Genomic DNA, 457,786 nt, shown 5'->3' on the forward strand with positions numbered 1-457,786 from the left:
AATCGACGGCCTGACGCTCTACGGCGGCCAGTTCCAGAAGAACAGCCCGCGCAACGATTCGAGCATGACCGATATGTACATGCAGGGTAAAACCGCCTTTACCTCCGACCGCTTCAACTTTGCCGGCGGCGAATACAGCTTCAACGACAAGCGCACGATGGTCGGACTGTGGAATGCCCAGCTCAAGGACATCTACCGCCAGCAGTACGTCAACCTGGTCCACAGCCAGCCGCTGGGTGACTGGACCCTGGGCGCCAACCTCGGCTTCTTCTACGGCAAGGAGGACGGCAGCGCCCTGGCCGGCGACCTGGAGAACAAGACCTGGTCGGGCATGTTCTCCGCCCGCCATGGCGGCAACACCTTCTACGTCGGCCTGCAGAAACTCACTGGCGACAGTGCCTGGATGCGGGTCAACGGCACCAGCGGCGGCACCCTCGCCAACGACAGCTACAACAACAGCTACGACAACGCCCGGGAGAAATCCTGGCAGTTGCGCCATGACTACAACTTCGCCGCGCTGGGCATCCCCGGGCTGACCCTGATGAACCGCTATATCAGCGGCGACAACGTGCACATCGGCACGGTGACCGACGGCAAGGAATGGGGCCGCGAATCGGAGCTGGCCTATACCGTGCAGAGCGGGGCCTTGCGCGACCTGAGCGTGCGCTGGCGCAACTCCAGCCTGCGCAAGAGCTTCAGCAGCAACGAGTTCGACGAAAATCGCCTGATCGTCAGCTATCCGATTTCATTGCTGTAAGCACGCGCCGGCCCAGGCTCCGCACGAAACTTGCCGAGCGGCGATCAGGCAGTTTTCGTACGGGTCTAGTGGGAGTCACTGTCCCACCACCAGTTCCAGAGGCCGGGCAGATGCACCGGCACGGAACTGTCCTGCACCGTGCGCGCCAGCACCGCCCGCAACAACGCCGCGCGGTCCGTGTAGAACGGCTGTTCGGCGGTCCGCACACCGGTGTCCCGCGCGCAGTCCATGAGGATCTGCAGATACTCCTGCATATGCCGGGCGGTGTAGCGATTGAGATCATGGAAGGTCACCACCACCGGGATCACCCCATCGACCACCGGCATCTCGCCACGGGCGATCTGCTCACGCACTTCGGCCAGGTGCTTGAGCAGATTGGCCCGGCGCTGCGGGCTGGCAGTAATCCCCCAGACCTTGCCGTCATTGGCACTCAGGTCGGTCAACAGCACATGCAGGCCATGCCGCTGATAGGCGGCGAAGGTGCGTTTGTCGTAGTTCCAGAATGGCGGGCGCAGGATGGTCGGCGGCGCGCCGCTGATCCCGGCAATGACGGCACTGCCGTCGCTGAGTGATTGCTCCAGCGCCTGGGGATCCAGCGAGCGGTGATTGGTGTGCCATGCTCCCGCCGTGTGGAAACCCAGGATATGCCCCTCGGCCTGCTCACGGCGCATCAGCGCCCGTCCGATATCGCTGTTACCTGCCCTGGGCGCTCCGGTCTGGACGAAAAACACGGCCTTGATTCCCGGTTGGATCGGGTTCTGCGCCAGGTCATCGAGCACCGATGCCGTGGGATTCCAGAAACTGGACGCGCTCGGCCCATCATCGAAGGTCAGCAGGAAACGGATCGGGGGTTGCGTGCGCAGGGCCTGCTCGGTGCCCGGGGTCAGTGGTAGCGGCGGGCCGATACAGCCGCCCAGGCTTGCGACAAGCGCGAGCACGGAAAGAAAAGTGAAAACCGACTTCATGGGGAGGGTCTGGTCCGGGACGCAACAATGACAGAACCAAGATGCCTTCAAGCCGTCGTTGCAAGGAACGGAGTGGAGCTTGAGTACGCATCTCTGTGGCGAGATGGCACAAGCTCCTTGCCCCGCTCCATCCTGAAAGGGGGGCCATCATCTTACTCAGAGCATCAGGATGGCAAAGCGTTCCGTACGCGGCTGACTTCGCACCGATCGTTCCGGGTATGCAACCCGTGGCGCTGCGCGTCACAGAAGCGGACGCAGAGCGTCCCAAGAGGCATTCCCACGCAGAGCGCGGGAACGATCATCATCCGCGGGACTCGACACCGAGTTCGTCCCAGACCGACTCCGCCAGATGGAACGTCGCGTTGGCCGCCGGGATTCCGCAGTAGATCGCACTCTGCATCAGCACCTCCTTGATCTCCTCGCGGGTCACGCCATTGTTGGCCGCCGCGCGCAGGTGCAGCTTGAGTTCTTCGCTGCGGTTCATGCCGATCAGCATGGCAATGGTGATCAGGCTGCGGGTGTGCCGGGGCAACCCCGGCCGCGTCCAGATATCGCCCCAGGCATGCCGGGTGATCATTTCCTGGAACTCCGAGTTGAACTCGGTCAGGTTGTTCAGGCTGCGCTCGACATGGGCCTCGCCCAATACCGCGCGACGCACTTGCAGGCCTTCGGCGTAACGTTGTTTCTCATCCACGAACACTCTCCTCACACAGGCTGTTCAAACAGGCTCTTTAAACGCCGGCCAGCAGGAAATCCAGCACCCGACGGCTGAAGTCATCGCCGGCCTGGACATTCGACAGGTGGGCGGCATGGAACTCGGCGTACTCGGCGCCCTGCACATGCTGCTGGATAAATACGCCACCCGACGGCGGTGTCACCGCATCCTCGCTGCCCGAGATCACCAGGAGAGGCACCTGGATCGCGCTGAGCCGGTCACGGAAATCCGCGTCGCGCACCGCACAGCAGTTGGCCGCATAACCCTGGGGCGACGTCGCGGCGAGCATGTCGGTAATCGGCGTCACCCGCTCCGGGTACGCGGCGGCAAAGTCCGGCGTGAACCAGCGCGCGATCGCCCCGTCGCGCAAGGCCCGCATGGCCGCCTCACCGTCCCGCAGCACGGTCTCGATACGCGGGTTCCACATGTCCGGATCACCGATCCTGGCCGCCGTGTTGCACACGATCAGCTTGTGCAGGCGTTCGCCGGCATGAATCCCCAGCCACTGGCCGATCAGCCCGCCCATGGACAAGCCACAGAAATGCGCGCGCTCGATCTGCAGGGCATCGAGCAGGGCCAGCACATCCCGCCCCAGTTGCTCGATGCTGTACGGTCCTTCGGTGACCAGCGAGCGGCCATGGCCACGGGTGTCATAACGCAATACCCGCAAGTGCTCGGCGAACGCCGGCAACTGGGTGTCCCACATGCCCAGGTCGGTGCCCAGGGAGTTGGACAAAACCAGGACCGGAGCGCCCTCCGGGCCATCGAGCTGGTAATTCAGTTGGCCTTCGGCCAGTTGCACAGAACCCACGACGCTCTTTCCCACGACAGCCTCCTTCAGATAAAAGCCAGATGATCGGCCACGGCACGCTCGACCCAGGTCTGTGCCTGGCCGAGATAGTGGGCCGGGTCGAGCAGGTGATCCAGTTCGTCCGCGGACAGTTCGGCGGTCACTCGCGGTTCGTCGCCCAGCACCACGCGCAGGTGGCGCCGTTCAGCCACCGCCCGCCTGCAGCATTGCTCCAGCAAGTGGTGGGCCGTGTCACGTCCCAGGCGCTGGGCCAGGACAATACTCACGGCTTCCGCCAGCAGCAGCCCCTGGGTCAGGTCGAGGTTCTCGAGCATCCGCGCCGGATCGACTTCCAGCCCCTCACTGACAATCAGTGCCTGCTGCAACGCCCCGGAGACCAACCGGCAAATCTCCGGCAGGGTCTCCCATTCGGCATGCCAGAGGCCGAGGCTGCGCTCGTGCTCCTGGGGCATGGCACTGAACAGGGTCGAGAGCAGCCCCGGCACCCGGGTCGCCGCGCCGATCAGCACGGCGGCGCCCACCGGATTGCGCTTGTGCGGCATGGTCGAGGAACCACCCTTGCCGGGCGCCGACGGCTCGAAGACTTCCGCCGCCTCGGTCTGCATCAGCAGGCTGATGTCACGTCCCAGTTTGCCCAGGCTGCCGGCAATCAGTCCGAGCACGGCACCGAACTCCACCAGGCGATCGCGATGGGTGTGCCAGGGTTGCTCCGGCAGGCCGAGTTGCAGTTCGCCGGCCAGTGCTTCGGCCACCGCCAGCGCCTGGTCGCCCAGGGCCGCGAGAGTGCCCGAGGCCCCGCCGAACTGCAGGCTGAACAAGCGCGGTTGCAGCTCGCGCAGGCGCTGTCGATGGCGGGTGACCGCCCCCAGCCAGCCGGCGATCTTCATGCCCAGGGTGACCGGGGTCGCCTGTTGCAGCCAGGTCCGCCCGGCCAGTGGCGTGGCCGCATGGCGCCGGGCCTGGGACACCAGGACTTCACCCAGGCGTTGCAGGTCACGGTCAATCAGTTGCCAGGCGCGGCGCAGTTGCAGCACCAGGCCGCTGTCCATCACATCCTGGCTGGTGGCGCCCAGGTGCACATAACGTTCGGCCCCGGCATCGGTGCCGGCGATCTGCTTGCCCAGCGCCTTGACCAGCGGGATCGCCGAGTTGCCGGCCGTGGCGATCGCCTCGCCGAGGGCGGAAAAATCGTAGAGCCCGGCACGGCAGGCCGCCTCGATGGGCGCCACCGCCGCCTGGGGAATCAGCCCGACCCGCGCCTGTGCACGGGCCAGGGCCGCTTCGAAGTCCAGCATCGCCTGGACCCGCCCCTGATCGGAGAACACCTCGCCCATATCGCGGGCAACAAAGTAGGCATCGAACAGTTGATTGCTCGGTCGCGGCATAAAAAATCCCTGGTAAATGCGCGCCCGGAACGGGCGCGCAGGCCGATCAGTGATCGTGGTGCAGGTACGCCGCCTGCTTCGGCAGGCGCAGGCTGAACAGGAAGGCGACGACCATCATCACCGTCACATACCAGTAGAAGGCGTTCTCCATCCCCACCGACTTGAGGTTCAGTGCCACGTATTCCGCCGAACCGCCGAACAGGGCATTGGCCACCGCGTAGGCCAGGCCCACGCCCAGCGCACGTACCTGCACCGGGAACATCTCGGCTTTGACCAGGCCGCTGATGGACGTGTAGAAGCTGACGATCGCCAGGGCCAGGGTAATCAGCACGAAGGCCAGGAACGGGTTGGTGACGGTCTTCAGGGTCAGCAGGATCGGCACCGTGCACAAGGCACCCAGGGCGCCGAACCAGAGCATCGAATTACGCCGGCCGATCTTGTCCGAGAGCATGCCGAACAGCGGCTGCATGCACATATAGAGGAACAGCGCGCCGGTCATGATGTAGCTGGCGGTCTTGGCGGTCATCCCGGCGGTGTTCACCAGGTATTTCTGCATATAGGTGGTGAAGGTGTAGAAAATCAGCGAGCCGCCGGCGGTGTAGCCGAGCACGGTGATGAACGCCGCCTTGTGATCGCGGAACAGCGCCCGGATGCTGCCGGCGTCCTTGTCCTGGCGGGTTTCCTTGCTGGTGGTTTCCTTCAGCGCACGACGCAGCAGCAGCGAGATCACCGCCGCAATGGCACCGATCACGAACGGTACGCGCCAGCCCCAGGCCTTGAGCTCGGGCTCGGTGAGGAACTGTTGCAGGATCACCACCACCAGCACCGCCAGCAACTGGCCGCCGATCAGGGTCACGTACTGGAACGAGGCAAAGAAGCCGCGCTGGCCGCGCAACGCCACTTCACTCATGTAGGTCGCGGTGGTGCCGTACTCGCCGCCCACCGACAGCCCCTGGAACAGCCGCGCCACCAGCAGCAGCGCCGGTGCCCAGGCTCCGATACTGGCATAGGTCGGCAGGAAGGCGATGACCAGGGAGCCGGCGCACATCATCAGCACCGAGATCATCATCGAGTTCTTGCGGCCGTGCTTGTCGGCCACACGACCGAACAACCAGCCACCGATGGGCCGCATCAGGAAGCCGGCGGCAAATACACCGGCGGTGTTGAGCAGTTGCACCGTCGGGTCATCGGAAGGGAAGAAAGCCGGGGCAAAATAGATGGCACAGAAGGCATAGACATAAAAGTCGAACCATTCGACCAGATTGCCGGAAGAAGCACCGACGATGGCAAAGATCCTTTTGCTACGTTCCTCACCGGTGTACGGCGTCGTTGTTGTTGTCATGTTCTCTCACTCGTAGGAGGGGTAGTTGCAGTCTAGACATACTTTGCAACAGACCTGTTCCGCAAGAACAATCGCCGCCCTTGCAGGAGCCGGCTGGCCGGCGATGGCACATGGGGCAAGGCTCAAGGGCCTCATCGCCGGCAAGCCGGTTCCCACAGGTTACAGCGACCGAACCCTGGTCAGATCCGTTCAATCGCCAGCGCCAGCCCCTGACCGACGCCCACGCACATGGTCGCCAGGCCCTTGCTGCCGCCGGTCTTTTCCAGTTGGTGGAGCGCCGTCAGAACCAGGCGCGCGCCGCTCATGCCCAGGGGATGCCCCAGGGCAATCGCCCCGCCGTTCGGATTGACCTGTGCCGCGTCATCGGCGATACCCAGCTCGCGCAGCACCGCGAGGCCCTGGCTAGCGAACGCTTCATTCAACTCGATAACGTCGAAGTCGCTGACCGCCAGGCCCAGGCGTTCAGTCAACTTGCGCACCGCCGGCACCGGACCGATGCCCATGACCCGCGGGGCGACACCGGCGCTGGCCATGCCGAGCACCCGCGCCCGGGCCGTCAGGCCGTGTTTCTTCACCGCCTCGGCGGACGCCAGGATCAGTGCCGCGGCGCCATCGTTGACGCCGGAGGCATTGCCGGCGGTGACGGTCTTGTCCGCGCCGTTGACCGGCTTGAGCCGTGCCAGTGCTTCCAGGGTGGTGTCGGCCCGGGGATGCTCGTCCTGCTCGACCAGGGTTTCACCCTTTTTATGGGCGATACGCACCGGCACGATTTCCTCGCGGAAGAAACCGGCGGCCTGGGCCGCCGCCGTGCGCTGCTGGCTGCGCAGGGCAAAGGCATCCTGGTCGGCGCGCGAGACCTGATAGTCATCCGCCACGTTGTCGGCGGTCTGCGGCATCGCGTCGACACCGTATTGGGCCTTCATCAACGGGTTGATGAAACGCCAGCCGATGGTGGTGTCCTCCAGCTTCATGTTGCGGGAAAACGCCGCGTCGGCCTTGCCCATCACGAACGGCGCACGGGACATGGACTCCACGCCGCCGGCAATCGCCAGTTCCATCTCGCCGCTGGCGATGGCCCGGAACGCGGTGCCGATGGCATCCATCCCGGAGGCGCAGAGGCGGTTGAGGGTCACCCCGGGAATGCTCTCCGGCAGGCCCGCCAGCAGCAACGCCATGCGCGCGACGTTGCGGTTGTCTTCGCCGGCCTGGTTGGCACAGCCGAGAAACACTTCATCGACCTCGTCCCAGTTCACCGACGGGTTGCGCTCCATCAGCGCCTTGATCGGCACCGCTGCCAGGTCATCGGCGCGCACGCCGGCCAGGCCGCCACCGAAACGGCCGATGGGCGTACGAATGGCGTCACAGATAAAGACTTCACGCATCAGGCTTCTCCAGGGGCTTGGCCATGGGCCGCGGCGGTGCGGGCTTCCAGGTCACGCAAGGCGGCCAGTTCGGTTGCGCTCGGTGCCGCGGTGCTGTCCACCTGCTCGGCGAAACGCACGGGCCAGCCCGTGGCGGCGATCACCTGTTCGCGGGTCACCCCCGGATGCAGGGCCGTGACCACGAACTCATTGCTTTGCGCTTCCGGTTCCATGATGCACAGGTCGGTGATGATGCCCACCGGACCGGCGCCCGGCAGGCCGAGGCGCTTGCGCGAATCGCCGCCTTCGCCGTGACCGACCGAGGTGATGAAGTCCAGCTTGTCGACAAAGGAACGGGCCGACTGCTTGAGGATGATCAGCACGCTTTTCGCCGAACCGGCGATCTCTGGTGCGCCACCGGCGCCGGGCAGGCGGACCTTGGGCGAGAAATAGTCGCCCACCACCGTGGTGTTGATATTGCCGAACCGGTCGACCTGGGCGGCGCCGAGGAAACCGACGTCGATCCGCCCGCCTTGCAGCCAGTAGCGGAAGATCTCGCCGGTCGGCACCACGGTGTCGGCGGTTTCCGCCAGTTCGCCGTCACCGATGGACAGTGGCAACACGCTGGGCTTGGCACCGATCGGGCCGGACTCGTAGATCAGCACCACATCCGGCGAAGAGGTCAGGCGTGCCAGGTTGGCGGCCTTGGAAGGCAGGCCGATACCGACAAAGCAGACCGAACCGTTCTTCAGGCGACGGGCAGCGGCGACGGTCATCATTTCATTGGTGGTGTAGGTCATTATTTTGCCTCCGACGCACAGGCCAGCTTGGCCTGGAACTCGGCGAAGTCCGCCGTGCCATGGATGTATTCGGCGATCCAGGCGGTAAAGGTTTCCCGGTCACGGGCAATCGGATCCCAGGCCTGGTAGAAGCGGTTGTCGCGCTCGGTGTAGCCATGGGCATAGGACGGATGCGCACCACCGGGGACATGACAGACCGCGCTCAAGGCCCAGGTCGGCAGGACACAGGCATTCATCGGCGCGTTAAGGTCGTCGACGATTTCCTCGACAGTGACGATGCAGCGCCTGGCAGCCAGGGCCGCCTCTTTCTGTACCCCGAGAATGCCCCACAGCAGGACATTGCCCTTGCGGTCGGCCTTCTGCGCGTGGATCACCGTCACATCCGGACGGACCGAGGGCACCGCGGCGAGCACTTCGCCGGTGAACGGGCAGGTCACGCTCCTGATCAACGGGTTGACCTTCGGCAGGTCGGAACCGGCGTAGGCACGCAACACCGCGAACGGCAGGCCGGAGGCACCGGCGACGTAGGCATTGGCCAGGTCGGCATGGCTGTGCTCTTCGATTTCCAGGTCATGGGGCCAGTGCTTCTCCACCGCGTCGCGCAGACGGTGCAGGGAACCGACACCCGGGTTGCCGCCCCAGGAGAAGATCAGCTTGCGAGCGCAACCGGCACCGATCAACTGGTCGTAGATCAGATCGGGGGTCATCCGCACCAGCGTCAGATCCTTCTTGCCCTGACGAATGATTTCATGACCCGCCGCAGTCGGAATCAGATGGGTGAAGCCTTCGAGGGCGACGGTGTCACCGTCGTTGACGAATTGCTTCACCGCTTCATGCAGCGAAAGGATTTCAGCCATGGATGCAGACTCCCGGTTTCAACAAGCCAGCGTGGAAGAAAAAGGCGCGAGGTTCGGCGCCGGAGTGAAACCAGATTAAGTCGAGGCCAGGGGTCAAACAATCCGATAATCGACTAAGTGTTCGATTATCGAACCGATTGTTTGTAGGCTACCGTTTGCCAGCCAACGGCAAGGCCGATCCTCAGGTCGCGTCCGCGTGGCTGACCCGCCCCTTGATCAATACCCCCGCCGTCGCCAATGCCGCCGGCACCACCAGCACGGTCAGCACCTGCTCGAAATTCCAGCCCATGCCCAGCAGCGTGGCGCCCATCCAGGCGCCGAGGATCGCGCCGAAACGACCGATCCCCAGCATCCAGGAAACTCCGGTGGCCCGTCCCTGGGTCGGATAGAAGCGTGCCGCCAGCGATGGCATCGCCGACTGCGCGCCGTTCACGCACATGCCCGCCGCCAGCACCAGGGTTCCCAGCAGGGCGATATGGCCCAGGCTCTGGCCAACCGCGTAGGCAAAGATCCCGGCCAGCAGGTAGAAAGTGCCGATCACCTTGTGCGGGTTGAACCGATCCATCGCCCAACCGACCCCCACCGCACTCAGCACCCCGCCAAACTGGAACAAGGCCCCGATAAAGGCGGCCTGCTCCATGCTCGCACCGCTGTCACGCATCAGCGTCGGCAGCCAGCTGGTCAGCAGGTAGACGATCACCAGCCCCATGAAATAGGTCAGCCATAACAGCAGGGTGCCGGCGCTGTAGGTGCCGGAAAAAATCACCGCCAGGACGTTGCGCGCCTTGACCGTCTTCTGCTCCGGAACGCTGAAGCTCGCCGCCCCGGCGACCTGCTCGGGAGCAATCGGCGCCAGCGCCTTGCGCACCTTGTCCGTGCCACGGTTGCGTACCACCAGGTAACGCGCCGACTCCGGCAGCCAGAGCAGCAGCACCACCGCCAGGATCAGTGGCAGCAACCCGCCGATCAGCAACAGGCTGTGCCAGCCGAAGGCCGGGATCAGCTTGGCCGAAACAAAACCACCGCCGGCCATGCCCAGGTTGAAGCCGCAGAACATACTGGTCACCAGCAGCGACTTGTGGCGCTCCGGGGTGTATTCGGAGAGCAGCGTGGTGGCGTTCGGCATGCCGGCTCCCAGGCCGAGGCCGGTGAGGAAACGCAGGACCAGCAACTGGTCGACGTTACTGCTGTAGGCCGAAGCCAGGCTGAAGGCGCCGAACAACAGGACCGCCCCCACCAGCACCACCTTGCGCCCGAACCGGTCGGCCAACGGGCCGGAACCGAGGGCGCCGAAGACCATGCCGATCAGGGCCGCGCTCATCACCGGGCCAAGGCTGGCGCGATCGATACCCCAGTCCTGGGACAGCGCCGGAGCGATAAAGCCCATGGCAGCGGTGTCCAGGCCATCGAGGAAGACGATCAGGAAACACAGGATCACCACCCGCCACTGATAGCGCGACAGCGGTTGATCGTTGATAAAGGACTGCACATCGAGGCAGTGACCGACAGCGGATTGAGGCTGGTTCATTATTTTTATTTCCACACAGACGCGCAGACGCACAGGTGCCGACCAGGGGGCGGCGGACGTTGGACAGAGCGAATAACGCTCAGGCGAGCCGTTTCAGCGTAAACGGCATCCGCGCGCGAGTGTTCTTACGGAAAGTGTTCTTACGGAGAGGGTTCTTACGGAGAGGGTTCTTGCGAAGAGAGTTCTTGCCCAGAGGGCTATCGAAGGGAGTGCTCATGGCGGCTTGGCCTCGTCATTATTATCGGGCGGTCACCGGGTCGAGGCCTGCGGGCTCGTCGACTCAGGACGCTGCCGCGACATTAATGAGCGGCGTAAAACGGCGCAATTCGATAAACGCAACTCTGGGCGGTTATCGAACGGCTTTGCCGCGACAGCCGGGACGTTCAGGCAAACAGCTGGGCGCTGAGGTCGCGGCTGGCGCCGAGCATGCTCGGCAGGAAGCGCTGCTCCAGTTCGCTGCGGCTGACGCGCCCGGCATGGGTACTGACGTTCAGTGCCGCGAGCACCTGGCCCGAGGCGTCATAGACCGGCACGGCGATGGAGCGCAGGCCCTGTTCCAGCTCCTGGTCGACGATGCACCAGCCTTGCTGGCGTACCTGCTGCAGGCATTCGAGCAAGGCTTCGGGCGTATGCAGGGTGCGGCTGGTCTTGGCCTGCAGGTCGGCATGGTCGAGGTATTCCTGCAACGATGCATCGTCCAGCGCGGCCAGCAGGATCCGGCCCATGGAAGTGCAATAGGCCGGCAGCCGCCCGCCGACGGAAAGATCGACCGAGATCAATCGCTGGGTCGTCGCCGAACGGGCGATATAGAGGATGTCGTCGCCCTCGAGGGTGGCCATGTTGCAGGCCTCGTGGAGCTGCTCGCTCATGCGGTCCAGATAAGGCTGGGCCGACACCGCCAGCGGGGTCGAGGACAGGTAGGCGTGACCCAGGGTCAGGACCTTGGGCAGCAGCGAGTAGGTGCGTCCGTCGGTGGTGGCATAGCCGAGCTTGATCAGCGTGTGCAGGCAACGGCGCACGGCCGCCCGGGGAATTTCCGTGCGATGGCTGATCTGCGCGATGGTCAGGTGCCGCTTGCGCTCCTGGAACGCCTGCACCACCGCCAGGCCCCGGGCCAGCGAAGTCATGAAGTCCGGGTCGCCGGTAAAGGCCTGGATCCGCTTGGCGGGCGAGGCAACGATAGGCGGCGCCACGGAGTTGAAGGCAGTGCGCAGTGGGTCGTTCATTCCAGGTCCTTGTTCACGCGGTCAGCGGCTATTACAGGCCGACATCAGCCCGATAGACAAGCCGGCCAGGCTCGACATTGGGCGATTATCGAACGCTGGCCCGATAATCGCAATTGACCCCCAGGGTCCGAAGCTTATAACGTTGCCCTGCCATCAGGTGGTTTTCCGGGATACTGGTCAGGTACCCACCGGAAAATCCACCGGCACGGCCTTACCCACGAAGTGAGGCCGTTTTCCCGACTTCCGGCAAACCGCCGATACATGAGGTTGCCGTCAATATAGAAGCGCTCTTCCCTTTTCAATTAACACTGCCCGCGCGGAACTTGCAGTGTTAATTTGCCGCCAAAAAACAGGCAGTGTCCAGCCAAGTCCTCAAGTTGCAGTTCATAACTCCTACGCAACAAAACCCACACACAAAGTTGACGGGCCAGCCCCGCTTCGCGATAGTATTATTCAAACCGGCCGCTATACTCCCCATACGACATTCGAACCGTCTGGTTCTGTCGCGGTTCCGAGAGCCTGGCTCTCAAGCCCAGACCAATGTTCAACGTGGATGGCCGCGTTTTGTCGAACCGGGAAACGCTTGCCATGACGGCACTTTCCCTGTCGACGCCGCCCTGGTGCATGGCGCCGCTGTTTCGCCGACACGTCGTCCAGGGCCAACGACTATAAAACCGTTCCGATACGCCACCGGACTTCATGGAACTCCCGTATTACGTATCGCCGGAAAACCTTATCAACTCAAATTAGGTAACACTGTGACGAAAGACGAACTGCGCGCGGAACTTGAGCGCCAGGAGCAACGTTACAAGGATGTTTACGGCGGGGAAATTACCACCTACGCCGCGCAACCCGAACCAGAACGCAAACCCTGGCGCAAACGAGCCAGCCTCCTGGACCAGGCATTTACCCAGGAATTGCAAAAAATGGAAAAGGAACTCAAGGCCGAAGAGCCTTAGGCACGGCGGTCTCGAACCTTGTGAGGCTTGCCCCTGGCAGCCGGTCTCTCCTATCCGGATTCCCTCAGGCTTCTGGACGTCAACGGCTTGCGCTACCCGCGCCGAGCCCAGGCCCCCGAACATCCCATCGGGTTGAATGACGCCCGGCAGGCCCTCACACAGAAATTTCGCACATCCGTTTCGGCCTTTCATTCCCGCGCTGAAACCGTGTGTTCATTGGGCATTTCCAATGAAATCAGATGCTTGGCAAACGCCCGGAAAACCTGAGGTTTAACGGTTTCCTACATTTTTTTTCATTGAAGAATGTTACCGGTGAGCAGCTAGTGCATCGATTAGCAGGCTTTTCTGGCATAATCGCGCCCCCTTATGACCGGGTCAGAAAACCTTCATGATCGATTTATTCAGCGGACTGGATGCTTGGGTTCTTGTGAGCCTGTTGCTCGCCCTGGCCTTTGTCCTCAGCTTCGAGTTCATCAACGGCTTTCATGACACCGCTAACGCGGTGGCCACAGTGATCTACACCAAAGCCATGCCGCCGCATCTCGCGGTGTTCTTTTCCGGTGTATTCAACTTCTTCGGCGTATTGCTCGGCGGGGTCGGCGTCGCCTATGCCATCGTGCATCTGCTGCCGGTGGAGTTGCTGATCAACGTCAATACCGGCCATGGCCTGGCCATGGTGTTCTCGCTGCTGGCCGCGGCCATCACCTGGAACCTGGGTACCTGGTACTTCGGTATCCCGGCGTCGAGCTCCCACACCCTGATCGGTTCGATCCTCGGTGTCGGCCTGGCCAACGCATTGCTCAACGATATTCCGCTGGGTGACGGGGTCAACTGGCAGAAGGCGATCGATATCGGTGCCTCGCTGGTGTTCTCGCCGCTGGCCGGCATGCTGGTCGCCGGCCTGGTGCTGGTGGGCCTGAAGTGGTGGCGTCCGCTGTCGAAGATGCACAAGACTCCGGACCAGCGACGCAAGATCGACGACAAGAAGCACCCGCCGTTCTGGAACCGCCTGGTACTGGTGATTTCCGCCATGGCCGTCAGCTTCGTGCACGGCTCCAACGATGGCCAGAAAGGTATCGGCCTGATCATGCTCGTGCTGATCGGTATCGTCCCGGCGCAATTCGTCCTCGACCTGAGCACCACCACCTACCAGATCGAGCGGACCCGTGACGCGACCCTGCACCTGAGCCAGTTCTACCAGCGCAACAACGCGACCCTGAGCGAGTTCCTGGCCCTGGGCAAAAGCGTTCAGGACGACCTGCCGGGCAAGTTCCGCTGCAACCCGCAGCAGACCGAGCCGACCATCGCCGCCCTGCTGAACAACCTCAAGGGTGTGACCGACTACCATTCGCTGTCGCCGGAAAAGCGCATCGAAGTACGTCGCTACCTGCTCTGCCTGGATGACACCGCGAAGAAAGTCGGCAAGTTGCCGGGCCTGGATGCCCGCGAGAAAGCGGACCTGGAGAAACTGCGCAAGGACCTGACCACCACCACCGAATACGCACCGTTCTGGGTGATTCTGGCAGTGGCACTGGCCCTCGGCCTGGGCACCATGGTTGGCTGGAAGCGGGTGGTACTGACCATCGGCGAGAAGATCGGCAAGCAGGGCATGACCTATGCCCAGGGCATGTCGGCACAGATCACCACCGCCTGCATGATCGGCCTGGCGAACATCTTTGCCCTGCCGGTCTCGACCACTCATGTGTTGTCGTCGGGTGTCGCGGGCACCATGCTGGCGAACAAGAGCGGCCTGCAGAGCAGCACGATCAAGACCATCCTGCTGGCCTGGGTACTGACCCTGCCAGCCACCGTGGCGCTGTCCGCCGGGTTGTTCTGGATCGCGTCGAAGATGCTCGGCAGCTGAGTCGTTTCCAGTGACACAGAAAAAGGTGTGATCTGCGGATCGCACCTTTTTTTTGCCCGGTCAAAAGGCAAACGACAGGCAAAAAAAAGGGCGACCGAAGTCGCCCAAAATGCCTTGCGTGCTCGCTCCCTGGAAAGACCTAGGGTTTTTTCCGCTTATGTGAGTCTTTCCAGATAAAAAAACCGAATCCTGCGAAGAACATCACCATGAGGCCCACTGTCAGCACTCCGGCGATTACCACGTTATCGAAAAACATGACTGGCCTCCTGCGCTTGCCCTGTTGCGATGGGGCTAAGTTACCCAAACGGGCACGGAGGAAAATTGACCGGGATCAATGCCGCCCGGAACCGGGCGCGGGGAAAGGACATTAACTGACGTGCATCAAGTTTCAGCGCCGATATCAGCGCTTTTTCGGCTTGTTCTTCGATTTTTTCCTGGCCTTGCCCAGGGGCATCGCCTGCTCGAACGCCTGGCGGACTTCATTCAGGCGCTTCTCGTTGAGGTCGTGGACACGTTTGGCCCGCTCGGTATTCAGGTCGATCAGCTTGTCGTCTTGGCTCATGATCACTACATCGCTATCCGTCGAATTCGGCCGAAGTCATCCACTTCGACCCGCGCAATGACTCAATAATGCGGGCAAGCGCCCGCGCTGACCAGTCGTGAAGCCGCCCGCTTGCCATTAAAGTGTGTCAGCAACGGCGATTTCCCCGCAGAATCGCCCCATCCGAATGGCTGCCAAGGATCGTTGACGTGACATTGCACAAGGACCTCCCACCGCTGATGGCCCTGCGCGCCTTTGAATCGGTGGCCCGTCACCTGAGCTTTATCAAGGCGGCCGAGGAACTGTCCGTCAGCCAGAGTGCGGTCAGCCATCAGATCCAGAAACTGGAGCAGTACCTCGACCAGCGCCTGTTCATCCGTCGCACCCGCGCCATCGACCTCAGCGAGGCCGGCCAGCGCTACTACCGGCAGATCCGCCCGGCGCTGGAGCAGATCGCCGAGGCCACGCGGCGACTGCGCTCCGCCACGCCGGGCCGGGTACTGCGAATCGGCCTGCTCGCCTCCTTCGCCACCCTCTGGCTCGCACCGCGCCTGGCTGACTTCATCGGCCGCCACCCGCATATCCAGGTGGAACTGGAGCCGTCCATCCAACTGGCCGATGTCGCCGGCGCCCAGGTTGACCTGGCGATTCGTTATGGCAAGGGCGGCTGGAGCAACGTCGATGCCCAGCGCCTGATGACCGAGCGCCTGACTCCGGTCTGCAGCCCGGCCTTCAAGGCCCGCTCGATCGAACGCGGCCCACTGCTGATGGCCCAGGCCCGACAACCCTTCGAGTGGATCGACTGGTCGCGGCACCAGCATATCGACTTGCAGCACTACCCCACGGTCATGCTCCATGACTACAACATCGTCGTCGAAGCCGCGGTGGCCGGCCAGGGCATCGCCATGGGTCGCCAACGCCTGATCGGGCGCAGGCTCAGGGACGGTTCTCTGGTTCCGGCCTTCGACACGCCGACCTTTGAAAGCGAGATCGGATACTGGTTGATCAAGCCCAATGCCGCCCTTTCCCCGGACGCCGAGTGCTTCTGCGCCTGGCTGACGGAACAATGCGCCCGGGCGGACACATGAGCCAATCAGATACGTCCGATTGAATCTATCCGTTTGTCGCCCCATGGCGCGCCGAGCATGCTGGCATCTTCTTCCAGGAGGTTTCAGCATGAACGATTCCCTGTTCGACCGTGTCAACCAACTGGGCCTGAGCCTGCCGGTGCCCAGCCAGCCCATCGCCAACTACGTGAACCACGTGATCAGCAACAACCAGTTGTTCATCTCCGGGCAGATTCCGTTGCAGGAAGGCAAACCCGCCTATATCGGCCGACTGGGCGATACCCTCGGCGAGGAAGAAGGCGCCAGGGCCGCGGAACTGGCGGCCCTTGGCCTGCTGGCGCAATTGGGCCAGGCCATCGATGACGATCTGTCGAAACTGGTGCGCATCGTCCGTCTCGGCGTATTCGTGGCCGCCGCCCCCGACTTCCAGCGCCAGGGCGCGGTCGCCAACGGTGCCTCCAACCTGCTGGTCAATGCATTGGGGGAAAAAGGCCGCCACGCCCGCACGGCCGTCGGTGTCGCCAGCCTGCCCAGCGGCGTGGCCGTGGAGATCGATGCGATTTTCGAGCTGCGGCCATGAACAACGACACCTCAACCGAGCTGTCCGACGCAGAAATCACCCGTCTGCGCGCCGCCACACCGGGCTGCGCGCGGGTGATCCATTTCAACCACGCCGGGGCGTCGCTGCCGAGCCAGGCCACGCTGGACGCCATGACCGGGCAGTTGCAGCTCGAAGCGAGCCTCGGCCCGATGGAGGCCGGGGTCCATGGCGCGCGCCTGGAAGAGCAGGCCCGACAGGCTGCGGCGCAACTGCTCAACGCCGACACTGACAGCATCGCGTTCGCCAGCAGTGGTTCCGCGGCCTGGAGCATGGCCTTCGCGGCGCTGGGGCCCTGGCGCGCCGGCGAACGGATTCTCGTCGGACGCCATGAGTGGGCCGGCAACCTGGCCTGCATGGCCGAGGCAGTCAAGGCCGGAGCCAGTCTTGAAGTGATCCCCTGCGACGAAACCGGAGCGGTGTCGGTGTCGTCCCTGGAACAACTGATCGACGCCCGCGTACGCCTGATCGCCCTGACCTGGCTGCCGGCCAACGGTGGCCTGATCAACCCGGCCGCCGCCATCGGCGAGGTGGCGCGGCGTCATGGCATTGCCTATTTCATCGATGCCGGCCAGGCTCTCGGACAGTTGCCCTGCGACGTCCAGGCATTGGGCTGCGACGTGCTCAAGGGCGCCGCGCGCAAATTCCTCCGTGGCCCGCGCGGCACGGCGCTGATGTATGTGCGTCGGGGTTTTCTCGAACAATTGGCGCCGCGCCAGCTAGACGTGCTGTCGGCGCCTTGGGACGGCAAGGCCTTCACCCTGCGCGACGATGCCCGGCGCTTCGAGACCAGCGAACGCTCGCTGGTGCTGATGGCCGGCCTGGCCAACGCCTTGAAAGAAGTGAATCAGCTCGGCATCGAACGCATCCGTCGCCGGATCCAGGCATCAAGCGACCGGCTGCGCCACGATCTGCGTGAAATTCCGGGCCTTGAGCTGCATGACCTCGGCCTGTCCGGGCAGCAATCCGGGCTGATTGCCTTTACCTTGAAGGGTTGGGATGTGTTTGCCCTGAAGGAGAAACTGGCCGAACGGGCGATCAACCTGGGCGCCAACGGCACGGCCTATACGCCCCTGGACATGCAGGCCCGCGATCTGCCGGCCATTGCCCGGATTGCCGTGAGTCATCTCACCACCCGGGAGGAAATCGACCTGCTGTTGCAGGCCCTGGGTCAGTTGGCCAGTGAAGGGCCTCAGACCTCGACGTCGACCAGCAGGCCCTGACGCGGCTGTTCATCCATCAGCGCCACCACCGGCACGGTGTTATCGGCGTTCAACTCGTCGCCCGGCACCGCCAGGTGGCGTTCGGGATCATCGTCGGCCTCGCGCCGACGCTGCTGCTGTTCCTGCTGGCGCCGCTGTTCTTCACGCAGCAGCCACGCGGCCTCTTCGGGGTCGCGTTTCTGCAGGTCGATGGTACTTTCGTTGGAGCTTTCCTGAACCGGCACCACGGGCGGGATATCCGGTCGTGGCCGGATCGGGTCCTGCTGGGAGGTCACCGGCAGGACGCTCAGGGGTAGCAGCGGTGGCAGCATGATTTTTCTCTCCTGTCGGCAGGCTGTCGGCTGTGGGATCCGCGACTTGAGCCGTCAGTCGCGAAAGTGTGACCCGGTTATCGCTCAAGGGTGCAATACGTCCCGACGAACGTCATCGTGGGCTACCGTTAGTCTTGTTCCGCATAGTTTCTCGACAGGAGTCCCGTCCTTTCAATCAAGAGAGCAAGAGCCTTTGGCCTGAAAGCGCCGATTCCGTTAAGATAGTCGGCTTTTTCAAGGCGGGAGTCAGGCAGCATGGCGCAGCAGTATCAACCGGGGCAACGCTGGATCAGTGACAGCGAAGCCGAGCTGGGTTTGGGCACCGTTCTGGCACAGGACGGCCGCTTGTTGACCGTGCTCTATCCGGCCACTGGCGACACTCGCCAGTACGCGCTAAGGAATGCGCCTCTCACCCGTGTGCGTTTCTCGCCCGGGGACACCATTACCCACTTCGAAGGCTGGAAGATGACCGTGCGCGAAGTCGACGATGTCGACGGACTGCTGGTCTACCATGGCCTCAACGCGCAGAACGAAGTCGTCACGCTGCCGGAAACCCAGCTGTCGAACTTCATCCAGTTCCGCCTGGCCAGCGACCGCCTGTTCGCCGGGCAGATCGACCCGCTGGCCTGGTTCTCCCTGCGCTACCACACCCTGGAACACACCAGCCGCCAGTTGCAGTCCTCGCTCTGGGGCCTGGGCGGTGTCCGCGCACAACCCATCGCGCACCAGCTGCACATCGCCCGTGAAGTCGCCGACCGTATCGCGCCACGGGTCCTGCTGGCGGACGAAGTGGGCCTGGGCAAGACCATCGAGGCCGGCCTGGTGATCCATCGCCAACTGCTTTCCGGTCGCGCCAGCCGCGTCCTGATCCTGGTGCCGGAAAACCTCCAGCACCAGTGGCTGGTGGAAATGCGCCGGCGCTTCAACCTGCAGGTCGCGCTGTTCGATGCCGAACGCTTTATCGAAAGCGATGCCAGCAACCCGTTCGAAGACACCCAACTGGCCCTGGTGGCCCTGGAATGGCTGGTCGAGGACGAGAAGGCCCAGGATGCGCTGTTCGCCGCCGGCTGGGACCTGCTGGTGGTCGACGAGGCGCACCACCTGGTCTGGCATGAAGATCAGGTCAGCCCGGAATACGCCCTGGTCGAGCAACTGGCCGAGACCATTCCCGGCGTCCTGCTGCTGACCGCCACCCCGGAACAACTGGGCCAGGACAGCCACTTCGCCCGTCTGCGCCTGCTCGACCCGAACCGCTTCCACGACCTGGCAGCCTTCCGCGCCGAAAGCGAAAACTATCGCCCGGTGGCCGAAGCGGTGCAGGAACTGCTGGACCAGGGCCGTCTCTCCCCGGCGGCGCACAAGACCATCCAGGGTTTCCTCGGCGACGAAGGCGAAGCCCTGCTCACCGCAGTCAACGACGGCGATACCGAAGCCAGCGCCCGCCTCGTCCGCGAACTGCTGGATCGCCATGGCACCGGCCGCGTGCTGTTCCGCAACACCCGCGCCGCGGTGCAGGGTTTCCCGGAGCGCAAGCTGCACGCCTACCCGCTGCCGAACCCGGACGAATACCTGGAACTGCCGCTGGGCGAACACGCCGAGCTGTACCCGGAAGTCAGCTTCCAGTCCCAGCCGGACGCCAGCGAGGAAGAACGCTGGTGGCGCTTCGACCCGCGCGTCGAGTGGCTGATCGACCAGCTGAAAATGCTCAAGCGCACCAAGGTGCTGGTGATCTGCGCCCACGCGGAAACCGCCATGGACCTGGAAGACGCCCTGCGCGTGCGCTCCGGCATTCCGGCGACAGTGTTCCACGAGGGCATGAACATCCTCGAGCGGGACCGTGCCGCAGCCTACTTCGCCGACGAGGAATTCGGCGCCCAGGTACTGATCTGCTCGGAAATCGGCAGTGAAGGCCGCAACTTCCAGTTCTCCCATCACCTGGTGCTGTTCGACCTGCCGTCGCACCCGGACCTGCTGGAACAGCGGATCGGTCGTCTCGACCGGATCGGCCAGAAACACGTGATCGAGTTGCACGTGCCGTACCTGGAGACCAGCCCGCAAGAGCGCCTGTTCCAGTGGTACCACGAAGCGCTGAACGCCTTCCTCAACACCTGCCCGACCGGCAACGCCCTGCAGCACCAGTTCGGCCCGCGCCTGCTGCCGCTGCTCGAAGGTGGCGACGATGGCGAGTGGCAAGCACTGGTGGACGAAGCCCGCACCGAGCGCGAGCGCCTGGAGGCCGAGCTGCATACCGGTCGCGACCGCCTGCTGGAACTCAACTCCGGCGGCGCCGGCGAAGGCGATGCGCTGGTCGAGGCGATCCATGAGCAGGACGATCAGTTCGCCCTGCCGATCTATATGGAAACCCTGTTCGACGCCTTTGGCATCGACAGCGAAGACCACTCGGAAAACGCCCTGATCCTCAAACCGAGCGAGAAGATGCTCGACGCCAGCTTCCCGCTGGGCGACGACGAAGGCGTGACCATCACCTACGACCGCAACCAGGCGCTGTCACGCGAGGACATGCAGTTCATCACCTGGGAGCACCCGATGGTGCAGGGCGGCATGGATCTGGTGCTGTCCGGTTCGATGGGCAACACCGCCGTGGCGCTGATCAAGAACAAGGCGCTGAAACCCGGCACCGTGTTGCTGGAACTGCTGTACGTCAGTGAAGTGGTTGCCCCGCGCTCGCTGCAACTGGGCCGCTACCTGCCGCCAGCCGCCCTGCGCTGCCTGCTGGACGCCAACGGCAACGACCTGTCGACCCGTGTCGCCTTCGAAACCCTGAACGACCAGCTGGAAAGCGTGCCACGGGCCAGCGCCAACAAGTTCATCCAGGCCCAGCGCGACAGCCTGACGCCGAAGATCAACGCTGGCGAAGCGAAGATCGCGCCACGCCACGCCGAGCGCGTGGCCGAAGCGCAACGGCGCCTGGCGGCGGATACCGATGAAGAACTGGCGCGCCTGACCGCGTTGCAGGCGGTCAACCCGACCGTGCGCGACAGCGAGCTGGTGGCGCTGCGTCAGCAACGGGAACAGGGCCTGGCGATGCTTGAAAAAGCCGCGCTGCGCCTGGAAGCGATCCGGGTGCTGGTGGCTGGCTGATCCACCGGGGCGCTCTCGCCAGCGCCTGCCCGCTCCTCCAGACCTGGTCTCCAATCTGTAGGAGCCGGCTTGCCGGCGATGAGGTCATCATGGGCAACGCAAGCCATGAGGTCCCCAATCGCCGGCAAGCCGGTCCCTGCAAGGTTCAGAGTCAAACTGCCACAGGCGCCGTGCCCGGCTCATCCGCGGCCATCCCCTCGCGCATGCGCTGCGCATCCTTGCTGAAACACCGGGCTGCCTGGAACAGGAACAGCAGGGTCAGCAACAACGCCCCCGGTATCAGGTACATCGCGTCATGCAGGCCCACGGCCTTGAACGCCTCGGTCATCTGCTGTGCCCCCGCCGCCAGCATCGCCGCATGGGCGAAATGATCGGACAACAATCCGACCACCACCGGCCCCAGGCCACCACCGAGCAGATACAACCCCGCGAAATACACGGCCATCGCCGTCGCCCGCAGCCGCGGCTCGACCACGTCCTGGATCGCGGTGTAGACGCAGGTATAGAAGTTATAGGCAAACAGCCAACCGACGCTGAACACCGCCACGAACACCCCGATCTCGATCCGCCCGGCATGCAGCGCCCAGGCGGTGGTCAAGGTCGAGACCACCAGGCTGCCGGCCGCGAACAGCAGGCGACCGTTGGCGACACGCTGGTGGATCTTGTCCGCCACCCAACCGCCCAGGGTCAGCCCGAACAGCCCGGTCACACCGACGATCAGGCCGGTGGCCACCGCCGCCTCCTGCAACGGCATCAGGAAATAACGTTGCAGCATCGGCACCAGGAACGAGTTGCAGGCATAAGTGGCGAAGTTGAAGGTCAACCCGGCCAGGACCAGCCAGAGAAAGGTCGGGATCGCCATCAGGCGCCGCACCGGACGCTCGATCCGTTCCTGGGAGACCTTCACGGTTTCCGCCGCGCCGCGTTTCGGTTCCTTGATGAAGAACATGAACACGGCCAGGAGCAACCCCGGCACCGCCGCGATAAAGAATGGCGCCCGCCAGCTGTCGAAGGCCTTGACCATCGCTCCGATGGTGAAGAAGGCCAGCAGCAGCCCCAGTGGCAGGCCGAGCATGAAGATCCCCATCGCCCTGGCGCGTCGATGCGCCGGGAACAGGTCGCCGATCAGCGAGTTGGCCGCCGGCGCATAGCTGGCTTCACCGATACCAACGCCCATGCGCACCAGCAGGAAAGTCCAGAAGCTGCCCACCAGGCCATTGACTGCCGTCAGCCCGCTCCACACCGCCAGGCCCCAGCCCATCAGCTTGCTGCGCGACCCGTTGTCGGCCATGCGCCCCAGGGGCAGGCCGGCGATGGCATAGACGATGGTGAAGGCGGTACCGATGATGCCGATCTGGAAATCGCTCAGGTGCCATTCCATGCGGATCGGCTCGATGATGATCGCCGGAATGGTCCGATCGAAGAAATTGAACAGGTTGGCGAGAAACAGCAGGAACAGAATGCGCCAGGCATTCGCCGCTTGGGTCGAGTTCTGCATGGGTCCGTCTCTTTATTGTTATAAGGGCTTCAATGCCAGGCCCGGAGCCCTCAATCTAGTCAGCGCGACCGGGTCTGTCTGCCACCATTCGCGGCGCTGATACCGGGCAATGGAGGCCCTGCCCCGGGCGCTGAAAAATACTTGTAATCCCCCCTTACAAAGCCGTGGCCGAAGCCTAGAATGGCGATGGATTCCCCCCTTCCCTCCTTCCTCCGTTGACCTCCCATGCCTGATGCTAATCCGTGTCTGAATTGCGGTGCCTGCTGTGCCTATTTTCGCGTGTCGTTCTACTGGGGTGAGTGTGTCTCGGGCGGCGGGCTGGTGCCCGACGAACTGGTCACCCAGATCAGCCCGAGCCGCGTCGCCATGCTCGGCACCGAAGCGCGCAACCCGCGCTGCACGGCACTCAGGGGCGAAGTCGGAGAAGAGGTCAGTTGCTCGATCTATCACGAGCGCTCCAGCCCCTGCCGTGAGTTCGAAGCCGCCTGGGTCGACAACGAGCCCAACGAGCGCTGCGATGCCGCCCGGGCCGCCTTCGGCCTGGCCCCGCTGGAGCCGGAACAGAAAGCCGCCTTAGTACCAATCGCTATCTAGGCCATTCCCAAATCATTGGGAGCACTCTGCCATTAGCGCTTGCAGCCATGAGTGACACTCTATACTCCAATGCGTTGGCCGATGCTTGAGGCGTCGGCTGTCCAATGCGTCGGTACAGGGCATGCTATGGAATGGCAGGGTTTGCATTTTGTTAACGGACTTCCCGATAGTGGGCACCTGCTCCTCAATTGCAGCCACAATCCATTGCTGGTCATGCTGGCCTACCTGGTCGCCTGTGCAGCCAGCTTTGCCACGCTGGACATGGCCGAGCGCGTCGGTCATGTAGAGAAACCGGCACAACAGCGGCTCTGGCGCTGGATCGGCACCTGCTGCCTGGCAGGCGGCATCTGGACCATGCACTTCATCAGCATGCTGGCGTTCCAGGCGCCCATCGAAGTGCGCTACGACCTGCCCACCACCCTCGCCTCGCTGTTGATTGCCCTGTTCGCGTCATTCCTCGCCATGCACACCCTCGGCCGCGCCGAACTGCGTGCCTCGCAGACACTGCGGGCGGCCGTGTTCATGGGACTGGGCATCGCCGCCATGCATTACGTCGGCATGTCGGCCATGCGCTCGAGCGCGGTGCAGTATTACCAGCCGGCCCTGGTCGGCCTGTCGGTGGCGATCGCCATCGGCGCCAGCCTCGCGGCGCTGTTGCTGGCCCGGCATTTCACCAACGGCAGCGGCATGTGGCATCAACTGCTCAAGTACACCGCCAGCCTGGTCATGGGCGCCGGTATCGTCAGCATGCATTTCACCGGCATGTGGTCATTGCACCTGATGCTGCCCGCAGGCAGTGCCCTGCCCGCCGCCGTGGAGAACAACCACCTGCAACTGGGCATGACCATCGCCGTGATCGCCTTGCTGATCATCGGCAGCAGCATCAGCGCGGCCCTGGCGGACAAGAAACTGCAGAACAAGGAGCACGACCTGCGCCGGGTCAATGCCCTGCTCAGCCAACTGGACCAGGCCCGCATGTCGCTGGCCCAGGTCGCCCACTACGACGCCCTGACCAACCTGATCAATCGTCGCGGTTTCAATCAGATCTTTGCCGAGAAGCTGATCGAGCGCAGCAGCAACGGCGGCATGCTGGCGGTGATGTTCCTCGATATCGACCATTTCAAGCGCATCAACGACAGCCTCGGCCATGATGCCGGCGACGAACTGCTCAAGGTCATCGCCGGACATATCAAGGCCGCTACCCGCAGCCATGACGACGTGGTCGCCCGCTTTGGCGGCGACGAATTCTGCATCCTGATCAGCCTGCACAACCGCGACGAAGCGCGGCACATGGCCCAGCGCATCATGCAGAAGATGAAAGAGCCCATCGAACTGGCCGGACGGCGCATGGTGATGACCACCAGCATCGGCATCAGCGTCTTCCCCGAAGACGGCAAGTCCTGCGAAGAACTGCTGAAGAACGCCGACCTGGCGCTGTACCAGTCCAAGGGTGCGGGGCGCAACAGCCTGCACTTCTTCAGTTCCAACCTGAAAACCCGCGCCACCCTGGAGTTGCAACTGGAGGAGGAACTGCGCCACGCCCTGCGCGAAGGCAACGAATTGCAGTTGTTCTACCAACCCATTTATGAAGTGAAGACCGGCCAGGTCGCCAAGCTCGAAGCCCTGGTACGCTGGCAACACCCCCAGCACGGCCTGCTGTCGCCGGATCGCTTCATCGGGATCGCCGAAGCCAACGGCTTGATCGCCGAGCTGGATAACTGGGTATTGCGCAAGGCCTGCCAGGACCTGGCCAGACTCTCCGAGCAGGGTTGCGGCGAACTGAAAATCGCCGTGAACTGCTCGGCGCTGAACCTGGCCCGCGAAGAACTTGCCGATGAGATCGAAAGCGCGCTGCGGGCCGCCGGCGTTCCACCTGATCGACTGGAACTGGAAGTCACCGAAAACGCCCTGATGGGCAATATCGCCAACACCCTGCAACTGCTGCGACAGATCCGCACCCTCGGCGTGTCGTTGTCCATCGACGACTTCGGCACTGGCTACTCGTCCCTGGCCTACCTCAAGCGCCTGCCACTCAATACCCTGAAGATCGACCGTTCATTCATCCTCGACATTCCCAAGTCGACCCAGGACATGGAGATCGTCCAGGCGATCATCGTCATGGCCCATACCCTGCACCTGCAGGTGGTCACCGAGGGCGTCGAGACGCCCCAGCAATACGACTTCCTGGCCCAGTACAACTGCGACTACGTCCAGGGCTACCTGCTCAGCCGGCCGGTGCGCCTGGAAGACCTGCAACCGGTCCTCAAGCAGCTAAACCAGCGCCGCCAGCACACCCCGGCGCCGCTCACTCCGGTGACAACGGCCCGCGACACCGATGTGCCGACGTCACGGGACCTTTTTGCCGACCCTCCTGGCGCCCATGCCGGCATATCAAGCGTGCGACCTATTCGTTGAGCAGCGTTCGTTGACCAGCGTTCATTGATCGGCACTCGTTGAACGGTAGTGCCCGGTCGATATCCGCTCACCGGCGTGCGCGGTCAGGCAGGCCGTGACCGGCTGCGCCGGGGGAAGGTAGTACAAAATTCACAAAAAGTTCCCCGTCAATTAAAGAACGCCAATTATTGGCCGATTCAACGGTATTCAAGCAAGGATCGCCCCTAGGTGAGCCTAGGGTAAAACCCTATCGCTCAAGCCAATATCGCGCGGTAAAGTCGCGATCTCTCACTCCGTGATGGCGCGTTGATATCTCCTCGACCGCCTAACCAGACCAGGTATATGGCGCACAATGACCTCTAAAAACAACCCGGCCAACCCAGTATCCGATCTGATGTTGCCAACCGTCGCGGAAAAACCTTACAAGGCCTATTCCCCACCGCGTCCACTGGCGACGCAGCAGTACCTTTATTTCACTGAAACCAATACGGATCGTATTCTCGATAACCTCGACGGCCTGCGCGACATGGTCTTCCCGCGCTCGCCCCATCCGGAAGGTGAAAACGAAGCGCGCCGCGAGCAGGAATTCCCTTCGGTCTGCCTGATCGGCCTGGGCCGCTGCGGTTCGAACATTGCGCTGGACGTCGCCGAACTGGTGTACAACGCGCGCAAGTTCTACCTCAACGAGTTCAATAACGACGACAAATCCACCGACAAGGGCTATCGCCCCGCGCAGTGGATCCGCAACAACCTGCGCCTGGTGCAGAACAAGTCAGCCAAGCCGGTGTTCCTGGTGGAACCGCTGGTGATGCTTGGCGACCTGGACAAGGACATCGCCGGACGCATCCGCTTCTCCCGCAAGGGCGAGAAAAGCGGTTTTATCCGCGACTACAGCAAAATGAAGATCATGGACCTGTCGGAAGTCCATGCCGGCGGTGCCGGTAACGCGCCGATCCTCGGCCAGTACCTGGCCAAGATCATCCTGAACAAGGACACCCAGCGTTTTTCCAGCCCCGACTGGAAGATGATCCACTCGTACCTGATCGACTCCTGCGGCATCAAGGCCAACCAGTCGCGCCTGTACTTCTCGATCTTCAGTGCCGGCGGCGGTACCGGTTCGGGCATGGCCTCGGAGTTCGGCCTGGCCCAGCAGTATTCGTACATGAACAAGACGTTCGATACCAAGCCGATGGACGAGCACGACAGCAAGAGCGGCCACTCCTTCGTCTTCGAGCCGATCTTCACCAGCGGCATCTGCGTGCTGCCGAACATCTCCGACCATCGCAGCGAAATGTCCGAGGCCCTGCATATCAACGCCGGTCGCCTGCTCTGCAAGTACCTGTCCGAAGAATGGGACTTCTCGTACAACTTCGACAATGAAGACAGCAGCGAAGCCAGCGTCATGGGCCGTATCCGCCCGTGGAACGCGATGATGCTGATCTCCAACGACATCATGCGTTACGCCGAAGAGAACGATGATGGCAATATCCAGAACATTGATGTCAATGCCATGGAGAAGCACGCCAACCAGTACATCTCCCAGCAGATCTTCAATATCCTCACGGCCCAGGCCGTGACCACCGACTACGACCAGAACTATTTCCGGCGTGCCGGCATCGACATCGGCGAGACCATCCGCCTGGATGCCAACGACCTGTTCATGAGCCTGGCCGGTCCGGTGGCGATTGCCTACGCCGAGTCCGTGGTACCGGAACAGCCGGCGCCCACCAGCGATAAATTCAAAGTGTTCGAGAAAGAACCGCAGCGTCTGAACATCGACGACCTGTTCTTCCGCTCCATCGACCTGCCGCACTTCAACAAGGTCACCCAGGCGATCGAAGGCATCAGCCTGCTGCCGATCGAGTCCAAGCGCTACCGTGCGGCCCTGGAACAGTACAAGGCCTCGGGTTATGACGCGGCGGCCCTGCATGACCTGCACTTCTTCAAGAACTGCTCGTCGGTGGTGTCGATCGTTTCGCTGCCCAAGGACTACAAACTGTCCTACATGGACCTGAACCGGCTCAAGACCCATCTCAACAGCCTGTTCCCCAACACCACGCTCAAGCGCTACGCGCTGGTGATCGGTGCCTCGGCCAACCTGTCGCTGACCACCCTGATCGCCAAGAGCCCGTGCCTGTCGGATGACTTCCTGACCCTGATCGTGGCCTTCATCAAGCGCTGCTTCGCCCGCAACCCGTACCGTTTCGACGATACGCTGGACAACTCGATGCTGGACTTCATCACCCGCGACGAGTTCGACGAAGGGCATATCGACGAGTTGCTCAACGAGTTCGAGAACCCGGCGAAGATCCTCGATACCAACTGGTATGCGATCAAGCCGATGTACGAGAAGAAGTATCGCGAGCTGATCAACGACAAGGACAAGTTCGTCTCGATCAACGATATCCGCCTGTCCCGCGATTGCGTGAAAAAGGCCATCAAGTACCTGCGCGAGATCTACCGCCATCGCATCGGCAAGACCCGGGTCATTTCGCTGAACAACCACACGGGTAAAACCGAGTACTAGCCAGGAGCCTGTGGATTTTCTCCACGGGCAAACTGCCATTACTGTTCGGCGCGGTTACTGGCCTACACACTCGTAGGCCATAAACGCACAAGGCATATGCACTATTACAGTGCGATAAATTATTTTTCTGCCCTTTCCTGGATCATCACCCAGGGCGACACCACCACCGCCCACAGGTCCGGGTCACGCTCGAAAAGATCCTGCGCCCGCGTTTCAGACACCTTGGCAAGCTCCCCGGCAGCCAGCCAGCCCGCCACTTTGTCGGCCTGGTTCTCGGCCATGGCCTCGGCCGCCGCGATCAAATCCAGCGACGGTTCGACCCACAATAGGGCACCCCGGGCAAAGAACGGTTGCAGCTCTTCCCAGCGAATAGATGCAGTTTCTCCAAGCAGCTTGGCATAGAGGGTGCTAGGTTCTTGAATCATGGGTTTCTACCTGAGAAAAAATCGGCGCAATCATAACGTCGCGACTCAGGCAGAAAAACCCGGATGCAAATGGTTGGGGTGAAAGAGGAACCAGGGAGCCAGGGATTGTCGTGAAGGTCAGCAACATCCAGATAACAATCTGCATGGCAATCCGCCGCTATTCTGTCTTTTTCTTTCATTTAAGCGACATCCTCCGATTTTGCCCTTGGCTGCCCGCTATTCAAGCGATTGACGGGCGCTCTAAACTGTATCGGTACAGTTGCCGGGGAAAATCGGGGTTCTCAAACCCGGTTCTGCTGCCTTGGCGTCAGGACTATAAAAATTACAACAGCAAGAGTGGAGCACTAATGACTAAGCAGATTTCCAAACTGTTCGCCGCTATGGTTCTGGCCGGTATCGCCAGCCATTCTTTCGCTGCAGACACCATCAAGATCGGCATCGCCGGCCCGAAGACCGGCCCGGTGACCCAGTACGGTGACATGCAGTTCACGGGCGCGAAACAGGCCATCAAGGACATCAACGCCAAGGGCGGCGTGGATGGCAAAAAACTCGAAGCCGTTGAATACGACGATGCCTGCGATCCGAAACAAGCCGTGGCCGTAGCCAACAAAGTGGTCAACGACGGCGTCAAGTTCGTGGTCGGTCACCTCTGCTCCAGCTCCACCCAGCCGGCTTCGGACATCTACGAAGACGAAGGCGTGATCATGATCACCCCGGCCGCCACCAGCCCGGACATCACCAATCGCGGCTACAAGCTGGTCTTCCGTACCATCGGCCTGGACAGCGCCCAGGGCCCTGCCGCCGGTAACTACATCGCCGACCACGTCAAGCCGAAAGTGGTTGCCGTGCTGCACGACAAGCAGCAATACGGTGAAGGCATCGCCACCGCGGTCAAGCAGACCCTCGAGAAGAAAGGCGTGAAAGTTGCGGTCTTCGAAGGCCTGAACGCCGGCGACAAGGACTTCTCCTCGATCATCCAGAAACTCAAGCAAGCCAACGTCGACTTCGTCTACTACGGCGGCTACCACCCTGAGCTGGGCCTGATCCTGCGCCAGTCCAAGGAAAAGGGCCTGAACGCCAAGTTCATGGGTCCGGAAGGCGTCGGCAACGACTCCATCTCGCAGATCGCCCAGGACGCTTCCGAAGGCCTGCTGGTGACCCTGCCGAAATCCTTCGATGCGGATCCGCAGAACAAGGCCATCGCTGACGCCATCAAGGCCGACGGCAAGGACCCGAGCGGTCCGTTCGTGTTCCCGGCCTACTCCGCTGTCGAGCTGATCGCCGGTGGCATCACCGCGGCCAAGAGCGAAGACACCGCCAAGGTGGCAGCCGCCATCCACGCCGGTACCTTCAAGACCCCGACCGGCGACCTGAGCTTCGACGCCAAGGGCGACCTGAAGGACTTCAAGTTCGTGGTCTACCAGTGGCACTTCGGCAAACCGAAAACCGAAGTTTCCCCTCAGTAAGTCAGGCCTGACAGGTCAAGAAGCCCACTGTGCGAACAGTGGGCTTTATTTTACGAGGTTTATGGGCCCGACACCCGCGATCCGGGAGCTGGCTCACCTGAAAATCTTAAAACCGTCACCAGCGGTTCGCTGGCAAACGCTCGTGCCAACGTGGCCACAGACCACGGCACCGGGCCGGAACATGACTCCACCAGTGAAATGCGTATCGGGTTTTTAGGAGCGCTGTAATGCCTGAGATCTATCACTTCTTCCAACAGCTGGTTAATGGCCTGACCATTGGCAGCACCTATGCCTTGATAGCCATTGGCTACACAATGGTTTACGGCATTATTGGAATGATCAACTTCGCCCATGGCGAGGTGTACATGATTGGTTCCTACGTGGCCTTCATCGTCCTTGCCGGGCTGGCCATGCTGGGCATCCACTCACTGCCGCTGTTGATGACCGCCGCGTTCATCGCGACGATCGTCGTGACCAGTGCCTATGGCTACAGTATCGAGCGCGTTGCCTACCGCCCCCTGCGTGGCAGCAACCGTCTTATTCCGCTGATTTCCGCCATCGGCATGTCGATTTTCCTGCAGAACACCGTATTGCTGTCCCAGGATTCCAAGGACAAGTCCATCCCCAACCTGATCCCGGGGAGTTTCTCCTTCGGTCCGGGCGGCGCAGAGGAAGTGCTGATTTCCTACATGCAGGTCCTGGTATTCGTCGTGACCCTGGTGGCCATGACCGGACTGACCCTGTTCATCTCCCGTTCACGCCTGGGCCGCGCCTGCCGCGCCTGCGCCGAAGACATCAAGATGGCCAACCTGCTGGGCATCAATACCAACAACATCATCGCCCTGACCTTCGTCATCGGCGCCGCCCTCGCGGCAGTCGCCGCCGTGCTGCTGAGCATGCAATACGGCGTGATCAACCCCAACGCCGGCTTCCTGGTGGGCCTGAAGGCCTTCACCGCGGCAGTCCTGGGCGGCATCGGCAGCATTCCGGGCGCCATGCTCGGCGGGCTGGTGCTGGGGGTGGCCGAGGCCTTTGGCGCCGACGTGTTCGGCGACCAGTACAAGGACGTGGTGGCGTTCGGTCTTTTGGTTCTGGTGCTGTTGTTCCGGCCGACCGGCATTCTGGGCCGTCCGGAGGTTGAGAAAGTATGAACAGATATCTCAAATCGGCGTTCTTCAGCGCCTTGCTGGTATGGGCCGTGGCCTTTCCGGTACTCGGCCTCAAGCTGAGCATCGTCGGGATCAATCTCGAAGTGCATGGCACCGGTCCCGTGACCCTGACCATTATCGCCCTCTGCTCGGTGCTGATGTTCCTGCGCGTGCTGTTCAGCGAACAGTTCAGTGCGATGTTCAAGTCGTCCCGGGGCCCGCTGGTCTCGCCCAAGGTCGGCCAGTTCCTGACCCTGCCGCGTACCCAGCGCTGGATCATCATCGGCCTGATCGTGGCCGCCCTGATCTGGCCGTTCTTCGGCTCGCGCGGCGCGGTCGACATCGCCACCCTGATCCTGATCTACGTGCTGCTGGGCCTGGGCCTGAACATCGTGGTCGGCCTGGCCGGCCTGCTCGACCTGGGTTACGTGGGTTTCTACGCCGTTGGCGCCTACAGCTACGCGCTGCTGTCGCACTACTTCGGCTGGAGCTTCTGGATCTGCCTGCCGATCGCCGGCCTGATGTCCGCCACCTTCGGCTTCCTGCTGGGCTTCCCGGTGCTGCGCCTGCGTGGCGACTACCTGGCCATCGTGACCCTGGGCTTCGGCGAAATCATCCGGCTGTTCCTGCGTAACCTCACCGACCTCACCGGCGGTCCCAACGGCATCAGCAACATTCCCAAGCCGACCTTCTTCGGCCTGTCGTTCGACCGCACCGCCGCCGAAGGCATGCGGACTTTCCACGAGTTCTTCGGGATGGACTACAACCCGGTGAGCAAGGTGGTGTTCCTGTACCTGGTGGCCCTGGTGCTGGCCTTGCTCGCGCTGTTCGTGATCAACCGCCTGCTGCGCATGCCGATCGGCCGTGCCTGGGAAGCGTTGCGTGAAGACGAGATCGCCTGCCGGGCCCTGGGCCTGAATCCGACCGTGATCAAGCTGTCGGCGTTCACCCTCGGCGCCGCGTTCGCCGGTTTCGCCGGCAGCTTCTTCGCCGCGCGCCAGGGGCTGGTGACGCCGGAGTCCTTCACCTTCATCGAGTCGGCGATCATCCTCGCCATCGTCGTGCTCGGTGGCATGGGCTCGCAACTGGGCGTGATCCTGGCGGCCATCGTGATGATCCTGCTGCCGGAAATGATGCGTGAGTTCAGTGAATACCGCATGTTGATGTTCGGCGCCCTGATGGTGCTGATGATGATCTGGCGTCCACAAGGTCTGCTGCCCATGCAACGTCCACACATGGAGCTGCGCAAATGAGCCGTGAGATCCTGAAAGTAGAAAACCTGAGCATGCGCTTCGGCGGCCTGTTGGCGGTCAACGGCGTGGCCCTGACCGTCCAGGAAAAACAGGTGGTGGCACTGATCGGCCCGAACGGCGCCGGCAAGACCACGGTGTTCAACTGCCTGACCGGTTTCTACAAGCCGAGCGCCGGCAGCATCCTGCTCGACGGCCAGCCGATCCAGGGCCTGGCCGGCCACGAGATCGCCCGCAAGGGCGTGGTGCGGACCTTCCAGAACGTGCGTCTGTTCAAGGACATGACCGCGGTCGAGAACCTGCTGATCGCCCAGCACCGTCACCTCAACACCAACTTCCTGGCCGGTCTGTTCAAGACCCCAGCGTTCCGCAAGAGCGAGCGCGAAGCCATGGAATACGCCGCGTACTGGCTGGACAAGGTCAACCTGACCGAGTTCGCCAACCGCCCGGCCGGCACCCTGGCCTACGGTCAGCAACGCCGCCTGGAAATCGCCCGCTGCATGATGACCCGCCCGCGGATCCTGATGCTCGACGAGCCCGCGGCAGGCCTCAACCCACGGGAAACCGACGACCTCAAGGCGCTGATCAGCGTGCTGCGCGAGGAACACAACGTCACGGTCCTGCTGATCGAACACGACATGAAACTGGTCATGAGCATTTCCGACCATATCGTCGTGATCAACCAGGGCACGCCGTTGGCCGACGGCACGCCACAACAGATCCGCGACAATCCTGAAGTGATCAAAGCCTACCTGGGGGAAGCGTAAATGCTGCAATTCGAAAACGTTTCCACCTTCTACGGCAAGATCCAGGCCCTGCACAGCGTCAACGTGGAGGTTCGCCAGGGGGAGATCGTCACCCTGATCGGTGCCAACGGCGCGGGCAAGTCGACCCTGCTGATGACCCTCTGTGGCTCGCCACGGGCCCACAGCGGCAGCATCCGCTACATGGGCGAAGAGCTGGTGGGACAGGAATCCTCGCAGATCATGCGCAAGAGCATCGCGGTGGTGCCGGAAGGCCGTCGCGTGTTCTCGCGCCTGACCGTGGAGGAAAACCTCGCCATGGGCGGTTTCTTCACCGACAAGGGCGACTACCAGGCGCAGATGGACAAGGTCCTGGAGCTGTTCCCACGGCTCAAGGAACGCTTCAGCCAGCGCGGCGGCACCATGTCCGGCGGCGAACAGCAGATGCTCGCCATCGGCCGGGCGCTGATGAGCAAGCCCAAGCTGTTGCTGCTCGACGAGCCTTCGCTGGGCCTGGCACCGATCATCATCCAGCAGATCTTCGATATCATCGAACAACTGCGCAAGGACGGTGTAACGGTGTTCCTGGTGGAGCAGAACGCCAACCAGGCGCTGAAAATCGCCGACCGCGCCTATGTGCTGGAAAACGGCCGGGTGGTGATGGAAGGCAGCGGCAACGACCTGCTGACCGATCCCAAGGTACGCGAAGCCTACCTGGGTGGTTGATCCGCCCCGTAACAGGCAGGCCCTGATACACCGCTCCAAGGACAGGCCCCGATCATTCGGGGCTTTTCTTTGCCCGCGCAAACGCCGGGAGAGCGGATCTTTATACTCCGCCGAAAAATAATCGATTATTTTTGCAGCATGCTGTAACAAACCCCGCCCTCGCCGCTCAAGTAAGGCAGGAACGCAATGAAACCCATCCAACCACTGCTTCCATCATTGATAACCATCGGAGATCGACCATGAGCACCACTTCCCGCACCCTGTCCGCCGCCACCCTCGCCCTGGCCCTCGGTTCCGCCCTGAGCATGGCTGCCTTGCCGATGACCGCGCATGCCGACGACGCCGCCAAAATGGAAAAATGCTACGGCGTGGCCCTCAAGGGCCAGAACGATTGCGCCGCGGGCGCCGGCACCAGCTGCGCCGGCACGTCGGCCAAGGACTACCAGGCCAACGCCTGGAAACTCGTCCCCGCCGGTACCTGCGAAACCATCAAGACCCCGAACGGCATGGGCAGCCTGAAACAGGGCCCAGCGGCCTGATTCTCCTACCAGCCTGAGCGCCGAAGATGTCCACGCTACTGCAATCCACTGCCCATCATCCCGCTCAGGCCATTGGCGCCGGGCTCCCAGCCCGCTGCGGGCTGGGGCTCAAGGCCGAACACTTCCAGGTGGTCCTGGAAACCCGCCCCGACCTCGGTTTCTTCGAGGTCCACGCCGAAAACTACATGGTCGCCGGCGGACCGTTTCACCATTACCTGGGCCTGATCCGCGAACAGTATCCGCTGTCGCTGCATGGCGTCGGCCTGTCCATCGGCACCGAAGGCCCACTGGACAAGCAACACCTCGAGCGCCTGGCGTTGCTGATCGAGCGCTACCAGCCCCAGTCCTTTTCCGAACACCTGGCCTGGTCGACCCACGGCCCGGTGTTTCTCAACGACCTGCTGCCACTGGCCTATGACCAGGCCACCCTGCGGCGGGTCTGCGAACATGTCGACCAGGTCCAAAGCACCTTGAAACGCCCGATGTTGCTGGAGAACCCGGCCACCTACCTGCAGTTCGAGCGCTCGACCCTGGACGAGGCGGACTTCATCAGCGAAATCATCCGCCGTACCGGTTGCGGGCTGTTGCTGGACGTGAACAACGTCTATGTCTCCAGCATCAACCACCAGCGCGACGCGTGGGCCTATATCGAAGCGCTGCCCTTGCACGCGGTGGGAGAAATCCACCTGGCCGGATTTGCCGAGGACGCCGACAACCTCGGCGACCGGCTGCTGATCGACGATCATGGCGCGCCCATCGACCAGGCGGTCTGGGCCCTCTATCAACAGGTGCTGGCGAAGATCGGCGCGAAGCCGACCCTGATCGAACGCGACAACCAGCTGCCGGCCTTTGCCGTGCTCCTTGGCGAAGCCGCGCAGGCCCAATCGCTGCTGGATCGAGCCGAGGTGCGCCGATGAGCGACCAGGCCCGCTTCAGCGCCGCGCTGCTCGACCCGCAACTGCCCTGCCCACCCGGCCTGTGCAGCGTCAACGGGGCCGATCCGGCCAGTCGTTTCGCGGTGTACCGCAACAATGTCCAGGGCTCGCTGATCAATGCCCTGGCGGACAGCTACCCGGTGGTCATGAAACTGGTCGGCGAGGCGTTCTTCCGTGCCATGGCCGGCCTCTACCTCCGGCAATGCCCGCCTCGCAGCCCGATCCTCAACCATTACGGCCAGGACTTCGGCGACTTTATCCAGGACTTCGCCCCGGCGGCGAGCGTGCCTTACCTGGCCGATGTCGCCCGCCTGGAGCGCTTGCGGATCAACGCCTATCACGCCGCCGATGCGACGCCGGTCAGCCCGGAACACATCGGCCACTACCTTGCCGACCCGGAGTCCCTGGTCACGTTGCGCATGCACCTGCACCCCGCTCTCGCCGTGCTGGATTCAGCCCATGCCGTAGTGTCGTTATGGCAGACCCACCAGGGCGAGCACCGCCTGGATCAGGTCGACCCGACACAGGGCGAAGCAGCGCTGGTCTTGCGCCAGCACTGGCAAGTCGAAGTATTCAGGATCGACAGCGGCACCCTGGCGTTTATCCAGAGCCTGCAAAACGACGCGCCGCTGGGCGAGGCCATCGTCCGCGCCGCAGAAGCCAGTGCCGGGTTCGACCCCAGCCAGGCGCTCGCCCTGCTGATTCGCCACAGCGCCATCATCCACCTGCAATCAGAAGAAAAGGCCCGACCATGAACACTCGCACTGAATCGCAGAATCCCGTCGCGCGCCTGATCGGGCGGATCATCCAGCTGTTCGAGATGATCCCCTACAGCCTGATTGCCTTTGTCGCCCGTTTCTCCATTGCCGCCGTGTTCTGGAAGTCGGGACAGACCAAGGTCCAGGGTTTTGCCATCGACCTGGTCTCAGGCACTTTTGACCTGGGCGTGCCGCGCCTCGCCAACTCGACCATTCCGCTGTTCGCCAGTGAATACAAGGTGCCGCTGCTGTCACCGGAAATCGCCGCCCATCTGTCCGCGTTCGGCGAACACTTTTTCCCGGTGCTGATCCTGCTGGGTTTCGCCACACGCTTCTCGGCGCTGGCGCTGTTCGGCATGACCCTGACCATCCAGTTGTTCGTCTACCCGGACGCCTACCCGACCCACGGCACCTGGATGGCCATCCTGTTGCTGCTGATGGCCAAGGGACCGGGAGTGTTCTCCATCGATCAGCTGATTGCCAGACGCTACCGCTGATTGATTGCACCCTCCTCGGCGTGACGCGGTCCTTGCAGGAGCCGGCCTGCCGGCGATAGCGCCTGGACGGACACCGCATGGCTCAAGGGCCTCATCGCTGGCAAGCCAGCTCCTACCAGGTTTGCGTTGTTTCAGGATTGATACCTACAACCGATCCAGGGCCTCGCCGCTGCGCTTGAACCAACCGATCAGGTAGTCGGCCAATACCTGGGTACGCCGCGGCAAACCGCCCTGGTAAGGGTGCACCAGGTACAACGGCATATCGCGGGTGCGGTAGTCCCGCAGCAACCAGCGCAGGCGGCCGTCCGCCAGCTCCGCGGGGAGGACATAGGACGGCAGGCGGGCGATGCCGGCGCCCACCAGTGCGGCCTTTTTCAACAGGCTGTAGTGATTGCTGGCAAAGGGGCCGGCGACCCGTACCCGCAGCAATTCATGTTCACGGTGGTACTGCCACTCCTCGCGGCCGCTGTAGTGGCTGTTGAGCAGGCAACGGTGGCTGGCCAATTCCTGGGGTGTGCGCGGCTCGCCGTGGCGCTCCAGATAGGCGGGGCTGGCGCAGGTCAGTTCGGTCATGACCAGCAACGGCCGGGCCACCAGGCGCTCGTCGCTGCCGACCTCGGTACGGATCGCCAGATCGAAGCCTTCACGGGCCAGGTCGCGGAAACCGTTATTCAGGTCCAGTTCGATCTGGACGTCGGGATAGTCCCGGGAAAACTCCAGCAACAGTCCGTCGAAGAAGGTCTCCCCGAGGGACACCGGGACCGTCATGCGGACGGGACCGGCGATATCGTCCTTGAGCCGGGCCAGGGCCTGGTGCGCCCGCTCCACTTGCATCACCAGCGCCTGGGCCTGGGGCAGCAAGGCCGCACCAGCGGCGGTCAGGCTCAGGCGTCGCGTGGTGCGGTGCAGCAGCACCACGGAGAATTGCGCCTCCAGTTGGCTGATGCGCTTGGACAACTGCCCCTTGCTGCAACCCAGTTGCTGGGCAGCCAGGGTAAAGCTGCCCGCCTCGACCAGCACGGCAAACGCCGCCAGATCATCCATTTCACTCACGGATTGTTTCCAAAAGAAAACCAAAGGTTGCCTATTAGCACGCTTATCTGCGGAAAAATCCACTCTAGACTAAAAGCTCAACCACTCACTGGAGGAACCGCAGGATGAAAATTCTTTTGATTGGCGCCCAGGGCACCATCGGCTCGGCCATCGAAAAAGAGCTGGCCCCTCGTCACGAGATCATCAGGATCGGCCGCACCAGCGGTGACCTGCACGTGGATATCAGCGACAGCGCATCGATTCGCAGACTGTTCGAGCAGACCGGCAAGTTCGATGCCCTGGTCTGCGCCGCCGGCAACGTGAATTTCGTCCCGCTGGCCGACATGAGCGAAAAGGACTTTGCCCTTGGCCTGCAGGACAAACTGATGGGCCAGGTCAACCTGGTACTGATCGGGCGCGAATACGCCAATGACGGCGCGTCGTTCACCCTCACCAGCGGCATCCTCAACCGCGATCCGATCCGCACCGGGGCCTCTGCCAGCCTGGTCAACGGCGCCATCGACGGCTTCGTCAAGGCCGCCGCCATCGAGCTGCCACGCGGCCTGCGCGTCAACTCGGTCAGCCCGAACGTGCTGGTGGAGGCCATGGGCAGCTACGCCCCCTATTTCCGCGGCTTCAAACCGGTGCCGGCGGCGGACGTGGCCCTCGCCTATGCCAAGAGCGTGGAAGGCCTGCAGACTGGCCAGACCTATCACGTCGGCTGAGAGGAAACACATCCAGTGGGAGCCGGCTTGCTGGCGATCGCAGTCATGCCGCCACCAGAAGATCTCACTGAATGGCCGCCTGCGGCGGATCGCCAGCAAGCCGGCTCCTACAGAGGGCGCGTCATCGTCTGCCGGACTTGTGATGCTCGCCCAGCCTGAGTAACGTGGCGGCACTTGCCAGGAGACCCCACGATGCATGCCGCCCGTTCCCTCATGTTCCTTGCCCTGCTGCCCCTGTTCGCCGGGTGCCAGATGCTCGCCCCGCAACCGTCGAACTCCACCGCCGGCCTGAGCCGCATGCAAGGCGAGCTCAGCAACGTCGACGGCAAGCTGGTGTTCCAGCCGTGCCAGGAACAACGTCGCTTTGTCATCAACGACAGCGGCAACACCAGCATCGCCCAGGAGGCCGCCAGCCTGGCGAGCAAGCCCGGCAAACTGTTCGCCGACCTGCGCGGCAGCTTTTCCGCGAGCAAGGCCGACGGCTCCGACGGCCAGATGAACCTGCAACAGATCTATCGCCTGGAGCGCGGCACCGGCACCTGCGGCGATCCCGACTTCAAGCGCCAGACCGTGATCGCCAGCGGCCATGGTCCGGACTGGTCGTTCAAGGCCAGCGGCAGCGGCCTGGTCCTCGAACGCGACAAGCAACCGGCCATCGTCCTGCCCTACCTGGAAGAACAGCTGGGTGACGGCCGTTTCAGCCTGAGCACCGAAGGCAACAACCAGCGTATCGAGCTGTGGGTCGCGCCCCAGCGCTGCGTCGACAGCGTCACCGGCAGCGTCCAGAGCCTGAGCGCCGAGTTGCGGGTCAATGGCCAGGTCCAGCGTGGTTGCGGCGTTTTCGGCGGCGCACGTAACGACTGATTCGACGAGCTGCCATTCAAGCCTCACGGAAAACACCCGTTGGGGCTTATAATCACCGGTTTGTTGTAAAGCCGGCGCGCCCGCGTGGCCCGCACACTGGACCCTGTCATGTTACGAATCACCGAACTCAAGCTGCCGATCGACCATCCCGATGAAGACCTGCGGCCCGCCATCGTGCAGCGCCTGGGCATCGCCAGCGATGACCTGCTCGATTTCACCCTGTTCAAGCGCAGCTACGATGCCCGCAAGAAGTCGTCCGAGCTGTGCTTCATCTACACCATCGACCTCTCGGCCCGGGGCGAAGAAGCCCTGCTGAAGAAGTTCGCCGACGACCGCAACGTCAACCCGGCACCGGATGTCAGCTACCACGTGGTCGGCCAGGCGCCGGCCGACCTCGGCACCCGCCCGATCGTCGTCGGCTTCGGTCCCTGCGGGATCTTCGCCGGCCTGCTGCTGGCACAGATGGGCTTCAAGCCGATCATCCTCGAACGCGGCAAGGAAGTGCGCCAGCGCACCAAGGACACCTGGGGCCTGTGGCGCAAAAGCGTGCTCAACCCCGAATCCAACGTGCAATTCGGCGAGGGCGGCGCCGGGACCTTCTCCGACGGCAAGCTGTACAGCCAGATCAAGGACCCGAAACACCACGGTCGCAAGGTCCTGCACGAGTTCGTCAAGGCCGGGGCGCCGGAAGAAATCCTCTACGTCAGCAAACCGCATATCGGCACCTTCCGCCTGACCGGCGTGGTCGAGAACATGCGCCAGCAGATCGAGGCCCTGGGCGGCGAAGTGCGCTTCCAGCAACGGGTCACCGACGTGCTGATCGACGACGGCCAGTTGACCGGCGTGGTACTCGACAGCGGCGAACAGCTGGACTCGCGCCATGTGATCCTGGCGCTGGGGCATAGCGCCCGCGACACGTTCCGCATGCTCCACAGCCGTGGCGTGTACATGGAAGCCAAGCCGTTCTCGGTGGGTTTCCGCATCGAACACCCGCAATCGCTGATCGACAGCGCCCGCCTGGGCAAGTACGCCGGGCACCCGAAACTGGGCGCCGCCGACTACAAACTGGTGCACCACGCCAGGAACGGTCGTTCGGTCTACAGCTTCTGCATGTGCCCCGGCGGCACCGTCGTCGCCGCCACCTCGGAGCCGAACCGGGTGGTGACCAACGGCATGAGCCAGTACTCGCGCAATGAGCGCAATGCCAACTCCGGCATCGTCGTCGGCATCACCCCCGAGGTGGATTATCCGGGTGGCCCGCTGGCCGGTATCGAGCTGCAGGAGCGCCTGGAGTCCCATGCCTTCGTGCTCGGCGGCAGCAACTACGAGGCGCCGGCGCAGCTGGTCGGCGACTTCATCGCCGGCAAACCCTCCACCGCGCTGGGCAGCGTCGAGCCGTCCTACAAGCCCGGGGTGGCCCTGGGCGACCTGGCGCTGGCCTTGCCGGACTTCGCCATCGAAGCCATCCGCGAGGCCCTGCCGGCCTTCGAACGCCAGATCAAGGGCTACTCGCTGCACGATGCGGTCCTGACCGGCATCGAAACCCGCACCTCGTCACCGTTGCGCATCACCCGCAACGAGTCGATGCAGAGCCTGAACGTCAAGGGCCTGTTCCCGGCCGGCGAAGGTGCCGGTTATGCCGGCGGGATCCTCTCGGCTGGCGTCGACGGCATTCGCATCGCCGAAGCCGTGGCCCGGGATATCCTGAGGATCGAGGCCTGAGGCCGGCCGTCATGAGCTATAGCGTCTCGCCCATCGGTTTCGTCCGCTCCTGCTTCAAGGAGAAGTTCGCCATCCCGCGCCAGCCACAACTGGCGCCGGCGGCACGGGGCGTACTGGAACTGGTGGCACCGTTCGACCAGGGCGATGCGGTCCAGGGACTGGAACAGGTCAGCCATGTCTGGCTGCTGTTCCTGTTCCACCAGGCCCTGGAGGACAAGCCACGGCTCAAGGTCCGCCCGCCGCGCCTGGGGGGCAACAAATCCATCGGGGTCTTCGCCACCCGCGCGACCCACAGGCCGAACGGCATCGGCCAGTCCGTGGTCAGGCTGGACAAGGTCGAAGGCCATCGGTTGTGGATCTCGGGCATCGATCTGCTGGATGGCACGCCGATTCTCGATATCAAGCCCTATGTGCCCTACGCCGACCATGTTGCCGGTGCCGTCAACGACATCGCCAGCGCAGCGCCAGGGCTGATTCCCGTGCAGTGGACGGATACGGCCCTGCAACAGGCCCAGGGCCACGCCCTGCGCCTGGAAGAGCCCCTGGTCGCGTTGATCGAGCAATGCCTGGCACAGGACCCGCGCCCGGCCTACCAGACCCCGACGCCCGAACGCGAGTACGGCGCCCGGTTCTGGGACCTGGATGTGCGCTGGCATTACCCGCAAGCGGGCGTGATCCGTGTCCTGGAAGTGGTTCCCGCCCGCTAGGAGCGCCATAAACGAAAAAGCCCGCGTTGCCTGGGAAGGCAACGCGGGCTTTTTTCTGTGGGAGCCGGCTCGCCGGCGAAGAGGCCCTTCCGGGCGCTCAAGGCTTCGCCGGCGAGCTGCGCTCCCACACCACCAGGCCAGGGCCTATTTTTCGACGAAGGCGCGCTCGATCAGGTAGTCACCCGGTTCGCGCATGCGCGGCGAAACCTTCAGGCCGAAGCTGTTGAGCACTTCGCTGGTCTCGTCGAGCATGCTCGGGCTGCCGCACAGCATGGCGCGGTCGTCCTGCGGGTTGATCGGCGGCAGGCCGATATCGCTGAACAGCTTGCCGCTGCGCATCAGGTCGGTCAGGCGCCCCTCGTTCTCGAACGGCTCGCGGGTCACGGTCGGATAGTAGATCAGCTTGTCACGCAGGGCCTCGCCGAAGAACTCGTTCTGCGGCAGGTGCTCGGTGATGAATTCGCGGTAGGCGACTTCGTTGACGTAACGCACGCCGTGGCACAGGATCACTTTTTCGAAACGCTCGTAGGTTTCCGGATCCTGGATCACGCTCATGAACGGCGCCAGGCCGGTACCGGTGCTCAGCAGGTACAGGTGCTTGCCCGGCTTGAGGTCGTCGAGCACCAGGGTCCCCGTGGGTTTCTTGCTGATGATGATCTCGTCGCCTTCCTTCAGGTGCTGCAACTGGGAGGTCAACGGACCGTCCGGCACCTTGATGCTGAAGAATTCGAGATGCTCTTCCCAGTTCGGACTGGCTATCGAGTAAGCACGCATCAGCGGCCGGCCGTTAGGCTGTTGCAGGCCGATCATCACGAACTGACCGTTTTCGAAGCGCAGGCCCGGGTCGCGGGTGCACTTGAAGCTGAACAGGGTGTCGTTCCAGTGGTGAACACTGAGGACACGCTCGTGATTCATGTTGCTCATTGGGGTGGGGCTCCTGGAAATTGGGTCTGCGCTGTCAATGGGCAGCTATCAAGACGCGCGATTGCATAGCATTCTAATGCCGGCGACAATATCTGTTAAATTAATTATCAAGATAAGGGTTATCGGTTATATAGATATGCGATTTACTCTCCGTCAACTTCAGGTATTCGTCACGGTCGCCCAGCAGGAAAGCGTGTCACGCGCCGCCGGGCTGCTGGCCCTTTCCCAATCCGCCGCGAGTACCTCGATCACCGAGCTCGAACGGCAATCGAGCTGCCAGTTGTTCGACCGCGCCGGCAAGCGCCTGAGCCTCAACGCCCTGGGCAAACAGTTGCTGCCACAAGCGGTGGCGTTGCTGGACCAGGCCAAGGAAATCGAAGACCTGCTCAATGGCAAGTCCGGTTTCGGCTCACTGGCGGTGGGCGCCACCCTGACCATCGGCAATTACCTGGCGACCCTGCTGATCGGCAGCTTCATGCAGCTGCACCCGGAGAGCCAGGTGAAGCTGCATGTGCAGAACACGGCGAACATTGTGCAACAGGTCGCCCACTACGAAATTGACCTGGGTCTGATCGAAGGCGATTGCAGCCACCCGGATATCGAAGTGCAGACCTGGGTCGAAGACGAACTGGTGGTGTTCTGCGCGCCCCAGCATCCACTGGCAAAACGCGGCCACGCGAGCATGGAAGAGCTGACCCGGGAAGCCTGGATCCTGCGCGAACAGGGTTCGGGGACCCGCCTGACCTTCGACCAGGCCATGCGTCATCACCGCAGCGCGCTGAATATCCGCCTGGAACTGGAGCACACCGAAGCCATCAAGCGCGCGGTGGAGTCGGGGTTGGGCATCGGCTGCATCTCGCGCCTGGCCCTGCGCGATGCGTTCCGCCGAGGCAGCCTGGTGGCGGTGGAAACCCCGGAACTGGACCTGGCACGGCAGTTCTACTTTATCTGGCACAAGCAGAAGTACCAGACCTCGGCCATGCGCGAATTCCTCGACCTGTGCCGCAACCTCACCGCCGGCGTGCAGCGCAGCGATGAGATCGTGTTGCCGACGATCGCCTAGAGAAGGATCACGGCCCAGACCAGGGCAATCATGCTCAGGGCAACGAACTGGGCGGCACTGCCCATGTCCTTGGCATTTTTCGACAACGGATGCCGGTCGAGGGAGATCCGGTCGATGGCCGCTTCCACCGCCGAGTTGAGCAACTCGACGATCAGCGCCAACAGGCACACGGCGATCAACAGCGCGCGCTCGACCCGACTGACGTTGAGGAAGAACGCCACGGGGATCAACACCACGTTCAACAGCACCAGTTGCCGGAACGCCGCCTCGCCGGTGAACGCCGCGCGCAGGCCGTCGAGGGAGTATCCCGACGCGTTGAGGATACGTTTAAAACCGGTTTGACCTTTAAAAGGCGAGGACATAAGTAGGCAACTGAATAAAAAGGTGTAGGAAAGCTAGTTCAACAAAAGTCAAAAAAGCGTGAATAGCCGCTGTCTTACTGGCTCGAAATTGACTCAAGTTGTTGCAGGAGCAAGGCAGCCTGGGTACGGGTCCGCACGCCCAGCTTGCGGAAGATCGCCGTCACGTGAGCCTTGATGGTCGCCTCGGATACACTCAACTCGTAGGCAATCTGTTTATTCAGCAGCCCTTCGCAAACCATGGTCAACACCCGGAACTGCTGGGGTGTCAGGCTGGCCAGGCCGGCGCTGGCGGCCTTGGCCTCATCGGAGACGCTGACGGCTTCGAAGGCCTGTGGCGGCCACCAGACATCGCCGTCGAGCACCGTGCGCACGGCCTTCTGGATCACTTCCAGGGAGCTTGATTTGGGAATAAAGCCACTGGCGCCGAACTCGCGGGAACGCACCACCACCGAAGCTTCTTCCTGGGCCGAGACCATGACCACCGGAATCTGCGGGTACTGCCCGCGCAACAACACCAATCCGGAGAAACCGTAGGCACCGGGCATGTTCAGGTCCAGCAGGACCAGGTCCCAATCGGCTTTTTCGGTCAGGCGGGTTTCCAGTTCGGCAATGCTCGCCACTTCCACCAGCCGCACGTCGGGGCCGAGCCCGAGGGTCAACGCCTGGTGCAATGCACTGCGAAACAGAGGATGGTCGTCGGCGATCAGGATTTCGTATGTGGTCATTTTTCCAATGATCCTGTTTTTAGGCGAGCGTCGATCGGTTCGCGGCTCGCCGAAGCATCTCGAAGCGACAGCCTGTGAAGGCTGTGCGCCAAAGGGTACGTTCCACGCCAGAAGCCCGGAAAACCAGCGCTTGCACACTCTAGCGCACCCGAATCGGCGCCAAGCATGACCAGCGAAGCCGGGGTGGTCAAGTTCGATGCTTTACGGCACAGTCGTCGGCCTATCAACAAGAGTGCCATCATGCGAAGCCAAGCCCTGCGTGCCGATATCCTGATGCTGCTGACCGCCGTGATCTGGGGGAGCGGCTTTGTCGCACAAACCGCCGGCATGAATCATGTGGGCCCCTTCCTCTATTCCGGCCTGCGTTTCGCCCTGGGATCACTTTGCCTGTTGCCACTGGTACTGCGCGGCAACGCCCGGCAGATCCGGCCAGAACCCTTTCTGACCCGCGGCCTGTTGCTCGGCGGCGTGCTGATGGGGCTGGCCCTGGCGCTGGGTATCAACCTGCAACAGGTGGGCCTGCTGTTCACCACGGTTACCAACGCCGGCTTTATCACCGGCCTCTATGTGATTGTAGTGCCGTTGCTGGGACTCTTCATCGGCCACAAGACCGGCCTGGGCACCTGGCTGGGCGCCCTGCTCGCCGTTGTCGGCATGTTCCTGCTGAGTGTCGGCGATCAATTCCACGTATCGCCCGGGGACTGGCTGCAACTGATCGGCGCATTCGTCTGGGGCGGGCATGTGATCCTGGTGGGGGTATTCGCCAAGCGCCACGATGTGATTCGCCTGGCCTTCCTGCAATTCACCACCTGCGCCCTGGTCAGCCTGCTGCTGGCCCTGTGTCTGGAACCCATCCAGTGGTCGGCCATCGTTGCCGCCGGTCCGGCGATTGTCTACGGCGGCATCGTGGCCGTCGGTATCGGCTACACCCTGCAGGTGATCGCCCAGAAGGACGCAATTGCCTCCCATGCGGCGATCATCTTCTCACTGGAAGCGGTGTTTGCCGCCATCGCCGGCGCCCTGCTGCTCGACGAATCCCTGCATCTGCGCGGCTATCTGGGCTGCGCGCTGATGCTCGCCGGCATGCTGGTCGCCCAGCTCTGGCCGAAAACAAGCGCTACGGCGCCTGGAGAAAAGGCCTGAGCTGACAGTGGGCCTCGTCGTCGAGATCCAGCGGCAACTGGAACTTGGCGCCCAGATAGTGAGTGGTGAAGACTTCCAGCAGGGCGCTCACCGCTTCACCGGCGCGAGTGTCGCCCGCCAGTTCCAGGCACAAGGCGCCGACCTCCGCCGTACAGAAATGATCATCACGCTTGGAGCGGCGCAACTTGTAGCGCGACAACTGCTCCGACTCCAGGCTCAGCACCGGGAAGCCCTCCAGATAGGGGCTCTTGCGAAACATCTTGCGCGCTTCCGTCCAAGTCGCATCCAGCAGAATGAACAAAGGGCGCTTGCCCGACATCGGCTGCACCTCGGTGACCACCCGCTCCGGTGCCACGAACTCTCCCGGGAAGACGATAAACGGCTGCCATTGCGGATCGGCCAGCAGCGCCAGCAGTTGTGGGTCGACCTCGGTACGCGACCAGCTGAAGGCCGTGGTGTCGGCGATCACATCGGCGATCAGCCAACCGGTATTGCTCGGTTTCATCGGTTCGACATCGTGCATCAGCAGGCAGATCGCCGAGCGCGCCGCGACACGAGGACGCCAGTCGCACAGGCAATACTGCGGAATGACCCGGCAGCCCTCGCAACGCTCGGCCCTTGAGCCCCGGGCGGTGAACGGCGCTTTCGCACGGGCCAGGCGCTGGGCGCGCAGGCGGGAAACAGCGTGGCTCATAAGCTGCGACGCCGGCAAAAAGAAGGGTTGAACACGAACAATACGACTCACGACGATAAAAAGTGCGCGAAGTCTAACAGAGGCAACCGCAGCGTTTGCCCAGCGGACTGTCGAGATTTCCTTCAGCACCGGCCTAGTAGGGCCTACAACCGCCCTCTATACTTCGCCACCACTGAACGCACAGCCCGGTAACGGGTCGAAGCACCAGTTACCGAATCAGGAGAGTTTCATGCTGCGCCTTACCGTACCGTCCATCGCCCTTTTGCTGGCGTTGCCCTTCAGTGCCCAGGCGGCCTCGCTGAAGGATTTCGAACTGAACAAAATGCTGAAGGACGTCGCGCAGAAGAGCAACGAAACCCTGCCTCGCGAACTCAACGATAACATCCTGGAAGTCGCCTATACGGTGGAAGGCAACCAGTTGATCGACCACCTCAGCGTGCAGCCCGACTATGCCGAAGGCATGCGGGCCAACCCCAAGGCGGTCTACCTGCAACTGGGCGCCAGCGTCTGCCGCAACGCCAACTATCGCAAGCTGATGGCCCAGGGCGCGGTGATGCGCTACGAGTTCACCGAGAACAAGAGCAACCGCCCCGTCGCTTCCGCCCACTTCGTGGAAAGCGATTGCCCGAAAGCAACACCGCCAAAGAAAAAATGATCACTGCCGCGCCTGGCGCCGTTGCTCATCATCGGCGCGCAGTTCCGCGACCAGCGCTTGCATGTAACGCGAGCGCCGCTCCCCACCCTCCAGTCGCCGGCGACATTCGTCCTCCAGAGTGAGATGGTTGGCCCGCGCGGCCATCTGCAACAAGTGGTAGAGCTCGCTATCGACTTCCAACGTCATCCTCGCCATCACCCGCCTCCCTGCCGTCCCGGTGTCGATCCCACTACCAGAAAACGCCGGCCTGGACCCGTCACGCCCGTGAAGCGCTTCTGGCCGGTTTGTGTTTAAGTAAATCAGAGCCGGAAGGCGCGGGCACAGCTTCTGACGAGCGGTGCAAGTCGGCCGCGACGATGCAACAAGCTGTTGCCAGACAAGACTTTATAGGCCCATGATCAATTCGCCAGTTGTCATGCAAAGCCATCAAGCTGGCTATACAGCGACACATGCAGTGTCGCGGCGCCGGTGAATATTTCGACCGCGCCAGAAGTTCTGTATATGAAGGAGAAGCTGAATGCCTTACGAACCGGATGACTTCCTGTCCCGTCATTTCCAGAGCAATGGTGTCGACCTGACCAGCAAGGTCGAAGAACAACTCAAGCGGGTTGCCCCCGACAGCCCGAACCTCCCGCTTTATCGCGACATGATGCTGACCGTCCTGCGCATGGCCCAGGATGACCGCAATCGCTGGAACGCCAAGATCGTCCTGCAGGCCCTGCGCGAACTGGAACATGCTTTCCGGGTGCTGGATCAGTTCAAGGGCCGCCGCAAGGTCACTGTGTTCGGCTCTGCCCGCACACCCATCGAACACCCGCTGTATGCCCAGGCCAAGGAACTGGGAGCCGCTCTCGCCCACTCCGACCTGATGGTCATTACCGGTGCCGGCGGTGGCATCATGGCCGCCGCCCATGCCGGCGCCGGGCTGGAACACAGCCTGGGGTTCAATATCACCCTGCCCTTCGAGCAGCATGCCAATCCGACGGTCGACGGCACCGTCAACCTGCTGTCCTTCCACTTCTTCTTCACCCGCAAGCTGTTCTTCGTCAAGGAAGCCGACGCGCTGGTGCTGTGCCCGGGTGGTTTCGGCACCCTCGATGAAGCGCTGGAAGTACTGACCCTGATCCAGACCGGTAAAAGCCCACTGGTGCCGGTGGTGTTGCTGGATACGCCGGGCGGCAGCTTCTGGCAAGGCGCCATCGACTTCATCCGCACGCAACTGGAAGCCAATCACTACATCCTGCCGAAGGACCTGAAGCTGGCCCGACTGGTGTACAGCGCCGATGAAGCGGTAGCGGAAATCAACCAGTTCTACAGCAATTTCCATTCAAGTCGCTGGCTGAAGAACCAGTTCGTGATCCGCATGAACCATCCGCTCAACGAGCAGGCGCTGGCGCAATTGGACGAACAGTTCACCGACCTGTGCGTCAGTGGCGGTTTTCATCAGCATGCCTACAGCGGCCAGGAGCACGACGAGCCGCAATTCAGCCACCTGTCGCGGCTGGCGTTTCACTTTACCGCGCGGGATCAGGGACGCTTGCGCGAACTGGTGGACTTCATCAACCTGCCGGAGAACTGGGGCAAGGCCTGGCTCCCCGAGCAACAGCGAGCCAGGGAGCCGATCAAGGCAACCTGATCAGTCGTCCATGCCTCGGCCGCTGAACAGGCGGCCGATCATTTCCATGGAATACCCCCGATAACTCAGGAAGCGCCCTTGCCGAGCACGTTCACGGGCGTCCACCGGCAGTTGTCCGGCAAACTTGCGCCTCCAGGTGTCTTCCAACTGCGCCTGCCAGTCCAGACCGCTTTCACGCAGGGCCTGTTCGATATCGGCACGCTGAAGACCACGCTGGCTCAGTTCCTCGCGAATACGCAGAGGCCCATAGCCGGAACGGGCACGGTAGGAAACGAAGCTTTCGAGGTAACGAGATTCGGACAGCAGCCCCTCTTCCGTCAGGCGGTCGAGTTCGGTGTCGATCATTTCGGGAGAAGCGCCGCGCTGACGCAATTTGCGCGTCAGCTCGACTCGACCATGCTCGCGTCGCGCGAGCAGGTCCATGGCAGTGCGCCGTACGGCGACCGGGGTATCCAGTACGGCGGTCATCGCTTCACTCAGAGGTCAGCGTCGGCCAGGTCGTCTTCGGTTTCGACGACAGCAGCACCGGAGTTGGCCTTGGTATCAACACCTGGAGTCAGCAACTTGTCACGCAGTTGCTTCTCGAGGGTAGCGGCGATTTCCGGGTTGTCCGCCAGGAACTTGGCCGAGTTGGCCTTGCCCTGACCGATCTTGCTGCCGTTGTAGCTGTACCAGGCACCGGACTTCTCGACAAAGCCGTGCAGCACGCCCAGGTCGATCATCTCGCCATTGAGGTAGATGCCCTTGCCGTAAAGGATCTGGAACTCGGCCTGACGGAACGGCGAAGCCACCTTGTTCTTGACGACCTTGACGCGGGTTTCGCTGCCCACCACTTCGTCGCCTTCCTTCACCGCGCCGGTACGACGGATGTCCAGGCGAACCGAAGCGTAGAACTTCAGCGCGTTACCACCGGTGGTGGTTTCCGGGCTGCCGAACATCACGCCGATCTTCATGCGGATCTGGTTGATGAAGATCACCAGGCAGTTGGCGTTCTTGATGTTACCGGTGATCTTGCGCAGTGCCTGGGACATCAGGCGGGCTTGCAGGCCGACGTGCATGTCGCCCATTTCACCTTCGATTTCCGCTTTTGGCACCAGGGCGGCCACGGAGTCGACGATGATCACGTCAACCGCGTTGGAGCGCACCAGCATGTCGGTGATTTCCAGGGCCTGCTCGCCGGTGTCCGGCTGGGAAACCAGCAGATCGTCGACATTGACGCCCAGCTTGCCGGCGTATTCCGGGTCCAGGGCGTGTTCGGCGTCGACGAAGGCACAGGTCGCACCGGCTTTCTGCGCCTGGGCGATGACGGAAAGCGTCAGGGTGGTCTTACCCGAGGATTCCGGACCGTAGATTTCCACGATACGGCCCTTTGGCAGGCCGCCGATGCCGAGGGCGATGTCCAGGCCCAGGGAACCGGTGGAGATCGAAGGGATCGCCTGACGGTCATGATCGCCCATACGCATCACGGCACCCTTGCCGAATTGACGTTCGATCTGACCCAAGGCCGCAGCCAAGGCTTTCTTCTTGTTGTCGTCCATTAAAGTCCTCACGTAATCAATAAGGCCTGACGGCCAACACCTGTATAAGTAGCCAGTATTATTCCACAGCGTTGGCGGATCGCCTACCCCTGATTTGCGATTTCTGCTTCCGCCCGTCGCAACAGCCCTTCCAGCGCGGCCTGCACCGTCTGTCGGCGGACCGCGTCGCGGTCGCCGGGGAACTGCCGGCGCTCGGTATCGACCTGGTCGCCCACACCCCAGGCGAGCCACACGGTGCCCACCGGTTTTTCCGGCGAGCCGCCGTCCGGCCCGGCCACGCCGCTGACCGCCACGGCAAACCGCGCGTCACTATGGGCCTGGGCGCCACGGACCATGGCTTCGACCACTTCCCGGCTGACGGCGCCGACCTGGCCGAACAAGGCCTCGGGGACCTGCAACTGCAAGGTCTTCTGCCGATTGGAATAGGTCACGTAGCCCGCCTCGAACCAGGCCGAACTGCCGGGAATCCGCGTGATGGCCTCGGCTATGCCGCCGCCGGTGCAGGACTCGGCGGTAGTGACCTGGGCCTTGAGGTTTTGCAAGCGCTTGCCGAGTTCGGCGGCAAGCCGGGTGATGTCGTCCACGTTGCTCTCTCCTTTTCACGGCGTGGGAGCCGGCTTGCCAGCGAAGTTTCAGACGGCCTTGAGGGCCCTTTCGTGGGCAAGCCCACTCCCACAGATTCGACCGGGTCATTGTGGGAGCTGGCTTGCCAGCGATAGCGAGGGTGAATTCACCGCCGTCATCGCCAGTCAGCCGGCTCCCGCAGGTTTCGAACACCTGGGCCGCCTGGGCAAAGTGAATACCCTACAGGAGCGCATCGGACTTTCAAGCCGCGACTTGCGTCCGGATGTCAGCGCGACACCGCTCCGGCATACGCCTGACAGGCCTGCAAGGCAATCAGGGCGCGGTCGCCGTCGTCGGTGATGGCGATAATTCGTTGAGCATGCGCCGGGTCAAGTCGGGCGCGTGGGGCTGCATGAACCACGCCGCCGGTGGCGGTGGTGGCTGGCACTGCACGGCCACTGGCGGGATCGCCGCTGTCGAGGAGGACTGACAGCCGCAGATCAGCAGTGGCAATCCGATCACGCAGGCGAGCCTGATCCTGTTGTACATCGCTCAGTTCCTTCGAATGAGTCTGGTCGCTGGCCTGGAGTCGTTGCTCCAGGGCCAGGCGCTTGTCCTGCTCGGCACGCTGTTGCGTCGCCGCGGCCAGGGAAATCTGCTTGAGCGTATCGGCCTGCAGCCTGGCTTGATGCTCCAGTTGCAGGCCATAACGCCAGTCCTGAACCCGCCAGGCCAGTGCCGCCGAACCACCGGCCAGAATGGCCAGCAGCACGACGACAGCGAACAGGCGGTAAGGCGCCGGGGTCAGGTCGAGGAGGCGCATAGCACCGCCCTCGCCCGTGCCCAGAGTTGCAATCGATCCTCGAGGCCGTTGAGGCCGCCGTTGATCTTGCGGGTGATGCTGTTGAACTGGTCGGCATCGGCCAACGCGTTCAACCCTTGCTGCTCCCAGAACCAGGCCGCCGACTCGGCGGCCCATTGTGGCTGTTCCAGCAGTTCCGGCTGTTGCAGCAGACGCTCGTCGCCGAACAGCGCGAGGCTGCATTGACGGTAGTTGCTGCGCCCGGTGATCTGGATCAGCCCCCGACCGCGATAGCGCTGGCCATCGCCGTCGGCGTCCGGGGTATTGCCCAGGCGGATCGCCAGGGCACCCGTATCGTACTTGCTCAGGTACCGGTCACTGCCCAGTTCCCGCACATAGCGCAGTTGCGCGGACTCATGGCCCACCTGGGCCAGGAAAGCGGCAATGCGCTTGGGAGTGTTGATCTGATGGCGGGACATGGCGGTGTTGAGAGCAGGCACAAAAACGCCCGCTTGGGGGCGGGCGTTGGGCATGATGCGGAGTAGTTGTTGCTCGGTAATCACCATGAAAGGATATCTATCGTAAAACTTCGGAAACCCCACAAAACATGATTCCCCCCAACAGTGGAAAATCAACTGTTTTGACCAAATACTCTCTTAAAATCTAAAAGCAAGAAAAATCACAACTGCAACCTTAACTCCACTATATTGTCATCTATCACTTTTATAAAAGACTTGTCATCGGTCAGTAGCGTTTCACGCAACCTGCGGGGAGTAACCTGGGACTCCAGCTCTGCTATTTTCCGGATGATTTCAATTTTTGGATCGACGTTTGCTGCCTGAAACGCCGCCAGTTCCCTCTCATCAAGAGCCTCCAGATCAGGGCCAATACAAGCATCCTGAGAACCATCCGCCTCAAAAGCAAAAACCTGATTTGTCCGCCTATCAATATAATATTTCATCTCTACCCCCTACCGAAGCTCAGACCACTGAGAAATTGCATTACCTGTTACAGAGTAAACAGCTCCTGGTGGAACCATAAACGACATAAATGAAGCAGGCCCACCCGAATTTGGATAATAGCTATTAGAACTACCTAACGAAATACCGCCCACTACCGCAGTCAAAGCGCTAAACTGGGTCGTGTTGGAAACAGCAACCATGATAGGTCGACCAGTTGTGTTTGTATAATTCACACCAGAGGCGCGACTCGGCAAAACATTTCGCCACGTCTGAGAGTAAGACAGTGCATTAACTGCCATCCCTCCTATGCCTTGGGTAATCGCTGGCGCACTGAGCCAAGTACCCGCCGTGGCTTGCGTAACATCAACAAAACCAACGACACGAAAGGGGACGCCGGTTCTGGAAGTCGCCGAGTAAACGACACTGGAGGATGTCGCCGTCGCCCCTATCGCTGTGGTATTTATCAGAGTGGTCTCATCAAGGTTATTGCTACCTGACAGGTTGACAACAGCCAGTTCAACAACCCCTAGATTGTCAATGGCCAACAAAGCCAAGCGACTGGGTTGAGCTGCCACGGTGCCCAGTGTCGCGCCAAAAGGCACAACCAGAGAAATGGTGGAAACTACCGATCTGGAGTTCACTGCCCCGCTTACCAGCAACGGTGATCTGAAGTCCAGGCTGGTTGGGTTGAGCGAGAGCGTCAGAGCATTGGAGCTTACAATAGTCGATACAGGGAAAATCTGTTTTGACGCGACATCGGCGACATTCGCCTGGAAGACACTTGATCCGTTGCAATACAATAACAGCGCAATGTCCGGCGCCACGATAACACCCGCACCCGACTGGGTTCTTACTGTTACGCTGAAAGAGCCAGTCGTGTTGTTTGCCACAATCCAGGACTTACTCGCGGAGGGCACCACAAGGTCAATGTTCGAGGTCAGCACGCCAGTTAACGCAATGATCGGATAACGTCCTTCTACCGCAGTCAACGTGACGGTCGAACCTCCGGAAACATTTTTACTCAGCATCGAGCCCGCCAACAGTTGTGCATACTCTGTCGTGGCCACCGCTGTCGAACTATCACCGAATGCAGCCGTCGCACCGTAGCTGCCGGCAGGCAATTGATCTGCCCCACCACTGCTTTGCAACAGCACCCAGACACCGGTCACGTTCAAAGAGGCATTCCAAACCAGGGTCACACTACCATTGGCGACAATCTCACCACCAGTAAGTGCAGCGTGCTTCTTGCTCCAGATCGGTGTGGGGGGAAAACCATTCGGGCTGAATGTACTCGCCGTGGTATTGGCCGTCTTTGCCTTGAAGCGCAGGACTGTTCCGTCAACCAATTGTTGCAAGTTACGCGCATAGGTCACGGTATATGTATTGGCAACACCTGTATCGATGCCGTACCGACTGGAGTCATCCTGATTGATGATACGAATCGCCTGGAGCAACTGGGTCAGCGTAAACTCATCGGGATTGATACCAGCAGCCTTGATGACACCCAGGATCTCATCTGTGACCCCATTGCCCCACTCTGACGGGATCAATGATCCGGGAGCCCCCGTGACAGGGTTATCATCAACAAACTTTCCATTTATCAGCCCGACCCCGGGTACACTTTTTGGATAATCCATTCTTGTATCCTCTAACCATCATTGATATGCACCCTCCACTTGACTGGCAAAGTGCGTTGTTCCGGGCACTTACACCCTGAAATACTTAAATTGCACGCTCTATCACCCGCAACACTCTTGCCTGATAAAAAGTTCTTCATTCAAAAAACTCAAAAGTGATAGCTCGTTCAACAATCGACTGGATACCCAGCCGTGCTGCAGGTCGAGAAAGAACAGATACGGCCATCGAAACATAGCCATGAAAATACAAGCTATTACCTGCACGAGACTGGGTATACTTTTCTCACGGTAGAAAAATGCCCGCACAAGGCGGGCACGGTCACTCCGTACGAATCACTCCGGCGATACCGGCCAGGCGATATCATCTGGAAACGCAGGCTGCTGCTCGATGCGGTTCAGCGCAATGCGATACTGTTTCCACTTTTTGAGCATTGCCACCTCCTCTACAGTCGCCTCATCCAGATCCACGGCATCTTGCAGTGGCCCCATCCGGTTTGCTGCAATAGACAACAAAGCATCTCTCTTGGCCTTGGACAATGAGATCAGCTCATCCCGGGTAGGGGGAAGCGGAACAGGATCGGGTGGATTGCTCTCCGTGTACCATTCATCTGGCAGGAGATCCTCAGGACCATTTACAGCACGCCAGCCCTGACCATCATTTCTTACTGCATAACCACTCATAATGCATCCTCCCAGCCAGCACAATACACAGTCATGGCTCCGCCTGAAGAACTAACCGAAGTCCAGTAAATTGAAGAGCTTTCCAATTGCATCATCACGCGCCCACCAGTGAGGGCCTGATAAGTTCCTGCCGTAAGGGCCGCAGGTGTATTAATCGAAACGGTCGTCGAGTAGGCGTTGTTTGGAACGATGCTCGCCCAGGCGATTTGTGCTCCGGCTGCTTGCACTTGGAGTCCTACGTCGATTGTCGGTGCTGTTGGTGGCAAATAGTTACCTACCGCAACTGCCGACCATGCTGCGAGATTACCTGTAGCACTTGCCATCACAGGAAGACTGGCAACATTACTACCTGTCGTTACTTTGTACTGAACTCGTCTGCCAACCTGGGTAAAGGAAAGCGGGTATTTGCTGCTGGTAGCATCGGTGCGAATCCAGCCCACCCTGGCTTTGTGGGTGTACCCGCTGGGAAGCGTTGGAGAGGTCGCGCTCAGCGACAGCAACCCCGAAGTGACGGTGCCATTCCAGATCACCCAGAGGCTGTACCAGGTCGATGCGGCCAGGGCACCAGTATCCAGACCATTGACACCCACGACAGCAGCATTGATGTTCAAACTCACGGCATTCAGGTTTCTGAACGAAACCTCGTTGCCCACCACCAACTGATCGGCTGAAACATTCACCAACGAATTGAGCCCGGAAGCCGATGCTGTCAGCCCTTTGTGGGATCCTGTAAACGCAAATTTCTGTGCGCTCTGGACTTGAGCCGCCAAGGCCGCAACATCGATATTCCCCTGGTTGGTCGGCGCGCTCCAGGCCTTGATGCACCACATTACAGACCAGTTGCGTGGCCGTGTTTCACTACCGCCGCTAGCTTCTATGGCGGCAGTGCTGAAGGCACCAAACCCTGAACCACCCGAAATGTTGCTACCCCCGCCTACATTCGCCCCAAAAGTCAGCTTGTGGTTATGAGACTTGAAGTCGTCTGCTTGATAGCTACCAATTGCCCGACCAACATCCACCCCCCGCCCATGATCCCACCCACGCAGAAACTCCCCCCGCGACTCCGGCAACCGGAAGAAGCCCGCGGGCTCGCTCCCCGTGTTGAAGGTCGTCCCCAGGTACGCATACAGCTCAGGATAAGTCGCGGCGCTCTGCACACTGCCGTCCACCTCCAGATACCCTGGCGGCACGGTCCCTTTCGGAAACGGCACCATCACCCCCACCGGCAAGGCAGAAGTGTTTTTCAGCTTTTCCTCGATCTCGGCCTTGGTGTAGGCATCGGTAATCCCGTATGCCGCCAGCGTCGTACGCACCTGCTCCACCGGCAATGAACTCTGGATGATCGTGCGGATCGCCGTCAGCAACTGATCCCGGGCCGTTTCCGAAGGCTGCAGGCCACCGGCCTGGACCACATTAAGCAGTTCCTCGGTGACCGCGTTGCCCCATACCGCCGGAATCAACGATCCCGGCGAACCGTTCACCGGGTTCTCGTCGACGAACTTGCCATTTACCAGCCCAACGCTGGGTACGCTTTTTGGGTAATCCACGCGTCTATCCTCTAGTCGTAATTGATGTGCACCAGCGTGTGCGCCGGGGCAGTGCGATGTATCAGGCATTCCAGGGCGCTGCCGGGATTGGCGCCGAAGCGCTCGCCCCAGTAGCTGGCACCGAAACGACGGCCCATGAGCAGGCGGCCGCCGGTGTTGAGCGTCCACATGAACTGCGCCGTCCAGGTGCCGAAGCGCGCCTTGCCGAACCGTGCCCGGCCCATGCGCGGGGTCTGCAGTTCGGTGACGCTGGCATTCGGGTAGCCCTGGCTGCGGGCGATGTCGATGAAGTAGCCGATGCTCTGGTCACCCACCCCCAGCAGCCGCCGACGCACCGCCAGGCGGCGGTCGTCGAACAGCGGCTTGGGGCCCAGGCACGGGTCGGGCAGGTTCATCACCCGCTCCCAGTCCGGCACCAGTTCGCTGACGGTCACCGGGTCCACTTCGTTGATCAGGTCGACCGCCCGGGCATCGACCCGGGCCAGTTCCTGGGCAATGCCCAGCAGTACCTGCTGGATCTCCGGCACCTGTTCCGGGTCCCAGGCGGGACCGGCCGGCAGCAGGCTGCGCAGTTGCTCCTGGTATTGCGCGGCGGTTCTTACTCCAGCCATACGCAGCCTCCGAAGGTCAGCAACTGGTTGGTGGCTGCTGGCACATCGGCGGACGGCGTGACCAGCAGGTGATCGTTCTCGCCACTGGCGCTGCTGATGGATTCGGCGATATGGGTCAGCAACAGGGTTTCCCCGAGGCCGCCTTCACGGTCGTGCAGGTCGCGCAGCTGCGCTTCGACCGCGGCGCGGGTGGCGCTGGTATCCGGCACCAGGCGCAGGGTGTAGGTGACCGGCACCAGCACCGGAGCCAGCACATGCAGCTCCGCCGTCACCGGCCGCAACGGCTCGATATAGGCCTGGACCAGCGCCAGTTGCCCGGCATCCGGCAGCGGCACGGGGTCGTCGTCACGCATGACAAACAAGCCGACGGTCCCCGGTCCGAGGTAGTTGCCGCGGCACCAGGCCCGGGTAATGCCCTGGCACTCCAGGGCCCAGGTCTCGTAGTCGGCCGCCGAACCGCCATGGGGCGTGACGCGGTACGAGCGAATGACCCGCGCCCGCAGGGACTCGAGGCTTTCCTGCGCGACCCCGCCGGTCAGGCCCGGAGCCAGTACCGTGAAGGTGTTGCCGACACCTTGCACCGGCTGCACCGGGAACAGGGTCAGGCCGGCGTCGGCATTGCCCAGGCTGCCGGCATCCAGCGCCTGGATCTGCGTGGTGTTGGTGCCGCTGCTGGTGGTACCGCCGAGGGTCACCTTGTAGCTGCGGCCATCGCTGGTCTGCAGCAGGGTGTCGGCATCCAGCACGGCGCCGGCGGCAGCAGTGAAGCTGACACTGCCGCTGGCAGCCTGGGCGGCCTTGCGCGGTTGATGCAGGCGCAGGGCGGCGATGCGTTCCAGGGTGGTTTCATCGGCGGTGTCGGGCAGGATCTGCTCGGCGATCCAGTCGAGGTAACCGTACAGGCCAAAGGCCGCGCCGCTGAGGGTGCGGGCCAGGACCTGGGCATCGGACTGGCGCAGCGAATCGCTGGCCAGGTCGCTTTGGGTGCGGTTGATCAGCACCGGCAGCGAAGGGGTTTCAAACGGCATAAGTCACCTGCCAACTGTTGTTCGGGTTGATATCCAGGCGCTCGCCGCCGGCCAGGGTCAGAACCGTTCGCAGGTTCAGTCGCTGGGCGTCGAGCCGTTCGGTTTGAATTTCGATGGCGCTGCAATGACCGTCGTCGATCAGCCATTGCAGGGCTTCACGGGCATAGAATTCGGCGTCGAGCTGGGTCTGCGCGGTCAGCTTGACCCGCCGCAACAGCCACAGCCGCGAGCCGATGCGGTCGTCGGTCACCGCGGGAAAACTGTCGCCCCACCAGCCGAAACGCTCATCGTCGTCGAGGGGGTCGTCGGAGTTGGCGCGACGCCAGGTGAACAGGCTGATCAACACCGAGCGGGTCAGCGCCGCCTTGAGATTGCCGGAGACAAACATCAGGCACCTCCCGCCGGTACGCCGGTCTGGCCGTTGCCCGGCTGGATGCCGCCGTGCACATGCTGCATCTGGCTGATGCCGCCAGCGACCTGGTCGCCCTGGGAGACGATCTTGCCGGTCTGGGTCAGGGTCGGGCTGTCGAGGTTGATGGCGGTGCTGGCGCGGATGTTCAGGGTGCCGGTATCGATATCGATGATCCGGCCGCGCCTGAAATGGATCCGGTCGCCTTCGTCGGTGTACAGGGCGATTTCGCCGGGGGCGAGGTTCTGCAGGCGGTAGCGGCGGTCGGCGACCACCAGCACGATGCCATGGGAGCGATCGCCGCCAAGAAAGGTCGCGATGCCTTCGGCGCCGGCCAGCGGATTGCTGGTGAAACCGTAGGGTTCGAAGTGCTCCATGTCGTCGTTCACTTCGCCGGCGGTCAGGCGCATTTGCAGCGATTGCAGTTTATTGGCCGAGCTGGCGAGCACGACGGTGCCGCGCGCCAGCAGGCGTGTCAGTAGGCTCATGATGGGTTCCTTGGGCGAGCGGTAGGTCAGGGAGGACGCTTTCACCGGCAAGCCGGTTCCCACGGAGTCCGTGCCTCGCCGCAAACTCTCGGCGCGACGCCACGGTTGTGGGAGCGGGCTTGCCCGCGAAGACGATGGAACAGCCCCCTCGAAATAAAGAGGCTTACTTGGCCTTGGCCGGCGTGGCATCGAAGACCTGCGGCGGCGCCACATCCAGGGTGGTGATCGAGCCCTGCGCGGACAACGAATAGGTGACCTTGGAAATCAGCATGTCCTGGTCCAGGCCCAGTACCGGGTCCTTCACCCGCACCAGCAGATTGTGTCGCCACAGATCGCCGTTGGACTGTCGCCAGCCCTGCACGGTGTAAGTGGTGGCCAGGGCTTTGCCGGTGCGGGTCGCACGCTCCCAGTCGGCCCTTTGCTGGGCCAGTTCCGGGGTGAGCTGCACGCTTTCGCTGATCACCGTGACCCGCCTGCGCTGCGGATTGGCTTCGCTGGACACACCGGATACTTCGCTGACCGCGCTGCCGCTTTTCTGGTCACTGCCCTTGTGCTGGCCGATCACCCGGTACTCGGAAAACACCGCGCTGTAATCCCGCGCGGTATTGGCCGAGAGGATGTTCTTGCCCAGCTCCAGCACATCGCTGGCGCGGCCGCCACTTCCCGGCTTGGCGAGCACCAGGTTGCCATCGGCATCATCGGTGGAAAACACCCGGTACAAGGTCAGCAGGCGGTCGATGGACTTGAACACCGTTTCCCCCGGCACGATGCTGTGGGTCTGCAACTTGGTGGTCTCCGGGATCTCGCTGCGCACGTTGACCTTGTAGGGTCTGGCGAGCGCCTCGACGATCTTCAGCATGCCCTGCTGGCGCCACTGGCTCGGCTGGTTGATGGCCGCGCAGTCCACCAGGTCGCGGGTCAGCGAGCTGCCCTCGATGGTCAGGCTGATCTGATGGCCGTCATAGCTGATGGGTGCCTGGTAGACATGTCCGGTGAGCACCAGGTCACAGCCGATCAGCACCGAACAACGGGCCCCGGCCTTGATCGGCACGGCCAGGGTCTGCCCCGGCCATTGCCAGGTGATCCCCAGCTTGAACGTGCGGAACTGACGCTCCAGGTCGGCGCTGATTTCGATGGCTTTCCAGCCCTCGTAGCTCAGGCCGTCGACCAGCAGGACGACGGCATTGTCGATGTCGTTCATGACCTACTCCCGGGATATCTGCAGCGGCACTGGCGGTATGAACCCGGGATGCGAAATGCGGTTGCGTTGCACTACTTCCCCCACCCGCGTGGCATCACCGAAGTTCTGGTAAGCCACGACCAGCGCCGGCAGGTTGCTCTTGGGTGTCAGGTCGATCAGCCGCACCCCGGTGGACGCCACCGCGTTGAGATGCTGCACCAGTGTCTGGCGTACGCTATTGAGTGCCTGGTAATGCACCGAGTCAGCCTTGAGCGCCGCCTGCCAGATCACCTCATTGAGGCTGTCGCGCAGTGCCAGTACGTCGTCGACCACCGGTACATCGGCGCGTTGCACCGGCTGCTGGGCCTGTTGGGCCAGCGAAGGGGTCGTCGCCAGTTTCACCGGCGGCGTCGCCACCGGGATCATCGACACCAGTTGGGAGATCTGCACCAGCATGGCATCCTGGATCAGGTTCACCGTGGCCTGCGAGGCAGCAGCGGAGTCCTTGCCGATGGTCAGCTGCGACGTGTCGAGGGACTTGGCTTCTTCCACCTGTTTCGAAAGGTCGGCCAGCATCCCGCGATAGCCCTGCACGGCAAAGTCCTTCAATCCCCGCACGTCGCCCACCAGGCCGCGGACTTCACCCACCACGCCCTTGAACTCGCCCAGCACACCCTTGACCGCAGCACTCAGTTGCCGGGGGAATTCCTTGACCGTGCGGACCAGGGCGTAGACCGTCGCGTACGTCTCGATCAGCGGCTGCAACTCTTGCTCGACCACATGATACGCGAGGGTGATTCCCTTGCGCAGATTCTCCACGCTGACCCGCGCCTGATTGACCAGCGCCATCGCTTCATCGAAGCGCCCCACCGAAGCGTCGAGCAACTTGCTCGACGCCACCTGCAGTTGCTCCCTGGTGTCGACGACGGCCTTGGGGAACTGCAGCAACTCGTCCGGGTAGAATTTCAGGTTGAAGGTCACCAGCCCGCCATCCTGGCGGGTCTGGGTCATGTCGCATTCGCCGACCTTGACCTGCATCCGCCCCAGCCAGGGGTGGACCAGTTCGCCACTGCCCTGCTCCAGCGCCTTGAGCAGGTTGTCACGCTGCTCCAGGCAATCGGCACCGACGATAAACGCCGTCAGGTCATGGATCTTCGCCTGCTGGCCGAGCCGCTCGAAGAACGGCTGGTCGCGCTGGGGGTATTCATGCAACTGGCCTTTCTGGCCGACCGGGGTTTTCGCCTGGTCGACCCAGAAAGGTACGCCGCGAAACGACGCCGGCAACAAACGATCACGCCAGTTGCTCGCCATAGGCACCTCCGAAGGAAAGTGAGCGATAGCCGACGCGAGGCGTCAGGCTCAAGCCCGGTTGATTGGTCTGCGGTTGATCGACCCGCAGGCCCGCTGGAGCATTGGTGAAGCTGACGGTCAGGCCGCCTTCGAGCTGCGTGCGGTTGTTGGCGGCGGTCTGCTGGATGAGCAGGTTCGAGTCGCGAGCCAACCCACCGGCCAGCAGCGCGCTGTCTTGCGCGCCGCCGACACCCGCCAGCGCAGGCTTGACCACAGGCGTGTCGCTGCCGCCAAAAAAACCGCTGACGCTGTCCACGACACTGCTGATCAGTTCCCTGATCGGCTGGATAAGCGGCTTCAGTTTTTCCAGCAATGAGGAAAAGAACTCGGGAATAGCCCCCAGCCTGGTCCTCAACGCCTCCAGGGGATCGACGTCGAACAGCGTCTTCATGAAGTTGCCGAAAGGCGCCGCGAACTCGACCAGCTGACTCCCCAGGCCGCCCAGGAAGGTAATGACACCGGTCCAGAGCGTCTGGAGGGTTTCCAGGGGTGACCAGCTGAACGTCTCCTTGAGGCTGTTCCAGGACTGTCCGAGACTCTCGCTGATACCGTTGCCGATCTCCTGGAAAAACCCCTTAGTCCCGCCCCAGAGCTTTTTCAGATCATCCATCGGCGACCAGCTGGCAAGCGTGTTCCTGAGCTCACTCCAGCCGTCGATGAACCCGCTCTTGAGCTCTCCCAGGAACTTGCCGGCCGCGGAAACGGCCTGGTCCCAGGTCGAGGTCACTTTGCCCCAGACTGCCGCAATGGCCGTCGGCAGCGCCTTGAAAGCGTCCACCGTCGCGATCGCCGCGAGGGTGATCTGTCTCGTGGCCCCACTGAAAAAGCGGGTGAGCGGCTTCCATGCCAGCACGATAACCGCCGCCGCCAACGCGACAGCCGCGGCGACCAAGCCGATGGGCGACGTCAATACCCCCATCACCGTCGCCAGGCCGATCGCCGCCCCGGTCATCACCGTAAACGCCAGGGCCCCGACAGCCAGTGCCTGCACCAGCGCCGGATTGTCCGCCACGAATTGCCCGAACGCCGTCGCCAGGGGGATCAGCGCGGTGACGATACTGTCGAAGGCCGGCAACAGCGCCTGCCCGATCTTCAGTGAAATCTTGTCCAGCGCCTTGCCGAGCGCCTCCAGATGCTGCGCGGTTTCGCCCAGTCCTTTATTCGCCACCTGAGGTACTTTGGGTACCGCGGGTGCTTTCGGGACCGCGGGAGCCTTCGGAGCGGCAGGCAACTTCGGTGCTATCGGCGCCTTGGGTAGCGTCGCCGCCCTGGGGAGTGTCGGAGCCTTGCGAACGTTGGCCGTCCTGGCCAGCCGGTCCTGCTCCTTGATGGCGGCCTTGAGGCCGTTGGTAAAGGGTGCCAGCAAGCCACCACCCTTCAGGTTCAACTTGTCGAGGCCGCTGTCTTCCAGGCTCTTCTTGAGATTGGCGACCTTTGCGGTCCCGTCACTGGCCTTGGGGGCGGCCAGGGCCGCCTTCGCAGCCACCACGAGGGACTGCAGATCCTCGGCACTGACACTTACTTTTTTCTTGGCCATCACTGCACCTGCTGCATCGCATTGATCCGTTGCGCGTGCTCCAGGGACTCCCGGAGCACATCCAGTGGCCTGGCCATCATCTGTTCGGGGTCAACCTTCCAGAACCACGCCAGGTCATAGGCAATCGCAATCAGCTCACCGATGGCTGCGATGCCGCACTCATGAAAAAACCCGCCACCGCCCAGCTCAGGGTGTTGAGGTCGGACAGGTCCAGCTGGTTGACCGACGACGGCGGGATGCCGGCGCAGACCGCGATGTACTTGGCCGCGACATCCATGTCGAGGCTGACTTCTTCGCTCTTGTCGATCTTGTACGGCAGCGCCTTGATCGCCCGCACCTCCTGCACCGTCGGACGGCGCAGGGTGAGTTCGAGCAGCGGTTCGCCGTGGGCCTCGATGGGCACCTGCAACTTCACCGGATCGGTCATTGCCAGGTCCCCTTGATGCCTTCGAATTTCAGTTCGATGGCCGCGTCATCGCCCTTGGCGACCGGCTCTTCGACCAGGTAGGCACCGGCCAGCACATAGACCTTGCCGTTGCTGAATTCGCAGGTGACGGTCATGTCGGAACCGGCGATCAGTTGCTTGAGGGGGAAGTCCGGGGTATGCAGCGCAGTGACCTTGAAGGACGGGGTGATATCGGTTTCCTTGTAGAAACCCGGCACGACCGTTTCCCGTTTGACGGCCATCAGGGGCGCTTCGCAGCCGCCGTTGATGGTCAGTTGAGCGCCGTCCACTTTGACGTAGCAGGTGCCCGCAATCAGTTGACCCATGGTGTATCTCCTTGCAATAAAAAGTGATGCCCCTTGTCTTCGCCGTGCAAATCGACAAGGGGGGGATCAGAGCGGTGAGCGCGACTTACAGGGCCTCGACGATGACGTTGTCGATGAGCGCGTAGTGCGTGTAAGGGTTCTCTTCGTTGAAAAAGCTCAACGTCGTTTGGGGGGTGGTTGCGGTGAAGTCATAGGTGATGGTTTTCCAGGCCACGGCCTGGGTGGCTACGACGGGAGTGTCGAAACTCACCGTCTGCCCCGCTACCTTGACCTGAATCACGCCGGTACCGGTACGACCGCTCGCGGCGCTATTGCCCGCGCTGAAGGTCAGCCGATAACGTTGACCGACAGCAGTCTTGAAATTCTGCTGGATGCCGCCGCCATTCGTGTAGACGTAGTTCGCCAGGTCTACGGCGTTCACCCCGTCGGCAGCAGCCGAGCCGGGGACCGTCGCCGGTACGCTGAAGTATTCGACGCCGGAGAGAAAAGTCGTCCAGCCCGAAATGAAGTCGGCCTGGGCAGGGGTATCCAGAATGCAGTTGAAACTGCAACCTGGAGACTCGAAGCTGCCATTGACCAACAGATTGGCGGCGAACGCCGGGGTAGCGGTCGCCAGCAGCGCAGCCGACACGAGACCGGCACCGAGATACTGTTTAATCGCTTTCATGTTTTCACCTTTGCACTGAATGATCGGGTGGCAATCAAGCCACCGCGTCGTACTGCAGACGGAACTGGTTGAGCAGCGCGAACACGCGCAGGCCGTTGATGTAGTCAGGCGGGAACAGCACGTTGACCCGGCTCGGGTCCTGGCTGTCGCGCTCGACGATCAGGTGCTCGGCGAACAGCTCGGCGTTTTCCACATGACCTTCCAGTTCGAGCTTCGCGTACTGGGCAATCAGCTCGCCGCGAATGGTGCTCGGGGTGACGATCGGCTGCCCGGCGCCGAAGCGGGTGCCATCGCTGGCGAGCTTGTGGCGACCGTACTTGCTGGTGATCACGCTTTGCAGGCGACGGACGATAAAGGCCGACTGATGCATGGTTTCGCTGTCCAGGTAGGAGTTGTCCGCCTGGCCGTACGCGTTTTTCTGGTAGGTGGTGATCGCACGCTGGATGCGCACGTAGCCGCCTTCGTAGTACGCGGTGGCGATGCCGTAGCTGAGCAGCGACTGGCGCTCGGTCAGGGTGAAACGCTCGCTGGCCGGAGCCGGATCGATACCCGGCAGGCTGCCGCTCTGGGTCGGACGGCTGGCGTCGGCGGAGATGAACACCGCGGTGCGCGCGGCCAGGGCCGCGGCCTGGATCCAGTACGGTTGCGGAACGCCGGGCTCCAGGGCCTGGATGGTCATGTGCTGGTCGTTGCGGGTCTGGCCGGCCGCCACCAGGGTGCCGATGGTGCCGCGCTTGGCGGTGTAGACGTGGCCGAACAGCTGCTTGGACCAGGACCAGCGACCGACATTGTCGTCCATCGCCGCTTGCCAGGTGCTCAGGCTGGCCGCGTCGGACCATGGCTGGCAGATGAATTCGAACGGTTCGTCGCCCAGAGCCGCCAGCGCCGCGACCTGATCCGGCACACCGGCGCCACCCGCCATCCTGGCAGTGACGATGGTCAGGCCGGCCGGGGTTTCTTCGCCGTTGCTCTTGCCCAGGCGGTTGAACTGCAGGCTGATGTCGTTGCCGCTGTCACCGGTCCATTTGCAGCTCAGGGTAACGGTGCCATCGGTGGCCACGGCACTGACTGGTAGGTCGGCGGCGGCGTTGACTTGCAGGGCCAGGGTAGTTGCCACCTGGGCGGCGGTCGCGCCGTTGACCACGGCGGCCTGGACCCGCACACCACCGACATACAGGTTGAGCACGCCGCTTTCGGTGGCGGCGCCGGTCAGTTTCAGATCGGCCTTGGCAATCGCGCCGGTGCTATTGCGCAGCGGCAGGCACCAGATCTCGCCGACCGGATCGGTCTTGCGCCAGGTGTCGTACATCGCGGCGAGCATCGAGCCCTGGCCACCGATGCTCTTCGCCAGGGCGACGCTGGAGACCAGTACCAGGCTGCCGATTTCCGCGCTGGTGGCGTTGTCATTGACCTGGGCGACGATCAGTCGACGCAGGGTCGACGACGCGCTATTGGCCGCCGAGTTGTCCATCTCGGCATAGAACAGCGGAACACGCAGGTCCGCGGGGATGTTGCTGAATCCGATAGCCATTATTGGGCATCCTGTGGTTGTGCCGCTTGCACGGCGGTGAGGGTGATATCGCCATCGGCCTGACGACGGCGCCACCAGGCGCTGTCAGCCACTTCGCGACCGGCGGCCGGCAGCAGATCGCCGGCTTCCGGATCCGGCACGGCGCGGCCTTCGGCCGGCACTACGGTGATGCGTTGGGTCATTGCTTTACGTCTCCTGAAAAAGTCAGCTCCAGACGCCCGTCGGGGCCTGGGCGGTGCAGATTGGGGTCGGCCGGGTCGATGGCATCGACCCGCACCGTCACCCCGGTAAAAGACGGCAAGCCGTCCAATTCACGCTCGTGCCAGGTTTCCGCCGGGTCGCTGGAGCGATTGCGCCCCAGCTGGAACTCGGCGAAGAAATGCAGGCGATAGAGCAGGCGGCTGGCGTTGATCGAAATCAGTTCGCCGCCGTCGTATTCGAGAGGGGTGTAGAAGGTGTCGGGCTTGAAGCCCACCAGCGCGCGCCAGAGTTCGGCACGCAAGGTATGCAGTTGGTCGAACGCGGCCTGGCCGTTGCTGCCGTCGAGCACCAGGGTCAGTTCCAGGCGATCGCGGATGCCCTGGCGGGTGACGTTCTGCGAGGCGTCCTTGCTCGCCAGGTCGGCGATCACGGCGACAAATGCCGCCGGGGTTTGCAGCGTGGTGTTGCCTTGCAACAGATCGAGATCAAGGCCAGTCGAGATAGATGAGGCAAGACTGGGGCATTGATCGCGCAATTGCTTGAGGATCGGGGTGATTTTCATGGCTTTTACCTGACAATAAAGTTATTGCCAAAAAATGTAATTCCGGAGGCAACTAAATAATTAATTTAGAATTTTTAACTTATTACTATAAAGTGCAATCACTCTAAGACGCAGAGCACCAGAGAGTTCGAAAAAACACAAAAAAATCACTCAGGCGACCGGTACACTACTTCACCATCCCTCACGATCATTTTATTGTAATCCACAAAAAAACCTTGCGGAAGAAACACCCTATCCTTGTACAACTCCACAACAAAATTCTCAGAAACAGGATATGACACAACCGACAGTATATTCCCCCTCTCGTCATGCTCGACTATTATCATCGTTTAACCTCAAGAACTGTAATTGATCTATTGTTCGCATAGCACGTTCTGTTTGCACCGCCATATTGGCTTGCCGCAAACTGCAGCTCCAGCTTTACAGGGCCAAATCGAGCCAAGCTTATTGTGATCCCAAAATTTCCATAAACATAAACCCCTTGTGGAGGGTTAGTTTGAATTCCTGCAGCGACATCACCGGCGAGATAAACCTGATCATTCAGCAAAACTTGCCAGCTAGATGCGCCGTAGTTTGCGGTGCTCGCAACTCCAGCTGAAAATGTTATATTAGCCGGGTATCCAGATCCTTCATAAATCAAGGTTCCGGCACTAAAAAAAATCCTGCTAACAGGGCCATTTGTACCCGACACAACTCCCGGAGCAAAATATGAAACTGGCAATGTAATTGCCCGATCTTGTATTTTTAAAGTGCTCACTGCCAGGTCGGCAATTTTCGCATTATCCACCGCAAGATCTGCAATTTTTGCATTACCTACTGCAAGGTCCTTGATTTTCGCACCGGTTATTATTGCATCGGCAATTTTTGCAGTTCCAATGGACCCATCCTGAATAAACGCAGACTCAATGAAAGCGCTGCCACCCTGAACCACAAATGGATAAAACACCTTGTCGACATTCGGATCGACAATTGCAAAGCGACTTGCGGCAATAAGCACCTGACTGGTGATAACGCCCTTGTCGTTCTCGACACCCACGCCAATCCCGGCGAGATAAGGTTTGCCATCCACCGTAAGCTGGGTCTTGATGCTGTACATCGCCGCCAACTCGTCTTTCACGGCCTTGATTTCAATCGCGGAACCACCACCCGTCTCGACTTTCTGCAGCAGCGTCTTGCTCAGTTGCGTCTCGCTGATCTGGTCATTCAGATACTCCAGGATCAATCCGGCATCGCTACTCGATTGCCCATTCACAGACCTGGAGTACGGACCGATATTGCCAATCCGATCCACCAGCCGCGCCCAGAAGAAAAACGCAGTCCCCGCCGCCAGTCCCATGATGGTCAGGTCGGTTTGCGGGTAGGCGTAGTCGCCAAACTTGATAGCCGTGGAGAGATCATTGGTCTTGCTGTACCAGATCTCGGTGCGCTGCAGATCCGCCGTGCTGATATCTTGTGGAATGCTCCATTTGACCTTGATGGCAAACACCAGGGAGTCGGCAGTCAACGAAGCGACCGTTGGCGGCAAGGTGGTCTTGCCGTTCAGCGCGGTCTCCGCGGAAACCGCATACACCGAGCCGATATCCAGCGCATTGATGGCGCGCACCTTGGCGACATAGCGTCCGGCATAGATTCCCGGTACGTCGATGGAGTTGCCCCCGGTCCGTCCGGCGAACACCCACTCACCTTCGTTCTTGCGCCAGTAGACTTCGAACGCAATGGCATTGGCCGGTCGATCCCACTCGATGCTCATCACATTGACCGCGCTGCCCTGGTCGACAAAATGATCATTGCTGAGCGTGACGACTGCTGGTGGTGCTTGCACACTCGGCGGAATCACCGTGACCGGTGGACGCTCGATCCGCGCGCCGTTATCGATGGCGCTGTACTTGCTCGCCACATGCTTGACCGCGCTGATGCTGTACTTGATAGCCGTATCGGAAAAATCTTCGGCAACCGACAGCACCCGAAATTGCTGGACCGCCAGGCTTGGCGAGTCGATAGCCCACATCGAGTGGGTCGGTGGCAGTTCCTCCAGGGCCTGCTCCAGCACAACACGTTGGACTTCGGACGGAAAACCGGTTGTGTCGAGGGTGATATCGCCGTTGTCCCAGGTGATCCCGGTACTGTCCCAGGTCAGCGGATAACCGGCGGACTTGATCTGCCGGGAAATCGCCTTGCCGGTGGGCATGATCAGGGTAATGGTATCGCCCGGGTAGGCCTTCACATCGGCATCGAGAATCAGCGTGTCGAGAGTCGATGAGCGCAGTCGCCCACCGATACGCCGCCCTGCCCGGTCATTGTCCGCCACCCGGATGATCTGCCCCGGCCGTGCCAGGGTGCCGTCGAGACCGACCGCAAAGTTGATGCTTTCGGTTTCCAGGCGGTTGGTCAGTAGCGCCCATTTGCCGATGCGCTGGGCCTGGGCCTGAGAAGTACAACCGGTTGCGGTGATTTCGGTCTGCTGGACGCCGTAACGGGCGATGCCCTCTGAGTCGTCGACGTATTCCACTTTCTGCCGGTAGAAATCCGCCGGATCGTTCCAGCTCACCAGGGCCACCGTGTAGCGGGTCTTTTTCGCCGAACCACCGTAGGTGAACTTGCCATCAATGACATTGGCGTTGGAGTAGGTGTAGATCGGGTCTTCCGGCATGTCGGCTACCGCCATGACCGAACCTGCGCCCCAATAGGACATGCCACGGAAGGTCGTCGCCAGGTCCTGCAAGACCTTCAACGCATCGGCCCGGACCGAGAGATACAGGTTGCAGGTGAAGCGGGGCTCGGTGCCGCCCTTGCCATCCGGTACCGGCTGGTCGCAGTACTGGCCAATGCGGTACAACTCCCACTTGTCCACCTGGCCGGCATTGAGCAGATGGCCCAGGCCATAGCGTTGATGCAGCAGCAGGTCGTAGTAGATCCATGCCGGATTGTCGGTCCAAGCCGACTTGAAGGTGCCATCCCAGACGCCGGTGTAGACACGAGTCACGGGATCGTAGTTGTTCGGTACGCGAATGATCCGCCCCATCAACTCGAACGAGCGCGACGGGATCGACTGGAACTGTGCCGCATCGAACTGCAAGCCGATGATCGCCGAACCGGGGTAACGCAACTTGGCATCGATCACGTCGGTGATGGATTCGACACTGGTGGTGTCGGCAATGGCGCCGCTGGTAGAGTTCGGCGTCAGGCGTCGTACCCGCACGGTCCAACCGATCTTGGCGGCAGGCAGGTCGACACGATGGGAGCGTTCGTACTTGCTGCTGGTCTTGCCGCTGAACGCCGCATTGACCACTGGCACGAAGCTGCCGCCGTCGGTGGCGACATCAATGGCGTATTGCACCGTGTAGCCGCTGGTGTCGCCGTTGCTGGTATTGGTCTGCGCCAACCGCGAAACCGCCAGGCGAATCCGTACCGCGGACAATTGCAGGTTACTGATGGATTTGGTCCAGGGTTGGTCACCGCGCAGTTCAACACCGACAGAGGACTCGTTTTCTACCGCCGGGAAGCCAGGGATATAGGTCTGGTCCTGGCTGCCGTAGCGTGTGTCGAGGGTGACGCCGCTGAAGTTGAGGCTGCCGTCGGTGTTGGCCAATGGCGTCTCGTCGAGAAAAACCGAACGCTTTTCGTGTTTCAGACCGACGATCTCGCCTTCGCTGACGAGATCGAGGATGCGGGCGTAGGCCGTGCTTTGCAGGCTGTCTGGCGCTTCCACCGAGGGGCGGGGCTTAGACTCGCCACCTTTGCTGCCAGCGATAGTGAAGTCAGTCATGGCGTTCCTTCAGGCAAAATAAAACCCGCTCAGGGCGGGTTTAGGTGAAGTCGGGAATGGGTGGACCTAGAGTTGGTCCTGGGTATAGATCCCGGCGCTGATCACCGAGCTGCCGACGATCATCTGGCCGTAAAGCAGGCCGACGGGGTTGCCCTGGGCGCTGGTGTTGACCGGGCCGTTGAAGCTGTAGCTAGCGCGGTTTTCGGGGCGGTCCTGGGTACCGAGGCCTTTGGCCTGGGGGCTTAGCATTTGCAAAACACCACCGGCAATCATAGACACCCCTGCTGAAAACAATGCTGGTGCTGCCGGCCCGGTAAAGTACGACGCCACAATAAGAACCACACCTACTATTGTTTGTAGTAATCCCGCTCTTTTAGAACCGGCAATCACCGGTACTATGCGAATGATTTCTCTACCGGTAGGTTTCTTCAAGTCATCTTGAGAAATGTTTTCCTTACCATTGAATACTGCGAATCGCAGCCCCTTACCCGAACTCTCGACCATAAACTTTTCGAAGCCGGGAAACTGCTTGAAATAACCCATGATGTCTCTGAAACCGCCGTTGGTTGCCACACGGTGTTTTCTTCCAAAGAGCCGGGCAAGTGATCCGGAAAGCAAAACGGTTTGCACTTTTTCGTCCACCACTGAAAATGCCATACTATTCTCCACGCAATAAAAACTGGTCCATCACATTACCGTGCCGCCAGCAACTCACCGTCACCTCTGCCCAATAACCCCCATACGTATCGCGCTTGCTGTCGCGTCCATAGAGGTGGTGAAGGATCGAGCCTGGCGCCGGAAAATGCTCCGTTTCAGTCTTGAGCACACCATCCGCCAGGTAGATCGCTGCATGGTTGGGTACCGGTGAACGGATCTGCATCAGCACGATATCGCCCTGCTGCAAGCTGCCGATCTGCTCGAAGCCAGCAGCGGGCAGGTTCTCCAGATACAGGTTTCCCCCCTTGTTCCACCAACCGTCCTCACGCTGGTAATCACCCAGCTCGATGTTCATTTCACGTCGGTAGTAATCAAGGATGATGCTCAGACAATCGTGCACGCCATGGACAAAGCTGCGGCCGATCAAGGAAGCCTGGTAGCCCGTCGGCGTAATGCTGACCAGTTCGCCCTTTCGGATCTGGCCATCCTCGCCTTTGCGCACCTCGAGAATATGCCAGGGCAGACCCGATGCTTCGCAAGACACCCGATCCGCCTCACTAGGCGTTGCCGGGTAATCCGGATGGCTATGGACAACAGCCATCACCTCTCCCCGTTCCTCAGCGGTGGCGTAATCCTCCGGAGCCAGCCGAAAATGTTCGCTCGGTGTCGTAGCGGTATTGCGACAAGGCACATACCGCAACCGACGCCCCTCGCGAATCACCAATCCACAACACTCATGGGGATACTCGGTCAGGGCATGGGACTCGATAGCCATCAAAATGGACTTGTTCATACTCAACTCCGAAGTAAACCGGCAGCCGGAAATGAACCGTAGGGCAGCGGGTTATTCTCGCCAAATCGCAGTTTGCAACTGCTCAGGCGCCCACCGCATTTGTCCTTGGCGGCATCGGTGACAATCACATCATTGGCGTCAGCCACCGGCCCGCCGTTGTAACCACAATACGGCCCGCGATAACCACCACAGCTCAACCACCAACAGACGTTAGCGACAATTTGTCGACGTGGTAGCTGCACACCATTGAAGTCCAGGGCACTGGCAAGTTCGAACTTGATGGTCTCACTGCTCTCCGCGACCTTGCGTTCGACGTACCAGATATCCGGCGGCAGCTCCTCCTCGGGATCGGCTTCGGGCTGACCGTCCAGGTACTTGCCCAAAGTGCGATGGCGAATCAGCCTGGCGCCTACCAGGTCTTCGAAATACAGAACCAGGGCGGTGATAAAACCGCCGACATTGCCCACCGACAAGGTCGGCGTCGGCTGCGAGCCCTGCCCGGACATCTCAAAGCCCTCGGCCTGGATCGGCCAGGGGGAATACTCGTTACCCTGCCAGAAGATAGAGGCCTGCTGCGGGTAACCGTGAAAACGATAAAGCTCGGCGCCCAGAGACGTGGCATCGAGCTCGAAAAGCTCAACCCACGCGCCTGGCTCCAGGGTCTGGATATCTGAGGTGATCGGCATGTGATTTCTCGGAAAAAACAAACCCGCTCGAGGGCGGGTGCGGGAGAGACTTCGCTCAGGAAGGACGAACGGGGCGTCTGGTCATCTCAGGGTAACCTTCGGCCCCCTCAATCCATTTACGCACCTTCGTACGGTATTGAAGCCATTCCTTATCGGTGCCAGGCAGTGCTTCAGGGTCTTCTTCTTCGATGGCCATGCGTTGGTCTTCGATGACAAGCATCTCCTGTGCCTGCCATTCGGACTCCCGGATCAGGTTCTCATTTTTTCTGAGCGCTGCAGATAGATCCTGCAGTTCCTGTTCCGTCGCCTCCCTCCAGCTATCTCCGCTAGGGATGGGAAAGGACTGAAACAGCCCATTGTCAGTATTGATATAGATGGTCATACAGCCCCCGGTGCGAGTGAGTAGACGCCTGCTACGGGGTATCCCGCAGTGAAGGCAGCAAATGTGAGGGTTGCGGAGCCTGCTGCAATATCGATAGTCGTATTGGCCCCGCTGAAGTCGAGAACCAGTCTCGTACGGCCATCCGATCTGACGGGCCGACTGTTTGACACCCAACCACTGACATCGCCGTGAATGACGAAAAGCATTTCCCCGGCAGTGACAGGGCGATTCAAGGTGACTACCTGACCATTAGTGCCTGCGTTTCCAGACCACAAGAGCTCAGCTGTGGTGTAACGACGAGCAGCAGCCCTCATTGCTAGTGCCTGAGCAATTGCACTACGGGAAGACTGACTGGCGACCTCGGTAGCCAATGCCACGACATCGATTGTTCCTGGATTACTTACCTTGCTAGCACCCACAGTTACCCAAATAACAGTACTGTTTGCCATACGGGTTTCGGCGCCTACACGAGGGGTTCCGTTTACACCGTCAGTCACCGCAAACAAGTCAAGGTCTGCGGGATCTCCAGTCGGGCGACTTACAAAGTAAGCACCCTTGCGGTATGCAGCGGTGCCGCCTGCACTAGGATAGTTGGTGTTATAAGCATTCAGCCTGAATGCCCCAGTGCCCAGGTTGGTCCCCTGTAGCTGATCTGCCTGATGCAAACCGACAGTGCCCGTCGAGTTCTTTCCATATCCACGATAAGTTACCGCACCAACCCCGAGCCCGTCAGAATACTTGCCATTGTCGTCCGGCATGCGAAACGTGGTCGAACCATCGCCACTTGAGTAGCAACCTCTCAACGCAATGTTCGAAACCCATTGAGCATCTGTCACGGCCGCCGCCGAGACAAGTATCCATAACTGGGGCCACGTAGCTCGAGAAAGTAACTGGCCGTTACGGGGGATCATCCCGGCTGGAATTGTATCCTCCGGCAGCGTCCATGGAATGACGGCGCCAACGGGAAGACCTGCGCCTCCAGCGTCGATATAGGTGCCAGCGCCACTTAGCACCTTATCCTGCTCACCTGCACGCGGTGCAGGCACAAGTCCTTGTGTTCCGGAACCGCTTGATGTCGCCCCGGTCATTACAGTGGTGTAAAAAGACGCCGGCTGCCCACCGAGCTTCGAAGAGTCAGCTGCGGTCTCGCTCCGGCCAAGCTTGACACTGAGTTGGCTCTGGAGCTTCCCCAAAGCAGTCAGAATGTTATCACCCGCTTCGATGACCAATTGGCTGGCAAAACTGAGTCCCGGCAAATTGACCGCTAAAGTTCGAGCAGCCGTCCAGTACTTGTTGATAGCGCCCTCGGCAACCTGATCGGTGGAAGCCGGCAGCGATGGAATCAGCAGGTAAACCGAGCCATTCCAGCGATATTGCCGCGTAGGGTCGCTGGCACTATCACCACCGTTGACCGCCAAGTAGATTTTTCCGACCTCGCCAACCGCTGGAAACGCTACACGATTAGCAAATTCCAGCACATCTTTGCTATCCGGCAGTTGTTCAGCAGGCACTTTTCCTGCGACCAACTGGGCAACGGAAACACCTGCTGCAGTGGCCGGTAATGCCGCGTCAGCCTTGACCTGGGCAGCCAACGCAGCAGCCGATGCTTCGTCAGCCTTGGACTGAGCCGCCTTGGCCCGAACATCCAACTCGGCAAAGTTGTCATTGATTACCTGACCACCACTTCTGAGCGGCTGTCCGGTTCCATCATTCGGCGCCCCGCCGATATTGATCTTCTCGATTGTCATGGATGAAACGCCTGTTCAAAAGTTGCAGTCAGGGTGTAGAGCCCTGCCCCCAGTGCTGTTGGCTGATAGCCTTTGCAGCGATAGAGGGCCTGCTCACCCAGCGGTGCCGTCCAGTAGAAGGGCGTGGCGCCGGCATGGCGGTCGAGGAAATCGACAATGGCCTTGATCCGCGTTTCTTCGCCGACAAAGGTCAAGGGCCAGGACTGACTCTTGTTGTTGATGCCGTCCTGGGCCACCTGCTGATAGCCATCGCCAAACCTGGCACTCTTGACGCGGAACTCGACCGTGCCCACTGGCTCGACCTTGGGAATCCAGGTAAAAGTTTCTGTGTTCATGTTTTCTCCGGGCGTGAGCCGTCGCGGCCGCTGTAGCTCAGCGGCCGTTGATGGCGGACCAGATCTGGCCGCCCGGTTTGAGGTCACGGGCGATCTGCTCGGCGGCGCCCTGTCTGGCTGCGCCAGCATATGCCTGGGCAACGGCCTGGGTATTCATCTCACCGCCGTCATTACTGCCCTGTGCATCGCCCACATTGATGGTCTGCTGGATCACCACCTGGTTACTGCTGGTGCTGCCAGTCGCCCCGCCATCGACCGCACGAACGCCAAGGGAGCCATCCGCTCCACGACTCAGCGGCATGATCGCTTCCGGGCCGGCTTCGCCGAACAAGGCCATCGGTGCCAGCGTCGGGCTGGTGGCGATGGTGTTGGTGAAGGCACCGCCGTCGGCGAAACGAAGTGTTCCCGAGGGAGGCGAGTAACTGATCGCACCAGGGTTCAATTGCGGAGTAAACGTGTTGCTGATTCCGTTGACACTGGTGGTGGTGGGCGCCGGTGTACCGGATCCCCAAAACGAACCAACTGCCGAACTCACGAGACCGAACAACGAACTCAAGCCACTGGACATCGCCGTTTGCGCCGCCAGCTTGGCCATATCGCTCAAAACCGACTTGGCAAAATCCGAAAACGAGAACTTGCCCGTGGTCGCGAAAGTGCTCAGTGCATCGCCCATGGACTCGAACGCCCTGGTAAACACCTCCCTGGATTTAGCGGCCACATCACCCGACTTTTCCGCGTAGTCGTCCCACGCCGAGGAAGCCCCGTTCAGCCACGAGCCCTGCGCATCGCTCATCGCCTGGTAGTTGTCCTGGACCTGCTGCGTCATCTGGTCATGCTTGGTCTTGAGGGCATCGAGTTGACTGGCGTAGGAATCGCTCTGGCCAGCGCCGTTACCATAGGCGTCACCGACGGGGAACTTGATACCCAGCTTGTCCGCGTAAGTCGGCGCCGGGTCGCCGTTGGGAAATTTCGCGTCCAGCGCCTTGCGATCCAACGCGTATTGTTCGTCGTATCCGGCCAGCTCCTTCGCCAAGGCCGCCTTGCGCGAGCCCATGCCCACCGCGTTCGCCGCCAGCGCACCGGCATTGCGCAGCTTGTCGACATCAGCCGAATAGCTATCCAGCGCTTTTCCACCGTCCACCAGGGACTGGGTATAACTGTCCTGGTTGCTCTTGTTCTGCTTGAGCAACAGCGCCAGCTGGTTGTTCTTATGAATGAAATTCTCGGCAGCATCGGCCGCCGGGTCATAGGATTTCTGGAAGTCGCTGAAGCTACCGGACGTCACCTGCAACGCCGATGCGGCTTGCGCCGACAACGCAGCCGCAGCTTTCTTGCCGGCCTCTTCGATCCGTTGCTGCATGTCGCGCATGCCCTGGTCGGTAATGCGCGACGCCTTGGCCAGGGCCCGCTCCAGGCCACCGAGGTCAAGCGTCAGGTTTCCCTGGGAAGCAGTTGCCATTGGATTTCTCCGGGTCGTGGAAAACCCGTCGAAACGGGTTCGAGGTGAGTGGCCCGAACACTAGCGCCACTCGTTGATTGCCCGCTCCAGGGAAAGTCCCTGGCGTCGCTCATGGGGCATGAAGTCCAGCAGATCCGCAGTGCCACCACCCAGCCGATGGGTCTGCAACGCCACCAGGGCGCTGCCCGCCTCCAGCCGTCGACCGGCATGCAGGGAGCCATATCGGTCGATATAGCGCCCCCAAGCCAGGGCTTCGTGATAGCTCATGCGCTCCTTGGCTTCGGCGATGGTTCGGCCGCCGACTCCGTTCAGCACCAGTTCGTGCCAGAACTCATCGGCGGCGGTCAGTTTTTTGCCGCGGCACCACCGGTACCGTTGACTTCGTTGACGGCATTGAGAATCAGAAACCCCAGGATCGGCTCGAGGCTGTAGGCGTCCTCGTAGGAAATCGCCTCGGTACCTTGGGCACCCAGGGTGACCGTCGCCGCGATGTAGCTGGCATTGCGGCTCTGCTCGGCCTCACCGGGAGTGAACAGTCGTTCGATCACACCAAACGACTGCCGACGAATGTGCAACGCTAAGGTGTCGGTGACTTCCTTGCCGGACTTATCGACATGGGTCCAGCTGATTTCCTTCCTGACCGGCTGGCCATCGACGATGCCACCCTTGGCCTTGAGTTGTTTGAGGTTCATGACGTCTCTCAGGCTTTCTTGGTCCAGGCGGAACCGCCAGTACGCTGGATGGTGACAGTGGTGGTGACCACGGCGTTAAGGGCGAAGTTGAACGGGAAGTCCGAGACATAACCGTCGAAGGTGAACCAGGTACGGGTAGCCGGCAGCTCGAAGTTATCACCCGCAGTATTCAGGGTCGGCAGGATGCCCTTGCCGTCGGACCAGCCCACGGCCCACTTGATACCGGTATCACCCTTGGCTTCGGAGAGCTGGTGCAGGCGGATGTGGCTGGCATTGGTCGGATCGGCGTTGAGGCCCAGGCTCGCGGTACCCGGGGTACGCAGGCCTTTCTTGTAGCTGCGCTCCTCGGCGTTGAGGCTGGTGTCCTCGATCTGCTCGGCCGGCGCGCCGCCCGGATCGAAGGACGTGGCGTGCTCGACTTCCAGCACGGTGTAAGGCCCGCTACCGGTCAGCGGCGGCACAAGGGCAAAGATTTGGGTACCTTGGGTAAGAATCGACATCGTGTGTTCTCCTGCAAACAATAAAAAACCCGCGAAGGCGGGCTGTGGGTATTACCGGGAAAGGCGACCTGCCGTGATTTCAGGGCGCGGGCGAGCCGTCCAGGTAAGGCGGTGCGGAAGGATCGGGCTCCCGACTCTTCAGATAATCCACCAGCGCCTGATTGGTCTGCGCCAGCAGGCGGATCGAAGCGTTCAGTGCCACCTGCTGGTCGGCCTGATTTTGCAAGGCGGCAATCAGGCGGTTGATCGCTGCCAGTCCCTCGTCATTCATCGCTTATAGCTTCCATGTCAGGGTCATTGTTCCGGCCTGGTTTCCGGGGGAGGCGCTTCGCCCACCCCCAGCCGCCTGGCCGCCCAGCGCTCGTAAAGGCCGATGGCGACATCCGCACCGGCCATGGCGGTCAGGCATCCAAAGGCGCCGGCGGTCCAGATCGACACGCCGGCGGCGTACAGCAGCATGATGGTCGACACCCCGCAGACCATGCAGGCCCCGGAGCGCAGCGCCAGCCGGCGCAGCAGCGACCAGCCACGGGCGCCCTCCTTGTCGGCACGCCACATTTCACCGGAAACGCCGCCGATCACGGCCAGCACGATGACCAGCCAGACAGGCATGTCCGCCAACGCTTGTTGCTCGTTCGTCATGTCACGCCTCCTGCAATAAAAAGGGGCCATTCATTGGCCGGTGGGGGTTTCGCTTGGATTTCAAGATGAAGGATTCTCGTGGAAGCCCAGGTTCGGTGGGCATTCCAAAAAGCCCGGTCGCCCAGGCTTTTCAGTAATGCGGTCCTGATGCCCCGGCCTGAACCGACCCGCGTTTTCGGCGAGGCGGATTTCCGGCAAGGCACTTGATCCTTCGGCGCTACTGGCGCGGTACGGATCGATTCGAATTGTTCCTCCGACCGCGACCCTGTCCGCCGGATAACTGCTTACGGTGCTTTACGCTGCACACCCGGGTCAGTTGCCAACCCTCTGAACCGTTGAGGCCGGTTCATCGCTGCCTGTTCTTTGAAGCGGTGTCACTAAAGAGCTTCGGGTTGCCCCTGGCATTTCTGCCTGTGGCCGACCTTTCCGGCCGGCTTGAGACAAAGAATATGCATGTATGCATATACAGTCAATGCATAAATGCATTTATTTGCGCATGGAGATTTGCACCCATGCATGAAACCCATGTCGGTCAGGGGCTGCGGCTTTTTTTGGAGCGAAAAAAAACCCACATCGCTGTGGGTTTTTTCCGAGTCAGGGCGGATTAGCGGGCGTACATGCCCCACCAGAAGACATGACCGAGGATGGTGATCTGCTCTTCCTGGATTTCCTGGAAGCTGTAGTCTTCATCCGGGTGCTCGTCACGATTGAAGCTGCGCAGGCGGATCCCGCTGGGCAGGCGATAGAGTTGTTTCACCCGCAGTTGACCGTTGTGGTTGATGGCATAGAGGTCGCCGTCGACGATGTCGCCGATGGCGCTCTTGCCGGCGTTGACCCCGACCGTGGCACCGTCGCGCAGCACCGGCAACATACTGTTGCCGCGCACGGTCACGCACTTGGCTTGGTCGAACTGCACGCCGTTATGGCGAAGGCTGCGTTTGCCGAAGCGCAGGCTGGCCTTCTCGCTTTCCTCGATGACGAATCTTCCTGATCCAGCAGCCAATTCAACCTCGCGAAGAAAGGGAACGGAAACCTCGTCTTCATCGACGGGGGTATCGTCGTCCCACAGGCTTATATCCTTGAGTTCCGAATGCAGCGTGACCGGCTCCTGATCCCTGGTGCCCGCAATGTCGGCACGTCCGCGCAACTGGTCGGTGCTGACGCGGAAATACTCGGCGATCTTCGAGATGTGCTTGTCCGAAGGATCGACGATCTTCCCGCTGAGGATGCGCGACAGGGTGGATTGGGGCACGCCAGTACGACGGTGAAGCTCCGTGGGGGAGATCCCGTGACGGTCGAGCAATGCTCGGAGGACGGTAGAAACGTTGCGTATTTGCATAACGCGCATATTGCTTGGGCTTTTCGCGAATGGCAAATGCTGATTTGCATATTTCGTGCATAAAAATTTGCACCGACGTCAAAAGGCCATGCCTGCGGACGCCGGACCGCCCGTGTTAACCTTGCGCCCATCGTAAAGCAGCGGGCCAGACGCCCGACCTTGCCCCCCACTCAAAACGAATCCGCCTAAGTATCCGATGAGTAAAACTACTTCCGATCTGTCCAGCCACACGCCGATGATGCAGCAATACTGGCGCCTGAAGAACCAGCACCCCGACCAGTTGATGTTCTACCGCATGGGCGACTTCTACGAGATCTTCTATGAAGACGCGAAGAAGGCCGCCAAGCTGCTGGACATCACCCTCACGGCCCGCGGGCAGTCGGCCGGGCAGGCGATTCCGATGTGCGGGATTCCGTACCATTCGCTAGAGGGTTATCTGGTCAAGCTGGTCAAGCTGGGCGAATCGGTGGTGATCTGCGAGCAGATCGGCGACCCGGCCACCAGCAAGGGTCCGGTGGAACGCCAGGTGGTGCGGATCATCACTCCCGGTACCGTCAGTGACGAAGCCCTGCTCGATGAACGCCGCGACAACCTGATCGCCGCCTTGCTGGGCGATGAGCGTCTGTTCGGCCTGGCGGTGCTGGATATCACCAGTGGCAATTTCAGCGTCCTGGAAATCAAGGGCTGGGAAAACCTGCTGGCGGAACTGGAGCGGATCAACCCGGTGGAACTGCTGATTCCGGATGACTGGCCGCAGGGACTGCCAGCGGAAAAACGCCGGGGCACCCGTCGTCGCGCGCCGTGGGATTTCGAGCGCGATTCCGCGCATAAAAGTCTCTGCCAGCAATTTTCCGTGCAGGACCTGAAAGGCTTCGGCTGCGAAACCCTGACCCTGGCCATCGGTGCCGCCGGCTGCCTGCTCAGCTACGCCAAGGAAACCCAGCGCACCGCCCTGCCGCATTTGCGCAGCCTGCGCCATGAGCGCCTGGACGACACCGTGGTGCTCGATGCCGCCAGCCGCCGCAACCTGGAACTGGACACCAACCTTGCCGGCGGTCGCGACAACACCCTGCAATCGGTGGTCGACCGCTGCCAGACCGCCATGGGCAGCCGTCTGCTGACCCGCTGGCTGAACCGTCCGCTGCGTGACCTCAAGGTCCTGACGGCACGCCAGAGCTCCATCACTTGCCTGCTGGAAAGCTACCGCTTTGAAAAGCTGCAACCGCAGCTCAAGGAAATCGGCGATATCGAGCGCATCCTCGCCCGGATCGGCCTGCGCAATGCCCGTCCTCGCGACCTGGCGCGCCTGCGCGATGCCCTCGGCGCCCTGCCGCAACTGCAGGACGCGATGCTCGAACTGGACGCCCCGCACCTCAGGCAACTGGCCGCCACCACCCGCACCTACCCGGAACTGGCGATCCTGCTGGAACGCGCCATCATCGATAACCCGCCGGCGATCATCCGCGACGGTGGGGTCCTGAAGACCGGCTACGATACCGAACTGGACGAACTGCTGTCCCTCAGTGAAAACGCCGGGCAGTTCCTAATCGACCTGGAAGCCCGGGAAAAAGCCCGCACGGGCCTGGCCAACCTCAAGGTCGGCTACAACCGTGTCCACGGCTATTTCATCGAGTTGCCGAGCAAGCAGGCCGAGTCGGCGCCGGCCGACTATATCCGCCGCCAGACCCTCAAGGGCGCCGAGCGCTTTATCACCCCGGAACTCAAGGAGTTCGAAGACAAGGCCCTGTCGGCCAAGAGCCGGGCCCTGGCGCGGGAAAAGATGCTCTACGAAGCCCTGCTCGAAACCCTGATCGGCGAGTTGCCGCCATTGCAGGACACCGCCGCGGCGCTGGCTGAGCTGGATGTCCTGAGCAACCTCGCCGAACGCGCGCTGAACCTGGACCTGAACTGCCCGCGCTTTGTCGACGAGCCGTGCATGCGCATCAGCCAGGGGCGCCACCCGGTAGTCGAGCAGGTGCTGACCACGCCGTTCGTGGCCAACGACCTGGCCCTCGACGACAACACCCGCATGCTGGTGATCACCGGTCCGAACATGGGCGGTAAATCCACCTACATGCGCCAGACCGCATTGATCGTGCTGCTGGCGCATATCGGCAGCTTCGTGCCGGCGGCCAGTTGCGAACTGTCACTGGTGGACCGGATCTTCACCCGGATCGGCTCCAGCGACGACCTGGCCGGTGGCCGCTCGACCTTCATGGTGGAAATGAGCGAAACCGCGAATATCCTGCACAACGCCAGCGAACGCAGCCTGGTGCTGATGGACGAAGTCGGGCGCGGCACCAGTACCTTCGACGGCCTGTCCCTGGCCTGGGCCGCCGCCGAGCGCCTGGCGCACCTGCGGGCCTACACGCTGTTCGCCACGCACTATTTCGAACTGACGGTGCTGCCGGAAAGCGAACCGCTGGTGGCCAACGTGCACCTGAACGCGACCGAGCACAATGAGCGCATCGTCTTCCTGCACCACGTGCTGCCCGGCCCGGCCAGCCAGAGCTACGGCCTGGCGGTGGCGCAACTGGCCGGCGTGCCGTCCGATGTGATCGTCCGGGCCCGCGAACACCTGAGCCGCCTGGAAACCACCAGCCTGCCCCACGAGATTCCCGTGACCAAGCCCGGCAAGCCGGCGGCACCGATGCAGAGCGACATGTTCGCCAGCCTGCCGCACCCCGTGCTCGATGAACTGGCCAAGCTCGACCTGGACAATCTGACCCCACGCCGCGCGTTGGAAATGCTCTATACATTGAAGACACGGATCTAACGCAGACGGCCGCAAGCTGCTAGAATCTCGCGCGGTTTGGGATGCTGCGGGCTATTAGCCTGGTTCGCAGACTATCGCTCCCGAACCTGGCGAACCCATTTTGACCGGGTTTCGCTGCCGCCGCCTGAGGAGAAAATTAGAAATGACCTTCGTCGTCACCGACAACTGCATCAAGTGCAAGTACACCGACTGCGTAGAAGTCTGTCCGGTGGACTGCTTTTACGAAGGCCCGAACTTCCTGGTGATTCACCCGGACGAGTGCATCGACTGCGCGCTTTGCGAGCCGGAATGCCCTGCTGTGGCTATTTTCTCCGAGGATGAAGTCCCGGAGGACATGCAAGAGTTCATTCAGTTGAACGTCGAGCTGGCTGAAATCTGGCCCAACATCACCGAGAAGAAAGAATCGCTGCCGGATGCCGAAGAGTGGGATGGCGTCAAAGGCAAGATCAAAGACCTCGAACGCTGATTGCCGAGCGTTCCTGAAAAGGCCCCTTGCGGGCCTTTTTACGTTTCCGGGCAGGAGGTTTCACTTTCCTGCAGGCAAAAAAAAGGGGCGGTATGACCCGCCCACATTTTTTCCCTAATCCCTTTTTTCCCTTTCATCATCCTGATGAATCGCATCCTGCGACGTTCCTTCCAGCGACCTTCCTTGATCACCGTGTCTATCCGTCGACACAGGGCTGATATTAAGGGTTTTCAGATCGCCTGCAAGTGGATCCAACGGCAGGCATCTGCCATCCGGGCCCATCAAGAAATACAAAAATACATATATTTCAACAAGATACAAAAATCATGCGGTGATCTATTCCTACTTCCATCCTTGATCGCTTACGCAACGTGTAAGCAAAGGCTTACACCGGCAAGCCTACAAAAAAGAACTTCTGGATTCCGACACAGTCTCCTGCGCTCATTGCATCAAGACAGTCCCGAGCAAACACCAGCGGCCCGCTCAAACAGGCCGGCAGCACATAAGTACTTGACCAACGACACAGATGATAAGCATTATCATTCGCTTGTAATCGCTCCGGTGCTGTCGTGACGCAATCCCAGTTCAACCAGGTCTTCCTTACCCAGCGGGTCTCGCTGCTGCGGACGCTGCAACGCATGGTGCACAACCACAGCACCGCCGAAGACCTGTTGCAGGAGACGTACCTGCGGGTTACCCGGGCGTTGAGCGAACGCCCCATCGATCACCTCGAACCCTTTGTGTTCCAGACCGCCCGCAACCTGGCGCTGGACCACCTGCGCGCACGACGTATCCAGTCCCGTACCCTGATGGAAGACGTGCCGCTGGAGGTCGTGGAGAATGTCGCCGCGCCGCTGAGCACCCCGGAAGATGCCACCCATGCCGAACAACTGCTGGAGCGCCTGAGTGTGAGCCTTGGTCAATTGAGTGCCCGCCAGCAGCAGATCTTCATCCTCAGCCGCCTGCACGGCTGCAGCTATCAGGAGATCGCCGAACAGCTCGACGTGTCCCTGAGCACCGTGCAGAAGGAACTCAAGCTGATCATGGCCATCTGTGTCGGGGTGGCCGAACGCCTGGATCGCCCTTAAGCTTGGCACCAGACCTATAAGATCCGTCCATGCACAGCAGCGGATCATCGAATCGAACCGTGGCAGCGATTACCGAGGAACACCCGTGACGGACAGCCCCAACCTGCACTCCCCCGAGCCGGCTCGGCAGGTGTTGCAAGACAACGCCATGGATCAGGCACTGGACTGGCTGATCGTGATGGAGTGCCCGAGCGCCGAGCAGCGCGTCGAATTCAATGCCTGGCTCGCCGCCGATCCGGCGCACGCTCAGGCCTACGCCCGCGCCAGCGGCGCCTGGAATGCCGAACCGGTGATCGCCGCCGCCCAGGCCCTGCAAGCCCGGCGTCGGCCGTCGTTGCCACGACGCCTGCGCCCCCACTGGAAACCCCTGGCGACCGCCGCCGTGCTGCTGATCGCCATCGGTATCTACGGCAACCTGCCGTTGCGCCTGCAGGCCGATCACCTGACCGTGGTCGGTGAGCGCCAGCACCTGCAGCTGGAAGATGGCTCCAAGGTCCTGCTCAATACCAACTCGGCGTTCTCCAGTTCCTTCACCGAGCAGAGGCATGTGGCCCGGCTGTACAAGGGCGAGGCGTTTTTCGAGGTGTCCGGCCAGCGCGAACACCCGCTGGAAGTCGATGCCGGCCCGGTCCAGGCCAGCGTGCGCGATACCGCCTTCGCCGTGCGTTACCTCAATGGCGAAGCTCAGGTCCAGGTGGAACGTGGTGATGTCGACCTGCGCACCCGCGACGACAGCGCCCGCCTGCGTCTCTCCGCCGGCAACAGCGTGCGGATCGGTCCCCATGGCTTTGGTCGTCCGGAAAAGCTCGACGTACAGAAGGACCTGGCCTGGGTCCAGGGTCGCCTGGTGTTCGAGAACTGCCCGATGAGCCAGGTGCTGGCCGAACTGCGGCGCTATTACCCCGGCTGGATCGTCAACAACAACGAGCAGTTGGCGCAGGTTGCCGTGACCGGCAACTACCGCCTGGACAAGCCTCTGGACGTGGTCCGCTCCCTCGCCCACATCACCTCCGCGCGGGTATCGGAATACCCGGCGCTGGTCATTCTCAACTAGCTGAAAGTTTTTTTACTCGATAGCGATAGGCCATTCGTCTCGTTATAGCCAATGCAAGTGATTCTCATAAAGAATCGCATTGCAACTATAAGATTCGTACACCGGAGCGCTATCGATGCCCACACGTTTCACGCCCAAGGCCCGCAGCGGCGGCCTGCAACAGTGCACCCTGTCCCTGCTCACCGTCGCTGTGTTGCTCGCTGGTGCCCAGGCGACTCCCGTGCTCGCGGCGACCAGCGCCGAACAGCCGGCACGCAGCCTGGGCAACTACAACTTCGCGATCGCCCAGCAACCGCTGGTGTCGGCCCTGAATGCGTTCACCACGGTCACCGGCTGGCAAGTCGGCCTGCCGGCCGAACTCGGCCAGGGCGTGGCATCACCGGGCGTACGCGGTGCGCTGACGCCGGAAAAGGCCCTGGAGCGCCTGCTGGTCGGCACCAACCTGAGTTATCGCAAGCTGGGCGACAACAATATCGTCCTGGAAAAACGCGCCGGCGGCAGCACCCTCAACCTGCAGCAGGTGACCATCAGTGCCACCCGCCAGGAGCAGGAAGTGTCCTCGGTGCCGAGCACCGTGACCGTGCAGGACCGCCAGCAACTCGACCGGCAGAACGTCAACACCATCAAGGAACTGGTGCGTTATGAGCCCGGCGTCTCGGTCGGCGGTGCCGGTCAGCGCGGCGGCGGCATCAGCAACTACAACATCCGCGGCATCGACGGCGACCGCATTCTGACCCAGGTCGATGGCGTCGAAATCCCCGACAGTTTCTTCAACGGTCCCTACGCGCAGACCCAGCGCAACTACGTCGATCCGGAAATCATCAAGCGCGTGGAGATCCTGCGCGGACCGGCCTCCGTTCTCTACGGCAGCAACGCCATCGGCGGCGCCGTGAGTTACTACACCCTCGATCCGGACGACATCATCAAGCCCGGCCAGGACACCGGCGCGCGCCTGAAGACCGGCTACAGTTCCGCCGACAACAGCTGGCTGACCTCCGGCACCGTCGCCGGTCGCAACGGCAACTTCGACGGCTTGCTGCACCTGAGCCAGCGCAACGGCCGCGAAACCGAATCCTATGGCGACACCGGCGGCACCGGCCTCAAGCGGACCGAGGCCAACCCGGAAACCGCCCGGACCACCAACGTGCTGGCCAAGCTGGGCTGGAACTACAACGACGACTCGCGCCTGGGCCTGACCTACGAACGCTTCAAGAGCGACATCGACACCAACCAGCGCAGCGCCGTGGGCGGACCGTTCGGCAATGGCGTCCCGGTCGGCATGTACCTCTCGCGCACAGGCAACGACACGGTGACCCGCGAGCGCTTCGGTATCGAGGACAGCTTCGGCCTGGACAGCGCCGTGGCCGATCACGTCAAGCTGAGCCTGAACTACCAGACCGCCAAGACCGACGAAAGCACCCTGGAAGACTACTTCCCCTTCGTTCGTCATGTGATGCGCAGCCGCGACACGGTCTACCAGGAACAACAGTGGGTACTCGACGCCCAGGCGGACAAGGCCTTCAACATCGGCGAAACCGACCACCTGCTGACTTATGGCACCACGATCAAGCAGCAGAAAGTCACCGGCTCGCGCAGCGGTAGCGGCACCTGCCTGGCGCTCAGCAGCCTGGCGCAGGGCTGTACGGTGATCGGCGGCGACAGCCCGAGGGACCGGCTGGTGAAATCCAGTGACTTCCCGGACCCGACCATCGACAGCTACGGCCTGTTCGCCCAGGACCAGATCAGCTGGAACAAATGGACCTTCCTGCCCGGCCTGCGCTACGACTACACCCAGCTCAAGCCGCATATCACCCAGGAATTCGTCAACACCATCAACGCCGCGGGTGGCGGCACCATCGACGGCTCCGACAAGACCTGGCATCGGCTGTCGCCCAAGTTCGGTCTGACCTATGCCCTGACCGACCAGTACACCTGGTACGGCCAATACGCCGAAGGTTTCCGCACGCCATCGGCCAAGGCCCTTTACGGTCGCTTCCAGAACAGCACCTCCGGCTATAACGTCGAGCCCAACCCGAACCTGGAGCCGGAAAAGAGCAAGAGCTACGAAACCGGCCTGCGCGGCAAGTTCGACGCCGGCTCCTTCGATGTGGCGGTGTTCTATAACAAGTACCGCGACTTCATCAACGAAGACGCCGTCGCCCCGGGCTACAGCGAGCTGACCTTCCAGACCAACAACATCAAGCACGCCACAATCAAGGGCGCGGAAGCCAAGGGTCGCCTGGACCTGGACCACTTCGGTGCACCCCAGGGGCTCTACACCCAGGGCTCGGTGGCCTATACCTACGGTCGCAACGATGACACCGGCGAGCCGATCAACAGCGTCAACCCGCTCACCGGCGTCTTCGGCCTCGGCTACGACCAGGACAACTACGGCGCGCTCTTGAGCTGGACCCTGGTCAAGCGCAAGGATCGGGTCGATGACACCACCTTCAACGCCCCGGACGGCCTGACCAGCAGCAAGCAGTTCAAGACCCCGGGCTACGGTGTGTTCGACCTGACCGGCTTCTACAAGGTGACCGACGATGTGACCGTCAATGCCGGCCTGTACAACCTGACCGACAAGAAATACTGGAACTGGGATGACGTGCGCGGCTACGACGGTGTCGGCGAAGCCGGTGCCGTCAGCCCGGCCAACCTCGACCGCCTGACCGCTCCGGGGCGCAACTTTTCGGTCAACCTGATCTGGGACATCTGACCTTGCGCACCTGACCCCCTGCACACCTCTCCCGCCGCGATATGCATCGGCGGGGTGAGGTTTTTTTACTGTGGCGCGTCTTCTGATTCGTCTATCTATTTGTGTAGCAATTGAAAGCGCCTCTCATTCCCAAGGACTTCGCAATGACCTTCCAGGACAACACCCAGCGCCCGAGCCTGCGCTCCCAACGCCTGAACCAGATCACCAACGAGCCGCACACCCGGCTCGATCATCTGGTGAAGGCCCATGCGCCGTTCGAAACCCAGGCCAACTTCGCCCGTTTTGTCGTCGCCCAGTACCTGTTCCAGTCGGAACTGGTCGCCCTGTACAACGATCCCGAACTGATCGCCATTGTCCCGGACCTGCCGGCCCGCTGCCGTGCCGAACAGGCCAAGGCCGACCTCGCCGACCTGGACACCGAAGTACCGGCACCGGTCGCCGGTGCGGTGCACAACCCGAGCAAGGCCGAAGCGCTGGGCTGGATCTTTGTCTCCGAGGGTTCCAAGCTCGGTGCGGCGTTCCTGATCAAGCGTGCCGTGGGCCTGGGCCTGAGCGAAACCTTCGGTGCCCGTCACCTGGGCGAGCCGGCCGGTGGTCGTGCCGAAGGCTGGAAGAGCTTCATCAAGACCCTCGACGGCCTGGAGTTCAGCGCCGAAGAGGAAGCCGCGGTGGAAAAAGGCGCCATCGATGCCTTCGTACGCTTCACCGTGCTGCTGGAACAGGCCTACGCCACGGCGCCCGAACTGGCCTGATGCGAAAGTCCCCGGTGGACGCTACCTCGTGGCGAGCGGGCCCGCCCGCTCGCCACGAGAATCCGCTCCGCGGCACACGCCTTGAACGAACGGCATTGCACCAAGGCTTGAGCCATTTTGCCCAGCGCACCACAATCGACGCCATGACCAGCAAAACACCCTCGTCCTCGAAACTCGCGCGCATCCTGTTCGGCGTGCTCGCCTATGTCAGCCTCGCCATCGGCCTGATCGCCATTGTCGTGCCCGGCCTGCCCACCACCGAGTTCATCCTGCTGGCCGCCTGGGCCGCCACCCGAAGCTCGCCGCGCCTGAGTGCCTGGCTGGAAAACCACCGCCTGTTCGGGCCGATCCTGAGCAACTGGCGCAATGGCAAGATCATCGCCCGCCGGGCCAAGATCAGCGCCACCGTCAGCATGTTGCTCTGCGCCACCCTGATGCTGGTGATGCTCGAACATGGCTGGCCGATCTACCTGGCCATCGCCGGCATGAGCCTGGGCAATCTGTGGATCTGGTCCCGTCCCGAGCACCTGCCGGTCGCCGGGCAACCCTGAAAACACTGCCGCATCCGTACTCTCCGCTGGATCTTCCCACGCAACCGTTTGCGACCACCGCTCATCGGCAAAGCCTCATGTAACAAGGCCTGTAGCCGATGTTGCAGGAATAGCGCCGGATGGAGTTGGCGAACAGGAGTCGGCCCGGACTCGCCTGTCTTCCCCCTTTTCCATCTCGCGAGTACGCCTATGTTCGACGCCCTCTCCATCCGCCTGAAAATCGTCCTGCTGTCCGGCCTGTGCCTGCTTGGCGTAGTGGGGCTGATTGTCGGCATGAATGTCTACCAGACTCGCCAGAGCAACGCGCTGACCGAGTCCTCCAGCAGCCAGATGCTGATCGCCAGCGTCCAGGACCTGCTCCAGGCCAAGGCCGCCGAACAGGCCGTGCGCCTGCAGAAGACCTTCGGCGAAAGCCTGCTGGTGATCACCGCCCTGGCCGACCAGATCAACGATATGCGTAGCCAGGCCGACAGGCATGCGCTACCGGCCGCGGCCCTGCGCGAGGATCTCAACCAGAGCCTCAAGACCGCTTTCGACCGCAACGCCAGGGTGCTCGGTGTCTGGCTGGCCTTCGAGCCCAACGGCCTCGATGGCAAGGATGGCGAATTCCTCAATGACGCACCGCGCGGCGCCAACGAAGCCGGGCGCTTCGCCAGCTACTGGAGTCGCGCCGGGGGCCAGGCGCTGAATACGGTGATGGTCGAGGACGACATGAACAAGACCACCCTCAGCCTCAGCGGTACGCCCTACAACAGTTGGTACACCTGCCCACGCGACAACAAGCGGACCTGCCTGCTGGACCCGTACGCCGACACCGTGGGGGGCAAGCTGGTGCTGATGACCACCATTTCCCTGCCGCTGGTCAGCAACGGCAAGGTCATCGGCGTGGTCGGCATCGACATCGCCCTGGACTCCCTGCAGGCCGCCGCCAACGACTCGCGCCGCGAGCTGTTCAACGGTGCCGGCAACATGCTGATCGTTTCCGGCAGCGGCGTGCTCGCCGGCTTCAGCGGCGATCCGGCGGCGGTCGGCAAGAACATCGGCGACGTCCTCGGCAGCGAAGGCAAGGACGTGCTCCAGGCCGTCTCCGGCGGCGGGGCGAAGATCCTCAAGCAGGGCGACCTGATCCGCGCAGTTTACCCGGTCAGTCCGATTGCCGAGGCCAAGGCCTGGGGCGTGGTGATCGACCTGCCGCAAAAGGTCCTGCTCGCCGACTCGGTGAAACTGCAGAAGGTCCTCGATGAAGCGCAGTCCCGCGGCACCCTGGAGGCCCTGCTGATTGCCGCCGTCGCCGGCCTGGTCGGCCTGTTGCTGATCTGGCTGACGGCCTCCGGCGTGACCCGGCCGATCAACCGCGTGGCCGCGATGCTCAAGGCGATTGCCAGCGGCGACGGCGACCTGACCCAGCGCCTGGACTACAGCAAGAAAGATGAATTGGGCGAGCTGGTCGGCTGGTTCAACCGCTTCCTCGATAAGCTGCAACCGACCATTGCCCAGATCAAGCAGAGCATCGTCGATGCCCGCAGTACCGCCGACCAGTCCTCGGCCATCGCCCGCCAGACCAGCGAAGGCATGCAGACCCAGTTCCGCGAAATCGACCAGGTCGCCACCGCCTCCAACGAAATGAGCGCCACCGCCCACGATGTCGCCAACAGTGCTTCGAACGCCGCCCAGGCGGCCAAGGGCGCGGATCAGTCGGCCAGGGACGGGATGTCGATCATCGAGCGCAGCACCCGCGATATCAACCAGTTGGCCGATGAAGTCAGCAAGGCCGTGGGCGAAGTCGAAGCCCTGGCGGTCAACAGCGAGCAGATCGGTTCGGTACTGGAGGTGATCCGCAGCATTGCCGAGCAGACCAACCTGCTGGCCCTGAACGCGGCCATCGAGGCGGCACGGGCCGGGGAAAGCGGACGCGGCTTCGCCGTGGTGGCCGATGAAGTGCGCAACCTGGCCAAGCGCACCCAGGACTCGGTGGAAGAGATCCGCCTGGTGATCGAGCGGATCCAGAGCGCGACCCGTGGCGTGGTGGCGACCATGCACTCCAGCCAGAGCCAGGCCCAGAGCAACGCCGGGCAAATCCAGCAGGCGGTGCAGGCCCTGGGCAAGATCAGCGACGCGGTGACCGTGATCAGCGACATGAACCTGCAGATCGCCAGCGCGGCGGAACAGCAGAGCGCGGTGGCCGAGGAAGTGAACCGCAATGTCTCGGCGATCCGTAGCGTGACCGAGACCCTGACCGGGCAGGCCGATGAGTCGGCGCAGGTCAGCAGCCAGCTCAATGCCCTGGCCAACCACCAGATGAAGCTGATGGATCAGTTCCGCGTATAGCCACTCTGGAAACATCGACAGCAGCGGGAATTTGCGGTGCAATGGCCCTTCTCATGGAGGGCTTTTCAATGACTGATCTGCTGAAGTCCATTCAAGCCGCACTGGAACTGCCAGGCTCTTCCCCGACCTTCACCGAACGCGGCGCCCTGCCCTCGGCCTTCGCCGTCACCGACCTGGCCAGCGCCAGCCTCGCCGCCGCCGGCGCAGCGGTCGCCGAATTGCTCCAGCAGCAGACCGGGCAGCGCCCGAACATCGGCGTCGACCGGCGCCTGGCCTCCTTCTGGTTCGCCAGTTCCCTGCGCCCCATCGACTGGACCCTGCCGCCGCCCTGGGACCCGATTGCCGGCGACTACGCCACACGCGACGGCTGGATCCGCCTGCACACCAATGCGCCTCACCATCGGGCCGCCGCCGAACGGGTCCTGGGCCAGGTCACGGATCGCCAGGCGATGGCCGCCCGGGTGGCCCAGTGGAGCAAGGGCGAACTGGAGCAGGCCATCGTCGCCACCGGTGGCTGCGCCGCCGAAATGCGCGCGTGGACCGACTGGAAAAGCCACCCTCAGGGCCTGGCGGTCAACGCCGAGGCGCTGGTCCAGCGCAGCACCGATACCCTGCAACGGCCACTGCACTGGCAGGGTTCGACGGCGCGTCCGCTGTCTGGAATCAAGGTCCTCGACCTGACTCGGGTGCTCGCCGGTCCCGTTGCCAGCCGCCTGCTCGCCGGACTCGGCGCCGATGTCCTGCGCATCGATCCCCCAGACTGGGATGAACCGGGCCTGGTCCCGGAAGTCACCCTGGGCAAACGCTGCGCCCGCCTGGACCTGCACGACAGCGCCGACCGCGAGGTCTTCGAACACCTGCTGAGCCAGGCCGATATCCTCCTGCATGGTTACCGGGCCGATGCCCTGGAACGCCTGGGTTACGACGCCCGGCGCCGCCAGCAGCTGGCTCCCGGACTGATCGACGTGAGTCTCAATGCCTATGGCTGGAGCGGACCGTGGCAGCACCGTCGCGGCTTCGACAGCCTGGTGCAGATGAGCACCGGGATTGCCCAGGCGGGCATGGACTGGAAGCAGGCGGATAAACCGACACCGCTGCCGGTGCAGGCGCTGGACCAGGGCACCGGCTACCTGATGGCGGCTGCGGCGATCCGGGCGCTGACCGAACGCCTGGACAGCGGACGCGGCGGCACGGCGCGCCTGTCGTTGGCGCGGACCGCGAAGTTGTTGGTGGAACAGGGCCCGGTCAATGACCCGGAGCCCTTGCGCCGCGAGGTGCCGGCCGATCGCAGCACCCTGGTGGAGTACACCGTCTGGGGGCCGGCGCATCGCCTGGCAGCACCGCTGAACATAGAAGGGTCGCCGTTGCGCTGGCAGTTCCCGGCCGGGGAACTGGGCGCCCATCCCGCAAAGTGGTGGTGAATCGGCAATCGCTTTCGCTGGCAAGCCAGCTCCCACAAGGTTTGCGCCGTACACAAAATAGGTGTGCAACCCGGGCCCTGTGGGAGCCGGGCCTCTTCGCTGGCAAGCCAGCTCCTACAAGGTTTGCGTCGTGCACAAAATAGGTGTGCAACGCGGGCCCTGTGGGAGCCGGGCTTGCCCGCGAAGAGGCCCGGGCAGGCAGCACAAGACTTCAGAGGCTCAACACCCCGCTATACAACCCATAGGCCGCCAGCGAAGCCCCCGTCACCACGCAGCCGAAGATGCCCTTTTCCACCCGGGTGAACAGTGGCTGCCCCTGCTCACGCTTGGCCAGGGCAAACAGGATCACTCCCGGGGCATACAGCAGCGCCGAGAGCAGCAGGTATTTCACCCCGCCCGCATACAACAGCCAGATCGCATAGATCAGCGCGATGCCACCGACCAGCAGGTCCTTGCGGCGTTCGCCCGCCGCACCCTCGTAGGTTTCCCCACGACCGCTCAACAACACCGCATAGGCCGCCGACCACAGGTAAGGCACGAGAATCATCGATGACGCCAGGTAGATCAGGCTGGTGTAGGTGCCCGCCGAAAACAGCGTGATCAACAGGAACACCTGGATCATCACATTGGTGAGCCACAGGGCATTGACCGGCACGTGGTTGGCGTTTTCCTTTTTCAGGAAGGCCGGCATGGTCCGGTCCCGCGCCGTGGCAAAGAGGATTTCGGCACACAGCAATGCCCAGGACAACAAGGCCCCGAGCAACGACACCGCCAGGCCGATGCTGATCAGCAAGGCGCCCCAGGGCCCGACGATATGCTCCAGTACCGCCGCCAGGGACGGGTTCTGCAATTGCGCCAGTTCCGGGCGGCTCATGATCCCCAGGGACAAGACATTCACCAGCACCAGCAAGGCCAGCACGCCGATAAAACCGATGACCGTGGCCTTGCCGACATCCGCGCGTTTCTCCGCCCGTCCGGAGTAGACGCTGGCACCCTCGATACCGATGAACACAAATACCGTCACCAGCATCATGTTGCGCACCTGGTCGATCACCCCGCCGAAATCCGGGTTGCCGCGCCCCCAGATATCCCGGGTGAAGATATCGGCCCTGAACGCCACGGCGGCGATCACGATAAACATCACGATGGGCACGATCTTGGCGACCGTGGTCAGTTGGTTGATAAAGGCCGCCTCCCTGATCCCGCGCATGACCAGGAAATGCACCGCCCACAGCAACACCGAGGCACAACCGATCGCCACCGGCGTGTTGCCCTGGCCGAAGACCGGGAAGAAGTAGCCGAGGGTGCTGAACAACAGGACGAAGTAGCCGACGTTGCCCAGCCAGGCGCTGATCCAGTAGCCCCAGGCCGATGAGAAGCCCATGTAGTCGCCAAACCCGGCCTTGGCATAGGCATAGACCCCGGAATCCAGCTCCGGCTTGCGGTTGGCCAGGGTCTGGAAGACGAAGGCCAGGGTCAGCATGCCGACCGCCGTGATTGCCCAACCGATCAGGATCGCCCCGGCGTCCGCCCGCGCCGCCATGTTCTGCGGCAGGGAGAAGATCCCGCCACCGACCATCGAGCCGACCACTAGGGCGATCAGCGCACCGAGCCGCAGTTTCTGTGCCGGTTGTGACATATCCACTCCCTGTATTTCCAATTGTTTCAATTATCAAAGAGAGAACGACAGTTCACTCGATTAATGATCGCCTGTCGGAATTCGTTTATTGGATATGGCTAATAAACACGGGAGCTTAAGACCGTTTTCGACTATGCGCCCGGCTCGAACAGACAGTTTTGTGAGCGATTCGAGATTAATCAAGGGCGTTTGAAAAATTGACGCCAGGAATTTGCACTCTCCTGAAAACTGTCTAGTTTAAACATCCACGGCAATACGAATTATTCCTTTTAGTTCTCCCGCGAGGCCTCTGGAACAAGCCTTTCAGCGAGGGCCACGTTGTACCCGCGTAATAGACTCAAGTCATTCATTTTCAATGGAATGTGCCAATGAACTGATCTGAATCACCTCTCGTTATTACTCCCGGACCTACCCTGTAGCCTCACTTCTCCTGGATTGGAGTCATGCAATGTCTGAATCTCCCGGAAAACTACGTCTAGGCGCACTGGTCGCCCTGGTAGTTGGTTCGATGATCGGCGGCGGGATCTTTTCCCTGCCACAAAACATGGCCGCCAGCGCGGATGTCGGTGCGGTATTGATCGGCTGGGCCATCACCGCGGTCGGTATGCTGACCCTGGCCTTCGTCTTCCAGACCCTGGCCAACCGCAAGCCGGACCTGGACGGCGGGGTCTACGCCTACGCCAAGGCCGGTTTCGGCGACTACATGGGCTTCTCATCGGCCTGGGGCTACTGGATCAGTGCCTGGCTGGGCAACGTCGGCTACTTCGTCCTGCTGTTCAGTACCCTCGGCTACTTCTTCCCGGTCTTCGGCGAAGGCAACACCGTCGCGGCGGTGATCGGCGCCTCGCTGCTGCTCTGGGGCGTGCACTTCCTGGTGCTGCGCGGGATCAAGGAGGCGGCCTTCATCAACCTGGTGACCACCGTTGCCAAGGTCGTGCCGCTGCTGCTGTTCGTGCTGATCGCGCTGTTCGCCTTCAAGCTGGATATCTTCACCGCCGACATCTGGGGCGTGAAAAACCCGGACCTGGGCAGCGTGATGAACCAGGTGCGCAACATGATGCTGGTGACCGTCTGGGTGTTTATCGGCATCGAGGGGGCGAGCATCTTTTCCTCCCGGGCGGAAAAACGCTCGGACGTCGGCAAGGCCACGGTCATCGGCTTTATCACCGTGCTGCTGTTCCTGGTGCTGGTGAACGTGCTGTCCCTGGGGATCATGACCCAACCGGAACTGGCGAAGCTGCAGAACCCGTCCATGGCCGCCGTGCTGGAACATGTGGTCGGACACTGGGGCGCGGTGCTGATCAGCGTCGGCCTGATCATCTCGCTGCTCGGGGCCCTGCTGTCGTGGGTGCTGCTGTGCGCGGAAATCATGTTCGCCGCTGCCAAAGACCACACCATGCCGGAGTTCCTGCGCCGCGAAAACGCCAACCATGTGCCGGCCAATGCCCTCTGGCTGACCAACGCCATGGTGCAGATCTTCCTGGTGATCACGCTGTTTTCCGCCAGCACCTACCTGTCGCTGATCTACCTCGCCACCTCGATGATCCTTGTGCCCTACCTGTGGTCCGCGGCCTATGCGGTGCTGCTGGCGGTGCGCGGCGAATCCTATGAAAACGCCTTCGCCGAACGCAGGAAGGACCTGGTCATCGGCGCTATCGCGCTGATCTACGCGATCTGGCTGCTATACGCCGGCGGGGTGAAATACCTGCTGCTGTCCGCCCTGCTCTACGCCCCCGGCGCGATCCTGTTCGCCAAGGCCAAGCGCGAGCTGGGCAAACCGATCTTCACCAACGTCGAGAAGCTGATTTTCGCCGCGGTGGTCGCAGGCGCCCTGGTGGCTGCCTACGGACTCTACGACGGCTTCCTGACCCTGTAACACCCTGTTCGTTCTATCTGGAGGATCTGCAATGACCACGGAAAAAGTGAAGTACGGCGTCCATTCCGAAGCCGGCAAACTGCGCAAGGTGATGGTGTGCTCCCCCGGCCTGGCCCACCAGCGGCTGACCCCGAACAACTGCGACGAACTGCTGTTCGACGATGTGCTCTGGGTCGCCCAGGCCAAGCGCGATCACTTCGACTTCGTCACCAAGATGCGCGAACGCGATATCGACGTACTGGAGATGCACAACCTGCTGACCGATATCGTCGGCCAGAAGGAAGCCCTGGACTGGATTCTCGAACGCAAGATCACCGCCAACCAGGTCGGCCTCGGGCTGGTCAACGAAGTCGGCTCCTGGCTGCGCAGCCTGGAACCACGCAAGATCGCCGAGTTCCTGATCGGCGGCGTCTCCGCCGATGACCTGCCCGACAGCTTCGGCGGCAAGACCATCGAGATGTTCCGCGACTTCCTCGGCCACTCCAGCTTTATCCTGCCGCCGCTGCCCAACACCCAGTTCACCCGCGACACCACCTGCTGGATCTACGGCGGCGTGACCCTCAATCCGATGTACTGGCCGGCGCGCCGCCAGGAAACCCTGCTCGCCAGCGCCATCTACAAGTTCCACCCGCAATTCACCGAGGCCGACTTCCAGGTCTGGTACGGCGATCCGGACCAGGAGCACGGCAACGCCACCCTCGAGGGCGGCGACGTGATGCCGATCGGCAAGGGCGTGGTCCTGATCGGCATGGGCGAGCGCTCTTCGCGCCAGGCCATCGGTCAGCTGGCGCTGAACCTGTTCAAGCACAAGGCGGTGGAACGGGTGATCGTCGCCGGCCTGCCGAAGTCCCGCGCGGCCATGCACCTGGACACCGTGTTCAGCTTCTGCGACCGCGACCTGGTGACCATCTTCCCGGAAGTGGTGAACCAGATCGTTGCCTTCAGCCTGCGCCCGGACGAGAGCAAGCCGGGCGGCATCGATGTGCGCCGGGAAGAAACCAGCTTCCTCGACACCGTCGCCAAGGCCCTCGGCCTCAAGGCCCTGCGCGTGGTGGAAACCGGTGGCAACGCCTTCGCCGCCGAGCGTGAGCAGTGGGACGACGGCAACAACGTGGTCGCCGTGGAACCTGGCGTGGTGATCGGCTATGACCGCAATACCTACACCAACACCCTGCTGCGCAAGGCCGGTGTCGAGGTCATCACCATCAGCGCCGGTGAACTCGGTCGGGGCCGCGGCGGCGGCCACTGCATGACCTGCCCGATCATTCGCGATCCGATCGATTACTGACCGATATCCAGGGAGAAAAAAATGGCTTTCAACATGCGCAACCGCAGCCTGCTGAGCTTGATGCACCATACCAACCGCGAGCTGCACTACCTGCTCGACCTGTCCCGCGACCTCAAGCGCGCCAAGTACACCGGCACCGAGCAACCGCATCTCAAGGGCAAGAACATCGCACTGATCTTCGAAAAAACCTCGACCCGCACCCGCTGCGCCTTCGAAGTCGCGGCCCATGACCAGGGCGCCCATGTCACCTATATCGACCCGGTGTCGTCGCAGATCGGCCACAAGGAAAGCATGAAGGACACCGCCCGCGTACTGGGGCGGATGTTCGACGCCATCGAGTACCGTGGCTTCGAGCAGGAAATCGTCGAGGAACTGGCGAAGTTCGCCGGCGTGCCGGTGTTCAACGGCCTGACCGCCGAATTCCACCCGACGCAGATGATCGCCGACACCCTGACCATGCGCGAGCACAGCGACAAGCCGCTGCACGATATCAGCTACGCCTATCTCGGCGATGCCCGCTACAACATGGGCAACTCGCTGCTGATGATCGGCGCCAAGCTGGGCATGGACGTGCGCATCGGCGCCCCGAAAGCGCTGTGGCCCCATGAAGATTTCATCGCCCAATGCAAGGCGTTCGCCGAGGAAAGCGGCGCGCGCATCACCATCACCGAAGACCCGCGCGAAGCGGTCAAGGGCGTGGACTTCATCCACACCGATATCTGGGTGTCCATGGGTGAGCCGGTGGAAGCCTGGGACGAGCGCATCGAGCAACTGCTGCCGTATCAGGTCAACGCGAAAATGATGAAGGCCGCAGGCAACCCGCGGGTGAAATTCATGCATTGCCTGCCGGCGTTCCATAACAGCGAAACCAAGGTCGGCAAGGATATCGCCGCGCGTTATCCGCACCTGGCCAATGGCGTCGAGGTCACCGAAGAGGTGTTCGAATCGCCGGCCAACATCGCCTTCGAGCAGGCGGAAAACCGCATGCACACCATCAAGGCGATCCTGGTCGCGGCGCTGGCGGATATCTGATCTGTCGGAGAACTCCACCCTGTGGGAGCGGGCAAGCCCGCTCCCACAGAAGTCTGGCCCCGATGCCCTATATAAGGATTGCATCATGCGTATCGTCGTAGCACTGGGCGGTAACGCCCTCCTGCGTCGTGGTGAACCCATGACCGCGGACAATCAACGCGCCAATATCCGTATCGCCACCGAACAGATTGCCAGGATCCATCCCGGCAACCAGCTGGTCATCGCCCACGGCAACGGCCCCCAGGTCGGCCTGCTGTCGTTGCAGGCGGCCGCCTATACCCAGGTCTCGCCCTATCCGCTGGATGTCCTCGGCGCCGAAACCGAAGGCATGATCGGCTACATCATCGAACAGGAACTGGGCAACCTGCTGGATTTCGAGGTGCCTTTCGCCACCCTGCTGACCCAGGTCGAAGTCGATCCCGGGGACCCGGCTTTCCAACACCCGAGCAAGCCCATCGGCCCGGTCTACACCAAGGCCGAAGCCGAGCGGCTGGCCGCGGAAAAAGGCTGGAGCATCGCCCCTGACGGCGACAAGTTCCGGCGCGTGGTCGCCAGCCCGAAACCCAAGCGCATCTTCGAGATCCGGCCGATCAAATGGCTGCTGGACAAGGGCAGTATCGTCATCTGTGCCGGCGGTGGCGGCATTCCCACGATGTACGGCGAGGACGGCAAGCTCAAGGGCATCGAAGCGGTGATCGACAAGGACCTGTGCTCGGCGCTGCTGGCCGAACAGCTGGACAGCGACCTGCTGGTGATCGCCACCGACGTCAACGCGGCCTTTGTCGACTGGGGCCTGCCGAGCCAGAAGGCCATCGCCCAGGCGCACCCGGACGATCTCGAGAAACTCGGCTTCGCCGCCGGCTCCATGGGCCCGAAAGTCCAGGCCGCCTGCGAATTCGCCCGGCATACCGGCAAGGTCGCGGTAATCGGCTCACTGGCGGATATCGAAGCCATCGTCCAAGGTAAAGCGGGGACGCGAGTCAGCACCGCCAAACCCGGCATCGTCTACTCATGAACAGCTGCCCTTGAACCCTTGGGGCAGATTCGTGGTCTGCCCTATTCCCATGCCTTGAAGGAGAGTTCCCATGGCCAAGTTCGAGCCCGGTCACCTGCATATCGAGCGGCACGCGCTGAACAAGGACGATTACAGCTACAACCTGTGTATCGATTATGAACTCGCCCAGGACCCCAGGGAGGGCAAGGGCATGCAGTTCACCTTGCATGGCAGCATCGAGGAAAAGCCCGTGAAGGAGTCGTTCTTCCTGGCCAAGGACCAGGCCTTCGACTTCGCCCGCCATGCCACCCGCATCGCCCAGCAATACGGCCTGCCGAAGAACGCCAGCATCGCCTCGATGCACAAGTACTACGACGAGATGTTCGAGGACGTGCGCGCGCAGCTCCACGTCAAGTCCGGCGACCCGATGAAGCCCGAACACCTGGAATAACCCAGGGTCATGTGGGAGGGGGCTTGCCCCGGAAGCTTTTAGCTCAAAATGGTCTCTTCGCGGCGGTGCGGCGTCCCGCCAACCCCGCGTACAAGGGGCCGTGGTGAATCTGAAACCTGTGGGAATGGGCTTGCCCGCGAAGAGGCCCGCAAGAGCATCAAAAGCTTCGGGGGCAAGCCCCCTCCCACAAGAGATGTCATACTTGGCGCCCTCTCGTCCAGAACCGAATTGCGCCCCATGCGTATCCACGTCAGCTTCATCGACCGCGTCGGCATTACCCAGGAAGTCCTGGCCCTGCTCGGCGGCCGCAACCTGAACCTGGATGCGGTGGAAATGGTGCCACCCAACGTCTACATCGACGCCCCGACCCTGAGCCCGCAAGTGCTCGAGGAATTGCGCGACGCGCTGTTCAGCGTCCGCGGCGTGCAGGCGGTGACGGTGGTGGACATCCTTCCCGGCCAGCGCCGGCACCTGCAACTCGACGCCCTGCTCGCCGCCATGACCGACCCGGTCCTGGCACTCGACAGCGAAGGCCTGGTGCTGCTCGCCAACCCGGCGCTGATTGCCCTGTACGGACGCGAGCCGGCTGGCGAAAGCGTGGCCGGACTGTTCGCCGATCCCGGCCTGCTGGAAGCCCTGCTGGAAAACGGTTTTCGCCTGCCCCTGCGGGAAATCACCGTCAACGGCCAGACCCTGCTGCTGGATGCCACCCCCATCACCGACGCCGGCGCGCTGCTGACGCTGTACCAGCCCAACCGTATCGGTGAGCGCCTGTCGGCGCTGCATCACGACCATGCCGAAGGCTTCGATGCCCTGCTCGGCGAGTCGGCGGCGATCCGCACCCTCAAGGCACGCGCCCAGCGGGTCGCGGCGCTGGACGCGCCCTTGCTGATCCAGGGCGAAACCGGCACCGGCAAGGAGCTGGTGGCCCGTGCCTGTCACGCCATCAGCGCCCGTCACAGCGCACCGTTCCTCGCCCTCAACTGCGCGGCGCTGCCGGAGAACCTCGCCGAAAGCGAACTGTTCGGCTATGCCCCCGGCGCCTTCACCGGCGCCCAGCGCGGCGGCAAGCCGGGGCTGATGGAACTGGCGAACCAGGGCACGGTGTTTCTCGACGAGATCGGCGAGATGTCGCCGTACCTGCAGGCCAAGCTCCTGCGTTTTCTCAATGACGGCAGCTTCCGTCGGGTCGGCGGCGACCGCGAGGTCAAGGTCAATGTGCGGATCCTCAGCGCCACCCACCGCGACCTGGAAAAAATGGTAGGCGAAGGCAGCTTCCGCGAGGACCTGTTCTATCGCCTGAACGTGCTCAATGTCGAGGTTCCCCCCTTGCGCGAGCGCGGCCAGGACATCCTCCTGCTGGCACGCTACTTCATGCAGCAGGCCTGCGCGCAGATCCAGCGCCCGGTCTGCCGGCTGGCACCCGGGACCTATCCGGCATTGCTGGGCAATCGCTGGCCGGGCAATGTCCGCCAGTTGCAGAACGTGATCTTCCGCGCGGCAGCGATCTGCGAGAGCAGCCTGGTGGATATCGGCGACCTGGACATCGCCGGAACGTCCGTGGCCCGCCAGAGCGACAGCGAAATCGAAAGCCTGGAACAGGCGGTCGAGGAGTTCGAGAAAGACCTGCTGGGCAAACTCTACGTTCAGTATCCATCGACCCGCCAACTGGCCAGCCGCTTGCAGACCTCCCACACGGCGATTGCCCATCGCCTGCGCAAGTACGGCATCCCCGGCAAGGCCTGATACAGCGGAAAACCTTGTGGGAGCCTGGCTTGCCAGCGATGGCGGTCGCTCAGGCGCCGCGAGACTCACGGGCCCCTTCGCGGGCAAGCCACGCTCCCACAAGGTTAAGCGCCAGCCTCGAGACACCCTAAAAGCGACCTCCATCTGTACTGAAAGCGCTACAGTGGAACGATTTCGCTACAATCGCAACCAGCCCACGCCCAACAAGGCTTTGATCCTGTTGAGCTTTTTTTCCCCGGTGCAGCTGTAGCGTTTTCGCTACAGCGATACCCGGCAGTGCGGCTGAAATCTCGCGCAAACTCTTGATTTACAAGCCTCAAACACTATTGGCCACAAACTTGCTAAGGGAACTGCCATGCAAGCGAGGCATAGCTCTCGCCTTTATCGCGTCCACCAGACGAGTCTGGCCCTTGAGGAGTTTCCATGAGCGAGTTGCGTTTTACTGAAGACCACGAATGGCTGCGTACCGAAGCCGATGGCAGTGTCACGGTCGGCATCACGGCATTCGCGCAGAATGCCCTGGGCGACGTGGTGTTTGTGCAACTGCCGGAACTGCAGGCCTACGACAAGGGCGCCGAAGCCGCCACCGTGGAATCGGTGAAAGCCGCCAGCGGCGTGTACATGCCCCTGGACGGTGAAGTGCTGGAAATCAATCCGGCCCTGGACGCCAGCCCGGAACTGGTCAACGAAGACCCGCTGGGCGAAGGCTGGTTCTTCCGCTTCCAGCCGAGCGACGCCGCCGCTGTCGGCCAACTGCTGGATCAGGACGCCTACGACCGCCTGATCAAAGCCAACGCCGAAGCCTGAGGAATCGCCATGACCATCAACCTCGGCACCGCCAACGAATTCATCTCCCGTCATATCGGCCCGCGCCAGGATGACGAACGCGCCATGCTCGCCACCCTCGGCTTCGACTCCCTGGAAGCCCTGAGCGCCAGCGTGATTCCCGACAGCATCAAGGGCACCAGCGTCCTCGACCTGCCGGCCGGGCAAAGCGAGGCCGACGCCCTGGCGTCGATCAAGGCCATCGCCGCGAAGAACCAGCTGTTCAAGACCTACATCGGCCAGGGCTACTACAACTGCCACACGCCATCGCCGATCCTGCGCAACCTCCTGGAAAACCCGGCCTGGTACACCGCCTATACGCCGTACCAGCCGGAAATCTCCCAGGGTCGCCTGGAAGCGCTGCTGAACTTCCAGACCCTGATCAGCGACCTGACCGGCCTGCCGATCGCCAACGCCTCGCTGCTCGACGAAGCCACCGCCGCCGCCGAAGCCATGACCTTCTGCAAGCGCCTGAGCAAGAACAAGGGCAGCCACGCCTTCTTCGCCTCCGTGCACTGCCACCCGCAGACCCTCGACGTACTGCGCACCCGTGCCGAGCCGCTGGGCATCGACGTCGTGGTCGGTGACGAGCGTGAACTGAGCGATGTCAGCGCCTTTTTCGGGGCCCTGCTGCAATACCCGGCCAGCAACGGCGACCTGTTCGACTACCGCGAACTGACCGAACGCTTCCACGCCGCCAACGCCCTGGTGGCGGTTGCCGCCGACCTGCTGGCCCTGACCGTGCTGACCCCGCCGGGTGAGTTCGGTGCCGACGTCGCCATCGGCAGCGCCCAACGCTTCGGCGTGCCACTGGGCTTCGGCGGCCCGCACGCCGCGTACTTCTCTACCCGCGATGCGTTCAAGCGCGATATGCCCGGCCGCCTGGTCGGGGTTTCCGTGGATCGTTTCGGCAAGCCGGCCCTGCGCCTGGCGATGCAGACCCGCGAGCAACATATCCGTCGTGAAAAGGCCACCAGCAACATCTGCACCGCCCAGGTCCTGCTGGCCAACATCGCCAGCATGTACGCGGTGTACCACGGTCCGAAGGGCCTGGTGCAGATCGCCAACCGCATCCATCACCTGACCGCCATCCTGGCCAAAGGCCTGGGCGCACTGGGCCTGGACGTCGAGCAAGCCAGCTTCTTCGACACCCTGACCCTCAAGACCGGCGCGCGCACCGCTGCCCTGCATGACAAGGCGCATGCCCAACGGATCAACCTGCGGGTGGTCGACGGCGAACGCCTGGGCCTGTCCCTCGACGAAACCACCAGTCAGGCTGACGTGGAAGCCCTGTGGAACCTGCTGGCCGATGGCAAGGCGCTGCCGGACTTCGCCGCCCTCGCCGCGTCAGTACAAGGCGCCATCCCGGCGGCCCTGGTCCGCCAGTCGCCGATCCTCAGCCACCCGGTGTTCAACCGCTATCACTCGGAAACCGAGCTGATGCGCTACCTTCGCAAGCTGGCGGACAAGGACCTGGCCCTGGATCGCACCATGATCCCGCTGGGTTCGTGCACCATGAAGCTCAACGCCGCCAGCGAGATGATCCCGGTGACCTGGGCCGAGTTCGGCGCCCTGCACCCGTTCGCCCCGGCCGCACAGAGCGCCGGCTACCAGCAACTGACCGACGAGCTGGAAGCGATGCTTTGCGCCGCCACCGGCTACGACGCCATCTCCCTGCAGCCGAACGCCGGTTCCCAGGGCGAATACGCCGGTCTGCTGGCGATCCGCGCCTACCACCAGAGCCGTGGCGATGACCGTCGCGACATCTGCCTGATCCCGTCGTCGGCCCACGGTACCAACCCGGCCACCGCCAACATGGCCGGCATGCGCGTGGTGGTCACCGCCTGCGACGCCCGTGGCAACGTCGATATCGAAGACCTGCGGGCCAAGGCCATCGAGCACCGCGAGCACCTCGCCGCGCTAATGATCACCTACCCGTCGACCCACGGTGTGTTCGAGGAAGGCATCCGCGAAATCTGCGGCATCATTCATGACAACGGCGGCCAGGTGTACATCGACGGCGCCAACATGAACGCCATGGTCGGCCTCTGTGCCCCGGGCAAGTTCGGTGGCGACGTGTCGCACCTGAACCTGCACAAGACCTTCTGCATCCCCCACGGCGGTGGCGGCCCGGGCGTCGGCCCGATCGGCGTGAAATCGCACCTGACCCCGTTCCTGCCCGGTCACGGCGTCATGGAGCGCAAGGAAGGCGCGGTCTGCGCGGCGCCGTTCGGCAGCGCGAGCATCCTGCCGATCACCTGGATGTACATCCGCATGATGGGCGGCGAAGGCCTCAAGCGTGCCTCGCAACTGGCGATCCTCAATGCCAACTACATCTCCCGCCGCCTGGAAGAGCATTACCCGGTGCTCTACACCGGCAGCAACGGCCTGGTGGCGCACGAGTGCATCCTCGACCTGCGACCATTGAAGGACAGCAGCGGCATCAGCGTCGATGACGTCGCCAAGCGCCTGATCGACTTCGGCTTCCACGCGCCGACCATGTCGTTCCCGGTGGCCGGCACCCTGATGATCGAGCCGACCGAAAGCGAATCGAAAGAAGAGCTGGACCGTTTCTGCGACGCCATGATCCGCATCCGCGAAGAAATCCGCGCGGTGGAAAACGGCAGCCTGGACAAGGACGACAACCCGCTGAAGAACGCCCCGCACACCGCGGCGGAGATCGTCGGCGAGTGGACGCACCCGTACAGCCGCGAGCAGGCGGTCTACCCGGTGGCGTCGTTGATCGAAGGCAAGTACTGGCCGCCGGTCGGTCGCGTCGACAATGTGTTCGGCGACCGCAACCTGGTCTGCGCCTGCCCGTCGATAGAGAACTACGCTTGATCCCATAGCTCGCACCCTGTGGGGGTCGGCTTGCCGGCTCCTGCAAGGAGCGTGTCCATCACCATAATAAGAACGACCCCGGAGAACCCACATGTCCCTGAGCGTGTTCGACCTGTTCAAGATCGGCATCGGTCCCTCCAGCTCCCACACCGTCGGTCCGATGCGCGCAGCCGCGCGCTTCGTCGAGGGCCTGCGGCGCGAAAGCCTGCTGCAACAGACCACCTGCGTCAAAGTCGAGCTGTACGGCTCGCTCGGCGCCACCGGCAAAGGCCACGGCAGCGACAAGGCCGTGCTGCTGGGCCTGGAAGGTGAACACCCGGATACCGTCGACACAGAAACCGTCGCCGCCCGCCTGCACACCATTCGCAGTGACGGACGCCTGAATCTGCTCGGCGAACATTCCATCGAATTCAACGAAAAGCTCCACCTGGCGATGATCAGGAAACCCCTGGCCTACCACCCCAACGGCATGATCTTCCGCGCCTTCGACGCTGCCGGCATCCAGATCCGCAGCCGCGAGTACTACTCGGTCGGCGGCGGTTTCGTGGTCGACGAAGACGCCGCCGGCGCCGACCGCATCGTCGAAGACAGCACTGCGCTGACCTTCCCGTTCAAGAGCGCCAAGGAACTGCTGGGGCATTGCAGCACCTACGGCCTGTCCATCAGCCAGGTCATGCTGACCAACGAAAGCGCCTGGCGCCCGGAAGCGGAAACCCGCGCCGGGCTGCTGAAGATCTGGCAGGTGATGCAGGACTGCGTCGCTGCCGGCTGTCGCAACGAAGGCATCCTGCCGGGCGGCCTGAAGGTCAAGCGGCGCGCGGCGGCCCTGCACCGGCAGCTGTGCAAGAACCCGGAAGCCGCCCTGCGCGATGCGCTGTCGGTGCTGGACTGGGTCAACCTGTATGCCCTGGCGGTCAATGAAGAAAACGCCAACGGCGGGCGCGTGGTCACCGCTCCTACCAACGGCGCGGCCGGGATCGTTCCCGCCGTGCTGCATTACTACGTGCGCTTTATCCCCGGTGCCAGCGAGGACGGCGTGGTGCGCTTCCTGCTCACCGCCGCCGCCATCGGCATTCTCTACAAGGAAAACGCCTCGATCTCCGGCGCCGAAGTCGGCTGCCAGGGCGAAGTCGGCGTGGCTTGCTCGATGGCCGCCGGCGCCTTGTGCGAAGTACTCGGCGGCACCGTGCAACAGGTCGAGAACGCCGCCGAAATCGGCATGGAGCACAACCTCGGGCTGACCTGCGACCCCATCGGCGGGCTGGTGCAGGTGCCGTGCATCGAGCGCAACGCCATGGGCTCGGTCAAGGCCATCAATGCCGTGCGCATGGCCCTGCGGGGCGACGGCCAGCACTTCGTCTCCCTCGACAAGGTCATCCGCACCATGCGCCAGACCGGCGCCGACATGAAAAGCAAATACAAGGAGACCGCCCGTGGCGGTCTGGCCGTAAACATTATCGAATGCTGATCGACAAGGCCGGCGCAACCGGCCTCCCGGCAATTTCCAGGAGCTGAAGATGTCCACCGAAAACCTGCTGAAAACCCCGCTGCACGCCCTGCACCTGCAACTCGGTGCGCGCATGGTGCCGTTCGCCGGCTATGACATGCCGGTGCAGTACCCGCTGGGCGTGATGAAGGAGCACCAGCACACCCGTGAACAGGCCGGGCTCTTCGATGTCTCGCACATGGGCCAGATCCGCCTGGTCGGCGCCGCGGCCGCCAAGGCCCTGGAAGCCCTGGTGCCGGTGGATATCATCGACCTGCCGGTGGGCATGCAGCGCTATGCGATGTTCACCAACGAAACCGGCGGCATCCTCGATGACCTGATGGTCGCCAACCTGGGCAACGACGAACTGTTCCTGGTGGTCAACGCCGCCTGCAAGGACCAGGACCTGGCGCACCTGCAACAGCACCTGGGACATCTGTGCGAGGTCCAGCCGCTGTTCGAGGAACGTGCCCTGCTCGCCCTGCAAGGTCCGGCCGCCGTGAGCGTCCTGGCGCGCCTGGCACCGGAAGTCACCCGGATGACCTTCATGCAGTTCGCCGCCGTGCGCCTGCTGGGCGTCGACTGCTACGTCAGCCGTTCGGGCTACACCGGCGAAGACGGCTTCGAAATCTCGGTACCGGCGGCCAGCGCCGAGTCCCTGGCCCGCAGCCTGCTGGCCGAGCGCGAAGTCGAAGCCATCGGCCTCGGTGCACGCGACTCGCTGCGCCTGGAAGCCGGCCTGTGCCTCTACGGGCATGACATGAACACCGAGACCACGCCGATCGAAGCCAGCCTGCTCTGGGCCATCTCCAAGACGCGTCGTGCCGACGGTGCACGGGCCGGCGGCTTCCCCGGTGCCGAGCAGATCTTCGCCCAACAGCAACAAGGCGTGCGACGCAAGCGCGTCGGCCTGCTGCCGCAGGAACGCACACCGGTACGCGAAGGCGCGGAAATCGTCGATCAGGACGGCACCGTCATCGGCAGCGTGTGCAGTGGCGGCTTCGGTCCGACCCTCGGCGCACCGCTGGCCATGGGGTACCTGGACAGCGCCCATTGCGCGCTGGACAGCGAGGTCTGGGCCATCGTCCGCGGCAAGCGCGTACCGCTGAAAGTCAGCAAAATGCCTTTTGTTCCGCAACGTTACTACCGCGGTTGAAACTATCGAGGTTGATACCAACAGTAACAACTAAAGCGGTTATGAAACAGTGCACTAGCTTGTAACGCAACCGCCACAAAACAGTGCATATATTCGTTAGCGAACTTGGCTTAATAACAGTCGAACCCAACTGAATACTGTATGTCCGGCATCCCCCCGCCAAAGCCCGCGAAAACTGCGACAAACCGGCGCAAACCGCGGGCTTGGCGGGGGCTTGTTTTTTCTCCCACAGTTGGCGTAGAGTTTCCCTACTGTGTTTGCATGGGTCGCTTGGAATCGTGACCTGGGCAGTAGCTCTAAGTTTGCTACAACCCGTTCGACGTCTCTTACTTTCCTGCAACCCAGCCCAGTACTCTTTCAGGTGAAAGGGGCTGTCATTAATTTTTAGCGTCAAAGGAAATAAGAAATGTCCCAACGTCAGAGCGGCACCGTCAAGTGGTTTAACGACGAGAAAGGTTTTGGTTTTATCACTCCAGAAAGCGGTCCGGATCTGTTCGTCCATTTCCGCGCTATTCAGGGCAACGGCTTCAAGAGCCTGAAAGAAGGCCAGAAAGTGACCTTCATCGCCGTGCAAGGCCAGAAAGGCATGCAGGCTGACGAAGTGATCGCAGAAGCCTGATCTCAAGCTTTATTACACTAAAAGCCCCTGATGGTGACATCAGGGGCTTTTTTGTGAATGCAATTCCGTAAAATGGCTTTTTCCGTTCAGAGAGAGCCGCTATGTCGAAGCACGTACTAAGCCCCCAGGGCGAGTTCCCTGCCGCCGGCCTGGGCCGTCGCCTGGCCGCGATGTTCTATGACTTCCTGCTGTGTACCGCCCTGCTGATCGTCACCGGCTTCATCTACAAGCTGGTGCAGATGGCGCTCATCGGCGAACAGCGGCTTAAGGCCCTCTCCGATGCCGGCGCCCTCGACGGCGACCCGCTGCTGTCGACCCTGCTGTTCTGCGTGCTGTTCGCGTTCTTCGCCAAATTCTGGACCTACAAGGGCCAGACCCTGGGCATGCAGGTCTGGGGGATCCGCGTGCAGAACGCCGACGGCTCGGCCATCAGCATCTGGCAGGCGCTGCTGCGCTTCATGGTATCGATCGCTTCCTGGCTGTTTGCCGGCCTGGGGTTTATCTGGGTGCTCTTCGACAAGCGCAAACGCAGCTGGCACGACATCTACTCCAACAGCCAGCTGGTACGGATTCCCAAGCAGAACCGCTGACGCCTTGCGTCCGCCCATGAAAAAGCCCGCCTCATTCGAGGCGGGCTTTTTTGTCACTCACTTCAGTCCGGCTTATTCGGCCAGCTTGAAGGTGATGAAGCTCGCACGTCCCTGGCGCAGTACGCGCATCGATACCGAGCGATTCTTCGGCAGGGCCTTGGCGATATCGGTGAACTGCTTGGCATCGGTGATCGCCTGGTTGTTCAGGTGCGTGATCACGTCGCCCGGCTGCAGACCGATCAGGGCCGCCGGACCGTCCTGCACTTCCTTGATCACCACGCCGCCCTTGAGCTGGTCGTTGGCTTTCTTCTGGTCATCGGTCAGGTCGGCGACGGAAACCCCGAGGCGATTGCTGCTGCGCTCGGCACCGGCGGACTTGGCGATATCCATTTCCTTGCCTTCATCCGGGATCGCACCGACCGTCAGGTCAATGGTCTTGCGCTGCCCTTCACGCACCACTTCCAGCTTGGCTTTCTCGCCCGCCTTCAGTGCACCCACCAGATGCGGCAGGTCGGCCGACAGCTCGATCGGCTGGCCGTTCATGCTGAGGATCACGTCGCCGACCTGCAGGCCGCCTTTCGCCGCCGGACCATCGTCCTGTACCTGGGCCACCAGCGCACCGGCCGGCTTGTCCAGGCCGAAGGACTCGGCGAGATCCTTGTTGACCTCCTGGATCACCACGCCCAGCCAGCCGCGGCTGACCTTGCCACCGCTCTTCAGCTGGTTGGAAACGTCCATGGCGACATCGATCGGAATCGCGAAGGACACGCCCATGAAGCCACCGGAACGGGTGTAGATCTGCGAGTTGATGCCGACCACTTCACCGTTGAGGTTGAACAGCGGACCACCGGAGTTGCCCGGGTTGATCGGTACGTCGGTCTGGATGAACGGCACGTAGTTTTCGTTCGGCAGGCTGCGGCCCACGGCACTGACGATGCCCTGGGTCACGGTATGGTCAAAGCCGAACGGCGAGCCGATGGCGACAACCCACTGACCCGGCTTCAGGTCCTTGGACTTGCCCAGCTTGAGGGTCGGCAGGTTCTTGCCGTCGATCTTCAGCAGCGCCACGTCGGAACGCGGATCGGTGCCGACCAGCTTGGCCTTGAGCTCGCTGCGGTCAGCCAGGCGCACCAGGATCTCGTCGGCGTCGGCAACCACGTGGTTGTTGGTCAGGATATAGCCGTCATCGGAGATGATGAACCCCGAGCCCAGCGACTGCGCCTCACGCTGCCGACCGCCGCCACCGCCCCCCTTCCCGCGCGGTTGCGGGAAACCGCGGAAGAACTGCTGGATTTCCGGCGGCAAGCCTTCCAGGCCCTGGATCTGCTCCGAGACCTTGCGGTCCGGCAGCTTCTGGGTGGTACTGATGTTCACTACCGCCGGCGAAGCCTGCTCCACCAACTGGGTGAAATCGGGCAGCTCCGCGGCCTGGGCCGCGACTGTCTGCCCGAGCAGCAGGACAGCGGCGAAAATGGACAGATAAGATTTCAAGCTTGGTATCGACATACGGCTCCCGTAAACAACGAGCATGGTTAAGCGACAGGTACCATAAAACCCAAGGATGATTAAGCCTGGATTACGGACCGGGAACAACAAACAAGGCCAGGGCCGTTGGGGCCCTGACCTATAGGAAAATTCGGCTGGTTTTGCAAATGAAAATGATCACCGGACATTTCGGCATCTCGATCCCACCGCTCGCGCGGCTTCATGTGCGGACATGATCGAGTCACCAGGCGTCATGGATCAGCGGCTCACTGCTTGCTGGCCTGCGCATCGCCGGCACGCATCGACAAGGCGATCCGTTCGGCGGTCCCGATGGGGATCTCGCCCACCACCGTGACCATGATTTCCCCGCTCGGGGTGGTCAGGCGCCGGGAAACCGCAACGGTGGGACCCAGTTGGGTGCGGGTGTCGGCGATGGTGGCGCCGTTGAGGGGCTCGAGGAATACGGAGAAACGCGCCAGCCCGTCGTCATACATGAGGCTGTTGACCTGGGTCTTGGACTGCGGATCGACACGCGCCGTGCTGCTCACCAGCTCAAAGCCCGGCGGCAGCCAGTCGGAATGCCAGAGCTGCGCCACCTTGCTGCCCAGCACCTGCACCTTGGCCTGCGCCTGGTTGCTGAGCAATACCACCGGCTTGCATTCGGCACCGGCCTGCAACTGGCTGTCCTGGGGCACGTCGGCGGTATTGAGTTCGGTGAACTGGAAACGTTCGAGCAATTGCCCCTTGTCGTTGATCAGAAGCGACTTGAGCGGCAAGCCGGTCTGGCGATCCAGGTGCAATTCGAAACCATAGCGATGCTGGTCGCGGGGCGTCAGCGACACGATGACCGCGGGGCGGCCGGCGACGCGTGACTTGCCCACGACGGCAATGTCATACCAGGCATTGAGTTTCTGTGGATCAAGCGCGCGGGCATGGGCATCGGGCGACTCGCCGAGTCCGGCAACCAGGGTGCCGCTGACACACTCGGTGTGCCCATCGACGCGTACGACCTCTTGTGCCGAGCCGTCGAGCTGAAGCAAACGTTCACGAACCTGACCGTTCTGGACGAGATGCCAGATACGGTGGGTCGAGAAACTGCCATTGCGTTCGTAGACGAAAGTGCCCTGGAAGCTTTGCTGCTGCTCGGCTTGCCCAAGACGCTCCAACCAGTCCTGGGCTTCGTCGGCCTGGGCGGTCAGGATGAACCCACCGGCCAGGGCAAGCGTTAGAAGAGGTAGCGCGCGCATGATCCTCCTTACTTGGCGGTTTCCAGGCTGGCGGCACGTGCGTAGGGCAGTGCGCTCTCAGTGCCTTTCAGGGCAGCTTGCTGGGCATGCTGGCGCAGGTAGCCTGGCAGACGCTGGTCCCAACCCGGCTGGCCTTGTTGCAGCACGCCATTGGCCATCGGCCCGGTGGGCTCGGAGCCTTCAGTATAGCCGGCCAGGACCGCTGGGCCCTTGACCGTCGGAGCAGCCAGACCAGGCTGGTTCGATTGCTGGGCCAGTTGGGCGCCGGCAATGTCATCCTGGTTGTAGAAACGCACACCGGCGAGCACCGCCACGGTCACCGAAGCGGCCACGGCCAGGCGGCCAAGAGTACGCCACGGACCACGGGAGCCCTTGGCCGGGACTTCTTCGCCAGCCAGCGCGGCCGATACGGCCGAGGCGATATCCAGGCGTGGATCCAGCAATTCCTTGTGCATCACTGCCCGGGCGATTTGGTAACGAGACCAGGTAGCACGGGTGTCGGCATCGTCAAGGGCACTCAGTACCCGACGCAATTCCAATTCGTCCGCTTCGTTATCCATCACCGCGGACAGCGATTCCTGCAGGGCTTCACGACTCATGACGGTTCCTCTCTTGGCTGTCGCCGCTGTCTCAGGTTTCCTGCAACAACGGCTGCAGGGCTTTATCTATGGCCTCCCGAGCGCGGAAAATCCGGGAGCGCACGGTGCCCACAGGACATTGCATGACGGCTGCAATGTCCTCATAACTCAGACCATCGAATTCACGTAAAGTTAACGCCGTACGCAAATCTTCTGGCAGTTGCTGGATGGTTCGATGGACGGTGCCCTCGATCTCATCCCGGAGCAACGCACGCTCCGGTGACTCGAGATCCTTCAGGCCATGATCGCCATCGTAGAACTCGGCATCCTCGGAACTCACATCACTGTCTGGCGGCCTGCGACCGCGGGATACCAGATAGTTTTTCGCCGTGTTGATGGCGATGCGGTACAGCCAGGTATAAAAAGCACTGTCGCCGCGAAAATTACCCAGGGCACGGTAGGCTTTGATAAAGGCTTCTTGTGCAACGTCCTGGGCTTCATGGGTGTCGTGCACGAAACGCACGATCAACCCGAGAATTTTGTGCTGGTATTTCAGCACTAGCAGATCGAAAGCCCGCTTGTCGCCGCGTTGAACGCGCTCGACCAGCTGCTGATCCTCTTCCTGGGTTAGCATGAACACTCCTCATAGGACTTGAAGGAGGCTGCCATTGCTAATTGATCAGGCTTGCAAACATAGACTCGGGCTTTTGGCAAAAGTTCTCCCCCTTCAAGCAAGTTTCCTGCGGCCCGCTGAACGGACACACACGAAAAACGCAGCTCGGACTTGGCCGACTGCGTGAATAATCTTGTCGTCGAATCCGCTGGCGAAGCCCCTTCATCAGGCCACGCAGAAAGCCGACGCTGTCCCCTTCTTTCAGGCACCTGTCTATGGAGCCCGGGGCTTTTCAAAAGTTCCCGGAGACCGCAGTAAGTAATAGCATTGTGCCGTACCCTCGACCAAAGGCTGCCTGAGCCTTGTTATAGCCGAAAAATCATCGTCTTACCGTGCAAAACCACATGCACGGCGACCCAGAGTGGCGCACACTTCCTGCCCGCTGTAGTTTCACAATGCCACGAAGGCCCGGCTATTGTGCCGATCCCCCCAGCCATATACTAGTGCGCTGTGTGGCGGGCTCCGTGGCCCACCAGGGCGTTTTCCGGATTCCTAGAGATGAGCCAACATTTTCAACACGATGTGCTGGTGATTGGCAGTGGCGCCGCCGGCCTGAGCCTGGCGCTGACCCTGCCGGGCCATCTGCGCATTGCCGTCCTGAGCAAGGGCAACCTGGCCAACGGTTCGACCTACTGGGCCCAGGGTGGCGTCGCCGCCGTGCTGGACGACACCGACACCGTGCAGTCCCATGTCGAGGACACCCTCAACGCCGGCGGCGGCCTGTGTCATGAAGACGCGGTGCGCTTCACCGTCGAGCACAGCCGCGAGGCCATCCAGTGGCTGATCGACCAGGGCGTGCCCTTCACCCGCGACGAAGAAGCCAAGGTCGACGACGGCGGTTTCGAGTTCCACCTGACCCGTGAAGGCGGCCACAGCCACCGGCGTATCATCCACGCCGCCGATGCCACCGGCGCGGCGATCTTCACCACCCTGCTGGAACAGGCCCGGCAGCGCCCGAACATCGAGCTGCTGGAGCAGCGCGTGGCCGTCGACCTGATCACCGAAAAACGCCTGGGCCTGGACGGCGAACGCTGCCTGGGGGCCTATGTACTCAATCGCGGCACGGGCGAAGTCGATACCTACGGCGCGCGCTTCACCATTCTCGCCTCGGGCGGCGCGGCCAAGGTCTACCTCTATACCAGCAACCCCGACGGGGCCTGCGGCGACGGCATCGCCATGGCCTGGCGTTCCGGCTGCCGGGTGGCGAACCTGGAATTCAACCAGTTCCACCCGACCTGCCTGTACCACCCGCAGGCCAAGAGCTTCCTCATCACCGAAGCCCTGCGTGGCGAAGGCGCGCACCTGAAGCTGCCCAACGGCGAACGCTTCATGCCGCGCTTCGACCCACGGGCCGAGCTGGCGCCACGGGATATCGTCGCCCGTGCCATCGACCACGAGATGAAGCGCCTGGGCATCGACTGCGTCTACCTGGACATCAGCCACAAGCCCGCGGCCTTTATCAAGACGCATTTCCCGACGGTGTACGAACGCTGCCTGGAATTCTCCATCGACATCACCAGACAACCCATCCCGGTGGTCCCGGCGGCGCACTACACCTGTGGTGGCGTGCTGGTCGACCAGCAGGGCCGCACCGACGTGCCCGGCCTGTATGCCATCGGCGAGACCAGCTTCACCGGCCTGCACGGCGCCAACCGCATGGCCAGCAACTCGCTGCTGGAGTGTTTCGTCTATGCCCGCTCAGCGGCCGCCGACATTCTCCGGCAACTGCCACAGGTCGCCGTACCCGTGGCCTTGCCGAGCTGGGACGCGAGCCAGGTGACCGATTCCGACGAAGACGTGATCATCGCCCACAACTGGGATGAGCTGCGGCGCTTCATGTGGGACTACGTCGGCATCGTGCGCACCAACAAGCGCCTGCAGCGCGCCCAACACCGGGTGCGCCTGCTGCTGGACGAGATCGACGAGTTCTACAGCAACTACAAGGTCAGTCGCGACCTGATCGAGCTGCGCAACCTGGCCCAGGTAGCCGAGTTGATGATCCGCTCGGCCATGGAGCGCAAGGAAAGCCGGGGCCTGCATTACACCCTCGACTACCCGGACCTGCTGCCCGAGGCCCTCGACACTATCCTGGTGCCGCCCACCTACGCCGACTGAATTTCAAGCGCACGCGCAGGCGCCGATGCGAGTCGGCCGCCAGCGCGTCGCGGGGTACGCAGATCGAACGTGGCCACCAGTCCCCGGGCCGACGAAAGCGCAGCACCACCAGCCAGGGCAAGGCGAGGCTGTCACGCTGCAAGCGGACCGGCTGCCAGCCAGTTACCCTGCTCCAGAGCTGCCAACCCCGCTCGTCACGCCGCAAACCGGTAAAAGCCGACGGATGGTCCAGGCGTATTCGCCGCGGCACCACCCAGGCCCCGTGAAGCAGGCACAGCAAGGCCCCGGACAGGCTCGCCCAGAGTGGGATTTCCAGCAGGCTGAACGACGACAACGCCAGGCCCAGGGCCCCGAGATACGCCGCCAGCAACAGCCGCGAGGCCTGCCAGCGGCATTCGAACGTGTTACTTGGGCTGAACACGGTCCAGGATCATGCGGACCATGCGCTGCAGCTCCGGATCTTCCGACTCGGAACGCTCCATGAACCAGCCGAACATGTCCTGGTCCTCGCATTCGAGCAGCTTGCGATAGCACTCGCGGTCGACGTCATTCAGATGCGCGTACACCTCCTTGACGAACGGTACCAACAGCACGTCCAGTTCCAGCATGCCGCGGCGGCTGTGCCAATAGAGGCGATTGAGTTCTACATCTTCGACCATGGAGCGCTCCTCAAATTTGTGCGCAAGTATACAGGCCCGATTGCCACAGCACAGTCGGCTTTGGTCGGGGGCACGCGGCATTTTGTGAACTACCCATTTCCAGGGCGCCCCTCTATGATGTCCGTCAGACCTATTCATGCTGCGAAGACCCATGGCCGATTCCGCTTTTTTCTGCACCCTTTCCCACGAAGGCGTTCTCGCCGTCCGCGGCTCCGACGCCAGCAAGTTCCTGCAGGGTCAGTTGACCTGCAACCTCAACTACCTCAGCGAGACCCGGGCCAGCCTCGGCGCCCGCTGCACGCAGAAAGGCCGCATGCAGTCGAGTTTCCGCATCCTGCTCGAAGGCGACGGCGTGCTGTTGGCCATGGCTGGCGAGTTGCTGGAAGCGCAGTTGGCGGACCTGAAGAAGTACGCGGTGTTCTCCAAGTCCAAGCTCACCGATGAAAGCGCCGGCTGGGTCCGTTTCGGGCTGGGCCAGGCCGACAGCGTGCTGAGCGCCCTGGGCCTCGACCTGCCCGAGGAAACCGATGCCGTGGCGCGGGCCAATGGCCTGATCGCCATCCGTGTCTCCACCGGACGCAGCGAGCTCTGGGCACCGGCGGCCCAGGCACAGGACGTGCGGGCGCAACTGGCCGGCCAACTGCACGAAGCCGATCTCGATACCTGGCTGCTCGGACAGATTCGCGCCGGCATCGGCCAGGTCATGCCGCAGACCCGCGAACTGTTCATCCCGCAGATGCTCAACCTGCAGGCCGTCGGTGGCGTAAGCTTCAAGAAAGGCTGCTACACCGGCCAGGAAATCGTCGCGCGCATGCAGTACCTGGGCAAGCTCAAGCGCCGCCTGTATCGCCTGACACTGGACGCCGGGCAACTGCCTGAACCCGGTACGCCACTGTTTTCGCCCGCCCACAACAGTTCCATCGGCGAAGTGGTGATCGCGGCCACGGCCGAACACTCGATCGAACTGCTGGCGGTGCTGCAGGCCGAAGCGGTCGAAGCCGGCATCGTCCATCTGGGTGACCTGCAAGGCCCGGCCCTGACATTGCTCGACCTACCTTACCAACTGGACCGCGATCGCGAGATCCAGCGTTAACCGCACCGCCTTAGAGAACACAAATGAACAAGCTGGCGGAAAAGGTCCAACAGGATTTGGTAGCGGCCATCGACAACGATGACCTGGTTCTGCCCACGCTCCCGGAAGTCGCCCTGAAGATTCGCGAGGCGGCGGAAGATCCCGAAATCAGCGTCAGTACCCTGAGCAAGGTGATTGCCGGCGACACCGCCCTGTCGGCCCGCCTGATCAAGGTGGTCAACAGCCCCTTGCTGCGCGCCAGCCACGAAGTGACCGACCTGCACACCGCCATCACCCGCCTGGGCGTGAACTACAGCAGCAACCTGGCGATCGGCCTGGTGATGGAGCAGATCTTCCACGCCCGCTCCGAGGTGGTGGAACAGAAAATGCGCGATGTCTGGCGCAAGAGCCTGGAAATCGCCGGGATCAGCTACGTGCTGTGCCGCGACTACACCTCGCTCAAGCCGGACCAGGCGGCACTCGGCGGGCTGGTGCACCAGATCGGCGTATTGCCGATCCTGACCTACGCAGAGGATCACTACGAACTGCTGGCCGACCCGTTGAGCCTTGACCATGTGATCGAGAGCATTCATCCGCTGCTGGGCGACAAGCTGTTGCGGGTCTGGGATTTTCCCGAGCGGCTGGTCAAGCTGCCGGGCCAGTACCAGGACCTGGAGCGTGACAGCGGCACCCTCGACTACGTCGACCTGGTGCAGATCGCCACGGTGTTCTGCCACCAGGGCACGACGCAGCCCTATGCCAATGTCCCACTCGCCAGCCTGGCGGCCTTCAGGCGCCTGAGGCTGGACCCGGACAGCGAGGCCTGGGTCGAAAAGCTCAACGATGCGCGAATGATGTTCAACTAGCTTTTCAACGCGGTTGCGTGGCGCCTGTTCCGGCGCTTTCGCGGGCAAGCCCGCTCCCACAAATTCCGGGGCGCTCATGATTCTTGTGTGCTACACAGAGCCCCTGTAGGAGCGGGCTTGCCCGCTCCCATAAATTCCGGGGTGCTCATGATTCTTGTGTGCGACACAGAGCCCATGTGGGAGTGGGCTTGCCCGCTCCTACAAATTCCGGGGTGCTCATGATTCTTGTGTGCGACACAGAGCCCCTGTGGGAGCGGGCTGGCCCGCTCCTACAAATTCCGGGGTGCTCATGATTCTTGTGTGCGACACAGAGCCCATGTGGGAGTGGGCTTGCCCGCGAAAGCGCAGGCCCGGGCAACCCATCAACCCGCGATAAAACTCACCCGGACCTTCAGGCCGCGTGGCTCGCCGTCGTGCAGGCTGATCTGCGCCAGATGCGCCCGGCAGATCTCGCCGACAATCGCCAGTCCCAGTCCCGAGCCCATGCCCTGCTGGTTGCGCCGATAGAAGCGTTCGAAGACCCGGTCGCGCTCTTCCAGGGGGATCCCCGGTCCGTCATCCTCTACTTCCAGCACCGCCGGCGCGCTCACCCGCAGGATCACATTGCCGCCCACCGGTGTATGGGCCAGGGCGTTGTCCACCAGGTTGCTCAGCAACTCGTTGAGCAACGTCGGCTCGCCACGCAACCACACCGGCTCATCCGCTTCCAGCGCCAACGCCACGCCCCGGGCATGGGCCAGGGGGGCCATCGCCATGCCCAGTTCCCGCGCCAGCTGGCTCAGGTCGAGCAACTGCGCGCCACCTTCGGCAATCGCCCGCGCGCCGTTTTCCACCCGCGCCATCGACAGCAACTGGTTGGCCAGGTGCGTCAGGCGATCGGTGCCCTGGGCCGCGGTTTCCAGGGTGCTGCGCCAGGTGTCGGCGTCGGTGGCCCGCAAGCCCAGTTCCAGGCGCGCCTTCAGCGCCGCCAGGGGGGTACGCAGTTCATGGGCGGCATCGGCGATAAACTGCCCCTGGCGCTCGAACTGCCGGCGCAGGCGCTCGGTGAAATGATTGAGGGCGCGCACCAGGGGCCACAATTCGTGCTGCACTTCCACCAACGGCAAGGGCCGCAGGTCATCCGACTGGCGCTCCTCCACCGCCGTGCGCAGGCGCTCCAGCGGACGCAGCGCGGCACTCACGGCAAACCACACCAGCAACAAAGCGCCCACCGCGAGCATGCCCAATCGCAGCAGCGTATCGGCCATCAGGCTGCGGGCCATGTTGACCCGCGCCTCATCGGTCTCGGCCACGCGAATTTCCGCCATGCCGTTCATGTTCGGCTCGCTGACCGCCTTGAGCAAACTCACCACCCGCACGTTCTGCCCGCGGTATTGCGCATCGTAGAAGCGCGCCAGGGCCGGATAGTCATCGGTACGCGGGGTGCCGGGCGGCGGTGGCGGGAGGTTTTCGTAACCGGAAATCAGCTGCTGGTTGATGTCGTTGACCTGGTAGTAGATACGTCCCGCGCTGTCATAGGCGAAGGTATCGAGCGCCACATATGGCACGTCGGCGCTGAGGGTGCCGTCGCGCTGCGAAAGGCCGGCGGCAATGGTTCGAGCCGACGCCAGCAACGTCCGGTCATAAGCCGTGTCGGCGGCTTCTCGACCGTTCCAGTAGGCGCTCAAGCCGCTGGCGAGCATCAGCACCACCAGCAGCAGCGCAAGATTCCACAGCAACCGCCAACGCAGGCTGCTGGGCTTATGCATCGCGGTTTTCCAGCAGATAACCGAGACCGCGGAAGGTCACAATGGCCACCGCATGGCCGTCGAGCTTCTTGCGCAGGCGGTGCACATAGATTTCGATGGCGTCGGGGCTGGCCTCCTCATCCAGGCCGAAGACCTGGGAAGCCAGTTGCTCCTTGCTCATCACCCGTCCCGGCCGGGCGATCAGTGCTTCAAGTACCGCCTGTTCGCGGGAGGTCAGGGTCAACAGGTCGTCGCCGAGAGTGAAGCGCCGGGTGTCCAGGTCGTAGACCAGCACCCCGCAGCGCTGCTGGCGCTCGCCGCCCAGCACGCTGCGGCGCAGCAAGGCCTTGACCCGGGCTTCCAGCTCCGTGAGCTCGAACGGCTTGGCCAGGTAATCGTCGGCCCCCAGGTTGAGGCCATGGACCCGGTCCTTCACATCGCTGCGAGCGGTCAGCATCAGCACCGGCAGGTTTTTCCCGCGGGCACGCAGGCGGGCCAGCACTTCGAAGCCATCCATGCGCGGCAACCCCACATCGAGGATCGCCACCGCGTACTCCTCGCTGCCCAGGGCCAGGTCCGCGGCGACCCCGTCGTGCAGCACGTCCACCGTCAGGCCCGCGCCCTTGAGCGCCTGGGCAACGCTTTCGGCCAACTGCAGATGGTCTTCGACCAGAAGCACACGCATGAATTTCCTACCTCGACTGGGGACCGTTGAACGTCCTTCTGGGCGCGGAGTTTACCCAATAAACCTACGCCCGGTAGCCAGCATTCCCCTTGTTTATCGGGCCTTTCATGCTGAAAGGTTGGTGAAAGGTTAAGCCTTTAGAGTCTCGCTACGGACAGCTCCGGCTGCCGTTTCCTACGCAATACCGTTGTATCCAGAATAGTAAAACCCCGAAAAACGCCACGATGCGTTTTCGCCAAGAATAAGAACAATAACGGAGTCCGACACGATGCTGTCTCTACAGCCCCAGGCTTGTCCGCCTGCCCGCTTTTCCCGCTTCGCTCACACCGCCCTGGCCGGCGCCGCTGCCCTGGCCGGCTTCTCGTCCGTCAGCCAGGCCGCGTTTATCGAAGACAGCACCGCCACCTTCGAAACCCGCAACATGTACTTCAACCGCGACTTCCGCGACGGCACCAGCAAACAGCAATCCAAGCGTGACGAGTGGGCCCAGGGCTTCATGCTCAACCTGCAATCGGGCTACACCGACGGCACCGTCAAGTTCGGCGTCGATGCGCTGGGCATGCTCGGGGTCAAGCTCGACTCCAGTCCCGATCGCACCGGCACCGGCCTGTTGCCTACCCACGATGACGGACGTGCCGCCGACGAGTACTCGAAACTCGGCGTGACCGCCAAGGTGAAGATTTCCGCCACCGAACTGAAAGTCGGCAGCCTGATTCCCGAACTGCCGATCCTCAAGCCCAACGACGGCCGCATCCTGCCGCAGACCTTCAACGGCGGCCTGCTCACGTCGAAGGAAATCAAGAACCTGACCTTTACCGGCGGCCGCCTGGACCGGGCCAAGGACCGCGACGACAGCAACTACGAGGAAATCGCCCTCAACAACAAGAACGGCCGTTTTGTCGGTGGCGCCACCGGTGAACACTTCAACTTCACCGGCCTGGACTACAAGTTCACCGACAAGATCACCGGCAGCTACCACTACGCCCAGCTCGACGAGGTCTACAAGCAACACTTCCTCGGCCTGCTGCTGTCCCAGCCGTTCGGTCCGGGCACCTTCGGTGCCGACGTCCGCCTGAGCAAAAGTGCCGAGCAGGGCGAAGCCCGTGGCGGCAAGATCGACAACAAGTCCTTCAGCAGCCTGTTCAGCTATGGTCTCAACGGCCACAAGCTCAGTGCCGGCTATCAGCGCATGTTCGGTGATAATGCCTTTCCCTACGTCGATGGCGCCGACCCGTACCTGGTCAACTTCGTGCAGATCAACGACTTCGCCGAGGCCGAGGAACGCTCCTGGCAGGCCAAGTACGAATACGACTTCGCCAAACTCGGGATTCCCGGCCTGAGCTTCATGAGCCGCTATATCAGCGGCGACCATATCGCCCTGAAAAACGGCAACGACGCCAAGGAATGGGAACGCAACAGCGAGATCAAGTACGTGGTGCAGAGCGGCACCTTCAAGGACGTCGCGGTGCGCCTGCGCAATGCCACCTACCGCTCCAACTACTCCGCCCGCGACGCCGACGAAGTGCGCTTGCTGGTGAGCTACAGCGTTGCCCTGTGGTAATCGAAAAACCCATAACAACAACTCCCGTGGAGAGAACAATGGACCTGTCATTACGTAAACTCGCCCTCGCCGCCAGCGTCGTGCTGTTCGCCGGCCAAGCTTTCGCCGCCGAGCCCAAGCGCCCGGAATGCATCGCCCCGGCCTCCCCCGGCGGCGGCTTCGACCTGACCTGCAAGCTGGCGCAAAGCGCCCTGGTCAACGAGAAAGTCCTGAGCAAGCCGATGCGCGTGACCTACATGCCCGGCGGCGTCGGTGCCGTGGCCTACAACGCCGTGGTCGCCCAGCGCCCGGCCGACGGCGGCACCCTGGTGGCCTGGTCCAGCGGCTCACTGCTGAACCTGGCCCAGGGCAAGTTCGGCCGCTTCGATGAAAGCGCCGTGCGCTGGCTGGCCGCGGTCGGTACCAGCTATGGCGCCATCGCGGTGAAAAGCGACTCGCCGTACAAGACCCTCGATGACCTGGTCAAGGCCCTCAAGGCCGACCCGAGCAAAGTGGTGATCGGCTCCGGCGGCACCGTCGGCAGCCAGGACTGGATGCAGACCGCGCTGATCGCCAAGGCCGCCGGGATCAATCCGCGCGACCTGCGCTATGTGGCCCTCGAAGGCGGCGGCGAAATCGTCACCGCGCTGATAGGCGGGCATATCCAGGTCGGCAGCACCGACATCTCCGACTCCATGCCACATATCCAGAGCGGTGACATGCGCCTGCTCGCGGTGTTCGCCGAGAAGCGCCTGGACGAGCCGGAAATGAAGGACATCCCCACCGCTCGCGAGCAAGGCTACGACATTGTCTGGCCGGTCGTACGCGGTTTCTACCTCGGTCCAAAGGTCAGCGACGAAGACTACGCCTGGTGGAAAAACGCCTTCGACAAGCTCCTGGCTTCCGAAGAGTTCGCCAAGCTGCGCGACCAACGCGAGCTGTTCCCCTTCGCCATGACCGGCCCGGAGCTGGACACCTACGTGAAGAAGCAGGTCGCCGACTACAAAGTGCTGGCCAAGGAATTCGGCCTGATCCAGTGATCGCCCCCGTCTAGTGGTCGGTTCCCGCAAGGTGGGGACCGACCCAGGAGTTCACCATGCTCGTTCAACGACTCTTCGCCTCGGTGCTGCTGCTGGCCTGCGCCGGCCTGGCACTGATGGCCTGGCCCTACCAGGCCGCGTTTTCCTATGAACCGGTGGGCCCGCGTGCCTATCCGTTGCTGATGCTCGGCCTGATGGGCCTGGGCCTGCTGTACCTGATCTTTCGCCCCACGCCTATCGTCCACAGCGACGAAGAACCACCGCTGGACCGCGCCACCCTGAACAAGATCGCTCTCTGCATCGGCTTGCTGCTGATCTTCGCCGGAACCTTCGAACCATTGGGTTTCATCCTGTCCAGCATCCTGATCGGCGTGCCCATGGCGCGCCTGTACGGCGGGCGCTGGCTGCCCAGCGTGGTGATCATCAGCCTGATGAGCATCGGCCTGTACGTGCTGTTCGACCGTCTGATGGACGTGCCCCTGCCCCTGGGCCTGCTCGACATCCTGGAGAATTGATATGGATACCCTCAGCTACCTGGGCCAGGGCTTCGGCGTCGCCCTGACCCCCTACAACCTGATCACCGCCCTCAGCGGCACCCTGATCGGCACCATCGTCGGCCTGCTGCCGGGCCTCGGTCCGATCAACGGCGTGGCCCTGCTGATCCCCATCGCCTTCGCCCTCGGCCTGCCACCGGAATCGGCGCTGATCCTGCTGGCGGCGGTCTACCTGGGTTGCGAGTACGGCGGGCGCATCAGCTCGATCCTGCTCAATATCCCCGGTGAAGCCTCCACCGTGATGACCACCCTCGACGGCTACCCGATGGCCCGCCAGGGCCTGGCCGGTGTCGCCCTGTCGCTGTCGGCCTGGAGCTCGTTCATCGGCGCCTTTATCGCCACCTGCGGCATGGTGCTGTTCGCCCCGCTGCTGGCGAAATGGGCGATTGCCTTCGGTCCGGCGGAATACTTCGTGCTCATGGTCTTCGCCATTGTCTGCCTGGGCGGCATGGCCGGCGACCGCCCACTGAAGACTTTTATCGCAGCGCTGATCGGCCTGTTCCTGTCGAGCATCGGCATCGACGCCAACAGCGGCGTCTATCGCTTCACCGGTGACAACGTGCACCTGGCCGACGGCATCCAGTTCGTCGTGCTGGTGCTGGGCCTGTTCTCCATCAGCGAAATCCTCCTGTTGCTGGAGAAGACCCATCGCGGCCAGGAAGCGGTGAAAGCCACCGGGCGGATGATGTTCAACTTCAAGGAAGCCGCGTCGGTGTTCGTGGTGAACCTGCGTTGCGGCGTGCTCGGCTTTATCATGGGCGTGCTGCCGGGTGCCGGCGCGACACTCGCCAGCGCCGTGGCCTATATGACCGAGAAGAAAATCGCCGGTGCCAGCGGCACTTTCGGCCAGGGCGACAAGCGTGGCCTGGCCGCTCCGGAAACCGCTATCGGCGGCGCGGCCTGCGGTGCCCTGGTGCCGATGCTGACCCTCGGCGTGCCTGGCTCGGGTACCACGGCGGTGATGATCGGCGCCCTGTCGCTGTACAACATCACCCCCGGCCCGCTGTTGTTCCAACAGCAACCGGATATCGTCTGGGGCCTGATCGCCTCGCTGTTCATCGCCAACATCATGCTGGTGATCCTCAATATCCCGATGATCCGCATCTTCACCCGCATCCTCGCCGTGCCGAACTGGGCGCTGGTGCCGGTGATCGCCATCATCACCGCGATCGGTGTGTACGCGGTGCACGCCACCACCTTCGATCTGTTCCTGATGATCGGTATCGGCATCTTCGGCTACATCCTGCGCAAGCTGGATTTCCCGCTGTCGCCGATCCTGCTCGGTTTTATCCTCGGTGGCCTGATGGAATCGAACCTGCGCCGGGCGCTGTCGATCTCCAACGGCGCGCTGGAGATCCTCTGGTCAAGCCCGATCACCGCGAGCGTCTGGGGCCTGACCATCGTCATGTTGCTGATGCCGCTGCTGCGCATCTGGCGCAAGCGTGCCGCCCAGCGTCGTGCCCTGGCCAATGCGTGAGAAAAGCTTCAGGGACTGGTGGGGCACACCCCTGGTCGGCCTGGTCGGCGGTTACCTCGCCAGCCAGGTCGGCTGGCCGCTGCCGTGGATGGTCGGCTCGTTGCTGGCGATCATCCTGGTGCGCTGCCTGACTTCCTGGCAACTGGCGGAAATCCCCGGCGGGCGCAAGACCGGCCAGTGGGTGGTCGGCATCGGCATCGGCCTGCACTTCACCCCGGTGGTGATGGAGCAGGTCCTGGCGCATTTCGGCCTGATCTTTTTCGGCGCGCTGGTCACCAGCCTCTCCAGCGTGCTCGGTGTCTGGTTGCTGCGGCGTACCGGCGAGGACCGGCCCACGGCGTTCTTCTCCAGCATGCCGGGCGGCTCCGGCGAAATGGTCAACCTCGGCGCGCGCAACGGCGCGGTGCTCAGCCGGGTCGCGGCGGGGCAGAGCCTGCGGGTACTGGTGGTGGTGCTGTGTGTACCGGCCGCCTTCAAATACCTGCTCGGCGATGGCGTGCCGCTGGGCGGTGCGAGTGTCGTCGACTGGCGCTGGCTGGCCCTGCTGTTCCCCCTGGGCGCCCTGCTCGCCTGGCTCTGGCAGCGCTTGCGCCAGCCCAATCCGTGGCTGTTCGGGCCGTTGCTGGTGAGTGCGACGGTAAGCATCGCCTGGGACCTGCATATCGGCCTGCCCAACGGCGGCAGCCAGATCGGCCAGTGGCTGATCGGCAGCGGCCTGGGTTGTCATTTCAATCGTGAGTTCTTCCGTCGCGCGCCCTCGTTCATGGGCCGCACGCTGATCGGCACGGCTCTGACCATGCTGATCGCCAGCCTCGCGGCGTGGGCCCTGAGTGCGCTGACCCACCTCGACCTGCGCTCCCTGACCCTGGGCATGATGCCCGGCGGTATCGCGGAAATGAGCCTGACCGCCGAGACTCTGCAACTGTCGGTCCCCCTGGTGACGGCGATGCAGGTGATGCGGCTGTTGTTCGTGCTGTTTCTGGCCGAACCGTTGTTTCGCTGGTGGAACCGACAGGCGTGAGAAACAGCACTGTACCGATCGTTCCCACGCTCCGCGTGGGAATGCAGCCCGTGACGCTGTGGGAGCGGGCTTGCCCGCGAAGCTTTTGAAGCGGACGCGGAGCGTCCAGAGAGACATTCCTTTGCTGAGCGTGGGAACGATCATCAATGACAGTTCTGTCCTGGAAAAGCTGGAAAATCGACCGGCGGTTTCTCGCCGCCCTGCCCATGCACCGCTCGTCGCCACTGTCATTTCTGACAGCTAGTCAGCCCTCCTCTCCGGGCGTTGAATGGTCTTTACGACTCGCCATCCGGGCTTTCGGGTCGCCTTTTTCCGTTACTTGTCAGGATCCCGACCATGAACGACTACGTTGATCCCCTGCTCCCCAGCCACGATCCATCGCAAGACGACGCTCCATCGCAAGCACGCACCTTCGACCTGAGCCGGCCCGAACCCATCACCCCCGTGCCCTTCAACGAGCTCGATCTCTACATTCCCAATATGACCGCGCCCGTGGTCGGCTTCGACGGCGGCATCAACCGGGCGGCCCTCGATGCCCACCGCGACAAGGGCTTGCAATGCATCCTGCTGCCCTATCGTGGCATAGCCGAAAACGACTTTATCGAACTGTTCTGCCGCGACACCGTCACACCGGTTGCCTTTCATACCGTCAGCGATATCGAAGCCGCCAACAACGCGCAAATCTCGCTTTTCATTCCTCGCGCACGCTTGCCGGACGGGCCCGCCGATCCGGTGTTTTTCCATCTCACCCGCGTAAGCGGCAACGACGATGAAACCGATTCTTTCCGCCTCAAGGTCGATACCGTCGCCCCCGGCGGTCGCAACCCCGTTGCCAGCACCTACTACAACGAAAACCTGGCCATGCCGGGCTTTCCCCAGGACCTGATCGATTTTGGCGTCGGCGAGGGCGATATCGGCACACCGGTTCCCGTCCGTATCGACTTCTACCCGGCGGTCAGCAACCCGGCAACGGACATCAATCGCTCCGTGCGTGATCGCATCCGCCTGAGCATCGGTGGTTATATCGTCGAGCACAAGGTCACCGAGGGTGAAGCCGAAACCCAGGAGCCGATCACCCTCCAGATCAATACCGGTGACTGGGCAAAAATCGGCAGCGGCGAGCACGTTTGCGAGTACGAGGTGGTCGATGAGGTCGGCAACTATTCCGATGGCTGGTCGCCAGCGCAACTGCTGGAGGTACGCCTCGATGATCAGGCCGAGCCCCTGCTCTACGAACCTTATGTGGAAGAGTCCGACGAGCACAATGAGCTCGATGCCGATGCCCTCGATGGGGCTGACGCTACCGTGGTCGTGGCGGTTCATCGGGCGGATTTTGCTGTCGGCGATACTATCCGCCTGAGACTCAACGGCAGGACTTCGACGGGCTTGCCCGTGGTCCGCCACATCGATCATCCCGTCGCGGCCAATGAACTGGGGCGTACTGCGCGAATCCCCTGGGACAACGCCGATATCCGCTCCCTGATCAAGGGTCGGGTACAGATTTCCTATATACGGATTCGCCCGTCTGCCCCAGACCGCAATTCCCGCAGCGTGATCGTCTATGTCACCGGGACCCAGGCCGGCACCGGTCTGCCGCCGCCCACGGTCGAAGGAGCACCCGGCGATGTACTGCCGCCGGATATCGCTTTCCTGATCGTCAATATCAAGGAGTATCTGGGCCAGGATCCGTTCGACCGGATCACCCTGGTACTCGACGGCACCTTCGCCAATGGCCAGTCCTACTACGATGAGCTCTACGATATCGCCGGTGAGGGCGACATCGTCTTCCGTTTGCAGAATGGCCCCAATGGCGATATCGCCAGGCTCGAAGGCGGAACCTTGCGGCTGTACTACTGGGTGGAAAACGCGATGGGTAAAATCCCGTCCGAGGATCTGCTGCTCGATGTGGGCGAACCGCAGGCTTCGCTGCCACCGGTGGAGGTGAACGAAGCCCCGCCACCCGATCAGGTCTTCGACCCCGAGGTATCGCTCTTCGATGCCAGGGTGCTGGTCAAGGCGAACGTGGACATCATCGAAAATGACATCATCAACCTCCACGCCGAGGGCAGTGCACCCGGCGGCAGCGCACCGCCCTTCAGCTTTCCCGTGACGGCACCCTGGGTCGGCCGGGACCTGCCCTTCACCCTCAAACGCCAGTACATCCTGCCCAATCTGGATCGTTCGATGCGCTTGTACTACACCCTGGCCCGGGCCGGTGAACGGATTCGTTTTTCCCATCCCTTTATCATGAAGGTCGGCAGTGCATTGGACCTGCCCGTGCCTCATATCCTGGAAAGCACGATAACCGGGCCAGATAGCGCAACCATCAATCCGCTGCATGTCGATTCACCGCCGGTGGTCACGATTCGCGTTCAATACAGCCCGATGTATGCCAGCGACAACATCACCGTGCATTGGATCGGCAAGCCCGGTATCGGTACACCCGATATCGAACCCAAGCCTGGTCTTACCACGGGCCAGGTTGATTTCACGGCGCACAGCAGTGCGGTCGCGGCGGCCATTGGCGCAGGTTGCGAAGTGAGCTACAGCGTGGAGCGCGGCGGGGCCACTACGCCCTCAAGAACGCTTCATGTCAGTGTGGACTCGTTCAGTGACGGCGACCTGCCAAGACCCGAATTCTACGCGGACAATGTCCTGGTGACCGGCGCTACGCTTGATGTCACCAAGGCTATAAAAGTGCGCGTGCCCTCGTGGCCGTTGATCGCTGCCGGGCAGAAAGTCTGGTTGAGGCTGACGGGCGTTGCGCACAGTCATACCCTGTGGGAAGCGGTAACGGTTTCACCGGAGTGGGTCAGAACCGGTTATGGGGAAATACCGGTACCTGCCAGTTTCCTGAATGGGTTGGATCATGCCAGTTCACTATCGACGTCATTCAAGGTGACGTTTGACCACAGCAGCGTAGAGGCCAACGCCACGACTTTTCCGTATCGTCTAGTGACTGTGCAAAACCTGCCTTCCGTGATAATCATTCCGCAAATCACCTCAATCAAGGATGCCAGCGGCAACGACATCGCCAACGGTACCAACGTGATAACGACGACCGTGACGCTCACGGGTAGAGCCAACGATGGGGGGCTGGTTGAGATTCGCGACGGCAACAACGTCATGCGTACGGTCACCGCTAACGCCAGCGGCGTCTGGACCACAACACCCGCACTGACGGTGACAACCAAGGACTACAGCATCACCGCGCGTGGCCTCTATGGCAACAATCCTGAGTCAGCCCCGCCGCGTACCTTCAAGGTTATCAAAGTTTACTATGAAACATTCGAAACAGTGCCCGTGCAGAAAATCGCGGCAGGGCAAAGCATCGATACCTCATTGATGGTGATTCTCTTGCGGCCTGGATCAACAGGGGAGTCCGAGATAGTTGATTACAGGGGCAACCAGGTTCCGGATATGCAGTCTGGACATTCGATCGCCTTGAGCCGAGGAAACTCAGGAGTACAACGCTTGCGTCTGACGTTCAAGCGGGGATATGTGAGAGTCAGATTTGCCTTTACGTATCTCAATCTTCCTGCGAAGGTTTTTTTCTATAATTCAATTGGGGCTCTATTGGCAGAGCGTGACTTCGCAGGAGGTGACGGGGGAACTCAAGTTCGCCACCACTGGGTTGACTACTCTGCGCCTTCGATTAATGGACCCATTGCCTACATCGAAGTGACCAGCAACAATGATTATACCCTCCTGGACTTCTTTACCTTGTGGGGCTAATTGCACCGAAACCTACCTGAAAACCACACCAACAAAAAGAGGAAGCCAAGGCTTCCTCTTTTTGTTTACACGGAGCGCTTACCAGCTATAGCGAATCCCGACATTGGCGCCCCAGGGCTGGTCGATTTTCTCGCCTTTACTGAAGTCCAGGTCGGCATGTACTTGCCACTTCTCGTTCAACGACACCGCGACACCGGTACCCAGTTCCACCCGCGAACCCGACAGGTCGTTGTGGAAGCTGTTGTCGTTGACCTGCACCTTGTTGTTCTTGGCGAACTCCTGCACGAACGCGGTGCGCAGGTAAGGCTGGGCCACACGACCGTCGCCGATGTCGAAGTTGCGGCCGCCGGTCACGCCGACCTTGCCGAGCAACGACAGGGTGCGACCGGTTTCCGCCTTCAGGCCGTTGTCCAGCTTGTAGTCCTTGGCCCCCACGGCCATGGCCGAGAGCTGTACCGCCGGCTCGACAAAGTAGTCGTTGTCCAGCTTGATGTGACGACCGAACTCACCGGAAACACCCACACCCATGTTCTTGTGGTTGCCCTTGGCCGTCTTGCCGTCGCTGAGCGCCACCGAAGACTTGTTGTGGAAGCTGTTGAGCTTGGCCACGCCGTCGAAGTAGTAACCGCTCTGCTCATCCAGCCAGGTGGCATAACCACCGATATAGGTGCTGTGCACGGTGCCGTTGGTACCACGCCCCAGGTTCAGGTCGGACTTGCTGTAGCCAGCCATCACACCGGCCAGCCATTGCCCGTCACCGACCGGCAGGCGCCCGTCGGCACCGAGGGCCAGGCCCTGCTGGTTCTGGTCGTAGGCGACACCCTTGCCGGCATCGACCTTGTGCTTATTACCGTAGGTGCGCATCCAGCCGCCGCTCTGGCCGCCGTTGAAGCGCAGTTCACCCATGCGCGAACGCAGGGAAGTCAGTTCGCCGTACATCACGGTCGGCGCGACGTTGGCCAGGGCCAGTACCGAACGGGTGCCCGGACTGATGACCTTGGTGGACGGATCCAGGTGCCAGTCCTTGCCATCGTCATCGGCGATCAGGCTGTAGGAGTAGGTCCCGACGTCCACACGGTCGCCCAGCAGGCTGAAGGTCGCGCCACCATCGGCGGTGCGCACTACGTGCAAGCGGTCCTCGGACAGCGGGTCGGCACCGCTGCTGCTGATCAACAGTTTGTGCTCGCCCTCGGAAGCACCGGTGACGTTGAGGAAATCCCCCTGCAGATGGGCGAAGTCGGCGGTCATGATAAAGGTGCCGTTGCCCGCGAGGTTTTCCACGTCCAGCTGGTAGAACGCACCCGGGTCGCCGAACTTGACGTTACCACCGGCCATGTTCAGGTCACCGATGCTCTGGTGGTCGGTCATCACCCAGGTGGCGTCGCTGTTGAGCGCCAGGCTGTCGACGTTGTCCAGGCGGCCGGTGAGGATCGAACCGTTGTTCAGGGCCACGTGGGCGACACCGCCAGCGTCCTTGACCACATCGCCGGTCATGGCAGCGCCGTCCAGGCTCAGGTCCAGGGTGCTGGCGTTGCCGACCTGGATATTGCCGGTCAGGGCGCTGTTGCTGACGCGCATGTTGGCCGAACCGCCACCGACCAGTTCCAGCATGTTGCCGTTGCCGCCGGTCAGGGTGGAACCATTGTTGACATCGATCTCGGCGACCGCATTACGATCGACCAGCAGGGCTGCGCCACTCAAACCCACGACATGGGTGTTATCCAGTGACAGGTGAGGCTCCTGATCGGCGGCCGTCCCCTCGCGAAGCAGACGAACACCGTTGGCACCTCCGGTGATAGTGCTACCGCTGGCATTGACGTGCCCACCCAGCAGATTGATACCCTGGCCGGTCGCACTGGTAGCGGTGACGGTCGAGCCGATCAGGTCCAGTACGCTGAAGGCGGTGATATGCACGCCGCTATTGAGGCCGCTGATACGGCTGTTGCTCACTGTCGCCGTCGAGCCCGTGGTCGTGGCCGGAGCGCGCACCAACTGCAACCCATCGTTCTGGGCGCTGGTGATATTGGCCCCGGAAATAGTTCCCTGACTGTTGCTAAGGCGCACGGCAACAGTGTTGCCCAATGCTGTTGCATTGGCATTGGTCAGGTTGACGGTGGAGCCGGTGGCGTCGATATCACGGACAGTGGCACCGTCGACGTTCAGCGTACCGCCATTGACCACCCGGTATTGATTCGAATTCGACGTCGTGACGTTTTGCGTCCGGTTATCCACTGTGACCACAGCCGCCAGCGCCTGCTCGCTCAACAGCCACAGGGGAGCCAAGGCCGCCACTTTCACGGCCGCCGATAACTTCGAATATTGAACACTCAGTACTTTGCTATTAAACATCTGCATCACTCTCTGAAGGAATACCTGTTCGAACCCGGAAATGCGTATCGAACAGCACGCCTTCCGTTTTCTCAGGACGCAGAGACTACGGACGCAACTCCTTTTGATATGTAGGATTTTTCCTTCATAAGGGGAATATTATTCCCATAAAAAAGAAGTGCTTGTTTCAGATATTCGGTAAGAAAAAATCTGAGATATACGAACGAGATTGGATTACTTCATGAAAGACCGGAGAGCAAAGCTCCCCGATCTTTCTTCACGGTTAATAGAAAAATTCAGGGTTGAGTCGGATCACAAGTCGCACCCGCCTGGTTGACCGTCACCTGAACACGGGTGGTTGGAGAAGACCCACCGCCGCCACCGATTGCTTTCTTGATTGTCCAGAAAATCTCGATACCGCAACGATAGTCACTCAGGACGAAGTATCTCCAGTCCAGCGTCAGCGAGATTCCTTGGGTGACATCATTCTGAATAACCTTGTGCGGGATAATCTGCGGTGGAGGCCCCGACAGTTCCGTATTGAAGGCAAAGTCGAAACCTGATGCATGCAGTTCGATTTCGTCGTCTGGTGCCAGGCTTGTAGGTGCAAAGATTCTGACCGGAATCCCCAACCACGGACTTTGTGCGCACCTGATACGACCATCTGCCGGATCGACACGGGTGAATGTAGCGGGATCAGTAATGGTGAAGTTGTTCACCGATACATCTACCGTCTGTTTTTTCGAAACTTTATAATTGTTCGCATCGGTGATTCTGTACCAGAGTGGAATCTTGCCATTACCTACATCACGGATGATCGGATTCCATGGCAACGTACGCACAATAATGAAACCGGGGCCTTCAAGGCCTGTCACCGGGTAATCGGCAACAAACTCACCGTTGCCTGGGCCATAGAATATTTCGATCAGGTCACCTTGCACCAGATTATTGGGTAGCTCGATTCTTATCGTGGCATTTTCGCCACTGTCTATTGGCACTATCTTGTTTATTTCTTGCGTAAAACTCTCGAGCTCCGGCAGCGGCAGCAAGGGATCTTCAGGACCAGGGTTGTCAGGGTCCAGAGGGTCGCCCGGTACCACCAGATTGACAGTGACAGGGTTGACAGGGGATCCGATGTCCGAACCGCGACGAACAAAATATTCAACATTCGCGACGTAAGGCAACAAGGTGCCGTGAGACGCAATCACGTCGTAATCCACGGTAAAAGCAATGGGGAATGCTGGAATGGCGGGCACGCGCCTGGTGTCCACATAGGTCCCGTGCCAATACAGGAGAATTTCATCTCCACCTTGTGGATTGTCATAAGCCAACACATTGACCAATACCCCCATGCGTGCTTCCTCCCGGTCAATAGGTGCCGCCGGCACCTCGGGGGCGAGCAGACCGCCAGGTGGGTCACTGAGCAACACATAGACGGTTTCGGGGGTAGAGTACGGGCTTCGATTGCCAGCCCGATCGGTGAACGTGTACTGGAGTATTTTAGGCCCCTGCCCCATGGGACCGATCAGGCTTGCAGGCATGCGGAACTGGATAGGGCCAGCGGGTAGCGTTCCCTGAAGGGTGGGCGTACTCAGCCCCGAGCCCCAGTAAAAGGCATAGGTATCACCTGGTCGCCGATCAACGGGATCGTCGACTTCCATCACTACTTCGTCGTTATGGCTGCTCAGGTAGTCGGGGGTCACCTGTTTGTTGTTGGCAATCAGGTCGGCATCGAGTCTGACGGCTTCGGGCTGGTTACCCAGGTTCGGGTCGCGGGTATCGTAAAAGAACGTCAACGTCGCCGAGTCCCTTGGGTTCCGATCCCAATCGGTCGAGACTTCATAACGCACCTCTTTCAACCCGTGCGCACCAAGGTACAGGACAGGGACAGCCAGTTCTACAGGGCTGGGGACGCCTCCCTGGGGGTAGTGCACTTCCAGGTCCCTGATTTCATTGTTATCGACAAAAATCTTCAGGATATTAAAATCCGTGGGATCGGCGGTTTCGTCAGGCCATTGTTCAATCTCAAGTTCAAGTCCCGTCGCCGCCGCGTTACGCCCCAGGATCTTGCCTTGGTCGTCGCCAGCGACCTCAGGCAGAAGGTTCGCACCGACCGGTTCGGCTAACAAGGTGCGGGGCTGCTGTGCAGCGGTGCGGTCTGACTTTTGGCGCAGTTCGCGCAGCTCTTTTCTCTCCAGATACTTGCAAGTTGACATGTCCGCATACTCCATAGCGCCAACGGTGTTGGCACTAGCTTGAGGAGCGTTCGAAACTGCCTTGGGGTTGTCTTCGATGGCCGCTGGACATTCGAACACTCACGCCATTCAGCGACGGCGCCTTCGAGTAGGGAGAATTAAACCGGCTTTTTCACCCTCGCACACCTGTCAGAACTGACAGGTGTGCGAGGGTGAAAAATGTGCATCTGCGCTCGCCGTTGAATACGCGAGATGAAAAGGCTCTGGAACGCCCTCATTCAGCCCATTTACTACTTAAATAAACGACTGAAATTTCGAAAAAGACTAAGAGAAAATTGCCTCTTCATCTTTTCAGACCGGCAGGATTGAAACGTCCATCCAGGATGGAAACTTTTAATAGACGGCTCAAAACCTATCACTTGCCTCCCGGGCAAATCGTTCGAGACTGATTGCGCTGTCGCGAACAATTTGCCCAGGTCTTTTTGATCAATCGTCCCCAAGGCAAGGCGGACTATTCGGCCTGAGCACGCTCACATAGACCCGTTTTTCCGCCGAACGGCCCTCACCGCCGGTGGCCTTGTGCACGGTATAGAACGCCATGGCGGAACCGTTGTTTGGCTTGATCAAACCTGGCTCCTTGACATAAGGATCGAACACCACCGTAAACCTGTAGCCGTTGATCGCCTCCTCCGCAGTGAGCCGATGGGGAAAGACATCACCGGCCTCCGGCATCTCGGTACCCGCTTGCCAGTTGGGGCTCGCATAGGCCGTCCAATGCAGAAGGACTTCGTCGTTTTCATCCAGTTTCTGCGAGTCACCGGGGATATCCACACTCACTCCCAACCAAGGCTTGAGGTTACAGTTGATAAAGTTCGCACCGGGTCCTGGGCCAGAGGTTACGTCTGGAAAGACAGGCGCTTTCAATCCCGCTATCGGCGCAAGTTCGACACGGACCGAGGTAGCCTCTGCCCGCTGGCGATTAACGCCATTGAAAGTCCAGTAATAGATCGGCACCTGGCGATCCCCCACGGGCGAGATGAACGACCAGGGCACGAACATTTCGATCTCGTCGCCTTCGCTCTCGCCGGAAAGGACCGTATGTATATCCACGGGTGTCGGGAGATTGTCCCAGATCAGTTCCAGCACCTCTCCCGGTTCAGGGTCGGCATACAGCGGCACTACCACTCGGGCGTCCTGGTCTCGGTCGGCGACAGTCAATACGTTGTCTCCCGTCACCCCCTTGACCGTGACCTGGGGCAGAGATCGATTGATCGGATCGGGATCCGTGGGCTTGACCGGTCCGGCGACGGTAAGGTCGACAGATACGAACTTGGGGATAGATGGCCTGGGCCCGATGTTCCCCCGTCCCCAGGTGTAGTGGACCCGAACCGTCTGGCGTGCCTGTTGGGTACCGCCGGTAATCAGGGCAGCCCAGCTCACGGGAACAGGAATGGGCCAGGATTGGAACTCAACGACCTCGTGCTCGTCCAGGTGCTGGAGATTCCAGTAGAAATTCAGAATATCGCCGGGGGCACTTCCGATGATCTCATCGACCAGCATCAGTACCCCGCCCGGTGCGCGAGCATCCTCAAGATCGACCAGACCATCGTCAGCCTGGGGCACCTTGGGTGGGAGTAGTGTGACAGGAGCCGGAGCGAGGTCGACCACGATGCTGATCCGTCGCGACTTGTCGCCCACATTGCCGACTTTGTCGTTCAGGATGTAGTAGGGGAAGAATTCGCCTTCGCCCTTGTCTCGAATATCATCGCCTGTGAACACCAGTTCTATAGGGTCGGGGTCCTCTTTCAGGTGACGTGGCTCGATGATCACCTCATTCACGGCGTCCGTGTCGGGATCGTTCAAAGCCTCCCAATGACCGCTCGCCACATCCTTGAGTTTGATATCGTCCCAGGGCTCGATCATGGCAATCACCTGATCATTGTTGCCGGGGTCATTCAAGTAAGACTCATCAATGGTGTCCACCGGGAACTGCAACCTGGTCCAGGCGGCGCCCCCGTTGGGAGCCGACGTGTCGATATCGATGACGATCGGTTCCGAGGGGGGAGAAGGGTTACCGTCCAATGTCACGATATAGGAAAGCTCGTGGCGCCCAGGCGACGCGAGATAGCTCTGCGGAATAGAGGCAGAAAGAGGAAAGATCAAGGCAGGATCGAACGGCCACCTCAATGATACCGTTGTCGCTGGTGAGATTCCGGGGATGTAATCGAAGTAGATGTCGACATAGGTCATATCTCCATCTTCACCTCCCTCATAGTTGTCCCAGACCTTCTCGATAACAACTTTCAAGTCTTGTAATTGAGCATCCCGTGGAATCTGATAGCCGTAATCGTCAGCTTCCATGGGTAAGGCATCGGGAACTTGCAAGGCCTCCAGGTTCAAGATGCTCTGTGTGGCAATGCCTGCCGCTGGCGGTAGGGTGGGCTTGGACATGTCCGTGCTCCTTGATGGGTTGATCAACGAAGCGGCCGTTGACCACCGGGTTGGCACATGACCAACCGACAAGGCCGTGGAGAACATTTAATGCGCAAAGGCCCGGGGCGGATACTGTCAGAAATGACAGGTCGCGGGGCCTTACGTCTGAAAAGTGCAGGCACCGGGGGTGGCTGATCGGGGGACTTCCTGGGAGTTTTCTGGAGGCCTCGAGGGCCTCTTCGCTGACAAGCCAGCTCCTACACAAGGGTGGTTGCGGCGGGGCTTACAGCGGCGGCAGGGTCCACTCGATCGGCGCCAGGCCGTTCTGCTCGAGGAACTTGTTGGTCCGGCTGAAATGCCCGCAACCGATAAAGCCGCGATAGGCCGAAAGGGGCGACGGATGCACCGACTTGAGCACCAGGTGCTTGGTGGCGTCGATCAGTTTCTGCTTGCCCTGGGCATGGGCGCCCCACAACAGGAACACCAGTTTGTCCTGGCGCTCGCTGACCACTTCGATGATGCGGTCGGTGAAGAACTGCCAGCCCCGGTTGGCATGGGAAGCGGCATTGCCCCGCTCCACGGTCATGGTGGTGTTGAGCAACAGCACGCCCTGCTCGGCCCAGCTTTGCAGGTAGCCGTGGTTGGGAACGTCGATGTTCAGGTCGCGCTGCAATTCCTTGTAGATATTCACCAGCGACGGCGGCGCCGGCACGCCCGGTTGCACCGAGAAGCACAGGCCGTGGGCCTGGCCCGGGCCGTGGTACGGGTCCTGGCCAAGGATCACCACTTTCACCTGGTCCAGCGGGGTGCTGTTCAATGCATTGAAGATCAGCGGGCCCGGCGGGTAGATCTGCTTGCCGGCGGCATGTTCCTGGCGCAGGAACTCGCGCAACTCGGCCATGTAGGGCTTGTCGAACTCGTCACGCAGGGCGTGTTTCCAGCTCGGTTCGAGTTTGATGCGGTCGTCGTCGGTCATGAGATCCTGTCCTGAATGAGCAATGGGGCGGACACTAGGAAAGCCGACCACGCTTGTCAATTGATCCGACGCATTCCCGGCAGTTTCCCACACAGGGATCATACTGAGCATTCAACCCGCAGTTTGAGGTCGCGATGAATCTGCACTTCGAAGAACTCATCGGCACGGATGGCGCACGAATCGGCGTCGCCAGCCTGGATGCCGAACACACGCTCAACGCCCTTTCGCTGCCGATGATCACGGCCCTTCATGAGCGGCTCGAGGCCTGGGCCAAGGATCCACAGATCGCTTGCGTACTGTTGCGCGGCAACGGGGCCAAGGCCTTTTGCGCCGGCGGCGAGGTGCGTAGCCTGGCCCAGGAATGCCGCGCCCGACCGGGTGAGGTTCCGCCGCTGGCGGCAGCATTTTTCGCCGCGGAATACCGCCTTGATTACCACCTGCACACCTATCCCAAACCGCTGATCTGCTGGGGCCACGGCTATGTGCTGGGCGGTGGCCTGGGCTTGCTGCAGGCCGCCAGCATCCGCATCGTCACGCCCGGCAGCCAGTTGGCGATGCCGGAAATCGGCATCGGCCTGTACCCGGATGTCGGCGGTAGCTGGTTCCTCTCGCGCCTGCCCGGCAAGCTGGGGCTGTTCCTCGGTTTGACCGGCGCGCGGATGAATGCCCGCGATGCGCTTGACCTCGGCCTGGCCGACCGGATGTTGCGCGACGACCAGCAGGACGAATTGATCGATGGCCTGCTGCGGCTCAACTGGCAGGAACAGACGGCGGTGCAACTCAACAGCCTGCTCAAGGCCCTGGAGCACCAGGCACGCGAGCAGCGTCCGCCGGCGCAGTGGCTGCCACGCCGGGAAACCATCGATGCGCTGCTGGACGTCGGTGACGTGGCCTGTGCCTGGCGGATGCTGGCCCAGCGCACCGAGGACCCCGACGACCTCCTGGCCCGGGCGGCGAAGAACCTCAAGGACGGCTGTCCGCTGACGGCTCACCTGGTGTGGGAGCAGATCAGCCGGGCGCGGCACCTGTCGCTGGCCCAAGTGTTCCAGATGGAATATGCCTTGAGCCTGAACTGCTGCCGTCACCCGGAGTTCAGCGAAGGCGTGCGCGCCCGCCTGATCGACAAGGACCAGCAACCGCGCTGGCACTGGCCGGATGTCACGGCGGTGCCGCGGGCGGTGGTCGAGGCGCACTTCCACAAGGCCTGGGAAGGCCGGCACCCGCTGGCGGACCTGTCCAATTACTGAAGTACACGGATCCGGGTCTTCGATGAGCCTTGCCGGCCTCTTCGTGGGCAAGCCCACTCCCGCAGGGTTTGCGTCAGACACAGTGCTGCGCTACGGCACGAACCCTGTGGGAGCTGGCTTGCCAGCGAAGGCGGCTGCAAGGGCGATGCAAGCTTCACGGGCCTCTTCGTGGGCAAGCCCACTCCCACAGAGTTTGCGTCGGACACAGTGCTGCGCTACGGCACGAACCCTGTGGGAGCTGGCTTGCCAGCGAAGGCGGCTGTAAGGACGATGCAAGCTTCACGGGCCTCTTCGTGGGCAAGCCCACTCCCACAGGGTTTGCGTCAGACATAGTGCTGCGCTACGGCACGAACCCTGTGGGAGCTGGCTTGCCAACGAAGCTTCTGGGTGCCCTCTTCAACCCTAGTGCCCACGACCTCCACCGTGCCCGTGGCCACCGTTGTTGCCATGACCACCATTGCCACCATGCTCGCCCCAGCCTTGCCGGTAAGGCTGGCCCCAACCACGGTTCGGGTAGCCGTTCGAATAGCCCCGTGGCGCCGGGGCGTAGTAACGCGGCGCGGCATAGTAGCGGGGCTGTGGCGCGTAGTAGCGCGGTTGCGGTGCGTAGTAGTCTCGACGGTAGTACGAACCGCCGCCGTAATAGACCGGTGCGGGTGCCGTGTAGACCTCGGAACGGTAGTAGTCGGCACCACCGTCGTAGTAAGGCACACATGCAGAAAGCGTCAAAGCCAGGCTTGCCGTGAGAAGAAGTCGAGGGTACATGGCGGCCTCCTGGACCGCGAAGAAGCCACACCAGCGACGCTGGTCGGCATGCGTGGACAAACAGGTCCACGCACACTCTTTAAGACTGTAAAACCCTCATGAAGTGCCATTCGGCAATATTTGGAAACATGCTTTTCTACACCCTTCTGATCGTTCCCACGCTCCAGCGTGGGAATGCCTCACCGGACGCTCCGCGTCCGCTCTGCAGGTGACGCGGAGCGTCAGGGGCTGCATGCCCACGCAGAGCGTGGGAACGATCAAAACCTGCTTTTCCGTACCGCCCCCGATCCACTGTAGGAGCCGGCTTGCTGGCGATAGGGCCTTGAGCACACTGCAAGATGATCGCTCCCACGTTCCAGCGTGGGAAGGCCTCACTGGACGCTCCGCGTCCGCTCTGCAAGTGACGCGGAGCGTCAAGGGCTGCATTCCCACGCAGAGCGTGGGAACGATCAAAACCTGCTTTTCCGCACCGCCCCCGATCCACTGTAGGAGCCGGCTTGCTGGCGATAAGGCCTTGAGCACACTGCAAGATGATCGTTCCCACGCTCCAGCGTGGGAAGGCCTCACTGGACGCTCCGCGTCCGCTCTGCAGGTGACGCGGAGCGTCAGGGCTGCATGCCCACGCAGAGCGTGGGAACGATCAATCAAAGGGCCGAGCCAACCGTGAGGCGCTGGCCATCAGGGCCGCGCATTGAGCTGCTGCTGCAGGTTCTGGATCTGGCTTTGCAGCGTGTTGATATTGCGCGTGACCTGACCACGGAAGGCATCGAACTCCGCCGTGCTGGCGCCCTGTCCGGCGGCGGCCTGGCGATTGTCCTGCTCGCTCTTGAGCACGATCATGTCCTGCTCCAGGCGCTCCACGGCCGCGCTCGGATTGCCCTGCTTCTTCAGCGCGGCGATATCGGCGGCGTGGCTCCTGACCTCGGCATCGAGCTTGCCGGCATCCGCCTGGGCCGCCTTCAGCGTCGCCAGGTCCGCCACCAGGCTCTTGACCTGGGCCTGCAACTGGCCATTGGCACTCTGCAGGTCGCTGGTCTGCGCGGTCATCTGCTGCAGGCGCTGCTCCAGCCCGGTCTGCTGGCCGGCGACGCCCTGCTGTTGCTTGCCCTGCTCCAGCAACTTGCCCTCCAACTGCTTGACCTGCAACTTCAACGCCTCACTGTCGCTGTTGACGTTGGACTCAGTCGCCACCACCTTGCCGGAAATCGCCTGCAGGCGCCCGGCCGCGTCCTCGCTGATGCGCGCAAAACTCTCCTGGGTGGCAACCAGTTGCTGCTCCATCAGCGAGATCTGCTGGAAGCTCCACCAGGCCAGCCCGGCAAAGGCAAAGAACAACGCCCCCACCAGCGCCCACAACGGACCGGTACTCGGCCCCTTGACCTTGACCACCGGGGTGCTGCGCGACGCCACCTTGGTGCGCTCGCGGGCAGCCGGGGTCACCGGGAAGTCATCGTCATCGCCCACGTCGGCACGCAGGCTCGGTACATCATCGAAATCGTCGTTGGCATCGTTGCGCATGAAAGAACCTTTGCGGACCACATTGATGGCGAAATGCGCCGAGTATAAACCCGTTACCCGCCGCTCTGATCGACTCTGAACCCGGCACTCGGTTCAGTCCTGGTCACTGAATGTTTCACCGGGCAGCCGGTTCCTGGGCCTGCCACCAGTGGCAGAACTCATCCAGTGCCGCCCACAGGCTGACCTTGGGCTCGTACCCCAGATAATGCCGTGCCCGGCTGATGTCCAAGGTGAAATCTTTGTTCATCACCTGCATCCCGAGTCGCGACAGGGTCGGCTCCGGGCGTCCCGGCCACAGCGCACAGGCCGCTTCGTTCAGCGCCGCGACGCTGTAGGCCAGGCCATAGGAGCGATAGCGCGTGACCTGCGGCACCTGCATCCGGCGCATCACGTAGTTCACCACGTCCCACAGCGGCACCGGCGTACCGTTGCTGATGTTGTAGACCTTGCCCAGGGCCGAGCCACTGGCTTGCAGGCAGCTCAACAGGGCGTCGTTGAGGTTCTGCACACTGGTGAAGTCGACCTTGTTCAGGCCGTTGCCGACAATTGCCAGGCGGCCCTTGCGCTGCATCTTCAGCAGGCGCGGGAAGATGCTCATGTCGCCGGCCCCGGTGACAAAGCGCGGACGCAGGGCGAGGGTCTCCAGGCCGAACTCCTGCGCGCCGAAGACCTTCTGCTCGGCGAGGAACTTGGTCGCCGCATAGGGATGCCGGAAGCGCTTGGGCACCTGTTCCTCGGTCAGTTCCAGGTGCGAGCGGCCGTCGAAGTAGACCGAAGGCGAGGACAGGTGGACCAGGCGTCGCACCTGCTCCTTGAGGCAGGCCTCGACGACGTTTTCGGTGACCAGCACATTGCCCTGGTGAAAATCCTGGTAGCGCCCCCACAGGCCGACGGCACCGGCGCAATGCACCACGACCTCGACATCGCGGCACAGGTCGCGCACCAGTTGCGGGTCGCCGAGGTCGCCCTGGATAAACTCGGCGCCACGGCGTACCAGATGCTCGACGCTCTCGGCCCGGCGGCCATTGACCCGCACGTCATAGCCCTGCTCCAGGGCGCAACGCGCGAAGCGTCCGCCGATAAAGCCGCTTGCGCCAGTGACCAGAATTTTCATGTCGTGCTCCAAATGCCTTGATTCGTCTTGCCTGCTACTTAAACGCTGCCCGTCACGCCAGAGGCACCAGCCATTGCGCCGCCGAACGCGCCAGGTGCTCGGTCAAGCGCCCCAGCAACTGACCGCCATTGCGCCAATGATGCCAGTACAAGGGCACATCGACCGGTTTATCTGGAATCAACTCCACCAGCCGACCCCGCGCCAACTGTTCGCGCACCTGCAATTCGGGGACCAGGCCCCAGCCCAGTCCCGCCTCGTTGAGACGCAGAAAACCTTCGGCGGACGGACACAGGTGGTGCTCGAAACCGCCCTCCACGCCCAACGCGGCGAGATAGCGATGTTGCAGCAGGTCGTCCGGACCGAATACCAGCGCCGGCGACTGTGCCAGCGAGCGGGCGTCGACGCCGTCGGGGAAATGCCGGGCGACAAATGCCGGGGTCGCCAGTGCCCGGTAGCGCATGGCCCCGAGCAACAGGCTGCGGGCACCGGCGATCGGCCGCTCGCTGGCACAGACACAGGCCGCCACTTCACCGGCGCGCATGCGCTTGAGGCCGACGGTCTGGTCTTCCACCACCAGATCCAGCAACAGGTGGTGAGCGACACAGAAGTCACCCACCGCCTCGGCCCACCAGGTCGCCAGGCTGTCGGCGTTCAGGGCGATACGCAGGCGATCCGGCAGCCCTTCTTCGTCCAGTGCCGGCACCTGGCCCTGCAGGTCGCGTTCGAGCAGGCGCACCTGCTGCACATGATTGAGCAGACGCCGGCCGATCTCGGTCGGCGACGGCGGCGTCGCGCGCACCAGCACCGGCTGGCCCACCCGCGCCTCCAGCAACTTGATCCGCTGGGAGATCGCCGACTGGGACAAGCCCAGCACCTGTGCCGCCCGCTCGAACCCGGCCTGTTCGACCACGGCGGCCAGGGCGGAGAGCAATTTGTAGTCGAACATCAGTTTTCCTAATGAGCGATCATCAATATTGGTTTCTCTTATACAGGATCCCCCGGGAGAATGCCCGCCAGTACTCTTTGAATGAAGGACAGTGCAATGGCTGGCGAAACCTCCCTGGCAATCCTGCTGCGCAGCATGAGCCCCCACCTCAATGACGGCGACTATGTGTTCTGCTGCATCGCCGACGCCGCCGTGCTCCAGGGTCGCGAGCCCATCGGCAGCTTTCGCGAGCGCGAGGGCCTGACGGTGATTCTCCGCCGTGAAGACGCCGAGGCGCTGGGCCTGCCCTTCGACTACCGCGCGGCCTGGATCACCCTGAACGTGCATTCGGCCCTGGAAGCCGTCGGCCTCACCGCCGCCTTCGCCGGCGCGCTGGGCAAGGCCGGTATCAGTTGCAACGTGATCGCCGGCTACTACCACGATCATCTGTTCGTCGGCCGCGACGACGCCGAGCGCGCCATGTCCGTGTTGCAGGACCTGGCCCACCAGGGAGCATGACCCTCATGTGGCAGAGTTATGTGAACGGCCTGCTGGTCGCGGCCGGACTGATCATGGCCATCGGTACGCAGAATGCCTTTGTCCTGGCCCAGAGCCTGCGCCGTGAACACCACGTGCCGGTCGCGGCCCTGTGTGTCGCCTGCGATGCGCTGCTGGTGGCAGCGGGTGTGTTCGGCCTTGCGACGGTGCTGGCCCACAACCCGACGCTGCTGGCGATCGCCCGCTGGGGCGGCGCCGCCTTCCTGCTCTGGTACGGCAGCCTGGCCCTGCGCCGCGCCTGCTCGCGGCAAAGCCTGCAACAGGGCCAGGGCCAGACCGCGCGCTCGTTGCGTGCCGTGCTGCTCAGCGCCCTGGCGGTGACCTTGCTCAATCCCCACGTGTACCTCGACACCGTGCTGCTGATCGGCTCCCTCGGCGCCCAGCAGACCGAACCCGGGGCCTATGTGGTAGGTGCCGCCAGTGCGTCGTTGCTGTGGTTTTTCACCCTGGCCCTGGGCGCGGCCTGGCTGGCCCCGTGGCTGGCGCGCCCGGCGACCTGGCGCATCCTCGACCTGCTGGTGGCGGTGATGATGTTCAGCGTGGCGGGCCAACTGATCGGCAGCGCCTGATATCGCCAGGGGCTTTTATTCCAAAAGGCTCTGGAACCTCTATCCCACACAGTTGTTGCGTGGTTAAGCCGCAACCCCGGTGCTATGATCGGAAACCTGCGCCGCAAGGGGTACAAACTCCACGGCGCATAGTTTGGCCGCCCGTGATCGGCCTTGCGCTCACCGCAACTGACCTGATTAGGAGAATAACCATGGCTTTCGAATTGCCACCGCTGCCCTACGCACACGATGCCCTGCAGCCGCACATCTCCAAGGAAACCCTGGAGTTCCACCACGACAAGCACCACAACACCTATGTCGTGAACCTGAACAACCTGGTGCCAGGCACTGAGTTCGAAGGCAAGACCCTGGAAGAAATCGTCAAGTCTTCCTCGGGTGGCATCTTCAACAACGCCGCTCAAGTCTGGAACCACACTTTCTACTGGAACTGCCTGGCGCCAAACGCCGGCGGCCAACCTACCGGCGCACTGGCCGAAGCGATCAACGCTGCGTTCGGTTCGTTCGACAAGTTCAAGGAAGAATTCACCAAGACTTCCGTCGGCACCTTCGGTTCCGGCTGGGGCTGGCTGGTGAAGAAGGCTGACGGTTCCCTGGCCCTGGCCAGCACCATCGGCGCCGGCAACCCGCTGACCAGCGGCGACACCCCGCTGCTGACCTGCGACGTCTGGGAACACGCCTACTACATCGACTACCGCAACGTGCGTCCGAAGTATGTCGAAGCGTTCTGGAACCTGGTGAACTGGAAATTCGTCGCCGAGCAGTTCGAAGGCAAGACCTTCACCGCTTGAGACTGAATCACGCTTGAGAAAGAACCCGGCCTGGCCGGGTTTTTTTATGCCCCGCGGACGCCCCCGTGACCACGGGCGCCCACGACCGATTGTCCCTTGCCCCAACGCCACCAGGGACTACGCTGAATAATCCGCTAAATTGAATGACACCGCCTCAAGTTACGCGGCGCTGCTACGACACAGTACCTATGGCCTGAAAAGGTTCGAGAAGCACATTTCGGCCAAGCCCTAGCATGGATCATCCCCGGTCGCATTGTCCCTTTGACTGCCGGGGCCGGATTGCCAATACTCATGGCAACTTGATGCTACCCGCACGGAACAAGGAATAGCCCTTTGAAGCTGGAACTCAAGAACAGCTTGTCGGTGAAGTTGCTCCGGGTCGTGCTGCTGTCGGCACTGATTGTCGGCGTGGTACTGAGCTGTGCGCAGATCGTCTTCGACGCCTACAAGACCCGCCAGGCGGTCGCCGGTGACGCCCAGCGAATTCTCGACATGTTCCGCGACCCCTCGACCCAGGCCGTCTACAGCCTCGACCGGGAGATGGGCATGCAGGTGATCGAAGGCCTGTTCCAGGACCGCTCCGTGCGCATGGCCTCCATCGGCCACCCCAACGAAGCCATGCTCGCGGAAAAATCCCGCGACCTGCAGACCTCCTCCAGCCGCTGGCTCACCGACCTGATCCTCGGCCAGGAACGCACCTTTACCACGCAACTGGTCGGTCGCGGCCCCTACAGCGAGTATTACGGCGACCTGAGCATCACCCTCGACACCGCCACCTACGGCCAGGGCTTTATCATCAGTTCGGTGATCATCTTCATCTCCGGCGTGCTCCGGGCCCTGCTCATGGGCCTGGTGCTGTACCTGGTCTATCACTGGTTGCTGACCAAGCCGCTGTCGCGAATCATCGAGCACCTGACCAATATCAACCCGGATCGTCCGGCCGCGCACCAGTTGCCCTTGCTCAAGGGCCACGAAAAGAACGAACTGGGCATCTGGATCAACACCGCCAACCAGTTGCTGGCCTCGATCGAACGCAATACCCATTTGCGCCATGAAGCGGAAAACAGCCTGCTGCGCATGGCCCAGTACGACTTTCTCACCGGCCTGCCCAACCGCCAGCAATTGCAGCAGCAACTGGACAAGATCCTCACCGACGGCGGGCGCCTGCAACGCCGGGTCGCGGTGCTGGTGGTCGGCCTCGATGACTTCAAGGGCATCAACGAACAATTCAGCTACCAGGCCGGCGATCAACTGCTGCTGGCCCTGGCCGATCGCCTGCGCGCCCACAGCGGTCGCCTCGGCGCCCTGGCGCGCCTGGGTGGCGATCAGTTCGCCCTGGTCCAGGCGGATATCGAACAGCCCTACGAGGCCGCCGAACTGGCGCAAAGCATCCTCGATGACCTGGAGGCGCCGTTCGCCCTCGACCACCAGGAAATCCGCCTGCGCGCCACCATCGGCATCACCCTGTTCCCGGAAGATGGCGACAGCACCGAAAAGCTGCTGCAGAAAGCCGAACAGACCATGACCCTGGCCAAGACCCGCTCGCGCAACCGCTACCAGTTCTATATCGCCAGCGTCGACAGCGAAATGCGCCGCCGCCGGGAACTGGAAAAGGACCTGCGCGACGCCCTCAACCGCAACCAGTTCTACCTGGTCTACCAGCCACAGATCAGCTACCGCGACCACCGCGTGGTCGGCGTCGAGGCATTGATCCGCTGGCAGCACCCGGAACACGGCCTGGTGCCGCCGGACCTGTTCATCCCGCTGGCCGAGCAGAACGGCACCATCATCGCCATCGGCGAGTGGGTGCTGGACCAGGCCTGCCGGCAATTGCGCGAATGGCACGACCAGGGCTTCAGCGACCTGCGCATGGCGGTCAACCTGTCCACCGTGCAGTTGCACCACGCCGAGCTGCCGCGGGTGGTCAACAACCTGCTGCAGATGTACCGCCTGCCGCCGCGCAGCCTGGAACTGGAGGTCACCGAGACCGGCCTGATGGAAGACATCAGCACCGCCGCCCAGCACCTGCTGAGCCTGCGTCGTTCCGGCGCGCTGATCGCCATCGATGACTTCGGCACCGGTTATTCGTCGCTGAGCTATCTCAAGAGCCTGCCGCTGGACAAGATCAAGATCGACAAGAGCTTCGTCCAGGACCTGCTGGACGACGATGACGACGCGACCATCGTGCGGGCGATCATCCAGTTGGGCAAAAGCCTGGGCATGCAGGTCATCGCCGAAGGGGTGGAAACCGTCGAGCAGGAGGCCTACATCATTTCCGAGGGTTGCCATGAAGGCCAGGGCTATCACTACAGCAAGCCGCTGCCGGCGCGCGAGCTGAGCGCCTATCTCAAGCAGGCACAACGCAGCAACGCGGCGATCCTGTGATCCGGATCGTTCCCACGTTCTGCGTGGGAATACCTGACTGGACGCTCTGCGTCCGCTTCAGATCTGTGACGCAGAGCGTCACGGGCTGCATTCCCACGCACGGCGTGGGAACGATCAGTAAACATTACTAAATATTTCAATAACTAAATCTTTACTCAAATGCAACTCTTTCGCATCATGTGCCGGTTTTGCGTGTCCCCGCGCGCGCCCGTCCAACCTCTCGAAGCAGGATATTCGCCATGATTCGTATGCCTCTGGCCACCGCCAGTCTGTTGGCCATTGCCATTGCCCTCGCCGGCTGCGGCGACAAGGACAAGGAAAAAACCGCCGCCGCCACGCCGACACCCGCCGCCACCACCGCCGCGGCCACACCGGCCAGCGACGCCGCCGGCAAGGTTGACGAAGCCGCCGGCAAGGCCGTGGTCGCGCATTACGCCGACATGGTCTTCGCCGTCTACAGCGATGCCGAATCCACCGCGAAAACCCTGCAGAGCGCTGTCGACGCGTTCCTCGCCAAGCCGGACGCCGACACCCTGAAGGCCGCCAAGGCCGCCTGGGTCGCCGCTCGCGTGCCGTACCTGCAGAGCGAAGTGTTCCGCTTCGGCAACACCATCATCGACGACTGGGAAGGCCAGGTGAACGCCTGGCCACTGGACGAAGGCCTGATCGACTACGTCGACGCCTCGTACGAGCACGCGCTGGGCAATCCGGGGGCCACCGCCAATATCATCGCCAACAAGCAGATCCAGATCGGCGAAGACAAGGTCGATGTGAGCGAGATCACCCCGGAAAAACTCGCCGGCCTGAACGAACTGGGCGGTTCCGAAGCCAACGTCGCCACCGGCTACCACGCCATCGAATTCCTGCTCTGGGGCCAGGACCTGAACGGCACCGGCCCGGGCGCCGGCAACCGTCCGGCGTCGGACTACCTGGAAGGCGCCGGTGCCACCGGAGGCCATAATGATCGTCGTCGGGCCTACCTCAAGGCCGTGACCCAGCTGCTGGTCAACGACCTGGAAGAAATGGTCGGCAACTGGAAGCCGAACGTGGCCGACAACTACCGCGCCAGCCTGGAAGCCGAGCCGGCGGAAAGTGGCCTGCGCAAGATGCTGTTCGGCATGGGCAGCCTGTCCCTCGGCGAACTGGCGGGTGAGCGCATGAAGGTATCCCTGGAAGCCAACTCGCCGGAAGACGAGCAGGACTGCTTCAGCGACAACACCCACAACTCGCACTTCTACGACGCCAAGGGCATCCGTAACGTCTACCTGGGCGAATACACCCGCACCGACGGCACCAAGCTGACCGGCCCGAGCCTGTCTTCGCTGGTGGCAAAAGCCGATCCGGCCGCCGATACAGCGCTCAAGGGCGACCTGGAAGCGACCGAAGCGAAGATCCAGATCATGGTCGACCACGCCAACAAGGGTGAGCATTACGACCAGTTGATCGCCGCCGGCAACGACGCGGGCAACAAGATCGTCCGCGACGCCATCGCCGCGCTGGTCAAGCAGACCGGTTCGATCGAACAGGCCGCCGCCAAGCTGGGCATCAGCGACCTGAACCCGGACAACGCCGATCACGAGTTCTGATCTGCACTCGGCGCAAGACTTGTGGGAGCCGGCTTGCCGGCGATGAGGCCGGCAAGTCTTGCATCGATCTTGCGGACGCCATCGCCGGCAAGCCGGCTCCCACAGGGGTCGGTTTGCAACGAAGAACCTGCTGCAGATCAGGCAAATGCCGATTGCGCTGATTCCATACACCCTGGCCTGATAAACTTCGCGCCCTGTCTTGAAGCCTGCTCCGGATGCCGATGCCCTCGCTGCCCCTCCGCCTGTCGTCGTTGCTCCTGGTCCTGGGCCTGAGCGCCTGCGATGACGCGCCGCGCTTTACCAAGCCCGAGCCCGGCGAGGCACGTTCAGGTGGCAGCACCACCGTGCGCAAGACCGATCGCAATGCCTTTTCCCTGCCGGCGGCCAACCTGTCGCCAACCCGCCGCCTGGAATTCAGTGTCGGCAACAGTTTCTTCCGCAGCCCCTGGGTGATCGCCCCTTCGACCACCACCGCACGCGACGGCCTGGGCCCGCTGTTCAACACCAACGCCTGCCAGAACTGCCATATCAAGGACGGCCGCGGCCACCCGCCGGAACCCGGCTCGGACAATGCCGTGTCGATGCTGGTACGCCTGTCGATCCCCGATGCCCCGGCCTATGCGCGCCTGATCGAGCAACAGGGCGCGGTCCCCGAACCGGTCTATGGAGGCCAGTTGCAGGACATGGCGATTCCCGGCGTCACCCCGGAAGGCAAGGTGCGGGTCGAATACGATCCCGTGCCGGTACGGTTCAAGGACGGCAGCGAAGTCGAACTGCGCAAGCCGCGCCTGCTGATCACCCAGCTGGGCTACGGCCCGATGCATCCGGACACGCGTTTTTCCGCCCGCGTCGCCCCGCCGATGATCGGCCTGGGCTTGCTGGAAGCCATTCCCGAGGAAGCCATCCTCGCCAATGCCAGGGAGCAGCAAGGCTACGGCGTCGCCGGCCGGCCGAACCGGGTCTGGGACGATGCCCTGCAAAAGACCGTGCTGGGACGTTTTGGCTGGAAAGCCGGGCAACCGAACCTCAATCAACAGAATGTTCACGCGTTTTCTGGTGATATGGGCCTGACCACGACCCTGAGACCCTTCGATGACTGTACTGCGAGCCAGACCGCCTGCCGCACAGCTCCTAATGGCAACGGCGCGGACGGCGAACAGGAAGTCAGCGACAATATCCTGCGCCTGGTGCTGTTCTACACCCGCAACCTGGCGGTGCCGGCCCGACGGGACGTCGGTGCGCCGCAAGTGCTGGCCGGCAAGAACCTGTTCTACCAGGCCGGCTGCCAGGCCTGTCATACGCCCCAGTTCACCACGGCGACCACAGCGGTCGAGCCCGAGCTGGCCGGCCAGGTGATCCGCCCCTACAGCGATCTGCTGCTGCATGACATGGGCCCTGGGCTGGCGGACAACCGCAGTGAGTTCCAGGCCGGTGGCCGCGACTGGCGCACCCCGCCGTTGTGGGGGATCGGCCTGACCGCCACCGTCAGCGGCCACACCCAGTTCCTGCATGACGGCCGCGCCCGCAACCTCATGGAAGCGGTGCTCTGGCATGGCGGCGAAGCCTTGCCGGCCCAGCAACGCGTGTTGTCGTTCAATGCCGAACAGCGTGCCGCGCTGCTGGCTTTCCTGAATTCCTTATAAGATTTCTCTAAAAGAGAGGACACGGACATGTTCCGCCCCAAACTGTTGTTCACCAGCCTCGCCGCCCTCGCCCTCGGCGCCTGTTCGCCGCAGGACCCGCAGGCCGTGACCTCGGCCGCCATCGCCAAGCAGGTGATCCTGCCGACCTACAGCCGCTGGGTCGAGGCCGACCGCCAACTGGCGATCAGCGCCCTGGCCTTCTGCCAGGGCAAGGAGAGCCTGGACACCGCCCGCGCCGATTTCCTCCATGCGCAGAAAGCCTGGGCCGAGTTGCAGCCCCTGCTGATCGGCCCGCTGGCCGAAGGCAATCGTTCCTGGCAGGTGCAGTTCTGGCCGGACAAGAAAAACCTCGTGGGACGCCAGGTCGAGCAACTGGTCACCGCCCAGCCGCAGGTCGATGCCGCCGCCCTGGCCAAATCCAGCGTGGTGGTCCAGGGCCTGTCGGCCTATGAATACATCCTGTTCGACAGCAAGATCGACATGGCCGACAGCGCCCAGAAAGCCCGTTACTGCCCATTGCTGACAGCCATCGGCGAGCGCCAGAAAACCCTCGCCGAAGAGATCCTGTCGAGCTGGAACAGCAACGACGGCATGCTCGCGCAGATGAGCAAGTTCCCGAACCAGCGCTATGCCGATTCCCACGAAGCCATCGCCGATCTGCTGCGGGTCCAGGTGACAGCGCTGGATACCCTGAAGAAGAAGCTCGGCACACCGATGGGCCGCCAGACCAAGGGCATCCCGCAGCCGTTCCAGGCCGACGCCTGGCGCAGCCAGTCGTCGCTGCAAGGCCTGGAGGCCAGCCTGGCCGCTGCCCGCACCGTCTGGGTCGGGGTCGACAACAAGGGCCTGCGCGGCCTGCTGCCGGCCGAGCAGAAGCCGCTGGCCGACAAGATCGACGCCGCCTATGCCGCGTCCCTGAAGCTGTTCGCCAGCAACCAGCGCTCGCTGACCGACATGCTCGGCGACGACGCCGGGCGCCAGCAGCTCAACGACCTCTATGACAGCCTCAACGTCGTCCACCGCCTGCACGAAGGCGAACTGGCCAAGGCGCTGGGCATCCAACTGGGCTTCAATGCCAACGACGGTGACTGATGATGTTGCGACGCCAGGCCCTGACCCTCGGTAGCCTCCTGCTCAGCGCGATCACCCTGGGTGGCTGGACCCTGTTCCGACAAAAAGGCAAAAGCCCGCTGCTGCTTTCCGCCCGCGATGACAGCGAGGGCGGACACTACGCCGTGGGCTATCGGCTGGATGGCAAGCAGGTCTTCGCGACCCGGGTCGGCCAGCGTTGCCACGACATCATCAATCATCCGACCCTGCCCCTGGCGCTGTTCGTCGCGCGTCGCCCCGGTACCGAGAGCTACCTGGTCGACCTGCGCGACGGGCGCCTGCTGCAGACGATCGTCTCGCAGCCGAACCGGCACTTCTACGGCCACGCGGTGATCCACAAGAGTGGCGACTGGCTGTATGCGACCGAGAACGACACCCGCGATCCGGGCCGTGGCCTGCTCGGCGTGTACAGGTTCGAAGGAGAGCGGCTGGTGCACAGCGGGGAAATCTCCACCCATGGCATCGGTCCGCACCAGGTGTCGTGGATGCCCGACGGCGAGACCCTGATCGTCGCCAACGGCGGCATCCGCACCGAGGCCGAAAGCCGGGTCGAGATGAACCTCGACGCCATGGAGCCGAGCCTGGTGCTGATGCGGCGCGACGGCACCCTGCTGAGCAAGGAAACCCTGGCCCAGCAGATGAACAGCGTGCGCCATCTCGGCGTGGCCAGCGACGGCACCATCGTCGCCGGCCAGCAATTCATGGGACCGTCCCACGAATCGTCGGAACTGCTGGCGATCAAGCGCCCCGGCCAGCCCTTTGTCGCTTTTCCGGTGGCCGAGCAGCAGTTGCAAGCCATGGGGCACTACACCGCCAGCGTCGCCGTGCACAGCGAGCTGCGCCTGGTGGCGCTGACCGCGCCGCGGGGCAACCGGTTCTTTATCTGGGACCTGGACAGCGCCGCGCTGCGCCTGGATGCGCCGCTGCCGGATTGTGCCGGGGTCGGCGCGGTCGCCGATGGTTTTGTCGTCACGTCAGGACAGGGCCGCTGCCGTTTCTACGATTGCCGCCGGCAAGAACTGAGCGCGCAACCACTGGATCTGCCCGCGGGGCTCTGGGACAACCATCTGCACCTGGCGTAGACCTCGCGGGCCTCTTCGTCGCAACGCCGCCCAGGCCAAGCCCACTCCCACAAGTGTCATGTCGTACGCAAAGTGTGCATACGACGCTACCCCTGTGGGAGTGGGCTTGCCCACGAAGACGTCGGCACAGCCCCCCTTCTCAAGCCACGGTATTGGCGTAATATCTGACGGTATAGTTGCATGGCGACGCCTGGGTGCGGGCAGTATCGTGCTGGGCGGTTGTTCGACCTCCCTCTAGCCTCGTCTTCCAAGGAACCGGAATATGCTGCGTCGCCGCATGCTGATCATGTTGGGTATCGTCCTCCTGGTCGTACTGGCACTTGCCGGTTACAAGGCCTTCTCGATCTACAGACAGATCCAGGTATTCGCCGCGCCCAAGCCACCGATCAATGTCGCGGCCGTCACCGCGAGCGCGCAGCCCTGGCAGAACCGCCTGCCCTCGGTGGGCACGCTCAAAGCCCTGCAAGGGGTCAACCTCAGCCTGGAGATCGCCGGGACGGTCAAGGCCGTGCAGTTCGAGTCGGGGCAGAAGGTCAAGACCGGGCAACCCATCGTCCAGCTCGACAGCGATGTAGAAAGCGCCCTGCTGGAAACCGCCCAGGCCGACCTCGGGCTGGCGCAACTGGACTACGGCCGCGGCGCCCAACTGGTCGGCAGCCAGGCGATTTCCCGGGGCGAGTTCGACCGGCTCTCGGCGGTGCTGCAAAAGAACAAGGCCACGGTCAATCAGCTCAAGGCGGCCCTGGCGAAGAAAAAGATCGTCGCGCCCTTCAGCGGCACCATCGGTATCCGCCAGGTGGATGTCGGCGACTACCTCGCCAGCGGCACGGTGATCGCCACGCTGCAGGACCTGAGCAGCCTGTATGTCGATTTCTATGTCCCCGAGCAGTTCGTGCCCAAGCTGGCGGTCGGCCAACCACTGCAATTGAGCGTGGGCGCCTACGCCGGGGAAAACTTCCCCGGCAGCCTCAGCGCCATCAATCCCAAGGTCGATGAAACCACCCGCAACGTGCTGGTGCGCGCCACCCTGGCCAACCCCGACGGCAAGCTGTTGCCCGGCATGTTCGCCAATCTCCAGGTGCTGCTGCCCGACCCGCAGTCCTATGTGGTGATCCCGGAAAGCGCGGTCGCCTACACGCTCTACGGCAACTCGGTGTATGTCGTGACACAGAAGAAGGCCGAGGACGGCAGCCTCGAAAAGGCCCCCGACGGCCAGCCGGTGCTGATTGCCGAGCGGCGCTTCATCGAAACCGCCGAACGCCGTGACGGCCTGGTGAAAGTCATCAAGGGGCTCAAGGACGGTGAGCAGGTGGTCAGCGGCGGCCAGCTGAAACTGGACAATGGCGCGCACATCGCCATCAGCGCGGACAAGACGGCACCGGCGGCGAACCCGCCCGCTCCGGCGAACTGATCAGGGAGTCGAGCATGGCCTTTACCGATCCGTTCATCCGTCGCCCGGTGCTTGCCAGCGTGGTCAGCCTGCTGATCATCCTGCTGGGGTTCCAGGCCTACAGCAAACTGCCGCTGCGCCAGTACCCGCAGATGGAAAACGCCCTGATCACGGTGACCACCGCCTACCCCGGGGCCAATGCCGAGACCATCCAGGGCTATATCACCCAGCCGTTGCAACAGAGCCTGGCGAGTGCCGAGGGCATCGACTACATGACTTCGGTCAGTCGGCAGAACTTCTCGGTGATCTCGATCTACGCCAGGATCGGCTCCAACAGCGACCGGCTGTTCACCGAGTTGCTGGCCAAGGCCAACGAGGTCAAGAACCAGTTGCCGCAGGACGCCGAGGACCCGGTGCTGAGCAAGGAAGCCGCCGACGCCTCGGCGCTGATGTACATCAGTTTCTTCAGCGACCAGTTGAGCAATCCGCAGATCACCGACTACCTGTCGCGGGTGATCCAGCCCAAGCTGGCGACCCTGCCGGGCATGGCCGAGGCGGAAATTCTCGGCAACCAGGTGTTCGCCATGCGCCTGTGGCTGGACCCGGTGAAGCTGGCCGGGTTCGGCCTGAGCGCCGCGGACGTGACCAACGCCGTGCGCCGGTACAACTTCCTGTCCGCCGCCGGCGAGGTCAAGGGCGAGTACGTGGTGACCAGCATCAACGCCAGCACCGAGCTGAAATCCGCCGAGGCCTTCGCGGCGATTCCGCTCAAGACTTCCGGTGACAGCCGGGTCCTGCTCAGCGACGTGGCGCGGGTGGAGATGGGCGCGGAAAACTACGACACCGTCAGTTCCTTCGGCGGCACGCCATCGGTGTATATCGGCATCAAGGCCACCCCCGGCGCCAACCCGCTGGATGTGATCAAGGAAGTGCGCAAGATCATGCCGGAGCTGGAAGCGCAGCTGCCGACCAACCTCAAGGCGGAAATCGCCTATGACGCTACCCTGTTCATCCAGGCGTCGATCAACGAAGTGGTGAAGACCCTCTTCGAAGCCGTGTTGATCGTGATAGTGGTGGTGTTCCTGTTCCTCGGTGCCCTGCGCTCGGTGGTGATCCCGGTGATCACCATTCCGCTGTCGATGGTCGGCGTGCTGTTCTTCATGCAACTGATGGGCTATTCGATCAACCTGCTGACCCTGCTGGCGATGGTGCTGGCCATCGGCCTGGTGGTGGACGATGCGATCGTCGTGGTGGAGAACATCCACCGCCATATCGAGGAAGGCAAGACACCGCTGGACGCCGCCCTCGAAGGCGCGCGGGAGATCGCCGTGCCGGTGGTGTCGATGACCATCACCCTGGCGGCGGTCTACGCCCCCATCGGCTTCCTGCAGGGCCTGACGGGTGCGCTGTTCAAGGAGTTCGCCCTGACCCTGGCGGGGGCGGTGGTGATCTCCGGGGTGGTCGCCCTGACGCTGTCGCCGATGATGTGCGCCCTGCTGCTGCGCCACGATGAAAACCCGTCGGGCCTGTCGCACCGCCTCGACCAGTTGTTCGAGCGCCTGAAGCGGCGCTACCAGAAGATCCTCCACGGCACCCTCAACACGCGGCCGGTGGTGGTGGTCTTCGCGATCATCATCCTGTGCCTGATTCCGCTGTTGTTGAAGTTCACCCAATCGGAACTGGCGCCCAACGAGGACCAGGGCATCATCTTCATGATGGCCACCGCACCGCAGCCGACCAACCTGAACTACCTGAACACCTACACCGACGAGTTCATCACGATCTTCAAGGAGTTCCCGGAGTACTACTCATCGTTCCAGATCAATGGTTTCAACGGCGTGCAGTCGGGGATCGGCGGCTTCCTGCTCAAGCCCTGGAACGAGCGCAAGCGCACGCAGATGCAGATCCTCCCCGAGGTCCAGGGCAAGCTGGCGGGCATCACCGGGTTGCAGATCTTCGGCTTCAACCTGCCGTCGCTGCCGGGTACCGGCGAGGGCCTGCCCTTCCAGTATGTGCTCAATACACCGAACGACTACAGCGCCCTGCTGGACGTCGCCGGCCGGATCAAGAAACGCGCGCTGGAGTCCGGCAAGTTCGCCTTTCTCGATATCGACCTGGCCTTCGACAAGCCGGAAGTCGTGGTCGATATCGACCGGGCCAAGGCGGCGCAGATGGGCGTCTCGATGCAGGACCTGGGCGGCACCCTGGCGACCCTGCTCGGTGAGGCGGAGATCAACCGCTTTACCCTGGAGGGTCGCAGCTACAAGGTGATCGCCCAGGTCGAACGCGCCTATCGGGACAATCCCGACTGGCTGAACAACTATTACGTGAAGAACAGCGAAGGCAAGCTGCTGCCGCTGTCGACCCTGATCAAGGTCTCGGACCGCGCCCGTCCCCGCCAGCTGAACCAGTTCCAGCAACTGAACTCGGCGATTATCTCCGGGGTGCCCATCGTCAGCATGGGCGAAGCCATCGCAACCATTCGCCAGATCGCCGCCGAAGAGGCACCCGTGGGGTTTGCCAGCGACTATGCCGGCGCCACGCGTCAGTTCGTCCAGGAAGGCAGCGCCTTGTGGGTCACCTTCGGCCTGGCCCTGGCGATCATCTTCCTGGTGCTGGCCGCGCAGTTCGAGAGTTTCCGCGACCCGCTGGTGATCCTGGTGACGGTGCCCCTGTCGATCTGCGGCGCACTGATCCCGCTGTTCCTCGGCTGGTCGAGCATGAACATCTACACCCAGGTGGGCCTGGTGACCCTGATCGGGCTGATCAGCAAGCACGGGATCCTGATCGTCGAGTTCGCCAACCAGTTGCGCAAGGACAAGGGGTTGTCAGCCCGCGAAGCCGTCGAGGAGGCCGCGGCGATCCGCCTGCGTCCGGTGCTGATGACCACGGCGGCGATGGTGTTCGGGATGGTGCCACTGATCCTCGCCAGCGGCGCCGGGGCAGTCAGTCGCTTTGATATCGGCACGGTGATCGCCACCGGGATGTCGGTGGGAACGTTGTTCACGCTGTTCGTACTGCCATGCGTGTACAGCCTGCTGGCGAAGAAGGACTTGTAGGAGCCGGCTTGCTGGCGATGGCGTCCGGATGGACACAGCAAGGCTCAAGGGCCTCATCGCCGGCAAGCCGGCTCCCACAGTTTTTTTGGCAGGACGATATTTTGCCGTGAGGCACCTATTGTAGGAGCCGGCTTGCTGGCGATGGCGTCCGGGTGGACGCAGCAAGGCTCAAGGGCCTCATCGCCGGCAAGCCGGCTCCCACAGTTTTTTGGGCAAGGCGATATTTTGCCGTGAGGCACCTATTGTAGGAGCCGGCTTGCTGGCGATGGCGTCCGGATGGACGCAGCAAGGCTCAAGGGCCTCATCGCCGGCAAGCCGGCTCCCACAAGGTCCGTGCAGGTATTGGTCGCCGCTCCGTTACTGGAACAACGACTCGCTGGACAGGCCGTTCTTCTCGAGGATCTCGCGCAGGCGCTTGAGACCTTCGACCTGGATCTGCCGCACCCGCTCACGGGTCAGGCCGATCTCCAGGCCAACGTCCTCCAGCGTGCTGCTCTCGTGGCCGCGCAGGCCGAAGCGGCGTACCACCACCTCGCGCTGCTTGTCGGTCAGCTCGGACAGCCACTGGTCGATACTCTGGGACAGGTCGTCGTCCTGCAACAGCTCGCAGGGATCGGTCGGCCGGTCATCCGTCAGGGTATCGAGCAACGTCTTGTCCGAGTCCGGGCCGAGGGAGACGTCCACCGAGGAGACCCGTTCGTTCAGGCCCAGCATGCGCTTGACCTCCCCGACCGGTTTTTCCAGCAGGTTGGCGATCTCTTCGGGGGACGGTTCGTGATCGAGCTTCTGGGTCAGCTCGCGGGCCGCCCGCAGATAGACGTTGAGTTCCTTGACCACATGAATCGGCAGGCGGATGGTCCGGGTCTGATTCATGATCGCCCGTTCAATCGTCTGTCGGATCCACCAGGTGGCATAGGTTGAAAAGCGGAAGCCGCGTTCCGGGTCGAATTTCTCGACCGCCCGGATCAGTCCGAGGTTGCCCTCTTCGATCAGATCCAGCAGGGAAAGCCCACGATTGACATAACGTCGGGCGATTTTCACCACCAGGCGCAGGTTGCTTTCGATCATGCGCTTGCGTCCGGCCGGATCGCCGCTTTGCGACAGACGCGCAAAATGGACTTCTTCTTCCGGGGACAACAAAGGGGAGAAACCGATTTCATTGAGGTACAACTGGGTCGCGTCCAGGGCCCGGGTGTAGTCAATGTACTTGTGCTGTTTGAGCGCAGCAGCGTTTTTGGTCTTGGCACGAACTGGGGGTGGAGAACTGTCGTCCTCCGGCATCATATCCATGACAATGTCGGAGTCCATAAGGAGCACCTCATCGTCGATGTCAAACCCCGGCGCTTCTTTACTGAGAGCCATTGTTATAGTCCTTTGGTGAGTTCGACCTCAAGCTCAAGCGGCGCCTTTATCCTTGGCAACGCTGGAGCCTGTTCCCTCTACGTCATGAGAACAGGCTGGTAAACGGATCAACGACGCGGCAGGAATTGCAATGGATCTACGGGCTTGCCCTGGCGGCGAATCTCAAAGTGCAGTTTCACCCGGTCTGTACCAGTTGATCCCATCTCGGCAATTGTCTGTCCGACTTTGACCTGCTGCCCCTCCCGAACCAACAGCCGACGGTTGTGACCGTAGGCACTGACGTAAGTATCGCTGTGTTTGATGATGACCAGCTCGCCGTAGCCCCGCAACCCACTCCCGGCGTAAACCACTGACCCATCAGACGCAGCTAAAACAGGCTGTCCCAAATCCCCGGCGATATCAATACCTTTATTCAAACTACCGTTTGAAGAGAATTTTCCAATCAAAACGCCGTTCGAAGGCCATGCCCAGCCCTTCGGCGCGGGCCCTGGCGGCAGTGTCGGCGTGGCCGCGGCGGGCGGTGCCGGGGCCGCCGCGGGCGTCCCGGCAGCCGTCGCCGGACGCCGGGTAACCGTGGTTTTGCTGAAGGATGAACTCGACGATGTGGTGGTCGTCGACGTCGCCACCGCCGGCGTTGAATTTGAACGACTGTCGAAGCGAATCGCCTGACCGACGTGAATGGTGTAGGGCTCGGGAATATTGTTGCGCGCGGCCAGGGCTTTCCAGTCCCAGCCGTAGCGAAAGGCGATCGAGAACAAGGTATCGCCCCGAACCACCACGTGCTGGCCGGTGGTGGTCATCGGTCGTTGCGGTGCGGCACTGGCAGGGCTGCTCGCGTTGCCATTGCGATCCACGACGCGCACGCCGTTCTTCGAAGCACTGGAGCAACCAGCCAGTAAAGCACTGAGGGCAAGACCGATCATCAGGCGCTGAACGCTTGTTTTACCCATACGCTGCCGAATGACTGTGAGACTCACCCGCCGCTCCCTTTGTGTTGGCTGAAATGAATATAGAGTGCCCGTACAGGCGGTCGTGTGCGCAAGTATAACTGGCCGTTGGAATTTTACGGACAGCAAAGCCCGATAAGCGACTCTCTTGTACGGTTCGACAGTGAAACTCGACACACTTTTAAACACATACTGTCTGCAAGGTCCGGCCCTATGACCGACAACGTTCAACAGAATTCAGCGTGCCGCTTAAACAAATGCAACAAATGCTCAGGCCAGGGGCCCGTTGAGCAACGGCACGAAACGTACCGCCCCCAGTACATGCCGGGAAAATCCATGTTCCTCGCGCACGATCAGCATCAGTTGCTGGACTTCACCCGCCCCGACCGGAATCACCAGGCGCCCGCCCGGAGCCAGCTGGTCAAGCAGCGCCTGGGGAACATCGGTGGCCACGGCGGTGACGATAATGCCGTTGTACGGAGCCAATGCCGGCCAGCCTTCCCAGCCATCGCCCCAGCGGAATACCACGTTGCGCAGGTTGAGTTCGACCAGGCGCTCCTTGGCACGGTCCTGCAGGACCTTGATCCGCTCGACCGAAAACACCCGCTCGACCAGTTGCGAAAGGACGGCGGTCTGGTAGCCGGAGCCGGTGCCGATCTCCAGCACCTTGTCCAGCGGCCCCGCCTCCAGCAGCAGCTCGCTCATGCGCGCCACCATGTAAGGCTGGGAGATGGTCTGGTTGTGGCCGATCGGTAGCGCGGTGTCTTCGTACGCACGGTGAGCCAGCGCTTCGTCGACGAACAGATGGCGCGGGGTCCGGCGGATCACTTCCAGCACCTGGGCGTTGGACAGGCCTTCTTCGTAAAGCCGCTGGATCAGGCGCTCGCGGGTTCTCTGCGACGTCATGCCGATTCCGCCGCGCAGCAAATCGTTTTCACGCGCCATCAGGCAAGCCCCTCCAGCCAACCGTCGAGGCTACTGAAGGCATCGTTGAACGTGCGGTCCAGTTGCAGCGGTGTCACCGAAACGAAGCCTTGCATCAGCGCGTGGAAATCCGTGCCCGGACCACCGTCCTCCACATCGCCGGCCGCGGCGATCCAGTAGCCGGCCTTGCCCCGTGGGTTGACCTCGAGGATCGGCTTCGCCGCCCGGGCCCGGTGGCCCAGGCGGGTCAGCTGGATACCACGGATATGCTCCAGCGGCAGGTTCGGTACGTTGACGTTGAGCACCGTGCGCGGTGGCAGGCGCAACCCTTCATGAGCCTCTACCAGCAAGCGCGCGAAATGCGCGGCGGTCGCCAGGTTATCGAGCTGGCGCGAGGCCAGCGAGAAGGCAAACGAGGTCCGCGCGAGGAAACGCCCTTCGAGCGCCGCGGCGACCGTGCCGGAGTACAGCACGTCATCGCCCAGGTTGGCGCCCAGGTTGATACCCGATACCACCATGTCCGGCTCCTGCTCCAGCAGGCCGTTGAGCCCCAGGTGCACGCAATCGGTAGGCGTCCCGTTGAGGCTGATGAAGCCATTGGGCAAGGTGTGTGGATGCAGCGGACGATCGAGGGTCAGCGAACTGCTGGCACCGCTTTTGTCCTGGTCCGGGGCAATCACCCGGCACTCGGCATAATCCGCCAGCGCAGCATGAAGCGCGGCGAGACCGGGTGCAAAAACCCCATCGTCGTTGGAAATCAGAATACGCATGAGCTGTCCGTCTGCCCTACCGGCACCAGATCAACGAGCTCGCGCACCAGAACAGTGGCGAAGCATCCGGCCGGCAGGACGAATTCCAGTTGCAGAATGTCAGGCTCGGGATAATGCCACGTCAGCCCGCCAATGGGCAGCCGCAGGATGCGACGTTCGTGCTCCATTCCCGCCTTCACCAGCCATTGGCACAGGTCGGCTTCACGGGCGGCGACGGCCTGCTCCAGTTCGAAGGTCGCGCCGGTCGCCGGCGACGGCCCTTCGCCCCACTGCGGACCGGTCGGGTGCAGGTCGAGAATCGCCAGGCGCGGATCGCCGCACTCGGCTTCGCCGGCCGGGAAAAAACTGCGGCTGTCGGTGAAGGCCAGCAGGTCGCCGACCTGGGCACGATTCCAGCTGCCGTCGGCGACCCGCGCCGCCAGCACCTGGTTGAACAGGTAGCTGCGGGCGGTGGACAGCAGCCGCGAACGCACATTGCGTTGCTCGGGCAGGGCCTGGCGGGCGGCGTAAGTGCGCGCCTCGCCGAGGTTGCCGCCCTGGTGGCCGAAGCGCTGGGCGCCGAAATAGTTGGGGATACCCTGCCGGCTGATCTGCTCGAGACGTTGCTGCAGGCCGTCCTTGTCCGCCGCCAATTGGCTCAGGCGCAAGGTGAAACCGTTGGCCGCATGGGCTCCGCGTTGCAACTTGCGCTTGTGGCGCACGCTCTTGAGGATCTGCAGGGTATCGTTCTGCGCCGCGCCCATGTCCGGGTCGGCCTTGCCCGGCAGCTGGATGCTGAACCATTGCCGGGTGAGCGCCTGGCGGTCCTTCAGGCCCGCGTAGCTGACGGTACGCAAGGGGACGCCGGCCGCCTTGGCCAGGCGCCGGGCGGCTTCCTCGGTGTTCAGGCCTCGTTTTTCGACCCACAACCACAGGTGCTCGCCGTCGCCGGACAAGGGGATGTCGAGGACTTCATCGACCTGGAAATCCTCCGCGGTGGCCTTGAGCACCGCACGGCCCAGGGCATCACCATGGGCACGGGGGCCCAGCAGTTCCAGTTCCGTCATGCGCGCAGCAACAAGGCAACGGAATGCACCGCGATGCCTTCTTCCCGCCCGGTGAAGCCGAGCTTTTCAGTGGTGGTGGCTTTTACGTTCACTTGATCCAACTCAACTTCAAGATCCGCGGCGATCAGCGCGCGCATCGATTCAATATGCGGGGCCATTTTCGGCGCCTGGGCAACGATGGTGTTGTCGACATTGCCGACCTTCCAGCCCTTGGCCTTGAGCAGCGATACCACGTGGCGCAGCAGCACGCGGCTGTCGGCACCTTTATAGGTGGGATCGGTGTCCGGGAAATGTTTGCCGATGTCCCCCAGTGCCGCCGCACCCAGCAGCGCGTCACTCAGGGCATGCAGCAACACGTCGCCGTCGGAGTGAGCCAGCAATCCGTGGTGGTGTGCGATCCGCACGCCGCCCAGAGTGATGAAGTCGCCTTCGGCGAAACGGTGCACATCATAGCCGTGGCCAATACGCATAAAAAAACGCCCCGATTTAGTCAGGGCGTGATTCTACCTATTTTGTCCGACATTAGGTTCTCGTACGAGAATTAGCCTGAGCGAGCGCCGACAATTATCGTGCAGAACCTGCGCCAAGCGCTTCGCTGTGATGCACCAGATGGTCTTCGATGAAGCTGGCGATGAAGAAATAGCTGTGGTCGTAGCCCGGCTGCATGCGCAGGATCAGCGGATGCTGCGCCAGGCGGGCGGCCTGTTGCAGGGCTTCGGGCTTGAGCTGGTTGGCCAGGAAATCATCCCGGTCGCCCTGATCCACCAGGATCGGCAGCTTTTCACCCGCCTCGCTGATCAGCGCACAGGCATCCCACTCGCGCCAGCGCGAGCGCTCTTCTCCCAGGTAGCGCGAGAAGGCCTTCTGTCCCCACGGGCAATCCATCGGATTGCTGATCGGGGAGAAGGCCGACAGCGACTGGTAACGCCCCGGATTGCGCAGCGCACAGACCAGCGCTCCATGGCCGCCCATGGAATGACCGCTGATACCGCGCTTGTCGGAGGCCGGGAAATGCGCCTCGACCAGGGCCGGCAACTCATGCACCACATAGTCGTGCATCCGGTAGTTGCGCGCCCAGGGCTCCTGCGTGGCATTGAGGTAGAAGCCGGCGCCGAGACCGAAGTCCCAGGCATTCTCGGGATCGCCCGGGACACCCGGGCCACGCGGGCTGGTGTCCGGCGCGACGATGATCAGCCCCAGTTGCGCGGCCATGCGCTGGGCGCCGGCCTTGTGCATGAAGTTTTCATCGGTGCAGGTCAGCCCGGACAACCAGTACAGCACCGGCAGCTTGACGCCCTGCTCCGCCTGCGGTGGCAGATAGACGGCGAATACCATGTCGCAACCGAGGACTTCGGAATGATGCTTGTAGCGTTTATGCCAGCCGCCGAAGCTTTTCTGGCAGGAAAGGTTTTCCAGGCTCATGAGCAACCTCAGAAATGGATGACGGTGCGGATGCTCTTGCCTTCATGCATCAGGTCGAATGCCTTGTTGATATCTTCCAGGCCCATGGTATGGGTGATGAAGGTATCCAGCGGGATCTCGCCCTTCTGCGCCATCTCGACATAGCTTGGCAACTCACTGCGCCCACGCACGCCGCCGAAGGCCGAACCGCGCCAGACGCGACCGGTCACCAGCTGGAACGGACGGGTGGCGATTTCCTGGCCCGCACCGGCCACGCCGATGATCACCGACTCGCCCCAACCCTTGTGGCAGCACTCCAGTGCCGCGCGCATCAGTTGCACATTGCCGATGCACTCGAAGGAGAAATCCACGCCGCCGTCGGTCATGTCGATGATGACTTCCTGGATCGGCCGGTCGAAGTCCTTGGGATTCACGCAATCGGTAGCGCCCAGCTGCCGGGCGATCTCGAACTTGGCCGGGTTGATGTCGATGGCGATGATGCGTGCCGCCTTGGCCTTGACCGCGCCGATCACCGCCGACAGGCCGATGCCGCCGAGGCCGAAGATCGCCACGGCGTCACCCGGTTTGACCTTGGCGGTATTGATCACCGCGCCGATCCCGGTGGTGACGCCGCAACCCAGCAGGCAGACCTTTTCCAGCGGTGCTTCCTTGGCGATCTTGGCCACGGAGATTTCCGGCAGGACGGTGTACTCGGAGAAGGTCGAGGTGCCCATGTAGTGGAAAATGGTCTCGCCCTTGTAGGAGAAGCGCGAAGTGCCGTCCGGCATCAGGCCCTTGCCCTGGGTGGCACGGATCGCCTGGCAGAGGTTGGTCTTGCCCGACAGGCAGAATTTGCACTTGCCGCATTCCGGGGTGTACAGCGGAATGACGTGGTCGCCGACGGCCACCGAGGTCACGCCCTCGCCAATGGCTTCGACAATCGCCCCGCCTTCGTGGCCGAGGATCGCCGGGAAGATGCCTTCCGGGTCGGCACCGGACAGGGTGTAGGCGTCGGTGTGGCAGACGCCGGAGGCCACGACACGCAACAGCACCTCGCCGGCCTTGGGCAGGGCGACATCGACCTCGACGATTTCCAGAGGCTTTTTCGCCTCGAAGGCAACGGCAGCACGTGACTTGATCATCCAGCAACTCCTGAAAAGTGAATGCGAAAGACTGGAGTGTAAATCATCGTCCATTGATGAATAATCCGACCGAAAGCAAAACATTATTGCCATATAGGGATAATCAGATGAGCGAGAACCGCTGGGAAGGCATCGACGAGTTTGTCGCCGTGGCCGAGTGCAGCCAGTTCACCGCCGCCGCGGAACGCCTGGGAGTGTCCTCGTCGCATATCAGCCGGCAGATCGCCCGGCTGGAGGAGCGCTTGCAGACCCGCCTGCTATATCGCAGCACCCGCCGCGTGACGCTGACCGAAGCCGGCCAGACCTTCCTGCAACATTGCCAGCGTCTGCAGGACGGTCGCGAAGAAGCCCTGCGGGCCGTGGGCGACCTCAACAGCGAACCCAAGGGCATGCTGTGCATGACCTGTGCCGTGGCCTACGGCGAGCGCTTTATCGTGCCGCTGGTGACTGCCTTCATGGGCCTGTATCCGCAACTACGGGTGGACATCGAATTGAGCAACCGCACCCTGGACCTGGTCCATGAGGGGCTGGACCTGGCGATCCGCCTGGGTCGCCTGCAGGATTCGCGGCTGGTGGCGACCCGGCTGGCGCCACGACGGATGTATCTGTGCGCGTCGCCCTCCTACCTGGAGCGGTATGGTCGCCCCCACAGCCTCTCGGAACTGAGCCGGCACAACTGCCTGATCGGCAGTTCGGATATCTGGCAACTGGCCCAGGACGGGCGCGAGTTTTCCCAGCGGGTACAGGGCAACTGGCGCTGCAACAGCGGGCAGGCGGTGCTGGATGCGGCATTGCAGGGGGTCGGTCTGTGCCAGTTGCCCGACTATTACGTGCTCGAGCACTTGCAGAACGGTCACCTGGTTTCGCTGTTGGAGGCCCACCAGCCACCCAATACCGCGGTGTGGGCGCTGTACCCGCAACAACGGCACCTGTCACCGAAGGTGCGCAAGCTGGTGGATTATCTCAAGGAAGGCTTGGCCCGGCGGCCCGAGTACGCCGTTTGACCGACGCCTGTAAATACCCTCTTGAGATCAACGCAGTCTCTGTAGGAGCCGGCTTGCTGGCGATGAGGGCAGAGTGTCTTGCATCGATCTTGCGGACGCCATCGCTGGCAAGCCAGCTCCTACAAGGTCCCCGGCCTGGCGATAGTCCGGGGTGAGACACCGTCCCGTGGGAGCCGGCTTGATGGCGATGAGGGTAGAGCGTCTTGCATCGATCTTGCGGACGCCATCGCCGGCAAGCCAGCTCCTACAAGGTCCCAGCGATAGTCCGGGGTGAAACACCATCCTGTGGGAGCCGGCTTGCTGGCGATGAAAGCAGAGAGTCCTGCATCGATCTTGCGGACGCCATCGCTGGCAAGCCAGCTCCTACAAGGTCCCAGGCCTGGCGATAGTCCGGGGGGAGACACCATCCTGTAGGAGCCGGCTTGCTGGCGATAGCGGCAGTGCGGCCTGGATTGTCAGCGCCGGTTGGCCCAGCGCAGGCGCAGCCACTCCAGGTCTTCGGGACGGGTGACCTTGATATTGTCCGAACGCCCCTCCACCAGGCGAGGCGCCTGCCCCGCCCATTCCATCGCCGAGGCTTCGTCGGTGATGGTGACATCCGCCACCAGGCTGTCGGCCAGCGCCCGGTGCAAGGCACCGAGACGGAACATCTGTGGCGTGTAGGCCTGCCAGATCAGGCTGCGATCGACGGTTTCCACCACCCGGCCATGCTGGTCGACACGCTTGAGGGTGTCCCGGGCCGGCACGGACAGCAAGCCGCCCACCGGATCGTCGGCGAGCTCGGCCAACAGCTTGTCGAGATCGTCGCGGGACAGGTTCGGCCGCGCCGCATCATGAACCAGTACCCAATCCTCATCCGCCGCCCCCCGGGCATGCAGGTGCAGCAAGGCATTGAGGACCGAGTCGGCACGTTCGGCACCACCGTCGACGCGCTGGATGCGCGGGTCGCCGGCACAGGCCAGGCCAGGCCAATAGGGATCGTCGGGCGCCAGGCTGAGCACCAGCCCCTTGAGTCCCGGATGATCGAGAAAACAGCCGAGGCTGTGTTCGAGAATGGTTCGTCCGCCCAGTTGCAGGTACTGCTTGGGACGGTCGGCCGCCATACGGGCACCCACGCCCGCGGCAGGAATCACGGCCCAGAAGGCCGGTAGCGATGAGTCAGTCATTGTGCCAACTGATAGAGGGTTTCGCCGTCCTTGACCATGCCCAGTTCATGGCGAGCACGTTCTTCAACGGTCTCCATGCCTTTCTTCAGCTCAAGAACTTCCGCATCGAGGACACGGTTACGCTCCAGCAGACGCTCGTTCTCGGCATGCTGGTCGGCAATCTGTTGTGTCAGGTCGGCTACCTGCGCCAGGCTCCCGTTACCCACCCAAAGGCGGTACTGCAGGCCAGCCAGCAGCAAGAGCAAGACAAGGAACAACCAATTGGGACTGCGCATCGAATTTCGTTTACCCAGTGAAAAAGACAGCCAAGCCGACTTCCGTATACCCAACAGCACGAAGCCTGGAAAGACCAGGCTTGTGCTTGTCAGCCATCAGATTAGTTGCGAAAAAGCCGCTATAGCGACTTTTCCGACACAATCCGGTGTCTTTTTACCATCTACTGCTTAACCGCGAAACTCGGAACGACCGTTGTACTTCGCCTTGGCGCCCAATTGCTCTTCGATACGCAGCAGTTGGTTGTACTTGGAAACGCGGTCGGAACGGCACAGCGAGCCGGTCTTGATCTGGCCGGCAGCGGTGCCCACGGCCAGGTCGGCAATGGTCGAATCTTCGGTTTCACCGGAACGGTGCGAGATCACCGCGGTGTAGCCGGCGGCCTTGGCCATCTGGATGGCTTCCAGGGTTTCGGTCAGGGTACCGATCTGGTTGAACTTGATCAGGATGGAGTTGGCGATCTTCTTGTCGATGCCTTCCTTCAGGATCTTGGTGTTGGTCACGAACAGGTCGTCGCCCACCAGTTGGGTCTTCTCGCCGATCTTGTCGGTAAGAATTTTCCAGCCAGCCCAGTCGGACTCGTCCAGACCATCTTCGATGGAGATGATCGGGTAGCGTTCGGTCAGGCCTTTCAGGTAGTCGGCGAAACCTTCGGCGGTGAACACCTGGCCTTCGCCGGACAGGTTGTACTTGCCGTCTTCGAAGAACTCGCTGGCCGCGCAGTCCAGGGCCAGGGTCACGTCGGTGCCCAGTTTGTAACCGGCATTGGCGACCGCTTCGGAGATGACTTTCAGGGCATCTTCGTTGGACGCCAGGTTCGGCGCGAAACCACCTTCGTCACCGACAGCGGTGCTCAGGCCACGGGCTTTGAGCACGGCCTTGAGGTGATGGAAAATCTCGGTGCCCATGCGCAGGCCTTCGGAGAAGGACTTGGCTCCGACCGGCTGGACCATGAACTCCTGGATGTCGACGTTGTTGTCGGCATGCTCGCCGCCGTTGATGATGTTCATCATCGGTACCGGCATGGAGTAGACACCCGGGGTGCCGTTCAGGTTGGCAATGTGTGCGTACAGAGGCAGGTCCTGATCCTGCGCAGCCGCCTTGGCCGCGGCCAGGGACACGGCGAGGATGGCGTTGGCGCCCAGGGTCGCCTTGTTCTCGGTGCCGTCCAGCGCGATCATCGCGTGGTCCAGGGCCTTCTGGTCGGAAGGATCCTTGCCCAGCAACAGTTCGCGGATCGGACCGTTGATGTTGCCGACAGCCTTCAGCACGCCCTTGCCCAGGTAACGGCTCTTGTCGCCATCACGCAGCTCAAGCGCCTCACGCGAGCCGGTGGAGGCACCGGACGGAGCACAGGCGCTGCCGATGATGCCGTTGTCCAGAAGGACGTCCGCTTCCACGGTGGGGTTGCCACGGGAGTCGAGAACTTCACGACCTTTGATGTCGACGATTTTTGCCATTGTTGTAAACACTCCAAAGTTGACGAAAACCTTGCAGGAGCCGGCTTGCCGGCGATGGCGTCCGTAAGATCGCTATCGCCGGCAAGCCCGCTCCCACAAAAGTTGTACGGCCGGCAGGCCAGAGCGAAAATTGTGGGGCAGTCTACCGAATAAACGAGGATTACGCGGTTTCTATCGTCGGAAAACTCTTCACCAGTTCGTCCAACGCCTTGAGCTGGGCCAGGAACGGCTCCAGTTTGTCCAGGCGCAGGGCACAAGGACCGTCGCACTTGGCGTTGTCCGGATCCGGATGCGCCTCGAGGAACAACCCCGCCAGGCCCTGGCTCATGCCGGCCTTGGCCAGGTCGGTGACCTGGGCCCGACGACCGCCGGCGGAGTCCGAACGGCTGCCCGGCATCTGCAGGGCGTGGGTCACGTCGAAGAACACCGGGTATTCGAACTGCTTCATGATGCCAAAGCCGAGCATGTCGACCACCAGGTTGTTGTAGCCGAAGCTCGAACCGCGCTCGCAGAGGATCAACTGGTCGTTACCGGCTTCCACGCACTTGCTCAGGATGTGTTTCATTTCCTGGGGCGCGAGGAACTGGGCCTTCTTGATGTTGATCACCGCGCCGGTCCTGGCCATGGCGACCACAAGGTCGGTCTGGCGCGACAGGAAGGCCGGCAACTGGATGATGTCGCAGACTTCGGCGGCCACGGCGGCCTGGGCCGGCTCGTGGACGTCGGTGATGATCGGCACGCCGAACGCTTGCTTGATGTCCTGGAAGATCCGCATGCCCTCTTCCAGGCCGGGGCCACGGTAGGAGGTCACGGAGGAACGGTTGGCCTTGTCGAAGCTGGCCTTGAACACGTAGGGGATACCGAGCTTTTCGGTGACCTTGACGTACTCTTCGCAGACCTGCATCGCCATGTCACGGCTTTCCAGCACGTTCATGCCACCGAACAGCACCATCGGCTTGTCGTTGGCGATCTCGATGTCGCCGACGCGAATGATCTTCTGGGCCATCAGCTTTACGCCTTCTTCTGGTGTTGGGCCAAAGCGGCTTTGACGAAACCGCTGAACAGCGGGTGGCCGTCACGCGGGGTCGAAGTGAACTCGGGGTGGAACTGGCAAGCGACGAACCATGGATGATCCGGGGCCTCGACCACTTCGACCAGCGCGCCGTCACCGGAACGACCGGAAATCTTCAGGCCGGCTTCCATGATCTGCGGCAGCAGGTTGTTGTTCACTTCGTAGCGGTGACGGTGACGCTCGACGATCACGTCCTTGGCGTAGCAATCGTGAACCAGCGAACCCGGCTCCAGCAGGCAGTCCTGGGCGCCCAGGCGCATGGTGCCGCCCAGGTCCGACGTCTCGGTGCGGGTTTCCACCGCGCCGGTGGCATCTTCCCACTCGGTGATCAGGCCGACGACCGGGTGAGCGCTGGTGCGGTCGAACTCGGTGGAGTTGGCGTCCTTCCAGCCCAGCACGTTACGGGCGAACTCGATCACGGCCACTTGCATGCCCAGGCAGATACCCAGGTACGGCACCTTGTTCTCGCGGGCGTATTGCACGGCGGTGATCTTGCCTTCCACGCCACGCAGGCCGAAACCGCCCGGTACGAGGATCGCATCGACGCCTTCGAGCAGGCCGGTGCCCTGGTTCTCGATGTCTTCGGAATCGATATAGCGCAGGTTGACCTTGGTGCGGTTGGTGATGCCGGCGTGACTCATCGCTTCGATCAGCGACTTGTAGGCATCCAGCAGCTCCATGTACTTGCCGACCATGGCGATGGTGACTTCGTGCTCGGGGTTGAGCTTGGCGTCGACCACTTTTTCCCACTCGGACAGATCGGCACCGTTGCATTGCAGACCGAAACGCTCGACGACGAAGTCATCCAGGCCCTGGGCGTGCAGGACGGCCGGGATCTTGTAGATGGTGTCGACGTCTTCCAGGGAAATCACCGCACGCTCTTCGACGTTGGTGAACAGCGCGATCTTGCGCCGCGAGGACACGTCAACCGGGTGGTCGGAACGGCAGATCAGCACGTCCGGCTGCAGGCCGATGGAGCGCAGCTCCTTGACCGAGTGCTGGGTCGGCTTGGTCTTGGTCTCGCCGGCAGTGGCGATGTACGGGACCAGGGTCAGGTGCATCAGCATCGCGCGCTTGGAGCCGACTTCGACCCGCAACTGGCGGATGGCTTCGAGGAACGGTTGCGACTCGATGTCACCCACGGTGCCGCCGATCTCCACCAGGGCCACGTCGGCATCGCCGGCGCCCTTGATGATGCGACGCTTGATTTCGTCGGTGATGTGCGGAATCACCTGGATGGTCGCGCCCAGGTAATCACCACGGCGCTCCTTGCGCAGCACGTGCTCGTAGACACGGCCGGTGGTGAAGTTGTTGTTCTGGGTCATGGTCGTGCGGATGAACCGCTCGTAGTGGCCCAGGTCCAGGTCGGTCTCGGCGCCGTCGTGGGTGACGAACACTTCACCGTGCTGGAACGGGCTCATGGTGCCCGGGTCGACGTTGATGTACGGGTCCAGTTTGAGCATGGTGACTTTCAGTCCCCGCGCCTCCAGGATGGCCGCCAATGAAGCCGAGGCAATGCCTTTCCCCAATGAAGAAACAACACCGCCCGTGACGAATATGTAGCGCGTCATGAAAAACCCTAGAAGTCTGCGTTAAAGCGGTCCGAGCCGCCGGGGAAAGCGAAGGAAGGCCGAAGCCCCCGATCACCTGCATTAATCACAGTGCATCTTTCAAAAAAACCGCCGCGTTGGGACAGACCGGAAGTGACGACACCGGTACGTTGCTCGCTACACATTTTTTGGAATCGCCCAGCAAAGACTGCTTGGTAATCGGCAACTCCTGCAATTCAGGCGAATCCACAGAAGTTGTATCAAGAAGGGAGCGTAGTCTACCGGAAAGCAGCTTTCAGCTCAAACCTTGATCGCTCGAAGGTGGCTGCCATTGCAAATGCCAGTCTCCGAACGCGCTGCCATCGAGCCCCGCCAGGTTGGCCACGGCCAGTAATTGCTCGCCCCGGTAGACCAGCGGCAATCGGCCGCGGACAAACCAGGGCACCCCGCTTTCATTAAGCAGACGCTTCAGATCCCGATGCCCGCGGTCCGGCAGGTGCAACACCTCGCCGCCCTGACGATAGCGCACGCGCAACGGACCCGGCGGCGCGTCGCCGATGATCAGCAGTTCGCCGTTGTCCGGCAATTCCAGGGTCTGTCCGGGTCTGGTCCACTCGATATCCGCCACCGGCTGGCGCAACCAGGAACCGCTCAGCCACCACAGGTGCTCATCGGCGCGGTGCAACTCGCCTTCGGCCAGGCGCCACTTGGGCCGGGCATCGTGCCCGGCGTCGCGCAGGTCATCCCAGCCGGCCCAGTGGTCGCTGTCCGGCAGGCGCGTCAGCGGTGCCAGCCAGTGACGCAGCAGGTTGCGCTGGCGAGCCGGCGACAGCTCGATCACCGCATCCAGCGCCAGGGACGGCATGCCCAGCCAGTCATAGCGGGAATGGGCCTGGGCCTCGTCGAGATCGACGTCGGCCAGCTCGTCCAGCAGTTCCTGGGCCTCGCGCAGGTGCGCGGCGCTGCGCACCATGCTGCTGACCGCCTGCGGCCAGCGCTCGGTGAGATCGGGGAAAACCCGATGGCGCAGGTAGTTGCGGGAAAACTGCTGGTCGGCGTTGGACGGGTCTTCGATCCAGTTCAGGCCGTGCTCGCGGGCGTACTGCTCCAGTTCCGCACGCGAGACATCGAGCAGCGGCCGCACCAGGTAGCCGCCGCCCACCTCGCGTTCGCCCGGCATGGCCGCCAGGCCACGTACCCCGGCACCGCGCAACAGCCGGAACAACAGCGTCTCGGCCTGGTCATCGCGATGCTGGGCCGTCAGCAGGACTTCGTTCAACTGGGTCACCCCGGCAAAGGCCAGGTAGCGCGCATCCCGGGCGGCGCGCTCGAGACTGGCACCGAGCTGGACGCTGACCCGCACCACCTGCAAGGGCACGCCCAGGGTGTCGCAGAATGCCTGGCAATGTTCCGGCCAGCTGTCGGCGGCAATCTGCAAGCCGTGATGGATATGCAGGGCCGTCAGTTCGGGCAGGGATTCGGTCTTGCCCAGGCGGGCGAGAAGATGCAGGAGGACGGTGGAGTCGAGGCCGCCCGAGAACGCTACGCGCCAGGCCGAGGCGTTACGCCAGGGGGCCAGGGCATGCAGCAGTCGGTCTGCCAGAGGAAGGGTACGCAGAGTCATGAGTTCGGTCGCTTTTCGCCTCAATGCGGTCAGCCTGACTGAAACACAAACCTGTAGGAGCCGGCTTGCCGGCGATGAGGCCGGCAAGTCTTGCATCGACGGCTCGAATCGCCGGCAAGCCGGCTCCTGCAGGGGTGAGCGCCGCCTTGGAATTCAGGGGCGCTCCATCAGGTCACTTAGAGACCGTAGCTCATCAATCGCTCATAGCGACGGGCCAGCAGCGCATCGTTGTCGAATTTCTTCAACATCGCCAGCTGCGAGCTCAGTTCGGCACGGATCAGGGCCGCCGCGGCCACCGGATCACGGTGGGCACCGCCCAGGGGCTCGGCGATCACCTTGTCGACGATGCCCAGGCCTTTCAGGCGCTCGGCGGTAATACCCATGGCTTCCGCGGCATCCGGAGCCTTCTCGGCGGTTTTCCAGAGGATCGACGCGCAACCTTCCGGAGAAATCACCGCGTAGGTCGAGTACTGCAGCATGTTCAACTGGTCGCAGACACCGATCGCCAGTGCACCGCCGGAACCACCCTCACCGATAACGGTAGCGATGATCGGCGTCTTCAGGCGCGCCATGACCCGCAGGTTCCAGGCGATGGCCTCGCTCTGGTTGCGCTCCTCGGCATCGATTCCCGGGTAGGCGCCCGGCGTGTCGATGAAGGTCAGGATCGGCATCTTGAAGCGTTCGGCCATTTCCATCAGGCGGCAGGCCTTGCGGTAGCCTTCCGGACGCGGCATGCCGAAGTTGCGGCGAACCTTCTCGCGCACTTCACGGCCCTTCTGGTGACCGATCACCATCACTGGCTGGTCTTCCAGGCGGGCAATACCGCCGACGATCGCGGCATCGTCGGAGAAATGACGGTCGCCGTGCAGCTCATCGAACTCGGTGAAGATGTGCTCGATGTAGTCCAGGGTGTACGGACGACGCGGATGACGCGCCAGGCGCGCGATCTGCCAGCTGGTCAGCTTGCCGAAAATGTCTTCGGTCAGCGTGCTGCTCTTGTCTTGCAGGCGAGAGATTTCATCGCCGATGTTCAGCGAATTGTCATTACCGACCAAGCGCAGTTCTTCGATCTTGGCTTGCAGGTCAGCGATCGGCTGTTCGAAATCAAGAAAATTCGGGTTCATAAGCATCCGTCTTGGGTCGAGCACAGTAGTTTTTACACAGCCTGGCCGGCCGATTGATCTGTATCGCGCCCTACCTTAAGGGATATGGCGCGCTCAGGTCGAGATTAAAAGTAAGTTCAAGGTCGGGGCGCATTCATGGCACCACCACCTCAACGGTATTGGAGAAAGACGTTGTCTCGCCCGAACTGGTCACGCAATGCCTGAATCAGACTGTCCGCCGGGTCGATCTTCCAGCCGTCACCGAGCTGCAGCAGGGCCTTGGCATCCTGGCCGGTGTACTCCATGGTGATCGGGCAGGCGCCCCGGTGCTTCTTGAACAACTCGCCCAGCCAGCGTAGCTCATCGCCCTTGAGCGCGGCGCTCTGCACCTTCAGGCGCAGGCTTTCGGCCAGGTTGGTCCGGGCATCTTCCATGCTCATCACCCGCTTGACCCGCAGGCGCAGGCCCCCGGAGAAGTCATCGTTGCTGACCTCGCCCTCGACCACCACCATCGCGTCGGTCTGCAACAGCGACTGGGCCGACATGAAGGCATCGGCGAACAATGACGCCTCGATTCGCGCCGAGCGGTCGTCGAGGGTGATAAAGCCCATCTTGTCGCCTTTTTTGTTTTTCATCACCCGCAGGTTGATGATCATCCCCGCCACGGTCTGGGTATCCCGGGCCGGCTTCAGGTCGATGATGCGCTGGCGGGCGAAACGGCGGATCTCGCCTTCGTACTCGTCGATCGGGTGACCGGTCAGGTACAGGCCGAGGGTGTCCTTCTCGCCTTTCAGGCGCTCCTTGAGGGTCAGCTCCTTGGCCTTGCGGTGATTGCCGTAGACATCCGCGTCCTCCTCGACGAACAAGCCGCCAAACAGGTCGGCGTGGCCGCTGTCGTGGGTACGCGCGGTCTGTTCGGCGGCCTTGATCGCTTCTTCCATCGCCGCCAGCAGGACTGCGCGGTTACGGTCGATATTGGCCTGGTACGGCTTGGGTTCGTCGTAGAAATACGGTCCGAGACGATCCAGCGCACCGCTGCGGATCAGGCCGTCGAGGGTGCGCTTGTTGATGCGCTTGAGGTCGACCCGGGCGCAGAAATCGAACAGGTCCTCGAACGGTCCCGCCTGGCGCGCTTCGGTAATCGCTTCCACCGGGCCTTCGCCAACGCCCTTGATGGCGCCGAGGCCATAGATGATCCGGCCTTCGTCGTTCACCGTGAACTTGAACTCCGAGGTGTTCACGTCCGGTGCGTCGAGGCGCAGCTTCATGGTCCGCACTTCCTCGATCAAGGTCACGACCTTGTCGGTGTTGTGCATATCCGCCGAGAGTACCGCGGCCATGAACGGCGCCGGGTAATGGGCCTTCAGCCACGCGGTCTGGTACGACACCAGGCCGTAGGCGGCAGAGTGGGATTTGTTGAAGCCGTAACCGGCGAACTTCTCCACCAGGTCGAAGATGTTACCGGCCAGGTCCGGGTCGATATTGTTGGTCGCGCAACCCTCGATGAAACCGCCGCGCTGCTTGGCCATTTCCTCGGGTTTCTTCTTGCCCATGGCTCGACGCAGCATGTCCGCGCCGCCGAGGGTGTAGCCGGCCATGACCTGGGCAATCTGCATCACCTGTTCCTGGTACAGGATGATGCCGTAGGTCGGCGCCAGCACCGGCTTGAGGCCTTCGTACTGGTAGTCGGAATGCGGATACGCCAGCTCGGCGCGGCCGTGCTTGCGGTTGATGAAGTCGTCCACCATGCCGGACTGCAACGGGCCCGGACGGAACAGGGCCACCAGGGCGATAAGGTCTTCCAGGCAGTCGGGCTTGAGCTTCTTGATCAGCTCCTTCATGCCGCGGGATTCAAGCTGGAATACCGCGGTGGTCTCGGCCTTCTGCAACAGGCTATAGGTCGGTTTGTCATCCAGCGGGATGAAGGCGATATCCAGCGGCGGCTCGTTGACCTTGGCGCGGTCGCGGTTGATGGTCTTCAGCGCCCAGTCGATGATCGTCAGGGTCCGCAGGCCGAGGAAGTCGAACTTCACCAGGCCGGCGGCCTCGACGTCGTCCTTGTCGAACTGGGTTACCAGGCCATCGCCTTCTTCGTCGCAATAGATCGGCGAGAAGTCGGTCAGCTTGGTCGGCGCGATCACCACGCCACCGGCGTGCTTACCGACGTTACGCACCACGCCTTCGAGCTTGCGCGCCATCTCCCAGATTTCCGCCGCTTCTTCATCGACCTTGATGAAGTCGCGCAGGATTTCTTCCTGCTCGTAGGCTTTTTCCAGGGTCATGCCGACTTCGAAGGGGATCATCTTCGACAGGCGGTCCGCCAGGCCATAGGACTTGCCCTGCACCCGCGCCACGTCACGCACCACCGCCTTGGCGGCCATGGAACCGAAGGTGATGATCTGGCTCACCGCGTTGCGGCCGTATTTCTCGGCCACATAGTCGATCACCCGGTCGCGGCCGTCCATGCAGAAGTCGACGTCGAAGTCGGGCATGGAAACCCGTTCCGGGTTGAGGAAACGTTCGAACAGCAGGTCATATTCCAGCGGGTCGAGGTCGGTGATCTTCTGCACGTAGGCCACCAGGGAACCGGCACCCGACCCCCGGCCGGGACCGACCGGCACGCCGTTGTTCTTGGCCCACTGGATAAAGTCCATAACGATCAGGAAGTAACCGGGGAACCCCATCTGGATGATGATATCCAGCTCGAAATTCAGCCGGTCGACATAGACCTGGCGCCTGGCCTCGTAGTCTTCGGTGGTCTCCCTGGGCAGCAGGACCGCCAGGCGCTCTTCGAGACCGTCGAACGACACCTTGCGGAAATACTCGTCGATGGTCATGCCATCGGGAATCGGGAAGTTGGGCAGGAAGTGCTTGCCCAGCTTCACTTCGATATTGCAGCGCTTGGCGATCTCGACGGTGTTTTCCAGGGCGTCGGGCAGATCGCTGAACAGCTCGGCCATTTCCTCGGCGCTTTTCAGGTACTGCTGGTCGCTGTAGTTCTTCGAGCGACGCGGATCGTCGAGGGCCCGGCCCTCACCGATGCAGACGCGGGTTTCGTGGGCCTCGAAGTCTTCCTGCTTGATGAAACGCACATCGTTGGTCGCCACCAGCGGCGCGCCCAGCTTCTCGGCCAGGGCCACGGCACCGTGCAGTTGTTCTTCGTCGTTGGGGCGATTGGTCCGCTGGATCTCCAGGTAGAAGCGGTCCGGGAACACCGCCATCCACTCACGCGCCAGGGTTTCGGCTTCCGCGGCGTTATCGCCGAGCAGGGCCATGCCGATCTCGCCCTCCTTCGCCGCCGACAGCATGATCAGGCCTTCATTGGCCTCGGCGACCCATTCGCGCTCGATGATGATCATGCCGTTGCGCTGACCGTCGATGAAACCACGGGAGATCAGCTCGGTCAGGTTGCGATAACCCAGGGGGTTCATCGCCAGCAGGCTGATGCGGCTCAACGGCGCATCGGGGTCCTTGTTCGACAGCCACAGGTCGGCGCCGCAGATCGGCTTGATCCCGGCGCCCATGGCGGTCTTGTAGAACTTGACCAGGGAACACATGTTGTTCTGGTCGGTCACCGCCACGGCGGGCATGTTCAGGCCGGCCAGGGCCTTGACCAGCGGCTTGATCCGCACCAGGCCGTCGACCAGGGAGTATTCAGTGTGCAGGCGCAGGTGAACGAATGAAGCCGGCATAGTGATCCTGTAGAAGCATGAAAAACGACAAGGCCCGGATTGTACCGGGCCTTGGCTAAAACATCAGCAGACTAAAGCTCGACAAGCCCCTCACGGGCTTCCCAGGCCAGCCGCACGGGCGCGAACGAGCGCCGGTGAATCGGGGTCGGCCCCAGGCGGTTCAGGGCTTCCAGGTGCACCGGCGTCGGATAGCCCTTGTGGCCGCCGATGCCGTAGCCGGGATAGATCGATTCGAAAACCGCCATTTCACGATCACGGCTGACCTTGGCCAGGATCGACGCCGCGGCAATCGCCGGCACCTTGCTGTCACCCTTGACCACCGCTTCCGCCGGCATCGGCAGTTTCGGGCAGCGGTTGCCGTCGATCATTGCCAGCCTGGGCTGGATATGCAGGCCCGCGACCGCCCGTTGCATCGCGAGCATGGTCGCATGGAGGATATTCAGTTCATCGATTTCCTCGACCTCGGCCCGGGCGATACACCAGCTCAGGGCTTTTTCGCGGATTTCGTCGTACAGCTTTTCGCGGCGGGCCTCGGTCAGCTTCTTCGAGTCGTTCAGCCCGAGAATCGGCCGCTTGGGATCGAGGATCACCGCCGCCGTGACCACCGCACCGCAAAGCGGGCCGCGACCGACTTCGTCGACGCCGGCCACCAGTTCCCCGGCATCGGCCACCAGGCTGAAGTCCAGCCCCATCTGCATCTTCACGTTACTCATACGGGCTTTCCGATCAACGTCAGGACCGCGTCGGCGGCCTGGTTCGAGGCATCCAGGCGCAGGGTCCGGTGGATCTCGTCGAAACTGCGGGTCTGCTCCCTGCCATCCTCGATCAACGGCGACAGGGTCCTGGCCAGCGCTTCGGGCGTGGCGTCATCCTGCAACAACTCGGGCACCAGCAAACGCTGGGCCAGCAGGTTGGGCAGGGAGATATAGGGGCTCTTCACCAGGCGCTTGAGAATCCAGAAGGTCAGCGGCGCCAGGCGGTAGGCGACCACCATCGGGCGCTTGTAGAGCAAGGCCTCGAGGGTGGCCGTACCGGAGGCGATCAGCACCGCGTCACAGGCCGCCAGGGCTTTGTGGGACTGTCCGTCGAGCAGGGTCAGCGGCAGGTCGCGCCCAACCAGCAAGGCCTCGATCTGGCTGCGGCGCTGCGGACTGGCGCAAGGCATGACAAAACGGATGCCGGGATGCATCGCCTGCAGACGCTGCGCCGTATCCAGGAACAGGCCGCCCAGGCGTCCGACTTCGCCGCCGCGACTGCCCGGCATCAAGGCCACCAACGGGCCGTCCGGCAGGCCCAGTTCGGCACGTGCGGCCGCCCGGTCAGCCTGCAGCGGAATGGTATCGGCCAGTGTGTGCCCGACAAACCGCACCGGTACGCCCTTCTCTTCGTAGAAACGCGCCTCGAACGGCAACAGCGTCAGCATCAGATCACAGCCTTCACGGATCTTCAGTACCCGCTTCTGACGCCAGGCCCAGACCGACGGGCTGACGTAGTGCACGGTCTTGATCCCGGCACGCCGCAGCTTGAGTTCGATATTGAGGGTGAAGTCCGGGGCGTCGATGCCGATAAAGACGTCCGGTTTCTCGGCAATCAGCGTCTGGATCAGATTCTTGCGCCGCTTGAGCAGCTCAGGCAGGCGGCCGAGCACCTCGACCAGCCCCATGACCGAAAGGCGTTCCATGGGGAAATAGGAAACCAGCCCCTGCGCCTCCATCAACGGCCCACCCACGCCGATAAATTCGACAGCGGGATACCGGGCCTTGAGGGCACGCATCAGACCGGAGCCGAGAATATCGCCGGACGCTTCACCGGCGACCAGCGCAATACGCAGGCTGGCCATGATCAGCGGGTGATGCCGCGGGTCGAGGACTGGATCGATTCGAGAAACACTGCCACTTCAGGGTACTGCGCGGCAGGCTCGGCCAGTTCGGCAATCGCCTGGTCCACGGTCAGGCCCTGGCGATACACCACCTTGTAGGCCCGGCGCAGCGCATGGATCACTTCCTCGCTGAAGCCCCGGCGACGCATGCCTTCGAAGTTCATGCTGCGGGCTTCGGCGGGGTTGCCGAACACCGTGACGTAGGCCGGAACGTCCTTGCCGATGGCGGTGCCCATGCCGGAGAAGCTGTGGGCACCGATATGGCAAAACTGGTGTACCAGGGTATAGCCGGACAGGATCGCCCAGTCATCCACGTGCACATGGCCGGCCAGCGCGGTGTTGTTGACCAGGATGCAATGGTTGCCGATCACGCTGTCATGGCCGATATGGGCATAGGCCATGATCAGGTTGTGGTCGCCCAGCGTGGTTTCCGAGCGATCCTGGACCGTGCCACGGTGGATCGTCACGCCTTCGCGGATGATGTTGTGATCACCGATCACCAGGCGGGTGTCCTCGCCCTTGTACTTGAGATCAGGGGTATCCTCACCTACCGAGGAAAACTGGTAGATGTGATTGTGCTTGCCGATCCGGGTCGAGCCCTTGAGGATCACATGCGGCCCGATCACTGTTCCCTCGCCGATTTCCACACCTGCGCCGACGATCGACCAGGGGCCGACCTCAACGCCGTCGGCCAGCACGGCCGTCGGATCGATGATTGCGCGAGGGTCAATCAAACTCATACCGCCTGTTCCGCACAGATGATCTCGGCCGAGCATACTGGCTTGCCGTCAACCGAAGCCTGGCACTCGAACTTCCAGATCTTGCGCTTGCAGCTGATGAAGGTGGCTTCGAGGATCAACTGATCACCCGGCTTGACCGGCTGGCGGAAGCGCAGCTTGTCGGAACCGACGAAATAGTAAAGGGTGCCATCGGCAGGCTTCACGTCCAGGATCTTGAAACCAAGGATGCCGGCAGCCTGGGCCATGGCTTCAATGATCAGGACACCCGGCATGATCGGATGCGCCGGGAAGTGACCGTTGAAGAAAGGCTCGTTGATGCTGACATTCTTGTAGGCACGAATGCGCTTGGCCTCGACATCCAGTTCCACCACCCGGTCCACCAGCAGGAACGGGTAACGGTGAGGCAGGTATTCGCGAATCTCGTTGATGTCCATCATTTCGTGGGGAAGCCTGTAGTAAAGATGGGGAGCACGCTGCGGGCGCGCTCCTCTAGCAAATCAAGAAGGCAGCTTTCGTACAGACCTGGCGACTACTTGATATGGAAATGGTATCAGCCTTCAGATGAAGCGTCCGCGTCCGGGGTCACGTCCCCGACACGTTTTTCCAGCTGTCGCAGTCGCCGCGCGATGTCGTCGAGCTGGCGAATACGCGCCGCGCTCTTGCGCCATTCGGCTGCCGGCTGCATGGCCGTACCGGAAGAATAGGAGCCCGGCTCGGTGATCGAGTGGGTCACCATGGTCATTCCGGTCAGGAAAACGTTATCGCAAATCTCGATATGCCCCACGAGGCCGACGCCACCGGCGAGCATGCAGTGCTTGCCGATCTTGGTGCTGCCGGAAATGCCGCAGCAGGCCGCCATTGCGGTGTGATCACCCACCTGGACGTTATGGGCGATCTGGATCTGGTTGTCGAGCTTGACCCCGTTACCGATGATCGTATCGGCCAGGGCCCCACGATCAATGGCGGTATTCACGCCGATTTCCACATCGTCACCGACCAGCACGCCGCCGATCTGGGCGATCTTGTGCCAGACGCCCTTCTGGTTGGCAAAGCCGAAACCTTCCCCGCCCAGCACGGCACCGGACTGGATCACCACGCGTTTGCCGATACGTACATCGTGGTAGAGCGTCACGCGTGGCGCGAGCCAGCCACCCTCACCGATCTCGCAACGAGCGCCGATAAAGCACTGCGCGCCGATGGTGACACCCGCACCAATGCGCGCGCCGCTTTCGATAACCACGAAGGCACCGATACTCGCCCTCGGATCGACGAACGCATCCGCCGCCACCACAGCGCTGGGGTGGATTCCCGCTGGCGCCTTGGGCTTTGGATCAAACTGGTGCGAAATGCGCGCATACGCCATGTACGGATCAGGCACCACCAGCGAATCCCCGGCATACGTCTCGGCATCGGCAGCCTTGAGCAACACGGCACCGGCCTGGCAATCTGTCAGGTATTTACGGTATTGGGGATTTGCCAGAAAGCTCAACTGAGCTGGGCCAGCCTCCTGCAAGGTGGCCAGCCCAGTGATTTCCTTCTCCGGGTCGCCACGCAGGGTGGCGCCGAGGATCTCGGCCAATTGGCCGAGCTTGATAGTCGCGGTCATGGATTACTTCAGCTGGTTCATGCGCTCGATAACCTGGCGAGTGATGTCGTACTGAGGTTTGACATCGATCACTGCACCACGCTCGAACACCAGGTCAAAGGCACCTTTCTTGATGACTTCTTCTACCGCGCTGTCCAGTTTCGGCTTCAACTGCTTGAGCATTTCACGGTCGGCAACAGCCTTGGCTTCGTTCAGCTCCTTGGACTGGAACTGGAAGTCACGGGCCTTCTGCTTGAATTCCAGCTCAAGACGTTCACGCTCGCCTTGCTGCATCTTGTCGCCACCGCTGACCAGACGGTCCTGGATGCCCTTGGCACTGCTTTCCAGGGTTTTCAGCTTGGTCAGTTGCGGGCCGAACTTCTTCTCGGCATCCACGGCGTATTTCTTCGCCGCGTCGGATTCCAGCAGGGCCATCTGGTAGTTCAGGACCGCGATCTTCATTTCGGCAAATGCCGGGGTCGCTACCAGAACAGTCGCCAGCAGCACCAGTTGAGTCAACTTACGCACGATAAACTCCTACAAAATCCATTGTCGTTATCTTGGGTCAGACCGTTAGAACGTCTGGCCGAGGGAGAATTGGAACACCTGAGTTTCGGCGTTATCCGGTTTCTTGATTGGCATGGCCAAGGCAAAACTCAACGGACCGAGCGCGGTAACCCAGGTCACACCCACGCCCACGGAGCTGGCGAGGTTGGTGAGGCTGATATCGTTGCACTGCGTCTGCGAAGACGTGCCGTTGGTGTTCTTGACCTGATCGCACTTGGAGTCGAACACGTTACCCACGTCCCAGAATACCGAGGTGCGCAGGGAACGCTGGTCCTTCACGAACGGCAGCGGGAACAGCAGTTCAGCACCACCCTGGATCAGCACGTTACCACCGAACGGCAGCGGATCGTTGTCCGAGTCGGCAATGGTACCGACGTTGCCGGTCACGCCAACACCACGGCTAGGCGTGCCACGAGGCCCCAGAGTACTGTCCTTGAAGCCGCGAACCGAGTTGAAACCACCTGCATAGTAGTTCTCGTAGAACGGCAGACCGTTCGTCGAACCGTAGCCGTCGCCATAACCCAGTTCGGTATGGAAACGCATGGTGTAGTTGTCGGTCAGCGGTGTGAACACCTGGCCGCGGTAGTCGAGCTTGAAGAACGACAGGTCGCTGCCCGGCGTAGTGGCTTCCAGGGTCAGGCTCTGGGAATGACCACGGGTCGCCAGGACGCCCTTGTTCAGGGTCGATTCCGACCAGCCAGCCGATGCCTTGAAGTTCAGGTAGCTGTCGCCTTCGCGGTTCACGAAGTCGAAGATCTCGTCCACGGTGTACAGGCCGGTCTTGATCTTGTCCTGCTGGGCAGTCAGACCGAAGGTCAGGCGCGAAGTCTCGCTGATCGGGTAGCCCACGCTGACGCCGGCACCCAGGCTGTCTACCGCGTAGCTGGCTACATCGACGTCGAGGTCCTTGTAGTCGGTGGTGCGGTAGAACACGTTGTAACCCAGGCTGACGCCGTCGGCGGTCCAGTAGGGGTCGACGTAGCCGAAGTTGTAGCGGCTCTGGTATTCGCTGCGGGTCAGGCCAATGCTGACCTTGTTACCGGTACCGAGGAAGTTGTTCTGGGTGATCGAACCACCCAGGATCAGACCGGCGCTCTGGGCAAAGCCGACGCTGGCGGTGATCGAGCCCGAAGCCTGTTCTTCCACGGCGTAGTTCACGTCGACCTGGTCGTCGACACCCGGAACAGCCGGGGTCTCGACGTTGACTTCCTTGAAGAAGCCCAGGCGCTCGAGACGGGTCTTGGACTGGTCGATCAGATAGGTGGAAGCCCAACCGCCTTCCATCTGGCGCATTTCACGACGCAGAACTTCGTCCGCGGACTTGGTGTTGCCACGGAAGTTGATACGGTTGACGTAGGCACGCTTGCCCGGATCGACCACGAAGGTGATATCGACGGTGTGGTCGTCATCATGCGGCGTCGGTACGCCGTTGACGTTGGCAAAGGTATAGCCATCGTTACCCAGGCGGCGGGTGATCAGTTCCGACGTGGTGGTCATCAGCTTGCGCGAGAACACCTGGCCCTTCTCGACCAGCAACAGCGACTTGACCTGGTCTTCAGGCACTTTCAGGTCGCCGCTGAGCTTCACGTCGCGAACCTTGTACTTCTGGCCTTCGGTGACGTTGACGGTGATATAGACGTTTTTCTTGTCCGGCGTGATCGAAACCTGGGTCGAGGCAATATCCATGTTGATATAGCCGCGGTCCAGGTAGTAGGAACGCAGACGCTCCAAGTCACCGGAAAGTTTTTCACGGGCATACTTGTCGTCGTTCTTGAAGAACGACAACCAGTTGGTGGTCTTGAGTTCGAACAGGTCGATCAGGTCGTCGTCGGGGAATACCGTGTTACCCACCACGTTGATGTGCTGGATGGCGGCAACGGTGCCTTCGTTGATCTTGATCTTCAGGCCGACGCGGTTGCGTGGCTGCGGTACCACTTCGGTCTCGACCTCGGCGGAGTAGCGGCCCTGGGCCACGTACTGGCGTTGGAGTTCGTTACGGACACCCTCGAGGGTCGCGCGCTGGAAGATCTCGCCTTCGGCCAGGCCGGATTGCTTCAGACCCTTCATAAGGTCATCAGTCGAAATTGCCTTGTTGCCTTCGATATCGATGCTGGCCACCGAAGGCCGCTCGACGACCGTGATGACCAGGACGTTGCCGTCGCGGCCCAGCTGGATATCCTGGAAGAAACCGGTTTTGAACAACGCACGAGTGGATTCCACCAGGCGACGGTCATCCGCTTGCTCCCCGACGTTCAACGGTAACGCGCCAAACACGCTACCAGCGGATACCCGCTGGAGGCCGTTGACACGAATATCGGAGATAGTGAAGGACTCGGCGTGAACTTCGGCGATCATCAATACGGTGAGAACCGCAGTTAGCAGCAGACGTTTCATGAAGTCCTTTCTTATTCCAACTGGCAATAAACAAACTGCCGCAAAATGCGGCAGATTCGCAATTTTCGCGACGCGTTACAGTCGACCCAGATCGTTGACCAGGGCAAGTAGCATCACCCCGACCACCAAACTGATACCGATCTGTATCCCCCAACCTTGTACTCGCTCCGACAAGGGGCGACCACGTGCCCACTCGATCAGATAAAACAGCAAATGCCCCCCATCCAGTACCGGGATGGGCAACAAATTCAGAACCCCCAGGCTGATACTCAGATAAGCCAGGAAATTCAGGAAATCAGCGACGCCCGACTGGGCCGAAGCGCCCGCCACTTTAGCAATGGTTATCGGTCCACTCAAGTTTTTTACCGAGAGCTCGCCGAACAACATTTTCTTCAGCGAATCCAGGGTCAGGACACTCATGGTCCAGGTACGCCTGGCCCCCTCGCCGATCGCCGCCAAAGGCCCGAAGCTGACCTCGCGAACCATCTCCGGCGGCCAATCCACGGCCTTGACACCGGCCCCCAGGTAACCGGTGGCGGACTTGCCTTCACCGCGGGAAGCCAGGGTCAGCGGGACGTCGATTTGAGCACCATCACGCTCGACATGCAGCACAATTTTGGTATCAGGTCGCACACGGACCCAGTCCACCACTTGCTGCCAGTCATCGACCGCATCGCCATTCAACGACAGCAGGCGATCACCGGTCTTCAGGCCGGCGGCCTGGGCCGGGCCTTTCGGGTCGAGTTCGGCCAGCAGCGGCGGCAGCGCCGGGCGCCAGGGACGAATCCCCAGGGATTTGATCGGATCCGGCTCGTCGGCGCCCTGCAGCCAGCGATCGAGGATCAGCTCACGCGGCGAGTCGCTGGTCGAGCCCTGCTCACGCACCTGCAACCGCAGCGTGCCGCTCTCTCCCAGGCGACGGACCAACTGCAGATTGACGGCGGACCAGCCGGTGGTCGGCTCGCCATCGATGGCGACGATTTCCTGACCGACGCTCAAACCGGCCTTGGCGGCGATACTGCCGCTCTCCACCGCGCCGATGATCGGACGCACCTGCTGGCTGCCGAGCATCGCCAGCACCCAGAAGAACGCCATCGCCAACAGGAAGTTGGCGATCGGCCCGGCAGCGACAATGGCGATGCGCTGGCGCACGGTCTTGCGATTGAAGGCCTGATCGAGCTCTTCCGGCGCAACCGGCGCCTCGCGCTCGTCGAGCATTTTCACGTAGCCGCCGAGGGGAATCGCCGCCAGCACGAACTCGGTGCCACGACGATCATGCCAACGCAGCAGCGGCGTGCCGAACCCCACGGAGAAGCGCAGCACCTTGACGCCGCAGCGGCGCGCCACCCAGAAATGGCCGAATTCATGGAAAGTAACCAGCACACCCAAGGCGACCAGGGTGCCGACAATCATATAGAGCGCGCTCATCTGCTTTCTCCGCAATCCTATCTAGTGCCGCATCGCTCGTACGCTACACCGGGCTCAACGCCCGTTGCGACTCAGCCACTGTTCGGTCAATGCCCGTGCCTTGGCATCTGCTGCGAATACCGCGTCGAGTTCATCGACCGCAACAACAGGTTCCAGATTCAAAACTCCCTCGATGATACTCGCGATCTCGGGATAACGGATGCGCCGTTCGAGAAACGCGGCGACAGCCACTTCATTGGCCGCATTCAGCATCGCCGGCGCGCTGCCACCGGCTTCGGCGGCCGCCCGCGCCAGGCGCAGGCAGGGGAAACGCTGCTCGTCCGGCGCCTGAAAGTCCAGCCGGGCCACGGAAAACAGGTCCAGCGGGGCGACGCCGGAATCGATACGCTCCGGCCAGGCCAGGGCATTGGCGATCGGCGTGCGCATATCCGGATTGCCCAACTGGGCGAGTACCGAGCCATCGACGTAATCGACCAGCGAATGGATCACGCTCTGCGGGTGAATCACCACTTCGACCTGGCTCGGCCGGGCATCGAACAGCCAGCAGGCCTCGATCAGTTCGAGCCCCTTGTTCATCATGCTCGCGGAGTCGACGGAAATCTTGCGCCCCATGGACCAGTTCGGGTGCGCGCAGGCCTGATCGGGCGTGACATGCTCCAGTTCGGCCAACGGTGTTTGCCGGAACGGGCCGCCGGAAGCGGTCAGCAGGATACGCCGCACGCCCACCGCGCCGAGGCCACGGGCGAAATCACCCGGCAGGCACTGGAAAATCGCATTGTGCTCGCTGTCGATCGGCAACAGTACCGAACCACTCTTGCGCACCGCCTGCATGAACAGCGCGCCGGTCATCACCAGCGCTTCTTTATTGGCCAGCAGGATCTTCTTGCCGACCTCGACCGCGGCCAGGGTAGGACGCAGGCCCGCCGCCCCGACGATGGCCGCCATCACGGTGTCGACTTCGGGGTCGGCCGCAACCTGGCATAGCCCCTCTTCACCCACCAGCACCTCGGTAGACAAGCCGGCAGCGCGCAATTGCTCCTGCAGACCGCGAGCAGCGGCAACTTCCGGCACCACCGCAAAACGCGGCCGGTGGCGGACGCACAGCGCGAACAGCTCGGCCAGGCGCGTGAAGCCGCTCAGGGCAAATACCTGGTAGCGCTCCGGGTGCCGGGCAATCACATCCAGGGTGCTCAGGCCGATGGAGCCGGTAGCCCCCAGCACGGTGATCTGTTGTGGGCGGCTCACGATGCGGCGATCCACAGCAGCACCGCGAACATCGGGATCGCCGCGGTCAGGCTGTCGATACGATCGAGCACGCCACCATGGCCGGGCAGCAGGTTACTGCTGTCCTTGATCCCGGATTGACGCTTGAACATGCTTTCGGTCAAGTCGCCGACCACCGAGATGAACACGATGATCGCCGCGCCCAGCAGGCTCGCCAGGATCTGGCCGAAGCCCCAGCCGTATACCAGGCCGACCACGGCGGTGATCACCAGGCTCAGCAGCAGGCCGCCATAGACGCCCTCCCAGCTCTTGCCCGGACTGACCGAAGGCGCCAGCTTGCGCTTGCCAAAGGCCCTGCCGGAAAAATAGGCACCGATATCGGCGCCCCAGACCAGGATCATCACCGCCATGATCAGCAGGTTCCCCTGGCCGGAAGCGTGCTGCTTGATTTCGATCAGCCCCTGCCAGGCCGGCAGCAGGATCAGGAAGCCGATCACCAGCTTGCTCGCCGTGCTCGACCAGTGCCCGCTGGACTGCGGATAGGTCAGCACCAGGTAGGTCGCCAGCCCCCACCACAGCACCGCTGCCCCCAACACCCAGGGCGCCAGGTTCGGCAGGATGTACATGAAGAACAGCAGGACCGCGACCAGCGCGGCGTACGCCACGCGGGCCGGCTGCGCTTCAAAGCCCGCCAGGCGCGCCCATTCCCACGCGCCGAGGGTCACGACCACGCCGATGAACAGCGCGAAACCGGATCCCGAGAGCAGGAAAAAACCGCACAGGGCGATGGGCAGGAGGATAAGTGCCGTGATGATGCGTTGCTTGAGCATTAAACCCGGGCTCCAGCTTCGACCTGCTCGCTCGTTTTACCGAAGCGACGCTGGCGGGAAGCGAAATCAGCCAGCGCATTGCGCATGGCATCGTGTTTGAAGTCCGGCCAGAACAGGTCGGAGAAATACAGCTCGGCGTATGCCAGCTGCCACAACAGGAAGTTGCTGATGCGATGCTCGCCACCGGTACGGATGCACAGGTCCGGCAGCGGCAGGTCGCCGGTTGCCAGGCAGGTCTGCAGCAACTCCGGGGTGATGTCGTCCGGACGCAGATGCCCGGCCTGCACTTCGCGGGCAAGACGCTGGGCCGCCTGGGCGATATCCCACTGTCCGCCGTAGTTGGCCGCGATCTGCAGAATGAAACGATTGCTGCCCGCCGTCGCTGCTTCCGCCTCGCGCATCGCTGCCTGGAGTTCAGGGTGGAAGCGCGAGCGGTCGCCAATGATCCGCAGGCTGATGTTGTTGTCGTCGAGGCGCTTGGCCTCGCGCCGCAACGCCTTGAAAAACAGATCCATCAAGGCGCTGACTTCATCGGCGGGGCGCTGCCAGTTCTCACTGGAGAAGGCGAACAGGGTCAATACCTCGACCTTGGCCTCGGCACACACCTCGATCACCGCCCGCACCGCGTCGACGCCGGCCTTGTGGCCGGCGACACCCGGCAAGAAGCGCTTCTTCGCCCAGCGATTATTACCATCCATGATGATCGCGACATGGCGCGGTACCGAGGACAGCCCAGCCTGCTTGGTCTTTTCCATGAAAACGTCCTGACCCTTATACGGCCATCAGGTCCGCTTCTTTTTGCTTCACGGCCACTTCGATTTTAGCCACGAAGCTGTCGGTCAGCTTCTGGATCTCGTCGGCGGCACGACGCTCTTCGTCTTCGCTGATTTCCTTTTCCTTGACCAGGTCCTTCAGGTCGCCCAGCACGTCACGGCGAATGTTGCGCACGGCAACACGGGCGTTTTCCGCCTCTTCCCGGGCCTGCTTGGTGAAACCACGGCGGGTTTCCTCGGTCAGTGCCGGCATGGAAATCAGCAGCAGCTCGCCCAGGTTGGTCGGGTTCAGGTTCAGGCCGGCGCTGCCGATCGCCTTGTCCACGGCACCGAGCATATTGCGCTCGAACGCCACGACCTGCAGGGTACGGGCATCCTTGACGGTGATGTTGGCGACCTGCTTGATCGGGGTGTCCGCGCCATAGTAAGGCACCATCACGCCTTCCAGGATGCTCGGGTGAGCCTGCCCTGTACGGATCCGGCCGAAGTTGTGAGCCAGGGACTCCAGGGATTTCTGCATGCGCTCTTGAGCGTCTTTCTTGAGTTCGTTGATCATTGTTGGCCTTCCTCGATCAGGGTTCCTTCAGCGCCACCATGCACGATGTTCAGCAGGGCGCCAGGCTTGTTCATGTTAAATACGCGCAGCGGCATCTTGTGATCGCGGCACAGGCAGATAGCGGTCAGGTCCATGACACCCAGCTTGCGATCCAGTACTTCATCGTAGGTCAGATGATCGAACTTCTCGGCATGCGGGTCCTTGAACGGATCTGCGGTATAGACGCCATCGACCTTGGTCGCCTTGAGCACCACGTCGGCATCGATTTCGATCGCACGCAGGCAAGCCGCCGAATCCGTGGTAAAGAACGGATTGCCGGTACCCGCGGCGAAAATCACCACTTCCTTGGAGTTGAGGTGACGCATCGCCTTGCGACGATCGTAATGATCGGTCACGCCGACCATGGAAATGGCCGACATCACGATGGCCGAGATATTCGCACGTTCCAGCGCATCGCGCATCGCCAGCGCGTTCATCACGGTAGCCAGCATGCCCATGTGGTCGCCGGTGACACGGTCCATGCCGGCAGCGCTCAGGGCGGCACCGCGGAACAGGTTGCCGCCGCCGATCACCAGGCCGACCTGCACACCGATACCGACCAGTTGCCCCACTTCCAGCGCCATGCGATCCAGGACTTTCGGGTCAATCCCGAACTCTTCCGAGCCCATCAGGGCCTCGCCGCTAAGCTTGAGTAGAATGCGTTTATAGCGAGCTTGATAACCACTGCCCTGCTGAGCCATTGCGAATCTCTCCTGCGGCGTTTAAAAAATCTTGCGAGCTGTTTGCAGCCTGCGCTAACTCTAGCTTGGCGCTGCTACAGCGCCATCAGAACACGGCTTTGTAAGCCGGTTCCGAAAGGAAAAAGAGAAACCTTCCTCCCATTTGAAAAGAGGCTGCGCGCGTAAGCGGGCAGCCTCTTGGGTCGACAGTTGAAAACCGTCTTATTGCTTGCTGGCAGCCACTTGAGCAGCAACTTCTTCAGCGAAGTTGTCCACTGGCTTCTCGATGCCATCACCTACTTTGAAGTAAGTGAAGGAAACGATTTCAGCGCCGGCTTTCTTGACCAGGGCACCGACGGTGACTTCCGGGTTCTTGACGAAAGCTTGCTCAACCAGGCTGGCTTCGGCCAGGAACTTGCTGATACGGCCTTTGACCATGTTTTCAACGATGTTCTCAGGCTTGCCCTTGATCTTTTCTTCGTTGAGGGTCAGGAAAACGCCTTTTTCGCGCTCGATGGCCTCAGGAGAAACCTGCGATGGCAGCAGGAACTCAGGGTTGGTTGCCGCCGCGTGCATGGCAACATCCTTGGCCAGCTCTTCGTTGCCGCCCTTGAGAGCCACGACCACACCGATCTTGTTGCCGTGCAGGTAGGCGCCGACCACATCACCTTCGATACGAGCCAGGCGACGGATGTTGACGTTTTCGCCAACCTTGGCAACCAGGGCTTCGCGAGCAGTTTCCTGAGCGGCGATCAGCGGAGCTGCGTCGGTCAGTTTGTCAGCGAAGGCTTTTTCGACGCTGGCAGCGACGAAGTTCTTGAAGTCGTCTTGCAGGGCCAGGAAGTCGGTCTGCGAGTTCACTTCCAGAATCACGGCAGATTTGCCGTCGCACTTGATAGCGATAGCGCCTTCGGCAGCAACGTTGCCTGCTTTCTTGGCGGCTTTGATGGCGCCCGATGCACGCATGTCATCGATGGCTTTTTCGATGTCGCCGCCGGCCTTGGTCAAGGCCTTCTTGCAGTCCATCATGCCTTCGCCGGTACGCTCGCGCAGTTCTTTGACCAACGCTGCAGTAATCTCTGCCATTTCAAAATTCCTCTTGGATAGGTTATCAACCATTCCACCCGATCGAACGGGCGTTCAATTCTTCCCGAACCACCCTTGTTAGCAACTGCACGTTACAGACGCTGTAGCGGCGCGCCAGACAAATGGTTTTCGAGGTGGCAAAAAGGGGGCCTAGCCCCCTTTTTACTTACTGAGCCAACGCCAGGCCCTGTCCAAAACTACCTGCGCGATGATCATGCTGCGTTAAAAGCAGGCTCGGAATGCTCATTTAGTGGACTAAAGTCGCGCGCGACTCCGGTCGTTCCTCGCCTGTTTTGCCTTGCCTGATCGCCGCTCGGCGAGTTTTCTTAAAGACCTGGGGCGTCAATTACTCAGCTGCAGCGACCGGTGCTTCGTCGACGAACTCAACGGTGCCGCCGGCAACGTTGTTGCGACCGCGGATCACGGCGTCAGCCATCGAACCCATGTACAGCTGGATGGCGCGAATGGCGTCATCGTTGCCTGGGATGATGTAGTCAACGCCTTCCGGGCTGCTGTTGGTATCGACAACGCCGATGACCGGGATGCCCAGCTTGTTGGCTTCGGTGATCGCGATGCGCTCGTGGTCAACGTCGATCACGAACAGAGCGTCTGGCAGACCGCCCATGTCCTTGATACCACCCAGGCTACGATCCAGCTTTTCCAGGTCGCGAGTGCGCATCAGCGCCTCTTTCTTGGTCAGCTTGGCGAAAGTGCCGTCTTCGGCTTGCACTTCAAGGTCACGCAGACGCTTGATGGAAGCACGGATGGTCTTGAAGTTGGTCAGCATGCCGCCCAACCAGCGGTGGTCGACGTACGGCGAACCGCAACGTGCTGCTTCTTCGGCAACGATCTTGCCAGCGGAACGCTTGGTGCCGACGAACAGAATCTTGTTTTTGCCCTGAGCCAGACGCTCTACGAAAGTCAGAGCTTCGTTGAACATTGGCAGGGTTTTTTCAAGGTTGATGATGTGGATCTTGTTACGCGCGCCGAAAATGTACTTGCCCATTTTCGGGTTCCAGTAACGGGTCTGGTGACCGAAGTGCACACCGGCCTTCAGCATATCGCGCATGTTGACTTGGGACATGATAGTTCCTTAATAAGTCGGGTTTGGCCTCCACGTATCCCAATGACCAACCAAGCAGCATCAAGCTGAAGGCACCCAGGTCATCGTGTCGACACGTGTGTGGATTTAAGCCTTTCGGGGTATCCCCGGAAAGCGGCGCATTTTATACCACAAGGAGGACAAAAACGGAACCCGGATTCGCATTTCCCGCCACGGGCTTTTGCGCGACCCTTGGTTTCGCGCCAGAATGCCCCATCGTTTATAGAGAGAAGCGATGCCCGGACGTCATGATTTACCCCGTCCGTCTGTTAGAATCGCATTTTTCAAGGTTTCGAAACGCACCACTCCATGACCGGATGTTGCCGCCTTCGACCTTTTTCCGTGTTTATCAGCGCCACCGAGCGCATAGAGAGCCTGTATGACCGTCACCCTCAAAACTCCCGAGGACATCGCAAAAATGCGCGTCGCCGGCAAGCTGGCCGCCGATGTACTGGAAATGATCGGTGAATACGTCAAGCCCGGCGTCACCACCGAGGAGCTGGACCGCATCTGCCACGACTATATCGTCAACGTGCAGCAGGCCATTCCCGCGCCCCTCAACTACAAGGGCTTCCCGAAGTCGATCTGCACCTCGGTCAACCATGTGGTCTGCCATGGCATCCCCGGCGACAAGCCGCTCAAGGATGGCGACACCGTGAACATCGACGTGACCGTGATCAAGGACGGCTACCACGGCGATACCAGCAAGATGTTCCATGTCGGCAACGTGCCGGTCTGGGCCGAGCGCCTGTCCCAGGTGACCCAGGAATGCATGTACAAGGCGATCGAGATCGTCAAGCCCGGCTGCCGCCTGGGCGATATCGGCGAAATCATCCAGAAGCACGCCGAGAAGAACGGTTTCTCCGTAGTGCGCGAGTTCTGCGGCCATGGCATCGGCAAGGTGTTCCACGAAGAGCCGCAGATCCTGCACTACGGCCGTGCCGGCACCGGCATGGAACTGAAGGCCGGCATGACCTTCACCATCGAGCCGATGATCAACCAGGGCAAGGCCGACACCAAGGTGCTGGGCGACGGCTGGACCGCCATCACCAAGGACCGCAAGCTCTCGGCCCAGTGGGAGCACACCCTGCTGGTCACCGAAACCGGCTACGAGATCTTCACCCTGCGCAGCGATGACACCATCCCACGCGTCTCAGCCTGATTCCCGAAGGAAAACCAATCGATGCCGCAGGTGGATCCCGAACTCTTCGACCGCGGCCAGTTCCAGGCGGAACTGGCCCTGAAGGCCAGCCCCATAGCGGCATTCAAGAAAGCCATCCGTCAGGCCCACGAAGTCCTCGACGCACGCTTTCGCAGTGGCCGCGACATCCGCCGGTTGATCGAAGACCGCGCCTGGTTCGTCGACAACATCCTGCAAAAAGCCTGGGACCAGTTCGACTGGAGCGAAGACGCCGATATCGCCCTGGTGGCGGTCGGCGGCTACGGTCGCGGTGAACTGCACCCCTACTCGGACATCGACCTGCTGATCCTGCTGGACAGCGCCGACCACGAGATCTTTCGCGATTCCATCGAGCGTTTCCTGACCCTGCTCTGGGATATCGGCCTGGAAGTCGGCCAGAGCGTTCGCTCGATCGACGAATGTGCCGAAGAAGCCCGCGCCGACCTGACCGTCATCACCAACCTGATGGAAAGCCGTACCATCGCCGGGCCCGAGCGCCTGCGCCTGCGCATGCTCGACGTCACCAGCACCGCCCACATGTGGCCGAGCAAGGACTTCTTCCTGGCCAAGCGCGCCGAGCAGAAGGCCCGTCACCACAAGTACAACGACACCGAATACAACCTGGAACCCAACGTCAAGGGCTCGCCCGGCGGCCTGCGGGATATCCAGACGATTCTCTGGGTCGCCCGCCGCCAGTACGGCACCCTGAACCTGCGTGCCCTGGCCGGCGAAGGCTTCCTCGTGGAAAGCGAAAACGCCCTGCTGGCCTCGTCCCAGGAGTTTCTCTGGAAGGTCCGCTACGCCCTGCACATGCTCGCCGGGCGCGCCGAGGACCGCCTGCTGTTCGACCACCAGCGCACCATCGCCGGGCTGCTGGGCTTCCAGGGCGACGACGCCAAGCAGGCCATCGAAAACTTCATGCAACAGTACTACCGGGTGGTCATGAGCATTGCCCAGCTCAGCGACCTGATCATCCAGCACTTCGAAGAGGTCATCCTCGCCCCGGAAGACGAAGCGCCGCCGCAACCGCTGAACTCGCGCTTCCAACTGCACGACGGTTACATCGAGGCGACCCACCCGAACGTCTTCAAGCGGACGCCGTTCGCCATGCTGGAAATCTTCGTGCTGATGGCCCAGCAGCCGGAAATCAAGGGCGTGCGCGCCGACACCATCCGCCTGCTGCGCGAACACCGGCACCTGATCGACGACGACTTCCGCAACGATATCCGCAACACCAGCCTGTTCATCGAGCTGTTCAAGTGCAAGATCGGTATCCACCGCAACCTGCGCCGGATGAACCGCTACGGCATCCTCGGCCGCTACCTGCCGGAGTTCGGCGATATCGTCGGGCAGATGCAACACGACCTGTTCCACATCTATACGGTCGATGCGCACACCCTGAACCTGATCAAGCACCTGCGAAAACTGCAGTACACCCAGGTCTCCGAGAAATTCCCGCTGGCCGCCAAGCTGATGGCCAAGCTGCCCAAGCCCGAGCTGATCTACATGGCCGGGCTCTATCACGACATCGGCAAGGGCCGCCATGGCGACCACTCGGAACTCGGCGCGGTCGACGCCGAGGCCTTCTGCAAGCGCCATCAGCTACCGGCCTGGGACAGCCGCCTGATCGTCTGGCTGGTGCAGAACCATCTGGTGATGTCCACCACGGCCCAGCGCAAGGATCTCTCCGACCCGCAGGTGATCCACGACTTCGCGCAGATCGTCGGCGACCACGTGTACCTGGACTATCTCTATGTCCTGACCGTGGCCGATATCAACGCGACCAACCCGAGCCTCTGGAACTCCTGGCGTGCCAGCCTGCTGCGCCAGCTCTACACCGAGACCAAGCGCGCGTTGCGTCGTGGCCTGGAAAACCCGGTGGACCGCGAAGAACAGATTCGCCAGACCCAGAGCGCCGCCCTGGATATCCTGGTGCGCGCCGGCACCGACCCGGACGATGTCGAGCAGCTCTGGTCGCAACTGGGCGATGACTATTTCCTGCGCCACACCGCTGGCGACGTGGCCTGGCACAGCGACGCGATCCTCCAGCAACCGGCCGATGGCGGCCCGCTGGTACTGATCAAGGAAACCACCCAGCGCGAATTCGAAGGCGGCACGCAGATCTTCATCTATGCCCCGGACCAGCATGATTTCTTTGCGGTGACCGTGGCCGCGATGGACCAGCTCAACCTGAACATCCACGATGCCCGGGTCATCACGTCCAGCAGCCAGTTCACCCTCGACACCTACATCGTGCTGGACAACGACGGTGGTGCCATCGGCGACAATCCGAAGCGGGTCAAGCAGATCCGCGACGGCCTGACCGACGCCCTGCGCAACCCCGACGACTACCCGACGATCATCCAGCGCCGGGTACCGCGCCAGCTCAAGCACTTCGCCTTTGCCCCGCAGGTGACCATCCATAACGATGCCCAGCGCCCGGTGACCGTGCTCGAACTCAGCGCCCCGGACCGCCCCGGCCTGCTGGCGCGGATCGGCAAGATCTTCCTGGAATTCGACCTGTCGCTGCAGAACGCCAAGATCGCCACCCTTGGTGAACGGGTGGAGGACGTGTTCTTCATCACCGATGCGCACAACCAGCCCCTGTCCGACCCGCAACTGTGCAGCCGTCTGCAGGACGCCATCGTCGAACAACTGAGCGTCAACTCCGAACCGAGTATCGAGCGCCTGAGTATTTGAATGAATGCTTCCCGTGGGAGCGGGCTTGCCCGCGAAGAACGCTGACGCGCCAGACCTGAAAAAACGCGGTGCTCCCTTCGCGGGCAAGCCCGCTCCCGCAACAACCGAATTGAACGAGATGTCCATGAACAACGCGTTGAACCAGTTGCAGCCCTACCCGTTCGAGAAACTCCGCGCCCTGCTGGGCAGCGTCAAGCCCGATGCGGACAAGCGCCCGATCGCGCTGTCCATCGGCGAGCCGAAACACCGTTCGCCGAGCTTTGTCGCCGAAGCCCTGGCGGCCAACCTGGAACAAATGGCGGTGTACCCGACCACCCTGGGCATTCCCGCCCTGCGCGAGGCGATCGCGGCCTGGTGCGAACGGCGCTTCAACGTGCCCGACGGCTGGCTCGACCCGGCGCGCAACGTCCTGCCGGTCAATGGTACCCGCGAAGCCCTGTTCGCCTTTACCCAGACCGTCGTCAACCGTGGCGCTGACGCCCTGGTGGTCAGCCCGAACCCGTTCTACCAGATCTACGAAGGCGCGGCCTTCCTCGCCGGTGCCCAGCCGCACTACCTGCCGTGCCTCGACGAAAATGGCTTCAACCCGGATTTCGACGCCGTACCGGCCGAAATCTGGCAACGCTGCCAGATTCTGTTCCTCTGCTCGCCGGGCAACCCGACCGGCGCGCTGATCCCCGTGGACACCCTGAAAAAGCTGATCGCCCTGGCCGACGAACACGACTTCGTGATTGCCGCCGACGAGTGCTACAGCGAGCTGTACTTCGATGAACAGACCCCGCCGCCCGGCCTGCTCAGCGCCTGCGTCGAACTGGGCCGCAAGGACTTCAAGCGCTGCGTGGTGTTCCACAGCCTGTCCAAGCGCTCGAACCTGCCAGGCCTGCGTTCGGGCTTCGTGGCCGGCGATGCGGAGATCCTCAAGGGCTTCCTGCTGTACCGCACCTACCACGGTTGCGCGATGCCGGTGCAGACCCAACTGGCCAGCGTGGCCGCCTGGAACGATGAAGTGCATGTGCGCGCCAACCGTGCGCTGTACCGGGAGAAATTCGACGCGGTGCTGGAAATCCTCGCGCCGGTGCTGGACGTCCAGCGTCCGGACGGCGGCTTCTACCTGTGGCCGAATGTGCAGGGTGACGACGCCGAGTTCTGCCGCGACCTGTTCGCCGAGGAACATGTGACCGTGGTGCCGGGCTCCTACCTGTCCCGCGAGGTCGATGGCGTCAATCCGGGTGCCGGCCGCGTGCGCATGGCACTGGTGGCACCGCTCGCCGAATGCGTCGAAGCCGCCGAACGGATCCGGGCGTTTATCCAGCGTCGCAAGTAACCTAACAGGAGTCGGCTCGCCAGTGATGGCGAGCCGGGGCCGATGGCCCGATACGCTCCTGATCGATCGAGAAGCCGCCTTATGCAAACCGCCTACACCGTCCTCATTCTATTGATGCTGGTGGGCGTTTCGCGTTTGCTGGCACGGGTGATCCCACTCCCCCTGCCACTGGTGCAGATCGCCGCGGGTGCCGTGCTGGCCTGGCCGACGCTGGGCCTGCATGTAGCCCTGGACCCGGAATTGTTTCTCTTCCTGTTCCTGCCACCACTGCTGTTCTCCGACGGCTGGCGCATGCCCAAGCGCGAGTTCTGGCGCCTGAAGGGACCGATCCTGACCCTGGCCGTGGGGCTGGTGCTGTTCACCGTGGTGGGCGCCGGCTACTTCATCCATTGGCTGTTGCCGGCTATCCCGCTGCCAGTGGCCTTTGCCCTGGCCGCGGTGTTGTCGCCGACGGATGCCGTGGCGGTCTCCGCGATCTCCCAGAACCGCCTGCCCACGCCCTTGATGCATATGCTGCAAGGCGAGGCGTTGATGAATGACGCGTCGGGCCTGGTGACCTTCAAGTTTGCCCTGGCAGCGGCCGTGACCGGGGTGTTCTCCCTGACCAATGCCAGCCTGACGTTCCTGCTGGTGGCCGTGGGCGGGTTGGCGATCGGCGTGGTCCTGAGCTGGCTGGTGGGACGGCTGCGGGCCTGGATGATCGCCCGGGGCTGGGACGATCCGGCGACCCACGTGGTGTTCATGCTGCTGTTGCCGTTTGCCGCCTATGTCCTGGCCGAACGCCTCGGTGTCTCGGGCATCCTCTCAGCAGTCGCGGCGGGGATGATGCAAAGCTGGCTCGACCTGCTGCCGCGCCAGACCAGTACCCGCCTGCTCAATCGCAGTGTCTGGTCGCTGCTGGAGTTCGCCTTCAACGGTCTGATCTTCCTGCTGCTGGGCCTGCAACTGCCGGATATCGTCAAGGCGGTCGCCAGCCATGAAGCCTCGTTGTGGCCAACCCTCCTGTATCGCTGCCTGGATGTGCTGGCGATTTTCCTGGTGTTGCTGGTGCTGCGATTTGTCTGGGTGCAGAGCATCTGGCGCCTGTCGGTACTGGTACGGCGCTGGCGCGGCAAGAGTGAGCTGACCTCGATGCCCAAGGCGCGATCCTGCTGGCTCCTGACGGTGGGGGGCGTACGCGGGGCGGTGACACTGGCGGGCGTGATGTCGGTGCCGTTGCTGATGGCGCCGGGGGCGGATTTTCCCGAACGGGACCTGCTGATCTTCATCGCTGCCGGGGTGATCCTGCTGTCGTTGGTGGCGGCGTGTGTCGCCTTGCCGATTCTGCTCCGGGATATTGCGAAAAGCCCCGACGATGCGCGGCGCCATGAAGTTCGCGAAGCCTGGCGGCGCACCGCCGAGGCGGCGATCCGCGCGCTGGAAGTCGAGGATGCGGTCGAGGCGGCCGGCTCCCAGGATGCGGCCCAGGCCTCGCTGGCGGCCGAGTTGAAAGCACGGATCATGTCCGAGTACCGGCATCAGTTGGAGGTGTTCAATGATTCCGATGAGGCCCAGGCACTGGCGTTCCAGATGGATCTGCTGGAGCGGCGCCTGCGCCTGAAGGCATTGCGCGCGCAACGGCTGGAGCTGTACAGCCTGAGGCGTCATCACCAGATTGGTGACGACGCCTTGCGCGAGGTCCTGGGGGAGCTGGATTTGAGCGAGGCGAATCTGGGGCAGGTGAAGTAGGGCCAAGGAAGCATTGGCTTGGAGGCTCCTGCAAGTCTGTGCAGGCCTGCTTCACCCCCCTTGGCAGCAGTTCTTCATTTCCCCGATGCCTTGAGGTTCTTGTCGAGAAAGTGCTCGACCAGGGTCGCAATCTCCCCGGGCTGTTCATCCAGGGCGAAGTGCCCGGCTTCCAGCACATGCACTTCAGCTCCGGGCAGGTCACGACGATAGGCCTCGGCTTCGGCGACATCGAAAGAAGGGTCATATTTGCCCCATGCCACCAGCGTCGGCGGCTGATGCGCCCTGAGCCAGGCCTGCCACTTCGGATAGCTGGCCACGTTGGTACGGTAGTCGTAGAACAGGTCGCTCTGGATGTCAGCCTGACCGGGCTGGTTGAGGAAGTTGAACTCATCCGTCCACAGATCCGGGTTGAAACCCTCGACACGCGGGTTGGCGCCAACATGCCGTTGCCGGGTCGTCGCCAGCGAGAAAAAGGTTGCCCGCAACCCTGCTTCATTCTTGCTCCGGTCGGCCCAGAATTCGCGACGCTTCTGCCACAACGGCCCCAGGCCGTCCTCATGGGACACCGCGTTCTGAACGATCAGGGCCTGGAGGCGTTCGGGGTGGGCGACGGCCATCCTCATGCCGACAGGACCACCGTAATCCTGCACATACAGGGCGTAGTGATTCAGGCCCAGGGCCTCGGTGAAATGCTGCATCACACTGGCGAGGTGATCGAAGGTGTAGGCAAACGCCTTGGGATCGGGGGCGTCGCTATGGCCGAACCCCGGGTAATCCGGCGCCACCAGATGGTAATGCTGCGCCAACCGCGACAGCAAAGGCTCATACATGCGCGAAGAACTGGGGAAGCCGTGAAGCAGCAACAGCGTCGGCGCATCTGGCCGACCGGCCTCACGATAGAAAATGCTCAGGCCATCGACCTGGATACTGCGGTAGGCCACAGACAGCTGTTGCGTCGGCTGACCCGCCGGTTCGGCGGCCTGGGCCGCCACGCTATCGGCCATGCCCAATGCACAGGCCAATACACAGGCCAGGGGTAATCTGATCATCGGAGTACTCCACTCAGGAAAACAAGAAGGCTTGGCTGTCGGCGCATGACATCGACGAGCATCCTGAGCGTTCAGGCTGACTTTCTCCGATTGGCAGGGCTCATACGCCAGTCGCATCACCTTACTTATGTGGCCTTTCGCGATAAATGCACAGCCAAGCACTTGAATTGATACCTGACGTAATAAATACAGATACCCATTCCTTTAAAACGTATCGAGGGCAGGAACTTGCCGTCGAAGTGCCACATTAGCCACTTAAGCTGCCGCCCGGACGCCGCGCCAGCATCGCCGGCCGCAGGGAAAGATGTAACCGCACACGACTAGGGCGCCTAAGCGGCCCGGTCATGGCATAATCTTCAACCTTTCATCCCTGGCATCTCCAAAGGGGAGGCAATTGCTGTGACCGCTTCGAGCAAAACGTTGCACCTTTTCGGAATCAAGGCCTGTGACACCATGAAGAAAGCCCGCACGTGGCTGGAAGAGCACGCGGTGCCCTATGATTTCCATGATTACAAGACCGCCGGCATCGACCGTGAACACCTGACCCAGTGGTGCGACGAGCACGGCTGGGAAGTGGTGCTGAACCGCGCCGGAACCACCTTTCGCAAACTCGACGACGAACGCAAAGCCGATCTCGACCAGGCGAAAGCGATCGAGCTGATGCTCGCTCAACCCTCGATGATCAAGCGCCCGGTGCTCGATCTCGGCAACCGAACCCTGATTGGCTTCAAGCCAGAAAGCTATGCGGCGGCCCTCAACTGAGCCAGAGCGCTCAAGGCCCCCACTCATTTTGCAAGAGGTAACTGCATGTCCACTACTCTGTTCAGCCTGGGCTTCGGTGTTGGTACCCAGAATCGTCAAGGTGCCTGGCTGGAAGTGTTCTACGCACAGCCACTGATCCAGCCATCCGCCGAACTGGTCGCCGCCATCGCGCCCGTACTGGGCTACACCGGCGGCAACCAGGCCATCGGCTTCACCACCGCCCAGGCCTCGCAACTGGCCGAAGCCCTCAAGGGTGTCGACGCCGCCCAGGCCGCCCTGCTGACCCGCCTGGCCGAAAGCCACAAGCCGCTGGTCGCCACCCTGCTGGCCGAAGACGCGCAACTGAGCTCCACCCCCGAGGCCTACCTCAAGCTGCACCTGCTGTCCCACCGCCTGGTCAAGCCACACGGCCTGAGCCTGGCCGGCGTGTTCCCGCTGCTGCCGAACGTGGCCTGGACCAGCCAGGGCGCGATCGACCTGTCGGAGCTGGCCGAGCACCAGCTGGAAGCCCGCCTGCGTGGCGAGTTGCTGGAAGTGTTCTCGGTGGACAAGTTCCCGAAAATGACCGACTACGTGGTGCCCAACGGCGTGCGTATCGCTGATGCCTCGCGTATCCGCCTGGGCGCCTATATCGGCGAAGGCACGACCGTGATGCACGAAGGTTTCGTCAACTTCAACGCCGGTACCGAAGGCCCGGGCATGATCGAAGGCCGCGTATCGGCGGGCGTGTTCGTCGGCAAGGGCTCGGACCTGGGCGGCGGCTGCTCGACCATGGGCACCCTGTCCGGTGGCGGCAATATCGTGATCAAGGTCGGCGAAGGCTGCCTGATCGGCGCCAACGCCGGTATCGGTATCCCGTTGGGCGACCGCAATACCGTGGAGTCGGGCCTGTACGTCACTGCCGGCACCAAGGTCGCGCTGCTCGACGAGAACAACCAGCTGGTCAAGGTGGTCAAGGCCCGCGACCTGGCCGGCCAGCCGGACCTGCTGTTCCGTCGCAACTCGGAAACCGGCGCGGTGGAATGCAAGACCCACAAGTCGGCCATCGAGCTGAACGAAGCGTTGCACGCGCACAACTGATTGCAGGCCGTGGGAGTCGGCTTGCCGGCTCCCACGGTTCGTGTGACCCCCGCCCATGCTCACCAGGGCCGAACACCATGTTGATTCCCTCTCCCTGGCGTGCCGATTTCCCGGCCATCGCCGCCCTGCAACGGCAGGACCAGACCTATCTGGACAGCGCCGCCACCACCCAGAAGCCCCAGGCCTTGCTCGATGCCCTGACGCACTACTACGCCAATGGCGCAGCCAACGTGCACCGGGCCCAGCACCTGCCCGGCGCCCATGCGACCCAGGCCTTCGAAGACAGCCGGATCAAGGTCGGCCAATGGCTGAACATCGGCGACAGCGGGCAAGTGATCTTCACCCACGGCGCCACTTCGGCGCTGAACCTCCTCGCCTATGGCCTGGAACACCTTTTTCAAGCGGGCGACGAGCTGGTTGTCAGCGCCCTGGAACACCACGCCAACCTGCTGCCCTGGCAGCAACTGGCACAACGCCGCGGCCTCAAGCTGATCATCCTGCCGATCAACGAGGCCGGCCTGATCGATATCGACAAGGCGCTCGGCCTGATCGGTGAACGCACCCGGCTGCTGGCCGTCAGCCAGCTGTCCAATGTGCTCGGTGCCTGGCAACCATTGCCGCCGTTGCTGGCGCGGGCCAAGGCCTGTGGCGCCCTGACGGTGGTCGACGGCGCCCAGGGCGTCGTGCACGGCCGCCATGACATGCAGGCGCTGGGTTGCGACTTCTACGTGTTCTCCAGTCACAAGCTGTACGGTCCTGATGGACTGGGCGTGCTCTACGGCCGCGATGAGGCACTGCATCAGCTGCGTCACTGGCAGTTCGGCGGCGAGATGGTCCAGGACGCCGACTACCAGCACGCCAGCTTCCGCTCCGCGCCGCTGGGTTTCGAGGCCGGGACGCCACCGATTGCCAGTGTGATCGGACTGGGAGCGAGCCTCGACTATCTCGCGGGCCTGGACCAGGCCGCCGTGCTCGCCCACGAAGCGGCGCTGCACGCCCATCTGCTGCAAGGCCTGAACGTGCGCAAGGGCATTCGCCTGCTCGGCGAGCCGCAACTGGCACTGGTCAGCTTTGTCGTCGACGGCGTGCATAACGCCGACCTTGCCCATCTGCTGACCGAACAGGGCATTGCCGTCCGGGCCGGCCATCACTGTGCGATGCCCTTGATGAAACAACTCGGCCTGGCCGGAGCGATCCGCGTATCCCTGGCGCTGTACAACGATTCCGATGATCTCGAGCGCTTTTTCGAAGCGCTGGACCAGGCCCTGGACCTGTTGCGATGAGTTTGCCGAACGAAGCACGGGGCGCCCTCGAGAGCTTCCAGGGAGCGGCGGGCTGGGAGCAGCGCGCGCGCCTGCTGATGCAATGGGGCGAACGCCTGCCACCGCTGGGCGAAGCCGAGAAGATCGAGGCCAATCGCGTACACGGCTGTGAAAGCCAGGTCTGGTTGACCGGCCTGTTGCAGGACGGCTGCTGGCGGTTTGTCGCCGGCAGCGACGCGCGGATGATCCGCGGCCTGGTGGCATTGCTGCTGGTACGGGTCAACGGCTTGACCGCCGAAGAGCTGCAAGGCGTCGACCTACCGGACTGGTTCAACCAGTTGGGGCTTTCCCGGCAACTGTCGCCGTCGCGCAGCAACGGCCTGAACGCCGTGCTGCAGCGGATGCGCGAATTGACCCGCGCCTGAACACCAATCGTCCCTACGCTCGGTGTCACGACAGCGGACGCAGAGTGTCCAGAGAGGCGTTCCCACGCAAGGCGTGGGAACGATCATCAGGTGGTCTTTACCCGGTCCGACGGCCGCCGCATTCCCGCCACGATCTTGTCCACTGCCTTGGTGGCCGCCACCATGCCGAAGGTCGCTGTGACCATCATCACCGCGCCGAAACCACCGGCGCAGTCCAGCTTCACGCCATCGCCGACAAAACTCTTCTGCAGGCAGATACTGCCGTCCGGCTTCGGATAACGCAGCTGTTCGGTGGAAAACACGCAGGGCACGCTGTAATGGCGGGTCACCGTACGGGAGAAGCCGTAGTCGCGGCGCAGGGTCGAGCGCACCTTGGACGCCAGCGGATCGTTGAAGGTGCGGTTCAGATCGCAGACCTGGATCAGCGTCGGATCGATCTGCCCACCGGCGCCGCCGGTGGTGATGATCTGGATCTTGCGGCGCTTGCACCAGGCAATCAAAGCCGCCTTGGCATTGACGCTGTCGATGCAGTCGATCACGCAGTCGATATCCGGCGTGATGTACTCGGCCATGGTGTCGCGGGTGACGAAATCCGTCACCGCATGCACACGGCAATCCGGGTTGATGCCCTTGAGACGCTCGGCCATGACCTCGACCTTGGCCCGGCCCACGGTGCTGTCCAGGGCGTGCAACTGGCGATTGCTGTTGCTGACGCAGACATCGTCCAGGTCGAACAGGGAAATCTCGCCCACGCCGCAACGGGCAATCGCTTCCGCCGCCCAGGAGCCGACCCCGCCCACGCCGACGATGGCCACATGCGCGGCCTTCAGCCGCTCCAGCCCTTCAATGCCATACAACCGGGCAACGCCGGCAAACCGTGGATCTTCTGCACTCATGACCAATAACCCGAAAAATCGGCGCGCATTATAGGGCCGTTCGAAGGTTACAGGCACCTTCAGGCTACGAATGGCGGCAGCCTGAGTGAAAATGACAACATCTTCACAAGAAACGAGCTACAAAGACTCAAGAAAGAACTTAAACGAACTGCCATTGCCAAAGCTCAGCCGCCCTCCACTTTGCTGTGCGTTCAGCGAACTGCACGTGTAGGATGCGCGCCGCGCTGTTTACCGTTCCAGTACAAGCCCCTAGCCCCTTTGGGAACCCGAAATATCTATGTCATCGCGTAAATTTGGACTCAATCTGGTGGTGGTGCTGGCAATCGCCGCGCTGTTCACCGGTTTCTGGGCGTTGATCAACCGTCCGGTATCGGCCCCCGACTGGCCTGAACACATTTCCGGCTTCTCCTACTCGCCTTTCCAGCAGGGCCAGTTCCCGCAGAAAGACCAGTTCCCGACCGACGATGATATGCGTCGCGACCTGGAGATCATCAGCAAGCTGACCGACAACATCCGTATCTACTCGGTCGACGGCACGCTGCAGGATATTCCCAAGCTGGCCGAGGAATTCGGCCTGCGGGTAACCCTGGGTATCTGGATCAGTCCGGACCAGGAGCGCAACGAACGGGAAATCACCCGCGCCATCGAACTGGCCAATACCTCGCGTAGCGTGGTTCGCGTGGTGGTGGGCAACGAGGCGATCTTCCGCAAGGAGATCACCGCCAAGGAACTGGGTGTGCTGCTCGACCGCGTACGCGCCGCCGTCAAGGTGCCGGTCACCACCTCCGAGCAGTGGCACATCTGGGAACACAACCCGGAACTGGCCAAGCATGTCGACCTGATCGCCGCGCACATCCTGCCGTACTGGGAATTCATCCCGATGGAGAAGTCGGGCCAGTACGTGCTGGACCGGGCCCGCGAACTCAAGCGCATGTTCCCGAAAAAGCCCCTGCTGCTGTCGGAAGTCGGCTGGCCGAGCAACGGCCGCATGCGCGGCGGTGCCGATGCCACCCAGGCTGACCAGGCGATCTACCTGCGCACGCTGGTGAACAAACTCAACCGCCAGGGCTTCAACTACTTCGTGATCGAGGCCTTCGACCAGCCGTGGAAGGCCAGCGACGAAGGTTCCGTGGGCGCCTACTGGGGCGTGTACAACGCGGCCCGCCAGCAGAAATTCAACTTCGAGGGCCCGGTCGTCGCCATTCCGCAATGGCGGGTACTGGCCATCGGCTCGGTGGTCCTGGCGATGCTGTCCCTGGCCATGCTGCTGATCGACGGCTCGGCCCTGCGCCAGCGCGGCCGGACCTTCCTGACCTTTATCGCCTTCCTTTGCGGTTCGGTGCTGGTATGGATCGGCTACGACTACAGCCAGCAATACAGCACCTGGTTCAGCCTGACGGTGGGCTTCCTGCTCGCCCTCGGCGCGCTGGGGGTATTCATCGTCCTGCTGACCGAGGCCCACGAACTGGCCGAGGCGGTCTGGACCCACAAGCGCCGGCGTGAATTCCTCCCGGTGGAAGGCGATTCGCACTACCGCCCGAAAGTCTCGATCCATGTGCCGTGCTACAACGAGCCGCCGGAAATGGTCAAGCAGACCCTCGACGCCCTGGCAGCCCTCGACTATCCGGACTATGAAGTCCTGATCATCGACAACAACACCAAGGACCCGGCGGTCTGGGAACCGGTGCAGGCCTACTGCGAAACCCTCGGCCCGCGCTTCCGCTTCTTCCACGTCGCACCGCTGGCCGGCTTCAAGGGTGGCGCGCTGAACTACCTGATCCCGCACACCGCCAAGGATGCCGAAGTGATCGCGGTGATCGACTCGGACTACTGCGTCGACCGCAACTGGCTCAAGCACATGGTGCCGCACTTCGCCGATCCGAAGATCGCCATCGTGCAATCGCCACAGGACTACCGCGACCAGAACGAGAGCACCTTCAAGAAGCTCTGCTACTCGGAATACAAGGGCTTCTTCCATATCGGCATGGTCACGCGCAACGACCGTGACGCGATCATCCAGCACGGCACCATGACCATGACCCGGCGCTCGGTGCTGGAAGAGCTGGGCTGGGCCGACTGGTGCATCTGCGAAGATGCCGAGCTGGGCCTGCGGGTATTCGAGAAAGGCCTGTCGGCGGCTTACCACCACCACAGCTACGGCAAGGGGCTGATGCCGGATACCTTCATCGACTTCAAGAAACAGCGTTTCCGCTGGGCCTACGGAGCGATCCAGATCATCAAGCGGCACACCGCCAGCCTGCTGCGCGGCAAGGACACCGAGCTGACCCGTGGCCAGCGCTATCACTTCCTCGCGGGCTGGTTGCCGTGGGTCGCCGATGGCATGAACATCTTCTTCACCTTCGGTGCCCTGCTCTGGTCCTCGGCGATGATCATCGTGCCGCAGCGGGTCGACCCGCCGCTGCTGATTTTCGCGATCCCGCCGCTGGCGCTGTTCGTGTTCAAGGTCGGCAAGATCCTGTTCCTCTACCGTCGCGCGGTCGGGGTCAACATGAAGGATGCCTTCGCCGCGGCGCTGGCCGGCCTGGCGTTGTCGCACACCATTGCCAAGGCGGTGCTGTACGGCTTCTTCACCAGCAGCATCCCGTTCTTCCGCACGCCGAAGAACGCCGACAACCACGGCTTGTGGGTAGCGATCTCGGAAGCCCGGGAAGAGCTGTTCATCATGCTGCTGTTGTGGGGCGCGGCGCTGGGGATCTTCCTGGTGCAAGGCCTGCCGAGCAACGACATGCGTTTCTGGGTGACCATGCTGCTGGTGCAGTCGCTGCCGTACCTGGCCGCACTGGTCATGGCGTTTGTCTCTTCGCTGCCCAAACCGGTAGAAGCACCGGAACAGGTACCGGCCGCATAAACGCGATGCAATGCACTAAACGGCGGCCTCTGGTCGCCGTTTTGCTTTAAGATATCCGCCATTTTCCGCGCCTTGGTCGAGCACGATTCCACGGCCAAACCCGATGACTGTAGGAGCATGGCTTGCCAGCGAAGCTTTTGGCGCCCTCAAGGACGCTTTCGCGGGCAAGCCACGCTCCTACAAGTATTACCCGACCTTGCCCCAGCATCCGGAGTTTCCCATGACGGCCCACGCCGACCTTTCGCCGACCCTGCAACTTGCCTGTGATCTGATCCGCCGTCCGTCGGTGACGCCGATCGACGCCGACTGCCAGAAGCTGATGATGCAGCGCCTGGGCGATGCCGGTTTCAAGCTGGAGCCGATGCGGATCGAAGATGTGGATAACTTCTGGGCCACCCATGGCCGTCACGAAGGCCCGGTGCTGTGTTTCGCCGGTCACACCGACGTGGTCCCCACCGGCCCGCTCCAGGCCTGGCAGAACGATCCCTTCGATGCACTGATCGACGAACACGGCATGCTCTGCGGGCGCGGCGCCGCCGACATGAAGGGCAGCCTCGCGGCGATGCTGGTGGCGGCCGAGCGTTTTGTCACCGACTACCCGGACCACAAGGGGTCCGTGGCGTTCCTGATCACCAGCGATGAAGAAGGTCCGGCCCATCACGGCACCAAGGCCGTGGTCGAACGCCTGGCCGCCCGCCAGGAGCGCCTGGACTGGTGCATCGTCGGCGAGCCGTCGAGCACCTCGCTGGTCGGCGACGTGGTGAAGAACGGCCGCCGTGGTTCCCTCGGCGCCAAGCTCACCGTACGCGGCGTGCAAGGCCATGTGGCCTACCCGCACCTGGCCAAGAACCCGATCCACCTGGCCGCCGCGGCCCTGGCCGAACTGGCCGCCGAGCACTGGGACAACGGCAATGCGTTTTTCCCGCCGACCAGCTTCCAGATCTCCAACGTCAACTCGGGCACCGGCGCGACCAACGTCATCCCCGGCGAACTGACCGCACTGTTCAACTTCCGCTTCTCCACCGAGTCGACCGTCGAAGGCCTGCAGCAGCGGGTCGCGGCGATCCTCGACAAGCACGAACTGGACTGGCACGTGGACTGGGCGTTGTCCGGCCTGCCGTTCCTGACCGAACCGGGGGCCCTGCTCGACGCGGTATCGGCCAGCATCAAGGCCATCACCGGCCGCGAGACCCAGGCCTCGACCAGCGGCGGCACCTCCGACGGACGCTTCATCGCCACCCTCGGTACCCAGGTGGTGGAACTGGGCCCGGTCAACGCGACCATTCACCAGGTCAACGAGCGGGTCCTGGCCAGCGACCTCGATGTGCTGACCGAAATCTACTACCAGACCCTGATCAAGTTGCTCGCCTGATGCTCACCTGCCCTCTCTGCAGCGCCCCGCTGAGCGCGGTCGACAACGGCGTGGCCTGCCCGGTCGGGCACCGTTTCGACCGCGCCCGCCAGGGTTACCTGAACCTGCTGCCGGTACAGCACAAGAACAGCCGTGACCCGGGCGACAACCAGGCGATGGTCGAGGCCCGGCGTGACTTCCTCAATGCCGGGCACTACGCCCCGGTGGCCAGGCGCCTGGCCGAACTGGCAGCCGAGCGGGCGCCGCGGCGCTGGGTCGATATCGGCTGTGGCGAGGGTTACTACACCGCGCAGATCGCCGAGGCACTGCCCGCCGCCGACGGTTATGCCCTGGACATTTCCCGCGAGGCCGTCAAGCGTGCCTGCCGACGCAATCCACGGCTGACCTGGTTGATCGCCAGCATGGCGCGGATTCCGCTGGCGGATGCCAGTTGCCAGTTCCTCGCCAGTGTCTTCAGCCCGCTGGACTGGCAGGAAGCCCGGCGCCTGCTCAGCCCCGGTGGCGGCCTGATGAAAGTCGGACCGACCAGCGGTCACCTGATGGAACTGCGCGAGCGGCTCTACGACGAAGTGCGTGAATACACCGACGACAAGCACCTGGCACTGGTGCCGCAGGGCATGACGCTGCAACACAGCGAAGTGCTGGAGTTCAAGCTGAGCCTGGCCAGTCCACGGGACCGTGCCAACCTGCTGGCCATGACCCCGCACGGCTGGCGTGCCAGCGCCGAACGCCGCGCCCTGGTGATCGAACAGGCCGAGCCGTTCGAGGTCAGCGTGTCGATGCGCTACGATTACTTCGTTCTGCAATAACCCCTACAACACACTTCGCCAACCCGGGTTGGCGAGCGACCGAATCCGCGAATGGATTTTTCAGCAGCCGCAGCGAGGACATCCATGCGCCAGCCCGATATCGAGATTTACCTGAAAGACGCTGACGTCGACCACAAGGCCATTGCCGCCTGGCTCGGCGCAGCGCTCGGCCCCTGCACCGAATGGAGCCAGAAGGGCCAGACCTGGAAATGCAAGGCGGGCGGCGTGCCGGTGACCTGGCTGCCCAAGGCCGTGGGCAAGTGGAACAGCCTGTACCTGGAAAGCGACCAGACGCCGTGGGACGACGACATCGCCTGCGCCCGCGCCGCCTTTGCCGCGCTGGACGTCGAAGTGCGCTGCGCGCCGGGGAGCTGGGTCGAGGAAGAAGGTGAGGAAAGCGCCGACCGCTGGATCCGCATCAGCGCCGATGGCGAAGAAGAGATCACCTGGCGTACGGCGTGACACTCACCGGGAACTTGCCCGGGCCAGCATCACAACCGGGGCCTGACGGCACTTGCGGCGAAACATCGAACTTGTGGGAGCTGGCTTGCCAGCGAAGGCGCCCGGGCAGGCGATGCCGAGCTCAAGGGCCTCTTCGTGGCGGTGCGGCGTCCCGACAAGCCCACTCCCACGGGGCCTGACGGCACTTGCGGCGAAACATCGAACCCGTGGGAGCCGGCTTGCCGGCGATGGCGTCCGCAAGCTCGATGCCGGACTCAAGGGCCAATCGCCGGCAAGCCGGCGCCTGCATGACCGCGCTGGCCGTCACTGCACGCAGGTATTACAGGCCGACCACATCCTCGGCCTGCAAGCCCTTCTGGCCTTCCACCACCGCGTACTCGACCTGCTGCCCCTCAGCCAGGGAGCGGTGGCCTTCACCACGAATCGCGCGGTAGTGCACGAACACATCCGCCCCGTCTTCGCGCTGGATGAAGCCGTAGCCCTTGGCATCGTTGAACCACTTCACATTGCCTGTCTCGCGAGTTGCCATGAATCCGTACTCCGTCTTTTTATTATCGAATGAACCCCGCTCGTAGGGTTCTCCAAGCCTGATCGCCAGAACTTCACGTGACGCGCATGGGTCATACCGCTCATGGCGAACATCCGAGTATAAGACAGCCCGGAAAACTCTCAATCAATATTACCGGGTCGCCTTTTTGCCGATTTTCGGCAGATGCGGCACACTACCAGCCCCGAGCAAACGCACGGTCCAATTCACCTGGTTCAGCCACCTGAAGCAGCCACCTTAAGCAGAAGCCGTATGACCCGCTCCCCGTTCCGCCGTCTTGTGTTTGGCACCCTGCGCCGCCTCCTGTACCTGTGGGTGCGCTCGGAGACGATCAACCAGTCGTCCCTGACCCTCAACCTCGACCGCAGCCGCCCGGTGTTCTACGTCCTGCAATCGCCGTCGCTGACCGACCTGGCCGTGGTCGACCGCGAATGCACCAAGGCCGGCCTGCCGCGCCCGGTACTGCCGGTGTCGGTGGGCCCCCTGATGGAGCCGGCGGCCTTTTTCTACCTGACCCCGGAGCCGGACTGGCTGGGCCGCCAGGACAAGCGTGGCGCGCCACCGACCCTGACCCGCCTGGTCGACACCCTGAGCCGGGACGCCGTCGAAGATGCCCAGATCATCCCGGTCAGCGTGTTCTGGGGGCAGTCGCCGGACAGCGAGTCGAGCCCGTGGAAACTGCTGTTCGCCGATAGCTGGGCGGTCACCGGTCGCCTGCGCCGGCTGCTGAGCATCCTGATTCTCGGCCGCAAGACCCGCGTGCAGTTCTCCGCGCCGATCCGCCTGCGCGAACTGGTGGAGCACAACAAGGGCCACGAGCGTACCGTGCGCATGGCCCAGCGCATCCTGCGGGTACACTTTCGCAACCTCAAGACCGCGGTCATCGGGCCCGACCTGTCCCACCGGCGCAACCTGGTCAAGGGCCTGGTCAACGAGCCACTGGTGCGCCAGGCGATCCTCGAAGAAGCCGAACGCGAGAACATCTCCGTGGAAAAGGCCAAGGAACAGGCCCTGCGCTACGGCAACGAAATCGCCTCGGACTACACCTACACCGCGATCCGCTTCCTCGAAGTGGTGCTGAGCTGGTTCTGGAACAAGATCTACGACGGCATCAGGGTCAACCATATCGAAGGCGTGCAGGCCGTGGCCCAGGGTCACGAGGTGATCTACGTACCCTGCCACCGCAGCCACATCGACTACCTGCTGCTGTCCTACCTGCTGTTTCGCAACGGCCTGACCCCGCCGCACATCGCCGCCGGGATCAACCTCAACATGCCGGTGATCGGCAGCCTGCTGCGCCGTGGCGGCGCGTTCTTCATGCGCCGCACGTTCAAGGGCAACCCGCTCTACACCTCGGTGTTCAACGAATACCTGCATACCCTGTTCACCAAGGGTTTCCCGGTGGAGTACTTCGTCGAGGGCGGACGCTCGCGGACCGGGCGCATGCTGCAACCCAAGACCGGGATGCTGGCGATCACCCTGCGCAGCTTCCTGCGCTCCTCGCGCATGCCGATCGTCTTCGTCCCGGTCTACATCGGCTACGAGCGGGTGCTGGAAGGTCGTACCTATCTCGGTGAGTTGCGCGGGGCGAGCAAGAAAAAGGAATCGATCTTCGACATCTTCAAGGTCATCGGCGCCCTCAAGCAGCGCTTCGGCCAGGTGGCGGTCAACTTCGGCGAGCCGATCAAGCTCGCCGAATTCCTCGACCAGGAACAACCGGACTGGCGCACCCAGGAACTGGGCCCGCAGTTCAAGCCGGCATGGCTGAACGCGACCACCAACCGCCTCGGCGAGCGCGTGGCCCGCCACCTCAACGAAGCCGCCGCGATCAACCCGGTGAACCTGGTGGCCCTGGCCCTGCTGTCCACCAGCCGCCTGGCCCTGGACGACCGCGCCATGGCCCGGGTCCTCGATCTCTACCTGGCCTTGCTGCGCCGCGTGCCCTATTCGCCGCACACCACCCTGCCACAAGGTGACGGTCGCGCGCTGATCCAGCACGTCAAGGATATGGACCTGCTCTCGGAACAGAGCGATGCCCTGGGCAAGATCCTCTACCTGGACGAGCAGAACGCCGTCCTGATGACCTACTACCGCAACAACGTCCTGCATATCTTCGCCCTGCCGGCCCTGCTGGCGAGTTTCTTCCAGAGCTCGTCACGCATGAGCCGCGAGCTGATCCTGCGTTATACCCGGGCGTTGTACCCGTACCTGCAATCGGAACTGTTCATTCGCTGGTCCCTCGACGAACTCGACGCCGTGATCGACCAGTGGCTCGAAGCCTTTGTCGAACAGGGCCTGCTGCGTTTCGAGAACGAGGTCTACCTGCGTCCGGCGCCCAGCTCGCGGCATTTCGTCCTGCTGACGCTGCTGTCGAAAAGCATTGCCCAGACCCTGCAACGCTTCTACATGGCGATCTCGCTGCTGCTCAACAGTGGCCAGAACAACATCAGCGCCGAAGAACTGGAAGACTTGTGCACGGTCATGGCCCAGCGCCTGTCGATCCTGCACGGGCTCAACGCCCCGGAGTTCTTCGACAAGAGCCTGTTCCGACACTTTATCCAGACCCTGCTCGACCTCGGCGTCCTGCGCCGGGACGAAGCCGGCAAGCTGGGCCATCACGAACTGCTCGGCGAACTGGCGGAAGGCGCGGCCAAGCGGGTGTTGCCCGCGGAGATCCGCCTGTCGATCCGCCAGGTGGCGCTGCACCGCAACGAGGATGCCGCCGATCAGCCGGCCAGCGTCGGAGAATAGGCGACCTCATGACAGACGGTTCGGCAAAGAAGCACGGATGTTTCCTTGCCGGATTTACCCCGCCGACGCTCGTATAGACTGAACCTTGCGTTGCTTTTGACGCGTTCGATAAGGATATCGAGATGACTGCAAAAAATGTCGTGACCGCTGTTTTCCACTTCCCGCCGGACTACTCGATCCCGGCCCAGGCAGAGACCCGGATCATCCTGCGCAACCGTTGCACGGGCACGGTCCTGGGCACCTGGACCGCCGCCCGGCTGCCCACCCAGTCGCCATGGCGCTTCACTTTCGAACTGCCCCAGGATCTCAGGTACAACTGCAAGATCGAGATCGAGTTCGACATGAGCGTGGCCGGCGTCTCGCAACTGGCCGATCTCAAGTACAGCTTCCGCTGGCGCAAGGACAACCAGGAAGAAAGCTTCCACCTGAGCCCGCCCGGCTACCTCTACCTGAGCGCCGCACTGGTGCCGCTGATCGGCACGGAGGAAAACACCCTGGCGACCCTGAGGCTGGTGGCCCTGACGGAGCCCGGCCTCCCGCCTTACGTGCTCAGCGAGGAAATCACCCTGCTCAAGGGCTCGATCCCCCGCTACCTGCGGTATGACCCGCTCAAGGTCAAGCCCGGCCAGGCCTACGAGACCCGCGGCACCTTCGGCAGCCGGCGCAAATTCACCCTGAAACCCATCCCCAGGACCGTCGTGCTGCAGAAGGAAAAACCCCAGCCGCTGACGCTGAGCGCCTGATTCGAAGAGACAGGAGCCGTCGGGCGCTGGCGTTTGGCGGCAAATCCGTTAGATTCTCCTGAGTACCGGGTTGCATCTGCACAGCCCTCGCGGATCCGTGTCGATGCCGCCCGGTCATTTCTTCACTTCTCGAATAAGGAAGCTTTCCATGCTCCGTCCTTCCCTACGCCTGGCAGGCCTCTGCGCCGGCCTGCTGATTTCCGCCAACGCCCTGGCCCTGTCCCTGGGCAGCCTTTCCCAGGGCGAAGCCTCGGGCGGCCTCAAGGACGCCCTGGCCCAGGGGGCCGTCGCAGCCGTCACGACGCTCGGCAAACCTGGCGGCTTCAGCAACAACCCGGAAGTGAAGATCGAACTGCCGGGCAAGCTGGGCAAGGTCGCCAGCAAGATGAAACAGTTCGGCATGGGTGAACAGGTCGACCAGCTGGAAACCAGCATGAACAAGGCGGCGGAGGCAGCCATGCCACAGGCCCAGGCCCTGCTGGTGGACGCGGTGAAAAAGATGACCGTGACCGATGCCAAGGGCATTCTCACCGGCGGCAAGGACTCGGCCACCCAGTACCTGGACAAGACCAGCCGCGAACAGATCCGCGCCAAGTTCCTGCCGATCGTCAAGCAGGCCACCGACCAGGTCGGCCTGGCCAAGCAGTACAACTCGTTCGCCGGGCAGGCCGCGACCCTTGGCGTGCTTGATGCCAAGAGTGCCAACATTGAAAGCTACGTGACGGAAAAGGCCCTGGACGGCCTGTTCAAGATGATCGCCCAGAAGGAAGAAGGCATCCGCGCCAACCCGGCGGAAGCGGCCACCAGCCTGGCGAAAAAGGTGTTCGGCGCGCTCTGATCCCACCGATCGCTCCCACCCAGTGGGAGCGGGCTTGCCCGCGAAGCTTTGATCTGATCGTTCCCACGCTCCGCGTGGGAATGCAGCCCGTGACGCTCCGCGTCACAACAGCGGACGCAGAGCATCCAGCCAGGCGTTCCCACGCAGAGCGTGGGAACGATCTTCGACCCCGCGCAGCGGCTTATTCCGCGGTCTTCTTCACCCTGAACCAGCCGGCATACAGCGCCGGCAGGAACAGCAGGGTCAAGGCCGTCGCCACGATCAGGCCGCCCATGATCGCGACCGCCATCGGCCCGTAGAACACGCTGCGCGACAGCGGGATCATCGCCAGCACCGCCGCCAGGGCGGTCAGCACGATCGGCCGGAAGCGCCGTACCGTCGCCTCGATGATCGCCTGCCATTGCGACATGCCCGCACGGATATCCTGCTCGATCTGGTCCACCAGGATCACCGAGTTACGCATGATCATCCCCGACAAGGCGATAGTCCCGAGCATGGCCACGAAACCGAACGGCTGGCGGAACACCAGCAGGAACAGCGTCACGCCAATCAGCCCCAGCGGTGCGGTGAGGAACACCAGCGCCACCCGCGAGAAACTGCGCAATTGCAGCATCAGCAGGGTCAGCACCACCACGATGAACAAGGGCACCCCGGCGTTCACCGAGGCCTGGCCACGCTCCGAGTCCTCCACCGTACCGCCCACGTCCAGCAGGTAGCCATCCGGCAGTTCGGCACGGATCGGGTCCAGGGTCGGCATGATCTGCTTGACCAGGCTCACCGGCTGTTCCTGGCCGTAGATGTCGGCGCGGATGGTCACGTTCGGCAGGCGATTGCGGTGCCAGATGATGCCTTCCTCGAAACCGTACTCCAGCGTCGCGATCTGCGACAACGCCACACTGGCGCCGTTGTCGGTCGGCACCGCCAGGCTCGGCAGGGCCGACAGCTCGTTGCGCTCGTGCACGGTGCCGCGCAGCAGGATCTCGATCAACTCGTTGTCTTCGCGGTACTGGCTGACGGTCGATCCGGTCAGGGAGCTCTGCAGGAAGCGTGACAGGTTCGCCGTGCTCACGCCCAGGGCGCGGGCACGATCCTGGTCGACATTCAGATAGACCACCTTGCTCGGCTCTTCCCAGTCCAGGTGCACGTTGACCACATGGGGGTTCTCCCGCACCTTGGCCGCCACCTTGCGGGCCAGGGCGCGCACCACTTCGATATGTTCACCGGTGACCCGGAACTGCACCGGATAACCGACCGGCGGACCGTTCTCCAGGCGCGTGACCCGCGAGCGCAGATCCGGGAACTGCTCGTTGAGCGTGGCGATCAACCAGGTCCGCAGGCTTTCACGGTCCTCGATGGTTTTCGCCAGCACGACAAACTGGGCAAAGCTGGCCGCCGGCAATTGCTGGTCCAGCGGCAGGTAGAAACGCGGCGAACCGGTGCCGACATAGGCCACGTAGTTGTCGATGCCCGCATGCCCCTTGAGCAGGCCTTCCAGGCGCTTGACCTGATCGGCGGTGTTGCTCAGCGACGCGCCTTCGGCCAGCTTCAGGTCGACCATCAGTTCCAGCCGCCCGGAGGCAGGGAAGAACTGCTGGGGGACGAAGCGGAACAACGCCACCGAACCCACGAACAGCAGGACGGTCAGGACAATCACCGTCTTGCGCCGACGCACGCACCAGCCCACCAGGCGGCGCACCCGCTGGTAGAACGGCGTGGCGTAGGGGTCCGGTTGTCCCGCGCCATGCTTGGCGGCATGGATCTTCGCCAGGTCCGGTAGCAGTTTTTCCCCCAGGTAGGGCACAAACACCACGGCGGCGATCCATGACGCCAGCAGCGCGATGGTCACCACCTGGAAGATCGAACGGGTGTACTCGCCGGTCCCCGACTGCGCGGTCGCGATCGGCAGGAAGCCGGCGGCGGTGATCAGCGTCCCGGTGAGCATCGGGAACGCCGTGCTGGTCCAGGCGAAACTCGCCGCCTTGAGCCGGTCGAAACCCTGCTCCATCTTGATCGCCATCATTTCCACGGCAATGATCGCATCGTCCACCAGCAGGCCCAGCGCCAGCACCAGCGCGCCGAGGGAAATCTTGTGCAGGCCGATGCCGAGGTAATACATGGTGGCGAAGGTCATCGCCAGCACCAGCGGAATCGCCAGGGCCACCACCATGCCGGTGCGCACACCGAGGGAGAAGAAACTCACCAGCAGGACAATCGCCAGGGCCTCCACCAGCACCTGGACGAACTCGCCGACACCGGTCTTGACCGCCGCCGGCTGGTCGGAAACCTTGCTCAACTGCATGCCCGCCGGCAGGCTTTTCTGGATCCGCGCGAACTCGACCTCCAGCGCCTTGCCCAGCACCAGGATATCGCCGCCGTCGTTCATCGCCACGGCCAGGCCGATGGCATCTTCCCCCATGAAGCGCATGCGCGGCGCCGGTGGATCATTGAAGCCGCGATGAATCTCGGCGATGTCGCCGATGCGGAAGGTGCGATCGCCGACCCGGATCGGGAAATTGCGTATCTCGTCGACGCTCTTGAAATTGCCGCTGACGCGTAGTTGCACACGTTCCGTCGGCGTTTCGAAGAAGCCCGCCGTGGATACCGTGTTCTGCTCCTGCAACGCCTGCTGGACCGCCGCCAGCGGCAGGCCGAGGGTCGCCAGCTTGACGTTCGACAGCTCGATCCAGATCTTCTCGTCCTGCAGTCCCAGCAGGTCGACCTTGCCCACGTCCTTGACCCGTTGCAGCTGGATCTGGATACGGTCGGCGTAGTCCTTGAGCACCGCGTAGTCGAAGCCGTCGCCGGTCAGCGCATAGATGTTGCCGAAGGTGGTACCGAACTCGTCGTTGAAGAACGGCCCCTGGATATCCGGTGGCAGGGTCTGGCGGATATCGCCGATTTTCTTCCGGACCTGGTACCACAACTCGGGAATCTGCGCCGAGTGCAGCGAGTCCCGGGCCATGAAGGTCACCTGGGATTCGCCCGGACGGGAGAACGACATGATCCGCTCGTACTCACCGGTTTCCATCAGTTTCTTTTCAATGCGCTCGGTGACCTGCCGCGAGACTTCCTGGGCCGTCGCCCCTGGCCAGTTGGTGCGGATCACCATGGCCTTGAAAGTGAACGGCGGATCTTCGCTCTGGCCAAGCTTGGTGTAGGACAGAGCCCCCACCAGCGCCAGCAATATCATCAGGAACAGCACGATCTGGCGGTTACGCAACGCCCATTCGGAAAGGTTGAAACCCATCGGGGACTACTCCTTGGCCGCCAGGTTGACCACGCGGTTGGAGCGATCCACCGGGCGAATCAGTTCGCCCTCATGGAGCACATGCACACCGGCCGCCACCACCCAGTCATTGGCCCCGAGGCCTTCGAGCACCGGCACGCTCTTCTCGCCGAAGGCGCCGACACGCACCGGGGTGCGCTTGAGGGTGTTGTCCGCCTGGACTTTCCAGACGTAGGTCGCGCCATTCTCGGCGGTCAGCGAAGACAACGGCACCGACAGCGGCACGACACTCGCCGCCTGGACGAACACCCGCGCGCTCTGGCCCAGCTCGGCGGGAGTTTTCCCGGCACTGAAGGCGATGCGCGCGGCGAAGGTCCGCGATTTCGGATCGGCTGCCGGCGACAGCTCGCGGATATGTCCGTTGAAGCGCTGGTCCGGCTGGGACCAGAGTTCGACCGAGACATCCTGGCCGACCTTGAACCGTCCGAAGGCCTGCTCCGGAAAACTGATCAGCACTTCGCGCTCGCCGTCAGCAGCCAGGGTGAAGACCGTCTGTCCGGCCGCCACCACCTGGCCGACCTCGACCTGGCGCTTGGCGACCACCCCGTCCTGGGGTGCGCGCAGCACGGCGTAGCCGGCCTGGTTGCTGGAGACGTCGAACTCGGCCTTGATCTGCCTGAGTCGCGCTTCGCCGGCACGATAGGTGTTTTCCGCATTGTCATACTGCGAACGGCTGACCATCTGCCGGTCCAGCAGGGTCTTGTAGCGATCCCGCTCGGAACGCACCAGGCTCAGGTTGGCCTCGGCTGCCGCGACCTGGGCGCGGGTCGCTTCCAGTTGCAGGCGCACATCCTGGGGATCAAGCTCCGCCAGCGGCTGGTTGGCCTTGACCCGCTCGCCCTCCTCGACCAGTCGCCGGGTGACCTTGCCGCCGATACGGAACGCCAGCTCGGGTTCGAAACGTGCACGGACCTCACCGGGATAACTGTCCATGGCCTGGGCCGAGAGTTGCGGTTGAACCACCATTGCGGGACGTACAGTGACTTGGGCGGACTCTTCGTGACCACAGCCCGCCAGGAAAAAGGCTAAACTGACCGGCAACGCAAGGGGCAGGACATAGCGGAACATGGTGTAGGACCTTTCGCTAGGAATGCTCAGAATAATTATACTGGCTAGTATGGTATTAATACCAAACTGACCAGTCCAGTATTAAAGTGGAAAATGTCCGACAATCTTTCTGTGCCCAGCGGCCCCGGCCGCCCCAAGGACCTGGCAAAACGCCAGGCCATTCTTGACGCGGCGAAAGATCTGTTCCTGAGTAATGGATACGCCAGCACCAGCATGGACGCGGTAGCAGCAGCGGCAGGTGTTTCAAAACTGACGGTCTACAGCCATTTCAACGACAAGGAGACACTGTTCTCCGCCGCCGTGGTGGCCAAATGCGAGGAGCAGTTGCCCGAACTGTTCTTCGCCCTGCCCGTGGGCGTGCCGGTGGAATCGGTGCTGCTCAATATCGCCCGCGGCTTTCATATCCTGATCAACAGCGACGAGTCGGTGAACCTGCATCGGCTGATCATGGCGCTGGGCAGCCAGGACCCGAAGCTGTCGCAGATCTTCTTCGAGGCGGGCCCGCAGCGGATGCTCACGGAGATGGAGCGGCTGCTGAGCAAGATCCACCAGAGCGGCGCCCTGGACATCGACAAACCGCACAATGCCGCCGAGCATTTTTTCTGCCTGCTCAAGGGCGCGGCGAATTTCCGTCTGCTCTATGGCTGCGGCGCGCCTCTGAACGCCGAGGATAGCGAGGCGCATGTGCGCGAGGTGGTGGCGCTGTTCATGCGCGCCTACAAGCCCTGAGCACAGGGCGACGGGACAACTGTCTTCGCGGCGGTCCGCAGTCCTGGCAAGCCCGCGAAAGGGCCCTCAGGGCTTCAGCGCTTTCTTCGGATAGATATCGTAGCGGCTCGACTTGCCATCCAGGGCATGGCTCGGTTTCGGCCCGGCAATACACGGCGCCTTGCGCGGACGCTTGACCACCACCCGGTGCGTGGCCAGCGCCAGCGCGGCTTCGAGCAACGCCGGGGCATCCGGGTCATCACCGACCAATGGCCGGAACAGACGCATTTCCTTCTTCACCAGGGCGGTTTTCTCCCGATGGGGGAACATCGGGTCCAGGTAGATCACCTGCGGCGGCTCGCCCTCCCAGTCGCGCATCACCTCGATCGAGTTGCCCTTGAGCAGGCGCATGCGCGCAACGATCAGCGCCACATCGAAATCATCGAGGCCACGGGCCAGGCCATCTTCCAGCAACGCGCCGATCAGCGGCTGACGCTCGATCAGGCTCATCTCGCAGCCCAGGCTGGCGAGCACAAACGCATCCTTGCCCAGGCCGGCGGTGGCATCCAGCACTCGCGGGCGCACACCCTGCTGGACACCGACCGCCTTGGCGATCATCTGCCCGCTGCCACCACCGTACAGCCGACGGTGCGCCGCACCGCCCTCGACGAAATCCACCCGCACCGGGCCCGGCGCATCCGCCCCGAGCTGTTGCAACTGCAAGCCCTGCGCGCCGACCTGCAAGGCGAACTCCGCCCCGGGCTCCTGCAATGGCAGCCCCAGCCGTTCGGCCCACTGCTCTGCCTGGGGCTGAAACCCTTCGGCCAAGGCCTCGACTCTGATCCGTACGGCCGCTTGCTGCTCACTCATGAAAAACACGCTCAAAAATTTAATGATCGGCAAAAACTGCCGATAACAGAATGATCCAGCATTTTGCCAGAGCTGAGCGTCGACCGAGAGCTATGTCAGACATTCAACGCACATCCATAGGTTATCTATCGCCCGTCGGCGATTACGGCCTGCGAAATTCTCAAGCACTGAGCGGCGTCAGCCATCTGTGGCAGGATTTCTTTGCCCGGGCCATGGCTGAGCAGGTGGGTGATGCACCGAAGCAAGCCAGTGTCGAGCTGCCGGTCGATGGCCCGGTCGAACCGACCGCCGGCGCGCAAATGCTCGCGCAGATCGTCGATCAGCGGCAATGCGATGTCACCGACACTCCCGTTCGTCCGCCTGAGCCGCTGTTCCTGCCTATCGCCGAGTTCGAGCTGGACCTGCTGAAAAAGCCCGCCCCGCCCTATCCGGACGACGAACTCATCGCACAACAGCAACAACAGGATTTCGACAGCGGTTGGGTTCGCCCGATCGTACTCACCGCCGGCCAGCCACTGCCCGATCCTGGCGCGGCACCACAGCCGCGCCCGCTGCATCTGCCGATCGCCGAGTTCGAACTCGACCTGCTGGAAAAACCGGCCGTGCCGTTCGACGAACAGACACTGGCCCGGCAGCAGAAAGAAATGGACTACGACCTGCGCTGGGCCCGCCCGCTGGTCGCCCACAACCTGCGCCTGGCGGCCTGAGTCGCCACTCCCCGTTTCAGCGCCGCCCTCAGTCCTTGAACATCTTGTTGATCTTGCCGAACGGTATCGCCCGTTCGGCGAAAGCGAAGGTCCCCTGCCCGCGAATCTCTTCGGCAGCCTGATAAAACGCCCCGTACGCCGCCCGCGCCAACGCCGAGCCGACGCTGATGCGCTTGACCCCCAGCGCACTCAAGTCCGCCACCGACAACGACACGCCGCCGGACATCAGGACATTCACCGGCTTGGGTGCCACCGCCTTGACGATCGCGCGAATCTCTTGCGGCGTGCTCAAGGCCGGCGCATACAACACATCGGCGCCGGCCTCGGCGAAAGCCTGCAGGCGGCGGATGGTGTCATCCAGATCCCGTCGGCCGACCAGGAAGTTTTCCGCCCGCGCCGTCAGCGTGAAGGCAAAAGGCAGGCTACGTGCAGCCGCCACCGCCGCTTCGACCCGTTCGACCGCCAGGGCGAAGGGATAGATCGGCTCCCCGGCATTGCCCGTGGCATCCTCGATGGAACCACCCACCAGGCCGACTTCGGCCGCCATCAGGATGGTCTCGGCACAACCGGCGGGACTGTCGGCAAAACCGTTCTCCAGGTCCGCCGCCACCGGCAGCGCCGTGGCCCGGACAATCGCCTGGGCGTTGTCCAGGTTATCGGCGCGGCTGATCGCGCCCTCGGCATCCGGGCGCCCCAGGGAGAACGCCAGGCCGGCGCTGGTGGTCGCCAGGGCCTCGAAGCCCAGGGCGGCGAGCATTTTCGCCGAGCCGGCATCCCAAGGATTGGGGATCACAAAGGCCCCGGCACGCTCGTGCAGGGCCTTGAAGGCCTGCGCTCGAATACTCTGGAGTTGAGAAGGTTGCGCGTCCATTGGTCGACTCCCGGCAGAAGAAACAGGTCGCCGTCAGAGCAAGCCCAGTTGCTCCACGGCGGGCTCTCTGTATAGCTCAGGCAGTGCCGGCAAGCCAGGCAAACGTACCATCAGGCGCTGGTGAAAACGCCGGGCCAGTTCCGGCGCCAGGCGATTGTCCGAAGTGTGCAGGAAGATATAAGGCGTCCGCCCTTCCTCGATCCAGCCGGCGATTTTCTCGATCCAGGGCGTGAGGAAGCTTTCATTGGCCGCCAGTTCCGGATGGCCGATGAAGCGCACCTGGGGAAATGCGGTGAAGGCCGCCGGACGTGGTGGCACCTTGGGCTTTTTCGACTGGGCGTGCAGTACCGAGGGTTCGGTCGAAGTACAGCTGAACAGCGCCCGGGGATCGAGGCAGATGCGCTCCACCCCGCGGTCCAGCAGCAATCGATTGAGCATCCGCTCGGCATCGCCCTTGGCGAAGAACTCCGGATGCCGGACCTCGATGGCCAGCGGTCGCTCCAGGCTGTCGATAAACCCGGCCAGCTCGCTCAGGCGATGAGGCGCGAAACTCGCCGGTAACTGCAGCCACAGCGGCGACACCCGCTCGCCCAACGGCTTGAGCAGTTGCAGGAAATCCTCGGCCGCCTGCGCCTGCTCGCGCAGGTCGCCACCGTGGCTGATATCCCGGGGAAACTTGGCAGTGAAGCGGAAATGCCCGGGCATGGTCTGCGCCCAGCGCTCCACGGTGCCGGGTGCCGGCCGCGCATAGAAGGTGGTGTTGCCCTCGACGGCGTTGAAGACCTGCGAGTAGAGATCGAGGAAATCCGTCGGGCGAGCGTTTTCCGGGTACAGGAATTCGCGCCAGGCGTTTTCGCTCCAGGAGGGACAACCAAGGTAGTAAGGCAGGATGGAACCGGTCATGACGCCGATTAGATCAGATATGCAGGTCGAGCCCCAGCACTTCCATATCCCATTCGACAAAACCGGCCGTGGTCAGGTAGCTGGCCAGGGCGGTCGCGACACTCTTGCTCATGGAACGCGGGAAGATCATGTCCTGCGGGCGTGCCGGCAGGTTGGCCAGGCGACTGCCGGCGGCCTGGGCACGAGCGGCGACTTCCGACAGGTCGTCATTCTCGTTGTCCAGCAGCTCCTCGTCGCCATCGAGCACCACGCCAGCCTTGCGGGGCTTGCGCTTGATGGGGTAGGACTGTGATGAAACGCCGTCTATACGCATTGTGGCATGCTCGGTGTCGATGATGGCAATTTAGCAGTACGCGCCGTACATAGCTATTGCCCGAGTGATAACCAGACCACAGAACGTGGAAAAGGTTTTCACACAACGACATCAACCGGTGCAAAACATGACGGACGGCACATTTTTGACTGGTCGGCGTAGTTTTCAGGGTGATCGGCTTAACATCCAGTTTAGCCTGAAATTTAGGTAGCGCCGCCGGCTCCTCCAGGGGAGCGCGCTCGGCCTCAACGGGCCTTCGGCGTGGCGACCTTGTCCCGCAGGTAGACCGGCTGCGCCTCATCGGCAACGATGGCTTCGCCACGGGCCCAGGCGAATCGCGCCAGGGTCAGCAGGTCTTCGGCATGGGGCAGCATGCCAGCATCCTGGCCGGTCAAGGCAACGTTGATCCGCTCGCCATAACCCCAGCCGGTGCCCGCACCGAACCACGGGCCGCTGGCAGCGTCCGGCAGGGCCGCGACTTCCGGCGGCAGGACCGCTTCGGCACCGACCAGGCGCATTTCCCCAGCCACCTCGCGGTAGCAGCCCCAATACACCTCATCCATCCGCGCGTCGATGGCCGCGGCGACCTGGCTGGCACCATGCTCGCGAAACGCCCGCTGCGCCAGCACTGCCAGGTTGGACACCGGCAACACCGGCCGCTCCAGCGCGAATGCCAGGCCCTGGACCACACCGATGGCGATCCGCACGCCAGTGAAGGCTCCCGGTCCGCGGCCAAAGGCAATGGCGTCGACAGCCGACAGGGCGATGCCCGCATCGGCCAGCAACTGCTGGATCATCGGCAGCAGCTTCTGCGCATGCAGGCGCGGGATCACCTCGTAGTGGCTCGTGACCTTGCCGTCATGCAGCAAGGCAACGGAGCAAGCTTCAGTCGCGGTGTCCAGGGCCAGCAAGGTGCTCATCGATGTTTCCGTCAGGTCAGAATGAAAAAAGTGCGACAGTATAAACAACAACAGCCCGCAAGCGGGCTGTTGGAGAGGCCGGCGGCAATCAGCTCAGCGCTTCGAGCACCTTGCCGGTGATCGCTTCGACCGAACCGACGCCAGCGATGTGGCTGTACTTCGGCTTGCCCTGGGCAGCCGACAGCTTCTGGTAGAAATCCACCAGCGGCTTGGTCTGGGAGTGGTAGACCGACAGGCGATGACGAACGGTTTCTTCGGTGTCGTCCTTGCGCTGGATCAGCTCTTCGCCGGTCAGGTCATCCTTGCCTTCAACCTTTGGCGGGTTGTAGACGGTGTGATAGACGCGACCGGAAGCTTCGTGGACACGGCGACCGGCGATACGCTGGACGATTTCTTCATCGTCGACGGCGATCTCGACCACGTTGTCCAGCTCGACACCGGCATCCACCAGGGCTTCGGCCTGGGGAATGGTGCGTGGGAAACCGTCGAACAGGAAACCCTTGGCACAATCGGCCTGGGCGATACGGTCCTTGACCAGCGCGATGATCAGGTCATCGGAAACCAGGCCACCGGCATCCATGATGCCCTTGGCCTTGATGCCCAGCTCGGTGCCGGCCTTGACCGCGGCACGCAGCATGTCGCCGGTGGAGATTTGCGGGATGCCGAATTTTTCGGTGATGAACTTAGCCTGAGTGCCTTTACCGGCACCGGGAGCTCCCAGCAGAATGACGCGCATCGATGTGCTCCTCAATTTTTTATTTAGAAACGCTCGGATTCGCCTCGTGGGGCCAATCTCAACAATAGGGTGATGGCCGCCCAAACGGCCAAAGGCTGATCAAGATACACAGCCGACCGACCCCACACAAGCCGCCGAAAGTCGCAGTAACCGCTGCCATCATGACACCTGAAACCCGGTATCCCGAGTCGCAACCCGGCAACAAAGTGTCGCCACACAAAAACGACCGCCCGTGACCGGGCGGTCGTTCCTGTCCTGCCATCGGCAGGCGATGATTCACAACACCTTAGCCGGTATTGCGCAACCCGGCGGCGATCCCCGCCACAGACACCAGTAAAGCCTGTTCCAGAGGGCTGTCCTGGGCGCTTTCCTGGCGGCGCGAACGGGCCAGCAACTCGGCCTGCAGCAGGTGCAGCGGATCCAGGTAGGTATTGCGCAGGCGAATGAATTCAAGGGTCTCGGGACTGTGGGCGAGCAGTTGCGACTGGCCGGTCAGACCCAGCACCACCGTGCACGCCTGCGACAATAGGTCGCGTAAGTGCACACCCAACGGCAGCAGTTCGGCCTCCACCAGACGTTCGTCGTAGGACCGCGCAATATCGCTGTCGGCCTTGGCCAGGACCATTTCCAGCATGTCGATGCGCGTGCGGAAAAACGGCCACTGTTCGCGCATCTGCCCCAGCAGTTCGCCTTCGCCACGCTCCAGCGCCTTGCGCAGGGCCGCCTCCCAGCCGAGCCAGGCCGGCAGCATCAGGCGTGTCTGGGTCCAGCCGAAAATCCACGGGATCGCCCGCAGGCTCTCGATCCCACCGGCCCGACGCTTGGCCGGGCGGCTGCCCAGTGGCAGACGGCCGAGTTCCTGTTCCGGGGTCGACTGGCGGAAATACTCGACGAACTGCGGATTGTCCCGTACTTCGGCACGGTAGGCATTGACGCCGTCCGCGGCCAGTTCGTCCATCAGGCTGCGCCAGGCCGGTTCCGGCGGTGGCGGCGGCAGCAGGGTGGCTTCGAGCACGGCGGCCAGGTAGAGGTTGAGGTTCTGTTCGGCGATGTCCGGCAGGCCGAACTTGAAGCGGATCATCTCGCCCTGTTCGGTGGTGCGGAAACGCCCCGCCACCGAGCCCGGCGGCTGCGACAGGATCGCCGCATGGGCCGGACCGCCGCCACGCCCGACAGTACCGCCGCGACCATGGAACAACAGCAACTCGACCTGCTGTTCCCGACAGATCTCCACCAGCCGCTCCTGGGCCCGGTACTGTGCCCAGGCCGCCGCCGTGGTGCCGGCGTCCTTGGCCGAGTCGGAGTAGCCGATCATCACTTCCTGCGGTCCTTGCAGGCGCGAACGATAACCGGGCAGCAGCAACAGCCGTTCCATGACCGGACCGGCACTGTCCAGGTCGGCCAGGGTCTCGAACAACGGCACCACGCGCATTGGCCGCAGGACCCCGGACTCCTTGAGCAACAGTTGCACCGCGAGCACATCGGAAGCCGCGCCCGCCATGGAGATCACATAGGAACCCAGGGAGGCCGCCGGTGCCGCCGCGATCTCCTTACAGGTCGCCAGCACTTCGGCGGTGTCCGCCGAGGGCTTGAAGTACGCGGGCAACAGTGGCCGACGATTGGCCAGTTCGCGCATGAGGAAGGTCAGGCGCGCGTCTTCGTCCCAGTCTTCGTAGCGACCCAGGCCCAGGTAGTCGGTGATCTCACTCATGGCGGCGGCATGCCGCGACGAGTCCTGGCGAACATCCAGGCGCACCAGGAACAGGCCGAAGGTCACCGCCCGCCGCAGGCAGTCGAGCAAGGGTCCATCGGCGATGACGCCCATGCCGCATTCGTGCAGGGACTGATAGCACAGTTGCAGCGGCTCCAGCAGCTCGCGGTTGTTCTGCAGGACCTCGTCCGGGGCCGGCTGCGTCACCGCCAGCGAAGCATGGGCCCACTGGCGGGTCGCCCTTAGCCGTTCGCGCAGTTGCTTGAGCACCGCGCGATAGGGTTCGGCGCTGTCGCCGGCCTGGGCGCGCAAGGCCTCGCTGGCCTGCTGCATCGACAGATCGGCGGCCAGCTGGTCGACATCGCGCAGATACAGGTCGGCGGCCATCCAGCGCGCCAGCAACAGGACTTCACGGGTGACCTTGGCGGTGACATTCGGGTTGCCGTCGCGGTCGCCGCCCATCCAGGACGCGAAGCGAATCGGCGCCGCCTCCAGTGGCAGATGCAGGCCGGTGGCGGCGTGCAGGGCCTGGTCGGCCTTGCGCAGGTAGTTGGGGATCGCCTGCCAGAGGGAATGCTCGATCACCGCGAAGCCCCACTTGGCTTCATCCACCGGCGTCGGCCGGGTCCGGCGGATTTCCTCGGTGTGCCAGGCCTCGGCGATCAACCGTTGCAGGCGCTGGCGGATCTGTTCGCGCTCGGCAGCGGTCAGGTCACGGTGGTCCTGCAACGCCAGTTGCGCGGCAATGGCATCGTATTTCTGGATCAACGTGCGCCGGGCCACCTCGGTGGGATGCGCGGTGAGCACCAGTTCGATGTCCAGGCGCCCCAGTTGTCGCGCCAGGGCCTCGGCGCCATGGCCTTCGGCGCGCAGGCGGGCGAGCAGCTCCGGCAGCACTCGCGATTCGAACGGCGCCGGTTGCGACTCGTCACGCCGGTGGATCAACTGATACTGCTCGGCGATATTCGCCAGGTTGAGGAACTGGTTGAACGCCCGGGCCACCGGCAGCAATTCGTCGTCACCGAGGTCACCGAGGCTGGCGCTCAACTCGGCACTGGCCGAATCGCTGCGATCGGCCTTGGCGCTCTTGCGAATCCGCTCGATCTTGTCGAGAAACTCATCGCCGTGCTGGTCTCGGATGGTATTGCCCAACAGTTCACCCAGCAGGTGAACGTCCTCACGCAAACGCACATCAATATCGGACATCGGCAGGCTCTCCGGCGGACTCTGAGACGGTTCCAGAGCCCAAGAGTGCACCACAGCGACGAAGCCTTACAAGCCGGGCGATCGATTGCCCGGCGACAAAAAATTCCCCGCTGAACCTGGCCGCCTGCAGCTAGTCTGATAATTAGGCCCTACCCGGGCTGACCGCCGGCCCTGCCTTGACGCCAGCCCGGCCACTCATCAATACCCGCCACCAGCGGGTGCGAATTGAGGTCGCCATGAAAATCCGCGAGCTAGCCCAGCACTGGGAAGAGAATGCCAAGGGTCGCCTGACCGACAGCGGCTACGCCGTTCACCTCGACGTGGAAGCCGCCGCCCGCCTCGCCGCGATTACCGAGATGTACCCCAAGCGCAGCCCCGAAGAGTTGCTGGGGGAATTGATCGGTGCCGCCCTGGAGGAACTCGAAGCGAGCTTCCCCTATGTCCAGGGCCAGCATGTGGTCGCCACCGACGAAGAGGGTGCCCCCCTTTATGAGGACGTCGGCGCAACCCCGCGTTTTCTCACGCTATCGCGTCGCTACCTGCACGATATGGCCTCCCGGGCCGATGAGCCAAAGCACTGACACCTCACCGCTGCCTCCCCTGAAAGCCCCGGTATTCCTGACTCCAGCACGAGTCGGGGATACCGCTGCGCGTCGCCAAAGTTCAGTTTTTCTGCATTGACCGATCGATCAGTATTTTTTTCGGGCGATTAGCCATCCCTGCTGAACTATTCAAAAAAGCCTCGGGTCACAGCCAGTAGCCATCACCGGAACAGCTGCTGTAAAACGCCCCGGCCGAGACGGCGGGATCGATGCTGAAGGCCTTCGGGACCGTGATGGGTATTGATGTTTTTCAGGAGTTATCCAATGGAGTTGAAGACCATGAAGACCAGTACTGCCACATCCACGTTTAACCACCTGCGCGGGCTGAAACTGGCCGCGCTGGCCCTCGGCACCAGCTTCATCCTGGCCGGTTGCGCCGGGAACCCGCCGAGCGAGCAGTACGCGGTGACGCAATCTGCCGTCAACAGCGCGGTCAGCGCCGGAGGCACCGAATACGCCGCCGTGGAAATGAAATCGGCCCAGGACAAGCTCAAGCAAGCCGAACTGGCCATGCACGACAAGAAATACGACGACGCCCGACGCCTGGCCGAACAGGCCGAATGGGATGCCCGTGTCGCCGAACGCAAGGCCCAGGCCGCCAAGGCCGAACTTGCGCTGAAGGATTCCCAGAAAGGGGTTCAGGAACTGCGTCAGGAAAGCCAACGCCCCGTGCAACCGGCGCAATAAGCCCGGCACCGCTTCGCGCACCCTGAAGTTTCAACGGATAGAAAAGGACCAGCCATTATGCGTAAACAATTGATGATCCCAGCCCTTCTGGCTCTGAGCGTAGGTCTTGCGGCCTGCTCATCGCAGCCGAACGCCAACCTGGAACAGGCCCGCACCAACTTCTCCGGCCTCCAGGCCAACCCACAGGCAAGCAAGGTCGCGGCCCTGGAAACCAAGGACGCCAGCGACTACCTGGACAAGGCCGACAAGGCCTACCAGAACCGTGAAAACGAACAGACCGTCGACCAGTTGGCCTACCTGACCAACCAGCGGGTGGAAGTGGCCAAGCAGACCATCGCCCTGCGCACCGCCGAGGCCAACCTGAAAAATGCCGCGGCACAACGGGCCCAGGCCCGCCTGGATGCCCGTGACGCGCAGATCAAGCAGTTGCAGGACAGCCTCAACGCCAGGCAGACCGATCGCGGCACGCTGGTGACCTTCGGTGACGTGCTGTTCGCCACCAACAAGGCCGACCTGAAGTCCAACGGCCTGGTCAACATCAACAAGCTGGCGCAGTTCCTCCAGGAAAACCCGGACCGCAAGGTGATCATTGAAGGTTACACCGACAGCACCGGCGCGGCGTCCTATAACCAGAGCCTGTCCGAGCGTCGTGCGACTTCGGTCCAGGTGGCCCTGATCAAGATGGGCGTGGAGCCTTCGCGCATCGTCACCCAGGGTTATGGCAAGGAGTATCCGGTGGCGGATAACGGCAGCGTCTCGGGCCGGGCCATGAACCGTCGCGTGGAGGTGACTATCTCCAACGACAACCAGCCGGTGGCACCGCGTTCTTCGGTCAGCAGCGCCTACTGACCGGTTGCACCGTCCATGAAAAAGCCCCGCCTGATGCGATCAGGCGGGGCTTTTTCATGGGCGGATGACGATTGAGATCGCTCCGAGGCTCTGCGGGGGGATGCAGCCCGTGACGCTATGCGTCACAAAGCGGACGCGGAGCGTCCAGGGAGGCGTTCCCACGCAGAGCGTGGGAACGATCAGTTAGGATCGGTTACTGCGCAAGCTTCGGCGTCTCCTGGCCCATGCAGCGCACCGCCTGTTTCCGGTCGTTGACCAGCACACCGGTCAGGCCCTTCTGCTCGGTGTCGAACAGGACCAGCACGCCATCGATGCACTGCGCGACTTCGTTCGCCGGGGTCAGGGAGACTTTGTAGTCTTCGCCCGGCACGGTCTTGAGCATGGTGAACTGATTGAGCAGCAACGCATCCTCCGGCTTGGCGAAATGCAGGTAGCCGTAGTACCACAGGCACGCCACCGTGCCGATGATGCTGCAGATACCGGTGATGATCAGGGGAATGGCGTTGCGTTCTTCAGTCATTGCGGATTCTCGGGTTCACTATTCGAATTCGGGACAGCGGGATAATTCGGGATCTCGCCCAACCGGCGCAGGCCGTTGAAATGCTGCGGATCCTCGAGGTAGCGCAACATCACCTGGCGCCAGGTCGGGTCGGCGAAGGTCTGCACATGACCGCCACGGGTCAGTTGTAACACCCGCGGCGGCGGCGCGGCCTGATACAGGACAATACCGTTAGTCAATGGCACCAGCGGATCGTCGATACTCTGGAAGATCAGCTTAGGCACCCCGCCCAGGCGCGGCATGGCGTTGATCGCGCTGTCGCTGTCCGGCACCAGCCAGGACAACGGCACCTGGAAGGGCCAGGTCAGCCAGGAACCCGCCAGGGCGAAGCGCCCGACAGAGCGATAGCTGGCCGGCACGCCATCGAGCACCAGGGCCTTGAGGCGGGACTGGTAGGCCGGGTGTTCGACCAGATAATGCACCGCCATCGCGCCCCCCAGGCTCTGGCCCAGCACCACCAGCGGCCGGCCTTGTACCTCGGGAGCCGTCTGCAGCCACTGGAACGCCGCCTCGATATCCTGGTAGACCGCCGGCAGGCTCGGTTCGCCGGCGGACAGGCCGTAGCCGCGATAATCGATCAGCAGCACCTGGTAGCCCTGCTCCGGCAACCACCAGCTACCGCCCAGGTGCATGGACAGATTGCCGCCATTGCCGTGCAGGTGCAGCACCGTGCCCTTGACCGGCACCCCGGCCTTGGCCGGCAGCCACCAACCGCGCAGGCGGGTGCCATCGGCGGTCGTCAGGGTGATATCGCGGTATTCGAGATGGGCCTTGTCCGGCGTGAACGGCAGGCCGGGCTCGGGATAGAACAGCAGCGAACTGCAACCGCCGAGGGTCAGTAGCAGGCAAAGGATGCCGAGGATTCTCATCCGTTTGAAACCTCGTGAGCTAGTCAACGCGAATAACTGCAGGAGCCGGCAAGCCAGCTCCCACAAGGATTGATGTTGCCGTTGGATCGATGAAACCTCACAGGATATTGGAGTAATCTGCCTCGATCCGGTCCAGGCTCAGGTGATTCAGGAAGTTGCTGAAGCACATCCAGGCCGACAACGCGTTCATGTCCCGGAACTGCTCCGGCAGGTACTTGGGCGGCACCACCAGGCCCTCGTCGACCAACTGGCGCAGGGTGCGCATGTCTTCCAGGGTGGTCTTGCCACAGAACAACAGCGGCACCTGCTCCAGCTTGCCTTTGCGCACGGCCAACTGAATGTAGTTGTAAACCATGATAAAGCCCTTGAGGTAGGACAGGTCCTTGGTAAAGGGCAGCCCCGTCGGCGTCGATCCGCGGAAGACCCGGCTGGCGTTGCCGTAGCTTTCGGCCATCTCGAAACCCTGCTCGCGGAAGAACTCGAACACCTGCAGGAAGTCGGCGCCCTGCTCCACCATGTCGATGGCCCGGGTACGGTTGGTCAGCTTGCGCAGGCGGCTCGGATAGGAGGCGAAGGTGATGATTTCCATCAGGATCGCCAGGCCTTCCTGGGTCACCGTCGACGAGGGCGGGCCCTTGGACAAGAAGGTGCAGATCGGTTGGTTCAGGCCGTTGAGCGTGGTGCCGACATGCACCAGGCCTTCGTGGACCTCCAGCGCGCGGACATCCCGCGAGTTGAACAGCGCATCGGCGCGGATCTTGATGTAGTCGGCACCGGCCGCCGCGTCGGCGACGATCCCATCGGACTCGAACACCCGGATGGTTTCCTCGGCCTCGCCGAACACCTTGTTCAGGCGGCTCTGCAGCAGGCCGACGGCATCCTTGGCGGTCAGGGTCTTGGGTTCGTCCTTGAGGTCGCCACGGCCGTCGATATTGTTCAGGTAGTCGGAGAGCATCAGCCCCAGGTCGGCCAGGGTCGGATCGCCGGCATGGAAGGCATCGGAGGCGGCGCCGTAGAGCTCCTGGGAGATCAGCCCGAAGTCGGCGGTGCCCCGCGCTTCGAGCATCCGCACGACCATGCGGTACTCCTTGCACATGCGCCGCATGATCTGCCCGACCGGGTTGAACTGGCCGAGCTGGCGGGTGATGTCGCGCTCGATGTTCTGGAACTCCAGCTTCACCGCGCCGGAGTCGAAAGACAATGGCCGCGAGGTGTAGTACTCGCGATCCACCGCCGGCATTTCCTTGCCCTTGGCCTTGAGAAAGCCCTTGCGGATGTTCTCGTCCCACTTCACCGCGTCGAGCACACGAATCGGTGTCTGTGCCAGCACTATGCGGTCGGACAGGCTGCGTATCGTCTGCTGGTAATCGTCCAAGGAAAACTCCTGATCATTGCTTCGGTGACTGCCTGTGCACTCGCTACAGCCTAGACGGACGCCAGCACCAGATGCATGTAACGGGTGAGGATCCCGAGCATGTCCTGTTCCGCCTCGGGGCCTGCCTCGCCGAGAAGGCCCTGATATTCCATCCGTCCGATAATCGCCGTCAACACTTTGGCATCCTGTTGTGGCTCCCTGGAACCCAGGACCTGGAAAAACTGGCAGGTACCCTGCAGCAGAATCTGCTGGTGGGAACGCACCAGCACCGCCAGGCGCGGATTGAGCAGGGCCTCCTGGCGAAACGCCTGCTCGGCCATCAGGTGCTCGCGACGGTTGTGCAACTGGCGCTGGATATAGTCGGCGGTCATCCGCGCGATATCGTCGGCCAACTGGGCCCGCGACGCCGCACTGCCGTCACCGTAGGCAACCATCTCGCGCAGCAGGCCTTCGTTGTTTTCCCACAGCTTGGCCATGAAAGCCGCGCTGCGCTCGACATACTGGGCGAAGGTGTCGGTCAGCAGGTCATCGATGTCCTTGAAATAGTAGGTGGTGGCCGACAACGGCACACAGGCCTCGGCCGCCACCGCGCGATGACGCACACCCCGTACGCCATCACGCACGACGATGCGCATCGCTGCGTCGAGAATGTCCTGTCGCCGTTGCTCACTGCCCTGTCGGCTGGCCTTGCGTCCCTGGTACTGGACGCTTTCAGCTACCGCAGTGGCGATGCCAGCTGCGCCCTTTTGAGCCATTGCACGGTTCACGACAGGTATCCCTCACAGATCAAAGACAGGTGAAATCAGAATCAGTACGCCAGTGCCACACAGACAATAAAAAGCCGCCTGGTAAAGGCGGCTTCTTGTTCAGCATAGTCAGGCTTGGGGCCGCATATGCGGGAACAGGATCACGTCACGGATCGACGGGGCGTTGGTGAGCAACATCACCAGGCGGTCGATACCGATGCCTTCACCGGCCGTTGGCGGCATGCCGTATTCCAGCGCACGGACGAAGTCGGCGTCGTAGTGCATGGCTTCGTCGTCGCCCGCATCCTTCTCGGCCACCTGGGCCTGGAAGCGCTCGGCCTGGTCTTCCGCGTCGTTCAACTCGGAATAGGCGTTGGCGATCTCACGACCACCGATAAACAGCTCGAAACGGTCGGTGACGTTCGGGTTCTTGTCGTTGCGACGCGCCAGTGGCGAGACTTCGAACGGGTATTGGGTAATGAAGTGCGGCTGTTCCAGCTTGTGCTCGACCAGTTCTTCGAAAATCATCACCTGCAGCTTGCCCAGGCCTTCGAAGCCGAGCACCTTGGCCCCGGCCTTCTTGGCGATGGCGCGTGCCTTGTCGATGTCCAGCAGGTCGTCGGCGGTCAGTTCCGGGTTGTACTTGAGGATCGAATCGAACACCGACAGGCGGGCGAAAGGCTCGCCGAAGTGGAACACCTTGTCGCCGTACGGCACGTCGGTGCTGCCGAGGACGGCCTGGGCCAGCTCACGGAACAGCTCTTCGGTCAGGTCCATGTTGTCTTCGTAGTCGGCGTACGCCTGGTAGAATTCCAGCATGGTGAATTCAGGGTTGTGCCGGGTCGACACCCCTTCGTTACGGAAGTTGCGGTTGATCTCGAACACGCGCTCGAAGCCACCGACCACCAGGCGCTTGAGGTACAGCTCCGGCGCGATGCGCAGGTACATGCCCATGTCCAGCGCGTTGTGGTGGGTTTCGAACGGCTTGGCCGCGGCACCACCAGGGATGGTCTGCAGCATCGGCGTTTCCACTTCCATGAAGTCGCGCTTCATCATGAAGTTACGGATATGGGCGATGACTTGCGAACGCACGCGGAAGGTCTGGCGGACTTCTTCGTTGACGATCAGGTCGACGTAGCGCTGGCGATAACGGGTCTCGGTATCGGTCAGGCCATGGTGCTTGTCCGGCAGCGGGCGCAGCGACTTGGTCAGCAGGCGCACATCGGTCATTTCGACGTACAGGTCGCCCTTGCCGGAACGGGCCAGGGTGCCTTCGGCGGAAATGATGTCGCCCAGGTCCCAGGTTTTCACAGCGGCCAGGGTTTCTTCCGACAGGGTCTTGCGGTTGACGTAGACCTGGATGCGCCCGGACATGTCCTGGATCACCATGAACGAGCCACGGTTGAGCATGATGCGACCGGCAACCTTGACCGGGATCGCTGCCTCTGCCAGCTCTTCCTTGGTCTTGTCCGCGTACTGCTTCTGCAAGTCTTCGCAGTAGGCGTCGCGGCGGAAGTCGTTCGGGAAGGCGTTGCCCTTGGCACGCTCGGCGGCAAGCTTTTCCTTGCGCAGGGCGATCAGGGCGTTTTCTTCCTGTTGCAGGGCTTGCGGGTCGAGTTGTTGGTCGCTCATGTCTTCAGATTTTCCATCACAGGTTCGTTGCCCCCGGCCTGCGGCCGGGGATCGCCAGCAAGCCGGCTACCACAGTAGTGTCTTACAGCCCTTGCTTGAGGCTGGCCACCAGGTATTCGTCGATGTCGCCGTCCAGCACCTTGTCGCAATCGCTGCGCTCGATGTTGGTCCGCAGATCCTTGATCCGCGAGGCATCGAGTACGTAGGAGCGGATCTGGTGACCCCAGCCGATATCCGACTTGGTCTCTTCCAGGGCCTGGGAAGCGGCGTTGCGCTTCTGTACTTCCTGTTCGTACAAGCGTGCCCGCAACATCTTCATCGCGGTGTCCTTGTTCGCATGCTGGGAACGTTCGTTCTGGCAGCTGACCACGGTGTTGGTCGGGACGTGGGTGATCCGTACCGCCGAGTCGGTGGTGTTGACGTGCTGGCCACCGGCACCGGAGGAACGATAGGTATCGATCCGCAGGTCGGCCGGGTTGATGTCGATTTCGATGTTGTCATCGATTTCCGGCGACACGAAGACCGCCGAGAACGACGTGTGGCGACGGTTGCCGGAGTCGAACGGGCTCTTGCGCACCAGGCGGTGCACGCCGATCTCGGTGCGCAACCAGCCAAAGGCGTATTCGCCCTTGATATGCACGGTCGCGCCCTTGATCCCGGCGACTTCGCCGGCGGACAGTTCCATGATGGTCGCGTCGAAACCGCGCTTGTCGGCCCAGCGCAGGTACATGCGCAGCAGGATGTTGGCCCAGTCCTGGGCTTCGGTGCCACCGGAGCCGGCCTGGATATCCAGGTAGGCGTGGTTCTGGTCCATTTCGCCGCTGAACATGCGACGGAACTCCAGTTTTTCCAGAGCCTCGCGCAGGCGCTCCACTTCGGCGGCGACGTCGTCCACGGCGCCCTGGTCTTCCTCGGCGGCAGCCATTTCCAGCAGGTCGCGGGCATCGGCCAGACCGCTGGACATTTCATCCAGGGTCTCGACGATCTGGGCCAGCGCAGAGCGCTCGCGCCCCAGGTTCTGTGCGTATTCGGGGTTGCTCCAGACAGCCGGATCTTCAAGCTCGCGATTGACTTCGGTCAGGCGCTCATGCTTTTGATCGTAGTCAAAGATACCCCCGAATAGTTTCGGAGCGCTCGGACAGGTCCTTGATACTGTTAAGGATCGGGTTGATTTCCATGGCGGGCAGCACTCGTCGGTGAACTTTTGAAAGCCGACGAGTATAACCGAATTGTAACCATCCAGGCAGCCCGCTTGGCGGGGTGGAGGCCGCCACGGGATCAATTTTTTCTCCGGCCCCTCATTCCCCCTGGCCGATCCCCACCTGATTGCGCCCGTTGTTCTTCGCCGAATACAGCCCCTTGTCCGCCGTCGAGATCAGTTCGCGGCAGTTGCTGCCCTGTTTCGGCGTCATGGTCGACAGACCGATGCTGATGGTCAGCACGGAGCCCTCGCCCGGCATATTGTGCGGGATCTTCAGGCCCGCCACGCTCTGGCGCAGTTTTTCCGCCACCAGCCGCGCCCCGCCCTGGGACGTATTGGGCAGCACCAGCGAGAACTCCTCGCCGCCGTAACGCGCCGGCAGGTCCGACGGTCGGCTGCTGGCCTCGCGAATCGCTTCCGCCACCTTGCGCAAGGCTTCATCGCCTTCCAGGTGACCAAAGCTGTCGTTATAGGACTTGAAGTAATCCACGTCGATCATCAGCAACGACAGTTGCGTCTGCTCGCGCTGCGCCCTTCTCCACTCCAGCTCCAGGTACTCGTCGAAGTGCCGGCGGTTGGACAGCCCGGTCAGGCCGTCCGAGTTCATCAGGCGCTGCAGGACCAGGTTGGTGTCGAGCAACTGCTGCTGGCTGACCCGCAGGGCACGATAGGCCGCATCGCGCTGCAACAGCATCATGTAGGAGCGCGAGTGGTAGCGGATCCGCGCCACCAGTTCGATGTTGTCCGGCAGCTTGACCAGGTAGTCGTTGGCCCCGGCGGAAAACGCCGCGCTCTTGATCAGCGGATCTTCCTTGGTGGACAGCACGATGATCGGGATGTCCTTGGTCGCCGGGTGATTGCGGTACTCGCGCACCAGGGTCAGGCCGTCGAGACCCGGCATCACCAGGTCCTGGAGAATCACCGTCGGCTTGATCCGGATCGCCTGGGCGATGGCTTGATGAGGATCGGCGCAGAAATGGAAATCGATATTGGTTTCCGAGGCCAGGCCGCGCCGTACCGCTTCGCCGATCATGGCCTGGTCGTCGACCAGCAGCACCATCGCGGCGTTCTCGTCCGTGGGTTTGAAACCATCCAGTTGTAAATCATTCATGCGCGGTCACCTGCATTACTGCGTTCAAGCCAGGCGGGCTGGTTGCAAGGTTCATGTGGGGAAGATCTCCAGCAAACGTGGCGAGATCCTGTTCAGTGAGCGAATTTCCACGGCGGCGTCGATGGCGGCAGCTGCCTTGGGCATGCCATACACCGCACTGCTCGCCTGGTCCTGGGCAATCGTCAGATAGCCTCGCTCACGCATCAATTTCAGTCCCTGGGCACCATCGCGGCCCATGCCGGTGAGCAGCACGCCCACCGCGTCGCCCTTCCAGTAGCTGGCGACACTTTCGAAAAACACATCGATGGAGGGACGATAGATTTCATTCACCGGCTCGGCGGTATAGGCCAGGGTGCCGTCCTGCAACAGCCGGATATGGTGATTGGTGCCGGCGAGCAGCACAGTACCACTTTGCGGCGCCTCGCCCTCTCGGGCCAGCCGGACGGGCAGTCCGCAGGCCGTGCTGAGCCATTCGGCCATGCCGGCGGCGAATACCTGGTCCACGTGCTGGACCAGCACGATCGCCGCCGGAAAGTTGACCGGCAACCCTTTGAGCAAGGTTTCCAGGGCCGCCGGACCACCGGCCGAAGAACCGATGGCCACCAGTTTCTGCCGCGAGCCATTGTCCCGACCGGGAGTCGCAGCGCTGCGCACCCGGCTGCCACGCTGGCCGATCAGCCAGCCGATATTGAGGATCTTGCGCAACAGCGGCGCGGCGGCCCCCTTGGGGTTGGCCCCGCCGATGGCCGGTGTGTCGACCACATCCAGCGCGCCATGGCCCATGGCCTCGAAGACGCGGTGGACGTTCTGCTGGCGGTCGACGGTGACGATGACGATCGCGCACGGCGACTCGGCCATGATCCGGCGCGTGGCCTCGACACCGTCCATGACCGGCATGATCAGGTCCATCAGGATCAGGTCCGGAGTGTCTTCGGCGCAGAGCTTCACCGCCTCGGCGCCATTGCTCGCCACCCAGACCAACTGGTGTGCCGGCTCGAACGCCAGGGCGCGGCGCAGGGCCTCGACCGCCATGGGCATGTCATTGACGATTGCGATCCTCATCCCTGGGCGCCTCCAATCAGCTCTACCACCGCGTCGAGCAACGCGTCGTCATGGAAGCTGGCCTTGGCAAGATAATAGTCGGCCCCGGCGTCCAGTCCACGCCGACGGTCTTCTTCACGATCCTTGTAGGACACCACCATCACCGGCAGCGATTGCAGGCGATTGTCTCGACGCAACAGTGTGACCAATTCAATCCCGTCCATGCGCGGCATATCGATATCGGTAATCAGCAGGTCGAAGTCTTCGGCACGCAGGGCGTTCCAGCCGTCCATGCCATCCACCGCGACCGCCACCTCGTAACCCCGGTTGAGCAGCAGCTTGCGTTGCAGTTCGCGTACGGTCAGGGAATCATCGACCACCAGGATGCGCTTGCGCGCGGCCTCGTTGGCCTGGCGATTACGCCGGTCGATACGTTCCAGGCGCCCGGTATTGAGCAGTTTTTCCACCGAGCGCAGCATGTCCTCGACATCGACGATCAGCACCGCCGAACCGTCGTCGAGCAAGGCGCCGGCGGAGATGTCCTGGACCTTGCCCAGGCGTGGGTCGAGCGGCAGCACCACCAGGGTACGTTCGCCGATAAAACGCTCGACCGCCACCCCGTAGACCGCATCGCGCTCGCGGATCACCACCACCTTGAGGCTCTCGCCCACGTGTTCGCTGGCCGGGCGCTGCAACAACTGGCTGGCCGCCACCAGGCCGACATGCCGGCCTTCGTGCCAGAAGTGCTGGCGACCTTCCAGTTGCACGATCTCCTCCGGTTCGAGGTCGCGCATCCGCTCGATATGCGCCAGCGGGAAGGCGTAGGCTTCGCCGCCGACCTCCACCACCAGGCTGCGCACCACCGACAGGGTCAACGGCACTTCCAGGTGGAAACGACTGCCCTGCCCGGTCGTCTGCTCCAGCGCCACCGCACCGTGCAGTTGCCGGACCATATGCTGCACGGCATCCAGGCCGACGCCGCGCCCGGAGACTTCGGTCACCTTGTCCCGCAGGCTGAAGCCCGGCAGGAACAGGAAGGTCAGCAATTCCTCCTCGCTGAGTTGCGCGGCGGTCTCGGCCGGCGACAACTGGCGTTCGACGATATTGCGGCGCAGGCGCTCCAGGTCCACTCCGCCGCCGTCGTCGCTCAGTTGCAGTACCAGGAGACCGGCCTGGTGCGAGGCACGCAAGCGGATCAGGCCTTCGGCGGGCTTGCCGGCCAGCAACCGCTGCTCCGGACTTTCGATACCGTGATCGACCGCGTTGCGCAGCAGGTGGGTCAGCGGCGCCTCGAGCTTTTCCAGGACATCGCGGTCGACCTGGGTCTTCTCGCCCTCGATCTCCAGCCGCACCTGTTTACCCAGGCTGCGCCCGAGGTCGCGGACCATGCGTACCTGTCCGTTGAGCACGTCGGCGAAGGGTCGCATGCGACAGGCCAGGGCGGTGTCATAGAGCACCTGGGCACGCTGGCTGGCCTGCCAGCCGAACTCGTCGAGCTCGACGGTCTGGGCGGTGAGCATCTGTTGCGATTCGGCGAGCAGGCGCCGGGCATCGGCCAGGGCCTCCTCGGCTTCCAGGCTCAGGCCCACGCTCTTCAGATGGTCGTTGAGCGTGTCCAGGGCCCGCAGGCCGTTGCTCTGCATGCGCCGCAAGCGTTGCAGGGTGGCCAGGTACGGCTTGAGCCGCTGGGTTTCCACCAGGGATTTGCTCGACAGGTCGAGCAGGCTGTTCAAGCGTTCGGCGGTGACCCGCAACACCCGCTCGCCCCCCTCGGTGGTGACGCGCCGGCCTGGCACGATGGCTTCGGGCTCGACCGTGGTCGGCAACGGTTCGGGTTCCGGCACCACGACCGGCGCAAGCGGCGGCTCAACCGCGGCGGGCGCAACGGTCGGCGCGACGCGGGCACCCGGGGCCGCCGGGTCGAGCAAGGCGTTCATCAACTGGACATAGGCCTCGACATCCAGCGGCCCGACATTGGCGCTGCCCGGCGTGGCGATGCGCATGAGCATGTCGGTGCCCTGCAGCAAGGCATCGATATGTTCCGGCTGCAGGTACAAGCGCCCTTCCTGGGCGCTGACCAGGCAATCCTCCATCACATGGGACACGCTCACCCCGGCGTCGACCCCGACAATCCGCGCCGCGCCCTTGAGCGAGTGGGCGGCGCGCATGCAGGCTTCAAGCTGGTCGGCCTGGGTCGGGTTACGCTCCAGCGCCAGCAGGCCGGCGCTGAGGACCTGGGTCTGGGCCTCGGCCTCCAGGCTGAACAGCTCCATCAATGAGGAGTCACGCATTTGATCGGGGGTCATGTGAGGCTCCGGGTCACTGCCGACAGCAATTGCTCTTCATCCAGCCAGCGCAGGCTGCGCCCCCTGAACGGCAGGACGCCCCGGGTATACCTGGCGCTGGCCTGGGGCCCGGCGGCGGACGCCTTGTCGAGCAGGCGCTGGTCGATGGCATGAATCCCGTCGACTTCATCCACCGGCACCACCACCGGCCCACCCTGGGCACCGATGATCAACATGCGCGGCATGACCCGGCCGCTGGAAGTGACCGGGACATTCGCTTCCAGCCCCAGCAGCTCCACCAGCGACAGGCAGGCCACCAGCGCCCCACGCACATTGGCAACGCCGAGCAGGGCCCGCGAACGCTGGTGCGGCAGGGAATGGATCGGCTGCAACGGTGCCACCTCGACCAGGCAGCGCGTGGCCAGGCCCAGCCATTCCTCCCCGAGGCGGAACATCAGCAGCGAACGGGTGGCGATCTCCTCGCCCGCGGCCACCGTCGCCTGTTGGTGATGTTCCTGCTGCAGGGCATAACGGTCCAGCAGACGCGTGGCGGCGGCGGAATACACTGAGCAGTTGCGGCAATGGATATGGTCCGCCAGCAGCGGACAGGACTTGTCGCCGTGGATACCGATGCGGTTCCAGCAATCGTCGATGACTTCGGCGTCTTCATGGGTCAGGTTCAGGGCTGTCAGACCGCTCATCGTTCACGCTCACTGTCAGGGGCACGCCCACTACGGGCGGCGCGGTCCTGCAATCGCCGGGCACCGGCCACATCGCCCCGGGACGCCAGCAAGGCGGCCAGGTGGGCCAGGGCCTCGGGATGTTGCGGTTCAAGGTACAACGCCTTGCGGTAGAAGCCCTGTGCCTCCAGCGCGCTGCCGGCGACATCGCTGAGCAGGCCGAGCCAGTAGAACACCTGGGCCACCGGTTCATGTTGCTTCAGATAGCTTTCGCAAGCCTCACGAGCCTCGTTGCTGCGGCCTTCATTGGCCAGGTCGGCAATTCGCGCGAGCAGGGCCGTGGCGTCGTTCGAGGGTGCAGCCGCGGGGGCTGGCATGGCCGGCGCGGCGACCATGAAGGGTCGAGGACGCACCTTCGCCACGGCGGCGATGCCTGGCGGCGCACGGACCGGCAGCGGCGGCGGTGGCACAAAAGACGGTGCTGGCGCGGGCTCGATCGCCTCCTGCCGCCGGAATGCAAACGACTGCGGGATACCGATGGAGCGCATGCCCATGCGGCCCAGCAGATTGCCCTCGGCCGGACCGATGAACAGCACGCCGTCGGCATGGGTCAGGCGCTTGAGGATCTCGAACACCTGTTTCTGGGTGTCCAGGTCGAAATAGATCAGCAGGTTGCGGCAGAACACGAAGTCATACACTTCGCCGACCAACAGGCCCGGATCCAGCAGGTTGCCGGCGCGCAAGCGCACCTGTTCGCGCACCCGCTCGCTGATCAGGTAGCCGTCGTTCTGCGCGGTGAAGTGCTGCTCGCGAAACCCGATGTCCTGCCCACGAAACGAGTTCTTGCCATACACCCCCCGCCGGGCGCGCTCCACCGACAACGGGCTGACATCCATGCCGTCCACCTTGAACTGATGCGGCGCCAGGCCGGCATCGAGCAAGGCCATGGCAATCGAATAGGGTTCTTCGCCGGTGGAGCACGGCAGGCTGAGGATCTTCAGCGCGCGCATGCCGCGACGTTGCGCCAGCAGTTCATGGGCCAGGCGGGCCAGGGTCGAGAAAGATTCCGGGTAACGGAAAAACCAGGTTTCCGGAACGATCACCGCCTCGATCAGCGCCTGCTGCTCATCGGCGGAGCCTTGCAGGCGGCTCCAGTATTCATCGGCGGTGGCCGCCTGCAACTGGCTGCAACGCTGGCGTAAGGCCCGTTCGATAATGGCCGGGCCGACCGAGGCGACATCCAGGCCGATGCGCTCCTTGAGAAAATCGAAGAAGCGCTGGTCACTGCTCATTGCAGACCCTCGGCAGCTTCGGGAAACAGCAGTTGGCGAACTTCGCCACTGAGCAGCTCGTTGACGCAGATGCGTTGTACCAGGCCCTGTTCGTCTTCGCGCACCGGCCCCAGGTAGGGAGCCTGGCGATTGTCCAGGCCATAGGGCTGGAAGTCCGCCGGATTGCAGCGCAGGGTATCGGTCGCCTGTTCGAGCACCAGGCCGAGCAGGTGTCCGTCGCCCTCGGGCCAAGGCCGGTAATGCACCAGCACCAGCCGCGTGCTGGTGCGGGCAGCGGCGGGTTGGCCGAAGGTCATGGCACTGACGTCGATCACCGGGACCATCAGCCCGCGGTGGGCAAACACCCCCGCGACCCAGCCCGGCGCATGGGCGATCGCCTTGAGTTGCAGGCGCGGCAACACCTCCGCCACCTCGACAGCCTCCAGCGCATAGCGCTCGCCGCCAATGCGAAAGACCAGGAACAGGCTGTTCCTGGACGGCGCGCTGGCGACGCGCTTAGCCACCAACTCGCTCATCAGACTTTGAAACGCGAAACGCCGCTGCGCAGACCCACCGCGACCTGGCTCAATTCATCGATGGCGAAGCTGGCCTGACGCAGGGACTCGACGGTCTGGCTGCTGGCATCGCCCAGTTGCACCAGCGCGTGGTTGATCTGCTCGGCGCCGGTGGCCTGGGCCTGCATGCCCTCGTTGACCATCAGCACGCGCGGCGCCAGGGCCTGGACCTGGTGAATGATCTGCGACAACTGCTCGCCGACCTGTTGCACCTCGAACATGCCACGCCGCACTTCTTCGGAGAACTTGTCCATGCCCATGACCCCGGCGGACACCGCCGACTGGATTTCCCGGACCATCTGCTCGATGTCGTAGGTGGCCACGGCGGTCTGGTCGGCCAGGCGCCGCACTTCGGTGGCGACCACGGCGAAACCGCGCCCGTACTCCCCGGCCTTCTCGGCCTCGATCGCGGCATTGAGGGACAACAGGTTGGTCTGGTCGGCGACCTTGACGATGGTCACCACCACCTGGTTGATATTGCCCGCCTTCTCGTTGAGGATCGCCAGCTTGGAGTTCACCAGGTCGGCGGCGCCCATCACCGAATGCATGGTTTCTTCCATCCGCGCCAGGCCTTGCTGGCCGGAACCGGCAAGCACCGACGCCTGGTCGGCGGCGGAGGACACTTCGGTCATGGTGCGCACCAGATCGCGGGAAGTCGCGGCGATCTCCCGCGACGTCGCACCGATCTCGGTGGTGGTGGCCGCGGTTTCGGTCGCCGTGGCCTGCTGCTGCTTGGAGGTGGCGGCGATCTCGGTGACCGACGTGGTGACCTGGACCGACGAGCGCTGGGCCTGGGACACCAGGGCGGTGAGTTCGGTCATCATGTCGTTGAAGCCGGTTTCCACCGCGCCGAACTCATCCTTGCGCGCCAGGTTCAAGCGGCTGCTGAGATCGCCGGTGCGCATGATCTCGAGGATGTCGACGATGCGCTGCATCGGCGCCATGATCGCGCGCATCAGCAGCAAACCACAGAACCCGGCGGCCAGCACCGCGATCAGCAGGGAAACGCCCATGCTGATCTTCGCCGCCGAGACCGCCTCGGTAATCGAATCGGTGGCGTGATCGGCCACATCCTTGTTCTGGGTGATGATGTCATTGAGCTGTTTGCGCCCGTCCATCCAGGCCGGACTCATCTGCGTGTTGAACTGGCGGATCGCCTCGTCGTTCTGCTTGTGCTGGTAGAGATCGAGCACAGTGGCCAGGGTCTTGTTGTAGACCTCGTGTTCACGCTTGAAGACATCGAACGCCGCCTGGTCTTCGCTGGTATTGATGGTCTTCTGATAGGCGTCGATCTGTGCCAGCAAACGGTTGGCGAAGTTCTTGTACTGCTCCTGGTCAGCCGGACTGATCACGCCGTCGGCACTGAACCCCAGCAACTGCTGGGTCAGCACATAGCTGTCGACCCAGGCACTGCGAATCATGGTGCTGTAGTAGACGCCGGGAATCGCGTCGGTCCGCACGCTCTCTTCACTGGACTCGATCGACAACAACCGGGAATAAGAAGCGACAACCATCAACAACATGATCGCGATGATTACCGCAAAACTCGCCAGTATTCGTTGGCGCAAAGTCCAGTTCTTCACAGTCAGTCCTCAAGAGCCATTCAAATGGAAGGCAGTATAGCCGAGGGTGTGCCATCATTTATGCACGGGTTACGGCTTGGATTACAAACAAAGGGAATATAGCCGACAGTCTACGTCTACCCTGACTAAGGTACTTGCCGATACTACATACAGAAGCTGCCAGTCTTAGTTAGAAGCAAATTGCCACTAGTCATGGCAATCATCATATAACCCTTACGGCCCAGGAACCTAGTTCATGCCCGTTCTGTCCAGCCTGCGCAGCCGTTTTGCGCTACTCATCGCGTTGTTGGTCGGTCTGCTGAGCTGGTTGCTGGGTTCTTTCATCAGTCACGACTCCAGCGTGCGGATGCGTGGCGAGATCGGCCAGGACCTGGCTGAAGTCTCCTACCAGATGTCCGACCGGCTGGACCGGGCCATGGCCAACCGCATTCATCTGCTGAGTGTCATCAGTCGCCTGAATGTCCTGCAGCAGCCCCGCGACCTGACACAAGTCCGCCAGTTACTCGAACACCTGCAACAGGAATTCCCGGACATTGCCTGGCTGGGCATGCTCGATACCCAGGGCCGGGTACGGGCCGCGACCGGCGGCATTCTCCAGGACAGCAACATCAGCGAGCGCCCGGTGTTCAGCCAGGGCCGCGACCACCTGTTCGTCGGCGACGTCCACGACGCCGTGCTGCTCTCCAGGCTGCTGCCCAATCCCAGCGGCGAAACGCTGAAATTCGTCGATATCAGCCTGCCGATCTTCAATGGCGAAAGTGGCGAGGCCCGACAGAACATCGGCGTGCTGGCCGCGCATCTTTCCTGGACCTGGGCCGAAGGCATGCGCCAATCGGCGATGGCGCCCATCAAGGCGCGGCGCAATGTCGAGTTTTTTCTCGTGGCTTCCGATCACCGGGTATTGCTCGGGCCGCGCGACAGCATCGGCCAGCCACTGGAACTGCCGCTGCTGAAAGGCCTCGACAGACAGCAGCCGCGTTGGGGCGTGCAACGCTGGCCGGATGGCAACGACTACCTGACCGGCGTGGCCCTGAGTCGCGGCCATGACCACTACGAAGGCCTGGGCTGGACCGTGATCACCCGTCAGACACTCGAGGAAGCCTATGCCCCGGCCAAGGAGCTGCAGCGTGACATCCTGGTCTGGGGCGTTGCCCTGGCGGTGATCATCGCCTTTGTCGGCTGGCTGCTGGCGACCTGGTTCACCCGGCCGCTGCAGGCCATCGCCAAGGCCGCGGACCGCCTGAGTGTCGGCGAATCGATGGAGATCCCGGAGATCAGGGGCACCCGGGAAATCGCCCAGTTGAGCCAGTCGATCCGGCATCTGGTGGACAGCCTGAGCAACCAGCAGACCGCCCTGGGGATGATGGAAAGCCTGGCGCACCACGATGCGCTGACGGGGCTGCCCAACCGCGCGGCCCTGGAGAAGTACCTGCCACGGGCGCAGCAACGCAGCCAGTCACAAAACAACTGCCTGGCACTGCTGTATCTGGACCTGGACGGGTTCAAGCCGATCAACGACCAGTTCGGTCATGCCGGCGGCGACGAGTTGTTGAGAGAGGTCGCCGGCCGCCTGCGCGCCTGCCTGCGCGAGGGCGACATGGTCGCGCGCCTCGGCGGCGACGAGTTCCTGATGGTGCTGCAAGTGCCGCGCAACGATGCGCTGAACCAGGCCCGGGCCATTGCCAACCGCGTGCTCGTCAGCCTCGGTCAGTCGATCATGCTGCACAAGGTTGCGGCGCGGATCGGTTGCAGCATCGGCGGGGCGGTCTGGCCCCTCGACAACCCGGACCTGAGCGATGTGCTCGGGTTGGCCGACCAGGCCCTGTACCGGGCCAAGCATGCGGGCAAGGGACAGGCGCACTTTCACCAGTCGGAAGAGGTGTCGCCGGGCCTCTAGCGCCCGGCTCCCGGACCGCTTCGCGGGCAAGCCCGCTCCCACAAGTCCTGAGCCGTACGCGGGCCCTCGTTTCGACTCGATCACTGTGGGAGCGGGCTTGCCCGCGAAGAGGCCGGCAGCCCTCCCACCCTTTCAGAGCGAAGCCTGGCGCACCTGCCGCTCCAGTTCCAGTTTCAGCCCCGGCTCCAGCCGCAACTGCCGCGACAGCTCATCCAGATACGCCTTCTCCATGAAGTTCTCTTCGTCCACCAGCAGCACGCTGGCGATATACATTTCCGCGGCCATCTCCGGCGTGCTCGCGGCCCGGGCGACATCGGCCGGATCCAGCGGCTTGTTCAACTCGGCGTGCAACCACTGTTGCAACTCCCGGTCGTTGCCCAGCTTGCTGAACTCGCCTTCGATCAACTCCCGCTCACGGGCATCGACATGCCCATCGGCCTTGGCCGCCGCCACCAGCGCCTTGAGAATTGCCTGGCTGTGCTGTTCGACCTGCGCCGGCGGCAGGCGATCGAGGGTCTGCGGCTCGCCCCGGGGCGCACTCGCCTGCTGCGCCTGCCAGTTGCCATAGGCCTTGTAGGCCAGCACGCCCAGTGCCGCCAGGCCACCGTAGGTCAGCGCCTTGCCGCCGAACTGGCGGGCCTTCTTGTTACCGAGCAGCAGGCCCATGGCGCCCGCCGCCAACGCCCCGCCACCGGCCCCGGAAAGCAGGCTGCCCAGGCCGCCGGAGCCACCGCCGAGCAGACTGCCGAGCGCCCCCTTGTCAGCGGACTTGTCCTGTTTGCCCCCGGCCTGATTCTGCAACAGGTCCTGGCCGGACTTGAGTAACTGGTCGAGCAACCCACGGGTATTCATCGGCAGACTCCGTAAATGGCGAATAGACCCACAGAGTAAAACGCTCCGTCATACGGTGGTCGGCGAGAGTGCTTCCAGATGTTGCGCGGCTTTTGCCTGAATCCTGACTCACCGATCAAGCCATCGATTAAAAAGATATACACTGGTGTGCATCCATAAAAACAACTCGCCGAAGTAACCGGCAAGGGTATTTCTCCCATGATGACCCTGCGTCAGATCCGACACTTTATCGCCGTGGCCGAGACCGGCTCGATCTCGGCCGCCGCCCAGGCGGTGTTCATTTCCCAGTCGACCCTGACCCTGGCGATCCAGCAGCTTGAGCAGGAGATCGGCGTCAGCCTGTTCAACCGTCACGCCAAGGGCATGACCCTGACCCACCAGGGCCACCAGTTCCTGCGCCAGGCGCACCTGATCCTGGCCACGGTCGACAATGCCAAGCGCAGCCTGCAACAGAGCACCGACCAGGTCGCCGGGCAATTGACCGTCGGCGTGACCAGCCTGGTGGCCGGTTACTACCTGGCCGACCTGCTGACCCGCTTCCAGCGTGCCTACCCCAATGTGGAAATCCGCGTGATGGAAGACGAGCGGCCGTATATCGAGCACTTGCTGGTCAGCGGTGAAATCGACGTCGGCGTGCTGATCCTCTCCAACCTGGAAGACCGCCATGCCCTGCAGACCGAGGTTCTCACCCACTCGCCGCACCGCCTCTGGCTGCCGGCCCAGCATCCCTTGCTGGAACACGACAGCATCAACCTCGCCGATGTCGCCCGCGAACCGCTGATCCAGCTCAACGTCGACGAGATGGACCGCAATGCCCAGCGCATGTGGCGCGGTGCCGGCCTGCAACCGCGGATCAGCCTGCGCACCGCTTCCACCGAAGCGGTGCGCAGTCTGGTGGCCGCCGGCCTGGGCCTGTCGATCCAGCCGGACATGACCTACCGCCCCTGGTCCCTGGAAGGCGACATCATCGAAGCCCGCTCCCTCGCCGACCTGAGCCAGACCCTGGACGTTGGCCTGGCCTGGCGCCGCGGCACCGCGCGACCGACCCTGGTGGACCCGTTCCTGACCGTCGCCCGCGAACAACCCCATGGCGGGCGCAAGCCATCTATTTAATCGAACGCTGCTTTCAGTATTTAGTATTTGTCGACCTCTCGTCCGGCCTCTAGTCTCTTGCCATCCATATAGAGAAAGGCCGGACTCCAGCTGCAAGGGAAGTTCCAATGGCCACACAAGAAAAGAGAACTCGCAAAATGGCTGGCGCGCACCCGACCCCGCTGTTCACCTCGCTGCTGATCGACGGTGAACTCGTTGCCGGCCTTGGTTTCGTGGAACCGATCCTCAACCCGGCCACCGGCGAGGTGCTCACGCATATCGCCGAAGCCAGCACCGAACAGGTCGAAAGCGCCATCCTCGCCGCCCACCGGGCCTTTGCCGGCTGGTCGCGCACCACGCCGCAGCAACGCTCGAACATCCTCCTGGCCATCGCCGACGCGGTGGAGAAAAACGCCGACCTGCTGGCTCGCCTGGAATCGCTGAACTGCGGCAAGCCGCTGCACCTGGCCCGCCAGGATGACCTCAGCGCGACCGTCGACGTGTTCCGCTTCTTCGCCGGGGCCGTGCGCTGCCAGACCGGGCAACTGTCCGGCGAGTACCTGCCGGGCTATACCAGCATGGTCCGCCGCGACCCGATTGGCGTGGTCGCCTCCATCGCGCCGTGGAACTACCCGATCATGATGGCCGCATGGAAAATCGCCCCGGCCCTGGCCGCCGGCAACACCCTGGTATTCAAGCCCTCAGAACACACGCCGCTGTCGATCCTGGCCCTCGCCCCGGCGCTGGCCGAGTTGTTGCCGGCGGGCGTGATCAATATCGTCTGCGGTGGCGGCGAAGGGGTCGGCAGCCATCTGGTCAGCCATCCGAAGGTGCGCATGGTGTCGCTGACCGGCGATATCGTCACCGGCCAGAAGATCCTCCAGGCCGCTGCGAAAAGCGTGAAGCGCACCCACCTGGAACTGGGCGGCAAGGCTCCGGTGATCGTCTGCGACGACGCGGATATCCAGGCCGTGGTCGAAGGCGTGCGCAACTACGGTTACTACAACGCCGGCCAGGACTGCACCGCCGCCTGCCGGATCTACGCCCAGGCCGGGATCCACGACAAATTGGTGGCCGAACTCGGCGCTGCCGTCAGCAGCCTGCGCTTTGCCGGTAAACGCGACGCCGACAACGAGATCGGCCCGCTGATCAGTACCCGCCAGCGCGACCGCGTCGCCAGTTTCGTCGAGCGGGCCCTCGGCCAGCCGCACATCGAGCGCGTCACCGGTGCCGCCGTGCACTCCGGCGCCGGCTTCTATTACCAGCCCACCCTGCTCGCCGGCTGCCGGCAGAGCGACGAGATCGTCCAGCGCGAAGTCTTCGGACCGGTGGTCACCGTGACCCGCTTCGACGAACTGAGCCAGGCGGTGGACTGGGCCAACGATTCGGAATACGGCCTGGCCTCGTCGGTCTGGACCCAGAACCTGGATAAAGCGATGCAGGTCGCCTCGCGCCTGCAGTACGGCTGCACCTGGATCAACAGCCATTTCATGCTGGTCAGCGAAATGCCCCACGGCGGCCTGAAACGCTCCGGCTACGGCAAGGACCTGTCCAGCGATTCGCTCCAGGACTACAGCGTGGTGCGCCATATCATGGCGCGCCACGGCCAGCATCTGTAACACGCACTACGCTAACAAGAAGCCACAACCGGCATGTAATACCCGTTCGACTGCCCCGACCATAATTAAAGTAGAGGGAAACCCCCATGTTCGCGCACAAGACCGCACTGCTCAGTGCACTCACCACCGCCTTGCTGGCCAGCGCCAGTCTCCAGGCCGCCGAACCGCTGAAAGCTGTCGGTGCCGGCGAAGGCCAACTCGATATCGTCGCCTGGCCGGGCTATATCGAACGGGGTGAAAGCGACAAGGCCTATGACTGGGTCACCGGTTTCGAAAAGGAAACCGGCTGCAAGGTCAGTGTGAAGACCGCCGCCACCTCCGATGAGATGGTCAGCCTGATGGCCAAGGGCGGCTACGACCTGGTCACCGCTTCGGGCGACGCGTCGCTGCGCCTGATCGTCGGCAAGCGGGTGCAGCCGATCAACCCCGAGTTGATCCCGAACTGGAAGAACCTCGACCCGCGCCTCAAGGATGCGCCGTGGTACGTGGTCAACAAGCAGACCTACGGCACTCCCTACCAGTGGGGCCCGAACGTGCTGATGTACAACACCAGCGTGTTCAAGCAGGCCCCGACCAGCTGGGCGGTGATCTTCGACGCGCAGAACCTGCCGGACGGCAAGCCGAACAAGGGCCGCGTACAGGCCTATGACGGCCCGATCTATATCGCCGACGCGGCGCTGTACCTCAAGTCCGCCAAGCCGGAACTGGGGATCCAGAACCCCTATGAACTGACCGAGACCCAGTACAAGGCGGTCCTCGACCTGTTGCGCGCGCAGCAGCCGCTGATCCATCGCTACTGGCACGACGCGACCGTGCAGATGAGTGACTTCAAGAACGAAGGCGTCGCCGCCTCCAGCTCCTGGGGCTACATGGTCAACGGCCTGCAGGCCGACAAGCAGCCGGTGGCCTCGACCATTCCCAAGGAAGGCGTCACCGGTTGGGCCGACACCACCATGTTGCATGCCGATGCCAAGCACCCCAACTGCGCCTACAAGTGGATGGACTGGTCGCTGCAACCCAAGGTCCAGGGTGACGTAGCGGCCTGGTTCGGTTCCCTGCCGGCGGTTCCCGCGGCGTGCAAGGGCAGCGAGCTGCTCGGCGCCGAAGGCTGCAAGACTAACGGCTTCGACTCCTTCGACAAGATCGCCTTCTGGAAAACCCCGCAGGCCGAGGGCGGCAAGTTCGTGCCGTACAGCCGCTGGACCCAGGACTACATTGCGATCATGGGCGGTCGCTAACCCCCTGGGAGCTGGCTTGCCAGCGATGAGGCCCATGAGCCTTGCATCGCCCATCCGGACGCCATCGCCGGCAAGCCGGCTCCTACAAGGGATCTGTGTCGAATACCGGGTTTGCGTACGACACCCCCCCTGTAGGAGCTGGCTTGCCAGCGATGAGGCCCGTGAGCCTTGCAGCGTCCATCCGGACGCCATCGCCAGCAAGCCGGCTCCTACAAGGGATCTGTGTCGAATACCGGGTTTGAGTACGACACAAACCCTGTAGGAGCTGGCTTGCCAGCGATGAGGACCATGAGCCTTGCAGCGTCCATCCGGACGCCATCGCCAGCAAGCCGGCTCCTACAAGGGATCTGTGTCGCACAACGAGCTTGCATACGACACAACCCCTGTAGGAGCTGGCTTGCCAGCGATGAGGACCATGAGCCTTGCAGCGTCCATCCGGACGCCATCGCCAGCAAGCCGGCTCCTACAAGGAGCCCGTGTCGCACAACGAGCTTGCGTACGACACAACCCCTGTAGGAGCTGGCTTGCCAGCGATGAGGCCCGTGAGCCTTGCAGCGTCCGAACAGGCGGCGCAGTGCCAGCCAGATCGCTGTTCACCGTTTCAGATTTTTCAGAAGTCCAGGCCAGGCCGCTGCAACGGCCCTCGCCTTTTTGGAGCACCGCATCATGACGCTTGCAGTCCAGTTCACCCACGTTTCCCGTCAGTTCGGCGAAGTGAAAGCCGTTGACCGGGTTTCCATCGATATCCAGGACGGCGAGTTCTTTTCCATGCTCGGCCCTTCCGGCTCGGGCAAGACCACCTGCCTGCGCCTGATCGCCGGCTTCGAACAACCCAGCGCCGGTTCGATCCGCATCCACGGCGAAGAAGCCGCCGGGCTGCCGCCCTACCAGCGTGACGTGAACACCGTGTTCCAGGATTACGCGCTGTTCCCCCATATGAACGTGCGCGACAACGTCGCCTACGGCCTGAAAGTCAAGGGCGTCGGCAAGAGCGAACGCCTGGCGCGCGCTGAAGAAGCCCTGGGCATGGTCGCCCTCGGCGGCTATGGCGAGCGCAAGCCGGTGCAGTTGTCCGGCGGCCAGCGCCAGCGCGTGGCCCTGGCCCGTGCCCTGGTCAATCGCCCACGGGTGCTGCTGCTCGACGAGCCCCTCGGCGCCCTGGACCTCAAGCTGCGCGAGCAGATGCAGGGCGAACTGAAGAAGTTGCAACGCCAGTTGGGCATCACCTTTATCTTCGTCACCCATGACCAGACCGAAGCGCTGTCGATGTCCGACCGCGTCGCGGTGTTCAACAAGGGCCGCATCGAGCAGGTCGACACCCCACGCAACCTCTACATGAAACCGGCCACCACCTTCGTCGCCGAATTCGTCGGCACCTCCAACGTGATTCGCGGCGAGTTGGCCAGGCGGTTGAGCGGCAGCGACCTGCCCTTCTCGATTCGCCCGGAACATGTGCGTTTCGCCGAAGGCCCGGCACAAGGCCACGAAGTCGAAGTCAGCGGCCTGCTGCACGATATCCAGTACCAGGGCAGCGCCACCCGCTATGAGCTGAAGCTGGAGAACGGCCAGACCCTGAATATCAGCCAGGCCAACACCCAGTGGCTGGACACCAGCGCCCAGCACCAGACCGGCCAGCGCATCACCGCGCGCTGGGCACGGGAAGCCATGACCGTGCTGGCGAGCGAGGTGTGACATGAGCACTCTGGCCCTGACACCCACGACGGCAAGCCCGTCGCTGATGCGACGGTTCTCCAACCTGCTCTACCGCCGTCCCAACTTCTACCTGGCGCTGCTGCTGGTGCCGCCACTGATCTGGTTCGGCGCGATCTATCTCGGCTCGCTGCTGACCCTGCTCTGGCAAGGCTTCTACACCTTCGACGATTTCACCATGGCGGTCACTCCGGACCTGACCCTGGCGAACTTCGCCGCGCTGTTCAACCCGTCGAACTTCGACATCATCGTGCGCACCCTGAGCATGGCGGTGGTGGTGTCGATCGCCTCCGGGATCGTCGCCTTTCCCATCGCCTACTACATGGCGCGCTACACCACCGGCAAGACCAAGGCGTTCTTCTACATCGCGGTGATGATGCCGATGTGGGCCAGCTACATCGTCAAGGCCTATGCCTGGACCCTGCTACTGGCCAAGGGCGGCGTCGCCCAGTGGTTTGTCCAGCACCTGGGACTGGAACCGCTGCTGCAATTCGTCCTGGGTATCCCCGGGGTCGGCGGCAGCACCCTGTCGACCTCGCACCTGGGCCGCTTCATGGTGTTCGTCTATATCTGGCTGCCGTTCATGATCCTGCCGATCCAGGCGTCCCTGGAGCGCCTGCCGCCGTCCCTGCTGCAAGCCTCCGCCGACCTCGGGGCGAAGCCGCGCCAGACCTTCATGCAGGTGATCCTGCCGCTGTCGATCCCGGGCATTGCCGCCGGCTCCATCTTCACCTTCTCGCTGACCCTGGGCGACTTTATTGTGCCGCAATTGATCGGTCCGCCCGGCTACTTCGTCGGCAGCATGGTCTACGCCCAGCAGGGGGCCATCGGCAACATGCCGATGGCAGCCGCCTTCACCCTGGTGCCGATCGTGCTGATCGCCGTCTACCTGTCCATCGTCAAACGCCTGGGGGCCTTCGATGCACTCTGACTCTTCATCCCAAGGGCGGGCTTCCCTGGGCCTGCGTATCGCCGCGTGGGGCGGGCTGGTGTTCCTGCACTTCCCGATCCTGATCATCTTCATGTACGCCTTCAACACCGAGGACGCGGCCTTCAGCTTCCCGCCCCAGGGCTTCACCCTGAAGTGGTTCAGCGTGGCCTTCGCCCGTCCGGACGTGCTGGAAGCGATCAAGCTGTCGTTGCAGATCGCCGCCATCGCCACCCTGATCGCCATGGTACTCGGCACCCTGGCCTCGGCCGCGCTGTATCGCCGCGACTTCTTCGGCAAGCAGGGCATTTCGCTGATGCTGATCCTGCCGATTGCCCTGCCGGGGATCATCACCGGGATCGCCTTGCTGGCGACCTTCAAGACGCTGGGGATCGAGCCGGGGATGTTCACCATCATCGTCGGCCACGCGACCTTCTGCGTGGTGATCGTCTACAACAACGTCATCGCCCGGCTGCGGCGCACCTCCCACAGCCTGATCGAAGCCTCGATGGACCTCGGTGCCGATGGCTGGCAGACCTTCCGCTACATCGTCCTGCCGAACCTCGGCTCGGCGCTGCTGGCCGGCGGCATGCTGGCGTTCGCCCTGTCGTTCGACGAGATCATTGTCACCACCTTTACCGCCGGGCATGAACGCACCCTGCCGATCTGGCTGCTCAACCAGCTCAGCCGACCGCGGGACGTACCGGTCACCAACGTGGTCGCCATGCTGGTGATGATGGTCACCATGCTGCCGATCCTCGGCGCCTACTACCTGACCCGCGGCGGTGAAAGCGTGGCCGGCAGTGGCGGTAAATAACCCTTTCAACAAGTGGCCGCCCGAGCCCGCTCCCACAAGGGACAGGCGGCCGCCGGACAACCCGATTGAGTCATGAGGACATAACCATGCAAACCAAACTGCTGATCAACGGTCAACTCGTCGCTGGCGAAGGCCCTGCGCAACCCGTGTTCAATCCGGCCCTGGGCCGTGTGCTGGTGGAAATCAACGAAGCCAGCGAAGCCCAGGTCGACGCCGCCGTGCGCGCCGCCGATGCCGCTTTCGACAGCTGGTCGCAGACCGCGCCGAAAGACCGCTCGCTGTTGCTGCTCAAGCTCGCCGATGCCATCGAGGCCCACGGCGCGGAACTGGCCAGGCTGGAATCGGACAACTGCGGCAAGCCGCTGAGCGCGGCGCTCAACGATGAAATCCCGGCGATTGCCGATGTGTTCCGTTTCTTCGCCGGCGCCAGCCGCTGCATGAACGGTTCGGCCGGCGGCGAATACCTGCCGGGGCACACCTCGATGATCCGCCGCGACCCGGTGGGCGTGATCGCCTCCATCGCGCCGTGGAACTATCCGCTGATGATGGTCGCCTGGAAAATCGCCCCGGCCCTGGCCGCCGGCAACACCGTGGTGCTCAAGCCGTCGGAGCAGACCCCGCTGACCGCGTTGCGCCTGGCCGAACTGGCGGCGGAGATATTCCCCGCCGGCGTGCTCAACCTGGTGTTCGGGCGCGGCCCGACCGTCGGCAGCCCGTTGGTGACCCATCCGAAAGTGCGGATGGTGTCGCTGACCGGCTCCATTGCCACCGGCTCGAACATCATTTCCAGCACCGCCGACAGCGTCAAGCGCATGCACATGGAACTGGGCGGCAAAGCCCCGGTGATCATCTTCGACGACGCCGATATCGACGCCGCCGTGGAAGGCATCCGCACCTTCGGTTTCTACAACGCCGGCCAGGATTGCACCGCGGCCTGCCGCGTATACGCCCAGGCCGGTATCTACGAGAAGTTCGTCGAGAAACTCGGCGCGGCCGTGAGCACCATCAAGTACGGCCTGCAGGATGATCCTTCCACCGAGCTGGGCCCACTGATCACCGCCCAGCACCGTGATCGTGTCGCCGGCTTTGTCGAGCGCGCCGTGGCGCAATCGCATATCCGCCTGGTGACCGGCGGCAAGGCCGTGGAAGGTAACGGTTTCTTCTTCGAACCGACGGTGCTGGCCGATGCCCAGCAGGACGACGAGATCGTCCGCCGCGAAGTGTTCGGCCCGGTGGTTTCGGTGACTCGCTTCAACGACGAGGCCCAGGTACTGGGCTGGGCCAACGATTCGGACTATGGCCTGGCGTCGTCGGTGTGGACCGCCGATGTCGGTCGCGCCCACCGCCTGGCGGCCCGCCTGCAATACGGCTGCACCTGGGTCAACACCCACTTCATGCTGGTCAGCGAGATGCCCCACGGCGGTCAGAAGCTGTCCGGCTATGGCAAGGACATGTCCATGTACGGCCTGGAGGACTACACCACCGTACGCCATGTGATGTTCAAGCACTAAGCACAACTCCACTACAAAAATACCGAACCGGGACGGGCCGTCATGGCCCGGCCACGGTTTCGGACATCCGAAATCTGCCGATTTTCTGGAGCCACACCGCCATGAGTGCACAACCCCACCTCGGCGCAGATGCCGACAGCGATGCCGAACAGCTGCGCAAACTGGGCTACACCTCGAACTTCAACCGCAGCATGAGCCTGTGGGAAAACTTCGCCCTGGGCTTTACCTACCTCTCGCCGGTGGTCGGCGTCTACACCCTGTTCGGCCTGTGCCTGGCCGCCGGCGGCCCGCCGATGTTCTGGGCCTACCTGCTGGTCGGCTGCGGGCAACTGCTGGTCTGCCTGATCTTCGGCGAAGTGGTTTCGCAGTTCCCGATCTCCGGGGGTGTCTATCCCTGGGCCCGGCGCCTGGTGGGTAAACGCTGGGCGTGGATGGTCGGCTGGATCTACTCCATCGCCCTGTGCGTGACCATCGCCGCCGTCGCGGTCGGTGCCGGTCCTTACCTCGCGGCCATGCTCGGTTTCGAGCCGAGCAACAACACCAATATCGTCATCGCCCTGGTCCTGACGCTGTTCGCCACCCTGGTCAACCTCAGCGGCACCAAGGTCCTGGCACGCATCGCCATGTTCGGTTTTCTCTGCGAACTGGTCGGCGCGGTGATCGTCGGCGTGTACCTGCTGGTGTTCGAACGCCACCAGCCCATCAGCGTACTGTTCAATACGTTCGATATCCGGGTCGACGGCTCCTACCTGCCGGCATTCCTCACCGCATCGCTGGCGGGCATGTTCCTCTACTACGGCTTCGAAGCCTGCGGCGACGTGGCCGAGGAAACCCCGAACCCGAGCAAGCAGATCCCGGTGGCCATGCGCATGACCATCTACATCGGCGGTATCGCGGCGATGTTCGCCTGCCTGGCGCTGATCCTCGCCGTACCGGACATGCAGGCGGTGATCAACGGCACCGACAAGGACCCGGTCACCACCATCCTCAACAATGCCTTCGGCAGCGTCGGCTCGAAAGTGGTGATGGGCGTGGTGATGATTTCCTTCATCTCCTGCGTCATCAGCCTGCAGGCCGCCGCCAGCCGCCTGCTGTACTCCTATGCCCGCGATGAAATGGTCATCGGCAGCAACCTGCTGAAGCGAATTTCACCGACCACCCAGGTGCCCGTGGCGGCCTTGTTCGTCTCCGGGGTCCTGCCGGCGCTGATCATCGCCCTCGGCTTCTTCCTGCAGGACGCGGTGGCGACCATCGTCAGCTTCGCGGCCATCGGCATCTACCTGGCCTTCCAGATGATAGTGCTTGCCGCCCTGTTCGCCCGCGCCCGCGGCTGGAAACCCAGCGGCAAGTTCACCCTGGGGGCCTGGGGCCTGCCGGTGAATATCGGCGCGCTGGTCTATGGCGTCGGCGCCATCGTCAACATGGCCTGGCCCCGTACGCCGGATGCGGCCTGGTACATCAACTACGCCATGGTCCTGAGCACCGCCATCGTCATCGGCCTGGGCCTGCTCTACATGTGGCTAGGCAAGCCCTACGACCGCGGCACCGCACCAGCCGGCGACGCCTGGAAAATCAGCCGGTAACGGCAGGCGCCCGGGCGGTGCACTGGCTGCCCGGGTCGTTCCAACAATAAAAAACAAGGATCTATCATGGATATCACCCGCCGCGACTTCCTCAACGGCGTCGCCATCACCATCGCCGCCGGCATGACCCCGCTGCAACTGCTCCAGGCCGCGCCCGACGGACGTTATTACCCACCGGCCCTGAGCGGCCTGCGGGGCAGCCACGTCGGCTCCTTCGAGGTCGCCCACCAGATGGGCTGGGAGAAAAAGGTCTTCGACACCGCGCACCTGCCCATTGCCGCAGAGTACGACCTGGTGGTGGTCGGCGGTGGCCTGAGCGGTTTGTCGGCGGCATGGTTCTACCGGGAGAAGCACCCCAAGGCACGTATCCTGATCCTGGAAAACCACGACGACTTCGGCGGTCACGCCAAGCGCAACGAATTCTCCGCCGGGGGCCGCATGATCCTCGGCTACGGCGGCAGCGAAGCCTTCCAGTCGCCGAACCATCTGTACAGCAAGCAGGTCAACGGCCTGCTGAAGAAGCTCGGGGTCGATATCAAGCGCTTCGAAACCGCCTTCGACCGGCCGTTCTATCCGGGCCTGGGCCTGTCCCGCGGGGTGTTCTTCGACAAGGAGAATTTCGGCGAGGACAAACTGGTGAGCGGCGACCCGACGCCGATGGTCGCCGACGATATCGCTCCGGAACAACTGAATGCCCGCCCTATCCGCGACTTCATCAACGATTTCCCGCTGCCCGAAGCGGATCGCCAGGCGCTGATCGAACTGCACCAGTCGCCCCGTGACTACCTGCCGGGCAAGAGCGCCACGGAGAAGGCCGAGCACCTGGCCGCCACCAGCTACCGCGACTTCCTGCTCAAGGACGTCGGCCTGTCGGAAAACGCGGTGAAATACTTCCAGAGCCGCACCAATGACTTCTCGGCCCTGAGCATCGACGCGGTGGCGGCGTTCGACGCCTACAACGTCGGTTTCCCCGGTTTCGGCGCGATGAATCTGGAGCCCATCAGCGAAGAATCCAGGGCGGAAATGGAAGAGCCGTACATCTACCATTTCCCGGACGGCAACGCGTCCCTGGCGCGCCTGCTGGTGCGCAGCCTGATTCCCTCGGTGGCGCCGGGGCACACCATGGACGACATCGTGCTGGCACCGTTCGACTACGCCCGCCTCGACCAGCCGAAGGCCCCGGTGCAACTGCGCCTGAACAGCACCGTGGTCAGTGTGCAAAATGTCGGCAAGGGCGTGAACATCGGCTACAGCCGCGCCGGCCAGCTGAGCCAGGTACGCGGCAAGCACTGCATCCTGGCCTGCTACAACATGATGATCCCCTATCTGCTGCGCGACCTGCCGGCGCCCCAGGCCCATGCCCTGAGCCAGAATGTGAAATTTCCGCTGGTGTACACCAAGGTGGTGATCCGCAACTGGCAGTCGTTCCAGAAACTCGGCGTGCACGAAATCTACGCGGCCACCCAGCCCTACAGCCGGATCAAGCTCGACTATCCGGTGAGCATGGGTGGCTACGAGCATCCGCGGGACCCGAGCCAGCCGATCGGCCTGCACATGGTCTACGTGCCGACCAGCCCGAACAGCGGCATGAACGCCCGCGACCAGGCACGGGCCGGACGCGGCAAGCTCTACGGCCAGACCTTCGAGCAACTCGAGGCGCAATTGCGCGACCAGTTGCAACGCATGCTCGGCCCGGGCGGCTTCAATCATGAAACCGATATCCTGGCAATCACCGTCAACCGCTGGTCCCACGGCTACGCGTACTTTTCCAACAGCCTGTTCGACGATGCCGACGAAAGCGAAAAACTGATGAAGCTGGCGCGCAAGCCGCTGGGCCGGGTCAGCATCGCCAACTCGGATGCGGCATGGAGCGCGTATGCCCATGCGGCGATAGACGAAGCCTGGCGAGCGGTGGGGGAATTGGGATAAGGCACTGCCTGGCCCCGCCCGGGATTCGGGCGGGGCTCAAAACCGCGAAACACTCCCCATCGCATTCAACAGGCAGTGCAACGCATTGCGATCCTCTGCCGACAAGCTTCGGTAATGCTCCACCAACTGCCGTTCGTCATCGCTGAGCCTGCGCACCCTGGCGCGAGGTGGTGTCCGGAATGCCCAGAGAAACAGCATGAATCCAAGAATGCTTCGTTCCTTTGACATGGACGACTTCCTTCTGTGACTGCACAGGAACCGTCTGGACAGACCGTCTCAGACATAGCCTAAGGGTAGGAAGAATCCGTAGCCTGCTAAGATCATTTCGGAATTTACAGAGGGAAAATCCTGCAATCCATAGAGAACCCGCCTTGTCGGCGGGTCTCGGTGTTTTCATGCAGGGCGCATCCCCTTCTCACTCACGTAGATCCGACTCGTGGATCGGCTGGTCGCGATGGGTGGCGCGCTGGTATTGCGCCGGCCAGATCGCCTTGCGACCGCCCAGGTCATCGTCGGCATGCAACGGCCAATACGGATCGCGCAACAGCTCGCGGGCCAGGAGAATGATGTCGGCCTGGCAGGTACGCAGGATATGTTCGGCCTGGGCCGGCTCGGTGATCAGCCCGACGGTGCCGGTGGCGATGCCGGACTCCTTGCGCACGCGCTCGGCGAATCGGGTCTGGTAGCCGGGGCCGGTGGGGATTTCCGCGTTGGCAGCGGTGCCACCCGAGGACACATCGATCAGGTCGACGCCAAGGTCTTTCAGGCGTCGTGCCAGTTCCACGGTTTCATCCGGGTTCCAGCCGTCTTCCACCCAGTCGGTGGCCGAGACGCGCACGAACAACGGCAACTCCTCGGGCCAGACCGCCCGCACCGCTTCGGTGACCTGCAGGACCAGGCGAATACGGTTTTCGAACGAGCCGCCGTACTGGTCACGCCGCTGATTGCTCAGGGGCGAGAGGAACTGGTGCAGCAGATAGCCGTGGGCAGCATGCACCTCGACCACCTTGAAGCCGGCAACCAGGGCGCGCTTGGCCGCCGCGACAAATGCCTCGATCACCTCGGCGATCTGCCCCTCATCCAGTTGCAGCGGTGGCGTGTGCTGCGGGTCGAAGGCAATCGGCGACGGTCCGACCGGTGTCCAGCCGCCATCCTCGGGCTTGACGCTACCATGCTTGCCGAGCCAGGGTCGATGGGTGCTGGCCTTGCGCCCGGCATGGGCCAGCTGGATCCCGGCGACGGCGCCCTGGGCCGTGACAAAGCGGGTAATGCGCTGCAGCGGTTCGATCTGTTCGTCATTCCACAGGCCCAGGTCCTGGGCGGTGATGCGGCCATCGGCGGTCACCGCCGTGGCTTCGGTAAAGATCAGTCCGGCGCCGCCGACCGCCCGGCTGCCGAGGTGGACCAGATGCCAGTCATTGGCCAGGCCATCGACGCTGGAGTACTGGCACATCGGCGAGACCGCGATGCGGTTCAGCAGGGTCAATTGGCGAAGGGTATAGGGTTCAAGCAGCAGACTCATGGGGCACCTCTCAAATCAAGTGGGCTGGCTCCAGGGTTCTGTGAGAACGTCGACGAGTGACAGGAAAAAGTGGGCGTCCGCCCCCCGGCGGATGGATAAGGAAGACAACGTCACAAGACCATTCAGACAGTGCTTAGAGCCTAGTCGACAATGACGGACGCCGGAGGGTTCAGCCGATTTAAAGCTCAGCGCGGTTCGATGTGGGCAATCATCAGTTGCACGCTTTCCTTGCCACGGAACTCGTTGAGATCGAGCTTGTAGGCCAGCTCGACCCAGTCGACCCGTGCGTTTGCCCAGATTTCCGGGTCGATGCCAAAGGCGATGCCATCGAGCTTCACCGAGCCACACTCGCTTTTCAGCACCACCTTCAGATGCCGCTCGCCGACGATGCGCTTTTCCACCAGCTGGAATACCCCGTGGAACAACGGTTCGGGGAAATGCTGGCCCCAGGGGCCGGCGTTGCGCAGGGCCCGCGCCAGTTCCAGGTTGAACTCTTCCAGGGCCAGCGTACCGTCGGTCTGCAAGCGTCCGGTCAGGTCTTCCTCGCTGAGCTGACGACGCACTTCGGCATCGAAGGCTTCGGCGAACAGCGGGAAGTTTTCCTGCGGCAGGCTCAGGCCGGCGGCCATGGCGTGGCCACCGTACTTGCCCATCAGGTCCGGGTGCTGCGCCGCCACCACGCTCAAGGCATCGCGAATATGGAACCCGGCGACCGAACGACCGGAGCCCTTGAGCATGCCGTCGCCGGCATCGGCGAAAGCGATGGTCGGGCGGTGATAACGCTCCTTCATCCGCGAGGCGAGAATACCGATCACCCCCTGGTGCCAGTCCGGATCGAACAGGCACAGGCCGAACGGCATCGACTCCACCGGCAAGTCCTTGAGCTGGGCCAGGGCTTCGCGCTGCATGCCCTGCTCGATGGACTTGCGGTCCTTGTTCATTTCATCCAGCTGGGTGGCCATTTCCAGCGCCAATACCGGGTCCTCGGCAAGCAGGCACTCGATGCCCAGGCTCATGTCATCCAGGCGCCCCGCCGCGTTCAGGCGTGGTCCGAGGATAAAGCCGAGGTCGGTGGAGGTCAGGCGCGAGTGATCGCGCTTGGCCACTTCGAGGATCGCCTTGAGCCCCGGCCGGGCCCGGCCGGCACGAATGCGTTCCAGGCCCTGGTGCACCAGGATCCGGTTGTTGGCGTCCAGGGGCACCACGTCGGCCACGCTGCCCAACGCCACCAGGTCGAGCAGTTCGCCGATATTCGGCTGCGGCTGGTTTTCATAACGTCCCAGACTGCGCAGGCGCGCGCGCAGGGCCATCAGCACATAGAAGATCACCCCGACCCCGGCCAGCGCCTTGCTCGGGAACTCGCAACCGGGCTGATTCGGATTGACGATGGCGTCGGCCGCCGGCAGTTCGTTGCCCGGCAAGTGGTGATCGGTCACCAGCACCTTCAGGCCGGCCGCCTTGGCCGCCAGCACACCTTCGATACTGGAGATGCCGTTGTCGACGGTGATCAGCAATTGCGGCTCGCGCTGCAACGCCACGGCAACGATTTCCGGGGTCAGGCCGTAGCCGTACTCGAAACGGTTCGGCACCAGGTAATCGACATGCGCCGCGCCCAGCAGGCGCAAGCCCAGCAAGCCCACGGTACTGGCGGTCGCGCCATCGGCGTCGAAGTCGCCGACGATCAGGATCCGCTGGCGCTGCTCCAGCGCCACCACCAGCAGGTCCACCGCGGCGTCGATCCCCTTGAGTTGCTGGAAGGGAATCAGGCGCGCCAGGCTTTTATCCAGTTCGGCAGCCGATTCGACACCCCGCGCCGCGTACAGGCGGGTCAGCAGTGGCGGCAGGTCGCCGAGAAAAGGCAGGGTGGCGGGCAGTGGACGGGGTTCGATACGCATGGCGTTGGCGGAATTTCTCTTCAATACACAGGAGTGGAAACGGTGGCGCCGCGGTTAACCGCGCTCGCCCATGAGCCATTCGAGCTGGACTTCATGCTGGCCGCGATCATCGGTGACGAAGATCGTGCCTTCGCTGATCATCACATCCCACTTGATGACGCGCGGCATGTCCTTGGCGAGGGTTTCCAGGACTTCCTGCGGTACCGCCGCGATATTGACGTTCTTCAGGTTCTTCACCGCCGGGACCACCTTGGTTTCCCAGACGCGCAGGCTGCCGTAGGCCAGCAGGCTGGTACGCTCGGTACGACGCGAGCACCAGGTCAGGCGATCGGCATCCGGCTGGCCGACTTCGATCCAGTGCAGGACGCGATCATCCAGGCTTTTTTCCCACAACGCAGGCTCGTCCACCTCCGACAGACCACGACCAAAAGCCAGCAGTTCGTTGTACCAGAGGGCGTAGGCCAGCAAACGCACGGTCATCCGCTCTTCGGTTTCCGAAGGATGGCGGGCAATGGTCTGCTTGACGCTTTCGTAGACGCTGCGATCCAGGTCGGTGAGGTTGAGTTCGAACTTGTAGGTCGTGGACGGCTGGGCCATGAACGGGGCTTCTAGAGACGAGGAAAGGCGCCAAGTCTAACCGATACGCAGGTCAATCAACGACTGCTGATGGTTATGAAGATGGCGCGCGCCATGTTAAAAGGCTCTACTGCCCTCGTCTTGTCCTACAGGATCGCCCATGCCGTTCACCGCCAAACCTCTCTCCGGCCTGAAAGTCATCGAGCTCGGAACCTTGATCGCCGGCCCTTTCGCCTCGCGGATCTGCGCCGAATTCGGCGCCGAGGTGATCAAGGTCGAATCGCCGGACGGCGGCGACCCGCTGCGCAAATGGCGCAAACTGTACGAAGGCACCTCGCTGTGGTGGTTTGTCCAGGCGCGCAACAAGAAATCCCTGACGCTGAACCTGAAGCATCCGGACGGCCTGGCGATCCTCAAGCAGTTGCTCGGCGAAGCGGACATCCTCATCGAGAACTTTCGCCCCGGCGTCCTGGAAAAGCTCGGCCTGGGCTGGGAAACCCTGCATGCGCTGAATCCCGGGCTGGTGATGGTGCGCCTGTCCGGGTTCGGCCAGACCGGACCGATGAAGGACCAGCCGGGATTTGGCGCGGTCGGCGAGTCCATGGGCGGGCTGCGCTACATCACCGGTTTCGAAGACCGCCCGCCGGTGCGCACCGGGATCTCCATCGGCGACTCGATTGCCGCGCTGTGGGGCGTGATTGGCGCCCTGATGGCATTGCGTCATCGCGAAGTGAATGGCGGAGAAGGCCAGGTGGTGGATGTCGCCCTGTACGAAGCCATCTTCGCGATGATGGAAAGCATGGTGCCGGAGTTCGATGTGTTCGGTTTCATCCGCGAACGCACCGGCAATATCATGCCCGGCATCACGCCGTCGTCGATCCACACCACGGCCGATGGCCGGCATGTGCAGATCGGCGCCAATGGCGATGCGATCTTCAAGCGCTTCATGCAGGCCATCGGCCGTGAAGACCTGGCGAACGACCCGCTGCTGGCCAGCAATGACGGGCGCGACAGCCGGCGTGACGAGATCTACGGGGTGATTGACCGCTGGGTCAACTCACTGCCCCTGGACGCGGTGATCGCCGCCCTGAACGGCGCCGAGGTCCCCGCCAGCCGCATCTACAGCGCCGAGGACATGTTCAGCGACCCGCAATTTCTCGCCCGGGAGATGTTCCTGCAGGCCAAGCTGCCCGACGGCAAGGACTTCAAGATGCCCGGTATCGTGCCGAAACTCTCGCAGACGCCAGGCTCCAGCGAATGGGTCGGCCCGCAGCTGGGCGAACACAATGGCGAGGTGCTGGGCAGCCTCGGTTATGACAAGGTACAGGTTGCACGGCTGCGTGAAAGCGGCGCCATCTAGCGCCGCGTGGCTGTTGATAAGTGCGTCGACGAGTGTATCAACGACTGGCTTGAACCCGGGAAGGTATCCAGCTCATGACTCCCAGTGCCCTGTGGCGACACCTTGGTTTCCCGCTGTTGGCCGCGCTGATGTGTGTCCTGCCGCAAACCGGGCAGGCCAGGGAAACCTTGACCTGGCTGCTGCGGGATCTGCCGCCCCTGAGCATCTTCGACGGTCCGAAAGAAGGCCAGGGGGCGGTGGACCAGATGCTGCCGCTGCTGATGGCGGCGCTGCCGGAGTACGAACACACGGTACTGCGAGTCAACCGGGCGCGGGGCATGCAGATGCTCGGCGGGTCGACGTTCACTTGCGATCCGGCGCTGCTGTGGACCGCGGCGCGGGCGCAGAAAATGCTCTTTTCCATCCCCAGCATGGGCACCACCAGCAACGGCCTGGTGGTTCGACCAGCCGACCAGGCCCTGATCGAACCCTTTGTGTCCGACGGCCGGGTCGACCTCGCCGCGCTGCTGGCCAGCAACAGCCTGCAACTGGGCGTCGTCGCCGAGCGCAGCTACGGCCATCCGATCGATGACGTGCTGCATCACACCCATGCGCAACATCTGGTCCTGCACTACGGCAACGATGCCCTGGGCAGCCTGCTGCAGATGCAACGCCTGGGGCGCTTGAAGGCGCTGCTCGGCTACTGGGCGGAAATCCGCTATCAGGCCCGGCAGCAACAGATCGGCGATAACGAATGGTTGTTCTATCCCATCAAGGGCACGGCCGACTATCAGTTCATCCGTGTCGCCTGCTCCAACACGCCCCAGGGCCGGGCGGTGATTCCCCATATCAACGAGATTCTGCGCGGGCTGCGCCGACAGACGCTGGTGGAGCTCTATGCACGCTGGCTGGTGCCGCCGGAGCGGGACAAGTACCTGGAGGATGCCAGGGAGTTTTTCCTCGCGCCCGAGGAGCAATGACGAATTCCGGGCAAAAGAAACCCCGAGAAGTGGGGAGACGACTCGGGGTTAAACGTGGCCTACAAAGACCAGTACGACAAGCCACAAACACCGGAGCACAATGCCTGCCCTTGCCGTTATAAAATCTGACACCTTCTTGGGAAGGAAGGTTCCAAAAAAAATGCTAGCGACTGGCAGCGCGGAACACCCGGTGCTCGGCGGCGTTGCGCAGGGCGGCAATCACACAGGGCTCCAGGCGCCCCTCGGCGATTCGCAGATCACGATGCAAGCCATCGACCACGTCGGTCAGCAGACGCTTGTCCGTCAGTTGCGCCTGATTGACTTCACGTTCCACCAGAAGCAGGCCGGCAACGCTTCTCACACTCACCACGCACTCACCATGGCCGCCCGATGGCGTCAGGGTAACGGGATATGGACTCAATGCCTCATTGAGCAACAGGCTGATACTTTCCATCTCGATCACCACTCAATAGTCAAAAACCCGAAAGGTCTGAACCCGAAAGGTCGAAAACAAGAGAACCTGGAGTCAATGACCGCCAGTCAGAGAAGAAAGTTCGCTGGGCCGACAGGGCCTTGCGAGCTGCTCGACGTCTATCGAGCATGAATGAGAAAGATGACAGAGAAAAAACAGCAGGGGGCCGCACTGGCTAGAATCAGATCAATGGCTTTTAAGGCTTTTACTACAGGCTGCATCGGCTTTGCTTACAGATATGACACGAAGTATCTGGTTTGTTGCTCTGCTCTCGCCCGCACCACCGTCGCGCCCACCGGAGACCTGTCTTGAGTTCATCCCCCCACACGCCGCTACGAATCGCCCTGGCGGATGACCACCCGATTTTCCTGATTGGCTTGCGGGCCGTGCTGGAGCGCGATCCCGGCTTGAGCGTGGTCGGTGAGGCCAGCACCCCGCAGGCGCTCTTCGATCTGCTGGGCGAGCGCCCGTGCGATGTGCTGATCACCGATTTCATGATGCCGACGGCGGATCAGAATGACGGTTTGAAGATGATCGAGGCCCTGGTCCGGCACTACCCGGACCTGCCGATCCTGGTGGTCACCATGCTCAACAATGCCGGTCTGTTCCGCTATATCCTGGACCTGGGCGTCATGGGCCTGTTGAGCAAGGCCAGCCTCGCGGCCGAGTTGCCCGTGGCGATCCGCCATGTGCGACAACGCAAGGTGTTCGTTGCCCAATCGGTGCGCCAGACCCTGGCGCAGGCCGGCGAAACCGGCACCCATCGGCTGGGCGACCAGGAACAGCTGTCACCGCGGGAACTGGAGGTCACCCGCCTCCTCGCGGCTGGCCGTACGGTGGGCGAGATCGCTGCCCGCCTGTGTCGCAGCAAGCAGACCGTCAGCGCGCAGAAAGTCAGTGCCATGCGCAAGCTCGGCCTGTCCAATGATGCCGCGCTGTTTCTCTACCTGCAGGAGCACGGGCTGTCCTGATCGCCCTCAGCCAGGCTGCCGCTCACGCTCGGCGACAGCCACGCGACCGGCCATGCTCAGCCAGGGCAAGAGTTCGACACGACTCATGGGCGCGGCAACGAATCGCCCCTGGACAAGCAGGTCCCCCAACTCCTGGATCAACCGATATTCCTCGTCGGTTTCGATCCCGGTGACCACCACCCGCAGGTTCATGCCCTTCGCCATGCTTAGGATCCCCGCGACGATCGAGCGCTTGCGCGAATCCTCGGCCATGCCGGTGACAAAGCGGGGGGCGATCTTCAACTCCGAGAACGGCAGTTCGAGCAGTTTCTGCAGGCCGGCGCCGGCAACGCCGAAATCGCCGATCGACAGCTGGCAACCGAGCATCCGCAGACGCAGCATGCCTTCGACCTGGGCCGCCTCGGCGGTGCATTCGCCGCTGTCGACCACCTCCAGCGTCAGCCATTCGGCGGGCAGGTGGAAACGTCCCAGCAGCTCGTTCAGGCGCTCGGCGAAATCCGCCTGTTCGACCATCAACCCCGGAATATTCACTGCCACCGGCAAATACTCGTCCGTGCCCAGGTACGCCTCGACCGACAGGCCGATGGCCTGTTCGAGCATGTGCCAGGCAAGGGCCTCCGAGAGCCCTGCATACTCGAGCACCGGCATGAAGGTGGCGGGCAACAGCATGCCCTGTTCCGGATGCTGCCAGCGAGCCAGCGCCTCGACGCCCTGCACCCGGCCATCACACGTCACCTTGGGTTGGAAGTAGGCGCTGCAGTACTGCTGGATCGCCCGGGGTCCGGCCCCCGCCTGCAGTTCATGCAACGAAAGCAACTCACAGACCTGGGCCAGCGGCAGCCCGGGGCGCTGGCGACCGAAGCGTTGCTGGTAGGTCGCCAGCAACTCACCCAGGATCGCCGCCGACGCCGGCTTCAGCAGGCAGCCCAGCACATGCAGTCCCTGCTGTCGGGCCATGTGCGCGGCGCCTTCACGCACCTCCTGGTCGAGGCTGCTGAGGATGATCAGGGCCTGGGCCTCGCGGGTTTCGGCCAGGTGCCGGATCAGTTGCAGGCCATCGCCGCCCTCCAGGGAGAGATCGCAGATGGCAATATCGACCGGTCCGCGATTGACCAGGGACTGCCGGGCACTCTCGACGCTTTCCGCCGTCAGCACATCGAAGACACCGTTGGCATTGAGCATCTGGTGCAGTGCCATCAGTTGAAAGGGGTTGTCTTCAAGAACCAGGATCTTGAGTGCACGCATCGATGATCTCCGCAGGATGAAGCGGTCGTTATCCGCAATGGCCTGCCACCTTAGCCGGGGCAGCCGGCGTTCCCCATAGGACAAGTCCTAAAGTAGCGACCGGTCTTGCAGACTCGGTTCAATGTCGGCCATGACCTGGTCGATCGCCGCCTTGAGTGCCTGCCACTCAGGCTGCAGCCGCTCGACAGCCTTCAGCCGCAGGCAAGCGTCCATATCGACACAGGCCCGCGCCAGGGCAATGGCATCGACAAGCGAGGCAATCCCCTTGAGGCGATGCACGGACATCGCCACGCCCTCCCAGTCAGCGCCGCTGACCGTTTCTTCCAGTTCGCCGCGCTCTTCCCGCAGGTTCTTCCAGAGTTCCAGCAGCATGCGCTGGAGCACTTCGTTGTCGGCCAGCGTCATGTCCCGCAGCGTCTGGATATCGAAGGATTTTTCCCGAGGGGCGATCTCCGCCAGCAGGCGGGCCAGGTCATCGAGGACCACGGGCTTGACCAGCAAATCGTTCATCCCGGACTGCAGGCAGCGTTGACGCTCATCACTCATGGCGTTGGCCGTGCACCCGACAATCAGGCAGGCCGGACGCCGCTCTTCGATTTCCAGCCGACGCAACGCCTCGGCCAGCTCATAGCCTGTCATGCCGGGCATGTTGCAATCGCTGATCACCAGGTCGAAGTGTCCGCCCTGCCAGGCCTGCAGCGCTGCTTGCGCCGTGCGGAACGACTCGACGCGCTGGCCGAGCACCGCGAGCTGCTGATGCAACACCAGGCGGTTGGCGGAAAGGTCATCGACGATCAGTACGTTCAAGGACGGCAGCTCGGACCTGGCGCTGCTCGGCGGTATGGTTGTCGAGCGGCGTGCCTCGCGCCTGAGTGGCAGCTCCAGGCGCACCTGGGTACCGAGTCCGGCATGGCTGTGCAGCTCGATGCAGCCGTCCATCAGCTCCACCAGTTGCTTGCAGATACTCAAGCCCAGGCCGGTCCCGCGATATTCCTCATCGGTTTCATCGCGACCCTGCACGAAGGGAGTGAACAGTGCGGCCTGTTGTTCCGGGCCGATGCCCTTGCCGCTGTCTTCGATAGAGATGCAGAAGCGGTCGATATCCGCCGATTGCGAAAGCAGGGCAACCCGGACCCGGACAAAACCCTCGTGGGTGAACTTCAGGGCATTGCCGACCAGGTTGTGCAGCACCTGGCGCAAGCGCAGCGGATCGAGCCGGTGGTCGTCCTCGAACAGGGGGGCGACCTCCAGGCTCAGCTCGATGCCCTTCTCCACGGCCTGGGCCTCGAACAACTGCACCCCCCCCTCGAGGAAACGCTTCAGGTCGGTGGGCTGCGGGTCCAGGCGCATGTGCCCGGCCTCGATCTTCGCCAGGTCGAGGCTGTCGCCGATCAGCGCCGTCAGTTCCCTGGCCGATTGATAGGCCACCTGCAAACCCTGCGAGAGTGCCTGTCCCCGGGCCTGCGCCTGCTCGCGCTCCACTTCGAGCAAGCCGATGATCGCCCCCATGGGCGTGCGGATCTCATGACTCATGGTCGCCAGGAAGGCACTCTTGGCCTGGCTGGCCTGTTCGGCCTGCCGACGGGCCTCGGTCAGTTGCGCCTCGAGCCGCTTTCTTTCGGTGATATCGATCCAGCCGCCCAGCAGCCCCTGCAACTGCGCCCCGGCCGAATAGAAGGGCACCATCCATTGATAGACATCGATGCCGCCACTGAGAAATTCGAGCCGGCGATCCTTGAACACCGGTTGCTGGTCGTCCAGCAACCGCACGAACTCATCATGCAGTTGCCGGGCAACCTCCTGCGGCAGCAGGCCGGTTTCAGTGACACGCCGCCCCTGCACCTGCTCCAGGGTCGTCGACAGGCTCTGCTCGTAGCTGCGATTGCAGGTGATCAACCGTCCTTGCAGGTCACGCACGAAAATCGGATTGGGGATGCCATCCAGCAGCGCCCGCTGGAAGGCCAGCCGGTCATTGAGTTCCTGCTCGGCCTGGCGGCGCTGGCGAATCTGGATATTCAGGCGGCGGTTCCAGGCGAGCGAGACGACCCCCAGCAGCAACATGGCCCCGGCCAGTCCGTAGACCCAGCGTGGCACCCGCTTCCACACCGACGGCGGCGGCGCCACGGGCACCGCACCGAGCCACTTGATCCGCAGGGCCCGCAGTTCCGCGACGGGAGATGCCTCCAGCGACTTGTTGAGAATGCTCAGCAGCTCGGGAGACGTCTTGACCACCGAGAAACTGTCGGCGGACCAGAGCCCCTCCACGCTACGCCCGACCTTCAGCCTGCCGGGCGGATACAGGTAGGCCCAGGCGTCACTCTGGATGGTCGCCGCCGCCTCGCCATTCTCCACCAGCGCCCTGGCTTCCTCCGGGGTCCTGACACTGCGCAAGACGATATCCGGGTGCTCGCGGCGAATCATCGCTTGCAGCGCATGCCCTTCGGGCAACGCCAGCACCCGCCCGGAAAGTTGCTTGAAGGAGCCGAGCGGGGAGTCGTTGACCGGCACGACAAACACCCAGGAACTGCCGCCGAAGGCGTAGGTGAAGTTCAGGAACGCCTTGCGCTCGGGGCTTTCCGCCAGCGAGCCGTTCATCAGCGCCTTGCCCTCCTTGAGCATGCCGATGGTCTCCATCGTGGAAAAACTTTCCTCGAAGACGAACTGCAGCCCGGTCATCCGCGAAATGCGCGCCAGCAGGTCGACATTGAGGCCGACCCAACGATCGTGGCCGTCCTTGTAGATATGCGGCGGATACTGCTGCGAGGCGACCACCACCCGTGGATGCTTGTCGATCCAGGCAAGCTCCGCGGGAGTCAGGTTGACCCGGGACTGGGTGATATCCGAGCCGAAACCGGTGGTCCAGCGCGCCAGGATCTCCCGTTGCGTGGCCTCGTCGATACTGTCGAGGGCCCGCTGGATCAAGCCGCTGAGCAGCGGCTGCGACTTGCGCGTGGCGAAGGCGAAGCCGATGGGGGGCAGCGCGCTCTGCCCGCGGATCTGCAAGCCCATGTAGGGCCGTATGGTCTTGTAGGCCCGGACAATCACTTCATTGCCGATAAACGCGTCGACCTCACCCTGGGCCAGTGCCTCCAAGGCACTGTAGAGCGTGGGCGCGAGGATGATCCTGCTCTCGGGATAGGTGGCATGCACCACCTGCGCATCGGCATACCCCTCCAGCAGGACCACCTTGCGCTCCTTGAGATCGCTCAGTTCCGGGGTCTCGTTGCGAGTGACGATCACCGAGCGGTCGGGCATGTAGTCGCTGGAGAACGCCAGTTCGGGGACGCCCCGCTCGAAACCATTGGCACTGGTGAGAAAATCGATCTGGCCGTCACGCAGGGCTTCCACGGCCTGGTCGCGCTCGGCAAACCCGATGACCTCCACCGCCACCCCGAGCCGATCGCGGATCAGCCCCACATAGTCGGCGCTGATGCCCTGGTAACGATTGCGGTCGTTGGTGATATCCACCGGCTCGTAGTCGGCCACCGAGATACCCACCCGCAACGTGCGGTTGGCCTCCAGCCAGCGCTGCTCGTCCGCGCTCAAGGGCAACCGGTCGAGTTCGACAAACGACGCGGGCAGGCTGAAGGGCAACCCCTGGGCCGCCATCGACTGGCCCGAGAGGCTCGCAAGCAACGCCAATAGCAGCCATGCCAGAGTGGAATATCGCGTTCTGCGCTGAAACACCATGACGAAGTACCTGACCCCTTTTTTGGAACATGAAAAAACAGGGCGCAAGTTTGGCACGCAAAAACGATAAAGCCCGCCAAGGGGCGGGCTCTAAAGTGTGACCGTTCTAGTCGGTCAGAGCGGCTTGCCGCGGTTGCCATGCTGGCTGACAAAGGCCTGTACGGCTTTCAGGTCGTTGGCCAGGACCGTGCAACGCTCATCTCTTTCAAACAAATCGGAAAGGTGTGCTGGCAGCTCAAGCGCTTTTCCTACACCCGCTTTCTCTACTGCTTCAGGGAACTTGACCGGGTGCGCAGTACCCAGGATCACCATCGGGGTATCCAGGCTGCGACGGCACTCACGGGCGGCCTTGACGCCGATGGCGGTGTGCGGGTCGAGCACCTCGCCGGTCTGGGCGAAGACTTCGGCGATGGTCTCGCAGGTCTGGGCGTCGTCCACGGCCAGGGAGTCGAACAGCTTGCGCGCCTCGGTCCAGCGATCCTGGTCGACACTGAAACCGCCACCTTGCTTGAAGGTGTCCATCAGGCCGGCGATGGCCGCGCCATTGCGCCCGTGCAGGTCGAACAGCAGGCGTTCGAAGTTCGACGAAACCATGATGTCCATGGACGGCGACAGGGTCGCGTGCAGGGTTTCCTTGACGTACTGGTTGCCGCTCATGAAGCGGTGCAGGATGTCGTTGCGGTTGGTGGCGACGATCAACTGGCTGATCGGCAGGCCCATGTTGCGCGCCAGGTAGCCGGCGAAGATGTCGCCGAAGTTGCCGGTCGGCACCGAGAATGCCACCGAGCGGGCCGGGCCGCCCAACTGCAGGGCCGCGTGGAAGTAGTAGACGATCTGGGCCATGATCCGCGCCCAGTTGATCGAGTTCACCGCGACCAGGCGCGTGCCCTTGAGGAAGCTCTGGTCGGCGAAGCTGTTCTTGACCATTTCCTGGCAGTCGTCGAAGTTGCCTTCGATGGCGATGTTGTGGATGTTCTCACCGAAAATGGTGGTCATCTGCCGCCGCTGCACTTCCGACACCCGGTTGTGCGGGTGGAGGATGAAGATGTCGACGTTCTCGCAGTGCTTGCAACCCTCGATGGCCGCCGAGCCGGTATCGCCGGAGGTGGCGCCGACGATCACCACGCGCTCGCCGCGCTTTTCCAGCACGTAGTCGAGCAGGCGGCCGAGCAGTTGCAGGGCGAAGTCCTTGAACGCCAGGGTCGGGCCGTGGAACAGCTCGAGCACCCATTCGTTGCCATTGAGCTGGCGCAGCGGCGCGACGGCGTTATGGGCGAAGACCCCGTAGGTTTCCTCCAGGATCTTCTTGAAGTCGGCATCCGGAATGCTGCCGGTGACGAACGGGCGCATGACCCGGAACGCCAGCTCGTGGTACGGCAGGCCGGCCCAGGAAGCGATTTCTTCCTGGGTGAAACGTGGCAGGTTTTCCGGCACGTACAGGCCGCCGTCGCTGGCCAGGCCGGCCAGCAGCACGTCTTCGAAGTTCAGGGCCGGTGCCTGGCCGCGGGTACTGATGTAACGCATGAAGAATTCCTCTCTAATTCGGCGCTGCCGGCTTAGTTCAAGTGCTCGACGCGGATCCGCACGACAGGGCCGACCACACCTTGCAGGGCCTCCAGCGCAGCGATGGCGTCGTTGATGTGCTGTTCCAGCACGCGGTGGGTCAACAGGATCATCGGCACCAGGCCGTCATGCTCTTCGACTTCCTTCTGCATGATCGATTCGATGTTGATCCCGCGCTCCGACAGGATGCTCGCGACCTGGGCCAGGACGCCCGGATGGTCCTTGGCCTGGATACGCAGGTAGTAGGCACTTTCGCAAGCATCGATGGGCAAGATCGGATGGGCCGACAGCGAGTCCGGCTGGAAGGCCAGGTGCGGTACGCGATTCTCCGGGTCGGAGGTCATGGCCCGCACCACGTCCACCAGGTCGGCGATAACCGACGAAGCGGTCGGTTCCATGCCGGCACCGGCACCGTAGAACAGGGTCGAACCAGCGGCGTCGCCATTGACCATGACCGCGTTCATCACGCCATTGACGTTGGCGAGCAGGCGATCGGCCGGGATCAGCGTCGGGTGGACCCGCAACTCGATACCGGCAGCGGTGCTGCGCGCCACGCCCAGGTGCTTGATGCGATAGCCCAGGGCCTCGGCATAGTTGACGTCGGCGGTGGTCAGCTGGGTGATGCCTTCGGTGTAGGCCTTGTCGAACTGCAGCGGAATGCCGAACGCGATGGACGCCAGGATGGTCAGCTTGTGCGCGGCATCGATGCCTTCGACGTCGAAGGTCGGATCGGCTTCGGCATAACCCAGGGCCTGGGCCTCGACCAGCACGTCCTCGAAGGCGCGGCCCTTCTCGCGCATCTCGGTGAGGATGAAGTTGCCGGTGCCGTTGATGATACCGGCGACCCAGTTGATACGGTTGGCGGACAGGCCCTCGCGGATCGCCTTGATCACCGGGATGCCGCCGGCCACGGCCGCTTCGAACGCGACGATCACGCCCTTCTCGCGGGCCCTGGCGAAGATTTCATTGCCGTGCACGGCGATCAGCGCCTTGTTCGCGGTGACCACGTGCTTGCCGTTCTCGATCGCTTTGAGTACCAGCTCGCGGGCAACGGTATAGCCGCCCACCAGCTCTATGACGATGTCGATCTCAGGGTTCGTGGCCACTTCGAAGACATCGTTGGTAATCGCAATACCGGTCGTTTGGAACTGAGGCTTTGGCGTGCGGGTGGCGATTTGCGCCACTTCGATTCCACGCCCGGCACGACGAGCAATTTCCTCGGCGTTACGCTGAAGTACGTTGAAGGTGCCGCCACCGACGGTACCTAACCCACAGATGCCTACTTTGACCGGTTTCACTCTTAACTCCCCATGAAACGGCCGACGCGAGGTCGGCCGTGGAAAACAGCCGCTGGACCACCAGCGGCTTGCTGTTTAGGACCGCCGGGCCAGATGCCCGGGGTCTTGCTCGTCAAAGGCGACCGCGACGAGGCTGGATTACTTGGCGGCCAGGGCCAGTTTGGCAACTTGTGCCGCCGGCTGGTAGCCCGGAATCACCTGGCCGTCAGCCAGGACGATGGCCGGTGTACCGTTGACCCCGATCGACTGGCCGAGGGCGAACTGTTTCGAGACCGGGTTGGCGCACTTGGCGGCCTTGATTTCCTTGCCATCGACCATCTGGTCCATGGCGGTTTTCTTGTCGGCCGAGCACCACACCGCCTGCAACTGCTCGTCACCCGGCGAACCCAGGCCCTGGCGCGGGAAGGCGACATAACGCACTTCGATGCCCATCTTGTTCAGCGCCGGCACTTCGGCGTGCAGCTTGTGGCAATACGGGCAGGTGGTGTCGGTGAAGACGGTGATATGCGACTTGGTTTCGCCGATGGCCGGATAGACCACGGTCTCAGCCACCGGAATACCGTTGATCAGCTTGGAGATGCCCAGGCGCTCGGTCTTTTCGGTCAGGTTGACCGGCTTGCCGTCCTTGAGCTGGAACAGGTAGCCCTGCATGACGAACTGGCCGTCGGCGCTGGCATACAGTACGCGGCTGCCCTTGAGCTTGACTTCGTACAGGCCGGCCAGGGGGCTGGCGGTAATGCTCTCCACCGGGGTTTCCAGCTGGAGGCTGTCGAGGCTCTTGCGAATCGCCTGTTCGGCGGTGTCATCGGCCAGGACCAGGGAGCTGGCCAGGACGAGGGCAGCAGCGGCGAAAATCTGGGTCAAACGCATGGGAACTCCTGAAGGCGGGCAACTCATGGGACGGTAAACACCGATCAGCAGATCCGGGTTCCGACCGCCCATCGTGCAAACGGGTAAAGCCTACCACATAAGGTCGGCATGACCGACTCCCGGCGATGCGAGGCGCCAGGGAGTCGGATAATCACCCAGCCCCCGAATCCTACGATGAACCCGGTCGATAAGGCGAGATCAAGTCATATTGATTGGGCAGGCCCAGACGATACAGCGTGTCGTCCAGCGACTGATCCAATGCCAGCAACGGCTCCTTATAGCGCGTCACGATCGTGGCCGGCGCTGCCGAACTGTTGCTGGCGGTAAGCACGGCGTTGGCGGCTCGTCGCCCACTTTCATTGGCGGTTTCCATGCATGCCAGGTCGAATCCCGTGGCCCGTATGTAATCACCGGCCAAAAAGAGATTGCCGATCTGGGTACTCGTGTCCGGTCGATTACTCCACGAGTCGGGTGTATTGACCAACAGAGGATCGTCGTTGTGAACATTGCCCGTCCCGACATTGGACAGGCCAGGGTCGAGAAACCAGGAATGAATCAGGCTGTCCGGGAGCAGACTGGCGCCATTGTCCAGCCCCGCCCTGATCTGCGCCAACACCTCATTGACGATTTCCTGCGGCGTGCACTGATTGGCCGGTTTGTTATAAACGATACCGGGCACCGTCCACTCGGCAATGATGATCGACAACACATCCTTCACATTGCCATCGCCATAGGTCGTAGAAAAACCAGCGGGCCATAGTTGCGCTTGCGTCCCTCCACCAATGGCCCAGGGCGAGTCGATGCATTCCATCAGCGGAATGTCGGTGGCCGCGGTCAGGAAAAACTGTATGCCATTCATCCAGCGTGTTTGCAGATTGGCGATACGGCCCAACTGAGGGTCGGCAGCCAACATGGCCGGAGTCATCAAGGGCACCGCACGCTCCGCGGGCACGGCAAGCACGAAATAGTCGGCATTGATGGTCATCCCGGCATTATTGGCATCGGTCGCTTGTGCACTGGTGATGCGGCCATTGCTGAAGTTGAGCGCGGTGACTTGCGTTCCCACACTGAAGGTGACGCCTGACGCCGTCAGGTATTGCGCCCAGGGGGTGATCCAGGCCTCGTTGGTGGGACGATTCATCACCCGCAGGATACCGGCAAACGGATTATCGACATCGCGCTTGGCGTAGCTGTAGAAAAAACCTTCCACCGCCTGCCCTATGGTGCGCGCACTGGCAATTTCGGGGCGCGCGGCCACGAAGCCGATGATGATCCGGCCCAGCAATTGCTGATAGGCGGCGGACTTGCTGGCCGCCTGGGTGTACTCCCACCAACTCATTTTTTCCCATTGTCCCAGGCGCCGCAAATCGCCACTGGTGATGAATACGTGCAGTTTCTGGACAAAAAAAGCCAATTCGAGAGGGGGAATCTGCAGACCCGCCGAAAGCAGATTGACCAGGGACGTCAGGGCCAGGGGAATGCCCGCGGGCGTGCCCGGAAACAACAGAACCGTGGTGGTATCCACGTAAAAGTCAGGACGTCCCGTGAGCGCAATCAGGAACGCCTGTAGGGCAACGAGATTGTTCCAGGCGCCATGGGCATTGCCGCTGTAGGGAATGCGCCTCAGCGTATCGGGAAGGTTGTGGTAGAAATTGGGATAAAAGCGAAAGCCGTGCTCACCGGGTAAATCCAGGCGGCCATTCGTTCCGGTAGCGGGAACCGGAATACTGCGGGCTTTGCCACCCAATGCGCGACGCTCATACACCGTCACCTGGTAGCCCCGTTCGATCAATTCATGGGCCGCCGTCAATCCGGCCACGCCACCACCCAGAATCGCGACCGTTTTTCCCGTGACCGCCTTGGCCATATAGGGAATACCACTGAGCGACAGGGCCGCCGCGACGGTCAAGCCACTCTGGATAAAGCGCCGCCGGCTCACACCGCGCCCGTTGACGGCATTGGCTTTTACTTTCCTGGACAGGGGTTTGTTTCTTTTGTTACTTCCTTTTTTGATAGACATACTTTTCTCCAGATACCTTGGAAAAAGTCGGCCACAAAAACTGAGGGGAGGTGGCGTCGGTCGCCTGAATAGCAATCCTTGGTCAACCACTGGGTTGCTGCCCGGCTAAACGGCTACGCGACTACAGGAGGATGCGACTACGGCCATCGAATTCAGCGTAGCCCAGTTTATCCGGGCTCGAATTCGTGCGTCCGGAGCCGCGGAACCTGGAGGAACAGCGAAGAAATAGACCTCGCACCACTCTGTGCCTGGTGCTCGGCAGCATCTGTGCTTTGCGCAGCAGCTTCAGCCGCGCGGGTGATGCCTGGCGTGCATGTCCTGCAGGCGGGCACGGGCGACATGGGTGTAGATCTGGGTGGTCGACAGGTCGCTGTGCCCCAGCAGCATCTGCACCACCCGCAGGTCGGCACCGTGGTTGAGCAGATGGGTCGCGAAGGCATGCCGCAGGGTATGCGGGGACAGCGACTTGCCGATACCGGCGACCTTGGCCTGGTGCTTGATCCGGTGCCAGAAGGTCTGGCGGGTCATCTGCTCGCCGCGCAGGCTGGGAAACAGCACGTCGCTCGGCCGCCCGCCCAGCAGTTCGCCACGGGCATCGCGCATGTAGCGTTCGACCCAGACAATCGCCTCCTCGCCCATCGGCACCAGGCGCTCCTTGCTGCCCTTGCCCATGACCCGCAGCACGCCCTGGCGCAGGTTGACCTGTTCCAGGGTCAGGCTGATCAGTTCCGTCACCCGCAGCCCGCAGGCGTAGAGCACTTCCAGCATGGCCCGGTCGCGCTGGCCGATGGCCTCGCTCAGGTCCGGCGCTTTCAGCAGGGCTTCGACGTCAGCTTCCGACAGGGATTTGGGCAACGGACGACCCAACTGCGGCATCTCCACCTGCAGGGTCGGATCGACGGCGATCAGCTTTTCGCGCAACAGGTAGCGGTAGAAGCCCCGGACACCGGAAAGAAAACGCGCAGTGGAGTGCGGTTTGTAGGCCTGCTCCAGACGCCAGGCCAGGTGGTCGAGAATCAGCTCGCGACCGGCATTGAGCAATTCCAGGCCCTTGTCCTGCAACCAGCCGTTGAACAGCGCAAGGTCGCTGCGATAGGCATCACGGGTATTGTCCGAGAGACCTTTCTCCAGCCACAGGGCGTCGAGGAACTGGTCGATAAGGGGATGATCGATGGCTGGCATAAGGGCTCGACAAGCAAAAGGCGATAAGCAGATGAGCACTGTGGAGCTGGCTTGCCGGCGATGGCGTCCCCCAGGCGCGACAAGACTCAAGGGCCACTCGCTGGCAAGCCGGCTCCTGCAAGGTGTTCATTGCAATCCCACTGTGACAGCGGCAAACGGATTTTTCAAAACCCGAAATGCAAAAAAGCAGCCCGTAGGCTGCTTTTTTCTGCATCGGAAGCTGGACTCAGGCCAGTTTTTCCTTGATGCGAGCTGCTTTACCCGACAGGTCGCGCAGGTAGTACAGCTTGGCTTTACGTACGTCACCGCGACGCTTGACAGCCATGCTGTCGATTTGCGGGCTGTAGGTCTGGAAAGTACGCTCTACGCCAACACCGTTGGAGATTTTACGTACGGTGAACGCGCTGTTCACACCACGGTTACGCTTGGCAATTACCACGCCTTCGAACGCCTGCAGACGCGAACGGTCGCCTTCCTTCACTTTCACCTGAACGACAATAGTGTCGCCCGGGGCAAAGGTAGGGATCTCTTTGGTCATCTGCTCTGCTTCGAGTGCAAGGATGATTTTGTTAGTCATGCTGTGCTCCTAAGGTAAATCGTCTGATCTACCATCGATACGTTGTTAACTATCGTCCCGCTCGCGGATGTATTCCTCGAGCAGCTTCTTCTCTTCTCCAGAAAGCGAGCGGCTTTCCAGAAGATCGGCGCGTCGTTCCGAGGTCCTGCCAAGGGACTGCTTCAGACGCCAACGCCGGATATGTGCGTGGTTGCCACTGAGCAACACGTCGGGAACACGCTGATCCGCATACACCTCCGGACGGGTGTAGTGCGGGCAATCCAGCAAACCATCCGTGAAGGAATCTTCCTCCGCGGAGTCCGCATGCCCTAAAGCTCCGGGCAGCAGTCGTGTAACCGCATCTATCAGGACCATCGCCGGCAGCTCGCCACCGGAAAGAACATAGTCCCCAATCGACCACTCTTCATCGACATGAGCGTCTATAAAGCGCTCGTCAATGCCTTCGTAACGACCTGCAATGAGGATCAAGGCTTCCTCGTTCGCCAGGTCGCGTACCGCCAACTGATTCAGTTGCCGGCCCTGGGGCGACAGGTAGATCACCTTCGCCGCCTCCCCTGCTGCTGCCTTGGCCTGAACCAGGGCGTCCTCAAGGGGCTTGATCTTCATCACCATGCCCGGACCACCGCCAAATGGGCGATCATCCACAGTGTGATGTCGATCGGTCGTGTAGTCCCGCGGATTCCAACAGGTCAGCTGCAAGAGCCCCTGTTTCACCGCACGACTGGTGATGCCGTAGTCGCTGATGGCGGAAAACATTTCGGGAAACAAACTGATCACTTCTACGCGCAGGCTAGCCATCGCTTAGAAGTCCGCATCCCAATCCACCTTCATCTCGCCAGCGGCAAGGTCGACAGCCAACACGCATTGCTCCGTATAGGGCAACAGGCGTTCGCGATCATCCAGGCTGCCCGGACAAGGCTTGACCACCATGACATCGTTCGAGCCAGTCTCCAGCAGGTGATCGATCTTCCCGAACAGTTGCCCGAGGGTGTCGATGACCTTGAGACCTTCCAGCTGGTACCAGTAGTACTCGCCGTCGGTCAGTTCAGGAAACAGGTTGCGCGGCACGCAGATCTCATAACCGGCCAGAAGACGCGCTTCTTCACGATCATCGAGACCCTTGAGCTTCGCGACCAGGAACTTGTCGTTCCCACGCCCGCTGACCAGCTCTACCTGTTTCACGCTACCTTCGCGCTTGAGCGTCCAGGTTTTGTAGTCCAACAGGTTTTTAATTGGATCAGTAAAGGAATAAACCTTCACTTCGCCGCGAACGCCATGAACAGAGTAGATCTTGCCGATAACGATCAAATCATCGGTAGAAGCCGGCGTCGCGTTCATATTGCTCAGGCCGCAACCTTAGCGTTTTCCTTCAGCAACTGAGCAACGCGCTCAGAAGGTTGTGCACCAACGCTCAGCCAGTAGGCTACGCGCTCTTGGTTCACGGACAGACGAACTTCCTGACCACGAGCAACCGGGTTGAAGAAACCCACTTGTTCTTTGTGCGAACCGTCACGAGCGTTGCGGCTGTCGGTTACGGTCAGGTGGTAAAACGGGCGCTTTTTGGAGCCGCCAAGGGCAAGACGGATTGTTAGCATGTGAACATCGTTCCTGTAGTCGGTGCTGCAAATCTAAATGCACAGCGGGCATGGGTGCCCGAAAGGCCGCATATTCTAAGGAATATCCGGACTTTTGCAAATGACTTTTTCCGGCGCCTGGCGCCATGCAATCAAGATTTGCCATAGAGCCGTCGTGAAAAACGGCAGGTCAGCTCCCGCGTAGCGCGGGTTTGCTGGAGATCCCCGCGTCCGTGCGGGGCAACGCCGACATGACAGCCGGCGCAGATTCTTTACATTTTCGGCATGCCGCCGCCGGGCAACATGCCGCCCATGCCGCGCATCATCTTGGCCATACCGCCCTTGGCGGAGAATTTCTTCATCATCTTCTGCATCTGCTTGTGCTGCTTGATCAAGCGCCCGATGTCCTGCACCTGGGTGCCGGAACCCATGGCGATGCGGCGCTTGCGCGAGCCGCTGATCAGCTCGGGGTCGCGGCGTTCGGCCGGGGTCATCGAGTTGATGATGGCTTCCATCTGCTTGAACTGCTTCTCTGCCGCACCCTGGGCATTGCCCATCTGCGCCAGGTTGACGCCGCCGATGTTCGGCAGCTTGTCCATCAGGCCGCCGAGGCCGCCCATGTTCTTCATCTGTTGCAGCTGGTCGCGGAAATCTTCGAGGTCGAAGCCCTTGCCCTTCTTCAGCTTTTTGGCAAGTTTGTCGGCCTTGTCCTTGTCGAGCGTCGCCTCGGCCTGCTCGATCAGGCTGAGCACGTCGCCCATGCCGAGGATGCGCGAAGCGATCCGGTCCGGGTGGAAGGGGTCGAGCGCTTCGCTCTTTTCACCCATGCCGATGAACTTGATCGGCTTGCCGGTGATGGCACGGACCGACAGCGCGGCACCGCCACGGGCGTCACCGTCGACCTTGGTCAGGATCACACCGGTCAGCGGCAGCGCGTCGCCAAAGGCCTTGGCGGTGTTGGCGGCGTCCTGGCCGGTCATGGCGTCGACCACGAACAGCGTTTCCACGGGCTTGATCGCCGCGTGCAACTGCTGGATCTCGCCCATCATCTCGGCATCGATATGCAGACGACCGGCGGTGTCGACGATGACCACGTCGATGAACTTGAGGCGAGCTTCCTTGATAGCCGCTTCGGCGATGGCCACCGGCTTCTGGCTGATATCGGACGGGAAGAAGGTCACGCCGATGTCGTTGGCCAGGGTTTCCAGCTGCTTGATCGCGGCCGGACGGTAGACGTCCGCCGACACCACCATCACGCTTTTCTTCTTGCGCTCCTTGAGGAAGCGCGCCAGCTTGCCGGCGGTGGTGGTCTTGCCCGCGCCCTGCAGGCCGGCCATCAGGATGACCGCTGGCGGCACGGCGCTCAGGTTCAGGTCTTCGTTGGCGGCGCCCATCAGGCTTTCGAGTTCGGCCTGGACAATCTTCACGAACGCCTGGCCCGGCGTCAGGCTGCGCGACACTTCAGTGCCGACGGCGCGTTCCTTGACCGAATTGACGAAGTCCTTCACCACCGGCAGGGCGACGTCGGCTTCGAGCAACGCCATGCGCACTTCACGCAGGGTGTCTTTGATATTGTCCTCGGTCAGCTTGGCCTTGCCGGTGACATGGCGCAGCGTCTGCGAGAGACGGTCGGTCAGGTTTTCAAACATGCGCGATCCTTTGAGGCCCCTAATAATAGAACCGAGGTAATAGGCCGCCAGCGTAGTCAAAAGCGTGCCTGGCGAGCCTGCGGCGTGGGCAGGTCGCGGATTATAGCGAGACTGCGTGCGCGGCACTAGCGCCACGGTCTTTCGTGGACTGGCGGTTGTATGCCAAACTCAGCGCCTTTCGGGCTCGCTTCCCAGGACTTATGCTTCCTTTGTCACCCAGTTTGCTGACCAGCCTCGCCGCCGCCTGCTTGTATGCCGCTGCGACTCTCTATCAAGGCACTCGCCTGCGCCAGTGTGCCAAGGCCGACAAACGCCTGCTGGTCGGGCTCGGCATCTTCGCCGTGCTGGCCCACGCGATCGCCCTGTGCACCCACCTGGCGACCCCGGTCGGACTGGGCCTGGACTTCTTCAACGCCGCCAGCCTGATCGCCGTCGCCGTGATCGCCCTGACCCTGGTCGCCTGTTCGCGGATCCCCGTGGAGAACCTGCTGATCCTGCTGTTCCCGCTGGGCCTGCTGACGGTGCTGCTGGCGCAGTTCGCGCCGTCGGGCACGGTGCAGATCATCGATGAGGAACCGGGCATCCTCGCGCATATCCTGCTGTCGATCCTCGCCTATGGCATGTTTACCATCGCGGTGTTCCAGGCCCTGCTGCTGCTGTTGCAGGACCACCAGCTCAAGCACAAGCACCCTTCAGGCCTGATCAAGAACTTCCCGCCGTTGCAGACCATGGAAAGCCTGCTGTTCGGTTTCCTCTGGGCCGGCTGGACACTGCTGTCGCTGTCCCTGATCTCCGGCTGGCTGTTCGTCGAGAACCTGTTCGCCCAGCACCTGGTGCACAAGACCCTGCTGGCCTGCCTGGCCTGGATCGTGTTCAGTGTGCTGCTGTGGGGCCGCAACCGTCTCGGCTGGCGCGGGCACAAGGCAATCCGCTGGACCCTGGCCGGCTTCTGCCTGCTGATGCTGGCCTATTTCGGCAGCAAGCTGGTCCGCGAATACATCCTGCACATCTGACGGGCCGAGATCATGGACAACCTGCCCGCCGGGCCGATGCTCGCTGTATTGGCCCTGCTGATCCTCTGGTCGGCGCTGTTCACCGCCATCGAAGTCGCCCAGCAGTTGCTCACGGCACAGCGCCCGGCCTCGCGCTCGGGTGACAAACCCGCCGCACGCCTGAGCTTCCCGCGGGACAGCCTGATCTTCTGCAACACCCTGTGCCGCATCGTCGCGGTGATCATCGCCACCCTGCTCTCGCTGCTGCTCTGGGGTGAACACGGGCCCTGGCTGGCCTGCCTGGGCAGCACCATCGCCCTGCTGGTATTCGCCGACTACCTGCCGCGGCTGCTCGCCGCCCGCTATCCCGAAGCCATCCTGGCGATCGGCAACGCCCTGCTCGGCGTCCCGCTGAAGATCCTCTACCCCGCGGCCTGGCTGCTCGACGGTGCCGCCCGTCTGTTGCTGCGGCCCTTTATCAGCAAGGCCGGCACGGTCAAGCAGAGCGATGAAGACCAACCCCCGCTCGATCCGGAAGACGAACCGGAACATCCGGCACGCCACCCGTCGCTGTCCAGCATCCAGGCACTGCACAACATCACGGTCAACGACATCCTGGTGCCCCGCAGCGAAGTGGACGGGATCAATCTCGACGACTCCATCGAGGACATCATCGCGCAGTTGCTGAAGAACCGACGCACCCGCCTGCCGGTGTTCCACAGCGACATCAACCAGGTCGAGGCGGTGCTCAATACCCGCCAGATCCTTCACCTGCTGTTCGATGCCAGCCTGACCAAGGCCTCCCTGCTCGAAGCCTGTCGCGAGCCGTACTTCGTGCCGGAAAGCACGCCGCTGCAACTGCAACTGCTGAATTTCCACAAGCAGCAACGCCGCCAGGGCATGGTGGTGGACGAATACGGAGAAGTGCTGGGCATCGTCACCCTGGAAGACATCCTTGAAGAAATCGTCGGCGAATTCGAGAGCGAGCACAGCCTCAACAACCCGCATATCCATCCGCAAGCCGATGGCCGCCTGGTGATCGAAGGCGCCGCCTCGATCCGCGAACTGAACAAGAGCCTGGGCTGGCACCTGCCCAGCGATGGTCCGAAGACCCTCAACGGCCTGGTCACCGAAGCCCTGGAAACCATTCCGGACAGCGCGGTCTGCCTGAAGATCGGCCGTTATCGCCTGGAGATCCTCGAAACCGAGGACAACCGCGTCAGCAAGGTCCTGGTCTGGCACACCAGCACTCTCCCAACGACAAGGCCATCCGCGTAATTCAAAATCACTGCGCAACCCTGTAGGAGCCTGGCTTGCCAGCGATGGCGCCCGCAAGGTCAATGCAGGACTTACCGGCCTCATCGCCAGCAAGCCGGCTCCCACAGTATGGCGTTTCAACCTGAAGCCTTGCCGGTTTCAGGTCATCTCCACACATCGCATGATCGTCGCTCTTGTTCGATCCAGCGGCGCATTCCTATAATCGGGTGGGCTTATCCAGCCCCGCCGGAATGCCCGCCTACCCGCGCCCAGCCTTTTCCGGCCAGCACTGCCTTGTCATCACCCGCCGCCGCCGACACTCACAACCGGTCGCACGGGAATAAGCCCTTATCCCTGGGTGTTCATACTAATAACGCGTACGCGCAAGACTTTCAGGGAAGCCCGTAATGACCTCCAGCACCACCTTTGACGACGCCACGCCGAACAAGCCGCTGAACTCCACCTCGCGGGTGGCGACCGCCAGTTTTATCGGCACGGCCATCGAGTTCTACGATTTCTATGTGTATGCCACCGCCGCCGCCCTGGTCATTGGTCCGGTGTTTTTCCCGCAGACCGACGGCACCGCGCAGATGCTCTCGGCCTTCCTGACCTTCGGCATCGCCTTCCTGGCCCGCCCGCTGGGCTCAATCCTGTTCGGCCACTTCGGTGATCGCATCGGGCGCAAATCGACCCTGGTCGCCTCGCTGCTGCTGATGGGCATCTGCACCACGCTGATCGGCGTACTGCCCGGCTACGCCACCATCGGTGCCTGGGCGCCGATCCTGTTGTGCCTGCTGCGCTTCGGCCAGGGCCTGGGACTGGGTGGGGAATGGGGCGGAGCCGCGCTGCTGGCGACCGAAAACGCCCCCGAAGGCAAGCGCGCCTGGTTCGGCATGTTTCCGCAACTGGGCCCCTCGATCGGTTTTCTCGCCGCCAACGGCCTGTTCCTGATCCTGGCCATGACCCTCAGCGATGAGCAGTTCCGTTCCTGGGGCTGGCGTATTCCGTTCCTGCTCAGTGCCGCGCTGGTGATAGTCGGCCTGTACGTTCGCCTCAAACTGGAGGAAAGCCCGGTCTTCGCCAATGCCGTGGCGCGCCAGGAGCGGGTGAAGATGCCGCTGGTCGAGCTGTTCAGCCGCTACTGGGTGCCGGTGCTGCTGGGCTCCGTGGCGATGGTGGTGTGCTACGCGCTGTTCTATATCTCGGCGGTGTTTTCCCTGAGCTACGGCGTCGCCAACCTCGGCTATAGCCGCGAGACCTTCCTCGGACTGCTGTGTTTTGCCGTGCTGTTCATGGCCGCGGCCACGCCACTGGCGGCCTGGGCCAGCGACCGCTTCGGCCGCAAGCCGGTACTGATTCTCGGCGGGGTGCTGGCACTGCTGTCCGGTTTTACCATGGAGCCGCTGCTGGGCCATGGTTCGACCACAGGCGTCGCCCTGTTCCTGTGCCTCGAACTGTTCCTGATGGGGATCACCTTCGCCCCGATGGGGGCCTTGCTGCCGGAGCTGTTTCCTACCCACGTGCGTTACACCGGCGCATCGGCGGCCTATAACCTGGGCGGCATCGTCGGGGCCTCGGCGGCACCGTTCTTTGCCCAGAAACTGGTGACGATGGGCGGCCTGAGCTGGGTCGGGGGGTATGTATCGGGGGCGGCGGCGCTGAGCCTGATTGCGATCTTCTGCCTGAAGGAAACGCGCTACAGCGATTTGAACAAGGTGACCTGAAGATCGCGCCAAGCACGATCATTGTAGGAGCCGGCTTGCCGGCGATGGCATCCTTGAGATCAACGCTGCACTCTGGGGCCTCATCGTCAGCAAGCCGGCTCCTACGGTTCAGCGGCGAACGCGGGTGCGCGCAAGGCACACATCCGCGCTCTTGAGCGGGGTTACAGCTCGACCACGACCGCCTGGGCCGCACGGGTCGCCTTGGCCCGCGCCGCTTCGATCGATTCGTCACGCGCCAGGGCCACGCCCATGCGGCGCTGACCGTTGACTTCCGGCTTGCCGAACAGGCGCAAAGCGGTGTCCGGCTCGCTCAACGCCGCGCCGAGGTTGGCGAAGGCGGTCTGGGTCGACTGCCCTTCCACCAGGATCACCGCCGAGGCCGACGGGCCGAACTGGCGGATCAGCGGGATCGGCAAGCCGAGAATCGCACGGGCATGCAGCGCGAACTGCGACAGGTCCTGGGAAATCATGGTCACCATGCCGGTGTCATGGGGACGCGGCGACACTTCGCTGAACCACACTTGATCACCCTTGATGAACAACTCGACGCCAAACATGCCGCGCCCACCCAGGGCTTCGGTCACGGCCTTGGCGACCCGCTCCGACTCGGCCAGGGCCACCGGGCTCATGGCCTGTGGCTGCCAGGATTCCTGGTAGTCACCCTTCTCCTGACGGTGGCCGACCGGGGCGCAGAACGTGGTACCGCCGACATGACGCACGGTAAGCAGGGTGATTTCATAGTCGAAATCGATGAAGCCCTCGACAATCACCCGGCCCTTACCGGCACGGCCGCCTTCCTGGGCGTAATCCCAGGCCTTCTGTACGTCGTCGACACTGCGCAGCAGGCTCTGGCCCTTGCCCGACGAACTCATCACCGGCTTGACTACGCAAGGGAAGCCCAGGTCCTCGACGGCCTTGCTGTAGGCCTCGAAGGTGTCGGCGAAGTGGTACGGCGAGGTCGGCAGCTTCAGCTCTTCGGCGGCCAGGCGACGGATGCCTTCACGGTTCATGGTCAGCTGCGCGGCGCGCGCGGTCGGCACCACGGTGAAGCCTTCGGCCTCCAGCTCCACCAGGGTGGCGGTGGCGATGGCTTCGATTTCCGGAACGATGAAGTGCGGCTTCTCGGCTTCGATCACCGCCCGCAGGGCCGCGCCGTCGAGCATGTTGATCACGTGGCTGCGATGGGCCACCTGCATGGCCGGCGCATTGGCGTAGCGGTCGACCGCGATCACTTCGACGCCCAGGCGTTGCAGTTCGATCACGACTTCCTTGCCCAGCTCACCACAGCCACAGAGCAATACGCGAGTCGCGGTCGGCGACAGTGGAGTTCCGATACGGGTCATTTCAGGTCCTCAAGGAAGCAGATCATCGAAGGCGCCCGATCAGCGGGCCCCTGCTGGGAATAAGAAGGCGGGCATTTTACATGAACTGGGACAAATCGTTTCAGGCCGGATGAGCGGCTTTACGCAGGCGCCAGGCCATGACCAGCCAGACCACGGTGACACCGGCGAACTTGGAGCCCAGCGCCGTCAGGACCACAGGGGGGGTCAGCGCGCCGATCAGGCCGAAGAAGATAAAGGTGTCCAGCGGGATGCTGAGCGCCGAACTTATCCACAGGCGGTCGTGCAGCGGGCGCCGGGTGATACTGAAGACCAGCCAGTCGATGCATTCGGAGATGGCAAAGGCCGTGGCGCTGGCCAGGGCAATGGTCGGGTCGGAGGTCACATACGACAGCACCAGCGCCGCCAGCATGGCAACGATGGCTCCGTGGCCGAAACGGGTCTGGACCATATCGCGCAGGATAAACACCAGCCCACCCCAGGCCGACCAGATGATGTCCAGGTGCGGTGCGCTGGAGAACGCGAAGTTGATCAGCACGACGCTGGCGATATAAGCGATAAGAAAGAGCATGGGGCGCGGACTACCTGTCGATGTAGCCCTACAGATTACCGCAAAGCGCCAGGAGGGTCACAGCCAGGACCCGAATCAGCCCTTCGTCCCCAGCATCCACAGCAGCCCGCTGGACTTGGCCCGCTCATGGCAACGCCCGAGCACTTCGCGACGCTCGGCGTTATCCATCCGGCTCCAGCGGGTGATTTCCTCGACCGTGCGCTGGCAACCGGTGCAGATATCCTGCTCGTCCAGCGCGCAGATACTCACGCAGGGCGAGGCCACCGGACGCTCCGGCGTGGTCATTCCAGGTCTTCCTGCAGGTCGCGGGCGTAACGCCGGGAATTGTGTACATAGTGGGCGGCACTGGCCTCGAGCATTTTCTTCTGCGGCTCGGTCAGCTCACGCACCACCTTGCCCGGCGAGCCCATCACCAGCGAACCATCGGGAATTTCCTTGCCTTCGCCGATCAGCGAATTGGCGCCGATGATGCAGTTCCTGCCGATCTTCGCGCCATTGAGAATCACCGCGTTGATGCCGATCAGGCTGTAGTCGCCGACGGTACAGCCGTGCAGCATGGCGTTATGGCCGATGGTCACGCCGGTACCGATGGTCAGCGGATAGCCCATGTCGGTGTGCATGACCGTACCGTCCTGGACGTTGCTGTCGCGCCCGATCAGGATCAGCTCGTTGTCACCGCGCAACACGGCGTTGAACCAGACGTTGGCGCCCTCTTCCAGCTTGACCTTGCCCACCAGTACGGCATTGGGTGCCACCCAGCTCTGTGGATGGGCTTCGACGCGAAAGTCGCCCAGGCGGTATTTCATACGGTAGTCCTCACGGCTCGGGGCAGAACGCCATACCGACGATGGCTCAAATATTGATAAACCGCTCGGGCGGCTTGTGCAGGCTGATCTTGGCGTCATACAGCAGATTGATCAACTCGACGATCATGATCGCCGTGAGCCCCCAGATCTTGTATTCACCATAGCGATAACTGGGCACATACCAGCTGCGGCCCTGATAATCGATGCGATGAGTGTGTTCACGCGGGTCCTGGCGGAAGAATTCCAGCGGCACGTTGAACACCGCAGCGATCTCGGCATCGTTGGCCTGGTATTCGACAAAGTCCGGGACCACGCCGACATAGGGCGTTACCTTGATCCCATGCAGGGAGATCAACGGGCTGAGCGGACCGATGATCTCCACCAGCCCGGGCGCCAGGCCGATCTCTTCCTGCGCCTCGCGCAGGGCGGTGAAGACCAGGTCGGGGTCTTCGGGATCGCGGCGGCCACCGGGAAACGCGACCTCGCCACCATGGGTCGAAAGACCGCTGGCCCGCAGGGTCAGCACCAGCTCCGGCTCGTCACTGCGCGTGATCGGCACCAGTACCGCAGCCTCGGGAAAACGTCGATCCGTTTCCAGGGGGCGTGGGGTATGGTTGCTGACACGTCGAAGTAGCTCATCCAGCATGGCTGATCTCGATTTCTGACTTACCCTGCATCATGCACCAAACCGACAGGTCGCCCAACCCCTCAACCGATGCATGTCGCGAAAGCACAACTTGCCGACAGGTGACCGACCACGCGAAGATAGGCGCGCCACCCAGAGAATCCAGCATGAAGTTCTGCAGCCAATGCGGTAAACCGGTCAGTCAACGCATTCCCGAGGGCGACACGCGCCTGCGCTTTGTCTGCGATCACTGCCAGACCATTCATTACCAGAATCCCAATATCGTCGCCGGCTGCCTGCCGGTCTGGGGCAGCCAGGTGCTGCTCTGCCGCCGCGCCATCGAACCGCGCCTGGGGTTCTGGACCTTGCCGGCCGGCTTCATGGAAAACGGCGAGACCGTCGAGGACGCCGCCCGCCGGGAAACCTTCGAAGAGGCTTATGCCCGCGTGCGCAACCTGAGCATCTACACGCTGATCGATGTACCGCATATCAATCAGGTCCATGTGTTCTACCGCGCCGAGCTGGCCGACCTGGACTTCCGCGCCGGCACCGAGAGCCTGGAGGTACGGCTGTTCGAAGAACACGAGATCCCCTGGTCCGAGCTGGCTTTCAGGACGGTCGGACGTACCTTAGAATGCTTCTTCGCCGACCGCCTCACACAACAGTTCCCGGTGCGCAGCGAAGCCGTGCCGCCGATGATGCCGAAAGCGGCCGACCCCAAATAATCCGCTACGCCACTTTATTCAGGGATACCGTTTCAATGCGTTGGTTGCTTGCCGTTTTCTGCCTGTCGTTTGCCGCGCTGTCCCAGGCTTCCGCCGCCGACCCACTGCAAGGTCGAATGATTGAAAAGGTCCTGGTCCTCAAGTCCGCCCACCAGTTGCAACTGATCAGCGACGGCAAGCCCCTGAAGACCTACCGCATCTCCCTGGGCAGGAACCCCAAGGGGCAGAAACTGATAGAAGGCGATCGTCGTACGCCGGAAGGTTTCTACTGGATCGACTGGCGCAAGACCAGCGACAAATTCAACCTGTCCATGCACATTTCCTACCCGAATATCAGCGATGCCGCACGCGCCCGTCGCGAAGGCGTCAATCCCGGCAGCATGATCATGATCCACGGCACGCCGGACTCCGAGGACTACCCGGAGCAGTGGCTGCATACCCTGGACTGGACCGACGGCTGCGTCGGCATGCGCAACGTCGACATGCGTGAAGTGTGGAACCTGGTCAAGGACGGCACCCTGGTGGAAATCCGCCCCTGAAGCGCCTTTCACCCAACCACCCTGATACCACTGCAACCCCGAATGCCCGGCATGCACCCCATGCCGGGCTTTTTATTGCGCTCGAAGAATACCAGCGGCATTGACATGGTATTCAAGTGGTATTAGCTTGATGCCACTACCCGAGCGAAAAACCTCTAATAACCGCATCGGAAATCCTACATGAACAAGATACTCGCACTGCGTCCCGACGAGTCCCAGCCTACGCCGTTGTACCTGCAACTGGCGCGCAACCTGGAAGCCGCCATCCATGCCGGCCAATGGAAAGCCGAACAGGCATTGCCCTCGGAACGCAACCTGAGCGAACTGCTGAGTATCTCCCGGGTGACGGCCCGCAAAGCCCTGGAAGTCCTCTTCGAACAGGGTCTGATCCGCCGCAGCCAGGGCTCCGGGACCTTTATCACCCCGCGCCTGGAACAGCCGTTGTCACGTCTGTCGAGCTTCAGCGAGATGCTTCGCTCCAAGGGCTTCGTACCCGGCTCGCAATGGCTGGAACGCCATATCGCCCTGCCCAGCCACGAAGAACTGATCCGCCTGGCCCTGTCCCCCAGCGACAAGGTGGCGCGCCTCAAGCGCCTGCGCAAGGCCGACGACACGGTGATGGCGATCGAGATGAGCACCCTGCCCGCCGCGCTGTTGCCCGAGCCGGAGCAGGTCGGCGATTCGCTCTATGAATACCTGGACGGTATCGGTCGGCCGGTGGTCCGCGCCCTGCAACATATCCGCGCGATCAATGCCTCGCCGGACTTCGCCGCCCTGGTGGGTATCGAGCCCGGTACCGCGATGCTGTTGATGACCCGTGTCGGCTACCTCGAAGACAACACCCCCATCGAACTGACCGACACCTATTGCCGCAACGACTACTACGACTTCGTCGCAGAGCTGCGACGTTAGCTTCCCCAGAGAACCTGCCATGTCCGAAGACAACATCCTTACCCCGCAAGGCTGGATCCGCGGCCGCCTGGTACACCAGGCGGGCAAGGTACAACGTATCGAAGGCACGCCCTGCGATCCGGCCGACAACGACCTGCCCTACCTGCTGCCCGGTTTCATCGACCTGCATGTCCACGGTGGCGGCGGCAAGGACATCATGGAGGGTGGCGCCGCCTTCGAAACCATCGCCCGCACCCACCTGCGCTTCGGCACCACCTCATTGCTGGCCACGACCATGACCGCGCCGCCCGAGGAGATCGGCGAAATCCTCGGCCAGCTCGGCCATTACTGCGAACAGCGCCCGACGGGCACCGCCCGCGTCCTCGGCGTGCACCTCGAAGGCCCGTTCATCAATCCCGGCAAACTCGGCGCCCAGCCGAACTTCGCCCATACGGCGATCGCCGCCGAAATCGATGAATACCTGCGCCGCGCGCCGATCCGGGTGATTACCATCGCCCCGGAAATCGCCGGCCACGCGCAGTTGATCCGCGCCCTCAGCAGCCGCGGCATCCGCATGCAGATCGGCCACACCCTGGGCAGCTACGAGGAAGGCGTCGCCGCCCTCGAGGCCGGGGCCACCAGCTTCACCCACCTGTACAACGCCATGAGCCCGTTGCACCACCGCGAGCCGGGTATCGTCGGTGCCGCCCTGGCCCATGCCCGCTATGCCGAACTGATCCCCGACCTGCTGCACGTGCATCCGGGCGCGATGCGCGTGGCCCTGCGCTCGATCCCCTGCCTCTATTGCGTGACCGACTCGACCGCCGCCGCCGGCATGCCGGACGGCGAGTACAAGCTGGGCAGCCACACCGTGACCAAGTGCCTGGGCGGCGTACGCCTGGCCGACGGCACCCTGGCCGGCAGCACCCTGACCATGGACCAGGCCCTGCGCAACCTGGTGAAGATCGGCCTGCCCATCGCCGAAGCCTCGCAACGCCTGTCGCAGTTCCCCGCCGACTACCTCGGCCTGGAAGAGCGCGGACGCCTGGCGCCCGGAGCCTGGGCCGACTGCGTGCGCCTGGATCGTTCGTTGACACTGACCTCGGTAATGGTCGAAGGAGAAGCCGTTGACTTCCAGAATGCTTGAAGAGGCACTGTCCTCCCACGAGGCGGTCAGCCGCCAGTTGCAGCAACTCGACGATGGCCTGAAGGCCATCGCCGCCCGCCTGCGCCGCCAGCCGCCCCATGTGGCGATGACCGTCGCCCGGGGCAGCTCCGACCATGCCGCCAGTTACTTCGCCTACCTGACCATGCAGCAGACCGGCGTACCGGTGGCCTCGCTGCCGATGTCGGTGGTCACCCTGCGGCATTCGCCATTGCGCGTCAGCGGCCAGGCGGTGTTCGCCTTTTCCCAGTCCGGACAAAGCCCGGACCTGGTCGACAGCCTGCACCTGCTGCGCGAACGCGGAGCCCTCAGCGTGGCCATGGTCAACGCCCCCGACTCGCCCCTGGAGGCCGCCTGCGAATACACCGTGCCGCTGCTGGCCGGGGCCGAGCAAAGCGTCGCCGCCACCAAGAGTTTCATCGCCACCCTCAGCGCCAGCGCCCGGCTGCTCGGTCATTGGCAACAGGATCGCGCCCTGCTCGACGCCGGCCAGGCCCTGCCCGCCGGCCTGCAACAGGCCGCGGCCCAGGACTGGAGCGCGGCCATCGACGTGCTGCGCGGTAGCGAGCGGCTGATGGTGATCGGTCGCGGCGCCGGCTTCGCCATTGCCCAGGAGGCCGCGCTGAAGTTCAAGGAAACCTCGGCGATCCAGGCCGAAGCCTTCAGCAGCGCCGAGGTCCGCCACGGCCCGATGGCCCTGATCGACGCCGGCTACCCCCTGCTGGTCTTCGCCCCACGGGGCGCGGAACAGGCCGGACTGCTCAAGCTCGCCGCCGACATGCGCCAGCGCGGCGCCCGCGTGCTGCTCGCCGCGCCACCCGATATCGCCGAGCGCGATCTGGACCTGACCTGCGCCGGGCATCCGGCCCTCGATCCGATCCTGGCGATCCAGAGTTTCTATGTGATGGCCGCCCGACTGGCCGTGGCCCGCGGCATGGACCCCGACCAACCGCGTCACCTGAGCAAAGTCACCCGTACCCACTGACGAGTACAGCGCCATGCATAACAACAATGAGATCACCCTCGGCGCACCGCTCAGCGGTCCCGTGCTCCCACTCACCCGCATCGACGACGCGGTCTTCGCCAGCGGCGCCATGGGCGAAGGCATCGCCATCGACCCGCTCAACGACACCCTGCATGCACCCTGTGCCGGGGTGATCCTGCATGTCGCGCGAACGCTGCACGCACTGACCCTGCGCGCCGACAACGGCGCCGAACTGTTGCTGCACCTGGGCCTGGATACCGTCGAACTGCAGGGCGAAGGCTTTGCCCTGCTGGTCGCGGAAGGTGCCCGGGTCAGTGCCGGCCAGGCCCTGCTGCGCTTCGACCTCGACCGGGTCGCCCGCCAGTGCAAAAGCCTGGTGACGCCGCTGGTGCTGACCAACGGCGAACACTACGAACTGAGGGCGCTGCCCGTCGATTCGGTAACGGTCGGCGAGCCGTTGCTGCGGGTCCTGCCACGCCAGAGCGGACGCCAGGCGGCGACGCTTGCCGGGACGACGAGCGAAGAAGTCCGTGGCAGTGCCCGGGTCGCCCACCTTGGCGGCCTCCATGCGCGCCCGGCGGCCTTGCTGCGCCAGGCCGCGCAGGGTTTCAACTGCGAGGCGCGCCTCCACCTGGGAGAGCGCTCCGCCTCCCTCGACAGCCTGATCGGCATCATGGGCCTGGGCGTCACCGAACAGGCCCGGGTGGAAATCAGTTGCCGTGGCACCGACCGCGAAGCCGCCTTGCAGGCGCTGCTGCAGGTCTTGCAAACCCCGTTGGCCGCCGACCCACATCATGCGCCCCCGGCCCGTCCGGCCCCATCCGCCCAACCGGCCGAGGCCGGCGTGCTGCACGGCGTCTGCGCCGCTCCCGGACTGGTCAGCGGCCCCATCGCACGCCTGCAAGCCATCCAGTTGCCGCCCGACAGCGGTGGGCATATCGCCGACGCACAGCTGCAGGCCCTGGATATCGCGCTGGAAAAGGTCCGCGCCGAGATCTACGACACCCTGCAACAGGCCAACGGACGCCAGGATCACGCAGAGCAGGCGATCTTCAACGCCCACCTGGCCCTGCTCGAAGACCCGGCCCTGCTCGATGCCGCCAGCCAGGCCATCGAACAGGGCCACGCGGCGACCCATGCCTGGAGCCAGGCCATCGAAACGCAGTGCCAGGTCCTGTTGAACCTGGACAACCCGCTGCTCGCCGAACGCACCAACGACTTGCACGACCTGCGCCAACGGGTATTGCGCGCCCTTCTCGGCGAGACCTGGCACTACGAACTGGCCGAAGGCTCGATTGTCGTCGCCCAGGAACTGACCCCTTCCGACCTGCTGCTGATCAGCCAGCAGAAGGTCGCCGGGCTGTGCATGGCCGCCGGCGGCGCCACCTCCCACGTGGCGATCCTCGCCCGGGGCAAGGGCCTGCCCTGCCTGGTCGCCCTCGGTCCGCGACTGCTGGAGATCGCTCCCGACCAGCAGGTGGTGCTCGATGCCGATCACGGGCGCCTCGAACTGAACCCCGACAGTACCCGCCTCGAAGGCGTCGCCCTGGCCCACTGGCAACATCAACTGCGACGCCAGCGCCAGCGCGAACACAGCCATTCGGCGGCCCGGACCCGTGACGGCCTGTCCATCGAGGTGGCGGCCAATGTCGCCTCCGCCCATGAGGCCGGCGAAGCCCATCAAGGCGGGGCCGATGGCGTCGGCCTGCTGCGCACCGAGTTTCTTTTCGTCGACCGCCAGACCGCACCCGACGAACAGGAACAGCGCCACGCCTACCAGGGCGTGCTCGATGCCATGGGCGACAAGCCGGTGATCATCCGTACCATCGATGTCGGTGGCGACAAGCAGCTCGACTACCTGCCGCTGCCCCAGGAAGCCAATCCCGTGCTCGGCCTGCGCGGCATCCGCCTGGCCCAGGCCAGGCCGGAGCTGCTCGACCAGCAACTGCGCGCGCTGCTGCAAGTCAGCCCGTCGCAACGCTGCCGGATCCTGCTGCCGATGATCAGCGAGGTCGATGAACTGCTGCAGATCCGCCAGCGCCTCGACGCCCTGGCCGCCGAACTGGGGATCGTCGAACGTCCCGAGCTGGGGGTGATGATCGAGGTCCCTTCCGCCGCCCTGCTGGCCGAACAGCTGGCGGAGCACGCCGACTTCCTCTCCATCGGCACCAACGATCTGTCGCAATACACCCTGGCCATGGACCGCGACCACGCGGGCCTGGCCGCCCGGGTCGACGCCCTACACCCGGCGGTGCTGCGCCTGATCGCCCAGACCTGCGCCGGCGCGGCCCGTCATCAACGCTGGGTCGGCGTCTGTGGTGCGCTGGCCTCGGACCCGCTGGCCACGCCGGTACTGATCGGCCTGGGCGTCACCGAACTGTCCGTGAGCCCGCCACAGATCGGCGAGATCAAGGAACGGGTACGCCAGCTCAATGCCGCCGGATGTCGCCGGATCAGCCAGTCGCTGCTCCAGCTCGGCAGTGCCGCCAGCGTCCGTGAAACCTGCCGCCGCCACTGGCCGCTGGGCTGATAACAACAATAAGGAGACACGCCATGTACCAGTTGTTTATCGAGGGCCTGCAACGCCTCGGCCGTGCACTGATGCTCCCCATCGCCATCCTGCCGATCGCCGGCCTGCTGCTGCGCCTGGGTGATACCGACCTGCTGAACATCGCGATCATCCACGATGCCGGCAACACCATCTTCGCCAACTTGGCGCTGATCTTCGCCATCGGCATCGCCGTGGGTTTTGCCCGCGACAACAATGGCACCGCCGGGCTGGCGGGCGCCATCGGCTACCTGGTGATGATCTCCACGCTCAAGGTGCTCGACGCCAGCATCAACATGGGCATGCTCGCGGGGATCATCAGCGGCCTGCTCGGCGGTGCGCTGTATAACCGCTTCAAGGACATCAAGCTGCCGGAGTACCTGGCCTTCTTCGGCGGGCGGCGCTTCGTGCCGATCGTCACCGGCTTTTCCGCGGTCGGCCTGGGGGTGATCTTCGGCCTGGTCTGGCCGCCGATCCAGAACGGCATCAACAGCCTTGGCCTGCTGATGGTCGAAAGCGGCAGCATCGGCGCGTTCATTTTCGGCGTCTTCAACCGCCTGCTGATCGTCACCGGCCTGCACCATATCCTCAACAACATGATGTGGTTCGTCTTCGGCAGCTTCACCGATCCGGACACCGGTCGCATGGTCACCGGCGACCTGGCGCGCTATTTCGCCGGCGACCCGAAGGCCGGGCAATTCATGACCGGCATGTTCCCGGTGATGGTCTTCGGCCTGCCCGCCGCCTGCCTGGCGATGTACCGCAATGCCTTGCCCGAGCGCCGCAAGCTGATGGGCGGGATCTTCTTGTCGATGGCCCTGACCTCGTTCCTGACCGGCGTCACCGAGCCCATCGAATTCGCCTTCATGTTCCTCGCGCCAATGCTCTATGTGGTGCATGCGCTGCTGACCGGGCTGTCGATGGCCATCACCAACCTGCTGAATATCCACCTGGGCTTTACCTTCTCCGGTGGTGCCATCGACATGGCCCTGGGCTGGGGCAAGTCCACCAACGGCTGGCTGGTGCTGCCGGTGGGACTGGCCTATGCGCTGGTCTACTATTTCGTGTTCGATTTCTGCATCCGCCGCTTCGACCTGAAAACGCCGGGACGCGAACCTGTCGCCAGCACCGCGACGACCCGCGTGCTCAGCGAAAACCAGCGGGGAACCGCCTATATCCAGGCCCTGGGCGGGGCCGCCAACCTGGTGACGGTCGGGGCCTGCACCACCCGTCTGCGGGTGGAACTGCGGGACCGCGACAAGGCCGTGGATGCCGATCTCAAGGCACTCGGCGCCATGGCCGTGGTGCGTCCCGGCCATGGTGGCAGCCTGCAGGTGGTGGTCGGGCCGCTGGCGGACGGTATCGCCGACGAGATTCGCCTGGCGCTGCCGACCACGGGCTCAAGCACAGTCGCACCGGGCGGGCCGGAGCCTGTCGACTCGACCGAGATCAGCGGGGAACAGTTGCAGCAATGGCTTGCCGCGCTCGGCGGAAAAGCCAATGTACGGGCACTGGAGTGCGTCGCCCAGACGCGGCTGCGGGTGCAACTCGAAGATGTCCGGCAATTGTCGGAAACGGCACTCAAGGCACTGGGCTGCCAGGGCATCAGTCCGCTGGAAGACGGGGTCTGGCATTTGCTGGTGGGAGATCGTGCCCAGGCTCTCGGTAACGCCCTGGGACGATAAGGGACGGGGGTCGAATCAGCAATCGGCGAGACGCCAGACCTCATAGGCCGGCGTCTCGTAGGGATGGCTTTGCTTGAGGGCCGCGACCACGGTTGCGATCAGGGCATCCTCCACGACCAGCTCGACTTTCCATTCCGCCACCTGCTCGACCACGCCGGTTTGCCCGAGAAACGGCTGGCTGCCGTCCAACGGGCGAAACTGGCCCTGGCCCAGCACCTGCCAGGCGCAGTGGTCATAGGCGCCGATCCGACCGCCACCGGCGGCGAATACAGCGCTCTTGACCTGCTCCACATGGCTCGGCGGCACGAAAAAGCTGAGCTTGTACATCGCCGCTTAGTTAACCCAGACGCGCGCGTTACGGAACATGCGCATCCATGGCGCGTCTTCGTTCCAGTCTTCCGAGCGCCAGGAGTTCTGCACGGCACGGAACACCCGCTCCGGGTGCGGCATCATGATCATGACGCGACCGTCACGGCTGGTCAGCCCGGTGATCCCGCGCGGCGAACCGTTCGGGTTGGCCGGGTAGGTTTCGGTGACCTTGCCATGGTTGTCGACAAAGCGCATGGCCACGCAACCCGACAGGTCGGCTTGCAGCAAGGCTTCTTCGCTTTCGAACTCGGCATAACCCTCGCCGTGGGCGATGGCGATCGGCATGCGCGAACCGGCCATGCCCTGCAGGAAGATCGAGTTCGACTCCTGGATCTGCACCATCGCCACCCGCGCCTCGAACTGCTCGGAGCGGTTGCGCACGAAGTGCGGCCAGAATTCGCTGCCCGGAATCAGCTCGTGCAGGTTGGACATCATCTGGCAACCGTTGCACACGCCGAGGGTGAAGCTGTCGTTGCGCTCGAAGAAGCCCTGGAAGGCATCACGGGCACGGGCGTTGAACAGGGCCGACTTGGCCCAGCCTTCACCGGCACCGAGGACGTCACCGTAGGAGAAGCCGCCGCAGGCGACCAGACCCTTGAACTCGTTCAGGTCGACACGACCGGCGAGGATATCGCTCATGTGCACGTCGATGGCATTGAAGCCGGCACGGTCGAACGCCGCCGCCATTTCCACCTGGCCGTTGACGCCCTGCTCGCGCAGGACCGCGACCTGGGGACGAATGCCTTTCTTGATGTACGGCGCGGCGATGTCCTGGTTCACATCGAAGCTGGTCTTGTAGCTCAGGCCAGGGTTGCCTTCGTCCAGCAGGACGTCGAATTCCTGGTCGGCACAGTTGGCGTTGTCGCGCAGGCGCTGGATCCGGTAGCTGGTTTCCGCCCACTGGCGTTGCAGCAGGCGACGCTCGCCGGTGAACACGGTGTCGCCGTTGAAGGTGATGCTGACTTCGCCGTTGTTCAGCGGCTGGCCGATCACCGACACGCAGTCACCCAGGCCCGCGGCGCTGAACTGCGCCAGCACGTCCGGAGTGGAGTCCTGGCGCACCTGGATCACCGCGCCCAACTCTTCGTTGAACAGGATCGCGGCGATATCGGCGGCGGTTTCCGCCACGCCGTCGAGGTTCAGGCTCAGGCCGCAGTGGCCGGCGAAGGCCATCTCCACGGTGCTGACCAGCAGGCCACCATCGGAGCGGTCGTGGTAGGCCAGCAGGTGACCGTCGGCGTTGAGGCCCTGGATCACCGCGAAGAAGGCCTTGAGGTCTTCCGCGTCATCGACGTCCGGCGCATGCTTGCCGAGCTTGCCGTGCACCTGGGCGAGGATCGATGCGCCCATGCGGTTCTGGCCACGCCCCAGGTCGATCAGGATCAGGTCGGTGACGCCCTTGTCCATGCGCAGTTCAGGGGTCAGGGTCTTGCGGATATCGGTCACCGGCGCGAAGCCGGTCACGATCAGCGACAACGGCGAGGTCACGCTCTTGTCGACGCCCTCGTCTTTCCAGCGGGTGGCCATGGACATCGAGTCCTTGCCCACCGGAATGGTGATGCCCAGTTCCGGGCACAGCTCCATCCCGACCGCTTTCACGGTGTCGTACAGGCGGGCATCTTCACCCGGATGACCGGCGGCCGACATCCAGTTGGCCGACAGCTTGATATCGGAGATCTTGCCGATGCGCGAGGCCGACAGGTTGGTCAGGGTCTCGCCGATCGCCATGCGCCCGGAGGCCGGGGCGTTCAGCAGGGCCAGCGGCGTACGCTCGCCCATGGCCATGGCTTCACCCGTGTAGACGTCGAAGCTGGTGGCGGTGACGGCGACGTCAGCCACCGGCACCTGCCACGGGCCGACCATCTGGTCGCGGGCAACCAGGCCGGTGATGGTGCGGTCGCCGATGGTGATCAGGAAGCTCTTGCTCGCCACGGCCGGGTGGTGCAGGACGCGCTCGATGCAGTCGGCAATCGCCAGGCTGCCCGGATCGAAATCGTCGCCCAGCTCGGTTTCGCGAACAGCCGAACGGTGCATGCGCGGAGCCTTGCCCAGCAACACTTCGAGCGGCATGTCCACCGGGCTGTTGCCGAAGTGGCTATCGGTGACCGTCAGTTGCGGTTTGGCAGTGGCTTCACCGACCACCGCGAACGGGCAACGCTCGCGTTCGCAGATCGCCTTGAAGCGCTCGAAGTCCGCCGCATCGACCGCCAGGACGTAGCGTTCCTGGGATTCGTTGCTCCAGATTTCGTGCGGGGCCATGCCCGGCTCGTCGTTGGGAATATTGCGCAGTTCGAAACGGCCACCGCGGTCGCCGTCGTTGACCAGTTCCGGGAAGGCGTTGGACAGGCCGCCCGCGCCGACGTCATGGATAAAGCTGATCGGGTTCTTGTCGCCCAGCTGCCAGCAGCGGTCGATCACTTCCTGGCAGCGGCGTTCCATTTCCGGGTTTTCGCGCTGTACCGAAGCGAAGTCCAGGTCCGCCGAGCTGGTGCCGGTGGCCATCGAGGATGCCGCACCGCCGCCGAGGCCGATGAGCATCGCCGGGCCGCCAAGCACGATCAGCTTGGAACCGACGGTGATTTCGCCCTTCTGCACGTGTTCGGCACGGATGTTACCCATGCCGCCGGCCAGCATGATCGGCTTGTGGTAGCCGCGCACTTCATCGCCACGCGGAGTGGTGATGGACTGTTCGAAGGTACGGAAGTAGCCGGTCAGGGCCGGACGACCGAATTCGTTGTTGAACGCGGCGCCGCCCAGCGGGCCTTCGATCATGATGTCCAGCGCGGTGACGATGCGCTCGGGCTTGCCGTAGGGCACTTCCCAGGGTTGCTCGAAGCCAGGGATCTGCAGGTTGGACACGGTGAAACCGGTGAGGCCGGCCTTCGGCTTGGCGCCGCGCCCGGTTGCACCTTCGTCGCGGATCTCGCCACCGGAACCGGTCGAGGCGCCCGGGAACGGGGCGATCGCGGTCGGGTGGTTATGGGTCTCGACTTTCATCAGGATGTGCACCGGCTCCTGCACCGCGCCGTACTGGCGGGTCTCGGGATCCGGGAAGAAGCGACCGGCGACATTGCCGACGATCACCGAGGCGTTGTCCTTGTAGGCCGACAGGACACCTTCGCTGTGCATCACGTAGGTGTTCTTGATCATGCCGAACAGGCTCTTTTCCTGGCTCTCGCCGTCGATATCCCAACTGGCGTTGAAGATCTTGTGACGGCAATGCTCGGAGTTGGCCTGGGCGAACATCATCAGTTCGATGTCATGCGGGTTGCGCTTGAGACCGATGAAGGCATTCACCAGGTAATCGATTTCGTCTTCGGCCAGGGCCAGGCCCAGCTCGACGTTGGCTTTTTCCAGCGCGGCGCGACCGCCCCCGAGGACATCCACGGCCGTCAGCGGCTTCGGCTCGGCATGGCTGAACAGGCCGGCGGCCTGTTCCAGGTTGGCCAGCACGATCTGGGTCATGCGGTCATGCAGGCTGGCGCTGATCAGCTCGGCCTCGGCGTCGCTGAACTGGCCGGCCACGTAGAACGCGATACCGCGCTCCAGACGCTGGATTTTCCCCAGGCCGCAGTTGCGAGCGATGTCGCTGGCCTTGCTCGACCAGGGCGAAATGGTGCCGAAACGCGGCAACACCAGGAACAGACGACCGGTAGGCTCCTGAACCGGCACGCTCGGGCCGTATTTCAGAAGACGGGCCAGCACTTGCTGTTCATCGCCGGTCAGAACGCCGGTGACTTCGGCGAAATGGGCGAACTCAGCATACAAGCCACTGACAGCCGGAACTTTCTGGCTCAGTTGCTCGAGTAGTTTGCTGTGGCGAAAGGCGGAAAGGGCAGGAGCACCGCGCAGGATCAACATCTTCGGGACAGCCTCGGGAAGGGGGTGTGCTTTGAGGCCGTGCATTCTAGCCTAAACCGCCCGCGACGGCACCCGAAACGGCACGCTTGCCGTGCGCCAGACGTCGGTACGGGGGGCCCTGCTTATTATTAATAGGCATCAAGGGCATCCGGAACGGTTATTTTTGCTCCGTTTCCCCCGCGCCAGGCCCCATTCCTGAGGCTTCCAGCGTTATCCGGGTTTCTCTAGCAGACCGGCACCCATCTGTCGAGATATGGCGGCCGAGGTCCTTTGCGTATACTGCGCACATGTTTTCCCAAACTGCTTTCCGCCCGCGCTGCGCCAAGTGGCTCATCGCAACCGGACTCTTCCTGATGCTCGGTGCCTGTGTTGAAAAACCCAGCACTCTCGAGCGCGTAAAGGAGGATGGCGTACTGCGCGTGATCACCCGCAACAGTCCGGCCACCTACTTCCAGGATCGCAACGGCGAAACCGGCTTCGAATACGAGCTGGTCAAGCGCTTCGCCGATGACCTGGGGGTCAAGCTCGAGATCGAAACCGCCGACAACCTCGACGACCTGTTCAATCAGCTGGGCAAACCCAACGGTCCGGTGCTGGCGGCCGCCGGCCTGGTCGGCAGCGACCAGCGCAAGCAACAGGCGCGCTTTTCCCACCCTTACCTGGAAGTCACCCCGCAGGTCATCTACCGTAACGGCCAGTCCCGCCCCACCACCCCGGCGGACCTGGTGGGCAAACGCATCACGGTATTGAAGGGCAGCACCCACGCCGAACAGCTGGCCGAACTGAAAAAGCAGAATCCTGCAATAGAATACGAAGAGTCCGACGCCGTCGAAGTGGTCGACCTACTGCGCATGGTCGACGAGGGCCAGATCGACCTGACCCTGGTGGATTCCAACGAAGTGGCGATGAACCAGGTCTACTTCCCCAACGTGCGAGTCGCCTTCGACCTCGGCGACGCCCGCAACCAGCGCTGGGCAGTGGCTCCGGGGGAAGACAACAGCCTGCTCAACGAAATCAACGCCTACCTCGACAAGGTGCAGAAGAACGGCACCCTGCAACGCCTGAAGGATCGTTATTACGGGCACGTCGATGTCCTCGGGTATGTCGGCGCCTATACCTTCGCCCAGCACCTGCAGCAACGCCTGCCCAAATACGAGAAACACTTCCAGGCCTCGGCCAAGGAAGAAAAGGTCGACTGGCGCCTGCTCGCGGCCATCGGCTACCAGGAATCGCTGTGGCAACCGAGCGTCACTTCCAAGACCGGCGTGCGCGGCCTGATGATGCTGACCCAGAGCACCGCCCAGGCCATGGGCGTGTCCAACCGCCTGGACGCCCGGCAGAGCATCAGTGGCGGCGCCAAGTACCTGGCCTACATGAAGGACCAGCTCGACGAGAAAATCGAGGAGCCGGATCGCACCTGGTTCGCGCTGGCCGCCTACAACGTTGGCAGCGGTCACCTGGATGACGCCCGCAAGCTGGCCGAGAACGAAGGCCTGAATCCGAACAAGTGGCTGGACGTGAAGAAGATGCTGCCGCGCCTGGCGCAGAAGCAGTGGTACAGCAAGACCCGCTACGGCTACGCCCGCGGCGGCGAGCCGGTGCACTTCGTCGCCAACATCCGCCGCTACTACGACATCCTCACCTGGGTGACCCAGCCGCAGCTGGAAGGCAGCCAGGTGGCCGAAGGCGCCTTGCACGTACCGGGCGTGGACAAGACCAAGCCGACCGAGCAGCCATCACAGCTATAGCCAGAGCCGAACACAGCCCTCGTAGGAGCTGGCTTGCCAGCGATGGCGGTTTATCGGGCAACAACGATGTCGACCATCAGATCGCTATCGCCGGCAAGCCGGCTCCCACAGTTTGTCCCATACCCTCCCGTGGGAGCGTGCCTGGCAGTCAGGCCTTCGGCGCAGCCGCCAGGATCAATTCCTTCATCTCCACCACCGCCGCCTTGAAGCCGACAAACAATGCATGGGCCACCAGTGCGTGGCCGATGTTCAGCTCGTTGATCCCCGGAATCGCCGCGACCGCCTCGACGTTGTGATAATGCAGGCCATGTCCGGCATTGACGATCAGCCCCTGGGACACGCCAAAGGCCACGCCATCGGCGATGCGCTTGAGTTCCTCGGCCACTTCGGCCGGAGTCTCGGCGTCGGCATAACGCCCGGTGTGCAATTCGATCGCCGGCGCGCCGACCCGCTTGGACGCGGCAATCTGCCGCTCATCGGCATCGATGAACAGCGACACTTCGCTGCCGATCCTGCTCAGGCGCTCCACCGCCGCCTTGATCCGCGCTTCCTGCCCGGCGACATCCAGGCCACCCTCGGTGGTCAGTTCCTGGCGGGTCTCCGGGACCAGGCAGATATGCGCCGGACGAATGCGCTCGGCGAACGCCATCATCTCTTCGGTCACGCCAATTTCGAAGTTCATGCGGGTTTGCAGCACCTCCTTGAGCAGCAGCACGTCGCGCTCCTGGATATGCCGGCGGTCTTCACGCAGGTGCACGGTGATGCCATCGGCGCCCGCCTCTTCGGCGTCCAGCGCGGCCTTGACCGGGTCGGGGTAACGCGTGCCCCGGGCCTGACGCAGGGTGGCTACGTGGTCGATATTCACACCGAGAAGAATGCGGGTGCTGGTGGTCACGGGAAGGCTCCTGAACAGTTGAAGATTCGGCCCACAGCATACACGGGGATTTCAGGGCTTTCGAAACAACTCGCGACTGACCAGCGGTTTACCCCCCAGATGCACCGCCAGCGCCTGGCGCATCAGGCGCTTGGCCGCCGACAGGGCACCGACCGCGGTCCAGTCGGCTTCGGCCATGGCCAGCAGCTCGGTGCCCTGGAACAGCCCGGGTTGCAACAGGTAGACCCGCTCGAGGCCGGCATCCACCTGCAGCCGGTACATGCCGTCCGCTGCCAGCGGTTCGCCATGGACATCCACGTCCAGGGCAAAGCCGTAGCCGAGGTCATCGAGCAGCCGCCACTCAAAGGAACGCAGCAGGGGTTCGAGGGGACGGCCTTCGGCCAGGGCGAGCAAGGTCGCGGCATAGTGGTCGAAGACCGCCGGATGCGGGTCTTCGGCGGGCAACAGGCGAATCAGCAGTTCGTTGAGGTAGAGGCCGCTGAACAGCGCTTCGCCGTTGAGCCAGGTGGAGACGCCGGCGCTTTCCATGCGCCCGACATTCTTCAGCTCGCCCCGGCCACGAAACTCGACCTCGAGGGGCACGAACGGTCGCGCCAATGTACCCGCCTTGCCCCGCGCGCTGCGCAGCACCGCGCGAAGCCGGCCTTGTGGCGTGATGAAATCCACCAGCGCGCTGCTTTCGCGGTAGGCGCGGGAGTGCAGGACGTAGGCCGGTTGGCCGGGAGGCGGGTTAGCCGACATGACGTCGAGCCTCAAACGACCTGGTTACAGATCGCCGTAACCCAACGAGCGCAGCGCCCGCTCGTCGTCGGACCAGCCGCCCTTCACCTTGACCCACAGGTTGAGCATGATCTTGGAGTCGAACAGCAGCTCCATGTCCTTGCGTGCCTCGGTGCCGATGCGCTTGATCCGCTCGCCCTTGTCACCAATGATGATCTTCTTCTGGCCGTCACGTTCGACGAGGATCAGCGCATGGATGTGCAGGGTCTTGCCCTGCTGCTTGAACTCTTCGATTTCCACGGTGATCTGGTAAGGCAGCTCCGCCCCCAGCTGGCGCATGATTTTCTCGCGCACCAGTTCCGCAGCGAGGAAACGACTGCTGCGATCGGTGATCTGGTCTTCCGGGAAGAAGTGCTCGTTTTCCGGCAGGTGCTGGGCGATCAGGCCTTCCAGGGCATCCAGGTTATGCCCTTGCTGGGCGGAGATCGGCACGATCTGCGCGTTCGGCAGCTGCTCCTGCAACCAGGTCAGATGCGGCATCAGCTCTGCCTTGTCTTCGATCCGGTCGGTCTTGTTCAGCGCGACGATCACCGGGCCTTCGACGTACTGGATGCGCTCCAGGACCATCTGGTCCTCTTCGGTCCAGCGGGTGCGGTCGACGACAAAGATCACCACGTCGACGTCTTTCAGGGCCGCCGAGGCGGTCTTGTTCATGTAGCGGTTCAGCGCCTTCTCGCCACCTTTGTGCATGCCTGGCGTGTCGACGTAGATTGCCTGGATGGCGCCTTCGGTCTTGATCCCGAGCATGTTGTGGCGGGTGGTCTGGGGCTTGCGCGAGGTGATCGCGAGCTTCTGGCCGAGGATATGGTTCAGCAGCGTGGATTTGCCCACGTTCGGCCGGCCGACGATGGCGACGTAGCCGCAGCGTGTTGCAATTGAATCAGTCATTACCATTCTCCACGCCCAGGGCAATCAGTGCTGCGGCGGCCGCTACCTGTTCGGCAATGCGACGGCTCACGCCCTGTCCTCGGCTTTTTTCATTCAATAGGGTGATTTCGCACTCGACGAAGAACGTCCGGCAATGCGGTTCACCCTGGATATCCACCACTTCGTAACGCGGCAGTTCACAGGCACGCGACTGCAGGAACTCCTGCAGGCGGGTCTTGGGGTCCTTGTTGGTGTCCACCAGCGTCAGGCTGTCGAACTCCGAGGTCAACCAGGCGAGCACCCGCTCGCGGGCCATTTCCATGCCGGCGTCGAGATAGATCGCGCCGATCAGCGCTTCCAGGGCATCGGCCAGGATCGACTCACGGCGGAAACCGCCGCTCTTCAACTCGCCGGACCCCAGGCGCAGGTAGTCGCCCAATTCGAAACCACGGGCCAGGACCGCCAGTGTTTCACCTTTTACCAGGCGTGCGCGCAAACGCGACAACTGGCCTTCGCGGGCCTGCGGGAAGCGGTCGAACAGCGCCTCGCCGGCAACGAAGTTGAGAATCGCGTCACCGAGAAACTCCAGGCGCTCGTTGTTGCGCCCGGCAAAACTGCGGTGAGTCAGGGCCAGGACCATCAGCTCCTGGTCCTTGAAGGTATAGCCGAGCTGGCGCTCGAGACGGCTCAAGGACACGGTCACGGTTTACCCACGCTGAATTCGTGGTCGAACTTGACCACCAGATCGATGTTCTGGATCAGCGGATCACGCTGCTCGTATTTCAAATGGGCGAGGAACCGGTTGTTCTCCACCGTCACGCTTAACGCTTTGTTCAAATCCACGTCCTGAATACTGTTGACCTGCATGCCGCGGGCAACATGGGTGTAAAAGTCGCTGACGGTGGTGACGCCCGCCGCCTTGTCGGTTTCCACCGACATGATGATTTTCTTCATCGACATGTAGTCGAGGTAATGCGGGATCAACTTGAATGCCGTACTGGCGACGAAGGCGACCAGCGCCAGGGCCAGCAACCAGCCGAAAAACGACAGACCTTTCTGGGAAGCGGCGGACTTCATGGTTGTTCTCATAGTGTTCAAGCACCTGAAAAGCATTCGGCGCTGTGTTCAACAGCGCCGCTTGGGTTACTTGATCAGGCCGACCCGCGAGAAATTCGGCAGGTGGCTGAATTTCGGATCAGGCCAGCTCATCCAGACCGCGAAGGCCTTGCCGACGATATTCTCGTCGGGAACCATGCCCAGCAGTTCCTTGGGAATACTGGGGTCATCCCAGTAGCGACTGTCATTGGAGTTGTCGCGGTTGTCGCCCATCATGAAGTAGTGCCCGGCCGGCACTTTCCATTCGTGGTCAGGCGGCGCGCGATAACGGCCCATCTCCTTGCGGATCAGGTGTTCGGCGGCGCCCAGCTTCTCTTTGTAGAGTTCGGCGCTGCCGAGCATGCCCGGTTCGTTGCCCACCAGTTGCTCGGCCACGGACTCGCCGTTGACGAACAGCTTCTTGTCACTGGTGTAACGCACCACATCGCCCGGCAGACCGACTACACGCTTGATGTAGTTGACGTTCGGATCGCTCGGGTAGCGAAACACCATCACATCGCCGCGCTGCGGATCACCGACCGGGATCACTTTCTTGTCGATCACCGGCAAACGGATCCCGTAGGAAAACTTGTTCACCAGGATGAAATCACCGACATCCAGGGTCGGCTTCATCGAGCCGGACGGAATCTGGAACGGCTCGACCAGAAACGACCGCAGTACCAGCACGATGAACAGCACCGGGAAGAAGGATTTGCCGTATTCAACCAGCAAAGGCTCCTTGTTCAGCTTCTCGACCACTTCTGCCTCGGGCTGCGAGACGCTGCCCTGGTAGGTGGAGATTGCCGCACGTCGGCGTGGCGCCAGAAAGACCAGATCGAGCAACGCCAACAGACCGCAGACGGCGACGGCGATGACCAGCAACAGCGGGAAATTTAGTGACATAGGACCTAACTATCCAACCTGAGCACCGCAAGGAAGGCTTCCTGTGGGATTTCCACGTTGCCTACTTGCTTCATGCGTTTCTTACCGGCCTTCTGCTTTTCCAACAGCTTGCGCTTACGGCTAACGTCACCACCGTAGCATTTGGCCAGTACGTTCTTTCTGAGCGCCTTGACGGTTGTCCGCGCCACGATCTGCCCGCCAATGGCGGCCTGGATGGCAACGTCGAACATCTGACGAGGAATCAGTTCTTTCATCTTCTCGGTCAACGCACGCCCTTTGTAGTGCGCGTTGTCACGATGCACGATCAACGCCAGGGCGTCGACCTTCTCACCGTTGATCAGTACATCCAGCTTGACCAGATTAGCTGACTGGTAGCGATCGAAGTGATAATCCAGCGAAGCATAGCCACGGCTGGTGGATTTCAGGCGATCGAAGAAGTCCAGGACCACTTCGTTCATCGGCAGGTCGTAGGTCACCTGCACCTGGGAACCGAGGAACAGCATGTCGTGCTGGATCCCGCGTTTTTCGATGCACAGTGTAATGACGTTGCCCAGGTGCTCCTGCGGTACCAGGATATTGGCCCGCACGATCGGCTCGCGCATGTCCTCGATGGCGGACAGGTCCGGCAGCTTGGACGGGTTGTCGACGTAGATGGTCTCGCCGTTCTTGAGCTTGAGCTCGAAGATTACCGTCGGCGCCGTGGTGATCAGGTCCAGGTCGTACTCGCGCTCCAGGCGCTCCTGGATGATCTCCATGTGCAGCATGCCGAGGAACCCGCAACGGAAGCCGAAGCCCAGGGCATCGGAACTTTCCGGGGTGTACTGCAGCGAGGAGTCGTTCAGCGTGAGCTTTTGCAGGGCTTCGCGGAAGTCTTCGAAATCGTCGGAACTGACCGGGAACAGGCCGGCGTAGACCTGCGGCTGGATGCGTTTGAAGCCCGGCAGCACGTCGACATCGGGGGTGGTGCTCAGGGTCAGGGTGTCACCCACCGGCGCACCGTGGATGTCCTTGATACCGGCGATGATAAAGCCCACTTCGCCGGCCTTCAGGTCGACGGTGGCGGTGTGCTTGGGGTTGAACACGCCGACGCTGTCCACCAGGTGCATCTTGCCGGTGGACTTGACCAGGATCTTGTCGCCCTTCTTCACGCGGCCGTGGCGCACGCGCACCAGGGACACGACGCCCAGGTAGTTGTCGAACCAGGAGTCGATGATCAACGCCTGCAGCGGATCTTCGATATTGCCGGTCGGCGCGGGAATGGTGGCGACCAGGCGCTCGAGCACCTCATCGACACCCAGGCCGGTCTTGGCGCTGCAGGTGACGGCGTCGGTGGCATCGATACCGATGATCTTCTCGATCTCTTCCTTCACCCGCTCCGGCTCGGCCTGCGGCAGGTCGATCTTGTTCAGCACCGGCATGACTTCCAGGCCCTGCTCGATCGCCGTGTAGCAGTTGGCAACCGACTGGGCCTCGACGCCCTGGCCGGCGTCGACCACCAGCAGCGCACCTTCACAGGCCGCCAGGGAACGGCTGACTTCGTAGGTGAAGTCGACGTGGCCCGGGGTATCGATGAAGTTCAGCTGATAGGTGATGCCGTCTTTGGCCTTGTAGTACAAGGTGACGCTATGGGCCTTGATGGTGATCCCGCGCTCGCGCTCGAGGTCCATGGAATCCAGCACCTGCGCTTCCATCTCGCGTTCGGCAAGGCCGCCGCACATCTGGATGAAGCGATCGGCCAGAGTCGACTTGCCATGGTCAATGTGGGCGATGATGGAGAAATTGCGGATATGACTCAAATCACTCACGGGTCAACACTCAAAAAGGTTGCAGGCAGACTGCCCGCCGAAAAATAGCCGGGAATTGTACCTGATGCGCGACCTAGGCGTCACGTTCACAGGCAAGGCGACCGGCACAAAAAAGCCCCGGCTGGTCGGCAGGGGCTTTTTTTCGGGGTTACCCAGGCGTGTTTGCCGCCCTTATCCCGCTCGACGCAGCAGCCAGAGCCCGGCAATCGCACAGATCCCCGCCGGCACCAGCACCGCGAGCAGCGGCGAAAAGCCGAACACCAGGCTCGACGGCCCCAGCAGGTCCTGGGCGATACGGAAGGTGAAGCCCACCAGTACGCCGGTGAACACCCGCTGGCCGAGGGTCACCGAACGCAAGGGGCCGAAGATGAACGAGATGGCCATCAGCACCAGCGCGGCGGTGACCAGCGGTTGCAGGATCTTGACCCAGAACGCCAACCAGTAACGGCCATTGGCCAGCCCCTGGTCCGCCAGGTAATGGATGTAGCCCCACAGGCCGCTGATGGACAGCGCTTCGGGCACCATCACCACGGTGCTCAGCAGATTCGGGCTGAGGGACACGCCCCACAGCTCCTCCGGACTGTTGATGACCTCGGTGTGATCGCCACGGAAATAGGTGGTGGTGACATCCGTCAGGTTCCAGTGATCCTTGTCGAAGCGAGCCTGCCTGGCGAAGCTCGACGACAGCAGATGCCGCTGCTCGTCGAAATGATAACGGGTCACCCCATAGAGCAGGCCGTTGGGTTGCACGGCGTTGATATGGATGAATTCGTCGCCCTGGCGGTGCCACAGGCCGTGCTTGGAGCTCTGCGCATCGCCCGAACCCTGGGCCAGCGCCCGGTTGGCCTGGGCCTGGCTCTCGGTGACCGGCGCGACATACTCGCCGACCAGCACGCCGACGATCATCAGCACCAGCATCGGTTTCATCACCGCCCAGACGATGCGTCCGATGGAGACGCCGGCCGCGCGCATGATGGTCAGTTCGCTGTTGCTCGCCAGGCTGCCCAGGCCGATCAGGCAGCCGATCAGGCCGGCCATCGGCAACATGTCATAGACGCGACGAGGCGCCGTCAGCACCACGAAGCTGAGGATATCGCCCCAGGTGTAGGTGTCGCTGACATTGCCCATCTCGTCGATAAAGGCGAACAGCGAGGCCAGGCCCAGGATGATCCCGAGCACCGCCAGGATCGCCAGGAATACGGTACTGCCGATGTAGCGGTCGAGCTTAACCACGAGCCATCTCCTTCATGTCGCGGCGACTCGCCAGCTTCAAACGCAACGGTTCCCAATACAGCAGCCCCAGGCCGATCACCAGGAACAACCCGTGCACCCACCACAAGCCGAGCAGCGGCGACAGGTGGCCCTTCTCCAGCGAACCGCGGGCGGAAATCAGCATGGTCAGGTACGCCATGTACAGCAGGATCGCCGGCAACAGCTTGAGGAAACGGCCCTGACGCGGGTTGACCCGCGACAGCGGCACCGCCATGAGCGTCACGATAAAGACCAGCAGCGGCAGGGACAGGCGCCATTGCAGCTCGGCAATCGACTTGCGCTCGCTGCTGCCCCACAGATCGCGGGTCGCGAGGGCGTCACGGTCGGTCACCTCGTTGCTGATTTCGGGTTTCTCCATCTGCACGCCGTAGGTGTCATATTTGATAGCCCGATAGTCCGCCTGTCCCGGGCTGCCGTCATAGCGGTAGCCATTCTCGAGAATCAGGTAGCGGTTGCCGTCAGGCTTGACTTCCAGGCGCCCGTGATCGGCGACCAGCACCGAGATGCCACGGTCCTTCTTGTCCTGGCCGAGACGTTTCTCGGAAATGAACACGCCGCCCAGCTGGGTGCGGTCATCCGACAGTTTCTCGGTGTAGGTGATCCGCGATCCATCGTTCAGCGCCTGGAAGCGCCCCGGCTCCAGGGTGTCGAATTCGGTCAGGGCATCCTGCTTGTTGAGCACCAACTGGAACTGGTAGGCGCCCTGGGGGGCCAGGCTCAGGCTCAACCAGGCCACCAGCAGGGCCACCAGCAGGGCCGGTGCCATCGTCATGCCGAGCAGGCGTTGCTGGCTCATGCCGGTGGCGGACAGCACGGTCATCTCGCTTTCCAGATACAACCGGCCGTAGGCCAGCAGAATCCCGAGAAACAGGCCCAAGGGCAGGATCAACTGCAGGAAACCGGGCAGGCGGAAGCCCATGATCAGGAACAGCGCCCCCGGATCCAGGGCGCCCGAAGCGGCCTGGGCGAGGAATTTGACGAAGCGCCCGCTCATGGTGATCACCAGCAGCACGGCGCTGACGGCACTCAATGTAACCAGGACTTCGCGAGACAGATAACGAAAGACGATCAAACCAGACACTCCAGGGTTGTCAGGCTAACTAAGGCGGCCGAACAAGCAAGCATATAGAGTCAGCTCATCAAGAGCCGTCTAAAAAGATGGCGCATTATCCTGTGATTGGCCGCCCCTGTCACTGCGCACGCTCAACCACGCACGCAAAGCTGCAACGCAGGGTTGTCAGCGGCGGGCGGCGAGGTTCAAACTGCCGCCTTTGTCGCTTGCACGCCACCGCGTTGCCAAGCCGCCCAGCGCAGAGCCTCGCTTCGCGCCCACTGACCTTTATTCAGGGACCCAGACATGGAACTGGTTGTAAAAAGCGTTAGCCCAGAAACGTTGAAAACCGCCACCCTGGTACTCGCTGTCGGCGAAGGCCGCAAGCTCGGTACTGCCGCGCAGAAAGTCGATGAACTGACTGGCGGCGCCATCAGTGCCATCCTCAAGCGCGGCGACCTGGCCGGCAAGGTCGGCCAGAGCCTGCTGTTGCAGAGCCTGCCGAACCTGAAGGCCGAGCGCGTGCTGCTGGTGGGCGTGGGCAAGGACGCCGAGCTGGGCGACCGGCCGTTCCGCAAGACCGTCGCCGGCATCCTCGGCACCCTCAAGGGCCTGGGTGGCAGCGATGCCGTGCTCGCCCTCGACGAGCTGGTGGTCAAGGGTCGCGACAGCTATGGCAAGACCCGCCTGCTGGCGGAAAGCCTGCTGGATGGCGAGTACAGCTTCGACGCCTACAAGAGCCAGAAAGCCGAGCCGCGTGCCCTGAAGAAAGTCACCCTGGTCACCATCAAGGCCGCGCAAGCCGAAGTCGAACGCGCCGTGACCCACGCCAAGGCCATCGCCAACGGCATGGCATTCACCCGCGACCTGGGCAACACCCCGCCGAACATCTGCCACCCGAGCTACCTCGCCGAGCAGGCCAAGAACCTGGGCAAGACCCACAAGGGCCTGAAGGTCGAGATCTTCGACGAGAAGAAGATCAAGGAACTGGGCATGGGCTCGTTCTACGCCGTGGGCCAGGGCAGCGACCAGCCACCACGACTGATCGTCATGCAGTACAACGGCGGCAAGAAATCCGAGAAGCCGTTCGCCCTGGTCGGCAAGGGCATCACCTTCGACACCGGCGGTATCAGCCTCAAGCCGGGCGCCGGCATGGATGAAATGAAGTACGACATGGGCGGTGCCGCCAGTGTCTTCGGTACGCTGCAGGCCGTGCTGGAACTGAAGCTGCCGATCAACCTGGTGTGCATCCTGGCCTGTGCCGAGAACATGCCGAGCGGCGGCGCGACCCGTCCGGGCGACATCGTCACCACCCTGAGCGGCCAGACCGTGGAAATCCTCAACACCGACGCCGAAGGCCGCCTGGTGCTGTGCGACGCCCTGACCTACGCCGAACGCTTCAAGCCCCAGGCGGTGATCGATATCGCCACCCTGACCGGCGCCTGCATCGTCGCCCTCGGCTCGCACACCTCGGGCCTGCTGGGCAACAACGACGAGCTGATCGAGCAACTGCTGAACGCCGGCCGCCAGGCCGACGACCGCGCCTGGCAACTGCCGCTGTTCGATGAGTACCAGGAGCAACTGGACAGCCCGTTCGCCGACATCGCCAACATCGGCGGGCCGAAGGCCGGCACCATCACCGCCGCCTGCTTCCTGTCGCGCTTCACCAAGAACCTCAACTGGGCCCACCTGGACATCGCCGGCACCGCCTGGACCAGCGGCGGCAAGGACAAGGGCGCCACCGGCCGTCCGGTGCCCCTGCTGACCCAATACCTGCTGGATCGCGCCAAGGCCTGACGCCGGCGACCAGGGCGCCCTCCTCCGCTGAGCAGGGCGCCGTGGCTCAGGAACCTCTATGACCCAAGTCGATTTCTATATTCTGCCCAGCCCTGATCCTTCAGCCCGGCTGGATTTCGCCTGCAAGCTGACCGAAAAGGCCTGGCGCCTGGGGCACAAGGTCTATCTGCACTGCAGCGATGCCGGCCAGCGCGATGAGCTGGACGCCCGCCTGTGGCGCTTCAAGGGCGAGAGCTTCGTTCCCCACGGCCCCGCGGAAAGCGAACCCGAGGGCAGCGTAGTCCTGGGACTGGGCGAAGACCCCGGCCCTCATCAGGACCTGCTGGTGAACCTGGACTTGAAAGTCCCGCCCTTTGCCTCGCGCTTTGCCCGCGTGGCGGAAGTGGTGGTGGAAGACCCGGCGATCCGCCAGGCGGCGCGGGAGAGTTTCCGCTTCTACCGCGAACAGGGATATCCTCTGCAAGATCACCGTCTACAGCGACTTTGAGCACCCCGATGGACACTCCAAAACAACCACAAAAAGCTGCCCCCCTACTCGATGAGCTGGAATCGATCCGCAAGTTGCTCGGCGACGACACCCTGCAGCCACCGCTGCTGACCGAAACCGTCGCCAGCGAAGGGCAGATTCCCCTGCTGTTCGACATGGTGGGTAAAAAGGCCGAGGTCGAGCCAGTCCCCGAGGTCGCGCCGCCAGTCGCGGCCGAACCGGCACCCGCGCCGGCACCGATCGCCGAAGCGAAGCCGGAACCGGCCAGGCCCGGCAACCAGGACGCCCTGCTGCACCTGGACAGCGAATTGCGCGCCGCCGCGCAACTGATCATGCAGGACGTGATCGACGACTTCGCCCCGCATATCGAAACCGAGATCAAGCGCCGCCTGGATGCCCGGATGGAGCGCCTGCTGAGCCAGTATCCTTCCTGACACGACGCTCCCACACAAGACCGCGTTTCAGCGCAAAATAGCGCGCCAGCGGGCATATTTGTCCCCCGGGCCCTCACCTCGCTCTACGCCCCGCGCCATATCCCCGTTATACTTGCCGGCTTTCCTGAATTAACGCCTAAGGGTCCCGCCGCGCATGGATAAGACCTACCAGCCGCACGCCATTGAAACTTCCTGGTACCAGACCTGGGAGTCCGAGAACTACTTCGCCCCGCAAGGCGCGGGCGACTCGTACACCATCATGATCCCGCCGCCGAACGTCACCGGCAGCCTGCACATGGGCCACGGCTTCAACAACGCGATCATGGATGCCCTGATCCGTTTCCGCCGCATGCAGGGTCGCAATACCCTGTGGCAGCCGGGCACCGACCACGCGGGGATCGCCACCCAGATGCTGGTGGAGCGCCAGCTCGAAGCCCAGGGCCAGAACCGGCATGACCTGGGACGCGAGAAGTTTCTCGAAAAGGTGTGGGAGTGGAAGGACCAATCCGGTGGCAATATCAGCCGCCAGATCCGCCGCCTGGGCTCGTCCGTGGACTGGAGCCGCGAGCGCTTCACCATGGATGACGGCCTTTCCGAAGCGGTCAAGGAAGCCTTCGTGCGCCTGCACGAAGACGGCCTGATCTACCGCGGCAAGCGCCTGGTCAACTGGGACACCAAGCTGCACACGGCGATTTCCGACCTCGAAGTGGAAAACCACGACGAAAAGGGTTTCCTGTGGAACCTGCGCTACCCGCTGGCTGATGGCGCCAAGACCGCCGAAGGCCTGGACTACCTGATCGTCGCAACCACTCGTCCGGAAACCATGCTTGGCGACGCCGCCGTCGCGGTCAACCCGGAAGACGAACGCTACAAGGCCCTGATCGGCAAGTTCGTCGAGCTGCCGCTGGTCGGCCGCCGCATTCCGATCATCGCCGACGATTATTGCGATCCCGAATTCGGCACCGGCTGCGTGAAGATCACCCCGGCCCACGACTTCAACGACTATGAAGTCGGCAAGCGCCACAACCTGCCGCTGCTGAACATCTTCGACAAGAACGCCTCTGTCCTGCCGGCATGCCAGGTGTTCAACCTCGACGGCACGCTGAACGACAGCATCGACGGCAAGATCCCGGCGCAATACGCCGGCCTCGACCGTTTCGAGGCGCGCAAGCAGATCGTTGCCGATTTCGATGCCGCGGGCCTGCTGGTCAGCGTCGATGACCATGCCCTGAAAGTGCCGAAGGGCGACCGTTCGGGCACCATCATCGAGCCGTGGCTGACCGACCAGTGGTACGTGTCGACCAAGCCGCTGGCCGAACCGGCCATTGCCGCCGTGGAAGACGGTCGCATCGCCTTCGTGCCCAAGCAGTACGAAAACATGTACTTCTCCTGGATGCGCGATATCCAGGACTGGTGCATCAGCCGCCAGCTGTGGTGGGGCCACCGCATTCCGGCCTGGTACGACGAGTCGGGCAAGGTCTATGTCGGTCGTGACGAAGCCGAAGTACGGGCCAAGCACAACCTCGGCCCGGACGTTGCGCTGCAACAGGACAACGACGTCCTCGACACCTGGTTCAGTTCGGGCCTGTGGACCTTCTCCACCCTGGGCTGGCCGGAGCAGACCGACTTCCTCAAGACCTTCCACCCCACCGATGTGCTGGTAACCGGTTTCGACATCATTTTCTTCTGGGTCGCCCGGATGATCATGCTGACCATGCACCTGGTGAAGAACGAGGACGGCACCCCGCAGGTCCCGTTCAAGACTGTCTACGTCCACGGCCTGGTGCGTGATGGCCAGGGCCAGAAGATGTCCAAGTCCAAGGGCAACGTCCTCGATCCGCTGGACATCATCGACGGTATCGAGCTCGAAGCCCTGGTGCAGAAACGCACCACCGGCCTGATGCAGCCCAAATTGCAGAAGGCCATCGAGAAGCAGACCCGCGCCGAATTCGCCGAAGGTATCGCCAGCTACGGCACCGACGCCCTGCGCTTCACCTTCTGCTCGCTGGCTTCCACCGGTCGCGACATCAAGTTCGACATGGGCCGCGTCGAAGGCTATCGCAACTTCTGCAACAAGATCTGGAACGCCGCGCGTTATGTGCTGGACAAGGGCGAAGACTGCGGCCAGAACGGCGAAGCCTACGAGCTGTCCCTGGCTGATCGCTGGATCATCTCGCAGTTGCAGCGCACCGAAGCCGAAGTGACCCGCCAGCTCGACCAGTTCCGCTTCGACCTCGCGGCCCAGGCCCTCTACGAGTTCATCTGGAACCAGTACTGCGACTGGTACCTGGAACTGTCCAAGCCGGTCCTGTGGGACGAGAACGCACCGATCGAACGCCATCGCGGCACCCGACGCACCCTGGTGCGCGTGCTGGAAGTGGCCCTGCGCCTGGCGCATCCGTTCATGCCGTTCATCACCGAGGAAATCTGGCAGCGCCTGGCGCCGCTGGTCGGGGCGCAAGGCAAGACCATCATGCTGCAACCATGGCCGGTGGCGAACGAAGCGCGGATCGACGCGGTTGCCGAAGACGATATCGAATGGCTCAAGGGCCTGATGCTCGGCGTGCGCAACATCCGCGCCGAGATGAATATCGGCCCGGGCAAGCCATTGGCGTTGTTCCTGAAGAACGTCAACGAGCAGGATCAGCGTCGCCTGAGCGAGAACGAGCAGTTGCTGAAAAAGCTCGCGAAACTCGAATCGATCACCGTGCTGGCTGCCGGCGACGAGGCACCGCTGTCCGCCACCGCCCTGGTGGGCGAGATGGAAGTGCTGGTGCCGATGGCCGGACTGATCGACAAGGGCGCCGAACTGGCGCGCCTGGACAAGGAAATCCAGCGCCTGCAGGGTGAAGTGCAACGGGTCGGCGGCAAGCTGTCCAATGCCGCGTTCGTCGACAAGGCTCCAGCCGAAGTCATCGAGAAAGAGCGCGCCAAGCTGGCCGAGGCCGAACAGGCCCTGGGCAAGCTGGCCGAGCAGCATGCACGGATCGCCAGCCTGTAAGCGTGACGCCTGACTGAAAAAGGGAGGCCCTCGGGTCTCCCTTTTTCATGCCCGGCGCATCCTCACAAGCGCCCCGAAACCTTGCAGGAGCCGGCTTGCTGGCGATAAGGCCCGCGGGCCTGGCGCCGCCTGATCGGACGCCATCGCCGACAAGCCGGCGCCTACCGGGTTATGTCGCGCTCAAGACAGAAGATCGGCACTGGAGCGTGTCCGCCACAATGCCCTGCGCGCCAGCGTCGGGGAATATGGGACAATGCCCGTCACTCCAAGCCCTACCCGAATCGATCCCGCCATGAACGCCCCGAGCAAACCCAAAGCCCCGCGCAAGAAGCCCAAGCCCGCCACCCCGGCCAAGAGCGTCGAGCCTCGCGAGAAAGCCAGCCTGCACCCACGCAACCGTCACCAGGGCCGCTATGACTTCCCGCAACTGATCAAGGGCTGCCCCGAACTGGGCCAGTTCGTGATCCTCAACCCCTATGGCAAGGAAAGCATCGACTTCGCCGACCCGGCTGCGGTGCGCGTGTTCAACCGGGCGCTGCTCAAGGCCTTCTACGGTATCCAGCACTGGGACATTCCGGCCGACTTCCTCTGTCCGCCAGTGCCGGGGCGAGCCGACTACGTGCACTTTCTCGCCGACCTGCTGGCCGAAAGCAACCAGGGCAACATTCCCCGTGGCGCGGCCGTGCGCGTGCTGGATATCGGCGTCGGCGCCAACTGCATCTATCCGTTGATCGGCCATGGCGACTATCGCTGGCAGTTTCTCGGCTCGGATATCGACAAGACCGCCCTGGCCGCGGCCAAGGCCATCGTCCAGGCCAACGGCCTGAACAAGGCCATCACCCTGCGCCAGCAAGACAACCCGAAGCACATCCTCAGCGGCCTGCTGGACAGTACCGAGCATTTTGACCTGACCCTGTGCAATCCGCCGTTCCATGCGTCCCTGGATGAAGCCCAAAGCGGCAGCCGGCGCAAATGGCGCGCCCTGGGCAAGGCCGACCCCAAGCGCAAGCTGCCCGTCCTGAATTTCGGCGGTCAGGCGGCGGAATTATGGTGTGAGGGGGGCGAAGTGCGCTTCGTGACCCAACTGATCAGCGAAAGCCCGCCACTGGCGAGCCAGGTGCTGTGGTTCAGCACCCTGGTGTCGAAGGCCTCGAACCTGCCGGCCATCGAAGCGGCCCTGAAAAAAGCCGGCGCCCTGGAGAGCAGGGTGGTGGAGATGTCCCAGGGCCAGAAGCAGAGCCGTTTCGTCGCCTGGACGTTCCACAGCCAGGCCCAGCAACAGGCCTGGGCGCAACGGCACTGGAGCGCGGCCCGCGCCTGAGGCTTTCACCAGGCGAAAAAAACCGTGCCCGGATCGCTCCGAGGCACGGTCGCACTGCGTCTTACTTGTTAACAGCGTCAGTCAGGCCTTTGGCCACAACGAGCTTGATAACTTTCTTGGCAGCGATTTCGATGGCAGCGCCAGTCGATGGGTTGCGGCCAGTACGGGCAGGACGCTCGGTCACTTTCAGCTTGCCGATACCTGGCAGGGTGATTTCGCCGCCGTTTTCCAGTTGATCGGCAACGATCTGGCCCAGTTGGTCCAAGGCAGCGCGAGCGGTGGTTTTCGGCGCGTCGATAGCTTCAGCGATGTCGGCGATCAGTTGGTCTTTAGTCAAAGCCATTGAGATGTTCCTTCCCTATCAAATTCATTTGGATTGCAGAGTGCAGTGTCAGCCGTCGAGCCAAGTCTTGTGGACCTGACACCCCGCTGATAAACCACGACGGATCGCGGATGTAGATAGCAAAAACGGGGTTTGGTTCGACCTGACACCTGCTGAATGCACGCTTTGCGCCCTTACTGTGCGCAAGACGGGGGCAAAACTAGCACAGAGACGGGGAAATATCCGCCTCTACCTAGCCATTTGGTCAGCTTTTGCGCTCGTTTTCGAAAAAAAACTGCCAGAAACCGCCGATCGGCCAAGTTTGACCCCGCAAACGCTGATTCGGTCCGCGTCTACGGTACACTGGCAGCTTTTCCGGGGAGCCGCTCTTCCCCCTGACAATCAGCCGAGAAACCCATGCCGATCCGTCACTGTATCGTCCACCTGATCGACAAGAAACCCGATGGCACGCCAGCCGTACTCCACGCCCGCGATTCGGAACTGAGCGAGTCCCAGGCCATCGAGCACATGCTGGCCGACCTCAATGAAAGCTATAACGCCAAGCAGGGCAAGGCCTGGGGCTTTTTCCACGCCGAGTCCGGCGCGCATCCTTTCAGCGGCTGGCTGAAAGAGTACCTGGACGGCGGCAAGGATTTTACCGCGTTCAGCCGCGTGGCCGTGGAACACCTGCAGAAGCTGATGGAAGAGTCCAACCTCTCGGTCGGCGGCCACGTCCTGTTCGCCCACTACCAGCAAGGCATGACCGATTACCTGGCCATCGCCCTGCTGCACCACAGCGAGGGCGTGGCGGTGAATGCCGAGCTGGACGTCACCCCGTCCCGGCACCTGGACCTGGCCCAGTTGCACCTGGCCGCGCGCATCAACATCTCCGAGTGGCAGAACAACAAGCAATCCAAGCAGTACATTTCCTTTATCAAGGGCAAGAACGGCAAGAAGGTCTCGGAGTACTTCCGCGACTTCATCGGCTGCCAGGAAGGGGTCGACGGCCCGGGTGAGACCCGCACCCTGCTCAAGGCCTTCAGTGACTTCGTCGAAAGCGAGGACCTGCCCGAAGACGATGCCCGCGAGAAAACCAAGACCCTGGTGGACTACGCCAGCAGCCAGGCCAAGATGGGCGAACCCATGGGCCTGGAAGAGCTGTCCGGGTTGATCGACGAAGACCGCCCGCGGGCGTTCTACGAACATATCCGCAACAAGGACTATGGCCTGTCGCCGGAAATCCCCGCCGACAAACGCACCCTGAACCAGTTCCGCCGCTTCACCGGTCGGGCCGAAGGGCTGTCCATCAGCTTCGAAGCGCACCTGCTGGGCTCGAAGATCGAATATGACGAGGAAGCCGGGACCCTGATCATCAAGGGCCTGCCGACCCAGCTCACCGATCAGCTCAAGCGCCGCAAGGACTGAACCGTGCTCAATGGCATGTTGAAGAAGTTCCTGCTGATCCTGCTGGTGGTCGTGGCCTATCAGAACTGGGGCAAGATCGAGCGGGTGTTCAAGCCCGGTTCGGTGGTCTCCGAACAGACCCAGGCCAGGGCCCGGGTGACTCTCTATGCCACCGACTGGTGCGGCTACTGCAAGCTGACCCGGCGTTTTCTCGACCAGAAGGGCATTCCCTACAGGGAGTTCGATATCGAGAAGAACGCCGAGGCGCGCAAGGCCTATGAAGCCCTGGGTGGCGGGGGTATTCCGATACTGGATGTCAACGGCACCCTGATCCGCGGGTATCAGCCGGAGGCGATCATCGCCGCCCTGCAATAGCCAGCCGGACGCATTCCCATTGTAGGAGCCGGCTTGCCGGCGATGGCGGCCGCAAGATCGATGCGAGACTCATGGGCCTCATCGCCGGCAAGCCGGCTCCTACAGGGGGACGGTGTTTTCAATCCCGTAGCGCTTCGATCCTGAAGCCGAGCCGCGGAAAGTGCACATGCACCACGCCCGCGCGTTCATCCACACGTCGCAGGATCAGTTCCTCGCTGCCCGCAAACAGCAACTCGCCGGCCACCGGATCAACACCATAATCCGTCGCCGCGATCACCACCCGCTGGCCGGCCTTGAAACCATTCGGGTCGTTGAAGACTTCATCGGGAAGATCGGCCGGCGTGGCCTCGCGCGCGACCTGCAACGCCTCCTCGGCGCTCATGACATTCGCGGCGCCATGCCCGAACCCCAGGACCCGGGCGAGCCAGGCCGATACGGCCGGGTATTCGTCCACCAGCGGTGAAGTGACCGGCGTGGCCTTGAGGAACCATAGCGGATGGGCCATCGCGATATCGGCGATGGAGGGCTGGCCAAACAGGAAGTCGCCCTCTTCACGCTGCAGCTGCTGTTCCAGGCGCGCCATGAAGGTCGGCCACTGGTGCCGGGCCTCTTCCAGGGATACCCGGGTGGCCGAACCACCGCTGAACAGGCCGGCGCGATCGATCATGAAGCCCTTGAGCTGCTCCGGGGAAAGCCGGGCAAAGCGCACCGCCGCCGATTCCGGCTGGAACACCAGGCTCACGGCATGCTTGAACACCACCGAATCGGCCCAGGCGGCGAAGGTCGCCGCGACCATTTCCCGTCCTTCGGGGAACAGGGTCGGCGAGGCCTTTTCCTGTTCGAGGCGACGGGCGATCAAGGCGGTGTCGCAATAGATATCCGCGCCCACCTGCAACACCGGCGTCTTGCGATAACCGCCGGTCAAGGCCGTCAGGTCGGGCTTGGGCATTACTGGCGGGATAGTCACCGAACGCCAGGACAGCCCCTTGAACCCCAGCAACAACCGGGCCTTTTCGGCAAAGGGCGAAGTTGCGTAATGATGAAGAATCAACTCAGGCATGCTGGAGTCCGCCGGACAGATAGGAGCCCGCAGCTTAGCCTGCAAATCGGGGTCAGCCTACCCGGATGGCCTGATGTCGCCTTATCAGCGATATCAATGACACGCCAGCCTGTTCGTGATGGGGCACCGAAAGGCGCCCCTTGTCATTTTCGGCCGACCGAAAAATCTTCCAGGCTGAAACCCGCCGCCAGGTTTTCCTTGGCGCTCTTGCGCAATTTCTTGATCAGGCGCTCCTGGCGCAGGGCCTCGCCCTTGTCGCCGCACGCCTCGATATACACCAGCGCCACCGCCGGGCTCGAATGGAAGAAACGCGCGCCCTTGCCGCTCTGGTGCGAGGCAAAACGCCGTTGCGGATCGTCGCTGATGCCGCAATACAGCGAGCCGTTGGCAGCCCGGACCAGATAGACGAACCAGGGCTTGGCCGCCGGTGTGGCAGGTTCAGTGGCGGCAATCGGCGCTTGGTGGGTGTTCACGGGGCAAAGGGACTTGGCGGCAACGGGGCCGGAATCTTAGCAGACCTCAGCGGTTCGCCTGGAATACCTTCAAGCCCTTGAGCGCCTGGGCACGCACGGCGTTTTTCACCAGTGGCGTCCAGCCCAGCAGCAGGCCTTTGGTGCCCAGGGCCTGGCGGGCCCAGCGCCACAGGTCGAAATGATCGTGGTGCTCGCAGATCTTGCCATCGCGGAACACGAAGCGGGCCTGGATATCGTTGACCACGATATTGCCGGTCTGGCTGAACAGGTACGTCGCCACCCAGTGGGCGCCCCCGGTGCGCTCATCGGCGCGAACATTGTCGAAGACCAGGCTGAAGTCCTTGGCCCGGGTCGTCAGCATGCGCCACATATCACCGGCGTCACGACCGCGCAGTTCGCCGAAGGCCGGATCACTGAACAGCACGTCCTCGGTGTAGCAGGCGCTCATCGCCTCGGCATCCAGTCGCTGGAAAGCCTTGTAGAACTCGGTAATCAACGCGCTGTGGGCATCACTCATGGGCAGGCTCCGTGCAGATCAAAAGATTGCCTGCACGATAGTCCGCAAATGCCCGCCTGACCATCGGCATTCGCCGGCCGAATACCCGCAGTGCGAGGTGCTTCAGAGTTTTTCGCTGTTGACCTGCACATAGCGCGCCCGACCGGCGCCTAGCCCCGCGACAATGGCGCCAAGACCGATCACGCCGAAGATCCAGCCCAGGGCCTGCCAGTCGCCGGTGAGGTCATGCACCAGGCCGACCGCGAACGGCCCCATGGAAGCCAGGGTGTAGCCGATGCCCTGGGCCATGCTCGACAGGTTCGCTGCCACATGGGCATCGCGCGAACGCAGCACGATCAGGGTCAGCGCCAGGCTGAAAGTGCCGCCCTGCCCCAGTCCCAGCAGGATCGCCCAGCCCCAGAGCCCGTCGAGCGGTGCATACAGGCAACCGAACAGGCCGCCCAGGGTCAGCAGCATGACCACCAGGATCGCCAGCCGCTGGTCCTTGCCACGGGTAGCCAGCCAGGGCGCGGCCAGTGAACTGGCCAGTTGCACGAGGATCGAACCGGACAGCACGATCCCCGCCTGGGTAGCCGTCAGGCCGCGGCCGATCAGCACCGAAGGCAACCAGCCGAAGACAATGTAGGCCAGGGACGATTGCAGCCCCATGTACAGGGTCACCTGCCAGGCCAGCGGATCGCGCAACAGGCCGCGCACGCGGTACGCCGCCTGATGGGCACCGTGCTTGTTGCCGACCTGTGGCAGCCACAGCAACGCCGCCACCAGCGCCGGGATCACCCAGAAGCCCAGGCCCAGCGACCAACTGTTACCCAGGTGCTGGCTCAGCGGCACCGTCGCCCCTGCCGCCATCGCGGCGCCCAGGCACAGGGCCATGGTGTAGACCCCGGTCATGGTCCCCGCCTGCCTGGGAAAGTCACGCTTGACGATTCCCGGCAACAGCACGCCGATGACGCCGATACTCGCGCCCGCCATGATGCTGCCGGCAAACAGGCCGAACTCGCCAAAGGAACTGCGCACGATCAGACCACCCGCCAGGGTCAGCAGGATTCCCAGCACCACCCGCTCACTGCCAAAACGCCGCGCCAGCAACGGCGCCAGGGGGGCAAACAACCCCAGGCAGAGCACGGGCAAGGTGGTCAGCAAGCCGGCCTTGGCCGCCGACAAGCCGAGGCTGCGGGACACCTCGCTGAGCATCGGCGCCATGCTCGACAACGCCGGGCGCAGGTTCAAGGCCACCAGCACCAGCCCCAGCAGCAACAACCAGGGACGGCGCAGCAGCGGTTGCTCCTGCTGGACGATGGCGTCATCGGCTTCGGCGTCGATCAGCAACCTGTCGAGCTCGGACGACTGGGCTGGCGTGGATGTCGAGGTAGTTGAAGCAGAAAGGGGCATGAGGCTCTCGGATTCAAGGTTCATTGATCAAGGTCCGGCACAGGGCCTTGGCGCGTTCCGGGTCGCGCTGCTCGACCGCCTCCAGCAGGGCGATATGCAGATCGAACACCGACTGGCGACGTGGCGTGATATCCAGCGTCTGGTGCAGGGCACCGGCAATCACACTGGAAAAGTAGCGATACAGCTCGCTGAGCATCGGGTTGTGCGCGGCGTCGATCAGGCGCTGGTGAAACACCAGGTCGCAGGTGATGTAGCTGTCGAGGTCGCCGTGGTAGTGATCGCCGCTGGTCGCCAGGGCCTCGCGCAGGCCTTTGAGATCCTCGTCGGTCCGGCGCAGGGCCGCCAGGCCAACGGCTTCGACTTCAAAACTGTGCCGCGTCTCGCGGGCCTGATCCAGGGAACACCGCGACAGCGCCTGCATGGTCGCCAACGGATCGGTGGTCGCCCGCAGGTAGCTGCCGTCACCCTGGCGAATCTCGATCAAGCCGGAAAACGCCAGCACGCGCATGGCCTCGCGCATGGTATTGCGACTGATACCCAGCTCGGCAGCCAGCTCCGGCTCGGTCGGCAAACGCTCGCCCACGGCCCAGGTGCCGAGGGTGATGCGCTCGCGCAACTGCTCCAGGGCCTGGTCGACCAGGGAACGCTTGATCAGGGGAATACTGGAAGACATCGAAGCCACCTTAACATCCAATCATAGGATGAATTTACAGATAGCCTATCCCAGATCAACGGCTGAGCTCAAGGGCGAGTGATGCCAGCCGCACCGCCGCTTTCGCGGGCAAGCCCGCTCCCACAGGATGGGGGCTCACCACGGACTATCGCCCAGCCTCAAACCCTGTAGGAGCTGGCTTGCCAGCGATAACGAGGCAAGGTACTCAGCTCAGAGAAGTTGAAGATGTCGCCGAGGTCGAGCCATTGCTGCCGAATGGGCATAAAAAATCCGATACCAGGGGACTGGTATCGGATTTTCTAGAAACCCCGGATTGGACTCAAATGCTTAAGTGAACAGCATCACGGACCAGGTCCGGGCTTTTCATTCAGCGCCTGTCGATCAATGCAGGATCTGGCTCAGGAACAACTTGGTCCGCTCGTTCTGCGGATTGTCGAAGAAGTCGTTCGGCGCCGCCTGTTCGACGATTTCCCCCTTGTCCATGAAGATCACGCGATTGGCCACGGTGCGGGCGAAGCCCATTTCGTGGGTCACGCAGAGCATGGTCATGCCGTCTTCGGCCAGGCCGATCATGGTGTCGAGTACTTCCTTGACCATTTCCGGGTCGAGAGCCGAGGTCGGCTCGTCGAACAGCATGATCTTCGGTTTCATGCACAGGGCACGGGCAATCGCCACACGCTGCTGCTGACCACCGGACAGCTGACCCGGGAACTTGTGGGCCTGCTCCGGGATACGCACGCGCTCCAGGTAGTGCATGGCGATCTCTTCCGCCTTGCGCTTGGGCATCTTGCGCACCCACATCGGTGCCAGGGTGCAGTTCTGCAGGATGGTCAGGTGCGGGAACAGGTTGAAGTGCTGGAACACCATGCCGACTTCACGGCGGATCGCTTCGATCTGCTTGAGGTCGTTGGTCAGCTCCACGCCATCGACCACGATGCGGCCCTGCTGGTGCTCTTCCAGACGGTTGAGGCAGCGGATGGTGGTGGACTTGCCCGAACCGGACGGACCGCACAGGACGATACGCTCGCCCTGCTTGACGTTCAGGTTGATGTCCTTGAGCACGTGGAACTGGCCGTACCACTTGTTCACGCCCTGCATCTGAATAATGCCTTCAGGACTCACAGGCTGTTTGATCGCTTCACTCATAACAGAACTTCCTAAATTAGGTAGCGCCTCAGCGCTTGTGGCCTGTGTCCAGCTTGCGTTCCAAATGCATGGAATAGCGGGACATACCAAAACAGAAAATCCAGAACACCAGGGCGGCGAACACGTAGCCTTCGGTGGCCATGCCCAGCCATTTCGGGTCGGCGGCGGCTTGTTTGACGCTGTTGAGCAGGTCGAACAGGCCGATGATGATCACCAGGCTGGTGTCCTTGAACAGCGCGATCAGCGTGTTGACGATGCCGGGAATCACCAGCTTCAGGGCTTGCGGCAGGATCACCAGGCCCATGCTGCGCCAGTAGCCCAGGCCCATCGCGGCCGCGGCCTCGTACTGGCCTTTCGGAATCGCCTGCAACCCGCCCCGGACCACCTCGGCCACATAGGCCGACTGGAACAGGATCACGCCGATCAAGGCCCGCAGCAACTTGTCGAAGTTCATGCCTTCGGGCAGGAACAACGGCAGCATCACCGAGGACATGAACAGCACGGTGATCAACGGCACGCCGCGCCAGAACTCGATGAAGGTCACGCAGATCACCCGGATCGCCGGCAGGTTCGAGCGACGCCCGAGTGCCAGCAGGATCCCTAGCGGCAAGGCGCCGGCGATACCGACGGTGGCGATCACCAGGGTCAGCATCAGGCCGCCCCATTGGCTGGTCGCCACGTTTTCCAGGCCGAAACCGCCGTGCAGCAGGAAATAGGCGACGATCGGGAACACCACCAGGAAGCTCAGGCCGTAGATCGCCTTGCGCGGGAAGCGCGAGATGAACAACGGGGCGGCACCGATGATCGCCAGCCACACGGTCGAATCCACGCGCCAGCGCAGTTCCTGCGGGTAGTAGCCGTACATGAACTGGCCGAAACGCTGCTGGATGAACACCCAGCAGGCGCCGTCCTTGGTGCAGTCGGCACGGGTGGTACCGACCCAGTTGGCGTCCAGGATCGCCCAATGCAGGATCGGCGGCACCACCAGGTAGATCAGGTAGAAGGCGAACAGGGTCAGCAGCGTGTTGATCCAGCTGGAGAACATGTTCGCCCGTATCCACGCCATCGGGCCGAAGACCTTGGCCGGCGGTGGCATGTCGGGTTTGAAAGTATGGGAACTCATGGGCGTTTCCTCACCGCTCGATCAGCGCAATGCGCTTGTTGTACCAGTTCATCAGCAGGGAAATGCTGATACTGATCGCCAGGTACACGCTCATGGTGATGGCAATGACTTCGATGGCCTGCCCGGTCTGGTTCAGCACCGTACCGGCAAACAGCGAGACCATTTCCGGATAACCGATACCGGCGGCCAGGGACGAGTTCTTCGCCAGGTTCAGGTATTGGCTGGTCAGCGGTGGAATAATCACGCGCAGGGCCTGCGGAATGATCACCTTGCGCAGGGTCGGACCGTTGCGCAGGCCCAGGGAGCGCGCCGCCTCGGTCTGGCCATGGCTGACCGACTTGATCCCGGAACGCACGATCTCGGCGATGAACGCCGCGGTGTACACCGTCAGGGCCAGGGTCAGTGCCAGCAGCTCAGGGATCAGCACCCAGCCGCCGACGAAGTTGAAGCCTTGCAGCCTGGGCATTTCCCAGTGCAGCGGAGCACCGAAGACCAGCGCGCAGAGCGATGGGATCACAATGAACAGCGCCAAGCCGGCCCAGAACTTGTGGAACGGCACACCGGTTTCTTCGAAGCGCCGGGTCGCCCAGCGGGACATGAACACGATCGCGACGATGGCCAGCACCATGCTGATCACGAACGGCCAGAAACCTTCGGAAGCCCGGGCCGCCGGCATGTTCAGGCCACGGCTGCTGACGAAGAAGGTATCGCCGAAGTTATGGCTGTTGCGCGGCCCCGGCATGGTCAGGAACACCGCGAAATACCAGAACAGGATCTGCAGCAGAGGCGGGATGTTGCGGAATATCTCCACATACACCGTGGCCAGCTTGTTGATGATCCAGTTCGACGACAGCCGCGCGACACCGATGATGAAGCCCAGCAGGGTCGCCAGGATCACGCCGATAAAGGTCACCAGCAGGGTGTTGAGCAGACCGATGACGAAGACGCGCGAATAGCTGTCCGCCTCGGTGTAGTCGATCAGGTGTTGAGCGATACCGAAACCGGCACTACGCTCGAGAAAACCGAAACCGGAAGTGATACCCCGGTGTTGCAGATTGGTCTGGGTGTTGTGAAACAGGTACCAGCCCAAGGCGATCACCGCGACAACCGTGATGATCTGAAATACCCACGCGCGCACTCGCGGATCGCTGAGGGTGAGCCTCTGCTTTGGTGCGCCGACTTGATTTTGCATGTAGTGCCCCAGAAAAAACGGAACAGAAACATCGCCCGGCGGTTGGCCCGCCGGGCGATAGGTCAATCAGCGCACCGGTGGTGCGTATTGAATGCCGCCGTTGTTCCACAGAGCGTTCAGGCCGCGGTCGATTTCCAGCGGGGTGCTCTTGCCGAGGTTCTTCTCGAAGATTTCGCCGTAGTTACCAACCTGCTTGACGATCTGGACGACCCAGTCCTTGCGCAGTTTCAGGTCCTTGCCGTATTCACCGTCGCCACCCAGCAGACGGGCAACGTCCGGGTTCTTGGTGGACTTGGCTTCAGCTTCGACGTTCTTCGAAGTGATACCGGCTTCTTCGGTGTTGAGCAGCGCGTAGCCGACCCAACGAACGATGGCCAGCCACTCGTCGTCGCCGTTACGCACGACCGGGCCCAGAGGTTCCTTGGAAATGGTTTCCGGCAGAACCACGTAGTCCTTCGGCGAAGCCAGCTTGCTGCGCTGGGCGAACAGCTGGGACTTGTCGGAGGTCAGTACGTCGCAACGACCGGATTCCAGCGACTTGGCGCTTTCGTCGGAGGTGTCGAAGGTGATCGGGGTGTACTTCAGGCCGTTGGCACGGAAGTAGTCGGAAACGTTCAGCTCGGTGGTGGTACCGGCTTGAATACAGATGGTCGCGCCGTCCAGTTCCTTGGCACTTTTCACGCCCAGCTTGTTGTTGGCCAGGAAGCCCACGCCGTCGTAGTAAGTGATGAAGCCAGGGAATTTCAGGCCCATGCCCGCGTCACGGGAACTGGTCATGGTGGTGTTACGCGACAGGATGTCGATTTCGCCGGACTGCAGCGCGGTGAAACGCTCCTTGGCGTTCAACTGGCTGAACTTGACCTTGGTCGCGTCGCCGAATACGGCGGCGGCAACGGCACGGCAGACGTCAGCATCGATACCGAGGATCTTGCCGGTGGCATCAGGCACCGAGAAACCTGGCAAACCGTCACTCACACCGCACTGTACGAAACCCTTCTTCTGTACGGCATCGAGGGTAGCGCCCGCTTGCGCGAAACCGCTGACACCGAGAACGGCTGCAGCAGTCACGACTGCCAGGGTGGATTTCAACATCTTCATTCAAACCTCCAGTTTGCTCTTGTTGTGTCGGAGCTAGAGTCCTGCCGCACCCTTATGAGGCGCTGTTGACCCGCGTTGGCTTATTTTTGGGTCAAGCGGCAAAGAACTTGAGCCATGAGTCTAGTGGGGGAAAATCCCCCGAGGGGCACTCATTGCTCACCAATCGGCCGAGTGGGCTTGCGCCCTGTGTGTTCGCGAAGCCTTCCCGGCCATTGGCGAACGTCAATCTGAATCCGTTACCCGGATTCGTGCTATCCCACAGCTGGCGTTAGCCTGATAGTGTTACCGCCAGGGGAGAAAGCACACACTCGAATCTCCCATAGCAAAGCCCGTACCATAGTGGTGGCTAAAGCGATTCAGCCATTGGTCAACCGAAAAACTTTCAAAGTTGCGACATATTATTAATAGATCAACCATCCGTGCACCGCAATAACGCACTCAATCGGAGCGCACGCACACCAATGGAGCAGACATGACCGATCCCCTGATCATTCACCCCGCCAAGCCCGCCGACGCCTGTGTTATCTGGCTTCACGGCCTGGGCGCGGACCGCTATGACTTCCTGCCCGTGGCCGAGGCCCTGCAGGAACGCCTGCTGACCACCCGCTTCGTGCTGCCCCAGGCGCCGACCCGCGCGGTGACGATCAACGGCGGCTACGCGATGCCCAGCTGGTACGACATCCTGGCCATGAGCCCGGCCCGCTCCATCAGCCACGAAGAGCTCGAAGCCTCGGCCGCCACCGTCATCGAATTGATCGAAGCCCAGCGGGCCGCGGGGATCGACCCGGCGCGGATCTTCCTGGCCGGCTTCTCCCAGGGCGGTGCCGTGGTCCTGCATACCGCTTTCCTGAGATGGCAAGGCGCCCTGGGTGGCGTGCTCGCCCTGTCGACCTACGCCCCGACCTTCAGCGACAGCCTGCAGCTTTCGGCCAGCCAGCAGCGGATTCCGGTGTACTGCCTGCACGGCCATTACGACGAGGTGGTGCAGAACGCCATGGGTCGCACGGCCTACGAGCACCTGAAGCGCCTTGATGTCACCGTGACATGGCAGGAATACCCAATGGGGCACGAAGTGTTACCTGAGGAAATCAACGACATCGGGACCTGGCTGGCCGATCGTTTGCGCTGATCGCCGTAACGCACTACGCCGCGCCCGATTCTTGCATTACACTGGCCGGCGTACATTCCTTAACCAATTGATGAGATGACCGTGCTCAAAGCACTCAAAAAAATATTCGGTAAAAGCGAGGCTGAGCAGCTCGCACCAGGTCCCAGCGCTCCCACCCCCAGCCCAGACAGCCGCACCGCCGGCCAACCGTCGGGGCGCGCCGAGCCTGCCGCCAAACCGAAAGCCCAGCCGGTAACCCCTTCCGTTGCGCCAGAGCAGGCCGAAAAGCCGCGCAGCGAAAAGCCCAGGGCCGAACAACCGCGCCGTGAACGAGCGCCGAAACCCAAGCCCTTGCCGTGGAAACTCGAAGACTTCGTCGTCGAGCCGCAGGAAGGCAAGACCCGCTTCCACGACTTCAAGCTGTCGCCGGAACTGATGCACGCCATCCAGGACCTGGGCTTTCCCTATTGCACGCCGATCCAGGCGCAGGTGCTCGGCTACACCCTGGCCGGCAAGGACGCCATCGGGCGTGCCCAGACCGGTACCGGCAAGACCGCCGCGTTCCTGATCTCGATCATCACCCAGCTGCTGCAGACCCCGCCGCCGAAAGAGCGCTACATGGGCGAGCCGCGGGCACTGATCATCGCGCCGACCCGCGAACTGGTGGTACAGATCGCCAAGGACGCCGCCGACCTGACCAAGTACACCGGCCTCAACGTCATGCAATTCGTCGGTGGCATGGACTTCGACAAGCAGCTCAAGCACCTCGAGGCCCGCCATTGCGACATCCTCGTCGCCACCCCGGGCCGCCTGCTGGACTTCAACCAGCGCGGCGAAGTGCACCTGGACATGGTCGAGGTGATGGTGCTGGACGAAGCCGACCGCATGCTCGACATGGGCTTCATCCCCCAGGTCCGCCAGATCATTCGCCAGACCCCGCCGAAAAGCGAACGCCAGACCCTGCTGTTCTCCGCGACCTTCACCGAAGACGTGATGAACCTCGCCAAGCAGTGGACCACCGACCCGGCGATCGTCGAGATCGAATCGCAGAACGTCGCCAGCCAGAACGTCGAACAGCATATCTATGCCGTGGCCGGTGCCGACAAGTACAAGCTGCTGTACAACCTGGTCACCGACAACGGTTGGGAACGGGTCATGGTCTTCGCCAACCGCAAGGACGAAGTACGCCGGATCGAGGAACGCCTGGTGCGTGACGGCGTCAATGCCGCCCAGCTGTCGGGCGACGTGCCGCAGCACAAGCGCATCAAGACCCTGGAAGGCTTCCGCGAAGGCAAGATCCGCGTCCTCGTCGCCACCGACGTCGCCGGTCGCGGGATCCATATCGACGGCATCAGCCATGTGATCAACTTCACCCTGCCGGAAGTGCCGGACGACTACGTGCACCGCATCGGCCGCACCGGTCGTGCCGGAGCCGATGGCGTGTCCATCAGCTTCGCCGGGGAAGACGACTCCTACCAGTTGCCCTCGATCGAAGCCTTGCTGGGACGCAAGATCAGTTGCGAAACCCCGCCAACCGAACTGTTGCGCCCGGTGGTCCGCCAGCGTCCTTGACGCACGCCGCCAGCGCCACGCAAGAACGCCGCCTTTTCCAGGGCGGCGTTTTTTTTCGCTCGCCGATTGCCGAATTAAACTAAAAGTCCATAATGGACAAAATAGTTTAACAAAAAGCCAAGGGAGCCCCTCGCATGTCCAGCCCCACACCTTATGTGATTGCCCAGCCGCAGGCTCATCAGTTGCTGCAGCAAATCGACGTGCCGCAGATCATGCGCAAACTGTTTCGGGACCTCGCGGCCGGGCAGGCGGTGCAGCCCGCCCAGCAACTGGTCGGGTTCCCACAAGGCGACGGCGACTTCATCAACTACCTGGGGGTGCTGGCCGAGGAGCGCGTCTATGGCGTCAAGACCTCACCCTACATCGTGCGCGAACAAGGCCCGCTGGTCACGGCCTGGACCCTGCTGATGTCCATGGACAGCGGCCAGCCACTGCTGCTTTGCGACGCCGGCGAACTGACCACCGCGCGCACCGCGGCAACCACCGCCGTGGCCGTGGATGCCCTGGCCCCACCGAGCGCCAGCCGCCTGGCGATCATCGGCAGCGGCCCGGTGGCCCAGGCGCACCTGCGCTACACCAGGAACCTGCGCGAATGGCAAGGCATCCGCCTGTATTCACCCAACCTCGCTGCCGAGACCCGGGGGCGCCTGCACGGCATCGAAGCCAGCCTGGAAATCGCCGACAGCCTCGACGCGGCCCTGGATGACGCCGATGTCATCATGCTCTGCACTTCCTCCGCCACGCCGGTCATCGACCCGCGCGCCCTGGGCAAGCCAGCACTGATCACCTCCATCAGCACCAACGCGCCACGCGCCCATGAAGTCCCGCCGCACTGCCTGGGCGAGATGCAGGTCTACTGCGACTACCGCCAGACCACGCCTGCCTCGGCGGGAGAAATGCTGATCGCCAGCACGCAGCACGACTGGCAGGTCGAGAGCATTCGCGGCGACCTGGCCGAATTGCTCAGTGGACAGGTTCCACGCCCGCAGTACGCACAGCACGTGTTCTTCCGCTCCATTGGCCTCGGCCTGGAAGATATCGCACTGGCCAATGCGCTCTATCATCTGCACGACGCCCGCTGATCACACCTTTTCCCGGAGGCCTTGAATGCACCAGGCAGACTTCATCATCATCGGCGGCGGCATTGCCGGCGCCTCCACCGGCTTCTGGCTGGCCGAACACGGCCGGGTCATCGTGCTCGAACGCGAGTCGCACCCGGCCTACCATTCCACCGGACGTTCGGCCGCCCTCTACAGCGCCGCCTACGGCACCGCCCAGGTGCGCGCCCTGACCCTCGCCAGCCGTGACTTTTTCGACCATCCACCCGCCGGCTTCGCCGAACACCCGCTGCTCACGCCCCGTGGCGAGATGACCGTGGACTTCACCGGCGACCCGGATGAATTGCAGTCGCAGTACCTGAGCGCCAAGGCCAGCGTGCCCGAAGTGCAGAAGCTCAGCGCCGACGAAGCCTGCGCCCGCCTGCCGATCCTGCGTCGGGACAAGGTCCACGGCGCCCTCTATGACCCCAGTGCCTGCGATATCGACACCGACGCCCTGCACCAGGGCTACCTGCGCGGCATTCGCCGCCGACATGGGGCAATCCATACCGACTGCGAAGTCCTCGGCCTGGAGCGAGATGCCGACGGCCTCTGGCAGGTGCGGACCAACGGACAGACCTTCAGCGCCCCGGTGATCATCAACGCCGCCGGCGCCTGGGCCGACCGGATCGCTCAACTGGCCGGCGCCGCCGCACTGGGCCTGCAGCCGAAACGGCGGGCCGCCTTTATCTTCGCGCCCCCGGAGGGCCTGGACAGCCACCACTGGCCGATGCTGGTCAGCCTCGACGAATCGTTCTACATGAAACCGGATGCCGGCATGTTCCTCGGCTCGCCGGCCAACGCCGACCCGGTCGAACCCCACGACGTGCAGCCCGAGGAGCTGGACATTGCCATGGGCATCTACCAGATCGAGGAAGCCACCACCCTGAGCATTCGCCGTCCGACCCGCACCTGGGCCGGCCTGCGCAGCTTTGTCAGCGACGGCAACCTGGTGGCCGGTTTCGATTCGGCGGTCGCGGGCCTGTTCTGGGTCGCGGCGCAAGGCGGTTATGGCATCCAGACCTCCCCCGCCATGGGCCAGGCCAGTGCCGCCCTGGTGCGTGGCCAGGCCCTGCCCGAACATTTGCAACACTTCGGCCTGACGGCCGCGATGCTCTCGCCTGCCCGCCTGGGATGACGATCGCCGGCGATTACGGCACACTGCCAGCGCCCTTACCGGGGCGCTGACGCAGCCTGGAGAATGACCATGACACCCCGACAGGATCCCGCCCTGGATAATTTCCGGGCGATTGCCGACGCCATTGCCACCTTGTTCTTTCCCCACGCGGAAGTGGTGCTGCATGACCTGCGCACCCAAAAGGTCGACTACATCGCCAACAACATCTCCAAACGCGAGATCGGCGACGACGCGGCCCTGGAAGACATGCTTGACGAGGAAGTCAGCGAGCGCAATATCGGCCCCTATGAAAAGCTCAACTGGGACGGCCAGAAGATTCGCAGTGTCAGCACGGTCCTGCGCGACAGCCAGGGCACCCCGCTGGCGGTGCTGTGCATCAACCTGAATATTTCCCTGTTCGAAAGCGCCAAGGCCGCGCTGGACCTGTTTCTCTCACCCAGCAAACTGGTCCCGCAGCCCGACGCACTGTTTCGCGACGACTGGCAGGAGCGGATCAACACCTTCCTGCACAGCTGGCTGCGCCACCGACAACTGGGGCTCAACCTGCTGACCCGCGACCACAAGCGCGAGCTGGTGCTGGCGCTGCACGCCGAAGGTGCCTTCAAGGGCAAGAGCGCGGCCAACTATGTGGCGAACGTGCTGAACATGGGACGGGCGACGGTGTACAAGCACCTGAAGGAATTGAAGGCAGAGGTCTGAGCACAACCGGATCCTGACAGGAACACCCCACCTGCAGGAGCCCGGCTTGCCGGCGAAGAGGCCCTCGGGGCCGCCAGAAGCTTCGCTGGCAAGCCAGGCTCCTACAGGGAACGCGGTGTTTTGACACTCAGTCGCCGTAGATATCCGACTTGAAATACTTGCCCTCGATCTTCTGGTACTCGCCACTGGCACGGATACCCTCGATGGCCTTGTTCAACTGGCCCAGCAACTCGCTGTTGCCCTTGCGCACGGCGATCCCGGCGCCTTCGCCGACATACTTGGGATCCTTCAGTTCGGGCCCGACAAACCCATAACCGGCGCCCCGTGGCATCGCCAGGAAGTCGCTCAACGGAATGGTGTCGGCAAAGATGCCATCCAGGCGGCCCGAAGCCAGGTCCATGTAGATCTCTTCGTTGTTGCTGTAGCGCACCACCTTGATCCCCCGTGGCTCGAAGACCTCGGTGGCGTAGCGGTCGGTGGTGGTCGCGCGCTGCACGCCGATGGTCTTGCCCTTGAGGCTGGCGTACTGGTCGTCCACCACCGCGCCCTCCTTCATCACCAGCCGCGATGAAGTGAAGTAGTACTTGTGGGTGAAATCCACCGACTTCTTGCGTTCGTCGGTAATGGTCATCGATGACAGCGCCGCGTCGATCTTCTTGACCTTCAGCGACGGAATCAGTCCGTCGAACTCGCCTTCGATCCATTCGCACTTGACCTGCATCTGCGCGCACAAGGCATTGCCGATGTCGTAGTCGAAGCCGCTGATCTTGCCCTCCGAGGTCTTGAAGGCAAAGGGCGGATAGGCTGCCTCGATGCCGATACGCAAGGTCTTCTCGGCGGCGAACGGGCTGGCACTGGCGAGCAGGCTCAGGGTGACGGCACAGATCCGGGTGAACTTCTTCATGCTGGGGCTCCCGCTTGTTATTGGAGGTGTTGTGGCACGGCAGTGGACAGAAGAGGACAACTCTATTTTGTACTTATAAATCCATACTGGACTTTTATGTACATAACGTCAACGAGCAAATACAGCCTGCCCGAGGGGGCGGGAAGGAGAGGTTCGCAGTGATTTCACAGGTGCCTTCGCGGCGGTCCGGCCAGCCCGCGCCCTGCATTGATCGTTCCCACGCTCCGCGTGGGAACGCAGCCCGTGACGCTCCGCGTCACAGACCCGAAGCGAACGCGGAGCATTTGATCGTTCCCACGCTCCGCGTGGGAATGCAGCCCGTGACGCTCCGCGTCACAGACCCGAAGCGAACGCGGAGCATGGGAACGATTGGGTAAGAGGCTATTGCAAATGCTACTTCCAGCGTTCGGCCGCCGTCTGGTCGCTGTCCCGCCCCTCGACCCAGCGCGGGCCTTCGGCGGTATTTTCCTTCTTCCAGAACGGCGCGCGGGTCTTGAGGTAATCCATGACGAAATTGCAGGCGTCGAAGGCCGCCTGACGATGGGCACTGGCCACGCCGACAAACACGATCGGCTCGCCCGGTTCCAGGGCGCCGACCCGGTGCAACACCTCCAGCCTGAGCAACGGCCAGCGCTGCGCGGCCTCGTCGACGATCTTCTCCAGGGCCTTCTCGGTCATGCCCGGATAATGTTCGAGGAACATCCCCGCCACATCCCGCCCATCGTTGAAGTCGCGGACATAGCCGACAAAAGCGACCACCGCGCCGACACCGACATTGGCCGCGTGCAACGCATTGACCTCAACACCGGGATCGAAGGCCCCGGCCTGGACGCGAACCGCCATGTCAGCCTCCGGTCACGGTAGGGAAAAACGCCACTTCATCACCCTCGGCCAGGGGCTCGTCCAAGGAGCACAGCTCCTGGTTGCGCGCGCACATCAGGCTCTGTTCGGCCAGCACCGCCCAGGCCCCGCCCCGCTGCAACAGATGCTGGCGCAACTGCCCGATATCGGTGAAGTCACCTTCAACCTGTTCGGCGTCGACCCCGAGCACCTCCCGGTAACGGGCAAAAAACTGCACATCGAACGTCATCACGCATCCACCTGATAGTGACCGCTCTTGCCGCCCAGCTTCTCCAGCAGGCGCACATTCTCGATGATCATGCCGCGATCCACCGCCTTGCACATGTCGTAGATCGTCAGCGCCGCCACACTGGCCGCGGTCAGCGCTTCCATTTCCACCCCGGTCTGGCCGGACAGCTTGCAGCGGGCGACGATCCGCACCGCATCGCTGCCCTCGGCGCTCAACTCGACCTTGACGCTGGTGAGCATCAGCGGATGGCAGAGGGGAATCAGCTCGGAGGTTTTCTTCGCGGCCTGGATACCGGCAATTCGCGCCACGGCGAACACATCCCCTTTCGGGTGACCGCCGCTGACAATCATTTGCAGGGTCTCGGGCAACATGCGCACTCGCGCTTCGGCCACCGCCTCGCGGAAGGTCACGGCCTTGTCGGTGACGTCGACCATATTGGCGCGACCTTGGGAATCGAGATGAGTCAGCACAGCGATACTCCTGATCAGGAGCGTCGATTGTAAACCTGCGGGTCAGCTTTACGCACGCCCCGCAAGACCTGCGCATGCACGCCGATGGCAGGAGCGGGCTGGCCCGCGATGGCGACCGACCAGACGCTGCACGCCTCACCGGCCCCATCGCCGGCAAGCCGGCGCCCACAGAGACCTCATGCCCCATAAAAAAGGGCGGCCGCCTGGCCGCCCCTCGGGTGTGGATGAAATTACAGGTGGGATTCGGCGTATTCGGCCAGGATCGAACGCGGCACGCCCTGCAGGGTGATGTGCACGCCGTTCGGGAAATCCTTGAAGCGTTCGGTCAGGTAGGTCAGCCCGGAACTGGTCGCGGACAGGTAAGGGGTGTCGATCTGTGCCAGGTTGCCCAGGCACACCACTTTCGAACCGGCGCCGGCACGGGTGATGATGGTCTTCATCTGGTGCGGCGTGAGGTTCTGGCATTCATCGATCAGGATCAGGCTCTGCTGGAAGCTGCGACCTCGGATGTAGTTGAGGGATTTGAACTGCAACGGCACCTTGCTGAGGATATAGTCGACGCTGCCATGGGTGTTTTCGTCATCCATGTGCAGGGCTTCGAGGTTGTCGGTGATCGCTCCCAGCCAGGGCTCCATCTTCTCCGCCTCGGTGCCGGGCAGGAAACCGATTTCCTGGTCCAGGCCCTGCACGCTGCGGGTCGCGATGATGCGGCGGTAGCGCTTGCTGACCATGGTCTGCTCGATGGCAGCCGCCAGGGCCAGGATGGTTTTCCCGGAACCGGCGGCACCGGTCAGGTTGACCAGGTGGATATCCGGATCGAGCAGCGCGAACAGCGCCAGGCTTTGATAGATGTCACGCGGTTTCAGGCCCCAGGCTTCCTGGTGCAACAGGGGCTCCTGATGCAGATCGAGGATCAACAGCACATCGGCGCGGATCTCCTTGACCCAGCCGACAAACCCTTGCTCATCGATGATGAATTCGTTGACGTGCACGGCCGGCAGGTTGTCGGTCATTTGCACCTGGTGCCAGGTGCGACCATGGTCCTGACGGGTCTCGACCTTGCTGACACGGTCCCAGAAGGAGCCGACCACATTGTGGAAGCCCTTGGGCAGCAGGTCGACGTCGTCGACCAACTGGTCGGTGCTGTAGTCCTCGGAAGCGATACCGCAGGCACGCGCCTTGAGGCGCATGTTGATGTCTTTGGTCACCAGCACCAGGCGCAGCCCCTTGTCGCGCGCGTGCATGTCGACCAGCTGGTTGATGATGATGTTGTCGTTGAGGTTTTCCGGCAGCAGCACATTGGGTTCGCTGCGCTTGCTCATCAGGATCGACAGCAGGCCCTTCGGCCCGCTCTTGCCGCGCTGGATCGGGACACCCAGCTCGACATCCTCGGGGCTAGCGTCGCCCAGGGTCTTGTCGATCAGGCGGATCGCCTGGCGACATTCGGAAGCCACGCTGTGGTGGCCGCTCTTGAGCTTGTCGAGTTCCTCCAGGACGGTCATCGGGATGGCGACGTGGTGTTCTTCGAAGTTGAGCAGTGCGTTTGGATCGTGGATCAGTACGTTGGTATCGAGCACGTAAAGGATTGGCTGGTTGGAAGAAGGAGTGCGTCCGTGATCATCCATACTCGGTCACCTTTGTGGGAGCCAGTCGACGCGAGACCTTGACGGTATCGCGCCTCGAAGTGACCGCCGAATTCGCCTGGAGGGGACAGGCGCTCTGTGCACAAGGTAGGGCCTTGGGAGACGCCACCTGTGTCGCAGGTTTCGGCGGTCTGACTCCGTAATACCGCAAAACCCGTGACAGGAAAAAGCACTTTGACGCTTTTTTGAAGTTTATTTTTCAGAGTGACGAATAGCCCTTGGCGAGCTGGCCGGACACCGTTAAAGTCGGAAGTCCGCCTGCACTGAATTTCGTAAGAAATTTCCCACAAGCCCAGCAAATACGGGCTTCTCGCTCTTCCTATCGAAACGCGTCATCACAGCCTTTCCAGCCAAGCCCGCTTTCAGCGGTCTGCCTGAGCAGCCAGGGCAATGCGCCGAGGGCCTTGTCCTGGGTGTCATGGAAGACGATCACGCCACGACGCCACAACAACATCAGGGTCATCACCCGCTGGGCCGACTGCTCGGCGGTAAGCTTGCCGGTGGCGTCGGCGGAATCGATATCCCACAACACCACCTGCAACCCCTGGGACTTGAAGAACGCCCCGCTGTCCGCCTGGCGCTGCCCGTAGGGCGGACGGAACAAGGGCTGATAGTTCTCCGGCAATACGCGCTGCGCCAGCATGGCGCTACGCTGGACCGAGTCCAGCCAGTCCTGCCAATGGCTGTGGGAACGATACTGCCAGCCCTGGATACCCACGCACTGCTCTTTATAGAGATCGCGCACGGCCATGATCGAGGTCTTGTCGACCCGCGCCTGCAAGGCACTGCCGAGGACAAAGAACAGACCGTTCATCTTCTGCCGGCGCAGGTACGCGGTCAGTTCGTCGGTGTTGCCCGCCGAAGCCCCGGGGCCGCCGTCGAAGGTCAGCAGGAACAGCCGGTCATGGAACGCCTCGCCGTTACGCTCCGGCTCGCCGAACAGGGCGATTTCGCTGCTGGTCTGGGGAAACAGCGCGGCCATGCGCAGCAACTCGTCCAGATAGCGCTCGTGAAACGCCCGGCTCGGTTCGGCCCAGCGGGCATAGAAGGAATCCTCGGCCACCCGGAACTTGCCGGCCTGTTCGCGCAGGCTGTCCATGTCCTCGACGTAATAACAGAAGGAAGCATCCTGCTCGCAGCTCTGCTGGGCGAAATTGTAGTTTTCCAGCAGACGCTGCCAGAGACGGGCGCGCACCCGGTTGATCGATGCCAGGTTGATCTGCTTGAGGCCAAGGCGCTGCCGCAGTGCCGGCTCATCGGTCATTTCGCTGATCAGCAGGGCGTGGGCGAAAGTGAGGATTTCCGCCCGCGAGGCGACATCGAACAGGGTCGGGCTGCTCAACTGTTCCGGCCAGGTGCCGCGATCCAGGGTCGCCGCGTCGTTCGGCGCGGCGACGGCGGTGAGGCAGGCCAGCAGGGCCGAGAAGAAAAGAACAATACGCAAAAGGGTGACTCCATTTCAGAACCCGCCGCGCACTATAGCCGATCTGACAATCCTGACTCTCGTGGAGCCTGTAGCGGCCTCTTCGCGGGCAAGCCCGCTCCCACGGGTTTGCGGCCTGATGTGGGAGCGGGTTCGCCAGCGAAGAGACCATGAAAAGGCGCCCGAGCGCTGACACTGTGGGAGCTGGCTTGCCGGCGAAGAGGTCCGCAAGCCTTGCACCCTCTGCTCTATCGCCATCATAGGTGGAGTCAAACCGCCCAAGCCCCTAGAATCCCCCGACGATTACAGGAGACGACTTCATGCTGATGGTGATTTCCCCCGCCAAGACCCTCGATTTCGAAACACCACCGGTGACGAAACGCTTCACCCAGCCGCAATACCTCGACCATTCCCAGGAACTGATCGAACAATTGCGCACCCTCAGCCCGGCGCAGATCAGCGAGCTGATGCACGTTTCCGACAAGATCGGCGGCCTCAACGCCGCGCGCTTCGGCAGCTGGAACCCGGCCTTTACCCCGGACAATGCCAAGCAGGCGCTGCTGGCCTTCAAGGGCGACGTCTACACCGGCCTGCGCGCCGAAGACTTCAGCGACGCCGACTTCGACTTCACCCAGACCCACCTGCGCATGCTCTCCGGCCTCTACGGCCTGTTGCGCCCGCTGGACCTGATGCAGCCCTATCGCCTGGAAATGGGCACGAAGTTCGCCAATGCCCGGGGCAAGGACCTTTATGCCTTCTGGGGCACGCGCATCAGCGAATGGCTGAACGAAGCCCTGGCCGAACAGGGTGACGACGTGCTGCTGAACCTGGCCTCGAACGAATACTTCTCGGCGGTCAAGCGCCCGGCGCTGAAGGCGCGGATCATCAATACCGAATTCCGAGACCAGAAGAACGGGCAGTACAAGATCATCAGCTTCTATGCGAAAAAAGCCCGCGGCATGATGGCGCGTTTTGTGATCCGGGAACGCCTCGAGAACCCCGAACAGTTGAAGACGTTCGACGAACAAGGCTACCGATTCAGCACAGAACTGTCCAAGCCGGACAACCTGGTGTTCCTGCGCGATCACGCGCCGGAGTAACACCCTGCCCGATCGTTTCCACGCGCAGCAAAGGTACGCCTCACTGGACGCCGCGAGTGCGCTCCCGAGGTGACGCGCAGCGTCATGGGTTGCGTTCCCACACGGAGCGTGGGAACGAGCAACAGACGACCCACATTTCTGTTACCCTGCACCTACTCGGCGCATTACACGCAATGTGTAATCGCCGACGATCCCTGTGCATCCCCCCTCCCCGCAGCAGCAAAAAATCAATTATTTGACGCCAACAAATTGACTGTAACAACCATGAAATTTCTTTCACTCGACATTTCGCATTTTTTTGCGTAGTGGCACCGGAAATTTTTTTCCGTAGTGGCATACAACCATCTAGGCATTTTTCATCCCCGTAACTAAAGGGCGAAACGGAAAGTGCTATCAATATGAAAGCAGTGCCATCTTTCATAATATTTCAAAAATTTTCGAAAACAGGATGAGCGGACAGGAACTTATGTTCCAAAGCGTTGCTCATACCACCCGTAACGATTCTCGGAGAATTTGTAAGAGATGACTTACGTGGCGGCGGGATGACATGTTTAAGTTGCCATCAGCGACTTACAACCGCACCCCACAGTTTCAACTCAATCAAAAGGACAGGAGATACGCACCATTAATATCCCCTATACAGGCCAAGGTGGGCCCTCAGACAAAGCACTTGCAAGTGACTTATAACCTGTTGATTCAAAAGGCCCTAGCGCGGGCATAACAGAGTTTCGAGCACGCTGGCAAGGGTCTTCCCGATGAAGGCCGGCCACATGAAGGGGCACGTCCCCTATAACAAGGCCAAGTTTCGCCCAACTTGAGTGCAATTATTTAGCCACTCGACACTTATATGCCTGCACTCGGGGAGGTGACTTCATTTGGTCACACTTCGAGAGCAATACGGTTACTGGCTACATTAACTCCGGCCATTTAATGGCGTGATTAAGACAGAGGTAAATGCGATGCGCATTAGCATATTTGGTTTGGGTTACGTCGGTGCAGTATGTGCCGGTTGCCTGTCTGCACGGGGTCATGATGTCGTTGGCGTTGATATCTCCAAAGACAAGATCGACCTGATCAACAGCGGCAAATCGCCGATTGTCGAGCCGGGGTTGGAAGCGCTGTTGGCACAGGGTATTTCCAGCGGTCGACTGCGTGGTACCACCGATTTTGCCGAAGCGATTCGCGCCACCGACCTGTCGATGCTGTGCGTCGGCACACCGAGCAAGAAGAACGGTGACCTGGAACTGAACTACATCGAATCGGTGTGCCGTGAAATCGGTTTTGTCCTGCGTGACAAGACCACCCGCCACACCATCGTCGTACGCAGCACCGTATTGCCGGGCACCGTGAAAAACGTGGTGATCCCGATCCTCGAAGACTGCTCGGGCAAGAAGGCCGGCGTCGACTTCGGCGTCGCGGTCAACCCCGAGTTCCTGCGTGAAAGCACCGCGATCAAGGACTACGACTTCCCGCCGATGACCGTCATCGGCGAATTCGACAGCGCTTCCGGCGACGTCCTGCAAGCCCTCTACGAAGAACTCGACGCCCCGATCATCCGCAAGGACATCGAAGTCGCCGAGATGATCAAGTACACCTGCAACGTCTGGCACGCCACCAAGGTGACCTTCGCCAACGAGATCGGCAACATCGCCAAGGCCGTCGGCGTCGATGGCCGCGAAGTGATGGATGTGGTCTGCCAGGACAAGACCCTCAACCTGTCCCAGTACTACATGCGTCCGGGCTTCGCCTTCGGCGGTTCCTGCCTGCCCAAGGATGTCCGCGCCCTGACCTACCGCGCCGGCTCCCTGGACGTCCAGTCGCCGCTGCTCAACTCGCTGATGCGCAGCAACGAGAGCCAGGTGCAGAACGCCTTCGACATCGTCGCCAGCCACGACAAGCGCAAGGTCGCCCTGCTCGGCCTGAGCTTCAAGGCCGGCACCGACGACCTGCGCGAAAGCCCGCTGGTGGAACTGGCGGAAATGCTCATCGGCAAGGGTTTCGACCTGAGCATCTACGACAAGAACGTCGAGTACGCCCGTGTCCATGGCGCGAACAAGGACTACATCGAGTCGAAGATCCCCCACGTATCGTCCCTGCTCAACGCCGACTTCGACGAGGTCGTGGGCAACAGCGACGTGATCATCCTCGGCAACCGTGACGAGAAGTTCCGCGCCCTGGCGGAGAACGCCCCGCACGGCAAACAGGTCATCGACCTGGTCGGCTTCATGTCCAAGGCCACCAGTGCGAGTGGCCGGACCGAAGGTATCTGTTGGTAAACCAACCCAACCGCTGCGCGGTTGATCGCCAGCAAGCCGGCTCCCGCAGGACGGAGTCGACCCTACGTATCAGGTACGACTCGGCACCGTAGGAGCCGGCTTGCCGGCGATGGCGTCCGAAAGGACGCCTTGCCTGCCTTAACCCCATCGGGCCAGCCGCCAGGTTCGCCCGAGATAGAGACGGATGCAGATTATGCACAGGCTAAAGCACGGCCTTCTTCAGGCCGCCGGTTGGCTGTTCTACATGAGTTTGCTGATGGGCCTGGCCTCGTTGCTGCCCACCTCGACCTTCGACGCCGAATCCAAGGACTTCATCTTCCTGATCGGTGCCGTGGGCATCTGGCGCTATTCCATGGGCGCCACCCATTTCGTGCGCGGGATGATCTTCCTCTACATCGTCTACCCGCACCTGCGGCGCAAACTGCGCAAGCTGGGCAAGGCCGCGGACCCGTCCCAGGTGTTCCTGATGGTCACCAGCTTCCGCATCGACGCCCTGACCACCGCCCAGGTCTACAGCTCGGTGATCCGCGAAGCCATCGACTGCGGCTTCCCGACCACCGTGGTCTGCTCCCTGGTGGAAATGTCCGATGAACTGCTGGTCAAGAGTCTCTGGGCCCGGATGAATCCGCCCGAGCGGGTCAAGCTCGACTTCGTGCGGATCGCCGGTACCGGCAAGCGCGACGGCCTGGCCTTCGGTTTCAGGGCGATCTCCCGGCACCTGCCGGACGACCGCGCGGTGGTCGCGGTGATCGACGGCGACACCGTGCTCAGCGAAGGCGTGGTGCGCAAGACCGTGCCCTGGTTCCAGCTGTTCGACAATGTCGGCGGCCTGACCACCAACGAATTCTGCGAAGTGCGCGGCGGCTACATCATGAGCGAATGGCACAAGCTGCGCTTCGCCCAGCGCCACATCAACATGTGCTCCATGGCCCTGTCCAAGCGCGTGCTGACCATGACCGGACGCATGTCGGTATTCCGTGCCAGCGTGGTCACCGACCCGGGCTTCATCGCCGACGTCGAAAGCGACTCGCTGCAACACTGGCGCCTGGGCCGCTTCAAGTTCCTCACCGGCGACGACAAGTCCAGCTGGTTCAGCCTGATGCGCCTGGGCTACGACACCTTCTACGTGCCCGACGCGGCGATCCACACCGTGGAGCACCCGCCGGAAAAGAGCTTCATCAAATCCAGCCGCAAGCTGATGTACCGCTGGTACGGCAACAACCTGCGGCAGAACTCCCGGGCCCTGGGCCTGGGGATCCGCCGCCTCGGCCTGTTCACCAGCGTCGTGCTGTTCGACCAGCGCGTGTCGATGTGGACCTCGCTGCTGGGCCTGACCGTGGCGCTGATCGCCAGCTTCAAGTACGGCATCGCGTTCATCCTCGCCTACCTGCTGTGGATCGGCATCACCCGCCTGATCCTGACGATCCTCCTGGCCTGTTCGGGACACACCATCGGCCCGGCCTACCCGGTGATTCTCTATTACAACCAGATCGTCGGGGCACTGATGAAGATCTACGTGTTCTTCCGCCTCGACCGTCAATCCTGGACCCGCCAGGACACCAAATTGAGCCGCGACCTCGCCAGCTTTCAAGGTTGGTTCAACACCTGGTCGTCTCGGACCATGACCTTCTCTGCCGGCAGCATCTTCGTCGCCGTGCTGATGACGATGGTCTGACCCGACTCGCCTGAATTAGCTAACGGAGCCTTACCCATGAACTCGAAAGTCAACGCCAATGTCGTCCACGAATCCGAAGCCCAGCGCCAGCACGCCCGGGTGAAAATCCCCGCCCGGCTGCGGTTCTTCGGCACCGAGGGCAAGCCCCTGGAAGTCCGTGTCGAAGACCTGTCCGCCGGCGGCCTGAGCTTCAACCTGCCGCAGCAACAGGCCGTGACCCTGGGAGAAGTACACAAGGGACGCCTGCAATTCGTCATCGACAACCTCGGCCTGGCCATGGACGTCGAGTTGCAGATCCGCTCCTACGATCGCCAGAGCGGCCGTGTCGGCTGCCAGTTCCAGAACCTGGAACAGCAGGACATCGCCACCCTGCGCCACCTGATCACCTCGCACCTGGCCGGTGACATCGTCAGCATGGGCGACGTGCTCGCCACCCTGCAGCGCGACAACTTCACCAGGGCGCGCAAGAAAAAGGATGACGGCAGCGGCATGAGCCCGCTCGGTCGCCTGCGCGCCGTGACCTTCAGCCTCGGTGTCTTCGTCGTCGGCCTGGCGGCCTTCGGCTTCGTCCTCAAGTCGGTCTACGGCATGTACTTCGTCAGCCACGCCCAGGCCGGCCTGGTCAGCGTGCAGGGGATGAACGTCACCATGCCCCGCGACGGCACCGTGCAGAGCCTGATCAAGGACGACGGCGTCGCGGCCAAGGGCGCCCCGCTGGCGACCTTCAGCACCAGCATGCTCGACGTGCTCAAGGGCCACCTGGACGAAGACCAGCTGCAGCCGGCCAAGGTCGAGGAACTGTTCGGCAAGCAGATGACCGGCACCCTGACCTCGCCCTGCGACTGCGTGGTTGCCCAGCAACTGGTCGCCAACGGCCAATACGCCAGCAAGGGCGACGTGATCTTCCAACTGGTGCCACGCAACAGCGTCGCCAACGTCGAGGCGCGGTTCTCCTACCGCCAGTTCGGCGAGGTGCGTCCGGGCACCCGGGTGAACTTCCAGGTCGCCGGTGAAGACCAGGTCCGCCAGGGCAGGATCGTCAGCAGCACCAGCCTGAAAAGCGACGACCTGTCCTCGGATATCCGTGTCCTGATCAAGCCTGACGAAAACCTCGACAGCACCCTCGCCGGCCGTCCGGTGGAGGTCAACAGCGACCGCGGCCCGAGCGTGAACTGGCTGATCGACAAAGCCATGGCCGCCGGTCTGTAAGCAGAGGACATGCCTGTGACGACCTTACGAACCCTGCCCCTACCGCTGACACTGGCCATGGCGATCAGCCTGGCCGGTTGCGCCGGCCTGCCCGACCAGCGCCTGGCCAACGAAGCGCTCAAGCGCGGCGATACCGCCCTGGCCGAGCAGAATTATCGCAAGCTGGCGGACCTGGGCTACAGCGACGCACAGGTCGGCCTGGCCGATATCCAGGTGGAAAGCCGCGATCCGGCGCAGATCAGGCAGGCGGAAGCGACCTACCGCGCCGCCGCCGACACCTCGCCCCGTGCCCAGGCACGCCTGGGCCGGTTGCTGGTGGCCAAGCCCGGCGCGACCGAGGCCGAACACCACGAAGCCGAAGGCCTGCTGAAAAAGGCCTTCGCCAACGGTGAAGGCAACACCCTGATCCCCCTGGCGATGCTCTACCTGCAATTCCCGCAGAGCTTCCCCGGTGTCGATGCCCAGCGGCAGATCAGCCAATGGCGCAGCGCCGGCTATCCGGAAGCGGGCCTGGCGCAAGTGCTGCTCTACCGTACCCAGGACACCTACGACCAGCACCTGGACGAGGTGGAAAAGATCTGCAAGGCCGCGCTCAACAGCACGGATATCTGCTACGTCGAACTCGCCACCGTGTACCAGAAACGTGCCCAGCCGGACCAGCAGGCCGAACTGCTCAAGCAACTGCAGGCCGCCTACAGCCGTGGCACCGTCGGTGCCCAGCGGATGGACAGCGTGGCCCGCGTGCTCAGCGATTCGACCCTCGGCCAGCCGGACGCGAAAACCGCCCAGGCGATGCTCGAACAGGTCGCCCCCGGCTACCCGGCCTCCTGGGTCAGCCTGGCGCAACTGCTCTACGACTTCCCGGACCTGGGCGACGTCGACCAGATGATGGAGTACCTCAACAACGGCCGCGCGGCCGACCAGCCCCGCGCTGAACTGCTGCTGGGCAAGCTCTACTACGAAGGCAAGTGGGTGCCGGCGGATGCCAGGCAGGCCGAGGCGCATTTCCAGAAAGCCCTCGGCAGGGAAGTCGCCGCCGACTACTACCTGGGACAGATCTACCGCCGCGGCTACCTCGGCCAGGTCTACCCGCAGAAGGCCCTCGACCACCTGCTCAAGGCCGCCCGCAACGGCCAGAACAGCGCCGACTTCGCCATCGCCCAGCTGTTTTCCCAGGGGCGCGGGACCAAGCCCGATCCGCTCAACGCCTACGTCTTCAGCCAGCTGGCCAAGGCCCAGGACACGCCGCAGGCCAATGAGCTGGCCCAACAACTCGAAGAACAACTGCCGCCCGCGCAACGCGCCGATGCCCAGCGCCTGCTGCAACAGGAGCAGCGCCTGCGCGGGACCCTGAGCCGTAACCCGCTGGACCTGCAACAAGCCCTGCAAGAAGGCGACAGCGAGGAAAAAACCCTATGACACTCAATCCTTTCGTGAAGGCCGGTATCGGCCAGAGCTTTGTCCTGATGGGCTTCGCCCTGGCCTGGTCCACACCGACCCTGGCAGCGCTCAGCGACACCCAGAATTTCGGCCTGGAAGTGAAGATCACCGCGCAATCGGAAGACGACCGCGACCTCGGCACCCTCAAGGGCGGCGACGCCAACGGCGTCGGCCTCGACCTGCGCCCATGGGCCTACGGCGAACGCGGCAACTGGAGCGCCTACGCCATGGGCCAGGCCGTGACCGCCACCGACATCATCGAGACCGACACCCTGCAGCAGTCCGATGGCAGCCAGGAAACCTCGGGCAACGATGCCCGCAAGCCGGACAAGAGCTACCTGGCCCTGCGCGAATTCTGGGTCGGCTACAAAGGCCTGACGCCTTATCCGGGCGAGCTGCTCAAGTTCGGTCGGCAACGCCTGCGCAACGATGACGGACAATGGCGCGACACCAATATCGAAGCGCTGAACTGGACCTTCGACACCACGCTGCTGCGGGCCAACCTGGGTGCCGCCGAGCGCTTCAGCGAGTACCGCACCGACCTCACGGAACTGGCGCCCAAGGACAAGGACCGCCTGCATGTCTATGGCGATGTCGCCTACCAGTGGACACCCGGGCAGTGGATCGGCGTGCGCGCCCATCACACCCACGACGACGGCAAGCTCGACTACCCGACACCCGGTGTCGCCGCCGATCCGCTGGACAAGAAGGAAAACGGCGACCTGACCTGGCTCGGCCTGGAAGCCAACAGCGACGCCTATAACTGGCGCAACACCAACACCGTCAACTACTGGGCCAGCCTCACCGGCATGAGCGGCAACCGCGACAGCGTCAATGCGCTCAACGCCGACGGCAGCCGCCCGGTCGACGCCAAGCACAGCGACAGCATCAACGGCTGGGCCACCGACCTGGGTATCCGCGTGCGCCTCGATCCGAACTGGCAGGTCGGCGCGGCCTATGCCCGCGCCAGCGGCGACTACGAACAGAACGGCCTGGAAAGCAACCGCTCGAATTTCACCGGCACCCGTTCGCGCACCCACCGCTTCGGCGAAGCCTTCCGCGGTGAACTGAACAACCTGCAGACCGCCACCCTGTTCGGCTCCTGGCAGTTGCGCGAGGACTACGACGCCAGTCTGGTCTACCACAAGTTCTGGCGCGTCGACGGCAACAAGGACGTCGGCAGCAACGGCATCAACGCCGTGCAGAACAACTATGACGACGCCACCGGCGCCCTGCTCTCCAGCACTTCACTGCCGTTGCAGGACGGCAAGAAAGACATGGGCCAGGAGATGGACCTGGTGGTCACCAAGTACTTCAAGCAGGGCCTGCTGCCGGCGGCCCTCAGCCAATCCATCGATGAACCCTCGGCGCTGGTGCGCTTTCGCGGCGGCGTGTTCAAGCCGGGCGATGCCTACGGCAAAGACGTCGATTCCTATATGCACCGCGCGTTCATTGACGTGATCTGGCGCTTCTGATGCAGCTCGCGAAGGGAGTGTCCGAGATGAACCATATCGCCATGCAAGGCCCGCTCAGTGTCCTGGCCGCAGCCCTGCTGCTGGCCAGCGGCGCCGCCTTCGGCAATGCCGAGCAGCCGCTCGCCAGGACCGAGCGCGCGCCGATCATCGCCAAGGAGCTGCAACAGGCCAAGACCTACACCGTCAGCAGCGCACCGACCGAACCGCTGCACCTGGAAAAACCGAAGCTGCCGGACCTCAGTGGCTACACCGCCGAAGCGGCGGCGGCGAAGATCGTGCGCAGCAAACCGGGCAAGATCAGCGTGCGCCGGATGATGCAGGAAGACGCCCTGAAGGACTTTATCGGCGGCGACAACAAGATGGCCGAATGGGTGGTCCGCCAGCACGGCATTCCCCAGGCGATCTTCGTCGACGATGGCTATATCAACCTCAAGGACCTGAGCAAGAAACTGCCGAAGAACTACATCAGCGAAACCTCGCCGGGTGTGTTCCTCGCCAGGCTGCCGATCGTCGTCGGGCGCAAGGGCATCCTCGAAATCGACCGGCAGACCCAGGAACTGCGGCTGTCCCAGGAAGGCGGTTCGTTCCTGGTCAACGATGGCCAGCTGTTCATCCGTGACACCAAGGTCACCGGCTGGCGCGAAGCGGACAACGGCCCGGCCACCTTCCGCTCGCCCAAGGAGTTCCGGCCGTTCCTGCTCGCCTGGGGCGGCACCGAGACCTATATCGTCAACAGCCAGATGGCCAGCTTCGGCTACGCCAACAGCAAGTCCTACGGCGTGAGTATTTCCCAGTACACGCCGAACATGGCCAAGGTCCTCAAGCGGCCCGAGCCGACCGGCTGGATCATCGGCTCGCAGTTCTCGGACATGTGGTACGGCTTCTACTGCTACGAGACCCGCGACTTCGTGGTCAAGGGCAATACCTACCGCGACAACATCGTCTACGGCATCGACCCCCACGACCGTTCGCACCGGCTGATCATCGCCGACAACACCGTCCATGGGACCAAGAAGAAGCACGGCATCATCATTTCCCGGGAAGTGAACGACAGCTTCATCTTCAACAACCGCAGCTATGACAACCACCTCTCGGGCCTGGTGATCGACCGTAACAGCGTCAACAACCTGATCGCCTACAACGAGATCTACAAGAACCACACCGACGGCATCACCCTCTACGAGAGTGCCGACAACCTGATCTATGGCAACAAGGTGATCAGCAACAAGCGCCACGGCATCCGTATCCGCAACAGCGTGAACATCCGCCTGTACGAGAACGTATCCATGGCCAACGGCCTGACGGGCATCTACGGCCACATCAAGGACCTGACCGACACCGACCGCGACATCAAGCTCGACCCGTTCGACGCCGAAGTCTCGCTGATCGTGGTCGGCGGCGAACTGGCCGGCAATGGCAGCGGCCCGCTGTCCATCGACTCGCCGCTGAGTGTCGAGCTGTACCGGGTGTCCATGCTCGCCCCGGCGAAGAACAGCGGCATCAGCTTCACCGGGATTCTCGGCGATCGCCAGGATGAAATTCTCGACCTGCTGGTACGCCAGCAGAAAGCCGTGCTGATCGACCCCGTCGAACGCCAGACCCAACTGCGGGATTGAGGATGACCTTTATGAACCCACACCTGATCAAACTCCTAGGCCTGTCCGGCCTCGCCGCCGCGATCTTCGCCGCCAGCGGCAACCTGCGGGCCGAGGAAGTCCAGGCGCCGAACTTCACCGCGCAGCCCTGCTGCAGCCTGTGCCCGGCGGCCCATGACGCGAAGAACTACGTCACCCGCTACCAGCAGAACTTCACCACGCTGGTCCAGGCCCAGGGCGACTGGCTGTTCCGTACCCAGGAAGACCTGCGCACCGAATTCGACACCACGCCGGCCGGCTACAAGCGCATGCAACAGTTGCACGACGCCTTCAAGAGCAAGGGCGTGGAACTGGTGGTGGTCTACCAGCCGACCCGCGGCCTGGTGGATCGCAACAAACTGTTCCCGGCCGAACGCGACAAGTTCGATTACGAGAAGGCCCTGCACAACTACCAGGCCATGCTCGGGCGCTTCGCGAAAATGGGCTATCACGTCCCGGACCTGTCGCCCCTGACCAACGAACAGCAGGCCCACGATTTCTACTTCCGCGGCGACCAGCACTGGACGCCATACGGCGCCGAGCGCACCGCGAAGATCGTCGCCGAGACGGTGAAAAAAGTCCCCGGCTTCGCCGACATTCCCCATCGCGAATTCGAGACCAAGGTCTCCGGGCGCATGGGCAAGACCGGCACCCTGCACAACATGGCCGGCCAGTTGTGCGGCACCAGCTACGCGATCCAGTACATGGAACAGTTCAGCACCGAGCCCAAGGGCGAGGCGGGAGACGGCGACCTGTTCGGCGATTCCGGCAACCCGCAGATCACCCTGGTGGGGACCAGTCACAGCGGCAAGAACTACAACTTCGCCGGCTTCCTGCAACAGTACATCGGAGCCGACATCCTCAACGTCGCCTTCCCCGGCGGCGGCCTCGAGGGTTCGATGCTGCAGTACCTGGGCAGCGACGAATTCCAGAAGACCCCGCCGAAGATCCTTATCTGGGAATTCTCGCCGCTGTATCGCCTCGACCAGGAAACCATCTACCGGCAGATGATGGCGCTGCTCGACAACGGCTGCGAGGGCAAGAGCGCCGACATGAGCGCCAACACCACGGTCAAGCCGGGCAAGAACGAACTGCTGGTCAACAGCAACAACCGCGACCTGCGCAACAGCGCTCACCAGGTCGACATCCGCTTCGCCGACACCTCGGTGAAAACCCTGCACGCCACCCTCTGGTACATGAACGGGCGCCACGAGGACATCAAGATCGAGAAACCGGAAACCTCCGACACGGACGGACGTTTCGCCTTCGAACTGCGCACCGACGAAGACTGGGCCAACCAGAACCTGCTGGCCGTCGAAGTCCAGGGCCCGGAAGCGGGCACCGCACCGCAGAAAGTCGAGGCGAAGATCTGCAAACGCAACGTATTCCCCAGCGCTGAGCCCCACAGGGCGCAGGCCGGGTTATGAGGTGCCTACCGATGAAACTCCGCACATTGCTCGCTCCCTCCCTCCTGGCTCCATCAATGCTGGCCCTCGCGATGGTCGCCGGCTCGGCCGGGGCCGCTGCGCCGCTGCGCCCGCCACAGGGCTACTTCGCCGCCGTCGACAAGTTCAAGACCGGTGACAACAGCGAAGGCTGCGACACCATGCCCCAGCCCTACACCGGGCAGTTGCAGTTCCGCAGCAAATACGAGGGCTCCGACAAGGCCCGCGCGACCCTCAACGTGCAGTCGGAAAAGGCCTTTCGCGACACCACCGCCGATATCACCACGATGGAACGCGGCACCAGCAAGCGCGTGATGCAGTTCATGCGCGACGGTCGTCCGGAACAGTTGAGCTGCACCCTGAGCTGGCTCACCGCCTGGGCCCAGGCCGATGCGCTGATGTCCAAGGACTTCAACCACACCGGCAAGTCCATGCGCAAATGGGCCCTGGGCAGCATGGCCTCGGCCTATATCCGCCTGAAGTTCTCCGACTCCCATCCGCTGGCGACCCACCAGAAGGAAGCGCAGCAGATCGAGGCCTGGTTCGGCAAGATGGCCGACCAGGTGGTCAGCGACTGGGACAACCTGCCGCTGGAGAAGACCAACAATCACTCGTACTGGGCCGCCTGGTCAGTGATGGCTACCGCCATCGCCACCGACCGCCGCGACCTCTTCGACTGGGCCGTGAAGGAATACAAGGTCGGCGCCAACCAGGTCGACCCGCAGGGTTTCCTGCCCAACGAACTCAAGCGCCAGCAACGCGCCCTGGCCTACCACAACTACGCGTTGCCGCCGTTGGCGATGATCGCCAGCTTCGCCCTGGTCAACGGCGTCGACCTGCGCCAGGAAAACAACGGTGCGCTCAAGCGCCTGGGTGACCGGGTGCTGGCCGGGGTCAAGGATCCCGGCGAGTTCCAGGCCAGGAACGGCAAGGAACAGGACATGACCGACCTCAAGGTCGACTCGAAATTCGCCTGGCTCGAACCGTTCTGCACGCTCTACACCTGCCCGGCGGATGTGCTCGAACGCAAGCATGGGATGCAACCGTTCAAGACCTTCCGCCTCGGCGGCGACCTGACCAAGGTCTACGACCCGACGCACGAAAAGGGCAACCAGTAGCACCCGGCACACCGCTCTTTTTTGTGGGAGCCGGCTTGCTGGCGATAACGGCCGAACAGGCGATGCAAGGCTCACTGGCCCCATCGCTGGCAAGCCAGCTCCTACAGGTGAGCCTAGTGGATTGACCGATCGTTCCCACGCTCTGCGTGGGCATGCAGCCCGTGACGCTCCGCGTCACAAAGCGGACGCGGAGCGTCCAGAGAGGCGTTCCCCCGCAGAGCGAGGGAACGATCGACACTCCCCGGTTTTCATGGGGGGTTTGGGGGGGCTTCGGCCCTTGAACGTTGATTAAACAAGGAGAGATCGGGATGGTATTTTCATCCAATGTGTTCCTGTTCCTGTTCCTGCCGATCTTTCTCGGCTTGTACTACCTGAGCGGGCAACGCTATCGCAACCTGCTGTTGCTGATCGCCAGCTACGTGTTCTACGCGTGGTGGCGGGTGGACTTCCTGGCGCTGTTCGCCGGCGTCACCCTGTGGAACTACTGGATCGGCCTCAAGGTCGGCGCCGCCGGCGTACGCACCAGGCCGGCCCAGCGCTGGCTGCTGCTGGGCGTGGCCGTCGACCTGTGCATCCTCGGCTACTTCAAGTACGCCAACTTCGGGGTCGACAGCCTCAACGCGATCATGACCTCGTTCGGTCTCGAGCCCTTCATCCTGACCCACGTGCTGCTGCCGATCGGTATCTCGTTCTACATCTTCGAGTCCATCAGCTACATCATCGACGTCTACCGTGGCGATACCCCGGCGACCCGCAACCTGATCGACTTCGCGGCCTTCGTGGCGATCTTCCCGCACCTGATCGCCGGTCCCGTGCTGCGCTTTCGCGACCTCGCCGACCAGTTCAACAACCGCACCCACACCCTCGACAAATTCTCCGAAGGTGCCACGCGGTTCATGCAGGGCTTCATCAAGAAGGTCTTCATCGCCGATACCCTGGCGGTGGTCGCCGATCACTGCTTCGCCCTGCAGAACCCGACCACCGGCGACGCCTGGCTCGGTGCCCTGGCCTACACCGCACAGCTGTACTTCGACTTCTCCGGCTACAGCGACATGGCCATCGGCCTCGGCCTGATGATGGGCTTCCGCTTCATGGAGAACTTCAAGCAGCCCTATATCAGCCAGTCGATCACCGAGTTCTGGCGGCGCTGGCACATCAGCCTGTCGACCTGGCTGCGCGACTACCTCTACATCACCCTGGGCGGTAACCGCAAAGGCACCCTGACCACCTATCGCAACCTGTTCCTGACCATGCTGCTCGGTGGCCTGTGGCACGGCGCGAACATCACCTACATCGTCTGGGGCGCCTGGCATGGCATGTGGCTGGCGATCGAAAAAGCCCTGGGCATCAACACCACGCCACGCAGCTTCAACCCGATCCGCTGGGCGCTGACCTTCCTGCTGGTGATCATGGGCTGGGTGATCTTCCGTGCCGAGAACCTGCACGTGGCCGGCCGCATGTACGGCGCCATGTTCAGCTTCAGCGACTGGTCGCTGTCGGAGCTCAACCGCGCCAGCCTCACCGGCCTGCAAGTGGCGACCCTGGTGGTGGCCTACGCGACCCTGGCGTTCTTCGGCCTGCGCGATTTCTACAGCAACCCGCCCGCGCCGAAGGCCAAGCCCGCCGACGGTCCGGCCACCGCGCAACCCGGCCTGATCAAGGCCGCCCCCGGCGAAGCGGCCGGCAGCATCCACGAGCCCGGCTACAACGTCGGCGTCGAAGCCCAGGTGCAACCGGCCTACTGGGTGGCCGACTGGCCGCGCTACCTGATGCGCGCCCTGGTGCTGCTGCTGTTCATCGCCTCGATTCTCAAACTTTCGGCGCAAAGCTTCTCGCCGTTCCTCTACTTCCAGTTCTGAGGGAGCCGACCATGACCCGCTCATTACGCATCCTCTACATCGCCCTGTTCCTCGTCACCTTGCTGGCGCTGGGGCTGTGGTCCCTGCGCAGCTTCATCGGCTTCAGCACCAACGCCGACGCGACCGTGCTCAACGGCCGCTGGACCAAGGCCATCGAGACTCACTACGACGGCGAGTTCCCGATCAAGCGCCTGGGTACCAACCTCTGGGCCGCGCTGGACTTCAAGCTGTTCAACGAAGGCCGTCCGGGCGTGGTGCTGGGCCGCGACCACTGGCTCTACAGCGACGAGGAATTCAACCCCATCGCCAACGAGCAGCAGAACCTGCAGGGCAACTACGCCCTGGTCGAAGGCGTGCGCCAGACCCTCAAGGCCAAAGGCGTGAATCTGGTGATGGCCATCGTTCCGGCCAAGGTCCGGCTGTACCCGGAACACCTGGGTGAAGTCCGCCCGGCGAGCATCCACGCCAACCTCTACGAGGATTTCCATGCCCGCGTCGCCGCCGACCGGATCCTCGCCCCCGACCTGCTCGGCCCGCTGCAACAGGCCAAGCAACAGGGCCGCCAGGTATTCCTGCGTACCGACACCCACTGGACCCCGGACGGCGCGCAGATCGCCGCTGCCCAGCTGGCCAGCGCCATCGCCGCACAGGCGCCGCTCAGCGGCACGCCGCAGCGCTTTGTCACCGAAGCCGAGAAGACCGAGCAGCACAAGGGCGACCTGACCCTGTTCCTGCCGCTGGATCCGCTGTTCGACAACCTGATGCCGCCGCAGGAACCGCTGGAAAAACGCATCACCCGTGCCGCGGACGACCAGCCGGCCGCCGACGACGCGCTGTTCGCCGACAACGAAGTGCCGGTGGCGCTGATCGGCACCAGCTACAGCGCCAATCCGAACTGGAACTTCGTCGGCGCCCTCAAGCAGGCCCTGCACAGCGACGTGGTGAATTACGCCGAGGACGGCCACGGCCCGATCCTGCCGATGCTCGCCTACCTGAAAAGCGACGCCTTCAAGAACAACCCGCCACAGGTGCTGATCTGGGAATTCCCGGAACGCTACCTGCCGGTCAACAACGAAATCGGCGATGCCGACCCGCAGTGGGTCGCGCAACTCAAAGCCGCTGGTATCCGCCAACAGAACCTGGTGCAGAACACCACCCGATCCGAGTCGCCTGTACAGGCGCAAAACTGAAAGAGGTATGCCCCATGACCTTCAACACTACTCGTAAAAACACCGTCAAGACCCTGGCCATGGCCGCAGGCCTGAGCCTGCTCTCGCTACAGGTCTGGGCCGGCGGCGACGCCGCCCTGTACGGTCCGACCGCACCGAAGGGTTCGAGCTTCGTGCGCCTGTACAACGCCAGCAACCAGGAAGTCAGCGCCACCGTCGGCGCCACCGCCCTCAGCGATGTCGCGCCCCTGGCCAGCAGCGATTTCAGCTTCATGCCCGGTGGCGACTACAGCGCCAAGGTCGGCAGCCAGAGCCTGCCGGTGAAACTCGCCGCCGACCACTATTACACCCTGGTCAACAACGCCAGCGGCCAGCCGCAGCTGATCGAGGAACCGCCGTTCAAGAACAAGCAGAAGTCCCTGGTGCGGGTACAGAACCTGAGTGACAAGGCCCTGACCCTGAAGACCGCCGACGGCAAGACCGCCGTGGTCGAGTCCGTGGCCGCCAAGGGCCGCGGCGAGCGCGAGATCAACCCGGTGAAGGTCAGCTTCGCCCTCTACGAAGGCAACCAGAAGGTCAGCGACCTCAAGCCGGTGGCCCTGGAGCGCGGTGAAGCGGCGGTGCTCTACGTCACCGGCAGCGGCAGCAGCCTGTCGCCGGTCTGGGTCAAGCGCCCGGTGTCGACCCGCTGATGATTTTCCGAATGGCCCACGCCCCCTGTGGGAGCCGGCTTGCTGGCCGCCACAAGGAATCGCGTTGGCCATTCGGACACGGACAACAACAAGAGAGTGAAACGACCAACCGCAGTAGCTCTAACCCATACATTGCTTAAAGGAGTAACAACATGATTCCGGTAATCCTGTCAGGTGGTAGCGGCTCACGTCTTTGGCCGCTTTCGCGCAAGCAGTTTCCCAAGCAGTTCCTCGCCCTCACCGGCGAACAGACGCTGTTCCAGCAGACCCTCGAGCGCCTGGTGTTCGAAGGCATGGACACGCCTATCGTGGTCTGCAACAAGGACCATCGCTTCATCGTCAACGAACAGTTGAGCAACCGCCACCTCGAGGCCCAGCGCATCCTGATGGAACCGTTCGGCCGCAACACCGCGCCGGCCGTGGCCCTGACCGCGATGATGCTGATCAACGAAGGTCGCGACGAGTTGATGCTGGTGCTGCCCGCCGACCACGTGCTGGACGACCAGAAAGCCCTGCAACGCGCCCTGGCCCTGGCTACCGTGGCCGCCGAGCGTGGCGAGATGGTGCTGTTCGGCGTACCGGCGACCAAACCGGAAACCGGTTATGGCTACATCAAGTCGAGCAACGATGCGCTGCTGCCCGAAGGCGTCAGCCGCGTCTCGCACTTCGTCGAGAAGCCCGATGAAAAACGCGCCATCGAGTTCGTCGAAGCCGGCGGTTACTTCTGGAACAGCGGCATGTTCCTGTTCCGCGCCAGCCGTTTCCTCGAAGAGCTGAAGAAACACGATCCGGATATCTACGACACCTGCCTGCTGACCCTCGAACGCAGCCACCAGGACGCCGATACCGTGACCCTGGACGAAGCCACTTTCGCCCAGTGCCCGGACAACTCCATCGACTACGCGGTGATGGAAAAGACCCAGCGCGCCTGTGTGGTACCGCTGAGCGCCGGCTGGAGCGATGTCGGTTGCTGGTCGTCGCTGTGGGACGTGCATGAAAAGGACGAGAACGGCAACGTCAGCAAGGGCGACGTGGTCATCCAGGACAGCCGCAACTGCATGATCCACGGCAACGGCAAGCTGGTGTCGGTGATCGGCCTGGAAAACATCGTCGTCGTGGAAACCAAGGACGCGATGATGATCGCCCACAAGGACAAGGTCCAGGGCGTGAAACAGATGGTCAACACCCTCAACGAACAGGGCCGCAGCGAGACCCAGAACCACTGCGAAGTCTACCGGCCATGGGGTTCCTATGACTCGGTGGACATGGGCGGCCGCTTCCAGGTCAAGCACATCTCGGTCAAGCCGGGCGCGTGCCTGTCGTTGCAGATGCACCACCACCGCGCCGAACACTGGATCGTGGTCAGCGGCACCGCCGAAGTGACCTGCGACGAGAACGTGTTCCTGCTCTGCGAGAACCAGTCCACCTACATCCCGATCGCCTCGGTGCACCGCCTGCGCAACCCGGGCAAGATCCCCCTGGAGATCATCGAAGTGCAATCGGGCAGCTACCTGGGCGAAGACGATATCGAGCGTTTCGAAGATATCTACGGGCGTTCGACCCCAGTCGAGCGCGGCATCTCGGTGAAAACCATCGCCCAGTAAGCCCTGGCGTTCCACTCACCCCCGCCCCCGCTGGCTGCGTCCCCTATCCGCAGTCAGTGGGGGCGGGGGTGTTTTTTTGCCGGCGATGCAAAACCCGCCCTCCCCGTCCCCGAAGTGAAGGGCACCACCTACACTGTTAGGATGATGCTTCCCGTCTTTTCGAGGCTGCTTTTCATGTTTATCGGCGTGCTGCTGATCATCACCTGGCTGGTCCTGCTGTTGCGCTACCCGGCCAAGGCCTTGCCGGTGTCCATGGCCGCATTGGCCGGGCTGGGACTGGTGGCCGCCTGGGTCGCCTGGATGGATACCCGCGAGGCCCGGCAACTGGCGCGCCTGGAAATGCGCATCAGCTATGCTCCCGAGCACTGCCCGGCCGACCGGCCGCTGCAATTGAAGATGAAAAACGACAACGACGTACCCCTGACCGACCTGCGCTGGCGCATCGCGGCCTATGCTCCGGGCGATACCGTCAACCTGGCGGAAAACAGTTATACCGCGCCGCGTTACCGCGGCCCCGGTGAACTCCAGGCCGCAGGTGCCTGGGAAGACTGCCTGCCAATGCCGCCGCTGCGCCCCGGCTACCGTCCACAAACCCTGGAATTTCGTGCCGAACGCCTGCAAGGCAGTTTTTCCGGCTGACATCGGAGATAGCGGCTTATTGCCACCTGTCATTTCTGACAGGTTACAACCCAGTGCATTTGACGTTGAATACCCCCTGGAGGTGAAGCTACCGTCAGGGAGTCAGGATGAAAAGCAAGAGCACAGTCACCGAAATCAAGACCCGGAGGGCTTTTCGTACGGCCCTGGGCAGCCTGGAGATTCCCCTGATCCGACCCAAACCGTCGGTGGTTCTTGTCTACAGCCGCGGCTGCCCGCCCTGCGATCAACTCAAGCGACTGCTCGAGGCCCTGGCATCAGGCCCTTATCAGGAGCGGGTGGCGTTTTTCCAGCTCAGCTACCCGATCTTCAAGCTGCTGCAGCCCGGTATCGAGATCCAGTACGTACCCACCCTGTTCTTTCTCGACGGCCACGGTGCCCAGACCCGCATGCATGGCACCGACCGGATCAAGATCAAACAAGGACTCGATTCGCTCTTTTTTGTCACGGACAAGGTATTCTCGGAGGTCTTCGACTCCCAGGCCCAATAAGGATGTGCCATGCCCGTAGCCTTGATCACCGGATGTTCCAGCGGCATCGGCCGCGCGCTGGCAGATGCTTTCCGAAACGCGGGGTATGACGTCTGGGCCACGGCGCGCAAGCCCGGGGATGTCGCCGCCCTGGCCTCCGCCGGTTTCACCGCCGTGCAACTCGATGTCAACGATGGCCCGGCCCTGCAACAACTGGCCGAACGTATCGAGCAGCAGCACGCCGGCCTCGATGTGCTGATCAACAATGCCGGTTATGGCGCCATGGGACCGCTGCTCGATGGCGGTGTCGAGGCCATGCAGCGCCAGTTCGAAACCAATGTCTTCGCCATCGTCGGCGTGACCCGCGCGCTGCTCGCGGCGCTGCGTCGCCACAACGGCCTGGTGGTGAATATCGGCAGTGTCTCCGGTGTCCTGGTGACACCGTTCGCCGGCGCCTATTGCGCGTCCAAGGCGGCGGTCCATGCCTTGAGCGATGCCCTGCGCATGGAACTGGCGCCCTTCGGCGTGCGCGTGATGGAAGTCCAGCCCGGCGCCATCGATACCCAGTTCGCCAGGAATGCCAGCCATGAGGCCGAGCAACTGATCGCCGAGACCTCGCCCTGGTGGCCGCTGCGCGAGGGCATTCGCGCCCGGGCCAATGCGTCGCAGAACAACCCGACCCCGGCGGCCAGCTTTGCCGCCGACTTGCTCAAGGCCGCGCAAAAACCACAGCCTCCACGCCTGCTGCGCCTGGGCAACGGCTGCCGGGCGTTGCCGTTGCTGTCAGCCATGCTGCCCAAGGGCCTGCTGGAAAAGGTGCTGATGAAGCGCTTTGGCCTGAACCACTCCCTGTAATGACCGCACGCAAACCGTAGGAGCCGGCAAGCCGGCTCCCACAAGTGCCGTCAATCCGACCACCGCCGCGAAGCTTATGGTGATCTTCACTCCCCCGCCGGCTTGACGATCACCGTGCAGGTAATCCCCGCCGCCAGCAGCACCCCGTCCGGCACCTCGTCGATATGAATCCGCACCGGCACCCGCTGGGCCAGGCGCACCCAGTTGAAGGTCGGGTTCACATCGGCGACCAGCTCGCGGCTTTGCGGGTTGTCACGGTCGTAGATGCCCCGCGAGATACTCTCCACATGGCCCTTGAGCACCTGCCCGCTCATCAACTGCATATCGGCCAGGTCACCGACCTGCACATGGGGCAGCTTGGTTTCCTCGAAGAAGCCGTAGACCCAGAACGAATTCAGGTCGACCACCGCCATCTTCGCCTCGCCGATCCGCGCATAGTCGCCGCGGTGCACGTTGAGGTTGGTGACATAGCCGTCCACCGCCGCCCGCACCTGGGTCCGCGCCAGGTTCAACTGCGCCGCCTCCAGTTGCGCCTGGGCCTGCTGGTAGTCGGCCAGGGCGGCGTCGGCCAGGTTGCCGGCATCGTCACGGCTCTCCTTGGAGATCACCATGTTGTCCAGGTCGGCCCGGCGATGGGCGTTGACCTTGCGCATCTCCCAGGTGGCCTTGCGCGAGTCCACCAGCGATTGCGCCTGCTTGACCGCGATGCGGTAGTGCTCGGGATCGATCTGCATCAGCAGGTCGCCCTTGTTCACTCTCTGGTTGTCACGCACCGGCACGTCCACTACCTCACCGGTGACGTCCGCCGCGACATTGATGATGTCGGCGCGCACACGGCCGTCACGCGTCCACGGGCTTTCCATGTACTGCACCCACAGCAGCCGGCCGATCCAGATCGCAAGGGCCAGGACCAGCAAGGTGGCGATCAGGCTGAAGAGCTTTTTCATCAGGTCGTTCTCAACGGTAAACAGTGAGCGCCAGGGCGCCGAAAATGCAGCTGAACAGGCTCAGGCGCAGCAACGCCGGGTGCCAGAAGAAGCGGTACAGGTCATGGCTGGCGATAAAACGGTCGAGCGCCCAACCGACGCCGGCGGCGATCAGGAACAGCAGGGTCATGGCCGGCAGGTAGAGACCGTGGAACGCGATTTCACGGGGCATGGGAATTTCCTTGTGCGCCGCCCAGGGTCGCCAGCGGCGAGCGCGGGTCCAGCAGCGAGGTACGGATAAAGTGCAGGTAGCTCTGGACCCGGCGCAGCACCGAGGTATCGAAGTGCCGGGCAAAAGGTTCGTCGGTGGCCTGGACCCGGCTGATGGCGTGGTCCACCGCCAGCAACGCGCGCTCCAGGTTGCTCGCGTTGGGCTGGATGAACAGGCGCATCAGCGAGCGGCCCATGACCCGGATCGACTGGCGCCATGGCTGCGCTTCGGCATAGGCCGGGTGCACCGGGAGGATCGCCTGTTCCTTGCGCAATTCGATGACCGCGTGGCCGACCTCCAGCACCACGAACATCCAGCGCAGCAGCTCGCTCTGCACCTTCGGCTGCCCCGCGGCGAAACCATAGGCCTGGTGCAACAGGTCACGGGTGCCGCTTTCGAAGGTCGAGCCCAGCCCCTTGAGCCTGCCGCTGATGGCGAACACCACCTGTTCGCGCAGGTCCTGCTCCAGGCGCCGCCACAGCCAGCGGCTGTTGGGCGGCAGGATGATCGCCCCCGCCGCCGCGCACACCAGCATGCCGATGACCATGCCGATATAGTCGTTGATAAAACCGTAGGGGTTGTAGATCGTCAGGTTGTCCGGGACCGAGCCGGTGCTGAAGAAGATCAGCAGGCCCACGCCGACACCCATCCAGGCCGGGCGCGAAGCGAGGAAGGCACCGAACACGAATACCGGTGCCAGGACCATGCACAGCAGGGGGAAACCGTCGATGGAAGGAAAGATGAAGAACATCTCGACGAAGCCGATCAGCGCCCCGAGCAAGGTCCCGCAGGCCATCTGGAAGGCCATGCGCTTGGGGTTCGGGGTGGCCGCCGACAGGCCGACCGTGGCGGCGGCGATCAGGGTCATGGTCGCCCCGCTCGGCCAGGCGGTCGCCACCCAGTAGCTGCCGAGCACGATCAGGATAAAGGCACCACGGATCCCCGAGGCGGCCGCCGCGAGCCAGTTGGTCTTCGGCACATAGGGCTCGTCCCACTGCTCGCGCTCATGACGATGGTCGGCCAGGGAGGCATGGGTCAGCGCATAGCTGTGCAGTTCCTCGACAAAGCGGTAGAGCAGCTCGAAGGCGGTATGAAACTCCAGCTGCCCGGCCGCGTCCGGGTCGCCTTCCTCGAAGCGCGCCCGCAGGCTGCGGACCCGTTGCGGCAAGGCCAGCTTGTAGTCTGCCAGTTGCATGGCCAGCCGCCTGGCATCGGCATCGGTCAGCGCCCGTCCGGCAAAACCGTCGAGCAGTTCGGCAAGGCCCAGGAAGCCCGGCTCGATGGCCGCCAGCACCTGCAGCGGCCCGCGGCTACGCAGGCGTTCAAGCAGCTGATGCAGGGCATTGAAGCGGGTGGTCAGGGTCATGAACTCGCTGTTCAATCGGTTCAACCGCCCGTTGCGCCGACGCATGTGCGGGTCTTCGAACACGGTGACGCTGCGCAGGCCCTCAAGGCCCACGGCCTGGGCGATAAAGCCGATATTGGCGGTTTCGAATGCCGCACCGGCATGGGGCGCGCGCAGGCCGCTGCCGACAAACCCGGCAAACGCGCCGAAACGCTGGTAGAGCGCGTTGCGCATGGCCGCGCTGGCGCTCTGCGGGAGAATCGCCGCACTGACGAAGGTCGAGCAGACGATCCCCAGGGAGATTTCCAGCACCCGCCAGACCGCCGCCATGAAGGCCCCTTCGGGATGGGCCAGGGCGGGCAGGCCGACCATGGCGGCGGTGTAGCCGGCCAGCACGAAACCATAGGCGCGGAAGTTGCGATTGCGCGCAGCCCCCGCCGAACAGGCCCCGATCCAGATCGCCAGCGCGCCGAGAAACAGCTCGGTGTTCTGCGCGAACAGGGCGATCAGCAGCACCATCACCGCCGACCCGGCCAGGGTGCCCAAGAGCCGGTAGAAACTCTTGGCAAACACATGCCCGCTTTGCGGCTGCATGACGATAAACACCGTGATCATCGCGGTGCGCGGCTGGGGCAGCTCCAGGCGCATGGCCAGCCACAGGGTCAGGAAGGCGGCGGCCAGGGTCTTGAAGATATACACCCAGGTCACGCCGTCGCTGCGGGCCCAGTCAAAGAAGCCGCGACGCCATTCGAGGGAATACAGCCAGCGCACCGGGGCGGGCAAGGGAGTCATGACGCGGTTCTCAGTGATCGAAGGCGGCCAGCACCGCAGGAGGTTTGCCCGGCACGCCGCGCTCCGGCGCCGGTACATCGTTGCCCGCGCCCAACCCGCCGCCGAGGGCGGTGACCAGTTCGGCATGGGCGCTCAGGCGCGCGGCCTGGACCTGCTGCTCGACCTGCTGCTGATGGAACAGCAGGGTCTGGGCATTGAGCACATTGAGGTAGTCGGTCAGGCCGCGCTGGTAGGCGAGCATGGCGATGTCGTAGGTCTTCTGCGCCGCCGCCACCGACTCGGCGGCAAAGACCTGCTGCTTGTCCATCGACTCGCGACGAATCAGGCGGTCGGAAATGCCCTTGAGAGCATTGATCAGGGTCTGGTTGTAGTGGGCGACCGCGATGTCGTAGCCGGCGCTGGCTTCACCCAGTTCCGCGCGCAGGCGGCCACCGTCGAAGATCGGCAGGGAGATCGCCGGGCCGACGTTGTAGTTGAATTTGCGCCCGGCGAGGAACTCCAGCATGCCACCGCCGGTGGCCATGTAGCCGAGGCTGCCGACCAGGTCGACATTGGGATAGAAGCCGGCATGGGCCACATCGATACCACGGGCCTGGGCCGCCACCTGCCAGCGGCTGGCAACCACATCGGGACGCTGGCCGAGCAGTTCGACGGGCAGCGCCGATGGCAATTTCAACGCGGCCGCCAGGGACAGCGCCGGACGTTTCAATCGCGCCCCCTCGCCCGGACCGAAACCGGCCAGGGCTGCCAGCTGGTTGCGGCTCAAGGCGATCTCTTCGTCCAGTGCATCCAGTTGCCGATGGGTTTCGGGCAGCGGTGTCTGCGCCTGGCTGACTTCGAAGTGAGTGCCGAGCCCAGCGTCCAGACGCCGTTGCGCCAGGTCGAGAATCTGCGTCTGCTGCCTGAGGGTGGCCTCGACGATATCGCGCTGGGCGTAGTGCAACGACAGCTGGATATAGGCGCGCACGATATTGCCCTGCAACTCGAGCCGGGCCTGGCGCTCTTCGGCGACGCTCATATGCGCCAGGTCCACGGCGCGTTCGCTGGCATTGCTGTCGCGGCCCCAGAGGTCGAGGGAATAACTCAGGCCCAGGGCGGCATTGTTGTCCCAGGTGTTGGAGTCGGCCAGTTCGCCGGGACCATAGAACTGATCGTTGGCCCACTGATGGCGCTTGAGGCTGGAGTCGCCCTTGATCTGCAGCGACTCGGCCGACTCGGCGACTCCGGCCATGGCCCGGGCCTGGCGCACGCGCGCGGCGGCCATGGCCAGGCTCGGGCTGCCCCGCATGGCCTGGCTGACCCATTGGTCGAGTTGCGGGTCACCATAGGCCTGCCACCAGCGGGCGGTCGGCCAGTGCGCGTCGCGGGCGGCGCCCTGGATCGCTTCATCGGTGGCCAGGGTGTTGGCGGCCAGGGTCTTGCCTTGTGGGGCAATACCTCCGGTTCCGATGCAGCCGCCGATGGCTAACGATAAGGCCCAAACACTGAGAGTCTTCAGCTCTCTGCTGATGCGACGCGGCACTGCTGTAAATTCCCGACATGGATGGAGAAGCTCTGGAGCGGCAATTCTAGGGGGCGCCCGAGGCGGCGATAAGCGGGGCTTCCTGCGAATGTTTGTTACCGTTCCCGAGATAATCCGTGTCCTCGCGACGGGGCTGGCAACCAGCGGGAATCCGGGGCGGCGGAGGATGAGCGCAATGTGATATTGGCCGGCTACAGGGGCGTGCGAGGCTTCGTCCTACACCGACCTGGCACCAGCCTGACAACAAGAACACAAGGCAGAGGCATCCGATGAACCTGTCTCTTGAACTGCAGAAACGCCGCGACCGCTTCAATCCGTCTCTCGTACCCGTCCCTCCGGCGCCCCTGGACGCCTTGCAGGAATGCCTGGTACGGCACCTCCGCATCGCCGTCGAACAGCGCGACGAACGCCTGCACTTCCACACCCTCGACGGCGATCCCTGCACGCTCGAGTATGCCGACGCCTACGTGGTGCGCCGCACCCTGCACGGGGTCGAGGCCATCGGCGTGCAACAGTGGCTGCGGCTGAACCTGAGCCTGTGCCGGCACTACATGAGTATCGACTGCCAGGGCCCGAGCCCGGTCATCAGCGGCCTGATCATCGAGGGGGCGTCCCAGGACCAGACCCTGCGCGGCCTGGCCAGCTTTTTCAATCTCTCGAACGCCGCCAAGCATACGGCCCACTGAACAGGACCTGCAGCCATGTCCGACGCCAGCCGCAACGACCTGATTAGCCAGCTACACAGGCTGATGCCCGACAGCCAGGCCGACTACTTCCAGATCGCGCTGGATCACGACGACCGCAGGCTGTGGCTGGAATACGGCCAGCAGGGACTGCTGCTCATGCTCACGCCGCCGGTCGTCGATGCACCAGCTTCTGACTTCGTTATCCGGGCGCCCGGCGGCTCCATGGCTTTGCTGTTCGACACCTGGTTCCAGGAGCAGGCCGCCCAGGCCCTGTTCCTCAGGCTGCCGTTTCCCGACAGGACGGCCATCCTCGATACCTGCGAACTGTTCCTGCAACGTTGCCATGCGCCGCTGGCGCAGGAGTGATCGCCCATGAGTCCCCTTGATGCGCTACAGGCCCGCTCCACCTCATTGTTTCATCCGTCCGCCGGACAACCGAGCCTGATCAGCTACAAGGAAAAATACTCGATCTTCCATCATGCGCCCGACCTGCAAGCGGGCGACGCCTGCCTCGGCGACAACCTGCAAGGTATCGACGCCGCCAGGCAGCCGCAAGCCGCCGGCGAACACTTCGGAGGCGCTGTCGAGCGCATCATGCAGCGCCTGCAGGACAGTCTCCCGGCCACGCAACAACAGGCCCTCGAACCGTTGCAGAAACTTCACGCGCAAGCCCTGCCCGCCCTTCGCGCCAACGACCTCGACAGCCTCGGCAAGCAGGAACTGCAGGTTCTCTATCGCTACTTCAAGACCGCCCAGCACACCTTTGCCAGCCTGCCCGGCGCAGGCGAAAACCAACAGCAGCAACGCCTGTGCCGGGTGCTCAAGTGGCAATTTCGCGCGAGCCTGAGCGTGCACCTGAAGAATTCGCTGGACCAGGCCCTGGCCAAAAGCCGGGCGACGGTCGGCGAAGGCGGGTCCCAGGGCTGGGATGCGCGGGTCGGGATACAGCTCGGCACGGGGGCGCTGGGCGGCGCCAGCATCGGGCCGAATGTCGGGCTGTCGTCAAAGCTGGAGACCACGCAGACCCGCATCATCAAGGACACCACCAGCGTCGACAAGCGGGTGACAGGCCGCCTGCACCTGGCCAATGCCGTCTCGCTGGAACTGGGCCTGGGCTACGAAACGGTCCGCACTGAAAAGTACAGCAACCTGGACACCTACGTCCGGGCCAACAGCCTGTCCAAATGGGCCTGGTGGAATGGTTCCAAGCGCGACCTGCTGATGCAGGCAAAACCCTTGCTCAGCGCCTGCAACAACTATCAGCGCAATATCCGCCTGGCCTCCCTCAGCCAGGCGTGGCTTGGCGACGAACTGCGAAAAAGTGGAAACCCCTGCCCGCTGTTCAAGACCCACCAGCCCCTGCCCCAACCCTTCCAGATCGAATCCGGCCAGCGGGTCGCGGCCAGCGCGACGATGGCGTTCGATGGGTTGGGCGTGCTCCAGGTCCAGGCGCAGGCGAAGGCCGATGTGCTGAAAACCGAGAAAGCCCAGGCCCTGGATATCATCGGGCTCTACGAACTGAACCCGGTCACCGCCGAGCAGCGCCTGGAGGGCGTCGGGGAGTACGGCCCCGATGCGCGGCAACTGATCCGCGCGATGCAGGCCCATGTCGTCGACAGCAGCCACCAGTTGACCAGCGCCGTGCTGGACGGCAAGAACGCCGCGCAATTGCGCGAGATCAGCCAGGACCTCGACCAGCGCTCCCGGCAACTGACCGAGCAGTACGTCCACCTCAAGATCGCCCGAACCATCGATGCCGACGCGGACGCCACTATTCGCCAATTGCTGGAGCAGCACCTGGCGCTGTTCCGGCCGGACACCCTGAAACGCTATACCGCCAAGGCCAACACCGAGACCCGGACCCTTTCCGTCGAACCGAAAGCGAAGCTGTCGTGGGGCGTGAGCCTCGACGCCGGGGTGAAGATCAGCCTGGCATCCGTCAAGGAGGACGACCCGCACCTGTCCGGCACCTACCTGGATATCGTCGTGTCCGGCCAGTTCAACACCCTGGAAAGCGTGCAGAAACTGATCGCCGGCGGGCTCTCCAGCGCCGGTGTCGAAAACTTCGACAGCGCGCCGATCATTGCCCTGATCGGCGGCACGGTGCTCTATCAATCCCACGGGACCTCGGCCAGGTTCGCGCTGAAACTCAAGGACGGAGAACCGGCGCTGTTGCTGACCCAGCGCTTCCTCACGCAAAAGGATGCCTTCAGCCAGGCCATCCCGACACCCACGCCGATCACCCTGGAAGGCGCCACCGGCAGCCAGGTCAATACCCTGTTCGACGAGCAACTGGGCAGCCAGTCCCTGGACCTGCTGCTGCCGATTGCCCTGGGCAAGCTGGCCCCGGGCCAGGATACGACCTGGTGGGACGGCTACGTCGACAAGCATGTGCAGGCCTTCGACACCCTGCTGAACAACATCGCCGACCCGGGCAAAGGCACGCTGCTGCGCCGTGAACTGGCGACGATCAAGGCACGGATTGCCCCCTCGGACGCGGTGGACACCTTGCTAAGCGCGGCACAAGCCGCTCGCGAGCGACCGGACGCCAGCACTTTGCCGGCAGCGCGGGAGGCCTTGAAAGCCATGTTGACCGCCTACATCAGCGGTTACTATGAGGCCAAGGTGAAGGAGGCCTGGCGCGTGACCTGAGACGTTGGCCGTAAAGACACCGTTCCTGGCCCGCGACAAGCTGACACCACCCCGTTACTTCGTGTCACAATTTGTCATCGCCCCAGAGAACACCCCATGGACACTCTGCAAAACATGCGCGCCTTCAGTTGCGTGGCCGAAGCCGGGAGCTTCACTGCCGCCGCCGTGCAACTGGACACCACGACGGCCAATGTCTCGCGCGCGGTCTCCAACCTGGAAGCCCATCTGCAAACCCGCCTGCTCAACCGCACCACCCGCCGCATCGCCCTGACCGAGGCCGGCAAGCGTTATCTGCTGCGCTGCGAGCAGATCCTCGCCTACGTCGAGGAAGCGGAGGCCGAGGCCAGCGATGCCCATGCCCGGCCCGCCGGGCTGTTGAAAGTGCACACCATGACCGGGGTCGGCCAGCATTTCGTGATCGACGCCATCGCCCGTTATCGCAAGACCCATCCCGACGTGACCTTCGACCTGACCCTGGCCAACCGCGTGCCGGACCTGCTGGACGAGGGCTACGACGTGTCCATCGTGCTAGCCAAGGAGCTGCCGGATTCGGGTTTTGTCTCCCAGCGCCTGGGCATCACCTACAGCATCGTCTGTGCCTCGCCCGACTATGTGAAGGCCAATGGTTGCGCGCGCAAGCCCAGCGAACTGCTCAACCACGCCTGCCTGCGCCTGGTCAGCCCGGTGACCGCCCTGGACAACTGGATCTTCAACGGTCCTGACGGCCAGGAGGCGGTGACCCTGTCCAGCTCGCCGTTCCTGGTCAACTCGGCCGACGCGATGAAAGCGGCGATCACCAGCGGCATGGGCGTCGGCGTGCTGCCGGTTTACGCCGCCATCGAAGGCCTGCGCAACGGCAGCCTGGTGCGCATGATGCCCAACTACCGCTCCCAGGAACTGAACCTGTACGCGATCTACCCATCGCGCCAGTACCTGGACGCCAAGATCAAGACCTGGGTCGAGTACCTGCGCGGCTCCCTGCCGGAGATCCTCGCGGCCCACCAGGCCGAGCTGGCGGCCTATGAAATGGGGCATGTGCGTCTCGCCACCTGAGATCATCGGCGCCTGCCCGCGCCTCATCGCTGGCAAGCCAGCTCCCACAAGGATCGCGGCGTGCACAAGATGTGCGCCTGACGCGGTACTCATTGTGGGAGTGGGCTTGCCCACGAAGAGGCCCTTGAGCCCCGCACCGCCTGCGCGGACGCCTTCGCTGGCAAGCCAGCTCCCACAAGTTTTTTGCGCATGACGATGACCTGTGTCGAAACGCCGACCTGTGGGAGCCGGCTTGCTGGCGATGGCGAAAGCAGAATCCACCGCACAAATCCGCTGAAAAATGATAGCGTGCTTGGCATTCCCGCCGTTCGATGAGCTTTACGATGAAAAAAACCGTACTCGCCTTCAGCCGCGTCACCCCTGCCATGGTCGAGCGCCTGCGCCAGGATTTCGACGTGATTGTCCCGGACCCCAAGCTCGGCGATATCAATGCCCAGTTCGAGGAAGCCCTGCCCCACGCCCACGGGCTGATCGGTGTCGGCCGCAAACTGGGGCGTGCCCAGCTGGAAAACGCCGGCAAGCTTGAAGTGGTCTCCAGTGTCTCGGTCGGATACGACAACTATGACGTGGCCTACCTCAGCGAGCGCGGGATCATGCTCACCAATACCCCCGACGTGCTGACCGAAAGCACTGCCGACGTGGCCTTCACCCTGATCATGAGCAGTGCCCGCCGGGCCGCCGAACTGGATGCCTGGACCAAGGCCGGCCAGTGGAAAGCCACGATCGGCCCGGAGCTGTTCGGCACCGATGTCCACGGCAAGACCCTGGGCATCGTCGGCCTGGGCAATATCGGCGCGGCTATCGCCCGCCGTGGCCGCCTCGGTTTCGACATGCCGGTGCTCTACAGCGGCAACAGCCGCAAGCCGGAGCTGGAGCAGCAACTCGGCGCGCAGTTCCGCAGCCTAGACGCGCTGCTGGCCGAAGCCGACTTCGTGGTGCTGGTGGTGCCCTTGAGCGACAAGACCCGCCATCTGATCGGCCAGCGCGAACTGGGCCTGATGAAGCCGGGGGCGATCCTGGTGAACGTCTCACGAGGCCCGGTGGTGGACGAACCGGCCCTGATCCAGGCGCTGCAGGCCGGCACGATTCGCGGCGCCGGGCTGGACGTCTACGAGAAGGAGCCGCTAGCCGAGTCACCCCTGTTCAAGCTGAAGAACGCCGTGACCCTGCCGCATATCGGTTCGGCCACCCACGAGACCCGCGAGGCCATGGCCAACCGGGCCCTGGCCAACCTGCGCAGCGCGCTGCTCGGCGAGCGCCCGCACGACCTGGTCAATCCCCAGGTGTGGAAGGGCTGACGAACCACGGCGCCGGTTCATACGACAGGCGCACCCAGGGCGGTCGTGGTGGCGGCATCGATCCACGACTCGCGCGCCTGTACGGACAATGACTCAAGCTCCCGCTCGTAGGCCAGTTCGAGGAATCTGCGCCAGGGCGGGGCCGACCTCAGGTAGTGCTGCAGGCCGTTCGCCTGCGGCGTCGCTTCCAACTGCCGGACACGCTCGACCATCGTTTCGATCTCGGCGCTGTCGAGCTGTACCCGCTCCTTGTAGAACGGCTCGTTGAACAGGTCGGGCAGTTCCAGGCACGCCGCCAGCTGTTCCCGACACTCCCGGTAGATCACCGGATCAGCAGCCTCGTCCCTGAGCACGCGCAGGCGAAACTTGCCTTTCAACAAGCTCAGCAAGCGGGCTTTGGCGCTGGCTTCATCGGCCTCGTCGAAGGCCTGGTGACACAGCACCGCGAACTCGAGCTCATTGAAAATATCCAGTCGGCGCATGCCCTCCGCCAGGGACTCCAGTTGCAGGACAAACAGTTGCTCGCACAAGAACTCACTGTCGGCCGCCGCCGTGATCATCCGCCAAACACGCCGTGTCAGGTTACCGCGCGCACCGGAAAACTGCGGATCGAAGAAGGTCGCCAGGGCACTCAGGCTTTCCAGGTAATCGAAGAACTCTTCGGAATCCAGATCGTCCCTGACCCGCTGCCAGCATGCGTTCTGTCCTTCGGTGCGTTCCGCCGCCGTTCCCCAGGCCTCGATGCCGACCGGTGCCGAACGCTCGTCCAGGGTGAGCCCGAAGGTAATACCCGCGCCCTTTCTTTCGCGGATATACACCGACAGTTTGGCCACGGTATCCGGCAGCAAGGGGTTCCCCCCCAGGTTCACACCACGATTGAGGGACAACGGGGACAACAACACGGCATCCGGTACCTGCTGGATCCGGTTATGGGTCAGGTCCAGGGATATCAGGTGCTTGAGCAAGAGTACGCCGGAGGGCCAGGTGTCGATGCCTGTGCGGCTCAGGTTGAGCATTTGCAGGTGCGACAGGCCGGCGAAGTCGGGGAGCAGGTTCAGCGGGTTGCCTTGCAGATTCACATACTTCAATTGCCGCAGTCCGGACAATTGCAGGGCGTCCGGCGCGGTCAGGACAATATGGTTGTCCTGGAGATCGAGTTCCTCCAGTGCCTGCAGCCCGGCGACCTCGGGCGGTAGCCGTTTCAGATGGGCGGCGCTCAGGTGCAAATGCCTCAACGCCGGAAAGGCCCGCAAGAAGGCATTCATGTAGCCGATATCCAGGTTCATGTCGCGAACCAGCAGTTGGGTCACGTGTTTGAAGTTCACATTGAGCATCGGCATCTGCTCGACAGTAAAACCTTCGAGCAGCAGCACGCCACCCAGGACGTTACGGCTTTCCCAACGCCAGCAACGCCTGATCCTCGAAGCCATTGCCTGGCGTATCCTGCGTGCCAGAAGGTGACCGCCTCCCTCAATCGGGGGGACATCGGCCCAGATCGCCAACTCGCTCTTCAACCTGATGTAGTCCTGCTCCAGCGCCTCGACCGCCGCCCGTTGCTGCACACTCGTGGTACCAAACGACTGGAGTACGTCGAACAACTCCTGATGGACAGCACCGCGATAGAGCCTTCTCAGCCGGTCAAACAGGCCCACCGTCGGCAAGCCTGGTCCACGCCCACTCAGCGCAATACCGATGCGGCCGTCGCGTTGCCGGACCAGGCGCTTGGGCAATGCCGTCCAGGCATGGACCGGGCGCAGGCCGAGCCGTTGGCGCAGTTCGGCCCGTTGGCGAATCGCCTGCTGCTGGACCAGTGCCTTCAACTCGGCCCCCGGCCCGCGTGTGCCGCCCCAGGGCAAGCGGGCGGGCAGATCCCGGACCAGTCGTGACAGAGCCAGGAGCAGGTCGCTTTGCAACGCTCCCCGGGGCGAGACCTGTTCGCCATCGACGATAAAGGCCTCATAGCCGTCTGGCACTTTCACCACCACGCGCCGTTTTCCCGCGCCGGTGCTGCCGCTGCTGTCCAGCAATGGGCCATCGATGGCGGCTTGGCGGATTTCGATCCGTACTTGCCCTGGCCAGCCCGGCAGTTGCTTGAGTACCGAGAGCAAGACCTGATCGCTCCGGGCATTGCCCAGCGCATCGGGACTCAAGCCCATAAGCGCTCGGCCTAGGGTCGCTTCCTCACTCCACCAACGTGCTTCTTCGGCCAGCGCCAGGGGAATACGCCCGGTTTGCGTGATCAACGTGTGCTGCCAGGCCTGGCTGTGTTCCAGCATCTCCTCGGCCACCCCGGCAGGCAACCGGGGAAAGGCTTGTTCAAGCACATCCGCCAACGGTTCCACGAGCTTGCCTCGTTGCCTGGACAAGCCGTCGACCAGCACCTGCCGGGCTCGTCGGGGATCATTCTCCAGGCGTTGCAGCAATGCGTCGACCAACGACTTGCCGGACAACTCCGGAGCGATGGACAGCCACTGGTGATCGGCATCCGTGACCGCATCGAGGGCCATTTCCAGCAACGCGGGCACCGCCTCCGAACGCGAGGTCAGCGAGGTGACGTGAGACTCGATATCCAGGTGATCCCTGAAGTCCCGCATGACGGCCACCAGGAACGCCGGAGGCCGCTGATTGCAGAAAATCGCCTGCCGCAACAGGCTGTCGGACGTCCCACTGACACTGAGGATCTGCCGCGCGATCGCCTCGGAAAATGACCCGGCCTGTCCGCCCAGGCGCCGGAACGCGGTCAGGCCGTCCCATTTCAGCGGCTCTTCGAACTCATGCCACCAGGCGCTGGCCCCATTGTTTTCCAGGCGTGGTGTATAGGCACCGGGCAAATCGCTGGGGTTGATGCGCCAGTCCTCCGGCAACCCGGTATTCTCGATGCGGTAGAGGCGCCCCTCAAGGGGCAGGTAGGTATTGCCCTCGTGCTGATAACAACCCGCCTCATCGGCCTTCAGGCTCGACGGCAGCGTCAGCGTTTCCTGGCAACGCTCGACCGGCAGACGGATACGGCCGTCTTCAGCCCGGCGTTTTTCCAGGCCTGCCACGACCAGCTTGCGCAAGGCCTGCACATCCGTCACCACGGCCACGCCCAAGCGACCCACCTCAGGTTGCTTGAATAATGTCGCCAACGCCAGGAAGAAACCGGCGTGGGTCGGACTCGAACGCACCCGCGGGTAAAGGGTCGAGCCCAACTGCTCCTCGACCAACAACTCTGCCGCCAACTGCAGCCAGGCATCGGTATCGCGACTGGACGCCCGGGCCTGATGGATGCCATCCAGCGCCCGGCCAAGGCGAGTGATGGCCTCGGCATCGGCCAGGCCGCGCAGGTGTTCGCCGGGCAATTCGCCATGTTCCAGGAGACGTTGGCGCTGTCGTGACTCCAGGGGCATGCGCCGCAGATACTCGGCGATCCGGCTCAGCGACAGCCCGGGGTACAGTGCCTGGAGCTTGAGCACCTGCGGCGGCAGGACAGGGGCGACCAGCGACAGATAGTGACGGGCAGGCGCCAGCGAGATCGAACGCCGCAGGCCGTCCTGGGTACTGAGTATCTCGAACAGCGAATGCCGCTCGAGCCGGGCCAGGGCGATGAGCTGTTGCCGGATCGCCTTGTTCCACTGGCGGCGGACAAACGGCTGGAAGTCGCCCTTGAGCGGACAACCGTCGGGCAACAAGCCGAGGATAAGGGACTGCACCCCGTCTTCATGGGCGAGGACAGCAGGAGTCTGGTTCGGCTCGGGTGGTTGCACGACGTAACCACCGTCCTCCAACCGTCGCACCGCCACCTTGTGCGCGAAGTCGCCCGGTCGCTCCTGCCGGCCGTGCAGCTCCAGCAATTCACCGTCAGGTCCATGGACAAACAGTCCTGTCGTCTCGGGCCAGTCGGCCAGCCGTGGCAACAGACAGAACAGTGCGCGCTCGGCATCCGCCGGCAAGCCCAGTCGTGCATCACTGCTGGCGATCAGCGTATCGAGGCCGGCGTCGACCTGCCGTCGGCGCACGGCCTCGGCCAGCGACGCCGATGGCAAGCCCCCCAACCAGACCGTCTGGAGCGCCTCGCGACGCACACCACTGGTGCTCAGGACGATCTCGGCTTTACCCTCCCCGGCAGTGCCCTGGAGCATCATCCGCTCCAGCCAGCGCGCATCGCTCAGGGTATGGCTGTCATCCAGGTCCGGCACCCAGCGCCGCGCCTCCCGGTCATAACGCATGGGCGGGCGGAATCCCGTCGGGTCGGCAGCAACCGCCACATAACGCTTGAGGGCAGCGTCGTATTCAAGCCGGACCGGTATCGAGCGGCCTTGCTCGCGAACCTCGCCGTACACCCGCCCCTCCTCTTCGAAGAGACCCCGTTCGTCGGCGGCAAAGCGCTCCATCAGTCCCTTCGTGGAAACGGCATAGCTGCTCAGGTCGACTTTCCACAACGGAGTCACTGCCTCAGTCGACGTCACCTTGCGCCAACGCCCCAGTTCCAGGGACAACGCCTGGAAGCGTTGGGTGACGACATGCCCGGCATAGCCCAGCGCGCCACCGATCAGGATCGCCGTGCCCACATCGGCCAGTGCCTGACCCAAGGCCTTCGGCCGGCCCTGGAACGTCGCCACGATGCCGTCGACCAACTCCAGTCCCAACTGCGCCAGCATCAGGCTCGCCACCGCCTTGCCCAGAATGCCGAAACCGCCCGGCACCGGCAGCATCAGGACATTCAGCAGCAGGTGCATGGCGGCGAGAAAACCGTCCTTCACCGCCTGCATATCGTGCTCGCTCTTGGCTACCGCGATTGCCTGGGTATTCAGGCGATAACGCCAGGCGTAGAACGCGGCCAGGGCCTTGCCCGGGCTGAAACCGGTGGTCGTCGGGCCGTACTCGAAGGCCAGGTCCTGGATGCCGTCCTCCGGCCAGAGCCATTCGTAGACATCGGCAAAGGTCGAAAACCAGGTAATGCCCTTGGGTTTGCTGTGCGCCTTGATCCATTGCCAGAACTGATGCTGCTGCTTGAAGGCCAGCGACGGGATCAACCAGCGCAGTCGCTGGCCCGCACTGTCGGCTTGCAGCTGCGCCTTGAAGTCGCGCTCGAACGCCGCCCTTGAGTCATGGAAGCGCAAGGCACCGCCCGGACGGTCGACACAATAGCTGTAGAGCCCCGCCCGCCCGACGATCTCGAAGATCAGCAGCGGCAGGTAAATCGCCTCCAGGGGCTCGTAGTCGATCGCGAACAGATGCAACAGCTTGCTCTCGATGGTGTCCATTACCCGGTCCAGGCCCGCCATCAGGCCGCCCGGCAGGCGCAGGGCGACATAGGAACCCTTGAGTCGCGGATGTGTCATCGAGAGCTCGTCCCGCAGGGCGGTAAAAGCGTGGTAGGTCAGGCCCGTCGCGGCCGGCTGTCGGGCCGAGTCATACAGGCCGAAGTGAATCTCGGCCTGGGCAAAGGCCAGTATCGACCGATCCAGCGGCCCATCGACGCGCATGGCCTGCTCAACATGAGGCTTGAGCACGGCACCGAGGTCGAGATCGCGGACGATCCGCACGAATGCCTCGGTAGCGAGCAGCCAACGTCGATCATTGATATCGACCTTCCGCTCGCGGGAAATCCAGCGCCGCTTGAGGTTGGCATAGCTTGAGTCGGAGAAGGCGAAATTCAGGCATGCGGCCTGCCACAGAGTCATGGTCGAGACCGTCACCGTGCCGATGCGCCGCTCGAACGACTCCACCTGCACCGGTGGGCCTTCAGCCAGGGGCTGCTGGACCTGCGCCGGCGAGTCGATCACGGTGTGCAGATAGGTGGTGTGCGGGTCGAGGTCCAGCCCCGAGACCTCCTTCAGGCGTGCGCGCAGCCTTGCCACACCGGCGGTTTCGAAGGCGTCGACGACCGTCCGGCTCTCTTCGTCCAGTACCGATCTGGCCGCCATGAATTGGCGGTAGTGTCCCAGCCAGGTGCGTTGCTCGGCTTCATGCAGCGGCCCCATGGCCGCCTTGAAAGAGACCGCCAATTGCTCGACCACCTGCTGCTGCGTCCAGCTTTTCTCGCTGTGCAGCAGGCCGGCGTCGCGCTGTAGAAAAGCCGACAACAAGGGCTCGTCGGCTTCGGTGGGGACCGGCGGCGGGGGCTCGTCACCGGTATCGATACTGTGTTCAACCGTTTGGCTCATGGCCTGGACTTCCTGATGCACCGTGGAAAGCGTCAGGTTATCCAGCCATTGATCCGCAACTGATCTACATAGATGTGGCGTGCTCCAACCCGACTCACGCCACCCTGGCCGGTGTCGGCCGCAACGGAGTCCCCGGCTTGCGGAACACCAGCACGTTGCCGAGCATCACCGCCACCAGCCCGCACAGGGCCGGCGCAGTCCAGTGGTAGCCCTCGGCATAGGCCGAGACGTTCAGCGCCACCAGCGGAAACAGCACCGTGCAATACGCCGCGCGCTCCGGCCCCATGCGCCCGACCAGGGTCAGGTAGGCGGTGAAACCGATCACCGACCCCGGAATCACCAGGTACAACAGCGAACCGATATACCGCGTGTTCCACTCCATCTCGAAGGGAATGCCCTGGACCAGGCAGTAACCGGCCAGCATCGTCGCGCCGTAGAGCATGCCCCAGGCGTTGGTAGTCAAGGGTTTCAATCCGGCCTTCTGTTGCAGGCTCGACAGCAGGTTGCCGGCCGAGAAGAACAGCGTACCCAACAAGGCCAGCCCCAGGCCGAGCACCGTGTGCGGGCCGGCGGTGTGCCCGGACAGCTCCGGCCAGAACAGCAGGCCAAGGCCGAGCAGGCCGAGGCCACCGCCCATCAGCACATTGCGGGCAATCTTCTGCCTGAAGAACACCCGAGCGTTCAGGGCGTTCCACAGGGTCGCCGTGGAAAACACCACCGCCACCAGGCCACTGGGAATCCACTGGCTGGCCGTGAGGAAGCACATGAAGTTCAGGCAGAACAGGCACAGGCCCTGGGCCAGGCAGATCAGGTGGCCACGGCGGTTCATCGGCTGCAGGCGCCGGCTGAGCAGCAGCAGGACGAACAGCACCAGTGCCGCCAGGCCGAAGCGATAGACGATGGACACCGGGATCGCCACCACGCCCAGTTGCAGTTTCAGGGCGATCCAGGTGGTGCCCCAGATCAACACGGTCAGCAGGTACAGAAACAGGTTCATCAGGTGCGTACTCCCAGGGACGACCTCCAGTGTCGCCCCCTGCCCCGCCGCGCGCTTGCAGAAACTTGCGCTTTTGTCGGCCCGTGGGCTGGCAGCCGGACGCCGACGGAGTAGGATGCGAGACGTTGGAGAACCGATCATGGCCGCACTCGATACCCTGCAAGTCTTTCAAGCCCTCAACCGCTCGCCCAACTCCCGCCTGGAGCACAGCGCCGAGTTCGGTGACGGCATGTCGGCGGCCCTGTGGAGCAACCATCACGACGCCCAGGACTACGAGGCGCCGAGCCATCACACCCTGTCCTGCTACATCGCCGGCGGCACCGGGACCTTTCGCCGTGACCGTCCCGACAACAAGGGCGGTCCGAACAGGCTCTGCATCCTGCCCGCCGAGCATCAGTCCGGCTGGGTGATCAATGGCAGCCTGCGACTGGCCCATGTCTATATCAGCCAGGAACAGTTCGCCCTGGAGTGCGTCACGCTGCTGGATCGCGAACCGCGGACGGTGCACTTGCAGGAGGCGACATTTCTCGAGGATGCGCGGCAGGTCCGGCGCTTTCACCAGTTGCTGCAACTGAACTGGGACGAACCCGGCGAGCGCCTGCTGGGCAGCAGCCTGGCCCATGAAATGCTCAGCCATACGCTGCTCAACCAGGTTGGCCTGCGCCAGGGCCTGCGGCTCAAGGGTGGCCTGGCGGCACACCAGCGGCGCCTGTTGACAGACTATATCGACAGCCGGCTGGACCAGCCGTTGAGCCTCGGCCAACTGGCAGGCCTGTGCAGCCTGTCGGAATATCACTTTGCGCGGATGTTCCGCAGCAGCTTCGGCCTGCCGCCGCACCAGTATCTCCTGGCGCGACGACTGAGCCGGGCCCGCGAACTGCTGCGCGCGACCCGCCAGCCCCTGGGCGACATCGCCCTGGCCTGCGGTTTTGCCAGCGCCAGCCATTTCAGCAACCGCTTCCGCCAGGTCCTCGGTGCAACGCCTGGCGATTACCGGCAGGCGTTTACCCGCTGACGTGGCGGCTGAGCCGCGACAACTCAGGTATCAGGTTGCTGCTTGACGTCTTTCGACTCGCTCGACGAAGCGTCGACTTTCTGCGCCTGGGCCGTCAGGGTCTTCTGCTCGGCCTGTTCGCGATTGGCCTGCTGGCTGAGCTGGAAGTTCTGCCAGCGCTCGATCACGCGATCGGAACCGCCCTCGGCCAATGCGGCAAAAGAACTGACGGACAATAACCCGGCAATAAACAACGTAGACAGTTTCATGAGTTTGATCTCCAAGCAAATAAAAGGGAGTGCCGTCTGGGCGGCCTGATAATTCAGAAGTACTGTCGGACAATTATATTAAGTCGCCGTTAACGGCTACATGAATGACTGATTACATTATTTTCAGAATTGAATACCGGACGACCACCGGCCTGAGGCGCCGTAGAGACGGGGACAGGCGATCTGCTGGCAGGTCTGCATTGAAGGAAGGGAGGATATTGCAGCAGAAACAACCAGAAACTTTAAATTAAACTATTTTTATCAACACATAACGCTGCGTTAATAATAACGACAACTTTCACACCCGAACCATTTTCAACTTGTTAGTTACAGGGCCTGCTCTCATGCCGGACATGAGAACAGGCCACGGGATTACTTCCTGGCGACGTCGGCAGGGGGCGAGACGGCCTTGGGCTTGATCAGGCTGAAATCGATCAGGGCTTTCTGCGCACGGGCATAGGGGTCGCCGATCAGCAAGGGACGAACCTTGAACTGATCGTTGACCACACTCTTGCTCAGGTCCTGCTCGTCGAACGTCAGGCCGGCCAGGTCGGTCCAGGTGTGGATCAGGTTGGAACTGCTGTAGGGCCGGTTCAGGTCCGAAGCGAAGTTCCAGTCATGGGTTTCGCGCCATTTCGGCGACGCCCAGGCGATAAACGGAATGGTGTACATCGGCGCGGTCGGCTTGGCTTCGTTACGCCCCAGGGTGGCATGGCCGGCGGAGTCGAAGACATCTTCGCCATGGTCCGACAGGTACAGCAGGAAGCCATTAGGGTCGGTCTTGGCGTAGTCCTGGATCAGGCTCGATACCACGAAGTCGTTGTACAGCACGGCATTATCGTAGCTGTTGTAGGTCGGAACCTGATCATCGGTCAGGCCTGGCGGGACACCGGTGCGGTCGGCGAACTTCTCAAAGGTCGGCGGATAACGGTACTGGTAGCTCATGTGCGTGCCCAGCAGGTGGATCACGATCAGCTTGCGCGGCGCGCTGTCCGCCAGGGCCTTGTTGAACGGCTCCAGCACGTCACCGTCATACTGGCGGGCGTTCTGGTTGCGGTTGTTGTTGAGGTACACCTGCTCGTCGGCCTGCTCGGAAAAGGTCGTGAGCATGGTGTTGCGCTTGGTCATGGTCTGCTGGTTGGTGATCCACCAGGTCTTGTAGCCGGCCTGTTTCATCACGCTGACCAGCGAGGGCGTCTTCAGGTACAGGTCCGGGTTTTCCTCGTCGGCGAACGTCAGGACCTGCTGCAGGGCTTCGATGGTGTAGGGCCGGGGCGTGACGACATTGTCGAAGATCGCCAGCTGTTCCTTGAGCTTGTCCAGGTTCGGCGTGGTTTCCCGCGGGTAGCCGTAGAGGCTCATGCGCTGGCGGTTGGTCGACTCGCCGATGACCAGCACCAGGGTAGCCGGCAGGCCGGCCTGGCTGTCCTTGAGGTTATGCAGCGGCGGGATCTTGCTGACGTTGTCGAGCATGCCCTGCATATTGTCCAGCTGTTCGCGATAGCGACGGTAGGCCACCAGCATCTGCCAGGGCACTGCCGGCTCGATGCGGGTTTCGAAGCGTTCCAGGCCATCGGCCAGGGTCGCGCTGCGGTTGATCTGGGTGAACAACGGATAGCCGATCACCGCCACCAGGATCGTCGTCGCCGCGACCAGGGCCTGGCCGCGTGGCAGGTAGACCGGGCGCAGGCGGGTCCACAGGAAAATCGCCAAGGCGGTGTGGGCGATGAACGCCAGCACGATCCACCAGGCAAAGTACTGGGTCATGTACTCGCCGGCTTCAGCGATGTTCGATTCGAACATGATGAAGATAACGCTTTGCGAGAATTCCTGCTGGTAGATGAAGAAGTAGCCCAGGCTCGCCATGGAGCAGGCCCACAGCACCAGGCCGATCACGGCGCTGAGCAGGCGGGTCTTCCTTGGGAACAGCAGCATCGGCGCCAGCCAGATGGCGCTCATGAAGAAGGCCTGGCGGAACCCGGTGAAGCCGGAAGTGCCGGTCAGCTGGATCAGCAGTTGGGTAATACCCGAGAAGTACCAGAAGAACAGGAACAGCCAGCCGAATCCGGCCCAATCAAAACCTTTCGCAGACTTGGGGCTGCGTTTGAACATCGCCATAGAACACTCCAGCCAGTCGCTACCTGAATCGTGGCGCCGAAAAAAAAGCGCCCACGACAAACGGCCGCACGAATTACGCACGGCTAAACCGGTTGGAGTATCGGTAGATGAATGTGAAAAGTTCGTGAGTCGGGAGCATTCGCTCCCGGCCGTGACGCACAAGGCACAGCACCAGGCACGCCGGTGACTGGCGTCAGTCGGTCATTGGCCCAGCTGTGGCACCGGGGCTTGAGCGGTCAGGGCCTGCGTGCGCAGGGCTTCGCGCAACTGGGCGACCTGTTGTTGCAGGGCTTCGCGTTCGTCTTTCAACTGCCGCAGTTCATCACGGCGGATCGTGACATACAGGGTTTGGGGAGGACGTACTGCGGATACCGTACCCATTGCTCACCTCGCGAAGGGTCTGTTGCGGTGGAACCGGCACCGCTGGATCGCAGCGGTGCGGCTCATTCACAGTAATTTTGGGTTCTTTTTCCGCACTTGGGAACTTTTTTATTTTTTGTTGTCGTTGTGTCCCGCAGACGCCGCCGAGCGTAAGGCACCTCGACGGCCGCCCTCAGTCGGTCTTGTCGGCCAGGGACTCGACGATCGAGTCCTCCACGGCCTTGATCTGCCGGCCCCCCACCCCATAGTTGTTGGTCAGCATGGCGAACACCAGCAACCGTCCGTCGCGATTGGTGACGTAGCCGGCCAGCGACGACACGCTGCGCATGCTGCCGGTCTTGGCATGCAGGTTGTTGGCCGCCGCCGTCCAGCGCAGGCGCTTGCGCAGGGTACCGCCGGTCATCCGATCGGGATTGCCGGCCACCGGCAACGCCGCGTACCAGGCCTGGAACCAGGGCTGGGTGCGCGCCGTCAGCAGCAGCTCGCTGAGGGTCCGCGCGGAAACCTGGTTGCGCCGCGACAAACCGGAACCGTCGACCTGCAGTAACCCCGCTGGCGCTATGCCATGTCGCAGCAGGAAGCCATTCACCGCCGCCGCGCCCGCCACCGCGGTGCCGGCATTGGCGGTCTTGCGGCCCATGGACTTGAGCAGGATTTCCGCCATGTTGTTGTTCGACAACTTCAGCAGCGGCGCCATCAGGTCCGCCAGTACCGGCGACTGGTGCTCCACCAGCGGTCGGGCCATGGTCGGCGTGGCCATCCCCAGCACGCTGGCGCCTTCGACCACGATGCCTTCGCGGACCAGGGCGCTGCGGAACAGGTCGGCGACCAGGCCGGTGGGCTCCCAGACAGTGACCTGGGCGACGCGCTGGGCACCCTTGGGCAATGCCCCGTCGATGCGCAACAGATTGCCGCCATGGCCGCGACTCACCACCAGCGGACCGCCGCGCCCGGTGGTGGCCCGGTTGACCAGCGTCATGTAGCGATTATCGGGCGTGAAGCTGACACGCGGCGGTTGACGCACGCCCGCGGAACTCACGTTGACCAGGATCGAGCCGACGTCGAAGTCGTCATTGGGCGATACGCTGAGCGCGGAAATCTGCGCGGAAAAATACTGCTGCTCATCCGCGCTGTCCCAATCGAGCCCGAGCCGCTCACGGTCGAAGGCGGTGTCATCGAGGATCAGCCGGCCGCGAACGCGGGTAATGCCCTTGCGCGCCAGTCCGGCCGCCAGGGCCTGGTAGTCTTCCTGGCGCATCGTCGGATCGCCCGTGCCCCGCAGGTAGAGATCGCCGACCAGCAACCCGCCCTGCTGCGTTCCGGTGGTCAACAGGGTGGTGGAAAAGCGGAAGTTGGCGCCGAGCACTTCCATTGCCGCCGCCGTGGTCACCAGCTTCAGGCTGGAGGCCGGGACCAGCCGGGTTTGCGCGTTGAATTCACAGACCAGTTTGCCGCCGTCCGCCTCGCGCACCACCAACGAGGTCGTCGCGCCCTGCATGGCCGCGCCGCGCAGTCGGCTGTCGAGGCTGGCGCAAAAGTTCGAGCGGGGCAGCGGCAGGGGCAGTTGCGCCGCTTGCAGGATAACCGTCCCTCCCGGTTCTGGTGCTGTCGGCGCTTTCGGCGCCTTGCTGGAGCAGGCCCCCAGCAGTACCAGCAAGGCCGCCGCGACCCCCTTGCCCATGGAACCTTGTAGCCAATTCATCTTCTGCCTCGATTTCAACCGACACACACAAGAGCCGCACGGGAAGGCGCGGCCCCATCACTCAGGAGGCACGTAAGGACAAGGCACTTATCGAGTCAACGCGGAGAATTATGCGGTAACACCGTCCCGGGAATCCATGCGCGATTGACCGGGATTCCAGGGACAGGGTTTTATCTCAGGGCGCCAGGGTGGTGACGGAGAAGGTATCGGCGTGGAAAATCGGATCGGCCTTGGGCTCGCCCCTGGCGCCGGCCGGCAGGGTGAAATCCATGGCGGGCAGGTAGACCTTCCGGCTCCGCGGATCGAAGGCCATGTTATAGGCCATCGGCAAGGTGCTGACAGCGCCGGTCAGCCGGTAACGATCGGCGTCCACCTGCTCGACCAGCGTCAGGCTGGCATCGACGCCACTGGGCACCAGCAAGCGCCGGCTGTCGCTGTCGTAGGCCAGGGCGTTGACGTCCCGGCTGATCGGCAGGCTGGCCTTGAGCGCACCGCTTTCCAGGTCGGCGACCACCAGCCGCGGCTGCTCTCCCCGGCATGCCACGAACAGGCGCTGGCGCGCGGTATCCTCGGCCAGTGCGCTGGGCCTGGCACAGCCCTCGAACTGCCAGCTGTCGAGCACCTCGAACGTACTCGCCGACAACCGCGCCACCTTGCCTTCATCACGCATCGGCAGGAAGAAACTGCCATCGCCCTTGACCAGCAACGGGTCGATCTTCTTCACGTCCAGCTCGTGGGCGGCAGTGATCCTTTCCTGCTGCGGATCGAAGACGAACAGCGTCGAGCGATCGGCGCGGCGCCCGCTGACGATGATCACCTGGCCGGTTACAGGCTCGTACACCGCGCTGTTGAGATTGCTCCGGGCCACCGGGATACGTTTCAACACCTTGAGGCTGGACAGCTCGACCACGCCGAGGCTGCCATCGGTATTGAGCACGAACACCCGGTCCAGGCCCGGCACGAACACCACGCCGTTGGCGCCGGCCGAGTCCTCGAGGGTCTTGACCAGGCGCTGTTGCGCCACGTCGAAGACACTCAGGCCGTTCTCGCGCCGGGCGAGAAACAGATACGGCCGCGTCGGCTCCAGCGCGACAAAGCCCCAGCTGTCGCCACTGCCGGGCAACGTCACCTGATGCTCGCGGTGATACAGGCGGGCATCCTGAGGCGCGGCCAGGGCCGCGGCGCTCAGGCCCAGGGCGAAAATCACACTGATCAGGCGCTTCATCAGAACTCCAGGGTGCTGGACAGCGACACCTGCCGCGAATCGCCCATGGAGACGAATACCCGGCTGACCGCCGAGGTGTAGTAGGTCTTGTCGAACAGGTTCTTCACGTTGAGCTGGAACTTGACCTTCTGCCCTTCGACCTTGGTGTCGTAGGTGGCGAAGGCATCCGCCACGGTGTAGCCCGGCAGTTCGAAGGTGTTGGCCGCATCGCCCGCGCGCTCGCCGACATAGCGGGCGCCGGCGCCGACCCGCAACTGGTCGCCGCCCACGATCGTACCGAAGTCATAGACCGCCGACAGCGAGCCGCTGTTCTTCGCCACGTTCTGCAGGTCGTTGCCCTGGAAGTTGGCGTCCTTGGTCACCTCGGCATCGGTGTAGGCATAGCTGCCGATCAGGCTCCAGCGATCGCTCAACTGACCGCTGACATCCATTTCCAGGCCACGGGAACGCACTTCGCCGGCGACGCTGTACTGGTTGGTCAGGCCTTCGGCGACGGTCACCAGGACATTGCGCTTGTGGATATCGAAGAGTGCCGCGGTGGCGGTCACACGACCGGGGATATCCAGCTTGGCGCCCAGTTCCCAGGACTTGGATTCTTCCGGATCGATCGAGCCGTCGAGGACCAGGCGCTGGGTGCCGGTGGTCACGAGCGGGGCGATGGTCGAGTTGGGCTTGAAGGACTCGGTGTAGCTGCCATAGAACGACAGCTCGTCGGTGTAGCGGTACACCAGGCCATAACGCGGCGAGAACTTCTGGCCGTTGGTGTTGGTGTTGACCTGGAACGGCCGGCCCTTGCCGGCATATTCGTCGAATGTCTCGAAGCGCCCGCCGGCCACCAGGATCCACTGGTCGTTGAGGTGGATCGAGTCCTGCAGGAACACCGCGTCGCTACGCAGCAGGTCGGTCTGGGCGCTGTCCTTGGGGCTGACGGTGGAACCTTCGACTTCGCGGCCATACACCGGATCGAGGTAATTGAAAGGCCCGCGCTGGGCCTGGCGGATCAGATCGGCCCGGTAGATCTTGCGGTACTCGTCATCCAGGCCGAACACCAGGTCATGCTGCATGCCGGCGAGCTGGACCTTGCCTTCGAGGCTGGCGGTGGTGAAGCGGTCGGTGGTCAACGCGCCCTGGGTACCGTCCATGCTGCGGGTCAGGGTGCCATTGGGGTTAACCGAAACGGTGCGGACCTGGCTCGCATCGTAGGTCTCGCGGTTCCAGCTGTAGCCGAAATGGGCTTTCCAGTTGTCGTTCAGGTCGTGATCAGCCTCGAAGTGATAGAGGTCGGAGCGGCCTTCCATATTGTTGAACGGCTCGTCCAGTCGGCGACCGGCGGGAATATCCAGCGGGTGGTTGGTCTTCGGGTCGATGGCCGTGCCACGGTCGAACGGTGTGAGGAACTCACGGTGTTCATAGGCGAACAGCAGCTTGGTGCTCTCGCCGAACCAGGCCAGGGACGGCGCGATCAGGGTTTCGCGATGGGTGCCGAAGTCGCGCCAGTAGTCCTCGTCCTCGTGGTCGACGATCATCCGGTAGGCCAGGTTGCTGTCGCCGATGGCGCCGGTGCTGTCGAGGCTGCCGCCGCTGCCGTTCTTGCCGTTGCCGTAGCTCGAGCCACGGATCGTCACGGCATTGTACTGTTCCAGCTGGGGTTTCTTGCTGACCAGGTTGACCACCCCGCCCGGGTCCTGGATGCCGTAGAGCAGCGAGGCCGGGCCCTTGAGCACTTCGACCCGCTCGGTGGTGGCGTTCAACGCGCGGCCCTGCACCAGCGGCATGCTGTCCTGCATGATCGAGCCGTTGCGGTTGTCGCCGAAGCCGCGAATCATCACCGCGTCCTGGGTGCTGCCAAGGGTGTTGGCCTGGGTGATGCCGCTGATGTTCTTCAGCGCGTCATCCAGGTTGCGTGGGGTCTGGTCGCGCACGACCTGGGCCGGGACCACGTTGATGGTCTGCGGGATTTCCTGCAGCGAGGCGCTGGAACGGGCGATCGAGGTGACCTGCGGCGGCTGGTAGCTGGTGCCGCCGCCGTCCACCGGGCGACTGCCGCTGATGGTGGTGGCACCGAGGCTCAGCGCCCCCTGGGTCGGCAACGGCTCCAGGGCCAGGGTGTGGTCGTCGGTACGACGGAAGGTGAAGCCGGAGTTGCCCAGCAGACGTTGCATGGCCTGCTCGGCACTCATCTGTCCGCTGACGGCAGGCGCCTGCAGGCCGTAGGGGGCTTCATCGGTGTAGACCACGCTCAGGCCGGTCACCCGGCTGAAGTCGTTCAGGGCCTGGGGCAAGGGTTTGGCGGCAATCGAAAAGTTGAAGACGGTGCTGTGTTGCGTGCTCGCGTCGGCGGCCTGGGCCACGCTCAACGGCAACAGGGCAAGCCCCGAAACCGCCAGCGCCGATGCGCCGAGCCACTGTTTGACCGAACTGCCTGCCACCGATTTTGCCCTGGACTTCATGCTGGAGACCCGTGTGTAGATAAGCCATTAATGCGAATGCATCGCACTTTCACCCACTACACGGATGACGCCGGGGTTTACCTCACCTCTTTTTTGAATTCTTTTCACATGCCCCTTCTGAGCGTGCCGCGATCCCCGTGGGAATGCCTCACTGGACGCTCTGCGTGCGCCGTTGTGACGCAGAGCGTCACGGGCTGCATTCCCACGCAGAGCGTTGGAACGATCATCAGGGTAGACCGTCAGCGCAGGACGATCAGCCGCCCCAGCAGTTTGTGCTGCTCGAATCCCAGCACCCCCTGCAACGAGTCCAGCACCGCCTGCGGGTCCTTGTTCGGGAAACTGCCGCTGACCCGCCGCGCCGCCAGCGTGTCGTTGAACACCAGGATGCGCCCCGGATAGTAGCGCCGCAGGTCGTCGACCACTTCGGCCAGGGACGCCTTCGAGTAATTCAGCCAGCCCTGGCGCCAGGCCAGTTGCATATCGCTGTCGACGCTGTGCAGCGGCTGCGCGGTGCCATCGGCATAAGCCAGTTGCTGGTTGGCGGTCAGCACCTGCTGCGCCGCGCCCTTGCGCGGCGTGACCCCGACCCGGCCCGACAACACCGTGACCCGGGCACCATCCTCTTGCAGGCGAACTTCGAACTGGGTGCCGAGGACCCGCGCTTCACCGCCCCGGGCATCCACCACAAAGGGTTCGCCGGTATGGCTGACGCTGAAAAACGCCGAACCGCGGCGCAACCGCACATGCCGCTCGCCCCCCCTGAAATCCACGGCGATGGCGCTGTCGGTGTCCAGGGTCACCTGCGACTGGTCGGCCAGCGTCACCGTGCGTATCTGCCCCGGCGCGGAAACATAATCGGCACCGAGGTCGTCGAACCAGCGCTGCGGCTGCCAACCGGCACCAAGGGAAATCATCAACAGCAGGCAGGCGGCCATCGCCAGCGGCGCGGACCAGCGCCACAGCGCGCGGCGTGGCGGGCGCTCCATGGCCTTGAGGAATCCCTGCAAGGCAAAGGCTTCTTCCCGCGCCAGCCTGCTCGCCGGCACCTCGCTCAATTCCCAGAGCACCTGCGCCTGGGCATAGGCCTCGGCATGGGCCGGATCGGCCTGCAGCCAGCGGCTGAAGGTCGCCTGGTCGCCGCTGCTCGGCTGGTCGTGCAACAGGCTCAGCCAGGCCAGCGCAGCCTGCTCCTGATCGGGCGTCACCTGGACGCTGGTGCTGTTCATTTCGGTGCATTCCCTGGCGTGCGCGATATCTGGGGGTCTCGAAGGCTGGCCTTGCAGGCTTCGAGCGCGCGCATCATATGTTTTTCCACGGCACTTTGGGAAAGCCCCATGGCCTTGGCGATTTCCGCGTACTTGCGTCCATGGATGCGGTTCAGCAGGAAAATCTGCCGGGTACGTTCAGGCAGGGCGCGCAAGGCCGCCTCGACATGGCGCAGGTCGTTGCCCGCCTCCAGCGCGGCCTGGGGCTCGAGACTCTCGTTGTGCTGCTCGGGCAGCCAGCCTTCATTGATTCGCACGCGGGCCCCCTCGCTGCGCAAATGGTCGATGGCAATGTTGCCGGCACAGCGCAGCAAGTAGGTGCTGAGCTCCTCCACCTGCACCAGCGGCCGCCGCCAGAAACGCAGGAACAGGTCCTGCACCAGGTCCGCCGCCGTCGCCCGGCAACCGACGCGACGGCTGACCAGCGCTTCCATCTGCGAGCGCTGGGACAGGAACACCTGGAGGAAATGCGCGCGCCCGACGCTGCTGTCCAGCTCGTTGGCCTCAGGTGATTCAGGCGGTGTCAGCATCAGGTTCAAAACGGCACCACCCCGGAACGAATAATCGCGCAATATTAATGATAAATATTCTCATACGCAAAAGACACCGACGAAATCCCTTCGCGGCCATTGATCCGGGTGGATTGCCGAATGCCATGAGCGGCCCTTACAATGCGAACAATTCTTGTTCTCTTACGCATCCATGCAAGCTCCCGGAGTGGTCGCGGTGCCCCACGCGCAAACCGTCGAAGTCCTTTATCACGCTCACCACGGCTGGCTCACCGGTTGGTTGCGGCGGCGTCTCGGCTGTCCGGACAGCGCGGCGGACCTGGCCCAGGACACCTTCATCAAGGTCCTGACGGCCCGCGAGACACCGCGGATCATCGAACCCCGCGCCTTTCTGACGACCATTGCCAAGCGTGTGCTGTGTAACCACTACCGGCGCCAGGACCTGGAACGGGCCTATCTGGAAACCCTGGCCCAGTTCCCCGAGATGCTCGCACCGTCCGAGGAAGACAAGGCCATCATCCTGCAGACCCTGGCCGAACTGGACCAACTGCTCGACGGCCTGCCGCGCCCGGTGAAACGTGCGTTCCTGCTGTCCCAGGTCGATGGCCTGGGCCACGGGGAAATCGCCCGGGAACTGGGCATCTCGATTGCCACGGTCAAGCGCCATCTGCACAAGGCAGCCTTGCGCTGCTACTTCGCCCTGTGAGCGCGCCGATTAACGGCCCGGTGGATTTTTCCTCGCGGGTGGCCGAGCAGGCGGTGCACTGGCTGCTGGAAACCCAGGACGGCCCACTCGACCCGCGCCGACAGCAGGCCCTGCAGCAATGGCTGGCCGCCCACGGTGAACACCAGCGGGCGTGGGAACATATCCAGCGGGTCAACCAGCGTTTGCGCGGACTGTCTTCGCCCCTGGCCCATGCCGCGTTGAATGCCCCGCGCAGCCACGGCCGGCGCCAGGCACTGAAACTCCTGCTGCTGTTGGGGGCCGGTTCGGCGCTGGGCTGGGGCCTGCACGAACACAATCCGCTGACGCCTCTGCTGGCCGACTACCGCACCTCGGTGGGACAACGACGCAAGGTGCAACTGGCCGATGGCAGCCAATTGCAACTCAATACCGGCAGCGCCGTCGATGTACGCTTCGATGCCGGGCAACGACTGATCCGCCTGCTCGAAGGCGAAATCCTGCTGACCGTGGCACGGGACAACCGGCCGCTACTGCTCTCGACCGGGCAAGGCGAAGTGCGCACGCAACAGGCCCGGCTCAATGTGCGGCAGTGGAGCGATCACACGCAGTTGGCGGTCTTCGATGGTCAGGTCGAATTGCAGCCGCGGGACTGGAACGGCGCGCCTTTGCCGGTGCAGAAGAACCAGCAGATCAGTTTCAACCGCCGGGGCTGGGAGCAGCCGCAGCCACTGGCGACCGGCAGCGGCGCCTGGACCGACGGCATGCTGGTGGCGGCCCATATGCGCCTGGCGGACTTCCTCGACGAGGTCGCCCGCTACCGCCGCGGCCAGCTGCATTGCGCGCCACAGGTGGCGAACCTGCTGATTTCCGGCAGCTACCCGCTGGACGACAGCGAACGCATCCTCGACCTGCTGCAAGTCAGCCTGCCGGTGCGGGTACGGCGGTTTACCCGCTACTGGGTGACGGTCGAGGCACGGGCCTGACATCTCGCAGAAAAACTTGAAAAAGAGTGAGCCGTTTTTTCAGTCTCGCGTGACAGAGAAGGAAAGCCACCTTGATTCCACCTTCTCAGGATCACCGACATGCCCTCTCAGCCGTCCCGCCTCACGCCCCTCGCCCGCTCAGTGCGTCACCTGCTGCTGGGCGCCAGCCTGAGCTTCGCCGCCCTGGCCCAGGCCGACGAGGCCCGGCATTACCAGATCGCCCCGACCTCCCTGGAAAACGCCCTCAACCAGTTTGGGCGCCAGGCCGGCGTGCTGATCTCCTTCGGCTCCCAGGTCACCGGTACCCTGCAGAGCCATGGCCTGGACGGCAACTACAGCACCGCCGAAGGGCTCGACGCGCTGCTCGAAGGCACCGGCCTGCGGGCCCGTGACGAAGGCAACAACGCCTTCAGCCTGCAACCGCTGCCGCCTGCCGCCGACAAGGCCCCGCTGGAGCTCGGCGCCTCGACCGTGGTCGGCGACTGGCTCGGCGCCGCCGAACAGACCAACGTCTTCGAACATCCCGGTGCCCGCGACGTGATCCGCCGCGAAGAATTCGAACGCCAGGGCGCCACCCAGGCCCGCGATGTACTCAACCGCATCCCCGGCGTCAATGCCCCGGAAAACAACGGCACCGGCAGCCATGATATGGCACTGAACTTCGGTATCCGTGGCCTCAATCCCCGCCTGGCTTCGCGCTCGACCGTGCTGATGGACGGCATCCCGGTGCCGTTCGCCCCTTATGGCCAGCCGCAGCTGTCGTTCGCCCCGATCAGCATGGGCAACATGGACGCGGTGGACGTGGTGCGCGGCGGCGGTGCCGTGCGGTATGGCCCGCAGAACGTCGGGGGCATCGTCAACTTCGTGACCCGCGCCATTCCCGATGCGCCGACGGTCAAGGGCGGCTTCCAGACCGAAGTCAGCCCATCGTCCAGCCAGGACGGCTTCAAGCGCACCGGCAACCTGCTGGCCGGCGGCACCGCCGACAACGGCCTGGGTGGCGCCCTGCTGTACTCCGGCACCCGTGGCGGCGACTGGCGCGAACACAGCGACACCGAGATCGACGATCTGATCCTCAAGGGCAAGTACCAGCTCGACGACGCCAACAGCTTCAATGCCATGGCCCAGTACTACGAGGGCCAGGCCGATATGCCCGGCGGCCTGAGTACCGCGGACTACGCGGCCGACCCGTACCAGTCGATCCGCCGGAAGGACAGCTTCTGGGGCCGCCGGACCCTGTTCAATGTCGGTTATCGCTACCAGGAGGATCGCCGCGAATTCACCGTCAACAGCTTCTTTACCAAGACCCTGCGCAGCGGTTACCTGGACCAGGGCACGTTCCTCTCGCTGTCGCCCCGCGAATACTGGGTACGCGGGCTGGAAACCCGTTTCAGCCAGGGCTTCGACCTCGGCGACACCGTGCATGAACTGGGCGTCGGCTACCGCTATATCAACGAAGCCGGGCACGAACTGCGTTATCGCACCCCGCTGGCTGCCAACCAGGTGTTCCCGACCACCGACAGCCGCAACGACCGCGACACCCGTGGCGCCACCGAAGCCAACGCCTTCTTCATCGACGACCGGATCGATATCGGCAAGTGGACCTTCACCCCGGGCATCCGCTACGAAATGATCGAATCGCAGCAGACCGACAAGCTCCTCAAGCAGCAGTACAAGGGCAACTACAACACCGCCCTGCCCGCCCTGAACGTGATGTATCACCTGAACGAAAGCTGGAATCTCTACGCCAATACCGAAGGCTCCTTCGGCAGCGTGCAGTACAGCCAGATGCAGAAACGCGTGGCCGGCGGCGAAGTGAAGCCGGAAAAGGCCCGCACCTGGGAACTGGGCACCCGCTATGACAACGGCAACCTGCGGGCGGAGATCGGCGCGTTCCTGATCAACTTCGACAACCAGTACGAGAGCAACCAGACCAACGACACGGTGATCGCCCGCGGCGAAACCCGGCACCAGGGCATCGAGACCAGCGTCAACTATGCCCTGGACGGCCTGAGCCCGGCACTGGCGGGCTTCGATGTCTACGCCACCTATGCCTATGTCGATGCGACCATTCGCGAAGACGGCCCCAACAAGGGCAATCGCGTACCGTTTTCCTCGAAGCACAAGGGCACGCTGGGAGTCGGTTACACCGAAGGCCACTGGAAGCTGAACCTGGACAGCAGCTACCAGAGCAGCCAATTCGCCGACAACGCCAATACCTCGGCCGAGACTGCCGACGGCAGCAACGGGCGCATCCCCGGCTACATGCTGTTCAGCAGCCGCGCGGCCTATGATTTCGGCCCGCAACTGTCGGACCTGAATGTCGCGGTGGGCGTGAAGAACATCTTCAACCACCAGTACTTCACCCGCTCGTTCGAAGACAACAACAAGGGCAAGTACGTGGGTGAGCCGCGCACGGTGTACCTGCAGACATCCGTGGCCTTCTGAGCGCCCTGATCAGCACGCAAAAAAAACGGGCCTGCAATGCGGGCCCGTGGTTCCTTCAGCGCTGACGATCAGCCATTGGCGGCCAGGCGTACGCGCTCTTTTTCTTCAAACTCTTCTTCCAGCAGAGCGTCCCCCAGGTCGCGGCGCTCGCCTTTGATGATCGCCGCGCGTTTGGCTTGCAGCTTGCCAAACAGATGTTCCAGCGCATGTTCCAGCTTGATGGCCGCCCCATCGATCGCCTGTTCCAGCGTATCGGCTTTATGGGTGACCGAAATCGGTTGATGGTTTTTTGGCCGCGCCTCCATCTGGCAGCGCATATCGTGCGGACCCGGCTTGTCGCCGTTCTCGTCCTTCAGGTGAATTTCGACCCGTGTCAGGTCTTCTTCATAACGTTCGAGCGCGCTCTCAACAGTTGTGCGGACCCACTCCTCCAGTCGAATGCTGCTTTGAATATGGTTATCACTATTGACTTGGATTTGCATAGTTATTCCCTTATTTCAGCTAGCTCGCAAGAGTCTCGTCACACCGCTGGGAGGCGGTGCAAAACGTGACCTCTTGCTTACAGAGTTGGGCAGCTGAAAAAACAATTCAAGCCTTTTTGAAAGATAAATTTTTCCGACGAAAAAAGCCGGACAAGCAGCAAAAGCACTGGTAAGGTCGGGAGTTGGGTCGGGGTGCTTTGTTGTCATTTTCTGATACAACCCTGCCAGAAAAGGCGAGCTGCGCGCTCGCCGCAAGCCTTTCCCGAACCGGACTTCCCTGCCTGTCCCGATCAGTGGTTGCCCTGCCCCGCCGGCACCTGGCGTTCGCGGGTGTAGCTCAGGACAAAATGCGCCACCAGGCCGAAGATCAACCCCCAGAACGCCGCCGCCAATCCCAGGTAACTCATGCCCGACGCCGTCACCAGAAAGGTGATCAGCGCCGCTTCGCGCTGTTTCTCGTCGGCCATCGCCCCGCTCAACCCGGCACTGATCGCGCCGAACAGGGCCAACCCGGCGAGTGAGGCGATCAGCTCCTTGGGCAAGGCGCTGAACACCGAGGCCAGCGTCGCGCCGAAGGTGCCCATGAGGATGTAGAACACCCCGCAGGCGATCCCCGCGATATAGCGCTTGTCACGGTTCTCGTGGGCCTCGCGACCGGTGCAGATCGCCGCCGTGATCGCCGCCAGGTTCAGGCCATGGGCACCAAAGGGCGCCAGCAGCAGCGAACCGATGGCCGTCAGGGAAATGATCGGCCGGGCCGGATTCAGGTATCCCGCCGTGCGCAGGACCGCCATGCCGGGCACGTACTGCCCGGTCAGGGTGACCAGGGCCAGGGGCAGGCCGATATTGATGATCGCGTGCCAGCTCCACTGCGGCGCGGTGAAGATCGGCTGCGCCACCGCGACGGTGATCGCCGATGCCTGGAACTCGCCCATGGACGCCGCGAAGCCGCAGCCGACCAGCAGCACCGCGAGAATCGCGTAGCGTGGCGAGAAGCGCTTGAAGACCAGGTAGGCCGCGATCATCGACAGCACCAGCGCCGGCTGCACACGGATCGAAGTGAAAAGCTCGGCGCCGAAGCGAAACAGGATCCCCGCCAGCATCGCCGCCGCAATCGCCCTGGGCAGGCGATTCATCAGCTTGTCGAAGGCTCCGGACAACCCCACCACGACGATGATCAGCGAGGCCACCAGGTAGGCGCCGATGGCTTCGGCGAAGGACACCGTCGGCAGCATCGACACCAGCAGCGCCGCCCCTGGCGTCGACCAGGCGGTGATCACCGGAATCCGCAGGCGCCAGCTCAGCAGCAGGCCGGTCACGCCACTGCCGATGGAAATCGCCCAGATCCACGACGACACCTGGTCATTCGACAGGTGCGCCTGGGACGCCGCCTGGAACACGATGATCAGCGGTCCGGCATAGGAGATGATCACCGCGATAAAGCCGGCGATAACCGCCGATAACGAAAAATCCTTGCTGAGGCTGCTCATGGCATCGGGGCCCGTAGAGAAAAGGAGGGAAAGGCATTGATTCGATTGAATCGAAGAACTATCAGTCTATTCTGAATAATTGATTCGATTCAATAGACTCAATCCAATTTATTGTTTCGCCCCTGTGATAAGCTCCCCCGGTCCTCAATTTCCCTGATCGGCAGCCAATACGCATGTGGGTTCCTCAACTCGGCGACTTCAATCAACCTGTGTACCTGTCCATCGCCGATGCCCTGGCGCGGGATATCGCCAGCACCAGGCTGCGCGCCGGCGATCGCCTGCCGACCTTGCGCGAGCTGGCCCAGGCCCTGGACGTCACCCCCGGGACCATCAGCCGCGCCTACAGCGAAGCCCAGCGGCGCAGGCTGGTGCAGGGCGAAGTGGGGCGTGGCACCTACGTCCTCGAACAGAACCCGTCGACGCCCTCCCGCCCGCCCTCCCCGGCGCTGCTGAGCGGCGGCCCCGGCGACCTGCTCGACCTGTCGATCATCAAGCCCCATGGCGACACCCTCGAACACGGCCTGCGCGATGCCCTGGTGACCCTGGCCAACGACCCGGACTTCACCCGTGCCCTGGACTACGCCCCCGACGGCGGCCATCCGGCCCATCGCGAAGCCGGTGCGCAGTGGTTGCGTCATGCGCTGCCCGACGCCCGCTGGCAGCAAGTGGTGATCACCGCTGGCGCCCAGCATGGCCTGATGGTGGCGATCAGCGCCCTGAGCAACAGCGGCGACCTGGTGCTCTGCGAGTCGCTCTGCTACCCCGGCATCATCTCCCTGGCCCACGGCCTGGAGCGGCGCCTGGGCGGCATCGAGATGGACGAGGAAGGGATCATTCCCGAAGCCCTGCGCGAACGCTGTCGCCAGGAAAAACCGGCGCTGCTGATCTGCGTCGCCACCTGCCAGAACCCGACCACGGCGATCATGTCGGCCAGGCGTCGGGCGCAGATCGCCGCGATTGCCGAGGAATTCGACTTCATCATCGTCGATGACGACATCTACGGCTTCCTCGCCACCGACCCGGACATCCGGCCGCTGTCCAGCCATGCCCCGGAGCGTTCGGTGTACCTGACCAGCCTGTCGAAGGCAGTGATGCCGGCCCTGCGCATCGGCTATCTGTACAGCCCGCCGAAACTGCTCTCGCGGTTGACATCCATGGTCCGCAGCAGCATCTGGATGCCCTCGCCGCTCACCGCGCAACTGGCCAGCACGGTACTTGCCGAGGGCCTGGACACCCAGCTGGTGCAGGTCCAGCGCCAGGAGGCGGCAGCTCGCCAGGCCATCGCCGCCGAAGTCTTCCGCGGTTTGCAGATCAGCGCCCAGCCCCACGGCTACCATCTCTGGCTGACCCTGCCGGAACCCTGGAGCGGCGACGAGTTCACCCTGCTGGCCCGGGCCAATGGCGTGCTGGTGCTCAGCGGCACCCAGTTCCAGGCCGAGCGCAGCAGCCCGACCCGCAGCGTGCGTATCGTGCTGATGTCGCCCACCAGCCGCGAAGAACTGCGCTTCGCCCTGACCAAGCTGGCCAGCCTGATCGACTCTGATCCACGTCGTTACTACTGAACGGTCGTCCAACCGGCACAGGGCTTGCTAAGTCATTGATGAGGTCCTGCCCCGGCATGAGGCCAGGGCAGTCGACCTGCCAGTGGTCCGGAATAGCGAACCAATCCGGATACCGACCAGTCAATGACTGCATGTTTCGATCAGAGCGGTGAAGACCATGGATAATCCCTTTCAGTTGATCAACGACGCCTTCCAGCCCGAGTACCGGGTCAACCTGAGCCTGCAACGCCTGGATGGCAGCATCATGCTCACTTTGTCCAATGCCGGCGGGGTCGTCGCCAAACGGATGATCAGCGCCGCGCAACGCAATGACCCGCAACGCCTCAAGCGCCTGATCCAGAGCGTCCAGTTCGGCATCGCCATCGAGCAGGGCCACAGCGCCCTGGATATCCTCACCGCGATGACCGACAGCGACAGCCTCAAGCTGCTGGCCCGGCCGCCCAAAGTCGCCGCACAGGGCCGCAGCTATCTGGCCAATGGCCTCTAGAGCAACTGCAACCCATTGGGGCGCGCGCCGGGGAAAACGGTCTGAAGTTGCGCACCGGACAGACCCCAGCCGCGCCCGAGCACACCGCCGAGCACATCACGATAATTGTTGAGCACCGGATAATCGCGGTTCTGCAGCAGGCCGGCGGCATTCACCGCGACCTGCTCGCCGGCGATCCGTCCGCCCTGCACGCTGCCGCCCAGCACCCAATACACCGTGCCATGCCCATGGTCGGTGCCGCGGTTGCCGTTCTCGCGAAAGGTCCGACCGAACTCGGAAACCACCACCACCGTGGTGTTTTTCCATTGGTCGCCCATGGCCTCGGCGAAGGCCGCCAGGCCCTGTCCGAGATTGGCGAGGTTATTCGACAACTGCCCGCGAACAGCCCCCTGGTTGACGTGGGTGTCCCACCCGCCGACATCGACGAAGCCCAGGCGATACTGCTCGCGCATCAAGGTGGCGATGCGTCGGGTCTCCACCTCGAAGTTCTTCGCCGTCGGTGCGCCACGCCCGGCCTTGATCATCTCCTCCTGCAGATCCCTGGACACCTGCTGGCGCAACTCCAGGCCATCGGACACCGAGGCGGCCTGCGGCGTGCCCTGGTACATCGCGGCGAGGATCGCTGACTGGCGATCGTCGAACACCGGTTTGGAGACGCCCCGCAGCGACAGGTTGGGAATGTCCTTGCCACCCTGGAAGCTCAAGGGCAGTGCATCGGTAAAGGCAATCGGCGCGCTGCCCGGCACCGTCCCCGCCAGGCGCGCGAGAAAGCCCGAACCGTAATGACCGTGCTGCCCGCCGGGCAGGCCCGCTTCGATATTGTCCTGGGTTTCGAAGTGACTGCGAGACAGGTCATCGGTCCCGGCAAAGGGGATAAAGGCAATCTGCTTGCGCTGCCACAACGGATAGAGCGAATCGCGCAGGACGGGGTTCAGACCCCAGTGGGCATCGAGGGCAATGGCACTGTCGATGTTGTGCGGATCGGGCCGGGCAATCGCCAGGGTCGGGCGCGACTCGTAATAGAAATCGCTGGCGTACGGCACCAGCAGGTTGTTGCAGTCGTAGCCACCGCGCAGGAACACCATCAGGAAACGAGGCGCCGATGCGGGTGCGGCGAACAGCTTCCCGGAAAACGACAAGCCCGGCAGGGTTGTCGCGGCCACCGCGCAAGCTTGGAGAAAGTCTCGACGATTCATCACGGCACCTTGTGTTGGCTAATGCGCAGGGTTAACGGTTGTTGAAGTCCGGCGAGGACAGCAGAAAGGTGTTCCACTCCTGGGGCGACCTGGCCTGGTTCAGCGCCGCCATCGTCGCCGCCGACAGATGAGGGCCGATCGCGTCGTAGTACAGCGGCGTGGTGATCAACGGAAAACCGCCACCGACCTGCTGGCTGCCTTCGGCGGTGAACAGGCGGTTGTTGCCCGCGCCGATGGCCCGGGCGATTTCGAAGCGCCTGGACATCTGCCCGGAGCTGGCACAGCCGGCGGCATCCAGCGGCCAGCCATCCGGGGTCTGGCGACCGAACAGCGGCTCGCCCAGCTGGTTCAGCCAGTTGAGCAGCGGACGCGGGTTGGCGATCGGCTTGCCGTCATAGGCCAGGCGCACGGCCGAGACCACGAACTGCATCGGGTCCTTGAACTTCCTGCCGGCGCTTTGCAGCAGTTCCGGAGACTCGAACAACGTGCGCATGACCTGGGCGATATCGCCGTCGGTGCGCTGGAAGGTCAGCGCCATGCGATCCACCAGCGCCTGGGGCGGCTGATCGGCGACAAAGTACTCGGCCAACTTGCGGGAAATGAACCGGGCGCAGGCTGGCTGGCGGGTGATCAACTCGACGGCACGGGTGATCTCGTCAAAGCCGCTGCCCGGGATCGACTGCCCCAACAACACCTTGTCGCTGAAGTCGTGACGCTTGGGATTGAACTCGAACATACCGTCACGCACCACCTGGGCGGCCACCCGCGGCCCGAACTTCTGCTGGCGACCGTCCATCGGCAGGACGCCCGCGCCGGTCAGGATCAGGGCCAGTTGCTGGACGTCCTGCTGGGTGTAACCGGAACCCACGCCCAGGGTGTGCAACTCCATCAATTCACGGGCGTAGTTTTCATTGACCTTGCCCCTGGCGTTTTGCGCATTGTCAAGGTACTCCAGCATGGCCGGGCTTTTCAGCGTGGCCAGCACCAGATCCTTGAACTTGCCCAGGGCGTGCGGGCGGATCGTCCGCTCCTCGTAGTCCGCCGCCATCAGGCGCACCGCGCCCTTGCCGGAAAAGACGCTGAAGTGGTTGAGCCAGAACCACACCAGCTGTTCCTTGAGCTGGTTGCTGCCATACACCGCCCGCAACAGGACGATCTGCCGCGCCTGGTCGGCGGCATCATTGGCTTGCTGCTGCATGGCCTTTTTCGCCGCCACCTGGGCGTCGCCCTCGGGCATCGACTTGAGCTGTTCCTGGGACTGCCTGAACGCCAGCAGGGTCGCCTGCAACGGGTTCGCCAGGATCGGATAGCTGCGCAACTGGGCGTCGATGGACGCCGGCAACGGCTCGCGGATGCGATCGCTCAGTTGCGCCTGCAGCAACCCGGCCCGTCCCATCGCCCGAAAGCGCGCGACATTCGCCGCATCCAGGTCGAAACCGTCACGCCGCAGCCAGGCCGAATCGGTGGGAGCGAGGGGCTCGGCCATGGCCGGCACGGGAAGGCACAGGCCCACGCAGAGGGACAGACAAAAAGGTCGCAGGACGGCACGAACAAGCGGCATGCAAAAGGCTTCCTGGCTAAGGGAAAAAACGTCATCCACCACGATGCCAGTGTCTACCCGATCGCCTGTCCGGATGCTGACAGACCCTCACCTTGCCGCGTGCCGACAGACGGTGTCACGCCGAACGGAAAAAGCCTGCGGCTTCAGGCAATGGACAGACACAGGCTGTTACAAACAAGCATAGCCGGTCACTTGTGACGGCCCTGTCGTTCAACAAGAAACACGTCATGTCCGGGACACCCCCGAGGAGGTCTGATGTTTTTTCGTTATGCCGCATTGGCTGCCGTCGTCGTCGCCGCATCGGGCTGCGTGCAGGAGCGGGTGGTGCACGAGCGCCCGGTGATCGTCGAGCGTCCGGGACCGCGTTACGTCGAGGTGGTGGCGCCACAACCACCGCCACAGGAAATCATCGAAGTGGAACCGGCCTACCGGCCCGGCTTTGTCTGGGCCCGTGGCTACTGGCACTGGGACGGTCGCCGTTACGTGGCGATGCACGGGCACTGGGAACCCGTGCGCCCGGGCTACCGCTATGTGCACCCGCACTGGGAACGGCTGGGCGATGGCTGGCATCTGCGGGCGGGGGTGTGGGTCAACTGAATCGTTGACCGATCGTTCCCACGCGCCGCGTGGGAACGATCGGCAGGGCTCAGATTTCGCCCTTCTCCACTTCCGGATGCTCGCTGGAGCCTTCGCCGGTCTTGCGCTGTGGGTGTTCGATCTTCACCGACGGGAACTGCGACGAGGCATAGCGCACCACCAGGATCGCGAACGCCAGCAGCAGGATCGCCCCGGACAGGTAGACCACGCCCATGTCCGGAGGATTGTGGTGCGACACATTGGAGATCAGCAGCCGGGTCAGCGCGGTGATCGCCACGTAGATCAGGAAGCGCACCGGCATGTGGTTGGTCTTGAAATAGATCCCGACCATCGCCCCCAGTTCGAGGTAGATGAACAGCAAGAGGATGTCGTCGATCTTGATGTGACCCTCTTCGATCATCACCAGGAACTCCATCACCGCCGCCCAGGCCGTGACCCCACCGATGGCGAACAGCGCCAGGTAATGGAAGGACTCGACGAACAGGTTACCCAGGGACTCGGCCACCTGGTGCACGTTTTGCCGCAGTTGCTCGGCCCAATTGATTTTCACGGTGCACGTCCTTAGATCGGTTCGATCGGATGATGCGGGTTGAAGGTGACTGTTTCACTGCATGCCGCGGCTTCCTGCTGCAGGCGACGACATGCATGCAGAAAAAAGGCCAGAAGCCTGGATGAGATGGTGGGCATATGTTTCAAGACACGTTGGACTTTGCCTGTGCCGGCCCTTTCGCTGGCAAGCCCGCTTCCACAGGCAGGGGCTGCCCTTGAAAGCGGCGCTTCGATTGCCCTGACAAACCTCGAAACCCGGCTACATTAAAAAGCCACTACCCAAACCCTGGGGATTCGCTTATTCTTTATGCTGTATATAAATACAGTAATCGCAAAAGACAATTTATCGTGAAGGCATATGAGGTGGTAAATGGCCGTCGAAGTGGTATACCGCAGCAGCCGAGATCTGGAGCGCCTGTTCATGGATAAAGCCGAAGCTGATCGTCATGACAAGATGCTCGAACTGGCCGAGTTGCTGGCTGAAGTCCTGCAGAAAGCCGTGCCCTCGCTGAGCGAGCAGCAGGTGGAAGAAGCCGGTATCTACATGGCGAAGAATCGCGATGTGTTTGCCAAGGCCTTCAAGAGCCAGCCGGATGCCCTGGCCGAGCTGCTTTCGGCCGACCCCGCCGAGTAATACACCGCGCTCTGCCCTGTGGAAGCCGGCTTGCTGGCGACGACGTCCTTCGGGACGGCACCAGACTGGCCGGCCTCATCGCCGGCACGCGGCTCCCACCGGCTCAACGGTACAGCAGTCGCTCCGCGAGCTCGTCCGCGACCCGCGCCGGCGAGCGTTTTTCCGCCTGGGCATGGGCAAAGACTTCGGTCAGGCGCGTGCCGATCCGCGACAGGTGCGCCGTGATGTTCGGCAGTTCCTCGCCCCGGTGCTTGAGCGCCACATAGATCAGGCCACCGGAGTTGATCACGTAGTCCGGTGCGTAGAGGATCCCGCGCTTTTCCAACTGGTCGGCGACACTCAGGCTGGTCAGCTGGGTATTGGCGGAACCGGCGACCGCCGCGCAACGCAGTTGCATCACGCTCTGGCTGGTCAGGACATTGCCCAGGCCGCAGGGGGCAAAGATGTCGCAGGGCGTGCTGATCAACGCCTCGGTGGCCACCGGGTGCGCGCCGAACTGTGCCATCGCCAGTTGCACCTTGCCCTGGTCATTGTCGCTCACCAGCAGTTCCGCCCCCGCCGCGTGCAACTGCTCGGCCAGGGCATAACCGACATTGCCCAGGCCCTGCACCGCCACCCGCAGCCCCTCGAGATTGTCACTGCCCAGGCGCGCCATGGCGGTGGTGCGGATGCCGGCGAACACGCCCATGGCCGCATGGGGCGACGGATCGCCGGCGCTGGTGGTGCTGGTGACATGCTGGGTGTACTGGGCGATGCAATCCATGTCCGCGGTCGAGGTACCGCTGTCGACCGCGGTGATGTAGCGACCGTCGAGCTGTTCGATACAGCGACCGAACGCCTCGAACAGGGCGGCCCGGCTTTCGACATGGGGCGGCCGGATGATCACCGCCTTGCCGCCGCCCACCGGCAACCCGGCGAGAGCGGCCTTGTAGCTCATGCCCTGGGCCAGGCGAATGGCATCGATCATGGCCGTTTCATCATCGGGATAGGCAAGGTAACGACAGCCGCCCAGGGCCGGTCCCAGGCGACGGTTATGGATGGCAATCACCGCCTTCAACCCGGTCACCGGGTCGACGCTGAGGTGCAGCGATTCAAGGCGAGTGCTTTGCATGAGAGCAAACATCGAATAGCCCCCTGATCACTTCTTGTACAGCGAGTATAGGCTTCGCCGCAAAGAATGCCGAAGTACCGGGGAATAAGCCGGCGCGCGTTGCCAGGCTTTATGACATAACTCATCCGGGCTGCGAAGGCACTGGACGAAACCCCGCCGCAGGGCTAAAACGGAGCATCAGCCGGAGATTTCGATGAACCCCCGCCAAGCCTTTTTTGCCTGCCTGGAGCGCACTCCGCCCGCGGTGTTCGAAGCCGCGCTGTGGCTGGCCGCCGAGCACGATCCGAAGGTGCGGCCCGACACTCTGTTGCAGGACTTCAAGGACCTGCAGCAGCGGGTCAGCGCCGGGTTGCCGATGCTGCCGGTCAGCGAGTTGGCGCAACCGCTGCTGCGCCGCCTGAACGACCTGGGCTTCCAGCAGGATGAATTCACCCCGCTGCGTCCCCATGCCGCGTTGCTCGACAAGGTCCTGCAACGCAAGCGCGGCCAGCCGCTGGTCCTGGCGCTGATTGCGCTGGAGCTGGCCCGTTGCCTGGAGATCCCGCTGGTGGGGGTGAACTTCCCCGGACACTTCCTCCTCCGCGTGCCGGGGGCCGACCATCTGCTCGACCCTTGTGGCGGTCGCCGTCTCTATCCCAACGATTGCCGTGAACTGCTGAGTCGCCAGTACGGCCCCGGCATGCTTCTGCGCGCCGAGCATATGCAGACCGCCACGCCGGTACAGATGCTCCAGCGCCTGTCACGCAACCTGCGGCAATTGCACCTGGCCAACGATGACTTCCTGGCCGGGCTGCGGGATGCCGAGCGGGTCCTGGAACTGGGCCAGGGCAATGCCAGCGACTACCTGGCCCGTGCCAGCCTGTACCAGAAGCTGGAGTGCCCGCGGGCCGAGCGTTACGACCTGGAGCGCGCCCTGCTGCTCAGCGAAGACCCCATCCAACGTCTGCGCCTGACCGAACGACTGGGACAACTGCCGCCCAATACCGTGGTGCATTAGCCGATCCGGCACGCCTCGGGCAAGCCGGTCGCCGCGTCCTTCGGTGCACGCACCTGAACGATCAATAGCGCCGCGATCAGCGCCGGAATCGCGCAGAAAAAGAAAATCTGCTGGACCGGGATGTGCATTGCCAGCAGCAGGCTGCCGAACAGCGGGCCAAGGATCGAGCCAAAGCGACCGACACCCAGGGCCCAGCCCGCCCCGGTCGCCCGCACATGGGCCGGGTAGAAATTGCTGGTGAAGGCATTGAGCGTCAGTTGCCCGCCAATGATGCAGAAGCCGGCGGCAAACACACAAAGCACCAGCAGGCGTGGATTTTCCTGATTGAGCCCCAGCAATATCGTGCACAGCGCCGCAGCCGCCAGCACCCAGGAGAGCAGCCGCGCCTTGCTGCGCAGGCGATCGGCGAACCAGGCCAGAGCGATCGCCCCCAGGGTACCGGCGAACAGGAACATCGAGGTCACCAGATTGGCCTCATTGAGTTTCAAGCCGCCCTCCAGCAACAGGCTCGGCAGCCAACTGATCATGAAATACAGCAGGATCAGGCTGACGAAAAAAGTCGCCCAGATCAGCAACGTCGGTCGGGCATAACCGTTGCGGAACAACTCGATGACGGTAAACCGGCTGCTGCCCTGATCTTGCGGATTTGCCGTCAGGGTCGCTGTCGGCGGTTGCCAGTCCGGCAGCATGCGCCGGCTTACCCGCAACAGGCGGCTGTAGGGCGCCGGATCACGCAGCAGGCGCGACAGGGACTCGGGCAGGAACAGGTAGAGAAACGGAAACAGCAGCAACGGTGTGACACCTCCCGCGAGGAATACCGCCTGCCAGCCGAAACGATCGATAAAGCCGGCGGCGACAAAACCGCCCGCGGCGCCCCCAAGGGAAAAACCGCAGGCGGCCAGTGTCACCATCAGGGTCCGCAGGCGCGGCGCAGAATACTCGGACATCAGCGCCATCGCGCTAGGCATCGCACCGCCCATGCCGATCCCGCAGATAAAGCGCGCCGCCATCAGGCTGTCCAGCGAATGGGTGAACACCATCGACACCGTGAGGCAGGCGTAGATCAGCACGCAGCAGAGCAGTACCCGGCGCACACCCAGGCGGTCGGCCAGCGGCGTGACCAGCAACGAGCCCAGGGTCAGGCCCAGCAGGTTGGCACTGAACACCGGGCCGAAGGCCGCCTTCTCCACCCCCCAGTCCTGGGCCAATGCGGGCACCACGTAACCCAGTACCTGGGCGTCATAGCCATCGGTGACCAGCAACAGGGCGAGAAGCAGAAGGAGCAACCATTGATAGCGGGACACCGGCCGGGCGTCGAGCGCCGCGCGAAAGCTGGCAATCTGATTGTGCATCGCAAGGTACCTGATCTGTTTTTATGGTTATGCATGAAATGCGGGCAACAGCGCCTTGCACCGGCGCTCCGGTCGCCCCACGCCGGAGCGCGAGGGCGATTCAGCAGGATCGCGTCTTGCTAGGCCGGGGTATCCGGCTGGTTGGCCGGGTGGGCCTGGATAAATGCCGGGTGCTGCTGCGCCAATGCGGCAACCCGGCGAATGCGCGGATACGCCTCCAGGGAAGTCTTGAAGCGCTCGGCCGCATACAACTGCGGAATCAGGTAGACATCGGCCAGCCCTGGCTCATTGCCAAAGCAGTAGCCGATGTCGCCGATCAGTTGCTCGACGGCGGCCAGCCCCTGGCTGATCCAGTGCCCGATCCACGTCTGCACCTGCTCCTCGTCGTGCCCCCACTGGCGCAGCAGGTTGAGCACGCTGACATTGTGCAACGGATGGATGTCGCAACCGATCAGCGCCGCCACCGCCCGCTCATGGGCGCGGGTCGGCAGGTCGCGGGACAGCAGCGGCACCTGGGGATAACGCTCTTCGAGGAACTCGATGATCGCCGGCGACTGGGTCAGTACGTGACCGGTATCGGTGCGCAACGCCGGCACCCGCCCTTGCGGGTTGATCGCCAGGTACGCCGCCTGCCGGTGCTCGCCGCCACCGGCGGCAATCAGGTTGACCGGCAGCGCCTGGTAATCCAGGCCCTTGAGGGCCAGGGCGATGCGCACGCGATAGGACGAGGTCGAACGGTAATAGGTGTAAAGCTCCATGGCGGGCTCCTCTCAACGCGCCGGCAGAATCTTGCCGCGACATTCGCCGAAACCGATGGAGGCAAAGCCTTCACGGCTGCAACGGGCGCGCAGGATGATTTCGTCACCGTCCTCGAGGAACTTGCGCACTTCGCCCGAAGCCAGCTCCACCGGTTTCTTGCCACCCTCGGTGATCTCCAGCAGGCTGCCGAACTGCCCGGCCTCGGGGCCGGACAAGGTACCCGAACCGAACAGGTCGCCGGCCTGCAACTGGCAGCCGTTGACGCTGTGGTGCGCAACCATCTGCGCCACGGTCCAGTACATGTGGCGGGTATTGCTCAGGGTCAGGCGCTGGGGCGGCAGTTGCTGCTCGCGCATCGATTCGGTCAGCAACAGCACTTCCAGTTCGATATCGAAGGCACCGTTTTCCTGGTCGTGTTGATCGAACAGGTACGGCAGCGGCTGCGGGTCGCCGGCCGGGCGTGGCGGCTGGGCCCGGCGGAAGGGGGCCAGGGCCTCGGCGGTCACCACCCATGGCGAGATGCTGGTGATGAAGCTCTTCGACAGGAACGGCCCCAGCGGCTGGTATTCCCAGGCCTGCACGTCACGCGCCGACCAGTCGTTGAGCAGGCAGAAACCGGCGATATGTTCCGCCGCGTCGGCAATGGCAATCGAATCGCCCATGGCATTGCCCTGGCCGATCCAGATCCCCAGCTCCAGCTCGTAGTCCAGGCGCGCGCAGGGGCCGAACACCGGTTCGCTCTGCCCGGCCGGCAGGGTCTGGCCCTTGGGACGGCGCACATCGGTGCCGGACGGGCGGATGGTCGAGGCCCGGCCGTGGTAACCGATGGGCACGTACTTGTAGTTGGGCAGCAGCGGATTGTCCGGACGGAACAGCTTGCCGACGTTCTGCGCGTGTTCGATGCCGACGTAGAAGTCGGTGTAGTCGCTGATCCTGGCCGGCAGGTGCATCACGCAATCCGCCGCCAGCGGCAGCAGGTTCGTGCCCAGGGCTTCGATCTGGCCGCGCAGTTCGCTGCCTTCACCCAGCAGTTCCAGCAGGCGCTCGCGCAGGGCCACGCGGGCGCTGCGACCGAGTGCGAAGAAGGCATTCAACTGGCCGCCCCGGGTGGCCTCGACCGCGGCCCTGGCGGCCCCCTCGAACAGACCGGCCTCCAGGCCAGCCTGCAGATCGAAGATATGCTCGCCGATCGCCACGCCGCTGCGCGGGGTCGAATCCTGACGGCTGAAAACGCCCAGGGGCAGGTTCTGCAACGGGAAGTCGGCGTGCCCGTTGGCAGACGCAACCCAGCTGCGCGTGAGGGTTGGTTGAGTCATGGGTTATCTCCGATCCGGGTTGAAGGTGGCGGGCAACGTCGCCCAGCAAGCGTCGTAATTGTTCTGCAACTGCGGGCAGTCGAGGGCGAAACGGCTCGGGCGCAGCACCTGGCTGGTCTCGAACATGAAGGCCATGGTGTTGTCGATCTTGCTCGGAGCCAGGTCGGCGGCAATCGCCTTGCTACAGGTTTCGCCGTCCGGGCCGTGGGCACTCATGCAACTGTGCAGGGAGGCCCCGCCCGGCAGGAAACCTTCGGCCTTGGCGTCGTAGGCGCCCTGGATCAGGCCCATGAATTCGTTCATCAGGTTGCGGTGGAACCACGGCGGCCGGAAGGTGTTCTCGGCCACCATCCAGCGCGGCGGGAAGATCACGAAGTCGAGGTTGGCCAGGCCGTGGACGCTGGTGGGCGAGGTCAGGACGGTGAAGATCGACGGATCCGGGTGATCGAAGCTGACCGTGCCGATGGTATTGAAGCGGCGCAGGTCGTACTTGTACGGCACGTTGTTGCCGTGCCAGGCGACCACGTTCAGCGGCGAATGATCGAGTTCGCAGCCCCACAGCTCACCGAGGAATTTCTGTACCAGGGTGGTCGGTTGCTTGAGGTCTTCGTAACGGGCCACCGGCGTGAGGAAGTCACGGGGATTGGCCAGGCCGTTGCTGCCGATCGGCCCGAGGTCCGGCAGGCGCAGCGGGGCACCGTGGTTTTCGGCGATATAGCCGCGGGCCTGGGGATCGAGCAGTTCGACGCGGAATTTCAGCCCCCGGGGCAGCACGGCGATTTCCAGCGGTTGCAGTTCCAGTACCCCGAGCTCCGTGGCGATACGCAGGCGGCCCAGTTCGGGCACCAGCAGCAGTTCGCCGTCGGCATTGAAGAACACCCGCTCCATCGAGCGGTTGGCCCGGTAGCCGTAGATGCTGATGCCCGCCGGTTTGTCAGCGCCCGAATTGGCCGCCATGCCCACCAGGCCATCGATGAAGTCGGTGGGTTCGGCCGGAATCTCCAGCGGGTTCCAGCGCAGGCGGTTGGGAGTCACGGCGCCCAGCGGGCCACCGGCCAGTTGCCGGTCGAGCCGGACAAACGCCGGATGATTGGCCGACGGCTGGATCCGATACATCCAGGTCCGCCGGGCTTCGCTGCGGGCCATGGTGAAGGCGGTGCCGGAAAACAGTTCGGTGTAGAGCCCGTAGGGGGCTTTCTGCGGCGAGTTCTGGCCGACCGGCAGGGCACCGGGCAACGCCTCGCTGCTGAATTCATTGCCGAAGCCGGACTGATAGGCCAGCGTCGTGGAGTCGAGGTTCATGGAGCCTCCTGAGGGAGTGGACCGTTGCCTGCCTCGATCGTCGACATGCAGCAAGGTCGGTTTGTTTTTATCGGTGCGAAATTATGTATTGCGTAATTCGATTATGCAAAACGTAATTTGATTGACGATGCCCGTCAAGCTATAAAGACGCCCATTCGTCCCGGGATCACATCGCCTCCATGGAAAAGCCGCGCAGTACCAGCGACAGCAACGGTAAACAGAAAGTCCGCTCGGCCGAGGTCGGCACCGACATCCTCAAGGCCCTGGCCGAACTGTCGCCCAGCACCTCGCTGTCGCGCCTGGCCGAGCACGTGCAGATGCCGGCGAGCAAGGTCCACCGCTACCTGCAGGCGCTGATTGCCAGTGGCTTCGCCGAACAGAACGTGGCCACCAACCACTACGGTCTCGGCCGCGAGGCGCTGCGGGTCGGCCTGGCGGCGCTGAACAGCATGGACGTGCTGCAAGTGGCCGCGCTGCCCCTGGCGGAGTTGCGCGACGACCTCAATGAAAGCTGCTTCCTGGCGGTCTGGGGCAATCACGGCGCGACCGTGGTGCATATCGAGCCGGCAGTGCGCTCGGTGACGGTGGTGACGCAGTTGGGCTCGGTGCTGCCGTTGCTCAGTTCATCCACCGGGCTGGTGTTCAATGCCTTTCTCCCGGATCGCGAGACCGCCGATCTGCGCGAGGCCGAACTCAGGGCCGGCCACCCTCACCCGCTGGCCGATACCGCGACCTATGCCATGACCTGCGAACAGATCCGCCGGCGCGGCCTGCATTTTGTCCACGGGTTGTTGATGCCGGGGGTCGATGCGCTGTCGGCACCGGTGTTCAACGCCGTGGGCAAGGTGGCGGCGGTGTTGACCGTGGTCGGCCCGACCTCGCTGTTTCACGCCGATGAGGACGGCCCGGCGGCCAAGCGCCTGCTGGCGGCGAGCGAAGCCGTCAGTTGGCGGATGGGCTATCAGCCACAGGGCTGACCGGCCCCGGGATTACCCCATCAGGCCCAGCGCCTTGGCCTTCGCCACCGCCTGGGTTCGGCGCTCCACCCCCAGCTTGCTGTGGATCCGGCGGGCATGGGTTTTCACCGTGTGCAGCGAGATGAACAACTGGGTGGCAATCTCCAGATTGGAACTGCCCAGGGCGATCAGCTTGAGCACTTCCAGCTCGCGCTGGCTGAGGGGATTGTCCCCCGTGGCGATCAGTTCTTCCTCGAAGCCCAGTGCCGAGAGGATCCCCGGCTGACGCAGGCGCAGCTCACGCAAGGCCTGCTGCAGATGGCAGCGGCCGACCAGCGCCAGCCCCTCGCCGAGATGGGTCTTGGCCAGGGCGTTGCGACCTTCCAGAAAAGCCACTTCCGCCAGGGCCAGGCGGATTTCCGTTTCGATCCCCTGCATGCCCCGCTGCTGTGCCTGCGCCAACAACTGCGCCAGCGACTCCAGCCCGGCACAGGGCTTGCGCTGATAGACCCGGGCCAGGATCAACAGGTATTCCAGCCGTGGAATCAGCTCCAGGGTGGCCGGTGGCGCCTGCACCGCGTTCGGCCCGCGATAATGGCGCAGCACCCGGGTCAAGGCCTCGTCCGCCAGTTCGGGACGTCCCTGTTGCAGCCATAGATGGCTGCTGATCATCAACAGCACCGCGCGGTACACCAGATCCGGAATATGCCGCTGCTGCATCAGTCGCTCGGCATCGCGCAGGCGGACGAAGGCCTGGGCATAGTCGCCGTGGTTGGCATCCAGCAGCGCCAGGCCGAGGAAACCGTACAGGGCGCGCTTGTCCTGACTGCGCAGGCATTCGTCGAGTCCCGCCTGGAAATACTCGGCGGCCTGCTGGTCGCGACCCTGGCGCAAGGCAATGCGGCCCTGGCGCAGCGCGACCCGACCGCGCAACGGGCCGGTCAGGTAACGCTTGGCCGTCAACAGGGCCTGCACGTTATCCAGCAGGGCTTCGCTGCGATGCAGGGCGCCACGCTGTTCCAGCAACTGCGCGTGATCCAGCTCCAGCAATGCCTCGAACAGCAACGACCCCTGGGCGCGCGCCAGGCACAGGGCCTCGCGGCTCAACGCCTGGGCCTGTTCCAGCTCGCCGTTGAGCAGGGCCTGCTGGGTCAGCCCCGACAGGCAGAACAGCCGTGCCGGCCACGCCGCCGCCGGCAGATCGTGGAGGGCGTCGAGAAAATGCTCGCGCGCCGACCGCGCCTGCCCCTGCAAGTGCAGCAACCAGCCCTGCTGGGCCTGCCAGCGCGCCAGCAGTTGTCGTTGGGCCGCGGCGGACGGTTGCGGGGTGAAGCGGGCCATCTGTTCGATGCTGTGGGCCGCCTCGTCGAAACGTCCGGCGAACAGCAACGCCGTGGTGATCAGGCCGAGCAGATGCGGTGTGCCGAACATCAGCTCGTCCGGCTGTTGCTCGTGCAGGCACAACAGCAGCGCGACGTTCTGGCCCTGGAACAGATAGTCGAAGGTGAAGTTGTGCAGCAGGCTGGCCGCGACCTCGAACTCTTCGGCGGCCAGGGCCTGCTCCACCGCCGCCTGCCAATCGCCCCGGGCACTGAACCACTGGCAGGCGCGGCGATGCCAGGAACGCCCGGCCGGCCAGGGCTCGTCGCGCAGCAGCAAGGTCAGCGGCGCGAACACCCGCAGCCATTCCGTGGAGTCCTCCCAGGGTTCGATGAAACAGCCCAGCTCCTGCAGGGTGCGCATCCACTGGGCGCCCTCTCCGGCACCGAACAGATGCTCGCAGAGATCGGCATTGAAACGCGGCAGATGCGCCAGTACGCGCCAGGCTTCGGCCAGCTCGGGCGCCAGGGCATCGAACAGTTCGTGTTGCAGGTAATCGAGCAGCGTCGCCGAACGTCGCGAGCCGACCTCGGGATCGTTGGCGATCCACGCCGGTGCCTCCAGCAGGGCGACCCGCACACCCGCGCACCAGCCGGCGGTGTACTGGCCGATCCGGTCGATGCACTGGGCCGACACCTGGACTGTCGGATTGACCACCAGGCGTTCGATCTCGCCGCGCTCGAAAGCCAGGCTCGGGCCGTCGACCTCGTAGAGTTCGCCTTCCAGCAACAGCCGGGGCCAGTTGCAATGGGGCCGTCGCCGCCCGCCCAGCCACCAGCTCAGGACCGGGCTGCTGACCGCCAGCAGGCGATCGAGCAACTGGTCCAGGGCCGGGTTGGGCAAGCGGCAGTAGTCGTCGAGAAAGATCCAGGTCGGCAGGGTCCAGCGGGCCAGCCGGGCCAACAGGCTCGCTTCATCCCGCGTATCGTCCAGCCCCAGCGCCTCGGCCAGGGCGCAACAGAAGGCCTCGCTGCTCAGGCTGGCGCCGGCCAGTGGCAGCCAGCACACGCCGCAGTTGGGCGCAGCCTGCAACAGGCATTCGGCGAGCAGGGCGCTCTTGCCGCTGCCGGCGGGAGCACAGAGCAGGCGCACCCGTGCCGACGACTCGATCAAGGGTGTGCTCAGGCGTGGGCGCGGCAGATGGCGGGAAGATAAACGAGGCAAGAACCCGGGACGATCCAGACGCGGGGTCATGGCGGTCATTGCGGCGGCCTTTTCTTGGTTTTATACCGCCACCCTAGTCCTCATGGGCCGCTTTGTTGAATGAGTATTCAGCACACTGATTGGCGGCCATAAGGAAACTGACCGACCGGTCGCGCCCGGCGCGCCGGGTCGCCCCGAGGGATCGCAAGGGCATTTCAAAAACACCCTACGCCGCACGAGGAAAGCTCTTAAAAACAGCGCAGTCCACAAGCCTTACTGTCTTGTTCCACGCTTAAAGAGTTCGTCTCATGAACATCATCAAATACACCACCTACCGCGCAACCAGGAGTTTTGACAGTCGGGTCCGCTTTCTCGTGATGCATTACACGGCGGGCAACTTCCAGGCTTCGATCGACAGCCTGACCGGCCCCCATGTCAGCGCCCACTACCTCGTCCCGGACCCGGCCGATGCGTCCTATATCGCGGCGGGCTTCAACACCCAGAACATCTTCAACCTGGTCAATGAGAATGACCGGGCCTGGCACGCGGGAACCAGTAGCTGGGGCAACCGGATCAATCTCAACGACAGCTCCATTGGCATCGAGATCGTCAACCTGGCGACCGACGACAATGGACAGTTCACCTTCCCGCCCTACCCCGAGCCGCAGATCGAGGCGGTCAAGCAACTGGCGCTGAACATCCTGGCGCGCTACCCCGCCATCAGCCCGGTCAATGTGGTCGGCCACAGCGATATCGCCGTGGGCCGCAAGAGCGATCCGGGCGCGGCCTTTCCCTGGCAGCAGCTGTATCAGGCAGGCATCGGCGCCTGGTACGACGAAACCACCAGGGACAGTTATCTCAGCCGTTTCACCGAACAGGGCCTGCCGCAGCCGGCCACCTTGCTGGCGCAGTTCAAGGCCTATGGCTACGACACCTCGAAAGCGACCTCGGAGCAGGGCTTGTGGCAACTGATCCGCGCCTTTCAATTGCACTTCAGGGCCGACAACCATGACGGCAGGATGGATATCGAAACGGCTGCGCGCCTCGCGGCGCTGGTGAAAAAATACTTCCCCGCCTCGGCGCTCTGAGAGACGGCCACGGCAAGCCGACTCAGGTCCAGGGGCGCTGCTGATTCTTGGGTGCGACACAGAGCACTGTGGGAGTGGGCTTGCCCACGAAGAGGCCCTCGAGACTTGCAGCGCCGCTGATGGCCCCTTCGCTGGCAAGCCAGCTCCTACAGTGGGAAAAAGCGTTGCCTAGCGAACCCCGCTCGCCCGCAGCGCCGCCGGCGTGTAGTCCGCCGCCTTGCCGACAAAGCCGAACTGGAAGCTGTGTTTCTCTTCGTTCTTCATGCCCAGGGCGATGTAGCGCCCGGCGATCAGGTCGTACAGCGTTTCCACGGTGTAGGCCGGCACCTGGTGATCGTAGTAGAACTGCGCATGGCCTTCGGCGACCCGCCACAGTTGGCCGCGACCGTCGTAGTGATCCACCAGCGCGACCTGCCAGCTGTCTTCGTCGATGTACATATGGCGTTTGGCATAGATGTGCCGTTCGCTCGGCTTGACCGTGCCCTCGATTTCCCAGACCCGGTGCAGCTCGTAGCGGGTCAGGTCCTGGTTGATGTGGCCGGCCTTGATCACGTCGGTGTACTTGAGGGTCGGCGAGTCCAGCTTGTAGCTGTTGTAGGGGATGTACATCTCCTTCTTGCCGATCAGTTTCCAGTCGTAGCGGTCCGGCGCGCCGGAGAACATGTCGAAGTTGTCCGAGGTGCGCAGGCCGTCGGCGGCCGTACCCGGACCGTCATAGGCGACTTGCGGGGCACGGCGCACGCGGCGCTGGCCGGCGTTGTAGACCCAGGCCAGGCGCGGCTCCTTCACCTGGTCGAGGGTTTCGTGCACCAGCAGCACGTTGCCCGCCAGGCGCGCTGGCGCGGTGACTTCCTGCTTGAAGAAGGTCAGCACGTTGGAACCCTTGTCCGGTGCCAGGTCGGGCACTTCCGACGGCACCGCGGCTTCTTCCTCGAAGGTGATCGGGGTGAAGGAGCCGTTGGTCTGCGGCGTCGCCTGGGTGATGGTGCGTCGCAGGTTGCCACCGTGATAACGGGTGATATGGTTCCACAGCACTTCCACGCCGTTCTTCGGAATCGGGAAGGCGTAGTAGCGGTTGCCGGTGAAGTTCGCCAGGCCGTTGCCATCGTTGATCGTGGTGACGTTGAGGGCGCTGCGCTTGGCCGAGTCCAGCACCGCTTGCGGCAGGGCCACGGTGCGGTGGGTCGGGTAGACCGGGATCTTGTAGGTCTCCGGATAACGCTTGAACATCGCCAGCTGGCCATCCGAGAGCTTGGCCTTGTACTGGTCGGCGGTGGCCGCGGTGATGACGAACAACGGTTTTTCATTGGCGAACGGGTCGGCGAGGAAGCCCTTGCTGTCCACCGCGCCGGCATTTTTCGGGATGCCGCCGGTATAGGCCGGGATCGAGCCATCGGCATTGCCGGCCTTTTCCGCGCCGATCGGGGTCAGGGTGGTGCCGAGCTTGGCCGCTTCCTCCGGGGAAACCGCCGCCATCACGTTGGCCGCCAACAGACTCAGGGCCAGGGCGCCGCATTGCAGGATCATCTTACGCATAAAGTAGTCCTTTTCAGCCTTGATCAGAAGTTCGCGCCGACGCTGAGCGCGAGGAAGTCACGGTCGGTCAGGGTGTTGTAGCGGCCACCGAAAAAGTCGGTGTAGCTGAGGCTCGCGGTGTAGGTGTTGCGGTAGTCGGCATCGACACCGATGCTCACTGCCTTGGCGCCTTCGTTGAAAATGCCGTTGGGACCGTAGCCCTTGACGTCATGGGACCAGGACAGGTTGGGCTTGAGGTTGACCCCGGCGAACACGTTGCTGTAGTCGAGGATCGCCCGGGCGCGATAGCCCCAGGAGGTGGCAGTGACAAAGCCGCCGGTATCGCCCTGGAAGCCGTAGGCACCGTAGACCGAGTCACGCCCGTAGCGCAGTTTGTCCTTGGACTCCAGGCCACCGACGTAGGTGATCCCGGCCTCGCCCACCAGGGTCAGGCGATCGGCGCCCATGACCTGGTCGAAGAACTGCGTGAGGGTGGTTTGCGCCTGGGTGATTTCCTTGCGGCGATAGCCGGTGTTGTCGGAGCCGGCCGTGGTTCTGATCGGCGAGGCGGTGCCGCCGGCAATCGGATTGACCAGCGCCAGGGTCAGGTCGGTGGTGTTGAGTTGCACCGGGGCGTTGGGACGATAGCTGATCTCGCCACTCCAGGCGGTGCCGGTCGGCAGCGTGGTGGAGAAGCTGGCGCCGTAGAGACGGATATCTTCCGGGTATTCGAGGTAGTACTGACCACGTCCCAGCATGATGCTTTGCGCCAGGCCGCTGCGGACGGCAGCCGGCGCCAACGGCAGGATGCTGCCCAGTGAATTGATGGTGCTCTGGCCTGCGGTGGTGGTGCCCACAGTCGGCGTCCGGCTGTGGTAGTTCATGAAGTACAGGCCGTATTCGGTGTCACTGCCCAGCCAACGCAAGGCCATGCCCCATTGACCGCCATCGCGAGCCTCGCGGTCGTTGCTGCGCTGTACCACAACGCCCTCTGGAGTGACCTCGAAGCCCTGCCCAAAGGCTGCCGCCAGTGGCTGCAACGGCGCGATGGCCGGGCTGCCGACGGTGTAGTTGTTGTTGCACCCGTGTTGCACCACATCGTTGCCGAAGAAGGTCCCGCAGTTGTCCACCACGGTGTTTTCCCAGTTCAACTGGTAGAAGCCCTCGACCGTCAGCGCGTCGGTGAGGCTCTGGGAAGCGAAGAACATATTGACCGGGATCAGACCTTCCTTGATCTCGGCGCCGGGCCGGCGGAAGGCCGAGACGTCGATGGGGTTGATGCTGTTGATGGAGTTGCCGATAAAGGTGCTTTCGCCCCAGCTAACCACCTGCTTGCCCAGGCGCACGGTACCCGGCAGGTCGGCGATGGAGTAGTTGTGGTAGACAAAGGCGTCGAGCAGTTGCGCGCCGGAAGAGCGTGCCCCTTCGTCGCGATGATGGTCGCTGAGATCCTTGAACTCGCGGTCGCCGTCGGCCAGTTCGAAGTCATACCAGTACTTGCCACGGACAAACACACCGGTATCGCCGTATTTCAGTTCCAGGTCGTGGATGCCCTTGAAGATCTTCGAGAAGGTATCGCCCTTCTTGAAGTTCAAGCGCCCGTCATCACCGGTGGAGGCCTGCCCGGTACCGCCGTTGGTAACCCCTACCAGTTTCTTGTCGGCATCGCGCATGCCCCAGCTCGCGCCGACCGACAGGGAAGAGTCGAACTTCCCTTCGATCTCGCCGATGTTGAACGAAACCGCGTTGGCCTGGGCGCTGGCGCCCAGGGCCACGGCGATAGCCAGCGCCTGCGGCGTGAAGATGGCGCGCATTGTTGTTTTTGTCATGCGTCTTCCCCGGTGAGTGACAGAAGCCTTCACCCTACCCACCGCCAGCGGGAGCGATAAGCGCACCAAGGAGGTATTCGCGTTGTACCTCCAAAGGATGAATGCCCGCACCGGCACGGGCTTGCAGGGCACCATCGAAACGCTGGATGGCAGGCCATAGCGGGGATGGATGAAGGTCGTCGGCACACGGACCGACCTCGGGGCAACCGCCAGCGACTGTTACTGCGAATGCAACAGTGATTGTCACGAAGCGCGCTTTTTCAGACAGCCACAATTGCTTATTCTTACCTGGCTTTCAGAAGGAATGGCTTGAAGGGTTGAAACTTCGAGACTGGTTCCGGCATCGAGTCACCGGCTCTGCACTGAGGGTTGTCCTGGCCGTCGCGGCTGAACGTTTTTCGATATCCGCCCCAGGGTTGGCGGGTCATCATCGCGCTGTTCACTGACGTTGATTTGTAGCTCCTTGATCAAACGTCTTCCCTTGGCCGCTGCGTTTGCAGCGGCTTTTTTTATGGTCGCGCAATTCAATTCCTGCAAACAAGTAGGAATAATTCATGAACCACTGTAGCCAAACTCTCTTTTCCCGATCTCACGGCATTTAGCCCTCCAGGCTCCATAAAGATTTGTCTTCCCTTCCCGATAGGACTCTCGTCATAAATCATTCAGGAGAGTCACTATGCTTGACTACGTCAACAGGGTGATGAGTCGGGTCGCGCCCTATGTGCATCACGTCAGGAATGAATTCAAGACTTCAAGCGGGTATACGAGGGAAGAAGAAGATGCCAGCGCCCGACTTAGGCAATTTTGGGCAGATACGGATATCCCCATCACCGAAAAGCTCAAGGAGCTGAAGCTTGACCTGAGCGACTTCAATGGAAATAGCACGTCAAACAGAGAACTTCACGCTATAGGGTTAGCACTGTACCAGACTGGATTGCTAGATATGACTGGAGTCATTCTGCTCGGAGCAATAGGCTCACAATACAATGCACAGGGAACTCAAATAAATCGCGATACAAAACTCGATGCCGTGACTGAGACAAAAAAGCAGCTTAGCGCAGTCACCGAAATGGTAAACGGTGGCTACGCCGTCGCCAAAGATATGATCCCCAAGCAAGAATTCATACTAACCGTATTGAAGGGGCTTCAAGAGTATTCAAAAATCCAAAAAAACAACAACCTGATAGATATAACAGTCTAATCATCAACAACCCGCCTCCATACAAAGAGGAGGCGGGTCGCTTTACCTACAGTGGTACGGAGAATGTTCCTTTATAGCGTATAGCCGTCTCTCCCAGCTGATTATCAATAACCACCCGAAAGGTCCCAACACCTAATTTTTCCTGTATATCCGAAGGCCCCTCACGCACCAAAAACCAATCACTACCAGTAAGTTTTTCGATACGTATATAGGTCAACGCTCCACCCAGTGTCCGAATCCGGATGTCATGAAATCGGTCATCACAGGTCGAGGTATAAGGACCATGAACCACCATCGTCTCCCCCGGCATGACAATCCCTTGATGGATGGTTCCCTGATTGATCAGGCAATTGGGGAACGTCGCCTCTGTCAGAGGCGACTTTTGCGCAGAGGCGGCTCCTGTCTGTGGCACCAGGGCAACAGCAATAACCAGTGGCAAGTATTTAACAAACATAGGTGAGTACTCCATTTCGTTTTCAGTGGTGCATCGCTCGATGCACGCGGCTGCGTTATGCAGCTCGCACCAGAAACGGAATCAATTCACACCCTAGTTGTACATTCCTTACCTATCCGACTTAATCGTAGGCCGTCTCCTGCTTCAGACGACCACTTCCAACGCGCCTCCCTTTTTCACGATCACCCTCTCGGAACCGGAGGAAGGTTCAGGCCGTATATTTTTGCAGATTCGCCATCATTTGCCGCAGCGCCTCGGGGGTATCCTGCGGATGCACGGCGCCTTCGAAGTTGCAGATCTTTTCCCAGTTCGCCGCGACATCCTCCACCGCGAAACCGTTGTGCGGGTCGAACCCGGCGCCCAGGCTGCGTTCCCAGCGGGTCTTGCCGATCCAGCCGCCACCGACTTCGAACAGACCGGAAGTTTCCTGGCATTGTTCACTGCCGAGGAACACCACCAGCGGGCTGATCAGCTCGGGCTTGAGCAGTTCGAACACCTGCGGCGGAATCAGGCCTTCGGTCATGCGCGTGCCGCCCGTGGGGGCGATGGCGTTGACCAGGATATTGTTCTTGCGCCCTTCGATGGCCAGGGTGCGGGTCAGGCCATAGAGCCCGAGCTTGGCCATGCCGTAGTTGGACTGGCCGAAGTTGCCATAGATACCCGAGGTCGAGGCGGTGAAGATCACCCGTCCGTAATTCTGCTCCCGCAGGTGCGGCCAGGCGGCGTGGGTGACCTTGTAGGCACCTTCGACATGCACCCGGTAGACCAGGTCCCAGTCGGCGTCGTCCATCTTGAGGAAGGTCTTGTCCCGCAGGATACCGGCGTTGTTCACCACCACATCGACACGACCGAAGGCATCCAGGGCGTTCTGCACGATCTTGTCGCCATCGGTCACCGAGTCATGGTTGGCCACCGCGGTGCCGCCGGCTTCGCGAATCTCGGCCACCACGCGATCCGCCGCCGAAGCGTTGGCGCCCTCGCCATGGGCCGAGCCGCCGAGGTCGTTGACCACCACCCGTGCGCCATGGCGGGCGAACAGCAGTGCATGGGCACGGCCCAGGCCGCCGCCGGCACCGGTGACGATCACCACTTTATCTTCGAAGCGCACAGACTCACTCATACAGGTCTCCAGCCGGGGGCGATGGGAATAGACCTTGAGTGTCGGACACGGGGCAGCGGGTCACAATAAATACGGCTGGGGCTGAATGGTGCGCGATAAGGCAGAGGGATAGTCCGTCCGTCACCCGCAGGTGTCAGGAACAGGCCTGGCGCGGTGGCAGCGACACCGATTGCTGCCGGAACGCCAGGTAATGCTTGAGCACCTGCACCGGTGCCTCGGTCTGCGGATAATGGCCGATACCCGCCAGCAGCACGGTGTCCGGGTCGGGAATCAGTTGGCGGTAACGCTCGACCATATGCGCCCCGGAGATCGGATCGAAGGCCCCGTCGATCACCCGCAACGGCACTGCGCCACGCTGCATGGCGCTGACCCAGCGCTCGCGCCGCGCCCGCCGCTCGGGAATGTAGCCGATCAACTTGTGCAGGATCCGCGGGCCCTGGTTGCTTTCCACCAGGCTCCAGAAATCATCCAGCGCACTTTCGCTGGGACGCGTCTTCGGGCCGAAGATCCGGCTGAAACTCTTGACCAGCGCATCGCGGCTGAAGGCACGCCCCAGCAACCAGCCCAGCGGACTGAGCAGCAGTTTCTGCGCCAGCACCGGACGATGGGTTTCCGGGAACAGCCCGCCATTGAGGAAAACGCAGCTGGCAATGTCGATCCGCGCTTCGTAATGCCGGGCCAGGAGTTCCTGGGCGACGCTGTCGCCATAGTCATGGGCCAGCAGGTGCACCGGCTGGTCGATCCCCAGGTGGGCAAGCAGCGCCTGCTGCAGGTCGGCCTGTTCCAGGAGGCTGTAGTCGTGATCCAGCGGTTTGGCCGAATCGCCGAAACCGAGCATGTCGCAGGCGATCAGCCGATAGCGCTGCGACAGGGGCTTCCACAGGTAATGCCAGTCCCAGCTGGCCGTGGGAAAGCCATGGATCAGCAACAGCGGCTCGCCCTGCCCCGCCGCCCAGTAGCGGATGCAATGGCCGCGAAACACGAAGTCCTGCCCGCGTTTGCGCCAGACGCACAGGGGAATCTCGGCCAGTGGCATCAGAGTCTGAACCCGGGGTCTTGCTGGTCGAGCTTGCGCAACAGGGCCGGCCAGGCCAGGGCGCCGCCCATGCCCTGGGCGCTGCGGGTCACCCCGGCAATCATCGCCTTCGCCCCGGCGAGGATCTGCGGCTCGATGGCGATCAACTGCGCCCCGCCATTTTGCGCCAGGACCTGGATATCGCAGGCGCGCTGGAAGGTGAACATCATCAGGAAGGTATCGGCGATGCTCGCACCGCAGGTCAACAGGCCGTGGTTGTGCAGCATGAGGAAGTTGTTCGGTCCCAGGTCGGCCTGCAGACGGGCCTTTTCCTCGTGGTTCAGGGCCACGCCCTCATAGGCGTGGTAGGCCAGGCTCGACAGGACGAACAGCGACTGCTGGCTGATGGGCAGGACGCCCTGCTGCTGGGCCGAAACCGCCACGCCCGCGGCGGTGTGGGTATGCAGCACACAGGTGACGTCATGGCGGACTTCATGGATGGCGCTGTGGATGGTGTAGCCGGCCGGGTTGATCTCGTAGGGACTGTCCATCAGCTTGTTGCCGGCCTGGTCGACCTTCACCAGGCTCGACGCGGTGATCTCGTGGAACATCAACCCGTAGGGATTGATCAGGAAGTCTTCGGTGCCCGGCACCTTGGCCGAGATATGGGTGAAGATCAGGTCATCCCAGCCATGCATCGCCACCAGGCGATAACAGGCTGCCAGATCGACGCGGGTCTGCCACTCGGCGGCACTGACCTGATCCTTGAGATTCGCTGGGGCTGCAACAGGGGCTACGCTCACGGTACTGACCTCGGCATTGTTCTGTTTTTTATTCTGCTCGGTTGCCAAACAGTCTAGTCAGCCCGTCGCCGCGACGGAGTTGCATTGCCAGCCAGCTTGATGACCCTGCGGGTCAGTGGCGCATTCTGTACAAGACAGTTCAACTGCGTATCAGATCACCGCCTCCAGCAAGGGCGCGGCAAACAGGTTCAGCAGGCCGGTCAGGACCATCACCAGCCCCGCGACCGTGCCTTCTTCGCCGCCCACTTCGCGGGCCCGGCTGACCCCGGCGCCATGCGCCCCGACACCGAACAAAGCCCCCCGCGCCAGGCTGCTGCGCAGTGGCAGCCACTTGAGCAGCACGCTGCCGATCATGGCACCACAGACACCGGTCACCAGCACGAACACCGCCGTCAATTCCGGCACGCCGCCCAGGTCCCGGGCCAGCGGCATGGCGAAGGGGGTGGTGATCGAACGGGGCACCAGCGACAGGGTCAGGTCACTGTCCAGGGACAGGGCCCGGGCCAGCCCGTAGGAACTGGCGATGGACGCCACGCTGCCCGCGAGCATACCCAGCAGCAGGGCCGGCCAGTGCCGGGCAAGCAATCGGCGCTGCTGCCAGATCGGCACCGCAAACGCTACGGTGGCGGGCCCCAGCACCAGGATCAACCAGTGGGTATCGCGCGAATACTCGGCGTAGGCGGTGTGCAGCGGGACGGCGACCGCCAGCAGGATGATCGGCACCAGGATCAGCGGCGACAACAGGTAGCGCCCGGTGCGTCGGTAACTCCAGCGACTCAGGCCGTAGGCCGCCAGGGTCAGCGCCAGCCAGAACAGCGACATCCACTCAGGCTTCACGGCGGTCGCTCCAGCGGCACACCAGTTCGACGGTCAGCGCCGTCGCCAGCATCACCAGCAAGGTGCTGCACAGGATCACCAGGAGGATCCGCCAGCCGCTCTCGCGCAGCATCGCGCCGTAGTCCAGCAGGCTCATCAGCGCCGGAATGAAGAACAGCAGCATTTCCGCCAGCAGCCAGCCAGCGCCCAGTTGCAGGGCAGCCGGCTTGATCCAGCCCGCGGCGAACGCCAGCAACAGTATCCCCAGGCCAATCACGCCACCGGGGATCGGCCACCCGGCCCAGGCCGCCAGTTGTCCGCCCAGCAGGTAAAGGCCGACCAGCACTGACAGTTCGGCGAGCAGACGGCCGTTTTTTTTCAACAGGGATCGATTCATGGTCTTCGGGGCCTCAGTGAGACAATTTTAGAGTTGCCCCTGCCATCTCAAAAGCGAATTGTTAGACTGAAGCTCATTCCATATTGGAATTGGCGAATGGAATTCAAACAGCTGCGCAGTTTTGTCGAGGTGGTTCACCAGGGCGGCTTCACCCAGGCAGCCAGGACCTTGCACGTCAGCCAGTCGGCGGTGAGCAAGCAGGTCGCGCAACTGGAGCACAGCCTTGGCGTGGTGCTGCTGGATCGCCAGGGCGCGCAGGTGCGCCCGACCGCCGCCGGCAGCGTGGTGCTGCAACGGGCCGAGGAGATGCTGCGGTTGCGCAGCGGACTGCTGCATGAACTGGACGACCTGAGCCAGCTGGCACGGGGAGAACTGCGCCTCGGCCTGCCGCAACTGGGCGGCGATACCCTGTTCGCCGGGTTGTTTGCCGAATACCGGCGGCGGTATCCGAACATCAATATCCACTTGTTCGAGGGCGGCAGCCTGAGCATCGAGCCGGCGATCCTCAGTGGCGAACTCGAACTGGGCGGCGGCCTCAAGCCGAACAACCCGGCGTTCGACTACCAGCCGTTCTGTGACGAACCGCTGGATGTGCTGCTGGCGATCGATCATCCGCTGGCCGAGGAAGGTTCGATTCGCCTGGAACAACTGGCCGACACGCCGTTCCTGCTCTATCAGCGCAGTTTCGTGCTCAACCATCGGTTGATCCAGGCCTGCGAACGGCTGGGTTTCACGCCAAAGGAAAGCGGACGCAGCGGCCAGGCGGATTTTCTCGCCGCGCTGGTGGCCGCCGGGCAAGGCGTGGCGCTGATGCCCAGCGTGGTCGCCCGTTCGCTGGTCAGGCCCGGCGTGGTGCGCCTGACCTTGAGCTCACCCGCCGACCTGCGCTGGGATATCGCGTTTATCTGGCGGCGTGACGCCTACCTGTCGCAAGCCGCCAAGGCCTGGCTGGCGCTGTTGCGCGAACGCCCGGTCAGCCCCGCAATACGCTGATGAACCCGGCCAGCCAAGGCTCGGCATCGGTTTCCGGGGTGACCGTTTCGCTGGCGTCCAGGCGCAGCATTTCCTGGACCTCATGCACGCCGAGTTCGGCGAACAACTCGCGGAACTGCTCGCCACCGCCACAGAAGGTGTCGCCATAACACGAATCGCCCAGGGCGATCACCGCGCCGGGCAGGCCACGCCAGGCCGCCGGCAACTGGTCGCGAATGGCCGAATAGAGCGGCTGGACATTGTCCGGCAACTCGCCCATGCCGGTGGTGGCGGTCACCACCAGGAAGGCCTGCGGGGCGAACGCCTGGATATCGGCCAGGGTGGCGCGGGGGTTGTGCCAGGCCTCGAAGCCGGCTTTTTCGAGAACCCGCTGGGCGTGACGGGCGACTTCTTCGGCCGTGCCGTAGACCGAGCCGGAAAGGATGGCGACTTTCATCAATCTGATCCTGGAGCAGAGTAAAAGCGTAGGATATTAACAGGTGAGAAACATTCCCACTGAAAATCCATCTGGATGCACTACGCGGCATTGACCATCCGGAACATTCTCTTACACTCCTCTGATCGCCAATGGACTGCGGGTCAGCGCCACAATGATCAACCCGAAACTGCTGCAACTGGTAATCGATGCTTCCAACGACGGCATCGTCGTCGCCGAACAGGAAGGTGAGGACAATATCCTGATCTACGCCAATCCGGCGTTCGAACGCCTGACCGGCTACAGCAACGAAGAAATTCTCTACCAGGATTGCCGCTTCCTGCAGTCCGGCGACCGCGACCAGCCGAACCTGGAGCTGATCCGCGAGGCGGTGCGCAGCCGCACGCCCTGCCGCCAGATCCTGCGCAACTACCGCAAGGACGGCACGCACTTCTGGAACGAACTGTCGATCTCCCCGGTGTTCAACGAAAGCGACCAGCTGACCTATTTTGTCGGGGTCCAGAAAGATGTGACGATCCAGGTCAAGGCCCAGCAGCGGGTGGCCCAGCTGGAAGCGCAACTGGCCGAGGTCAGGGCCGAGCTCGAAGCGCTCAAGGCGACCAATGGCGACAACCAATAGGGGAATCCGTTGTCTGAACAGGCATCCACCACTTTTTTATGCGCATTTCCCACCTTTCGAGCTCGATCATGCACCGCGACGCCCTTCTGACTCAGGACGAGCTGGATTTCATACGGACCATGCAACACAACCCGCAACTCAACAAGCGCGACGCCTCGTCGAGCCTGCTGGTCAATGGGGTGTCGCAGATCCGCGACCTGCTGACGCGCCTGGCGGCCCATGAACAGGTGACGATCCAGGCGCACTTCGACAATCAGAAAATGACCTTCCCGCTGCACCTGGTGGAAGACGAGTTCCATGCCCAGCACCTGCGCCTGGGAGTCCCGAGCATCTATGAAGACGGGCCGATGGTCCGCCCCTGGCGCCTGACCCTGGACGAGCCGGTGGCCCTGGAAAATTCCCGGGGCCAGCCCGGCGGCCTGGCGGTACGCGAGGTGTCGTTCAAGGGGGTGCTGGTGGAGAGTCGCAACGGCATCAAGCCCCCCAGGCAGTTCGCCCAGTGGTTCAGCCCCTCGGGCTATGAACGCATTGCATTGCGCGGGCGCTTCGAACGGGAAACAGAGCAAGGCCTGTATGCCTACCGGCTGAGTCAGAGCGACCTGGGGGAAACCGAACGGTTACGCCAGTACATCCTGCAGCAGCATCGCCTGGCTCATCCGCACTTTCACGTCTGACCCCGAAGGCCTTCAGGTATCCAGCTTGCCTGCCAGCAGTTGCTGCAGGCGCTGGCGCATGCGCTGGCCGTCATGTCCCAGGCAGCCGATGCTGGTGCCTTCCAGGGAGTCCTGCAACAGGTCGGCGACATCGCCGGCGAGCATCACCGGACACTCCACCGCGAGCGCCAGCCGATTCAGCCGGCGCGGCAGGTCCGAGGCCGGCGAGCGGTTGGAATACAGTACCAGCACCCGCGGCCTGACCTTTTCACAGATCAGTGGCAACTCATCGAAAGGTTGTCCGATGGCCAGCACGCTGACCGGGCATTCGCCGTTGCCGAGCAGCAAGCCGGCCACCAGCAGCTCCAGCTCGCGACAATCCCCAGGCAAGGCGGCGAGGATAATCCGCTCCGACGCCGCGCCCCTGGCCGATTGCAGGCGCTGCAGCACCCGGCCGCGCAGGAAACCGTCGAGGAACAGCCATTCGCTGGCCTGGCCAAAGGCACCGCGCTGGGTGCGCAGGTCCTGCCAGAGCGGCATCAGGATATTCTGGAAGACCACCGTCAGCGGGTAGCTGGAAAAAATCTGCCCGTATACACGCTCAAGCGCCAGCTCGTCGAAGGCACTGATCGCGCTGCCCAGTTGCACCTGGCAGTGGCGCCAGTCATCCACGGGCAGCGGCAGCAGGGTGTCGGTCGCCGGGGCTCGGGTCGCCGCGGTTTTCGCCAGGATCTTGCCGACCTTGCTGACCGCCACCCCACGCTCGATCCAGCCGAGAATGCTGCGCACGGTCTCGATATCGCTCATGGCGTAGAGCCGATGCCCGCTTTCGGTGCGTGTCGGTTGAATGAGACCGTAGCGTCGCTCCCAGGCCCGCAGGGTGACCGGGTTCACACCGGTCAGGCGGGACACCTCGCGGATGGGAAACAGCTCTTCCTGCTTCAAGGCCGGTAATGGCAGCGATAGGGGTGCAAGTTCGGTGATGACGGCCATATTTTCCACATCAATGTGTAAAATTTTGTAGATATTCTAGCCTACATCGACTCACTTTCTTCAAACATGGAACAATGTGGTCGACGTCTCTGACGGTTTTCCCTGAACCGGGAATAATTCTTGCCTGTTTTTCAGACGCAGCCCACCACCCCGGTGCTGCGTTTCGCGTCTGCCCTACCCGGGCAGCCTGCTTGTCTTGCGGAGATACATAATGTCTACCTCACCCGTCACCATGATGGTGGCACGTCGCGTCGCCGACGGCCGTTATCAGGATATGCTCGCCTGGCTCCAGGAAGGCGAACAACTGGCTACCGACTTCCCCGGCTACCTGGGTTCCGGTGTCCTCGCCCCACCTCCGACCGACAACGAATTCCAGATGATCTTCCGTTTCAGCGATGCCGCCACCCTGCATGCCTGGGAGCACTCGGCCTCGCGCAAGGCCTGGCTGGAGCGCGGCAGCGATCTGTTCGCCCGCCCCTCCGAGCACCGGGTCAGTGGCCTTGAAGGCTGGTTCGGCAGCGTCGGCCAACGCCCGCCCCGCTGGAAGCAGAGCGTGGCGATCTGGCTGGCATTCTTTCCGGTGTCGCTGCTGTTCAACTTCGCCCTCGGCCCGTTGCTGGCCGAACTGGAACTGGTGCCACGGATCCTGCTCAGCACGATGATGCTGACGCCGTTGATGGTCTATTTCTTCATCCCGCTGTCGACCCACCTGCTGGCGGGCTGGCTGCACGCGACACCGGCCAGGACGTTGCCGGAGGCGGCACCGACCCGGGGCCGCTAGCGCCGCGGGCGGGCCCCGCGCGGGTTCGCCGCAGGGTTGTAGAAGGCGTGTCGCTGGTATAGTTTGACTTCAACGTCAATCGACACCTCTTCACTGCTTGCCGCGAGCCCCCGATGCCATCGTCCCCCGCCCCGATCCTGATCACTGGCGCCAGCCAGCGCGTCGGCCTGCACTGTGCAGAACGGCTGTTGGCGGACGGTTGCCCGGTGATCGTCAGCTACCGCAGCGAACGGCCCGGCCTGCAGGCGTTGCGCGAACAGGGGGCGATCACGCTGTTCGCCGACTTCGCCAGCGAAGCCGGCATCCTGGCCTTTATCGACAGCCTGAAACAGCACACCGACAGCCTGCGGGCGATCGTGCACAATGCCTCGGCCTGGCTCACCGAAACACCGGGCGCCGAAGCCGAGGCGTTTACCCGCCTGTTCAACGTCCATATGCTGGCGCCGTACCTGATCAACCTGCATTGCGCCGAACTGCTGCAACAATCGCCACTCGCCGATATCGTGCATATCAGCGACGACGTGACGCGCAAGGGCAGCAGCAATCATATCGCCTATTGCGCCAGCAAGGCCGGGCTGGACAGCCTGACACTGTCCTTCGCCGCCCGATACGCACCGCGGATCAAGGTCAACGGCATCGCCCCGGCACTGCTGATGTTCAACCCCGACGACGACGCGGCGTACCGCGCCAAGACCCTGGCCAAATCGGCCCTGGGTATCGAGCCCGGCGCCGAGGTGGTCTACCAGAGCCTGCGCTATCTGCTGGACAACCCCTACGTCACCGGCACAACCTTGACCGTCAACGGCGGCCGGCACCTCAAGTAAGCCTTCCGGCGAGGAAACATTGCAATGAGCGCAACGCTGCCCGAGCATTACCGCGAGATCCTCCTGGGTCTTGGCGAAGACCCCGATCGCGAGGGTCTCCTGGATACCCCGAAACGGGCAGCCAAGGCCATGCAATACCTGTGTCACGGCTATGCCGAGGACCTCGCGGGGGTGGTCAACGGCGCGCTGTTCGCCTCGGACAACGACGAGATGGTGATCGTCAAGGACATCGAGTTGTACTCGTTGTGCGAACATCACCTGCTGCCCTTCATCGGCAAGGCCCATGTCGCCTATATCCCGACCGGCAAGGTGCTGGGGCTGTCGAAGATCGCGCGGATCGTCGACATGTTCGCCCGGCGCCTGCAGATCCAGGAGAACCTGACCCGGGAAATCGCCGACGCCATCCAGCAGGTGACCAGCGCCGCCGGTGTCGCGGTGGTGATCGAGGCGCAGCACATGTGCATGATGATGCGCGGCGTGGAAAAACAGAATTCGACCATGAACACCTCGGTGATGCTCGGCGCCTTCCGCGACTCGAACACCACCCGCATGGAGTTCCTGCAACTGATCGGACGGAGCAAGTAGCAATGCCACAACTTCAACCGGGAATGGCCCGGATCCGGGTCAAGGACCTGTGCCTGCGTACCTTTATCGGTATCAACGAGGACGAGATCCTCAACAAGCAGGATGTGCTGATCAACCTCACCATCCTCTATGCCGCCCAGGAAGCCGTGCGCGACAACGATATCGACCACGCATTGAACTACCGCACCATCACCAAGGCGATCATCCAGCATGTGGAGGGCAACCGTTTCGCCCTGCTCGAACGCCTGACCCAGGAGTTGCTGGACCTGGTCATGAGCAACGAGGCGGTGCTCTACGCCGAGGTCGAAGTGGACAAGCCCCATGCCCTGCGGTTCGCCGAGTCGGTGTCGATCACCCTGGCGGCGAGCCGCTGAGGCCTGCCGTTGAAACCAGCCGTTGAAACCTGGAGTTGCCTGGCATTCGGCACGCCAGGCTCTTATCATCGCGGCCTATCGTCTACTGCCCTTCACGCACAGAGCCCACCATGACCGAGCAAGAACGCCTCGAACTCGAAGCCGCCGCCTTCCGCCGGCTGGTCGCCCACCTGGACAGCCGCAAGGATGTCCAGAACATCGACCTGATGAACCTCTCCGGCTTCTGCCGCAACTGCCTGTCCAAGTGGTACAAGGCCGAAGCCGACGAGCGCCAGATCGCCCTGAGTCTCGATGAGGCCCGTGAAGTGGTCTACGGCATGCCCTATGCCGAGTGGAAAGCCCAATACCAGCAAGAAGCCAGTGCCGAACAACAGGCGGCATTCGCCAAAGGAAAACCCCATGACTGACCTGAATACCCTGCGCGCCAGCCTCGACAGCGGCGAGCATGTCTTTGCCGACACCCTGGCGTTTGTCGCCGCCGGCTACGATTACCAGCCACAGGCCTTCAACAACGGTGGCGTGGAAAACGCCGCCGGGCAGAACGAAGGCTCGTGCAAGACCCTCGGCCTGGCGTTGCTCGAAGGCCTGAGCGACCAGCAGGCGCTGCTGGCCTTCGGCGAGCACTACCGCTCGGTACTGGCCACTCCCGAGGGCAGCGACCACGGCAATATCCGCGCCCTGATCAAGCACGGCCTGGCCGGTGTGAAATTCGCCGCGCAGCCGCTGACACGCCGCTGATCACAGCTCCTGTGGGAGCCGGGCTTGCCCGCGAATGGAACACTGCGGTCTCCCTGGAGAAATACCGCGCCGGCACTGCCGCCTTCGCGGGCAAGCCCGCTCCTACAAGGAAATGGATGCACAAAAAAACCGGCCTCGCGGCCGGTTTTTTTATTGGGAGGTCGCTCAGAACGAAGCGTTCTGCAGACCGTCCAGGTAACGCTCGGTATCCAGTGCGGCCATGCAGCCGGCGCCGGCCGAAGTGATCGCCTGGCGATACACGTGGTCAGCCACGTCACCGGCGGCGAACACACCTTCGACGCTGGTCGCGGTGGCATTGCCGTCACGGCCGCCCTGCACCACCAGATAGCCGTCTTTCAACGCCAGCTGGCCTTCGAACAGCGAAGTGTTCGGGGTGTGGCCGATGGCGATGAACACACCGTCGACCTTCAGTTCGTCGGAGCTGCCGTCGTTGTTTTTCAGGCGGGCACCGGTCACGCCCATGTTGTCGCCCAGGACTTCGTCCAGGGTGGCGTTGAGCTTGAGGATGATCTTGCCTTCGGCGACGCGGGCATGCAGCTTGTCGATCAGGATCTTCTCGGCGCGGAAAGTCTCGCGACGGTGGATCAGGGTCACGGTGCTGGCGATGTTGGCCAGGTACAGCGCTTCCTCGACGGCCGTGTTGCCACCGCCGACCACGGCGACCGGCTTGTTGCGATAGAAGAAACCGTCGCAGGTGGCGCAGGCGGAAACGCCCTTGCCCATGAACGCTTCTTCCGAAGGCAGACCCAGGTAACGGGCGCTGGCGCCAGTGGCGATGATCAGGGCATCACAGGTGAAGGTGCCGCTGTCGCCCACCAGGGTGTAGGGCTTCTTCGCCAGGTCCACCGCGTTGATGTGGTCGAAGATGATTTCGGTTTCGAAGCGCTCGGCGTGTTCACGCATACGCTCCATCAGCGCCGGGCCGGTCAGGCCGTGCACGTCACCCGGCCAGTTGTCGACTTCGGTGGTGGTGGTCAACTGACCGCCGGCCTGCATGCCGGTGATCAGCAGTGGCTTGAGGTTGGCGCGAGCCGCATAGACCGCAGCGCTGTAACCGGCAGGGCCGGAACCGAGAATAATCACTCGCGAATGGCGTACTTCAGACATGACTCACTCCTATCGACCGCCCGTGAGGCACCGGGGCGGAGCGCCGGCAAACCGGCTGGAATAAAAAAGGACTGCGACAGCACTTGGGGAAGGCTTTTAGCACACAGTCCTGAAAAATAATGGTGTGCAGCGTATCGAGAGCGCGAAGATTAAGGAAATACGCAATAACAATCCAGCTCATAGCAGGTCTCTATCCTGAAGGACGTTCTGCGCAAAGCCGTTATCGCTGAAAACGTTACCGCAAATGTCGGCCCTTTCACCGCCTGTGCAAAGCCGGTAAGGTCGGCGCGTTTTCCCCTGCTTCGGAGCCCGTTATGCCCGCACCCGTCATGTCCGGCCCGCAATACCTGCGCGAGGGCCTCAAGCTGGTCCTGAGCCCGGGCCTGCGACTGTTTGTCCTGCTGCCGTTGCTGATCAACCTGGTGCTGTTCGTCGGATTGATCTACTTCGCCGGGCATCAGTTCAGCCTCTGGGTCGATCACCTGATGCCGACCCTGCCCGGCTGGCTGAGCTTTCTCAACTACATCCTGTGGCCGCTGTTCGTGGTGCTGGTGGTCCTCATGGTGTTCTTCAGCTTCACCATGCTGGCGAACATCATCGCGTCCCCTTTCAACGGTTTTCTCGCGGAAAAGGTCGAAGTGGTGGTGCGCGGTACCGACGACTTCCCGGCCTTCAGCTGGGGCGAACTGCTGGCGATGGTGCCCCGCACCCTGGCGCGGGAAATGCGCAAGCTGGGCTACTTCCTGCCACGGGCCATCGGCCTGTTCATCCTGTCCTTCATCCCGGTGGTGAATATCATCGCCGCGCCGTTGTGGCTGCTGTTCGGCGTGTGGATGATGGCGATCCAGTACATCGACTACCCGGCCGACAACCACAAGCTGGGCTGGAACGAAATGCTCGCCTGGCTGCGGCAGAAACGCTGGCAGAGCATGAGTTTCGGCGGGATCGTCTACCTGGTGCTGCTGATCCCGGTGGTCAACCTGCTGATGATGCCGGCGGCGGTGGCCGGGGCGACCCTGTTCTGGGTCCGTGAGCGCGGGAACGAGGCGCTGGTGCAGCCTTCGCGCTGAACCGCTGACGCCGGGGGCCGGATGCCCCCGGCTCGCGACTCAACGCAGAACGGCAAATGTACCGAGGAGTATCAACAGCCACATGATCGCACCCGGCACGATCACCAGGTAGTTGATCCAGCGCAAGCCCGCATTGCCTTCGCCCCGCGGATCGTCACTGGCGACGTTGATCGCCCGCTGGCCCTGCCAGGTCACCGCGGCCTGGACGAACACCAGCATGACGCTGGTCACTTCCAGCAGCGGGCCACCCAGCTTGTTCCTGACCATCACCTCCAGCAGGTTGCTGAGTACGCCGAGCACCACGAACAGGGTCGCCCAGAGCGACGCATCCCAGGCATGGCCGCGACCGCCGGCCAGAATGCTCTTGTCGACATTGCGATACAGCGCATGGACGAAAAAGATCGGGAACAGGCCCCGGGCCACCGGCCAGACATCGAGGTTGGCCGCCCGCTTGTACAGGCTCCAGTTCTTGTAGGACCAATAGATCTGGTACAGGCCGAGACTGAGGATGAACAACACGAAGAACTTGGTGCGCGAGACCACGTAGAACCGGCCCGAGGCCTGGCCTTGTGGTGCACTCAGATCCGCCAGCGGCGGGGCATAGATATTGTCGGTCACGGAATCTCCTTGAAAGTGGTGGACATCCCCCGGTTAACGGCGCCTTGACCCGGATGTTTAGGACAAAAACGGCCCCCCGTCACAAATCCATCACCCAACTGCCACGGTGTCGCAACGGCCTGGCGCGATACTGCAAGCATGACGACAGCTCTGCATATCACCCTGATTACCGAAACCTTCCCGCCCGAGATCAACGGGGTGGCCAACACCCTTGGTCGCCTGTGTGACGGTCTGCGCGCCCGCGGTCACCAGATCGAGCTGGTGCGGCCACGCCAGAGCTGCGACCAGACCCGCCCCAGCGATACCGAGCTGCTGCTTTGTCGTGGCTGGCCGCTGCCGGGTTATCCCGGGCTGCAATGGGGACAGTCGTCGATGCACAAGCTGCTGCGCCGTTGGAAGCGCCAGCGCCCGGATGTGCTGTACATCGCCACCGAGGGACCCCTGGGTCTGTCCGCACTGCGTGCCGCCCGGCGCCTGGGCATTTCGGTGGTCAGCGGTTTCCACACCAATTTCCAGCAATACTCCAACCAGTACGGGCTGGGGATGCTGACGCGCTTGCTGACCCATTACCTGCGCTGGTTCCACAACCGCTCCAAATTGACCCTGGTCCCCAGCGTCAGCCAGCGCCTGGAACTGGAGCGGCGCCACTTCGAACGCCTGGAACTGTTGTCCCGGGGCGTCGACAGCCAGTTGTTCCACCCGGCCAAGCGACTGAACGAGTTGCGCGAAAGCTGGGGGCTGGCCCAGGACGATATCGCGGTGGTGTATGTCGGACGCCTGGCGACCGAGAAAAACCTCGGCCTGCTGGCCCGCGCGTTCCGCACTTTGCAGACGACTTATCCACAGCGGCTGATGAAGCTGGTCGTGGTCGGTGACGGTCCGCAGCGCGTTGCCCTGGCCAGGGATCTGCCCGAGGCGATCTTCTGCGGGACCCAGCGCGGCGAAGCACTGGCGGCCCACTACGCCTCAGGGGATCTCTTTCTGTTTCCGAGCCTGACCGAAACCTTCGGCAACGTGGTGCTGGAGGCATTGGCCTCGGGGCTGGCGGTCGTCGCCTATGACGAGGCGGCCGCCGCCCAGCATATCCGCCATGGCTACAACGGCGTGCTGGCAATGCCCGGGGACGAGGAAGCCTTCTGCGATGCGGCCTGCTGGCTGCTCGAAGGCCGGGAAACCCTGCGCAATGTGCGCCTCAACGCCCGCCAGCATGCCAGCCGGCAGGGCTGGGGGGCGATCGTCGAACAGTTCGAGAAGCAACTGCGCGGGGCCTGTGAGGCGGAGCATGGGCAACCCCATGCGCCAGCCGCCTCCAAGGTGGATCTGTCGCTTACGCCAGGCTCATCAGGGCGTCACGGCTGAAGGGCAGGATGTCCTGCTCGCGACCATCGCGCACTTTCACCGCCCAGTCCGGGTCGACCAGCAACGCACGGCCTACCGCCACCAGGTCGAACTCGTCGTTGTTCAGGCGTTCGAGCAATTTCTCCAGGCTGGCCGGCTGGGCCACCTTGTCGGTATTGACCATGAACTGCAGGAACTCGCCGTCCAGGCCGACGCTGCCCACGGTGATGGTCGGCTTGCCGGTGAGCTTGCGGGTCCAGCCGGCCAGGTTCAGTTCGGAACCGTCGAACTCGGGCTCCCAGAAACGTCGCGTCGAGCAGTGGAAAATATCCACGCCGGCGTCGGACAACGGCTTGAGGAACTCGCCCAAAGCCTCCGGGGTTTGTACCAGGCGCGCGCTGTAGTCCTGCTGCTTCCACTGGGAGAAACGGAAGATGATCGGGAACGCCGGTCCCACCGCGGCACGGACGGCCTGGATCAATTCGATGGCAAAGCGCGAACGGTTGGCCAGGCTGCCGCCGTATTCGTCGGTGCGCTGGTTGCTGCCTTCCCAGAAGAACTGGTCGATCAGGTAGCCGTGCGCACCATGGATCTCGACGCCATCCATGCCGATGCTCTGGGCATCGCGGGCGGCCTGGGCGAACGCCGCGATCACTTCCCGGATATCCTGGTGGGTCATGCCATGGACCACGACCTGGCCGTCCTTGAGCTTTTCGCTCGGGCCATAGCCGGGAACGCTGGCGTCCGGCTCGGTCCCCAGGCGGCGCACATTGCCCACGTGCCAGAGTTGCGGAACGATCCTGCCGCCCTCGGCGTGCACGGCATCAACCACCTTCTTCCAGCCGGCCAGGGCGGCTTCACCGTAGAAATGCGGCACATTCGGGTAACCGTTGGACGCCAGGTGGCCGACGGTCGTGCCTTCGGTGACGATCAGGCCGACGCCCGCCGCCGCGCGCTTGCGGTAGTACTCGATGACTTTCGAATTGGGTACGCCACCCGGGGAGAACGAACGGGTCATCGGGGCCATCACCACGCGGCTCGGCAACTCCAGGGTGCCGAGGTGGAAAGGTTTGAACAGGGCTTTGACCGGCATCGGAGATACTCCACGGTTGAAGGGGGAATTTATGATCAGGATAATATTCCGCCCGCGACGCGGTGCACAGCACTATTGATCTGAGTGATCAAGCTTCAGAAGTGTCAGGTCATGCGTGACTGCGGGAGCAGGGTCCGCTCCCACAGCAGGCCGGGATCAGGCCAGGGCCTTCTCGATGGCCTGGACCACCGTCGGATCGTCCGGTGCGGTACGCGGCGAGAAACGCGCGAGTACACGTCCGTCCTTGCCCAGCAGGAATTTTTCAAAGTTCCAGGTGATCTCCCCCGGGAACTCGGCGCCCTCGCCCGCCAGCAGGCGGTACAGCTGGTGCCGGTCGGGGCCGTTGACATCCAGCTTGCGGCTCAACGGAAAGCTCACGCCATAGTTGAGGCTGCAGAACTCGCGGATTTCCTCTTCGGTCCCCGGTTCCTGGCCGGCAAACTGGTTGCACGGCAGGCCCAGCACCATGAAACCCTGGCCCTTGTATTGCTGGTAGAGGTTTTCCAGCGCGGCGTACTGCGGCGTCAAACCACACTTGGAGGCAACGTTGACCACCAGCACGACATGCCCCTTGAAGGGTGCGAGAGGTAGGTCCTGGCCATCCAGCGCTTCTAGTGTAAGGTCGTGAAAAGCACTCATGACGAACTCCCGATATTCCCGTGTTACGTCTCGACATTGTTGCCCGACACCACGACCGGTTTCCAGATAAAAACCGCGGCGGACTAAAAAGGCGCCCGTGGGCGCCTTCCAACTACCAGAGCTTAGCAGCTGAAATCAGTGGTGATGGCCACCTTCGCCATGGACGTGACCATGAGCGATTTCTTCCTGGCTGGCGTCACGGATGGCGACGATCTTGACCTGGAAGTTCAGGCGCTGACCGGCCAGCGGGTGGTTGCCGTCAACGGTGACGTCGTCGCCGTCCAGATCACGAATGGTAACGATCTGCATCTGGCCATCCGGAGCGGAAGCGTGGAACTGCATGCCCACTTCCAGCTCGTCGACGCCTTCGAACATGCTGCGGCTCAGGGTGCTGACCAGTTCGGCGGCGTATTCGCCGTAGGCATCTTCGGGTTCAACGGCTACGGTCAGCTCGTCGCCGACGGTCTTGCCTTCCAGGGCCTTTTCCAGGCCTGGAATGATGTTCCCTGCACCTTGCAGGTAGACCAGCGGCGCGCCGCCGGCAGAGCTGTCGATGACCTCACCAGCGTCGTTGGTCAGGGTATAGTCAATGGAGACAGCCTTATTGGCGGCGATCAGCATGGGGCGAGACCTTTTGCATAAGAATGAAGAACGGACAAGTCTAAACAAGGATTCGTCCGAAAGCGAACGGAACCCGGACGGACGGGCCACGACGAATCCGCCGACCGTCAGCGGTTTCCACCAGGACGAGGACGGACACTGGGTGGCCGAGCTCTCCTGCGGCCATACCCAGCACCTGCGCCACCAGCCGCCGTGGCAGTCCCGCGGCTGGGTACTGGATCCCGCCCGGCGCGCGGCAAGAATCGGCCAGCCCTTTGAATGTGGTTGGTGCGCACAGGGCTCGGTTAGCGCTAACCTTGGCGTCTGAATACCGCAGGGGGCCAGCCATAGGCCCTCGCACTTGCGCTCCCCTAGAGACTACGCATGCAAACTTTTTTTATCGCGCCCACCGATTTTGGTGTGGGTCTGACCTCGATCAGCCTCGGGCTGGTCCGTACGCTGGAACGCGCCGGCCTGAAAGTCGGCTTTTTCAAACCCATTGCCCAGCCCCATCCCGGTGACACGGGACCGGAGCGCTCGACAGAACTGGTCGCCCGCACCCACGGCCTCAAGCCTCCGCAGCCACTGGGCCTGGCCCACGTCGAGCGGATGCTCGGCGACGGCCAGCTCGATGAGTTGCTGGAAGAAATCATCACCCTCTACCAGCAGGCCGCCGTCGGCAAGGATGTGCTGGTGGTCGAAGGCATGGTCCCGACCCGCAGCGCCAGCTATGCCGCGCGGGTCAACCTGCACCTGGCGAAAAGCCTGGATGCAGAGGTGATCCTGGTTTCCGCGCCGGAAAACGAAGTACTCACCGAGCTGTCCGGCCGGGTCGAGTTGCAGGCCCAGCTGTTTGGCGGCCCCAAGGATCCGAAGGTCCTCGGCGTGATCCTCAACAAGGTGCGCACCGACGAGAGCATGGACGCCTTCGCCGCCCGCCTCAAGGAGCACTCGCCATTGCTGCGCAGCGGCGATTTCCGCCTGCTGGGCTGCATTCCCTACCAGCCGGAACTCAACGCCCCGCGCACCCGCGACGTCGCCGAACTGCTGGGAGCCCAGGTACTCAACGCCGGCGACTACGAAACCCGGCGCATGTCGAAGATCATCATCTGCGCCCGCACCGTGCTCAACACCCTGCAACTGCTCAAGCCGGGCGTGCTGGTGGTGACGCCGGGCGACCGCGACGACATCATCCTCGCCGTCAGCCTGGCCGCGCTCAACGGCGTGCCCCTGGCGGGCCTGCTGCTGACCAGCGATACCAAGCCCGACCCGCGTCTCATGGAGCTGTGTCGCGGCGCCCTGCAGGCCGGCCTGCCGGTGTTGTCGGTGAGTACCGGCTCCTACGACACCGCCAACCAGCTCAATGGCCTGAACAAGGAAATCCCCATCGATGACCGCGAGCGGGCGGAAATCATCACCGATTTCGTCGCCAGCCACCTCGATGCCCAATGGTTGCACCAGCGCTGCGGCACTCCGCGGGAAATGCGCCTGACTCCAGCAGTGTTCCGCTATCAGTTGATCCAGCGGGCCCAGGAGGCCAACAAGCGCATCGTCCTGCCCGAAGGCAGCGAACCGCTGACGGTCCAGGCCGCGGCGATCTGCCAGGCGCGGGGCATCGCCCGTTGCGTGCTGCTGGCCAAGCCGGCGGACGTCGAGGCGGTCGCCAAGGCCCATGGGTTCGAACTGCCGCCGGGCCTGGAGATCCTCGACCCGGACCAGATTCGCGGGCGTTATGCCGAGCCGATGGTCGCCCTGCGCAAGAGCAAGAGCCTCAATACGCCGATGGCCGAGCAGCAGCTGGAGGACACCGTGGTGATCGGCACCATGATGCTGGCCCTGGATGAGGTCGATGGCCTGGTGTCCGGGGTGATCCACTCCACGGCCAACACCATCCGTCCGGCCCTGCAACTGATCAAGACCGCGCCCGGCTGCACCCTGGTGTCGTCGGTCTTCTTCATGCTGTTCCCCGAGCAGGTGCTGGTGTATGGCGACTGCGTGATGAACCCGCACCCGTCGGCCACCGAGCTGGCGGAAATCGCCCTGCAGAGTGCCGACTCGGCACAGGCGTTCGGCATCACCCCGCGGGTGGCGATGATCAGCTATTCCAGTGGCGAATCGGCCAGTGGCGAGGAAGTCGAGAAGGTTCGCGAAGCGACCTTGCTGGCCCACGAATCCCAGCGCGACCTGTTGATCGACGGCCCGTTGCAGTACGACGCCGCCGCCAACGAAAACGTCGCCCGGCAGCTGGCCCCCAACAGCCAGGTCGCCGGCCGCGCCACCGTGTTCGTGTTCCCCGACCTGAACACCGGCAACACCACCCACAAGGCCGTGCAACGCAGCGCCGACTGCGTCAGCCTGGGGCCGATGCTGCAAGGCCTGCGCAAGCCGGTCAACGACCTGCCGCGGGGCGCCCAGGTGGACGATATCGTCTACACCATCGCCCTGACCGCGATCCAAGCCGCCAACAGACCTGTGGATATCTAGATGCTCGACTTTCTCCCCGCCCCGCTGCGAGGTGTGATCGCCTCGCTGCTGCTGGCCTTGAATACCCTCCTGCTGTGCTCGTTCCTGTTCTGCGTGGCGCTGCTCAAGGCCCTGCCTCTTGCCCTGACCCAGCGTTTCAGCGGCTGGTTGATGAACCATACCCATGAGGCCTGGATCAGTAACAACAAGGCCTGGATGCGCCTGGTCCGCGACACCCGCTGGCACCTCAGCGGCCTGGAGGGCCTGGACTACCAGCACTCCTACCTGGTGACCAGCAACCACCAGAGCTGGGTCGATATCATGGTCCTGCAGTACGTGCTCAACCGGAAGATCCGCCCGCTGAAGTTCTTCCTCAAGCAGGAACTGATCTGGGTCCCGGTGATCGGCCTGGCCTGGTGGGCCCTGGGCTTTCCCTTCATGAAGCGCTACTCCAAGGCGTACCTGGAGAAGCATCCGGAAAAGAAAGGCAAGGACCTGGAAACCACCCGCAAGACCTGCGCGAAGTTTCGCGACAACCCTGTAGGTATCTTCAACTTCGCCGAAGGCACGCGCTTTACCCCGGGCAAGCACGCGCAGCAGCAGTCACCCTTTCGTTATCTGCTCAAACCCAAGGCTGGCGGTATCGCCTTTGTACTGGATGCCATGGGCGAACAGCTGGAGTCCATCGTCAACGTGACCATTCACTATCCGGGCGGCAAGCCGGGATATTGGGACCTGCTGTGCGGCAACGTGCGAGAGGTGGTGGTGCACTTCGAAGAGCTGAAGATCCCGCCGCAGTTCATCGGCAGGAACTATGACCAGGACGGCGAGTACCGTGTGGCGTTCCAGGGCTGGATCAACCAGCTGTGGGAAAGCAAGGACGCGCTGCTCGAACAGATGCATCGCGACTATCCCGGCAAGCCCTGAGAAGCCGCCAACGTGCTCCTGTAGGAGCCGGCTTGCTGGCGATAAACGATAACGCGCAGTGCCTGATACACCGCGTCGCATGAATCGCCAGCAAGCCGGCTCCTACGGGTTCGTGGCATGTTCGAAACAATGCTGATCCGCGAAAGCGATCTACAGGACACAAAAAAGCCCGCGGCCGATCACTCGGCCGCGGGCTTTCTGTTGCGGCAGAAGCTTAGATCGCGCCGCGCTGGCGCAGCAGCTCCAGCACCTGCTTCACGCTGTCTTCCAGCGACAACGCCTGCGTATCGACCACCAGGTCGGCATTGAGCGGCACGTCGTACGGGAAGGACTCGCCCGGGATGTTGTCGCCACCGGCCGCGTACAGGCCCTGGGGATCACGTTCCTGGCAGGCCTGTGGCGATGCCTGGACATAGACGGTGAGCAGGCGCTCGCCACCGATCAGGGCCCTGGCCTGTTCACGACCTTCGGCATCCGGCGCAACGAAGGCGGCCAGGGTCAGCAGGCCGGCTTCGTTGAACTGACGTGCCACGTGGGCGGCACGACGCCAGTTCTCGGTGCGTCCGGCACGATCCTGCGGCAAGCCCTTGTTCAGGTCATGACGCAGGTTCTGGCCGTCCAGCACGAATACCGCGCGGCCCATGTCGAACAGCTTGCGCTCCACGGCATACGCCAGGGTGCTCTTGCCCGCGCCCGACAAGCCGGTGAACAGCACGGTCGCCGGCTGCTGGCCGAAGCGCTGGGCACGTTCCTCGGTGGCGACATGGGCCAGCTTGCCATGGTGCGTGGCGCTGCCATGGGCCAGCGGCTGGGCGACGATCATGCCGGCGCCGACGGTGCCGTTGGTCAGGCGATCGATGATGATGAACGCGCCCGTGGTGCGGTTGCTGTCGTAGCCATCCAGGGCAATCGGCGCGTCCAGGGCGATCCTGACCTTGCCGATCTCGTTCAGTTGCAAGGCACTGGCCGGGCCTTCCTCGAGGGTGTTCACATCGACCTTGTTGACGATGCTGGCAATCGACCCCGGCACGTAGCTGGTCGCGCGCTTGATGTCGTATTTCTTGCCCGGCAGCATCGGCTCCTCGGCCATCCAGACCAGCATGGCCTCGAAGCTGTCGGTCACCGGCGGCACATTGTCGGCATGCACCAGCAGGTCGCCACGGGAGATATCGATCTCGTCTTCCATGGTCAGGGTCACGGCCTGGCCCGGGCCGGCGTGCTCCAGTTCACCCTCGAAGGTGACGATGGACTTGACCCGGCTGCTCTTGCCCGAAGGCAGCACGACCACGTCGTCGCCCTTCTTGACGATGCCGCTGGCCAGGGTGCCGGCGAAACCGCGGAAGTTCAGGTTCGGCCGGTTGACGTACTGCACCGGGAAACGCAGGTCGGTGAAGTTGCGGTCGCCCGCCACTTCCACGGTTTCGAGGATTTCCATCAGCGACTGGCCGGTGTACCACGGCGAACGTTCGCTCTTGTTCACCACGTTGTCGCCCTTGAGGGCCGACATCGGCACGAAGTGCATGCTCGACGGCTTCATCTTCAGGCCTTCGGCAAACTTCAGGTAGTCGGCCTTGATCGACTCGAACACGCCCTGGTCGAAGTCCTTGAGGTCCATCTTGTTGATGGCGACGACGATGTGCTTGATGCCCAGCAGGGAGGCGATGAAGCTGTGGCGACGGGTCTGGGTCTGCACGCCGTAGCGGGCGTCCACCAGGATGATCGCCAGGTCACAGGTGGACGCACCGGTGGCCATGTTGCGGGTGTACTGCTCATGGCCGGGGGTGTCGGCGATGATGAACTTGCGCTTGGCGGTGGAGAAATAGCGGTAGGCGACATCGATGGTGATGCCCTGCTCGCGCTCGGCCTGCAGGCCGTCGACCAGCAGCGCCAGGTCGATATCGTCACCGGTGGTGCCGACTTTCTTCGAATCGCGGGTGATGGCTTCCAGATGGTCTTCGTAGATCATCTTGGAGTCGTGCAGCAGGCGCCCGATCAGGGTGCTCTTGCCGTCGTCGACGTTACCGCAGGTCAGGAAACGCAGCAGTTCTTTACGCTCGTGCTGGCCCAGGTAGGCGAGGATGTCCTCGCTGATCAAATCAGATTGATGCGACATGCTTAGACCCTGTTTAGAAATAGCCCTGACGTTTCTTGTCTTCCATGGAACCTGCGCCATCGTGATCGATGACCCGGCCCTGGCGTTCGGAAGTACGCGTCAGGAGCATTTCCTGAATGATGTCCGTGAGGGTTTCAGCCTCGGACTCCACCGCGCCCGTCAACGGGTAGCAGCCAAGGGTACGGAAACGCACCTTCTTCTTGACGATACGCGCCTTGTCCTCGTCGGACAGGTGCTCGAGGATCCGCTCGTCGTCGATCATGATCAGGGTGCCGTTCTTCTCGATGACTTCACGCTCGGCGGCGAAGTACAGCGGCACGATCGGGATGCCTTCGAGGTAGATGTACTGCCAGATGTCCAGTTCGGTCCAGTTCGACAGCGGGAAGACGCGGATCGACTCGCCCTTGTTGACCTTGCCGTTGTAGACGTTCCACAGCTCCGGGCGCTGGTTCTTCGGGTCCCAGCGGTGCTTGCTGTCGCGGAAGGAGTAGACGCGCTCCTTGGCGCGGGATTTCTCTTCGTCACGCCGCGCTCCGCCGAAGGCCGCGTCGAAGCCATGCTTGTCCAGGGCCTGCTTGAGGCCCTCGGTCTTCATGATGTCGGTGTGCTTGGCGCTGCCGTGGGTGAAGGGGTTGATGCCTTGCGCCACGCCGTCCGGATTCACATGGGTGATCAGGTCCAGGCCCAGTTCGGCGACCATCTTGTCGCGGAACGCGTACATCTCCTGGAATTTCCAGCGGGTGTCGACATGCATCACCGGAAACGGCAGCTTGCCCGGGAAAAACGCCTTGCGCGCCAGGTGCAGCATCACGGCGGAGTCTTTACCGATGGAGTACAGCATCACCGGGTTATCGAACTCGGCGGCCACCTCGCGGATGATATGGATGCTTTCCGCCTCCAGCTGTTTCAGATGCGTCAGTTTGTCGACCATGGCTACTCACGAAAAGCGTTCTTATGGACGGCCAGCGGGCCGTGTTCGAGCGAGGCATGCTAGCACAGCGACCTATTCTATTGAGGTGGCCAGCTAGATCGAAACGGTATAAGAATATACCGCAGTGTTTGGCCAGATCAGCTTTGCTCCCACAGGTTCAGATCGGATTCGGGCAATCGATGAACAGGTGTTCCAGGGCAAACCGCCGGGCCAGGTAGTCGCCCAGGGCCTGCACGCCATAACGTTCGGTGGCATGGTGACCGGCGGCGATAAAGCTGATGTCGTTTTCCCGGGCGCTGTGGAACGTCTGCTCGGACGCCTCGCCGCTCAGGTACAGGTCGACCCCGGCCAGCACCGCCTGGTCGATATAGCCCTGGCCGCCACCGGTGCACCAGCCGACCCGCCGGATCATCTCGCTGCCTTCGATCAGCAACGGCTCGCGCCCCAGGGCATCCTGGACCTTGCGGGCAAAATCCCGCGGGGTCATCGGTTCGCCGAGCGAACCCACCAGGCCGACGACTTTCGGGTTCTCGGGATCCAGCGGGCCTTCCACGGTGATATCCAGCTGCCGGGCCAGTTGCACGTTGTTGCCCACCTCCGGATGCAGGTCCAGCGGCAGGTGGTAGGCCAGCAGACTGATGTCGTGCTTGAGCAGGGTTTTCAGCCGACGCTGCTTCATGCCCACCACACAGGGGTCCTCGCCCTTCCAGAAATAACCGTGATGCACCAGGATCAGGTCGGCTCCGGCCTCGACCGCCGCGTCGAGCAACGCCTGGCTGGCGGTGACGCCACTGACGATGCGCGTGACCTGTGGCCGACCTTCGACCTGCAGGCCATTGGGGCAATAGTCGGCAATTCGCGAACTGCCGAGGAAGCGGTCCGCCTCCTCCACCAGGGTACTTAATGCAACGGCCATAAAAACTCCTGAATATCCCGTTCAGAGGCGCTCGCAGCCTCGTATAATGCGCGACATTATGGGCCGTCCGACATGGCCTGCAACCTCCCAGGACTTGCTCAATGCTCAAGGCTCTGCGTTTTTTTGGCTGGCCGCTGCTGGCCGGCGTGCTGATCGCTTTGTTGATTATTCAGCGTTACCCAGAGTGGGTCGGGCTGCCGAACCTGGATGTGAACCTGCAGCAAGCCCCGCAGACCGCGACTATCCAGCAGGGCCCGGTATCCTATGCCGACGCCGTGGACCTCGCCGCCCCGGCGGTCGCCAACCTGTACACCACGAAAATGGTCAACAAGAACAGCCATCCGCTGTTCGAGGACCCGCAGTTCCGGCGTTTTTTCGGCGATAACCTGCCCAAGCAGAAACGCATGGAGTCGAGCCTGGGCTCGGCGGTGATCATGAGTTCGACCGGCTACCTGCTGACCAACAACCACGTGACCGCCGGCGCCGACCAGATCGTCGTGGCCCTCAAGGACGGTCGCGAGACCCTGGCGCGGGTGATCGGCAGCGACCCGGAGACCGACCTCGCGGTACTCAAGATCGACCTGCCGAACCTGCCATCGATCACCATCGGCCGCTCGGACAAGATCCGCATCGGCGATATCGCCCTGGCCATCGGCAACCCGTTCGGGGTCGGCCAGACCACCACCATGGGCATCATCAGCGCCACCGGCCGCAACCAGCTGGGCCTGAACAACTACGAAGACTTCATCCAGACCGACGCCGCCATCAACCCCGGCAACTCCGGCGGCGCGCTGGTGGACGCCAACGGCAACCTGACCGGGATCAACACCGCGATCTTCTCCAAGTCCGGCGGCTCACAAGGCATCGGCTTCGCGATTCCGATCAATCTGGCGGTCGAGGTGATGAAGGCGATCATCGAGCACGGCCAGGTGATCCGTGGCTGGCTGGGTATCGAAGTGCAGCCCCTGACCCAGGAACTGGCCGAGTCGTTCGGCTTGAGCGGACGCCCGGGGATCGTGGTGGCGGGGATTTTCCGTGACGGTCCGGCACAGAAGGCCGGCCTGCAGCTGGGGGACGTGATCCTGAGCATCAACGGCGAGCCGGCCAATGACGGACGTCGTTCGATGAACCAGGTGGCGCGGATCAAACCGACCGACAAGGTGGCGATCCAGGTCCTGCGCAACGGCAAGGAGCTCAAGCTGATGGCCGAAATCGGCCTGCGTCCACCACAGCAGACGCCACCGCAGGAAGAAGAGAACTGAGTTGCTGTCGTTCCCACGTACGGTGTAGGAGCCGGCTTGCCAGCGCTAGCGGCGGTAAGCCGGCTCCTACAGGGTCAAGCCGTCAGAGATCGCCCAATGCATCGATCAGCGCCTGGTTCTGCTCCGGCGCACCGATGGTGATCCGCAGGAACTGCGCGATGCGCTCCTGCTTGAAGTGACGAACGATCACCCCCTGCTCACGCACCTTGGCCGCCAGCGCCGCCGCGTCGTGCCGCGGGTGCCGGGCGAAGATGAAGTTCGCCGCCGACGGCAGCACCTCGAAGCCCTTGGCCTGCAACTGCGCCACCAGCCACTCGCGGCTTTCGATGACCTTGTTGCAGGTCTGCTGGAAATACTCCCGGTCTTCGAACGCCGCCGCCGCGCCGGCAATCGCCATGCGGTCCAGCGGATAGGAGTTGAAGCTGTTCTTGATCCGCTCCAGGGCTTCCACCAGGTCCGGATGCCCCACCGCCAGACCGACCCGCAGGCCCGCCAGGGAGCGTGACTTGGACAGGGTCTGGGTCACCAGCAGGTTCGGGTAACGGTCGATCAGGCCGATGGCCGTCTCGCCGCCGAAGTCGATGTAGGCCTCGTCGACCACCACCACCGAATCGGGGCTGGCCTTGAGGATCTGCTCGACCGCCTCCAGTGCCAGCAGGCAGCCGGTCGGCGCATTCGGGTTGGGGAAGATGATCCCGCCATTGGGCCGGGCATAATCGGCGACGCGGATCTGGAACTGCTCGTCCAGCGGCAGCGCGGCGAAGTCGATGCCGTACAGGCCGCAATAGACCGGATAGAAGCTGTAGCTGATATCCGGGAACAGCAGCGGCTTATCCTGCTGGAACAGGCCGTGGAAAATGTGCGCCAGGACCTCGTCGGAACCGTTGCCGAGGAACACCTGGTTGGTCTGCACCCCGTAGTACTCGGCCACGGCGTGCTTGAGCAGGTCACCGTTGGGGTCCGGATACAGGCGCAGGTTGTCGTTGACCTCGGCCTTCATCGCCGCCAGGGCCCTCGGTGACGGGCCGTAGGGGTTTTCATTGGTGTTGAGCTTGACCAGCCGGGTCAGCTTCGGTTGCTCGCCCGGCACATAGGGCACCAGGTCCTTGACGAATTTACTCCAGAACTTGCTCATGCCTGTTTCCCCTGTTTGTTGTCATCGGCGACGATCCGGTATTCCGCGCTGCGGGCGTGGGCGGTCAAGGACTCGCCACGGGCCAGCACCGAGGCGGTCTTGCCCAGTTCGGACGCGCCCTGCTCGGAGCAGAAGATGATCGAAGAACGCTTCTGGAAGTCATACACCCCCAGCGGCGACGAGAAGCGGGCGGTGCCCGACGTCGGCAGGACGTGGTTGGGACCGGCGCAATAATCGCCCAGCGCCTCGCTGGTGTGGCGGCCCATGAAGATCGCCCCGGCGTGGCGGATCTGCGGCAGCCAGGCCTGCGGGTCGGCGACCGACAGTTCCAGGTGCTCCGGCGCGATGCGGTTGACCACGTCGATGGCCTGCTGCATGTCGCGCACCTGGATCAGTGCACCGCGGCCGTTGATCGAGGTTTCGATGATGGCGGCGCGCTCCATGGTCGGCAGCAGCCTGGCGATGCTCGCCGCCACCTGGTCGAGGAACACGGCATCCGGGCTGACCAGGATCGCCTGGGCGTCTTCGTCGTGCTCGGCCTGGGAGAACAGGTCCATGGCGATCCAGTCCGGATCGGTCTGGCCGTCGCAGACCACGAGGATTTCCGAGGGGCCGGCGATCATGTCGATGCCGACCTGGCCGAACACATGGCGCTTGGCGGTCGCCACGTAGATGTTGCCCGGACCGACGACCTTGTCGACCTTCGGCACGCTTTCCGTGCCATAGGCCAGGGCGGCGACCGCTTGCGCGCCACCGATGGTGAAGACGCGGTCGACGCCGGCGACGCAGGCCGCGGCCAGCACCAGTTCGTTGATCTCGCCGCGTGGGGTCGGCACCACCATCACCACTTCGGCGACACCGGCCACCTTGGCCGGGATCGCGTTCATCAGTACCGATGACGGGTAGGACGCCTTGCCGCCGGGGACATAGAGACCGGCGCGGTCCAGGGGCGTGACCTTCTGGCCGAGCACGGTGCCATCGGCTTCGGTGTAGCTCCAGGAATCCTGCTTCTGCTTCTCGTGGTAGCTGCGCACACGTTCGGCGGCCTTTTCCAGCGCCTCGCGCTGGGGCACGGTGATCCGGGTCAGGGCCAGTTCCAGGCGCTCGCGCGGCAGGATCAGGTCGGCCATCGAGGCGACTTCCAGGCCGTCGAAACGCTGGGTGAACTCGACCACGGCGGCATCGCCGCGCTCGCGCACGGCCTTGATGATATCCAGCACCCGCTGGTTGACCGAGTCGTCGGACACACTTTCCCAGCTCAGCAGATGATCCAGATGATGGGCGAAATCCGGGTCGGCAGCGTTGAGTCGGCGAATAGCGGTAGACGTAGTCATAGCGAGGGCCTCAATAATTGGCGAATGCTTGGGAACAGCAAATCTCAGGCGCCGCAAGACTACCAAGCCATCCGCGTGGGCACCTGAGAATTCTGGCTATGACACGGATAGATGGGCGCGGCTCAAGGCCGCGCATGTGAATCAGCTGCGGTGTCGCGACTCCACTGCCTTGCGCAGGGTGTCGATCAGGGACTGGATGCGGGCGTGCTGCATTTTCATCGACGCCTTGTTCACCACCAGGCGCGAACTGATGGTCGCGATCAGTTCCTGGGGCTCCAGGCCGTTGGCCCGCAGGGTGTTGCCGGTGTCGACGACGTCGATGATCTTGTCGGCCAGGCCGATCAGCGGCGCCAGCTCCATCGAACCGTACAGCTTGATGATATCGACCTGACGGCCCTGCTCGGCGTAGTAGCGCTTGGCGACATTGACGAACTTGGTCGCCACGCGCAGCCGGCCCTTGGGCTCCACCGCGCCGATGGCACCGGCGGTCATCAGCTTGCATTGGGCGATCTGCAGGTCCAGCGGCTCGTACAGGCCCTGGCCGCCGTATTCCATCAGCACATCCTTGCCGGCGACACCGAGATCGGCGGCACCATGCTCGACATAGGTCGGCACATCGGTCGCGCGAACGATCAGCAGGCGCACGTCGGCCTGGGTCGTCGGAATGATCAGCTTGCGGCTCTTGTCCGGATTCTCGGTCGGCACGATACCCGCTTCGGCGAGCAGCGGCAGGGTATCGTCGAGGATGCGGCCCTTGGACAGTGCAATGGTCAGCATGGGAAAACCTAGGTCCTTCAATTCAGGATATTGCAATACTCTAACAGACAGACCCGCGTCCCTTGTAGGAACCGGCTTGCTGGCGATTGCAATCTGTCAGTCAACCTCTCAGCTGCCTGACACAACGCTACCGCCAGCAGGCCGGCCCCCAGACACTAGCCCGGAACGCGGCGGATCTTGGCACCGAGCATCTGCAGCTTCTCTTCGATGCACTCGTAGCCACGGTCGATGTGGTAGATGCGGTCGATCAGCGTGTCGCCTTCGGCGGCCAGCGCCGAAATCACCAGGCTGGCCGAAGCCCGCAGGTCGGTGGCCATGACCGGAGCGCCCTTGAGGGTCTCGGTGCCGGTGACGATCGCGGTATTGCCTTCGACCTGGATCTTGGCGCCCATGCGGTGCAGCTCGTACACGTGCATGAAACGGTTTTCGAAGATGGTCTCGATCACCGCGCCAGTGCCTTCGGCAATGGCGTTGAGGGAGATGAACTGGGCCTGCATGTCGGTCGGGAACGCCGGGTACGGCGCGGTGCGCACGTTGACCGCCTTGGGTCGCTTGCCATGCATGTTCAGCTCGATCCAGTCTTCGCCGGTGGTGATCACCGCACCGGATTCCTTGAGCTTTTCCAGGACCGCTTCAAGGATGGTCGGATCGGTATCCTTGACCTTGACCCGGCCGCCGGTGACGGCAGCCGCCACCAGGTAGGTGCCGGTTTCGATACGGTCCGGCATGACCTTGTAGGTCGCCGAATGCAGGCGCTCGACGCCATCGATGGTAATGGTGTCGGAACCGGCGCCGGAGATCTTCGCGCCCATGGCAATCAGGAAGTTCGCCAGGTCGACCACTTCCGGTTCGCGCGCGGCGTTCTGCAGCACGCTGCGACCACGGGCCAGGGCCGCGGCCATCATGATGTTCTCGGTACCGGTCACGGAGACGGTATCGAAGAAGAAGTTCGCCCCGCGCAGGCCGCCTTCCGGCGCCTTGGCCTTGATGTAGCCGCCTTCGACGTCGATCACCGCGCCCATGGCTTCGAGGCCGCGGATGTGCAGGTCGACCGGACGCGAGCCGATGGCGCAACCGCCAGGCAGGGCGACTTCGGCTTCGCCGAAACGGGCAACCATCGGGCCCAGCACCAGGATCGACGCACGCATGGTTTTCACCAGCTCGTACGGTGCGATCAGGGTCTTGATGGTGCGCGGATCGATTTCCACGGAGAGCTTTTCGTCGATCACAGGCTCGATGCCCATGCGCCCGAACAGCTCGATCATGGTGGTGATGTCGTGCAGGTGCGGCAGATTGGCCACGGTGACCGGGCCATCGCACAGCAGGGTGGCGGCCAGGATCGGCAGGGCAGAGTTCTTTGCCCCGGAGATGCGGATTTCGCCATCAAGACGAACGCCGCCAGTAATAATCAGTTTATCCATAGGAATCTCGACGCCAGTTCAGGCTCAGGTGCGCTCGGCCCAGGCCGCGCGGCTGAAAAATTTCATAGTGACCGCATGGATGCTGCCATCGGCGATCCACGGGTTCAAATGGGCATAGACGCTCTGCTGACGCTTCACCGGGCTCAGGGCCGCCAGTTCGTCGCTGATCAGATTCAGCTGAAAGTTGCAGCCTTCGCCCTCAACTTCAACCTGTATGTGTGGAAGAGAGTCCGACAGTTTTTCTTCAAGGAAACTCTTTACTTCGGTGGCCTGCATGCTCAACCTCGATCGGCGCCCAACGCGCGCGGGTCGGCCATCATACAAAAAAGCCCCGCGCCTGCGAACCCCGCATTGCAGGACTCTGACGGGGGGCTTGTCTGTTTGTGGCAATCAATGGACGGCCAACAGCTCCGTCAACTCGGAAACTTCGGCGATTTCGCGCATGTCCAGGGGCATCGCCCGGATGCTCAACGACTTGCCATCCTGCGCCGCGTCCCGCATGAACGCCAGCAGCAGGGCCAGGCCGACGCTGCTGGATTTCTTCACGGCCGAACAGTCGACCACCAGGGCCAGCGCCTCGCTGGCCTTGATCAGCGCCTGGCCCTGCTTGCGCAAGGCCGGGCCGGTGCTGTAGTCGAGCACACCCTCCAGGTGCAATTCACCCGGCTCGCCGAGGCGAACGCTTGCTTCACTCACCGCCGCTATCCTTCTGCGGGTTCTTCTCGGATTCGGCCTTGGCCTTCTCCACTTCACCCGCCCAGCCGTCGATGGTCTTGTCCAGGTTGTTGCCGTTGCGCTGCATGGCATCGGCGAACTGGTCACGGAACAGCTTGCCGATGTTGATGCCGTTGATGATCACGTTGCGCAGCTTCCATTCACCGTTGATCTTCTCAAGGGTGTAGGACACCGGGTAGACCGCGCCGTTGTTGCCCTTGACGGTCATGCCGACGCTGGTGCGGTCGCCCGACTCATCCTTCGGCGCATCGACGGTGATGCCCTGGTTGTTGTATTCGAGCAAGGCATTGCCGTAGAACTGGAACAGTCCGCGCTTGAAGTTTTCCTGGAAGCGGGTCATCTGCTCGGGCGTGGCCTTGCGCGAGTACTTGACCGTCATGATGCTCTTGGAAATACCTTCGGCATCCACCACCGGACCGACGATGCTGTTCAGCGAGTTGTAGAAGTCCGACGGGTTCTGCTTGTACTTTTCCTTGTTCGCCGACAAGTCGGCCAACATGCGGTTGGTGGTGTCCTGCACCAGGTCGTGGGCAGAAGGCGCCGCCACGGCATTGCCCATCAGCGGCAGCGCCGCGAGCAACACCAGAAGGCTACGGCGCAAGGTAGAGATCATGGAAAAACTCCTCATTTGGCGTCTTTATTAACGGTATTGAGCAGGAATTTACCGATCAGATCTTCCAGTACCAGCGACGACTGGGTGTCATGGATGGTTCCACCATCCTTGAGCAGGGTGTCTTCCCCGCCAACGCTGATACCGATGTACTTCTCACCGAGCAAGCCCGCGGTGAGGATAGACGCGGTGGAGTCAGTCGGCAGGTTGTTCACGCGTTTTTCGACTTGCATGGTCACCCGGCCGGTGAAACTGTCGCGGTCCAGATCGATCGCCGTGACCTTGCCGATGGTTACGCCGGCCATGGTCACTTTAGCTCTGACAGTCAAACCGGCGATATTGTCGAAGTAGGCGTAAAGTTTATAGGTTTCGGTATTCGCCGTCGGGGACAGTCCACTGACCCGCAATGCCAGCAACAGCAAAGCCAGGATGCCAGCCAGCAAGAAAAGGCCGACACCGATTTCCAGGGTGCGGTTTTGCATCAGAAATCTCCAAACATCAAGGCGGTCAGAATAAAGTCCAGGCCGAGGACTGCCAGCGAGGCATAGACCACGGTCTTGGTCGTGGCACGGCTGATCCCTTCCGAAGTGGGTTCACAGTCGTAGCCTTGAAACACGGCAATCCAGGTCACCACGAAGGCGAACACGATACTTTTGATAATCCCGTTCAGCACGTCACCGCTGAAGGTCACGCTGTTCTGCATATTGGCCCAGTACGAGCCGTCGTAGACACCCAGCCAGTCCACCGCCACCCACGAACCGCCCCAGATCCCGACCACACTGAAGATCATCGCCAGCAGCGGCAGGGAAATGAAGCCGGCCCACAGCCGTGGCGCGACAATATACTTGAGTGGATCGACGCCGATCATCTCCAGGCTGGAAAGCTGCTCGGTGGATTTCATGTTGCCGATTTCCGCGGTCAGCGCCGAACCGGCGCGACCAGCGAACAGCAGGGCGGTCACCACCGGCCCCAACTCGCGCAGCAACGTCAGGGCGACCATCTGCCCCACCGCCTGTTCGGAGCCATAGCTGGAAAGGATATTGAAGCCCTGCAGCGCCAGCACCATGCCGATGAACACCCCGGACACGACGATGATCACCAGGGACATCACCCCCACGGAGTGCAGTTGCCTGACCAGCAGGCCGAAACCTCCGCCGATCCCGCCGCGACCGAACAGCACATGGAACAGGAACAGCGTCGAACGCCCGAGCACCGCGAGCACATCGATGCCCGAGCGCCCGAACAGGCGAATTCTCTCGATTAATGATTTCTTGCGCATCAGCGCTTCCCCAACAGGTCTGCGCGGTAATCCGACGCCGGATAATGGAACGGCACGGGCCCGTCCGGATCGCCGGTCATGAACTGGCGGATACGCGGGTTGTCGGCGTTCATCAACTCTTCGGGCGTGCCCTGCCCCAGCACCTGCCCGTCGCCTACCACATAGAGGTAGTCGGCGATGCTCGCGGTTTCCGCCAGGTCATGGGACACCACGATACTGGTAATCCCCAGCGCATCGTTGAGCAGGCGGATCAGACGCACCAGCACGCCCATGGCGATCGGGTCCTGCCCCACGAAAGGCTCGTCGTACATGAGGATCTGCGGGTCGAGGGCAATCGCCCGCGCCAGCGCCACGCGACGCTTCATGCCGCCGGACAGCTCGTCCGGCATCAGGTCGACCGCACCGCGCAGGCCGACCGCCTGCAGCTTGAGCAGGACGATATCGCGGATCATCTCTTCCGGCAGCTCGGTGTGGACCCGCAGCGGAAAGGCGACGTTTTCGAAGACATCGAGATCGGTGAACAGCGCGCCGCTCTGGAACAGGACGCCCATGTGCTTGCGGGCGTCGAACAGATCGCCACGGGATAACGTCGGAAGATTCTGACCGTTGACCCACACCTCGCCGCTGCTCGGACGCAACTGGGCACCCATCAGCCGCAACAGGGTGGTCTTGCCGCATCCGGAGGGCCCCATGATGCCGGTGACCTTGCCCCGCGGAATGCGAATATCGACATTATTGAAGATGCTGCGCGCGCCGCGCTTGAAGGTGACACCCTTCAGCTCGACCGCGTAGGCGTTATCGGCGCTCATCTAAACTCCTTGCGATGCAGCCTCTGACTCGGACACCAGGCCTCTGTAAAAGAGGCGCGCACTTCCTGAGCGGGCCGAACTGGTCGCGAACTATATCATTGCTGATACGAGGCGCCCAAGGCCGAAGCCGTGCTTGTTCAGGATAGGTACAGCCCGTTTTGACACACTGCGGGGTGAAAACTGACGGCAGGGTCCTACACTCAATAAGCAAAGCGCAACGATCAAGCGTGAGGGAATCGTTCATTGCCGCTATAATCGCGCCTTTTCATCAGGCTAATACGATTTCTGACATGAGCCAATCCAGCGACCTGATTCAATCGGCACAACGCACCATCCGCCTCGAAGTAGAAGCCGTAGAAGGCTTGTTGGCCCATA

The 457,786-nt window shown here is 62.9% G+C and carries 407 protein-coding genes (1 of these 407 cut by a window edge); 174 read left to right on the forward strand and 233 right to left on the reverse strand.

The window, feature by feature from the left end; translation table 11 throughout:
- On the forward strand, window positions 1-757 hold a 757-nt coding region (locus ACL9RJ_RS08015; protein WP_422765124.1), incomplete at its 5' end, for an OprD family outer membrane porin.
- A gap of 65 nt (window positions 758-822) precedes the next feature.
- Here the strand turns inward: ACL9RJ_RS08015 and ACL9RJ_RS08020 are convergent.
- From ACL9RJ_RS08020 to pcaR, 10 genes are all read right to left on the reverse strand, one after another.
- A complete protein-coding gene (locus ACL9RJ_RS08020; protein WP_017127693.1) occupies window positions 823-1,722 on the reverse strand; it encodes a polysaccharide deacetylase family protein in 900 nt (299 codons plus the stop codon).
- Between the two features lie 301 nt (window positions 1,723-2,023).
- Window positions 2,024-2,416 (reverse strand): 4-carboxymuconolactone decarboxylase, encoded by a 393-nt coding sequence (pcaC, locus tag ACL9RJ_RS08025; protein ID WP_017127692.1) that lies wholly within the window; start codon window positions 2,414-2,416, stop codon window positions 2,024-2,026.
- A gap of 37 nt (window positions 2,417-2,453) precedes the next feature.
- Window positions 2,454-3,248: a 3-oxoadipate enol-lactonase gene (gene pcaD, locus ACL9RJ_RS08030; protein ID WP_042936235.1), complete on the reverse strand. Its 795-nt coding sequence runs from the start codon at window positions 3,246-3,248 to the stop codon at window positions 2,454-2,456.
- A 26-nt stretch (window positions 3,249-3,274) separates the two neighbouring features.
- The gene (locus tag ACL9RJ_RS08035) at window positions 3,275-4,633 is read right to left on the reverse strand and encodes a 3-carboxy-cis,cis-muconate cycloisomerase (protein ID WP_422765125.1); all 1,359 of its coding nucleotides are present in this window, start codon (window positions 4,631-4,633) and stop codon (window positions 3,275-3,277) included.
- Between the two features lie 46 nt (window positions 4,634-4,679).
- Entirely contained in the window at window positions 4,680-5,975 is a 1,296-nt protein-coding gene (locus tag ACL9RJ_RS08040; RefSeq protein WP_017127689.1) for an MFS family transporter, read from the reverse strand.
- Window positions 5,976-6,154: 179 nt separating this feature from the next.
- Entirely contained in the window at window positions 6,155-7,360 is a 1,206-nt protein-coding gene (gene pcaF / locus ACL9RJ_RS08045; RefSeq protein ID WP_177106631.1) for a 3-oxoadipyl-CoA thiolase, read from the reverse strand.
- Window positions 7,357-8,139, reverse strand: a complete 783-nt coding sequence (locus tag ACL9RJ_RS08050) for a CoA-transferase subunit beta (protein WP_177085879.1) — start codon at window positions 8,137-8,139, stop codon at window positions 7,357-7,359. Before ACL9RJ_RS08050 ends, pcaF begins: the two co-directional genes overlap by 4 nt.
- Window positions 8,136-8,993, reverse strand: coding sequence for a CoA transferase subunit A (locus tag ACL9RJ_RS08055; RefSeq protein ID WP_178989644.1), 858 nt, complete (start codon window positions 8,991-8,993; stop codon window positions 8,136-8,138). Before ACL9RJ_RS08055 ends, ACL9RJ_RS08050 begins: the two co-directional genes overlap by 4 nt.
- Window positions 8,994-9,174: 181 nt before the next feature.
- The gene (locus ACL9RJ_RS08060; protein WP_017127685.1) at window positions 9,175-10,521 is read right to left on the reverse strand and encodes an MFS transporter; all 1,347 of its coding nucleotides are present in this window, start codon (window positions 10,519-10,521) and stop codon (window positions 9,175-9,177) included.
- Window positions 10,522-10,904: 383 nt separating this feature from the next.
- Window positions 10,905-11,747 carry a pca regulon transcriptional regulator PcaR gene (gene pcaR, locus ACL9RJ_RS08065; RefSeq protein ID WP_017127684.1) on the reverse strand — a complete coding sequence of 281 codons (843 nt, stop codon included), beginning with the start codon at window positions 11,745-11,747 and terminating at the stop codon, window positions 10,905-10,907.
- 758 nt (window positions 11,748-12,505) lie between these two features.
- Between pcaR and ACL9RJ_RS08070 the strand changes: the two genes are divergently transcribed.
- Window positions 12,506-12,706 carry a hypothetical protein gene (locus ACL9RJ_RS08070; RefSeq protein WP_083875411.1) on the forward strand — a complete coding sequence of 67 codons (201 nt, stop codon included), beginning with the start codon at window positions 12,506-12,508 and terminating at the stop codon, window positions 12,704-12,706.
- 388 nt (window positions 12,707-13,094) lie between these two features.
- The gene (locus tag ACL9RJ_RS08075) at window positions 13,095-14,570 is read left to right on the forward strand and encodes an inorganic phosphate transporter (RefSeq protein WP_017127682.1); all 1,476 of its coding nucleotides are present in this window, start codon (window positions 13,095-13,097) and stop codon (window positions 14,568-14,570) included.
- 139 nt (window positions 14,571-14,709) lie between these two features.
- Here ACL9RJ_RS08075 and ccoM read toward each other — a convergent pair whose 3' ends face one another.
- Window positions 14,710-14,826 (reverse strand): cytochrome c oxidase subunit CcoM, encoded by a 117-nt coding sequence (gene ccoM, locus ACL9RJ_RS08080; RefSeq protein WP_017127681.1) that lies wholly within the window; start codon window positions 14,824-14,826, stop codon window positions 14,710-14,712.
- A 144-nt stretch (window positions 14,827-14,970) separates the two neighbouring features.
- Window positions 14,971-15,132, reverse strand: coding sequence for a hypothetical protein (locus ACL9RJ_RS08085; RefSeq protein ID WP_085983799.1), 162 nt, complete (start codon window positions 15,130-15,132; stop codon window positions 14,971-14,973).
- Window positions 15,133-15,320: 188 nt separating this feature from the next.
- On the opposite strand from ACL9RJ_RS08085, the gene ACL9RJ_RS08090 reads away from it, so the two are divergent.
- The 3 genes from ACL9RJ_RS08090 to ACL9RJ_RS08100 all read left to right on the forward strand — a co-directional run bounded on the left by ACL9RJ_RS08090 (window position 15,321) and on the right by ACL9RJ_RS08100 (window position 17,999).
- On the forward strand, window positions 15,321-16,199 hold the full coding sequence (locus ACL9RJ_RS08090; protein ID WP_177119366.1) for a LysR substrate-binding domain-containing protein: 879 nt from the start codon (window positions 15,321-15,323) through the stop codon (window positions 16,197-16,199).
- A gap of 88 nt (window positions 16,200-16,287) precedes the next feature.
- Window positions 16,288-16,758 carry a RidA family protein gene (locus ACL9RJ_RS08095; protein WP_177119365.1) on the forward strand — a complete coding sequence of 157 codons (471 nt, stop codon included), beginning with the start codon at window positions 16,288-16,290 and terminating at the stop codon, window positions 16,756-16,758.
- Window positions 16,755-17,999: an aminotransferase class V-fold PLP-dependent enzyme gene (locus ACL9RJ_RS08100; RefSeq protein ID WP_212810646.1), complete on the forward strand. Its 1,245-nt coding sequence runs from the start codon at window positions 16,755-16,757 to the stop codon at window positions 17,997-17,999. Before ACL9RJ_RS08095 ends, ACL9RJ_RS08100 begins: the two co-directional genes overlap by 4 nt.
- Here the strand turns inward: ACL9RJ_RS08100 and ACL9RJ_RS08105 are convergent.
- Complete coding sequence (locus tag ACL9RJ_RS08105) at window positions 17,969-18,310, reverse strand: hypothetical protein (protein ID WP_017127676.1); 342 nt, start codon at window positions 18,308-18,310, stop codon at window positions 17,969-17,971. The genes ACL9RJ_RS08100 and ACL9RJ_RS08105 overlap by 31 nt on opposite strands.
- 255 nt (window positions 18,311-18,565) lie before the next feature.
- Between ACL9RJ_RS08105 and rapA the strand changes: the two genes are divergently transcribed.
- Window positions 18,566-21,412 (forward strand): RNA polymerase-associated protein RapA, encoded by a 2,847-nt coding sequence (gene rapA, locus ACL9RJ_RS08110; RefSeq protein ID WP_017127675.1) that lies wholly within the window; start codon window positions 18,566-18,568, stop codon window positions 21,410-21,412.
- A 151-nt stretch (window positions 21,413-21,563) separates the two neighbouring features.
- Here rapA and ACL9RJ_RS08115 read toward each other — a convergent pair whose 3' ends face one another.
- Window positions 21,564-22,910: a spinster family MFS transporter gene (locus ACL9RJ_RS08115; protein WP_017127674.1), complete on the reverse strand. Its 1,347-nt coding sequence runs from the start codon at window positions 22,908-22,910 to the stop codon at window positions 21,564-21,566.
- Between the two features lie 225 nt (window positions 22,911-23,135).
- Between ACL9RJ_RS08115 and ACL9RJ_RS08120 the strand changes: the two genes are divergently transcribed.
- From ACL9RJ_RS08120 to ACL9RJ_RS08130, 3 genes are all read left to right on the forward strand, one after another.
- Window positions 23,136-23,504: a YkgJ family cysteine cluster protein gene (locus ACL9RJ_RS08120; protein WP_042936054.1), complete on the forward strand. Its 369-nt coding sequence runs from the start codon at window positions 23,136-23,138 to the stop codon at window positions 23,502-23,504.
- A 126-nt stretch (window positions 23,505-23,630) separates the two neighbouring features.
- On the forward strand, window positions 23,631-25,919 hold the full coding sequence (locus tag ACL9RJ_RS08125; RefSeq protein ID WP_042936052.1) for a putative bifunctional diguanylate cyclase/phosphodiesterase: 2,289 nt from the start codon (window positions 23,631-23,633) through the stop codon (window positions 25,917-25,919).
- A gap of 331 nt (window positions 25,920-26,250) precedes the next feature.
- Window positions 26,251-28,425 (forward strand): hypothetical protein, encoded by a 2,175-nt coding sequence (locus ACL9RJ_RS08130; protein WP_017127671.1) that lies wholly within the window; start codon window positions 26,251-26,253, stop codon window positions 28,423-28,425.
- 119 nt (window positions 28,426-28,544) lie between these two features.
- On the opposite strand, the gene ACL9RJ_RS08135 is transcribed toward ACL9RJ_RS08130, so the two are convergent.
- Window positions 28,545-28,850, reverse strand: coding sequence for a DUF2288 domain-containing protein (locus ACL9RJ_RS08135; RefSeq protein ID WP_017127670.1), 306 nt, complete (start codon window positions 28,848-28,850; stop codon window positions 28,545-28,547).
- Window positions 28,851-29,197: 347 nt separating this feature from the next.
- Here ACL9RJ_RS08135 and ACL9RJ_RS08140 point away from each other — a divergent pair, with 347 nt between their 5' ends.
- The 9 genes from ACL9RJ_RS08140 (at window position 29,198) to ACL9RJ_RS08180 (ending at window position 36,912) form a co-directional block, all read left to right on the forward strand.
- Window positions 29,198-30,316 (forward strand): branched-chain amino acid ABC transporter substrate-binding protein, encoded by a 1,119-nt coding sequence (locus ACL9RJ_RS08140; RefSeq protein ID WP_017127669.1) that lies wholly within the window; start codon window positions 29,198-29,200, stop codon window positions 30,314-30,316.
- 227 nt (window positions 30,317-30,543) lie between these two features.
- Window positions 30,544-31,467 (forward strand): high-affinity branched-chain amino acid ABC transporter permease LivH, encoded by a 924-nt coding sequence (gene livH, locus ACL9RJ_RS08145; RefSeq protein ID WP_017127668.1) that lies wholly within the window; start codon window positions 30,544-30,546, stop codon window positions 31,465-31,467.
- On the forward strand, window positions 31,464-32,717 hold the full coding sequence (locus tag ACL9RJ_RS08150) for a high-affinity branched-chain amino acid ABC transporter permease LivM (protein ID WP_017127667.1): 1,254 nt from the start codon (window positions 31,464-31,466) through the stop codon (window positions 32,715-32,717). The genes livH and ACL9RJ_RS08150 overlap by 4 nt, the downstream gene beginning before the upstream one ends.
- Window positions 32,714-33,481: a high-affinity branched-chain amino acid ABC transporter ATP-binding protein LivG gene (gene livG, locus ACL9RJ_RS08155; RefSeq protein ID WP_017127666.1), complete on the forward strand. Its 768-nt coding sequence runs from the start codon at window positions 32,714-32,716 to the stop codon at window positions 33,479-33,481. The genes ACL9RJ_RS08150 and livG overlap by 4 nt, the downstream gene beginning before the upstream one ends.
- Window positions 33,482-34,183: an ABC transporter ATP-binding protein gene (locus ACL9RJ_RS08160; protein ID WP_017127665.1), complete on the forward strand. Its 702-nt coding sequence runs from the start codon at window positions 33,482-33,484 to the stop codon at window positions 34,181-34,183.
- A 239-nt stretch (window positions 34,184-34,422) separates the two neighbouring features.
- Complete coding sequence (locus tag ACL9RJ_RS08165) at window positions 34,423-34,722, forward strand: DUF2282 domain-containing protein (protein WP_017127664.1); 300 nt, start codon at window positions 34,423-34,425, stop codon at window positions 34,720-34,722.
- Window positions 34,723-34,748: 26 nt separating this feature from the next.
- Entirely contained in the window at window positions 34,749-35,639 is an 891-nt protein-coding gene (locus ACL9RJ_RS08170; protein WP_177085840.1) for a DUF692 domain-containing protein, read from the forward strand.
- Window positions 35,636-36,412: a DNA-binding domain-containing protein gene (locus tag ACL9RJ_RS08175; protein WP_177085838.1), complete on the forward strand. Its 777-nt coding sequence runs from the start codon at window positions 35,636-35,638 to the stop codon at window positions 36,410-36,412. Before ACL9RJ_RS08170 ends, ACL9RJ_RS08175 begins: the two co-directional genes overlap by 4 nt.
- On the forward strand, window positions 36,409-36,912 hold the full coding sequence (locus tag ACL9RJ_RS08180; RefSeq protein ID WP_017127661.1) for a DoxX family protein: 504 nt from the start codon (window positions 36,409-36,411) through the stop codon (window positions 36,910-36,912). Before ACL9RJ_RS08175 ends, ACL9RJ_RS08180 begins: the two co-directional genes overlap by 4 nt.
- 144 nt (window positions 36,913-37,056) lie before the next feature.
- Here the strand turns inward: ACL9RJ_RS08180 and ACL9RJ_RS08185 are convergent, their stop codons facing one another.
- Window positions 37,057-37,965: a LysR family transcriptional regulator gene (locus tag ACL9RJ_RS08185; RefSeq protein WP_042936050.1), complete on the reverse strand. Its 909-nt coding sequence runs from the start codon at window positions 37,963-37,965 to the stop codon at window positions 37,057-37,059.
- A 104-nt stretch (window positions 37,966-38,069) separates the two neighbouring features.
- On the opposite strand from ACL9RJ_RS08185, the gene ACL9RJ_RS08190 reads away from it, so the two are divergent.
- From ACL9RJ_RS08190 to tsaA, 4 genes are all read left to right on the forward strand, one after another.
- Complete coding sequence (locus tag ACL9RJ_RS08190; protein ID WP_017127659.1) at window positions 38,070-38,669, forward strand: short chain dehydrogenase; 600 nt, start codon at window positions 38,070-38,072, stop codon at window positions 38,667-38,669.
- Window positions 38,670-38,861: 192 nt separating this feature from the next.
- Complete coding sequence (locus ACL9RJ_RS08195; RefSeq protein WP_422765126.1) at window positions 38,862-39,533, forward strand: COG3650 family protein; 672 nt, start codon at window positions 38,862-38,864, stop codon at window positions 39,531-39,533.
- A gap of 108 nt (window positions 39,534-39,641) precedes the next feature.
- Complete coding sequence (locus tag ACL9RJ_RS08200; RefSeq protein WP_422765127.1) at window positions 39,642-41,255, forward strand: NAD(P)/FAD-dependent oxidoreductase; 1,614 nt, start codon at window positions 39,642-39,644, stop codon at window positions 41,253-41,255.
- 11 nt (window positions 41,256-41,266) lie between these two features.
- Entirely contained in the window at window positions 41,267-41,962 is a 696-nt protein-coding gene (gene tsaA / locus ACL9RJ_RS08205) for a tRNA (N6-threonylcarbamoyladenosine(37)-N6)-methyltransferase TrmO (RefSeq protein WP_017127656.1), read from the forward strand.
- A gap of 144 nt (window positions 41,963-42,106) precedes the next feature.
- Here tsaA and fpr read toward each other — a convergent pair whose 3' ends face one another.
- Entirely contained in the window at window positions 42,107-42,886 is a 780-nt protein-coding gene (gene fpr, locus ACL9RJ_RS08210) for a ferredoxin-NADP reductase (protein WP_003443014.1), read from the reverse strand.
- A gap of 136 nt (window positions 42,887-43,022) precedes the next feature.
- On the opposite strand from fpr, the gene ACL9RJ_RS08215 reads away from it, so the two are divergent.
- Window positions 43,023-43,949 (forward strand): LysR family transcriptional regulator, encoded by a 927-nt coding sequence (locus tag ACL9RJ_RS08215; protein ID WP_042936047.1) that lies wholly within the window; start codon window positions 43,023-43,025, stop codon window positions 43,947-43,949.
- Here the strand turns inward: ACL9RJ_RS08215 and ACL9RJ_RS08220 are convergent.
- Entirely contained in the window at window positions 43,946-44,311 is a 366-nt protein-coding gene (locus ACL9RJ_RS08220; protein WP_017127654.1) for a diacylglycerol kinase, read from the reverse strand. The genes ACL9RJ_RS08215 and ACL9RJ_RS08220 overlap by 4 nt on opposite strands.
- A 74-nt stretch (window positions 44,312-44,385) precedes the next feature.
- Window positions 44,386-45,036 (reverse strand): response regulator transcription factor ErdR, encoded by a 651-nt coding sequence (gene erdR / locus ACL9RJ_RS08225; RefSeq protein WP_017127653.1) that lies wholly within the window; start codon window positions 45,034-45,036, stop codon window positions 44,386-44,388.
- Window positions 45,037-45,276: 240 nt separating this feature from the next.
- Here erdR and ACL9RJ_RS08230 point away from each other — a divergent pair, with 240 nt between their 5' ends.
- Window positions 45,277-46,179, forward strand: a complete 903-nt coding sequence (locus tag ACL9RJ_RS08230; protein WP_042936234.1) for a DMT family transporter — start codon at window positions 45,277-45,279, stop codon at window positions 46,177-46,179.
- Here the strand turns inward: ACL9RJ_RS08230 and ACL9RJ_RS08235 are convergent.
- A complete protein-coding gene (locus ACL9RJ_RS08235; RefSeq protein ID WP_017127651.1) occupies window positions 46,154-46,873 on the reverse strand; it encodes a tRNA-uridine aminocarboxypropyltransferase in 720 nt (239 codons plus the stop codon). The two genes, ACL9RJ_RS08230 and ACL9RJ_RS08235, sit on opposite strands and share 26 nt — an antisense overlap.
- Window positions 46,874-47,102: 229 nt before the next feature.
- Between ACL9RJ_RS08235 and ACL9RJ_RS08240 the strand changes: the two genes are divergently transcribed.
- Window positions 47,103-47,528 (forward strand): PA3611 family quorum-sensing-regulated virulence factor, encoded by a 426-nt coding sequence (locus ACL9RJ_RS08240; RefSeq protein WP_017127650.1) that lies wholly within the window; start codon window positions 47,103-47,105, stop codon window positions 47,526-47,528.
- Here the strand turns inward: ACL9RJ_RS08240 and ACL9RJ_RS08245 are convergent, their stop codons facing one another.
- Entirely contained in the window at window positions 47,529-47,723 is a 195-nt protein-coding gene (locus tag ACL9RJ_RS08245; protein WP_017127649.1) for a hypothetical protein, read from the reverse strand.
- Between the two features lie 322 nt (window positions 47,724-48,045).
- On the opposite strand from ACL9RJ_RS08245, the gene ACL9RJ_RS08250 reads away from it, so the two are divergent.
- On the forward strand, window positions 48,046-49,164 hold the full coding sequence (locus ACL9RJ_RS08250; protein WP_017127648.1) for an LOG family protein: 1,119 nt from the start codon (window positions 48,046-48,048) through the stop codon (window positions 49,162-49,164).
- On the opposite strand, the gene recX is transcribed toward ACL9RJ_RS08250, so the two are convergent.
- From recX to ACL9RJ_RS08430, 36 genes are all read right to left on the reverse strand, one after another.
- Window positions 49,165-49,632, reverse strand: coding sequence for a recombination regulator RecX (gene recX, locus ACL9RJ_RS08255; protein WP_017127647.1), 468 nt, complete (start codon window positions 49,630-49,632; stop codon window positions 49,165-49,167).
- Window positions 49,633-49,640: 8 nt separating this feature from the next.
- Window positions 49,641-50,702, reverse strand: coding sequence for a recombinase RecA (gene recA, locus ACL9RJ_RS08260; RefSeq protein ID WP_017127646.1), 1,062 nt, complete (start codon window positions 50,700-50,702; stop codon window positions 49,641-49,643).
- 83 nt (window positions 50,703-50,785) lie between these two features.
- Window positions 50,786-51,286 carry a CinA family protein gene (locus tag ACL9RJ_RS08265; protein WP_422765128.1) on the reverse strand — a complete coding sequence of 167 codons (501 nt, stop codon included), beginning with the start codon at window positions 51,284-51,286 and terminating at the stop codon, window positions 50,786-50,788.
- A gap of 266 nt (window positions 51,287-51,552) precedes the next feature.
- Window positions 51,553-52,089, reverse strand: a complete 537-nt coding sequence (locus ACL9RJ_RS08270) for a lysis protein (protein WP_422765130.1) — start codon at window positions 52,087-52,089, stop codon at window positions 51,553-51,555.
- The gene (locus tag ACL9RJ_RS08275; RefSeq protein WP_017127643.1) at window positions 52,071-52,634 is read right to left on the reverse strand and encodes a glycoside hydrolase family 19 protein; all 564 of its coding nucleotides are present in this window, start codon (window positions 52,632-52,634) and stop codon (window positions 52,071-52,073) included. The genes ACL9RJ_RS08270 and ACL9RJ_RS08275 overlap by 19 nt, the downstream gene beginning before the upstream one ends.
- 113 nt (window positions 52,635-52,747) lie before the next feature.
- Complete coding sequence (locus ACL9RJ_RS08280; RefSeq protein ID WP_017127642.1) at window positions 52,748-53,029, reverse strand: hypothetical protein; 282 nt, start codon at window positions 53,027-53,029, stop codon at window positions 52,748-52,750.
- Window positions 53,030-53,038: 9 nt separating this feature from the next.
- Entirely contained in the window at window positions 53,039-54,667 is a 1,629-nt protein-coding gene (locus tag ACL9RJ_RS08285; RefSeq protein WP_085983795.1) for a hypothetical protein, read from the reverse strand.
- Between the two features lie 333 nt (window positions 54,668-55,000).
- Entirely contained in the window at window positions 55,001-55,348 is a 348-nt protein-coding gene (locus tag ACL9RJ_RS08290) for a tail fiber assembly protein (RefSeq protein WP_042936045.1), read from the reverse strand.
- Window positions 55,345-56,895 carry a phage tail protein gene (locus ACL9RJ_RS08295; RefSeq protein ID WP_103032826.1) on the reverse strand — a complete coding sequence of 517 codons (1,551 nt, stop codon included), beginning with the start codon at window positions 56,893-56,895 and terminating at the stop codon, window positions 55,345-55,347. Before ACL9RJ_RS08295 ends, ACL9RJ_RS08290 begins: the two co-directional genes overlap by 4 nt.
- A gap of 11 nt (window positions 56,896-56,906) precedes the next feature.
- The gene (locus ACL9RJ_RS08300) at window positions 56,907-57,506 is read right to left on the reverse strand and encodes a YmfQ family protein (RefSeq protein WP_017127637.1); all 600 of its coding nucleotides are present in this window, start codon (window positions 57,504-57,506) and stop codon (window positions 56,907-56,909) included.
- Window positions 57,494-58,534 carry a baseplate J/gp47 family protein gene (locus ACL9RJ_RS08305; protein WP_017127636.1) on the reverse strand — a complete coding sequence of 347 codons (1,041 nt, stop codon included), beginning with the start codon at window positions 58,532-58,534 and terminating at the stop codon, window positions 57,494-57,496. Before ACL9RJ_RS08305 ends, ACL9RJ_RS08300 begins: the two co-directional genes overlap by 13 nt.
- Window positions 58,524-58,922, reverse strand: a complete 399-nt coding sequence (locus ACL9RJ_RS08310) for a phage GP46 family protein (protein ID WP_017127635.1) — start codon at window positions 58,920-58,922, stop codon at window positions 58,524-58,526. Before ACL9RJ_RS08310 ends, ACL9RJ_RS08305 begins: the two co-directional genes overlap by 11 nt.
- Entirely contained in the window at window positions 58,922-59,431 is a 510-nt protein-coding gene (locus ACL9RJ_RS08315; protein ID WP_017127634.1) for a phage baseplate assembly protein V, read from the reverse strand. Before ACL9RJ_RS08315 ends, ACL9RJ_RS08310 begins: the two co-directional genes overlap by 1 nt.
- Before the next feature lie 163 nt (window positions 59,432-59,594).
- Window positions 59,595-60,632, reverse strand: coding sequence for a phage baseplate assembly protein (locus ACL9RJ_RS08320; RefSeq protein ID WP_017127633.1), 1,038 nt, complete (start codon window positions 60,630-60,632; stop codon window positions 59,595-59,597).
- 3 nt (window positions 60,633-60,635) lie between these two features.
- Window positions 60,636-61,922 carry a DNA circularization protein gene (locus ACL9RJ_RS08325; protein ID WP_422765131.1) on the reverse strand — a complete coding sequence of 429 codons (1,287 nt, stop codon included), beginning with the start codon at window positions 61,920-61,922 and terminating at the stop codon, window positions 60,636-60,638.
- Entirely contained in the window at window positions 61,903-63,498 is a 1,596-nt protein-coding gene (locus tag ACL9RJ_RS08330) for a hypothetical protein (protein ID WP_422765132.1), read from the reverse strand. Before ACL9RJ_RS08330 ends, ACL9RJ_RS08325 begins: the two co-directional genes overlap by 20 nt.
- A 130-nt stretch (window positions 63,499-63,628) precedes the next feature.
- Entirely contained in the window at window positions 63,629-63,925 is a 297-nt protein-coding gene (locus ACL9RJ_RS08335) for a phage tail assembly protein (protein ID WP_017127631.1), read from the reverse strand.
- Window positions 63,922-64,269, reverse strand: coding sequence for a phage tail tube protein (locus ACL9RJ_RS08340; protein ID WP_017127630.1), 348 nt, complete (start codon window positions 64,267-64,269; stop codon window positions 63,922-63,924). Before ACL9RJ_RS08340 ends, ACL9RJ_RS08335 begins: the two co-directional genes overlap by 4 nt.
- Window positions 64,270-64,354: 85 nt before the next feature.
- Window positions 64,355-64,936, reverse strand: a complete 582-nt coding sequence (locus ACL9RJ_RS08345) for a DUF642 domain-containing protein (protein WP_017127629.1) — start codon at window positions 64,934-64,936, stop codon at window positions 64,355-64,357.
- A 34-nt stretch (window positions 64,937-64,970) separates the two neighbouring features.
- Window positions 64,971-66,467 (reverse strand): phage tail sheath subtilisin-like domain-containing protein, encoded by a 1,497-nt coding sequence (locus ACL9RJ_RS08350; RefSeq protein ID WP_017127628.1) that lies wholly within the window; start codon window positions 66,465-66,467, stop codon window positions 64,971-64,973.
- Window positions 66,467-66,649: a DUF2635 domain-containing protein gene (locus ACL9RJ_RS08355; RefSeq protein WP_017127627.1), complete on the reverse strand. Its 183-nt coding sequence runs from the start codon at window positions 66,647-66,649 to the stop codon at window positions 66,467-66,469. The genes ACL9RJ_RS08350 and ACL9RJ_RS08355 overlap by 1 nt, the downstream gene beginning before the upstream one ends.
- Window positions 66,646-67,230 (reverse strand): phage tail terminator protein, encoded by a 585-nt coding sequence (locus tag ACL9RJ_RS08360; protein WP_017127626.1) that lies wholly within the window; start codon window positions 67,228-67,230, stop codon window positions 66,646-66,648. Before ACL9RJ_RS08360 ends, ACL9RJ_RS08355 begins: the two co-directional genes overlap by 4 nt.
- Before the next feature lie 322 nt (window positions 67,231-67,552).
- Window positions 67,553-70,996: a host specificity protein J gene (locus tag ACL9RJ_RS08365; RefSeq protein WP_256260498.1), complete on the reverse strand. Its 3,444-nt coding sequence runs from the start codon at window positions 70,994-70,996 to the stop codon at window positions 67,553-67,555.
- A 66-nt stretch (window positions 70,997-71,062) separates the two neighbouring features.
- Window positions 71,063-71,653, reverse strand: a complete 591-nt coding sequence (locus ACL9RJ_RS08370) for a tail assembly protein (protein WP_103032828.1) — start codon at window positions 71,651-71,653, stop codon at window positions 71,063-71,065.
- A 1-nt stretch (window position 71,654) separates the two neighbouring features.
- The gene (locus ACL9RJ_RS08375; protein WP_017127622.1) at window positions 71,655-72,446 is read right to left on the reverse strand and encodes a C40 family peptidase; all 792 of its coding nucleotides are present in this window, start codon (window positions 72,444-72,446) and stop codon (window positions 71,655-71,657) included.
- A gap of 2 nt (window positions 72,447-72,448) precedes the next feature.
- Window positions 72,449-73,132 (reverse strand): phage minor tail protein L, encoded by a 684-nt coding sequence (locus tag ACL9RJ_RS08380; RefSeq protein ID WP_017127621.1) that lies wholly within the window; start codon window positions 73,130-73,132, stop codon window positions 72,449-72,451.
- A gap of 55 nt (window positions 73,133-73,187) precedes the next feature.
- Entirely contained in the window at window positions 73,188-73,514 is a 327-nt protein-coding gene (locus tag ACL9RJ_RS08385; RefSeq protein WP_017127620.1) for a hypothetical protein, read from the reverse strand.
- Entirely contained in the window at window positions 73,511-75,262 is a 1,752-nt protein-coding gene (locus ACL9RJ_RS08390; RefSeq protein ID WP_017127619.1) for a phage tail protein, read from the reverse strand. The genes ACL9RJ_RS08385 and ACL9RJ_RS08390 overlap by 4 nt, the downstream gene beginning before the upstream one ends.
- On the reverse strand, window positions 75,259-75,597 hold the full coding sequence (locus ACL9RJ_RS08395; RefSeq protein ID WP_017127618.1) for a phage tail protein: 339 nt from the start codon (window positions 75,595-75,597) through the stop codon (window positions 75,259-75,261). Before ACL9RJ_RS08395 ends, ACL9RJ_RS08390 begins: the two co-directional genes overlap by 4 nt.
- A 37-nt stretch (window positions 75,598-75,634) precedes the next feature.
- Complete coding sequence (locus ACL9RJ_RS08400; RefSeq protein ID WP_245223052.1) at window positions 75,635-76,966, reverse strand: phage tail tape measure protein; 1,332 nt, start codon at window positions 76,964-76,966, stop codon at window positions 75,635-75,637.
- A 150-nt stretch (window positions 76,967-77,116) separates the two neighbouring features.
- The gene (locus ACL9RJ_RS08405) at window positions 77,117-77,371 is read right to left on the reverse strand and encodes a hypothetical protein (RefSeq protein ID WP_017127616.1); all 255 of its coding nucleotides are present in this window, start codon (window positions 77,369-77,371) and stop codon (window positions 77,117-77,119) included.
- A 29-nt stretch (window positions 77,372-77,400) separates the two neighbouring features.
- On the reverse strand, window positions 77,401-77,748 hold the full coding sequence (locus tag ACL9RJ_RS08410; RefSeq protein ID WP_422765133.1) for a phage tail assembly chaperone family protein, TAC: 348 nt from the start codon (window positions 77,746-77,748) through the stop codon (window positions 77,401-77,403).
- Window positions 77,749-77,756: 8 nt separating this feature from the next.
- A complete protein-coding gene (locus ACL9RJ_RS08415) occupies window positions 77,757-78,248 on the reverse strand; it encodes a phage tail tube protein (RefSeq protein ID WP_017127614.1) in 492 nt (163 codons plus the stop codon).
- A gap of 79 nt (window positions 78,249-78,327) precedes the next feature.
- The gene (locus ACL9RJ_RS08420) at window positions 78,328-78,519 is read right to left on the reverse strand and encodes a hypothetical protein (protein ID WP_422765134.1); all 192 of its coding nucleotides are present in this window, start codon (window positions 78,517-78,519) and stop codon (window positions 78,328-78,330) included.
- 23 nt (window positions 78,520-78,542) lie between these two features.
- Window positions 78,543-78,890, reverse strand: coding sequence for a phage holin family protein (locus tag ACL9RJ_RS08425; protein WP_017127612.1), 348 nt, complete (start codon window positions 78,888-78,890; stop codon window positions 78,543-78,545).
- Between the two features lie 604 nt (window positions 78,891-79,494).
- Complete coding sequence (locus tag ACL9RJ_RS08430) at window positions 79,495-80,238, reverse strand: LexA family transcriptional regulator (protein ID WP_083875407.1); 744 nt, start codon at window positions 80,236-80,238, stop codon at window positions 79,495-79,497.
- 187 nt (window positions 80,239-80,425) lie between these two features.
- Here ACL9RJ_RS08430 and mutS point away from each other — a divergent pair, with 187 nt between their 5' ends.
- The 9 genes from mutS to ACL9RJ_RS08475 all read left to right on the forward strand — a co-directional run bounded on the left by mutS (window position 80,426) and on the right by ACL9RJ_RS08475 (window position 93,381).
- On the forward strand, window positions 80,426-83,005 hold the full coding sequence (mutS, locus tag ACL9RJ_RS08435) for a DNA mismatch repair protein MutS (protein ID WP_178990859.1): 2,580 nt from the start codon (window positions 80,426-80,428) through the stop codon (window positions 83,003-83,005).
- 142 nt (window positions 83,006-83,147) lie between these two features.
- A complete protein-coding gene (gene fdxA / locus ACL9RJ_RS08440) occupies window positions 83,148-83,471 on the forward strand; it encodes a ferredoxin FdxA (RefSeq protein ID WP_003222178.1) in 324 nt (107 codons plus the stop codon).
- 569 nt (window positions 83,472-84,040) lie between these two features.
- The gene (locus tag ACL9RJ_RS08445; RefSeq protein WP_017127609.1) at window positions 84,041-84,559 is read left to right on the forward strand and encodes an RNA polymerase sigma factor; all 519 of its coding nucleotides are present in this window, start codon (window positions 84,041-84,043) and stop codon (window positions 84,557-84,559) included.
- An 85-nt stretch (window positions 84,560-84,644) separates the two neighbouring features.
- Window positions 84,645-85,613 (forward strand): FecR family protein, encoded by a 969-nt coding sequence (locus tag ACL9RJ_RS08450; protein ID WP_017127608.1) that lies wholly within the window; start codon window positions 84,645-84,647, stop codon window positions 85,611-85,613.
- Window positions 85,614-85,728: 115 nt separating this feature from the next.
- A complete protein-coding gene (locus ACL9RJ_RS08455; protein WP_017127607.1) occupies window positions 85,729-88,329 on the forward strand; it encodes a TonB-dependent receptor in 2,601 nt (866 codons plus the stop codon).
- Window positions 88,330-88,472: 143 nt separating this feature from the next.
- The gene (locus tag ACL9RJ_RS08460) at window positions 88,473-89,081 is read left to right on the forward strand and encodes a biliverdin-producing heme oxygenase (protein WP_017127606.1); all 609 of its coding nucleotides are present in this window, start codon (window positions 88,473-88,475) and stop codon (window positions 89,079-89,081) included.
- Between the two features lie 143 nt (window positions 89,082-89,224).
- Window positions 89,225-89,632: a YbaN family protein gene (locus tag ACL9RJ_RS08465; RefSeq protein WP_042936229.1), complete on the forward strand. Its 408-nt coding sequence runs from the start codon at window positions 89,225-89,227 to the stop codon at window positions 89,630-89,632.
- 189 nt (window positions 89,633-89,821) lie between these two features.
- Window positions 89,822-91,960, forward strand: coding sequence for a methyl-accepting chemotaxis protein (locus ACL9RJ_RS08470; protein WP_103032774.1), 2,139 nt, complete (start codon window positions 89,822-89,824; stop codon window positions 91,958-91,960).
- A 68-nt stretch (window positions 91,961-92,028) separates the two neighbouring features.
- Window positions 92,029-93,381, forward strand: a complete 1,353-nt coding sequence (locus ACL9RJ_RS08475) for a CoA transferase (protein ID WP_017127603.1) — start codon at window positions 92,029-92,031, stop codon at window positions 93,379-93,381.
- A gap of 211 nt (window positions 93,382-93,592) precedes the next feature.
- On the opposite strand, the gene arcD (ACL9RJ_RS08480) is transcribed toward ACL9RJ_RS08475, so the two are convergent.
- Window positions 93,593-95,020: an arginine-ornithine antiporter gene (gene arcD / locus ACL9RJ_RS08480; RefSeq protein WP_422765135.1), complete on the reverse strand. Its 1,428-nt coding sequence runs from the start codon at window positions 95,018-95,020 to the stop codon at window positions 93,593-93,595.
- 448 nt (window positions 95,021-95,468) lie between these two features.
- On the opposite strand from arcD (ACL9RJ_RS08480), the gene arcD (ACL9RJ_RS08485) reads away from it, so the two are divergent.
- The 12 genes from arcD (ACL9RJ_RS08485) to ACL9RJ_RS08540 all read left to right on the forward strand — a co-directional run bounded on the left by arcD (ACL9RJ_RS08485) (window position 95,469) and on the right by ACL9RJ_RS08540 (window position 109,924).
- Window positions 95,469-96,896 (forward strand): arginine-ornithine antiporter, encoded by a 1,428-nt coding sequence (arcD, locus tag ACL9RJ_RS08485; protein ID WP_422765136.1) that lies wholly within the window; start codon window positions 95,469-95,471, stop codon window positions 96,894-96,896.
- A gap of 31 nt (window positions 96,897-96,927) precedes the next feature.
- A complete protein-coding gene (arcA, locus tag ACL9RJ_RS08490; protein WP_017127600.1) occupies window positions 96,928-98,184 on the forward strand; it encodes an arginine deiminase in 1,257 nt (418 codons plus the stop codon).
- Between the two features lie 21 nt (window positions 98,185-98,205).
- On the forward strand, window positions 98,206-99,216 hold the full coding sequence (locus ACL9RJ_RS08495) for an ornithine carbamoyltransferase (protein WP_017127599.1): 1,011 nt from the start codon (window positions 98,206-98,208) through the stop codon (window positions 99,214-99,216).
- A gap of 85 nt (window positions 99,217-99,301) precedes the next feature.
- Window positions 99,302-100,231, forward strand: coding sequence for a carbamate kinase (arcC, locus tag ACL9RJ_RS08500; RefSeq protein ID WP_017127598.1), 930 nt, complete (start codon window positions 99,302-99,304; stop codon window positions 100,229-100,231).
- Window positions 100,232-100,301: 70 nt separating this feature from the next.
- Entirely contained in the window at window positions 100,302-100,661 is a 360-nt protein-coding gene (locus ACL9RJ_RS08505; RefSeq protein ID WP_017127597.1) for a DUF5064 family protein, read from the forward strand.
- A gap of 237 nt (window positions 100,662-100,898) precedes the next feature.
- On the forward strand, window positions 100,899-102,407 hold the full coding sequence (locus ACL9RJ_RS08510) for a sigma-54-dependent transcriptional regulator (RefSeq protein WP_017127596.1): 1,509 nt from the start codon (window positions 100,899-100,901) through the stop codon (window positions 102,405-102,407).
- Window positions 102,408-102,830: 423 nt separating this feature from the next.
- Window positions 102,831-103,214 (forward strand): glycine cleavage system protein GcvH, encoded by a 384-nt coding sequence (gene gcvH, locus ACL9RJ_RS08515; protein ID WP_017127595.1) that lies wholly within the window; start codon window positions 102,831-102,833, stop codon window positions 103,212-103,214.
- 9 nt (window positions 103,215-103,223) lie between these two features.
- Window positions 103,224-106,073, forward strand: coding sequence for an aminomethyl-transferring glycine dehydrogenase (gene gcvP, locus ACL9RJ_RS08520; protein WP_017127594.1), 2,850 nt, complete (start codon window positions 103,224-103,226; stop codon window positions 106,071-106,073).
- Window positions 106,074-106,164: 91 nt separating this feature from the next.
- Window positions 106,165-107,541, forward strand: a complete 1,377-nt coding sequence (locus ACL9RJ_RS08525; RefSeq protein ID WP_422765137.1) for an L-serine ammonia-lyase — start codon at window positions 106,165-106,167, stop codon at window positions 107,539-107,541.
- Window positions 107,542-107,590: 49 nt separating this feature from the next.
- A complete protein-coding gene (gcvT, locus tag ACL9RJ_RS08530) occupies window positions 107,591-108,715 on the forward strand; it encodes a glycine cleavage system aminomethyltransferase GcvT (protein ID WP_177085791.1) in 1,125 nt (374 codons plus the stop codon).
- 406 nt (window positions 108,716-109,121) lie between these two features.
- A complete protein-coding gene (locus ACL9RJ_RS08535) occupies window positions 109,122-109,334 on the forward strand; it encodes a cold-shock protein (protein WP_010220199.1) in 213 nt (70 codons plus the stop codon).
- 101 nt (window positions 109,335-109,435) lie between these two features.
- Window positions 109,436-109,924, forward strand: a complete 489-nt coding sequence (locus tag ACL9RJ_RS08540; protein ID WP_017127590.1) for an RDD family protein — start codon at window positions 109,436-109,438, stop codon at window positions 109,922-109,924.
- 72 nt (window positions 109,925-109,996) lie between these two features.
- On the opposite strand, the gene ACL9RJ_RS08545 is transcribed toward ACL9RJ_RS08540, so the two are convergent.
- The 4 genes from ACL9RJ_RS08545 to rpoE form a co-directional block, all read right to left on the reverse strand.
- Complete coding sequence (locus ACL9RJ_RS08545; RefSeq protein WP_017127589.1) at window positions 109,997-111,430, reverse strand: DegQ family serine endoprotease; 1,434 nt, start codon at window positions 111,428-111,430, stop codon at window positions 109,997-109,999.
- A 245-nt stretch (window positions 111,431-111,675) separates the two neighbouring features.
- On the reverse strand, window positions 111,676-112,656 hold the full coding sequence (locus ACL9RJ_RS08550) for a MucB/RseB C-terminal domain-containing protein (RefSeq protein WP_017127588.1): 981 nt from the start codon (window positions 112,654-112,656) through the stop codon (window positions 111,676-111,678).
- An 8-nt stretch (window positions 112,657-112,664) separates the two neighbouring features.
- The gene (locus ACL9RJ_RS08555; RefSeq protein ID WP_017127587.1) at window positions 112,665-113,255 is read right to left on the reverse strand and encodes a sigma-E factor negative regulatory protein; all 591 of its coding nucleotides are present in this window, start codon (window positions 113,253-113,255) and stop codon (window positions 112,665-112,667) included.
- Window positions 113,256-113,286: 31 nt separating this feature from the next.
- Window positions 113,287-113,868 (reverse strand): RNA polymerase sigma factor RpoE, encoded by a 582-nt coding sequence (gene rpoE / locus ACL9RJ_RS08560; protein ID WP_017127586.1) that lies wholly within the window; start codon window positions 113,866-113,868, stop codon window positions 113,287-113,289.
- A 537-nt stretch (window positions 113,869-114,405) separates the two neighbouring features.
- Between rpoE and nadB the strand changes: the two genes are divergently transcribed.
- Window positions 114,406-116,022 carry an L-aspartate oxidase gene (gene nadB / locus ACL9RJ_RS08565; protein ID WP_017127585.1) on the forward strand — a complete coding sequence of 539 codons (1,617 nt, stop codon included), beginning with the start codon at window positions 114,406-114,408 and terminating at the stop codon, window positions 116,020-116,022.
- Here nadB and ACL9RJ_RS08570 read toward each other — a convergent pair.
- Window positions 115,991-116,443, reverse strand: a complete 453-nt coding sequence (locus tag ACL9RJ_RS08570; protein ID WP_422765138.1) for a protein YgfX — start codon at window positions 116,441-116,443, stop codon at window positions 115,991-115,993. The two genes, nadB and ACL9RJ_RS08570, sit on opposite strands and share 32 nt — an antisense overlap.
- On the reverse strand, window positions 116,427-116,681 hold the full coding sequence (locus tag ACL9RJ_RS08575; protein WP_017127583.1) for a succinate dehydrogenase assembly factor 2: 255 nt from the start codon (window positions 116,679-116,681) through the stop codon (window positions 116,427-116,429). Before ACL9RJ_RS08575 ends, ACL9RJ_RS08570 begins: the two co-directional genes overlap by 17 nt.
- A 151-nt stretch (window positions 116,682-116,832) precedes the next feature.
- Between ACL9RJ_RS08575 and ACL9RJ_RS08580 the strand changes: the two genes are divergently transcribed.
- The gene (locus tag ACL9RJ_RS08580; RefSeq protein WP_177108031.1) at window positions 116,833-117,774 is read left to right on the forward strand and encodes a YgfZ/GcvT domain-containing protein; all 942 of its coding nucleotides are present in this window, start codon (window positions 116,833-116,835) and stop codon (window positions 117,772-117,774) included.
- Window positions 117,775-117,797: 23 nt separating this feature from the next.
- Window positions 117,798-118,619 (forward strand): HDOD domain-containing protein, encoded by an 822-nt coding sequence (locus ACL9RJ_RS08585; RefSeq protein WP_177117933.1) that lies wholly within the window; start codon window positions 117,798-117,800, stop codon window positions 118,617-118,619.
- 362 nt (window positions 118,620-118,981) lie between these two features.
- On the opposite strand, the gene ACL9RJ_RS08590 is transcribed toward ACL9RJ_RS08585, so the two are convergent.
- Together ACL9RJ_RS08590 and ACL9RJ_RS08595 are read right to left on the reverse strand one after the other, a co-directional pair.
- Window positions 118,982-120,367 (reverse strand): sensor histidine kinase, encoded by a 1,386-nt coding sequence (locus tag ACL9RJ_RS08590; protein WP_177085781.1) that lies wholly within the window; start codon window positions 120,365-120,367, stop codon window positions 118,982-118,984.
- Window positions 120,360-121,031, reverse strand: a complete 672-nt coding sequence (locus ACL9RJ_RS08595) for a response regulator (RefSeq protein ID WP_017127579.1) — start codon at window positions 121,029-121,031, stop codon at window positions 120,360-120,362. The genes ACL9RJ_RS08590 and ACL9RJ_RS08595 overlap by 8 nt, the downstream gene beginning before the upstream one ends.
- A 268-nt stretch (window positions 121,032-121,299) precedes the next feature.
- Here ACL9RJ_RS08595 and ACL9RJ_RS08600 point away from each other — a divergent pair, with 268 nt between their 5' ends.
- The 6 genes from ACL9RJ_RS08600 to ACL9RJ_RS08625 all read left to right on the forward strand — a co-directional run bounded on the left by ACL9RJ_RS08600 (window position 121,300) and on the right by ACL9RJ_RS08625 (window position 130,398).
- Window positions 121,300-122,592 (forward strand): OprD family porin, encoded by a 1,293-nt coding sequence (locus tag ACL9RJ_RS08600; protein WP_177063348.1) that lies wholly within the window; start codon window positions 121,300-121,302, stop codon window positions 122,590-122,592.
- 38 nt (window positions 122,593-122,630) lie between these two features.
- On the forward strand, window positions 122,631-123,611 hold the full coding sequence (locus tag ACL9RJ_RS08605; RefSeq protein ID WP_422765139.1) for a Bug family tripartite tricarboxylate transporter substrate binding protein: 981 nt from the start codon (window positions 122,631-122,633) through the stop codon (window positions 123,609-123,611).
- A gap of 56 nt (window positions 123,612-123,667) precedes the next feature.
- Window positions 123,668-124,126, forward strand: a complete 459-nt coding sequence (locus ACL9RJ_RS08610; protein ID WP_017127576.1) for a tripartite tricarboxylate transporter TctB family protein — start codon at window positions 123,668-123,670, stop codon at window positions 124,124-124,126.
- Between the two features lies 1 nt (window position 124,127).
- Window positions 124,128-125,642, forward strand: coding sequence for a tripartite tricarboxylate transporter permease (locus ACL9RJ_RS08615; RefSeq protein ID WP_017127575.1), 1,515 nt, complete (start codon window positions 124,128-124,130; stop codon window positions 125,640-125,642).
- On the forward strand, window positions 125,635-126,663 hold the full coding sequence (locus ACL9RJ_RS08620; RefSeq protein WP_017127574.1) for an AbrB family transcriptional regulator: 1,029 nt from the start codon (window positions 125,635-125,637) through the stop codon (window positions 126,661-126,663). The genes ACL9RJ_RS08615 and ACL9RJ_RS08620 overlap by 8 nt, the downstream gene beginning before the upstream one ends.
- 336 nt (window positions 126,664-126,999) lie before the next feature.
- Window positions 127,000-130,398, forward strand: a complete 3,399-nt coding sequence (locus tag ACL9RJ_RS08625; protein WP_422765140.1) for a hypothetical protein — start codon at window positions 127,000-127,002, stop codon at window positions 130,396-130,398.
- 78 nt (window positions 130,399-130,476) lie between these two features.
- Here the strand turns inward: ACL9RJ_RS08625 and ACL9RJ_RS08630 are convergent, their stop codons facing one another.
- From ACL9RJ_RS08630 to ung, 4 genes are all read right to left on the reverse strand, one after another.
- Window positions 130,477-132,747, reverse strand: a complete 2,271-nt coding sequence (locus tag ACL9RJ_RS08630) for an autotransporter outer membrane beta-barrel domain-containing protein (RefSeq protein ID WP_422765141.1) — start codon at window positions 132,745-132,747, stop codon at window positions 130,477-130,479.
- Window positions 132,748-133,022: 275 nt separating this feature from the next.
- A complete protein-coding gene (locus ACL9RJ_RS08635; RefSeq protein ID WP_017125964.1) occupies window positions 133,023-134,942 on the reverse strand; it encodes a hypothetical protein in 1,920 nt (639 codons plus the stop codon).
- Between the two features lie 465 nt (window positions 134,943-135,407).
- Complete coding sequence (locus ACL9RJ_RS08640) at window positions 135,408-137,372, reverse strand: hypothetical protein (protein ID WP_017125965.1); 1,965 nt, start codon at window positions 137,370-137,372, stop codon at window positions 135,408-135,410.
- 265 nt (window positions 137,373-137,637) lie between these two features.
- Entirely contained in the window at window positions 137,638-138,330 is a 693-nt protein-coding gene (ung, locus tag ACL9RJ_RS08645; protein WP_017125966.1) for a uracil-DNA glycosylase, read from the reverse strand.
- A gap of 134 nt (window positions 138,331-138,464) precedes the next feature.
- On the opposite strand from ung, the gene ACL9RJ_RS08650 reads away from it, so the two are divergent.
- Window positions 138,465-139,577 carry an enoyl-CoA hydratase/isomerase family protein gene (locus ACL9RJ_RS08650; protein WP_177066445.1) on the forward strand — a complete coding sequence of 371 codons (1,113 nt, stop codon included), beginning with the start codon at window positions 138,465-138,467 and terminating at the stop codon, window positions 139,575-139,577.
- A gap of 402 nt (window positions 139,578-139,979) precedes the next feature.
- Here ACL9RJ_RS08650 and ACL9RJ_RS08655 read toward each other — a convergent pair whose 3' ends face one another.
- The 4 genes from ACL9RJ_RS08655 to ACL9RJ_RS08670 form a co-directional block, all read right to left on the reverse strand.
- A complete protein-coding gene (locus tag ACL9RJ_RS08655; RefSeq protein ID WP_042935273.1) occupies window positions 139,980-140,342 on the reverse strand; it encodes a hypothetical protein in 363 nt (120 codons plus the stop codon).
- Window positions 140,343-141,020: 678 nt separating this feature from the next.
- Window positions 141,021-141,860, reverse strand: a complete 840-nt coding sequence (locus tag ACL9RJ_RS08660) for an ATPase (RefSeq protein WP_177085749.1) — start codon at window positions 141,858-141,860, stop codon at window positions 141,021-141,023.
- A gap of 115 nt (window positions 141,861-141,975) precedes the next feature.
- The gene (locus ACL9RJ_RS08665; RefSeq protein WP_017125970.1) at window positions 141,976-142,974 is read right to left on the reverse strand and encodes an NAD-dependent epimerase/dehydratase family protein; all 999 of its coding nucleotides are present in this window, start codon (window positions 142,972-142,974) and stop codon (window positions 141,976-141,978) included.
- Between the two features lie 52 nt (window positions 142,975-143,026).
- The gene (locus ACL9RJ_RS08670; RefSeq protein ID WP_017125971.1) at window positions 143,027-143,920 is read right to left on the reverse strand and encodes a LysR family transcriptional regulator ArgP; all 894 of its coding nucleotides are present in this window, start codon (window positions 143,918-143,920) and stop codon (window positions 143,027-143,029) included.
- Window positions 143,921-144,016: 96 nt separating this feature from the next.
- Between ACL9RJ_RS08670 and ACL9RJ_RS08675 the strand changes: the two genes are divergently transcribed.
- The 10 genes from ACL9RJ_RS08675 (at window position 144,017) to ACL9RJ_RS08720 (ending at window position 158,069) form a co-directional block, all read left to right on the forward strand.
- Window positions 144,017-144,418 (forward strand): ACT domain-containing protein, encoded by a 402-nt coding sequence (locus tag ACL9RJ_RS08675; RefSeq protein ID WP_017125972.1) that lies wholly within the window; start codon window positions 144,017-144,019, stop codon window positions 144,416-144,418.
- A gap of 5 nt (window positions 144,419-144,423) precedes the next feature.
- Complete coding sequence (locus ACL9RJ_RS08680; RefSeq protein ID WP_017125973.1) at window positions 144,424-145,026, forward strand: LysE/ArgO family amino acid transporter; 603 nt, start codon at window positions 144,424-144,426, stop codon at window positions 145,024-145,026.
- 191 nt (window positions 145,027-145,217) lie between these two features.
- Window positions 145,218-145,814 carry a superoxide dismutase gene (locus tag ACL9RJ_RS08685; RefSeq protein WP_017125974.1) on the forward strand — a complete coding sequence of 199 codons (597 nt, stop codon included), beginning with the start codon at window positions 145,218-145,220 and terminating at the stop codon, window positions 145,812-145,814.
- 333 nt (window positions 145,815-146,147) lie between these two features.
- Window positions 146,148-148,199, forward strand: a complete 2,052-nt coding sequence (locus ACL9RJ_RS08690) for a putative bifunctional diguanylate cyclase/phosphodiesterase (RefSeq protein ID WP_017125975.1) — start codon at window positions 146,148-146,150, stop codon at window positions 148,197-148,199.
- Window positions 148,200-148,438: 239 nt separating this feature from the next.
- Window positions 148,439-149,785 carry an imelysin family protein gene (locus tag ACL9RJ_RS08695; RefSeq protein WP_103032823.1) on the forward strand — a complete coding sequence of 449 codons (1,347 nt, stop codon included), beginning with the start codon at window positions 148,439-148,441 and terminating at the stop codon, window positions 149,783-149,785.
- 221 nt (window positions 149,786-150,006) lie between these two features.
- A complete protein-coding gene (locus tag ACL9RJ_RS08700) occupies window positions 150,007-151,428 on the forward strand; it encodes a di-heme oxidoredictase family protein (RefSeq protein ID WP_042935349.1) in 1,422 nt (473 codons plus the stop codon).
- A 27-nt stretch (window positions 151,429-151,455) separates the two neighbouring features.
- A complete protein-coding gene (locus tag ACL9RJ_RS08705; RefSeq protein WP_017125977.1) occupies window positions 151,456-152,520 on the forward strand; it encodes an imelysin family protein in 1,065 nt (354 codons plus the stop codon).
- A gap of 2 nt (window positions 152,521-152,522) precedes the next feature.
- The gene (locus ACL9RJ_RS08710) at window positions 152,523-153,620 is read left to right on the forward strand and encodes a DUF1513 domain-containing protein (protein ID WP_177106567.1); all 1,098 of its coding nucleotides are present in this window, start codon (window positions 152,523-152,525) and stop codon (window positions 153,618-153,620) included.
- Between the two features lie 262 nt (window positions 153,621-153,882).
- Window positions 153,883-155,031 carry an efflux RND transporter periplasmic adaptor subunit gene (locus tag ACL9RJ_RS08715; protein ID WP_422765142.1) on the forward strand — a complete coding sequence of 383 codons (1,149 nt, stop codon included), beginning with the start codon at window positions 153,883-153,885 and terminating at the stop codon, window positions 155,029-155,031.
- A 14-nt stretch (window positions 155,032-155,045) separates the two neighbouring features.
- Window positions 155,046-158,069 (forward strand): multidrug efflux RND transporter permease subunit, encoded by a 3,024-nt coding sequence (locus ACL9RJ_RS08720; protein ID WP_177119720.1) that lies wholly within the window; start codon window positions 155,046-155,048, stop codon window positions 158,067-158,069.
- A gap of 357 nt (window positions 158,070-158,426) precedes the next feature.
- On the opposite strand, the gene rpoS is transcribed toward ACL9RJ_RS08720, so the two are convergent.
- The 8 genes from rpoS to ACL9RJ_RS08760 all read right to left on the reverse strand — a co-directional run bounded on the left by rpoS (window position 158,427) and on the right by ACL9RJ_RS08760 (window position 165,661).
- Window positions 158,427-159,431: an RNA polymerase sigma factor RpoS gene (gene rpoS, locus ACL9RJ_RS08725; RefSeq protein ID WP_017127149.1), complete on the reverse strand. Its 1,005-nt coding sequence runs from the start codon at window positions 159,429-159,431 to the stop codon at window positions 158,427-158,429.
- 107 nt (window positions 159,432-159,538) lie between these two features.
- Window positions 159,539-160,408 (reverse strand): peptidoglycan DD-metalloendopeptidase family protein, encoded by an 870-nt coding sequence (locus tag ACL9RJ_RS08730; RefSeq protein ID WP_422765143.1) that lies wholly within the window; start codon window positions 160,406-160,408, stop codon window positions 159,539-159,541.
- Window positions 160,409-160,648: 240 nt separating this feature from the next.
- On the reverse strand, window positions 160,649-161,284 hold the full coding sequence (locus ACL9RJ_RS08735; RefSeq protein ID WP_161796107.1) for a protein-L-isoaspartate(D-aspartate) O-methyltransferase: 636 nt from the start codon (window positions 161,282-161,284) through the stop codon (window positions 160,649-160,651).
- A 38-nt stretch (window positions 161,285-161,322) separates the two neighbouring features.
- A complete protein-coding gene (surE, locus tag ACL9RJ_RS08740) occupies window positions 161,323-162,072 on the reverse strand; it encodes a 5'/3'-nucleotidase SurE (RefSeq protein ID WP_017127145.1) in 750 nt (249 codons plus the stop codon).
- On the reverse strand, window positions 162,060-163,118 hold the full coding sequence (gene truD / locus ACL9RJ_RS08745; protein WP_017127144.1) for a tRNA pseudouridine(13) synthase TruD: 1,059 nt from the start codon (window positions 163,116-163,118) through the stop codon (window positions 162,060-162,062). Before truD ends, surE begins: the two co-directional genes overlap by 13 nt.
- Entirely contained in the window at window positions 163,115-163,588 is a 474-nt protein-coding gene (ispF, locus tag ACL9RJ_RS08750; RefSeq protein WP_177063321.1) for a 2-C-methyl-D-erythritol 2,4-cyclodiphosphate synthase, read from the reverse strand. The genes truD and ispF overlap by 4 nt, the downstream gene beginning before the upstream one ends.
- A 94-nt stretch (window positions 163,589-163,682) precedes the next feature.
- Window positions 163,683-164,546, reverse strand: coding sequence for an S-formylglutathione hydrolase (gene fghA / locus ACL9RJ_RS08755; protein WP_177085733.1), 864 nt, complete (start codon window positions 164,544-164,546; stop codon window positions 163,683-163,685).
- Between the two features lie 2 nt (window positions 164,547-164,548).
- Window positions 164,549-165,661 carry an S-(hydroxymethyl)glutathione dehydrogenase/class III alcohol dehydrogenase gene (locus tag ACL9RJ_RS08760; protein WP_422765144.1) on the reverse strand — a complete coding sequence of 371 codons (1,113 nt, stop codon included), beginning with the start codon at window positions 165,659-165,661 and terminating at the stop codon, window positions 164,549-164,551.
- A gap of 107 nt (window positions 165,662-165,768) precedes the next feature.
- On the opposite strand from ACL9RJ_RS08760, the gene ACL9RJ_RS08765 reads away from it, so the two are divergent.
- Window positions 165,769-166,665, forward strand: a complete 897-nt coding sequence (locus tag ACL9RJ_RS08765) for a LysR substrate-binding domain-containing protein (protein ID WP_422765145.1) — start codon at window positions 165,769-165,771, stop codon at window positions 166,663-166,665.
- A 455-nt stretch (window positions 166,666-167,120) separates the two neighbouring features.
- On the opposite strand, the gene ispD is transcribed toward ACL9RJ_RS08765, so the two are convergent.
- The 23 genes from ispD to rpsB form a co-directional block, all read right to left on the reverse strand.
- The gene (ispD, locus tag ACL9RJ_RS08770) at window positions 167,121-167,831 is read right to left on the reverse strand and encodes a 2-C-methyl-D-erythritol 4-phosphate cytidylyltransferase (protein ID WP_017127139.1); all 711 of its coding nucleotides are present in this window, start codon (window positions 167,829-167,831) and stop codon (window positions 167,121-167,123) included.
- Window positions 167,828-168,106 carry a cell division protein FtsB gene (gene ftsB, locus ACL9RJ_RS08775; RefSeq protein ID WP_017127138.1) on the reverse strand — a complete coding sequence of 93 codons (279 nt, stop codon included), beginning with the start codon at window positions 168,104-168,106 and terminating at the stop codon, window positions 167,828-167,830. The genes ispD and ftsB overlap by 4 nt, the downstream gene beginning before the upstream one ends.
- Window positions 168,107-168,274: 168 nt before the next feature.
- Window positions 168,275-169,564 carry a phosphopyruvate hydratase gene (eno, locus tag ACL9RJ_RS08780; RefSeq protein WP_017127137.1) on the reverse strand — a complete coding sequence of 430 codons (1,290 nt, stop codon included), beginning with the start codon at window positions 169,562-169,564 and terminating at the stop codon, window positions 168,275-168,277.
- A gap of 160 nt (window positions 169,565-169,724) precedes the next feature.
- Window positions 169,725-170,570: a 3-deoxy-8-phosphooctulonate synthase gene (kdsA, locus tag ACL9RJ_RS08785; protein ID WP_017127136.1), complete on the reverse strand. Its 846-nt coding sequence runs from the start codon at window positions 170,568-170,570 to the stop codon at window positions 169,725-169,727.
- Window positions 170,571-170,575: 5 nt separating this feature from the next.
- Window positions 170,576-172,207 (reverse strand): CTP synthase, encoded by a 1,632-nt coding sequence (locus tag ACL9RJ_RS08790; RefSeq protein ID WP_042935727.1) that lies wholly within the window; start codon window positions 172,205-172,207, stop codon window positions 170,576-170,578.
- A gap of 274 nt (window positions 172,208-172,481) precedes the next feature.
- The gene (tilS, locus tag ACL9RJ_RS08795; protein WP_017127134.1) at window positions 172,482-173,810 is read right to left on the reverse strand and encodes a tRNA lysidine(34) synthetase TilS; all 1,329 of its coding nucleotides are present in this window, start codon (window positions 173,808-173,810) and stop codon (window positions 172,482-172,484) included.
- Window positions 173,811-173,986: 176 nt separating this feature from the next.
- A complete protein-coding gene (locus ACL9RJ_RS08800; protein ID WP_017127133.1) occupies window positions 173,987-174,934 on the reverse strand; it encodes an acetyl-CoA carboxylase carboxyltransferase subunit alpha in 948 nt (315 codons plus the stop codon).
- 149 nt (window positions 174,935-175,083) lie between these two features.
- Window positions 175,084-178,605 carry a DNA polymerase III subunit alpha gene (gene dnaE / locus ACL9RJ_RS08805; RefSeq protein WP_017127132.1) on the reverse strand — a complete coding sequence of 1,174 codons (3,522 nt, stop codon included), beginning with the start codon at window positions 178,603-178,605 and terminating at the stop codon, window positions 175,084-175,086.
- A 71-nt stretch (window positions 178,606-178,676) separates the two neighbouring features.
- Window positions 178,677-179,303: a ribonuclease HII gene (gene rnhB / locus ACL9RJ_RS08810; RefSeq protein WP_104009863.1), complete on the reverse strand. Its 627-nt coding sequence runs from the start codon at window positions 179,301-179,303 to the stop codon at window positions 178,677-178,679.
- 11 nt (window positions 179,304-179,314) lie between these two features.
- The gene (lpxB, locus tag ACL9RJ_RS08815) at window positions 179,315-180,445 is read right to left on the reverse strand and encodes a lipid-A-disaccharide synthase (protein WP_017127131.1); all 1,131 of its coding nucleotides are present in this window, start codon (window positions 180,443-180,445) and stop codon (window positions 179,315-179,317) included.
- A gap of 2 nt (window positions 180,446-180,447) precedes the next feature.
- Entirely contained in the window at window positions 180,448-181,224 is a 777-nt protein-coding gene (gene lpxA / locus ACL9RJ_RS08820) for an acyl-ACP--UDP-N-acetylglucosamine O-acyltransferase (protein ID WP_017127130.1), read from the reverse strand.
- Window positions 181,221-181,661, reverse strand: a complete 441-nt coding sequence (gene fabZ / locus ACL9RJ_RS08825; protein ID WP_017127129.1) for a 3-hydroxyacyl-ACP dehydratase FabZ — start codon at window positions 181,659-181,661, stop codon at window positions 181,221-181,223. The genes lpxA and fabZ overlap by 4 nt, the downstream gene beginning before the upstream one ends.
- Before the next feature lie 113 nt (window positions 181,662-181,774).
- On the reverse strand, window positions 181,775-182,830 hold the full coding sequence (gene lpxD / locus ACL9RJ_RS08830; protein WP_177107324.1) for a UDP-3-O-(3-hydroxymyristoyl)glucosamine N-acyltransferase: 1,056 nt from the start codon (window positions 182,828-182,830) through the stop codon (window positions 181,775-181,777).
- A gap of 3 nt (window positions 182,831-182,833) precedes the next feature.
- A complete protein-coding gene (locus ACL9RJ_RS08835; protein ID WP_017127127.1) occupies window positions 182,834-183,337 on the reverse strand; it encodes an OmpH family outer membrane protein in 504 nt (167 codons plus the stop codon).
- Window positions 183,338-183,382: 45 nt separating this feature from the next.
- The gene (gene bamA / locus ACL9RJ_RS08840) at window positions 183,383-185,770 is read right to left on the reverse strand and encodes an outer membrane protein assembly factor BamA (RefSeq protein WP_042935724.1); all 2,388 of its coding nucleotides are present in this window, start codon (window positions 185,768-185,770) and stop codon (window positions 183,383-183,385) included.
- A gap of 75 nt (window positions 185,771-185,845) precedes the next feature.
- Window positions 185,846-187,198, reverse strand: coding sequence for a sigma E protease regulator RseP (gene rseP, locus ACL9RJ_RS08845; RefSeq protein ID WP_017127125.1), 1,353 nt, complete (start codon window positions 187,196-187,198; stop codon window positions 185,846-185,848).
- A 54-nt stretch (window positions 187,199-187,252) separates the two neighbouring features.
- A complete protein-coding gene (gene ispC / locus ACL9RJ_RS08850) occupies window positions 187,253-188,443 on the reverse strand; it encodes a 1-deoxy-D-xylulose-5-phosphate reductoisomerase (protein ID WP_103033041.1) in 1,191 nt (396 codons plus the stop codon).
- The gene (locus ACL9RJ_RS08855; RefSeq protein ID WP_177085723.1) at window positions 188,440-189,252 is read right to left on the reverse strand and encodes a phosphatidate cytidylyltransferase; all 813 of its coding nucleotides are present in this window, start codon (window positions 189,250-189,252) and stop codon (window positions 188,440-188,442) included. The genes ispC and ACL9RJ_RS08855 overlap by 4 nt, the downstream gene beginning before the upstream one ends.
- Window positions 189,252-190,007 (reverse strand): polyprenyl diphosphate synthase, encoded by a 756-nt coding sequence (gene uppS, locus ACL9RJ_RS08860; protein ID WP_017127122.1) that lies wholly within the window; start codon window positions 190,005-190,007, stop codon window positions 189,252-189,254. Before uppS ends, ACL9RJ_RS08855 begins: the two co-directional genes overlap by 1 nt.
- Before the next feature lie 16 nt (window positions 190,008-190,023).
- A complete protein-coding gene (gene frr, locus ACL9RJ_RS08865; protein WP_017127121.1) occupies window positions 190,024-190,581 on the reverse strand; it encodes a ribosome recycling factor in 558 nt (185 codons plus the stop codon).
- Window positions 190,578-191,321, reverse strand: a complete 744-nt coding sequence (gene pyrH, locus ACL9RJ_RS08870; RefSeq protein ID WP_003189161.1) for a UMP kinase — start codon at window positions 191,319-191,321, stop codon at window positions 190,578-190,580. Before pyrH ends, frr begins: the two co-directional genes overlap by 4 nt.
- A gap of 201 nt (window positions 191,322-191,522) precedes the next feature.
- Complete coding sequence (tsf, locus tag ACL9RJ_RS08875; RefSeq protein WP_017127120.1) at window positions 191,523-192,386, reverse strand: translation elongation factor Ts; 864 nt, start codon at window positions 192,384-192,386, stop codon at window positions 191,523-191,525.
- A gap of 346 nt (window positions 192,387-192,732) precedes the next feature.
- Window positions 192,733-193,470, reverse strand: a complete 738-nt coding sequence (rpsB, locus tag ACL9RJ_RS08880; RefSeq protein ID WP_017127119.1) for a 30S ribosomal protein S2 — start codon at window positions 193,468-193,470, stop codon at window positions 192,733-192,735.
- 397 nt (window positions 193,471-193,867) lie between these two features.
- Here rpsB and map point away from each other — a divergent pair, with 397 nt between their 5' ends.
- From map to ACL9RJ_RS08900, 4 genes are all read left to right on the forward strand, one after another.
- Window positions 193,868-194,650: a type I methionyl aminopeptidase gene (gene map, locus ACL9RJ_RS08885; protein WP_017127118.1), complete on the forward strand. Its 783-nt coding sequence runs from the start codon at window positions 193,868-193,870 to the stop codon at window positions 194,648-194,650.
- Between the two features lie 21 nt (window positions 194,651-194,671).
- On the forward strand, window positions 194,672-197,368 hold the full coding sequence (locus ACL9RJ_RS08890; RefSeq protein ID WP_017127117.1) for a [protein-PII] uridylyltransferase: 2,697 nt from the start codon (window positions 194,672-194,674) through the stop codon (window positions 197,366-197,368).
- A gap of 124 nt (window positions 197,369-197,492) precedes the next feature.
- A complete protein-coding gene (gene dapC, locus ACL9RJ_RS08895) occupies window positions 197,493-198,692 on the forward strand; it encodes a succinyldiaminopimelate transaminase (protein ID WP_212810623.1) in 1,200 nt (399 codons plus the stop codon).
- An 81-nt stretch (window positions 198,693-198,773) separates the two neighbouring features.
- Window positions 198,774-200,420: a Na+/H+ antiporter gene (locus tag ACL9RJ_RS08900; protein ID WP_177107328.1), complete on the forward strand. Its 1,647-nt coding sequence runs from the start codon at window positions 198,774-198,776 to the stop codon at window positions 200,418-200,420.
- A 74-nt stretch (window positions 200,421-200,494) separates the two neighbouring features.
- Here ACL9RJ_RS08900 and ACL9RJ_RS08905 read toward each other — a convergent pair whose 3' ends face one another.
- Window positions 200,495-201,469, reverse strand: coding sequence for an alpha/beta fold hydrolase (locus ACL9RJ_RS08905; protein ID WP_422765146.1), 975 nt, complete (start codon window positions 201,467-201,469; stop codon window positions 200,495-200,497).
- Between the two features lie 453 nt (window positions 201,470-201,922).
- Between ACL9RJ_RS08905 and ACL9RJ_RS08910 the strand changes: the two genes are divergently transcribed.
- The 4 genes from ACL9RJ_RS08910 to ACL9RJ_RS08925 all read left to right on the forward strand — a co-directional run bounded on the left by ACL9RJ_RS08910 (window position 201,923) and on the right by ACL9RJ_RS08925 (window position 204,998).
- A complete protein-coding gene (locus ACL9RJ_RS08910; RefSeq protein WP_218169588.1) occupies window positions 201,923-202,231 on the forward strand; it encodes an arsenate reductase in 309 nt (102 codons plus the stop codon).
- 45 nt (window positions 202,232-202,276) lie between these two features.
- A complete protein-coding gene (dapD, locus tag ACL9RJ_RS08915) occupies window positions 202,277-203,311 on the forward strand; it encodes a 2,3,4,5-tetrahydropyridine-2,6-dicarboxylate N-succinyltransferase (protein WP_017127113.1) in 1,035 nt (344 codons plus the stop codon).
- 77 nt (window positions 203,312-203,388) lie between these two features.
- Window positions 203,389-204,594: an aminotransferase class V-fold PLP-dependent enzyme gene (locus ACL9RJ_RS08920; RefSeq protein WP_017127112.1), complete on the forward strand. Its 1,206-nt coding sequence runs from the start codon at window positions 203,389-203,391 to the stop codon at window positions 204,592-204,594.
- Window positions 204,591-204,998 carry a SufE family protein gene (locus ACL9RJ_RS08925; RefSeq protein WP_422765147.1) on the forward strand — a complete coding sequence of 136 codons (408 nt, stop codon included), beginning with the start codon at window positions 204,591-204,593 and terminating at the stop codon, window positions 204,996-204,998. Before ACL9RJ_RS08920 ends, ACL9RJ_RS08925 begins: the two co-directional genes overlap by 4 nt.
- 86 nt (window positions 204,999-205,084) lie before the next feature.
- On the opposite strand, the gene tcdA is transcribed toward ACL9RJ_RS08925, so the two are convergent.
- Window positions 205,085-205,894 (reverse strand): tRNA cyclic N6-threonylcarbamoyladenosine(37) synthase TcdA, encoded by an 810-nt coding sequence (gene tcdA, locus ACL9RJ_RS08930; protein WP_177107332.1) that lies wholly within the window; start codon window positions 205,892-205,894, stop codon window positions 205,085-205,087.
- Between the two features lie 277 nt (window positions 205,895-206,171).
- Between tcdA and ACL9RJ_RS08935 the strand changes: the two genes are divergently transcribed.
- The 4 genes from ACL9RJ_RS08935 (at window position 206,172) to ACL9RJ_RS08950 (ending at window position 211,406) form a co-directional block, all read left to right on the forward strand.
- Complete coding sequence (locus ACL9RJ_RS08935) at window positions 206,172-208,763, forward strand: glycosyltransferase (protein WP_017127109.1); 2,592 nt, start codon at window positions 206,172-206,174, stop codon at window positions 208,761-208,763.
- A 220-nt stretch (window positions 208,764-208,983) separates the two neighbouring features.
- On the forward strand, window positions 208,984-210,135 hold the full coding sequence (gene dapE, locus ACL9RJ_RS08940; RefSeq protein ID WP_017127108.1) for a succinyl-diaminopimelate desuccinylase: 1,152 nt from the start codon (window positions 208,984-208,986) through the stop codon (window positions 210,133-210,135).
- On the forward strand, window positions 210,135-210,944 hold the full coding sequence (locus ACL9RJ_RS08945; RefSeq protein WP_177146709.1) for a putative RNA methyltransferase: 810 nt from the start codon (window positions 210,135-210,137) through the stop codon (window positions 210,942-210,944). The genes dapE and ACL9RJ_RS08945 overlap by 1 nt, the downstream gene beginning before the upstream one ends.
- An 84-nt stretch (window positions 210,945-211,028) precedes the next feature.
- On the forward strand, window positions 211,029-211,406 hold the full coding sequence (locus ACL9RJ_RS08950; RefSeq protein WP_017127106.1) for a hypothetical protein: 378 nt from the start codon (window positions 211,029-211,031) through the stop codon (window positions 211,404-211,406).
- Window positions 211,407-211,725: 319 nt separating this feature from the next.
- Here the strand turns inward: ACL9RJ_RS08950 and ACL9RJ_RS08955 are convergent, their stop codons facing one another.
- Window positions 211,726-211,935, reverse strand: coding sequence for a cold shock domain-containing protein (locus ACL9RJ_RS08955; RefSeq protein WP_017127105.1), 210 nt, complete (start codon window positions 211,933-211,935; stop codon window positions 211,726-211,728).
- A gap of 270 nt (window positions 211,936-212,205) precedes the next feature.
- Between ACL9RJ_RS08955 and plsB the strand changes: the two genes are divergently transcribed.
- The 3 genes from plsB to ACL9RJ_RS08970 all read left to right on the forward strand — a co-directional run bounded on the left by plsB (window position 212,206) and on the right by ACL9RJ_RS08970 (window position 216,285).
- Window positions 212,206-214,704, forward strand: coding sequence for a glycerol-3-phosphate 1-O-acyltransferase PlsB (gene plsB / locus ACL9RJ_RS08960; RefSeq protein WP_422765148.1), 2,499 nt, complete (start codon window positions 212,206-212,208; stop codon window positions 214,702-214,704).
- 122 nt (window positions 214,705-214,826) lie between these two features.
- On the forward strand, window positions 214,827-215,447 hold the full coding sequence (locus ACL9RJ_RS08965) for a hypothetical protein (RefSeq protein ID WP_177118273.1): 621 nt from the start codon (window positions 214,827-214,829) through the stop codon (window positions 215,445-215,447).
- A 148-nt stretch (window positions 215,448-215,595) separates the two neighbouring features.
- The gene (locus tag ACL9RJ_RS08970) at window positions 215,596-216,285 is read left to right on the forward strand and encodes a DUF4197 domain-containing protein (protein WP_177085706.1); all 690 of its coding nucleotides are present in this window, start codon (window positions 215,596-215,598) and stop codon (window positions 216,283-216,285) included.
- Between the two features lie 181 nt (window positions 216,286-216,466).
- Here the strand turns inward: ACL9RJ_RS08970 and ACL9RJ_RS08975 are convergent, their stop codons facing one another.
- Window positions 216,467-219,532 carry an efflux RND transporter permease subunit gene (locus ACL9RJ_RS08975; RefSeq protein WP_017127101.1) on the reverse strand — a complete coding sequence of 1,022 codons (3,066 nt, stop codon included), beginning with the start codon at window positions 219,530-219,532 and terminating at the stop codon, window positions 216,467-216,469.
- A gap of 6 nt (window positions 219,533-219,538) precedes the next feature.
- Window positions 219,539-220,639, reverse strand: a complete 1,101-nt coding sequence (locus tag ACL9RJ_RS08980; RefSeq protein ID WP_042935715.1) for an efflux RND transporter periplasmic adaptor subunit — start codon at window positions 220,637-220,639, stop codon at window positions 219,539-219,541.
- 93 nt (window positions 220,640-220,732) lie between these two features.
- Here ACL9RJ_RS08980 and ACL9RJ_RS08985 point away from each other — a divergent pair, with 93 nt between their 5' ends.
- Complete coding sequence (locus ACL9RJ_RS08985; protein WP_017127099.1) at window positions 220,733-221,368, forward strand: TetR/AcrR family transcriptional regulator; 636 nt, start codon at window positions 220,733-220,735, stop codon at window positions 221,366-221,368.
- Between the two features lie 66 nt (window positions 221,369-221,434).
- Here the strand turns inward: ACL9RJ_RS08985 and ACL9RJ_RS08990 are convergent, their stop codons facing one another.
- Window positions 221,435-222,217, reverse strand: a complete 783-nt coding sequence (locus ACL9RJ_RS08990; protein WP_422765149.1) for a class I SAM-dependent methyltransferase — start codon at window positions 222,215-222,217, stop codon at window positions 221,435-221,437.
- 92 nt (window positions 222,218-222,309) lie between these two features.
- On the opposite strand from ACL9RJ_RS08990, the gene ACL9RJ_RS08995 reads away from it, so the two are divergent.
- Window positions 222,310-222,924, forward strand: coding sequence for an energy transducer TonB (locus ACL9RJ_RS08995; RefSeq protein WP_177085700.1), 615 nt, complete (start codon window positions 222,310-222,312; stop codon window positions 222,922-222,924).
- 28 nt (window positions 222,925-222,952) lie between these two features.
- On the opposite strand, the gene ACL9RJ_RS09000 is transcribed toward ACL9RJ_RS08995, so the two are convergent.
- The 6 genes from ACL9RJ_RS09000 to ppc all read right to left on the reverse strand — a co-directional run bounded on the left by ACL9RJ_RS09000 (window position 222,953) and on the right by ppc (window position 229,584).
- Window positions 222,953-223,795 (reverse strand): isocitrate lyase/PEP mutase family protein, encoded by an 843-nt coding sequence (locus ACL9RJ_RS09000; protein WP_422765150.1) that lies wholly within the window; start codon window positions 223,793-223,795, stop codon window positions 222,953-222,955.
- Window positions 223,796-223,828: 33 nt separating this feature from the next.
- On the reverse strand, window positions 223,829-224,698 hold the full coding sequence (locus tag ACL9RJ_RS09005; protein WP_017127095.1) for a DUF72 domain-containing protein: 870 nt from the start codon (window positions 224,696-224,698) through the stop codon (window positions 223,829-223,831).
- A 13-nt stretch (window positions 224,699-224,711) separates the two neighbouring features.
- Entirely contained in the window at window positions 224,712-225,011 is a 300-nt protein-coding gene (locus tag ACL9RJ_RS09010; RefSeq protein WP_017127094.1) for a hypothetical protein, read from the reverse strand.
- Window positions 225,012-225,256: 245 nt separating this feature from the next.
- Window positions 225,257-225,931, reverse strand: a complete 675-nt coding sequence (gene tsaB / locus ACL9RJ_RS09015) for a tRNA (adenosine(37)-N6)-threonylcarbamoyltransferase complex dimerization subunit type 1 TsaB (protein ID WP_017127093.1) — start codon at window positions 225,929-225,931, stop codon at window positions 225,257-225,259.
- Window positions 225,932-226,019: 88 nt separating this feature from the next.
- Window positions 226,020-226,667, reverse strand: coding sequence for an adenylate kinase (adk, locus tag ACL9RJ_RS09020; protein WP_017127092.1), 648 nt, complete (start codon window positions 226,665-226,667; stop codon window positions 226,020-226,022).
- 286 nt (window positions 226,668-226,953) lie between these two features.
- The gene (gene ppc, locus ACL9RJ_RS09025) at window positions 226,954-229,584 is read right to left on the reverse strand and encodes a phosphoenolpyruvate carboxylase (RefSeq protein ID WP_422765151.1); all 2,631 of its coding nucleotides are present in this window, start codon (window positions 229,582-229,584) and stop codon (window positions 226,954-226,956) included.
- A gap of 236 nt (window positions 229,585-229,820) precedes the next feature.
- Between ppc and ACL9RJ_RS09030 the strand changes: the two genes are divergently transcribed.
- The 3 genes from ACL9RJ_RS09030 to ACL9RJ_RS09040 all read left to right on the forward strand — a co-directional run bounded on the left by ACL9RJ_RS09030 (window position 229,821) and on the right by ACL9RJ_RS09040 (window position 231,722).
- Complete coding sequence (locus tag ACL9RJ_RS09030; RefSeq protein WP_422765152.1) at window positions 229,821-230,165, forward strand: pilin assembly protein; 345 nt, start codon at window positions 229,821-229,823, stop codon at window positions 230,163-230,165.
- Window positions 230,166-230,450: 285 nt separating this feature from the next.
- Complete coding sequence (locus ACL9RJ_RS09035; protein ID WP_017127090.1) at window positions 230,451-230,873, forward strand: DUF4398 domain-containing protein; 423 nt, start codon at window positions 230,451-230,453, stop codon at window positions 230,871-230,873.
- 57 nt (window positions 230,874-230,930) lie between these two features.
- On the forward strand, window positions 230,931-231,722 hold the full coding sequence (locus ACL9RJ_RS09040) for an OmpA family protein (RefSeq protein WP_017127089.1): 792 nt from the start codon (window positions 230,931-230,933) through the stop codon (window positions 231,720-231,722).
- Between the two features lie 193 nt (window positions 231,723-231,915).
- Here the strand turns inward: ACL9RJ_RS09040 and ACL9RJ_RS09045 are convergent, their stop codons facing one another.
- From ACL9RJ_RS09045 to ACL9RJ_RS09105, 13 genes are all read right to left on the reverse strand, one after another.
- Window positions 231,916-232,242 (reverse strand): hypothetical protein, encoded by a 327-nt coding sequence (locus tag ACL9RJ_RS09045; protein ID WP_017127088.1) that lies wholly within the window; start codon window positions 232,240-232,242, stop codon window positions 231,916-231,918.
- Window positions 232,239-233,150, reverse strand: a complete 912-nt coding sequence (locus ACL9RJ_RS09050; protein WP_177108774.1) for an alpha/beta hydrolase — start codon at window positions 233,148-233,150, stop codon at window positions 232,239-232,241. Before ACL9RJ_RS09050 ends, ACL9RJ_RS09045 begins: the two co-directional genes overlap by 4 nt.
- A 97-nt stretch (window positions 233,151-233,247) precedes the next feature.
- The gene (locus ACL9RJ_RS09055) at window positions 233,248-234,525 is read right to left on the reverse strand and encodes a flavohemoglobin expression-modulating QEGLA motif protein (RefSeq protein ID WP_017127086.1); all 1,278 of its coding nucleotides are present in this window, start codon (window positions 234,523-234,525) and stop codon (window positions 233,248-233,250) included.
- Window positions 234,526-234,575: 50 nt separating this feature from the next.
- A complete protein-coding gene (locus tag ACL9RJ_RS09060) occupies window positions 234,576-235,292 on the reverse strand; it encodes a TetR/AcrR family transcriptional regulator (protein WP_177085692.1) in 717 nt (238 codons plus the stop codon).
- Window positions 235,293-235,400: 108 nt separating this feature from the next.
- Entirely contained in the window at window positions 235,401-236,903 is a 1,503-nt protein-coding gene (gene lysS / locus ACL9RJ_RS09065) for a lysine--tRNA ligase (protein WP_017127084.1), read from the reverse strand.
- An 82-nt stretch (window positions 236,904-236,985) separates the two neighbouring features.
- Window positions 236,986-238,081 (reverse strand): peptide chain release factor 2 gene (gene prfB, locus ACL9RJ_RS09070; protein ID WP_100221073.1). Its coding sequence is split into 2 segments (ribosomal slippage): window positions 236,986-238,008 and window positions 238,010-238,081, totalling 1,095 coding nucleotides; the frame shifts between segments, so codons are not numbered across the junction.
- 120 nt (window positions 238,082-238,201) lie between these two features.
- Window positions 238,202-239,215: a response regulator gene (locus ACL9RJ_RS09075; RefSeq protein WP_177108773.1), complete on the reverse strand. Its 1,014-nt coding sequence runs from the start codon at window positions 239,213-239,215 to the stop codon at window positions 238,202-238,204.
- Between the two features lie 51 nt (window positions 239,216-239,266).
- The gene (locus tag ACL9RJ_RS09080; protein ID WP_177108772.1) at window positions 239,267-240,277 is read right to left on the reverse strand and encodes a chemotaxis response regulator protein-glutamate methylesterase; all 1,011 of its coding nucleotides are present in this window, start codon (window positions 240,275-240,277) and stop codon (window positions 239,267-239,269) included.
- Entirely contained in the window at window positions 240,274-242,562 is a 2,289-nt protein-coding gene (locus tag ACL9RJ_RS09085) for a hybrid sensor histidine kinase/response regulator (protein ID WP_212810616.1), read from the reverse strand. The genes ACL9RJ_RS09080 and ACL9RJ_RS09085 overlap by 4 nt, the downstream gene beginning before the upstream one ends.
- Window positions 242,559-243,242, reverse strand: a complete 684-nt coding sequence (locus ACL9RJ_RS09090) for a chemotaxis protein CheW (protein WP_212810615.1) — start codon at window positions 243,240-243,242, stop codon at window positions 242,559-242,561. The genes ACL9RJ_RS09085 and ACL9RJ_RS09090 overlap by 4 nt, the downstream gene beginning before the upstream one ends.
- Window positions 243,239-244,513 carry a CheR family methyltransferase gene (locus ACL9RJ_RS09095; protein ID WP_212810614.1) on the reverse strand — a complete coding sequence of 425 codons (1,275 nt, stop codon included), beginning with the start codon at window positions 244,511-244,513 and terminating at the stop codon, window positions 243,239-243,241. Before ACL9RJ_RS09095 ends, ACL9RJ_RS09090 begins: the two co-directional genes overlap by 4 nt.
- A complete protein-coding gene (locus ACL9RJ_RS09100; protein ID WP_422765153.1) occupies window positions 244,510-245,028 on the reverse strand; it encodes a chemotaxis protein CheW in 519 nt (172 codons plus the stop codon). The genes ACL9RJ_RS09095 and ACL9RJ_RS09100 overlap by 4 nt, the downstream gene beginning before the upstream one ends.
- Window positions 245,028-246,650, reverse strand: coding sequence for a methyl-accepting chemotaxis protein (locus ACL9RJ_RS09105; RefSeq protein ID WP_177085684.1), 1,623 nt, complete (start codon window positions 246,648-246,650; stop codon window positions 245,028-245,030). Before ACL9RJ_RS09105 ends, ACL9RJ_RS09100 begins: the two co-directional genes overlap by 1 nt.
- 235 nt (window positions 246,651-246,885) lie before the next feature.
- On the opposite strand from ACL9RJ_RS09105, the gene ACL9RJ_RS09110 reads away from it, so the two are divergent.
- Window positions 246,886-248,547, forward strand: a complete 1,662-nt coding sequence (locus ACL9RJ_RS09110) for a diguanylate cyclase domain-containing protein (RefSeq protein ID WP_212810613.1) — start codon at window positions 246,886-246,888, stop codon at window positions 248,545-248,547.
- A 132-nt stretch (window positions 248,548-248,679) separates the two neighbouring features.
- Here ACL9RJ_RS09110 and ACL9RJ_RS09115 read toward each other — a convergent pair whose 3' ends face one another.
- Complete coding sequence (locus tag ACL9RJ_RS09115; protein ID WP_177085672.1) at window positions 248,680-249,399, reverse strand: tellurite resistance TerB family protein; 720 nt, start codon at window positions 249,397-249,399, stop codon at window positions 248,680-248,682.
- A 198-nt stretch (window positions 249,400-249,597) separates the two neighbouring features.
- On the opposite strand from ACL9RJ_RS09115, the gene ACL9RJ_RS09120 reads away from it, so the two are divergent.
- The 9 genes from ACL9RJ_RS09120 (at window position 249,598) to ACL9RJ_RS09160 (ending at window position 261,826) form a co-directional block, all read left to right on the forward strand.
- Window positions 249,598-250,512 carry a LysR family transcriptional regulator gene (locus ACL9RJ_RS09120; protein WP_017127074.1) on the forward strand — a complete coding sequence of 305 codons (915 nt, stop codon included), beginning with the start codon at window positions 249,598-249,600 and terminating at the stop codon, window positions 250,510-250,512.
- Window positions 250,513-250,619: 107 nt separating this feature from the next.
- Window positions 250,620-252,110 (forward strand): gamma-aminobutyraldehyde dehydrogenase, encoded by a 1,491-nt coding sequence (locus tag ACL9RJ_RS09125; protein ID WP_177085670.1) that lies wholly within the window; start codon window positions 250,620-250,622, stop codon window positions 252,108-252,110.
- An 86-nt stretch (window positions 252,111-252,196) separates the two neighbouring features.
- A complete protein-coding gene (gene ydcS, locus ACL9RJ_RS09130; protein ID WP_017127072.1) occupies window positions 252,197-253,348 on the forward strand; it encodes a putative ABC transporter substrate-binding protein YdcS in 1,152 nt (383 codons plus the stop codon).
- A gap of 666 nt (window positions 253,349-254,014) precedes the next feature.
- Window positions 254,015-255,040, forward strand: a complete 1,026-nt coding sequence (locus tag ACL9RJ_RS09135; protein WP_422765154.1) for an ABC transporter ATP-binding protein — start codon at window positions 254,015-254,017, stop codon at window positions 255,038-255,040.
- Between the two features lies 1 nt (window position 255,041).
- Window positions 255,042-255,989: an ABC transporter permease gene (locus tag ACL9RJ_RS09140; RefSeq protein WP_017124036.1), complete on the forward strand. Its 948-nt coding sequence runs from the start codon at window positions 255,042-255,044 to the stop codon at window positions 255,987-255,989.
- A complete protein-coding gene (locus ACL9RJ_RS09145) occupies window positions 255,979-256,803 on the forward strand; it encodes an ABC transporter permease (protein ID WP_017124037.1) in 825 nt (274 codons plus the stop codon). Before ACL9RJ_RS09140 ends, ACL9RJ_RS09145 begins: the two co-directional genes overlap by 11 nt.
- A gap of 86 nt (window positions 256,804-256,889) precedes the next feature.
- Window positions 256,890-258,314, forward strand: a complete 1,425-nt coding sequence (locus ACL9RJ_RS09150) for a gamma-aminobutyraldehyde dehydrogenase (RefSeq protein WP_017124038.1) — start codon at window positions 256,890-256,892, stop codon at window positions 258,312-258,314.
- 101 nt (window positions 258,315-258,415) lie between these two features.
- On the forward strand, window positions 258,416-259,897 hold the full coding sequence (locus ACL9RJ_RS09155; protein ID WP_017124039.1) for an APC family permease: 1,482 nt from the start codon (window positions 258,416-258,418) through the stop codon (window positions 259,895-259,897).
- A gap of 66 nt (window positions 259,898-259,963) precedes the next feature.
- Window positions 259,964-261,826, forward strand: a complete 1,863-nt coding sequence (locus ACL9RJ_RS09160; protein WP_017124040.1) for an NAD(P)/FAD-dependent oxidoreductase — start codon at window positions 259,964-259,966, stop codon at window positions 261,824-261,826.
- A gap of 36 nt (window positions 261,827-261,862) precedes the next feature.
- Here the strand turns inward: ACL9RJ_RS09160 and ACL9RJ_RS09165 are convergent, their stop codons facing one another.
- The 4 genes from ACL9RJ_RS09165 to ACL9RJ_RS09180 form a co-directional block, all read right to left on the reverse strand.
- A complete protein-coding gene (locus tag ACL9RJ_RS09165) occupies window positions 261,863-262,054 on the reverse strand; it encodes a hypothetical protein (protein WP_017124041.1) in 192 nt (63 codons plus the stop codon).
- A gap of 187 nt (window positions 262,055-262,241) precedes the next feature.
- Entirely contained in the window at window positions 262,242-263,348 is a 1,107-nt protein-coding gene (locus ACL9RJ_RS09170; protein ID WP_177085662.1) for an NADH:flavin oxidoreductase/NADH oxidase, read from the reverse strand.
- Window positions 263,349-263,533: 185 nt separating this feature from the next.
- Window positions 263,534-265,243, reverse strand: a complete 1,710-nt coding sequence (gene recJ, locus ACL9RJ_RS09175; protein ID WP_177119356.1) for a single-stranded-DNA-specific exonuclease RecJ — start codon at window positions 265,241-265,243, stop codon at window positions 263,534-263,536.
- 54 nt (window positions 265,244-265,297) lie between these two features.
- The gene (locus ACL9RJ_RS09180) at window positions 265,298-265,840 is read right to left on the reverse strand and encodes a YaeQ family protein (RefSeq protein WP_017124044.1); all 543 of its coding nucleotides are present in this window, start codon (window positions 265,838-265,840) and stop codon (window positions 265,298-265,300) included.
- A gap of 139 nt (window positions 265,841-265,979) precedes the next feature.
- Between ACL9RJ_RS09180 and ACL9RJ_RS09185 the strand changes: the two genes are divergently transcribed.
- Window positions 265,980-267,179: a CaiB/BaiF CoA transferase family protein gene (locus ACL9RJ_RS09185; protein ID WP_422765155.1), complete on the forward strand. Its 1,200-nt coding sequence runs from the start codon at window positions 265,980-265,982 to the stop codon at window positions 267,177-267,179.
- A 74-nt stretch (window positions 267,180-267,253) separates the two neighbouring features.
- Entirely contained in the window at window positions 267,254-268,138 is an 885-nt protein-coding gene (locus ACL9RJ_RS09190; RefSeq protein ID WP_177085656.1) for a TIGR02285 family protein, read from the forward strand.
- A 163-nt stretch (window positions 268,139-268,301) separates the two neighbouring features.
- On the opposite strand, the gene ACL9RJ_RS09195 is transcribed toward ACL9RJ_RS09190, so the two are convergent.
- Window positions 268,302-268,592, reverse strand: a complete 291-nt coding sequence (locus ACL9RJ_RS09195; protein WP_017124047.1) for a DUF3509 domain-containing protein — start codon at window positions 268,590-268,592, stop codon at window positions 268,302-268,304.
- 326 nt (window positions 268,593-268,918) lie between these two features.
- On the opposite strand from ACL9RJ_RS09195, the gene ACL9RJ_RS09200 reads away from it, so the two are divergent.
- Complete coding sequence (locus tag ACL9RJ_RS09200) at window positions 268,919-269,581, forward strand: response regulator transcription factor (RefSeq protein WP_017124048.1); 663 nt, start codon at window positions 268,919-268,921, stop codon at window positions 269,579-269,581.
- Window positions 269,582-269,587: 6 nt separating this feature from the next.
- On the opposite strand, the gene ACL9RJ_RS09205 is transcribed toward ACL9RJ_RS09200, so the two are convergent.
- From ACL9RJ_RS09205 to ffh, 12 genes are all read right to left on the reverse strand, one after another.
- Window positions 269,588-270,826 carry an EAL domain-containing response regulator gene (locus ACL9RJ_RS09205; protein ID WP_017124049.1) on the reverse strand — a complete coding sequence of 413 codons (1,239 nt, stop codon included), beginning with the start codon at window positions 270,824-270,826 and terminating at the stop codon, window positions 269,588-269,590.
- Between the two features lie 87 nt (window positions 270,827-270,913).
- Entirely contained in the window at window positions 270,914-274,435 is a 3,522-nt protein-coding gene (locus tag ACL9RJ_RS09210; RefSeq protein WP_422765221.1) for an ATP-binding protein, read from the reverse strand.
- A gap of 195 nt (window positions 274,436-274,630) precedes the next feature.
- Complete coding sequence (gene thrC / locus ACL9RJ_RS09215) at window positions 274,631-276,040, reverse strand: threonine synthase (RefSeq protein WP_017124051.1); 1,410 nt, start codon at window positions 276,038-276,040, stop codon at window positions 274,631-274,633.
- A 32-nt stretch (window positions 276,041-276,072) separates the two neighbouring features.
- A complete protein-coding gene (locus tag ACL9RJ_RS09220; protein WP_042934504.1) occupies window positions 276,073-277,377 on the reverse strand; it encodes a homoserine dehydrogenase in 1,305 nt (434 codons plus the stop codon).
- Window positions 277,378-277,515: 138 nt separating this feature from the next.
- Window positions 277,516-278,247 carry a DsbC family protein gene (locus ACL9RJ_RS09225; RefSeq protein ID WP_017124053.1) on the reverse strand — a complete coding sequence of 244 codons (732 nt, stop codon included), beginning with the start codon at window positions 278,245-278,247 and terminating at the stop codon, window positions 277,516-277,518.
- Window positions 278,248-278,416: 169 nt separating this feature from the next.
- On the reverse strand, window positions 278,417-280,267 hold the full coding sequence (locus tag ACL9RJ_RS09230; protein WP_422765156.1) for a hydroxysqualene dehydroxylase: 1,851 nt from the start codon (window positions 280,265-280,267) through the stop codon (window positions 278,417-278,419).
- 285 nt (window positions 280,268-280,552) lie between these two features.
- Entirely contained in the window at window positions 280,553-281,449 is an 897-nt protein-coding gene (gene xerD / locus ACL9RJ_RS09235) for a site-specific tyrosine recombinase XerD (protein ID WP_422765157.1), read from the reverse strand.
- A 226-nt stretch (window positions 281,450-281,675) separates the two neighbouring features.
- On the reverse strand, window positions 281,676-282,026 hold the full coding sequence (gene rplS, locus ACL9RJ_RS09240; RefSeq protein WP_003175895.1) for a 50S ribosomal protein L19: 351 nt from the start codon (window positions 282,024-282,026) through the stop codon (window positions 281,676-281,678).
- Between the two features lie 45 nt (window positions 282,027-282,071).
- On the reverse strand, window positions 282,072-282,824 hold the full coding sequence (gene trmD, locus ACL9RJ_RS09245) for a tRNA (guanosine(37)-N1)-methyltransferase TrmD (RefSeq protein ID WP_040064517.1): 753 nt from the start codon (window positions 282,822-282,824) through the stop codon (window positions 282,072-282,074).
- 3 nt (window positions 282,825-282,827) lie between these two features.
- On the reverse strand, window positions 282,828-283,364 hold the full coding sequence (rimM, locus tag ACL9RJ_RS09250; protein WP_177085648.1) for a ribosome maturation factor RimM: 537 nt from the start codon (window positions 283,362-283,364) through the stop codon (window positions 282,828-282,830).
- Between the two features lie 5 nt (window positions 283,365-283,369).
- Entirely contained in the window at window positions 283,370-283,621 is a 252-nt protein-coding gene (rpsP, locus tag ACL9RJ_RS09255) for a 30S ribosomal protein S16 (protein WP_017124058.1), read from the reverse strand.
- A gap of 251 nt (window positions 283,622-283,872) precedes the next feature.
- On the reverse strand, window positions 283,873-285,249 hold the full coding sequence (gene ffh / locus ACL9RJ_RS09260) for a signal recognition particle protein (protein WP_017124059.1): 1,377 nt from the start codon (window positions 285,247-285,249) through the stop codon (window positions 283,873-283,875).
- A gap of 200 nt (window positions 285,250-285,449) precedes the next feature.
- Here ffh and ACL9RJ_RS09265 point away from each other — a divergent pair, with 200 nt between their 5' ends.
- The 3 genes from ACL9RJ_RS09265 (at window position 285,450) to ACL9RJ_RS09275 (ending at window position 289,222) form a co-directional block, all read left to right on the forward strand.
- The gene (locus tag ACL9RJ_RS09265; RefSeq protein ID WP_042934507.1) at window positions 285,450-286,262 is read left to right on the forward strand and encodes a cytochrome C assembly family protein; all 813 of its coding nucleotides are present in this window, start codon (window positions 285,450-285,452) and stop codon (window positions 286,260-286,262) included.
- Window positions 286,263-286,274: 12 nt separating this feature from the next.
- The gene (locus ACL9RJ_RS09270; protein WP_177108685.1) at window positions 286,275-287,519 is read left to right on the forward strand and encodes an HlyC/CorC family transporter; all 1,245 of its coding nucleotides are present in this window, start codon (window positions 286,275-286,277) and stop codon (window positions 287,517-287,519) included.
- Between the two features lie 386 nt (window positions 287,520-287,905).
- On the forward strand, window positions 287,906-289,222 hold the full coding sequence (locus tag ACL9RJ_RS09275; RefSeq protein WP_422765159.1) for an MFS transporter: 1,317 nt from the start codon (window positions 287,906-287,908) through the stop codon (window positions 289,220-289,222).
- Window positions 289,223-289,383: 161 nt separating this feature from the next.
- On the opposite strand, the gene purT is transcribed toward ACL9RJ_RS09275, so the two are convergent.
- The 5 genes from purT to ACL9RJ_RS09300 all read right to left on the reverse strand — a co-directional run bounded on the left by purT (window position 289,384) and on the right by ACL9RJ_RS09300 (window position 292,585).
- The gene (gene purT / locus ACL9RJ_RS09280; protein WP_177108684.1) at window positions 289,384-290,565 is read right to left on the reverse strand and encodes a formate-dependent phosphoribosylglycinamide formyltransferase; all 1,182 of its coding nucleotides are present in this window, start codon (window positions 290,563-290,565) and stop codon (window positions 289,384-289,386) included.
- 100 nt (window positions 290,566-290,665) lie between these two features.
- The gene (locus ACL9RJ_RS09285) at window positions 290,666-291,133 is read right to left on the reverse strand and encodes a VUT family protein (RefSeq protein WP_177108683.1); all 468 of its coding nucleotides are present in this window, start codon (window positions 291,131-291,133) and stop codon (window positions 290,666-290,668) included.
- Window positions 291,134-291,208: 75 nt separating this feature from the next.
- Window positions 291,209-291,418, reverse strand: a complete 210-nt coding sequence (locus ACL9RJ_RS09290; RefSeq protein WP_017124065.1) for a DUF1289 domain-containing protein — start codon at window positions 291,416-291,418, stop codon at window positions 291,209-291,211.
- Window positions 291,415-291,939, reverse strand: a complete 525-nt coding sequence (locus ACL9RJ_RS09295; protein WP_017124066.1) for a gamma carbonic anhydrase family protein — start codon at window positions 291,937-291,939, stop codon at window positions 291,415-291,417. The genes ACL9RJ_RS09290 and ACL9RJ_RS09295 overlap by 4 nt, the downstream gene beginning before the upstream one ends.
- Window positions 291,940-291,985: 46 nt before the next feature.
- Window positions 291,986-292,585, reverse strand: coding sequence for a CoA pyrophosphatase (locus ACL9RJ_RS09300; protein ID WP_177085642.1), 600 nt, complete (start codon window positions 292,583-292,585; stop codon window positions 291,986-291,988).
- A gap of 146 nt (window positions 292,586-292,731) precedes the next feature.
- On the opposite strand from ACL9RJ_RS09300, the gene ACL9RJ_RS09305 reads away from it, so the two are divergent.
- The 7 genes from ACL9RJ_RS09305 to nagE all read left to right on the forward strand — a co-directional run bounded on the left by ACL9RJ_RS09305 (window position 292,732) and on the right by nagE (window position 301,102).
- On the forward strand, window positions 292,732-293,289 hold the full coding sequence (locus ACL9RJ_RS09305) for an NUDIX hydrolase (protein ID WP_017124068.1): 558 nt from the start codon (window positions 292,732-292,734) through the stop codon (window positions 293,287-293,289).
- Between the two features lie 35 nt (window positions 293,290-293,324).
- Window positions 293,325-293,828, forward strand: a complete 504-nt coding sequence (locus tag ACL9RJ_RS09310) for a L,D-transpeptidase family protein (protein WP_017124069.1) — start codon at window positions 293,325-293,327, stop codon at window positions 293,826-293,828.
- Window positions 293,829-294,008: 180 nt separating this feature from the next.
- Complete coding sequence (locus ACL9RJ_RS09315; RefSeq protein WP_177108682.1) at window positions 294,009-294,740, forward strand: GntR family transcriptional regulator; 732 nt, start codon at window positions 294,009-294,011, stop codon at window positions 294,738-294,740.
- Window positions 294,741-294,759: 19 nt separating this feature from the next.
- Window positions 294,760-295,866: an N-acetylglucosamine-6-phosphate deacetylase gene (gene nagA / locus ACL9RJ_RS09320; protein ID WP_177108681.1), complete on the forward strand. Its 1,107-nt coding sequence runs from the start codon at window positions 294,760-294,762 to the stop codon at window positions 295,864-295,866.
- Window positions 295,847-296,869 (forward strand): SIS domain-containing protein, encoded by a 1,023-nt coding sequence (locus ACL9RJ_RS09325; RefSeq protein WP_103032641.1) that lies wholly within the window; start codon window positions 295,847-295,849, stop codon window positions 296,867-296,869. Before nagA ends, ACL9RJ_RS09325 begins: the two co-directional genes overlap by 20 nt.
- A 13-nt stretch (window positions 296,870-296,882) precedes the next feature.
- The gene (gene ptsP / locus ACL9RJ_RS09330) at window positions 296,883-299,399 is read left to right on the forward strand and encodes a phosphoenolpyruvate--protein phosphotransferase (RefSeq protein WP_422765160.1); all 2,517 of its coding nucleotides are present in this window, start codon (window positions 296,883-296,885) and stop codon (window positions 299,397-299,399) included.
- 23 nt (window positions 299,400-299,422) lie between these two features.
- Window positions 299,423-301,102 (forward strand): N-acetylglucosamine-specific PTS transporter subunit IIBC, encoded by a 1,680-nt coding sequence (gene nagE, locus ACL9RJ_RS09335; RefSeq protein WP_422765161.1) that lies wholly within the window; start codon window positions 299,423-299,425, stop codon window positions 301,100-301,102.
- A gap of 15 nt (window positions 301,103-301,117) precedes the next feature.
- On the opposite strand, the gene ACL9RJ_RS09340 is transcribed toward nagE, so the two are convergent.
- On the reverse strand, window positions 301,118-301,429 hold the full coding sequence (locus tag ACL9RJ_RS09340; RefSeq protein WP_177085635.1) for a YqfO family protein: 312 nt from the start codon (window positions 301,427-301,429) through the stop codon (window positions 301,118-301,120).
- Between the two features lie 6 nt (window positions 301,430-301,435).
- The gene (gene purL, locus ACL9RJ_RS09345) at window positions 301,436-305,332 is read right to left on the reverse strand and encodes a phosphoribosylformylglycinamidine synthase (RefSeq protein ID WP_422765162.1); all 3,897 of its coding nucleotides are present in this window, start codon (window positions 305,330-305,332) and stop codon (window positions 301,436-301,438) included.
- Window positions 305,333-305,619: 287 nt separating this feature from the next.
- On the opposite strand from purL, the gene mltF reads away from it, so the two are divergent.
- Window positions 305,620-307,080: a membrane-bound lytic murein transglycosylase MltF gene (gene mltF, locus ACL9RJ_RS09350; RefSeq protein WP_017124076.1), complete on the forward strand. Its 1,461-nt coding sequence runs from the start codon at window positions 305,620-305,622 to the stop codon at window positions 307,078-307,080.
- 148 nt (window positions 307,081-307,228) lie between these two features.
- On the opposite strand, the gene pdxJ is transcribed toward mltF, so the two are convergent.
- The 9 genes from pdxJ to lptF form a co-directional block, all read right to left on the reverse strand.
- Window positions 307,229-307,975, reverse strand: coding sequence for a pyridoxine 5'-phosphate synthase (gene pdxJ / locus ACL9RJ_RS09355; RefSeq protein WP_422765163.1), 747 nt, complete (start codon window positions 307,973-307,975; stop codon window positions 307,229-307,231).
- A gap of 51 nt (window positions 307,976-308,026) precedes the next feature.
- On the reverse strand, window positions 308,027-308,716 hold the full coding sequence (recO, locus tag ACL9RJ_RS09360) for a DNA repair protein RecO (RefSeq protein ID WP_017124078.1): 690 nt from the start codon (window positions 308,714-308,716) through the stop codon (window positions 308,027-308,029).
- 24 nt (window positions 308,717-308,740) lie between these two features.
- Window positions 308,741-309,643 carry a GTPase Era gene (gene era, locus ACL9RJ_RS09365; RefSeq protein WP_017124079.1) on the reverse strand — a complete coding sequence of 301 codons (903 nt, stop codon included), beginning with the start codon at window positions 309,641-309,643 and terminating at the stop codon, window positions 308,741-308,743.
- On the reverse strand, window positions 309,636-310,325 hold the full coding sequence (rnc, locus tag ACL9RJ_RS09370; RefSeq protein ID WP_017124080.1) for a ribonuclease III: 690 nt from the start codon (window positions 310,323-310,325) through the stop codon (window positions 309,636-309,638). Before rnc ends, era begins: the two co-directional genes overlap by 8 nt.
- On the reverse strand, window positions 310,322-310,699 hold the full coding sequence (locus ACL9RJ_RS09375) for a DUF4845 domain-containing protein (RefSeq protein ID WP_017124081.1): 378 nt from the start codon (window positions 310,697-310,699) through the stop codon (window positions 310,322-310,324). Before ACL9RJ_RS09375 ends, rnc begins: the two co-directional genes overlap by 4 nt.
- A gap of 66 nt (window positions 310,700-310,765) precedes the next feature.
- A complete protein-coding gene (lepB, locus tag ACL9RJ_RS09380; RefSeq protein WP_017124082.1) occupies window positions 310,766-311,620 on the reverse strand; it encodes a signal peptidase I in 855 nt (284 codons plus the stop codon).
- A gap of 5 nt (window positions 311,621-311,625) precedes the next feature.
- Window positions 311,626-313,425: a translation elongation factor 4 gene (gene lepA / locus ACL9RJ_RS09385; RefSeq protein WP_042934511.1), complete on the reverse strand. Its 1,800-nt coding sequence runs from the start codon at window positions 313,423-313,425 to the stop codon at window positions 311,626-311,628.
- Between the two features lie 171 nt (window positions 313,426-313,596).
- Window positions 313,597-314,658, reverse strand: a complete 1,062-nt coding sequence (gene lptG, locus ACL9RJ_RS09390; protein ID WP_017124084.1) for an LPS export ABC transporter permease LptG — start codon at window positions 314,656-314,658, stop codon at window positions 313,597-313,599.
- Window positions 314,651-315,769, reverse strand: a complete 1,119-nt coding sequence (lptF, locus tag ACL9RJ_RS09395; protein WP_177106884.1) for an LPS export ABC transporter permease LptF — start codon at window positions 315,767-315,769, stop codon at window positions 314,651-314,653. The genes lptG and lptF overlap by 8 nt, the downstream gene beginning before the upstream one ends.
- A 285-nt stretch (window positions 315,770-316,054) precedes the next feature.
- On the opposite strand from lptF, the gene ACL9RJ_RS09400 reads away from it, so the two are divergent.
- The 5 genes from ACL9RJ_RS09400 to rlmF all read left to right on the forward strand — a co-directional run bounded on the left by ACL9RJ_RS09400 (window position 316,055) and on the right by rlmF (window position 322,788).
- Window positions 316,055-317,545 (forward strand): leucyl aminopeptidase, encoded by a 1,491-nt coding sequence (locus tag ACL9RJ_RS09400; protein ID WP_177085633.1) that lies wholly within the window; start codon window positions 316,055-316,057, stop codon window positions 317,543-317,545.
- A gap of 58 nt (window positions 317,546-317,603) precedes the next feature.
- On the forward strand, window positions 317,604-318,032 hold the full coding sequence (locus ACL9RJ_RS09405; protein WP_017124087.1) for a DNA polymerase III subunit chi: 429 nt from the start codon (window positions 317,604-317,606) through the stop codon (window positions 318,030-318,032).
- An 8-nt stretch (window positions 318,033-318,040) separates the two neighbouring features.
- The gene (locus ACL9RJ_RS09410; RefSeq protein WP_422765164.1) at window positions 318,041-318,466 is read left to right on the forward strand and encodes a DNA polymerase III subunit chi; all 426 of its coding nucleotides are present in this window, start codon (window positions 318,041-318,043) and stop codon (window positions 318,464-318,466) included.
- Window positions 318,467-318,620: 154 nt separating this feature from the next.
- Window positions 318,621-321,467 (forward strand): valine--tRNA ligase, encoded by a 2,847-nt coding sequence (locus ACL9RJ_RS09415; protein ID WP_422765165.1) that lies wholly within the window; start codon window positions 318,621-318,623, stop codon window positions 321,465-321,467.
- Between the two features lie 292 nt (window positions 321,468-321,759).
- On the forward strand, window positions 321,760-322,788 hold the full coding sequence (gene rlmF, locus ACL9RJ_RS09420; protein ID WP_177106887.1) for a 23S rRNA (adenine(1618)-N(6))-methyltransferase RlmF: 1,029 nt from the start codon (window positions 321,760-321,762) through the stop codon (window positions 322,786-322,788).
- Window positions 322,789-322,849: 61 nt separating this feature from the next.
- Here the strand turns inward: rlmF and ACL9RJ_RS09425 are convergent, their stop codons facing one another.
- On the reverse strand, window positions 322,850-323,131 hold the full coding sequence (locus ACL9RJ_RS09425) for an HU family DNA-binding protein (RefSeq protein ID WP_005785131.1): 282 nt from the start codon (window positions 323,129-323,131) through the stop codon (window positions 322,850-322,852).
- Window positions 323,132-323,527: 396 nt separating this feature from the next.
- On the opposite strand from ACL9RJ_RS09425, the gene yejK reads away from it, so the two are divergent.
- Together yejK and ACL9RJ_RS09435 are read left to right on the forward strand one after the other, a co-directional pair.
- Entirely contained in the window at window positions 323,528-324,535 is a 1,008-nt protein-coding gene (gene yejK, locus ACL9RJ_RS09430; RefSeq protein ID WP_017124091.1) for a nucleoid-associated protein YejK, read from the forward strand.
- A gap of 3 nt (window positions 324,536-324,538) precedes the next feature.
- Window positions 324,539-324,889: a glutaredoxin family protein gene (locus ACL9RJ_RS09435; RefSeq protein ID WP_422765166.1), complete on the forward strand. Its 351-nt coding sequence runs from the start codon at window positions 324,539-324,541 to the stop codon at window positions 324,887-324,889.
- Window positions 324,890-325,007: 118 nt separating this feature from the next.
- Here the strand turns inward: ACL9RJ_RS09435 and ACL9RJ_RS09440 are convergent, their stop codons facing one another.
- The 9 genes from ACL9RJ_RS09440 to ACL9RJ_RS09480 form a co-directional block, all read right to left on the reverse strand.
- Entirely contained in the window at window positions 325,008-325,949 is a 942-nt protein-coding gene (locus ACL9RJ_RS09440) for a glutathione S-transferase family protein (protein WP_177116401.1), read from the reverse strand.
- A gap of 143 nt (window positions 325,950-326,092) precedes the next feature.
- The gene (locus ACL9RJ_RS09445; protein ID WP_017124094.1) at window positions 326,093-326,422 is read right to left on the reverse strand and encodes a GIY-YIG nuclease family protein; all 330 of its coding nucleotides are present in this window, start codon (window positions 326,420-326,422) and stop codon (window positions 326,093-326,095) included.
- A 46-nt stretch (window positions 326,423-326,468) separates the two neighbouring features.
- Window positions 326,469-326,939 (reverse strand): nuclear transport factor 2 family protein, encoded by a 471-nt coding sequence (locus tag ACL9RJ_RS09450; RefSeq protein WP_422765167.1) that lies wholly within the window; start codon window positions 326,937-326,939, stop codon window positions 326,469-326,471.
- A gap of 102 nt (window positions 326,940-327,041) precedes the next feature.
- Window positions 327,042-328,355 (reverse strand): CynX/NimT family MFS transporter, encoded by a 1,314-nt coding sequence (locus tag ACL9RJ_RS09455; protein WP_178989646.1) that lies wholly within the window; start codon window positions 328,353-328,355, stop codon window positions 327,042-327,044.
- Entirely contained in the window at window positions 328,345-329,004 is a 660-nt protein-coding gene (locus ACL9RJ_RS09460) for a FadR/GntR family transcriptional regulator (protein ID WP_017124097.1), read from the reverse strand. Before ACL9RJ_RS09460 ends, ACL9RJ_RS09455 begins: the two co-directional genes overlap by 11 nt.
- Window positions 329,005-329,385: 381 nt before the next feature.
- Window positions 329,386-330,150, reverse strand: a complete 765-nt coding sequence (locus ACL9RJ_RS09465; protein WP_010444394.1) for an amino acid ABC transporter ATP-binding protein — start codon at window positions 330,148-330,150, stop codon at window positions 329,386-329,388.
- A gap of 28 nt (window positions 330,151-330,178) precedes the next feature.
- Window positions 330,179-331,273 carry an amino acid ABC transporter permease gene (locus ACL9RJ_RS09470; protein ID WP_177085621.1) on the reverse strand — a complete coding sequence of 365 codons (1,095 nt, stop codon included), beginning with the start codon at window positions 331,271-331,273 and terminating at the stop codon, window positions 330,179-330,181.
- 10 nt (window positions 331,274-331,283) lie between these two features.
- On the reverse strand, window positions 331,284-332,465 hold the full coding sequence (locus tag ACL9RJ_RS09475; RefSeq protein WP_422765168.1) for an amino acid ABC transporter permease: 1,182 nt from the start codon (window positions 332,463-332,465) through the stop codon (window positions 331,284-331,286).
- 66 nt (window positions 332,466-332,531) lie between these two features.
- On the reverse strand, window positions 332,532-333,563 hold the full coding sequence (locus ACL9RJ_RS09480; protein WP_017124100.1) for an amino acid ABC transporter substrate-binding protein: 1,032 nt from the start codon (window positions 333,561-333,563) through the stop codon (window positions 332,532-332,534).
- Window positions 333,564-334,035: 472 nt separating this feature from the next.
- Between ACL9RJ_RS09480 and ACL9RJ_RS09485 the strand changes: the two genes are divergently transcribed.
- The 5 genes from ACL9RJ_RS09485 to ACL9RJ_RS09505 all read left to right on the forward strand — a co-directional run bounded on the left by ACL9RJ_RS09485 (window position 334,036) and on the right by ACL9RJ_RS09505 (window position 339,177).
- A complete protein-coding gene (locus ACL9RJ_RS09485) occupies window positions 334,036-334,692 on the forward strand; it encodes an alpha/beta hydrolase (protein ID WP_177085617.1) in 657 nt (218 codons plus the stop codon).
- Window positions 334,693-334,767: 75 nt separating this feature from the next.
- Window positions 334,768-336,243 (forward strand): ATP-dependent RNA helicase RhlB, encoded by a 1,476-nt coding sequence (gene rhlB, locus ACL9RJ_RS09490; protein WP_177085615.1) that lies wholly within the window; start codon window positions 334,768-334,770, stop codon window positions 336,241-336,243.
- A 134-nt stretch (window positions 336,244-336,377) separates the two neighbouring features.
- Window positions 336,378-337,325 carry an ornithine cyclodeaminase family protein gene (locus tag ACL9RJ_RS09495; protein ID WP_422765169.1) on the forward strand — a complete coding sequence of 316 codons (948 nt, stop codon included), beginning with the start codon at window positions 336,378-336,380 and terminating at the stop codon, window positions 337,323-337,325.
- Window positions 337,326-337,350: 25 nt separating this feature from the next.
- A complete protein-coding gene (locus ACL9RJ_RS09500; RefSeq protein WP_177118939.1) occupies window positions 337,351-338,478 on the forward strand; it encodes an NAD(P)/FAD-dependent oxidoreductase in 1,128 nt (375 codons plus the stop codon).
- Window positions 338,479-338,547: 69 nt separating this feature from the next.
- Entirely contained in the window at window positions 338,548-339,177 is a 630-nt protein-coding gene (locus ACL9RJ_RS09505) for a helix-turn-helix transcriptional regulator (protein WP_177085610.1), read from the forward strand.
- 127 nt (window positions 339,178-339,304) lie between these two features.
- Here the strand turns inward: ACL9RJ_RS09505 and ACL9RJ_RS09510 are convergent, their stop codons facing one another.
- The 6 genes from ACL9RJ_RS09510 to ACL9RJ_RS09535 form a co-directional block, all read right to left on the reverse strand.
- Window positions 339,305-340,081: an ABC transporter substrate-binding protein gene (locus tag ACL9RJ_RS09510; RefSeq protein WP_177108022.1), complete on the reverse strand. Its 777-nt coding sequence runs from the start codon at window positions 340,079-340,081 to the stop codon at window positions 339,305-339,307.
- A 393-nt stretch (window positions 340,082-340,474) separates the two neighbouring features.
- Window positions 340,475-340,924 (reverse strand): molybdopterin synthase catalytic subunit MoaE, encoded by a 450-nt coding sequence (gene moaE, locus ACL9RJ_RS09515; RefSeq protein ID WP_017124107.1) that lies wholly within the window; start codon window positions 340,922-340,924, stop codon window positions 340,475-340,477.
- 1 nt (window position 340,925) lies between these two features.
- Window positions 340,926-341,171 (reverse strand): MoaD/ThiS family protein, encoded by a 246-nt coding sequence (locus ACL9RJ_RS09520; RefSeq protein WP_177085605.1) that lies wholly within the window; start codon window positions 341,169-341,171, stop codon window positions 340,926-340,928.
- Window positions 341,171-341,641, reverse strand: a complete 471-nt coding sequence (gene moaC / locus ACL9RJ_RS09525) for a cyclic pyranopterin monophosphate synthase MoaC (RefSeq protein ID WP_017124109.1) — start codon at window positions 341,639-341,641, stop codon at window positions 341,171-341,173. The genes ACL9RJ_RS09520 and moaC overlap by 1 nt, the downstream gene beginning before the upstream one ends.
- A 230-nt stretch (window positions 341,642-341,871) precedes the next feature.
- A complete protein-coding gene (locus ACL9RJ_RS09530; protein ID WP_017124110.1) occupies window positions 341,872-343,266 on the reverse strand; it encodes a PhoH family protein in 1,395 nt (464 codons plus the stop codon).
- A gap of 337 nt (window positions 343,267-343,603) precedes the next feature.
- Entirely contained in the window at window positions 343,604-344,728 is a 1,125-nt protein-coding gene (locus ACL9RJ_RS09535) for a polysaccharide deacetylase family protein (RefSeq protein ID WP_422765172.1), read from the reverse strand.
- 299 nt (window positions 344,729-345,027) lie between these two features.
- On the opposite strand from ACL9RJ_RS09535, the gene yaaA reads away from it, so the two are divergent.
- The 16 genes from yaaA (at window position 345,028) to ACL9RJ_RS09615 (ending at window position 365,385) form a co-directional block, all read left to right on the forward strand.
- Complete coding sequence (yaaA, locus tag ACL9RJ_RS09540) at window positions 345,028-345,807, forward strand: peroxide stress protein YaaA (RefSeq protein WP_017124112.1); 780 nt, start codon at window positions 345,028-345,030, stop codon at window positions 345,805-345,807.
- Window positions 345,808-346,766: 959 nt separating this feature from the next.
- Window positions 346,767-348,083 (forward strand): nucleotide sugar dehydrogenase, encoded by a 1,317-nt coding sequence (locus tag ACL9RJ_RS09545; RefSeq protein WP_017124113.1) that lies wholly within the window; start codon window positions 346,767-346,769, stop codon window positions 348,081-348,083.
- 193 nt (window positions 348,084-348,276) lie between these two features.
- Window positions 348,277-349,758: a mannuronan synthase gene (alg8, locus tag ACL9RJ_RS09550; RefSeq protein WP_042934529.1), complete on the forward strand. Its 1,482-nt coding sequence runs from the start codon at window positions 348,277-348,279 to the stop codon at window positions 349,756-349,758.
- Between the two features lie 36 nt (window positions 349,759-349,794).
- On the forward strand, window positions 349,795-350,967 hold the full coding sequence (locus ACL9RJ_RS09555; protein ID WP_177085599.1) for an alginate biosynthesis protein Alg44: 1,173 nt from the start codon (window positions 349,795-349,797) through the stop codon (window positions 350,965-350,967).
- Between the two features lie 9 nt (window positions 350,968-350,976).
- Entirely contained in the window at window positions 350,977-352,386 is a 1,410-nt protein-coding gene (algK, locus tag ACL9RJ_RS09560; RefSeq protein WP_042934519.1) for an alginate biosynthesis TPR repeat lipoprotein AlgK, read from the forward strand.
- Window positions 352,383-353,882, forward strand: coding sequence for an alginate export family protein (locus ACL9RJ_RS09565; RefSeq protein WP_177128363.1), 1,500 nt, complete (start codon window positions 352,383-352,385; stop codon window positions 353,880-353,882). Before algK ends, ACL9RJ_RS09565 begins: the two co-directional genes overlap by 4 nt.
- Window positions 353,882-355,498 (forward strand): mannuronan 5-epimerase AlgG, encoded by a 1,617-nt coding sequence (gene algG, locus ACL9RJ_RS09570; RefSeq protein ID WP_103033080.1) that lies wholly within the window; start codon window positions 353,882-353,884, stop codon window positions 355,496-355,498. Before ACL9RJ_RS09565 ends, algG begins: the two co-directional genes overlap by 1 nt.
- Window positions 355,499-355,509: 11 nt before the next feature.
- The gene (locus tag ACL9RJ_RS09575) at window positions 355,510-356,943 is read left to right on the forward strand and encodes an alginate O-acetyltransferase (RefSeq protein ID WP_422765173.1); all 1,434 of its coding nucleotides are present in this window, start codon (window positions 355,510-355,512) and stop codon (window positions 356,941-356,943) included.
- A gap of 11 nt (window positions 356,944-356,954) precedes the next feature.
- On the forward strand, window positions 356,955-358,079 hold the full coding sequence (locus ACL9RJ_RS09580) for a mannuronate-specific alginate lyase (RefSeq protein ID WP_177128366.1): 1,125 nt from the start codon (window positions 356,955-356,957) through the stop codon (window positions 358,077-358,079).
- Window positions 358,080-358,387: 308 nt separating this feature from the next.
- Window positions 358,388-359,938: an MBOAT family O-acyltransferase gene (locus tag ACL9RJ_RS09585; protein ID WP_177146746.1), complete on the forward strand. Its 1,551-nt coding sequence runs from the start codon at window positions 358,388-358,390 to the stop codon at window positions 359,936-359,938.
- 11 nt (window positions 359,939-359,949) lie between these two features.
- Entirely contained in the window at window positions 359,950-361,128 is a 1,179-nt protein-coding gene (locus ACL9RJ_RS09590; protein ID WP_177119660.1) for an alginate O-acetyltransferase, read from the forward strand.
- A gap of 14 nt (window positions 361,129-361,142) precedes the next feature.
- Window positions 361,143-361,799 (forward strand): alginate O-acetyltransferase AlgF, encoded by a 657-nt coding sequence (locus ACL9RJ_RS09595; RefSeq protein WP_017124123.1) that lies wholly within the window; start codon window positions 361,143-361,145, stop codon window positions 361,797-361,799.
- Between the two features lie 152 nt (window positions 361,800-361,951).
- Complete coding sequence (locus ACL9RJ_RS09600; protein ID WP_017124124.1) at window positions 361,952-363,403, forward strand: mannose-1-phosphate guanylyltransferase/mannose-6-phosphate isomerase; 1,452 nt, start codon at window positions 361,952-361,954, stop codon at window positions 363,401-363,403.
- Window positions 363,404-363,577: 174 nt separating this feature from the next.
- Window positions 363,578-364,042, forward strand: a complete 465-nt coding sequence (locus ACL9RJ_RS09605; RefSeq protein ID WP_017124125.1) for a hypothetical protein — start codon at window positions 363,578-363,580, stop codon at window positions 364,040-364,042.
- Between the two features lie 107 nt (window positions 364,043-364,149).
- The gene (locus ACL9RJ_RS09610; RefSeq protein WP_017124126.1) at window positions 364,150-364,551 is read left to right on the forward strand and encodes a thioredoxin domain-containing protein; all 402 of its coding nucleotides are present in this window, start codon (window positions 364,150-364,152) and stop codon (window positions 364,549-364,551) included.
- Window positions 364,552-364,560: 9 nt separating this feature from the next.
- Window positions 364,561-365,385 (forward strand): SDR family oxidoreductase, encoded by an 825-nt coding sequence (locus tag ACL9RJ_RS09615; protein ID WP_422765175.1) that lies wholly within the window; start codon window positions 364,561-364,563, stop codon window positions 365,383-365,385.
- A gap of 86 nt (window positions 365,386-365,471) precedes the next feature.
- On the opposite strand, the gene ACL9RJ_RS09620 is transcribed toward ACL9RJ_RS09615, so the two are convergent.
- From ACL9RJ_RS09620 to ACL9RJ_RS09635, 4 genes are read right to left on the reverse strand one after another with little or no spacing between them, the layout of a single operon-like run.
- Window positions 365,472-366,332, reverse strand: coding sequence for an HlyD family secretion protein (locus tag ACL9RJ_RS09620; protein ID WP_177119658.1), 861 nt, complete (start codon window positions 366,330-366,332; stop codon window positions 365,472-365,474).
- A gap of 10 nt (window positions 366,333-366,342) precedes the next feature.
- The gene (locus ACL9RJ_RS09625; protein WP_017124129.1) at window positions 366,343-366,543 is read right to left on the reverse strand and encodes a DUF1656 domain-containing protein; all 201 of its coding nucleotides are present in this window, start codon (window positions 366,541-366,543) and stop codon (window positions 366,343-366,345) included.
- Complete coding sequence (locus ACL9RJ_RS09630) at window positions 366,533-368,719, reverse strand: FUSC family protein (protein ID WP_177119657.1); 2,187 nt, start codon at window positions 368,717-368,719, stop codon at window positions 366,533-366,535. The genes ACL9RJ_RS09625 and ACL9RJ_RS09630 overlap by 11 nt, the downstream gene beginning before the upstream one ends.
- A gap of 10 nt (window positions 368,720-368,729) precedes the next feature.
- Window positions 368,730-370,241 carry an efflux transporter outer membrane subunit gene (locus ACL9RJ_RS09635; RefSeq protein WP_422765176.1) on the reverse strand — a complete coding sequence of 504 codons (1,512 nt, stop codon included), beginning with the start codon at window positions 370,239-370,241 and terminating at the stop codon, window positions 368,730-368,732.
- Between the two features lie 269 nt (window positions 370,242-370,510).
- On the opposite strand from ACL9RJ_RS09635, the gene ACL9RJ_RS09640 reads away from it, so the two are divergent.
- The 5 genes from ACL9RJ_RS09640 (at window position 370,511) to ACL9RJ_RS09660 (ending at window position 375,930) form a co-directional block, all read left to right on the forward strand.
- A complete protein-coding gene (locus tag ACL9RJ_RS09640) occupies window positions 370,511-370,927 on the forward strand; it encodes a hypothetical protein (RefSeq protein WP_177108638.1) in 417 nt (138 codons plus the stop codon).
- Between the two features lie 15 nt (window positions 370,928-370,942).
- Window positions 370,943-371,293 (forward strand): hypothetical protein, encoded by a 351-nt coding sequence (locus ACL9RJ_RS09645; protein WP_177108637.1) that lies wholly within the window; start codon window positions 370,943-370,945, stop codon window positions 371,291-371,293.
- Between the two features lie 6 nt (window positions 371,294-371,299).
- Window positions 371,300-373,579 carry a hypothetical protein gene (locus tag ACL9RJ_RS09650; protein ID WP_422765177.1) on the forward strand — a complete coding sequence of 760 codons (2,280 nt, stop codon included), beginning with the start codon at window positions 371,300-371,302 and terminating at the stop codon, window positions 373,577-373,579.
- A gap of 96 nt (window positions 373,580-373,675) precedes the next feature.
- Window positions 373,676-374,632, forward strand: coding sequence for a LysR family transcriptional regulator (locus ACL9RJ_RS09655; protein ID WP_177085577.1), 957 nt, complete (start codon window positions 373,676-373,678; stop codon window positions 374,630-374,632).
- A gap of 323 nt (window positions 374,633-374,955) precedes the next feature.
- A complete protein-coding gene (locus ACL9RJ_RS09660; RefSeq protein WP_178964130.1) occupies window positions 374,956-375,930 on the forward strand; it encodes a 2-hydroxyacid dehydrogenase in 975 nt (324 codons plus the stop codon).
- A gap of 17 nt (window positions 375,931-375,947) precedes the next feature.
- Here ACL9RJ_RS09660 and ACL9RJ_RS09665 read toward each other — a convergent pair whose 3' ends face one another.
- Together ACL9RJ_RS09665 and ACL9RJ_RS09670 are read right to left on the reverse strand one after the other, a co-directional pair.
- Entirely contained in the window at window positions 375,948-382,079 is a 6,132-nt protein-coding gene (locus ACL9RJ_RS09665; protein WP_422765178.1) for an NEL-type E3 ubiquitin ligase domain-containing protein, read from the reverse strand.
- Between the two features lie 94 nt (window positions 382,080-382,173).
- Window positions 382,174-383,076, reverse strand: a complete 903-nt coding sequence (locus tag ACL9RJ_RS09670; protein WP_422765179.1) for a DMT family transporter — start codon at window positions 383,074-383,076, stop codon at window positions 382,174-382,176.
- A 139-nt stretch (window positions 383,077-383,215) separates the two neighbouring features.
- On the opposite strand from ACL9RJ_RS09670, the gene ACL9RJ_RS09675 reads away from it, so the two are divergent.
- Window positions 383,216-384,091, forward strand: a complete 876-nt coding sequence (locus ACL9RJ_RS09675) for a helix-turn-helix domain-containing protein (protein WP_212810592.1) — start codon at window positions 383,216-383,218, stop codon at window positions 384,089-384,091.
- Between the two features lie 23 nt (window positions 384,092-384,114).
- Here the strand turns inward: ACL9RJ_RS09675 and ACL9RJ_RS09680 are convergent, their stop codons facing one another.
- The 8 genes from ACL9RJ_RS09680 to ACL9RJ_RS09715 all read right to left on the reverse strand — a co-directional run bounded on the left by ACL9RJ_RS09680 (window position 384,115) and on the right by ACL9RJ_RS09715 (window position 394,013).
- On the reverse strand, window positions 384,115-384,339 hold the full coding sequence (locus tag ACL9RJ_RS09680) for a co-regulatory protein PtrA N-terminal domain-containing protein (RefSeq protein ID WP_177085571.1): 225 nt from the start codon (window positions 384,337-384,339) through the stop codon (window positions 384,115-384,117).
- A gap of 372 nt (window positions 384,340-384,711) precedes the next feature.
- Window positions 384,712-386,457, reverse strand: a complete 1,746-nt coding sequence (locus ACL9RJ_RS09685) for a phosphoethanolamine transferase CptA (protein WP_422765180.1) — start codon at window positions 386,455-386,457, stop codon at window positions 384,712-384,714.
- Between the two features lie 201 nt (window positions 386,458-386,658).
- On the reverse strand, window positions 386,659-386,838 hold the full coding sequence (locus ACL9RJ_RS09690; RefSeq protein ID WP_177108632.1) for a DUF6026 family protein: 180 nt from the start codon (window positions 386,836-386,838) through the stop codon (window positions 386,659-386,661).
- Window positions 386,839-387,010: 172 nt separating this feature from the next.
- A complete protein-coding gene (dacB, locus tag ACL9RJ_RS09695; RefSeq protein ID WP_422765181.1) occupies window positions 387,011-388,540 on the reverse strand; it encodes a D-alanyl-D-alanine carboxypeptidase/D-alanyl-D-alanine endopeptidase in 1,530 nt (509 codons plus the stop codon).
- A gap of 175 nt (window positions 388,541-388,715) precedes the next feature.
- Window positions 388,716-389,765 (reverse strand): YncE family protein, encoded by a 1,050-nt coding sequence (locus ACL9RJ_RS09700; protein WP_017126456.1) that lies wholly within the window; start codon window positions 389,763-389,765, stop codon window positions 388,716-388,718.
- Complete coding sequence (locus ACL9RJ_RS09705) at window positions 389,765-392,215, reverse strand: TonB-dependent siderophore receptor (protein ID WP_422765182.1); 2,451 nt, start codon at window positions 392,213-392,215, stop codon at window positions 389,765-389,767. The genes ACL9RJ_RS09700 and ACL9RJ_RS09705 overlap by 1 nt, the downstream gene beginning before the upstream one ends.
- A 239-nt stretch (window positions 392,216-392,454) precedes the next feature.
- Window positions 392,455-393,441: a FecR family protein gene (locus tag ACL9RJ_RS09710; RefSeq protein WP_017126459.1), complete on the reverse strand. Its 987-nt coding sequence runs from the start codon at window positions 393,439-393,441 to the stop codon at window positions 392,455-392,457.
- A complete protein-coding gene (locus ACL9RJ_RS09715) occupies window positions 393,438-394,013 on the reverse strand; it encodes an RNA polymerase sigma factor (RefSeq protein ID WP_042935455.1) in 576 nt (191 codons plus the stop codon). Before ACL9RJ_RS09715 ends, ACL9RJ_RS09710 begins: the two co-directional genes overlap by 4 nt.
- 193 nt (window positions 394,014-394,206) lie before the next feature.
- Here ACL9RJ_RS09715 and ACL9RJ_RS09720 point away from each other — a divergent pair, with 193 nt between their 5' ends.
- The 3 genes from ACL9RJ_RS09720 (at window position 394,207) to fecA (ending at window position 398,105) form a co-directional block, all read left to right on the forward strand.
- Window positions 394,207-394,695 (forward strand): sigma-70 family RNA polymerase sigma factor, encoded by a 489-nt coding sequence (locus ACL9RJ_RS09720; RefSeq protein WP_017126461.1) that lies wholly within the window; start codon window positions 394,207-394,209, stop codon window positions 394,693-394,695.
- Window positions 394,696-394,715: 20 nt separating this feature from the next.
- Window positions 394,716-395,657 carry a FecR domain-containing protein gene (locus ACL9RJ_RS09725; protein ID WP_422765222.1) on the forward strand — a complete coding sequence of 314 codons (942 nt, stop codon included), beginning with the start codon at window positions 394,716-394,718 and terminating at the stop codon, window positions 395,655-395,657.
- A 99-nt stretch (window positions 395,658-395,756) separates the two neighbouring features.
- Window positions 395,757-398,105 (forward strand): TonB-dependent Fe(3+) dicitrate receptor FecA, encoded by a 2,349-nt coding sequence (gene fecA, locus ACL9RJ_RS09730; protein ID WP_422765183.1) that lies wholly within the window; start codon window positions 395,757-395,759, stop codon window positions 398,103-398,105.
- Between the two features lie 68 nt (window positions 398,106-398,173).
- On the opposite strand, the gene ACL9RJ_RS09735 is transcribed toward fecA, so the two are convergent.
- Window positions 398,174-398,587, reverse strand: a complete 414-nt coding sequence (locus tag ACL9RJ_RS09735; protein ID WP_017126464.1) for an HPF/RaiA family ribosome-associated protein — start codon at window positions 398,585-398,587, stop codon at window positions 398,174-398,176.
- Window positions 398,588-398,877: 290 nt separating this feature from the next.
- Window positions 398,878-400,077 (reverse strand): benzoate/H(+) symporter BenE family transporter, encoded by a 1,200-nt coding sequence (locus tag ACL9RJ_RS09740; RefSeq protein WP_017126465.1) that lies wholly within the window; start codon window positions 400,075-400,077, stop codon window positions 398,878-398,880.
- Window positions 400,078-400,250: 173 nt separating this feature from the next.
- Here ACL9RJ_RS09740 and ACL9RJ_RS09745 point away from each other — a divergent pair, with 173 nt between their 5' ends.
- Together ACL9RJ_RS09745 and ACL9RJ_RS09750 are read left to right on the forward strand one after the other, a co-directional pair.
- Entirely contained in the window at window positions 400,251-401,639 is a 1,389-nt protein-coding gene (locus tag ACL9RJ_RS09745; protein ID WP_177108626.1) for a PLP-dependent aminotransferase family protein, read from the forward strand.
- 157 nt (window positions 401,640-401,796) lie between these two features.
- A complete protein-coding gene (locus tag ACL9RJ_RS09750) occupies window positions 401,797-402,126 on the forward strand; it encodes a DUF3509 domain-containing protein (protein ID WP_017126467.1) in 330 nt (109 codons plus the stop codon).
- Here ACL9RJ_RS09750 and ACL9RJ_RS09755 read toward each other — a convergent pair.
- Together ACL9RJ_RS09755 and ACL9RJ_RS09760 are read right to left on the reverse strand one after the other, a co-directional pair.
- Window positions 402,123-403,322: a DUF1501 domain-containing protein gene (locus ACL9RJ_RS09755; RefSeq protein WP_177119602.1), complete on the reverse strand. Its 1,200-nt coding sequence runs from the start codon at window positions 403,320-403,322 to the stop codon at window positions 402,123-402,125. The genes ACL9RJ_RS09750 and ACL9RJ_RS09755 overlap by 4 nt on opposite strands.
- A 31-nt stretch (window positions 403,323-403,353) precedes the next feature.
- Complete coding sequence (locus ACL9RJ_RS09760) at window positions 403,354-404,883, reverse strand: DUF1800 domain-containing protein (protein WP_422765184.1); 1,530 nt, start codon at window positions 404,881-404,883, stop codon at window positions 403,354-403,356.
- 255 nt (window positions 404,884-405,138) lie between these two features.
- Here ACL9RJ_RS09760 and ACL9RJ_RS09765 point away from each other — a divergent pair, with 255 nt between their 5' ends.
- Window positions 405,139-405,480 (forward strand): YXWGXW repeat-containing protein, encoded by a 342-nt coding sequence (locus ACL9RJ_RS09765; protein ID WP_017126470.1) that lies wholly within the window; start codon window positions 405,139-405,141, stop codon window positions 405,478-405,480.
- 49 nt (window positions 405,481-405,529) lie between these two features.
- Here the strand turns inward: ACL9RJ_RS09765 and ACL9RJ_RS09770 are convergent, their stop codons facing one another.
- Complete coding sequence (locus tag ACL9RJ_RS09770; protein WP_017126471.1) at window positions 405,530-406,030, reverse strand: phosphate-starvation-inducible protein PsiE; 501 nt, start codon at window positions 406,028-406,030, stop codon at window positions 405,530-405,532.
- A gap of 369 nt (window positions 406,031-406,399) precedes the next feature.
- Here ACL9RJ_RS09770 and ACL9RJ_RS09775 point away from each other — a divergent pair, with 369 nt between their 5' ends.
- Window positions 406,400-406,663 carry a YebG family protein gene (locus ACL9RJ_RS09775; protein WP_017126473.1) on the forward strand — a complete coding sequence of 88 codons (264 nt, stop codon included), beginning with the start codon at window positions 406,400-406,402 and terminating at the stop codon, window positions 406,661-406,663.
- A gap of 103 nt (window positions 406,664-406,766) precedes the next feature.
- On the opposite strand, the gene ACL9RJ_RS09780 is transcribed toward ACL9RJ_RS09775, so the two are convergent.
- Complete coding sequence (locus ACL9RJ_RS09780; protein WP_042935419.1) at window positions 406,767-407,786, reverse strand: Leu/Phe/Val dehydrogenase; 1,020 nt, start codon at window positions 407,784-407,786, stop codon at window positions 406,767-406,769.
- Between the two features lie 181 nt (window positions 407,787-407,967).
- Between ACL9RJ_RS09780 and ACL9RJ_RS09785 the strand changes: the two genes are divergently transcribed.
- Window positions 407,968-408,771, forward strand: coding sequence for a SirB1 family protein (locus ACL9RJ_RS09785; protein ID WP_017126475.1), 804 nt, complete (start codon window positions 407,968-407,970; stop codon window positions 408,769-408,771).
- On the opposite strand, the gene ACL9RJ_RS09790 is transcribed toward ACL9RJ_RS09785, so the two are convergent.
- From ACL9RJ_RS09790 to hmgA, 4 genes are all read right to left on the reverse strand, one after another.
- Window positions 408,768-410,123 carry an MFS transporter gene (locus ACL9RJ_RS09790; RefSeq protein WP_017126476.1) on the reverse strand — a complete coding sequence of 452 codons (1,356 nt, stop codon included), beginning with the start codon at window positions 410,121-410,123 and terminating at the stop codon, window positions 408,768-408,770. The two genes, ACL9RJ_RS09785 and ACL9RJ_RS09790, sit on opposite strands and share 4 nt — an antisense overlap.
- Before the next feature lie 119 nt (window positions 410,124-410,242).
- Window positions 410,243-410,881, reverse strand: coding sequence for a maleylacetoacetate isomerase (gene maiA / locus ACL9RJ_RS09795; RefSeq protein ID WP_422765185.1), 639 nt, complete (start codon window positions 410,879-410,881; stop codon window positions 410,243-410,245).
- Between the two features lie 12 nt (window positions 410,882-410,893).
- Window positions 410,894-412,198, reverse strand: a complete 1,305-nt coding sequence (gene fahA, locus ACL9RJ_RS09800) for a fumarylacetoacetase (protein WP_177119601.1) — start codon at window positions 412,196-412,198, stop codon at window positions 410,894-410,896.
- Window positions 412,199-412,201: 3 nt separating this feature from the next.
- Window positions 412,202-413,500, reverse strand: a complete 1,299-nt coding sequence (hmgA, locus tag ACL9RJ_RS09805) for a homogentisate 1,2-dioxygenase (protein ID WP_177119600.1) — start codon at window positions 413,498-413,500, stop codon at window positions 412,202-412,204.
- 179 nt (window positions 413,501-413,679) lie between these two features.
- Here hmgA and ACL9RJ_RS09810 point away from each other — a divergent pair, with 179 nt between their 5' ends.
- Complete coding sequence (locus ACL9RJ_RS09810; protein WP_017126480.1) at window positions 413,680-414,477, forward strand: IclR family transcriptional regulator; 798 nt, start codon at window positions 413,680-413,682, stop codon at window positions 414,475-414,477.
- Between the two features lie 12 nt (window positions 414,478-414,489).
- Here the strand turns inward: ACL9RJ_RS09810 and ACL9RJ_RS09815 are convergent, their stop codons facing one another.
- Complete coding sequence (locus ACL9RJ_RS09815; RefSeq protein ID WP_422765186.1) at window positions 414,490-417,039, reverse strand: LuxR C-terminal-related transcriptional regulator; 2,550 nt, start codon at window positions 417,037-417,039, stop codon at window positions 414,490-414,492.
- A 248-nt stretch (window positions 417,040-417,287) separates the two neighbouring features.
- Between ACL9RJ_RS09815 and ACL9RJ_RS09820 the strand changes: the two genes are divergently transcribed.
- Window positions 417,288-418,067: an N-acetylmuramoyl-L-alanine amidase gene (locus ACL9RJ_RS09820; RefSeq protein ID WP_422765187.1), complete on the forward strand. Its 780-nt coding sequence runs from the start codon at window positions 417,288-417,290 to the stop codon at window positions 418,065-418,067.
- Window positions 418,068-418,235: 168 nt separating this feature from the next.
- On the opposite strand, the gene ACL9RJ_RS09825 is transcribed toward ACL9RJ_RS09820, so the two are convergent.
- Both ACL9RJ_RS09825 and ACL9RJ_RS09830 read right to left on the reverse strand, forming a co-directional pair.
- Entirely contained in the window at window positions 418,236-419,603 is a 1,368-nt protein-coding gene (locus ACL9RJ_RS09825) for a DUF1329 domain-containing protein (RefSeq protein WP_017126483.1), read from the reverse strand.
- 23 nt (window positions 419,604-419,626) lie between these two features.
- Complete coding sequence (locus ACL9RJ_RS09830) at window positions 419,627-421,411, reverse strand: DUF1302 domain-containing protein (RefSeq protein WP_177119270.1); 1,785 nt, start codon at window positions 421,409-421,411, stop codon at window positions 419,627-419,629.
- Window positions 421,412-422,087: 676 nt separating this feature from the next.
- Between ACL9RJ_RS09830 and ACL9RJ_RS09835 the strand changes: the two genes are divergently transcribed.
- Window positions 422,088-422,612: a hypothetical protein gene (locus ACL9RJ_RS09835; RefSeq protein WP_017126486.1), complete on the forward strand. Its 525-nt coding sequence runs from the start codon at window positions 422,088-422,090 to the stop codon at window positions 422,610-422,612.
- Between the two features lie 46 nt (window positions 422,613-422,658).
- Here ACL9RJ_RS09835 and ACL9RJ_RS09840 read toward each other — a convergent pair whose 3' ends face one another.
- From ACL9RJ_RS09840 to ACL9RJ_RS09865, 6 genes are all read right to left on the reverse strand, one after another.
- Entirely contained in the window at window positions 422,659-423,066 is a 408-nt protein-coding gene (locus tag ACL9RJ_RS09840; protein ID WP_177109527.1) for a hypothetical protein, read from the reverse strand.
- 208 nt (window positions 423,067-423,274) lie between these two features.
- Window positions 423,275-424,186 carry an SDR family oxidoreductase gene (locus tag ACL9RJ_RS09845; protein ID WP_017126487.1) on the reverse strand — a complete coding sequence of 304 codons (912 nt, stop codon included), beginning with the start codon at window positions 424,184-424,186 and terminating at the stop codon, window positions 423,275-423,277.
- A 133-nt stretch (window positions 424,187-424,319) separates the two neighbouring features.
- Window positions 424,320-425,222, reverse strand: a complete 903-nt coding sequence (locus tag ACL9RJ_RS09850) for an alpha/beta fold hydrolase (RefSeq protein ID WP_177119268.1) — start codon at window positions 425,220-425,222, stop codon at window positions 424,320-424,322.
- Window positions 425,222-426,004 (reverse strand): class II aldolase/adducin family protein, encoded by a 783-nt coding sequence (locus ACL9RJ_RS09855; RefSeq protein WP_042935457.1) that lies wholly within the window; start codon window positions 426,002-426,004, stop codon window positions 425,222-425,224. The genes ACL9RJ_RS09850 and ACL9RJ_RS09855 overlap by 1 nt, the downstream gene beginning before the upstream one ends.
- Window positions 426,005-426,154: 150 nt before the next feature.
- Entirely contained in the window at window positions 426,155-426,841 is a 687-nt protein-coding gene (locus ACL9RJ_RS09860; RefSeq protein WP_042935423.1) for an LrgB family protein, read from the reverse strand.
- The gene (locus ACL9RJ_RS09865) at window positions 426,831-427,217 is read right to left on the reverse strand and encodes a CidA/LrgA family protein (protein WP_212810585.1); all 387 of its coding nucleotides are present in this window, start codon (window positions 427,215-427,217) and stop codon (window positions 426,831-426,833) included. The genes ACL9RJ_RS09860 and ACL9RJ_RS09865 overlap by 11 nt, the downstream gene beginning before the upstream one ends.
- A 96-nt stretch (window positions 427,218-427,313) precedes the next feature.
- On the opposite strand from ACL9RJ_RS09865, the gene ACL9RJ_RS09870 reads away from it, so the two are divergent.
- A complete protein-coding gene (locus ACL9RJ_RS09870; RefSeq protein WP_177119267.1) occupies window positions 427,314-428,210 on the forward strand; it encodes a LysR family transcriptional regulator in 897 nt (298 codons plus the stop codon).
- Here ACL9RJ_RS09870 and ACL9RJ_RS09875 read toward each other — a convergent pair.
- The gene (locus ACL9RJ_RS09875; protein ID WP_017126493.1) at window positions 428,191-428,646 is read right to left on the reverse strand and encodes a flavodoxin; all 456 of its coding nucleotides are present in this window, start codon (window positions 428,644-428,646) and stop codon (window positions 428,191-428,193) included. The two genes, ACL9RJ_RS09870 and ACL9RJ_RS09875, sit on opposite strands and share 20 nt — an antisense overlap.
- Window positions 428,647-428,800: 154 nt before the next feature.
- Here ACL9RJ_RS09875 and ACL9RJ_RS09880 point away from each other — a divergent pair, with 154 nt between their 5' ends.
- Both ACL9RJ_RS09880 and ACL9RJ_RS09885 read left to right on the forward strand, forming a co-directional pair.
- Window positions 428,801-429,265, forward strand: a complete 465-nt coding sequence (locus tag ACL9RJ_RS09880) for a PAS domain-containing protein (RefSeq protein WP_177085528.1) — start codon at window positions 428,801-428,803, stop codon at window positions 429,263-429,265.
- Between the two features lie 68 nt (window positions 429,266-429,333).
- Window positions 429,334-429,939, forward strand: a complete 606-nt coding sequence (locus tag ACL9RJ_RS09885; RefSeq protein ID WP_177085526.1) for a hypothetical protein — start codon at window positions 429,334-429,336, stop codon at window positions 429,937-429,939.
- A 12-nt stretch (window positions 429,940-429,951) separates the two neighbouring features.
- Here the strand turns inward: ACL9RJ_RS09885 and ACL9RJ_RS09890 are convergent, their stop codons facing one another.
- The gene (locus ACL9RJ_RS09890; RefSeq protein ID WP_017126496.1) at window positions 429,952-430,911 is read right to left on the reverse strand and encodes a MerR family transcriptional regulator; all 960 of its coding nucleotides are present in this window, start codon (window positions 430,909-430,911) and stop codon (window positions 429,952-429,954) included.
- Window positions 430,912-431,122: 211 nt separating this feature from the next.
- Here ACL9RJ_RS09890 and ACL9RJ_RS09895 point away from each other — a divergent pair, with 211 nt between their 5' ends.
- From ACL9RJ_RS09895 to ACL9RJ_RS09920, 6 genes are all read left to right on the forward strand, one after another.
- A complete protein-coding gene (locus ACL9RJ_RS09895) occupies window positions 431,123-431,692 on the forward strand; it encodes an antibiotic biosynthesis monooxygenase (protein ID WP_042935427.1) in 570 nt (189 codons plus the stop codon).
- Window positions 431,693-431,805: 113 nt separating this feature from the next.
- On the forward strand, window positions 431,806-432,516 hold the full coding sequence (folM, locus tag ACL9RJ_RS09900; RefSeq protein ID WP_017126498.1) for a dihydromonapterin reductase: 711 nt from the start codon (window positions 431,806-431,808) through the stop codon (window positions 432,514-432,516).
- A gap of 24 nt (window positions 432,517-432,540) precedes the next feature.
- Entirely contained in the window at window positions 432,541-433,101 is a 561-nt protein-coding gene (gene folE / locus ACL9RJ_RS09905) for a GTP cyclohydrolase I FolE (RefSeq protein WP_017126499.1), read from the forward strand.
- A 2-nt stretch (window positions 433,102-433,103) separates the two neighbouring features.
- Window positions 433,104-433,475: a dihydroneopterin triphosphate 2'-epimerase gene (gene folX / locus ACL9RJ_RS09910; protein WP_042935429.1), complete on the forward strand. Its 372-nt coding sequence runs from the start codon at window positions 433,104-433,106 to the stop codon at window positions 433,473-433,475.
- A 110-nt stretch (window positions 433,476-433,585) separates the two neighbouring features.
- On the forward strand, window positions 433,586-433,882 hold the full coding sequence (locus tag ACL9RJ_RS09915) for a DUF1244 domain-containing protein (RefSeq protein WP_017126501.1): 297 nt from the start codon (window positions 433,586-433,588) through the stop codon (window positions 433,880-433,882).
- Window positions 433,875-434,213 (forward strand): HopJ type III effector protein, encoded by a 339-nt coding sequence (locus ACL9RJ_RS09920; protein ID WP_177085522.1) that lies wholly within the window; start codon window positions 433,875-433,877, stop codon window positions 434,211-434,213. Before ACL9RJ_RS09915 ends, ACL9RJ_RS09920 begins: the two co-directional genes overlap by 8 nt.
- A 165-nt stretch (window positions 434,214-434,378) precedes the next feature.
- Here ACL9RJ_RS09920 and trxB read toward each other — a convergent pair whose 3' ends face one another.
- Complete coding sequence (gene trxB / locus ACL9RJ_RS09925) at window positions 434,379-435,341, reverse strand: thioredoxin-disulfide reductase (protein ID WP_017126503.1); 963 nt, start codon at window positions 435,339-435,341, stop codon at window positions 434,379-434,381.
- 314 nt (window positions 435,342-435,655) lie between these two features.
- Between trxB and cysZ the strand changes: the two genes are divergently transcribed.
- On the forward strand, window positions 435,656-436,411 hold the full coding sequence (gene cysZ, locus ACL9RJ_RS09930; RefSeq protein ID WP_017126504.1) for a sulfate transporter CysZ: 756 nt from the start codon (window positions 435,656-435,658) through the stop codon (window positions 436,409-436,411).
- A 39-nt stretch (window positions 436,412-436,450) separates the two neighbouring features.
- On the opposite strand, the gene ACL9RJ_RS09935 is transcribed toward cysZ, so the two are convergent.
- Window positions 436,451-437,029 (reverse strand): hypothetical protein, encoded by a 579-nt coding sequence (locus ACL9RJ_RS09935; protein WP_017126505.1) that lies wholly within the window; start codon window positions 437,027-437,029, stop codon window positions 436,451-436,453.
- A 138-nt stretch (window positions 437,030-437,167) separates the two neighbouring features.
- Between ACL9RJ_RS09935 and ACL9RJ_RS09940 the strand changes: the two genes are divergently transcribed.
- On the forward strand, window positions 437,168-438,388 hold the full coding sequence (locus ACL9RJ_RS09940) for a glycosyltransferase family 4 protein (protein WP_422765188.1): 1,221 nt from the start codon (window positions 437,168-437,170) through the stop codon (window positions 438,386-438,388).
- Here the strand turns inward: ACL9RJ_RS09940 and ACL9RJ_RS09945 are convergent.
- From ACL9RJ_RS09945 to ACL9RJ_RS09955, 3 genes are all read right to left on the reverse strand, one after another.
- On the reverse strand, window positions 438,357-439,460 hold the full coding sequence (locus ACL9RJ_RS09945; protein WP_422765189.1) for an NADH:flavin oxidoreductase: 1,104 nt from the start codon (window positions 439,458-439,460) through the stop codon (window positions 438,357-438,359). The two genes, ACL9RJ_RS09940 and ACL9RJ_RS09945, sit on opposite strands and share 32 nt — an antisense overlap.
- 156 nt (window positions 439,461-439,616) lie before the next feature.
- On the reverse strand, window positions 439,617-440,099 hold the full coding sequence (locus ACL9RJ_RS09950) for a glutathione peroxidase (protein ID WP_042935431.1): 483 nt from the start codon (window positions 440,097-440,099) through the stop codon (window positions 439,617-439,619).
- Between the two features lie 135 nt (window positions 440,100-440,234).
- Window positions 440,235-440,720 carry an FKBP-type peptidyl-prolyl cis-trans isomerase gene (locus tag ACL9RJ_RS09955; RefSeq protein ID WP_008000574.1) on the reverse strand — a complete coding sequence of 162 codons (486 nt, stop codon included), beginning with the start codon at window positions 440,718-440,720 and terminating at the stop codon, window positions 440,235-440,237.
- On the opposite strand from ACL9RJ_RS09955, the gene ACL9RJ_RS09960 reads away from it, so the two are divergent.
- Genes ACL9RJ_RS09960 through ACL9RJ_RS09970 form a run of 3 tightly spaced genes read left to right on the forward strand, consistent with a single transcriptional unit; the run spans window position 440,689 to window position 444,089 of the window.
- Window positions 440,689-441,027, forward strand: coding sequence for a DUF3565 domain-containing protein (locus ACL9RJ_RS09960; RefSeq protein ID WP_083875339.1), 339 nt, complete (start codon window positions 440,689-440,691; stop codon window positions 441,025-441,027). The two genes, ACL9RJ_RS09955 and ACL9RJ_RS09960, sit on opposite strands and share 32 nt — an antisense overlap.
- A 56-nt stretch (window positions 441,028-441,083) precedes the next feature.
- A complete protein-coding gene (gene pta / locus ACL9RJ_RS09965; RefSeq protein ID WP_017126509.1) occupies window positions 441,084-443,183 on the forward strand; it encodes a phosphate acetyltransferase in 2,100 nt (699 codons plus the stop codon).
- Window positions 443,184-444,089, forward strand: a complete 906-nt coding sequence (locus ACL9RJ_RS09970) for an acyltransferase (protein ID WP_178991123.1) — start codon at window positions 443,184-443,186, stop codon at window positions 444,087-444,089.
- Window positions 444,090-444,303: 214 nt separating this feature from the next.
- On the opposite strand, the gene cysN is transcribed toward ACL9RJ_RS09970, so the two are convergent.
- The 3 genes from cysN to ACL9RJ_RS09985 form a co-directional block, all read right to left on the reverse strand.
- Entirely contained in the window at window positions 444,304-446,202 is a 1,899-nt protein-coding gene (gene cysN / locus ACL9RJ_RS09975) for a sulfate adenylyltransferase subunit CysN (protein WP_177085514.1), read from the reverse strand.
- A gap of 13 nt (window positions 446,203-446,215) precedes the next feature.
- Window positions 446,216-447,133, reverse strand: a complete 918-nt coding sequence (gene cysD, locus ACL9RJ_RS09980) for a sulfate adenylyltransferase subunit CysD (RefSeq protein ID WP_177085512.1) — start codon at window positions 447,131-447,133, stop codon at window positions 446,216-446,218.
- Window positions 447,134-447,290: 157 nt separating this feature from the next.
- On the reverse strand, window positions 447,291-448,049 hold the full coding sequence (locus ACL9RJ_RS09985) for a Nif3-like dinuclear metal center hexameric protein (protein WP_017126513.1): 759 nt from the start codon (window positions 448,047-448,049) through the stop codon (window positions 447,291-447,293).
- Window positions 448,050-448,150: 101 nt separating this feature from the next.
- Between ACL9RJ_RS09985 and algW the strand changes: the two genes are divergently transcribed.
- On the forward strand, window positions 448,151-449,311 hold the full coding sequence (gene algW / locus ACL9RJ_RS09990; protein ID WP_017126514.1) for a Do family serine endopeptidase AlgW: 1,161 nt from the start codon (window positions 448,151-448,153) through the stop codon (window positions 449,309-449,311).
- Window positions 449,312-449,393: 82 nt separating this feature from the next.
- Here algW and hisC read toward each other — a convergent pair whose 3' ends face one another.
- The 10 genes from hisC to ACL9RJ_RS10040 all read right to left on the reverse strand — a co-directional run bounded on the left by hisC (window position 449,394) and on the right by ACL9RJ_RS10040 (window position 457,411).
- Window positions 449,394-450,446 (reverse strand): histidinol-phosphate transaminase, encoded by a 1,053-nt coding sequence (gene hisC / locus ACL9RJ_RS09995; RefSeq protein ID WP_017126515.1) that lies wholly within the window; start codon window positions 450,444-450,446, stop codon window positions 449,394-449,396.
- Window positions 450,443-451,780: a histidinol dehydrogenase gene (hisD, locus tag ACL9RJ_RS10000; RefSeq protein WP_177119263.1), complete on the reverse strand. Its 1,338-nt coding sequence runs from the start codon at window positions 451,778-451,780 to the stop codon at window positions 450,443-450,445. The genes hisC and hisD overlap by 4 nt, the downstream gene beginning before the upstream one ends.
- Before the next feature lie 141 nt (window positions 451,781-451,921).
- Window positions 451,922-452,557, reverse strand: coding sequence for an ATP phosphoribosyltransferase (hisG, locus tag ACL9RJ_RS10005; protein ID WP_017126517.1), 636 nt, complete (start codon window positions 452,555-452,557; stop codon window positions 451,922-451,924).
- Between the two features lie 155 nt (window positions 452,558-452,712).
- Window positions 452,713-453,978 (reverse strand): UDP-N-acetylglucosamine 1-carboxyvinyltransferase, encoded by a 1,266-nt coding sequence (gene murA, locus ACL9RJ_RS10010; protein WP_017126518.1) that lies wholly within the window; start codon window positions 453,976-453,978, stop codon window positions 452,713-452,715.
- A 24-nt stretch (window positions 453,979-454,002) separates the two neighbouring features.
- Window positions 454,003-454,254 (reverse strand): BolA family protein, encoded by a 252-nt coding sequence (locus ACL9RJ_RS10015; RefSeq protein WP_017126519.1) that lies wholly within the window; start codon window positions 454,252-454,254, stop codon window positions 454,003-454,005.
- Between the two features lie 114 nt (window positions 454,255-454,368).
- A complete protein-coding gene (locus ACL9RJ_RS10020; RefSeq protein WP_017126520.1) occupies window positions 454,369-454,674 on the reverse strand; it encodes an STAS domain-containing protein in 306 nt (101 codons plus the stop codon).
- A complete protein-coding gene (locus ACL9RJ_RS10025) occupies window positions 454,667-455,326 on the reverse strand; it encodes an MlaC/ttg2D family ABC transporter substrate-binding protein (protein WP_017126521.1) in 660 nt (219 codons plus the stop codon). Before ACL9RJ_RS10025 ends, ACL9RJ_RS10020 begins: the two co-directional genes overlap by 8 nt.
- 11 nt (window positions 455,327-455,337) lie before the next feature.
- Entirely contained in the window at window positions 455,338-455,805 is a 468-nt protein-coding gene (mlaD, locus tag ACL9RJ_RS10030; protein ID WP_017126522.1) for an outer membrane lipid asymmetry maintenance protein MlaD, read from the reverse strand.
- Complete coding sequence (gene mlaE / locus ACL9RJ_RS10035; RefSeq protein WP_017126523.1) at window positions 455,805-456,602, reverse strand: lipid asymmetry maintenance ABC transporter permease subunit MlaE; 798 nt, start codon at window positions 456,600-456,602, stop codon at window positions 455,805-455,807. Before mlaE ends, mlaD begins: the two co-directional genes overlap by 1 nt.
- Window positions 456,602-457,411: an ATP-binding cassette domain-containing protein gene (locus ACL9RJ_RS10040; protein ID WP_017126524.1), complete on the reverse strand. Its 810-nt coding sequence runs from the start codon at window positions 457,409-457,411 to the stop codon at window positions 456,602-456,604. The genes mlaE and ACL9RJ_RS10040 overlap by 1 nt, the downstream gene beginning before the upstream one ends.
- Window positions 457,412-457,701: 290 nt before the next feature.
- On the opposite strand from ACL9RJ_RS10040, the gene ACL9RJ_RS10045 reads away from it, so the two are divergent.
- A protein-coding gene (locus tag ACL9RJ_RS10045; RefSeq protein ID WP_017126525.1) for a KpsF/GutQ family sugar-phosphate isomerase crosses the window boundary here: on the forward strand, window positions 457,702-457,786 show its 5' portion. The gene runs 890 nt beyond the window's last position; 85 of the gene's 975 nt are visible here — the first part of the coding sequence; it begins with the start codon at window positions 457,702-457,704; the stop codon falls past the right edge of the window.

This window comes from Pseudomonas sp. Mn2068 (assembly GCF_049319725.1).
Classification (GTDB): domain Bacteria; phylum Pseudomonadota; class Gammaproteobacteria; order Pseudomonadales; family Pseudomonadaceae; genus Aquipseudomonas; species Aquipseudomonas gingeri.

What these genes read in the sequence shown, in the direction of transcription:
- ACL9RJ_RS08020 (WP_017127693.1), bottom strand. Translation starts at nt 1,722, where the DNA reads ATGAAGTCGGTTTTCACTTTTCTTTCCGTGCTCGCGCTTGTCGCAAGC.
- ACL9RJ_RS08035 (WP_422765125.1), bottom strand. Translation starts at nt 4,633, where the DNA reads ATGCCGCGACCGAGCAATCAACTGTTCGATGCCTACTTTGTTGCCCGC.
- ACL9RJ_RS08040 (WP_017127689.1), bottom strand. Translation starts at nt 5,975, where the DNA reads ATGACAACAACAACGACGCCGTACACCGGTGAGGAACGTAGCAAAAGG.
- ACL9RJ_RS08055 (WP_178989644.1), bottom strand. Translation starts at nt 8,993, where the DNA reads ATGGCTGAAATCCTTTCGCTGCATGAAGCGGTGAAGCAATTCGTCAAC.
- ACL9RJ_RS08060 (WP_017127685.1), bottom strand. Translation starts at nt 10,521, where the DNA reads ATGAACCAGCCTCAATCCGCTGTCGGTCACTGCCTCGATGTGCAGTCC.
- pcaR (WP_017127684.1), bottom strand. Translation starts at nt 11,747, where the DNA reads ATGAACGACCCACTGCGCACTGCCTTCAACTCCGTGGCGCCGCCTATC.
- ACL9RJ_RS08075 (WP_017127682.1), top strand. Translation starts at nt 13,095, where the DNA reads ATGATCGATTTATTCAGCGGACTGGATGCTTGGGTTCTTGTGAGCCTG.
- ccoM (WP_017127681.1), bottom strand. Translation starts at nt 14,826, where the DNA reads ATGTTTTTCGATAACGTGGTAATCGCCGGAGTGCTGACAGTGGGCCTC.
- ACL9RJ_RS08085 (WP_085983799.1), bottom strand. Translation starts at nt 15,132, where the DNA reads ATGAGCCAAGACGACAAGCTGATCGACCTGAATACCGAGCGGGCCAAA.
- ACL9RJ_RS08095 (WP_177119365.1), top strand. Translation starts at nt 16,288, where the DNA reads ATGAACGATTCCCTGTTCGACCGTGTCAACCAACTGGGCCTGAGCCTG.
- ACL9RJ_RS08100 (WP_212810646.1), top strand. Translation starts at nt 16,755, where the DNA reads ATGAACAACGACACCTCAACCGAGCTGTCCGACGCAGAAATCACCCGT.
- ACL9RJ_RS08105 (WP_017127676.1), bottom strand. Translation starts at nt 18,310, where the DNA reads ATGCTGCCACCGCTGCTACCCCTGAGCGTCCTGCCGGTGACCTCCCAG.
- rapA (WP_017127675.1), top strand. Translation starts at nt 18,566, where the DNA reads ATGGCGCAGCAGTATCAACCGGGGCAACGCTGGATCAGTGACAGCGAA.
- ACL9RJ_RS08115 (WP_017127674.1), bottom strand. Translation starts at nt 22,910, where the DNA reads ATGCAGAACTCGACCCAAGCGGCGAATGCCTGGCGCATTCTGTTCCTG.
- ACL9RJ_RS08120 (WP_042936054.1), top strand. Translation starts at nt 23,136, where the DNA reads ATGCCTGATGCTAATCCGTGTCTGAATTGCGGTGCCTGCTGTGCCTAT.
- ACL9RJ_RS08125 (WP_042936052.1), top strand. Translation starts at nt 23,631, where the DNA reads ATGGAATGGCAGGGTTTGCATTTTGTTAACGGACTTCCCGATAGTGGG.
- ACL9RJ_RS08130 (WP_017127671.1), top strand. Translation starts at nt 26,251, where the DNA reads ATGACCTCTAAAAACAACCCGGCCAACCCAGTATCCGATCTGATGTTG.
- ACL9RJ_RS08135 (WP_017127670.1), bottom strand. Translation starts at nt 28,850, where the DNA reads ATGATTCAAGAACCTAGCACCCTCTATGCCAAGCTGCTTGGAGAAACT.
- ACL9RJ_RS08140 (WP_017127669.1), top strand. Translation starts at nt 29,198, where the DNA reads ATGACTAAGCAGATTTCCAAACTGTTCGCCGCTATGGTTCTGGCCGGT.
- livH (WP_017127668.1), top strand. Translation starts at nt 30,544, where the DNA reads ATGCCTGAGATCTATCACTTCTTCCAACAGCTGGTTAATGGCCTGACC.
- ACL9RJ_RS08150 (WP_017127667.1), top strand. Translation starts at nt 31,464, where the DNA reads ATGAACAGATATCTCAAATCGGCGTTCTTCAGCGCCTTGCTGGTATGG.
- livG (WP_017127666.1), top strand. Translation starts at nt 32,714, where the DNA reads ATGAGCCGTGAGATCCTGAAAGTAGAAAACCTGAGCATGCGCTTCGGC.
- ACL9RJ_RS08160 (WP_017127665.1), top strand. Translation starts at nt 33,482, where the DNA reads ATGCTGCAATTCGAAAACGTTTCCACCTTCTACGGCAAGATCCAGGCC.
- ACL9RJ_RS08165 (WP_017127664.1), top strand. Translation starts at nt 34,423, where the DNA reads ATGAGCACCACTTCCCGCACCCTGTCCGCCGCCACCCTCGCCCTGGCC.
- ACL9RJ_RS08170 (WP_177085840.1), top strand. Translation starts at nt 34,749, where the DNA reads ATGTCCACGCTACTGCAATCCACTGCCCATCATCCCGCTCAGGCCATT.
- ACL9RJ_RS08175 (WP_177085838.1), top strand. Translation starts at nt 35,636, where the DNA reads ATGAGCGACCAGGCCCGCTTCAGCGCCGCGCTGCTCGACCCGCAACTG.
- ACL9RJ_RS08180 (WP_017127661.1), top strand. Translation starts at nt 36,409, where the DNA reads ATGAACACTCGCACTGAATCGCAGAATCCCGTCGCGCGCCTGATCGGG.
- ACL9RJ_RS08190 (WP_017127659.1), top strand. Translation starts at nt 38,070, where the DNA reads ATGAAAATTCTTTTGATTGGCGCCCAGGGCACCATCGGCTCGGCCATC.
- ACL9RJ_RS08195 (WP_422765126.1), top strand. Translation starts at nt 38,862, where the DNA reads ATGCATGCCGCCCGTTCCCTCATGTTCCTTGCCCTGCTGCCCCTGTTC.
- ACL9RJ_RS08200 (WP_422765127.1), top strand. Translation starts at nt 39,642, where the DNA reads ATGTTACGAATCACCGAACTCAAGCTGCCGATCGACCATCCCGATGAA.
- tsaA (WP_017127656.1), top strand. Translation starts at nt 41,267, where the DNA reads ATGAGCTATAGCGTCTCGCCCATCGGTTTCGTCCGCTCCTGCTTCAAG.
- fpr (WP_003443014.1), bottom strand. Translation starts at nt 42,886, where the DNA reads ATGAGCAACATGAATCACGAGCGTGTCCTCAGTGTTCACCACTGGAAC.
- ACL9RJ_RS08215 (WP_042936047.1), top strand. Translation starts at nt 43,023, where the DNA reads ATGCGATTTACTCTCCGTCAACTTCAGGTATTCGTCACGGTCGCCCAG.
- ACL9RJ_RS08220 (WP_017127654.1), bottom strand. Translation starts at nt 44,311, where the DNA reads ATGTCCTCGCCTTTTAAAGGTCAAACCGGTTTTAAACGTATCCTCAAC.
- erdR (WP_017127653.1), bottom strand. Translation starts at nt 45,036, where the DNA reads ATGACCACATACGAAATCCTGATCGCCGACGACCATCCTCTGTTTCGC.
- ACL9RJ_RS08230 (WP_042936234.1), top strand. Translation starts at nt 45,277, where the DNA reads ATGCGAAGCCAAGCCCTGCGTGCCGATATCCTGATGCTGCTGACCGCC.
- ACL9RJ_RS08235 (WP_017127651.1), bottom strand. Translation starts at nt 46,873, where the DNA reads ATGAGCCACGCTGTTTCCCGCCTGCGCGCCCAGCGCCTGGCCCGTGCG.
- ACL9RJ_RS08240 (WP_017127650.1), top strand. Translation starts at nt 47,103, where the DNA reads ATGCTGCGCCTTACCGTACCGTCCATCGCCCTTTTGCTGGCGTTGCCC.
- ACL9RJ_RS08245 (WP_017127649.1), bottom strand. Translation starts at nt 47,723, where the DNA reads ATGGCGAGGATGACGTTGGAAGTCGATAGCGAGCTCTACCACTTGTTG.
- ACL9RJ_RS08250 (WP_017127648.1), top strand. Translation starts at nt 48,046, where the DNA reads ATGCCTTACGAACCGGATGACTTCCTGTCCCGTCATTTCCAGAGCAAT.
- recX (WP_017127647.1), bottom strand. Translation starts at nt 49,632, where the DNA reads ATGACCGCCGTACTGGATACCCCGGTCGCCGTACGGCGCACTGCCATG.
- recA (WP_017127646.1), bottom strand. Translation starts at nt 50,702, where the DNA reads ATGGACGACAACAAGAAGAAAGCCTTGGCTGCGGCCTTGGGTCAGATC.
- ACL9RJ_RS08270 (WP_422765130.1), bottom strand. Translation starts at nt 52,089, where the DNA reads ATGCGCCTCCTCGACCTGACCCCGGCGCCTTACCGCCTGTTCGCTGTC.
- ACL9RJ_RS08275 (WP_017127643.1), bottom strand. Translation starts at nt 52,634, where the DNA reads ATGGTGATTACCGAGCAACAACTACTCCGCATCATGCCCAACGCCCGC.
- ACL9RJ_RS08280 (WP_017127642.1), bottom strand. Translation starts at nt 53,029, where the DNA reads ATGAAATATTATATTGATAGGCGGACAAATCAGGTTTTTGCTTTTGAG.
- ACL9RJ_RS08285 (WP_085983795.1), bottom strand. Translation starts at nt 54,667, where the DNA reads ATGGATTATCCAAAAAGTGTACCCGGGGTCGGGCTGATAAATGGAAAG.
- ACL9RJ_RS08290 (WP_042936045.1), bottom strand. Translation starts at nt 55,348, where the DNA reads ATGAGTGGTTATGCAGTAAGAAATGATGGTCAGGGCTGGCGTGCTGTA.
- ACL9RJ_RS08300 (WP_017127637.1), bottom strand. Translation starts at nt 57,506, where the DNA reads ATGGCTGGAGTAAGAACCGCCGCGCAATACCAGGAGCAACTGCGCAGC.
- ACL9RJ_RS08305 (WP_017127636.1), bottom strand. Translation starts at nt 58,534, where the DNA reads ATGCCGTTTGAAACCCCTTCGCTGCCGGTGCTGATCAACCGCACCCAA.
- ACL9RJ_RS08310 (WP_017127635.1), bottom strand. Translation starts at nt 58,922, where the DNA reads ATGTTTGTCTCCGGCAATCTCAAGGCGGCGCTGACCCGCTCGGTGTTG.
- ACL9RJ_RS08315 (WP_017127634.1), bottom strand. Translation starts at nt 59,431, where the DNA reads ATGAGCCTACTGACACGCCTGCTGGCGCGCGGCACCGTCGTGCTCGCC.
- ACL9RJ_RS08320 (WP_017127633.1), bottom strand. Translation starts at nt 60,632, where the DNA reads ATGAACGACATCGACAATGCCGTCGTCCTGCTGGTCGACGGCCTGAGC.
- ACL9RJ_RS08325 (WP_422765131.1), bottom strand. Translation starts at nt 61,922, where the DNA reads ATGGCGAGCAACTGGCGTGATCGTTTGTTGCCGGCGTCGTTTCGCGGC.
- ACL9RJ_RS08330 (WP_422765132.1), bottom strand. Translation starts at nt 63,498, where the DNA reads ATGGCCAAGAAAAAAGTAAGTGTCAGTGCCGAGGATCTGCAGTCCCTC.
- ACL9RJ_RS08335 (WP_017127631.1), bottom strand. Translation starts at nt 63,925, where the DNA reads ATGACCGATCCGGTGAAGTTGCAGGTGCCCATCGAGGCCCACGGCGAA.
- ACL9RJ_RS08340 (WP_017127630.1), bottom strand. Translation starts at nt 64,269, where the DNA reads ATGGGTCAACTGATTGCGGGCACCTGCTACGTCAAAGTGGACGGCGCT.
- ACL9RJ_RS08345 (WP_017127629.1), bottom strand. Translation starts at nt 64,936, where the DNA reads ATGAAAGCGATTAAACAGTATCTCGGTGCCGGTCTCGTGTCGGCTGCG.
- ACL9RJ_RS08350 (WP_017127628.1), bottom strand. Translation starts at nt 66,467, where the DNA reads ATGGCTATCGGATTCAGCAACATCCCCGCGGACCTGCGTGTTCCGCTG.
- ACL9RJ_RS08355 (WP_017127627.1), bottom strand. Translation starts at nt 66,649, where the DNA reads ATGACCCAACGCATCACCGTAGTGCCGGCCGAAGGCCGCGCCGTGCCG.
- ACL9RJ_RS08360 (WP_017127626.1), bottom strand. Translation starts at nt 67,230, where the DNA reads ATGAAAATCACCCCGATCCTCAAGCAATTGCGCGATCAATGCCCCAGT.
- ACL9RJ_RS08365 (WP_256260498.1), bottom strand. Translation starts at nt 70,996, where the DNA reads ATGACTGACTTCACTATCGCTGGCAGCAAAGGTGGCGAGTCTAAGCCC.
- ACL9RJ_RS08370 (WP_103032828.1), bottom strand. Translation starts at nt 71,653, where the DNA reads ATGGCATTTTCAGTGGTGGACGAAAAAGTGCAAACCGTTTTGCTTTCC.
- ACL9RJ_RS08375 (WP_017127622.1), bottom strand. Translation starts at nt 72,446, where the DNA reads ATGAACAAGTCCATTTTGATGGCTATCGAGTCCCATGCCCTGACCGAG.
- ACL9RJ_RS08380 (WP_017127621.1), bottom strand. Translation starts at nt 73,132, where the DNA reads ATGCCGATCACCTCAGATATCCAGACCCTGGAGCCAGGCGCGTGGGTT.
- ACL9RJ_RS08385 (WP_017127620.1), bottom strand. Translation starts at nt 73,514, where the DNA reads ATGACCATCTATATCAATACTGACAATGGGCTGTTTCAGTCCTTTCCC.
- ACL9RJ_RS08390 (WP_017127619.1), bottom strand. Translation starts at nt 75,262, where the DNA reads ATGACAATCGAGAAGATCAATATCGGCGGGGCGCCGAATGATGGAACC.
- ACL9RJ_RS08395 (WP_017127618.1), bottom strand. Translation starts at nt 75,597, where the DNA reads ATGAACACAGAAACTTTTACCTGGATTCCCAAGGTCGAGCCAGTGGGC.
- ACL9RJ_RS08400 (WP_245223052.1), bottom strand. Translation starts at nt 76,966, where the DNA reads ATGCGCGACATGCAGCAACGGATCGAAGAGGCCGGCAAGAAAGCTGCG.
- ACL9RJ_RS08410 (WP_422765133.1), bottom strand. Translation starts at nt 77,748, where the DNA reads ATGAACCTCAAACAACTCAAGGCCAAGGGTGGCATCGTCGATGGCCAG.
- ACL9RJ_RS08415 (WP_017127614.1), bottom strand. Translation starts at nt 78,248, where the DNA reads ATGTCGATTCTTACCCAAGGTACCCAAATCTTTGCCCTTGTGCCGCCG.
- ACL9RJ_RS08420 (WP_422765134.1), bottom strand. Translation starts at nt 78,519, where the DNA reads ATGAATGACGAGGGACTGGCAGCGATCAACCGCCTGATTGCCGCCTTG.
- ACL9RJ_RS08425 (WP_017127612.1), bottom strand. Translation starts at nt 78,890, where the DNA reads ATGACGAACGAGCAACAAGCGTTGGCGGACATGCCTGTCTGGCTGGTC.
- ACL9RJ_RS08430 (WP_083875407.1), bottom strand. Translation starts at nt 80,238, where the DNA reads ATGCGCGTTATGCAAATACGCAACGTTTCTACCGTCCTCCGAGCATTG.
- mutS (WP_178990859.1), top strand. Translation starts at nt 80,426, where the DNA reads ATGAGTAAAACTACTTCCGATCTGTCCAGCCACACGCCGATGATGCAG.
- fdxA (WP_003222178.1), top strand. Translation starts at nt 83,148, where the DNA reads ATGACCTTCGTCGTCACCGACAACTGCATCAAGTGCAAGTACACCGAC.
- ACL9RJ_RS08455 (WP_017127607.1), top strand. Translation starts at nt 85,729, where the DNA reads ATGCCCACACGTTTCACGCCCAAGGCCCGCAGCGGCGGCCTGCAACAG.
- ACL9RJ_RS08460 (WP_017127606.1), top strand. Translation starts at nt 88,473, where the DNA reads ATGACCTTCCAGGACAACACCCAGCGCCCGAGCCTGCGCTCCCAACGC.
- ACL9RJ_RS08465 (WP_042936229.1), top strand. Translation starts at nt 89,225, where the DNA reads ATGACCAGCAAAACACCCTCGTCCTCGAAACTCGCGCGCATCCTGTTC.
- ACL9RJ_RS08470 (WP_103032774.1), top strand. Translation starts at nt 89,822, where the DNA reads ATGTTCGACGCCCTCTCCATCCGCCTGAAAATCGTCCTGCTGTCCGGC.
- ACL9RJ_RS08475 (WP_017127603.1), top strand. Translation starts at nt 92,029, where the DNA reads ATGACTGATCTGCTGAAGTCCATTCAAGCCGCACTGGAACTGCCAGGC.
- arcD (WP_422765135.1), bottom strand. Translation starts at nt 95,020, where the DNA reads ATGTCACAACCGGCACAGAAACTGCGGCTCGGTGCGCTGATCGCCCTA.
- arcD (WP_422765136.1), top strand. Translation starts at nt 95,469, where the DNA reads ATGTCTGAATCTCCCGGAAAACTACGTCTAGGCGCACTGGTCGCCCTG.
- arcA (WP_017127600.1), top strand. Translation starts at nt 96,928, where the DNA reads ATGACCACGGAAAAAGTGAAGTACGGCGTCCATTCCGAAGCCGGCAAA.
- ACL9RJ_RS08495 (WP_017127599.1), top strand. Translation starts at nt 98,206, where the DNA reads ATGGCTTTCAACATGCGCAACCGCAGCCTGCTGAGCTTGATGCACCAT.
- arcC (WP_017127598.1), top strand. Translation starts at nt 99,302, where the DNA reads ATGCGTATCGTCGTAGCACTGGGCGGTAACGCCCTCCTGCGTCGTGGT.
- ACL9RJ_RS08505 (WP_017127597.1), top strand. Translation starts at nt 100,302, where the DNA reads ATGGCCAAGTTCGAGCCCGGTCACCTGCATATCGAGCGGCACGCGCTG.
- ACL9RJ_RS08510 (WP_017127596.1), top strand. Translation starts at nt 100,899, where the DNA reads ATGCGTATCCACGTCAGCTTCATCGACCGCGTCGGCATTACCCAGGAA.
- gcvH (WP_017127595.1), top strand. Translation starts at nt 102,831, where the DNA reads ATGAGCGAGTTGCGTTTTACTGAAGACCACGAATGGCTGCGTACCGAA.
- gcvP (WP_017127594.1), top strand. Translation starts at nt 103,224, where the DNA reads ATGACCATCAACCTCGGCACCGCCAACGAATTCATCTCCCGTCATATC.
- ACL9RJ_RS08525 (WP_422765137.1), top strand. Translation starts at nt 106,165, where the DNA reads ATGTCCCTGAGCGTGTTCGACCTGTTCAAGATCGGCATCGGTCCCTCC.
- gcvT (WP_177085791.1), top strand. Translation starts at nt 107,591, where the DNA reads ATGTCCACCGAAAACCTGCTGAAAACCCCGCTGCACGCCCTGCACCTG.
- ACL9RJ_RS08535 (WP_010220199.1), top strand. Translation starts at nt 109,122, where the DNA reads ATGTCCCAACGTCAGAGCGGCACCGTCAAGTGGTTTAACGACGAGAAA.
- ACL9RJ_RS08540 (WP_017127590.1), top strand. Translation starts at nt 109,436, where the DNA reads ATGTCGAAGCACGTACTAAGCCCCCAGGGCGAGTTCCCTGCCGCCGGC.
- ACL9RJ_RS08545 (WP_017127589.1), bottom strand. Translation starts at nt 111,430, where the DNA reads ATGTCGATACCAAGCTTGAAATCTTATCTGTCCATTTTCGCCGCTGTC.
- ACL9RJ_RS08550 (WP_017127588.1), bottom strand. Translation starts at nt 112,656, where the DNA reads ATGCGCGCGCTACCTCTTCTAACGCTTGCCCTGGCCGGTGGGTTCATC.
- ACL9RJ_RS08555 (WP_017127587.1), bottom strand. Translation starts at nt 113,255, where the DNA reads ATGAGTCGTGAAGCCCTGCAGGAATCGCTGTCCGCGGTGATGGATAAC.
- rpoE (WP_017127586.1), bottom strand. Translation starts at nt 113,868, where the DNA reads ATGCTAACCCAGGAAGAGGATCAGCAGCTGGTCGAGCGCGTTCAACGC.
- nadB (WP_017127585.1), top strand. Translation starts at nt 114,406, where the DNA reads ATGAGCCAACATTTTCAACACGATGTGCTGGTGATTGGCAGTGGCGCC.
- ACL9RJ_RS08575 (WP_017127583.1), bottom strand. Translation starts at nt 116,681, where the DNA reads ATGGTCGAAGATGTAGAACTCAATCGCCTCTATTGGCACAGCCGCCGC.
- ACL9RJ_RS08580 (WP_177108031.1), top strand. Translation starts at nt 116,833, where the DNA reads ATGGCCGATTCCGCTTTTTTCTGCACCCTTTCCCACGAAGGCGTTCTC.
- ACL9RJ_RS08585 (WP_177117933.1), top strand. Translation starts at nt 117,798, where the DNA reads ATGAACAAGCTGGCGGAAAAGGTCCAACAGGATTTGGTAGCGGCCATC.
- ACL9RJ_RS08590 (WP_177085781.1), bottom strand. Translation starts at nt 120,367, where the DNA reads ATGCATAAGCCCAGCAGCCTGCGTTGGCGGTTGCTGTGGAATCTTGCG.
- ACL9RJ_RS08595 (WP_017127579.1), bottom strand. Translation starts at nt 121,031, where the DNA reads ATGCGTGTGCTTCTGGTCGAAGACCATCTGCAGTTGGCCGAAAGCGTT.
- ACL9RJ_RS08600 (WP_177063348.1), top strand. Translation starts at nt 121,300, where the DNA reads ATGCTGTCTCTACAGCCCCAGGCTTGTCCGCCTGCCCGCTTTTCCCGC.
- ACL9RJ_RS08605 (WP_422765139.1), top strand. Translation starts at nt 122,631, where the DNA reads ATGGACCTGTCATTACGTAAACTCGCCCTCGCCGCCAGCGTCGTGCTG.
- ACL9RJ_RS08610 (WP_017127576.1), top strand. Translation starts at nt 123,668, where the DNA reads ATGCTCGTTCAACGACTCTTCGCCTCGGTGCTGCTGCTGGCCTGCGCC.
- ACL9RJ_RS08615 (WP_017127575.1), top strand. Translation starts at nt 124,128, where the DNA reads ATGGATACCCTCAGCTACCTGGGCCAGGGCTTCGGCGTCGCCCTGACC.
- ACL9RJ_RS08620 (WP_017127574.1), top strand. Translation starts at nt 125,635, where the DNA reads ATGCGTGAGAAAAGCTTCAGGGACTGGTGGGGCACACCCCTGGTCGGC.
- ACL9RJ_RS08625 (WP_422765140.1), top strand. Translation starts at nt 127,000, where the DNA reads ATGAACGACTACGTTGATCCCCTGCTCCCCAGCCACGATCCATCGCAA.
- ACL9RJ_RS08630 (WP_422765141.1), bottom strand. Translation starts at nt 132,747, where the DNA reads ATGTTTAATAGCAAAGTACTGAGTGTTCAATATTCGAAGTTATCGGCG.
- ACL9RJ_RS08635 (WP_017125964.1), bottom strand. Translation starts at nt 134,942, where the DNA reads ATGTCAACTTGCAAGTATCTGGAGAGAAAAGAGCTGCGCGAACTGCGC.
- ACL9RJ_RS08640 (WP_017125965.1), bottom strand. Translation starts at nt 137,372, where the DNA reads ATGTCCAAGCCCACCCTACCGCCAGCGGCAGGCATTGCCACACAGAGC.
- ung (WP_017125966.1), bottom strand. Translation starts at nt 138,330, where the DNA reads ATGACCGACGACGACCGCATCAAACTCGAACCGAGCTGGAAACACGCC.
- ACL9RJ_RS08650 (WP_177066445.1), top strand. Translation starts at nt 138,465, where the DNA reads ATGAATCTGCACTTCGAAGAACTCATCGGCACGGATGGCGCACGAATC.
- ACL9RJ_RS08655 (WP_042935273.1), bottom strand. Translation starts at nt 140,342, where the DNA reads ATGTACCCTCGACTTCTTCTCACGGCAAGCCTGGCTTTGACGCTTTCT.
- ACL9RJ_RS08660 (WP_177085749.1), bottom strand. Translation starts at nt 141,860, where the DNA reads ATGCGCAACGATGCCAACGACGATTTCGATGATGTACCGAGCCTGCGT.
- ACL9RJ_RS08665 (WP_017125970.1), bottom strand. Translation starts at nt 142,974, where the DNA reads ATGAAAATTCTGGTCACTGGCGCAAGCGGCTTTATCGGCGGACGCTTC.
- ACL9RJ_RS08670 (WP_017125971.1), bottom strand. Translation starts at nt 143,920, where the DNA reads ATGTTCGACTACAAATTGCTCTCCGCCCTGGCCGCCGTGGTCGAACAG.
- ACL9RJ_RS08675 (WP_017125972.1), top strand. Translation starts at nt 144,017, where the DNA reads ATGGCTGGCGAAACCTCCCTGGCAATCCTGCTGCGCAGCATGAGCCCC.
- ACL9RJ_RS08680 (WP_017125973.1), top strand. Translation starts at nt 144,424, where the DNA reads ATGTGGCAGAGTTATGTGAACGGCCTGCTGGTCGCGGCCGGACTGATC.
- ACL9RJ_RS08685 (WP_017125974.1), top strand. Translation starts at nt 145,218, where the DNA reads ATGGCTTTCGAATTGCCACCGCTGCCCTACGCACACGATGCCCTGCAG.
- ACL9RJ_RS08695 (WP_103032823.1), top strand. Translation starts at nt 148,439, where the DNA reads ATGATTCGTATGCCTCTGGCCACCGCCAGTCTGTTGGCCATTGCCATT.
- ACL9RJ_RS08700 (WP_042935349.1), top strand. Translation starts at nt 150,007, where the DNA reads ATGCCCTCGCTGCCCCTCCGCCTGTCGTCGTTGCTCCTGGTCCTGGGC.
- ACL9RJ_RS08705 (WP_017125977.1), top strand. Translation starts at nt 151,456, where the DNA reads ATGTTCCGCCCCAAACTGTTGTTCACCAGCCTCGCCGCCCTCGCCCTC.
- ACL9RJ_RS08710 (WP_177106567.1), top strand. Translation starts at nt 152,523, where the DNA reads ATGTTGCGACGCCAGGCCCTGACCCTCGGTAGCCTCCTGCTCAGCGCG.
- ACL9RJ_RS08715 (WP_422765142.1), top strand. Translation starts at nt 153,883, where the DNA reads ATGCTGCGTCGCCGCATGCTGATCATGTTGGGTATCGTCCTCCTGGTC.
- ACL9RJ_RS08720 (WP_177119720.1), top strand. Translation starts at nt 155,046, where the DNA reads ATGGCCTTTACCGATCCGTTCATCCGTCGCCCGGTGCTTGCCAGCGTG.
- rpoS (WP_017127149.1), bottom strand. Translation starts at nt 159,431, where the DNA reads ATGGCTCTCAGTAAAGAAGCGCCGGGGTTTGACATCGACGATGAGGTG.
- ACL9RJ_RS08735 (WP_161796107.1), bottom strand. Translation starts at nt 161,284, where the DNA reads ATGACGTCGCAGAGAACCCGCGAGCGCCTGATCCAGCGGCTTTACGAA.
- surE (WP_017127145.1), bottom strand. Translation starts at nt 162,072, where the DNA reads ATGCGTATTCTGATTTCCAACGACGATGGGGTTTTTGCACCCGGTCTC.
- truD (WP_017127144.1), bottom strand. Translation starts at nt 163,118, where the DNA reads ATGACGGAACTGGAACTGCTGGGCCCCCGTGCCCATGGTGATGCCCTG.
- ispF (WP_177063321.1), bottom strand. Translation starts at nt 163,588, where the DNA reads ATGCGTATTGGCCACGGCTATGATGTGCACCGTTTCGCCGAAGGCGAC.
- ACL9RJ_RS08760 (WP_422765144.1), bottom strand. Translation starts at nt 165,661, where the DNA reads ATGATCAAGTCACGTGCTGCCGTTGCCTTCGAGGCGAAAAAGCCTCTG.
- ACL9RJ_RS08765 (WP_422765145.1), top strand. Translation starts at nt 165,769, where the DNA reads ATGAGCGAGAACCGCTGGGAAGGCATCGACGAGTTTGTCGCCGTGGCC.
- ispD (WP_017127139.1), bottom strand. Translation starts at nt 167,831, where the DNA reads ATGACTGACTCATCGCTACCGGCCTTCTGGGCCGTGATTCCTGCCGCG.
- ftsB (WP_017127138.1), bottom strand. Translation starts at nt 168,106, where the DNA reads ATGCGCAGTCCCAATTGGTTGTTCCTTGTCTTGCTCTTGCTGCTGGCT.
- eno (WP_017127137.1), bottom strand. Translation starts at nt 169,564, where the DNA reads ATGGCAAAAATCGTCGACATCAAAGGTCGTGAAGTTCTCGACTCCCGT.
- kdsA (WP_017127136.1), bottom strand. Translation starts at nt 170,570, where the DNA reads ATGGCCCAGAAGATCATTCGCGTCGGCGACATCGAGATCGCCAACGAC.
- ACL9RJ_RS08790 (WP_042935727.1), bottom strand. Translation starts at nt 172,207, where the DNA reads ATGACGCGCTACATATTCGTCACGGGCGGTGTTGTTTCTTCATTGGGG.
- tilS (WP_017127134.1), bottom strand. Translation starts at nt 173,810, where the DNA reads ATGACTCTGCGTACCCTTCCTCTGGCAGACCGACTGCTGCATGCCCTG.
- ACL9RJ_RS08800 (WP_017127133.1), bottom strand. Translation starts at nt 174,934, where the DNA reads ATGAACCCGAATTTTCTTGATTTCGAACAGCCGATCGCTGACCTGCAA.
- dnaE (WP_017127132.1), bottom strand. Translation starts at nt 178,605, where the DNA reads ATGCCGGCTTCATTCGTTCACCTGCGCCTGCACACTGAATACTCCCTG.
- rnhB (WP_104009863.1), bottom strand. Translation starts at nt 179,303, where the DNA reads ATGCAGATGGGGCTGGACTTCAGCCTGGTGGCCGATGCCGGGGAACTG.
- lpxB (WP_017127131.1), bottom strand. Translation starts at nt 180,445, where the DNA reads ATGGCCAGCCTGCGTATTGCGCTGGTCGCCGGTGAAGCGTCCGGCGAT.
- lpxA (WP_017127130.1), bottom strand. Translation starts at nt 181,224, where the DNA reads ATGAGTTTGATTGACCCTCGCGCAATCATCGATCCGACGGCCGTGCTG.
- fabZ (WP_017127129.1), bottom strand. Translation starts at nt 181,661, where the DNA reads ATGATGGACATCAACGAGATTCGCGAATACCTGCCTCACCGTTACCCG.
- lpxD (WP_177107324.1), bottom strand. Translation starts at nt 182,830, where the DNA reads ATGACCGCGACTATCAAGCTCGGCCAATTGGCCGAGATCCTCGGCGCC.
- bamA (WP_042935724.1), bottom strand. Translation starts at nt 185,770, where the DNA reads ATGAAACGTCTGCTGCTAACTGCGGTTCTCACCGTATTGATGATCGCC.
- rseP (WP_017127125.1), bottom strand. Translation starts at nt 187,198, where the DNA reads ATGAGCGCGCTCTATATGATTGTCGGCACCCTGGTCGCCTTGGGTGTG.
- ACL9RJ_RS08855 (WP_177085723.1), bottom strand. Translation starts at nt 189,252, where the DNA reads ATGCTCAAGCAACGCATCATCACGGCACTTATCCTCCTGCCCATCGCC.
- uppS (WP_017127122.1), bottom strand. Translation starts at nt 190,007, where the DNA reads ATGGAAAAGACCAAGCAGGCTGGGCTGTCCTCGGTACCGCGCCATGTC.
- frr (WP_017127121.1), bottom strand. Translation starts at nt 190,581, where the DNA reads ATGATCAACGAACTCAAGAAAGACGCTCAAGAGCGCATGCAGAAATCC.
- pyrH (WP_003189161.1), bottom strand. Translation starts at nt 191,321, where the DNA reads ATGGCTCAGCAGGGCAGTGGTTATCAAGCTCGCTATAAACGCATTCTA.
- tsf (WP_017127120.1), bottom strand. Translation starts at nt 192,386, where the DNA reads ATGGCAGAGATTACTGCAGCGTTGGTCAAAGAACTGCGCGAGCGTACC.
- rpsB (WP_017127119.1), bottom strand. Translation starts at nt 193,470, where the DNA reads ATGTCCCAAGTCAACATGCGCGATATGCTGAAGGCCGGTGTGCACTTC.
- map (WP_017127118.1), top strand. Translation starts at nt 193,868, where the DNA reads ATGACCGTCACCCTCAAAACTCCCGAGGACATCGCAAAAATGCGCGTC.
- ACL9RJ_RS08890 (WP_017127117.1), top strand. Translation starts at nt 194,672, where the DNA reads ATGCCGCAGGTGGATCCCGAACTCTTCGACCGCGGCCAGTTCCAGGCG.
- dapC (WP_212810623.1), top strand. Translation starts at nt 197,493, where the DNA reads ATGAACAACGCGTTGAACCAGTTGCAGCCCTACCCGTTCGAGAAACTC.
- ACL9RJ_RS08900 (WP_177107328.1), top strand. Translation starts at nt 198,774, where the DNA reads ATGCAAACCGCCTACACCGTCCTCATTCTATTGATGCTGGTGGGCGTT.
- ACL9RJ_RS08905 (WP_422765146.1), bottom strand. Translation starts at nt 201,469, where the DNA reads ATGATCAGATTACCCCTGGCCTGTGTATTGGCCTGTGCATTGGGCATG.
- ACL9RJ_RS08910 (WP_218169588.1), top strand. Translation starts at nt 201,923, where the DNA reads ATGAAGAAAGCCCGCACGTGGCTGGAAGAGCACGCGGTGCCCTATGAT.
- dapD (WP_017127113.1), top strand. Translation starts at nt 202,277, where the DNA reads ATGTCCACTACTCTGTTCAGCCTGGGCTTCGGTGTTGGTACCCAGAAT.
- ACL9RJ_RS08920 (WP_017127112.1), top strand. Translation starts at nt 203,389, where the DNA reads ATGTTGATTCCCTCTCCCTGGCGTGCCGATTTCCCGGCCATCGCCGCC.
- ACL9RJ_RS08925 (WP_422765147.1), top strand. Translation starts at nt 204,591, where the DNA reads ATGAGTTTGCCGAACGAAGCACGGGGCGCCCTCGAGAGCTTCCAGGGA.
- tcdA (WP_177107332.1), bottom strand. Translation starts at nt 205,894, where the DNA reads ATGAGTGCAGAAGATCCACGGTTTGCCGGCGTTGCCCGGTTGTATGGC.
- ACL9RJ_RS08935 (WP_017127109.1), top strand. Translation starts at nt 206,172, where the DNA reads ATGTCATCGCGTAAATTTGGACTCAATCTGGTGGTGGTGCTGGCAATC.
- dapE (WP_017127108.1), top strand. Translation starts at nt 208,984, where the DNA reads ATGACGGCCCACGCCGACCTTTCGCCGACCCTGCAACTTGCCTGTGAT.
- ACL9RJ_RS08945 (WP_177146709.1), top strand. Translation starts at nt 210,135, where the DNA reads ATGCTCACCTGCCCTCTCTGCAGCGCCCCGCTGAGCGCGGTCGACAAC.
- ACL9RJ_RS08950 (WP_017127106.1), top strand. Translation starts at nt 211,029, where the DNA reads ATGCGCCAGCCCGATATCGAGATTTACCTGAAAGACGCTGACGTCGAC.
- ACL9RJ_RS08955 (WP_017127105.1), bottom strand. Translation starts at nt 211,935, where the DNA reads ATGGCAACTCGCGAGACAGGCAATGTGAAGTGGTTCAACGATGCCAAG.
- plsB (WP_422765148.1), top strand. Translation starts at nt 212,206, where the DNA reads ATGACCCGCTCCCCGTTCCGCCGTCTTGTGTTTGGCACCCTGCGCCGC.
- ACL9RJ_RS08965 (WP_177118273.1), top strand. Translation starts at nt 214,827, where the DNA reads ATGACTGCAAAAAATGTCGTGACCGCTGTTTTCCACTTCCCGCCGGAC.
- ACL9RJ_RS08970 (WP_177085706.1), top strand. Translation starts at nt 215,596, where the DNA reads ATGCTCCGTCCTTCCCTACGCCTGGCAGGCCTCTGCGCCGGCCTGCTG.
- ACL9RJ_RS08975 (WP_017127101.1), bottom strand. Translation starts at nt 219,532, where the DNA reads ATGGGTTTCAACCTTTCCGAATGGGCGTTGCGTAACCGCCAGATCGTG.
- ACL9RJ_RS08980 (WP_042935715.1), bottom strand. Translation starts at nt 220,639, where the DNA reads ATGTTCCGCTATGTCCTGCCCCTTGCGTTGCCGGTCAGTTTAGCCTTT.
- ACL9RJ_RS08985 (WP_017127099.1), top strand. Translation starts at nt 220,733, where the DNA reads ATGTCCGACAATCTTTCTGTGCCCAGCGGCCCCGGCCGCCCCAAGGAC.
- ACL9RJ_RS08990 (WP_422765149.1), bottom strand. Translation starts at nt 222,217, where the DNA reads ATGAGTGAGCAGCAAGCGGCCGTACGGATCAGAGTCGAGGCCTTGGCC.
- ACL9RJ_RS08995 (WP_177085700.1), top strand. Translation starts at nt 222,310, where the DNA reads ATGTCAGACATTCAACGCACATCCATAGGTTATCTATCGCCCGTCGGC.
- ACL9RJ_RS09000 (WP_422765150.1), bottom strand. Translation starts at nt 223,795, where the DNA reads ATGGACGCGCAACCTTCTCAACTCCAGAGTATTCGAGCGCAGGCCTTC.
- ACL9RJ_RS09005 (WP_017127095.1), bottom strand. Translation starts at nt 224,698, where the DNA reads ATGACCGGTTCCATCCTGCCTTACTACCTTGGTTGTCCCTCCTGGAGC.
- ACL9RJ_RS09010 (WP_017127094.1), bottom strand. Translation starts at nt 225,011, where the DNA reads ATGCGTATAGACGGCGTTTCATCACAGTCCTACCCCATCAAGCGCAAG.
- tsaB (WP_017127093.1), bottom strand. Translation starts at nt 225,931, where the DNA reads ATGAGCACCTTGCTGGCCCTGGACACCGCGACTGAAGCTTGCTCCGTT.
- adk (WP_017127092.1), bottom strand. Translation starts at nt 226,667, where the DNA reads ATGCGCGTCATTCTGCTGGGAGCTCCCGGTGCCGGTAAAGGCACTCAG.
- ppc (WP_422765151.1), bottom strand. Translation starts at nt 229,584, where the DNA reads ATGTCCGATATTGATGTGCGTTTGCGTGAGGACGTTCACCTGCTGGGT.
- ACL9RJ_RS09030 (WP_422765152.1), top strand. Translation starts at nt 229,821, where the DNA reads ATGAAAATCCGCGAGCTAGCCCAGCACTGGGAAGAGAATGCCAAGGGT.
- ACL9RJ_RS09035 (WP_017127090.1), top strand. Translation starts at nt 230,451, where the DNA reads ATGGAGTTGAAGACCATGAAGACCAGTACTGCCACATCCACGTTTAAC.
- ACL9RJ_RS09040 (WP_017127089.1), top strand. Translation starts at nt 230,931, where the DNA reads ATGCGTAAACAATTGATGATCCCAGCCCTTCTGGCTCTGAGCGTAGGT.
- ACL9RJ_RS09045 (WP_017127088.1), bottom strand. Translation starts at nt 232,242, where the DNA reads ATGACTGAAGAACGCAACGCCATTCCCCTGATCATCACCGGTATCTGC.
- ACL9RJ_RS09050 (WP_177108774.1), bottom strand. Translation starts at nt 233,150, where the DNA reads ATGAGAATCCTCGGCATCCTTTGCCTGCTACTGACCCTCGGCGGTTGC.
- lysS (WP_017127084.1), bottom strand. Translation starts at nt 236,903, where the DNA reads ATGAGCGACCAACAACTCGACCCGCAAGCCCTGCAACAGGAAGAAAAC.
- ACL9RJ_RS09075 (WP_177108773.1), bottom strand. Translation starts at nt 239,215, where the DNA reads ATGAATGATTTACAACTGGATGGTTTCAAACCCACGGACGAGAACGCC.
- ACL9RJ_RS09080 (WP_177108772.1), bottom strand. Translation starts at nt 240,277, where the DNA reads ATGAGGATCGCAATCGTCAATGACATGCCCATGGCGGTCGAGGCCCTG.
- ACL9RJ_RS09085 (WP_212810616.1), bottom strand. Translation starts at nt 242,562, where the DNA reads ATGACCCCCGATCAAATGCGTGACTCCTCATTGATGGAGCTGTTCAGC.
- ACL9RJ_RS09090 (WP_212810615.1), bottom strand. Translation starts at nt 243,242, where the DNA reads ATGAGCGGTCTGACAGCCCTGAACCTGACCCATGAAGACGCCGAAGTC.
- ACL9RJ_RS09095 (WP_212810614.1), bottom strand. Translation starts at nt 244,513, where the DNA reads ATGAGCAGTGACCAGCGCTTCTTCGATTTTCTCAAGGAGCGCATCGGC.
- ACL9RJ_RS09100 (WP_422765153.1), bottom strand. Translation starts at nt 245,028, where the DNA reads ATGAGCGAGTTGGTGGCTAAGCGCGTCGCCAGCGCGCCGTCCAGGAAC.
- ACL9RJ_RS09110 (WP_212810613.1), top strand. Translation starts at nt 246,886, where the DNA reads ATGCCCGTTCTGTCCAGCCTGCGCAGCCGTTTTGCGCTACTCATCGCG.
- ACL9RJ_RS09115 (WP_177085672.1), bottom strand. Translation starts at nt 249,399, where the DNA reads ATGAATACCCGTGGGTTGCTCGACCAGTTACTCAAGTCCGGCCAGGAC.
- ACL9RJ_RS09120 (WP_017127074.1), top strand. Translation starts at nt 249,598, where the DNA reads ATGATGACCCTGCGTCAGATCCGACACTTTATCGCCGTGGCCGAGACC.
- ACL9RJ_RS09125 (WP_177085670.1), top strand. Translation starts at nt 250,620, where the DNA reads ATGGCCACACAAGAAAAGAGAACTCGCAAAATGGCTGGCGCGCACCCG.
- ydcS (WP_017127072.1), top strand. Translation starts at nt 252,197, where the DNA reads ATGTTCGCGCACAAGACCGCACTGCTCAGTGCACTCACCACCGCCTTG.
- ACL9RJ_RS09135 (WP_422765154.1), top strand. Translation starts at nt 254,015, where the DNA reads ATGACGCTTGCAGTCCAGTTCACCCACGTTTCCCGTCAGTTCGGCGAA.
- ACL9RJ_RS09140 (WP_017124036.1), top strand. Translation starts at nt 255,042, where the DNA reads ATGAGCACTCTGGCCCTGACACCCACGACGGCAAGCCCGTCGCTGATG.
- ACL9RJ_RS09145 (WP_017124037.1), top strand. Translation starts at nt 255,979, where the DNA reads ATGCACTCTGACTCTTCATCCCAAGGGCGGGCTTCCCTGGGCCTGCGT.
- ACL9RJ_RS09150 (WP_017124038.1), top strand. Translation starts at nt 256,890, where the DNA reads ATGCAAACCAAACTGCTGATCAACGGTCAACTCGTCGCTGGCGAAGGC.
- ACL9RJ_RS09155 (WP_017124039.1), top strand. Translation starts at nt 258,416, where the DNA reads ATGAGTGCACAACCCCACCTCGGCGCAGATGCCGACAGCGATGCCGAA.
- ACL9RJ_RS09160 (WP_017124040.1), top strand. Translation starts at nt 259,964, where the DNA reads ATGGATATCACCCGCCGCGACTTCCTCAACGGCGTCGCCATCACCATC.
- ACL9RJ_RS09165 (WP_017124041.1), bottom strand. Translation starts at nt 262,054, where the DNA reads ATGTCAAAGGAACGAAGCATTCTTGGATTCATGCTGTTTCTCTGGGCA.
- ACL9RJ_RS09170 (WP_177085662.1), bottom strand. Translation starts at nt 263,348, where the DNA reads ATGAGTCTGCTGCTTGAACCCTATACCCTTCGCCAATTGACCCTGCTG.
- recJ (WP_177119356.1), bottom strand. Translation starts at nt 265,243, where the DNA reads ATGCGTATCGAACCCCGTCCACTGCCCGCCACCCTGCCTTTTCTCGGC.
- ACL9RJ_RS09180 (WP_017124044.1), bottom strand. Translation starts at nt 265,840, where the DNA reads ATGGCCCAGCCGTCCACGACCTACAAGTTCGAACTCAACCTCACCGAC.
- ACL9RJ_RS09185 (WP_422765155.1), top strand. Translation starts at nt 265,980, where the DNA reads ATGCCGTTCACCGCCAAACCTCTCTCCGGCCTGAAAGTCATCGAGCTC.
- ACL9RJ_RS09190 (WP_177085656.1), top strand. Translation starts at nt 267,254, where the DNA reads ATGACTCCCAGTGCCCTGTGGCGACACCTTGGTTTCCCGCTGTTGGCC.
- ACL9RJ_RS09195 (WP_017124047.1), bottom strand. Translation starts at nt 268,592, where the DNA reads ATGGAAAGTATCAGCCTGTTGCTCAATGAGGCATTGAGTCCATATCCC.
- ACL9RJ_RS09205 (WP_017124049.1), bottom strand. Translation starts at nt 270,826, where the DNA reads ATGCGTGCACTCAAGATCCTGGTTCTTGAAGACAACCCCTTTCAACTG.
- ACL9RJ_RS09210 (WP_422765221.1), bottom strand. Translation starts at nt 274,435, where the DNA reads ATGGCGGCCCAGGGGTTGCCCTTCAGCCTGCCCGCGTCGTTTGTCGAA.
- thrC (WP_017124051.1), bottom strand. Translation starts at nt 276,040, where the DNA reads ATGCGTTACATCAGTACCCGCGGCCAGGCACCGGCCCTGAACTTCGAA.
- ACL9RJ_RS09225 (WP_017124053.1), bottom strand. Translation starts at nt 278,247, where the DNA reads ATGCGTTTGACCCAGATTTTCGCCGCTGCTGCCCTCGTCCTGGCCAGC.
- ACL9RJ_RS09230 (WP_422765156.1), bottom strand. Translation starts at nt 280,267, where the DNA reads ATGTCTATCAAAAAAGGAAGTAACAAAAGAAACAAACCCCTGTCCAGG.
- xerD (WP_422765157.1), bottom strand. Translation starts at nt 281,449, where the DNA reads ATGCCAGCCATCGATCATCCCCTTATCGACCAGTTCCTCGACGCCCTG.
- rplS (WP_003175895.1), bottom strand. Translation starts at nt 282,026, where the DNA reads ATGACTAACAAAATCATCCTTGCACTCGAAGCAGAGCAGATGACCAAA.
- trmD (WP_040064517.1), bottom strand. Translation starts at nt 282,824, where the DNA reads ATGGCTAGCCTGCGCGTAGAAGTGATCAGTTTGTTTCCCGAAATGTTT.
- rimM (WP_177085648.1), bottom strand. Translation starts at nt 283,364, where the DNA reads ATGAACGCGACGCCGGCTTCTACCGATGATTTGATCGTTATCGGCAAG.
- rpsP (WP_017124058.1), bottom strand. Translation starts at nt 283,621, where the DNA reads ATGCTAACAATCCGTCTTGCCCTTGGCGGCTCCAAAAAGCGCCCGTTT.
- ffh (WP_017124059.1), bottom strand. Translation starts at nt 285,249, where the DNA reads ATGTTTGAAAACCTGACCGACCGTCTCTCGCAGACGCTGCGCCATGTC.
- ACL9RJ_RS09265 (WP_042934507.1), top strand. Translation starts at nt 285,450, where the DNA reads ATGCTTCCTTTGTCACCCAGTTTGCTGACCAGCCTCGCCGCCGCCTGC.
- ACL9RJ_RS09270 (WP_177108685.1), top strand. Translation starts at nt 286,275, where the DNA reads ATGGACAACCTGCCCGCCGGGCCGATGCTCGCTGTATTGGCCCTGCTG.
- ACL9RJ_RS09275 (WP_422765159.1), top strand. Translation starts at nt 287,906, where the DNA reads ATGACCTCCAGCACCACCTTTGACGACGCCACGCCGAACAAGCCGCTG.
- purT (WP_177108684.1), bottom strand. Translation starts at nt 290,565, where the DNA reads ATGACCCGTATCGGAACTCCACTGTCGCCGACCGCGACTCGCGTATTG.
- ACL9RJ_RS09285 (WP_177108683.1), bottom strand. Translation starts at nt 291,133, where the DNA reads ATGCTCTTTCTTATCGCTTATATCGCCAGCGTCGTGCTGATCAACTTC.
- ACL9RJ_RS09290 (WP_017124065.1), bottom strand. Translation starts at nt 291,418, where the DNA reads ATGACCACGCCGGAGCGTCCGGTGGCCTCGCCCTGCGTGAGTATCTGC.
- ACL9RJ_RS09295 (WP_017124066.1), bottom strand. Translation starts at nt 291,939, where the DNA reads ATGAAATACCGCCTGGGCGACTTTCGCGTCGAAGCCCATCCACAGAGC.
- ACL9RJ_RS09300 (WP_177085642.1), bottom strand. Translation starts at nt 292,585, where the DNA reads ATGCTGGATGAGCTACTTCGACGTGTCAGCAACCATACCCCACGCCCC.
- ACL9RJ_RS09305 (WP_017124068.1), top strand. Translation starts at nt 292,732, where the DNA reads ATGAAGTTCTGCAGCCAATGCGGTAAACCGGTCAGTCAACGCATTCCC.
- ACL9RJ_RS09310 (WP_017124069.1), top strand. Translation starts at nt 293,325, where the DNA reads ATGCGTTGGTTGCTTGCCGTTTTCTGCCTGTCGTTTGCCGCGCTGTCC.
- ACL9RJ_RS09315 (WP_177108682.1), top strand. Translation starts at nt 294,009, where the DNA reads ATGAACAAGATACTCGCACTGCGTCCCGACGAGTCCCAGCCTACGCCG.
- nagA (WP_177108681.1), top strand. Translation starts at nt 294,760, where the DNA reads ATGTCCGAAGACAACATCCTTACCCCGCAAGGCTGGATCCGCGGCCGC.
- ptsP (WP_422765160.1), top strand. Translation starts at nt 296,883, where the DNA reads ATGCATAACAACAATGAGATCACCCTCGGCGCACCGCTCAGCGGTCCC.
- nagE (WP_422765161.1), top strand. Translation starts at nt 299,423, where the DNA reads ATGTACCAGTTGTTTATCGAGGGCCTGCAACGCCTCGGCCGTGCACTG.
- ACL9RJ_RS09340 (WP_177085635.1), bottom strand. Translation starts at nt 301,429, where the DNA reads ATGTACAAGCTCAGCTTTTTCGTGCCGCCGAGCCATGTGGAGCAGGTC.
- purL (WP_422765162.1), bottom strand. Translation starts at nt 305,332, where the DNA reads ATGTTGATCCTGCGCGGTGCTCCTGCCCTTTCCGCCTTTCGCCACAGC.
- mltF (WP_017124076.1), top strand. Translation starts at nt 305,620, where the DNA reads ATGTTTTCCCAAACTGCTTTCCGCCCGCGCTGCGCCAAGTGGCTCATC.
- recO (WP_017124078.1), bottom strand. Translation starts at nt 308,716, where the DNA reads ATGTCGGCTAACCCGCCTCCCGGCCAACCGGCCTACGTCCTGCACTCC.
- era (WP_017124079.1), bottom strand. Translation starts at nt 309,643, where the DNA reads ATGACTGATTCAATTGCAACACGCTGCGGCTACGTCGCCATCGTCGGC.
- ACL9RJ_RS09375 (WP_017124081.1), bottom strand. Translation starts at nt 310,699, where the DNA reads ATGAAGTCCGCCGCTTCCCAGAAAGGTCTGTCGTTTTTCGGCTGGTTG.
- lepB (WP_017124082.1), bottom strand. Translation starts at nt 311,620, where the DNA reads ATGTCACTAAATTTCCCGCTGTTGCTGGTCATCGCCGTCGCCGTCTGC.
- ACL9RJ_RS09400 (WP_177085633.1), top strand. Translation starts at nt 316,055, where the DNA reads ATGGAACTGGTTGTAAAAAGCGTTAGCCCAGAAACGTTGAAAACCGCC.
- ACL9RJ_RS09405 (WP_017124087.1), top strand. Translation starts at nt 317,604, where the DNA reads ATGACCCAAGTCGATTTCTATATTCTGCCCAGCCCTGATCCTTCAGCC.
- ACL9RJ_RS09410 (WP_422765164.1), top strand. Translation starts at nt 318,041, where the DNA reads ATGGACACTCCAAAACAACCACAAAAAGCTGCCCCCCTACTCGATGAG.
- ACL9RJ_RS09415 (WP_422765165.1), top strand. Translation starts at nt 318,621, where the DNA reads ATGGATAAGACCTACCAGCCGCACGCCATTGAAACTTCCTGGTACCAG.
- rlmF (WP_177106887.1), top strand. Translation starts at nt 321,760, where the DNA reads ATGAACGCCCCGAGCAAACCCAAAGCCCCGCGCAAGAAGCCCAAGCCC.
- ACL9RJ_RS09425 (WP_005785131.1), bottom strand. Translation starts at nt 323,131, where the DNA reads ATGGCTTTGACTAAAGACCAACTGATCGCCGACATCGCTGAAGCTATC.
- yejK (WP_017124091.1), top strand. Translation starts at nt 323,528, where the DNA reads ATGCCGATCCGTCACTGTATCGTCCACCTGATCGACAAGAAACCCGAT.
- ACL9RJ_RS09440 (WP_177116401.1), bottom strand. Translation starts at nt 325,949, where the DNA reads ATGCCTGAGTTGATTCTTCATCATTACGCAACTTCGCCCTTTGCCGAA.
- ACL9RJ_RS09450 (WP_422765167.1), bottom strand. Translation starts at nt 326,939, where the DNA reads ATGAGTGATGCCCACAGCGCGTTGATTACCGAGTTCTACAAGGCTTTC.
- ACL9RJ_RS09455 (WP_178989646.1), bottom strand. Translation starts at nt 328,355, where the DNA reads ATGAACCTTGAATCCGAGAGCCTCATGCCCCTTTCTGCTTCAACTACC.
- ACL9RJ_RS09460 (WP_017124097.1), bottom strand. Translation starts at nt 329,004, where the DNA reads ATGTCTTCCAGTATTCCCCTGATCAAGCGTTCCCTGGTCGACCAGGCC.
- ACL9RJ_RS09465 (WP_010444394.1), bottom strand. Translation starts at nt 330,150, where the DNA reads ATGAGTGAAGCGATCAAACAGCCTGTGAGTCCTGAAGGCATTATTCAG.
- ACL9RJ_RS09470 (WP_177085621.1), bottom strand. Translation starts at nt 331,273, where the DNA reads ATGAGTTCCCATACTTTCAAACCCGACATGCCACCGCCGGCCAAGGTC.
- ACL9RJ_RS09475 (WP_422765168.1), bottom strand. Translation starts at nt 332,465, where the DNA reads ATGCAAAATCAAGTCGGCGCACCAAAGCAGAGGCTCACCCTCAGCGAT.
- ACL9RJ_RS09480 (WP_017124100.1), bottom strand. Translation starts at nt 333,563, where the DNA reads ATGAAGATGTTGAAATCCACCCTGGCAGTCGTGACTGCTGCAGCCGTT.
- ACL9RJ_RS09485 (WP_177085617.1), top strand. Translation starts at nt 334,036, where the DNA reads ATGACCGATCCCCTGATCATTCACCCCGCCAAGCCCGCCGACGCCTGT.
- rhlB (WP_177085615.1), top strand. Translation starts at nt 334,768, where the DNA reads ATGACCGTGCTCAAAGCACTCAAAAAAATATTCGGTAAAAGCGAGGCT.
- ACL9RJ_RS09495 (WP_422765169.1), top strand. Translation starts at nt 336,378, where the DNA reads ATGTCCAGCCCCACACCTTATGTGATTGCCCAGCCGCAGGCTCATCAG.
- ACL9RJ_RS09500 (WP_177118939.1), top strand. Translation starts at nt 337,351, where the DNA reads ATGCACCAGGCAGACTTCATCATCATCGGCGGCGGCATTGCCGGCGCC.
- ACL9RJ_RS09505 (WP_177085610.1), top strand. Translation starts at nt 338,548, where the DNA reads ATGACACCCCGACAGGATCCCGCCCTGGATAATTTCCGGGCGATTGCC.
- ACL9RJ_RS09510 (WP_177108022.1), bottom strand. Translation starts at nt 340,081, where the DNA reads ATGAAGAAGTTCACCCGGATCTGTGCCGTCACCCTGAGCCTGCTCGCC.
- moaE (WP_017124107.1), bottom strand. Translation starts at nt 340,924, where the DNA reads ATGGCGGTTCGCGTCCAGGCCGGGGCCTTCGATCCCGGTGTTGAGGTC.
- ACL9RJ_RS09520 (WP_177085605.1), bottom strand. Translation starts at nt 341,171, where the DNA reads ATGACGTTCGATGTGCAGTTTTTTGCCCGTTACCGGGAGGTGCTCGGG.
- ACL9RJ_RS09530 (WP_017124110.1), bottom strand. Translation starts at nt 343,266, where the DNA reads ATGGATGATCACGGACGCACTCCTTCTTCCAACCAGCCAATCCTTTAC.
- yaaA (WP_017124112.1), top strand. Translation starts at nt 345,028, where the DNA reads ATGCTGATGGTGATTTCCCCCGCCAAGACCCTCGATTTCGAAACACCA.
- ACL9RJ_RS09545 (WP_017124113.1), top strand. Translation starts at nt 346,767, where the DNA reads ATGCGCATTAGCATATTTGGTTTGGGTTACGTCGGTGCAGTATGTGCC.
- alg8 (WP_042934529.1), top strand. Translation starts at nt 348,277, where the DNA reads ATGCACAGGCTAAAGCACGGCCTTCTTCAGGCCGCCGGTTGGCTGTTC.
- ACL9RJ_RS09555 (WP_177085599.1), top strand. Translation starts at nt 349,795, where the DNA reads ATGAACTCGAAAGTCAACGCCAATGTCGTCCACGAATCCGAAGCCCAG.
- algK (WP_042934519.1), top strand. Translation starts at nt 350,977, where the DNA reads ATGCCTGTGACGACCTTACGAACCCTGCCCCTACCGCTGACACTGGCC.
- ACL9RJ_RS09565 (WP_177128363.1), top strand. Translation starts at nt 352,383, where the DNA reads ATGACACTCAATCCTTTCGTGAAGGCCGGTATCGGCCAGAGCTTTGTC.
- algG (WP_103033080.1), top strand. Translation starts at nt 353,882, where the DNA reads ATGCAGCTCGCGAAGGGAGTGTCCGAGATGAACCATATCGCCATGCAA.
- ACL9RJ_RS09575 (WP_422765173.1), top strand. Translation starts at nt 355,510, where the DNA reads ATGAACCCACACCTGATCAAACTCCTAGGCCTGTCCGGCCTCGCCGCC.
- ACL9RJ_RS09580 (WP_177128366.1), top strand. Translation starts at nt 356,955, where the DNA reads ATGAAACTCCGCACATTGCTCGCTCCCTCCCTCCTGGCTCCATCAATG.
- ACL9RJ_RS09585 (WP_177146746.1), top strand. Translation starts at nt 358,388, where the DNA reads ATGGTATTTTCATCCAATGTGTTCCTGTTCCTGTTCCTGCCGATCTTT.
- ACL9RJ_RS09590 (WP_177119660.1), top strand. Translation starts at nt 359,950, where the DNA reads ATGACCCGCTCATTACGCATCCTCTACATCGCCCTGTTCCTCGTCACC.
- ACL9RJ_RS09595 (WP_017124123.1), top strand. Translation starts at nt 361,143, where the DNA reads ATGACCTTCAACACTACTCGTAAAAACACCGTCAAGACCCTGGCCATG.
- ACL9RJ_RS09600 (WP_017124124.1), top strand. Translation starts at nt 361,952, where the DNA reads ATGATTCCGGTAATCCTGTCAGGTGGTAGCGGCTCACGTCTTTGGCCG.
- ACL9RJ_RS09605 (WP_017124125.1), top strand. Translation starts at nt 363,578, where the DNA reads ATGTTTATCGGCGTGCTGCTGATCATCACCTGGCTGGTCCTGCTGTTG.
- ACL9RJ_RS09610 (WP_017124126.1), top strand. Translation starts at nt 364,150, where the DNA reads ATGAAAAGCAAGAGCACAGTCACCGAAATCAAGACCCGGAGGGCTTTT.
- ACL9RJ_RS09615 (WP_422765175.1), top strand. Translation starts at nt 364,561, where the DNA reads ATGCCCGTAGCCTTGATCACCGGATGTTCCAGCGGCATCGGCCGCGCG.
- ACL9RJ_RS09620 (WP_177119658.1), bottom strand. Translation starts at nt 366,332, where the DNA reads ATGAAAAAGCTCTTCAGCCTGATCGCCACCTTGCTGGTCCTGGCCCTT.
- ACL9RJ_RS09625 (WP_017124129.1), bottom strand. Translation starts at nt 366,543, where the DNA reads ATGCCCCGTGAAATCGCGTTCCACGGTCTCTACCTGCCGGCCATGACC.
- ACL9RJ_RS09630 (WP_177119657.1), bottom strand. Translation starts at nt 368,719, where the DNA reads ATGACTCCCTTGCCCGCCCCGGTGCGCTGGCTGTATTCCCTCGAATGG.
- ACL9RJ_RS09640 (WP_177108638.1), top strand. Translation starts at nt 370,511, where the DNA reads ATGAACCTGTCTCTTGAACTGCAGAAACGCCGCGACCGCTTCAATCCG.
- ACL9RJ_RS09645 (WP_177108637.1), top strand. Translation starts at nt 370,943, where the DNA reads ATGTCCGACGCCAGCCGCAACGACCTGATTAGCCAGCTACACAGGCTG.
- ACL9RJ_RS09650 (WP_422765177.1), top strand. Translation starts at nt 371,300, where the DNA reads ATGAGTCCCCTTGATGCGCTACAGGCCCGCTCCACCTCATTGTTTCAT.
- ACL9RJ_RS09655 (WP_177085577.1), top strand. Translation starts at nt 373,676, where the DNA reads ATGGACACTCTGCAAAACATGCGCGCCTTCAGTTGCGTGGCCGAAGCC.
- ACL9RJ_RS09660 (WP_178964130.1), top strand. Translation starts at nt 374,956, where the DNA reads ATGAAAAAAACCGTACTCGCCTTCAGCCGCGTCACCCCTGCCATGGTC.
- ACL9RJ_RS09665 (WP_422765178.1), bottom strand. Translation starts at nt 382,079, where the DNA reads ATGAGCCAAACGGTTGAACACAGTATCGATACCGGTGACGAGCCCCCG.
- ACL9RJ_RS09670 (WP_422765179.1), bottom strand. Translation starts at nt 383,076, where the DNA reads ATGAACCTGTTTCTGTACCTGCTGACCGTGTTGATCTGGGGCACCACC.
- ACL9RJ_RS09675 (WP_212810592.1), top strand. Translation starts at nt 383,216, where the DNA reads ATGGCCGCACTCGATACCCTGCAAGTCTTTCAAGCCCTCAACCGCTCG.
- ACL9RJ_RS09680 (WP_177085571.1), bottom strand. Translation starts at nt 384,339, where the DNA reads ATGAAACTGTCTACGTTGTTTATTGCCGGGTTATTGTCCGTCAGTTCT.
- ACL9RJ_RS09685 (WP_422765180.1), bottom strand. Translation starts at nt 386,457, where the DNA reads ATGGCGATGTTCAAACGCAGCCCCAAGTCTGCGAAAGGTTTTGATTGG.
- ACL9RJ_RS09690 (WP_177108632.1), bottom strand. Translation starts at nt 386,838, where the DNA reads ATGGGTACGGTATCCGCAGTACGTCCTCCCCAAACCCTGTATGTCACG.
- dacB (WP_422765181.1), bottom strand. Translation starts at nt 388,540, where the DNA reads ATGAATTGGCTACAAGGTTCCATGGGCAAGGGGGTCGCGGCGGCCTTG.
- ACL9RJ_RS09700 (WP_017126456.1), bottom strand. Translation starts at nt 389,765, where the DNA reads ATGAAGCGCCTGATCAGTGTGATTTTCGCCCTGGGCCTGAGCGCCGCG.
- ACL9RJ_RS09705 (WP_422765182.1), bottom strand. Translation starts at nt 392,215, where the DNA reads ATGAAGTCCAGGGCAAAATCGGTGGCAGGCAGTTCGGTCAAACAGTGG.
- ACL9RJ_RS09710 (WP_017126459.1), bottom strand. Translation starts at nt 393,441, where the DNA reads ATGAACAGCACCAGCGTCCAGGTGACGCCCGATCAGGAGCAGGCTGCG.
- fecA (WP_422765183.1), top strand. Translation starts at nt 395,757, where the DNA reads ATGCCCTCTCAGCCGTCCCGCCTCACGCCCCTCGCCCGCTCAGTGCGT.
- ACL9RJ_RS09735 (WP_017126464.1), bottom strand. Translation starts at nt 398,587, where the DNA reads ATGCAAATCCAAGTCAATAGTGATAACCATATTCAAAGCAGCATTCGA.
- ACL9RJ_RS09740 (WP_017126465.1), bottom strand. Translation starts at nt 400,077, where the DNA reads ATGAGCAGCCTCAGCAAGGATTTTTCGTTATCGGCGGTTATCGCCGGC.
- ACL9RJ_RS09745 (WP_177108626.1), top strand. Translation starts at nt 400,251, where the DNA reads ATGTGGGTTCCTCAACTCGGCGACTTCAATCAACCTGTGTACCTGTCC.
- ACL9RJ_RS09750 (WP_017126467.1), top strand. Translation starts at nt 401,797, where the DNA reads ATGGATAATCCCTTTCAGTTGATCAACGACGCCTTCCAGCCCGAGTAC.
- ACL9RJ_RS09755 (WP_177119602.1), bottom strand. Translation starts at nt 403,322, where the DNA reads ATGAATCGTCGAGACTTTCTCCAAGCTTGCGCGGTGGCCGCGACAACC.
- ACL9RJ_RS09760 (WP_422765184.1), bottom strand. Translation starts at nt 404,883, where the DNA reads ATGCCGCTTGTTCGTGCCGTCCTGCGACCTTTTTGTCTGTCCCTCTGC.
- ACL9RJ_RS09765 (WP_017126470.1), top strand. Translation starts at nt 405,139, where the DNA reads ATGTTTTTTCGTTATGCCGCATTGGCTGCCGTCGTCGTCGCCGCATCG.
- ACL9RJ_RS09775 (WP_017126473.1), top strand. Translation starts at nt 406,400, where the DNA reads ATGGCCGTCGAAGTGGTATACCGCAGCAGCCGAGATCTGGAGCGCCTG.
- ACL9RJ_RS09780 (WP_042935419.1), bottom strand. Translation starts at nt 407,786, where the DNA reads ATGTTTGCTCTCATGCAAAGCACTCGCCTTGAATCGCTGCACCTCAGC.
- ACL9RJ_RS09785 (WP_017126475.1), top strand. Translation starts at nt 407,968, where the DNA reads ATGAACCCCCGCCAAGCCTTTTTTGCCTGCCTGGAGCGCACTCCGCCC.
- ACL9RJ_RS09790 (WP_017126476.1), bottom strand. Translation starts at nt 410,123, where the DNA reads ATGCACAATCAGATTGCCAGCTTTCGCGCGGCGCTCGACGCCCGGCCG.
- maiA (WP_422765185.1), bottom strand. Translation starts at nt 410,881, where the DNA reads ATGGAGCTTTACACCTATTACCGTTCGACCTCGTCCTATCGCGTGCGC.
- fahA (WP_177119601.1), bottom strand. Translation starts at nt 412,198, where the DNA reads ATGACTCAACCAACCCTCACGCGCAGCTGGGTTGCGTCTGCCAACGGG.
- hmgA (WP_177119600.1), bottom strand. Translation starts at nt 413,500, where the DNA reads ATGAACCTCGACTCCACGACGCTGGCCTATCAGTCCGGCTTCGGCAAT.
- ACL9RJ_RS09810 (WP_017126480.1), top strand. Translation starts at nt 413,680, where the DNA reads ATGGAAAAGCCGCGCAGTACCAGCGACAGCAACGGTAAACAGAAAGTC.
- ACL9RJ_RS09815 (WP_422765186.1), bottom strand. Translation starts at nt 417,039, where the DNA reads ATGACCGCCATGACCCCGCGTCTGGATCGTCCCGGGTTCTTGCCTCGT.
- ACL9RJ_RS09820 (WP_422765187.1), top strand. Translation starts at nt 417,288, where the DNA reads ATGAACATCATCAAATACACCACCTACCGCGCAACCAGGAGTTTTGAC.
- ACL9RJ_RS09825 (WP_017126483.1), bottom strand. Translation starts at nt 419,603, where the DNA reads ATGCGTAAGATGATCCTGCAATGCGGCGCCCTGGCCCTGAGTCTGTTG.
- ACL9RJ_RS09830 (WP_177119270.1), bottom strand. Translation starts at nt 421,411, where the DNA reads ATGACAAAAACAACAATGCGCGCCATCTTCACGCCGCAGGCGCTGGCT.
- ACL9RJ_RS09835 (WP_017126486.1), top strand. Translation starts at nt 422,088, where the DNA reads ATGCTTGACTACGTCAACAGGGTGATGAGTCGGGTCGCGCCCTATGTG.
- ACL9RJ_RS09840 (WP_177109527.1), bottom strand. Translation starts at nt 423,066, where the DNA reads ATGTTTGTTAAATACTTGCCACTGGTTATTGCTGTTGCCCTGGTGCCA.
- ACL9RJ_RS09845 (WP_017126487.1), bottom strand. Translation starts at nt 424,186, where the DNA reads ATGAGTGAGTCTGTGCGCTTCGAAGATAAAGTGGTGATCGTCACCGGT.
- ACL9RJ_RS09850 (WP_177119268.1), bottom strand. Translation starts at nt 425,222, where the DNA reads ATGCCACTGGCCGAGATTCCCCTGTGCGTCTGGCGCAAACGCGGGCAG.
- ACL9RJ_RS09865 (WP_212810585.1), bottom strand. Translation starts at nt 427,217, where the DNA reads ATGAATCGATCCCTGTTGAAAAAAAACGGCCGTCTGCTCGCCGAACTG.
- ACL9RJ_RS09870 (WP_177119267.1), top strand. Translation starts at nt 427,314, where the DNA reads ATGGAATTCAAACAGCTGCGCAGTTTTGTCGAGGTGGTTCACCAGGGC.
- ACL9RJ_RS09875 (WP_017126493.1), bottom strand. Translation starts at nt 428,646, where the DNA reads ATGAAAGTCGCCATCCTTTCCGGCTCGGTCTACGGCACGGCCGAAGAA.
- ACL9RJ_RS09880 (WP_177085528.1), top strand. Translation starts at nt 428,801, where the DNA reads ATGATCAACCCGAAACTGCTGCAACTGGTAATCGATGCTTCCAACGAC.
- ACL9RJ_RS09885 (WP_177085526.1), top strand. Translation starts at nt 429,334, where the DNA reads ATGCACCGCGACGCCCTTCTGACTCAGGACGAGCTGGATTTCATACGG.
- ACL9RJ_RS09890 (WP_017126496.1), bottom strand. Translation starts at nt 430,911, where the DNA reads ATGGCCGTCATCACCGAACTTGCACCCCTATCGCTGCCATTACCGGCC.
- ACL9RJ_RS09895 (WP_042935427.1), top strand. Translation starts at nt 431,123, where the DNA reads ATGTCTACCTCACCCGTCACCATGATGGTGGCACGTCGCGTCGCCGAC.
- folM (WP_017126498.1), top strand. Translation starts at nt 431,806, where the DNA reads ATGCCATCGTCCCCCGCCCCGATCCTGATCACTGGCGCCAGCCAGCGC.
- folE (WP_017126499.1), top strand. Translation starts at nt 432,541, where the DNA reads ATGAGCGCAACGCTGCCCGAGCATTACCGCGAGATCCTCCTGGGTCTT.
- folX (WP_042935429.1), top strand. Translation starts at nt 433,104, where the DNA reads ATGCCACAACTTCAACCGGGAATGGCCCGGATCCGGGTCAAGGACCTG.
- ACL9RJ_RS09915 (WP_017126501.1), top strand. Translation starts at nt 433,586, where the DNA reads ATGACCGAGCAAGAACGCCTCGAACTCGAAGCCGCCGCCTTCCGCCGG.
- ACL9RJ_RS09920 (WP_177085522.1), top strand. Translation starts at nt 433,875, where the DNA reads ATGACTGACCTGAATACCCTGCGCGCCAGCCTCGACAGCGGCGAGCAT.
- trxB (WP_017126503.1), bottom strand. Translation starts at nt 435,341, where the DNA reads ATGTCTGAAGTACGCCATTCGCGAGTGATTATTCTCGGTTCCGGCCCT.
- cysZ (WP_017126504.1), top strand. Translation starts at nt 435,656, where the DNA reads ATGCCCGCACCCGTCATGTCCGGCCCGCAATACCTGCGCGAGGGCCTC.
- ACL9RJ_RS09940 (WP_422765188.1), top strand. Translation starts at nt 437,168, where the DNA reads ATGACGACAGCTCTGCATATCACCCTGATTACCGAAACCTTCCCGCCC.
- ACL9RJ_RS09945 (WP_422765189.1), bottom strand. Translation starts at nt 439,460, where the DNA reads ATGCCGGTCAAAGCCCTGTTCAAACCTTTCCACCTCGGCACCCTGGAG.
- ACL9RJ_RS09950 (WP_042935431.1), bottom strand. Translation starts at nt 440,099, where the DNA reads ATGAGTGCTTTTCACGACCTTACACTAGAAGCGCTGGATGGCCAGGAC.
- ACL9RJ_RS09960 (WP_083875339.1), top strand. Translation starts at nt 440,689, where the DNA reads ATGGAGACAGCCTTATTGGCGGCGATCAGCATGGGGCGAGACCTTTTG.
- ACL9RJ_RS09955 (WP_008000574.1), bottom strand. Translation starts at nt 440,720, where the DNA reads ATGCTGATCGCCGCCAATAAGGCTGTCTCCATTGACTATACCCTGACC.
- pta (WP_017126509.1), top strand. Translation starts at nt 441,084, where the DNA reads ATGCAAACTTTTTTTATCGCGCCCACCGATTTTGGTGTGGGTCTGACC.
- ACL9RJ_RS09970 (WP_178991123.1), top strand. Translation starts at nt 443,184, where the DNA reads ATGCTCGACTTTCTCCCCGCCCCGCTGCGAGGTGTGATCGCCTCGCTG.
- cysN (WP_177085514.1), bottom strand. Translation starts at nt 446,202, where the DNA reads ATGTCGCATCAATCTGATTTGATCAGCGAGGACATCCTCGCCTACCTG.
- cysD (WP_177085512.1), bottom strand. Translation starts at nt 447,133, where the DNA reads ATGGTCGACAAACTGACGCATCTGAAACAGCTGGAGGCGGAAAGCATC.
- ACL9RJ_RS09985 (WP_017126513.1), bottom strand. Translation starts at nt 448,049, where the DNA reads ATGGCCGTTGCATTAAGTACCCTGGTGGAGGAGGCGGACCGCTTCCTC.
- algW (WP_017126514.1), top strand. Translation starts at nt 448,151, where the DNA reads ATGCTCAAGGCTCTGCGTTTTTTTGGCTGGCCGCTGCTGGCCGGCGTG.
- hisC (WP_017126515.1), bottom strand. Translation starts at nt 450,446, where the DNA reads ATGAGCAAGTTCTGGAGTAAATTCGTCAAGGACCTGGTGCCCTATGTG.
- hisD (WP_177119263.1), bottom strand. Translation starts at nt 451,780, where the DNA reads ATGACTACGTCTACCGCTATTCGCCGACTCAACGCTGCCGACCCGGAT.
- hisG (WP_017126517.1), bottom strand. Translation starts at nt 452,557, where the DNA reads ATGCTGACCATTGCACTGTCCAAGGGCCGCATCCTCGACGATACCCTG.
- murA (WP_017126518.1), bottom strand. Translation starts at nt 453,978, where the DNA reads ATGGATAAACTGATTATTACTGGCGGCGTTCGTCTTGATGGCGAAATC.
- ACL9RJ_RS10015 (WP_017126519.1), bottom strand. Translation starts at nt 454,254, where the DNA reads ATGCAGGCCACCGAAGTAAAGAGTTTCCTTGAAGAAAAACTGTCGGAC.
- ACL9RJ_RS10025 (WP_017126521.1), bottom strand. Translation starts at nt 455,326, where the DNA reads ATGATCTCTACCTTGCGCCGTAGCCTTCTGGTGTTGCTCGCGGCGCTG.
- mlaD (WP_017126522.1), bottom strand. Translation starts at nt 455,805, where the DNA reads ATGCAAAACCGCACCCTGGAAATCGGTGTCGGCCTTTTCTTGCTGGCT.
- mlaE (WP_017126523.1), bottom strand. Translation starts at nt 456,602, where the DNA reads ATGCGCAAGAAATCATTAATCGAGAGAATTCGCCTGTTCGGGCGCTCG.
- ACL9RJ_RS10040 (WP_017126524.1), bottom strand. Translation starts at nt 457,411, where the DNA reads ATGAGCGCCGATAACGCCTACGCGGTCGAGCTGAAGGGTGTCACCTTC.